At 70.8% G+C, this 451474-nt stretch carries 400 protein-coding genes, 4 tRNA genes, 7 pseudogenes and 1 riboswitch (2 of these 412 running past the window's edge); of the genes and pseudogenes, 162 read left to right on the top strand and 249 right to left on the bottom strand.

The window, feature by feature from the left end; translation table 11 throughout:
* Positions 1–822 carry the 3' portion of an amino acid permease gene (locus tag ACQPWZ_RS31680; protein WP_433573068.1) on the top strand. Its footprint begins 615 nt before the window's first position, so 822 of the gene's 1437 nt are visible here — the last part of the coding sequence; its start codon lies off the left edge, out of view; the stop codon is at positions 820–822.
* 63 nt (positions 823–885) lie between these two features.
* Here ACQPWZ_RS31680 and ACQPWZ_RS31675 read toward each other — a convergent pair whose 3' ends face one another.
* Entirely contained in the window at positions 886–2130 is a 1245-nt protein-coding gene (locus ACQPWZ_RS31675) for a CapA family protein (RefSeq protein WP_433573067.1), read from the bottom strand.
* A 300-nt stretch (positions 2131–2430) separates the two neighbouring features.
* Here ACQPWZ_RS31675 and ACQPWZ_RS31670 point away from each other — a divergent pair, with 300 nt between their 5' ends.
* The 5 genes from ACQPWZ_RS31670 (at position 2431) to ACQPWZ_RS31650 (ending at position 5616) form a co-directional block, all read left to right on the top strand.
* Entirely contained in the window at positions 2431–2985 is a 555-nt protein-coding gene (locus tag ACQPWZ_RS31670; RefSeq protein ID WP_340476692.1) for a sigma-70 family RNA polymerase sigma factor, read from the top strand.
* 99 nt (positions 2986–3084) lie between these two features.
* Positions 3085–3843, top strand: a complete 759-nt coding sequence (locus ACQPWZ_RS31665; RefSeq protein WP_433573066.1) for a hypothetical protein — start codon at positions 3085–3087, stop codon at positions 3841–3843.
* Positions 3840–4226 (top strand): GntR family transcriptional regulator, encoded by a 387-nt coding sequence (locus ACQPWZ_RS31660; protein ID WP_433573065.1) that lies wholly within the window; start codon positions 3840–3842, stop codon positions 4224–4226. The genes ACQPWZ_RS31665 and ACQPWZ_RS31660 overlap by 4 nt, the downstream gene beginning before the upstream one ends.
* A gap of 14 nt (positions 4227–4240) precedes the next feature.
* Positions 4241–4825 carry a TIGR03086 family metal-binding protein gene (locus ACQPWZ_RS31655; protein ID WP_340476689.1) on the top strand — a complete coding sequence of 195 codons (585 nt, stop codon included), beginning with the start codon at positions 4241–4243 and terminating at the stop codon, positions 4823–4825.
* 269 nt (positions 4826–5094) lie between these two features.
* Positions 5095–5616, top strand: coding sequence for a hypothetical protein (locus tag ACQPWZ_RS31650; RefSeq protein ID WP_405574425.1), 522 nt, complete (start codon positions 5095–5097; stop codon positions 5614–5616).
* An 11-nt stretch (positions 5617–5627) separates the two neighbouring features.
* On the opposite strand, the gene ACQPWZ_RS31645 is transcribed toward ACQPWZ_RS31650, so the two are convergent.
* Entirely contained in the window at positions 5628–5897 is a 270-nt protein-coding gene (locus tag ACQPWZ_RS31645) for a hypothetical protein (protein ID WP_340476687.1), read from the bottom strand.
* 251 nt (positions 5898–6148) lie between these two features.
* Complete coding sequence (locus ACQPWZ_RS31640; RefSeq protein WP_433573064.1) at positions 6149–6949, bottom strand: LytR/AlgR family response regulator transcription factor; 801 nt, start codon at positions 6947–6949, stop codon at positions 6149–6151.
* Between the two features lie 180 nt (positions 6950–7129).
* On the opposite strand from ACQPWZ_RS31640, the gene ACQPWZ_RS31635 reads away from it, so the two are divergent.
* The gene (locus ACQPWZ_RS31635; protein ID WP_340476685.1) at positions 7130–7807 is read left to right on the top strand and encodes a zf-HC2 domain-containing protein; all 678 of its coding nucleotides are present in this window, start codon (positions 7130–7132) and stop codon (positions 7805–7807) included.
* 44 nt (positions 7808–7851) lie between these two features.
* Here the strand turns inward: ACQPWZ_RS31635 and ACQPWZ_RS31630 are convergent, their stop codons facing one another.
* From ACQPWZ_RS31630 to ACQPWZ_RS31600, 7 genes are all read right to left on the bottom strand, one after another.
* Positions 7852–8712: an Fpg/Nei family DNA glycosylase gene (locus tag ACQPWZ_RS31630; RefSeq protein WP_405574420.1), complete on the bottom strand. Its 861-nt coding sequence runs from the start codon at positions 8710–8712 to the stop codon at positions 7852–7854.
* Between the two features lie 37 nt (positions 8713–8749).
* Positions 8750–9601 carry an amidohydrolase family protein gene (locus tag ACQPWZ_RS31625; RefSeq protein ID WP_433573063.1) on the bottom strand — a complete coding sequence of 284 codons (852 nt, stop codon included), beginning with the start codon at positions 9599–9601 and terminating at the stop codon, positions 8750–8752.
* Positions 9602–9604: 3 nt separating this feature from the next.
* A complete protein-coding gene (locus tag ACQPWZ_RS31620) occupies positions 9605–9916 on the bottom strand; it encodes an L-rhamnose mutarotase (RefSeq protein WP_340476682.1) in 312 nt (103 codons plus the stop codon).
* Positions 9913–10908: an aldo/keto reductase gene (locus tag ACQPWZ_RS31615; protein ID WP_433573062.1), complete on the bottom strand. Its 996-nt coding sequence runs from the start codon at positions 10906–10908 to the stop codon at positions 9913–9915. Before ACQPWZ_RS31615 ends, ACQPWZ_RS31620 begins: the two co-directional genes overlap by 4 nt.
* A gap of 173 nt (positions 10909–11081) precedes the next feature.
* Positions 11082–12428: a wax ester/triacylglycerol synthase family O-acyltransferase gene (locus ACQPWZ_RS31610; protein WP_433573061.1), complete on the bottom strand. Its 1347-nt coding sequence runs from the start codon at positions 12426–12428 to the stop codon at positions 11082–11084.
* Positions 12429–12528: 100 nt separating this feature from the next.
* Positions 12529–14607 (bottom strand): SpoIIE family protein phosphatase, encoded by a 2079-nt coding sequence (locus ACQPWZ_RS31605; protein ID WP_433573060.1) that lies wholly within the window; start codon positions 14605–14607, stop codon positions 12529–12531.
* Positions 14608–14660: 53 nt separating this feature from the next.
* Entirely contained in the window at positions 14661–15698 is a 1038-nt protein-coding gene (locus ACQPWZ_RS31600; RefSeq protein ID WP_433573059.1) for a DUF6777 domain-containing protein, read from the bottom strand.
* 297 nt (positions 15699–15995) lie between these two features.
* Between ACQPWZ_RS31600 and ACQPWZ_RS31595 the strand changes: the two genes are divergently transcribed.
* Both ACQPWZ_RS31595 and ACQPWZ_RS31590 read left to right on the top strand, forming a co-directional pair.
* Positions 15996–16553 carry a DUF1990 family protein gene (locus tag ACQPWZ_RS31595; RefSeq protein WP_433573058.1) on the top strand — a complete coding sequence of 186 codons (558 nt, stop codon included), beginning with the start codon at positions 15996–15998 and terminating at the stop codon, positions 16551–16553.
* Complete coding sequence (locus tag ACQPWZ_RS31590; RefSeq protein WP_340476675.1) at positions 16531–17937, top strand: lipase maturation factor family protein; 1407 nt, start codon at positions 16531–16533, stop codon at positions 17935–17937. The genes ACQPWZ_RS31595 and ACQPWZ_RS31590 overlap by 23 nt, the downstream gene beginning before the upstream one ends.
* Here ACQPWZ_RS31590 and ACQPWZ_RS31585 read toward each other — a convergent pair.
* Positions 17915–20260 carry an alpha-L-fucosidase gene (locus ACQPWZ_RS31585; protein ID WP_433573057.1) on the bottom strand — a complete coding sequence of 782 codons (2346 nt, stop codon included), beginning with the start codon at positions 20258–20260 and terminating at the stop codon, positions 17915–17917. The genes ACQPWZ_RS31590 and ACQPWZ_RS31585 overlap by 23 nt on opposite strands.
* A gap of 212 nt (positions 20261–20472) precedes the next feature.
* On the opposite strand from ACQPWZ_RS31585, the gene ACQPWZ_RS31580 reads away from it, so the two are divergent.
* A complete protein-coding gene (locus ACQPWZ_RS31580) occupies positions 20473–21207 on the top strand; it encodes a DsbA family protein (protein WP_433573056.1) in 735 nt (244 codons plus the stop codon).
* Between the two features lie 319 nt (positions 21208–21526).
* Here the strand turns inward: ACQPWZ_RS31580 and ACQPWZ_RS31575 are convergent, their stop codons facing one another.
* From ACQPWZ_RS31575 to ACQPWZ_RS31560, 4 genes are all read right to left on the bottom strand, one after another.
* Positions 21527–21700 (bottom strand): hypothetical protein, encoded by a 174-nt coding sequence (locus tag ACQPWZ_RS31575; protein ID WP_340476672.1) that lies wholly within the window; start codon positions 21698–21700, stop codon positions 21527–21529.
* A 580-nt stretch (positions 21701–22280) separates the two neighbouring features.
* Positions 22281–23744 carry an SDR family NAD(P)-dependent oxidoreductase gene (locus ACQPWZ_RS31570; protein WP_433573055.1) on the bottom strand — a complete coding sequence of 488 codons (1464 nt, stop codon included), beginning with the start codon at positions 23742–23744 and terminating at the stop codon, positions 22281–22283.
* Between the two features lie 231 nt (positions 23745–23975).
* Complete coding sequence (locus ACQPWZ_RS31565) at positions 23976–24704, bottom strand: SRPBCC family protein (RefSeq protein WP_433573054.1); 729 nt, start codon at positions 24702–24704, stop codon at positions 23976–23978.
* A gap of 116 nt (positions 24705–24820) precedes the next feature.
* The gene (locus tag ACQPWZ_RS31560) at positions 24821–25480 is read right to left on the bottom strand and encodes an ArsR/SmtB family transcription factor (protein WP_433573053.1); all 660 of its coding nucleotides are present in this window, start codon (positions 25478–25480) and stop codon (positions 24821–24823) included.
* A 150-nt stretch (positions 25481–25630) separates the two neighbouring features.
* Here ACQPWZ_RS31560 and ACQPWZ_RS31555 point away from each other — a divergent pair, with 150 nt between their 5' ends.
* Complete coding sequence (locus ACQPWZ_RS31555) at positions 25631–25759, top strand: hypothetical protein (protein WP_433573052.1); 129 nt, start codon at positions 25631–25633, stop codon at positions 25757–25759.
* A gap of 212 nt (positions 25760–25971) precedes the next feature.
* Here ACQPWZ_RS31555 and ACQPWZ_RS31550 read toward each other — a convergent pair whose 3' ends face one another.
* The 4 genes from ACQPWZ_RS31550 to ACQPWZ_RS31535 all read right to left on the bottom strand — a co-directional run bounded on the left by ACQPWZ_RS31550 (position 25972) and on the right by ACQPWZ_RS31535 (position 29706).
* Positions 25972–26388 carry an ATP-binding protein gene (locus ACQPWZ_RS31550; RefSeq protein WP_340476668.1) on the bottom strand — a complete coding sequence of 139 codons (417 nt, stop codon included), beginning with the start codon at positions 26386–26388 and terminating at the stop codon, positions 25972–25974.
* 153 nt (positions 26389–26541) lie between these two features.
* Entirely contained in the window at positions 26542–27759 is a 1218-nt protein-coding gene (gene glgC, locus ACQPWZ_RS31545) for a glucose-1-phosphate adenylyltransferase (protein ID WP_356705648.1), read from the bottom strand.
* Positions 27760–27803: 44 nt separating this feature from the next.
* Positions 27804–28967, bottom strand: a complete 1164-nt coding sequence (gene glgA, locus ACQPWZ_RS31540) for a glycogen synthase (protein ID WP_340476666.1) — start codon at positions 28965–28967, stop codon at positions 27804–27806.
* Between the two features lie 49 nt (positions 28968–29016).
* The gene (locus ACQPWZ_RS31535) at positions 29017–29706 is read right to left on the bottom strand and encodes a (2Fe-2S)-binding protein (RefSeq protein ID WP_433573051.1); all 690 of its coding nucleotides are present in this window, start codon (positions 29704–29706) and stop codon (positions 29017–29019) included.
* Positions 29707–29932: 226 nt separating this feature from the next.
* On the opposite strand from ACQPWZ_RS31535, the gene ACQPWZ_RS31530 reads away from it, so the two are divergent.
* The gene (locus tag ACQPWZ_RS31530) at positions 29933–31000 is read left to right on the top strand and encodes a DMT family transporter (protein ID WP_340476664.1); all 1068 of its coding nucleotides are present in this window, start codon (positions 29933–29935) and stop codon (positions 30998–31000) included.
* Here the strand turns inward: ACQPWZ_RS31530 and ACQPWZ_RS31525 are convergent.
* Both ACQPWZ_RS31525 and ACQPWZ_RS31520 read right to left on the bottom strand, forming a co-directional pair.
* On the bottom strand, positions 30902–32164 hold the full coding sequence (locus ACQPWZ_RS31525) for a transglycosylase family protein (RefSeq protein ID WP_433573050.1): 1263 nt from the start codon (positions 32162–32164) through the stop codon (positions 30902–30904). The two genes, ACQPWZ_RS31530 and ACQPWZ_RS31525, sit on opposite strands and share 99 nt — an antisense overlap.
* Positions 32165–32292: 128 nt before the next feature.
* The gene (locus tag ACQPWZ_RS31520; protein WP_433573049.1) at positions 32293–33630 is read right to left on the bottom strand and encodes an ROK family protein; all 1338 of its coding nucleotides are present in this window, start codon (positions 33628–33630) and stop codon (positions 32293–32295) included.
* A 142-nt stretch (positions 33631–33772) separates the two neighbouring features.
* On the opposite strand from ACQPWZ_RS31520, the gene ACQPWZ_RS31515 reads away from it, so the two are divergent.
* From ACQPWZ_RS31515 to ACQPWZ_RS31500, 4 genes are read left to right on the top strand one after another with little or no spacing between them, the layout of a single operon-like run.
* Entirely contained in the window at positions 33773–35086 is a 1314-nt protein-coding gene (locus ACQPWZ_RS31515; protein WP_433573048.1) for an extracellular solute-binding protein, read from the top strand.
* 10 nt (positions 35087–35096) lie between these two features.
* Positions 35097–36125, top strand: coding sequence for a carbohydrate ABC transporter permease (locus tag ACQPWZ_RS31510; RefSeq protein WP_433573047.1), 1029 nt, complete (start codon positions 35097–35099; stop codon positions 36123–36125).
* Positions 36118–36981: a carbohydrate ABC transporter permease gene (locus tag ACQPWZ_RS31505; RefSeq protein WP_313942800.1), complete on the top strand. Its 864-nt coding sequence runs from the start codon at positions 36118–36120 to the stop codon at positions 36979–36981. The genes ACQPWZ_RS31510 and ACQPWZ_RS31505 overlap by 8 nt, the downstream gene beginning before the upstream one ends.
* A gap of 20 nt (positions 36982–37001) precedes the next feature.
* The gene (locus ACQPWZ_RS31500) at positions 37002–38357 is read left to right on the top strand and encodes a GH1 family beta-glucosidase (RefSeq protein WP_433573046.1); all 1356 of its coding nucleotides are present in this window, start codon (positions 37002–37004) and stop codon (positions 38355–38357) included.
* Positions 38358–38433: 76 nt separating this feature from the next.
* Here the strand turns inward: ACQPWZ_RS31500 and ACQPWZ_RS31495 are convergent, their stop codons facing one another.
* The 6 genes from ACQPWZ_RS31495 to ACQPWZ_RS31470 all read right to left on the bottom strand — a co-directional run bounded on the left by ACQPWZ_RS31495 (position 38434) and on the right by ACQPWZ_RS31470 (position 44434).
* On the bottom strand, positions 38434–39348 hold the full coding sequence (locus ACQPWZ_RS31495) for a carbohydrate kinase family protein (protein WP_405574388.1): 915 nt from the start codon (positions 39346–39348) through the stop codon (positions 38434–38436).
* Complete coding sequence (locus ACQPWZ_RS31490) at positions 39345–40334, bottom strand: zinc-dependent alcohol dehydrogenase family protein (protein ID WP_433573045.1); 990 nt, start codon at positions 40332–40334, stop codon at positions 39345–39347. The genes ACQPWZ_RS31495 and ACQPWZ_RS31490 overlap by 4 nt, the downstream gene beginning before the upstream one ends.
* Complete coding sequence (locus ACQPWZ_RS31485; RefSeq protein WP_327678040.1) at positions 40331–41224, bottom strand: carbohydrate ABC transporter permease; 894 nt, start codon at positions 41222–41224, stop codon at positions 40331–40333. Before ACQPWZ_RS31485 ends, ACQPWZ_RS31490 begins: the two co-directional genes overlap by 4 nt.
* A complete protein-coding gene (locus ACQPWZ_RS31480) occupies positions 41221–42183 on the bottom strand; it encodes a carbohydrate ABC transporter permease (RefSeq protein WP_433573044.1) in 963 nt (320 codons plus the stop codon). The genes ACQPWZ_RS31485 and ACQPWZ_RS31480 overlap by 4 nt, the downstream gene beginning before the upstream one ends.
* Complete coding sequence (locus tag ACQPWZ_RS31475) at positions 42180–43541, bottom strand: ABC transporter substrate-binding protein (protein ID WP_405574378.1); 1362 nt, start codon at positions 43539–43541, stop codon at positions 42180–42182. Before ACQPWZ_RS31475 ends, ACQPWZ_RS31480 begins: the two co-directional genes overlap by 4 nt.
* Before the next feature lie 131 nt (positions 43542–43672).
* Complete coding sequence (locus ACQPWZ_RS31470) at positions 43673–44434, bottom strand: DeoR/GlpR family DNA-binding transcription regulator (protein ID WP_340476653.1); 762 nt, start codon at positions 44432–44434, stop codon at positions 43673–43675.
* A 385-nt stretch (positions 44435–44819) separates the two neighbouring features.
* Between ACQPWZ_RS31470 and gndA the strand changes: the two genes are divergently transcribed.
* A complete protein-coding gene (gndA, locus tag ACQPWZ_RS31465; protein ID WP_383240079.1) occupies positions 44820–46262 on the top strand; it encodes an NADP-dependent phosphogluconate dehydrogenase in 1443 nt (480 codons plus the stop codon).
* 404 nt (positions 46263–46666) lie between these two features.
* On the opposite strand, the gene ACQPWZ_RS31460 is transcribed toward gndA, so the two are convergent.
* The 4 genes from ACQPWZ_RS31460 to ACQPWZ_RS31445 all read right to left on the bottom strand — a co-directional run bounded on the left by ACQPWZ_RS31460 (position 46667) and on the right by ACQPWZ_RS31445 (position 48995).
* Positions 46667–47299 (bottom strand): aspartate/glutamate racemase family protein, encoded by a 633-nt coding sequence (locus ACQPWZ_RS31460; RefSeq protein WP_356705677.1) that lies wholly within the window; start codon positions 47297–47299, stop codon positions 46667–46669.
* Positions 47300–47307: 8 nt separating this feature from the next.
* Entirely contained in the window at positions 47308–47652 is a 345-nt protein-coding gene (locus ACQPWZ_RS31455) for a GNAT family N-acetyltransferase (RefSeq protein WP_356705630.1), read from the bottom strand.
* A gap of 57 nt (positions 47653–47709) precedes the next feature.
* Entirely contained in the window at positions 47710–48126 is a 417-nt protein-coding gene (gene panD, locus ACQPWZ_RS31450) for an aspartate 1-decarboxylase (protein WP_356705629.1), read from the bottom strand.
* Between the two features lie 206 nt (positions 48127–48332).
* On the bottom strand, positions 48333–48995 hold the full coding sequence (locus tag ACQPWZ_RS31445) for an O-methyltransferase (protein ID WP_340476649.1): 663 nt from the start codon (positions 48993–48995) through the stop codon (positions 48333–48335).
* Positions 48996–49066: 71 nt separating this feature from the next.
* Between ACQPWZ_RS31445 and ACQPWZ_RS31440 the strand changes: the two genes are divergently transcribed.
* Positions 49067–49717 (top strand): TetR/AcrR family transcriptional regulator, encoded by a 651-nt coding sequence (locus ACQPWZ_RS31440; RefSeq protein WP_433573043.1) that lies wholly within the window; start codon positions 49067–49069, stop codon positions 49715–49717.
* Between the two features lie 101 nt (positions 49718–49818).
* Here the strand turns inward: ACQPWZ_RS31440 and ACQPWZ_RS31435 are convergent, their stop codons facing one another.
* Positions 49819–50916: a winged helix DNA-binding domain-containing protein gene (locus ACQPWZ_RS31435; RefSeq protein ID WP_433573042.1), complete on the bottom strand. Its 1098-nt coding sequence runs from the start codon at positions 50914–50916 to the stop codon at positions 49819–49821.
* A 146-nt stretch (positions 50917–51062) separates the two neighbouring features.
* Positions 51063–51497, bottom strand: a complete 435-nt coding sequence (locus ACQPWZ_RS31430; protein ID WP_433573041.1) for a VOC family protein — start codon at positions 51495–51497, stop codon at positions 51063–51065.
* A 157-nt stretch (positions 51498–51654) separates the two neighbouring features.
* On the opposite strand from ACQPWZ_RS31430, the gene ACQPWZ_RS31425 reads away from it, so the two are divergent.
* The gene (locus tag ACQPWZ_RS31425; protein WP_433573040.1) at positions 51655–52641 is read left to right on the top strand and encodes a helix-turn-helix transcriptional regulator; all 987 of its coding nucleotides are present in this window, start codon (positions 51655–51657) and stop codon (positions 52639–52641) included.
* A gap of 94 nt (positions 52642–52735) precedes the next feature.
* Here ACQPWZ_RS31425 and ACQPWZ_RS31420 read toward each other — a convergent pair whose 3' ends face one another.
* Positions 52736–53257 (bottom strand): hypothetical protein, encoded by a 522-nt coding sequence (locus ACQPWZ_RS31420; RefSeq protein WP_433573039.1) that lies wholly within the window; start codon positions 53255–53257, stop codon positions 52736–52738.
* A 100-nt stretch (positions 53258–53357) separates the two neighbouring features.
* Between ACQPWZ_RS31420 and ACQPWZ_RS31415 the strand changes: the two genes are divergently transcribed.
* Both ACQPWZ_RS31415 and ACQPWZ_RS31410 read left to right on the top strand, forming a co-directional pair.
* Complete coding sequence (locus tag ACQPWZ_RS31415) at positions 53358–54518, top strand: hypothetical protein (RefSeq protein WP_433573038.1); 1161 nt, start codon at positions 53358–53360, stop codon at positions 54516–54518.
* Positions 54519–54652: 134 nt separating this feature from the next.
* Positions 54653–56155 (top strand): hypothetical protein, encoded by a 1503-nt coding sequence (locus ACQPWZ_RS31410; protein WP_433573037.1) that lies wholly within the window; start codon positions 54653–54655, stop codon positions 56153–56155.
* 43 nt (positions 56156–56198) lie between these two features.
* On the opposite strand, the gene ACQPWZ_RS31405 is transcribed toward ACQPWZ_RS31410, so the two are convergent.
* Complete coding sequence (locus tag ACQPWZ_RS31405; protein WP_340476641.1) at positions 56199–56717, bottom strand: DoxX family protein; 519 nt, start codon at positions 56715–56717, stop codon at positions 56199–56201.
* 208 nt (positions 56718–56925) lie between these two features.
* On the opposite strand from ACQPWZ_RS31405, the gene ACQPWZ_RS31400 reads away from it, so the two are divergent.
* Complete coding sequence (locus ACQPWZ_RS31400) at positions 56926–57348, top strand: DUF350 domain-containing protein (protein ID WP_313948788.1); 423 nt, start codon at positions 56926–56928, stop codon at positions 57346–57348.
* A 30-nt stretch (positions 57349–57378) separates the two neighbouring features.
* Here ACQPWZ_RS31400 and ACQPWZ_RS31395 read toward each other — a convergent pair whose 3' ends face one another.
* The 5 genes from ACQPWZ_RS31395 to ACQPWZ_RS31375 form a co-directional block, all read right to left on the bottom strand.
* A complete protein-coding gene (locus tag ACQPWZ_RS31395; protein ID WP_433573036.1) occupies positions 57379–58128 on the bottom strand; it encodes a 2OG-Fe(II) oxygenase in 750 nt (249 codons plus the stop codon).
* Positions 58125–59588 (bottom strand): AlkA N-terminal domain-containing protein, encoded by a 1464-nt coding sequence (locus ACQPWZ_RS31390; protein ID WP_433573035.1) that lies wholly within the window; start codon positions 59586–59588, stop codon positions 58125–58127. The genes ACQPWZ_RS31395 and ACQPWZ_RS31390 overlap by 4 nt, the downstream gene beginning before the upstream one ends.
* Positions 59589–59675: 87 nt before the next feature.
* Positions 59676–60884 carry an NAD(P)/FAD-dependent oxidoreductase gene (locus ACQPWZ_RS31385; RefSeq protein WP_433573034.1) on the bottom strand — a complete coding sequence of 403 codons (1209 nt, stop codon included), beginning with the start codon at positions 60882–60884 and terminating at the stop codon, positions 59676–59678.
* The gene (locus tag ACQPWZ_RS31380) at positions 60881–62278 is read right to left on the bottom strand and encodes an FAD-dependent oxidoreductase (protein ID WP_433573033.1); all 1398 of its coding nucleotides are present in this window, start codon (positions 62276–62278) and stop codon (positions 60881–60883) included. Before ACQPWZ_RS31380 ends, ACQPWZ_RS31385 begins: the two co-directional genes overlap by 4 nt.
* On the bottom strand, positions 62275–63744 hold the full coding sequence (locus ACQPWZ_RS31375; protein ID WP_433573032.1) for an FGGY family carbohydrate kinase: 1470 nt from the start codon (positions 63742–63744) through the stop codon (positions 62275–62277). The genes ACQPWZ_RS31380 and ACQPWZ_RS31375 overlap by 4 nt, the downstream gene beginning before the upstream one ends.
* Positions 63745–64021: 277 nt before the next feature.
* On the opposite strand from ACQPWZ_RS31375, the gene ACQPWZ_RS31370 reads away from it, so the two are divergent.
* Both ACQPWZ_RS31370 and ACQPWZ_RS31365 read left to right on the top strand, forming a co-directional pair.
* Entirely contained in the window at positions 64022–65017 is a 996-nt protein-coding gene (locus tag ACQPWZ_RS31370) for a hypothetical protein (RefSeq protein WP_356705676.1), read from the top strand.
* Positions 65018–65117: 100 nt separating this feature from the next.
* Positions 65118–66647, top strand: a complete 1530-nt coding sequence (locus tag ACQPWZ_RS31365; RefSeq protein ID WP_340476636.1) for an amino acid permease — start codon at positions 65118–65120, stop codon at positions 66645–66647.
* A 71-nt stretch (positions 66648–66718) separates the two neighbouring features.
* On the opposite strand, the gene ACQPWZ_RS31360 is transcribed toward ACQPWZ_RS31365, so the two are convergent.
* Positions 66719–68842, bottom strand: a complete 2124-nt coding sequence (locus ACQPWZ_RS31360; protein ID WP_433573031.1) for a PQQ-dependent sugar dehydrogenase — start codon at positions 68840–68842, stop codon at positions 66719–66721.
* 196 nt (positions 68843–69038) lie between these two features.
* Between ACQPWZ_RS31360 and ACQPWZ_RS31355 the strand changes: the two genes are divergently transcribed.
* The 3 genes from ACQPWZ_RS31355 to ACQPWZ_RS31345 all read left to right on the top strand — a co-directional run bounded on the left by ACQPWZ_RS31355 (position 69039) and on the right by ACQPWZ_RS31345 (position 70668).
* Positions 69039–69788 (top strand): SDR family NAD(P)-dependent oxidoreductase, encoded by a 750-nt coding sequence (locus ACQPWZ_RS31355; RefSeq protein WP_433573030.1) that lies wholly within the window; start codon positions 69039–69041, stop codon positions 69786–69788.
* 62 nt (positions 69789–69850) lie between these two features.
* Positions 69851–70084 carry a hypothetical protein gene (locus ACQPWZ_RS31350; protein ID WP_313942828.1) on the top strand — a complete coding sequence of 78 codons (234 nt, stop codon included), beginning with the start codon at positions 69851–69853 and terminating at the stop codon, positions 70082–70084.
* Positions 70085–70335: 251 nt separating this feature from the next.
* On the top strand, positions 70336–70668 hold the full coding sequence (locus ACQPWZ_RS31345; protein WP_340476633.1) for a DUF3140 domain-containing protein: 333 nt from the start codon (positions 70336–70338) through the stop codon (positions 70666–70668).
* A 132-nt stretch (positions 70669–70800) separates the two neighbouring features.
* Here ACQPWZ_RS31345 and ACQPWZ_RS31340 read toward each other — a convergent pair whose 3' ends face one another.
* From ACQPWZ_RS31340 to ACQPWZ_RS31330, 3 genes are all read right to left on the bottom strand, one after another.
* Positions 70801–70989 carry a CsbD family protein gene (locus ACQPWZ_RS31340; protein WP_340476632.1) on the bottom strand — a complete coding sequence of 63 codons (189 nt, stop codon included), beginning with the start codon at positions 70987–70989 and terminating at the stop codon, positions 70801–70803.
* 140 nt (positions 70990–71129) lie between these two features.
* Positions 71130–72662 (bottom strand): FAD-dependent oxidoreductase, encoded by a 1533-nt coding sequence (locus ACQPWZ_RS31335; protein ID WP_433573029.1) that lies wholly within the window; start codon positions 72660–72662, stop codon positions 71130–71132.
* A 13-nt stretch (positions 72663–72675) separates the two neighbouring features.
* Entirely contained in the window at positions 72676–73638 is a 963-nt protein-coding gene (locus ACQPWZ_RS31330) for a TIGR03557 family F420-dependent LLM class oxidoreductase (protein WP_433573028.1), read from the bottom strand.
* Between the two features lie 367 nt (positions 73639–74005).
* Here ACQPWZ_RS31330 and ACQPWZ_RS31325 point away from each other — a divergent pair, with 367 nt between their 5' ends.
* A complete protein-coding gene (locus ACQPWZ_RS31325; protein WP_433573027.1) occupies positions 74006–75190 on the top strand; it encodes a zinc-dependent alcohol dehydrogenase in 1185 nt (394 codons plus the stop codon).
* A gap of 2 nt (positions 75191–75192) precedes the next feature.
* Positions 75193–75507 (top strand): annotated as a pseudogene (locus tag ACQPWZ_RS31320) (thiamine pyrophosphate-requiring protein); the annotation flags it as partial.
* 117 nt (positions 75508–75624) lie between these two features.
* Here ACQPWZ_RS31320 and ACQPWZ_RS31315 read toward each other — a convergent pair.
* Positions 75625–75701 (bottom strand) — tRNA-Pro (locus tag ACQPWZ_RS31315).
* A 125-nt stretch (positions 75702–75826) separates the two neighbouring features.
* On the opposite strand from ACQPWZ_RS31315, the gene ACQPWZ_RS31310 reads away from it, so the two are divergent.
* Positions 75827–76294, top strand: a complete 468-nt coding sequence (locus ACQPWZ_RS31310) for a DUF309 domain-containing protein (RefSeq protein WP_433573026.1) — start codon at positions 75827–75829, stop codon at positions 76292–76294.
* A gap of 8 nt (positions 76295–76302) precedes the next feature.
* On the opposite strand, the gene ACQPWZ_RS31305 is transcribed toward ACQPWZ_RS31310, so the two are convergent.
* Genes ACQPWZ_RS31305 through ACQPWZ_RS31295 form a run of 3 tightly spaced genes read right to left on the bottom strand, consistent with a single transcriptional unit; the run spans position 76303 to position 79057 of the window.
* Positions 76303–76935 carry a LutC/YkgG family protein gene (locus ACQPWZ_RS31305; protein ID WP_433573025.1) on the bottom strand — a complete coding sequence of 211 codons (633 nt, stop codon included), beginning with the start codon at positions 76933–76935 and terminating at the stop codon, positions 76303–76305.
* Positions 76932–78350, bottom strand: coding sequence for a LutB/LldF family L-lactate oxidation iron-sulfur protein (locus tag ACQPWZ_RS31300; protein WP_433573024.1), 1419 nt, complete (start codon positions 78348–78350; stop codon positions 76932–76934). Before ACQPWZ_RS31300 ends, ACQPWZ_RS31305 begins: the two co-directional genes overlap by 4 nt.
* The gene (locus tag ACQPWZ_RS31295) at positions 78347–79057 is read right to left on the bottom strand and encodes a (Fe-S)-binding protein (protein WP_433573023.1); all 711 of its coding nucleotides are present in this window, start codon (positions 79055–79057) and stop codon (positions 78347–78349) included. The genes ACQPWZ_RS31300 and ACQPWZ_RS31295 overlap by 4 nt, the downstream gene beginning before the upstream one ends.
* 72 nt (positions 79058–79129) lie before the next feature.
* Here ACQPWZ_RS31295 and cobF point away from each other — a divergent pair, with 72 nt between their 5' ends.
* Positions 79130–79885 carry a precorrin-6A synthase (deacetylating) gene (gene cobF, locus ACQPWZ_RS31290; RefSeq protein WP_340476624.1) on the top strand — a complete coding sequence of 252 codons (756 nt, stop codon included), beginning with the start codon at positions 79130–79132 and terminating at the stop codon, positions 79883–79885.
* Here the strand turns inward: cobF and ACQPWZ_RS31285 are convergent.
* From ACQPWZ_RS31285 to ACQPWZ_RS31270, 4 genes and pseudogenes are all read right to left on the bottom strand, one after another.
* On the bottom strand, positions 79854–80615 hold the full coding sequence (locus ACQPWZ_RS31285; RefSeq protein ID WP_433573022.1) for a cobalt-precorrin-6A reductase: 762 nt from the start codon (positions 80613–80615) through the stop codon (positions 79854–79856). The genes cobF and ACQPWZ_RS31285 overlap by 32 nt on opposite strands.
* A gap of 62 nt (positions 80616–80677) precedes the next feature.
* Positions 80678–81897, bottom strand: a pseudogene (locus ACQPWZ_RS31280) (cytochrome P450).
* Between the two features lie 146 nt (positions 81898–82043).
* Positions 82044–82799, bottom strand: a complete 756-nt coding sequence (locus tag ACQPWZ_RS31275; RefSeq protein WP_405574312.1) for a sulfite exporter TauE/SafE family protein — start codon at positions 82797–82799, stop codon at positions 82044–82046.
* An 83-nt stretch (positions 82800–82882) separates the two neighbouring features.
* Positions 82883–82959, bottom strand: a tRNA-Pro gene (locus tag ACQPWZ_RS31270).
* A 333-nt stretch (positions 82960–83292) separates the two neighbouring features.
* Here ACQPWZ_RS31270 and ACQPWZ_RS31265 point away from each other — a divergent pair.
* Both ACQPWZ_RS31265 and ACQPWZ_RS31260 read left to right on the top strand, forming a co-directional pair.
* Positions 83293–83943: a transketolase gene (locus ACQPWZ_RS31265; RefSeq protein WP_433573021.1), complete on the top strand. Its 651-nt coding sequence runs from the start codon at positions 83293–83295 to the stop codon at positions 83941–83943.
* A 57-nt stretch (positions 83944–84000) separates the two neighbouring features.
* Positions 84001–84906: a transketolase family protein gene (locus ACQPWZ_RS31260; RefSeq protein WP_433573020.1), complete on the top strand. Its 906-nt coding sequence runs from the start codon at positions 84001–84003 to the stop codon at positions 84904–84906.
* A 38-nt stretch (positions 84907–84944) separates the two neighbouring features.
* Here the strand turns inward: ACQPWZ_RS31260 and ACQPWZ_RS31255 are convergent, their stop codons facing one another.
* Positions 84945–85310: an MmcQ/YjbR family DNA-binding protein gene (locus ACQPWZ_RS31255; RefSeq protein WP_433573019.1), complete on the bottom strand. Its 366-nt coding sequence runs from the start codon at positions 85308–85310 to the stop codon at positions 84945–84947.
* A 190-nt stretch (positions 85311–85500) separates the two neighbouring features.
* Here ACQPWZ_RS31255 and ACQPWZ_RS31250 point away from each other — a divergent pair, with 190 nt between their 5' ends.
* Positions 85501–88974 (top strand): ThuA domain-containing protein, encoded by a 3474-nt coding sequence (locus ACQPWZ_RS31250; protein WP_433573018.1) that lies wholly within the window; start codon positions 85501–85503, stop codon positions 88972–88974.
* Positions 88975–89002: 28 nt separating this feature from the next.
* Positions 89003–89860, top strand: coding sequence for a sugar phosphate isomerase/epimerase family protein (locus ACQPWZ_RS31245; RefSeq protein WP_356705597.1), 858 nt, complete (start codon positions 89003–89005; stop codon positions 89858–89860).
* Positions 89861–90010: 150 nt separating this feature from the next.
* On the opposite strand, the gene ACQPWZ_RS31240 is transcribed toward ACQPWZ_RS31245, so the two are convergent.
* Genes ACQPWZ_RS31240 through ACQPWZ_RS31230 form a run of 3 tightly spaced genes read right to left on the bottom strand, consistent with a single transcriptional unit; the run spans position 90011 to position 92762 of the window.
* Positions 90011–90847: an ABC transporter ATP-binding protein gene (locus tag ACQPWZ_RS31240; protein WP_383233641.1), complete on the bottom strand. Its 837-nt coding sequence runs from the start codon at positions 90845–90847 to the stop codon at positions 90011–90013.
* A complete protein-coding gene (locus ACQPWZ_RS31235; protein ID WP_433573017.1) occupies positions 90844–91863 on the bottom strand; it encodes an ABC transporter substrate-binding protein in 1020 nt (339 codons plus the stop codon). The genes ACQPWZ_RS31240 and ACQPWZ_RS31235 overlap by 4 nt, the downstream gene beginning before the upstream one ends.
* 35 nt (positions 91864–91898) lie before the next feature.
* The gene (locus ACQPWZ_RS31230; protein WP_340476616.1) at positions 91899–92762 is read right to left on the bottom strand and encodes an ABC transporter permease; all 864 of its coding nucleotides are present in this window, start codon (positions 92760–92762) and stop codon (positions 91899–91901) included.
* 186 nt (positions 92763–92948) lie between these two features.
* On the opposite strand from ACQPWZ_RS31230, the gene ACQPWZ_RS31225 reads away from it, so the two are divergent.
* The 3 genes from ACQPWZ_RS31225 to ACQPWZ_RS31215 all read left to right on the top strand — a co-directional run bounded on the left by ACQPWZ_RS31225 (position 92949) and on the right by ACQPWZ_RS31215 (position 96874).
* Entirely contained in the window at positions 92949–93989 is a 1041-nt protein-coding gene (locus ACQPWZ_RS31225) for a LacI family DNA-binding transcriptional regulator (protein ID WP_433573895.1), read from the top strand.
* Positions 93989–95176, top strand: coding sequence for a mandelate racemase/muconate lactonizing enzyme family protein (locus ACQPWZ_RS31220; RefSeq protein ID WP_433573016.1), 1188 nt, complete (start codon positions 93989–93991; stop codon positions 95174–95176). The genes ACQPWZ_RS31225 and ACQPWZ_RS31220 overlap by 1 nt, the downstream gene beginning before the upstream one ends.
* 501 nt (positions 95177–95677) lie before the next feature.
* Positions 95678–96874 (top strand): acyl-CoA dehydrogenase family protein, encoded by a 1197-nt coding sequence (locus tag ACQPWZ_RS31215; RefSeq protein ID WP_433573015.1) that lies wholly within the window; start codon positions 95678–95680, stop codon positions 96872–96874.
* Positions 96875–96944: 70 nt separating this feature from the next.
* Here ACQPWZ_RS31215 and ACQPWZ_RS31210 read toward each other — a convergent pair whose 3' ends face one another.
* The 9 genes from ACQPWZ_RS31210 to ACQPWZ_RS31170 all read right to left on the bottom strand — a co-directional run bounded on the left by ACQPWZ_RS31210 (position 96945) and on the right by ACQPWZ_RS31170 (position 105193).
* A complete protein-coding gene (locus ACQPWZ_RS31210) occupies positions 96945–97526 on the bottom strand; it encodes a GAF domain-containing protein (RefSeq protein WP_340476613.1) in 582 nt (193 codons plus the stop codon).
* Complete coding sequence (locus ACQPWZ_RS31205) at positions 97523–98137, bottom strand: GTP-binding protein (protein WP_340476612.1); 615 nt, start codon at positions 98135–98137, stop codon at positions 97523–97525. Before ACQPWZ_RS31205 ends, ACQPWZ_RS31210 begins: the two co-directional genes overlap by 4 nt.
* Positions 98115–98486 carry a DUF742 domain-containing protein gene (locus ACQPWZ_RS31200; protein ID WP_327678133.1) on the bottom strand — a complete coding sequence of 124 codons (372 nt, stop codon included), beginning with the start codon at positions 98484–98486 and terminating at the stop codon, positions 98115–98117. Before ACQPWZ_RS31200 ends, ACQPWZ_RS31205 begins: the two co-directional genes overlap by 23 nt.
* A 2-nt stretch (positions 98487–98488) precedes the next feature.
* Entirely contained in the window at positions 98489–98923 is a 435-nt protein-coding gene (locus tag ACQPWZ_RS31195; protein ID WP_313942852.1) for a roadblock/LC7 domain-containing protein, read from the bottom strand.
* Positions 98924–98929: 6 nt separating this feature from the next.
* Positions 98930–100819 carry a sensor histidine kinase gene (locus ACQPWZ_RS31190; RefSeq protein ID WP_433573014.1) on the bottom strand — a complete coding sequence of 630 codons (1890 nt, stop codon included), beginning with the start codon at positions 100817–100819 and terminating at the stop codon, positions 98930–98932.
* 281 nt (positions 100820–101100) lie between these two features.
* Positions 101101–102342, bottom strand: a complete 1242-nt coding sequence (locus tag ACQPWZ_RS31185; protein ID WP_405574291.1) for an MBL fold metallo-hydrolase — start codon at positions 102340–102342, stop codon at positions 101101–101103.
* Positions 102343–102433: 91 nt separating this feature from the next.
* On the bottom strand, positions 102434–102874 hold the full coding sequence (locus ACQPWZ_RS31180) for a PPOX class F420-dependent oxidoreductase (protein ID WP_433573013.1): 441 nt from the start codon (positions 102872–102874) through the stop codon (positions 102434–102436).
* A gap of 174 nt (positions 102875–103048) precedes the next feature.
* Entirely contained in the window at positions 103049–103987 is a 939-nt protein-coding gene (locus tag ACQPWZ_RS31175) for a sigma-70 family RNA polymerase sigma factor (RefSeq protein WP_433573012.1), read from the bottom strand.
* A 9-nt stretch (positions 103988–103996) separates the two neighbouring features.
* Positions 103997–105193, bottom strand: coding sequence for an NAD(P)/FAD-dependent oxidoreductase (locus ACQPWZ_RS31170; protein WP_433573011.1), 1197 nt, complete (start codon positions 105191–105193; stop codon positions 103997–103999).
* Between the two features lie 231 nt (positions 105194–105424).
* Between ACQPWZ_RS31170 and ACQPWZ_RS31165 the strand changes: the two genes are divergently transcribed.
* The 5 genes from ACQPWZ_RS31165 to ACQPWZ_RS31145 all read left to right on the top strand — a co-directional run bounded on the left by ACQPWZ_RS31165 (position 105425) and on the right by ACQPWZ_RS31145 (position 110638).
* Complete coding sequence (locus ACQPWZ_RS31165; RefSeq protein WP_433573010.1) at positions 105425–105736, top strand: hypothetical protein; 312 nt, start codon at positions 105425–105427, stop codon at positions 105734–105736.
* A 1-nt stretch (position 105737) separates the two neighbouring features.
* Positions 105738–107672, top strand: a complete 1935-nt coding sequence (locus ACQPWZ_RS31160) for a thiamine pyrophosphate-binding protein (protein WP_433573009.1) — start codon at positions 105738–105740, stop codon at positions 107670–107672.
* On the top strand, positions 107669–108847 hold the full coding sequence (locus tag ACQPWZ_RS31155; protein ID WP_356705588.1) for a Glu/Leu/Phe/Val dehydrogenase dimerization domain-containing protein: 1179 nt from the start codon (positions 107669–107671) through the stop codon (positions 108845–108847). The genes ACQPWZ_RS31160 and ACQPWZ_RS31155 overlap by 4 nt, the downstream gene beginning before the upstream one ends.
* 126 nt (positions 108848–108973) lie before the next feature.
* On the top strand, positions 108974–109594 hold the full coding sequence (locus ACQPWZ_RS31150) for a TetR/AcrR family transcriptional regulator (RefSeq protein ID WP_340476603.1): 621 nt from the start codon (positions 108974–108976) through the stop codon (positions 109592–109594).
* Between the two features lie 135 nt (positions 109595–109729).
* Positions 109730–110638, top strand: coding sequence for a carbohydrate kinase family protein (locus ACQPWZ_RS31145; protein ID WP_433573008.1), 909 nt, complete (start codon positions 109730–109732; stop codon positions 110636–110638).
* A 123-nt stretch (positions 110639–110761) separates the two neighbouring features.
* Here the strand turns inward: ACQPWZ_RS31145 and ACQPWZ_RS31140 are convergent.
* A pseudogene (locus ACQPWZ_RS31140) lies at positions 110762–111178 on the bottom strand (DUF6745 domain-containing protein); the annotation flags it as partial.
* Between the two features lie 2 nt (positions 111179–111180).
* Here ACQPWZ_RS31140 and ACQPWZ_RS31135 point away from each other — a divergent pair.
* Positions 111181–111324 (top strand): annotated as a pseudogene (locus ACQPWZ_RS31135) (STM4011 family radical SAM protein); the annotation flags it as partial.
* A gap of 19 nt (positions 111325–111343) precedes the next feature.
* Here ACQPWZ_RS31135 and ACQPWZ_RS31130 read toward each other — a convergent pair.
* From ACQPWZ_RS31130 to ACQPWZ_RS31120, 3 genes are all read right to left on the bottom strand, one after another.
* Positions 111344–112135: an SGNH/GDSL hydrolase family protein gene (locus ACQPWZ_RS31130; RefSeq protein WP_340476594.1), complete on the bottom strand. Its 792-nt coding sequence runs from the start codon at positions 112133–112135 to the stop codon at positions 111344–111346.
* Between the two features lie 161 nt (positions 112136–112296).
* The gene (locus ACQPWZ_RS31125; RefSeq protein WP_433573007.1) at positions 112297–113247 is read right to left on the bottom strand and encodes a M23 family metallopeptidase; all 951 of its coding nucleotides are present in this window, start codon (positions 113245–113247) and stop codon (positions 112297–112299) included.
* A 2-nt stretch (positions 113248–113249) separates the two neighbouring features.
* Positions 113250–113404: riboswitch (cyclic di-AMP (ydaO/yuaA leader) on the bottom strand.
* A 315-nt stretch (positions 113405–113719) separates the two neighbouring features.
* Entirely contained in the window at positions 113720–115813 is a 2094-nt protein-coding gene (locus ACQPWZ_RS31120; protein ID WP_433573006.1) for an alpha-galactosidase, read from the bottom strand.
* Positions 115814–115994: 181 nt separating this feature from the next.
* Between ACQPWZ_RS31120 and ACQPWZ_RS31115 the strand changes: the two genes are divergently transcribed.
* Positions 115995–116807 (top strand): tyrosine-protein phosphatase, encoded by an 813-nt coding sequence (locus ACQPWZ_RS31115; protein WP_383235085.1) that lies wholly within the window; start codon positions 115995–115997, stop codon positions 116805–116807.
* Positions 116808–116876: 69 nt separating this feature from the next.
* Here the strand turns inward: ACQPWZ_RS31115 and ACQPWZ_RS31110 are convergent, their stop codons facing one another.
* From ACQPWZ_RS31110 to ACQPWZ_RS31020, 19 genes are all read right to left on the bottom strand, one after another.
* Positions 116877–117002, bottom strand: a complete 126-nt coding sequence (locus ACQPWZ_RS31110; RefSeq protein ID WP_313942871.1) for a DUF6126 family protein — start codon at positions 117000–117002, stop codon at positions 116877–116879.
* Between the two features lie 43 nt (positions 117003–117045).
* The gene (locus ACQPWZ_RS31105) at positions 117046–117633 is read right to left on the bottom strand and encodes an XRE family transcriptional regulator (RefSeq protein ID WP_340476590.1); all 588 of its coding nucleotides are present in this window, start codon (positions 117631–117633) and stop codon (positions 117046–117048) included.
* A 60-nt stretch (positions 117634–117693) separates the two neighbouring features.
* On the bottom strand, positions 117694–119121 hold the full coding sequence (locus ACQPWZ_RS31100) for an aspartate aminotransferase family protein (protein ID WP_405574258.1): 1428 nt from the start codon (positions 119119–119121) through the stop codon (positions 117694–117696).
* Between the two features lie 3 nt (positions 119122–119124).
* Positions 119125–120999, bottom strand: coding sequence for a 1-deoxy-D-xylulose-5-phosphate synthase (dxs, locus tag ACQPWZ_RS31095; RefSeq protein WP_405574256.1), 1875 nt, complete (start codon positions 120997–120999; stop codon positions 119125–119127).
* Positions 121000–121024: 25 nt separating this feature from the next.
* Complete coding sequence (gene ispG / locus ACQPWZ_RS31090) at positions 121025–122188, bottom strand: flavodoxin-dependent (E)-4-hydroxy-3-methylbut-2-enyl-diphosphate synthase (protein ID WP_340476587.1); 1164 nt, start codon at positions 122186–122188, stop codon at positions 121025–121027.
* A gap of 4 nt (positions 122189–122192) precedes the next feature.
* Positions 122193–123215 (bottom strand): adenosyl-hopene transferase HpnH, encoded by a 1023-nt coding sequence (gene hpnH, locus ACQPWZ_RS31085; RefSeq protein ID WP_340476586.1) that lies wholly within the window; start codon positions 123213–123215, stop codon positions 122193–122195.
* A gap of 5 nt (positions 123216–123220) precedes the next feature.
* Positions 123221–123874 (bottom strand): 1-hydroxy-2-methyl-2-butenyl 4-diphosphate reductase, encoded by a 654-nt coding sequence (locus tag ACQPWZ_RS31080; protein ID WP_356703390.1) that lies wholly within the window; start codon positions 123872–123874, stop codon positions 123221–123223.
* Entirely contained in the window at positions 123874–125892 is a 2019-nt protein-coding gene (gene shc / locus ACQPWZ_RS31075) for a squalene--hopene cyclase (protein ID WP_433573005.1), read from the bottom strand. The genes ACQPWZ_RS31080 and shc overlap by 1 nt, the downstream gene beginning before the upstream one ends.
* 113 nt (positions 125893–126005) lie before the next feature.
* Positions 126006–127073, bottom strand: a complete 1068-nt coding sequence (locus ACQPWZ_RS31070; RefSeq protein WP_433573894.1) for a polyprenyl synthetase family protein — start codon at positions 127071–127073, stop codon at positions 126006–126008.
* A 38-nt stretch (positions 127074–127111) separates the two neighbouring features.
* Positions 127112–128497: a hydroxysqualene dehydroxylase HpnE gene (gene hpnE, locus ACQPWZ_RS31065; RefSeq protein ID WP_433573004.1), complete on the bottom strand. Its 1386-nt coding sequence runs from the start codon at positions 128495–128497 to the stop codon at positions 127112–127114.
* Between the two features lie 85 nt (positions 128498–128582).
* Positions 128583–129515 (bottom strand): presqualene diphosphate synthase HpnD, encoded by a 933-nt coding sequence (gene hpnD, locus ACQPWZ_RS31060; protein ID WP_313942880.1) that lies wholly within the window; start codon positions 129513–129515, stop codon positions 128583–128585.
* Between the two features lie 8 nt (positions 129516–129523).
* Positions 129524–130456: a squalene synthase HpnC gene (hpnC, locus tag ACQPWZ_RS31055; RefSeq protein WP_340476581.1), complete on the bottom strand. Its 933-nt coding sequence runs from the start codon at positions 130454–130456 to the stop codon at positions 129524–129526.
* Between the two features lie 460 nt (positions 130457–130916).
* Positions 130917–131699, bottom strand: coding sequence for an ABC transporter ATP-binding protein (locus tag ACQPWZ_RS31050; protein ID WP_340476580.1), 783 nt, complete (start codon positions 131697–131699; stop codon positions 130917–130919).
* Complete coding sequence (locus tag ACQPWZ_RS31045) at positions 131692–132621, bottom strand: ABC transporter permease (protein WP_340476579.1); 930 nt, start codon at positions 132619–132621, stop codon at positions 131692–131694. Before ACQPWZ_RS31045 ends, ACQPWZ_RS31050 begins: the two co-directional genes overlap by 8 nt.
* Before the next feature lie 99 nt (positions 132622–132720).
* Positions 132721–133572 (bottom strand): glycosyltransferase family 2 protein, encoded by an 852-nt coding sequence (locus tag ACQPWZ_RS31040; RefSeq protein WP_340478084.1) that lies wholly within the window; start codon positions 133570–133572, stop codon positions 132721–132723.
* Between the two features lie 41 nt (positions 133573–133613).
* Complete coding sequence (locus ACQPWZ_RS31035) at positions 133614–134393, bottom strand: CDP-alcohol phosphatidyltransferase family protein (RefSeq protein WP_340476578.1); 780 nt, start codon at positions 134391–134393, stop codon at positions 133614–133616.
* Positions 134371–135435, bottom strand: a complete 1065-nt coding sequence (locus tag ACQPWZ_RS31030) for an iron-containing alcohol dehydrogenase family protein (RefSeq protein ID WP_433573003.1) — start codon at positions 135433–135435, stop codon at positions 134371–134373. The genes ACQPWZ_RS31035 and ACQPWZ_RS31030 overlap by 23 nt, the downstream gene beginning before the upstream one ends.
* Entirely contained in the window at positions 135423–136175 is a 753-nt protein-coding gene (locus ACQPWZ_RS31025) for a phosphocholine cytidylyltransferase family protein (protein WP_340476576.1), read from the bottom strand. Before ACQPWZ_RS31025 ends, ACQPWZ_RS31030 begins: the two co-directional genes overlap by 13 nt.
* The gene (locus ACQPWZ_RS31020) at positions 136172–138094 is read right to left on the bottom strand and encodes a DUF5941 domain-containing protein (protein ID WP_433573893.1); all 1923 of its coding nucleotides are present in this window, start codon (positions 138092–138094) and stop codon (positions 136172–136174) included. The genes ACQPWZ_RS31025 and ACQPWZ_RS31020 overlap by 4 nt, the downstream gene beginning before the upstream one ends.
* Before the next feature lie 258 nt (positions 138095–138352).
* Here ACQPWZ_RS31020 and galE point away from each other — a divergent pair, with 258 nt between their 5' ends.
* The 4 genes from galE (at position 138353) to idi (ending at position 142580) form a co-directional block, all read left to right on the top strand.
* Positions 138353–139336 (top strand): UDP-glucose 4-epimerase GalE, encoded by a 984-nt coding sequence (gene galE, locus ACQPWZ_RS31015; RefSeq protein WP_340476574.1) that lies wholly within the window; start codon positions 138353–138355, stop codon positions 139334–139336.
* A 142-nt stretch (positions 139337–139478) separates the two neighbouring features.
* Positions 139479–140420, top strand: coding sequence for a cation diffusion facilitator family transporter (locus ACQPWZ_RS31010; protein ID WP_433573002.1), 942 nt, complete (start codon positions 139479–139481; stop codon positions 140418–140420).
* Positions 140421–140609: 189 nt separating this feature from the next.
* Complete coding sequence (locus ACQPWZ_RS31005) at positions 140610–141851, top strand: GNAT family N-acetyltransferase (protein ID WP_433573892.1); 1242 nt, start codon at positions 140610–140612, stop codon at positions 141849–141851.
* A 135-nt stretch (positions 141852–141986) separates the two neighbouring features.
* A complete protein-coding gene (gene idi / locus ACQPWZ_RS31000; RefSeq protein WP_313942893.1) occupies positions 141987–142580 on the top strand; it encodes an isopentenyl-diphosphate Delta-isomerase in 594 nt (197 codons plus the stop codon).
* Positions 142581–142620: 40 nt separating this feature from the next.
* Here the strand turns inward: idi and ACQPWZ_RS30995 are convergent, their stop codons facing one another.
* On the bottom strand, positions 142621–143118 hold the full coding sequence (locus tag ACQPWZ_RS30995; RefSeq protein ID WP_356703383.1) for an ATP-binding protein: 498 nt from the start codon (positions 143116–143118) through the stop codon (positions 142621–142623).
* Positions 143119–143400: 282 nt separating this feature from the next.
* Here ACQPWZ_RS30995 and ACQPWZ_RS30990 point away from each other — a divergent pair, with 282 nt between their 5' ends.
* Positions 143401–144159 (top strand): enoyl-CoA hydratase/isomerase family protein, encoded by a 759-nt coding sequence (locus ACQPWZ_RS30990; protein ID WP_356703382.1) that lies wholly within the window; start codon positions 143401–143403, stop codon positions 144157–144159.
* An 11-nt stretch (positions 144160–144170) separates the two neighbouring features.
* On the opposite strand, the gene ACQPWZ_RS30985 is transcribed toward ACQPWZ_RS30990, so the two are convergent.
* Entirely contained in the window at positions 144171–144815 is a 645-nt protein-coding gene (locus ACQPWZ_RS30985; RefSeq protein WP_433573001.1) for a DJ-1/PfpI family protein, read from the bottom strand.
* A 97-nt stretch (positions 144816–144912) separates the two neighbouring features.
* Complete coding sequence (locus ACQPWZ_RS30980) at positions 144913–145902, bottom strand: GlxA family transcriptional regulator (RefSeq protein ID WP_433573000.1); 990 nt, start codon at positions 145900–145902, stop codon at positions 144913–144915.
* A 148-nt stretch (positions 145903–146050) separates the two neighbouring features.
* On the opposite strand from ACQPWZ_RS30980, the gene ACQPWZ_RS30975 reads away from it, so the two are divergent.
* The 3 genes from ACQPWZ_RS30975 to ACQPWZ_RS30965 all read left to right on the top strand — a co-directional run bounded on the left by ACQPWZ_RS30975 (position 146051) and on the right by ACQPWZ_RS30965 (position 149605).
* On the top strand, positions 146051–146905 hold the full coding sequence (locus tag ACQPWZ_RS30975) for an SCO6745 family protein (RefSeq protein ID WP_433572999.1): 855 nt from the start codon (positions 146051–146053) through the stop codon (positions 146903–146905).
* Positions 146906–147015: 110 nt separating this feature from the next.
* On the top strand, positions 147016–147147 hold the full coding sequence (locus tag ACQPWZ_RS30970) for an LPFR motif small protein (RefSeq protein ID WP_327678219.1): 132 nt from the start codon (positions 147016–147018) through the stop codon (positions 147145–147147).
* An 82-nt stretch (positions 147148–147229) separates the two neighbouring features.
* The gene (locus tag ACQPWZ_RS30965) at positions 147230–149605 is read left to right on the top strand and encodes a Tex family protein (protein WP_433572998.1); all 2376 of its coding nucleotides are present in this window, start codon (positions 147230–147232) and stop codon (positions 149603–149605) included.
* Positions 149606–149760: 155 nt separating this feature from the next.
* On the opposite strand, the gene ACQPWZ_RS30960 is transcribed toward ACQPWZ_RS30965, so the two are convergent.
* Both ACQPWZ_RS30960 and ACQPWZ_RS30955 read right to left on the bottom strand, forming a co-directional pair.
* Positions 149761–150219 (bottom strand): hypothetical protein, encoded by a 459-nt coding sequence (locus tag ACQPWZ_RS30960; protein WP_433572997.1) that lies wholly within the window; start codon positions 150217–150219, stop codon positions 149761–149763.
* A gap of 157 nt (positions 150220–150376) precedes the next feature.
* The gene (locus tag ACQPWZ_RS30955; RefSeq protein ID WP_433572996.1) at positions 150377–152017 is read right to left on the bottom strand and encodes an ABC-F family ATP-binding cassette domain-containing protein; all 1641 of its coding nucleotides are present in this window, start codon (positions 152015–152017) and stop codon (positions 150377–150379) included.
* Positions 152018–152176: 159 nt separating this feature from the next.
* Here ACQPWZ_RS30955 and ACQPWZ_RS30950 point away from each other — a divergent pair, with 159 nt between their 5' ends.
* Positions 152177–153136 (top strand): FAD-dependent oxidoreductase, encoded by a 960-nt coding sequence (locus tag ACQPWZ_RS30950; protein WP_433572995.1) that lies wholly within the window; start codon positions 152177–152179, stop codon positions 153134–153136.
* Between the two features lie 109 nt (positions 153137–153245).
* Here ACQPWZ_RS30950 and ACQPWZ_RS30945 read toward each other — a convergent pair whose 3' ends face one another.
* The 3 genes from ACQPWZ_RS30945 to ACQPWZ_RS30935 form a co-directional block, all read right to left on the bottom strand.
* Entirely contained in the window at positions 153246–154922 is a 1677-nt protein-coding gene (locus tag ACQPWZ_RS30945; protein ID WP_313942904.1) for a BCCT family transporter, read from the bottom strand.
* A 126-nt stretch (positions 154923–155048) separates the two neighbouring features.
* Entirely contained in the window at positions 155049–156329 is a 1281-nt protein-coding gene (locus tag ACQPWZ_RS30940) for a M14 family metallopeptidase (protein WP_433572994.1), read from the bottom strand.
* A complete protein-coding gene (locus ACQPWZ_RS30935; protein ID WP_433572993.1) occupies positions 156326–158302 on the bottom strand; it encodes a Xaa-Pro dipeptidyl-peptidase in 1977 nt (658 codons plus the stop codon). The genes ACQPWZ_RS30940 and ACQPWZ_RS30935 overlap by 4 nt, the downstream gene beginning before the upstream one ends.
* Positions 158303–158579: 277 nt before the next feature.
* Between ACQPWZ_RS30935 and ACQPWZ_RS30930 the strand changes: the two genes are divergently transcribed.
* Positions 158580–159620 (top strand): LacI family DNA-binding transcriptional regulator, encoded by a 1041-nt coding sequence (locus ACQPWZ_RS30930; RefSeq protein WP_340476561.1) that lies wholly within the window; start codon positions 158580–158582, stop codon positions 159618–159620.
* 108 nt (positions 159621–159728) lie between these two features.
* Here the strand turns inward: ACQPWZ_RS30930 and ACQPWZ_RS30925 are convergent, their stop codons facing one another.
* A complete protein-coding gene (locus tag ACQPWZ_RS30925) occupies positions 159729–162512 on the bottom strand; it encodes a glycosyl hydrolase (protein WP_433572992.1) in 2784 nt (927 codons plus the stop codon).
* 239 nt (positions 162513–162751) lie between these two features.
* On the opposite strand from ACQPWZ_RS30925, the gene ACQPWZ_RS30920 reads away from it, so the two are divergent.
* From ACQPWZ_RS30920 to ACQPWZ_RS30905, 4 genes and pseudogenes are all read left to right on the top strand, one after another.
* Positions 162752–164056 carry an ABC transporter substrate-binding protein gene (locus tag ACQPWZ_RS30920; RefSeq protein WP_433572991.1) on the top strand — a complete coding sequence of 435 codons (1305 nt, stop codon included), beginning with the start codon at positions 162752–162754 and terminating at the stop codon, positions 164054–164056.
* 95 nt (positions 164057–164151) lie between these two features.
* On the top strand, positions 164152–165114 hold the full coding sequence (locus ACQPWZ_RS30915; RefSeq protein ID WP_340476558.1) for a carbohydrate ABC transporter permease: 963 nt from the start codon (positions 164152–164154) through the stop codon (positions 165112–165114).
* Positions 165111–166016, top strand: coding sequence for a carbohydrate ABC transporter permease (locus ACQPWZ_RS30910; protein ID WP_340476557.1), 906 nt, complete (start codon positions 165111–165113; stop codon positions 166014–166016). The genes ACQPWZ_RS30915 and ACQPWZ_RS30910 overlap by 4 nt, the downstream gene beginning before the upstream one ends.
* A 65-nt stretch (positions 166017–166081) precedes the next feature.
* A pseudogene (locus ACQPWZ_RS30905) lies at positions 166082–167480 on the top strand (GH1 family beta-glucosidase).
* On the opposite strand, the gene ACQPWZ_RS30900 reads toward ACQPWZ_RS30905, so the two are convergent.
* Positions 167422–168324, bottom strand: a complete 903-nt coding sequence (locus ACQPWZ_RS30900) for an oxygenase MpaB family protein (RefSeq protein WP_433572990.1) — start codon at positions 168322–168324, stop codon at positions 167422–167424. The pseudogene ACQPWZ_RS30905 and the gene ACQPWZ_RS30900 sit on opposite strands and share 59 nt — an antisense overlap.
* A gap of 89 nt (positions 168325–168413) precedes the next feature.
* On the bottom strand, positions 168414–169298 hold the full coding sequence (locus ACQPWZ_RS30895) for an ion transporter (RefSeq protein WP_433572989.1): 885 nt from the start codon (positions 169296–169298) through the stop codon (positions 168414–168416).
* Between the two features lie 258 nt (positions 169299–169556).
* Between ACQPWZ_RS30895 and sph the strand changes: the two genes are divergently transcribed.
* Both sph and ACQPWZ_RS30885 read left to right on the top strand, forming a co-directional pair.
* Positions 169557–170543 carry a sphingomyelin phosphodiesterase gene (gene sph, locus ACQPWZ_RS30890; RefSeq protein WP_433572988.1) on the top strand — a complete coding sequence of 329 codons (987 nt, stop codon included), beginning with the start codon at positions 169557–169559 and terminating at the stop codon, positions 170541–170543.
* A gap of 729 nt (positions 170544–171272) precedes the next feature.
* Entirely contained in the window at positions 171273–172346 is a 1074-nt protein-coding gene (locus tag ACQPWZ_RS30885; protein ID WP_340476551.1) for a S1 family peptidase, read from the top strand.
* 164 nt (positions 172347–172510) lie between these two features.
* Here ACQPWZ_RS30885 and ACQPWZ_RS30880 read toward each other — a convergent pair.
* Positions 172511–172988, bottom strand: a pseudogene (locus tag ACQPWZ_RS30880) (Appr-1-p processing protein).
* Positions 172989–173131: 143 nt separating this feature from the next.
* Here ACQPWZ_RS30880 and ACQPWZ_RS30875 point away from each other — a divergent pair.
* Positions 173132–173896 (top strand): MerR family transcriptional regulator, encoded by a 765-nt coding sequence (locus ACQPWZ_RS30875; protein WP_340476549.1) that lies wholly within the window; start codon positions 173132–173134, stop codon positions 173894–173896.
* A 28-nt stretch (positions 173897–173924) separates the two neighbouring features.
* Here the strand turns inward: ACQPWZ_RS30875 and ACQPWZ_RS30870 are convergent, their stop codons facing one another.
* The gene (locus ACQPWZ_RS30870) at positions 173925–175481 is read right to left on the bottom strand and encodes an alpha/beta fold hydrolase (protein WP_433572987.1); all 1557 of its coding nucleotides are present in this window, start codon (positions 175479–175481) and stop codon (positions 173925–173927) included.
* A 93-nt stretch (positions 175482–175574) separates the two neighbouring features.
* Between ACQPWZ_RS30870 and ACQPWZ_RS30865 the strand changes: the two genes are divergently transcribed.
* Positions 175575–176648 carry a MerR family transcriptional regulator gene (locus tag ACQPWZ_RS30865; protein ID WP_433572986.1) on the top strand — a complete coding sequence of 358 codons (1074 nt, stop codon included), beginning with the start codon at positions 175575–175577 and terminating at the stop codon, positions 176646–176648.
* Positions 176649–176697: 49 nt separating this feature from the next.
* Here the strand turns inward: ACQPWZ_RS30865 and ACQPWZ_RS30860 are convergent, their stop codons facing one another.
* From ACQPWZ_RS30860 to ACQPWZ_RS30845, 4 genes are read right to left on the bottom strand one after another with little or no spacing between them, the layout of a single operon-like run.
* On the bottom strand, positions 176698–178893 hold the full coding sequence (locus tag ACQPWZ_RS30860; protein ID WP_433572985.1) for a 3-hydroxyacyl-CoA dehydrogenase NAD-binding domain-containing protein: 2196 nt from the start codon (positions 178891–178893) through the stop codon (positions 176698–176700).
* 41 nt (positions 178894–178934) lie between these two features.
* Entirely contained in the window at positions 178935–180149 is a 1215-nt protein-coding gene (locus ACQPWZ_RS30855) for an acetyl-CoA C-acetyltransferase (RefSeq protein ID WP_340476545.1), read from the bottom strand.
* Positions 180150–180182: 33 nt separating this feature from the next.
* Positions 180183–181325, bottom strand: coding sequence for an acyl-CoA dehydrogenase family protein (locus ACQPWZ_RS30850; RefSeq protein WP_328862360.1), 1143 nt, complete (start codon positions 181323–181325; stop codon positions 180183–180185).
* Positions 181322–182464, bottom strand: a complete 1143-nt coding sequence (locus ACQPWZ_RS30845) for a CaiB/BaiF CoA transferase family protein (protein ID WP_356703364.1) — start codon at positions 182462–182464, stop codon at positions 181322–181324. Before ACQPWZ_RS30845 ends, ACQPWZ_RS30850 begins: the two co-directional genes overlap by 4 nt.
* 218 nt (positions 182465–182682) lie before the next feature.
* Between ACQPWZ_RS30845 and ACQPWZ_RS30840 the strand changes: the two genes are divergently transcribed.
* Positions 182683–183882 carry a saccharopine dehydrogenase family protein gene (locus ACQPWZ_RS30840; RefSeq protein ID WP_433572984.1) on the top strand — a complete coding sequence of 400 codons (1200 nt, stop codon included), beginning with the start codon at positions 182683–182685 and terminating at the stop codon, positions 183880–183882.
* Between the two features lie 63 nt (positions 183883–183945).
* Here the strand turns inward: ACQPWZ_RS30840 and ACQPWZ_RS30835 are convergent, their stop codons facing one another.
* Together ACQPWZ_RS30835 and ACQPWZ_RS30830 are read right to left on the bottom strand one after the other, a co-directional pair.
* Positions 183946–184638, bottom strand: coding sequence for an endonuclease V (locus ACQPWZ_RS30835; RefSeq protein WP_433572983.1), 693 nt, complete (start codon positions 184636–184638; stop codon positions 183946–183948).
* Positions 184639–184781: 143 nt separating this feature from the next.
* On the bottom strand, positions 184782–185153 hold the full coding sequence (locus tag ACQPWZ_RS30830; RefSeq protein ID WP_433572982.1) for a hypothetical protein: 372 nt from the start codon (positions 185151–185153) through the stop codon (positions 184782–184784).
* A 17-nt stretch (positions 185154–185170) separates the two neighbouring features.
* On the opposite strand from ACQPWZ_RS30830, the gene ACQPWZ_RS30825 reads away from it, so the two are divergent.
* Positions 185171–185464 (top strand): YciI family protein, encoded by a 294-nt coding sequence (locus ACQPWZ_RS30825; RefSeq protein ID WP_340476540.1) that lies wholly within the window; start codon positions 185171–185173, stop codon positions 185462–185464.
* Positions 185465–185557: 93 nt separating this feature from the next.
* Here ACQPWZ_RS30825 and ACQPWZ_RS30820 read toward each other — a convergent pair whose 3' ends face one another.
* A complete protein-coding gene (locus ACQPWZ_RS30820; protein WP_433572981.1) occupies positions 185558–186673 on the bottom strand; it encodes a WD40/YVTN/BNR-like repeat-containing protein in 1116 nt (371 codons plus the stop codon).
* A gap of 164 nt (positions 186674–186837) precedes the next feature.
* On the opposite strand from ACQPWZ_RS30820, the gene ACQPWZ_RS30815 reads away from it, so the two are divergent.
* A complete protein-coding gene (locus tag ACQPWZ_RS30815; RefSeq protein WP_340476538.1) occupies positions 186838–187254 on the top strand; it encodes an SsgA family sporulation/cell division regulator in 417 nt (138 codons plus the stop codon).
* A 22-nt stretch (positions 187255–187276) separates the two neighbouring features.
* Here ACQPWZ_RS30815 and ACQPWZ_RS30810 read toward each other — a convergent pair whose 3' ends face one another.
* The gene (locus ACQPWZ_RS30810; protein ID WP_433572980.1) at positions 187277–188092 is read right to left on the bottom strand and encodes an isocitrate lyase/PEP mutase family protein; all 816 of its coding nucleotides are present in this window, start codon (positions 188090–188092) and stop codon (positions 187277–187279) included.
* A gap of 79 nt (positions 188093–188171) precedes the next feature.
* Positions 188172–188837, bottom strand: a complete 666-nt coding sequence (locus ACQPWZ_RS30805) for a GOLPH3/VPS74 family protein (protein WP_433572979.1) — start codon at positions 188835–188837, stop codon at positions 188172–188174.
* Positions 188838–189160: 323 nt separating this feature from the next.
* Between ACQPWZ_RS30805 and ACQPWZ_RS30800 the strand changes: the two genes are divergently transcribed.
* A complete protein-coding gene (locus tag ACQPWZ_RS30800; protein WP_340476535.1) occupies positions 189161–190804 on the top strand; it encodes an ABC-F family ATP-binding cassette domain-containing protein in 1644 nt (547 codons plus the stop codon).
* A 103-nt stretch (positions 190805–190907) separates the two neighbouring features.
* Here ACQPWZ_RS30800 and ACQPWZ_RS30795 read toward each other — a convergent pair whose 3' ends face one another.
* The 3 genes from ACQPWZ_RS30795 to ACQPWZ_RS30785 all read right to left on the bottom strand — a co-directional run bounded on the left by ACQPWZ_RS30795 (position 190908) and on the right by ACQPWZ_RS30785 (position 192376).
* Positions 190908–191339, bottom strand: coding sequence for a DUF3592 domain-containing protein (locus tag ACQPWZ_RS30795; protein ID WP_433572978.1), 432 nt, complete (start codon positions 191337–191339; stop codon positions 190908–190910).
* Positions 191340–191417: 78 nt separating this feature from the next.
* Positions 191418–192008 (bottom strand): hypothetical protein, encoded by a 591-nt coding sequence (locus ACQPWZ_RS30790; protein WP_433572977.1) that lies wholly within the window; start codon positions 192006–192008, stop codon positions 191418–191420.
* Entirely contained in the window at positions 192005–192376 is a 372-nt protein-coding gene (locus ACQPWZ_RS30785) for a PadR family transcriptional regulator (RefSeq protein ID WP_433572976.1), read from the bottom strand. Before ACQPWZ_RS30785 ends, ACQPWZ_RS30790 begins: the two co-directional genes overlap by 4 nt.
* A gap of 256 nt (positions 192377–192632) precedes the next feature.
* Between ACQPWZ_RS30785 and ACQPWZ_RS30780 the strand changes: the two genes are divergently transcribed.
* A complete protein-coding gene (locus tag ACQPWZ_RS30780; RefSeq protein WP_433572975.1) occupies positions 192633–193460 on the top strand; it encodes an endonuclease I family protein in 828 nt (275 codons plus the stop codon).
* Between the two features lie 135 nt (positions 193461–193595).
* Here the strand turns inward: ACQPWZ_RS30780 and ACQPWZ_RS30775 are convergent, their stop codons facing one another.
* Positions 193596–194078, bottom strand: coding sequence for an ester cyclase (locus ACQPWZ_RS30775; protein WP_433572974.1), 483 nt, complete (start codon positions 194076–194078; stop codon positions 193596–193598).
* A 226-nt stretch (positions 194079–194304) separates the two neighbouring features.
* Between ACQPWZ_RS30775 and ACQPWZ_RS30770 the strand changes: the two genes are divergently transcribed.
* Positions 194305–194766, top strand: a complete 462-nt coding sequence (locus tag ACQPWZ_RS30770) for a hypothetical protein (protein ID WP_433572973.1) — start codon at positions 194305–194307, stop codon at positions 194764–194766.
* Positions 194747–195184 (top strand): hypothetical protein, encoded by a 438-nt coding sequence (locus ACQPWZ_RS30765; protein WP_433572972.1) that lies wholly within the window; start codon positions 194747–194749, stop codon positions 195182–195184. Before ACQPWZ_RS30770 ends, ACQPWZ_RS30765 begins: the two co-directional genes overlap by 20 nt.
* Before the next feature lie 23 nt (positions 195185–195207).
* Here ACQPWZ_RS30765 and ACQPWZ_RS30760 read toward each other — a convergent pair whose 3' ends face one another.
* Positions 195208–195732, bottom strand: a complete 525-nt coding sequence (locus ACQPWZ_RS30760) for a hypothetical protein (protein ID WP_433572971.1) — start codon at positions 195730–195732, stop codon at positions 195208–195210.
* Between the two features lie 582 nt (positions 195733–196314).
* On the opposite strand from ACQPWZ_RS30760, the gene ACQPWZ_RS30755 reads away from it, so the two are divergent.
* On the top strand, positions 196315–197547 hold the full coding sequence (locus tag ACQPWZ_RS30755; RefSeq protein WP_340476526.1) for an acyl-CoA dehydrogenase family protein: 1233 nt from the start codon (positions 196315–196317) through the stop codon (positions 197545–197547).
* Between the two features lie 127 nt (positions 197548–197674).
* On the opposite strand, the gene ACQPWZ_RS30750 is transcribed toward ACQPWZ_RS30755, so the two are convergent.
* From ACQPWZ_RS30750 to ACQPWZ_RS30730, 5 genes are read right to left on the bottom strand one after another with little or no spacing between them, the layout of a single operon-like run.
* A complete protein-coding gene (locus ACQPWZ_RS30750) occupies positions 197675–198265 on the bottom strand; it encodes a GAF domain-containing protein (RefSeq protein ID WP_313942944.1) in 591 nt (196 codons plus the stop codon).
* Positions 198266–198296: 31 nt separating this feature from the next.
* Positions 198297–198902, bottom strand: a complete 606-nt coding sequence (locus tag ACQPWZ_RS30745; RefSeq protein WP_340476524.1) for a GTP-binding protein — start codon at positions 198900–198902, stop codon at positions 198297–198299.
* The gene (locus ACQPWZ_RS30740; RefSeq protein WP_313942946.1) at positions 198880–199260 is read right to left on the bottom strand and encodes a DUF742 domain-containing protein; all 381 of its coding nucleotides are present in this window, start codon (positions 199258–199260) and stop codon (positions 198880–198882) included. Before ACQPWZ_RS30740 ends, ACQPWZ_RS30745 begins: the two co-directional genes overlap by 23 nt.
* 2 nt (positions 199261–199262) lie before the next feature.
* Positions 199263–199700 carry a roadblock/LC7 domain-containing protein gene (locus ACQPWZ_RS30735; RefSeq protein WP_340476523.1) on the bottom strand — a complete coding sequence of 146 codons (438 nt, stop codon included), beginning with the start codon at positions 199698–199700 and terminating at the stop codon, positions 199263–199265.
* 55 nt (positions 199701–199755) lie between these two features.
* The gene (locus ACQPWZ_RS30730) at positions 199756–201330 is read right to left on the bottom strand and encodes a sensor histidine kinase (RefSeq protein ID WP_356703348.1); all 1575 of its coding nucleotides are present in this window, start codon (positions 201328–201330) and stop codon (positions 199756–199758) included.
* A 749-nt stretch (positions 201331–202079) separates the two neighbouring features.
* Between ACQPWZ_RS30730 and ACQPWZ_RS30725 the strand changes: the two genes are divergently transcribed.
* A complete protein-coding gene (locus tag ACQPWZ_RS30725; protein WP_340476521.1) occupies positions 202080–202412 on the top strand; it encodes a hypothetical protein in 333 nt (110 codons plus the stop codon).
* A 125-nt stretch (positions 202413–202537) separates the two neighbouring features.
* Positions 202538–202732 carry a DUF6381 family protein gene (locus ACQPWZ_RS30720; protein ID WP_340476520.1) on the top strand — a complete coding sequence of 65 codons (195 nt, stop codon included), beginning with the start codon at positions 202538–202540 and terminating at the stop codon, positions 202730–202732.
* Between the two features lie 28 nt (positions 202733–202760).
* Here ACQPWZ_RS30720 and ACQPWZ_RS30715 read toward each other — a convergent pair whose 3' ends face one another.
* Entirely contained in the window at positions 202761–203003 is a 243-nt protein-coding gene (locus ACQPWZ_RS30715) for a hypothetical protein (RefSeq protein WP_433572970.1), read from the bottom strand.
* A gap of 182 nt (positions 203004–203185) precedes the next feature.
* Positions 203186–203259 (bottom strand) — tRNA-His (locus ACQPWZ_RS30710).
* 213 nt (positions 203260–203472) lie between these two features.
* Here ACQPWZ_RS30710 and ddaH point away from each other — a divergent pair.
* Both ddaH and ACQPWZ_RS30700 read left to right on the top strand, forming a co-directional pair.
* Complete coding sequence (ddaH, locus tag ACQPWZ_RS30705; protein ID WP_433572969.1) at positions 203473–204249, top strand: dimethylargininase; 777 nt, start codon at positions 203473–203475, stop codon at positions 204247–204249.
* A 116-nt stretch (positions 204250–204365) separates the two neighbouring features.
* Entirely contained in the window at positions 204366–205340 is a 975-nt protein-coding gene (locus ACQPWZ_RS30700; protein ID WP_340476518.1) for an acyl-ACP desaturase, read from the top strand.
* Between the two features lie 64 nt (positions 205341–205404).
* Here the strand turns inward: ACQPWZ_RS30700 and ACQPWZ_RS30695 are convergent, their stop codons facing one another.
* The 5 genes from ACQPWZ_RS30695 to ACQPWZ_RS30675 all read right to left on the bottom strand — a co-directional run bounded on the left by ACQPWZ_RS30695 (position 205405) and on the right by ACQPWZ_RS30675 (position 213574).
* Positions 205405–208797, bottom strand: coding sequence for a hypothetical protein (locus ACQPWZ_RS30695; protein WP_433572968.1), 3393 nt, complete (start codon positions 208795–208797; stop codon positions 205405–205407).
* Positions 208798–208972: 175 nt separating this feature from the next.
* On the bottom strand, positions 208973–210283 hold the full coding sequence (locus ACQPWZ_RS30690) for a DUF1996 domain-containing protein (RefSeq protein ID WP_356703399.1): 1311 nt from the start codon (positions 210281–210283) through the stop codon (positions 208973–208975).
* Between the two features lie 255 nt (positions 210284–210538).
* Complete coding sequence (locus ACQPWZ_RS30685; protein WP_433572967.1) at positions 210539–212029, bottom strand: hypothetical protein; 1491 nt, start codon at positions 212027–212029, stop codon at positions 210539–210541.
* Positions 212026–212772 (bottom strand): hypothetical protein, encoded by a 747-nt coding sequence (locus tag ACQPWZ_RS30680; protein ID WP_433572966.1) that lies wholly within the window; start codon positions 212770–212772, stop codon positions 212026–212028. Before ACQPWZ_RS30680 ends, ACQPWZ_RS30685 begins: the two co-directional genes overlap by 4 nt.
* On the bottom strand, positions 212756–213574 hold the full coding sequence (locus ACQPWZ_RS30675; RefSeq protein ID WP_433572965.1) for a hypothetical protein: 819 nt from the start codon (positions 213572–213574) through the stop codon (positions 212756–212758). The genes ACQPWZ_RS30680 and ACQPWZ_RS30675 overlap by 17 nt, the downstream gene beginning before the upstream one ends.
* Positions 213575–213867: 293 nt before the next feature.
* On the opposite strand from ACQPWZ_RS30675, the gene ACQPWZ_RS30670 reads away from it, so the two are divergent.
* Genes ACQPWZ_RS30670 through ACQPWZ_RS30655 form a run of 4 tightly spaced genes read left to right on the top strand, consistent with a single transcriptional unit; the run spans position 213868 to position 216719 of the window.
* Positions 213868–214179, top strand: a complete 312-nt coding sequence (locus ACQPWZ_RS30670) for a hypothetical protein (protein WP_340476508.1) — start codon at positions 213868–213870, stop codon at positions 214177–214179.
* A complete protein-coding gene (locus ACQPWZ_RS30665; protein ID WP_433572964.1) occupies positions 214163–215407 on the top strand; it encodes a putative T7SS-secreted protein in 1245 nt (414 codons plus the stop codon). Before ACQPWZ_RS30670 ends, ACQPWZ_RS30665 begins: the two co-directional genes overlap by 17 nt.
* Before the next feature lie 26 nt (positions 215408–215433).
* A complete protein-coding gene (locus tag ACQPWZ_RS30660; RefSeq protein ID WP_433572963.1) occupies positions 215434–216117 on the top strand; it encodes a hypothetical protein in 684 nt (227 codons plus the stop codon).
* Positions 216114–216719, top strand: coding sequence for a hypothetical protein (locus tag ACQPWZ_RS30655; protein WP_433572962.1), 606 nt, complete (start codon positions 216114–216116; stop codon positions 216717–216719). Before ACQPWZ_RS30660 ends, ACQPWZ_RS30655 begins: the two co-directional genes overlap by 4 nt.
* A 7-nt stretch (positions 216720–216726) precedes the next feature.
* On the opposite strand, the gene ACQPWZ_RS30650 is transcribed toward ACQPWZ_RS30655, so the two are convergent.
* Together ACQPWZ_RS30650 and ACQPWZ_RS30645 are read right to left on the bottom strand one after the other, a co-directional pair.
* Positions 216727–216972, bottom strand: a complete 246-nt coding sequence (locus tag ACQPWZ_RS30650) for a WhiB family transcriptional regulator (RefSeq protein WP_313942970.1) — start codon at positions 216970–216972, stop codon at positions 216727–216729.
* Positions 216973–217083: 111 nt separating this feature from the next.
* The gene (locus ACQPWZ_RS30645) at positions 217084–217875 is read right to left on the bottom strand and encodes a VOC family protein (RefSeq protein WP_433572961.1); all 792 of its coding nucleotides are present in this window, start codon (positions 217873–217875) and stop codon (positions 217084–217086) included.
* Positions 217876–218119: 244 nt separating this feature from the next.
* Here ACQPWZ_RS30645 and ACQPWZ_RS30640 point away from each other — a divergent pair, with 244 nt between their 5' ends.
* The gene (locus ACQPWZ_RS30640; protein WP_433572960.1) at positions 218120–219001 is read left to right on the top strand and encodes a hypothetical protein; all 882 of its coding nucleotides are present in this window, start codon (positions 218120–218122) and stop codon (positions 218999–219001) included.
* A gap of 102 nt (positions 219002–219103) precedes the next feature.
* On the opposite strand, the gene ACQPWZ_RS30635 is transcribed toward ACQPWZ_RS30640, so the two are convergent.
* A complete protein-coding gene (locus tag ACQPWZ_RS30635) occupies positions 219104–220129 on the bottom strand; it encodes a multicopper oxidase domain-containing protein (protein WP_433572959.1) in 1026 nt (341 codons plus the stop codon).
* Between the two features lie 198 nt (positions 220130–220327).
* Here ACQPWZ_RS30635 and ACQPWZ_RS30630 point away from each other — a divergent pair, with 198 nt between their 5' ends.
* Together ACQPWZ_RS30630 and ACQPWZ_RS30625 are read left to right on the top strand one after the other, a co-directional pair.
* Positions 220328–222808 (top strand): ThuA domain-containing protein, encoded by a 2481-nt coding sequence (locus tag ACQPWZ_RS30630; protein ID WP_433572958.1) that lies wholly within the window; start codon positions 220328–220330, stop codon positions 222806–222808.
* A gap of 56 nt (positions 222809–222864) precedes the next feature.
* On the top strand, positions 222865–225018 hold the full coding sequence (locus ACQPWZ_RS30625; protein WP_433573891.1) for an OmpL47-type beta-barrel domain-containing protein: 2154 nt from the start codon (positions 222865–222867) through the stop codon (positions 225016–225018).
* A gap of 92 nt (positions 225019–225110) precedes the next feature.
* On the opposite strand, the gene ligD is transcribed toward ACQPWZ_RS30625, so the two are convergent.
* Positions 225111–226121: a non-homologous end-joining DNA ligase gene (gene ligD, locus ACQPWZ_RS30620; RefSeq protein ID WP_433572957.1), complete on the bottom strand. Its 1011-nt coding sequence runs from the start codon at positions 226119–226121 to the stop codon at positions 225111–225113.
* Positions 226122–226173: 52 nt separating this feature from the next.
* Here ligD and ACQPWZ_RS30615 point away from each other — a divergent pair, with 52 nt between their 5' ends.
* On the top strand, positions 226174–227244 hold the full coding sequence (locus ACQPWZ_RS30615; RefSeq protein WP_433572956.1) for an ATP-dependent DNA ligase: 1071 nt from the start codon (positions 226174–226176) through the stop codon (positions 227242–227244).
* Here ACQPWZ_RS30615 and ACQPWZ_RS30610 read toward each other — a convergent pair.
* The 17 genes from ACQPWZ_RS30610 to ACQPWZ_RS30530 all read right to left on the bottom strand — a co-directional run bounded on the left by ACQPWZ_RS30610 (position 227227) and on the right by ACQPWZ_RS30530 (position 243970).
* On the bottom strand, positions 227227–228426 hold the full coding sequence (locus ACQPWZ_RS30610; RefSeq protein ID WP_433572955.1) for a lytic transglycosylase domain-containing protein: 1200 nt from the start codon (positions 228424–228426) through the stop codon (positions 227227–227229). The two genes, ACQPWZ_RS30615 and ACQPWZ_RS30610, sit on opposite strands and share 18 nt — an antisense overlap.
* On the bottom strand, positions 228423–229139 hold the full coding sequence (locus ACQPWZ_RS30605; RefSeq protein WP_433572954.1) for a hypothetical protein: 717 nt from the start codon (positions 229137–229139) through the stop codon (positions 228423–228425). The genes ACQPWZ_RS30610 and ACQPWZ_RS30605 overlap by 4 nt, the downstream gene beginning before the upstream one ends.
* Positions 229140–229155: 16 nt before the next feature.
* Positions 229156–229683 (bottom strand): hypothetical protein, encoded by a 528-nt coding sequence (locus tag ACQPWZ_RS30600; protein WP_433572953.1) that lies wholly within the window; start codon positions 229681–229683, stop codon positions 229156–229158.
* Between the two features lie 14 nt (positions 229684–229697).
* Positions 229698–230351, bottom strand: a complete 654-nt coding sequence (locus ACQPWZ_RS30595) for a hypothetical protein (RefSeq protein ID WP_433572952.1) — start codon at positions 230349–230351, stop codon at positions 229698–229700.
* The gene (locus tag ACQPWZ_RS30590; protein ID WP_433572951.1) at positions 230348–230872 is read right to left on the bottom strand and encodes a hypothetical protein; all 525 of its coding nucleotides are present in this window, start codon (positions 230870–230872) and stop codon (positions 230348–230350) included. Before ACQPWZ_RS30590 ends, ACQPWZ_RS30595 begins: the two co-directional genes overlap by 4 nt.
* Complete coding sequence (locus ACQPWZ_RS30585; RefSeq protein ID WP_433572950.1) at positions 230865–232160, bottom strand: MCE family protein; 1296 nt, start codon at positions 232158–232160, stop codon at positions 230865–230867. The genes ACQPWZ_RS30590 and ACQPWZ_RS30585 overlap by 8 nt, the downstream gene beginning before the upstream one ends.
* Entirely contained in the window at positions 232160–233266 is a 1107-nt protein-coding gene (locus ACQPWZ_RS30580; RefSeq protein ID WP_433573890.1) for an MCE family protein, read from the bottom strand. The genes ACQPWZ_RS30585 and ACQPWZ_RS30580 overlap by 1 nt, the downstream gene beginning before the upstream one ends.
* A 71-nt stretch (positions 233267–233337) precedes the next feature.
* The gene (locus ACQPWZ_RS30575) at positions 233338–234447 is read right to left on the bottom strand and encodes an MCE family protein (protein WP_433572949.1); all 1110 of its coding nucleotides are present in this window, start codon (positions 234445–234447) and stop codon (positions 233338–233340) included.
* The gene (locus tag ACQPWZ_RS30570; RefSeq protein ID WP_340476493.1) at positions 234444–235484 is read right to left on the bottom strand and encodes an MCE family protein; all 1041 of its coding nucleotides are present in this window, start codon (positions 235482–235484) and stop codon (positions 234444–234446) included. Before ACQPWZ_RS30570 ends, ACQPWZ_RS30575 begins: the two co-directional genes overlap by 4 nt.
* Entirely contained in the window at positions 235481–236512 is a 1032-nt protein-coding gene (locus ACQPWZ_RS30565) for an MCE family protein (protein WP_433572948.1), read from the bottom strand. Before ACQPWZ_RS30565 ends, ACQPWZ_RS30570 begins: the two co-directional genes overlap by 4 nt.
* Positions 236509–237747 (bottom strand): MCE family protein, encoded by a 1239-nt coding sequence (locus ACQPWZ_RS30560; protein WP_433572947.1) that lies wholly within the window; start codon positions 237745–237747, stop codon positions 236509–236511. The genes ACQPWZ_RS30565 and ACQPWZ_RS30560 overlap by 4 nt, the downstream gene beginning before the upstream one ends.
* Positions 237744–238547: an MlaE family ABC transporter permease gene (locus tag ACQPWZ_RS30555; RefSeq protein ID WP_313942988.1), complete on the bottom strand. Its 804-nt coding sequence runs from the start codon at positions 238545–238547 to the stop codon at positions 237744–237746. The genes ACQPWZ_RS30560 and ACQPWZ_RS30555 overlap by 4 nt, the downstream gene beginning before the upstream one ends.
* Positions 238548–238551: 4 nt before the next feature.
* On the bottom strand, positions 238552–239382 hold the full coding sequence (locus ACQPWZ_RS30550; RefSeq protein ID WP_433572946.1) for an MlaE family ABC transporter permease: 831 nt from the start codon (positions 239380–239382) through the stop codon (positions 238552–238554).
* Positions 239379–240365, bottom strand: a complete 987-nt coding sequence (locus ACQPWZ_RS30545) for an ABC transporter ATP-binding protein (RefSeq protein ID WP_433572945.1) — start codon at positions 240363–240365, stop codon at positions 239379–239381. The genes ACQPWZ_RS30550 and ACQPWZ_RS30545 overlap by 4 nt, the downstream gene beginning before the upstream one ends.
* Before the next feature lie 293 nt (positions 240366–240658).
* Complete coding sequence (locus ACQPWZ_RS30540) at positions 240659–241657, bottom strand: hypothetical protein (protein WP_433572944.1); 999 nt, start codon at positions 241655–241657, stop codon at positions 240659–240661.
* A 62-nt stretch (positions 241658–241719) separates the two neighbouring features.
* Positions 241720–243246 (bottom strand): DUF6801 domain-containing protein, encoded by a 1527-nt coding sequence (locus ACQPWZ_RS30535; protein ID WP_433572943.1) that lies wholly within the window; start codon positions 243244–243246, stop codon positions 241720–241722.
* Between the two features lie 82 nt (positions 243247–243328).
* On the bottom strand, positions 243329–243970 hold the full coding sequence (locus ACQPWZ_RS30530; protein WP_433572942.1) for a hypothetical protein: 642 nt from the start codon (positions 243968–243970) through the stop codon (positions 243329–243331).
* A gap of 705 nt (positions 243971–244675) precedes the next feature.
* On the opposite strand from ACQPWZ_RS30530, the gene ACQPWZ_RS30525 reads away from it, so the two are divergent.
* Positions 244676–245905 (top strand): helix-turn-helix domain-containing protein, encoded by a 1230-nt coding sequence (locus tag ACQPWZ_RS30525; protein ID WP_340476485.1) that lies wholly within the window; start codon positions 244676–244678, stop codon positions 245903–245905.
* Positions 245906–245983: 78 nt separating this feature from the next.
* Here ACQPWZ_RS30525 and ACQPWZ_RS30520 read toward each other — a convergent pair whose 3' ends face one another.
* Complete coding sequence (locus tag ACQPWZ_RS30520; protein WP_383232865.1) at positions 245984–246631, bottom strand: ThuA domain-containing protein; 648 nt, start codon at positions 246629–246631, stop codon at positions 245984–245986.
* A 40-nt stretch (positions 246632–246671) separates the two neighbouring features.
* On the bottom strand, positions 246672–248654 hold the full coding sequence (locus ACQPWZ_RS30515; protein ID WP_433572941.1) for an AMP-dependent synthetase/ligase: 1983 nt from the start codon (positions 248652–248654) through the stop codon (positions 246672–246674).
* A gap of 218 nt (positions 248655–248872) precedes the next feature.
* On the opposite strand from ACQPWZ_RS30515, the gene ACQPWZ_RS30510 reads away from it, so the two are divergent.
* The 3 genes from ACQPWZ_RS30510 (at position 248873) to ACQPWZ_RS30500 (ending at position 250930) form a co-directional block, all read left to right on the top strand.
* The gene (locus ACQPWZ_RS30510; protein WP_313942995.1) at positions 248873–249130 is read left to right on the top strand and encodes a hypothetical protein; all 258 of its coding nucleotides are present in this window, start codon (positions 248873–248875) and stop codon (positions 249128–249130) included.
* Positions 249131–249254: 124 nt separating this feature from the next.
* Entirely contained in the window at positions 249255–249716 is a 462-nt protein-coding gene (locus ACQPWZ_RS30505; RefSeq protein WP_433572940.1) for an SCP2 sterol-binding domain-containing protein, read from the top strand.
* A gap of 2 nt (positions 249717–249718) precedes the next feature.
* The gene (locus ACQPWZ_RS30500) at positions 249719–250930 is read left to right on the top strand and encodes an acyl-CoA dehydrogenase family protein (protein ID WP_405574150.1); all 1212 of its coding nucleotides are present in this window, start codon (positions 249719–249721) and stop codon (positions 250928–250930) included.
* 132 nt (positions 250931–251062) lie between these two features.
* Here the strand turns inward: ACQPWZ_RS30500 and ACQPWZ_RS30495 are convergent, their stop codons facing one another.
* The gene (locus tag ACQPWZ_RS30495; protein WP_433572939.1) at positions 251063–252046 is read right to left on the bottom strand and encodes a GlxA family transcriptional regulator; all 984 of its coding nucleotides are present in this window, start codon (positions 252044–252046) and stop codon (positions 251063–251065) included.
* A 199-nt stretch (positions 252047–252245) separates the two neighbouring features.
* Here ACQPWZ_RS30495 and ACQPWZ_RS30490 point away from each other — a divergent pair, with 199 nt between their 5' ends.
* Both ACQPWZ_RS30490 and ACQPWZ_RS30485 read left to right on the top strand, forming a co-directional pair.
* Positions 252246–252902, top strand: a complete 657-nt coding sequence (locus ACQPWZ_RS30490; protein ID WP_433572938.1) for a DJ-1/PfpI family protein — start codon at positions 252246–252248, stop codon at positions 252900–252902.
* On the top strand, positions 252899–253345 hold the full coding sequence (locus ACQPWZ_RS30485; RefSeq protein ID WP_340476476.1) for a hypothetical protein: 447 nt from the start codon (positions 252899–252901) through the stop codon (positions 253343–253345). Before ACQPWZ_RS30490 ends, ACQPWZ_RS30485 begins: the two co-directional genes overlap by 4 nt.
* A gap of 48 nt (positions 253346–253393) precedes the next feature.
* Here the strand turns inward: ACQPWZ_RS30485 and ACQPWZ_RS30480 are convergent, their stop codons facing one another.
* Positions 253394–253828, bottom strand: coding sequence for a YchJ family protein (locus ACQPWZ_RS30480; RefSeq protein ID WP_328862308.1), 435 nt, complete (start codon positions 253826–253828; stop codon positions 253394–253396).
* Between the two features lie 114 nt (positions 253829–253942).
* Between ACQPWZ_RS30480 and ACQPWZ_RS30475 the strand changes: the two genes are divergently transcribed.
* On the top strand, positions 253943–255727 hold the full coding sequence (locus ACQPWZ_RS30475) for a hydroxysqualene dehydroxylase (protein ID WP_433572937.1): 1785 nt from the start codon (positions 253943–253945) through the stop codon (positions 255725–255727).
* Positions 255728–255757: 30 nt separating this feature from the next.
* Here the strand turns inward: ACQPWZ_RS30475 and ACQPWZ_RS30470 are convergent, their stop codons facing one another.
* The 4 genes from ACQPWZ_RS30470 to ACQPWZ_RS30455 form a co-directional block, all read right to left on the bottom strand.
* Positions 255758–259066, bottom strand: coding sequence for an NACHT domain-containing protein (locus ACQPWZ_RS30470; RefSeq protein ID WP_433572936.1), 3309 nt, complete (start codon positions 259064–259066; stop codon positions 255758–255760).
* A 167-nt stretch (positions 259067–259233) separates the two neighbouring features.
* Positions 259234–259806: a hypothetical protein gene (locus tag ACQPWZ_RS30465; RefSeq protein WP_433572935.1), complete on the bottom strand. Its 573-nt coding sequence runs from the start codon at positions 259804–259806 to the stop codon at positions 259234–259236.
* Positions 259807–260019: 213 nt separating this feature from the next.
* Positions 260020–260922 carry a LamG-like jellyroll fold domain-containing protein gene (locus ACQPWZ_RS30460; protein WP_433572934.1) on the bottom strand — a complete coding sequence of 301 codons (903 nt, stop codon included), beginning with the start codon at positions 260920–260922 and terminating at the stop codon, positions 260020–260022.
* Between the two features lie 85 nt (positions 260923–261007).
* Entirely contained in the window at positions 261008–262459 is a 1452-nt protein-coding gene (locus ACQPWZ_RS30455) for a PQQ-dependent sugar dehydrogenase (RefSeq protein WP_433572933.1), read from the bottom strand.
* A 226-nt stretch (positions 262460–262685) separates the two neighbouring features.
* On the opposite strand from ACQPWZ_RS30455, the gene ACQPWZ_RS30450 reads away from it, so the two are divergent.
* Positions 262686–264593 (top strand): M64 family metallopeptidase, encoded by a 1908-nt coding sequence (locus tag ACQPWZ_RS30450; protein ID WP_433572932.1) that lies wholly within the window; start codon positions 262686–262688, stop codon positions 264591–264593.
* A gap of 152 nt (positions 264594–264745) precedes the next feature.
* Here the strand turns inward: ACQPWZ_RS30450 and ACQPWZ_RS30445 are convergent, their stop codons facing one another.
* Entirely contained in the window at positions 264746–264982 is a 237-nt protein-coding gene (locus ACQPWZ_RS30445; protein WP_313943006.1) for a DUF397 domain-containing protein, read from the bottom strand.
* Positions 264983–265843: a helix-turn-helix domain-containing protein gene (locus ACQPWZ_RS30440; protein ID WP_340476462.1), complete on the bottom strand. Its 861-nt coding sequence runs from the start codon at positions 265841–265843 to the stop codon at positions 264983–264985.
* A 124-nt stretch (positions 265844–265967) separates the two neighbouring features.
* On the opposite strand from ACQPWZ_RS30440, the gene ACQPWZ_RS30435 reads away from it, so the two are divergent.
* The 3 genes from ACQPWZ_RS30435 to ACQPWZ_RS30425 are packed head-to-tail and all read left to right on the top strand — an operon-like array spanning position 265968 to position 267231.
* Positions 265968–266459 (top strand): ATP-binding protein, encoded by a 492-nt coding sequence (locus ACQPWZ_RS30435; protein WP_356703301.1) that lies wholly within the window; start codon positions 265968–265970, stop codon positions 266457–266459.
* Positions 266453–266872: a hypothetical protein gene (locus tag ACQPWZ_RS30430; RefSeq protein ID WP_405574128.1), complete on the top strand. Its 420-nt coding sequence runs from the start codon at positions 266453–266455 to the stop codon at positions 266870–266872. Before ACQPWZ_RS30435 ends, ACQPWZ_RS30430 begins: the two co-directional genes overlap by 7 nt.
* A gap of 59 nt (positions 266873–266931) precedes the next feature.
* The gene (locus ACQPWZ_RS30425) at positions 266932–267231 is read left to right on the top strand and encodes a hypothetical protein (RefSeq protein WP_340476460.1); all 300 of its coding nucleotides are present in this window, start codon (positions 266932–266934) and stop codon (positions 267229–267231) included.
* Positions 267232–267444: 213 nt separating this feature from the next.
* Here the strand turns inward: ACQPWZ_RS30425 and ACQPWZ_RS30420 are convergent, their stop codons facing one another.
* Together ACQPWZ_RS30420 and ACQPWZ_RS30415 are read right to left on the bottom strand one after the other, a co-directional pair.
* A complete protein-coding gene (locus tag ACQPWZ_RS30420; protein ID WP_433572931.1) occupies positions 267445–268950 on the bottom strand; it encodes a M28 family metallopeptidase in 1506 nt (501 codons plus the stop codon).
* Positions 268951–269141: 191 nt separating this feature from the next.
* Positions 269142–270065: a transcriptional regulator gene (locus tag ACQPWZ_RS30415; RefSeq protein ID WP_340476458.1), complete on the bottom strand. Its 924-nt coding sequence runs from the start codon at positions 270063–270065 to the stop codon at positions 269142–269144.
* Between the two features lie 380 nt (positions 270066–270445).
* Here ACQPWZ_RS30415 and ACQPWZ_RS30410 point away from each other — a divergent pair, with 380 nt between their 5' ends.
* From ACQPWZ_RS30410 to ACQPWZ_RS30400, 3 genes are all read left to right on the top strand, one after another.
* Entirely contained in the window at positions 270446–271105 is a 660-nt protein-coding gene (locus ACQPWZ_RS30410) for a helix-turn-helix transcriptional regulator (protein ID WP_356703297.1), read from the top strand.
* Between the two features lie 78 nt (positions 271106–271183).
* Entirely contained in the window at positions 271184–271714 is a 531-nt protein-coding gene (locus ACQPWZ_RS30405) for a toxin-antitoxin system, toxin component (protein WP_340478072.1), read from the top strand.
* Positions 271715–271735: 21 nt separating this feature from the next.
* Positions 271736–272995 carry an ROK family protein gene (locus ACQPWZ_RS30400; RefSeq protein WP_340476456.1) on the top strand — a complete coding sequence of 420 codons (1260 nt, stop codon included), beginning with the start codon at positions 271736–271738 and terminating at the stop codon, positions 272993–272995.
* A gap of 189 nt (positions 272996–273184) precedes the next feature.
* Here ACQPWZ_RS30400 and xylA read toward each other — a convergent pair whose 3' ends face one another.
* Positions 273185–274354, bottom strand: a complete 1170-nt coding sequence (gene xylA, locus ACQPWZ_RS30395; RefSeq protein WP_340478071.1) for a xylose isomerase — start codon at positions 274352–274354, stop codon at positions 273185–273187.
* A gap of 177 nt (positions 274355–274531) precedes the next feature.
* Between xylA and xylB the strand changes: the two genes are divergently transcribed.
* Positions 274532–276010: a xylulokinase gene (xylB, locus tag ACQPWZ_RS30390; protein ID WP_433572930.1), complete on the top strand. Its 1479-nt coding sequence runs from the start codon at positions 274532–274534 to the stop codon at positions 276008–276010.
* Between the two features lie 621 nt (positions 276011–276631).
* Here the strand turns inward: xylB and ACQPWZ_RS30385 are convergent.
* Complete coding sequence (locus tag ACQPWZ_RS30385) at positions 276632–277444, bottom strand: SAM-dependent methyltransferase (RefSeq protein WP_433572929.1); 813 nt, start codon at positions 277442–277444, stop codon at positions 276632–276634.
* 273 nt (positions 277445–277717) lie between these two features.
* Between ACQPWZ_RS30385 and ACQPWZ_RS30380 the strand changes: the two genes are divergently transcribed.
* The 3 genes from ACQPWZ_RS30380 (at position 277718) to ACQPWZ_RS30370 (ending at position 280882) form a co-directional block, all read left to right on the top strand.
* Entirely contained in the window at positions 277718–278992 is a 1275-nt protein-coding gene (locus ACQPWZ_RS30380; RefSeq protein ID WP_433572928.1) for an SGNH/GDSL hydrolase family protein, read from the top strand.
* A 163-nt stretch (positions 278993–279155) separates the two neighbouring features.
* Positions 279156–279626 carry a cation:proton antiporter regulatory subunit gene (locus ACQPWZ_RS30375; protein ID WP_340476452.1) on the top strand — a complete coding sequence of 157 codons (471 nt, stop codon included), beginning with the start codon at positions 279156–279158 and terminating at the stop codon, positions 279624–279626.
* 2 nt (positions 279627–279628) lie between these two features.
* Positions 279629–280882: a cation:proton antiporter gene (locus ACQPWZ_RS30370; protein WP_340476451.1), complete on the top strand. Its 1254-nt coding sequence runs from the start codon at positions 279629–279631 to the stop codon at positions 280880–280882.
* 249 nt (positions 280883–281131) lie between these two features.
* On the opposite strand, the gene ACQPWZ_RS30365 is transcribed toward ACQPWZ_RS30370, so the two are convergent.
* Entirely contained in the window at positions 281132–282457 is a 1326-nt protein-coding gene (locus tag ACQPWZ_RS30365) for a hypothetical protein (protein ID WP_433572927.1), read from the bottom strand.
* A 156-nt stretch (positions 282458–282613) separates the two neighbouring features.
* Here ACQPWZ_RS30365 and ACQPWZ_RS30360 point away from each other — a divergent pair, with 156 nt between their 5' ends.
* Positions 282614–283432, top strand: a complete 819-nt coding sequence (locus tag ACQPWZ_RS30360) for an N-formylglutamate amidohydrolase (protein WP_433572926.1) — start codon at positions 282614–282616, stop codon at positions 283430–283432.
* A 63-nt stretch (positions 283433–283495) separates the two neighbouring features.
* On the opposite strand, the gene ACQPWZ_RS30355 is transcribed toward ACQPWZ_RS30360, so the two are convergent.
* Positions 283496–285418 carry an endoglycosylceramidase gene (locus ACQPWZ_RS30355; protein ID WP_433572925.1) on the bottom strand — a complete coding sequence of 641 codons (1923 nt, stop codon included), beginning with the start codon at positions 285416–285418 and terminating at the stop codon, positions 283496–283498.
* Positions 285419–286095: 677 nt separating this feature from the next.
* Here ACQPWZ_RS30355 and ACQPWZ_RS30350 point away from each other — a divergent pair.
* The 6 genes from ACQPWZ_RS30350 (at position 286096) to kstD (ending at position 296844) form a co-directional block, all read left to right on the top strand.
* Positions 286096–286329 carry a type A2 lantipeptide gene (locus tag ACQPWZ_RS30350; protein WP_340476447.1) on the top strand — a complete coding sequence of 78 codons (234 nt, stop codon included), beginning with the start codon at positions 286096–286098 and terminating at the stop codon, positions 286327–286329.
* Between the two features lie 262 nt (positions 286330–286591).
* Positions 286592–287398, top strand: a complete 807-nt coding sequence (locus ACQPWZ_RS30345; protein WP_433572924.1) for an HlyD family efflux transporter periplasmic adaptor subunit — start codon at positions 286592–286594, stop codon at positions 287396–287398.
* Positions 287395–289704 carry an NHLP family bacteriocin export ABC transporter peptidase/permease/ATPase subunit gene (locus ACQPWZ_RS30340; protein WP_433572923.1) on the top strand — a complete coding sequence of 770 codons (2310 nt, stop codon included), beginning with the start codon at positions 287395–287397 and terminating at the stop codon, positions 289702–289704. Before ACQPWZ_RS30345 ends, ACQPWZ_RS30340 begins: the two co-directional genes overlap by 4 nt.
* 1 nt (position 289705) lies before the next feature.
* Positions 289706–292576: an NHLP bacteriocin export ABC transporter permease/ATPase subunit gene (locus ACQPWZ_RS30335; protein WP_433572922.1), complete on the top strand. Its 2871-nt coding sequence runs from the start codon at positions 289706–289708 to the stop codon at positions 292574–292576.
* Between the two features lie 364 nt (positions 292577–292940).
* The gene (locus ACQPWZ_RS30330) at positions 292941–294908 is read left to right on the top strand and encodes an amino acid transporter (protein WP_356703285.1); all 1968 of its coding nucleotides are present in this window, start codon (positions 292941–292943) and stop codon (positions 294906–294908) included.
* 157 nt (positions 294909–295065) lie between these two features.
* Positions 295066–296844, top strand: a complete 1779-nt coding sequence (gene kstD / locus ACQPWZ_RS30325) for a 3-oxosteroid 1-dehydrogenase (protein WP_433572921.1) — start codon at positions 295066–295068, stop codon at positions 296842–296844.
* A 295-nt stretch (positions 296845–297139) separates the two neighbouring features.
* Here the strand turns inward: kstD and ribA are convergent, their stop codons facing one another.
* Positions 297140–297790 (bottom strand): GTP cyclohydrolase II, encoded by a 651-nt coding sequence (ribA, locus tag ACQPWZ_RS30320; RefSeq protein ID WP_340476442.1) that lies wholly within the window; start codon positions 297788–297790, stop codon positions 297140–297142.
* Between the two features lie 138 nt (positions 297791–297928).
* Here ribA and ACQPWZ_RS30315 point away from each other — a divergent pair, with 138 nt between their 5' ends.
* A complete protein-coding gene (locus ACQPWZ_RS30315) occupies positions 297929–298681 on the top strand; it encodes a creatininase family protein (RefSeq protein ID WP_433572920.1) in 753 nt (250 codons plus the stop codon).
* On the top strand, positions 298678–299514 hold the full coding sequence (locus ACQPWZ_RS30310) for a RibD family protein (protein WP_433572919.1): 837 nt from the start codon (positions 298678–298680) through the stop codon (positions 299512–299514). Before ACQPWZ_RS30315 ends, ACQPWZ_RS30310 begins: the two co-directional genes overlap by 4 nt.
* Here the strand turns inward: ACQPWZ_RS30310 and ACQPWZ_RS30305 are convergent.
* The 5 genes and pseudogenes from ACQPWZ_RS30305 to ACQPWZ_RS30285 form a co-directional block, all read right to left on the bottom strand.
* Positions 299494–300444, bottom strand: a pseudogene (locus ACQPWZ_RS30305) (lysylphosphatidylglycerol synthase transmembrane domain-containing protein); the annotation flags it as partial. The gene ACQPWZ_RS30310 and the pseudogene ACQPWZ_RS30305 sit on opposite strands and share 21 nt — an antisense overlap.
* Positions 300441–301355: an SAM-dependent methyltransferase gene (locus tag ACQPWZ_RS30300; RefSeq protein WP_433573889.1), complete on the bottom strand. Its 915-nt coding sequence runs from the start codon at positions 301353–301355 to the stop codon at positions 300441–300443. The pseudogene ACQPWZ_RS30305 and the gene ACQPWZ_RS30300, both read right to left, overlap by 4 nt.
* Positions 301283–302353: a glycosyltransferase family 4 protein gene (locus ACQPWZ_RS30295; protein ID WP_433573888.1), complete on the bottom strand. Its 1071-nt coding sequence runs from the start codon at positions 302351–302353 to the stop codon at positions 301283–301285. The genes ACQPWZ_RS30300 and ACQPWZ_RS30295 overlap by 73 nt, the downstream gene beginning before the upstream one ends.
* A gap of 56 nt (positions 302354–302409) precedes the next feature.
* Positions 302410–302808 (bottom strand): 6-pyruvoyl trahydropterin synthase family protein, encoded by a 399-nt coding sequence (locus ACQPWZ_RS30290; protein ID WP_327678471.1) that lies wholly within the window; start codon positions 302806–302808, stop codon positions 302410–302412.
* Between the two features lie 78 nt (positions 302809–302886).
* Positions 302887–303879 carry a zinc-dependent alcohol dehydrogenase gene (locus tag ACQPWZ_RS30285; protein ID WP_356703280.1) on the bottom strand — a complete coding sequence of 331 codons (993 nt, stop codon included), beginning with the start codon at positions 303877–303879 and terminating at the stop codon, positions 302887–302889.
* A 109-nt stretch (positions 303880–303988) separates the two neighbouring features.
* Between ACQPWZ_RS30285 and ACQPWZ_RS30280 the strand changes: the two genes are divergently transcribed.
* A complete protein-coding gene (locus ACQPWZ_RS30280) occupies positions 303989–304774 on the top strand; it encodes a CDP-alcohol phosphatidyltransferase family protein (RefSeq protein WP_340476437.1) in 786 nt (261 codons plus the stop codon).
* 37 nt (positions 304775–304811) lie between these two features.
* On the opposite strand, the gene ACQPWZ_RS30275 is transcribed toward ACQPWZ_RS30280, so the two are convergent.
* Entirely contained in the window at positions 304812–305321 is a 510-nt protein-coding gene (locus ACQPWZ_RS30275) for a GtrA family protein (protein WP_340476436.1), read from the bottom strand.
* 437 nt (positions 305322–305758) lie between these two features.
* Between ACQPWZ_RS30275 and ACQPWZ_RS30270 the strand changes: the two genes are divergently transcribed.
* On the top strand, positions 305759–307588 hold the full coding sequence (locus ACQPWZ_RS30270; RefSeq protein ID WP_433572918.1) for an AMP-dependent synthetase/ligase: 1830 nt from the start codon (positions 305759–305761) through the stop codon (positions 307586–307588).
* 135 nt (positions 307589–307723) lie between these two features.
* Here ACQPWZ_RS30270 and ACQPWZ_RS30265 read toward each other — a convergent pair.
* From ACQPWZ_RS30265 to ACQPWZ_RS30255, 3 genes are all read right to left on the bottom strand, one after another.
* Positions 307724–307811: transfer RNA gene (locus ACQPWZ_RS30265), tRNA-Leu, on the bottom strand.
* A gap of 279 nt (positions 307812–308090) precedes the next feature.
* Positions 308091–308729, bottom strand: a complete 639-nt coding sequence (locus ACQPWZ_RS30260) for a LysE family translocator (protein ID WP_328862284.1) — start codon at positions 308727–308729, stop codon at positions 308091–308093.
* A gap of 102 nt (positions 308730–308831) precedes the next feature.
* Positions 308832–309446, bottom strand: coding sequence for a TetR/AcrR family transcriptional regulator (locus tag ACQPWZ_RS30255; RefSeq protein WP_433572917.1), 615 nt, complete (start codon positions 309444–309446; stop codon positions 308832–308834).
* A gap of 141 nt (positions 309447–309587) precedes the next feature.
* On the opposite strand from ACQPWZ_RS30255, the gene ACQPWZ_RS30250 reads away from it, so the two are divergent.
* On the top strand, positions 309588–310805 hold the full coding sequence (locus ACQPWZ_RS30250) for a cytochrome P450 family protein (RefSeq protein WP_433572916.1): 1218 nt from the start codon (positions 309588–309590) through the stop codon (positions 310803–310805).
* Positions 310806–310831: 26 nt separating this feature from the next.
* On the opposite strand, the gene ACQPWZ_RS30245 is transcribed toward ACQPWZ_RS30250, so the two are convergent.
* Together ACQPWZ_RS30245 and ACQPWZ_RS30240 are read right to left on the bottom strand one after the other, a co-directional pair.
* Positions 310832–311896 (bottom strand): LLM class flavin-dependent oxidoreductase, encoded by a 1065-nt coding sequence (locus tag ACQPWZ_RS30245; protein WP_433572915.1) that lies wholly within the window; start codon positions 311894–311896, stop codon positions 310832–310834.
* 62 nt (positions 311897–311958) lie between these two features.
* Positions 311959–312417, bottom strand: coding sequence for a MarR family winged helix-turn-helix transcriptional regulator (locus ACQPWZ_RS30240; protein WP_433572914.1), 459 nt, complete (start codon positions 312415–312417; stop codon positions 311959–311961).
* Positions 312418–312533: 116 nt separating this feature from the next.
* Between ACQPWZ_RS30240 and ACQPWZ_RS30235 the strand changes: the two genes are divergently transcribed.
* Positions 312534–313094 carry an NADPH-dependent FMN reductase gene (locus ACQPWZ_RS30235; protein ID WP_340476429.1) on the top strand — a complete coding sequence of 187 codons (561 nt, stop codon included), beginning with the start codon at positions 312534–312536 and terminating at the stop codon, positions 313092–313094.
* 65 nt (positions 313095–313159) lie between these two features.
* On the opposite strand, the gene ACQPWZ_RS30230 is transcribed toward ACQPWZ_RS30235, so the two are convergent.
* A complete protein-coding gene (locus ACQPWZ_RS30230; RefSeq protein WP_383239315.1) occupies positions 313160–313366 on the bottom strand; it encodes a hypothetical protein in 207 nt (68 codons plus the stop codon).
* A 272-nt stretch (positions 313367–313638) separates the two neighbouring features.
* On the opposite strand from ACQPWZ_RS30230, the gene ACQPWZ_RS30225 reads away from it, so the two are divergent.
* Positions 313639–315762: a transglycosylase domain-containing protein gene (locus tag ACQPWZ_RS30225; RefSeq protein ID WP_383239318.1), complete on the top strand. Its 2124-nt coding sequence runs from the start codon at positions 313639–313641 to the stop codon at positions 315760–315762.
* A gap of 81 nt (positions 315763–315843) precedes the next feature.
* On the opposite strand, the gene ACQPWZ_RS30220 is transcribed toward ACQPWZ_RS30225, so the two are convergent.
* Positions 315844–317118 carry a hypothetical protein gene (locus tag ACQPWZ_RS30220; protein ID WP_356703273.1) on the bottom strand — a complete coding sequence of 425 codons (1275 nt, stop codon included), beginning with the start codon at positions 317116–317118 and terminating at the stop codon, positions 315844–315846.
* 212 nt (positions 317119–317330) lie between these two features.
* Between ACQPWZ_RS30220 and ACQPWZ_RS30215 the strand changes: the two genes are divergently transcribed.
* Entirely contained in the window at positions 317331–317747 is a 417-nt protein-coding gene (locus ACQPWZ_RS30215) for a hypothetical protein (RefSeq protein ID WP_433572913.1), read from the top strand.
* Positions 317748–317826: 79 nt separating this feature from the next.
* Complete coding sequence (locus ACQPWZ_RS30210) at positions 317827–318324, top strand: N-acetyltransferase family protein (RefSeq protein WP_433572912.1); 498 nt, start codon at positions 317827–317829, stop codon at positions 318322–318324.
* A 111-nt stretch (positions 318325–318435) separates the two neighbouring features.
* Here the strand turns inward: ACQPWZ_RS30210 and ACQPWZ_RS30205 are convergent, their stop codons facing one another.
* The 3 genes from ACQPWZ_RS30205 to ACQPWZ_RS30195 all read right to left on the bottom strand — a co-directional run bounded on the left by ACQPWZ_RS30205 (position 318436) and on the right by ACQPWZ_RS30195 (position 321136).
* Positions 318436–319221, bottom strand: coding sequence for an HAD-IIA family hydrolase (locus ACQPWZ_RS30205; protein ID WP_433572911.1), 786 nt, complete (start codon positions 319219–319221; stop codon positions 318436–318438).
* 91 nt (positions 319222–319312) lie between these two features.
* Positions 319313–320401, bottom strand: a complete 1089-nt coding sequence (locus ACQPWZ_RS30200) for a hypothetical protein (protein ID WP_433572910.1) — start codon at positions 320399–320401, stop codon at positions 319313–319315.
* 114 nt (positions 320402–320515) lie between these two features.
* On the bottom strand, positions 320516–321136 hold the full coding sequence (locus ACQPWZ_RS30195; RefSeq protein ID WP_327678501.1) for an L-threonylcarbamoyladenylate synthase: 621 nt from the start codon (positions 321134–321136) through the stop codon (positions 320516–320518).
* An 89-nt stretch (positions 321137–321225) separates the two neighbouring features.
* On the opposite strand from ACQPWZ_RS30195, the gene ACQPWZ_RS30190 reads away from it, so the two are divergent.
* The 6 genes from ACQPWZ_RS30190 (at position 321226) to ACQPWZ_RS30165 (ending at position 327524) form a co-directional block, all read left to right on the top strand.
* Positions 321226–322110 carry a hypothetical protein gene (locus ACQPWZ_RS30190; protein WP_340476422.1) on the top strand — a complete coding sequence of 295 codons (885 nt, stop codon included), beginning with the start codon at positions 321226–321228 and terminating at the stop codon, positions 322108–322110.
* A 186-nt stretch (positions 322111–322296) separates the two neighbouring features.
* Complete coding sequence (locus tag ACQPWZ_RS30185) at positions 322297–323256, top strand: alpha/beta hydrolase (protein ID WP_433572909.1); 960 nt, start codon at positions 322297–322299, stop codon at positions 323254–323256.
* Complete coding sequence (locus tag ACQPWZ_RS30180; protein WP_433572908.1) at positions 323249–324469, top strand: acyltransferase family protein; 1221 nt, start codon at positions 323249–323251, stop codon at positions 324467–324469. Before ACQPWZ_RS30185 ends, ACQPWZ_RS30180 begins: the two co-directional genes overlap by 8 nt.
* Positions 324462–325817 carry a histidine kinase gene (locus ACQPWZ_RS30175; RefSeq protein WP_433572907.1) on the top strand — a complete coding sequence of 452 codons (1356 nt, stop codon included), beginning with the start codon at positions 324462–324464 and terminating at the stop codon, positions 325815–325817. Before ACQPWZ_RS30180 ends, ACQPWZ_RS30175 begins: the two co-directional genes overlap by 8 nt.
* Positions 325814–326485 (top strand): response regulator transcription factor, encoded by a 672-nt coding sequence (locus tag ACQPWZ_RS30170; protein WP_340476418.1) that lies wholly within the window; start codon positions 325814–325816, stop codon positions 326483–326485. Before ACQPWZ_RS30175 ends, ACQPWZ_RS30170 begins: the two co-directional genes overlap by 4 nt.
* Before the next feature lie 424 nt (positions 326486–326909).
* Positions 326910–327524, top strand: coding sequence for a dihydrofolate reductase family protein (locus ACQPWZ_RS30165; RefSeq protein WP_433572906.1), 615 nt, complete (start codon positions 326910–326912; stop codon positions 327522–327524).
* A gap of 40 nt (positions 327525–327564) precedes the next feature.
* Here ACQPWZ_RS30165 and ACQPWZ_RS30160 read toward each other — a convergent pair whose 3' ends face one another.
* The 4 genes from ACQPWZ_RS30160 to ACQPWZ_RS30145 form a co-directional block, all read right to left on the bottom strand.
* Positions 327565–328125, bottom strand: coding sequence for an isochorismatase family protein (locus tag ACQPWZ_RS30160; protein ID WP_433572905.1), 561 nt, complete (start codon positions 328123–328125; stop codon positions 327565–327567).
* 131 nt (positions 328126–328256) lie between these two features.
* Positions 328257–328445, bottom strand: a complete 189-nt coding sequence (locus ACQPWZ_RS30155; RefSeq protein ID WP_433572904.1) for a hypothetical protein — start codon at positions 328443–328445, stop codon at positions 328257–328259.
* Positions 328446–328483: 38 nt separating this feature from the next.
* Entirely contained in the window at positions 328484–328684 is a 201-nt protein-coding gene (locus ACQPWZ_RS30150; protein WP_433572903.1) for a hypothetical protein, read from the bottom strand.
* Complete coding sequence (locus tag ACQPWZ_RS30145) at positions 328681–329094, bottom strand: hypothetical protein (RefSeq protein WP_433572902.1); 414 nt, start codon at positions 329092–329094, stop codon at positions 328681–328683. The genes ACQPWZ_RS30150 and ACQPWZ_RS30145 overlap by 4 nt, the downstream gene beginning before the upstream one ends.
* Positions 329095–329225: 131 nt before the next feature.
* Here ACQPWZ_RS30145 and ACQPWZ_RS30140 point away from each other — a divergent pair, with 131 nt between their 5' ends.
* Positions 329226–330230 (top strand): GlxA family transcriptional regulator, encoded by a 1005-nt coding sequence (locus tag ACQPWZ_RS30140; RefSeq protein WP_433572901.1) that lies wholly within the window; start codon positions 329226–329228, stop codon positions 330228–330230.
* Positions 330231–330384: 154 nt separating this feature from the next.
* Positions 330385–330867 (top strand): hypothetical protein, encoded by a 483-nt coding sequence (locus ACQPWZ_RS30135; protein ID WP_433572900.1) that lies wholly within the window; start codon positions 330385–330387, stop codon positions 330865–330867.
* On the opposite strand, the gene ACQPWZ_RS30130 is transcribed toward ACQPWZ_RS30135, so the two are convergent.
* Entirely contained in the window at positions 330857–332401 is a 1545-nt protein-coding gene (locus ACQPWZ_RS30130; RefSeq protein WP_433572899.1) for a hypothetical protein, read from the bottom strand. The genes ACQPWZ_RS30135 and ACQPWZ_RS30130 overlap by 11 nt on opposite strands.
* A gap of 241 nt (positions 332402–332642) precedes the next feature.
* Between ACQPWZ_RS30130 and ACQPWZ_RS30125 the strand changes: the two genes are divergently transcribed.
* The gene (locus ACQPWZ_RS30125) at positions 332643–332765 is read left to right on the top strand and encodes a hypothetical protein (protein ID WP_433572898.1); all 123 of its coding nucleotides are present in this window, start codon (positions 332643–332645) and stop codon (positions 332763–332765) included.
* A gap of 18 nt (positions 332766–332783) precedes the next feature.
* Positions 332784–333212, top strand: coding sequence for a TIGR03668 family PPOX class F420-dependent oxidoreductase (locus ACQPWZ_RS30120; protein WP_356703261.1), 429 nt, complete (start codon positions 332784–332786; stop codon positions 333210–333212).
* A gap of 154 nt (positions 333213–333366) precedes the next feature.
* On the opposite strand, the gene ACQPWZ_RS30115 is transcribed toward ACQPWZ_RS30120, so the two are convergent.
* From ACQPWZ_RS30115 to ACQPWZ_RS30095, 5 genes are all read right to left on the bottom strand, one after another.
* Positions 333367–333927, bottom strand: a complete 561-nt coding sequence (locus tag ACQPWZ_RS30115; protein WP_433572897.1) for a peptidase inhibitor family I36 protein — start codon at positions 333925–333927, stop codon at positions 333367–333369.
* A gap of 326 nt (positions 333928–334253) precedes the next feature.
* Complete coding sequence (locus ACQPWZ_RS30110; protein ID WP_340476409.1) at positions 334254–334457, bottom strand: hypothetical protein; 204 nt, start codon at positions 334455–334457, stop codon at positions 334254–334256.
* A gap of 73 nt (positions 334458–334530) precedes the next feature.
* Entirely contained in the window at positions 334531–337863 is a 3333-nt protein-coding gene (locus ACQPWZ_RS30105; RefSeq protein WP_433572896.1) for an RHS repeat-associated core domain-containing protein, read from the bottom strand.
* A 435-nt stretch (positions 337864–338298) separates the two neighbouring features.
* Positions 338299–338682, bottom strand: a complete 384-nt coding sequence (locus ACQPWZ_RS30100; RefSeq protein ID WP_433572895.1) for an MmcQ/YjbR family DNA-binding protein — start codon at positions 338680–338682, stop codon at positions 338299–338301.
* Positions 338683–338976: 294 nt separating this feature from the next.
* Positions 338977–339957 carry an endonuclease/exonuclease/phosphatase family protein gene (locus ACQPWZ_RS30095; protein WP_433573887.1) on the bottom strand — a complete coding sequence of 327 codons (981 nt, stop codon included), beginning with the start codon at positions 339955–339957 and terminating at the stop codon, positions 338977–338979.
* Between the two features lie 287 nt (positions 339958–340244).
* Here ACQPWZ_RS30095 and ACQPWZ_RS30090 point away from each other — a divergent pair, with 287 nt between their 5' ends.
* Entirely contained in the window at positions 340245–340790 is a 546-nt protein-coding gene (locus tag ACQPWZ_RS30090; protein ID WP_356706835.1) for a hypothetical protein, read from the top strand.
* A 39-nt stretch (positions 340791–340829) separates the two neighbouring features.
* On the opposite strand, the gene ACQPWZ_RS30085 is transcribed toward ACQPWZ_RS30090, so the two are convergent.
* Positions 340830–341378 carry a YciI family protein gene (locus ACQPWZ_RS30085; protein WP_433572894.1) on the bottom strand — a complete coding sequence of 183 codons (549 nt, stop codon included), beginning with the start codon at positions 341376–341378 and terminating at the stop codon, positions 340830–340832.
* 131 nt (positions 341379–341509) lie between these two features.
* Positions 341510–342472 (bottom strand): class A beta-lactamase, encoded by a 963-nt coding sequence (gene bla, locus ACQPWZ_RS30080; RefSeq protein ID WP_433572893.1) that lies wholly within the window; start codon positions 342470–342472, stop codon positions 341510–341512.
* A gap of 165 nt (positions 342473–342637) precedes the next feature.
* Between bla and ACQPWZ_RS30075 the strand changes: the two genes are divergently transcribed.
* From ACQPWZ_RS30075 to ACQPWZ_RS30065, 3 genes are all read left to right on the top strand, one after another.
* Complete coding sequence (locus ACQPWZ_RS30075; protein WP_433572892.1) at positions 342638–343564, top strand: LysR family transcriptional regulator; 927 nt, start codon at positions 342638–342640, stop codon at positions 343562–343564.
* Positions 343561–344463 carry a serine hydrolase gene (locus ACQPWZ_RS30070; protein WP_433572891.1) on the top strand — a complete coding sequence of 301 codons (903 nt, stop codon included), beginning with the start codon at positions 343561–343563 and terminating at the stop codon, positions 344461–344463. The genes ACQPWZ_RS30075 and ACQPWZ_RS30070 overlap by 4 nt, the downstream gene beginning before the upstream one ends.
* A 217-nt stretch (positions 344464–344680) precedes the next feature.
* Entirely contained in the window at positions 344681–347887 is a 3207-nt protein-coding gene (locus ACQPWZ_RS30065) for an alpha-L-rhamnosidase (protein WP_433572890.1), read from the top strand.
* Between the two features lie 134 nt (positions 347888–348021).
* Here ACQPWZ_RS30065 and ACQPWZ_RS30060 read toward each other — a convergent pair whose 3' ends face one another.
* Positions 348022–350007 carry a DUF1996 domain-containing protein gene (locus tag ACQPWZ_RS30060; RefSeq protein WP_433572889.1) on the bottom strand — a complete coding sequence of 662 codons (1986 nt, stop codon included), beginning with the start codon at positions 350005–350007 and terminating at the stop codon, positions 348022–348024.
* Positions 350008–350241: 234 nt separating this feature from the next.
* Here ACQPWZ_RS30060 and ACQPWZ_RS30055 point away from each other — a divergent pair, with 234 nt between their 5' ends.
* Positions 350242–351549, top strand: a complete 1308-nt coding sequence (locus ACQPWZ_RS30055; protein ID WP_433572888.1) for a DUF2254 domain-containing protein — start codon at positions 350242–350244, stop codon at positions 351547–351549.
* 206 nt (positions 351550–351755) lie between these two features.
* On the opposite strand, the gene ACQPWZ_RS30050 is transcribed toward ACQPWZ_RS30055, so the two are convergent.
* The 3 genes from ACQPWZ_RS30050 to sucC form a co-directional block, all read right to left on the bottom strand.
* The gene (locus ACQPWZ_RS30050; RefSeq protein ID WP_433572887.1) at positions 351756–353324 is read right to left on the bottom strand and encodes an aldehyde dehydrogenase family protein; all 1569 of its coding nucleotides are present in this window, start codon (positions 353322–353324) and stop codon (positions 351756–351758) included.
* Positions 353325–353449: 125 nt separating this feature from the next.
* The gene (gene sucD / locus ACQPWZ_RS30045; protein ID WP_327678558.1) at positions 353450–354337 is read right to left on the bottom strand and encodes a succinate--CoA ligase subunit alpha; all 888 of its coding nucleotides are present in this window, start codon (positions 354335–354337) and stop codon (positions 353450–353452) included.
* Positions 354338–354348: 11 nt separating this feature from the next.
* A complete protein-coding gene (sucC, locus tag ACQPWZ_RS30040) occupies positions 354349–355482 on the bottom strand; it encodes an ADP-forming succinate--CoA ligase subunit beta (RefSeq protein WP_340476395.1) in 1134 nt (377 codons plus the stop codon).
* A gap of 159 nt (positions 355483–355641) precedes the next feature.
* Here sucC and ACQPWZ_RS30035 point away from each other — a divergent pair, with 159 nt between their 5' ends.
* The 4 genes from ACQPWZ_RS30035 (at position 355642) to ACQPWZ_RS30020 (ending at position 362214) form a co-directional block, all read left to right on the top strand.
* A complete protein-coding gene (locus ACQPWZ_RS30035; protein WP_356703858.1) occupies positions 355642–357336 on the top strand; it encodes a thiamine pyrophosphate-binding protein in 1695 nt (564 codons plus the stop codon).
* A 12-nt stretch (positions 357337–357348) separates the two neighbouring features.
* The gene (gene frc / locus ACQPWZ_RS30030) at positions 357349–358587 is read left to right on the top strand and encodes a formyl-CoA transferase (protein WP_340476394.1); all 1239 of its coding nucleotides are present in this window, start codon (positions 357349–357351) and stop codon (positions 358585–358587) included.
* Between the two features lie 2 nt (positions 358588–358589).
* A complete protein-coding gene (locus ACQPWZ_RS30025) occupies positions 358590–360743 on the top strand; it encodes an acetate--CoA ligase family protein (RefSeq protein WP_433572886.1) in 2154 nt (717 codons plus the stop codon).
* A gap of 82 nt (positions 360744–360825) precedes the next feature.
* The gene (locus tag ACQPWZ_RS30020; protein WP_433572885.1) at positions 360826–362214 is read left to right on the top strand and encodes an OFA family MFS transporter; all 1389 of its coding nucleotides are present in this window, start codon (positions 360826–360828) and stop codon (positions 362212–362214) included.
* A 183-nt stretch (positions 362215–362397) separates the two neighbouring features.
* On the opposite strand, the gene ACQPWZ_RS30015 is transcribed toward ACQPWZ_RS30020, so the two are convergent.
* From ACQPWZ_RS30015 to ACQPWZ_RS29960, 12 genes are all read right to left on the bottom strand, one after another.
* On the bottom strand, positions 362398–363840 hold the full coding sequence (locus tag ACQPWZ_RS30015) for an NADase-type glycan-binding domain-containing protein (RefSeq protein WP_433572884.1): 1443 nt from the start codon (positions 363838–363840) through the stop codon (positions 362398–362400).
* Positions 363837–364394, bottom strand: coding sequence for a phage tail protein (locus ACQPWZ_RS30010; protein WP_340476390.1), 558 nt, complete (start codon positions 364392–364394; stop codon positions 363837–363839). The genes ACQPWZ_RS30015 and ACQPWZ_RS30010 overlap by 4 nt, the downstream gene beginning before the upstream one ends.
* Complete coding sequence (locus ACQPWZ_RS30005; RefSeq protein ID WP_433572883.1) at positions 364391–366349, bottom strand: putative baseplate assembly protein; 1959 nt, start codon at positions 366347–366349, stop codon at positions 364391–364393. Before ACQPWZ_RS30005 ends, ACQPWZ_RS30010 begins: the two co-directional genes overlap by 4 nt.
* The gene (locus ACQPWZ_RS30000) at positions 366349–366774 is read right to left on the bottom strand and encodes a GPW/gp25 family protein (RefSeq protein WP_340476388.1); all 426 of its coding nucleotides are present in this window, start codon (positions 366772–366774) and stop codon (positions 366349–366351) included. Before ACQPWZ_RS30000 ends, ACQPWZ_RS30005 begins: the two co-directional genes overlap by 1 nt.
* Positions 366774–368636, bottom strand: coding sequence for a VgrG-related protein (locus ACQPWZ_RS29995; RefSeq protein WP_356703851.1), 1863 nt, complete (start codon positions 368634–368636; stop codon positions 366774–366776). Before ACQPWZ_RS29995 ends, ACQPWZ_RS30000 begins: the two co-directional genes overlap by 1 nt.
* On the bottom strand, positions 368636–369358 hold the full coding sequence (locus tag ACQPWZ_RS29990; RefSeq protein ID WP_383236787.1) for a peptidase M23: 723 nt from the start codon (positions 369356–369358) through the stop codon (positions 368636–368638). The genes ACQPWZ_RS29995 and ACQPWZ_RS29990 overlap by 1 nt, the downstream gene beginning before the upstream one ends.
* A 14-nt stretch (positions 369359–369372) precedes the next feature.
* Positions 369373–369798: a phage tail protein gene (locus tag ACQPWZ_RS29985; RefSeq protein WP_340476385.1), complete on the bottom strand. Its 426-nt coding sequence runs from the start codon at positions 369796–369798 to the stop codon at positions 369373–369375.
* A gap of 67 nt (positions 369799–369865) precedes the next feature.
* The gene (locus tag ACQPWZ_RS29980) at positions 369866–370534 is read right to left on the bottom strand and encodes an extensin (protein ID WP_433572882.1); all 669 of its coding nucleotides are present in this window, start codon (positions 370532–370534) and stop codon (positions 369866–369868) included.
* Positions 370535–373246: 2712 nt separating this feature from the next.
* Entirely contained in the window at positions 373247–373405 is a 159-nt protein-coding gene (locus ACQPWZ_RS29975) for a DUF6760 family protein (RefSeq protein WP_340476383.1), read from the bottom strand.
* Positions 373402–373893, bottom strand: a complete 492-nt coding sequence (locus ACQPWZ_RS29970) for a hypothetical protein (RefSeq protein ID WP_433572881.1) — start codon at positions 373891–373893, stop codon at positions 373402–373404. The genes ACQPWZ_RS29975 and ACQPWZ_RS29970 overlap by 4 nt, the downstream gene beginning before the upstream one ends.
* Positions 373893–374336 (bottom strand): phage tail protein, encoded by a 444-nt coding sequence (locus ACQPWZ_RS29965; RefSeq protein ID WP_313943113.1) that lies wholly within the window; start codon positions 374334–374336, stop codon positions 373893–373895. The genes ACQPWZ_RS29970 and ACQPWZ_RS29965 overlap by 1 nt, the downstream gene beginning before the upstream one ends.
* Positions 374337–374404: 68 nt before the next feature.
* Positions 374405–375985, bottom strand: a complete 1581-nt coding sequence (locus ACQPWZ_RS29960) for a phage tail sheath subtilisin-like domain-containing protein (protein WP_433572880.1) — start codon at positions 375983–375985, stop codon at positions 374405–374407.
* A 233-nt stretch (positions 375986–376218) separates the two neighbouring features.
* On the opposite strand from ACQPWZ_RS29960, the gene ACQPWZ_RS29955 reads away from it, so the two are divergent.
* The gene (locus tag ACQPWZ_RS29955; RefSeq protein ID WP_433572879.1) at positions 376219–377781 is read left to right on the top strand and encodes an eCIS core domain-containing protein; all 1563 of its coding nucleotides are present in this window, start codon (positions 376219–376221) and stop codon (positions 377779–377781) included.
* A 109-nt stretch (positions 377782–377890) separates the two neighbouring features.
* On the top strand, positions 377891–379315 hold the full coding sequence (locus ACQPWZ_RS29950; RefSeq protein WP_433572878.1) for a hydrolase: 1425 nt from the start codon (positions 377891–377893) through the stop codon (positions 379313–379315).
* A gap of 46 nt (positions 379316–379361) precedes the next feature.
* Here the strand turns inward: ACQPWZ_RS29950 and ACQPWZ_RS29945 are convergent, their stop codons facing one another.
* The 3 genes from ACQPWZ_RS29945 to ACQPWZ_RS29935 form a co-directional block, all read right to left on the bottom strand.
* Positions 379362–381383 carry an ATP-binding protein gene (locus tag ACQPWZ_RS29945; protein WP_433573886.1) on the bottom strand — a complete coding sequence of 674 codons (2022 nt, stop codon included), beginning with the start codon at positions 381381–381383 and terminating at the stop codon, positions 379362–379364.
* 50 nt (positions 381384–381433) lie between these two features.
* Positions 381434–382171: a DUF4255 domain-containing protein gene (locus ACQPWZ_RS29940; RefSeq protein ID WP_433572877.1), complete on the bottom strand. Its 738-nt coding sequence runs from the start codon at positions 382169–382171 to the stop codon at positions 381434–381436.
* A 133-nt stretch (positions 382172–382304) separates the two neighbouring features.
* Entirely contained in the window at positions 382305–382973 is a 669-nt protein-coding gene (locus ACQPWZ_RS29935) for a helix-turn-helix transcriptional regulator (RefSeq protein ID WP_340476376.1), read from the bottom strand.
* Between the two features lie 174 nt (positions 382974–383147).
* Here ACQPWZ_RS29935 and ACQPWZ_RS29930 point away from each other — a divergent pair, with 174 nt between their 5' ends.
* Complete coding sequence (locus ACQPWZ_RS29930; protein ID WP_433572876.1) at positions 383148–385976, top strand: AAA family ATPase; 2829 nt, start codon at positions 383148–383150, stop codon at positions 385974–385976.
* Positions 385977–386110: 134 nt separating this feature from the next.
* Here the strand turns inward: ACQPWZ_RS29930 and ACQPWZ_RS29925 are convergent, their stop codons facing one another.
* The 19 genes from ACQPWZ_RS29925 to ACQPWZ_RS29835 form a co-directional block, all read right to left on the bottom strand.
* A complete protein-coding gene (locus tag ACQPWZ_RS29925) occupies positions 386111–386770 on the bottom strand; it encodes an HAD family acid phosphatase (protein ID WP_340476374.1) in 660 nt (219 codons plus the stop codon).
* Positions 386771–386954: 184 nt separating this feature from the next.
* A complete protein-coding gene (locus ACQPWZ_RS29920) occupies positions 386955–388007 on the bottom strand; it encodes a sugar phosphate isomerase/epimerase family protein (RefSeq protein ID WP_340476373.1) in 1053 nt (350 codons plus the stop codon).
* A 33-nt stretch (positions 388008–388040) separates the two neighbouring features.
* Positions 388041–389435, bottom strand: a complete 1395-nt coding sequence (locus tag ACQPWZ_RS29915; RefSeq protein WP_383241878.1) for a nucleotide pyrophosphatase/phosphodiesterase family protein — start codon at positions 389433–389435, stop codon at positions 388041–388043.
* The gene (gene eboE / locus ACQPWZ_RS29910) at positions 389432–390601 is read right to left on the bottom strand and encodes a metabolite traffic protein EboE (protein WP_433572875.1); all 1170 of its coding nucleotides are present in this window, start codon (positions 390599–390601) and stop codon (positions 389432–389434) included. Before eboE ends, ACQPWZ_RS29915 begins: the two co-directional genes overlap by 4 nt.
* A 12-nt stretch (positions 390602–390613) precedes the next feature.
* Entirely contained in the window at positions 390614–391462 is an 849-nt protein-coding gene (locus tag ACQPWZ_RS29905) for a TatD family hydrolase (protein WP_356703840.1), read from the bottom strand.
* Complete coding sequence (locus tag ACQPWZ_RS29900; protein ID WP_405574031.1) at positions 391462–392085, bottom strand: EboA domain-containing protein; 624 nt, start codon at positions 392083–392085, stop codon at positions 391462–391464. Before ACQPWZ_RS29900 ends, ACQPWZ_RS29905 begins: the two co-directional genes overlap by 1 nt.
* Positions 392079–392945 (bottom strand): sugar phosphate isomerase/epimerase family protein, encoded by an 867-nt coding sequence (locus ACQPWZ_RS29895; protein ID WP_433572874.1) that lies wholly within the window; start codon positions 392943–392945, stop codon positions 392079–392081. Before ACQPWZ_RS29895 ends, ACQPWZ_RS29900 begins: the two co-directional genes overlap by 7 nt.
* Positions 392942–393982: an SCO3242 family prenyltransferase gene (locus ACQPWZ_RS29890; protein ID WP_356703837.1), complete on the bottom strand. Its 1041-nt coding sequence runs from the start codon at positions 393980–393982 to the stop codon at positions 392942–392944. The genes ACQPWZ_RS29895 and ACQPWZ_RS29890 overlap by 4 nt, the downstream gene beginning before the upstream one ends.
* Before the next feature lie 11 nt (positions 393983–393993).
* On the bottom strand, positions 393994–395112 hold the full coding sequence (locus tag ACQPWZ_RS29885) for an inositol-3-phosphate synthase (protein ID WP_433572873.1): 1119 nt from the start codon (positions 395110–395112) through the stop codon (positions 393994–393996).
* A gap of 85 nt (positions 395113–395197) precedes the next feature.
* Complete coding sequence (locus tag ACQPWZ_RS29880) at positions 395198–398896, bottom strand: ThuA domain-containing protein (RefSeq protein WP_433572872.1); 3699 nt, start codon at positions 398894–398896, stop codon at positions 395198–395200.
* Between the two features lie 285 nt (positions 398897–399181).
* Positions 399182–400186 carry a sugar phosphate isomerase/epimerase family protein gene (locus ACQPWZ_RS29875; protein ID WP_356703835.1) on the bottom strand — a complete coding sequence of 335 codons (1005 nt, stop codon included), beginning with the start codon at positions 400184–400186 and terminating at the stop codon, positions 399182–399184.
* Positions 400187–400196: 10 nt separating this feature from the next.
* Positions 400197–401399, bottom strand: coding sequence for a Gfo/Idh/MocA family protein (locus tag ACQPWZ_RS29870; RefSeq protein WP_433572871.1), 1203 nt, complete (start codon positions 401397–401399; stop codon positions 400197–400199).
* A 46-nt stretch (positions 401400–401445) separates the two neighbouring features.
* Positions 401446–402492, bottom strand: a complete 1047-nt coding sequence (locus ACQPWZ_RS29865) for a substrate-binding domain-containing protein (protein WP_340476363.1) — start codon at positions 402490–402492, stop codon at positions 401446–401448.
* A 74-nt stretch (positions 402493–402566) separates the two neighbouring features.
* Complete coding sequence (locus ACQPWZ_RS29860) at positions 402567–403598, bottom strand: ABC transporter permease (RefSeq protein WP_340476362.1); 1032 nt, start codon at positions 403596–403598, stop codon at positions 402567–402569.
* Entirely contained in the window at positions 403595–405118 is a 1524-nt protein-coding gene (locus ACQPWZ_RS29855) for a sugar ABC transporter ATP-binding protein (RefSeq protein ID WP_340476361.1), read from the bottom strand. Before ACQPWZ_RS29855 ends, ACQPWZ_RS29860 begins: the two co-directional genes overlap by 4 nt.
* Positions 405119–405426: 308 nt before the next feature.
* On the bottom strand, positions 405427–406608 hold the full coding sequence (locus ACQPWZ_RS29850) for an ROK family transcriptional regulator (RefSeq protein WP_313943138.1): 1182 nt from the start codon (positions 406606–406608) through the stop codon (positions 405427–405429).
* 465 nt (positions 406609–407073) lie between these two features.
* Positions 407074–407751 carry a GntR family transcriptional regulator gene (locus tag ACQPWZ_RS29845; RefSeq protein WP_340476360.1) on the bottom strand — a complete coding sequence of 226 codons (678 nt, stop codon included), beginning with the start codon at positions 407749–407751 and terminating at the stop codon, positions 407074–407076.
* Positions 407752–407902: 151 nt separating this feature from the next.
* Positions 407903–408391, bottom strand: a complete 489-nt coding sequence (locus ACQPWZ_RS29840) for an NUDIX domain-containing protein (protein ID WP_433572870.1) — start codon at positions 408389–408391, stop codon at positions 407903–407905.
* A 76-nt stretch (positions 408392–408467) separates the two neighbouring features.
* Complete coding sequence (locus ACQPWZ_RS29835; protein WP_340476358.1) at positions 408468–409415, bottom strand: beta-ketoacyl-ACP synthase III; 948 nt, start codon at positions 409413–409415, stop codon at positions 408468–408470.
* A gap of 224 nt (positions 409416–409639) precedes the next feature.
* On the opposite strand from ACQPWZ_RS29835, the gene ACQPWZ_RS29830 reads away from it, so the two are divergent.
* The 5 genes from ACQPWZ_RS29830 to fdhD are packed head-to-tail and all read left to right on the top strand — an operon-like array spanning position 409640 to position 416079.
* On the top strand, positions 409640–410623 hold the full coding sequence (locus ACQPWZ_RS29830) for a 2-dehydropantoate 2-reductase (RefSeq protein ID WP_340476357.1): 984 nt from the start codon (positions 409640–409642) through the stop codon (positions 410621–410623).
* Entirely contained in the window at positions 410620–412548 is a 1929-nt protein-coding gene (locus ACQPWZ_RS29825; protein WP_356703831.1) for a molybdopterin oxidoreductase family protein, read from the top strand. Before ACQPWZ_RS29830 ends, ACQPWZ_RS29825 begins: the two co-directional genes overlap by 4 nt.
* Positions 412539–414377, top strand: coding sequence for an NAD(P)H-dependent oxidoreductase subunit E (locus ACQPWZ_RS29820; RefSeq protein WP_433572869.1), 1839 nt, complete (start codon positions 412539–412541; stop codon positions 414375–414377). Before ACQPWZ_RS29825 ends, ACQPWZ_RS29820 begins: the two co-directional genes overlap by 10 nt.
* Positions 414374–415234 (top strand): 2Fe-2S iron-sulfur cluster-binding protein, encoded by an 861-nt coding sequence (locus ACQPWZ_RS29815; protein ID WP_328862231.1) that lies wholly within the window; start codon positions 414374–414376, stop codon positions 415232–415234. The genes ACQPWZ_RS29820 and ACQPWZ_RS29815 overlap by 4 nt, the downstream gene beginning before the upstream one ends.
* A gap of 5 nt (positions 415235–415239) precedes the next feature.
* On the top strand, positions 415240–416079 hold the full coding sequence (gene fdhD / locus ACQPWZ_RS29810) for a formate dehydrogenase accessory sulfurtransferase FdhD (protein WP_327686695.1): 840 nt from the start codon (positions 415240–415242) through the stop codon (positions 416077–416079).
* 94 nt (positions 416080–416173) lie between these two features.
* Here the strand turns inward: fdhD and ACQPWZ_RS29805 are convergent, their stop codons facing one another.
* The 4 genes from ACQPWZ_RS29805 to ACQPWZ_RS29790 all read right to left on the bottom strand — a co-directional run bounded on the left by ACQPWZ_RS29805 (position 416174) and on the right by ACQPWZ_RS29790 (position 421673).
* Complete coding sequence (locus ACQPWZ_RS29805) at positions 416174–417853, bottom strand: PHP domain-containing protein (RefSeq protein ID WP_433573885.1); 1680 nt, start codon at positions 417851–417853, stop codon at positions 416174–416176.
* A 121-nt stretch (positions 417854–417974) separates the two neighbouring features.
* Positions 417975–419864 (bottom strand): LamG-like jellyroll fold domain-containing protein, encoded by a 1890-nt coding sequence (locus ACQPWZ_RS29800; protein WP_433572868.1) that lies wholly within the window; start codon positions 419862–419864, stop codon positions 417975–417977.
* A gap of 253 nt (positions 419865–420117) precedes the next feature.
* On the bottom strand, positions 420118–420510 hold the full coding sequence (locus tag ACQPWZ_RS29795; protein ID WP_433572867.1) for an NAD(P)H-dependent oxidoreductase subunit E: 393 nt from the start codon (positions 420508–420510) through the stop codon (positions 420118–420120).
* A 128-nt stretch (positions 420511–420638) separates the two neighbouring features.
* Positions 420639–421673 (bottom strand): bile acid:sodium symporter family protein, encoded by a 1035-nt coding sequence (locus ACQPWZ_RS29790; protein WP_433572866.1) that lies wholly within the window; start codon positions 421671–421673, stop codon positions 420639–420641.
* Between the two features lie 128 nt (positions 421674–421801).
* Here ACQPWZ_RS29790 and ACQPWZ_RS29785 point away from each other — a divergent pair, with 128 nt between their 5' ends.
* Positions 421802–422701, top strand: a complete 900-nt coding sequence (locus ACQPWZ_RS29785; protein ID WP_340476350.1) for a LysR substrate-binding domain-containing protein — start codon at positions 421802–421804, stop codon at positions 422699–422701.
* Between the two features lie 387 nt (positions 422702–423088).
* Positions 423089–424912 (top strand): AMP-dependent synthetase/ligase, encoded by a 1824-nt coding sequence (locus tag ACQPWZ_RS29780; protein WP_405573996.1) that lies wholly within the window; start codon positions 423089–423091, stop codon positions 424910–424912.
* A gap of 153 nt (positions 424913–425065) precedes the next feature.
* Here ACQPWZ_RS29780 and ACQPWZ_RS29775 read toward each other — a convergent pair whose 3' ends face one another.
* From ACQPWZ_RS29775 to pqqA, 8 genes are all read right to left on the bottom strand, one after another.
* A complete protein-coding gene (locus ACQPWZ_RS29775) occupies positions 425066–426178 on the bottom strand; it encodes a PQQ-dependent sugar dehydrogenase (protein ID WP_433572865.1) in 1113 nt (370 codons plus the stop codon).
* 87 nt (positions 426179–426265) lie between these two features.
* Positions 426266–428254 carry a glycosyl hydrolase family 28 protein gene (locus ACQPWZ_RS29770; protein ID WP_433572864.1) on the bottom strand — a complete coding sequence of 663 codons (1989 nt, stop codon included), beginning with the start codon at positions 428252–428254 and terminating at the stop codon, positions 426266–426268.
* Between the two features lie 10 nt (positions 428255–428264).
* Complete coding sequence (locus ACQPWZ_RS29765; protein ID WP_433572863.1) at positions 428265–429047, bottom strand: Tat pathway signal sequence domain protein; 783 nt, start codon at positions 429045–429047, stop codon at positions 428265–428267.
* 30 nt (positions 429048–429077) lie between these two features.
* Entirely contained in the window at positions 429078–430202 is a 1125-nt protein-coding gene (gene pqqE / locus ACQPWZ_RS29760; RefSeq protein ID WP_433572862.1) for a pyrroloquinoline quinone biosynthesis protein PqqE, read from the bottom strand.
* Positions 430199–430519: a pyrroloquinoline quinone biosynthesis peptide chaperone PqqD gene (gene pqqD / locus ACQPWZ_RS29755; protein ID WP_433572861.1), complete on the bottom strand. Its 321-nt coding sequence runs from the start codon at positions 430517–430519 to the stop codon at positions 430199–430201. The genes pqqE and pqqD overlap by 4 nt, the downstream gene beginning before the upstream one ends.
* Complete coding sequence (gene pqqC / locus ACQPWZ_RS29750) at positions 430516–431241, bottom strand: pyrroloquinoline-quinone synthase PqqC (protein ID WP_433572860.1); 726 nt, start codon at positions 431239–431241, stop codon at positions 430516–430518. The genes pqqD and pqqC overlap by 4 nt, the downstream gene beginning before the upstream one ends.
* Complete coding sequence (gene pqqB / locus ACQPWZ_RS29745; RefSeq protein ID WP_433572859.1) at positions 431238–432134, bottom strand: pyrroloquinoline quinone biosynthesis protein PqqB; 897 nt, start codon at positions 432132–432134, stop codon at positions 431238–431240. Before pqqB ends, pqqC begins: the two co-directional genes overlap by 4 nt.
* 10 nt (positions 432135–432144) lie before the next feature.
* The gene (gene pqqA, locus ACQPWZ_RS29740; protein ID WP_340476342.1) at positions 432145–432255 is read right to left on the bottom strand and encodes a pyrroloquinoline quinone precursor peptide PqqA; all 111 of its coding nucleotides are present in this window, start codon (positions 432253–432255) and stop codon (positions 432145–432147) included.
* 271 nt (positions 432256–432526) lie between these two features.
* Between pqqA and ACQPWZ_RS29735 the strand changes: the two genes are divergently transcribed.
* The 3 genes from ACQPWZ_RS29735 (at position 432527) to ACQPWZ_RS29725 (ending at position 434599) form a co-directional block, all read left to right on the top strand.
* Positions 432527–433360 (top strand): aldo/keto reductase, encoded by an 834-nt coding sequence (locus ACQPWZ_RS29735; protein WP_383247613.1) that lies wholly within the window; start codon positions 432527–432529, stop codon positions 433358–433360.
* 238 nt (positions 433361–433598) lie between these two features.
* Complete coding sequence (locus ACQPWZ_RS29730; RefSeq protein WP_433572858.1) at positions 433599–434009, top strand: hypothetical protein; 411 nt, start codon at positions 433599–433601, stop codon at positions 434007–434009.
* Between the two features lie 137 nt (positions 434010–434146).
* Complete coding sequence (locus ACQPWZ_RS29725; protein ID WP_433572857.1) at positions 434147–434599, top strand: RICIN domain-containing protein; 453 nt, start codon at positions 434147–434149, stop codon at positions 434597–434599.
* A 15-nt stretch (positions 434600–434614) separates the two neighbouring features.
* On the opposite strand, the gene ACQPWZ_RS29720 is transcribed toward ACQPWZ_RS29725, so the two are convergent.
* The gene (locus ACQPWZ_RS29720; RefSeq protein WP_405573975.1) at positions 434615–435481 is read right to left on the bottom strand and encodes a class I SAM-dependent methyltransferase; all 867 of its coding nucleotides are present in this window, start codon (positions 435479–435481) and stop codon (positions 434615–434617) included.
* A gap of 48 nt (positions 435482–435529) precedes the next feature.
* Positions 435530–436471 (bottom strand): cupin domain-containing protein, encoded by a 942-nt coding sequence (locus ACQPWZ_RS29715; RefSeq protein WP_433572856.1) that lies wholly within the window; start codon positions 436469–436471, stop codon positions 435530–435532.
* An 80-nt stretch (positions 436472–436551) separates the two neighbouring features.
* On the opposite strand from ACQPWZ_RS29715, the gene ACQPWZ_RS29710 reads away from it, so the two are divergent.
* Positions 436552–437388, top strand: coding sequence for an NmrA family NAD(P)-binding protein (locus ACQPWZ_RS29710; protein WP_340476335.1), 837 nt, complete (start codon positions 436552–436554; stop codon positions 437386–437388).
* A 44-nt stretch (positions 437389–437432) separates the two neighbouring features.
* Here ACQPWZ_RS29710 and ACQPWZ_RS29705 read toward each other — a convergent pair whose 3' ends face one another.
* Positions 437433–438389 (bottom strand): helix-turn-helix transcriptional regulator, encoded by a 957-nt coding sequence (locus tag ACQPWZ_RS29705; RefSeq protein WP_433572855.1) that lies wholly within the window; start codon positions 438387–438389, stop codon positions 437433–437435.
* Positions 438390–438429: 40 nt separating this feature from the next.
* On the opposite strand from ACQPWZ_RS29705, the gene ACQPWZ_RS29700 reads away from it, so the two are divergent.
* Positions 438430–438909: a hypothetical protein gene (locus tag ACQPWZ_RS29700; protein WP_433572854.1), complete on the top strand. Its 480-nt coding sequence runs from the start codon at positions 438430–438432 to the stop codon at positions 438907–438909.
* On the top strand, positions 438906–439367 hold the full coding sequence (locus ACQPWZ_RS29695) for a hypothetical protein (RefSeq protein WP_340476332.1): 462 nt from the start codon (positions 438906–438908) through the stop codon (positions 439365–439367). The genes ACQPWZ_RS29700 and ACQPWZ_RS29695 overlap by 4 nt, the downstream gene beginning before the upstream one ends.
* A gap of 175 nt (positions 439368–439542) precedes the next feature.
* Here ACQPWZ_RS29695 and ACQPWZ_RS29690 read toward each other — a convergent pair whose 3' ends face one another.
* Positions 439543–439848: a 4a-hydroxytetrahydrobiopterin dehydratase gene (locus ACQPWZ_RS29690; protein ID WP_433572853.1), complete on the bottom strand. Its 306-nt coding sequence runs from the start codon at positions 439846–439848 to the stop codon at positions 439543–439545.
* 97 nt (positions 439849–439945) lie between these two features.
* On the opposite strand from ACQPWZ_RS29690, the gene ACQPWZ_RS29685 reads away from it, so the two are divergent.
* Complete coding sequence (locus tag ACQPWZ_RS29685) at positions 439946–440452, top strand: FBP domain-containing protein (protein ID WP_356703812.1); 507 nt, start codon at positions 439946–439948, stop codon at positions 440450–440452.
* Between the two features lie 9 nt (positions 440453–440461).
* On the opposite strand, the gene ACQPWZ_RS29680 is transcribed toward ACQPWZ_RS29685, so the two are convergent.
* Both ACQPWZ_RS29680 and ACQPWZ_RS29675 read right to left on the bottom strand, forming a co-directional pair.
* Positions 440462–442000, bottom strand: a complete 1539-nt coding sequence (locus tag ACQPWZ_RS29680; RefSeq protein WP_433572852.1) for an ATP-dependent DNA ligase — start codon at positions 441998–442000, stop codon at positions 440462–440464.
* 244 nt (positions 442001–442244) lie between these two features.
* The gene (locus tag ACQPWZ_RS29675) at positions 442245–442688 is read right to left on the bottom strand and encodes a hypothetical protein (protein WP_340476328.1); all 444 of its coding nucleotides are present in this window, start codon (positions 442686–442688) and stop codon (positions 442245–442247) included.
* Positions 442689–442912: 224 nt separating this feature from the next.
* On the opposite strand from ACQPWZ_RS29675, the gene ACQPWZ_RS29670 reads away from it, so the two are divergent.
* The 9 genes from ACQPWZ_RS29670 to ACQPWZ_RS29630 form a co-directional block, all read left to right on the top strand.
* Positions 442913–443512, top strand: a complete 600-nt coding sequence (locus ACQPWZ_RS29670; protein ID WP_433572851.1) for an XRE family transcriptional regulator — start codon at positions 442913–442915, stop codon at positions 443510–443512.
* A 70-nt stretch (positions 443513–443582) separates the two neighbouring features.
* Complete coding sequence (locus ACQPWZ_RS29665) at positions 443583–444125, top strand: toxin-antitoxin system, toxin component (RefSeq protein ID WP_433572850.1); 543 nt, start codon at positions 443583–443585, stop codon at positions 444123–444125.
* Between the two features lie 94 nt (positions 444126–444219).
* Positions 444220–445404: an MAB_1171c family putative transporter gene (locus ACQPWZ_RS29660; RefSeq protein ID WP_433572849.1), complete on the top strand. Its 1185-nt coding sequence runs from the start codon at positions 444220–444222 to the stop codon at positions 445402–445404.
* Positions 445401–446852 (top strand): FAD-dependent oxidoreductase, encoded by a 1452-nt coding sequence (locus tag ACQPWZ_RS29655; protein WP_433572848.1) that lies wholly within the window; start codon positions 445401–445403, stop codon positions 446850–446852. The genes ACQPWZ_RS29660 and ACQPWZ_RS29655 overlap by 4 nt, the downstream gene beginning before the upstream one ends.
* A gap of 121 nt (positions 446853–446973) precedes the next feature.
* Positions 446974–447519 (top strand): hypothetical protein, encoded by a 546-nt coding sequence (locus ACQPWZ_RS29650; protein ID WP_383241637.1) that lies wholly within the window; start codon positions 446974–446976, stop codon positions 447517–447519.
* Positions 447520–447523: 4 nt separating this feature from the next.
* The gene (locus ACQPWZ_RS29645; protein WP_383241640.1) at positions 447524–448720 is read left to right on the top strand and encodes an MAB_1171c family putative transporter; all 1197 of its coding nucleotides are present in this window, start codon (positions 447524–447526) and stop codon (positions 448718–448720) included.
* Between the two features lie 160 nt (positions 448721–448880).
* Positions 448881–449942: a phosphatidylinositol-specific phospholipase C domain-containing protein gene (locus tag ACQPWZ_RS29640; protein WP_433572847.1), complete on the top strand. Its 1062-nt coding sequence runs from the start codon at positions 448881–448883 to the stop codon at positions 449940–449942.
* Between the two features lie 290 nt (positions 449943–450232).
* The gene (locus ACQPWZ_RS29635) at positions 450233–450652 is read left to right on the top strand and encodes an SsgA family sporulation/cell division regulator (protein WP_340476320.1); all 420 of its coding nucleotides are present in this window, start codon (positions 450233–450235) and stop codon (positions 450650–450652) included.
* Positions 450653–450697: 45 nt separating this feature from the next.
* Positions 450698–451474, top strand: partial view of a helix-turn-helix domain-containing protein gene (locus tag ACQPWZ_RS29630; protein ID WP_433572846.1) — the 5' portion only. It continues 33 nt past the right edge of the window; the window shows 777 of its 810 coding nt (coding positions 1–777); it begins with the start codon at positions 450698–450700; its stop codon lies off the right edge, out of view.

Genomic DNA, 451474 nt, shown 5'->3' with positions numbered 1-451474 from the left:
GTCGGCATGTTCCACATCGAGACCGCGAACTACAACCCCTTCTTCCCGTTCGGGGTGAGCGGAGCGTTCACCGGCGCGGCGACGGTCTTCTTCGCGGTCTTCGGCTACGACGCCATGTCGACCGCGGCCGAGGAGTCCAAGGACGCCCAGCGCCACATGCCGAAGGCGATCCTGTACTCGCTGGCGATCTCGATGGTGCTGTACGTCCTTGCGTGCCTGGTGCTGACGGGTATGCAGAACTACAAGGACATCGACCCGGAGAGCGGCTTCTCGACGGCCTTCAAGTCGGTCGGCCTGGGAGGTCTGGCGGACGTCATCGCCGTCGGCGCCATCATCGGCATCCTCACCGTCATGTTCACGTTCATGCTGGGCGTGACCCGTGTCTGGTTCTCGATGAGCCGCGACGGACTGCTGCCCAAGTGGTTCGCCAAAACGCATCCGACACGGCACGTTCCGACCCGCGTGACCTGGATCGTCGGTGTGGCGTCGGCGGCGATCGCCGGCTTCCTGCCGATCGGCGAGGCGGCGGAACTGACCAACATCGGCATTCTGCTGGCGTTCGTGGTCGTGTGTGTGGCGATCATCGTGCTGCGCTATCGGCGACCGGATCTGCCGCGTACGTTCCGCTGCCCGGGTATGCCGTTCGTCCCGGCGATCGGTGTGGTGTTCTCGATCTGGCTCATCACCTTCCTGGCCTGGCACACCTGGGTCCGCTTCGCGGTGTGGCTGCTGATCGGCCTGGTCATCTACTTCGCGTACTCCTACCGGAAGTCGGATCTGGCGACGTCTCAGAATGCCGGGAAGGAGGACGGGTTGCGCTGAGGTACCGGGACCGCGCCGGGCGGTCGTGCTCGGCGGGCGGGGAGCGCAGATGGCCTCGCCCGCTCAGCGGCCCATCGTCAGACCGTCCGCCGCCGCGCCGCGGCTGAGCACGGCGGCGCTCACGGCCTCCTTCGCCTCCACGCGCTCATCACGGTCCGCGCCCTTCGCCGGCGCGCCCGCCGTGTTCACCACGCGGCCCGCGGCGGCGTCCATCCACTGCGGGACGAACTCGGCCTTCGCCACCTCCCAGCGTTCTCCGGGACGGGCGGGCGGCGCGAAGGTGAAGCGGCCGATGGTCGCACGGTCACCGCGGGGGTCACGCTGCCCGTCGTGGCCGGCTCCGACCCCGGCTCCGGCGAGCTGGTCGCCCGTCCCGTAGACCACCCAGGTGCCGTTGACCTTCTCGTACGCCTGCGGGACGTGCGCGTGGGCGCCCACGATCAGGTCGATGTCCGGGCGTCCCGCGGTCTTCGAGGCGGTGAGCGCGCCGGCGAGCGCCAGTTGCCGTTCGTCGGGGGCGGTCTGCCATGCGGTGCCCCAGTGCAGGCTGACCAGGACGACGTCGGCGCCCGCTCTCCGGGCGGCCCGGACGTCGGCGATGATCCGCTCCTCGTCGATCAGCGCGACCGCCCAGGGCTGCCCCCCGGGGTGCTGGGCGGCATCCAGGCCGTAGGTGTAGGCCAGCTGGGCAACCCTGGCACCGCCTGCTTTCAGCCACGCGGGCTCGCGTGCCTCGGCGGCGGTACGGGCGGTGCCGGTGTGTCTGATGCCGGCGTTGTCCAGTGCTTCCAGCGTGCGTTCGACGCCTGCGGCGCCGTCCGTCAGGGCGTGGTCGGAGGCCGTGGAACAGGCGTCGTAGCCGATGGCCGCGAGGTTCTTCGCGAGCTGGGGCGGGGACGTGACGGCAGCGCGACCCCCTGCGTCGCCGCCCTGTTCCTCCACCGCCGAGAACACCGTCTCCAGATGGCAGATCGCCAGGTCCGCAGCGGAGACGACCGGCCGTACACCGGCGAGCACCGGGCGGAAGTCGTAGCCGTCGCCGCGGACGCGGGCCTGTCGGACGACCGCGCCGTGCGGCAGGACGCCACCGCCGGCGACGAGGGTGAAGCGCCGCTCGGGTGCCGCGCCGCCCGCGGCCGAGGGGGCGGACGCGGGCCGCTCGGAGCAAGCGTCCGCGGACCAGGGGCCGCCGCCGGGCCCGGCGCAGGCGGCCGTCGCCCCGAGCAGTACGGCGGCGACCGCCGTCGCTCCTCGTCGCGTGAGCGGCGTCGCGAGCGGGGTGGAGCCCTGTTGCGGGCGGCGTGCCATGGAGTGCTCCCGACCAATGCGAACCGGCGTGATACGGCACACCGAATGCATCGTCCGTGCCCGGGCGCGTCAAGCGACCCGGCCGAGCGGGTCACTGGATCGGACCTGATCCCGGGCCGATCCCGAGCCTGGTCCCCGGCCGGTTCACCGGCCGTCGGTATCCGGCCACCCGCTCACCGCACCATTCGTCGCTCCGAGCGACCGCTCGCCGAAGACAGTGGTGCGCCGTCTGTCCCTTCGCGCCCGGATGCGTTCGTATACGCCACGTAGCAGCGACCTCCGCGCGAAAGGGTGTTGGCAATGGCGACGGCAACCGTGACCGCTTCCGCGACGACCGACGAGCGGGCCATGGCGGACCTGCAACGCGAGCACGGCCCCGCTCTGCTCAGCTTCCTCCAGGGCCTCACCTACGGGGACCAGCAGCGCGCGGAGGACCTGCTCCAGGAGACCCTGGTCCGCGCCTGGCAGCACCCGGAGGCCTTCGAGGGTCCGTACGAGTCGATGCGGCCGTGGCTCTTCACGGTCGGCCGCCGCCTCGCCATCGACGCACGCCGCTCCCGTCTCGCCCGACCGACCGAGATCGGCGACGGGGTCCTCGCCACCACCCCCGATCCGGCGGACGTCACCGAGACGGCCGTCGCCGCCCTCGACGTCCGCGCGGCGGTCGAGTCGCTGAGCCCCGAGCACCAGGCGGTGCTGGTCCGGATCTACTTCGAGGGACTGAGCGTCAACGAGGCCGCGGAGTCGCTCGGGATACCTCCGGGGACGGTCAAGTCCCGTTCGTACTACGCGCTGCGGGCCCTCGCCCGCTGCCTCCCCGGCTACGCACGCCCACGCCCGAGCGTCAGGCGCTGACCCCAGCGCCATGCGTATCAGTCGCTTGACACAGTTGCCCTCCAGGCGACAGATTGTCTCAAGTGATTGATACGCATGGCCGGCCATCAGGGGGTTCGCATGTCCACCACTCCGGAGCTCCGCACCGACTGGCGCAGCTGGATCGACACCCCGGTCCGCTGGGCCGGGCTCGCCGCAGGTGTCGTGGTCAACAGGCTCGTCACCTTCAGCCCCGAGTCGGACGTCGACCTGCTCTACGCCATCCCCGTCCTCGGGATCTGCGCCGTCGGCGGTGTGCTTCTCGCGGACGTGGTCGCCCATCCGGCGGCGCGCGGAGTGCGGCAGGCCTCGGTGACCCCCCGCCGGATACGTGACCACATCCCGCGCGGGCTGGCGTCGACCCTGCTCGTGCAGGCTCTGCTGCTCGTCGTCCTCCTGGTCGTCGCCGTCGCGACCGCCTCCACCGACGCCGCCGGGCACGCGGGCCGCGCCGTCGCCGCCGCCTGCGGCGGACGGGACCAGCTGGTGGGGCCGTGGCCCGGGCCGTACTACGCCTGGCCGGTGCTCGGAGGACTCGCCGTCGGGACCGCGGTGTGCGCCGCGACGCTCCGGCGCATCACGATGCGAGCGGCCGACGACGAGCAGCGCCGGGTCAGGGCGCGCGCGACGGTCGGCGCGTGGGGGCTGCTGACGGCAGCACCGTTGTTCGCCGTGTCGCTGACCATGGCGACGGCGATGCTCAGCCTGAGCTGTGGTGGTTGGATGGAGACCGTGAGCCTCTGGGGCCTCGGAATCGTCGCGTTCGTCTCGGCACTGACCGCCGGCTGGTGCCTGGGCGCCCTCCTGCTGCCGCAGGCGCACATCAAGGAGCGTCCGTGACGGCCACCGGCCTGACGATCCGGGTCGACCCGGCCACACCCGTGCCCCCGTACGAGCAGATCAGACAGCAGTTCGCCGATCTCATCGCGGTCGGGCGGATGCGCGAGGGCGACAGGCTGCCTCCGGTGCGCCAGCTCGCCTCCGACCTCGGTCTCGCCAACAACACCGTGGTCCGCGCCTACCGGGAACTCGAGTCGGCCGGGCTGGTGCACAGCCGGCGCGGCTCCGGCACCCGCGTCGCCGCCGTCGCGACCGGCCCCGACGCCGCCACCCGGCTCGCCGACCACGCCCGCCACTTCGCCGTCGCCGCCAGGAACCTCGGGGTCACCGACGAAGACGCCCTGACCGCCGTGCGCCACGCGCTCGCCACACCCGACGGCTGAGAGGAACCCGGCCGATGACCGACATCGCCGACCGATACCGCAGACACGCCGACGACTTCGAGAGCAAGGTCGCCGCCGTCCGGCCCGAGCAGTGGGACAACCCGTCGCCGTGCGCCCGCTGGTCCGCCCGCGACGTCGTCGGACACATCGTCGTGATGCACGGCGTCATGCTGCGCCCGCTCGGCCGCCGTCCCTCCCGCGCGCCGTCCGTCGAGAAGGACCCCCTCGCCGCCTTCCGGGCCGCACGCGCCGATGTCGAGGCCGTGCTCGACGACCCCGGACTCGCGGCGGCTCCCTGCGAGACGCCCAGCGGGCCGCTGACGGCCGAGCAGCACATCGACCGGGTCGTCAGTGACGACCTGGTGCTGCACGGCTGGGACTTGGCGCGGGCCACCGGCCAGGACGAGACGATGCCCGCCGACGACGTCGAGCGGATGTGGCGCGGCACCTCCGCGATCCCGGCCGAGGTGATGGAGAAGTTCCGGACACCCGGCGCGTTCGGTCCGGGGGTGGAGGTCTTCGGCGCCGAGGTGCCCGTCCCCGAGGACGCTCCCCTCCAGGACCGGCTCCTCGGACTCATCGGACGCGATCCTCGCTGAGACGCCTGCCGTACGGCACGAGCCGCCCGCTCCCTTCCGGAGCGGGCGTCGTCGTACCGCCCCACGGCGGACTCCAAACCTCGGCGGCGCAGTCACGTGCGCCCCTGATGTCCCGCCGGTGTCCCCGTCTCCCTGGGGCCACGGCCAAGGGGCGGCAGTATGCGAAACCTCACGGTGAAGTTGAGTAAAGATGCGCCCCCAGCCGTGTCACACGGTGGAGGCTCGTCTCCGAGTCGGCACACGACGTCGTCCGGAAGAAGGTGGGAAGGTTGCAGCCCGAGAGCACGAACGGCACCAGCGGAGGCGCGCTGGCAGTCCCCATGGCATGGCTCTGCGCCGAGTACATCGCCGACGAGATGCTCCGCACCGGCGCCCTCGTCGAGGGCGGCTCGCTCGAATACCGGGCGGGCCGCGAGACGCTGGCGCTGACGATCTATCTCTGTGACGGTTCGGACGAACTCGCGGGTGTCCGCGCGGTGTCCAGGATCGAGGAATGGCTGAACCTCACCTCGTACGGACATCCCTGGCCTGCATGGGCACGGGAGAGACTCGACGCACGCGGCGAGCGGGAGCGGCAGCTCGGCGGCGGACCCGATCCGGACCTCGCCCTGGCACGGGACTCCTGGAAGTGGCTGCGGCAGACCGAACTGCTCGCCGCCGACCTCGGGGACACGGAGCCGTGGCACCCGGCGAATCCGCTGGACGCGTGCGTCGACGAGCGCGAACAGATATGGATGCCCGCCTGGCAGTTGGGGCTGCCGCTGAGTCATCTGGCCATCCACCTGTTCTGACCAGGCAGTTGTCAGGGGCCCGGCCGCCGGCCGCAGTCCTTCAGCGCGATCTCCAGCTCGACGTACGACTCCTCCGCCCGGCGGAAGGCGACTTCGAGGGCCGCCTCGGCGCGCGGGCCGACCAGACCCTGGGCCGACTGCCGGATCTCGTACAGCACGTCCGCCCAGCGCCCCGCGGCGCTCTTGACCGTGGCGAGCAGCGCTTCGATGTCCCCTGGGCCGGACGCCGGGGTCACCGGCAGGCTCCGCAGTTCCGCGAGCAGCGCTTCGATGTCGGACATCAGACCCCTTACCTCCTGATCAAGGCTAGGCCGCTGCCGGAGCCCGGTGCGTCGAATTACCTCGGCTCTCGGCCAGTGGATGACGCCCGTCGCCGGGTGGGCCTGTCCCGCGACGAACGGTTGTCCCCGTCAGGTGAACGGTCGGTGGGGCGCGTCCGGTGAACGGTCGGCCGGGCACGTCCGGTCACCGGTGTGCCTGAGCCCCTCGGGCAGCCGGCGCAGAAGGCCGGCTTCCTGCTTGCGCAGCAGGGTCAGCTTCCGGCGTGCCGCATCAGCAGGTCCCGCAGCTGCCGCGCATGACGCCGGCTGACGGCGAGTTCGGCCGATCCCACCCGGACCGTCGTCGTCCCCGCGTCCAGGCGCAGTTCGTCGATACGGGCCAGCGCGACGAGATGGCTGCGGTGGATGCGGACGAAGCCGCGGGAGGCCCAGCGCTCCTCCAGGGCGGACAGCGGTATGCGGACGAGGTGGCTGCCGTCCTCCGTGTGCAGCCGGGCGTAGTCGCCCTGTGCCTCGACGTAGGCGATGTCGTCGACCGCCACGAACCGCGTGACACCGCCCAGTTCGACGGGTATCTGCTCGGCGGTGTTGTGCACGGGCGCACGGGTGGCGGGTACGGTCACCGCGGTCTCGTGCTCCTGGTGCCGGGGCTCGCGGGCGGCGAGCACCTGGTCGCGCACCCTGCGCACCGCCTCGGCCAGACGTTCCCGGCGCACCGGCTTGAGGACGTAGTCGACGGCCTTGAGGTCGAAGGCCTGGACGGCGAAGCCCTCGTGCGCGGTGACGAACACGATCAGCGGCGGCCTGGCGAACCCCGCGAGCAGCCTGGCGACATCGAGTCCGGTGAGTCCGGCCATGTGGATGTCGAGGAAGACGACGTCGATGCCGTCCTCACCGTCCGGTCCCGCCTCCAATGCCCGGCTGATCCGGCGCAGCGCCTCGGTGGCGTCCGTCGCCCCCTCCGCGCTCGTGACCCGGGCGTCGGAACGCAACAGATAGAGGAGTTCCTCGAGCGCCGGATTCTCGTCGTCGACCGCCAGTACACGCAGCATGCTGCGGAGTTTAGGCGCGCCCCGATCGCCGGGGCCACGGTCCTTCGCCCGCGGGAAGGGGGCCGCAAAGAGAGTTCGTCTTCTTCGTGGCCGCGGTTGAGCAGAGAACGCGCCTGATCCGTATTCAACGGCGACCGACCGCAACGGACACAGCACGGCCAGAGACGAAACGAGGACGCCATGGGCATGCAGCAGCGGCACCAGGACGTGGCCGCCTATGCGCTGGGCGTGCTGGAACCGGGGGACGCGTTCCGCTTCGAGGAGCATCTCGCCGAGTGCGTGCTGTGCACAGTACAGCTCTCGGACTTCTCGTCGGTCGCTTCGGCGATTTCCGACCTCACGGGACCCGGTGTGATCGCGTCCCGGCCCTCGCCCCGGCTGCTGGAGCGGCTCACCGAGGAGGTCGCGCTCATGCGGAGGCGGAGCAGTAGACGCCGGCTCCGGCTGGTCGCCGCGGTGGCGGCCCTGATCGTCGCCCTTCCGCTGGGCGCGCTCGCGATGCGGACCCCGCAGGACCCCGTCCCGCCGGCCGTCGCGGGCAAGCAGGTCACGGTGAAGGACGCCGGCTCCGGCGTCACCGCGTCCGCCTTCGTGGAGGACCGGATGTGGGGCACGGCGGTCGCGATGCGGCTCTCGGGTCTCACCGGACCGGGCTCCTGCCGGCTGGTCGCCGTCGGCAAGGACGGTATCGAGCATCCGGTGCTGAGCTGGCGCGTTCCCCAGGGCGGATACGGGACGGATGTCCCCGGTCATGCCAAGCCCCTGGAGATCGAGGGGGGCACCGACCTCGCGAGCAGGGACATCGGCCGCTGGGAAGTGCGGACGTTCGACGGCAAGCCGCTGCTGACGATCAAGTGACCGTCAGGAGCTGAGCCGAGCGCCGGGCGCGCACGGCGGGCGGGCTACTTCAGCAGCCGCGACAGTCTGCGGTCGGCCAGCGGCTTGCCGCCGGTCTGGCAGGTGGGGCAGTACTGGAGCGACGAGTCGCTGAACGAGACCTCGCGAATCGTGTCGCCGCAGACCGGGCACGGCTGACCGGTGCGGCCATGGACCCGCAGACCGCTCTTCTTCTCCGCCTTGAGCCGTCCCGCCGCGACTCCGCGTGAGCGCTCGACGGCCTCACCGAGGGTGCTGCGGAGGGCTTCGTACAGTGTGGTGATCTCGTCCTCGCCCAGATTCTGCACCGGCTTGAAGGGCGACATCTTCGCGGCGTGCAGGATCTCGTCGCTGTAGGCGTTGCCGATTCCCGCGATCAGACCCTGGTCCCGCAGCGCACCCTTGATCTGCCGCCGCTCCCCGGCGAGCAGCGCGGCGAACGCGTCACGGTCGAAGGCGTCGGCCAGCGGATCGGGGCCGAGGCGGGCGACGCCCGGCACCTCGCCGGCGTCGCGGACGAGATGGACGGCGAGCCGCTTGGTGGTGCCGGCCTCGGTCAGATCGAAGCCGCTCCCGGAGGCGAGCACGACGCGCAGGGCGAGCGGGCCCTTGCCGGGGCGCGGCGGCGCGGCCGGGACCTCGTCCTTCCACTGGAGCCAGCCCGCGCGAGCCAGATGCGTGACCAGGTGGAGGCCGCCGACGGTGATGTCGAGCCACTTGCCGCGCCGTTCGACGGCAGTGACCTCGGCGCCCTCGATCGCGGACAGGGGCGGGTCGTACGTCTTCAGCACGCTGATCGCCAGCGGCAGGACACGGACGATCTCCTGTCCCACCAGATGGGTGTCGAGGAACTCTCGCAGCGCTTCGACCTCGGGCAGCTCCGGCATGCCTCCAGAGTGCCGCAGGGGCCGCAGGGATGCAGGTTCATTCCGCCGGGAGCCCGTAGACCTTGCAGGCGGTGGTCTCGAAGACGGCGGAGCGCTCGTCCTCGCTCAGCCCCCGGGTGAGCGTGCGGGCGGCCTCCACGACCTCCGCGTAACTCGCGGCGAGCCGGCAGACCGGCCAGTCGGAGCCGAACATGAGGCGGTCGGGGCCGAATGCCTCGACAACCGTCTCGGCGTACGGGGCGAGATCCGCGGTGGTCCAGGTCGCCCAGGCGGCCTCCGTCACCATGCCGGAGAGTTTGCAGACGGTGTTGGGCCGCTCGGCGAGCGCACGCACCCGGCCCGCCCACGGTTGCAGCTTCTCGGCGGCGATGGGGGGTTTGCCCAGATGGTCGAGGACGAAGGTGAGGCCGGGGACCCGGCTCACCACCTCGACCGCGGCGGGCAGCTGACGGGGCTGGACCAGCAGGTCGTAGACGAGGCCGGCGGACGCGACGGCTTCGAGTCCTCGCCGGACGTCGTCCCGCAGCAGCCACGCGGGGTCGGGTTCACCCTGCACCTGGTGGCGGATGCCGACGAGCCGGTCGCCGCCCGGCCCCTCCCGCAGTGCGGCCAGTGTGCCGGCGACGTCGGGGGCGGTGAGGTCGGTCCAGCCGACGACCCCCGCGACGAGGTCGCTGCCGTCGGCGAGCGCGAGGAACTCCGGTGTCTCCTCGGCGACGGTGACGGTCTGGACGAGCACGGTCGCGCGGACTCCCGCGGCACGCGCCTCGGGCCGCAGGTCGTCGAGCGTGAAGGTACGGCGCAGGGGAGCGAGGTCGGGGCCGGCTATCCAGTCCTGGTCCCGGACGGAGAGGTCCCACACATGGTGGTGGGCATCGACGACGGCCACGGTTCACAGCTCCCAGACGACGGGCAGTCCGGCGCCGGCGCCGTCCGCGGTGTAGTCGTGCACGACGTCGAGCAGTTCGGCCATCCGCGCCTGCCAGGCGATGTTGACGGGGAGTGTTTCGAGGGCCGCCAGCAGCGCGGTGTAGTCGTCACAGTCGAGGAGGTGGAAGAGGTCGGTGCCGCTGCGCCAGATGGTCCAGGAGGTGACGCCGGCGGCGCGGATCGCCTCGGTCAGTTCGACGGGGACCTCGCGGTGGGCGGCCTCGTACTCCTCGATGCGGTCGGCGCGGACCGCCGTGTGCAGGGCCACTCTCATCGGGCGCCTCCGTCCTCGGGCAGCGGGCCGTCCTTCGGCAGGAGCCCCTCGGCGAGCAGGTCGTCCCACAGCGCGGTCGGGACGTCCTGGGCGAGGAGGTCGGCCGCGTCCCGGACTTCGCGCGCGGAGCGTGTGCCGACCAGGGCACCGGCCACGGCCGGATGGCCGAGTGAATAGTGCAGTGCGGCGGCCCGCAGCGGAACTCCGTGCCGTGCGGCGACGGCCTCGATCCGCAGCGCGCGCTGGAGGAGGTCGTCGGGTGCGGCCGTGTAGTCGTAGGTGGCGCCCGGGCGGGGGTCGGCGAGCAGCCCCGAGTTGAAGACCCCTCCGACGATGACGCTCGTGCCCCGGGCCTCGGCCTCGGGCAGGAGTTCGGCGAGGGCGCTCTGGTCCAGGAGGGTGTAGCGGCCGGCGCAGAGCACGGTGTCGACATCGGTGTCGCGGACGAACCGGGTCAGCATGGCGGCCTGGTTCATACCGGCGCCGATCGCACCGACCATGCCTTCTGCCCGCAGCCGCTCCAGCGCCGGGTAGCCGTGCCGGAACGCGGCCTCCTCGTGGTCGTCCGGATCGTGGAGATGGACGATGTCGATCCGGTCGAGGCCGAGGCGGGTGAGGCTCTCTTCGATGCTGCGGCGCACGCCGTCGGCGCTGAAGTCCCAGACCCGCCGGTGGTCGGCGGGGACGGCGAAGCCGTGGGCCAGGTCGTCGCCGTCGGCCGGGCAGGGTTCGAGCAGCCGCCCGACCTTGGTGGAGAGGGTGTACGCGTCACGAGGCCGGCCGCGCAGCGCTTCGCCGAGCCTGCGCTCGGAGAGGCCGAGACCGTAGTGCGGAGCCGTGTCGAAGGTGCGGATGCCCACGTCCCAGGCGGCGTCGACCGCGGCCGCCGCCTCCTCGGGCGCGACCGGGGTGAAGAGGTTGCCGATGGCCGCGGCCCCGAAGGACAGTTCGGTGATCTCGACCGCGCTGCGGCCGAGCGTGCTTCGTCGCATCCCGCTGCTGCCCCCTCGCCCCTGACGTTCGCCGACCGGCTGCACCGATTTCGCCGGTCGCTTTCATCGATCACCGACGAATATTCATCGGATCACTCAGGGCGTCAACACCCGCGAGGGGGCGAGATGTTGCCGGATGCAGTCGATGTGTCCGATCTTTCGGACACATCGGTTCACAGCGTCAGTGCCATGTCGAGCAGCTCCGCCAGCTCGTCCTCCAGGCTGCGGGCGAGCCGGTCGAGGTCGGGCACGGCCTTGCCGTCGGCCACCAGACCCACGTGCACCTGCCCGTCGTAGGTGGTCAGGGCGACGGCCAGCGACTGACCGCGCGCCAGCGGCGCCATCGGGTAGATCGAGAGCAGCGGGCAGCCGCCCAGCGAGAGGGCCGAGCGCGGCAGCGGCACGCTGGTCACCAGTACGTCGAAGAGCATCCGGGCGGCGCCGCCCGCCAGCGGCGCACCGAACCGGTGGGCCAGCGGCGGCAGTTGATCGGCGAGCACGGCGACGGCCCCGGCTCCGCGCATCGGTCCCGCCGCCTTGTTGCGGTTCATGGCGATCCGGACGGCGTCGAGCCGCGAACGGGGGTCGGGATCGGAGACGGGCAGGTCGACCAGGTACGCGGAGAGCCGGTTCCCGGATCCGGCCGGACTGCCGGGCCTGCGCCGCGACACCGGCACCAGTGCCCGGGGGTCCGCGGTCGGCAGCAGGTCTCCGCGCTCCCGCGTCCACCGCCGCAGCGCCCCGGCGACGATGGCGAGCAGGACGTCGTTGGCCGTGCCGCCGACGGCCTTGCGCACACGCTGCACATCGTCGAGGTCGAGTGCGACGGTGCCGAGCCTGCGGGTGCCGCTGGAGCCTGCCGCCAGGGCAGGCATGCCCCGGGAGTCGAAGCGGCTGGCCCGTACGACGGAGGCCCCGACACCCACGGCGTTGCCGAGATCGTCGATACGGTCCCGGGCGAAGCCGATGAGCTGACCCGGCACGCTGCGCCACGACGAGGCCGGCACCGGCCGGGACCGGCGCGCCCTCATGCCGCGCGCGCCGGCGATCTCGTCGAAGATGCCGGCGCCGATGGCGACCGCGCGCATCCCGTCGGCGAGGGCGTGATGGAGCTTGACGAGCACCGCGAAGGGACCGCCGGGCTCGCCGGTGAGGAGGTACATCTCCCACGGCGGGAGTCCGCGCTCCAGCGGGCGCTCCATGAGCTCCCCGGCGATGCCGGTGGCCGCGGCGGTGAAGTCGCCCGCGGGAAGGCGCACATGGTGGACGTGGCGCGTCACGTCGAAGTCCTGGGCCACGGACCAGGCGGCCCCGCCGACGGGCAACAGGACGTCGCGTACCTGCATCCGCAGCCGGTGGATCGCCGACGCGCGGGTGGCGAGCAGGTCGAGAACCTCGTCGTCGCTCCTGACCCCTTCGGCGGAGCCGAAGAAGGTGAGCGCGCCGAGGTGCATGGGGTGGCCGGTGGATTCGAGGTGCCAGAACGCCAGGTCGAGGGGTGCGAGAAGCTCGCTGCTCACGGTGTCCTCATGTCCTAGATAGCCAGGGAGTGCGAAGTCAATCGCCTTCGGTCGGTTACGGTCAAGTACGATCAGTTCACGGACAGTTAACATCGGATTCTCATTCCCCGCCCGCTCTGTCCGGGACGGTGAACTCGCACCACACGCACTTGCCACTGCCGCGTGACTCCACTCCCCATGCATCGGCCAGCCGGTCCACCAGCAGAAGCCCCCGTCCGGAGACTCCCGACTCCCCCGCGTCCCGCCGCCGCGGCAGCGCGCTGGAACGGTCCTCGACCTCCACCCGCAGCCGCCGCTGCGGCCCGCAGAGGACCCGCACCGTGACGATCGCTCCGCCGTCGGTGTGCATCAGCGCATTGGTGATCATCTCGTCCGCGGCGAGTTCGATCTCGTCGGCGCGCTCGCGCGCGCCCCAGGCGCGTACCGCCGCACGGACCATGTGCCGGGCGGAGCGCAGCGCCTCCGGGTCGTTCTGGGCAACGTGCTGACGCAGCCGGCCGCCCGTCCGCGGAGCGAACGCACCCTTCCGGCGGAGCAGCAGCAGCGCCACGTCGTCGTCACCACCCCGCTCCTCCACCACGTCGCACAGATGGTCCGCCAGCAGCTGGAGGTCACGGGGGCCGGCGTGGACCAGCGCAGTGAGCAGCTGCAGTCCGTCGTCCAGATCGGCGCCGGGCATCTCGACCAGGCCGTCGGTGTAGAGGATGAGCGTCTGCCCGGGGTCCAGCTCCACCGTGTTGACCGGGTATTCGAGCTGCCCGAACTCGGCCGACAGTCCCAGGGGGAGGCCGCCCTCCACCGGGACCCTGCGGCAGGTGCCGTCCGCGTCCCTGATGAGGGGGTCCATGTGCCCGGCGCGCACCGCCTGGACCACCCCGGTCGTCAGGTCGACCTCGGCGTACATGCAGGTCGCGAACCGGTCGGTGTCCAGCTCGTGCAGAAAGACGGAGGCGCGCGCCATCACGGTGGCCGGGGTGTGGCCCTCGGCCGCGTACGCCCGCAGCACGATGCGCAGCTGCCCCATGACCGCCGCGGCGTCCGTGTCGTGGCCCTGCACGTCGCCGATGACCGCCCCGACCCGGCCGCCGGGCAGGGTGATGACGTCGTACCAGTCGCCGCCGACGTCCCGGCCCATCCGGGCCGAGCGGTAGCGCACGGCGATCCCGGCCCCGGGGACCTGGGGGATCTTGCGCGGCAGCATGGCCTGCTGAAGACCCTCCGCGAGGTCGTGCTCCTGGTCGTAGAGCACGGCGCGCTGGAGGCTCTGCGCGATGCTGCTGCCGAGCGCGATCAGCACATTGCGCTCCTCCGCGCTGAAGCCGGACTTGTCGCGGTAGAGCAGTCCGAGCGCTCCGATGGGCTGCGCCTGGGCGATCAGCGGCAGATAGGCGGCGGCCTCGATGCCGAGTACTTCGATGTTCGGCCACAGCACCGGATAGGAGGTGGCGAAGTCTTCCCGGGACTCGATGAAGCGGGGGGCCAGGGTCCGCACCACCTCACTCATCGGGTACTGCTCGTCCACCCGGGTGTAGCGGGTCCCCGGCACGAACGAGCCCTCCGGCCCCTCCGCGACCAGATGGATGCGCCCGCCCGACTCCAGCAGCCCCATCACCAGACTGGTCGCGCCGAAGTGTTCGAGACCGTGCGAGTCCTTGAGCACGTCGATGACGTCCTGCACCGTCCTGGCATGGGCGAGCGCTGCGGTGGTGCTCTCGACGACACTGGTCTGCCGGCGGCGCTCGATGTCGACCGCGATCCGCGCGGAGGAGTCGGCCAGCTCCTCGGTGGCGTCGCGGACGATGCCGATGATGCGCACCGGCCGGCCCTTGCCGTCACGGCGGACGCGTCCCTGCGTGTGGGTCCAGCGCAGACTGCCGTCGCGGCGGCGGATACGGAAGTACGCGCCGTAGTGGTCGCTGCCGGTCTTCAGCGCCTGCGCGACCATGGCGTCGAGCCGCGCGCCTTCCTCGGGCGGCACGCGGAAGGCAAGGCTCTCCGGCCGGCCGTCGTACTCCTCGGGACGGACGTCGAACACTTCGAGAGCGGGCTCGTCCATGTGCATCAGCCCGCTGGCCAGATCCCAGTCCCAGAGCCCCATACGATTGAGAATCAGGCTCAGATCGGGGTCGGCAGGCCAGTCGTCGGGTAGCGACAGGGCCCCCGCTGCCCGGTCAACCATGGAGCCACTCTGCCATCATTCGTCCGATTCTTCGACCGGTTCGGACAGCCCGCTCAGCCCGCGAAGGTGTCCGGCTCGGACGGCTCATCGGAGGGGATGAGCAGGTTCGGATCGGAGGGATCGACATCCTCCTCGGAGGGCATGCCGGGATCGGCCGGTGGCAGTTCCTCGCTCGGCGGGTCGGCCGGCGGCGCCACGTCCTGGCCGGAGGGGGACTCGGCCGGGCCGGAGGGATCGCGGGGGGCGGCGGGCTCGCTCGGGGTGTTCGGCGGGGTGGAGCCGTCGGGCTGGGGCGGCATGGCCGGGGGGTAGGTGAAGATGTCGTCCGGGGCGACGGGCGGGAGCACCTCGGGCCTTCTGTCCTGCTCACCGTCGCTCCCGGTCTTCCGCTCGATCCAGGTGCTGTCGAGGATGTTGACGATGATCAGGGTGTTGACGGCCTGGGCGGTGGGCTTGATGACGACCACCCGGTCCGGCCGGAAACCCATCCACGGCCTGCCCTGGTGAATCACGGCCCCCTTGACGGCGACCGGCGCCTTCAGCGGGTTTCCGCCGACGCAGCGGACCCGGGGCGCGCCGTACTCGTCGACCAGCACAGGGGTGCCCGCCTGGAGCAGGGACTGCCGGGCGACGGCCGACCCGTCCTCGAAGCCGTGGCCGGTCACCCGGGTGTCGGCGCGCAGGACGACCGGGGTCAGGCTGCGCAGGTGGGCCGGCACCTTCGCCTCGGAGACCCCGGCGGCCTTGGCGAAGGCGCGCTGCTTCGCCGCGTCCTTGCCGAGGAAGGTGATCTGCTGCTCGATGTCGCAGCTGCCGATGGTCTCGGTGCCGCCGTAGAGACCGGGCGTGCCGCCCGAGAGGGTGCGCAGGCTCTGACCGCGGGCGGGGTCGCTGCTCGTGGCGGCCGACGGGGCGGGCGGGTCGGGCGCGGGCGAGGAGAGGGAGCGGGCCGTCGACGCCGTGAAGGGATCCGGCCCCGGAGCCGTCGCCGACTGGAGGAGCACCTTTTCCTCGGTGTCCGTCGCCGCACTGCTGTCGCCGCCGCAGCCGGCGGTCAGGAGTCCGAGTGAGAGCGCGACGGCCAGAGCCATGGCCGAGGAGTACCGACGACGAACGGGACGCACGAACCTCTCCCACCTTTTCTCCCGATGCATTTCTCAAGTTCTGCCGGACTGCCGCCACCTCCGCTACTTGAACGCGTTCAAGTACAGGCCTACGCTCGGCTCCGGGAAGGTGAACGTGCTCGGCCTCGGGGAGGGGTGCACGATGTCCGCGCTGGTCAACGTGATCATGACGCTCGCAGGACCGGCTCCCGGGACACGGGAGCGGCTGTCGGCCCGGGCAGCGAAGCTCGCGCCCATTCGGCCGACCTCACCGCCGGCGAACGCATGAACAGCGTCCACCGCACCTCCGCCCTGAGCTACCCGGAGGCCGGGGCCACCCGCCTCGGGCCGATGCCCGACGGCTACCGCCATCTGCATCACACGGTCCGGATCGGCCGCGGCAGGGCGGTGTTCGAGGCGGCGGGCGAGGCCGTGGCCACCTGGCGTGCGCACCGGGCCACCGGGGTGCGGCTGCGCACCACGGCCCGGCGGGCCGAACCCGGCGCGCGGGTCGAGGTCTCCGCGGGCTTCGGCCCGCTGCGGATCACCGCCCCCTGCGAGGTGGTGTGGACGGTGCACGAGCGGGACCGGACCGGTTTCGGCTACGGCACCCTGCGGGGGCACCCCATGCGCGGAGAGGAGTCGTTCGCCGTCGATCTGCGGGACGACGGCTCTGTCTGGTTCACCGTGATGGCCTTCAGCCGCCCGGCGGTCTGGTGGGCCCGGCCCGGCGGGCCCGTCGTGCCGCTGATGCAGACGGCGTACGCGCGCCGGCTCGGTCGCACCGTGCGCCGGCTCGCGGGGACCGATACTGGAGGTGATGGAGTGGTTCGTCGACAGTGACTACTGGCTGAGCCGGCTGGTGTTCCAGCGGGCTCTGGCCGGCGTGTACCTGATCGCCTTCCTGACGGCGGCCCTTCAGTTCCGGGCCCTGATCGGCGAACGGGGGATGCTGCCGGTACCCGCCTTCGTACGCCGGGTGCCGTGGCGGCAGGCGCCGAGCCTCTTCCAACTGCACTACTCCGACCGCTTCTTCGCCCTCGTCGCCTGGAGCGGCTGTCTGCTGTCCGCGGCGCTGCTGGCGGGAGCCGCCGACCACATCCCGCTCGGGGCGGCGATGGCCTGGTGGGCGGTGCTGTGGCTGCTGTATCTGTCGATCGTCAACGTGGGACAGACCTGGTACGGCTTCGGCTGGGAGTCCCTGCTGCTGGAGACCGGCTTCCTGGCCGTCTTCCTCGGCAACGAACGCACCGCCCCGCCCGTCCTGGTGCTGTTCCTGCTGCGCTGGGTGCTGTTCCGGGTGGAATTCGGGGCGGGCCTGATCAAGATCCGCGGGGACGAGTGCTGGCGCAAGCTGACCTGTCTGGACTACCACCACGAGACCCAGCCGATGCCCGGCCCGCTGAGCTGGTTCTTCCACCATCTGCCGCGCCCGGCCCACCGTGTCGAGGTGGCCGCCAACCATGTCACGCAACTCGTCGTGCCGTTCCTGCTGTTCACGCCACAGCCGGTGGCCGGTGCGGCCGCCGCGCTCATCGTGGTGACGCAGCTGTGGCTGGTGCTGTCCGGCAACTTCGCCTGGCTCAACTGGATCACGATCGTGCTCGCGCTCTCCGCCGTCGACGGCTCACTGATCGCCGAGGCCCCGGCGCTGCCCGCTACCCCGCTCTGGTACGAGATCGTGGTCATCGCGGTCACCGTGCTCGTCCTGGTGCTCAGCTACCGCCCGGCGCGCAATCTGCTCTCCCGGCGGCAGCAGATGAACCGCTCCTACGACTCGCTGCATCTGGTCAACGCCTACGGTGCGTTCGGGACGGTCGGGCGGATCCGCCACGAAGTGGTGATCGAGGGCACCGAGGAGACCGTTCTCCATGAGGGCACGGTGTGGCGGGAGTACGGGTTCCGGGGCAAGCCCGGCGACGTCCGCGCGATGCCGCGTCAGTTCGCCCCCTACCATCTGCGGCTGGACTGGATGATGTGGTTCGCCGCGCTCTCCCCCGCCTACGCCGGTCCCTGGTTCGGGACGTTCATGGAGCGGCTGCTGGAGGGCGACCGGGACACGCTGAAGCTGCTGCGCCACAATCCGTTCCCCGACGCCCCGCCCGCGTACGTCCGCGCCAGGGTGTACCACTACCGGTACACGACCTGGCGCGAACTGCGGGCCACCGGTGCCTGGTGGCACCGGAGCCATGTGCGCGAGTTCCTCAGACCGACCAGGCTACTTTGAACACCCAGACATGCCGGCCCGCCCGGCGGGCCGCGGCCGGCACGTCGACGACGAACTTGTCCCCCGTGCTACGCCAGTTCAGCGGACGGTCGTGGCCGAGCATCGTCACGCGGTCGCCCTGGCGGACCGGCACCGGCGCCTCGACGGTGAGCGTGCTGCCGGGTGCGGCGAGCGAGTGGATGTAGAAGGCCTTGTCCGGCCGGACGGTGAAGCGCAGATCCTCGCCGAGCTGCGGCATCCGCGCCCAGTACGTACTGCCGTATATCGCCTCGCCGTTGACCTTCAGCCACGCGCCCGTCTCACGCAGCCGGCGCTCCATGATCTCGGGGATGGTGCCGTCGGCCCGCGGTCCGATGTCGAGCAGGAAGTTGCCGTTCTTGGAGACGATGTCGACGAGCGAGTGCACCACCTCCTCGGTCGTCATGTACCGGTCGTCGGGGGTCTGCGCGTTGTAGCCGTAGCTGAACGGGTCGAGTCCCCTGCTCGACTCCCACTTGTCGGTGACGATCGAGTCGTACGTCGTGTACTCGGGCGTCGTGAAGTCGTGCGGCCCGATGCCGGAACGGTTGTTGACGGTCACCTCGATCGGGCGGGCCCGGTTCTTCGCGTGGTTGAAGTACTCCGCGAGCACCCGGTGACTGTCGTTCGCCCCGCCGATGTCGCACCACAGGACCTCGGGGTCGTAGTCGTGGATCAGCTCCAGCATCTGCGGTGCCTGAAGATCCTTGATGTAGTCACCACGGCGGTGGCCGGTGTACGGCACGGGCTCCAGCGTGTACGGGTTCCGCGGTGCGTGTCCCGACCAGGGGTTGTCGGGGTTGAACCACTCGGGCATGGAGAAGTACAGGCCGCGGTGCAGCTCGGGGGCATAGCGGCGGGAGGCGTCGAAGAGCTCCCTGATCAGGTCCCGGCGAGGGCCCATCTTCACCGAGTTGCGGTCGCTGACCTTGGTGTCCCAGAGAGCGAAACCCTCGTGGTGCTTGGAGGTCAGGACGTGGTACTGCGCTCCGGCGTCGCGGAAGAGTTCGACCCAGGAGCGCGGGTTGAACCGCTCCGCCCGGAACCGCGGAATGAAGTCGTCGTAGGCGAAGGACTCCCCGTACGTCTGGCGGTGATGGGCGTACGTCGGGTTGTTCGGGTCCTGCATCTGGCTCCAGTACCACTCGGCGTACTGCTTGCCGACCGGTGCCCACGCCGGGACCGAGTAGAGACCCCAGTGGATGAAAATGCCGAACTTGGCGTCCTGGAACCAGTACGGGGCCTGATGGGTGTTCAGCGAGGCATCGGTGGGCTCGTAGTCGGGGACGCCGAGCGTCAGGGTGCGCCGCGCGGCGGCGGCCTGCTGTCCCCGGCCGCGGGCGAGGACGGTGCCGTCCTGCCGGGTGCCGGGCGGGGTACCGGGACGGCGGCGGATGCCGACCCGCACTCTCGCCTGCTCCCCCGGGGCGAGCCGGCCGACCGTGGCGGGGTCGACCGTGCGGGCGCCGGGCACGTCGACGGAGACGGTGAGCCGGTCGGAGGGGAGGATGCCGACGGTGCCGGCGTTGATGACGGTGGCCTCGACGCTCTGTGCGCCGGCACCGAGCATCGAGGTCGTCGAGTGCGCTTCGCGCAGCACCAACGCCCGTCCACTGGCTGCCGGCTGGAGAGTGAGGGCGAAGATGTGGAGGGAACTCCTGTCCACCTCTGCCGGGTTGGTGACCGGCAGCGTCAGCGCCACGGCCTCCTTCGTCGCATCCATGGTGAGTTCGGCGGTGGCGATGACGACCGGGTGCGGGTCCTTGGCACCGGTGGGGGTGTAGCGGTACGCGGCGGTGATCGCACCGCTGCCGGAGTACCAGTCGGGGCCACCGAGCGCCACGGGCCGGCTGGAGCCGTCGGCGTAGTGGACGGTCGCCGTGCCGGAGGCCGCGCCGTAGCTGCTCGCGACGAGAAGGAGCCCCGAGAGATAGCGGCCGGCCGGGAGGTCGATGCGCTGGCCGAGCGCGACGATGTTGTTCTTGGCCCCCGCGGTGGCGGTGGGGAAGAGATAGGGGATGCCGTCGATCTCCCGCTTGCCTGCGGGGAGTTCCTCACCGGGGAAGGTGTAGCCGGAGCCGTCGAAGTTGCCGCCGCGGGCGTCCGCGGTGTCGATGCCGTCGTTGTCGAACCAGCGGTCCAGCGGTACCGGCACGGCGGCCGGGACCGTGCCCCAGTCACCGCCTGTCGTACCGCGTGGTGTCGCGTGCGGGCTCGCATCGGCCGTGGCCGGGGTGATGAGGGCGGCGCCGACTGCCGCCCCCGCCGTCATTCCGAGTACATGGCGCCTGGGAAGTTCGGTCATGAGGTCCGATGATTGAAGGGTGTCGGGAACCTGTCAATACGCTGGACAGCGAAAGACGGGAGTTTCCTCGCCCATCCATCGGATGAATCAGGGTGCGGTGGTCATGACCGGTCGGCGCGGCGACCGAATACATGTGCGCTTCACGGAGGGGGGCTCTAGTGTCCCTGTGATCAAGGGGAGGGGTTTTGATGCAGGTGACGTGGGGGAGACGGATGTCCGCGGTTGCGACGGCGGGTGTGCTGGCGGCCCCGTTGGCCGGCTGCGTACCAGGGACCGGGACCGCTGCCCCGAAGGCCGCCGAGGTGACGGCGTACGCGAGCGAGGCACACCTGCCGGAGAAGCCGGCACCGGACGGCACCACGATCATCGTGGGGGACCCGGCGGCGCGGACGACCGTGCGCGTGTACGAGGATCCCCGGTGCCCGGTGGTCGAGGAGTTCGAACTCCACGGCGGCGCCTCGGTGCTGAGGGCGAAGACCATCAGCCGCCAGGTGAAGACGGAATACACCTTCGCCTCGTTCCGCGACGAAAGCCTGGGGGGCGACGGCTCGAAGAACGCGGTCAACGCCCTGCGGGCAGCGGTGGACGCGGGCCGGTTCACCGAATTCCACGCGGTGCTCATCCGGAACCGGGCCAGGGCGGAGATGTCCGGCGGGTTCACCACAGGCCGTCTGCTGAAGCTGGCGGCCACGGTGCCGGGCCTGCGCGGCAAGGAGTTCGACCACGCCGTCACCACCATGAAGTACCGGAACTTCGTCACGGCCTCGCAGGCGGCCTACGACGCTGCGGACGGCCCCGCATCGTTGGGGCCGGGAACCCCGACCGTCGTGATCAACGACAAGCGGATCCCGGAGGCCGCCAACGGTCTCATCTTCGACAAGCCGCTGTTCGACGGCATGCTCACGGCGATCCACAAGTACCCCGAGAAGTGGAAGCCGGTCACCTAGAGGCTGTCGTTCGGAACACCGACTCCCACGACTCGTCGAGCGCGGCGAGTCCGGCATCGGTCACCAGCGCGTCCAGGATCTCTGCGTCGGTCTCGCCGTGGATCACCCGCACACCTTATGCCGACCGCGCTTCGGGGCGGTGAACAGGACCGTGGACGTGGAGTCAACTGCCCACCGCACAAGCCTGATCGGGTCGGCAATCGCCGACGGGACGGAGAAGGCCCGGTGGGGACGTACTCGTCGGTGACGGGATGCGCGCGGCACTTTGACCGTTCGTGCCCCCTGCCGACGGCAGGGGGCACGGGGTGAAGCGATCCGCTCAGTCGATGCCGGGCAGGATGTGCGGCTCTGCCAGGTCGTCCTCGTAGCCGGCCAGCCGGATCGGGGCCGAACGGGCCCAGACTTCCAGGCTTCCGAGCTCGTCGGGACGACGGGACCGCTCGCCGCTGAGTTCCAGCGGTCGCTTCTCGTGTTTCTTCACATCAGGTGTCACCGCGCACTCCTCTGTGTCGCGTAACTGGGACAAGGCAGTTCGGTCGCGGTGGCGCCGGTCTTCGGGCGGGACCGCAGCCTGGTTGCAGGCTTGTCCCAGGACGGCCAAGTGGTTTTCGTGAACCCCTTGGTGGCGTCCGTTCGCCTCAGAGTAACCAAATGAGCAGTGGCCCGCTCTATGGGGCCGTAAAATCAACGCAAATCCGGCCAACGATCTCCGCCTGTCCGGGCCTTCGGGGATCGGGGGCGAACGGCCCCGGGATGATCACGGGGCCGCCTCGACTCCGGCGCGGCAGCGGGGACCGGGGCCTCCTCGGCACCGGTCCGGCGGGCGAGGGGAGACCGGCCGACGAGGACGCCGGGCGGGCGCCACGGCCGTCCCGGCCGGACACCCGGATGGAGTAGCGGGTGTGGTGGCCGGCCACGGACAAGAGGCGGCCGGGGCAGGGTCCACGGCGCAGGCCGACGGCGACCGGAGACCGGCGCATCGGTCCCCCACGAGGGCCTCCCGCCGGGACCGCGTCCGGTACGCAGAAGACGGCGCACGGGAGTCCCGTACGCCGTCCACCAGGGAGGGAGGGTTACCAGTTCGCCGGAGCGTAGTCCTTGAGGAAGCAGCCGAAGAGGTCCTCACCGGACTCGCCGCGCACGATCGGGTCGTAGACGCGGGCGGCACCGTCGATCAGGTCGAGCGGGGCGTGGAAGCCCTCGTCCGCGAGACGCATCTTGTCGGGGTGCGGGCGCTCGTCGGTGATCCATCCGGTGTCGACGGCGGTCATCAGGATGCCGTTGCTCTCGAACATCTCCTGGGCGCTGGTGCGGGTGAGCATGTTCAGCGCGGCCTTGGCCATGTTGGTGTGCGGGTGGCCCGCACCCTTGTAGCCGCGGCTGAAGACACCCTCCATCGCGGAGACGTTCACCACGTAGGTGCGCTTGGCGGCGGAGGCGGCCATCGCCGGGCGAAGCCTGCTGATGAGGATGAACGGGGCCGTGGAGTTGCACAGCTGGACCTCGAGCAGCTCCACCGGGTCGACCTCGGACACCGTCTGGATCCAGCTGTTGGTGTGGTGCAGATCGGGGACCAGACCGCCTGCGTCGATCGCGTTGCCGGCCGCGATCCGCGCCGGGGACGCCGAGCCGCTGACGAGAGCGAGCCCGGTCACGTCCTGGGCGGTGAGGCCCTCGCCCGCGGCGGAGGGCAGCGCGGCCACCGTCTCCACCGCGCCGCTGCCGAAGGTGCCGATGACCTCGGCGGGCGGCAGTTCACCGGCGGGCAGCGGGGCGGACTCGGCACTGACGAGTTCGCTGTAGGCCTGCGGGGACCGGCGTACCGTCTGGGCCGCGTTGTTGATCAGGATGTCCAGGGGGCCCTGCGCCGAGACGGAGTCGGCGAGCGCGACGACCTGCGCCGGGTCGCGCAGGTCGATACCGACGATCTTGAGGCGATGGATCCACTCGTCGCTGTCCGGCATCGCTTTGAAGCGGCGGATCGCGTCGTTCGGGAAGCGCGTGGTGATCGTGGTGTGAGCACCGTCACGGAGCAGCCGCAGCGCGATGTACATACCGATCTTGGCGCGCCCGCCGGTGAGGAGGGCCCGCTTGCCGGTGAGGTCGGTCCGGGCGTCGCGGCGGGCCCGGTTCTCGGCCGCGCAGTTCTGGCAGAGCTGGTGGTAGAAGGCGTCGACCTCGACGTAGCGGGTCTTGCAGATGTAGCAGGACCGGGGGCGCTGGAGTATGCCGGCGATCTCGCCGGTGGCCGAGGACGACGGCAGGAGGCCCTCGGTCTCGTCGTCGATCCGCTCGGCGGATCCGGTCGCGGTGGCCTCGGTGACCGACTTGTCGTGCGCGGTCTTGGCGGCGCGGCGCTCCTGGCGGCGGCGCTGCTTCACGGTCCGGTAGATACCGGCGGTGGCCCGGCGGACCGCGATGGCGTCGGGGTGGTCGACGTCCAGCTTGTCGAGCTCGTCGAGCACGCTCAGGCAGACGGCCATCCGCTCCGGGTCGATGCCCGAACCGAACACCTGACTGTCCTCTGTCACCGTCATGGCCTTTGCCGTTCCTCGGTCGCTCGCGCGCTGTGGGGGTTTCAAAAGCGCAACTTTACTGAGCAAATGGGTGACGACAAAATCCCGTGCCCCGGGGCTTCGGCCCTGCGCGCCCGCCGCCGGTGCCCCCCGCCCACCCGGCCTCGGTCGTCCTCGGTGTCCCCCACCCGGCGGCGTCGGTCTCCCCCGGCCCGGCTGATCCGGGAAGACCGACGGCGCGGCACGGGACGGCTACGCGAACAGGCCGGTCAGCCAGGTGCGCCAGGCCTCCTCGTTCTTCTGCGCGTCCGCTCCGGCGGCGAAGTCGTGGACGCTGACGCCGACGGGAGCGCCGAAGTGGTTGCGGCCGAAGACGCGGTACATGGCGTCGTCGGTGCGCAGCCCCACGAAGTAGGGATTGCGGTAGTCGAGGACGGCGTCGACCGGGCCGGTGCCGGGCAGTTCGACGCGTACGGCCGCGCCCTCGGTCGCGTCGTCCGCCACCCCGAGTCCCCGGCTCACGACGTCGAGACCGCCCGGCTCGTTCGAGGTGTCGGGGGCGTCGACGCTCATGAACACGGCCGCCTTGCCGGTGTAGTGCAGCAGGTACTGACGCAGGGTGTGCAGATAGAAGTCGGTGTGCTTGTTGGCACCGTCGTACTGGTTGTCCCAGTCCTCGACCAGGATGCCGCTGTGCACGTAGCGCACCCAGGAGCCGCCGCCCTCGCGGGGCTCGATGACGTGATCGAGCTGATTGAAGGTCTGCTGCGTGATGCCCTCCGCGTCCTCGGTGCGGCCGGTCAGCCGGTGGGGCGGGTCCCAGGCGGTGACGGTGCCGCCGTGAGGTGCGGCACCTCCCTCGCGGGGTTCGTACTCCATCGGCCAGAGCCAGCCGGCGGTCCCGGTGGTGATCGCCTCCCAGACCTGCTGGGGCTCGGCGTCGACCTCGAACTCCCGGACGATCTCGAATTCCTTGGACATGACGTCTCCTTGTGTCGTGCTGGTTCGGTGCGTTGACAAAGGGGTGGCGCGGATGGCCGGTCAGGCGTTCCGCGGCGCGCCGGCGAGGTGAGGGACGCGGGGACCGGGCGGCCCCGTCATGACGGCTCCCCGGGCAGCGCGGCGGGGCTCCCGGTGTCCGGGTCCCCGGCGTCCGCCCCCTCGACGGCGTCCGGGATCTTCACGGTCGGGTGGAGCGCCACGACAAGGCGGTGGTCGCGGCCGCCCGGGGCGTCCTCGGCGTGGTACCGGGCGATCAGCGCGCTCACGCCCTGGGTGAGTTCCTCGACGAAGGCCGCACGGTCGGCGGCGGAGGCGAACCGCACCTCGCCGTCCAGGGCGTAGGTCGCGAGTCGCTTGCGCGCCTTGGCCGCGCCGGTGATCAGGCTGCCGACGTCGCGCACGAGGCGCGCGGCGACGGCGAGCATCCAGCGCGCGGAGAGCTGGTCGCGGAACCCTGCCGGGTCCGGCTGCACCGCGGCCAGAGCCAGCGGAGAGATGACATACGAGGCCGCTGTGGCCTGCATCAGTCGCTCCGTGACGTTGCCCTTGCGGCGTTCACCGGCCAGTTCGACCAGTCCGTGCCGCTCCAGCGCCTTGAGGTGGTAGTTCACCTTCTGACGGGGCAGCCCGACCCGGCCGGCGAGCATGGCCGCCGAGGCGGGGCCCGCGGCGAGCTCCGCCAGGAGCCGGGAGCGCACGGGGTCCAGCGAGACGGCGGCTGCCGCCGAGTCCTCGATCACTGTGACGTCCAACATGGCTCCACCGTCTCACCGAACACTTTTCTTGTCCAGCACTCTTTTGTTGTCGGCTGCTGGGGCGGGGGCGACCGGTGGCGACCGGTGGGAACAAGGGATGCACGCCCGTCTACGGCATCGACGGCTTCAGGGACGAGGCGGCGCACGCTGATGACGGCCAGGATCGAGCTGTGCCGTGAGCGCGGAGTCGATGCGGCGGAGCCCGATCTGCTCGACGCCTGTCTCAACAACACCGGCATCCGCCGACGGCCGCTCACCAGCTCGCGTGCAACCGGATGATCCCGCGGCTCGCGCCCGACCGCGGCCTTCCGTCGGGCTCGATGTTCGTGGCGGCCGACAAGACCGGGTTCCCCGCCGAATACGCCGTGCCGGTCCTCAGGGTCTGCCACGGTGCGCGGCGGACGGGGCTCAGGTCGACGCACACGGAGCTCGACCCCGGTGTATGGCCTCAGCCCGTGCCGAACAGCAGCGGTGAGCGTCCTCAGCACTCCTCAGGACGCGGCGAGCACCGCCTGGACGGTCTTGCCGCCGCCCGGTCCGCCCCGCACCGCGAAGTGCCGGGAGAGCTCGCGCACCATGAAGATGCCGCGCCCGCTCTCGTCGCTCTCCAGGGGCGAGCACACTCGCGGGTGTATCGGACTGGCGTCCTCCACCTCGACGGTGACCCGGCCCGGGTCGACATGGAGCCGCAGCCGGCAGCCGCTGCGGCCGTGCCGGGTGGCGTTGGTGACCAGCTCGGACACGACAAGGGTGGCGTCCTCGATCTGGCCCCCTGTCACCGGCTCGCCGCACCGGCGGCTCAGGAAGACCGTCGTCAGATGGCGCGCCCAGCGGGCGGAGGTCTCCGCCTGCGGCAGTTGATACGTCGCACGCGCGGCGCGCCGACGGGTGCGCCCTTGCGTACGCATCCTCATCACTCCGTCCCGGTCGATGGCAGCCTCAAAGCCGAACGGGGCTGCCGTGCTCCGCGGATGCGCGACGGCGTGCCCCTACCTCTGAGTGGTGCCCGGACAGGGTGATCCGCAATCGGGGTTCAGGTCACAGCGCGTTCACAGGACGGCTCACAGAACCCTCTGGCCTTTACCGAGCGCGATGACACCGTTCTTGGAGACGGTGTAAAGCTCCTGATCGCGCTCGGGGTTGACGCCGATGGTCGCACCCGGCGGCACGTCGACGTTCTTGTCCAGGATCGAACCGCGGACGACGGCGCCCCTGCCTATGCGGACGTTGTCGTGCAGCACAGAACCCTGCACCACCGCACCCTCCCCGACCATCACACCGGGAGACAGGACGGACCGGGTGACCTGCCCGCGGACGACACATCCGGGGCTGACGATCGACTCGCTCGCGATGCCGGCACCGATGAAGCGGGCCGGGGGCAGCTGGCCCGGGTGCGTGTAGATCGGCCAGCGGCGGTTGTACAGGTCGAAGGCCGGCCGGTCGGGGATCAGATCCATGTGGGCGTCGTAGTACGAATCGAGGGTGCCCACGTCACGCCAGTAGCCGTGTTCCCGCGGCGTCTCCCCCGGCACATGGTTCTCGTTGAAGTCGTAGACCTGCGCCATGCCCTGCTCCGTGAGCATCGGCAGGATCGAACCGCCCATGTCATGGACGGAGTTGTCGTCCTCGGCGTCCCGGTACAGCGCGTCGACGAGGACCTTGGTGGTGAAGAGGTAGTTGCCCATGGAGGCGAACACCCGACCGGGATCGCCGGGCAGTCCGGGCGGGTCCGCGGGCTTCTCGAGGAACCGCTCCACTCTCGCGCCGTCGGAGGCGGGCGTGATGATCCCGAAGGACGAGGCCTCGGCGCGCGGAACCCTGATCCCGGCGACGGTGACCCCTGCTCCCCCCTCGATGTGCTGCTTGAGCATCTGCCGCGGGTCCATCCGGTACACGTGGTCGGCACCGAACACGGCGATGTAGTCGGGCTGTTCGTCGTTGACCAGGTTGAGCGACTGGAGGATCGCGTCCGCGCTGCCGAGGTACCACCGCCGGCCGAGCCTCTGTTGGGCCGGGACCGGTGTCACGTAGTTGCCGAGCAGACTCGACATCCGCCAGGTGGTGGTGACATGGCGGTCCAGCGAGTGCGACTTGTACTGCGTCAGCACGCAGATGCGCAGAATGTCGCCGTTGACGAGACTGGAGAGGACGAAGTCGACGAGGCGGTACATCCCGCCGAACGTCACCGCCGGTTTCGCACGGTCGGCGGTGAGCGGCATCAGCCGCTTGCCCTCCCCGCCGGCCAGAACGATCCCGAGCACCGAAGGTCCACCGCGCATCGTGCCCCCTCACACCTGCTGTGTGTGTCGCACTGCCGTCCCTGTCACACCTGCTTGAGCAGGTCCTCGTACAGCTCGTACGTCCGCCGGGCCACCTGGTCCCAGCCGAACTCGCGCACCGCGCGCTGCCGTCCGGCGGCGCCCATCCTGGCCGCCTCCGCCGGATCGTCGAGTACCCGGTTCACCGCCTGGGTAAGACCGGATTCGAAATCCTCCGGGTGACGTGCCTCGTAGGGCACGAGCAGTCCGGTGCGTCCGTCGTCCACGACCTCGGGGATGCCGCCGACCGAGGAGGCGACGACGGGGGTGCCGCACGCCATGGCCTCCAGGTTGACGATGCCGAGCGGTTCGTAGACCGAGGGACAGACGAACACGGCCGCATGACTGAGGAGTTGGATGACCTGCGGCCGTGGCAGCATCTCGGGGATCCAGTGCACGCCGTCGCGCACGCGTTCCAGTTCGTCGACGAGTTCCCGGAACTCGGCCCCGATCTCGGGGGTGTCAGGCGCTCCGGCACACAGCACCAGCTGGGCACCGGGGTCGAAGGAGCGGGCCGCGCGCAGCAGGTGCGGGACCCCCTTCTGCCGGGTGATGCGGCCGACGAACAGGACGAAGGGCCGGTCGGGGTCGAGACCGATCCGCCTCAGCGCTGCCGTCTCGTGATCGGGCCGGTAGAGCCGGGTGTCGATGCCGTTGTGGATCACGTGCACGCGATCGGCGTCGAGGGCGGGATAGCAGGCGAGGATGTCGTCCCTCATACCGCGGGACACGGCGACGACCGCGTCGGCCGACTCGATCGCCGTGCGCTCGGCCCAGCTGGAGAGGGCGTAACCGCCACCGAGCTGCTCCGCCTTCCAGGGCCGCAGCGGCTCCAGGGAATGCGCCGTCATCACATGCGGGACTCCGTGGAGGAGCTTGGCGAGATGACCCGCCAGGTTGGCGTACCAGGTGTGGGAGTGGACCAGTTCGCGGCCGCCGAGCTCGGCGGCCATGGCCAGGTCGACGGCGAAGGTGCGCAGTGCGTCGTTCGCGCCGTCGAGCTGGGCGGGCGCCCGGTGCCGCAGCACCCCTTCCGCCTCGCCCTCGCCCCAGCAGTGGACCTCCAGGTCGGCGAGCGCTCTCAACTCCCGGGCGAGAAACTCCACATGGACACCGGCGCCCCCGTACACGTCCGGGGGGTACTCGCGTGTGAGCAGTCCGACCTTCACCCCTTGATGGTCACCCACGCACGGCGTACGGGGAAGACCGCGGTCAGGATCACTGCGCCGTCCGGCGGGGCGGACGGTCGAAGACGCAGTCGCCGCACAGCCCGCCGCCGGGCACACGGTAGTAGAGACAGCATGTGCTGCGGCGCATGGCCGGGCCGCGGACGGTGCCCGCCAGATCGGGGTGACTCAGCAGCTCGGCGGCGAGGGCGGCGGCCCGTTCGCCGACAGCGGTCCTGCCGCCGCGGCGGGCCCAGTCGGCGAGCATGCGCACGGCTCCGGCGAGTGCCGAGCCGGCGTTTCCCCACAGCAGCTGCCGGGAGACGGGCGTGTCCTGACGCAGCGCGTCGGCAAGGGGGACGAGATGCCCGTACTGGACCGCCTCACGCAGGGTGACCGCGGTCGCGGACAGTGAACCGGAGCCGGTGAGCCACAGATCGTCGGGTGCGCTGCGTTCGGGTGCCCAGTGCAGCCGCGCAGGATCGAGATCGGGGATCTCGCCGTGGAGCGCGGCCGACCCGAGGGCGATGGACCACAGCCGGGCCGCGAGCCCCAGGTGCGCGACGGACGCGGCCACGCGCCGCTCGCCGGTGCCGAGGCGGGCGGCGACGGTGTCGATCCTGGAGGTGAGGGGAGCGGTCTCGCCGGCGTACAGCCGGGCCAGGGGCGCCCCTTTGCCGCCGGACGGATCCGTGCGCAGCGCGAAGAAACCGCCGACGGCGTCCAGCTCCGTCAGTTCCATCCCCTGCTCACCGCCCTGTTCTCGAGCATTTCTCGACCACTGCGCAACACCGGTCACCGTAGCGTCGGGCGTACACCTCGTCGGGCGTACACCGGTCCACCCCCGCTGACCTGCTCGCCCGCCGCACGGGGGACTTTTGGCCTAGGCTCGTACTACGTCGGCAGTACGTCCAAATGCCTGCTCAAGGACGACGACGCGAACGCGGAACAGGGAGATCGTGGTCTCTATGAGTTCCCTTGTGCTGGCAGTGCTGCTGTCACTGGTCTCCGCGGTCGCCTATGCGGCCGGGGCGATCGTGCAGGAGCATGTCGCGGCATCCACCTCCGCCCGGCCCTATGCCCCGCTCCACCACGCGGGGTGGTGGTTCGCCGTGGCCCTGAACTCCCTGGGTGCGGTGCTCCACGTCGTCGCGCTGGCGTACGGGCCGCTGAGCCTGGTGCAGCCGCTCGGCGCGCTCACGATCGTCTTCGCCCTGCCGATGGCCGCTCTGTTCGTACGGCGTGGGGTGGGCGCCACCGCGTGGAAGGGCGCGCTGATGGCGACCGCCGGTCTCGCCGGTCTGCTGGCACTGACCGACACGGCGGACGCCCACTCGCTGGGCACGGGCCAGCGCGGGGTGCTCGCGGCGGCGACGTTCGGCGGGGTGGCTCTGCTCTTCCTGGTCGCCCAGACCATCCACCGGCCGGTACTGCGCAGTGTGCTGCTGGCCGCGTCGGCCGGTGTGGCCTTCGGTATCGCGTCGGTGTTCACCAAGACGGTGGCGGTGGACTGGGACTGGTCGGCCCCGCTCGCCCAGTGGAGCAGTCTGCTGGTGGTGGCGGTGCTGGCGATCGGCGGTCTGCTGCTGTCCCAGGCGTCCTACCGCGGTGCGGGTCTGGCCGCGCCGCTGGCCACGGTGACCGTGGTCAACCCGGTCATCGCGGCGGCCGTCGGCATCACGATGTTCGGCGAATCGTTCCGGGGCGGCATCCCGGGCACCCTGCTCGCGCTCGGCTTCGGCGCCCTGGCGGCCGGCGGTCTGATCCTGCTGACGACGGAACGTCTCGCCGCCGGGAGGAACGACGCGGACGGTTCCCCGGCGGCGGGAGACGCGGACGGGCGCGGGCCCCGGGACGACCGGCACGCGCCCGGGGACGACCGGTCGTCACAGACCCCCGGGACGCCGATGACAGCGCCCGAGCAGCGGACCCCGGTCTCAGACCGGGACGCCGCCCGCCCTGAGGTAGGCGAGGGGATCGATATCGGATCCGTAGCCCGGACCCGTACGGATCTCGAAGTGGAGATGCGGTCCTGAGCTGTTGCCGGTGGACCCCGAGCGGCCGATCCGCTGGCCGCTGGTGACGTGCTGTCCGGAGCGCACGGTGAGCGCCGACAGATGCGCGTACTGGCTGTACTTGCCGTCCGTGTGACGGATGACGACCTGATAGCCGTACGCACCGCCCCAGCCTGCCGAGACGACCCGGCCGGAAGCGACGGACTTCACGGAGGTCCCGGTCGGGACGGGGAAGTCGACGCCTGTGTGGTAGCCGCTGGACCAGGAGGAGCCCGCCTTGCGGTACGGCGTGCCGGTGGAGGCGTCGACCGGGGCGCTGAAGCCGGACCTCTGCGCCGGCTTCTTGACGTGTGCGGGCTTGGCGGCCTGCTGCTTGGGCACCTGCTTCTTCGGTGCCTGCTGCTTGGGTGCCTGCTGCCTCGGGGCCGGGCGGGGCTTGGCCGCGGGCCTGCGCTCGGGTGCCTCGGCGGACGGAACGGGTCCCGTGCGGCTCTTGGGCGCCTCGATGCGGAGGATCAGCTTCTGGCCGGGATGGATGAGGTCGGGGTCGGGCCCCACGACCGTACGGTTCTGTGCGTACAGGCCCTGCCAGCCGCCGCGGACCTCTTCGGCATCGGCGATCCGGGAGAGCGAGTCGCCGCGGGCCACGGTGTAGCCCTCCCGGTGCGTGGGCACCGTCGTCGGCGTCGCCTTCAGGGGCGCTGACTGCCGCTGGGCGGCGGGTCTGTCCCGTCGTTCGCTCTGCTTGCTCTTCGCGTCGGCCTTCGCCGCTAATCGGCCCTCCGGCGTGATGTCCGGAGCATCACCGCCGCGGGAGAGACCGGCGCGGGCCGAGCAGACCGGCCACGCCCCCGGGCCCTGCCCCTTGAGGACCTTCTCGGCCACGGCTATCTGCTGGTCCTTGCCGGCGAGGTCGGCGCGCGGGGCGTACTGCCTGCCGCCGTAGGCCTCCCAGGTGGACTGGGTGAACTGGAGCCCGCCGTAGTAGCCGTTGCCGGTGTTGATCCGCCAGTTGTTGGTGGACTCGCAGGCGGCCACCTTCTCCCAGACGTCCACGGAGGCCGCATGCGTCGTACCGGCACCGATGAGCGGCAGCGCCATACCTGCTCCGCCCGCGGTGACGGTGAGTGAGGCGCGGTTGATGCGGCTCGGCTGATATCGGCGGTGCCGACCGGTTGCGGCCATCTCGAGACTCCCCCACTGACATGTAGGTCACGTCGCAAGCGGTCAACTTAGGTGCTGTGCACCGACCGTGACAAGGGTTCAGGTCCGGCGTACCGGGGGCGCAGGGGGCGACAGAGCCGTCCCGGTGATCAGCCGGGGGCGCCCTCGGTCGCGGCCGGGGCGGGTGACCAGCGGCGGCCGGCGCCGACCCGCTCGGCGCCCGCCGGATCTCCGCCCCCGGCAGCCGGCGGACGGCTGCCGCCCCGGGCGAGGAAGTCGGCGAGCGGCAGGGTCGCGGCGCCGACGGTGACGGCGTCGGGGCCGAGCCGGCCGAGTTCGATGGTGGTACGGGCGGCGGCGTGGTCGAGGGCGTACTCGCCCGCGTACCGGCGCACTTCGGGGAGCAGATGGGGTCCGATCAGCAGTCCGGCCCAGCCGCCGAGCAGGATGCGCTCGGGACGGAAGAGGTTGATCAGGTCGGCGACCGCGGCGCCCAGGTACTCGGCGGTGTCGTCGAGCAGGGAGAGCGCGACGGGGTCCGGATCGGGGCCGTGGGGCCCGGGGAAGGCGGCGGTCAGCAAGGTGGCGAGCGCGGTCTCGTCATCGGCGCCGGCCGGGAGCGGGCCGCCCGCCTCCTGCCAGCGTTCGCGAAGCGCCTCTGCGCCGGCGTACGCCTCCAGACAGCCGAGGGATCCGCAGCGGCAGCGCCTGCCCCGGATCCGGACCGTGGTGTGACCCCATTCCAGGGCGCTGTTGCTGGCGGACTCCTCGCGGGTGGCGGCGTGGACGACACAGGCGCCGACGCCGGACCCGATGAGGGCCACGGCCGCTTCCCGTGCGCCGCGTCCGCCGCCGAACCACATCTCGGCCTGGCCGAGGGTCTTGGCGCCGTTGTCGATGAACAGCGGTACTTCCCGGGGCAGTTCGATGGCGTCGCGGAGCAGTTTCTCGAAGGGGACGGCGGTCCAGCCGATGGTCTGGCCGTGCACGATCGCGCCGTCTCGCGCGTCCTGCTCGATGATGCCGGGCACGCCGATGCCGATGCCGAGCAGTCCGGCCGCGTCCACGCCGGCGTCCCGCAGGACATCGGCCACGCCGATGCTCACATGGGAGACGACCCGGTCGACGTCGTAGCCGTGCTGGGCCAGCAGCCGTTCGGTGCGGGCGAGCTCGGTGAGGGACAGGTCGAAGAGTTCCACCCGTACGCGGGTCTCGCCGATGTCGATGCCGATGAGCAGACCGCCGGACGGGGTGACACGCAGCAGGGTGCGCGGTCGGCCGCCGTCGGAGTCGACGACGCCGGCCTCTTCGAGCACTCCTTCGGCGACCAGCTCGGCCACCACATTGCTGATAGAGCCTGAACTCAGGCCGGTGGCCGGTCCGAGCTCCTGGCGGCTCAACGGGCCGTCGAAATACAACCGTTGCAGAACCCTGGCCCGGTTGCCGCGCCGCAGGTCACGCACTGTCCGTCTGTTGCGCTCCGCCATGGTGCTCCTTCCCTCGTCGCAACATACCCCGGTCGCAGACCTTGACGCGACCTTCCCTCACCTCTTAAATCACGATCTAAATTAAGTCATGGATGCCGTTCGGGAGTCGAACGCAGCCATCCCCGGGAAGGGGCCATCTCTCATGCGCACCATCAGAGCCGCAGCAGCCGTCACCGTCATCAGCGCGCTCGTCGCCATATCCGGCTGCGGCGGTGGTTCCTCCACCGACGGAAGCGGCAGCAACGAATCCCCCAAAACACTCACGTACTGGGCCTCCAACCAGGGCCCCAACATCGAGGCCGACAAGAAGATCCTCACGCCCGAACTCAAGAAGTTCGAGAAGGAAACGGGCATCAAGGTCAAGTTGGAGGTCATTCCCTGGTCCGACCTCCTCAACCGGATCCTCGCCGCCACGAGTTCCGGACAGGGCCCCGACGTCCTGAACATCGGCAACACCTGGTCCGCCTCGCTCCAGGCCACGGGCGCCCTGCTGCCGTGGGACCAGAAGAACTTCGACGCCATCGGCGGACGGGACCGCTTCGTCGACTCGGCCGTCGCCTCCGCGGGCGCCGAGGGCAAGGACCCCGCGGCCGTGCCGCTGTACTCGCTCGCGTACGCCCTCTACTACAACAAGAAGATGTTCGCCGACGCGGGCATCTCGCAGCCGCCGGCCACCTGGGACCAGCTCGTGGCGGACGGCAAGAAGATCTCCCAGGGCGGGAAGTGGGCGCTGGGTGCCGAGGGCGGCAACCTCGCCAACAACATCCACCAGGTCTTCGTCCTCGCCAAGCAGCACAAGGCGGACTTCTTCGACTCCGCCGGCAAGCCCACCTTCACCTCCGACGGCGCGGTCGCCGCGGTGAAGCAGTACGTGGACTTCATGGCCAAGGACAAGATCGTCGCTCCGGGCAACGCGGAGTACGCGCAGAACCAGTCGCTCCAGGACTTCGCCCGCGGCAAGACGGCGATGGTGCTGTGGCAGGCCGCCGCGTCCACCTTCGCGGCCCAGGGCATGAAGCCCGCCGACTGGGGCGTGGCCCCCGTCCCCGTCCAGCAGGGCGCACCCGGCACCGGCGCGAACACCAACTCCATGGTCGCCGGCATCAACATCGCGGTCTTCAACAACACCAAGAACGTGGACGGCGCGAAGAGGTTCGTGAAGTTCATGACCAGCGACGCCGAGCAGAAGCTCCTCAACAAGACCTATGGATCGATCCCGCCGGTCACGGCCGCGCAGCAGGACCCGGCGTTCGCCGCACCCGACCTGAAGGTCCTGCGCGACACGCTGTCCACGAGTGCCGCGCCGCTGCCGCAGGTTCCCACGGAGTCGCAGTTCGAGACCACGGTCGGCACCGCCGTGAAGGAGCTGTGGGCGGACGCCGCGGCCGGACGCCCGGTGACCACGGCGTCCGTCAAGGAACGTCTGAACAAGGCCCAGCAGCAGATGCAGCAGTGAGGCACACCCGATGACCACCACCGTCACTCCCGGCCGCACCGGCCCGGCGGACAGCGGTGAGCAGGTGGGGAAGGGGGATGCGCGGCGCAGGATGCCGCGCATCCCCGACCGGATCCGCCACGGCGGTCTGCCCTATCTCCTCCTGCTGCCCGCAGTCCTGCTCGAACTCCTCATCCACCTGATCCCGATGGTGATCGGGATCGTGATGAGCTTCCGTCAGCTCACGCAGTTCTACATCCGCAACTGGGGCGAAGCCCCGTGGACGGCCTTCGACAACTACCGGATCGCCGTCGACTTCAGCGCGCCGATCGGTGAGGACCTGCTCAACTCGTTCCTCGTCACCTGTGCGTTCACCGTCCTCGCCGTCGGCCTGTCCTGGCTCTTCGGCGTCGCCGCGGCGATCATGATGCAGGAGAACTTCCGCGGCCGGGGACTGCTGCGGGCCGTCTTCCTCACGCCGTACGCCCTGCCGGTGTACGCGGCCGTCATCACCTGGGCGTTCATGTTCCAGCGGGACAACGGCATGATCAATCACGTCCTGCACGACCAGCTGGGGCTGACCGATCAGCCGTCCTTCTGGCTGATCGGCGACAACGCGTTCTTCGCCGTGGTCGTCGTCGCGGTCTGGAAGTCGTGGCCGTTCGCGTTCCTGATCGTGATGGCGGGGCTCCAGAACATCCCGCGCGAGCTCTACGAGGCCGCCGCGATCGACGGCGCCGGCGTCTGGCAGCAGATCCGCAAGATCACCCTGCCGTCGCTGCGGCCGGTCAACCAGGTGCTCGTCCTGGTGCTGTTCCTGTGGACGTTCAACGACTTCAACACGCCCTACGTGCTCTTCGGACGGGCGGCCCCGGAGGCGGCCGACCTGATCTCGGTGCACATCTACCAGTCGTCCTTCGTCACCTGGAACTTCGGCCAGGGTTCGGCGATGTCCGTCCTGCTGCTGCTCTTCCTGCTGGTGGTCACGGCCGTCCATCTGCTGCTCACCTCCCGCACTCCGCGAGGAGCCTCCCGCACAAGGAAGAGCGCCGATGCCTAAGCCGCCGCGTTCCCCGATCGCACCGCCGCAGTCCTTCCTCTGGACCCGCCGGGTCGTGCTGACGCTGCTGACGGTCTTCGCCCTGCTGCCCGTCTATGTGATGCTCAGCAGTTCGCTGAAACCGCTCCAGGACGTCTCGGGCCAGTTCCGCTGGATACCGTCCGGGCTGACCATCCGGCCCTACATCGACATCTGGAACACCGTTCCCCTCGCCCACTACTTCGTCAACTCGCTGATCGTGGCGGTGTCGGCGACGGTGCTGTCCGTGGTAATCGCGGTGTTCGCCGCCTACGCGGTGAGCCGCTACCGGTTCCGCGGCAAGCGGATCTTCACCGTCACCGTGCTGTCCACGCAGATGTTCCCGGGGATCCTGTTCCTCCTCCCGCTGTTCCTGATCTTCGTGAACATCGGCAACAGCACGGGCATCGCCCTGTACGGCTCGCGCGGCGGACTGATCCTCACCTATCTGACGTTCTCGCTCCCCTTCTCGATCTGGATGCTGATCGGCTACTTCGACTCCATCCCGCGCGACCTGGACGAGGCCGCGATGGTGGACGGCTGCGGCGCCCTCGGGGCGCTCTTCCGGGTCGTCGTGCCCGCCGCCGTCCCCGGCATCGTCGCCGTGTCGGTCTACGCGTTTATGACGGCCTGGGGCGAAGTCCTCTTCGCCTCCGTGATGACGAACGACACCACACGCACGCTCTCCGTCGGTCTGCGCGGCTACGCCACCGAGAACGACGTGTACTGGAACCAGGTCATGGCCGCGTCGCTGGTCGTCAGCGTGCCCGTCGTCGCCGGGTTCCTGCTCCTCCAGCGCTACCTCGTCGCCGGCCTCACCGCCGGCGCAGTCAAGTGACCTCAAGCGAAAGGCAGTCCGTGAACGACCTCAACGCCCTTCCGCCCGATTTCACCTGGGGCGTCGCCACCGCCGCCTACCAGATCGAGGGTGCCGTGGCCGAGGACGGCCGCTCGCCCTCCATCTGGGACACGTTCTCGCACACCCCGGGCGCGGTGGACAACGGCGACACCGGCGACGTGGCCTGCGACCACTACCACCGCTGGCCCGAGGACATCTCTCTGATGCGCCAACTCGGCGTGGGGGCCTACCGGTTCTCGATCGCCTGGCCGCGCATCGTCCCCGGCGGTGACGGTCCGGTGAACCCGGCGGGCCTCGCCTTCTACGACCGTCTCGTCGACGGTCTGCTGGAGGCGGGCATCACCCCCTTCGCCACGCTGTACCACTGGGATCTGCCGCAGGCGATGCAGGACCGCGGCGGCTGGCCGGCCCGCGAGACCGCCGAGCACTTCGCCGCGTACGCGTCGGTCGTGGCCGAACGGCTCGGCGACCGCGTCAAGGACTGGGCGACGCTGAACGAGCCGCTGTGCTCGTCGTGGATCGGCCATCTGGAAGGCAAGATGGCGCCCGGTCTCACCGATCTGACGGCCGCGGTACGCGCCTCGTACCACCTGCACCTCGGGCACGGGCTCGCCGTGCAGGCGATCCGCGCGGCCTCGTCCGACGCACGCGTCGGCATCGTCAACAACCTCTCCCCCATCGAGCCCGCGAGCGAACGCCCCGAGGACCGGGCCGCGGCCGTGCGGGCGGACGGTCACACCAACCGCTGGTGGCTCGACCCGATCCACGGCCGCGGGTACCCGCAGGACATGCTGGATCTGTACGGGGTCGAACTCCCCGAGAAGGCCGGCGACCTGGAGACCATCGCGGCTCCGCTCGACTGGCTGGGGCTCAACTACTACTTCCGCCAGATCGTCACCGCCGACCTCAGCGGCCCGGTCCCGTACGCCAAGCAGATCTACACGCCCGGCGCCCGGCACACCGCCATGGACTGGGAGGTGCACGCCGACGGTCTGGAGCAGCTGCTCGTGCGGCTGTCGCAGGAGTACGGCGCACAGCGCGTCTTCGTCACCGAGAACGGCTCGGCGTATCCCGACGTCGTCCGCGCGGACGGGAGCGTCGACGACCCCGAGCGGGTGCGCTATCTGGAGGAGCACCTCGCGGCGTGCGGTCGGGCGGCTCGCCGTGGCGCGTCCGTGGCGGGCTACTTCGCCTGGTCGCTGCTGGACAACTTCGAGTGGGCGTACGGCTACGACAAGCGCTTCGGCCTGGTGCATGTCGACTACACGACGCAGAAGCGGACCATCAAGGGCAGCGGGTACCGGTACGCGGACATCGTCCGTGCCGCGTCCCGCAGGGCCCGCCGGGCGGCCTGAGCCCGATGGCGGGCCCCGCCGGACCTGGTCCGGCGGGGCCCGCCCTCTCGGCCTTTCGGTCTCCTCCGGTCGGGCCTCACACAGCGGCCGGGGCCGTGGGCTCGGTCCCCGTCCTGGCGCAGACGGAGGCGGCGACCTGGGAGGCGAACTCCAGCATCACCCTGGCGGACGACGGCGCGAGCGCCCGGTCCCAGCTCCGCTCGGTGCCCAGCCAGGTCAGGATCCCGGTCATGAACGCGTCGCCCGCGCCGATGGTGTTGACCACCTCGACGGGAACCGCGGGGACGGAGACGGGTTCCGCGCCGGGCACATACGCGGTCGCGCCTTGCGCGCCGCGGGTCACCACCACCAGCCGTCCCTCGTCCGCCAGCCGGCGACAGCTCCGGTCCGGGTCGGTGTCCGGCCAGAGCCGCACCAGATCCTCGTCGCTGGCCTTCACGACATGGGCGAGAGCGCACAGGTCCCGCAGCCGCCGAAGACCGCGGACGGCGTCGACGGTCCGGTCCTCGCGCACATTGGGGTCGACCACCAGCAGGGAGTGCCGTGCCGCCTCCTGCGCGGTGGCGGCAACCGCCCGGGCCGCGGGTTCGACGACCGCCGCGAGACCGCCCACGTACACGGCGCCGAACCGGCCCGCCGCCTCGGCCGGCTGCGGCAGCCGGAAGGTCGCCGTGTCCTCGAGGTGGAAGTGGTAGGCGTTGCCGCTGCTGCCAGGGTCGGCGACCGCGAGCGCCGTCGGAAGGTCCGCCCTCGCGCTGAGCCCGAGGTCGACGCCCGCGCCGGTCAGCCACTGCTCGACGGTCCGTCCGAAGCCGTCGTTGCCGAGGCCTCCGGCGAAGAAGGCCCGCCGGCCGAGCCGGGCGAGGCCGACCGCCACATTGGCGGGCGCGCCCCCCGGTTGGGCACGCAGGACGCCGGGCTCACCGGGGACCGGGACGAGGTCGATCAGCGCCTCGCCGACGACCAGGACCGCATCGGACCCGCCGGTCACGGCTCCACCACGATCTTGCGACCGATGCCGGCCTGGAAGCGTTCGATGGCCTGGGGGTACTGCTCCAGGGGCAGCCGGTCGCTGATGAAGACCGACGGGTCGAGCACGCCGGCCGCGAAGAGGGCGGCGGCCCGTTCGTAGCTGTGGAGCACCGCCATCGAACCGGTGATGGTGATCTCCTGGTTGTAGATCCGGTAGGGCTCGATGACCGCGGTCGTCGCGTAGTCGGCGACCCCGAACTGGAGGAAGGTACCTCCCTTGGCGACACGGCCGAGGCCGTCCTGGATGGCTCCGGCGTTGCCCGTGGCGTCGATGACGACGTCCCAGCCGCCCGGCCGGTCCAGCGCGTCGGCGCCGGATGCCGCCCGCGAGCAGCCGAGCAGGCTCGCGGTGGCGAGGCGTTCGGGGTTGACGTCGAGGACGTCGACACAGGCCGCACCGGTGCGCTTGGCCAGCTCCAGCATCATCAGGCCCATGGTGCCGGAGCCGTAGATCAGCACCTCGGCGGCGAGCGTGCTGTTGAGTACGTCGTACCCGCGCACGGCGCAGGACAGCGGCTCGATGAGGGCCGCGTCGTGGACGTCGATGTGGTCGGGCAGGCGTACGCAGTTGGCCACCGGCGCGACGGCGTACTCGGCCGCGCCGCCGGGGACGGTGACCCCGATGGCGGCCCACCGGTCGCACAGATTGCCGCGGCCCGACCGGCAGTAGCGGCACTCGTGGCAGTGCAGCGACGGATCGACGGCGACCTTGTCCCCGACGGCCAGTTCGGTGACATCGGCGCCGATGCCGACGACCTCACCGGCGAACTCGTGGCCGGGCACGATCGGCAGCGTCGGTGCGAACTCGCCCTGGAGGATGTGCAGATCGGTGCCGCACAGCCCGCAGGAGGCGACGTCGACGACGACCTCGCGGGGCCCGGGGGTGGGGTCGGGAACCGTCGTGACCGAGACCTTGCCGGGGGCTTCGACGATCGCTGCCCTCATTTGACTGCTCCAAGCGAGAGGCCCTGGACGAGCTTGTCCTGGGCGGCGTAGCCGGCGGCGAGCACCGGCAGGGACACGATGACGGAGGCGGCGCACAGCTGGGCGAGGAAGAGGCCCTGGCTGGTGACGAATCCGGTCAGGTACACGGGTGCCGTCTGGGCGACGACCCCGGTGAGCACCCGTGCGAACAACAGCTCGTTCCAGCTGAAGATGAAGCAGATCAGGGCGGTGGCCGCGATCCCGGGCCCGGCGACAGGCGCAACGACCCGGGCCAGCACGGTGGGCAGCCGGGCGCCGTCCACCTGGGCGGCCTCGATGATGGAGACCGGCACGTCGGCGAGGAAGGACTGCATCATCCACACCGCGATCGGCAGATTCATCGAGGTGTAGAGGATGACGAGGAGCCAGATGTTGTCCAGCATCCCGGCGTTCTTCGCGAACAGATAGACGGGCAGCAGTCCGGCGACGACGGGCAGCATCTTCGTGGAGAGGAAGAAGAACATCACGTCGGTCCACTTGCGGACCCGCCGGATGGACAGGGCGTACGCGGCCGGCAGCGCGAGGACGAGCACCAGGACGGTCGAGAACAGTGACGCGGACAGGGAGTTGATCAGGGGCGGCCAGGGGGTCGGGCCGCCTCCGCCGCCGAAGAACTGGCGGTAGCCGTCCAGCGTCAGCGAGGCGGCGAGCGACGGCGGGTTGGTGGCGGCGTCGGCCTCGGAGTGCAGCGAGGTCAGCACCATCCACAGGGCGGGCAGGCAGAAGGCGAGTCCGACGATCCAGGCGACGACTCCGAGGGCCGCGGAACGCCGTCTGGCTTTGCGCGCCGCGGGCGGCAGTTGGGGTGTACGGCCGGTGGCCGCGGGCTCAGTGGTGGTGGCAGCGCTCATGCGCGGTTCGCCTCCTCGCGGAAGAGGGAGGAGACCACCCGGAGAGCGAAGGTCGCGATGATCATGGTGCCGATCACCACGACGACTCCCGCGGCGGACGCCAGCCCGTACTCGTGGGCTCGGTAGAAGGTCTCGTAGATCGTGTAGGGGAGGTTGGCGGTGCCCAGTCCGCCGGAGGTGATGGTGAACACCGCGTCGAAGTTCTGCACGATGTACACGGAGCCGAGCAGGACGCCCAGTTCGAGGTAGCGACGCAGATGCGGCAGCGTCAGATAGCGGAAGGTCTGCCAGCTGCTCGCGCCGTCCAGCCGCGCGGCCTCCATCATCTCGGCGGGCCGGCTCTGCAGCCCCGCGAGCAGGATCAGCATCATGAACGGGGTCCACTGCCACACCAGCGCCGCCTCGACGGCGAGGAGCGGCATGCCCGAGATCCAGTCCGGCTGCGACATGCTCTCGATCCCGAACAGGTCGCCGACCCAGGTGAGCGCTCCGTTCAGCAGCCCGTACTCCGGGTTGTAGAGCGCGTGCTTCCACAGCAGGGCGGCGGAGATCGGCACGATCAGGAAGGGCGTGATGAGCAGTGTGCGCACCATGCCACGGCCGAAGAAGGAGCGGTCCAGGAGGAGGGCGAAGAGCAGGCCGAGGACCACGGTGACGAGGACGACGGCCACCGTCAGCACCACGGTGGTGATGACGGAGTCCCGCAGCGCCGGGTCGGTGACGACGGAGGCGTAGTTGGACAGGCCCGTGAAGTGGCGCTTGTCCGGGCTGAGCGAGTTCCAGTCGAAGAGCGAGATCACCAGGGTTGCCACGAACGGCAGTTGGGTGACGGCGATCAGGAAGACGAGGGCGGGCAGCAGCGGGGCGCGGGTGGCCCAGGCGCGGGCCCGGCCGCTCTTTCCGGTTCGCGCCACGGCGGGTCGGCGCGACAGTGCCGGCCGGCTGATCGATGTGGTCATCGGTACTCCTCGGCGACCTTCTCGGCCAGCTTCTGGGAGGCGGAGAGGGCCTTGTCCACGGACTGGCGGCCGGCGATGGCGGCACTGATCTCCTGGGCGACCTTGGTGCCGAGATCGGTGAACTCGGGTACGCCGACGAACTGGATCCCGGCGGTCGGCCGGGGCTGGGTGCCGGGGTTCTTCGGGTCGGCACTGGAGATGGCCTGCTCGGTGACGTCCGCGAACGCACCGGCTTCCTTGCGGTAGTCGGGGTTGGCGTAGGTGGACGCCCGTTTGCCCGCGGGCACGTTCGCCCAGCCGCTCGTCCCGCCGACGAGGGCCTCGTACTTCTTGCCGGAGGCCCAGGAGATGAACTCCCAGGCGTCGTCGGACTTCTTGGAGGCCTTCTGCATGCCCCAGGCCCAGGTGTAGAGCCAGCCGGAGCTCTTGGTGCGCTCGACCGGGGCCGGTACGTAGCCGATCTTCCCCTTCACCGGGGAGCCCGACGCCTCCAGCGATCCGGCGCCGGCGGTGGCGTCGTACCACATCGCCGTCTTGCCCTGCGTCATGTTGTTGAGGCACTCGGCGTAGCCGGACTGCGGTGCGCCCAGCTCCCCGTGATCGCGGACCAGGTTCACATAGAACTCGGTGGCCTTCTTGAACTCCGGTGAGGTGAGCTTCGGTTCCCAGTCCTCGGTGAACCAGGTGCCGCCCATCGTGTTGACCACGGTGGTCAGCGGGGCGATGACCTCGCCCCAGCCGGGCAGGCCGCGCAGGCAGATGCCCTTCATGCCGCGTTCGGCCCCGTCCGCCTTCGCGGCGAGGTCGGCGACCTGCTGCCAGGTGGGTTTCGGGGGCATCGTCAGGCCCTTCTTCGCGAAGACGTCCTTGCGGTACATGAGGAAGGACGACTCGCCGTAGAAAGGTTCGGCGTACAGCTTGCCGTCCTCGGCGGTCAGGGAGTCCCGCAGCGGCTCGAGGATGTCCTGCTGGTCGAACGCGGTGTCGGCCCGGGCGTACGCGTCGAGGGGGTGCAGCCAGCCGTTCTTCGCGAAGAAGGGCACCTCGAAGTTGCTGATGGTGGCGATGTCGTACTGACCCGCCTGGTTGGAGAAGTCCTGGCTGATCTTGTCGCGGACGTCGTTCTCCGGGAGCACCGTGAAGTTGACCTTGATGCCGGTCTCCTCGGTGAAGTGCTTCTTGGTGAGCTTCTGCAGCTCGACCATCTGCGGGTTGTTCACCATCAGGACGTTGAGCGCGTCGCCGCCCCCGAAGGAGGTGCCGCCCGCTCCGGCGCAGCCTGCCGCGAGGAGTGCCATCGCTGCCGTGCCCGCGCCCGCACGTACGCGGATTCCCCGTCGTCGTCGGTGGTGGGGCATGAGTTCTCCTGATCAGTCGTAGCGGCTCGGTGATCGGTGGTTCGGGGCATGGCCGGCCCGTCCCCCGGCCGGTGACGGGGGCTGGACGCGACATGTGTGGGGACTGGGGGAGGCCGGAGGAGGGGGTCTCCTCAGACGCGGACGACCTGGGGGCCGAGGAGTGAGTAGCGCTGGGCCTCGGCGGAGGGCAGGGCGGCGTCGGTGACGATGGCCTCGAAGTCGCCGACGTCGGCGAAGCGGCAGAAGCTCACCGCGCCGAACTTGGTGTGGATTCCGGTGAACACCCGCCGTCGTGAGCTGCGCATGGCCTGCGCCTTGACCTCGCTGACGGCCGGGTCGGGGGTGGTCAGTCCGTACTCGCGGGAGATCCCGTTCGCGCCGACGTACGCCAGATCGATGACGAAGTCGGCGAGCATCCGGGTGGCCCAGTGGTCGACGGTGGCCATGGTGCCGCCGCGCACCCGGCCGCCGAGGAGGAGTACGGCGATCTTCTCGGCGTCCGCGAGGACGGTCGCGACCGCGAGGGATGCGGTGACCACGGTCAGCGGCCGGTCCCTCGGCAGTGCCTCCGCGACGAGCTGCGGGGTGAAGCCCTCGTCGACGAAGACGGTTTCCGCGTCACCCAGCAGATCGGCGGCCGCGGCCGCGATCCGTGACTTCTGCGGCACATGACGGGTGGTGCGCACGGCGAGGGTGGTCTCGAATCCGGCGGACTCGACGGGGTACGCCCCGCCGTGGGTGCGCCGCACGAGGCCGTGCTCCTCCAGGGCGTGCAGGTCGCGCCTGATGGTCTCCTTGGCCACCCGGAAGAGACCCGCGAGAGCGGTGACGTCGACCGACCCGTCCCGTCGGGCCGTGTCGAGAATTCCCCGTCGGCGTTCCTCGGTGTCCACGACACACTTCCCTGTTTCCGCTCCGTGCACTGTTCGCGCCGGGCCTGAAGTCCGTTCGGGCCCATGCGTCGTTTGTACAAGCAGTCCCGGCCGCTCGACCAGGCTCTTCGCCGAATCCGGTGTGCCCGTATGCGCCCGTTTCCCCGACGCCATCCGCGCTGGTCGCGGGGCCGGGCACGGGGATCGCGGGCCCCGGCCGTGCCCGCTTGGCCCCCCTGCCGAGTCCGAACGGCGCCCGAGGGCGGAGACTGGAGCCGCACACCCCTTCGGGACCCGGAATGCGGTGAGCTCCGGAGGGCTGGAAAATCGATGAATGGCTGGGTCCGCCCGTACGTATGCGTAGGCGCGGACATGGATTCTCCGACGGACTTCCAGGAGCACACGTATGAGTGGTACAGCCCAGATCGGTGTCACCGGGCTCGCGGTGATGGGGCGCAATCTCGCCCGTAACTTCGCGCGCAACGGCTTCACCGTCGCCGTGCACAACCGCACCGCGGCGAAGACACGGGCGCTGGTGGAGGAGTTCGGCGACGAGGGCACGTTCGTCCCCGCCGAGTCGGCGGAGGAGTTCGTCGCGGCGCTGGAGCGGCCGCGCCGCCTGGTCATCATGGTCAAGGCCGGTGACCCCACGGACGCGGTGATCGAGGAGTTCGCGCCGCTGCTGGAGGAGGGCGACGTCATCATCGACGGCGGCAACGCCCACTTCGCTGACACCCGGCGCCGGGAGAAGGACCTGCGGGAGCGCGGCATCCACTTCGTCGGTACCGGTATCTCCGGTGGCGAGGAGGGCGCGCTGCACGGGCCGAGCATCATGCCGGGCGGCTCGGCCGAGTCGTACGCGACGCTGGGCCCGATGCTGGAGAAGATCGCGGCGAAGGCGCCCGACGGCACCCCGACGGTGGCCCACATGGGCCCGGACGGCGCCGGTCACTTCGTGAAGATGGTGCACAACGGCATCGAGTACGCCGACATGCAGCTGATCGCCGAGGCGTACCACCTGCTCCGCTCGGTCGCGGGCTACTCCCCCGCGCAGATCGCCGAGACCTTCCGGACCTGGAACACGGGCCGGCTGGACTCGTATCTGATCGAGATCACGGCGGAGGTACTGGCCCACACGGACGCCGACACCGGCAAGCCGTTCGTCGACGTCGTCACCGACCAGGCCGAGCAGAAGGGCACGGGCCGCTGGACCGTGCAGATCGCGCTGGACCTCGGTGTGCCGGTCTCGGGTATCGCCGAGGCGGTCTTCGCCCGGTCGCTGTCGGGGCACGCGGATCTGCGCGCCGCCTCGCGCGGGCTGCCCGGCCCGACGCCCCGTCCGCTGAGCGACGAGGAGGCCTCGCGCTTCGCCGACCAGGTGGAGCAGGCCCTCTACGCGTCCAAGATCGTGTCGTACACGCAGGGCTTCCACCAGATCCAGGCGGGCAGTGAGGCCTACGACTGGAACATCGACCTCGGCTCCGTCGCGGCGATCTGGCGGGCGGGCTGCATCATCCGGGCCGCGTTCCTGGACCGGATCCGTGCCGCCTACGACACCCAGCGGGACCTGCCGAGCCTGCTGTCGGACAAGGAGTTCGCCTCGGAGATCGGCTCCGCGCAGGACGACTGGCGCGACGTGGTCGCGACGGCGGCGCACCAGGGCGTGCCCACGCCCGGCTTCTCGGCGGCTCTCGCGTACTACGACGCGCTGCGGGCCGACCGGCTGCCTGCCGCGCTCACCCAGGCGCAGCGGGACTTCTTCGGTGCGCACACCTACCGGCGTGTGGACCGGGAGGGCTCGTTCCACACCCTCTGGGGTGGCGACCGCTCCGAGGTCGGTACCGACTGACGGCCGGCGCAACAGCCACTGCTCAGCCCACCGGGCCCGTGCCTTTCGGCCGGGCCCGGTGCGGGTTCCCTGTCTGTCACGCCTGGTCTTCCACGGCTTCTTACGCCGGGCCGGGCGCATGCTTGCCCGATTCTCACGCAGGTCCGGGCGCGGGTTCGGGCTCCGGCGACGGGTCCGGGTCGGGGCCCGGCGGCCTCGGAATCGGGTCGGGCGCCGGCCCCGGCGGGGGCGACGGCACCGGCACGGGACCGGGCAGGGGGCCCGGTGTCGGGCCGGGCGGTCCCGGCGAGGGGACGGGTGACGGCGGTACGGGCGGCTGGGTCATGCCTGACCTCCAGGGTTCGGAGTCGTGCCTTCCCAATGTCTCGTGCTCCGCCTGCCCACGCGCGCCGGGTCCACACGCGTCAAGATCGGGAGTTCGCCGCCTCGACGGCCGCCCGCAGACCAGGCCGAGGGCTGGACAGGACGGGAAGGGCCGTTGTCGTACGGGCGGCGGCGTCCGCCATCGACGCCTGGGCCAGCACGACGACATCGGCGTCCCGCACGGCGTCGACCTCGGCGGCCACCCGGTCGAGATAGCGCTCCCGATCACCCGCGAGGAAGTGCTCCCAGGCCTCGCCGGCCAGGACCGTCCGCAGGTCGACACGGCGCCCGGCGGCCTCCTCACGGATGAGGGAGGCGGTGGGCTCCAGGGTGCTGTGCAGGGCGGCGACCACCACGATCCGCTCGTGCGCCGCCGCCGCGGCGGCCATCGGCCGGTCGACCCGCAGCACGGGTACGCCGGTCCGTACCGCTTGCCTCTCGGCCACTGCTCCGATCGTGGAGCAGGTGCACAGTACGGCCCGCGCCCCGCCGGCCACGGCCTCCCCGAGCACGGCGGCGACGTCGGCTCCGACAGCGTCGGGGCCCTGCGCCACCGCACGGGACAGCAGCTCTTCCCGTACGTAGTGGCGCAGCGGGACGCCGGGGTGGTCGGCGTCCCGCAGGGAGTCGAAGACCGGCACGTGGACCGGGGAGGTGTGGAGCAGGGCCAGCATGTTGTCGCTCACCAGAGGTCGGGGTTCGCCTTCAGCTGGTCCTCGGCGGCCACGACCAGTTCGGACGGGGGCGTGGGGCCCTCGTCGGGGTGCTTCTGCACCCAGCGGGCGGCGTACGGGCAGAGCGTCACGACGGGCACGCCCTCCCGCTCGGCGATCCGGAACAGTTCACGCACCAGGGCGCTCGCGATGCCCTTGCCCTCGTGCTCCGGCTCGACGATGGTGTGCACCGCGACGAGGGCCGGCGGCTCCGCGTCCAGGGTGAAGTAGGCGATGTGCCCGGTGACCTGGCCGTCCTCATAGGCCTCGAGGAGGCCCTTCGACCGGTTGTCGCGGATGTCGGGCTCGGACATGGCGGCGGCTCCCTCGCTCGGATCAGCTGTCTTATGGGTCTGTTGTCTGACGGGCGATCATGCTACGGCGTGGGGACTGCGCTCGGTGCCGCTGCCGGGCACGGGCGCGGCGGCGTCCGATCCGAGCTCGACGATGTGGTTGTGCGCGTCCACATGCACGACGGCGGGCACGAGCGCACGCGCCTCGGCGTCGTCGACCTGGGCGTAGCTGATCAGGATGACGAGATCGCCGGGGTGGACGAGATGGGCGGCGGCCCCGTTGATCCCGATGACGCCGGAGCCCCGTTCACCCTCGATGACATAGGTCTCGAGACGGGCGCCGTTGGTGATGTCGACGATGTGGACGAGCTCGCCGGGAAGGAGGTCGGCGGCATCCATGAGATCGCGGTCGACGGTGACGGATCCGACGTAGTGCAGATCGGCCTGGGTCACGGTGGCACGGTGGATCTTGGACTTGAACATGGTGCGCAGCATGGAGTGCTCCTGCAAGTAGGCTCCCTGCCTGCGTTCTTGCAGGTCAAGGGCTGTGCGCACACTTTACCCGCCGGTCGCGCGTCAGGGCAGGGTTCCCCGGGATCTCGCCGCACGCATGCCGATCGAAGCCGAGGGGGCCGGTGCGGCGGAGGCCCGCGCTTCGAGCGGCATCCCGCTGCCGCCTGCCGCGGGCCCCGCATCCGCGTTCAGAGACGGCAGCTGATCTCCATCCCGTCCTCCACAGGGAACGTGACGCTCTCGTAGCCGTTCCGGGAGTCGCGGACGTAGTCGAGGTACGGCGCCAGGTCCTCCAGGTCGACATCGTCGGCCACCACGAGCGTGCCCGGCGCCAGACGCGGTTCGAGGAGTCGCAGGACGGGCAGGCACAGGTCCTTCCAGCCGTCGAGGAGGACGAAGTCCGCTGAGGCGTCGAGGCCGGCGAGGGTGTCGCGGGCATCTCCTTCGAGAACGGTGATCAGGTCGTCCAGGCCCGTCTCGGCGAAGGTCCGGCGGGCGGCAGCGGCTTTGGCCGCGCTCAGTTCCGTACTGATCACCCGCCCTGTCCCGTTGTCGCGTACCGCGGCGGCGAGATGGAGCGTGGAGATACCGAAGGACGTGCCGAACTCGACGACCGTGGCGGGGCGGACGGCCCGGATCAGGTTGTAGAGGAGCCGGCCGCCCCGGGCGGAGATCGGCATGTACACCTCCGCCTTGGCGTCGGCCTGTTCCTGCGGGTCCGCCGGCGCGAAGCCTTCGGGCCAGGCCGTCCGGATGTTCCTGCTGATCGCCTCGTCCTGCTCCGCCTGCCGGAACATCCGATCGAGGGCGGAGGCGACGCGTGGGTCCTGGAGGGTGCTGGTGGATGTCATGCGCTCTAGACTAGACGCACCGTTGCGTTGAATCTAGAGGTTCTGGCCTACCCTCGCGTCAGGAGGCAGACATGGAGCGAGGCAGTACGGTCGCCGCGGTGGCCGGTCCCGAGCGGGCAGAGCGCCACCACGGGAACAGACACGGCCGCAGCGAGCAGGCACGCCAAGCGGTGCTGGAGGCAGCCGACGACCTCCTGGTCGAGAAGGGCTTCACCGGCGTCACCATCGAGGGCATCGCCGCACGGGCGGGCGTCGCCAAACAGACCATCTACCGCTGGTGGAAGACCAAGACGGACATCCTCCTGGACGCCTTTCTCCAGGACGCGGCCGAAGCCCTGACACCGCCGGACCACGGCGACCTCGCGCCGGACCTGCGCGCCCACCTTCGCCAACTGGCTCTGTTCCTCACCCGTTCCGACGCCGGCGCCGTCTTCAGGGCCCTCATCGGGTACGCCCAGCACGATCCCGCGTTCGCGGCCGTCCTCCGGTCCGGATACCTCGACGAGCAGCGCCGACGCGACAGCCTCCCGCTGGAACGCGCGGTACAACGTGGCCAACTCCCCGACGGCCTCGACATGGCGGCGGAGATCGACCGACTCGTGGGGCCGATCTACCACCGCGTCCTGGTGACGGCGGAGCCTGTCGGCCCGGCCTTCACCGACGGGCTCGTGGACGACCTCCTTCACCGCCTCACGGACGGAGCGAAGAGCGAGCCGGAGTAGACAGGGCGGTTCCCTACGGCGGTGGCGGTGTGGGCGCGCAGGCGTGGTCCGTTCGGGCCGGCTGCGGCAGTCCGGTCACGGGTCGCGGCCGGCCACCACGCTCATTCGTCGACGTCGACGACGCACACGCTGCTGATGTCCTCGTCCAAGAAGGCGGTCAGGGCATGGGCTTCGGCGCGGACGGCCTCGCCCTCCGGGGCGGCGAGGGGCCGGAGCGGGGTGATGTGAAGGTGCTCGTCGCGCACGGTCCAGGTGGCGCGGACGCGTCCGTCGACGAGGACGACGCGGTGACCCGCGACGGACAGGCCGAGGTGGGCGTCGTCGATGATGCGGCTGCGGTCGCGGTAGCCGAGGATCGCGTTGTCGAACGCCGGGAGGAAGCGAACGGGGGCGGGAGTGTCCTGGTGCGGGCGCGGTGCATCGGGCAGGTCGAGGAGCTCCCGGCCGCGTTCGTCGCGGAAGGTGACGAGCTCCTCCCGGACGGCTCTGACGGCAGCGGGAAGTCCGGCGAGACCGCACCAGGCACGCAGGTCCGCGGAGGCAGCAGGCCCGTAGGCGGCGAGATAGCGTCGCACCAATTGCTGCCCGACCGGATCGTTCTCGTCGGAGGGGAGCGGGTCGACGTCGCGGCCGAGCCAGGCGGCCAGCGGCAGATTGCGCACACCGGCGGTCGTCTGCCACAGACCGCGCGGCGGGAGCTGCGCCATCGGGATCAGGGCGGCCACGAGCAGTTCCCCGAGCGCCCGGCGCGGCGGGGCCGGCCAGCGGTCGTGGAGTGCCTCGACGAGTTGGGCCATGGTGCGGGGCCGTTCGTCGGCCATGACCGCACGGCCGGCCGCGGCGACCTCGTCCAGGTCGATGCCCGCGAGTTCGTGCCGGTACGTGGCCAACACCCGCTGGCGCAGCATCGGTTCATGGCGGGCCCGCCAGGCCAGTGCGTCCTCGGCGGTGACGAGATGGACCGTGCGGCGCATCAGGTGCGTGCGGACGACATCGGCGCACGTCAGCGCTTCGTCCAGTTCCGCGGGCTCGAAAGCGCGCAGCCTGGACCACAGTCCCACGAACGGTTCCTGAGGCTCCTGCGCCTGCATTCCGCACAGGTGCGCCACGGCATCGCACACGGACGTGTCCGCACGGTCGAGCAGGTACTGACGGGCGAGTGTCGCGCGGTTGAGAGCACGTGTGCCGAGTACCGTCATGGTGTTCCCAGGCCACCGCGTACCCGACCGGACAGCCTCAACTGTCGTGTGCGTACGGTGACCTGGCCCCCTTCCCCTCAGTTCCGTCCCAGGGCCGGCCACGGGAACGTGGCCGGCCCCGGCTGCCGTGTGCCGAGCCGGCTGGATCAGCCGTTGTACGGAGCGTTGTACGAAGCGGTGACGTCCAGGACCCAGGTCACGCCGAAGCGGTCGGTGAGCATGCCGTACAGCGGTGCCCACGGCGCGGCATCCAGGGGCCGCACCACCGTCGAACCCTGCGCAAGCTTCTGCCACAAGGCGCTGATCTCGTCGGCGTCGTCACCGCGCACGGAGACGAAGAACGGGTTCTCGCCCTGGTTCCAGGGCAGTTGTGAGGGCACGTCGTAGGCCATGACGCGGAAGCCGTTCTCCCCCACCACCTCACCCCACATCACCCAGTCCGCCTCGTTCTCGTCCTGGACGTTGCCGGCGTCCTTGTACGTGACGGTGACGCCGCGTCCACCGAAGACGGACCGGTAGAACCCCAGCGCCTCACGCGCGGCGCCCCGGAAGTTCAGGTGGGTGGTGGTCATGACGGACATGGCTGCTCCTTCGGACGGACGGATGTGCGCGGTAACGCACTGACCGAGCCACGGAAGGGGTGCCCTGACCAGGGCGGCGCACCCTCGGCGGCTCGGTCGCCACCGTTCCATGGGTAGCGGACAGGATGTGTCCTCTACTGCGGGCACAATGACGTCGGTGCAGACAACTTCCTCGCGACTGCTCGCGCTGCTCTCGCTGCTTCAGACGCGCCGCGCCTGGTCCGGCGAGGACCTCGCCGACCGGCTCGACATCACTCCGCGCACGGTGCGCCGCGACATCGACCGCCTGCGCGACCTCGGGTATCCGATCACCGCCTTCAAGGGACCCTCCGGCGGATACCGTCTCGACGCAGGCGCGCATCTGCCTCCGCTGCTGTTCGACGACGGCCAAGCCGTGGCTCTCGCGGTCGCCCTGCAATCCGTCGCCGCCGGGGACGCCGTCGCCGATGACGCCGCACGCGCCCTCAGCACCATCCGGCAGGTCATGCCACCACGACTACGGCACCGCACAGACATGGTGACCGTCACCGCTGTACACCCACCCGGAGACGGAGACGTCTCTCAGGTCGACCCTCAGACTTTCGTAGACCTGAGCGCCGCCATCCACGCACACGTGGAACTCCGTTTCGACTACGCCCAGGGCCCGGCAACCGCAGCCGAGGAACCCCGCCGGGTCCAACCGCACCATCTGGTCACCTGGCGCGGCCGCTGGTACCTCGCGGCCTGGGATCTGGACCGCGACGACTGGCGGACCTTCCGCGTCGACCGCATACGCCCCCACACCCCCACGGGCCCTCGCTTCGTGCCGCGCCAACTGCCCGGGGGCACCGTTTCCGCTTTCATCACCGACCGCTTCCGCGGCAGCGACGGCACCGGCACCGGCACCGATTGGCCGTGCCGAGGCGAGGTCATCCTCGACGTCCCTGCCACCGCCGTCGCCCCCTTCGCCCAGGACGGAATCGTCGAGGCACTCGCCCCCGACCGCTGCCGGCTCCTTCTCGGCTCCTGGTCATGGAACGGTCTGGCCGCCGCCATCGGCCGCTTCGACGCGGACATCGAGGTGGTCGGCCCGCCCGAACTCACGAGCGCGTTCGCCCAGCTCGCCACCCGCTGTGCCAAGGCGGCCGCCACCACCGCGCTGTGACCGGAGGCGGCTGACCAACCGCGCGAAGAAGCCCCGGACCACACCGGGGCTTCTCGGAGTTGAGACGGGTATCGCTACCTGCCGGCCCGGCCTCTCAAGCGGCATGACCCAGGCCGTAGACGGCGAGGCAGCCGAGGCCGACCACGGTGACGGAAGTGAAGGCGACCGCGGCCTGCCACAAGCAAGCGGGGACGCTCCCACCCTCTGCGTGCTCCAGTGCTCCATTGATCACGGCTGCGATCATCGCCCCGAGAAGCACCACAGTTGTCGGCAGGGACAAGGGATCGAGCAGCACGCTCAGACCGAGCGGCACTGTGCAGACGAATGCCACACCACCACGCTTGACGGCTTTGACCGCTGAGGCACCGTCATGCCGGTGCAGTATCGCGGCGACCAGCGCCACAAGAGCCGCAACCAACATCGCGGCCACCAGCAGCCAGGAGCTGGGGACTGCACTCCCGCTCGTTCCGACAGAGGTATCGACGGCTCCTGCGCCGGCGGTGAGACAGGGACTCATCACGTCCTCCTGATCCTCGGGCCCGGGCGGCGTTGGGAAGTCCGCCGAGGCGACGTAAGGGGAGGTCAACACGAGCGCCATCTGCCCCGCGATGCCCATTTTGGGCGTTCGGCACCATAGGCACTGGTCAGGGCTCTACATTTGGTCGTCCCGAGTCGGCCGAGTCGGCCGACTCGTACGGGAACGTGGGGAGATGAGCGTGGCGCGTTCCCAAGAGGAGCGGAACCCGGGGCCGTTCACCGAGGCGTTCCGGCTGTTGTACGGGTACGCAGGGTCGCCTGCTCCCAAGGACGTGGAGAGAAGGACGGGCGTCAACGCCACCACGATCGAAGGCTGGCTGAAGGAGGGGCACGCGCCGCGTACGGAGAAGGTCGTGGACGTCCTGAAGCTGCTCCTTCATTCCTCGAAGCGCGGGAACATCCCGTCCGAAATGCGGGAGTTGGATTACTACCTGGAGCGGCTACGGCAGCAGAGGTCCCTCAGACCGCCCCCGCGTACCGTGAGCCAGGACGCCAAGCCGACCACGGCCGTGACCACTCCCCTCGCCGGCGTCGAACCCGCCCCGCCCGCTGCGCCCGAGGCCGAACCACCTCCGGACACACAGCAGAGGTCACGTCGCAGGACGCTTGCGGTGGCGATCGTTCTGGCCCTCCTGCTCACCGGTGGGGTGTGGGGCGCCGTCCAGTTCCTCCCCGCCGGAGGGGACGACGACAAGGCGACGCCGCCGAAGGATCCTTCGGCCCGGGGCGCGACCGAGCCCCTGACGTTTGTCAGTGATGCCCCGGGCTGGGAGTGCGGCGACGCGGTCGTCGTGCCCCGCTCGGTCGGCACGGCGGGACTGGCGCCCGGCCCCCGGCCGGCGGACGGCGTCTCGGCGTCCGACACCGGCGTGGGTTTCACCGTCCAAGGAGTCGAAGGTCGGACCGTGACCCTTCTGGGGCTGACGGTCGACGTCGTCTCGAAGAAGGACCCCTTGCAGGGCACGCGCGTACCCGCGGTGTGTCAGGGCGATCCGCCCAACCGCAACCTCGCAGTGAACCTGGACGAGCGAACCCCACGCGTGGTCAAGGCGGACGCTCGCGAGGGAGACGGGGGAAGTGCCTCCGACACGGGCTGGCCGTACACCGTGAGCGGCAGCGATCCGGAGCACTTCGTCCTCACGCCCACCTCCCTCGACCACGATGTGACCTTCACGTTGCTGCTGCAGTGGGCCTCGAACGGGAAGCGGGGCCACCTGCGCGTCGACGACCAAGGACGGCCCTTCCGGACGACCGCCGTCCGCCGTGCGATCCCGCTGTGCCTCAACAGCACCACCACCCGCCTTCTGCCGGCACCGGATGGAGAGCCATGCGCTTCGTGAGCCCACGACCGGCCAGGTCCTCCCGAGCCGGCATCTGTCTGGTCGCCCTCTGCGTACTGGCGGCGTGCTCAGGGTCCGGTTCCGATGATGATCCCCCCGCGCCCTCGAAGGCCCCTACCTGGCAGAACGTCCCTGTGACCGACCTTCCGTCGGACTTCGTCGACTTCCAGCCGTCGTCCATGTCCGCCTCCGCCCACGGGTTCTTCGCCGCCAGCGGCTACCAGCCCAACATGTCCCTGGACGTGGCCCAGAAAGTGTTCACCAGCCGTGACGGGCGAAAATGGCGTGACCGCACCCCGAAGGACATGAGTACCGCGGCCACGGTTCAGTCGCTGGCCTCCCATGGATCGGCCACCTGGCTCCTGGGCGGTCACGGATTCTCGATCGCCCGTACGGCGCTCTGGACGACGGAGAACGACGGGTCCTCCTGGAAGAAGCCCGTTCTTCTGCCGGAGTCATCGGATGTGGAGCTGCCCGTGGCGATCGCGGCCGGGGACCGCGGGACCCTGCTGGTCACGAAGGTGACTCCGGGGCAAGGCAAACCCGATGAGCAGCAAGCGAGCATTCGGGTGTGGCTGGCCAAGAAGTCAGGCCCGCCGGAGAAGCTCTGGCAGACCCCCTGCATCGGCCACGAGGGCGACGAGGCCTCCGCGGAGGCCCTTGTCGCCGACGACGGCTTCTACCTTCTGACGGATTGCACCACCAAGGACTTCGTCCCCGCGGATCATCTCTTCAAGTCCACCGACGGCCGGAGTTGGAAGGCCGAGCCGCTGCCCGGTGACGGCAACGAGTTCGACCACATGGCACGCAACGGCAGCACGATGGTGTTGACGGGTGGCCTGGCCGCAGACGATGTCGAGCACATCACCGACCCTCGGACGTGGTACAGAAACGACAACGGCGAGTGGCACACCAGCACGCCACTGGACGTGGGGCGCCTGCCCGATGCCGGAGTCGTCTCGCGTCGCGCACAGGAGATGCTGGGCATCGCCGCGGCCGGAAGCGGCTTCGTCGCGATCGGATCCGCCCGGGCACCGGACAACTCGGCGTCCGGCGCGATGTGGTTCTCCGCCGATGGGGCGACCTGGGCCAAGCAGCCGACCCGGACCAACGGTTTCGACCGGCTGCGGTCGCTCGCCGCCCTGGCGACGCTGAAGACGACGATCGTGGTCCTGGGCTCCAACAAAGCCTGGGAAACCTCCGATCCGGCGCATGCCCGCATCTGGATCGGGGACATCGCGCCCGGACCTCGACGGCCGCCAACGCCGGCCGGCACCGGGCCGTTGGCGCAGTTCGTGGGGGCCTGGAGCTGGTCCGGCGCGACCATCACCATTGCCGCCAACGGATCCTTCGTCTACCGCTATACGACGCTGGTGCAGTGCTCCGATCATGCCCCTCCGTGTGACAACGGCACCGAGATGGGAGGCCGGGCCACGGGGACACTGCGCCCGGGCCGTACAGCCGGCGAAGCCGTCGGCACCGTGAAGGAAGCACTCGCCAACGATCCGGCAGGATCCACCGTCCGGATCACCCGTGAGCCCTACAGCGCCATCGACATGACGGTCAACAAGAACGGCTACGGCCTGTTCTGCGAGCCGGGCTCCAACCGTTGCGCCGGACACGTGGGAGCGGGATGAGGAGCAGAGGCGGGGACCGCGGCGGCCCGCGCAGGCGGCTCGCCTAGGACTCCGCAGCCCCTCGCCCCTTCGCCCGCCTCCCCACCACCACCGCCGCCCCCACCGCGCTCCCCACGAACGCCGCCGCCAGCGTCCAGCCACGGTCGAAGAGGTGTCCGCTGGCGTGGTCGAGGGAGTAGCGGCCCGGGCCGGCGAGGCCCACGGTTGCCGCGGTGAAGCCGAGGAACGCCGGGTACTCGAAGCCGCCCTCCTGGGCGAAGAACCCGGCGGGGGCGTGGACCGCCACCGCGCCGGCCATCGCGCCCGCCGCCGCCGCTCCGGCGGCCGGCGTGGCGAGGCCCAGCGCGAGCAGCACGCCGCCGCCCGCCTCCCCCAGCCCGGCGGCGATCGCGCTCTGACGGCCGGGGTGGTAGCCCATGGCCTCCATGCCCTTGGCCGTGCCGTCGATGCCCCCGCCGCCGAACCAGCCGAACAGCTTCTGCGATCCGTGCGCCACGAGCACCGTTCCGGTGCCGAGGCGCAGCGCGAGCAGTCCGAGGTCACGTCGGTTGAGGCGGGCCATGAGTGTCTCCCGGTGCTGGTGGGGCGCGAAGGGTGGAATGCCGCCGCGGAGGCGCATGTGACCACTCTCGTCCCGCCCGGCCGCCCACCCTCGGTACTGCTACTCCATACGGGTGCGGCGGGCGCCTGATCCACTCCGAGGGCCGTGCGGTAGATTTTGCGCGCCCTTGACCGGCATCAACCTCATCGACACGGAGACCGGCCCCTCAATGAGCGACATCGTCAACGGACTTGGCCGCGCGACCGCCTACGGCGCACTCGGTGTGGTCCTCCTGATCCTCGGGATCGTCCTGATCGACCTGCTGACGCCGGGCAAGCTCGGCCGTCAGATATGGGAGGACCGCAACCGCAATGCCGCACTGCTGCTGAGCTCCGCGCTCCTCGGTATCGGTGGCATCGTGTTCACCTCGATCTGGACGACCTACGACCACTTCGGCAAGGGCCTTGCCTCGACGGCAGCGTTCGGCCTCCTCGGTCTGGTGATGATGGCTGTCGCGTTTCTGGTGGTGGACCTGGTGACGCCGGGCAAGCTGGGCGCGACCCTCGTGGAGCCGGAGCCGCATCCGGCGGTGTGGGTGACGGCCTCGTGCAATCTGGCGGTGTCGGCGATCATCTCCGCGTCGATCGCCTGAACCGCCTGTCCGGCGTGACGCGAAGACTCGTCACGATGCGTCGTGGAACACGAGCCCCAGCGTGTGCCGCTCCCCCGACCTGATCGCGCTCACCCCGTGCCGTACCGGTGACGCCGACCAGCCGCGGCTGGAGCGGACCGGGCGGTCGCGGGTGGTGAAGATCAGAGCGCGGCCCTGCTCCAGCAGGGTCGCCGTGCCGCGGGACTGTGCCCGGGGCCGCTGTTCGACGAGGAGAAACTCGCCTCCCGTGTAGTCGGTACGGGGCCGGTCGAGGCCGATGGCCACCTGCAACGGGAAGACCGCTTCTCCGAAGACGTCACGGTGCAGGGCGTTCCAGTCGCCCGGCCCGTAACGCAGCAGAATCTGCGAGGACTTCGTCTGGCCGGCCTCGTGGCAGATCGCCAGCCAGTCGTCCAGCTCGTCGGGCCAGGGTGCCGCCCGGCCCAGGCGCTCGGCCCAGGCGCGCGCGATCGGCAGCAGCCGCGGGTAGAACGCGGCGCGCAGCGCCCGGACGGTCCGCGGCAGTGGGTCGGCGAAGTAGCGGTAGGTGCCGGAGCCGAACCGGTGGCGGGCCATGTCGACCGTGGACCGGAACCGCTCGGGCTCGTCCCAGAGGGCGGCGATCGCCCGGCACTCGGCCGGATCGAGGACGCGCGGCGTCAGGGCGCAGCCGTACGCGTCGATCTCCTCCGCGAGTGCCGTCCAGTCCGTCGTCGGGAGGGCTGCTTCGGTGGGGTGGGCTGCTTCGGTGGCGAGGGCTTCGGTGCTCCGCACGGTCATGGTGCGCTCCAGAAGTGGTGCATGGCGTAGGAACTCCAGGGCCGCCACGCCTCGGTGTCGGACGCCTGGGCGCCCGTCCGGCGCATGCCCGCACGGACGGCCGGGTCGTCGGTGAGGAGGACGTCGGGGTCGCCCAGGGCGCGCATCCGGATGTAGCCGGCCGTCCATCGGTCGATGCCCGGCAGGGCGAGCAGTCGGCGTTCGGCCTCGTCCCGGTCGGCGCCGGGGTCGAGCGTCACCGTGCCCTCGGCGAGGGCGGTGGTGAGGGTGGTCAGGGCGGCGCGCCGCGCGTCGGGCAGGTCGAGGTCGTCGAGACCGGCGTCCGCCAAGGTGGCGGCGTCCGGGAAGAGATGGGTGAGTCCGCCGCTCGGTTCGCACAGGGGACGTCCGTGTGCGAGGACGAGCGCGTGGCCGCGTCGGCGTCCCTCCGCGGTCGTCGCCCCGTGGCCGAGCACGGCGCGTACGGCGAGCTCGTGCGGGTCGGCCGCGCCGGGGGCGCGCAGTCCGGGGCGCGCGGCGACCAAGGGCGCGAGCGCCGGATCCGCTCCCAGGCGTTCGGCCACCGCGCACGGGTCCGCGTCCAGGTCGAACAGGCGGCGCACGCGCTGGGTGGCCGTCGTCAGGTCGCGAAGGTCGGTCAGATGCAGCCGGCACTCCAGCCAGCCGCCCGCGCCCGGCTGTTCACCGACTTCGGCCACACCGGCGCCGCCGGGCAGCCGCAGCGTGCGCCGGTAGGTACGGGACCCGCGTTCGCCGACGATCTCCTCGATACCGGGAACAGCACGGGAGGCGAGGTGATCGAAGACCTCGACGGCGGCGTAGGGACCGCGGTGGGCGAGCCGCAGGGGTACGCCGGCACGGCCGTTCGCCGCCGCGACGGGTCCGAAGCGTGAGGTGCGCCCGGGGCGGGCGGAGCGGATCTCGCTGGGCGTCGCCGCGTAGATCTCGCGCATGGTGTCGTTGAATTGCCTGACACTGGCGAATCCAGCGGCAAAAGCGATCTCCGCGGCCTGGAGGGTCGTCGTCTGGAGCAGTACGCGGGCGGTGTGGCCGCGTTGGGCCCGGGCCAGCGCGATGGGGCCGGCGCCGAGCTCGGCGTTGAGCTGCCGCTGTACCTGACGGGCGCTGTAGCCCAGTCGGCCGGCGAGCCCCGCCACACCCTCGCGGTCCACGATTCCGTCGCCGATCAGCCGCATCGCGCGGCCCACGACGTCGGCGCGGGCGTTCCACTCGGCGGAGCCAGGTACCGCGTCGGGCCGGCAGCGGCGGCAGGCTCGGTAGCCCGCGCCCTGGGCGGCCGCGGCCGTGCGGTAGAAGGTCACGTTCCGGCGCTTGGGGGTGATCGCCGGGCAGCTGGGCCGGCAGTAGATCCCGGTGGTGGAGACGGCGAAGAAGAAGACGCCGTCGAACCGGGCGTCCCGGCTGCTCACCGCCTCGTACCTGCTGTCCTCGATCGTCATACCGCCAGTATGGACACGGCCCGGGCGGCCGGGCCGGCGGAAATCGGACGTCACGTTCGGCAGGCTCGGACGAGCTGTCGGGTCCGGTCAGAGGCTGATCAGAACCGGGCCGCCGTCGGGGTCCAGGCCGTCGAGCCGGCCGGCTCGCAGATGCAGCGGGCGCCCCGGCCGGGCGGGCAGCAACAACTGCTGCCGGTGCAGTACCCGGCCGTCCTGGCTGACCAGCACGCGCGGTGGCGCCAGCGGTGTACGGGGTCGCAGTACGAACCGCACCGGCTGGGGACCGTGCGGGCGGACGATGTTCGGCACGGCCCACACCAGCGGATTCTCGACCCGTACGGGCAGCCCGGGCCCCGGCCACGGCTCGCCCGCGAGATGGCGCAGCACCTCCTCCGCGGCGGCGCTGCCCTCCTCGGCGGCGACCCCGGCCCGCTCACCGCCGTGCAGCAGATTCCCCGCGGCGAAGACACCGGGTTCGGCCGTGCGGAAGGCGGTGTCGACGGCCGGTCCGCGGGTGCCCGCGTCGAGCGTGATCCCGCCGCGTCTCGCCAGTTCGTGGTCGGGGATCCAGTCACCGGTGAACACGATCGTGTCGCAGCCGAGGGTGGCGGTCCGCCCGTCCTCGTGGCGCAGCCGTACACCGGTCAGCCGGCGCCGTCCGAGCAGTTCGACGACGTGCGTCCTGGCCAGCAGGGGGACGGCTCGGCGCAGGGACGGCACGGGGGTGCGGGGCTGTTCGGTGACCATGGCGACGGTCTCGGCGCCGCTCGCGCGCAGGGTGCGTACCGCGGAGAAGGCGACCGGTTCCGCGCCGACGACGACCGCGCGGCTGCCGACCCACTGGTCGTGCAGATGGACGGCCTGCTGGAGTTCGCCGGTGGTGAGGACGCCCGCGGGCCGGGTGCCGGGGACAAGCCGTGCGCTGCGCGGGCGTTCACGGGCTCCGGTGGCGAGGACCACGGCCCGTGCCGTGACGGTCTCCAGGCCCGCCGGTCCTACCGTCTCCAGCGTGCGCGGGCCCGCCCAGCCGGTGACGGTGACGCCGGTGCGCAGCCGGGCGCCGGAGCGTACGGCGTCGTGGACGAGCCGGCGGGCGTACTCGGGGCCGCTGAGCGGCCGCTGCAGATCGCGGAGCCCGAAGCCGCCGTGGCAGCAGTGGCGCGGGATGCCGCCGGCCTGCTGCTCGCGTTCGACGACCTCGACCCGGCCGGCTCCGGCGTCGGCCAGGCGGGTGGCCGCGGCGAGCCCGGCCGGGCCGGCCCCGACGATGAGGACGTCGACCGTGCGTACCGTCATCGCCGCTCCTCCTCGAACAGGGCGCGCACCGCGGGCCCGCAGAAGAATCCCTGGCAGCGACCGCCGCGGGCCCGGGTCCTCCGGCGCAGTCCGTCCAGGGAGCCGGGTGGGACGGTGCTGTTCAGCGCGTCGCGAATCTCTCCGAGGGAGACGCGTTCGCAGTGGCAGACGAGGGTGCCGTACGCCGGGTCGGCGGCGATGAGCTCGGCCTGCTGCCAGGGGCGCGGGAACGCCTCGCCGAGGTTCGGCATCCGCACCGGTTCCAGGTCGCGGGCCGGACCGGGGTCGAGGCCCACGTCGGACAGGAGGTCCATGACGTACGCGGCGATGGCCATGGACGCGGTCAGACCGGTGGAGCGGACTCCTCCCACGGTGATGTACCGCTGCCGGGCGTGGGCGCGCACCTGGAAGTCGTCGTGCTCGGTGGCGGCGCGCAGCCCGGCGTAGACGGCGGTGACCTCCTCGGTCACCAGCTCCGGCAGGATCCGCCGGCCCTGCTCGCGCAGCAGCGCGAGTCCTTCGGCCGTGGAGCCGGTGGCCTGCTTGTCGTCCAGGTCTTCGGCGGTCGGGCCGAGCATGACATTGCCGTACACGGTCGGGGACACGAGCACGCCCTTGCCGAGGGCGGTCGGCACCGGGAGCAGGATGTGGCGGACGAGTTGGCGGGCGAACTTGTCGAAGACGATGAGCTGACCGCGGCGCGGGGTGACGGTGAAGGTGTCGTGGCCGAGCTGCCGGTCGAGTTCATCGGCGTACAGGCCGGCGGCGTTCACGAGGAAGCGGGTGCGCAACAGGCCGCGGCTGGTGGCCAGTTCATGGTGGGTGGTGCCGGTGACGCTCTGCACCCGGCAGTTGAGATGCAGGTCGACACCGCCGCGGACGGCCTGGGTGGCGTAGGCGAGGGTGGTCGTCCACGGGCAGATGATGCTCTCACCGGGGACGTCGAGCGCGCCCAGGGCGCCGGGTCCGAGGTGCGGTTCGCGGCGGCGCAGCTCGTCGGCGTCGATCAGGCGGGCCTCGTGGTAGCCGTTGCGCTCGGCCTTGGCGGCGAGCGCCGGCAGCGTGTCCAGCTGCGCCCGGTCCCAGGCGACGAGGAGGGCACCGATCGGTTCGACGGGGATACCGGCCTCGGCCGCGTAGGCCGCGAGCCGGCGCTGTCCGTCGCGTACGAGCCGGGCCTCCAGCGAACCGGGCACGGCGTCGAAACCGGTGTGCAGGATCGCCGTGTTGGCCTTGGAGGTTCCGTTGCCGACGTCGTCGGAGGCGTCCACGAAGGCCGTACGCAGCCGGCGGCGGGCGAGCTCGCGGGCGATGGCCGAACCGACGACTCCGGCGCCGACAACGATCACGTCGTAGAGGGAGTCCGGCAGTTCGCCGGCGGTGGTGACGGTCATACGCCGGCCGTCCCGGCTCCCTTGGCCGCCGTGGGCGTACGGTCCAGCAGCGCGGCCACTTCACCGCGGAACCGGCCGAGGCGTTCGGCCGCCTGCGAGGCGCTGATCCTCGGTTCGTAGACGGCGGAGGGCCGCCAGGCCGGCACCACCTGGTCGGTGGTCAGTGCGGCGTCCATGCCGAGCCGGGCGACGGCGCCGACACCGAGCGCGGTGGCATCGGGCAACGCCGATACCTCGACCGGGAGTTGCAGCAGATCGGCCTGGGTCTGCATGAGCAGCGCGGAGCGGGTGAGTCCGCCGTCCACCCGCAGGCCGGCCAGTGGCCGGCCGAGGTCGGCGGCGACCGCGTCGGTCAGTTCGACCACCTGGGCGGCGATGCCTTCGCAGAGTGCGCGCACAAGGTGCCCTGGGCCGGTGTCGAGTCCGAGTCCGGTGAGTGAGCCGCGCAGGTCGCCCCGCCACCAGGGGGCGGCGAGTCCGGCGAGCGCCGGGACGAAGGTGACGCCACCGCTGTCCGGCACGGACGAGCCCACCGGGTCCAGGTCGGCCGCGCCCGCGATCACCCCCAGACCGGTGAGCCAGCGGACGGCGGACGCGGCCGTGTAGACCTGTCCGTCGAGGCAGTAGCTGGTGTGTCCGCCCAGTCGCCAGGCGACACAGCTGACCAGGCCGCTGCCGGTGCGGCGCGGGCTCGATCCGGTCTGCGCGAGGAGGAACGCCCCTGTGCCGTAGGTGCACTTGGCACTGCCGGGTTCGGTGACGCTCTGCGCGAGGAGGGCCGCCTGTTGGTCGACGAGGAGCCCGGTCAGCGGGATGCCGTCGCCGAAGGCGGTGGTGATGCCGACGGGTCCGTCGGCGTCGACGACCTCCGGCATCCGTTCGCCGTCCAGGCCGAAGATGCCGAGCGCTTCCGGCGACCAGGCGACCTTGTCGAGGTCGAGGAGCTGGGTGCGGCCGGCGGTCGCCGCATCGGTGACGAAGGCGCCCGTGAGCCGGTGGACCAGCCAGGCGTCGCTGGTGGTGACGACCCCGTCCCGGGTGCGTTCGCGGCGTATCCACGCCATCTTGGGCGCGGCGAAGTACGGGTCGAGGGGCAGGCCGGTCAGCCGGGTCAGTTCATCGGCGCGCGGGGCGAGTTCCTCGCACAGCGGCTCTGCCCGCCGGTCCTGCCAGACGAGGGCGTCGGTGAGCGGTTCGCCGCTCGCGGGATCCCAGGCCAGCACCGTCTCGCCCTGGTTGGCGAGCCCGATCGCGTGGACCGGTTCACCGGCGTCGGCAAGGGCCTGGCGGCCCGCGTCGACCACGGATGTCAGCAGGCTCATCGGGTCGACCTCGACACTGCCGCCCGCGCCGTAGCGGGGTTCCACCGCCGCCGATCCGGTGCCGATCACTCCGCGTTCGGGGCAGATGACCAGCGCTTTCGTGCCGGAAGTGCCCTGGTCTACGGCAAGCACCGGGCCGGTCATCGGCCACCCGCCCCTCGCTGGAAGGAAACCTTGATCGTGGACGAAAGAAGCGTGGATCAGGGCACGTCGGTCGTCAAGTAACGATCGAAACCGTCCACAGACCGATACTTCATCAACTTCTTGTCGTCATCGAACAGTTGAGTAAGATCGGCGAAACTACGGGCCGTGGTGCGAGACCTACACTCCGGCCCCAACCCCCCACTGTCCCAAGAGGACCCATGACGACCAGAATGCGACATCCGCGCCGTTGTACACCGACGGGGGCGGCTACGCGCTGATGGCCCAGGACCAGAACCGCCCGGTGTACCACCCGGCGGGTCACGACAATGAACTGCGCGCCGCCATGCAGGACTTACGCACCGGGCGCTGGCTGTCCATGCGGAATCTGCTGGCCTCGACCTCCGACTGGGGCCTCTGGACGCAGCGGACACAGGTGCTCGCCGCGGTGGCGGCCGGCTCCGACGCCGTACAGGCCTGGCGGGCCGAGGAACCCCACTCCCTCGCCGCGACGGTGATGCACTGCCGGATCTCCGTCGAACGGGCACTGCGGGCCCACCGCGAGCAGCACCAGCGCACCCAGGACCTGTGGCACGAGGCGTGGGAGGCATGCCGGATCGCCGCCCACCAGGGACCCGACGACCCGGTGCCGTGGGTGTGTCTGCTGGCCCTGGCCCAACTCGACGAGAAACAGCGGCTGGAGGAGCACCGGCAGATCCCGCCGGGCCCCATGCTCTTCCGCGGACCGTGGGGCCTGCTGTCGGAGGCCCACAAACGGGACCCGCACAACCGCGAGGCGTACCACCGCATGCTGCAGTTCGTGTACGCCCGCAAGTCGGGCGGACATCTGTCGGAAGCGGTCAACTTCGTGCAGTGGGCGTCCTCCGCCGCCCCGACCGGTTCCGCTCTCCTCGCCCTTCCGCTCTATGTCCGCGTCGAGCGCTACCGCCGCGACAACGGGCATGAGCGTGCGCTGGACCTGCACTGGGTGACGGACGACGCCACCCGGGAGGCCACGCGGGCGCTGGACGGCTGGTTCGACCATGTGAACCCGGCCCTGTCCTCGCTGCTCGACCTCAACCACCTCGCCCACGCGCTGTGGGGCTCGGGCCAGTTCGCCGAGGCCGCGCGGGTGTTCGAGGCGTTGGGCCCGTACTACACGGCACCGCCCTGGTCGTACCGCACCCAGAGCCCCGGCGACGCGGGCCTGGCCGAGGAAGTCTTCCTCCGTGCCCGCGGAAGATGTCTGGCCGCCGCGCACGAGGCAGGTACGTAGCCGAGCGCTGCCGCCGTCCCGTTCCGCCCCCCTCGCACCACAGCACCTCCCCTTCGCCCTGTCCGCTCAGTGCATCTTCCTTTCCCCCGGAGGTACAACGATGTCCATATCCCCGCCCAGGTGGTCGAAGTCGGACCCGTCGCCGCCCAAGGACGAGGAGGAGCGGCTGCGGGAACTGGGCTACCAGCCGGTTCTGGCCCGCCGTATGGGTGGCTTCGGCAACTTCGCCATCAGCTTCTCCGTCATCTCGATCCTGTCGGGATGCATGACGCTGTACGGCTTCGGCCTGAACACCGGCGGACCGGCGGTGATGCTCTGGGGCTGGGCGGGCGTCGGCCTGTTCGTCCTGTGTGTCGGTATGGCGCTGGCCGAGGTGACGAGCGCGTACCCGACCTCCGGTGCGCTCTACTACATGGCCGACCGGCTGGGCGGTCGCAAGTGGGGCTGGTACACGGGCTGGCTCAACCTGCTGGGCCTGCTGGGCGCGATCGCCGGTATTGACTACGGCTGCGCCCTGTTCACCGGTGCCTTTCTGAATCTTCAGTGGGGTTTTGACCCCACACCCGGCTCCACCATGATCATTTTCATGTGCATTCTGCTGATCCACGCCACCTTGAACCTCTTCGGCGTACGGCTGGTCAGCCTGCTCAACTCCGTCAGCGTGTGGTGGCACCTGGGCGGTGTGGCGATCATCGTCGGCGCGCTCGCCATCGTGCCGTCGAACCACCAGTCCCCCGAGTTCGTCTTCACCGAGTTCGTCAACAACACCGGCTGGGACAGCCCGATCTATGTGGCGGCGATCGGTCTGCTGCTCGCCCAGTACACGTTCTCCGGCTACGACGCCTCCGCACACCTCTCGGAGGAGACCTCCAACGCCTCCGTCTCCGCGGCGCGTGGCATCGTCCGCTCGATCTGGGTCTCCTGGATCGCCGGATTCGCGCTGCTCGCGGGTCTGACGTTCGCCATCCAGGACTACGCCGGCACCCTGGACAGCTCGACCGGCGTACCGCCGGCGCAGATCCTGCTCGACGCGCTCGGCACCGGTGGCGCCACCGCACTGCTGCTGGTGGTCATCGTGGCGCAGCTGTTCTGCGGCAACGCCGAGGTGGCCGCGGCCAGTCGGATGGTCTTCGCCTTCAGCCGTGACAACGCGCTGCCCGGGTCGGCCATCTGGCGCAAGGTCAGCAGCCGCACCCAGACCCCGGTCCCCGCGGTGTGGCTGTCGGTCGGCTTCGCCTGCCTGCTCGCCCTGCCCTCGCTCTACTCCACGACGGCCTACGGCGCGGTGACGGCGATCAATGTCATCGGTATCACCCCGGCGTACGCGATCCCGATCTATCTCAAGCTGCGCGCCGGCGACCGCTTCGAGCCCGGCCCGTGGAGCCTGGGCCGCTGGAGCAAGCCGATCGGCTGGATCGCCGTGGTCTGGGTGGCGTGTGTGACCGTGCTGTTCTGCCTGCCGCAGTCCAGCCCGGTGACGGGCGACACGATGAACTACGCCTCGATCGCGCTGGTCACGGTGCTGGTCCTGGCGACCGTGTGGTGGTTCGTCGCGCGTCGCTCGTACGGCACACCGCAGTCGTACGGCACTGCCCGTGAGCAGGCGGAGATCTCCGACCAGATCGTCTGACACTTCCGCCGCATCCTTGTGGGCCCCGTCCGGGCGGACGGGGCCCACAGGTGTGCCGGGACGCCGGACGGCTACTGACGTGCGCGCTGTCCGGAGACCTTCAGATTCCGCAGACTGCCCACGTTGTCGAACGAGCCGAAGCCGACCCGGCCCGCGGCGAAGGTCGTGTCGACGGCCGTCATCAGCGGGTGCTTCGAGCCGTCGACGTAGACCGCGATCTCGCCGCTGTCGGCGCAGTGCACCACGCGGACGTCGTGCCAGGCGGCGTCGGTGACGGCGGGCGGCGCACCGGTCGATCCGTTCCACTGGTGGTCGAGCCGCACACGGTCGGCGTCATTCACCACGAAGATGCCGTTGTGCGGGTAGATCGTGTTGTCGGACGACAGATGGGCGTAGTAGAACCGGGTGTCCGACTGGTGGCCGAAGACGATGATGACATCGCGGTTGCTGATCTCGACCGGTGTGTCGAGTCTGACCTCCGCGTCGATGCGGGTGCTGCCGAAGCGCGGCCCGGCGTTCAGTACGGCGTACTCGAACGGCCTGCGCGGGCCGGGACGGGCGGAGCCGGCTTCGGCGAGCGTGACCCGGCCGTGCGGGAAGGTCCACTTCGCCGGGGTCACCGGCGCCCAGTTCCGCTGCCCGGTCACGTGCGTCAGCGTGGTGCCGCTCGTCCGGCAGTCGGCGAACTGCCGTGTCCCGGTGACCTTCCAGATCTTTCCGTTCGCCTTGGACAGCAGATACAGCTCACCACGGGCGTCCTGGCCGAACCGGATGTCGACCCGGGAATCCCCGGCCAGTTCCGGCATGGTGACGCGCTTGCCGGTGCGGTCGAAGAGCATCAGCCGGTAGGCGTCCGCGAGGCGGTCCGAGCCGCGGCGCATCTCGCGCGTCTCCGAGTACAGCAGCCGGCCGTCCACCAGGTCACCGTAGAGGTACTTGCCGCGCAGCGCCGGGGCGAGGGAGCCGCGGTAGACGAAGCCGCCCACGATGGCCCGGCCGAGGTCGGACCGGCAGTTCCAGCCGGCCGGCGGGTCGTGGTCGTACGCGGCGACCGGGTAGGTGTAGCCGTACGTCGCGTCGTCCGCGGGGAGCGGCAGCAGCCGGTCACAGGGGTCGGCGGCGGCCTTGTCGTAGACGAAGGCTCCCTCCCACTCGCTCCAGCCGAGATTGTCCCCGGCCCGGACCTCGTAGACGCCCTCGACGGCGTGCTCCCCGATGTGTCCGAGGTAGAGGCGGTGCGGAGAGGCGGCGTCCCAGCTGAAGCGGTGCGGGTCGCGCATGCCGTACGCGTAGATCTCGCCGAGCGCGCCGTCGGTGCCCACGAAGGGGTTCGACGCGGGGATGCCGTAGCGGCCGTTGGCGCTGTCGCGTCCGCGCGGGTCGATCCGGAGGATCTTGCCGTGCGGGAGGGACAGGTCCTGCGGCTCGCCGTTGTTCACTCCCTGGGCGCCGTCGCCGGCGGCGATGTAGAGCAGCCCGTGGTCACGGTCGCCGGGTCGGGACGTCGGGTTGAAATCGATCTGCTGGATGCCGTGCCCGCCGCCGGAGAACCCGATCCGGAGCACCTCGCGGCGGCTGCCGGCGAATGTGCCGGCGGCCGGGTCGTCGGCGGTCCACTCGGTCACGACGCCGTGGTAGTTGGTGGCCGCCTGCTGGACGTAGTCGGGCCGCGCGGTCGTGGCGTCCGCCTTCTCGGTGTGGACGGTGTAGAACCTGCCGGTGCTGCGGAAGTCCGGGGCGAAGGTGGCGAACCCGAAGCCCGACCCCATGCCGCTGCTGGCGAAGAAGGCGGGGCCGACGGCGGCCGCGACGTCGAGATAGACGTGCGGCCGGCCGTTCTCGACGAGGTAGAGCCTGCCGTTGAGGTCGGGGACGGCCATCCGGCCGGAGCGGTCGGGCAGTTCGCTCAGAAAGCTGATGCGGGCGTGGCGGCGCAGCCGCGGGTCGGTGACCGGACCGGGCACGGGTTCGGTCTTCGGGAAGGCGGCGTACTCCTCGACGACCAGACCGAGACCCGATTCGACCGGTTGCCGGGGGACGGGGTCCCGGACCGAGTCCACGGCCTCCGCGGCTCGCGCCGTGAACGGGGTCGCGGTGAGCACCGGGACCAGGAGGGCGAGAACCATGAGGGCGAGGAGGAGGGGAGAGCTGCGAAACGATCTGCTGTTGGGCCTGCTGCCGAGCTGTGCGGGCACCGCTGGTCTCCTTAGCGCGGGGAGGAGCGAGGGGCGCATTCATGTAAGCGATGTCCGCGTCCTTGAACAACCGTCATGCACATATCAGTTGACGTCCGCGGTGCATCCGGCTCGAACCTTGACACCACTTCGGCCGATACGTAACTTCCGGTACACGGACAAGACTTCTGGTCACATAGAAGAACGGCGGGGTGCGGTGGGTCCACGGCAGATCGTGGTGTCGGGCGGCGGTACGGGAATCGGGCTCGCCGTGGCCGGGGCGTTCGCCGCGTGCGGCGACCGGGTCACCCTCCTCGGGCGCCGCGAGGAGGTCCTGCGTGCGGCGGCGGACAAACTCAACGCCGCACACGGCGAGTCCACGGTGAGCTGGTGCCCGGCGGATCTCTCCGAACCCGAACAGGTGCGCCGCGCCGCCCGCTTCATCGGCGAGCACACCGACACGGTCGACGTCCTCGTGACGAACGCGGGTGGCAATGTCGCCTCGTCGCACGACGGCACGCTGGAGGGCATCGCCGACGGCTACCGCCGCAACTTCGCGGCGAACGTCCTCACCGCGGTGCTGCTCACCGAGGCACTGCTCCCCCAGCTGCGGCGACCCGGCGGCCGGATCGTCCATCTGTCGTCGATCGCCGCCCTGCGCGGCCCGGGTTCCTACGGCGGGGCCAAGGCGGCCGTCAACACCTACACCTTCGAACTCGCGCAGAAGCTCGGCCCTCAGGGCATCACCGTCAACGCGGTCGCCCCCGGCTTCGTGACGGACACGGAGTTCTTCGGCGACCGCGCGACCTCGGAGTTCGTCGCCTCCCGCGTACGTCAGACACTGACCGGCCGGCCGGGCCTTCCCTCGGAGATCGCGGCGCTCGTGATGTACGCCGCCTCACCGGAGGCGGCCTATCTGACCGGCCAGATTCTGCATATCAACGGGGGTGCGGCACTCGGCCGCTGATCGATTGTCAGTGCCGCGCGAGATGCTGGACGGTCCGACACCTCTCCTAGGGGGGAACTGACATGACCGATCCCGAACTCGCGGCGGCGCAGGCGTACGTACGACTGCTGCAGACCACCCGGGCCGTGCTCGCCGACACGGAGCAGCCCATCGTTCCGATGCCGCTGCTGATGGCCCCGATCGCCGAGGCGGACGACGCACTGGACGCGCTGGGCATGGCGGGGAACGAGGCCGGCTTCTTCCGGCTGGTGGCCAGACTGCAGCCGGTGCTGTACGAGGATCAGCGGGTGACCTGACCCGCCGGGGCGCGCTCGGGCGCGAGGCGGCTCCGGCATCCGGGCTCGGGCATCCGGGCGCGGGCAGAGCCGGGCGCGGTCGGCCGGGCGCGAGGCGGCTCGGCCCCGAGGTCGCGAGGCTGCTCCGCCGCGTCCCGGCCGCGTCCTCCCGCGGAGAGGGACTCCGCGGATGCCCGCCACGCCGTCCTTCTTCCGTGTGTGTCGTGCGGCACAGGTGTTTGACGTGCGGCAGAGCGGTCACCCGTGACGTCATGGGCGAACTGAACCCACTCGAAAGCCAGGCACTCTGGGAGGAGTTTCACCAGTTGGTGAACATGACGTCCCAGGAGCTGACCGCATGGCTCAGGACCAGCGAGGCGGCCGAGACGGCCGAGACGCTGCCCGAGTCCGCGGGTGCGGCCACCGGCCTCCAGGTGGTGGCCCTCCTGCACAAGCGGCGTGCCGATCTGACCGACGAGGACGTGCAGCTGATGCTGCGGGTCGTGGAGGAGATCGAGGACCAGCAGGAGCGGGCATCCGACTCCGATGACGAGCGATGGCGGCAGGGCCTGATGACTCTCGGGCACGACCCGCTCAAGCCCTGAGGGGCGTACGGCGGCCCGGCCCGGTCACCGAACCCGGCCCCACGTGGGCGCGGAGCCCCGGTCCCGCACAGCTGTGCCCCCAGAACACGTGTGACACGCGTTCCGGGGGCACGATGCCGCTGGGAGCCGCCGTCAGCGGCCCGACGGCCGCTTCATGCGCTCGCCGGCCCGCTCGGCGGTCCGCTCGACCTGCTCGTGAGCCTTGCCGGCCATCTGCTCGCCGTGGCCCTCGGCCTGCATGCCACGGTCGCCCATGGCCTTGCCGGCGGTTTCCTTGATCTTGCCCTTGGCCTGCTTGCCCTTGGCCTTCGCCTTACCCATGACGTTTCCTTTCGTGCGTTGCACAAGGAGATGAATCGACATATTCACACTGACCCCATCACCCCCAGTGCGCAAACGGACACCGAGCGTCACTGTAATCATCCCTGGTCAGAGCACTCAGGGCGCCTTTCGCGCGTCCGTCAGAGTTCTTCCAGAGGCCGGGTCGCCGGGCCGTGCAGGACGGATCCGTCCGTGGCGAAGCGGGAGCCGTGGCACGGGCACTCCCAGGTCCGCTCGGCGTCGTTGAACTGCACCAGACAGCCGAGGTGGGTGCAGCGCGCGGACAGGGACCGGACCTCTCCCGATGCGTCGCGGTAGACCGCGCAGTGCTTGCCTCCGACGCGAACGACCGCCCCGCTACCGGGCGCGACCTCCTCCACCGAGTCGACATGGCTCGTGTGCAGCCGGTCTCCGACGAAGTGCTTCGCCACCCCGGCCTGGAACGTGGCCAGTTCGGCCGTGTCCCGTACGGCCGGCAGCCGGCGGGGGTCGTACAGCTCCGTCCAGGGCGGGCGTGGTCCGCCGGCGATGTGGGCCATCAACAGCCGCCCCGCCATGACCCCGTTGCTCATCCCCCAGCCGCCGAAGCCGGTCGCCACATAGAGGTGCTGCGTACCAGGATGAGCATGACCGACGTACGGCAGGTGGTCGTGCGAGTCGTTGTCCTGCGCGGCCCACCGGTAGGTCTTCTCCGCGGCGGCGAAGCCCGCGATCCGCTCATCCGCCCAGGCCTCCAGCCGGGCGTAGCGCTCCCGCACCCCACCCGCACCGGGCTCGAACGACTCCCCGGTGAGGATGACCAGCCGCCGGCCCTCGTCGTACGGCGCGCTGCGCAGCGACCGCGTCCCCGACTCCGGGCTCAGATACATGCCCTCGGGCGCGTCCGCCGTCGGCACGGGCGCCGCGAGGACCAGTTCACGGCGGGGCTTCAGCCGGGTGAACAGAAGAGTCCGGTCGAAGACCGGATAGTGGGTGGCGATGACGGCGTCGCTCGCGTCGACCGTGGCACCGCTCTCGGTCGTGAGGTGGCAATGCCGCCCGTCCCGCAGGCCCGTGACCCGCGTGCGCTCATGGATGCGGCCGCCGGCCCGGACGAACCGTTCGGCGAGACCGAGGAGGAATGTGCGGGGATGGAACTGCAGTTGGCCCTCCACGCGTACCGCTCCGGCCACCGGGAAGGGCAGTTCGGTGTCGGTCACGAAGGTGGCCTCCAGGCCGGCCCTGCGCGCGGTGTCGGCCTCCGCGCGCACCTCGTCCACCCGCTTCGGATCCTCCACAAAGGTGAAGGCGGGGACCCGTTCCAGATCGGCGTCGATGCCCAGCTCGGCACAGAGCGCGGCCACGTGCTCGACGGCGTCCTGCTGGGAGAGCGCGTACAGCGCTGCGCTCTCGCCGCCGTGCCTGGCCTCCAGTTGTGCGTAGTGCAGTCCGTGCAGGGAGGTCAGCTTGGCGGTCGTGTAGCCGGTGACGCCCGAGGCGATCCGGTCGGCCTCCAGGACGACGACGTCCAGACCGGCCCGCCTGAGTTCCCAGGCGGTGACCAGCCCGGCGATGCCGCCGCCGATCACCGCCACGTCCGCCGTCGTCCGCGACCGCAGGGGCGGATGGTCCGTGGCGGCGGTCGTGGCCATCCAGTACGACTCGTCGACGGTCGGGCGCTGGGTGAGGGCCATGGTTCCTCCGGGGTCAGCCTGCGTCCCGCAACCGGGGCAGGACGCTGGTGCGGTAGAAGTCGAAGAACCCCTGCTGTTCGGGTCCGATCTGGTTGACGTAGACCTCGTCGAATCCGGCCTTCGCGTAGGCCCCGACGGTCGCCACATGCTCATCGATGTCATCACCGCAGGTCACGCCGTCACGCACCATGTCCTCGGTGACCAGCTCACTGGCCTGCTCGACGTGCTTGGGGGTGGGCAGGATCTGGGCGAGTTCACCGGGCAGGAACTGGTTCGGCCAGAGCCGGTGCACGGTCTTGACCGCCTGGTCGCGGTCGGTGCCCCAGCACACCTTGAGCCCGCCGATCACCGGCTTCTGCCCGCCGCCTGCCTTGCGGAACTGCTCCACCAGGCTCTCGTCCGGCATCATCGTGACGAGTCCGTCCGCGATGCGTCCGGCGAGGGTGGCGGCCTGCGGTCCGAAGCCGGAGACATAGAGGGGCGGCGGCTGGTCGGGGACGGTGTAGAGGCGGGCGTTCTCGACGGTGTAGTGCTTGCCGTGGTGGGAGACCTGCTTGCCGGTGAAGAGGTGGTTCATGACCTGGACGGCCTCCTCCAGCATCTCCATCCGCTGGTCGGCCTCCGGCCAGGCGTCGCCGTAGATGTGCTCGTTGAGAGCCTCGCCGGTGCCGATCCCGAAGCGGAAGCGTCCTTCGGTGAGCACCGCGGCGGTGGCCGCCGCCTGTGCGTTGATCGCGGGATGCATCCGGACCGTCGGGCAGGTCACGAAGGTGGTCACCGGCAGTGACGAGACCTGGGACAGTGCGCCGATCATCGACCACACGAAGGAGCTCTGCCCCTGTTCGTCGTTCCACGGATGGAAGTGGTCCGAGATGGCCAGGGCCTCGAAGCCGGCCTGTTCGGCGGCCCTGGCCTGGGCGAGCAGCTCTGCGGGGGTGAATTCCTCGGACGAGAGAAAGTATCCGTAGGTGGTCATGACGCTCCTTCGGCGGTTCACCCCCGTTTCCCGGACCGAACGCTGGGCGAGTAACCGCTCACCTGCGCCTCAAACGACCCGCCTGCCCATTCAGCGCGGTGCGCCCGCCGCTGTCCGCAGGCCGGTGACCAGCCCGGAGTACGCCGCCTCCCGGTCCATGGCTCGCAGGACGGCCGAGGGGGCTTTGCGCGCGCGCCCGGGCCGAGCACGGTCCCGGTGGCGTCCTCGAACAGCGGCCAGCCACGGCAGCGGGCCGCCGCTCGCCGGAGCGTCGGCAGCCCGCTGTTCGGTCTGGGATGAGTGCCGATATCCGGGGGACTCGGAAGACATCACGCCGGTCGAGCCGTCACGACATGAGGAGGACAGCATGCGAGCACTGACCTGGCAGGGAAAGCGGGACGTGCGGGTGGAGACCGTGCCCGACCCTCGGATCGAGGAACCGACGGACGTGATCGTGAACGTCACCTCCACCGGGATCTGCGGCTCGGACCTCCATCTGTACGAGGTGATGGGCCCCTACCTGGACCCGGGCGACATCCTCGGCCACGAGGCCATGGGCGTGGTCGAGGAGGTCGGCGCGGACGTCTCCGCCCTCTCCGTCGGCGACCGCGTCGTCATCCCGTTCAACATCTCCTGCGGTGACTGCTTCATGTGCGGGCAGGGGCTCCAGTCCCAGTGCGAGACCACGCAGAACCGCGAACGGGGCACCGGCGCCTCCCTGTTCGGCTACACCAAGCTCTACGGTCAGGTCCCGGGCGGGCAGGCCGAGTTCCTCAGGGTTCCGTTCGGCAACACCCTGCCGATCAAGGTGCCCGACGGCCCGGGCGACGAGCGGTTCGTCTATCTGTCCGACGTCCTGCCCACCGCCTGGCAGGCCGTCGAGTACGCCGGCATCCCGAAGGGCGGTTCCGTCACCGTTCTCGGCCTCGGACCGATCGGTGAGATGGCGGCACGCATCGCCCGGCACCGCGGCGCCGAGCTCGTCATCGGTGTCGACCTGGTCCCGGACCGGCTGACCCGTGCGGCCGCCCACGGCGTCAAGGGGCTCGACCTTCGCCGGCATGGCAAGAACCTCGGCGACGCCGTCCGCGATCTGAACGACGGGCGGGGCACCGACGCCGTCATCGACGCGGTGGGCATGGAGGCCCACGGCGCGCCGGTGGTGAAGGCCGCTCAGTGGATCACCGGGCTGCTGCCCGACGCCGTCGCCGAACGCGTGATGGAGCGCGCGGGCGTCGACCGGCTCAACGCCCTCTACTCGGCGATCGACATCGTGCGGCGCGGCGGCACCATCTCGATCTCGGGTGTGTACGGCGGCGCCGCCGATCCCCTCCCGCTGCTGACCATGTTCGACAAGCAGATCCAGCTGCGCATGGGCCAGGCCAACGTCTGGCGCTGGGTGCCCGACATCCTGCCGCTGCTGTCGGACGAGGACCTGCTCGGCGTGGAGGGGTTCGCGACCCACACCATGCCGCTCGAGGACGCGCCGAAGGCGTACGAGATGTTCCAGCAGAAGCAGGACGGAATGATCAAGACGCTCCTGAAGCCCTGACCGTCGTCGCCATCGCCGGTCGAACGAACCGCAGCGCCATGGGCGGCTCGTACCCGCAGGAGGTCGACCTGTCCAGGAACTCGAATACACCCCGCCCACACACGAGTTCACGATGGTCCCGTCCAGCCTCGGCATGGCTCCCTACGCCCCGGTGCCGGACGACGCCGACATCACCCGCGCGGCGGACCTGCTTCAACGAGGGTGAGAAGGCCGCCGTTCTCGTGGGCCAGGGCGCGCGCGGCGCCCGTGCGCGGGTCGAGCAGCTCGCCGACACGCTCGGCGCCGGCGTCGCCGAGGCACTGCTGGGCAAGGACGCATCGGCGCCGCGTTCGCCCACCCTGGGCGTCCGCCGATCGCGCTCGTCGGGGGCGGGTGGTGAACCGCGAAAAGGTCGTACCGGATGTTCCGATACGACCTCTGACCCGCGTAAACGCTGGTCGGGACGACAGGATTTGAACCTGCGACCCCTTGACCCCCAGTCAAGTGCGCTACCAAGCTGCGCCACGTCCCGATGCGTACCTGCGCCGTTCCCGGCCGGGCACGCAGGAGAAACACTACCCCACTCTCCGGCACGGGCTGACGCCCGGCCGGGCGGGCGGATGCAGGTCCGGCGGGGCGGGAGGGACAATCGGGAACGTGGACGCATCACGCAGGGACCGAGACGACGACGGGCGCGCACGCAACGCCCGGCCCCGCGACGGGCTCGGGCGGCCGCTGCCGTACGGTGCGCCCGGTGTGGAGCGGCAGCCCGAGGGGATCGTGCGCTCCCCCGAGGAGACGTTGGCCCAGGCGCAGCGGCTGCTGGACGCGGGCAAACCGTTCCACGCGCACGAGGTGTTCGAGGACGCGTGGAAGTCCGGACCCGAGGAGGAGCGTGAGCTGTGGCGGGGCCTGGCGCAGCTCGCGGTGGGTCTGACGCATGCCGCCCGCGGCAATGGCACGGGCGGGGCGCGTCTGCTGCTGCGCGGCGCCGACCGGATCGTCGGATTCGGTGACCCGCACGGTGTCGACGTGTCCGGTCTCGCCGCCTGGGCGCGTGAACTCGCGGGGCGGCTCGACGGCCCGGTGGACCCGGTCGCCGAGGCTCCCCGGCTGGCGCTCTAGCCGGGGTCTCACCCCTGGAGAAGGATCACTTCCAGGGTGCGGGGGCCGTGGACGCCCTCGACGCGGTCCAGTTCGATGTCGCTGGTGGCGGACGGACCGGAGATCCAGGTCAGCGGGCGGGTCGGGTCCAGGCGCGGCATCGCCTGCGGCACCGAGGCGACGACCTGCTCGGGGGCGCGGACGACGCAGATGTGCAGATCGGGGACGAGGGTGAGTGCCCGGCGGCCCTGTCCGGGGCCGGCGTCGAGCACGATCGTGCCGGTCTCGGCGATCGCGAGCGCGCAGCCACTGACCACGGCGTCGGTCGCGTCGAGTTCGTACGCCGTGAGCGGTCCGGCGTCACTGCGCCGTTCGGCGGCGGTGGCCGCGAGCCAGTCCTCGGGCAAGCCGTCCGGCACCGCGACCGACCGTGCTCCGTGCCCGGCCAGCCGTTCGCCGATCAGTCCCGGCAGCGCCGATGGCGTACTGCGGTGCACGATCGCCCGGTAGTCGGCGAGGTTCTCGTGCAGCAGGTCCAGGACGACGGCCGGATCGTCCGGCGTGTGGGTGGCCAGATAGTCGCGTGCGGCTTCGGGCACGTCGGGCCCGTCGCCGACGGCAGTTCGGATCCGGCCGAGGATGCGGTCACGTGAGGAGGTCATCCGCGGTTCTTCTTCCACCAGTCGCGGAAGGACTCCGCGGGCACTTCGGGCAGTTCCCTGCTCGCGGTCCATCCGCCGGCGCCGGGCGGTCTCGCCGGATGGAATCTGCGGGTCCTCGACGCGAGGCGCTCACCGGCGGCGAGGGCGCCGGGGTGATTGAGCACCCAGCCCGCCGCCATGATCGCGGCCTTCTCCAGCCGGTGCCCCTTGCCGCCCTGCTGCGCGACCGACTCCCGCAGATGGACGAGGACTTCGGGGATGTCGATGGCCACGGGGCAGACCTCGTAGCAGGCGCCGCAGAGCGACGAGGCGTACGGCAGGGAGGCGTCGATGTCGCTCCGGATGCCGCGCAGTTGAGGGCTGAGGATGGCTCCGATGGGGCCGGGGTAGACCGAGCCGTAGGCGTGACCGCCGGCGCGTTCGTACACCGGGCACACGTTCAGGCAGGCGGAGCAACGGATACAGCGCAGTGCCTGCCGGCCGACCTCGTCGGCGAGGGTGTCGGTGCGGCCGTTGTCGAGAAGGACCAGATGGAAGGCCTGCGGCCCGTCGGCGTCCGCCGTCCCGGTCCACATGGACGTGTACGGGTTCATCCGCTCAGCCGTCGAGGAGCGGGGCAGGGTCTGGAGAAAGACTTCGAGATCCCGCCAGCTGGGCACGACCTTCTCGATGCCGACGACGGAGATCAGGGTCTCGGGCAGGGTCAGACACATGCGTCCGTTGCCCTCGGACTCGAAGACGACCAGGGTTCCGGTCTCGGCGACCATGAAGTTGGCCCCGGAAACGCCCACCTTGGCGCGCAGGAACTTCTCGCGGAGGTGGAGCCGGGCCGCCTCCGCGAGTTCGGCCGGGGTGTCGGACAGTCCGTCGGGCGCCGCCCGCCCCCAGTCCGCCATCCGGCTGCGGAAGATGTCGCGGATCTCGCCGCGGTTGCGGTGGATGGCGGGGACCAGGATGTGGGAGGGCCGGTCGTCGCCGAGCTGCACGATCAGCTCGGCCAGGTCCGTCTCGTACGCGGCGATGCCCTCGGCCTCCAGCGCTTCGTTGAGGCCGATCTCCTGCGTCGCCATGGACTTGACCTTGACGACCTCCCGTTCGCCGGTGGCCTTGACCAGATCCGCGACGATGCGGTTGGCCTCGTCGGCGTCGGCGGCCCAGTGCACCACGCCGCCCGCCGCGGTCACCCGCTCCTCCAACTGCACCAGATAGCGGTCCAGGTGACGGAGCGTGTGGTCCTTGATCTCCTTGCCCGCCTCCCGCAGCAGCGACCAGTCGGCGAGCTCGGCGACGGCCTTGGCCCGCTTGTCGCGGATGGTGTGGGTGGCGTGCCGCAGATTGGCCCGCAGGGTCGCGTCGTGCACCGCTTCCTTGGCGGCGGCGGGGAAGGACGGCATACCGAGATACGTCCCGCTCATACGTGGGGCTCCTCTTCCGTGGCGCTGAGGATCTCGGCGATGTGCAGCGCGCGTAGCGGCTCGTCCTGGCGGCGGATGATGCCGCCGATGTGCATCAGACAGGAGTTGTCCGCGCCGCACAGGACGGAGGCCCGGGTGGCGACGGCGTTTCGGACCTTGTCCTGGCCCATGGCCGCGGAGACATCGGGGTTCTTGACGGCGAAGGTGCCGCCGAAGCCGCAGCACTCCTCGGCGCCGGGGAGCTCGCGCAGCTCCAGGCCCTTGACCGCTTCGAGGAGCCTGCGGGGTCTGTCCCCGAGCCGCAGCATGCGCAGGCCGTGGCAGGAGGGGTGGTAGGTCACGGTGTGCGGGAAGTACGCGCCGACGTCGGTGACCCCGAGGACGTCGACCAGGAACTCCGTCAGCTCGTACGTCCGCGACGGCAGACCGGTCTCCCCGAACTGCGGATAGTGGTCGCGCACCATCGCCGCGCACGAGCCGGACGGGGTGACGACGTACTCGTACTCCTCGAAGACCCGGGCCGTCCGCTCGACCAGGGGCCGCGTCTCGCGCCGGTACCCAGTGTTGAACTGGGGCTGGCCGCAACAGGTCTGCCCGGCCGGGAAGTCCACCTCCACTCCGAGCCGTTCCAGGAGTCTCGTGGTCGCGATGCCGGTGGCCGGAAAAATCGCGTCGTTGACGCAGGTGACGAAGAGTGCGACACGCATGGTCGGAGGATATGCCGCGACCGCGGACCCCGGTAGGTCCCGCGATCAGCCGGATGGGGCAGACTCGGCGGGGTGAGGAAGATCTATGTGATCGGCATCGGGGCGGGCGACCCCGACCATCTGACGCTCCAGGCCGTCAAGGCGCTGAACAAGGCGGATGCCTTCTTCATCCTCGACAAGGGTGAGGAGAAGGCGGATCTGACCCGGCTGCGCCGGGACATTCTCGACGCGCACATCGACGACCCCGGATACCGGCTCGTCGAGGCCCGCGATCCGGAGCGGGACCGTCAGACATCGGACTACTCCCCCGCAGTCGACGACTGGCGCCGCCGCCGCGCCGATCTCTACGAGCGGTTCATCGCCGAGGAACTGGCCGCCGACGAGTGCGGGGCCTTCCTCGTCTGGGGCGATCCGGCGCTGTACGACTCCACACTCGGCATCCTGGAAGAGATCCTGGAACGCGGCGCGGTCGCCTTCGACCACGAGGTCGTTCCCGGTATCAGCAGCGTTTCCGCCCTGCTGGCCCGGCATCGCACCGGTCTGAACCGGGTCGCGCGCCCGGTGCAGATCACCACCGGCCGACGGCTCGCCGAGGGCTGGCCGGAGGGGGTGGACGACGTGGTGGTGATGCTCGACGCCCGGCAGGCGTTCACCCGCCATCTGGACCAGGACCTGTACATCTACTGGGGCGCGTACGTGGGCACGGAGGACGAGATCCTGGTGTCGGGCCGGCTGTCGGAGGTGTCGGACCGCATCGAGGAACTGCGGGCCGCGGCACGCGCCCGCAAGGGCTGGATCATGGACACCTATCTGCTGCGGCGCGGCTGAGCAGCGCGAGCACTCCGGGTACGTCCTCGGCGGCCGGTACTCCTTCGGGCACGGGCGGCCGGCGGACCACGACGACCGGCAGCCCCAGCGACCGGGCCGCTTCGAGCTTGGCCGCGGTGGCCGGTCCCCCGCTGTCCTTGGTGACCAGCACATCGATGCGGTGGGTCCGCATCAGGTCCAGCTCACCGTCGACGGTGAACGGGCCGCGGGCCAGGACCGTCTCGGTGTGCGGCGGCAGGGGCGGTTCGGGGAGCTCCACGGACCGTACGAGAAAGTGCAGTTCGGCGAGTCCGGCGAAGGCGGCGAGGCCGAGCCGCCCGGTGGTGAGGAAGATCCGCTGCCCCAGGGCCGGCAGCTGCGCCGCGGCGTCTGCGAGGGAGAGCGCGTCGTGCCACCGGTCGCCGGGGCCGGTGTGCCAACCGGGCCTGCGCAGGGCGACGAGCGGGGTGCCGGTGAGCGCCGCGGCCCGGGCGGCATGGGTGCTGATCACTTCCGCGAACGGATGGGTGGCGTCCACGACGGCGTCCACACGCTCGGCGCGCAGCCAGGCGGCCAGTCCCTCGGCGCCGCCGAATCCGCCGATGCGCACCTCACCGGCCGGCATCCGCGGCCGTGCCACCCGCCCGGCGAGCGAGGTGGTGACCCGGGCGCCGCCGGGCACGGCGAGCTCGGTGGCGAGCTGCCGCGCCTCGGCCGTGCCGCCGAGGATCAGGATGTGCGTGCCGGTCATGGCCCGAGGCTACGTCGCCGCGGCTCGCGGCCCCGACCGAGGGCCCCGGAAGCCCCGGCCTCTCAGTGGACGAGGTGCAGGGCCTGAGGTGAGCGGTGGATCAGCGTGGGGAGCATCACCGGCGGTGGCCGGTCCTCGTCGATGCGCAGCCCGGGCATACGGCGCGTGAACAGCTCCAGGGTGAGCCGCAGTTGTTCACGGGCGAGCCGGGAGCCGGGGCAGCCGTGCGCCCCGTGCCCGAAGGCCACATGCTGCCGCGAGGGGGGACGCGTGATGTCGAAGACGTCCGCCCGCTCGTGGCGCCGCTCGTCCCGGTTGGCCGATCCGTACGCCACCAGCAGCGTTGCTCCTTCGGGCAGCTCGGTCCCGGCGACGGTGACGGGCCGCGTGGTGACCCGCCAGCCTGCACGACGCTGTCGTAGCGCGCGGCCTCCTCGACCGCGGCCGGGATCAACTCGGGTTCCGCGCAGAGCAGTTCCCACTGGGGGCGGTCGCTCAGCAGATGCAGGAAGGCCGTGCCGATCAGCGCGGTGGTGGTGAGGTGTCCGGCGATCAGAAAGTTCTGGAGATGGGAGACGAGCTCGTGGCGCTGGTCGAGGGTGAGTTCGCCGTCACCGGGCGCGAGCGCCGCGACCATGCCCGAGCAGAGGTCGTCGCGCGGGTTCTCGCGTCGCTCCCGCACATGGCCGTCCAGGAGTCTCTGGAGGGCGACGACGTCCTCGGCGGCCCTGATCTGTTCGTCCGTTCCGAGCGGGCGGAACAGCAGTTGCTCGGCGCGGTGGCCGCCGTACACGACGGCCGGTACGTCCACCGGGTCGAGGCCGATCAGCCGTCCGACGACCTGGCCGGGCAACTGCCGGGCGTACGTCTCCATCACTTCGAAACGCCCGTCCGCCGCGAAGCTGTCGACGAGGGTCCCGGCGCGCTCGACGGCGAACGGCACCAGGGCGGCGACCCGCGCGGCCGACAGCCCCCTGCTGAGCGGAGCCCGATGGCGCTGATGGGCCGCCCCGTCGCTGGAGACCACGGTGGGGCGGCCGCCGAACCCCCGGCCGAGGATCTCCATGGCCGGGGGCGAGGGCAGCACGTCGGGCAGCAGGGCCCGCCGCGAGGAGAAGTCCTCCGGTCTGCGCAGGACCTCCCGTACGTCCTCGTCCCGCGCGACCAGCCAGGCATCGAACTCGGGGACGAAGGTCAGGCCCTCGCTCCGTCGGGCTCGCTCGTACAGCGGATAGGGGTCGCGGTACAGGTCGTCGAGCCTGGCGTGATCGGCTCTGGCCACGCGGCGCCTCCGGGGCGGCAGAAGGACCGGCGGCCGGCCACCGGTCGGTCCGGCCATGGTGCACCCGCGCAAAGGCGCCGGAAAGTACACCCGCCGGCGAGGGCGCCGTTCTCGGCCGGTCTTCGGAGCAGGTGCTCGAACGGCTGTCAGAACAGCAGCAGTTGGAGACCGCCGAGCACGGTCGCCGCGATGACCAGCCGTTCGAAGAGCACCTGGTCGATGCGGTCCGCGCACCATTTCCCGAGCATCGCTCCCGGCAGGACGAACAGGACGAGGACCGCGTCCAGCAGGAGCGAGGTCCGGTCGATGAGCCCGAGCCCCACGCTGAACGGCACCTTGGACACATTGACGATCAGGAAGAACCACGCGGACGTGCCCAGGAAGCCCAGCTTCCGGAAGCCCGCGGAGAGCAGATACAGGGACATGACCGGACCGCCCGCGTTGGCGACCATGGTGGTGAACCCGCTGAGCACCCCGTACGAACGCGCCTTCAGCCGGCCCCGCCGGCTCTCCGACGACGGCGGTTCCTCGTCCCCTGCCGACCGGCGGCGCAGTCCGGTGACGCCGGCCATCAGCAGCAGAATCGCCCCGATCGAGGTACGCACGACCTGGTCGTCGGCCCAGAACAGGAACACGGTGCCGACCACGACGCCCGCGGCGACCGCCGGGAACAGCCGCAGCAGCGTCGGCCAGTGCGCATGGCGCCGATAGGTGAGCACCGCGACCACATCGCCGGCGATCAGGATGGGAAGGAGGACGCCTGTCGACTCCCGGGCAGGGAGTACGGCGGCGAAGACCGCCAGACTGACGGTGTTCGCACCGCTGACCGCCGTCTTGGAGAACCCGACCAGCGCGGCCGCGGCGGCGAGCGCGACCAGTCCCCAGCTCACAGTGATGTCCATGCCAGGAACCGATGGTACGGCCACGGAAAACCGAAAAGGCCGTACCGGATGATTCCGATACGGCCTCCGACCTGCGAAGTCGCTGGTCGGGACGACAGGATTTGAACCTGCGACCCCTTGACCCCCAGTCAAGTGCGCTACCAAGCTGCGCCACGTCCCGGTGCCCGTCTGACCTGGGGTTTCCCCCGGCCGAACGCGCATGAGAACAATACCGCACTTCCCCGGGTGGTCACGAACCCCTTTCCGCACGGACGGCGCATACCGGACCGGCCCACAGGAGCGCTTGACCTCAACCAAACCTGAGGTTGCACGGTGGTCCTCATGACGAAGACAGCGACCACGCGAGCAGCGATCCCACCGGACCTCGCCGCATCACCCGAGCGCGCACCACGAGACCTCGCAGCACCCGGCCGCAACGCGACGCACCGCGACGCACCGCGACGCACCCGGCCTCGAAGCGCCTCGCCTCGACACATCGGACCTCTCTCGGCTGATGGCCCTGATGACGGGCGACGAGAAGCACGGACCCGCGGCGACCTCCACGCTCGACGCCCTCTGGGTGCTCTACGACCGCGTCCTGCGGGTCTCGCCCGCCACCGCCGACGCACCCGGCCGCGACCGGTTCCTCCTCTCCAAGGGGCACGGACCGATGGCGTACTACGCGGTCCTCGCCGCCAAGGGCTTCTTCCCCGAGGCATGGCTGCCCGGCTTCGGCTCGTACGACTCACCTCTCGGGCACCACCCCGACCGGACGCTGGTACCTGGGGTCGAGATCGGCAGCGGCTCGCTCGGCCACGGGCTGCCCCTCGCCGTCGGCACCGCCCTCGGGCTGAGGGCCCGCGGCCTGACCGATCCGAACGTCTGGGTCCTCATCGGGGATGCCGAACTCGACGAGGGCAGCAACCACGAGGCCATCGCCTACGCGGGGCCCGCCGGTGTGGAGCGGCTGCACACGCTCGTGATCGACAACTCCTCCGCCACCCACGGCTGGCCCGGCGGCATCGCCTCCCGCTTCGAGGCCGCCGGCTGGTCGGCGCAGACCGTGGACGGCCGGGACCACGAGGCGCTGCACGCCGCGTACATCGCCCCGCATCCGGGGCGGCCGCGGGCCGTCGTCGCCCGCGTCGAACCCAAGAACGACTGAACCGCCGCACCGCCCGGACCGCGGCACACGGACACACACCACGAGGGGATTCTGATCATGGACACGATGCGTGACCGGTTCATCGCGACCACGAGCCGCCTGCTGGACGAGGACGCGCGGCTCGCCGTCGTGCTCGCCGAGATCAGCAGGGACGGCTTCGACGGGGCGCATCGCAGGCACCCGGACCGCGTGATCAACGTGGGCATCAGGGAACAGCTGCTGCTCGGGGTCGGCGGCGGGATGGCTCTCGCCGGAATGCGCCCGGTCATGCACACCTTCGCGAGCTTCCTGGTGGAACGGCCCTTCGAGCAGGTCAAGCTCGACTTCGGCCACCAGGACGTGGGCGGTGTGCTGGTGAGCGCCGGCGCGTCCTACGACTGGCCGGCGGGCGGCTTCACCCATATGTCACCGGGCGATGTGGCGCTGCTCGACACTCTGGAGGGCTGGACGGTCCATGTGCCCGGCCATCCGGACGAGGCCGAGTCGCTGATCCGGCACGCGGTGGCGGGGGACGACCGGGTGTACGTCCGGTTGTCGCTCCAGTCGAACGCGCAGGGTCTGGATGTCGACGGCGCCCGCTTTCTCCGCGTACGCGAGGGGCACGCCGGCGTGGTCGTCGCGGTCGGCCCGATGCTGGACAACGTCCTCGCCGCCACGGAGGGTCTCGATGTGACCGTGCTCTACGCCACCACGGTGCGGCCCTTCGACGGCGAGGCGCTGCGCGCGGCGGTGGCCGGGGCGCGGGCCGCGGACGTCGTACTCGTCGAGCCCTATCTCGCCGGCACATCGACCACCGCCGCCAATGACGCCCTGGCGGACGTGGCGCACCGGATCCTCGGCCTCGGCGTCTCCCGCGAGGAACTGCGCCGCTACGGCTCCCTGGACGAGCATCTGGCAGCGCAGGGCCTCGACGCGCAGGCTCTGCGCGAGCGGATCAGCGGCTTCCTCGGACGCGGGCGGTAGCCCCCGGCCATCTGCCCCTGCCAGTCGGGAGCCGGCCTTCAGCGCTCTTCCGGCACCGACAGACCGGGGTGCGCGGCCAGGAGCTTCTTCGGAGCGGCCTGGCGCCAGGAGTCGAGGAGGATCGCACGGAGCTCCTCCTCGTCCTCCAGTGCCGCCAACCGCACGCGCAGCCAGGGCCACTGGTCGTCGTGGCCGACCCGGATGAAGAACTTCTCGGGCTCGGCGGCGATCAGCTCCTCGCGGTCCTCCCTCGGGCACTTCACCCCCAGCACCTTGTCCTCGTCGTCCAGCGAGGCGAACAGCTTGCCCTTGTCCACACGGAACGTGGGCAGCCCCCAGGAGAGCTTCTCCAGCGCCCCCGGCAGGGAGAGCGCGATTTTGCGTACGTCGTCGGCGGTCGCCATGGGACGACCGTACGACGCCGCACCGACACTCGCCTCGCGGCGTCCCAACTCCCCCTGCGCGCATGCGCGATCGCTCCACACGGGCCGCTCCCGACCCATTGACCCCCTGTGAGGCCGGAACCTACGCTGTGCGACGTATCTAGAAAGCGCTTTCTAATTCACGGTCCGCACACCAGCCACCGGGAGCGCAATGAGCAGGCATCGCACACGGCTCCGCCGAAGAATCCTCTTCCATTCCACCGTCGTCACGGCACTTCTTGCGCTCGTCGTCGGGCTCGGCCTGGCCTCGCCCCCGCGAGCCGAAGCGGCCGCGGCCTACCGGGTCCTGGTCTTCTCCAAGGTCACCAACTTCACCCATGACTCCATCCCCGCCGGGATCGAGGCCATCAAGAAGCTGGGCAGTGAGAACGACTTCGAGGTCGAGGCCACCGACGACGCCGCCGCCTTCACCGACGCGAACCTCGCGCGCTTCCAGGCGATCGTCTTCAACAACACCAACTCCACGCCGGAGTCCGGCGATCTGCTGGATGCCGCGCAGCGTGCCGCGCTCCAGAAGTACGTCCGCGGCGGTGGCGGCTGGGTCGGTCTGCACGCGGCCTCGGCCAGCGAGCGCGACTGGACCTGGTACGAGGGTCTCGTCGGCGCCATCTTCGACAAGCACCCCGCCGTCCAGACCGGGCGGGTCAAGGTCCTCGACAAGGCGCACCCCTCCACCAAGGGTCTCCCGGAACTCTGGGAGCGCTCGGAGGAGTGGTACAACTGGCGCACCAACCCCACCGGCAAGGTCCACACGCTCGCGCAGATCAAGGTGCGCGACGGCATCACCGGGCTCGACGAGGGCGTGGACCACCCGTGGTCCTGGTGCCAGAACTACGACGGCGGCCGCTCCTGGTTCACCGCCGGCGGGCACGCCAAGGCCGCTTTCGACGAGGCCGCCTTCCTCAAGCATCTGCTCGGCGGTATCCAGTGGGCCGCGGGCGACAAGCCCGGTGACTGCACCGCGGGCAAGACGGGCGCCTTCCAGCGCACGCCGCTCGCCACCAGCGATCTGGCCGACCCCTTCGAACTGGCCGTCGCGCCCGACCGCCGGGTGTTCTTCATCCAGCGCACCGGCAAGGTCAAGGTGATCGACCAGCAGACACTCAAGGTCACGACCGCCCTGGACTTCGCCTACACGCCGGAGATGACGAGCCAGTCCGACGGTCTCCTCGGCCTGGCACTGGACCCCGGCTTCGCCGAGAACCACTGGCTGTATCTCCTGAACTCCGACAAGACCGAGAAGCGGATCAATCTGTCGCGGTTCACCGTCACGGGCAACACGATCGACCCCGCCTCCGAGAAGCGGCTGCTCGCCATCCCCACCCTGCGGGGCGAGGGTAGGGCCAACTCGCACATGGCCGGCTCGATCGCCTTCGACAAGCACGGCGAGCTCTACATCGCGACCGGGGACAACACCGACCCCTTCGCCTCCGACGGCTTCGCGCCCATCGACGAGGGTGAGGGCCGCCGCGCCTGGGACGCCCAGGGCACCTCGGGCAACACCAACGATCTGCGCGGCAAGGTGCTGCGCATCACGCCGAAGGACGACGGGACGTACAGCGTCCCGGAGGGCAATCTCTTCGCGCCGGGTACGGACAAGACGCGTCCCGAGGTCTACGCGATGGGCATGCGCAACCCGTTCCGGATCACCACCGATCCGCAGAGCGGTGCGCTGATGGTCGCGGACTACGGTCCCGACGCCCGTGAGGCTAAGGCGGACCGCGGGCCCGAGGGGACGGTCGAGTACACCCGGATCACCAAGGCCGGAAACTTCGGCTGGCCGTACTGCATCGGCAACAACACCCCCTTCAACGACTACGACTTCACGACCAAGACGTCGGGGCCGAAGTTCGACTGCTCCGCCCCGGTCAACGACTCCCCCAACAACACCGGGCTCACCCGGCTGCCGCCGGCCCAGCCGGCCACCGTCTGGTACGCCTACTCCGCGTCGCCCGAGTTCCCCGAGCTGGGAACCGGTGGCGGCGGGCCGATGAGCGGTCCGGTCTACGACTACGACCCGGCGAACACCTATCGCACCAAGTTCCCGGAGTACTTCGACGGGAAGTGGCTCAACTACGAGCTCACCCGCACCTGGTTCAAGGCGTTCTCGTTCCAGCAGAAGGACCAGACGTTCACCGATCCGCGCTTCGCCCCGGCGAAGGCAGGTGATCTGCACTCCATCAACGGGATCTTCGGCGACATGAAGTGGAATCAGCCCTTCGACGCCGACTTCGGGCCCGACGGAGCGCTCTACGTCATCGACTTCGGTCTCGGCAGCGGCACCGGCCGCGGCGGCAGCAACGAGGGCTCGGGCATCTACCGCATCGACTACGTCGGTGACGACCGGCTGCCGGACGCCAAGGTGACGGCCACGCCCGACAGCGGGAAGGCGCCGCTGACGGTGAAGTTCTCCAGCGCGGGATCGGGCCTGCCGAACGGCACACCGATCACGTACGCCTGGGACTTCGACGGGAACGGCACCACCGACTCGACGACGGCCAACCCCACCCACGTCTACCGGACCAAGGGCCGTTTCACCGCCCGGCTGACGGTCACCACGCCCGGGAAGCTCAGCGGCCTCGCGGTCACCGACATCACCGTCGGCAACTCCCGGCCCGAGGTGACCATCCAACAGCCGCCGAACGGCGGGATGTTCAGCTTCGGCGACACCATCCCGTTCAAGGTCAAGGTCACGGACCGCGAGGACGGAGAGATCGACTGCTCGCGGGTGGTCGTCCAGTCGCAGCTCGGCCACGACTCGCATCTGCATCCGCTGGACAACTACACCGGCTGCGCCGGTGAGATCCGGACGGACGCGGGCGACAGCCACGGGCCCGGCCAGAACCTGTACTACGGCATCACCGCCCAGTACGAGGACAAGGGAGCACCGGGCGCACCGGCGCTCACCGGTTCCACCTCGCTCACCCTGCGCCCCGCCCTGCGCGAGGCGGAGCACCACACCTCCACCGGCGGCGCCCACGGCGGTGTGGTGGTGGCGAGCCGTGCGGATGCTTCCGGCGGCAAGCGGCTCACCGAGATCGAGGACGGCGACTGGATCCGCTTCGATCCCGTGCACCTCAAGGGGATCGACTCGGTGACGGTCGGCGCGGCCTCGGGCGGGCTCGGCGGCACGGTCGAGTTCCGTTCCGGATCACCCACCGGTTCCCTCCTCGGCAGCGTGAGCGTGCCCAACACCGGCGACTGGGGCAATGTCGTCTCACCGACGACACCGCTGAAGTTCGCGGGGATCAGCGCACCGTTGTACGCGGTCTTCTCCAACCCGCAGTGGACGGCCGACAAACCGGACCTGTTCGCCGTGGACTGGCTGCACTTCAACGGACGCGGCGTCGAGAAGCACCCGGGCACCAAGGTCACCGTGCAGGCCGCTCCGGCCGCCGGCACCGCGCCCCTCGCCGTCCAGCTGACGAGCACCGTGAAGCCGCTCGCGGGCCGCACCATCGCCTCGTACCACTGGGACTTCGGTGACAACACCAAGCCCACCGCCCCCGAGGGCGCGACGGCCACGCACAGCTACACCAGGCCCGGCACGTACACGGCGCATCTGACCGTCACCGACAACGAGGGCGACACCACCAGCGCTTTCGCCCGCGTCACCGTGAATTGAGGCAGGAGCAGAAATGAGAGGAGCTGACATGAACGGCACCCGACGCGCCTTCCTCGGAACCGCTCTGGGCGCGGCCGCGGCGACCGCCCTGGGCACACCCGCCCAGGCCGCCGAGACGGGCCGGTGCCGACGGCGCATACCGCCGTCCGGCCTCGGAATGCACCTGTACACGATGCGCACCCCGTTGGCCACGGACTTCAAGGGCACCCTCGCCCGGCTCGCGGACATCGGATACGCAACGGTCGGTGTGAGCGGCCGGCACGGCAACAGCGCGGCCGCGATCCGCACCATGCTGGACGAGACCCGTCTGAAGGCGGTGCTCGAGCACGTGGGGTACGACATCGTCCGCGGCAGCGGTCTGCCGCAGGCCCTGGAGGACATCCACACCCTCGGCGCCCGGTGGATCGTCGTCCCGAGCCTGCCCGGCGCCATGCACACCCCGGCGGGATTCCGGGAAGCGGCCCGGGAGTTCAACAAGGCCGGGCTCGCGGCCCGCGAGGCCGGACTCGGGCCGCTGCTGTTCCACAACCACGGCCTGGACCACCAGGTCGTCGAGGGCGAGAACCTGTACGACATCCTGCTGAAGGAGACCGACCCGCACCTGGTCGGATTCGAGCTCGATGTGTACTGGGCGGCCAAGGGCGGCGCCGATCCACGGTCGCTGTTCGTGCGTCACCGCCGGCGCTTCCCCGCGCTGCACGTCAAGGACATGGCCCCGAACGGCGACTTCGCCGATGTCGGTTCCGGTGTCCTCGACTTCCGCTCGATGTTCGGGACGGCGGACAGCGGGGGCGTACGGCAGTGGCTGGTCGAGCACGACTCACCGGCCGACCCGTTCGCCACGGCCCTGAACAGCTACCGGTACCTCTCGCGACTGAGGTACTGACGGCGTCAGGCGGGCACGCCATTGAGCCTCGCACCCCGACGAAGGGGTGCGAGGCTCAGTGGCGTTGATCCGTGCGCCGGTCCGGGGACCCACGCGAGACGCCTCGCGCCGGTCCGCGGACCCACGCGAGGCGCCGTGCGCTCCTGCCTGTCAGTCCGCGGCGGAGGCCGCACCGAGCAGATGGCGGATGTGGCTGGTGGCCTCCCGGAATTCCGGACGCCCCATCGTGTCGGTGTAGTTGCGCTCGGCCGGCAGTCCCACCTCGATGATCTCGGTGATGGTGCCGGGCCGCGGGCTCATCACCACCACCCGGTCGGCCAGATAGCAGGCCTCGGAGATGGAGTGGGTGACGAGCAGCACGGTGGTGCCCGTCTCCCGCCAGATCCTGTTGAGTTCCACGTTCATCTGCTCGCGGGTCAGTGCGTCGAGCGCTCCGAACGGCTCGTCCATCAGCAGCACCGGCGGTTCGTGCAGCAGCGCGCGGCACAGCGCCACCCGCTGCTGCATACCGCCGGACAGCTCGTGCGGATAGGCGTCCTCGAAGCCGCCGAGGCCGGTCATGGCGATCAGCTCGTCGACGCGCCGCCGGGCGGTCGTGCCCGGCATCCTGCGCATCTCGGCCTGGAGCAGGATGTTGCGGCGGGCGGAGCGCCACTCCAGGAGGGCCGCGCGCTGGAAGACGTACCCGATGTCGTGGCGCGGGCCGCGCACCTGCTCACCCGCCAGCCGGACATCGCCGGCGGACGGCTTCAGCAGACCGGCGACCAGCTTGAGCAGGGTGGACTTCCCGCAGCCCGAGGGGCCGACGATGGCGACGAACTCGCCGGGCGCGACATCGAGGGAGACGCGCTCCAGCGCGGTGACGTCCCGGTTCTTGGTGCGAAAGCGCACGGCCACGTCGGCCAGACCGACCGCCGCCGTCTGCCGCTCGTCCTTGTCCAGCTGCACTGCGGGCTCCCGCACCGTCGTCTCTCTCGCCATCGTCATCCCTTCATTGCCGTGGCGCTGTCCCAGTACTCCGCCACGGCCTTGGGGCTCTTGACCAGGCCTGCTTCGGAGAAGACGTCGATCGTCTGCTGCCAGTCGGCATCGGTGTTGACGCCCGGCGCCTTGCCCTGGGTCGCCTGGGTGTGCAGCAGCGTCAGGGTCGTCTTGAACTGCTCGGACAGCACCTCCTTGGGCGGGAGTTGCTCGCTCGCCCCGTCCATCGCGCCGACGGCCGGGTCGGGTGACTTCTGAGCCGCGGCGAAGGATTCGCTGACCGCCTTGGCCATGCGGGCGGCCACGTCCTTCTTGGCGGTCAGGAAACGCTGCCCGGTGATGAGGCCGTTGGAGTAGAAGTTGAGCCCGTTCTCGGAGAAGCGCAGATACGCGACCGGCTTCTTGGCCTTGTTCTGCATGGTGGGGCCCTGGTCGCTGGCGTAGCCGAGCAGCCCGTCCGTCTTGCCGGAGATCACCGCGGCAATCTTGCCCGCCGGGTCGGTGTTCTGGACCTTGACGTCCGACTCCTGGAGGTTGTTCTTCTTCAAGAAGATCGGGAACGTCTTGGAGAGCGCGTCGCCGGCGGTTCCCGCGATGGTCTTGCCCTTCAGGTCGGCGGGGGCCTTGATGCCCTGCGACTCGAAGAACTGCACGGAGGACGGTGTGGTTTGGAGGAAGACACCGAGGCTCTTGACCTTGACGCCGGAGTCGACGCCGGAGAGCACCGCGGGGGTGTCCGCCCAGCCGAAGTCGGTCTGGCCGGCGCCGGTGGCCTGGACGGTCTTCTGGGAACCCTGCCCGGCCTGGATGGTGAGATCGATGCCGTGCTTTTCGAAGATCTTCTGCTGCTTGCCGTAGTAGAACGGCGCGTGCTCGCCGTACGGATACCAGTTGAGGGTCAGGGTGACCTTGTCGAGCTTCTTGCCCGAGTCACTGGTGCTCTTGTCCGAGCCGTCCTCACCGCAGGCCGTGGCGACCAGGAGCAGCGGAACGAGGCCGATCAGAACTCTGCGCGCAGTCATGGCTGGTCCTTCTCGTCAGCGTGGGTCGTGCGGGATCAGTAGGCGGTGGTGACACCGGAGTCCCGGCGGCTGGCGTGCCACGGGAGCAGGAACTTCTCGGCGATCTCGACGAGGACGAAGAGGATCACGCCGATGAGCGACATCACGAGCAGTCCCGCGAAGAGCATCGGGGTGTCGAGGTTGCCGTTGGCCTGGAGGATGACGTAGCCGAGTCCCTCGTTGGCACCGACGAATTCGCCGACGACGGCGCCGGTGACGGCGAGGGTGACCGCGACCTTGAGGCCGGAGAAGAGGTGCGGGAGGGAGGCGGGGAAGCGGATCTTGACGAAGGTCTGCCAGGAGTTCGCGCCCATCGTCGACGACAACTGGAGCATTTCCGGGTCGACCGCCTTGAGTCCGGTCACCATCGAGATGACGACGGGGAAGAAGGCGATCAGCACGGCGATCAGGATCTTCGGGGCGATGCCGAAGCCGAGCCAGACGACGAACAGCGGGGCAATGGCGATCTTGGGGACGACCTGGGCGAAGAGCAGGATCGGGTAGAGCGTCTTCTCGACGGTCGTCGAGTAGACCATGATCACCGCGGCGGCGACCCCGACGACGACGGCGATCAGGAAGCCGAGCAGCGTCTCGTAGGTGGTCACCCAGGTGTGCTGCCAGAGGTAGTCGGTCTTGCCGGTCAGGACGTCGAGCGTCGCGCCCGGTGAGGGGACGAGGTAGGGCTCGACCAGTTCGGCCGCGGCGATCGCCCACCACGCGCCGAAGCAGACCAGCAGCAGCGCCACGGGGCGCCAGCTCCGGTCCAGGGCGCGGGTGATCCGCTCCCCCGTTCCCGGCTTGTTCCGCTGGGCAACTCCCGCCACTTTCTCGGGTGTTGCGTTGATGACGCTCTGGCTCACGGGTCAACTCCTCCGGTCTCCGGAGCGGCTAAGAAGAGCTGTGGACTGGCAGGTTCGGAAAACGCTTTCAGAAAGCGCTTTCTGGTAAGGTGTCGCCACGCTAATGACTGCCTGTACGCACGGTCAATAGGTCGTCCCGAAGTTTCGGGGGGTGCGGTGAGTGAACGGCAAGCAACACCCGTCCATGTGACGCTCGACGTCGTCGCGCGGCAGGCCGGGGTCTCCCTGGCCACGGCCTCCCGAGCGCTCAACGGGACCACACGGGTCCGGGAGGACCTGCGCCAGCGGGTACGCGCGGCCGCGGACCTGCTCGGTTACATTCCCAACGCCCATGCCCAGGCGCTCGCCAGCGCCTCCAACAACACGGTCGGACTGATCTGCCACGACGTCGGCGACCCGTACTTCGCCGCGATCGCCGCCGGAGTGATGCGCGCGGCCGCCGAGCAGGACCTCCTCGTCATGCTCGCCAGCACCTTCCGGGAACCGGAGCGCGAGATCGCGTACGTCTCCACGCTCCGCGCGCAGCGGGCCCGCGCGATCCTGCTCATCGGCTCGGGCTTCCAGGACCGCGCCTGGGAGCGGGCCCTCGCCGCCGAACTCGCACCGTACGTCCGCGCCGGCGGCCGGGTCGCAGTGGTGAGCCGGCACCGCAGCCTGCGGGTGGATGCCGTCCTGCCCGAGAACCGTGCCGGCGCGGCGGCCCTGGCGCGGGCCCTGCTGGGCCTCGGGCACCGGGAGTTCGCCGTGCTCAGCGGACCGCCCGAACTGACCACCGTCTCCGACCGGCTGGCGGGCTTCCGCGAGGGCCTGGCCGAGGCCGGCATCACGCTGCCCCAGGAGCGCGTCGTGGAGGGCCCGTTCACCCGCGACGGCGGATACGCGGCCGCACGCGAGCTGTTGACCCGGCCTACCCGGCCGACCTGCGTCTTCGCCGTCACCGATGTGATGGCGGTCGGGGCCCTCGCCGCCTTCCGGGAGGAGGGCGTACGGGTCCCCGAGGACATCTCCCTGGCGGGTTTCGACGACATCCCGCTGGTACGGGAGCTCTCACCGCCCCTGACCACCGTCGCCCTCCCGCTCGCCGCGATGGGGCAGCAGGTCATGGCCCTGGCCCTGCGGGAGCCGCGCGGACCGCGCTCACGCGTGGTGCGGGCCGGCGGCGAGGTCGTCCTGCGTGCCAGCGCCGCACCACCTCCACCCGATTTCCCTGCGGAAAGGACCCGTTGATGACCGCGCAGAGCCCGCTGACCGTCCGGAGCACGTCCCCCGTGCATGCCACGATCGACCGTGTGGAGACCTTCGCGGTCGCGCTGCCGACCCGCCGTTCCTTCGGCGTCTCGGGCGGCGCCGTCGCCGTCGCCGGACAGCCCTCGATACGGGTGCTGGTGAAGGTGACCGCGGACGGGGTGCACGGCTGGGGCGAGGCCACACCGCTGCCGGCCTGGACCTACGAGACGGCCGAGTCCATCGTCACCACCATCGACCGCTATCTCGCCCCGGCCGTCATCGGCACCCCGGTCTGGAACCTCGACGCCGTCGACCGCGCCTTCGACCGGGCGATCAACCGCGGCTTCACCATCGGGGCGCCCCTCGCCAAGAGTGCGGTCGACACGGCCCTGCACGACCTGCTGGGGCGGGCCGCCGGCGTACCGCTCGGCGTGCTGTGGGGACAGCGCCGGTCGGAGACGATCGAGCTCGGGTGGATCGTGTCCGGACAGTCCCCCGCCGAGGTCGGCGACAGCGTGGCGGAGGGATCGGATGCCGGCCACCGCGCGTTCAAGGTCAAGATCGGGCTCCATGACGAGGACACGGACGCCGCTGTGGTGGCGGCCGTGCGCGAGCACGCGCCGGGCGCCCCGGTGTGGGTGGACGCGAATCAGGCGTACACGGTGGATGCCGCGCTGCGCATGGCCCGGCGGCTGAACGACATCGGCATCACCGCCTTCGAACAGCCGCTGCCCGCCAACGACATCGCGGGGCTGCGCCGGCTGCGCGAGCACTCTCCCGTGCCGGTGGCCCTCGACGAGAGCCTGCGCCACCCGACCGATCTGGCGACCTTCGTCCGCCTGGAGGCCGTCGACGTGGCGATCGCCAAGGTGCAGCGCAGTGGCGGGCTCACCCTCTCGCGAAGGCTCTGCTCGCTCGCCGAGGACTGCGGGGTGCGGCTGATGGGGTCGGGGCTCACCGACTCCGATCTGGGGCTGGCCGCGTCGCTGCACCTGTTCTCGGCGTACGGCATCGACACCCCGGTCGACCTGAACGGGCGCCAGTTCATCGACTCGCCGTATGCGAGTGAGACCGTACGGGTGGAGAAGGGTGTGGCCCGTGTTCCCGACGCACCGGGTCTCGGCGTCGAGGTCGACGAGGCGGTGGTGCGCGAGCTGGCTGTCGACGTGCTGGAGCGCCGGGCGTAACCCGGGGGGGCCTGACAGGCGGAATACGCCGGTGCGTGCGCCCCTGGCGCCCTGTGTACGCACCACGCGCCGCCATGCACCGCTGTGCGCGGGCAGCGCCGGGCCGGCCGCCGCGAGCCCGGTCCGCTCGTGCCACTTCCCGCCCGGACCCCTGCCGTAGCGGTCCTCCCGGTGTCCGCGGATACCCGCTTCGGGGCCCGTTCGCGAGCTGCGGCTGTCCCTCAGTGCCATATGCCCACGAAACCTTTGCCGTTGGCATGTGGCAGAAAGAAGCACACGGGGAATGCCGTACCGCAGTACCGGACGGGCCACCACCACGCGGAACCCACACTCCCTCAACCCATCGACGGCCGGCATCAGGACACCATCGGCGTCGCTCCTGTGCCATCTGCAAGCGCTCAACACGACGATGTGGTCGGCCTGTTCGGGACGGGACCACTGCCGATGCACCACCTGCTCGAACAACCGCCCGAGCAGGCGTTTCGCAGAGGAGGGCTCGCGTTGGACGGCTACTTCGCCAGTCGGCTGCATCATCAACTACGCGCCGAAGTACGGCGCTTCGCGGAGAGGGAGGTACGCCCCAGAATCCCCGCCATGGAGGCTGCCCGCTCGGTCCACCACGATCTGTCCCGGCTCATAGCCCGGCAGGGCTGGCTGGGGGCGACGATCAGCCAAGGCCACGGCGGTATGGGCGCGGGACACCTCGCCAAGACGATCATCATCGAGGAGCTGGCCCGCGTCAGCGGCGCCATGGGCGCGATGGTGCAGGCCTCCCAGCTGGGCGTGGCCAAGATCGTCCACTTCGGCAACGAGACACAGAAGAAGACCTGGCTGCCCGCCATCGCCGCCGGTGAGTGTCTGCCGACGATCGCCGTGACCGAACCCGAGTCGGGCGGCCATGTCCTCGGGATGAGCGCCACCGCGGTACGGGACGGCGACGACTACGTCCTCAACGGCCGAAAGGTGTACGTCGGCAACAGCCATGTGGGCGATCTGCACGGCGTGGTGGTGCGGACCGGCTCCGGGTCGGGTGGCCTGACGGCCTTCCTCGTCGAGTCGGACCGCCCCGGTGTGAGTGTCGGTGACCAGCGGCCGACCATGGGGCTGCACGGCTTCAGCTTCGGCGAACTCCACTTCCACGACTGCCGGGTGCCCGCGGCGAACCGCCTCGGCCACGAAGGCGACGGACTGGCCGTGGCGTACTCCTCCAGCGTGCTGTACGGACGCGCGAACCTCACCGCCGTCTCGCTCGGCATCCACCAGGCGATCCTGGACGAGACGACCCGGTTCTGCGAGCAGCGCCGGCGCTACGGCGAACCGCTGCACGAGCTGCCGTCCATCAAGCTGAAGCTCGGCAAGCTCCAGTCACGGCTCATGACCGCCCGGCTGACCGCCTATCACGCGGTGCATCTGCTCGACGCGGGTCTGCCGTGCGACGCGGAGCTGATGAACGCCAAGCTCATCAATGTGGAGTCGGCCATCGACTCGGCGCGCAACGCCATGGAGATCCACGCCGCCGCCGGGCTCTTCACCGACCGGCCCATCGAGCGCTATCTGCGGGACGCGCTGCACATGTTCGCCCCCGCCGGCACGTCCGACATCCAGTTGCTCCGCCTTGCGGAGGTGGCTCTCGGGACGGCGAAAGGCCAGTGGTCCGAACGGCTGTCCGAGGTAACCGGGCTGGAGCCGGCGGTGTGAACGGGACCTCCGCACCGGCCCGGTCCGCCCCGAGGCGTACCGGGCCGGGCAGCGCCGTGCCCAGGTGGGTCTAGATCTGGCTACTGCTGTCCTCGCGCCGGTGGATCTGGTCGACCAGCTCCGCCGCCAGGGATTTGATGGTCTCCAGCCCCGCCCTCCCCCAGGGGCGCGGCTCGGTGTCCACCACGCAGATCGTGCCCAGCGCGATCCCCGTGCGGTCGATCAGCGGCGCACCCAGATAGGAGCGGATGCCGATCTCGTCCACCACCGGGTTGCCGGCGAACCGCGGGTAGTCGCAGACGTCTTCGAGGACCAGTGCCTTGCGCCGTACGACGACATGCGGGCAGTAGCCGTGGTCACGGGCCATGAAGCGGCTGACCTCGGCGCCGCCCGACGCGGCCGCCGCGCCCAGGTCGCTGCCGCTGTGCGTGCCCGCCGGGGTGTGCAGTCCGGCGAAGAACTGCCGGTTTTCGTCGATGAAGTTGACCATGGAGTACGGAGCGCCGGTCACCTCCGCGAGCTTGTGGGCGAACTCGTCGAAGGCCTGGTCGGGCCGGTCCCCGAGCCCGAGCTGGCGCAGCCGCCGGACGCGCACGGGCGCCTCCCGGTCGACGGGGGTCAGCAGCAGATGGCCGGTCGGGTCGTAGGTCATGTCGGTGCTCCGTAGCTCGGCGCCGGAGCCGGCACCGCGGTGGTGGTGAGCAGATGCTGGACGAGGGTGACCAGGGTCCCGATCCCCGAGCTGGCGATCCGCGCGTCGCACAGCACGACGGGCACCTCCGGCTTGAGGTCGATCGCGGCCCGCACCTCTTCGGGTTCGTAGCGGTAGGCGCCGTCGAACTCGTTCACGGCGACGACGAACCCGATGCCGCGCCGTTCGAAGAAGTCGACGGCGGAGAAGGAATCCTCGAGTCTGCGCGTGTCGGCAAGGATGATCGCGCCGAGCGCCCCTTCGGAGAGCTCGTCCCACATGAACCAGAAGCGCTCCTGACCCGGTGTGCCGAAGAGATACAGCACATGGCGCTCGTCCAGGGTGATCCGGCCGAAGTCCATGGCGACCGTGGTGGTGGTCTTGGACTCGATGCCGTCGAGGCTGTCCGTCGCCGCCCCGACCTGGGTCAACAGCTCCTCCGTGCTGAGCGGTTCGATCTCGCTGACCGCTCCCACGAAGGTCGTCTTGCCCACCCCGAACCCGCCGGCGATCAGGATCTTCAGCGCGGTCGGAAAGAGGACTTCCACGTCAGAGCCGTCGTCGTAGGCCATCGAGCACTGCCTCCAGCAGAGAGCGGTCGGTGGATGCGTCGTTGCAGCGTGGGGCCCGGGCGGTCACGGCACCGCAGTCCACGAGGTCGGAGAGCAGCACCTTGGTGACCACGGCGGGCAGTCGCAGATGCGCCGAGATCTCGGCGACGGAGGTCGGCCCGCCGCACAGCCCGAGCGCGGTCGCATGCTCGGGCCCGAGGTGCGTCTGGGGCACCGTGCCGGTGGCCATCACCAGGGAGAGCAGATCCAGCGCGGCCGTCGGGCGGGTGCGTCCGCCGCTCACCGTGTACGGGCGGATGAGGCGGCCCGCGGCGTCGTCGAGCAGCGGCCCGTCCGTGGGGGACGGCACGCTCACGGCCCCGCGACGCCGGTCGCCCCGGCCGCCTGTCTGGCAGGCGTGGCGAGGTACGGTCGCACGCTCTTGACCAGCATCGCCATCTCGTAGCCGAGGACGGCTGCGTCCGCCTCGCGGCCCGCCAGCACGGCCAGACAGGTCCCGGAACCGGCCGTGGAGACGAACAGCAGCGTGCTGTCGAGTTCCACGACCACCTGACGCACCTCTCCCCCGTCGCCGAAGCGCGTTCCGGCGCTGCGGCCGAGGGAGTAGAGGCCCGACGCGAGGGCTGCCATGTGGTCGGCGCTGTCGTGGTCCAGGCCGTGTACGGATTTCACCAGGCCGTCCGAGGAGAGCAGTACCGCGTTGCGGGTGTACGGCACGCGCTGGACCAGGCCGCTGAGCAGCCAGTCGAGGTCCGAGACATGACCGTTCGGCACATCGCTCGCCATGTGCATCTACTCCTTGGGGGTGTTGTCGTGGCGCTGCGGTTCGCCCTGCCGGACGGAATCCGCGGGGGGCATCGCCTCGGCCAGTCCGATGCCGCGCTGGAAGGCGGCCATCAGACCGGGGTCGTGCAGGGCGTGTTCGTCTTCATTGCGGGGCGGTGGGGGGTTCTTGAGCTGCGGAACGATGTGTTCCTGGCTGCGCCGCCTGGGCAGTTGGGGCCGCCCCATGGTGCCGCGCACCACGCCGGGGGGCCTGGTGCCCGGCGCGGAGGCCGTCTCGCCGGCGGGAGGACCCTGGGAGGGTCCCGCGGCGCTGAAGCCCGGGGGTGCCTCGGCCGGGTTGGGGCGGTCGGGATGCGCGGCCCGGACGGGCAGGGGTGCGGCGCCGGGTGCGGCGTGGGCCGGCTGCGGATGCTGCGGCTGGTGCTGCGGTTGCGCGGGGTGGTGCCGCGGCGGAGGCGGTTGGTGCTGCTGTTGTGGTTGTGGTGCCTGCGGCTGCTGGTGCTGTGGCGCCACATGCTGTGGCTGTGGCTGCCGGGGGATCGCGGGCGGCGAGGTCGCCTGGGTGACGGTCGGCTGCGCCCTGCGGCGGCGCCCGCCGCCCTCTGGCGCGGCGGCGGCTGTGGAGACGGAGGCGGTCTCCTCGGACGGCTGGAGTCCCCCCGGCTCGGTGCCGAGCAGCCCTTCCGGCAGGACGAGGGTGGCCTGCACCCCGCCGTAGATGTTGGACTGGAGCCGGACCGCGATGCCGTGCCGGCGGGCCAGCGCCGAGACGACGAACAGACCGATCCGGCCGTCCTGGAGCAGATGTGCCACATTGACCTGGTCGGGGTCGGCGAGCAGAGCGTTCATCTTGGTCTGCTCACCGAGGGGCATGCCGAGTCCGCGGTCCTCGACCTCGACGGCGAGACCGGCCGTGACGTGCTGGGCGCGCATCAGCACCTGGGTGTGCGGCGCTGAGTACAGCGTGGCGTTCTCCACCAGCTCGGCCAGCAGATGGATGACGTCGGCGACCGCGTGGCCGCGCAGGGTGCCGTCGATGGGCGGCACCAGCTTGACCCTCGGGTACTGCTCGACCTCCGCGATCGCGGAGCGCAGCACCTCGGTCATGGTGACCGGGTTGGACCACTGCCGGCGGGAGATCGCGCCGCCGAGGACCGCGAGGTTCTCCGCGTGCCTGCGGATACGGGTCGCGAGGTGGTCGACGTGGAAGAGGCCCTTGAGCAGCTCGGGGTCCTCGACCTCGTTCTCCAGCTCGTCGAGGAGCTGGATCTCGCGGTGGACCAGCGACTGGAGCCGCCGGGCGAGATTGACGAAGACCTCGACCTTCTGTTCGTTCCCGACGCTGCTGGACAGCCGGGATGCCTGCACCACGGCGGTGACCGCGGCCTCGTGGGAACGGCCCAACTCGTGTGTGAGCAGGTCGAATTCGTCACCGCGCTGTGCCGCGGGCAGCGCCGGCCGGGGGGCCGGCGGGCCCTCGCCCCGGCGGAGCCGGTCGACCACGGCACGCAGGTCCGCCTGGCTGCGGGTGGTGGTGCGGCGCAGTGCCGCGCACCGGTCGAGCACCGACCGGGCCATCCGGTCCGCGCCGACTGCCGCGGCGGCCACGGCCGCTATCGCGAGCGCCGCCGAGCCGGTCAGCACGACCCAGAGACCGCCGGACGGCTGAGGCGTGGCCGAGCGGATGGTGAAGATCACCGCGGCGGCGCCGCTCAGCGCGGCGACCAAGGTCGGCAGCACCGCCGTACGCAGCAGTTGCGGGCGTATGCGGGTTTCCGGCGACGACGGCGCGGAATGCTGTCTGCCCGCCGGTGAGGCGGAGCGGGCGGCAGACCGGCCGTGGCGCCCGCCCTCGCGGCGGTCCGGCCGCGCGGCAGGTGCGCGTAGTTGAGACATCAGCGTCCTTGGTACGTGGGGTCCCAGGATTCGGCGTGCATGGGGTCGACACGGTTCAACGACGGCCCGGGAATGGCAACATGAGCCCACCGTTGATCACCGGGCACACACGGTAGTCGCCAGTTCGTCACGTGCGACGGGCAGTTGACAAACTTGCCCGCGAATCGTCCCGCTCTGGTATGAGGCGTCGCACACCAGCGCGACAACACACAATTGACCCCTGCCGCGGCGGAGGCCACGACAGGGGTCAAACGCCGAAGAGGCGTGGGAGCGGGAGAGGGTCAGCCGGTGGGCGCGACCTCCGGGCTGCCGGTACCGGCGCTCTTGCCGCCGCCCTGTCCCGCGGGACCGCCGTCCGCGCGGGTGCCGTCCCGGCGGGGATGGACGGACCATCCACCGGCGGGCGCGGTCGCCGCCGGCCGCCACCACGGCTCGGCGGGGACGTTATCCGTGGTCGGCTCGAAGGGCTCTCCCGGGCGCGGCAGTGCGAGCCGCGCGCCCGCCTCCGCGGCGGCCGCGGCCGTGCCCTCGCCCGGCTCCGCCCACGGGTGGGGCGCGAGATTGAACGTGCCCCAGTGGATGGGCAGCATGACGCCCGACGGCTCGCCGCCCTGGAGGTCGAGATGGGCGCGCATGCCCTCGGCGGGGGTCATGTGGATGTCGGGCCAGTACTCGCTGTACGCGCCGATCTGGATCATGGTGGCGTCGAAGGGCCCGTGCTCGGCGCCGATGTCCTTGAAGCCGGGGAAGTACCCGGTGTCACCGCTGTGGTAGATCCGGTGCTCGGGACCCGCGACCGCCCAGGACGCCCAGAGGGTGTGCTGCTGGTTACGGATGCCGCGGCCGCAGAAATGCCGGGCGGGGGTGGCCGTGAGCCTGATGCCCGCCACCTCGGTCGTCTCGTTCCAGTCCAGCTCGCGCAGCCGGTCGGCCGGGACGCCCCAGCGCTCGAGGTGCGCACCGACGCCGAGCGGCACCGCGAAGACGGTGTCGGTGGAGGCCAGGGCCTTGATGGAGGGCATGTCGAGGTGGTCGTAATGATCGTGCGAGATCACGACGGCGTCGACGGGACCGAGGGAGGCGATCGGCAGGGGCACGGGGTGCAGCCGCTTGGGCCCGGCGAAGGCGAACGGCGAGCAGCGGTTGCCCCAGACCGGGTCGAACAGCACCCGGCGTCCGTCGATCTCGGCGAGCACGCTGGAGTGCCCCACCCAGGTCAGGCGGAGCCCGGAGGCCGGCGGATGCTCCAGGTCCTTCAGCGTGGTGGCGTGCAGCGGCACCTGACCGACCGGCGACCGGCGGGCACGTGCCTCCTTCTGGAAGTAGATCTTGGCGAACTCGACCATGGAGCCACCGGACGGCCTCGTCCGCGCTCCCACCGGGTTCTGGAACGTGCCGTCCGAGAAATTCGGCGAGCGGCGGATCCGCTCCATCCGCTCTCCGGCAGGGTCGGCGCCGAACGCGGCGGGGCGCAGCGCACGCAGCCGGGATCTCAGCGTGTGGGGGGAACCAGCGCCGGTCACGGCACCTCCTGATGTCGGGGTCTTTCCATTATGTGCGCGGGGTGTGTCGGTAGGGGAGGGTGATCCGCAGACGCGGAAGCAGCGGGTCCGCTCATGCTCGGGGCTGGCCGTAGGCGCGCTCGACGCGCAGCCTCATCACCAGACGCCGGTCGCGGACCATGGCGTGCCGGTAGTCGTCCCAGTCCGGGTGCTCGCCCTGGACGTCGCGGTAGACGCGGATCAGCTCCTCGACGGTGTCGTCGTACGGATCGGCCGCGACCGCGGACAGCTCCGCGGTGCCCTCGGCCACCGTCCACGCCCATCGGTCGGGGCTCGTGACGTGGTACGACGCGCGGGGGTCGCGCCTCAGGTTCCTGGTCTTGGCCCGGTCGTCCGTGATCGACACCCGGATCGTCCGCTCCCACGGGTCATAGGCGTGGTTCACGTTCGACAGCTGGGGGCGGCCGTCCTTCTTGAGGGTGACCAGCACTCCTCCGTCATGGTCGGCGACCAGCTGGAGCAGCGATTCCTGCCGCGCGTCGGATTCCGTCATGACCAAGGCAACGCACGCCCCGGTTCCGGTGTTCCTGAAGATTCCCTTCTCTTCCCTCCGCCCTGATGCGAGAGACGGACCTGCTTCGGTCCCGTGCCGTCGTGCCGCGCGAGGGCCGAAGGGGTGCCGTCATACCTCCGGTTCAGCTCACCGCATTCCGGTGGCCGGCTCCGGTCACCATGCGTTGATGACCGGCGCGTCGGGTTCGTGCTGCCGCCAGGCCTCGTTGAGGCGCCCGAGCCGGTCCGCGGCGGCGATGCCGCGCAGGGACGCGACCTTGCCGTCGCTGACGTCGAACGCCACGGCGCCCACGACCCGGTCCTCGACCACGGCGAGGACCGCCGGAGAGCCGTTGACCCGCGCGATATGCATCGCGGGCGAGCCGCCCGCCAGCCGCCGCTTCGCCGGCGTGGGCTTGAAGCCGGCCCGCACGAAGGAGGCGACCCGCTCGCGCGTCGTGAACCGCAGCAGCCGCTTGCCCAGTCCGGCACCGTCCGAGACCGCCGTCACATCGTCGGTGAGCAGCGCCACCAGCCGTTCGGTGCGCCCCGACATGGCGGCGGCCAGGAACTCCTCGACGACCCGGCGCGCGGACGCGGGGTCTGCCTCGCTGCCGCGGCGGCGCTCGGCTGCGACCCGGATCCGGGCCCGGTGGACATGCTGCTGACTCGCGGACTCAGTGATGTCGAGGATCCCGGCGATCTCGGCGTGGCTGTACGAGAAGGCCTCACGCAGCACGTAGACGGCTCGCTCGACCGGCGAGAGGCGCTCCAGGAGGGTCAGTACGGCCAACGACACCGATTCGCGCTGCTCGAAGGTGTCGGCCGGGTCGAGCATGGGGTCGCCCTCGAGAAGCGGCTCGGGCAGCCAGGCGCCGGCCGCTCGCTCGTGGCGCGCCCGCGCCGAGCGGAGCCGGTCGAGGCAGAGATTGGTGACGACCTTGGTCAGCCACGCTTCCGGTACCTCGACCCGTTCGCGGTCGGCGGCCTGCCAGCGCAGGAACGCGTCCTGCACGGCGTCCTCGGCGTCGGCGGCCGAGCCGAGCAGACGGTACGCGAGCGAGGCCAGCCGGCCCCGGCCGGCCTCGAACTGATCGACGGCTGCGCTTTCCATGCGAACAACCTATGCGGCGGCCCTCGCACCGGCCCGGTCGGGCGCGGTGGCCAGGCGGCGCCTGCGCTTGGGCATGCCGAAGGTCGGATGGGCGATGCCCCACCCGGCGCCCTTGAGCACGCCCGACTTGAGCCGGGCGGCGGCCCGGCCGCCCAGGTACCAGGACTTCGACCGGACGTCCCCGTCCACCATCTGGAAGATCGCGTCCCGCCGCCCGAGGCTGATGTGATTGCCGTGGTACTTCAGCCCGGTGGTCGGGACCTCGCTGCCCGTCAGGCGCGCGATGATCGCGGCGGTCGCCTGCATGTTGGTGAAGCCGGCCGACGCACAGGACATCGGCAGCGGCCGGCCGTTCTCGCCGATCGCGTAGGCGCTGTCACCGGCGGCGTAGACGTCCGGGTGCGAGACCGAGCGCATGGTGCGGTCGACGATGATCTGCCCGGTCTCGGCGACCTCCAGGCCGCTGGCGGCCGCGATGGGGTGCACGGCGAACCCGGCCGACCACACGGTCACGTCGGCCGGGACGGACGTCCCGGTGACGCCGGCGGCGATCGCCCGGGTCGGCTCGACGGCTTCGATGGCGGTGTGCTCGTGGACGGTGATGCCGAGCCGGTCGAAGGCCCGGCGCAGGTGACGGCGGGCCTTCGGGGAGAGCCACGCGCCCAGCTCGCCGCGGGCCGCGAGCGCGACCGAGAGGTCGGGCCTGGACTCGGCGAACTCGGTGGCGGTCTCGATGCCGGTCAGCCCCTCACCGACGACCAGCACGGTGCCGCCCTCGCTCAGGCCGGCCATGCGCTCGCGCAGGCGCAGCGCCGAGGACCGGCCGGTCACGTCGAAGGCGTACTCGGCCACGCCGGGGACGCCATGGTGGGCCACGGAACTGCCGAGCGCGTAGAGAAGCGTGTCGTACCCGAGCTCGCCGTCGCCGTCCTCGCCGGCCACGGCGACGGTCCCGCGTTCGGGGTCGACGCCGGTGACGCGCGCCAGGCGCAGTCGCACCCCGGTGCCCGCGAATACGTCGGTGAGCTTGCGGGAGGCGAGGTCCTGGCCGACCGCCAGCTGGTGTAGTCGCATCCGCTCGACGAAGTCGGGCACGGCGTTGACGACGGTGATCTCGGTGTCGGCGGCGGAGAGCCGGCGGGCCAGGTTTCCGGCGGCGAAGGCCCCGGCGTATCCGGCGCCGAGGACGACGATGCGGTGCTTCATGGCGTTGCTCCTGTCTCGTTCGCGTGCCCCCTGAACGAGACGGCGCCCCGATTACTGACAGGAGCCGGGTATGACGTGGGTCACAGGCCGGCGGGGCCGTTCGACGGCGGGCGCGCGTGAGGCCCGGTTCGCAGAGGCAGCCACCCGGCGATCATGTTGACAGCGCGCCCCAGCCGTCCAGATACTGACTGACGGTTCAGTTAGAAGTTTCCTGTCGCGCCTGGAGGCAGCATGCCGGAGCTCCCCGCGGAGCCGGTCCCGCACACGACCGGCGGGCCCCGCACCGCCGGGCCCGGACGCGCGCTCGCGCACGACCGGATCCGGCCACGAGAAGGCCGGTGCGTCCTGGCCGAGGGGCGCCGGGCGACGCTCGCGGCACCCGGAAAAGCTGCATACTGCACCTGGGCAGCGGTGCCGACGCCCGACGGACAGGGTCACTCGCCCCGCCACCCGGCGGATCAGCGGGTGCCCGACGCCGGGGCTGCGGGGATCGAGGGGAGCATCTCGGACATCATGCGGCTGATCAGCGCAGGGGGCATGTGACATGTCAGCCATGCCTCTCACCGGCGGCGAAATGGTCGTACGCGCGCTGGCCCTGCACGGCACCGTCCGGGCCTTCGGCATCCCCGGCACCCACAACCTCGAGATCTACCGGCATCTCGCCGCCTACGGCATCGCCCATGTGACCCCGCGCCACGAGCAGGGCGCGGGATACGCGGCGGACGGCTACGCGCGGGTCACCGGGCGGCCCGGCGTCGCGATCACCACGACCGGGCCCGCCCTGCTGAACATCGCGGCAGCAGTCGGTCAGGCCTACTCGGACAGCGTGCCGCTGCTCGTGGTCTCCCCCGGCATGCCTCTGCGGCATCCGCGGCAGGCGACCGGACTGCTGCACGAGATGCGCAGCCAGACGGAGGCGCTGCGCGGAGTGGCGGCGTTCAGCCACCGGGTGTCGTCCGTCGACGAGATCGGCGCGGCCGTGGCCCGTGCGTTCACGCTGTTCACGACCGAGCGGCCGCGGCCCGTGCACATCGAGATCCCGCTGGACCTGCTGGAGTCCGCGGAATCCGCCGCACCCCTGCGCCTCTCCCCGCCCGTACAGCCGGCGGCGCCCCGGGCCGAGCAACTCGCCCGGGCCGGAGAGGTCTTGCGCACGGCGAGCCGTCCGGCGCTGGTGCTGGGCGGCGGCGCCCGCGGGGCCGCGAGCGAACTGTGCTCCCTGGTCGAGGAGTTGGCCGCACCCGTGGTCACCACGGCCAACGGCAAGGGCATCGTGGACGAGTCCCATCCGCTGTCCCTCGGGGTGTCGTTGCACAGCCCGGCCGTCCAGAAGTGGCTGGCCAACTGCGATGTGGTGCTGGCCGTGGGGACCGAACTGGCCGAGTCGGACCTGTGGTCCGAGCCCGTGCCGCTCGGCGGAACGCTGGTGCGGGTCGATCTGGATCCGGCGCAGATGTACGCGGGGATCCCGGCGCACATCCCGCTCGTGGGCGATGCGCGGGAGATCGTGTCGGCGCTGCTCGGTGCGTGCCGCGAGGGGCTGAGTGCGAGCCCGGCAGCCCCGTCCTTGCGCCTGGCCACGGGCGGCGGTACCGCGGCGGGCGCACACCGGGCCGTCGAACTGCGGCTGGTCCGGGGCGACGGGAGCGGCCCGGACACGGACGGGGCAGAAGGGGCAGAAGCGGTCGAGGACAGGCGCGGCGCCGGGCTCCGGGCAGCGGACGGAAGGCCGGTCGTCGCGGGGCCGGGCGCCAGGACGGCGGATGGTTCGGCCCCGGAAGCCGGCGCCGAGGTCGTCGCCGAACACGGGCTGGGAACGGCCGGCGCCGACCACGAGCCGGGGGACGTCACCGCCGGACAGCGGATGGGCGTCGCCGAACACCGGACCGGCGTGGCCGCCGTCGCCGAGCTGCGGGCCGCCCGCGACGGCGAGACCCGGGAGCGTGACGCCCGCTGGCTGCCGTACCTCCATGCCATCCGCTCGGTGCTCGACGCCGACGCCGTCATCACCTCCGACAGCGCCCAGTGCTGCTACTACGGCGCGCTCCCCCACCTGCCGATCGGCCCCGACGCCCGCTATCTGCACCCCACGGGCTTCGGCACCCTCGGCTACGCACTGCCCGCCGCGATCGGCGCGAAGAGCGCCCACCCCGACCGTCAGGTTCTCGCGCTCAGCGGGGACGGCGGACTCCAGTTCTCGATCCAGGAACTCGCCACCGCGGCGCAGCTCCGACTGCCCCTGCCGGTCGTCGTGTTCGACAACGGCGGATACGGCGAGATCCGTGACGAAATGGCCGCCCGCGGCGACACCCCCGCCGCCGTCGACCTCGCGCCCGTCGATCTGCCCGGCATCGCCCGGGCGTACGGCGGGCACGGCGCATCCGCCACCACCCCCGAGGCGCTGGCCGCCGCGCTCACCCGCGCGTTCGCCACCCCCGGTCCCACTGTGATCACCGTTCCCGAGGAGACCTCTCGATGACCGCCCCCGTGCTCTCGCTCACCTGGACCGACCATGTCACCGGCCGCCAGGGCCATCTGGTGATCGACCGGCTCGTGCGCGGAGTCTCCAGCGGGGGTCTGCGGATGCGGGAGGGCTGCACGCTCGACGAAGTGGCGGGTCTCGCCCGCGGGATGACCATGAAGGAGGCCCTGCACTACAACCCGGACGGGAAGTACATCCCTCTCGGCGGCGCGAAGGGCGGCATCGACTGCGATCCGCAGGACCCGCGGGCGTACGGCATCCTCGTCCGCTATCTGCGGGCCGTGCGCCCGTATGTCGAGACGATGTGGACCACCGGCGAGGACCTCGGACTGACGCAGGACATCGTGGAGCGCGCCGCGGCCGAGGCGGGGCTGGTCTCCTCCATCCAGGCCGTGTACCACCTCTTGGACGACGAGGCCACGGCTCGCCGGCGGCTCGCGGACGCCTTCGCCGTCGAGGTCGACGGCATCGGACTCGACGAACTCGTCGGCGGCTGCGGTGTCGCCGAATCGGTCCTGGTGGCGCTCGACCGTGCGGGCGTCGCCCACGAGGGCACGCGGGTGTCCGTGCAGGGGCTCGGCACGATGGGCGGAGCCACGGCGCGGTTCCTCGCGCGCGCCGGACTGAGGATCGTGGCCGTCGCCGACATCAAGGGCACGGTCGCCAATCCGGACGGCCTGGACGTCGACGCGCTCCTCGCCGCACGTGACTCCTACGGCACCGTCGACCGGACGGCGCTTCGCCCCGAGGATCTGGAACTGCCGGGCGACGCCTGGCTGTCGGTCGATGCCGAGGTGCTGGTGCCCGCCGCGGTCTCGTATGCGATCGACACGGCCAACCAGGCGCAGATCACCGCCTCATGGATCGTGGAGGCGGCGAACATGCCGGTGCTCCAGGAGGCGGAGGAGCTGCTCGCCCGGCGGGGCGTCACCGTACTGCCGGACGTGGTGGTCAACTCCGGTACCAACGCCTGGTGGTGGTGGACCCTGTTCGGGGACATCGAGGCCGATGCCAAGGAGGCGTTCGCGTACACCCGGCGGTCGATGCGCGAGCTGATCGGCCAGATGCTGGCGCGGGCGGAGGCGGACGGCACCACCCCGCGGGCGGCCGCGCACGCCATCGTGGCCGACCGGCTGCCGGTCATCGCCGAACGCTTCGGCTGGTACCGCTGACGGCAGCCGACAGTGGAGTCCCGCTGACGACGGCGCCGACGGTGAGGCCCCGGCCGGTCACCGTCGGCGGCCGGGCCGGACGCACATCCATGGCTCCCACCAAGATCGGCTGTGTAGGGTGAGAACGTGGCAAGAGTCCGGTTGAGCGTGGCGGAGCGACGTGAGGAGCTTCTCGGTGCTGCCGTCGCGCAGATCGAGGAGCGCGGTGTCGCAGCCGTACGCATCGCCGATGTGGCCGCGTCCCTCGGGGTGAGCAACGCGCTGGTTCTGTACCACTTCTCGACCAAGGAGAAGCTCGTCGCGGCGGCGTTCACCCATGCCGCCGACGGCGACCTGGCCCATCTGCGCAAGCTGCTGGGCCGCCGCACGACCGCGGTGCGCCGACTGCGATCGGCCGTCCGCTGGTACGCGCCCACCGGCACCGCCAAGGGCTGGCGGCTGTGGATCGAGAGCTGGGCGGCGTCGCTGCGCGAGCCCGCGCTCCGCGAGGTCGCCCGTGACCTCGACCAGCAGTGGAAGGCCGCTCTGACCGAGGTCATCGCGCAGGGCGCGGCCGAGGGCGAGTTCCCCTGCGACGATCCTGCGGCGGCGGCGTGGCGGCTGACCGCGTTCCTGGACGGTCTCGCCGTCCAGATGACCTCGTACTCCGGTTCGCTGTCCCGGGCGGCGATGCTGGAGTGGACCGACGAGGCGCTCGCCCGTGAACTCGGCCTGGACCGCGCGGAACTCGCCGCCGCCACCCGCTGACCGGACAAGACCCCGCCCGCTGACCGGTCAACGCCTGCACCACAGAAGTCCCAACAGCCATACTGGGCAACTGTGTCGCACCTGTCGCAGCGCCAGACGGAACATACTGCCCCCCTTTCCTCTTCCTCCCCCGATGTGCCTTCCTCCGATACACCCCCCGACGTACTCGTCATCGGTGGCACCGGTGTGGACACGGTCGTCCGTGTCGACACGCTGCCCGTACCGCTCTCCGACTCGCTCGGTGTCGGCCCCATCCTCGAATGGCCCGGCCACACAGGCGGAAACGTGGCCCTGGGCTGCCGGGCCCTGGGGCTGAACGTCACCCTCCTCGACTACATAGGCGACGACTGGCCGGGCCGCCAGGTCCGGGAACGGCTGGCCGCCGGTGATGTCGCCTTCGAGGCACTGATATCGCCCGCCGGAACCCGCCGGGCGGTCAACCTGGTCGATCCGTCCGGCCACCGCATGTCGTTCTACGACGGCCGCGACCCCGCCGATCTGCGGATGCCGCGCGATGCCTACCTCCCTCATCTGCGGCGGGCCCGCCATGTCCATCTGTCGATCGTGAACTTCGCACGCTTCCTCTTCGACGACATCGAGGAACTCGGTGTGCCCGTCTCCACCGATCTGCACGACTGGGACGGACTCGCGGACCACCAGCGGGAGTTCGCCCTGCGTGCGGATCTCGTCTTTCTCAGCGCCGCGGGTGCCGGTGAGCGCATCGCGTCCGTGATGCGAGAGATCCTGCGCGACGGCCACGCGCAGGCCGTGGTCGCGACAGCCGGGGCCGGCGGCTCCTATCTCCTCACCCGCGACGGGAGCAGTACGCCGCGACCGGTGCCCGCCGTCGCCCCGCCCGGCCGCGTGGTCGACTCCAACGGTGCCGGAGACGCCTACGTCAGCGGCTTCCTCTACGGAAGGCTGGGCGGACGCGACCTGGAGGAGTGCGCCCGGCTGGGAGCGCTCGCCGGCGCCCACGCCTGTACGGGCGAAGGCAGCACCGCACTGATCGGCCAGGAGCAGATCCGCGCGGCGCAGGTCTGAGCAGGCCGGGCCGGGGCCGGTCGGGGGCCGAACACGTCGATCGGCAGCAGTTCGGGTCCCAAGCCGGTCGGGCCGGGGCCGGTCCGACCGGCTCAGGGTCGACCTGCCCAGGATCTGACCGGCTCAGGTCTGCAGCAATGGTTCGTACGCCTGCTCCGCGAGGCCGAAGGTCCAGGCCACGCCCTCCCTCGCGGTCCTGGTCGTGGGCGGCACCCGCAGCCAGTAGGTACGGTGCGTGCCGTCCGGCTCCGGGGTGGAGTTGAGCACCTCGACCATCACCACGTCCTCGTCGTCGGTCAACGCGATCCGCCACAGCGTGCCGGACTCGTCGGTGTGGACCGGCTGGGCGCCCGACTCGGCGAGGTAGCGGTCGTAGCCGTAGTACTCGAGCATCACCCGGCGCAGTTCCGCGTTCTCCTCGGTGCGTATGCGCTGGGGTGTGAGCGAGGAGAGTTCCTGAAGGAACGCGGCGGGCACGGGCATGCCCCGCCATGCATGGAGAGCGAATCCGTCGGAGAAGGCGAGCGCGGGTCCTTCGCCTCCGGCAGGCGCTGCGCCCCCGTACCTGTCCGCTGGCCGTCTGCGACTGCCACATCGGCTATGTCCACCTGGAGTCGTTGCCGTTGTACGACGTGTTCGCCGGCGGGGTACTGGAGCGGATCCCGGCACGGCAGGCCGGCCGGTAGCGGTTCCCCGCCGCCCGCCTCACAGCGGCAGCAGGTCCGGCCGCTTCGCCTCGACGTGGTCGCCCGAGCTCTCGCCGCGCAGCCTGCGGCCGATCCACGGCACCAGGTGCTCGCGTGCCCACTGGACGTTGTCCCGGCGCACTTCATAGGGAGCGCGCGGCGGCAGGACCGGCCACTCCTGGTCCGGGTCGGCGGGTACGTCGAGTCCGAGGACCTGGGCGGCGCGCAGGGCGACCCTGGTGTGACCCTCGGGCGACAGGTGCAGGCGGTCCGAGTCCCACGCCCGCCTGTCCTGGACCGACTTGAGCGACCAGAGGTCCAGCACGGGACAGTCGTAGCGGTCGGCGATGGCCCGGACATGGGCCGTGTACGTGGCGATCTTGCCGCGCAGATGGCGCAGCACCGGCACACCGCGGGTGTCGAAGCCGGTGGTCACCATCACCGTCCCGACCGCGCCGGTGAGATCGGCGACGGCCCGCTCGAAACGTTCGGCCACGTCGTCGGGGTCGCTGCCCGGGCGGATGATGTCGTTGCCGCCGGCGCAGAACGTCACCAGGTCCGGGGCGAGTTCCACCGCCCGCGCCACCTGCTCCGCGACGATCTGGTCGAGCAGCCGGCCGCGCACGGCGAGGTTGGCGTAGCGAAAGGTGTGTTCGGGCATCCGGTCGTCGAGCAGGACCGCGAAACGGTCCGCCCAGCCGACGAACGCCCCGTCCGGTCCCGGGTCTCCGACGCCTTCGGTGAAGCTGTCACCGATCGCCGCGTACGACCCGATTGCGCCTTTTTCGTCTGTTCTCGAATCGTCTGACACAAGAACTCATCCTGTCCTTACGCGTGTGACCTACGCGACCGTAAGGAGGGGTTGACGGTGCGTGATCTTTGCCACCGGTCAAGTTTCGACAAGCGCGGAATACGCCGAATCCCCCCGTGCCGGAATGGGCGGCACGAGGGGATTCGGGCGTTTTGGGTGCGTCAGAGAGAAACGCCGTGCTGGCGCAGGTACGACACCGGGTCCATGTCCGAGCCGTAGCCCGGGCCGGTGCGGATTTCGAAGTGCAGGTGCGGGCCGCTGGAGTTGCCCGTGGAGCCGGAGAGGCCGATCTGCTGTCCACCGCTCACGTTCTGACCCGCGGAGACGGTCAGTGACGAGAGGTGGGCGTACTGGGAGTAGGTGCCGTCGGTGTGCTGGATGACGACCTCGTTGCCGTACGCACCGCTCCACCCGGCGGAGACGACACTGCCCGGGCCCACGGACTTGACCGTGGTGCCGGTGGACGCGGAGAAGTCGATACCGGTGTGGTAGCCGCTGGACCACATGGCGCCGGAGGCGCGGTACGGGGTCGTGACGGCGGCGGAGTCGAGCGGCGCGGAGTAGCCGGAGGCGCTCTCCTGCGGGGCGGACTCGGCCGAGTAGCTCGTCGAGGCCTTCGCGGCCGTGTCGCTCGCGCGGGACTCGCTGCGGGAGGCGCGGTCCTCGTTGTCCGAGGCCTTCGGCTTCGCGGGGGCCGCCTTCTGCGCCGGCTTCTCGGCCGGCCGCTCCTGAGCCTTGGCGCCGATGGTGAGCTTGAGGCCCGGGTGGATCAGCGCGGGGTCGTCGCCCACGGCGGCACGGTTGTCCGCGTACAGCTTCTGCCAGCCGCCACGGACGTCGTGCTCGGCGGCGATCTTGGACAGATAGTCACCGGCGACGACGCGGTACGACGTGGGGGCGGCCGGCTTCTGCGCGGTGGAAGCGGCCGGTGCGGCGGCCGCCTTCTGCGGAGCGACGGCCGGGGCCGCGGCGGGAGCGGCCTTGTCCGCGGCGTGGGCGCCTGCCGCACCCATCAGCGGGAGGGCGATGGCTGCGCCACCGGTACCCGCGGCGACGAAACCGCGGGAGATGGAACGGGACTTGGGACGGCGGTGCTTACCCTTTCCGGGCATGGCGCATTCCTCTCCGGCGCCGGCGAGGTGAGCTGTCGGGTTCGGGCTGGAGCTGCCCGGTCACATGGCTGCGTGACTTCACCCCAAGCCGTCCGGAGCACCGGACGGCGTACTACCTGGGTCCCCCGCTCCTGCCACACGTGGGTGGGTGGGTATTCCGGTCGGCGGCAGGATTAGGCGGTCCGTCCGGATTTCCGTGACCGTAAGCGAGCATTACGGACGGGAACAAGCCACCTCTTTTTCCGATCACGGGCCACATGTATATCGGACGGGAAATTCCGGTCACACTCCGTGGACGAAGGAGCCTCAACTTCCTTCTGGCGTCGCATTTCTGGCCGGTGGATCAGCCACGGTCCGTCACGAATGAGATCCTGCTCACGGGCCTTTTCCCATCTCCATTCCAGACGGGGCAGGCTGTGGCGAACAGTTCAATTCGGACAGAAAACCCATATGCAAAGAATGATGAGCGGTATCAGCCAATTCGTCGCAACCTGATCACCGTGGCGTCCATGTCACCCTTCAGCCCGGTCTCCAGCCCGTGGTGCAGCAGTACCGATCCCCGGTGCACCTGCGCCGTGTCCGGGCATGCGTAGGCGGCGGCCGGGTCGAGGCCGCGCAGCCTCAGCCGCGGCGGCTGCTCGCCGTAGTGCTGCGCCTGGAGCCAGGCGAGGACGACGGTCTCGTCCCCGCGTATGTACTGCACGGCGCTGAGCCCGCCCTCCGGTGCCCGCAGCCGGTACAGGTCTCCGTGCTGCACGACCGGCCGGATCTTCTTGTAGAGCTCCACCCAGTCGCGCGCCTCGGCCAGCTCCTCCGCGGTCCACTCGGTCAGGTCGCCGCCCACCCCGAGCACACCCGCCATCGCGCTCACGAAGCGGAAGCGCAGGCTGCTGAATCGCCCGTTGAGCTGGACATTGGGGCTGTCGGTGACCCAGGCGGCCATCACCCGAGCGGGGTGGATCTGGGTGAAGCCGTCCTGGATCGCGAGCCGGTCCAGCGGATCGGTGTTGTCCGAGGTCCACACCTGGTCGGTGCGGGAGAGGATCCCCAGATCGATCCGGCCGCCGCCGCCGGAGCAGGACTCGAACGCGACACCGGGGTGTGCGGCACGCAGCCGCTCCAGGAGCGCGTAGAGGGCGTCGACGTGTTCCACCCACAGCCGCTGCGGATAGTCCTCACCGGGCCAGCCGGCGTCCGTGAAGCAGCGGTTGAAGTCCCACTTCACATAGTCGATCGGTGCGCTGCCGAGCAGCGTGTGCAACTGCTCCCACAGGTAGTCCTGCACGTCCTGGCGGGCGAGGTTCAGGACGAGCTGGTTGCGGAGCTCGGTCCTGGTCCGTCCGGGGTGGTGCTGCACCCAGTCGGGGTGCGCCCGGTAGAGATCGCTGTCGGCGTTGACCATCTCCGGCTCGACCCAGATGCCGAACTGCATGCCGAGCTCGTGCACTTCGTCCGCGAGCGGCCGCAGGCCGTTCGGGAAGCGGTCCGGGTTGGGGGTCCAGTCGCCGAGGCCGGCGCGGTCGCTCGTCCGCTGCCCGAACCAGGCGTCGTCGACCACGAACAACTCGACGCCCATGTCCGCCGCCCGCCGGGCGAGCGCGCGCTGCTGGTCCTCGGAGATGTCGAAGTTGGTGGCCTCCCAGGAGTTGTAGAGGACGGGCCGGTCGGCGGCGGCGTCCGGGATCACCCGCGCGCGCTGCCACGTGTGCCAGGCACGGCTGGCGCCGCCGAACCCCTCGGCGCTCCACAGGCCGGCGAAGACGGGTGAGGTGTAGCTCTCCCCCGGAGCGAGCTTCAGCAGTCCGGAGTCGTCGTAACCGGCCCCGCCGGTGATCTGCACCAGGCCGTCGGGCAGCTGCTGGACGCTGATGCGCCACGACCCGGACCACGCGAGCGCGCAGCCGTAGACCTCGCCGTGTTCCTCGGTCGCCCCGTCCGCGTCGAGCGCGACCCAGGGGAGGTGCTGATGGCCGGTGTGGCCGCGGCGGCTGCTGAGCACCTTCTCGCCGTAGGTGAGCGGGGACCGTACGAGCAGGGACTCGGCGGCCCACCGGCCGTGCAGCTGACTCAGCCGCCAGGCGTCGCGCTGCGGCAGCGTCCAGGCCGCCGCGTCGGCCCGCAGCAGCTCCAGATCGGGCCCGTCCCCTTCATGGGCGACCGTCACCCAGCGCTCGACCACATCGGCGTCGTCGCGCATGCGGTGGTGGAGGGTGAGCCCGAGCCCGTGCACGGCGTCCGTGAAACGCAGCCGCAGCTCGTCGCCGTCCGCCGAGGCGTCGGCGAAGGCCCACTCGGTGCCGCGCACCTGGGGCGTGCGGACGGAGAGAGAGGGACGGACGAACCGGGGGCCGCCCTCGACGGGGTACTCCTCGTGCCCGTCGAGAGGGGACTCGAACGGCCAGTAAAGCGGCAGCCCCCGGTCCGCGACCGCCTCGGCGTCCGCACCGGATATGCGTGGCCCCCAGTGGAGATGGAGCAGCTCGTCGCTGTCCGTGAGGTGCAGTGCATAGCTGCTCGTCGGTCCGGAGAGAACCCACGTACGACCCTTGCCAACGCTCTCGATCATCCCGACCCCTCAGATACTCACAGGTCCGCACAGGCCCGCACATCATCCGACGCGGACCACCGCTCGTGCAACGCCTCTGCGGGGTCGGGGCCAAGATGATTGCCCGACGAACCCATGTCGTATCGTCGAAACACGCCGTCGTCGGCGACCGGCGCCGACCGCAGTGACTTCAGGAGCTCACGTGACGCAGCAGCTGCCGCAGGTCCCGTCGACCGAGCCCGAACTGGCCGGTGTGCGCAACTTCCGGGACGTGGGTGGTCTGCCGACCGTGGACGGCAGGCAGGTGCGGTACGGAAAGCTCTTCCGCAGCGGCCATCTCGCCAACGCGACCGCGACCGACGCCTCGTTCCTCACCACGCTCGGCCTGCACACGATCTTCGACTTCCGCAACGCGGCGGACATGCGGCTGGAAGGTCCTGACGTCGAGCTTCCCGGCGTACGCAATCTGAATCTGCCGCTCACCGACCCGGCCGACGGCGCGGAGTTCTGGAAGATGGTCCGCGAGGGCAACATCGACCAGCTGCGCTCGATCCTCTCGGACGGCAAGGCGGCCGACAGGATGTCCGCCTCGTACCGCACGATCATCACGCAGCGCACCGGCGAGCACAGCCGGGTCCTGCACGCACTCGCCGAGAACAGCGTGCCGGCCCTGATGCACTGCGCCGCGGGCAAGGACCGCGCGGGTCTGTCGATCGCCGTGTCCCTGATGGCGGTCGGGGTGGAGCGCGAGGCGATCGAGGCGGACTACCTCAAGTCCAACGACCCGCACCGGCGTTACGTGGTCCGGCGCAAGGACAACTCCCCCGCCGGTATGTCGCCGGAGGTGATGGAGCTGTTGAGCCCCCTCTTCGACGCACGCTCCACGTATCTGCACGCCGCGTTCGACACGATCGATCAGACCTGGGGCACCACCGACCGCTATCTCACCGAGGGCCTGAAGGTGAGCCCCGAGACGCGCGAGCAGCTGCGGGCCCGGCTCCTCGACGAGGCGTGAGCCCCTCGGCGTGAGCGCACCGGTTCACGTACAGCCGCCCGCCGTACGTGAACCTCTCGCCGAAACCGGCTACTTCGCCCCCACGGTGAACAGCAGATAGAGGAACCCGGCGAAGACATGGCCCGCCACCAGATACGCGAAGAGACGGATCACCAGCCCCCGGGGAAACGACTTCTCCTCGTTGCTCTCGGACACGACGGTCTCCCTTTCGGCTCGGTGGTGCGGAGGGTCCCCGGATTCAGGCGTGCGGATGCAGATCGGGGCTCTGCAGCAGCGTGTGCACGAACAGCAGCTCGGCCCCTTCCGGGGTGGCCGCCGCGATGCGGTGCGGAGTCAGCGAGTCGAAGTGCGCGCTGTCCCCGGGGGCCAGTTCGTGCACCGTGTCGCCGAGGCTCAGCCGCAGCCGTCCGTCGAGGACGTGGATCCACTCCTCGCCCGGGTGCACCCGCACCAGGTCACCCTGGGCTCCGTACGGCACCACCACCCGCAGGGCCTGCATCGCGCGGCCGGATCCGCCGGCCTGGTGGTAGGTCCAGCCGTCCGCCGCGGTGGGCTCGCGCGCACCGGCCCGGATGACGGGCTCACGCTCGGGCGCCTGCTCGCCGAGAAGCTCGGCGACCGTCGTACCGTAGATTCTGGCGAGACCGAGCAGCATCGGCAGCGACGGCTGCCGGCGGCCGGTCTCCAGCCGGGACAGATGGGCGGGTGACAGCTCGGCGCGATGCGCGGCTGCTTCCAGGGTGAGCCCTCGGCGGCGGCGCAGATCGCGCAGCCGGGGCGCGACATCGGGCAGCGTGCCCGCCGACTCTCCCGCATGGCTGGTCATGCATCCATTGGGCCAGAGAAAGTGCCTCTGAGGCAAACTTGTTGCCTCAGAGGCAAAAGCTCAGCGGTTGGCGACCGCCTGCTTCACCAGGGTCTTGCCGAAGTCCCACATCAGACCGCCCCCGGCGTGCGCGTCGTCCATGACGGCCGTGAAGGCGGCGACGAACCGGTCGACCTCCCGTTCGCCGATCGTCAGCGGCGGAATCAGCTTGATCACCTCCAGATGGTCGCCGGAGACCTGGGTGAGAATGCGGTGCTTCTGGAGCAGGGGCACCACGACCATCTGCGCGAACAGGCCCTTGCGGGCCGCCTGAAGCATGGTCCAGCGGCTGCGGAGCTTGATCGAGTCGGGCCGGCCGAACTCGATACCGATCATCAGACCGCGTCCGCGTACCTCGTGCAGGAACTCGTACCGGTCGACGAGCGCGGCCAGCCGGGACCGCAGCAGATCACCGGTCGCCCGGGCGTTCGCCACGACCTGCTCGTCCTCGATCACCGACAGGACCGCCAGGCCCGCGGCCATCGCCTGGGCGTTGGAGCCGAAGCTCGCCGAGTGCACGAGGACCCGGTCCATCGAGGAGTAGACCTTCTTGAAGATCCAGTCCTTGCCGAGGGTCGCCCCCACCGGTACGTAACCACCGGAGAGCGCCTTCGCCACGCAGACGAGGTCCGGCTCGACGTCCTCGTGCTGGTAGGCGTAGAAGTCGCCGGTACGGCCGAGGCCGGTCTGCACCTCGTCGGCGATCAACAGCGCCTTGTGCCGGCGCAGCGCGTCCTGAGCGGCGCGCAGGAACCCCGGCGGGGGCTCGATGACCCCCTTGCCCTGGATCGGCTCGACCACCAGGGCGGCCACGTCGCCGCGCCCCAGCTCGCGCTCCAGCCCGGCGAGGTCGCCGGGCTCGAGCGCGGTGTCGGGCAGCAGCGGGGCGAACCCGTCACGGAAGGACGCCTCGCCGTTGACGGACAGGGATCCCGTGGTCAGCCCGTGGAAGGCGTGGGTGCAGTACAGCACCCTCGGGCGGCCGGTGGCGTACCGGGCGAACTTCAGCGCGGTCTCGACCGCTTCCGTACCACTGTTGCCGAAGAACACCCGGTCCAGATGCGGGCTGTGCGCCAGCAGCTTCTCGGCCAGCAGCCCCGGCAGGGGCTGGCAGTCGAAGCGGGTGAGATCGGCGAGCGAGGCATCGAGCACATCGTGCAGCGCCTTGCGGACGACGGGGTGGTGGCGGCCGAGGCCCATCACCCCGAAGCCCGCGAGCATGTCGAGGTAGTCGTTGCCCTCGGCGTCCCAGAAGTAGGCGCCTTCGGCCCGTTCGTAGACCTTGTCGAAGCCGATGGTGTGCAGCATGCGCGGCAGTTGGTGATTGAGGTGCCGCAGATGCAGGTCGTAGCGCTCGGCCCCACGCTCGGCGAGCAGCTTCGCGAGGTCGAAGCCCTTGGGCGGCTCCGCGCCGGGGGGCTGCTCGCATGCCTTGAGCGGCTCGGTCATTCCTCAGTTCTCCTTAGGCACGAGGGCGGCACTGATCCGTCCCGCGATCTCCACCGGTGTGAGGCCGATGTCGGCGAGCACCTCGCCGCGTTTGGCGTGGGCGAGGAACTGCTCGGGAATGCCGAACGTGCGCAGCGGCACGTCCACTCCCGCGTCCCGGAGCGCCTGCCCCACGGCCGAACCGACGCCGCCGGCCCGGCTGTTGTCCTCCACCACGGCCACCAGCCGGTGCGCCGCGGCGAGCGGTGGGAGCTGTTCGTCCACCGGCTTGACCCACCGCGGGTCCACCACCGTGCAGCGGATCCCGCGCCCGCGGAGCAGGTCCACGGCCTGAAGGCAGACGGAGGCGAGGGCGCCCACGGACACCAGCAGCACCTCGGGGTCCTCCGCACGGTGCAGGACGTCCATCCCGCCGACCCGGTCGACGGCCTCGACGGGCTCGCTCACCGTCTCCTTCGGGAAGCGCAGCACGGTCGGTGCGTCGTCCACCGCGACGGCCTCGCGCAGCTCCTGGCGCAGCCGTTCGGCGTCGCGGGGAGCGGCGATCCGCAGCCCCGGGACGACCTGAAGGATCGACATGTCCCACATGCCGTTGTGCGAGGGTCCGTCGACCCCGGTGACCCCGGCCCGGTCCAGCACGAAGGTCACGCCGCACCGGTGCAGGGCGACATCCATCAGCAACTGGTCGAAGGCGCGGTTGAGGAAGGTGGCGTAGACGGCGACGACGGGATGCAGTCCGCCGGTGGCCAGTCCGGCCGCGGAGACGGCGGCGTGCTGCTCGGCGATCCCGACGTCCCACACGCGGTCCGGGAAGCGCTCGGCGAACCGGGTGAGTCCGACCGGGTGCAGCATCGCGGCGGTGATCGCGACGACGTCCGGGCGCTCCGCACCGATCTCGGCGATCTCGTCACCGAACACCGACGTCCACGACGGTCCGCCGGCCGGCGTGAGCGGCTCGCAGGTGAGCGGGTCCATCACGCCGACCGTGTGGAACCGGTCCGCCTCGTCCTCGACCGCCGGCTGGTATCCGCGGCCCTTCTCGGTCAGGCAGTGCACGAGGACGGGCCCGTGGAAACGGGCGGCCCGCCGCAGCGCCGACTCGACCGCCGCCACATCGTGCCCGTCGATGGGTCCTACGTACTTCAGGCCCAGGTCCTCGAACATCCCCTGCGGGGCGAAGGCGTCCTTGAAGCCCTTCTTGGCCCCGTGCAGGGACTCGTACAGCGGTTTGCCGACGACCGGGGTGTGGTGGAGGACGTCCTTGCCCCAGGCGAGAAAGCGCTCGTAGCCGTCGGTCGTACGGAGGGTGGCGAGGTGGTTCGCGAGGCCGCCGATCGTGGGCGCGTAGGAACGCTCGTTGTCGTTGACGACGATGATCAGCGGGCGGTCCTTGGCCGCGGCGATGTTGTTCAGCGCCTCCCAGGCCATTCCGCCGGTCAGCGCGCCGTCCCCGATGACGGCCACGACATGGCCGGTGGAGCCGAGCACCTGATGTGCCTTGGCGAGGCCGTCGGCCCAGCCGAGCACGGTGGACGCGTGGGAGTTCTCGATGACGTCGTGCTCGGACTCCTCGCGGGAGGGGTAGCCGGAGAGCCCGCCCTTGCCCCGCAGCTTGGAGAAGTCCTGACGGCCGGTGAGCAGCTTGTGCACGTAGCTCTGGTGGCCGGTGTCCCACAGGATGCGGTCGACGGGCGAGTCGAAAACGCGGTGCAGAGCCAGCGTCAGCTCCACCACGCCGAGATTGGGGCCGAGATGGCCCCCCGTTCTGGCCACCGCATGGACCAGGAACTCTCTGATCTCTCTGCCGAGTTCTTCGATTTCCTCGTCGGTCAGCGCCTTGAGATCGCGCGGCCCCCTGATGCTCTCCAGAATCGTCACGGTCGGACCCCCTTCACTTGCCGGTTCAGCTCACGGTGACGGCGGGCGGACCCGATACCGCCCCGGTGTTCTCCATCTGTTCGGCGATCTTCATCGCCTCTTCGATGAGCGTCTCCACGATCTTCGACTCGGGCACCGTCTTGATGACCTCGCCCTTGACGAAGATCTGACCCTTGCCATTGCCGGACGCGACACCCAGATCGGCCTCACGAGCCTCACCCGGGCCGTTCACCACACACCCCATGACCGCGACCCGCAAAGGCACCTCCATGCCCTCAAGACCCGCCGTCACCTCATCGGCCAACTTGTACACATCCACCTGCGCCCGACCGCACGACGGACACGACACGATCTCCAGCCGCCGCTGACGCAGATTGAGCGACTCCAGGATCTGGATACCGACCTTGACCTCCTCCGCCGGCGGCGCCGACAGAGAAACCCGGATCGTGTCCCCGATCCCCTCACTGAGCAGCGCACCGAACGCCACCGCCGACTTGATCGTGCCCTGGAACGCCGGACCCGCCTCCGTCACACCCAGATGCAGCGGATAGTCCGACTGCGCCGCCAGCTGCCGGTAGGCGTTGACCATCACCACCGGGTCGTTGTGCTTCACCGAGATCTTGATGTCCCGGAAGCCGTGCTCCTCGAACAGCGACGCCTCCCACAGCGCCGACTCCACCAGCGCCTCCGGCGTCGCCCTGCCGTACTTCGCCAGCAACCGCGCATCCAGCGAACCCGCGTTCACCCCGATCCGGATCGGGGTCCCCGCATCACCCGCCGCCCGCGCGATCTCCTTGACCTTGTCGTCGAACTGCTTGATGTTCCCCGGATTCACCCGCACCGCCGCACAGCCCGCGTCGATCGCCGCGAACACATACTTCGGCTGAAAATGAATGTCCGCGATCACCGGAATCTGCGACTTGCGGGCGATCGTCGCCAACGCGTCCGCGTCGTCCTGCGTCGGACACGCGACCCGCACGATCTGACAACCCGACGCGGTCAGTTCAGCGATCTGCTGCAGCGTGGCACCGATGTCCGACGTCCTGGTCGTCGTCATCGACTGCACCGAAACCGGCGCATCCCCACCGACCGCCACCGGCCCGACCTGGATGCGCCGCGAGGTGCGGCGCATCGCGATCGGCCGGGCCGGCAGCTCCGGGAGCCCCAGTGCGACAGGCTCTCCAGACATCACGTCACCCGCGATTTCCCGAGACGGTGTCCCGCGCGGCCCTGATGGACTCCTTGAGGGAGCCCATCGTGGCGAGGACGGCGGTGGGCTCGTAGCCGCAGTGCGCCATGCAGTTGGCGCAGCGCGGGTCCTTGCCCCGGCCGTACTTGCTCCAGTCCGTCTCCTCGATGAGCTCCCGGTACGTGGGGACGTACCCGTCGCTCATCAGGTAGCAGGGCCGCTGCCAGCCGAAGAGCGAGTAGTTGGGGATCGCCCACGCGGTGCACGGGAAGTCCGCCTTGCCCTCGAGGAAGTCGAGGAACAGCGGCGAGTGGTTGAGCCGCCAGCGCCGCCGGTTGCCGCCCGCGAAGGACTTCTTGAACAGCTCGCGGGTCTGCTCGACACCCAGGAAGTGCTCCTGGTCGGGTGCCTTCTCGTACGCGTACGCGGGCGAGATCATCATCTCGTCGACCTTCAGGTCGTCGTTGAGGTAGTTGAGCACCTCGATGACGGTCTGCGGGGTGTCGGTGTTGAAGAAGGTCGAGTTCGTCGTGACCCGGAAGCCGCGGCGCTTGGCCTCCTTGATCGCCTCCACGGCCTCGTCGAAGACGCCTTCCTTGGCCACCGACTCGTCGTGCCGCTCGCGCAGCCCGTCGATGTGGACGGCGAAGGCGAAGTACCGGGAGGGGGTGAACTTCTCGATCTTCTTGCGCAGCAGCATCGCGTTGGTGCAGAGGAAGACGTACTTCTTCTTCGCGACCAACTGGCGCACGATCTCGTCGATCTGAGGATGCATCAGCGGCTCACCGCCCGCGATGGAGACCATGGGCGCGCCCGATTCGAGCACCGCACCCACCGCCTGCGCGACCGGCATGCGCTGCTTGAGGACACCGGCCGGATGCTGGATCTTTCCGCACCCCTCACACGCCAGATTGCAGGCGAAGAGCGGCTCCAGCTCGACGATGAGCGGAAACTTCTCCCGCTTGCGGAGTTTCTGTTCGAAGAGGTACGTCCCGACCCTGATGGTCTGACGAAGCGGCATGGCCATCTAGCTCACCTCCTGGGGAGCAGCAAAGAATGGTGCCATTCAAAGAAAGCAGGAAGCACGGCACGAAGAACACGGAAGGCTGATATTCCACCGCGGACCGTGCCAATACGGACGAGCTCATGCTCTGGAGCGTCCACGACCACCCGGACGGCCGCAACCGGGCGGGGTCCGGCGCCCAGCGCGGTGCGGAGCGTGACGGCGGACTCCATGTCCACCGCGATCGCGCCGGTGGCGTACAGGGCCGCCCGCTCAGGACCGCGGACGACATGATCGGAGCCGATCAGCGGGCCACAATGCACCGCGCGCCCGGGCACGGCCCGGGCCACGGCCTTGACCAGCAGTTCCGTGTCCGTGCAGCGGCTGGTGCCGGCGGGGTGGCGGGTCTCGTCGGCGACGATCAGGTCTCCGGGATGCATCCCCGGGGCGAGCCCCGCACAGAATCCGGACGCCACGACCGGCGCGCCGCCCATGGCCGTGGCGCTCAGGGCGGTGCGTACGGCACGTTCCGCGTTCTGCGGTCCCATGCCCGTACGCAGCACGGTCACCGGCCCCCGTGCGCCGCTACGGTCGCCGCTGCGCAGGGCGGCCTTCTCGATACCGAGCGCACAGGCGATCAGCAGCGGCGAGGCGGCGCCGGAGGGCCCCGGGGAAGCTGCCATCAGCCCCCCTTGCGGCCGGGTGCGCGCCCGGCGAACGGTTCGCCGTGCACGTACCGGCCGAGCGCGGTCAGGGGAAAGACCTGCCGGTAGAGGTGGTAGTTGATCGAGAAGTCCCAGGGGAAGCCGGTCCCGGTGAAGTGGGGCTCGTCCCAGGAACCGTCGGCCCGCTGGGTCGCGGCCAGCCAGGTGACGCCCCGCTCGACCGCCTTGCTCCCCCGCTCCCCCGCGGCCAGCAGGGCGAGCAGCGCCCACGCGCTCTGGGAGGCCGTGGAAGCGCCGTGGCCGACCCACTCCTCCTCCCGGTAGGAGCGCAGGTCCTCGCCCCAGCCACCGTCGTCGTTCTGGACGGATTCGAGCCAGCGGACCGCACGGCGGATCGCGGGATGCGATGCGGGCACCCCTGCCGCGGCGAGTGCGGGGACCACCGAGCCGGTTCCGTAGACGTAGTTGACTCCCCAGCGGCCGAACCAGGCGCCGTTCGGCTCCTGTTCGGCGAGCAGCCAGTCGATACCGCGCCGGGTGCGCGGGTGATGCGCCTTGCCCTCGTGCGCGAGCATCTCCACGACATGCGCGGTGACGTCCGCCGACGGCGGATCGATCACCTCACCGAAGTCGCAGAACGGCAGCCGGTTCGGAAAGGCGCTGGTGTTGTCGGCGTCGAACGCGCCCCAGGCGCCGTTCTTTGACTGCATGCCCAGCGTCCAGCGGCCGGCCCGGGCGATGGCGCCCTCGACCTGGGAGGGGTCGGGGTGCTTGACCCTGCGCAGCGCGAGGATGACCTCGGCGGTGTCGTCGATGTCCGGGTAGTTGTCGTTGTGGAACTCGAACGCCCAGCCGCCCGGCGCGAGTTGTGGCCTGCGCACCGCCCAGTCCCCGGGCCGCACGATCTCCTCGCCGAGCATCCAGTCGGCCGCCTTCACCAGCGCGGGATGGTCGCCGGGCAGTCCCGCGTCGGCAAGCGCGATGGTGGCGAGGCAGGTGTCCCAGACCGGCGACTGACAGGCCTCGATCATGCGGGCCCCGTCCTCGCGCCACACGGTGAAGCGGTCCAGGGACTCCAGCCCTGCCCGCATCACCGGATGCCGGAGGTCGTACCCCAGCAGGTGCAGGGCGATGATCGAGTAGACGGCGGGCGGCTGGATGCCTCCCCAGCAGCCGTCGTTCTCCTGGCGCTCGATGATCCACCGCGCGGCGGCGTTCATCGCGGCCCCGCGCAGCTTGCGCGGGGCGACCTTGCGGTACAGGTGCAGCGCCTTGTCGGTGCGCTGGAAGAAGCCGTCCCAACTGGCGGCGGGCGCGAGCGGCTTGCCCGGGTTCGGCCGCGCGGGATCGGTGTGCAGCTCGTCGAGCGCGAACGGCGCCGGCCGCACCGGCCGCTTCGCCGAGACCACGGTGAGCGGCACGATGGTCTGCCGGGCCCAGCAGCCGAAGTCGTAGATGTTCAGCGGGAACCACGAGGGCAGGAAGATCAGTTCGGGCGGCAGTTCCGGGAGGTCGTCCCACTTCCACCAGCCGAACAGTGCGAGCCAGATGCGGGTGAAGACCCGGCTCTGGGCGATGCCGCCGTGTGCCCTGATCCAGGCGGCGGCGCGCACCATGTGCGGATCGTCCGGCAGGTCGCCCGCCAGCCGGAGCGCGACGTAGGCCTCGATGGTGGTGGAGAGCTCCGCGGGACCGCCGTAGAACGTCGCCCAGGTGCCGTCCTCGCGCTGCTCACCGCGGATGAAGCGGCCGGCCGCCTCCGTGGTGCGCGCGTCCTGGATGCCGAGGAACTGACGGAGCAGCAGGTCCTCGGCGTCCATCGTCACATTGGTCTCGAGGTCGCCCTTCCACCAGCCTTCGGCGTCCTGGATGCTCAGCAGATACTCGACCGAGCGTTCCGCGGCATGCCGTGCGGCCTCGGGCGGATCGCTCGTGGCCGGGCTCGCGATGGTGACGAACGGTGTGTCGGTTGTTGAACTGGCCGCGGCTGCGCGGGACTTGAGTGGCCCGCTGCTTCCGTCGGTCGTCGCTGTCATGGCTTCCCCTTCGTTGCAGTGCTGATCTGCTGTGCTGGGGTCTCCGTCGGCCGGCAACCGGTTGCCCGGTCGCCGGCCGGCGACTGCGATTCATATGGTGCAGGCGATGGCGATCATCTCTTCCTGACGACGACGAAGTCGGCGAGCGCCACGAGCTGCGCCCGGACGTGCGCGGGCATCTCGACGCCGTTCAGGGCGTCGACGGCGATCGCGTGCTGCCTGCGTGCCTCCTGGGAGGTCCACTCACGGCCCCCGGCCTCCTCGATGAGGGCTGCCCGGGTGGCGAACTCCTCCTCGGAGAAGCTGTCGAAGTCGTTGCTCTTGGCGTCGGCCGCGAGCAGCTCCCCGAGGCGCTGCGAGGCGGGTCCTCCGGCGGCGAGCGCGGCGACGACCGGCAGGGACTTCTTGCGCTGGCGCAGATCGCTCCAGGTCTGCTTGCCGGTGGCGACGGGGTCGCCCCAGATGCCCAGCAGATCGTCCACGGCCTGGAAGGCGAGACCGAGGTGGTAGCCGTACGCCTCCAGCGTGTCGGCGGTGCGGTCGTCCGCCCCGCCGAGCACGGCGCCGATGGAGACGGCGCAGGCCAGCAGCGCGCCGGTCTTGTTGCCCTCCATCTCCAGGCACTCCTCGACGGTGACCCGCTCGCGGTGCTCGTAGGAGATGTCCTGGGCCTGTCCGTCGATCAGCTTGCGGGTCGCGGTGGTCAGCCGCCGGGTCGCCCGCCCGGCATCGACCGTGCCGAGCTCCAGCAGGACCTCGTTGGCCAGGGCGAACAGCGCGTCACCGACGAGGATCGCCTGGGCCGGGCCGTGCACCTTCCACACGGTGTCGCGGTGACGGCGCTGCTCGTCGCCGTCCATCAGGTCGTCGTGCAGCAGCGAGAAGTTGTGCACCAGCTCGACCGCGACCGCGCCGGGGATGCCGGTCTCGGGCGACGCTCCGGCCGCCTCGGCGGACAGCAGGGCGAGCGCGGGGCGTACGGCCTTGCCGCCGTCACCGTCCGAAGGCCGGCCCTCGGCGTCGATCCAGCCGAAGTGGTACGCGGCGACGGTGTCCATGGGCGGTGCGAGCCGGTCCACGGCCGCACGCAGCACCGGCGTCGACATGGTCCGCCCGCGCTCCAGCAGCGCGACGATGTCCACGTCCACTGCGGTGTCGTCAGCCGGGTTCGCCGAAGGCACTGTCGGCACGGTCTCTCCTCTTGTTCCAGTACTGATGCTCACGCCGCCTCCTTGAGCGGATGTTCATGGGAGCGGCCGAGAGCGGAGAGTGCGGCGCCGGCGGCACTGAAGCCGCTGCGTACGGCACCCTCCATGGTCGCGGGCCAGCCGGTGGCGGTCCACGCGCCCGCAAGGTACAGCCCCGGCGCACGGGTTCGGGCACCGGGGCGCAGCCTGCCGACGCCCGGGGACGGTGCGAAGGTCGCCGTGCGCTCACGGGTGACGAAGAAGTCACGCACCTGCGCACCGCGGGCGGCGGGCAACAGCCGCTCCAGCTCCGGCAGATAGCGTGCGCGCAGCTCGGCGACCGGGGTGTCGATCTCGTCCTGGGCAGCCGACTGGGACAGCGCCAGGTACTGACCCTCCGTCAGTCCCGATGCCTCCGTACGGTCGAACACCCACTGGACCGGGGTGCCCAGCGCGGTGAAGAACGGCCGGCGCAGCACCTTGCGGTCGTACACGACGTGGATGTTGAGGATCGGCGCGGTGCCGATGTCGAGCAGCCGGTCGGGGTCCTCGACGGCGCCCTCGGGCAGCAGGTCGTGGGCCTCGCGCTGTGCCACGGCGAGGACGACGGTGTCGGCCTCCAGCCGCTCGCCGGCGATGTCGACGTGCCACCGGCCGTGGTCCGCGCGGGAGACGGAGCGCACCCGGGTCGACAGCTCGGTGCGGACACCGGCGGAGTCGAGGGCCTTGCGGGCGAGGGTGTCGTGCAGGTCGCCGAGCGGCACCCGGGCCCAGCCGATGTCCGCGGCGCCCGGCTCGGAGAGCAGTCCGGTCTTGAAGACCATCGCGGCGAGCCCCATGGAGGCGTGGGGCGCGGTGGCGTTCAGGGTCGCGACCCCCACCAGGTCCCAGAGCGCCTCGATGGTGCGCTGCGACTGGCCGTGCCGCCCGAGCCAGGTGGCGAAGTCGATGCCGTCCAGCGCGGGATCGGCCGGGTCGAGCCGGCCGAGGGCGAGGGCGGCGCGTCCCACACTCGCCCGCTCGGCGAGCGAGAGATGCGGATAGGTGGCGAGGCTGGCGGCGAGGTGCAGCGGTACGGGCAGCGCCGTGCGGCGCAGCCGGCCGAGCCGGGGTCCGCCGGCGCGGGCCACGTCCAGCACGGGGACGTCCAGCCGTTCCTGGAGCGGGGCCAGCGCGGCGCCGTCGACGCGGTCGAGGAACCAGCGGTAGGCGGTGCAGCAGCGCAGATAGACGTGCTGGCCGTTGTCGACGGTCAGGGCGCCGCGCTGGAAGGAGAAGGCGAGGCCGCCCAGTCGTGGGCGGCCTTCGACGAGAGTGACGCCTACGCCCGCGTCGGCGAGCTGAAGCGCCGCGGTGATTCCGGCCAGTCCTCCGCCGATCACCACCGCGTGCCGGGAACGCATGTCCTCGTCCGTCATGCGACCTCCCCTCGGGCCGTTGCCGTCAGGGACGCCGGACCGGTCCGGACGGTTGCCCGCCGGTTGTGCGTGTCGGGCCGTGGCATCAGGCGCGCCCTCTCTGACGGGTGATGTGCCGGGCGTCGAGCCCCGACAGACCGCGCACCGCTACGAACGCCTTCTCGCGGCCGGGCAGCGAGACGCGGCCGCGGAGCACCGCTTCGGGGTCGCGCTCGATGCGGTCGAGCAGGCGGCGGTAGATCCCGGCCATGGCGGCGACACAGGCGCCGCTGCGCCGGTCGAGCATGGGCAGCAGCCGGTAGCCCTCGGCGAAGAGGGCCCGGGCACGCCGTACTTCGAAGTGGACGAGGCCCGCGAAGTCGGAGCCGGCCGGCGGGGTCGCCGAGTGGAATCCGGCGGAGCAGCCGAACTTGGCGAGATCGTCGGCGGGCAGGTAGGTGCGTCCGTTGGCCGCGTCCTCGCGAACGTCCCTGAGGATGTTGGTGAGTTGGAGGGCGAGGCCCAGCGTGTCGGCGTACTCGGGAGCGCGTTCGGCGCCGCGTGCGCCGGGCTGTGTGCCGAACACGCCGAGGGAGAGCCGTCCGATCGCGCCCGCCACGCACCGGCAGTAGACCTTGAGGTCGTCCCAGGTCTCGTAGGCCTCGCCGCGGACGTCCATCTGGACGCCGTCGATGAGCTCGTCGAGTCCGTCGAGCGGGATCGGGAAGCGCTGTGCCGCGTCCGCGAGGGCGACGGCGACCGGGTCGGTGTCGTCCTCGGCGATCGCGCCCTGCCGGACGCGGTCCAGCAGGGCCCGCGTCACTTCGAGGCGGTCGCGCTTGGCCTCGGGCGCGAGCGTGCCGTCGCCGATGTCGTCGACACGCCGGGAGAACGCGTACAGCGCGGACATGGCCTGCCGCTTGTCGGTCGGCAGCAGCCTGATCCCGTAGGCGAAGTTACGCGCCTGCTGTCCGGTGACGGCCTCGCAGTAGCTGTACGCGGCCTGCACCGGTGGCGACACGTCGGTCGGTCCCTCCATCGTCCCGCTCACCCCTCTCTACGCGCTCTTCGCAGGACTGCTCCGACTTCGCGCAACAGCCTTGTCCTGGCAGGTCTGGGCGGTCCCGGCAGGACGTCGTGACCGGCGGCCGCGATCGCGGCGAGGGCGGCACGTCCGCCGCCCACGAAGCCGGCGAGCAGCAGCCGCAGCCGGCCGTGGACGCTGCCCACCAGCGGCATGCCTTCGTCCAGCAGCCGGCCGGCGCGCTCGCACTCGTAGGCGATCAGGGCACGCACCGCCGCGCTCCCGGCCGGCGCGGCCAGATCGGCCTCCGTCACCCCGAACCGCTGCATGTCGTCGGCGGGCAGATAGATCCGGTCGCGCGCGAGGTCCTCGGTCACGTCCTGGAGGTGCTCGACGATCTGGAGCGCGGTGCACACGGCGTCGGACCGGCGCACCCGCTCGGGACTGGCCGTACCGGTGATCTGGAGGACGAGCCGGCCGACGGGGTTGGCGGACAGCTCGCAGTAGGCGAGGAGTTCGTCGAACGTCTTGTACCGCCGCACCAGCTGATCCTGACGGTTCGCGGCGATCAGCCCGGCGAAGGGCTCGGGGTCGAGCGAGCAGCGTCGTACGGCGGGGAGCAGCCCCCGCAGCAGCGGGTGGTGCGGCGTGTCGTCGCCGTCGGGAGTGAAGACGCGCCGCAGATCGGTCTCGAAGGCGTCCAGCATCACGAGGCGGTCGTCGGCGTCGGCCGGGTCCACGCCGAGATGGCGGGCGTCCGCGCCGCCCGGGGCGAGGTCGCCGTCACCGATGTCGTCGACCAGACGGGCGAAGCCGTACACGGCCATCAGATCGTCGCGCCAGGCGCGCGGCAGGAAGAAGGGGGCCACGGGAAAGTTCTCGTCCGCGGCCTTGTCGAGGGTGGCACGTGCGGAATCAGCCGAGGTCGCCACGCGTGTCTGCCGGGTGCCGGTCATACGTGGCTGCCCGGCGAGGGGACGGCGAAAGCCTCGAGGAGCTGGAGATTTTCGATCATTGCCGTCACATCTCCCGTTCTACACTGCCGATCCAATCCATCCTATTTCGGACACGCCGCCCGTCGCGCCGTCTGCGGGGGTCCCGCCCGGCGGGGGCGATACCGGGGGCGTATCGCCCCACTTGCCGTGATTCAGCACCGGTACAGCTTACGTTGTACAACGCCCAGTGATACGCCGGGGTGTTGCGCGCATTACAAGAACACTCCAATCGTGGTCAACCATCCCTGTCCGGACAGGAATTGACCCGACCTTGACGTTCCGGGCGACGACTGCCGGGTGCCAGCCGCGAGACCCGCCCGCAATCGGGCGCGGACGGTGATCCGTCGACTGACAGGACGCAGAAAGGCCCCCGCCCGGATGCCCGGGCGGGGGCCTTTCACGGACCGGTCCAGGAAGCGGCCTAGCGGCCGGTCTCCTTCTCGTACGCCTTGAGGACCTCACCGGTGGGACCGTCCATCAGCAGCTCGCCCTTTTCCAGCCACAGGACCCGGTCGCAGGTGTCCCTGATGGAGCCGAGGCTGTGACTGACCAGGAACACCGTGCCCGCGTGCTCCCGGAGCTCCCGGATGCGCTGCTCGGAGCGGATCTGGAACTTGCGGTCGCCCGTGGCCAGCGCCTCGTCGATCATCAGGACGTCGTGGTCCTTGGCCGCCGCGATGGCGAACCGGAGCCGAGCGCCCATGCCCGAGGAGTAGGTGCGCATCGGCAGGGTGATGAAGTCGCCCTTCTCGTTGATCCCGGAGAAGTCGACGATGTCCTCGTAGCGCTCGCGGACCTCCTCACGCGACATGCCCATGGCCAGGCCGCCGAGGATGACGTTGCGCTCACCGGTCAGATCGCCCATCAGCGCGGCGTTCACGCCGAGCAGCGAGGGCTGGCCGTCGGTGTAGACCTTGCCGTGCTCGGTGGGGAGCAGGCCGGCTATGGCCCGCAGCAGGGTGGACTTGCCGGAACCGTTGGTGCCGATCAGGCCGATCGCCTCGCCGCGGTACGCGGTGAAGGAGACGCCCCGTACGGCGTGCACCTTGCGCACGCCCCGGGACTCGCCCTTGTCGCGCTTGATGATCCTGTTCAGGGCGGCAGTGGCGCTGCCCTTGCCGCCCGAGCTGCCGTGCACGCGGTACACGATGTGCACGTCGTCGGCGATCACTGTGGGGACGCGCCCCAGGTTCTTGTCAGCCACGGCCGTACCGTTCTTCAGCCTTCCAGAAGTACACGAATCCACAGATGCCGAAGAGGACCGCCCAGCCCACGGCCCACATCCAGACGTGCGGCGGCAGGTTCTCCGAGCCGTAGCCGTCGATCAGACCGAAGCGGATGAGGTCCATGTAGACCGCCGCGGGGTTCAGCTGGAGGACGTCCGAGATCCAGGCCGGCTTGTCCTTCAGCATGATCGGGATGGAGTACATGACGCCCGAGGCGTACATCCACGTCCGCATGATGAAGGGCATCAGCTGGGCAAGGTCGGGCGTGCTGCTGCCGAGCCTGGCCATGACGAGCGCCAGGCCGGTGTTGAACACGAACTGCAGAGCCAGCGCCGGGATGATCAGCAGCCAGGACAGACTCGGGTAGCTGCCGAAGCCGACCGCGATGATGAACAGCACGATCATCGAGAAGAGCAGCTGCTGGAGCTGCTGCAGCGCGAAGGAGATCGGCAGGGACGCCCGGGGGAAGTGCAGGGCGCGGACCAGGCCGAGGTTGCCGGAGATCGCCCGGACACCCGCCATCACCGAGCTCTGGGTGAAGGTGAAGACGAAGACGCCCGTGACCAGGAACGGGATGAAGACGTCGTTGGAGATCCCCTCCCTGGTCCCCAGGATGACCCCGAAGATCAGGTAGTAGACCATCGCGTTCAGCAGGGGCGTCACGACCTGCCACAGCTGGCCGAGCTTCGCCTGGCTGTACTGGGCCGTCAGCTTGGCCTGCGAGAAGGCCAGGATGAAGTGGCGTCGGCCCCACAGCTGCCTGATGTACTCGGCCATCCCGGGCCGGGCACCGCTGACCGACAGGCCGTACTTGGCGGCGAGATCCGCCGCGGAAAGGCCCTGGTCGGCGGATGGCGGGGCGGTCATCGTGATCGCACCGTCGTGGGTTGTGTCACTCACAAGTTGAAACTTTCGTCTTCAAGATGCGCGGCAGATGGGGGCGCGGCGTCGGATGCGCCGGGTACCCGGACACGCCCGATGCTCTCAGGACCGAGCTTGTCAGATGACAGGAGGTCGGCCCAGTCGGGTGAGCCGCCATACCGTACGCCACTTCATGGGCCGGCGGGGACCGCAGGGGGTCCGCCAGCCCTCCTTGAAGCCGCCCATCCATGCCTTGAGGGCGGACGCCGAAGGACGCCGGACGAGGGTGAGCAGCACCCAGACACCGAGATAGAGCGGCACCAGCGGGGCGGGCAGATTCCGGCGGGCGAGCCAGACCCGGTTACGGGCCACCATCCGGTGATAGACCGCGTGCCGCGACGGGGGCATGGTCGGGTGGAACAGCACCATGTCCGCGCGGTAGTCGATGGCCCAGCCGGCGTCGAGGGCACGCCAGGCGAGATCCGTCTCCTCGTGGGCGTAGAAGAACTCGTCGGGCAGGCTGCCGACCTCGGCGAGGACCTGCGTGCGTACGGCGTTGGCGCCGCCGAGGAAGGTCGTCACCCGCGAGGAGCGCATCGGGTCGGAGGCGCGCAGCCGGGGGACGTGGCGGCGCTGGGTGAGGCCGGTCTCCGGGTCGGCGATGCGGAAGCTGACGATGCCCAGCTTCGGATCGTCGGCGAAGGCCCGGCGCACCAGTTCCGCGGTGTCGGTGCCCGGCAGCAGACCGTCGTCGTCGAGGAAGAGCAGCGCGTCGACGCCGGAGCCGGACGGGCCGAAGGCCTCGATGCCGACGTTGCGGCCGCCGGGGATGCCCAGGTTCTCGGGCAGATCCACGGTCCGGACGAACGGGAAGTCCTCGACGCCCGTCACCGGGGCACCGTTGCCGACGACCACGGTCTCGATCGGGTCGCCGTCCTGCTTGGCGACCGAGTCGAGGAGCGCGCGCAGGTCGTCGGGGCGGTTGCCCATGGTGATGATGACGGCGCCGACCTTCAGCGGCTTCACGGCACTCACCTCAGCCTGCTGGAGACGAGGACGGACACCAGGTGCAGCAGCGTCTGGAGGAGCGCGATACCGGCGAGGACCGCGACTCCGAGACGGGTGAAGAACAGGTCGCCCCGGATCTGGTCCACCACGGCGAGCGCCAGGATGAGCAGCGACGCCTCGATGCCGAGGATCAGCCGGTGGAACTTGAGCGCGCCCGCGGCCCGGCGGGCCAGAGCCATACCGGAGGAGCGCGGTTCGGCCGCGGCATCCTTGACCGGCGGCAGTCCGCCCTGGTGGCGCGCGACGCCGACCAGGTCGGTCTCGGCCTTGATCAGGATCGCCCCGAGGGCGGCGAGGGTGCCGAGGAACGCCCAGAGCCAGTCGATCCGCCCCGGTCCCCACAGGTCGGCGGCGCGCAGGCCGAGACCGACGAGGACCGCCGCGTCGCACAGATAGGCGCCGACGCGGTCCAGGTAGACCCCGGAGAGCGAGAACTGCTTCTTCCAGCGGGCGACCTCACCGTCGACACAGTCCAGCAGCAGATAGAGCTGGACCGCGACGACGCCGAGGACGGCGCCCCAGATGCCCGGCACCAGCAGCGCCGGGGCGGCGAGCACGCCGCAGATGGTCATCACGTACGTCAGCTGGTTCGGCGTGACCTTCGTGGTGACCAGGAGGCGGGTGATGCGCAGGGAGATCTCGCGCATGTACAGGCGTCCGCCCCAGTGCTCTCCGCTGCGCCGGTCCTTCACTCCCGCCGGGTGAACGACCGGGCGGAGTTCAGCTACGGATGGTCTTGGCATAGTCGGCGTACGCGTCCCTGATCTGATCGGTGGTGAGGTCAAGGTGCTCGAGGATGGTGAAACGGCCCGGACGGGTCTGCGGCGCGTACTCCACGGCTCGGACGAACTCGTCGGTGGTGAAGCCGAGGTCCTCCGGGAGGACGGGCAGACCGTGTCTGCGCAGCACTGTCGCGAAGAGTCCGGCCTCGTCGTGGGCGCCGCGGAGGTGCATGGCGAAGGCGGCGCCCAGTCCGACCTGCTCGCCGTGCGGAGCGGAGCGGCGCGGGTAGAGCAGATCGAAGGCGTGGTTGATCTCGTGGCAGGCGCCCGACGCGGGGCGGCTGTCGCCGGCGACCGACATGGAGATGCCGGTCAGTACGAGGCCTTCGGCGAGGACCGTGAGGAAGGCGTCGTCGCCGATGCCGCCGGGGTGCCGCAAGACCGCTTCGCCGGCCTGCCGGGCCATCGCGGCCGCCAGTCCGTCGATGGACTCGCCGGTCACCCGGTGGGACAGCTCCCAGTCGGCGACGCAGGAGATGTTCGAGATCGCGTCGCCGATTCCGGAGCGGATGTAGCGGACCGGGGCCCCGCGCACCACGTCGAGGTCGATGACCACGGCGATCGGTGTGGGGACGCCGTACGAGCCGCGTCCGTTGTCGTTGTCGAGCGTCGAGACGGGTGAGCACAGCCCGTCGTGCGCGAGGTTCGTCGCCACGGCGACCATCGGCAGACCGACCCGTGCCGCGGCGTACTTCGCCACGTCGATGATCTTGCCGCCGCCGAGGCCCACCACGGCGTCGTAGCGCCGCTTGCCCTTGATGTCGTCGGCGAGCTGCACGGCCGAATCGATCGTGCCGTCGCACACCTCGTACCAGTCGGCACCGGGCAGCACCGACGCCAGCCGCTCGCGCAGGGCCTGGCCGGAGCCGCCGCTGATCGCGATCGCCAGGTTGCCGGATCCGGAGATCCGCTGGTCGGCCAGGAGGCCCGCCAGGTCGTCCAGGGCTCCCGCGCGGATGTCGACGACGACCGGGGACGGGATGAGCCGGGTCAGTACAGGCACGCGATCTCACGGCCCTTCGCGAGGTCGTCGTGGTTGTCGATCTCGACCCACGGGACGTCGCCAATGGGAGCCACGTCGATCCGGAAGCCGCGGTTGACGAGCTCCTGATAGCCGTCCTCGTAGTAGAGGTCGGGGTCGCGCTCGAAGGTGGTCTTCAGCGCGTCGGCCAGCTCCTCGGCCGCCTCGGGCTCGATGAGGGTGACGCCGATGTACTCGCCGGTGGCGGCGGCCGGGTCCATCAGCTTGGTGATGCGCTGCACGCCCTGGCCGTCGTCCGTGATGACCTTCATCTCCTCGTCGGCGAGCTGCTTCACCGTGTCGAGGGCGAGGATGATCTTCCGGCCGTCGCCGCGGGCGGCGAGCAGGGAGTGTTCGACCGAGACCGGGTGGACGGTGTCGCCGTTGGCGAGGATGACGCCCTTCTTCAGGACGTCACGGGCGCACCACAGGGAGTAGGCGTTGTTCCACTCCTCGGCCTTGTCGTTGTCGACGAGGGTGATCTTCAGGCCGTACTTCGCCTCCAGGGCGGCCTGGCGCTCGTACACGGCCTCCTTGCGGTAGCCGACAACGACGGCGACCTCGGTGAGCCCGATCTCCGCGAAGTTCTTCAGGGCGATGTCGAGGACGGTCGTGGCCTCGCCGTCCTGTTCGGGGCCTACGGGCACGAGGGCCTTGGGAAGCGTGTCGGTGTAGGGGCGCAGACGCCGTCCGGCACCGGCTGCCAAAACAAGGCCGATCATGCGGGTTCTCCTTCGTCATGAACTGCGGGTGCTGCGGAGGACACCCAGAAGCGGATGCTCTCCACGAGCACCAGGAGTGCGACGGCGACAGCGAGGGCCGCCAGCGCGATGGTGAAGTCGGTGTCGGTGACCAGGGCGGCCAGCAGCACGACGAGCAGGATCCGCCCCTCGTGTCCTCCGGTCGCCCGTACCAGCCAGTGCGGCGGAGCGCCCGTACCGCCGCGGATGCGGTACACCGTGTCGTAGTGATGGTAGGCGACCGCGGCCACCAGGCCGTAGGCCGCGGGCAGTGCTCCGTTCACGTCCGCGGCCATCGCGAGCGCCAGGATCGCCCCGTATTCGGCGGCCCTGAACACGGGCGGGACAAGCCAGTCGAGCGCGCCCTTGAGGGGGCGGGCGACGGCGAGGCCGGAGGTGATGACATACGTCACGGCCGCCACGACCGGCCAGACGGAGCCGTAGTCGCTGAACACGGCGGCTGCCACCAGGCCCGCACCGCCCAGGAACGCGATGGCGGGCGGCGCCATGGCGGGGAGCCCGGCGACGAACCTGCGGCCCGCGCGCGCGACCGCCTCCGCGAGCGGCCCCGAGTCGGCGAGGTCCGCCAGCGCCTGCGCGGCACGGTCGGTCCTGCGTGCCTTGCGGGTGAGGGAGCGCAGCAGCCGGCCGGCCGTGGTGTAGCAGGCGGCGAAGGCGCAGCCGACGAGGAGGGCGTAGAAGACGATCCGGGGTGTGGTCACGGCGGTCAGGACCGCGATCATGGCCCACCGCTCACCGATCGGCAGCACGATCATGCGGCGCACCCACACCGTCCAGCCGACGCTGTCGAGCTTGTCGGAGAGTGCGGCGGTCGGGCTGGTGTTGGACTCGGCGTCGTGGTTCGCCTCGTTGAAGGAGAAGTCCACGACGTGGCGGCACGTCTGCAGCACCATCGCGCCCAGGGCCAGCGCCCACACGTCGTCGCCGCCGCGGGCCGCGCCCAGCGCGAGGCCCGCGTAGTAGGCGTACTCCTTGGCGCGGTCGAAGGTGGCGTCCAGCCACGCGCCCATCGTCGAGTACTGGAGCGAGTAGCGGGCGAGCTGCCCGTCCGTGCAGTCCAGGACGAAGGAGAAGAGCAGCAGCAGGCCGGCCGCGATGTACCCGCCGCGGGTGCCGGTGGCCGCGGCCCCGGCCGCGATCAGGGCGGTGATCAGGGATGCGGTGGTGACCTGGTTGGGGGTCAGCCCCCGGCGCGCGCACCAGCGGGCGATGTAGCGCGAGTACGGGCTGATGCAGAAGGTGGTGAAGAAGCCGTCCCGGGCCTTCACGGCCGACCGCAGCCGTACGTCTTCGTCATCGACGGCCGCGACGGCCTGACGGGCCTCGTTGCGGGCCTGCGGATCGGCGGGCACGGTCGCGACGAGCGAACCGAGCTCGGGCCGGTGGACGGGGGTGCCGGCGGAGTCGAGGGTGTCGGCGAGCAGGCCGGGCAGGTCGGGCGCCCGCAGAGCGGTTCCCGGGCCGGCCGCGGTCGCCTCCGCGTTCGGGGTCGCCGCAGCGCTCTGCGGTGCCGCGCCGGAAGCGTCGGCGGCATCGGGCAGGTCCGAGGCTCCGGCGGCGGTCTCCGCTGCGGGCGCGGGTGCCGTGGTGGCCGCGAAGGCCGTCGCCAGGGCCGCACGCGCCTCGGGCTGCGCCGTGAGCGCGCCGGGGACCGCGGACGCCGGGAAGCGGGGGTCCGTCAGGGCCAGCCGCAGGGAGTGGACGTGTCCGACGAAGCGCGCGTCCACGACCGCGACGCGCTCCGCGGCCGGGACAGCGGCGAGGAGCGCCTCGCTCTCGGCGGCACCCGGAGCGACGCGTACGTCGAAACCCAGTGACCGCAGATCGCCCTCGAGCGACGATCCGGGTACGGGCGGACCGGTGAGGATGGCGGTCGACAGACGGACTCACTCCTTGGAACCGAGGGTGCGGATGCGCGGCGGCTCGGCCCGGTGTGCGGGCGGCGGCTCGTCGGCAGAGGCTATCGGATGCGCTGAGGCCGGAGTTCACTGGCCGTTTACGCCCCGCTCGACACGGCGGAACCCCCGGGAGGGTCCGCGGCCTCATCATTGTCGATCACCGCCTCGCCCCACAAACCGCGGGGCCAGGCCCAGGAACCGCCCGGCCCGAAACGGGCGGCAGACCCTAAGCTGGCCGCCATGACTTGGCTGATCACAGGTGGAGCGGGATACATCGGCGCGCATGTGGCGCTGGCCATGACGGCGGCGGGCGAGAAGGTCGTCGTGCTCGACGACATCTCGTCGGGCGTCACCGAGCGGCTGCCCGAGGGGATCGAGCTGGTGCGGGGGGCCGTCCTGGACCGCGAGCTGCTGGACCGTACCTTCGCCGATCACGATGTCACCGGCGTCGTCCATCTCGCGGCGAAGAAGCAGGTCGGACAGTCCGTCGAGCAGCCGCTGCACTACTATCGCGAGAATGTGCACGGGCTCACCGTGCTGCTGGAGGCCGTCGTCGAGGCAGGCGTGCGGCAGTTCCTGTTCTCGTCGTCGGCGGCCGTGTACGGGGTGCCCGAGCTGGACCTGATCCCGGAGTCGGCGCCCTGCGTACCGATCAATCCGTACGGCGAGACGAAGCTGGCCGGTGAGTGGCTGGTACGGGCCACGGGCCGGGCGCACTCGATCTCGACGGCCTGTCTGCGGTACTTCAACGTGGCGGGCGCGGCCCGCCCCGAGCTCGCCGACACCGGGGTGTTCAACATCATTCCGATGTTCTTCGACCGGATCACGCGAGGTGAGGCACCTCGCATCTTCGGCGACGACTACCCGACCCCGGACGGCACCTGTGTCCGCGACTACATCCATGTCGCGGACCTGGCCGACGCCCATCTGACCGTGGCCCGCCGGCTGGCCGAGCAGCAGAGCGCCGGCGATCTCACGGTCAACATCGGTCGCGGGGTCGGCGTCTCGGTGCGCGAGCTCGCCGATCTGGTGGGCGAGATCACCGGGTACGACGCCCGGCCGGTCATCGAGCCGCGGCGCGCGGGCGATGCCGCGAAGGCGGTCGCCTCCGTCGGCCTCATCACCGAGGAGCTCGGCTGGAGCGCCTCGCGCGGGGTGCGCGAGATGGTGGAGTCGGCCTGGGAGGGCTGGTGCCTGCGGCACCCGGAAGCCCGCTCGAATTGATCTTTCATGCGTCTGACCTGCGGGTCGTTTCCGCAGGTCAGGCGATATGACAACGGTGTTCAGTGCCGTGTTGCCCGGTACCCCGCGGGCGTAGTTCACTGAGGTCTCGGCAGCACGATTCCCGACGACCGGAGGCGTTCTCATGGGGGCTGGGCACGACCACGGGCATGCGCAAGGCGGCCCGCCGCCGACCGGCACCGCGGCCTCCGCCTACAAGGGACGGCTGCGCATCGCGCTGACGATCACGCTGGGTGTGATGGTGCTGGAGATCGTCGGCGGTGTGCTGGCCGACTCGCTCGCCCTGATCGCCGACGCCGCCCATATGGCGACGGACGCGGTCGGTCTCGCGATGGCGCTGCTGGCGATCCACTTCGCCAACCGGCCGGCCGGCGGCAACCGCACCTTCGGTTTCGCGCGGGCCGAGATACTCGCGGCGCTCGCCAACTGTGTGCTGCTCCTCGGCGTCGGCGGCTTTCTGCTCTACGAGGCGGTGGAGCGGTTCATCACCCCGGCCGAGACCAAGGGCGGTCTCGCCATCGCGTTCGCCCTCGTCGGTCTGGTCGCCAACGCCGTCTCCCTCTCGCTGCTGATGCGCGGCCAGAAGGAGAGCCTCAACGTCCGCGGCGCCTATCTGGAGGTGCTGGCGGACACGCTCGGATCGCTCACCGTGCTGGTGGCGGCGTCGATCATCCTCATCACCGGCTGGCAGGCCGCCGACCCCATCGCCTCGCTGGTGATCGGCCTCATGATCGTGCCGCGCACCCTGAAACTGCTCCGAGAGACGCTGAACGTCCTGCTGGAGGCGGCGCCCAAGGGTGTCGACATGGCGGAGGTACGCACGCACCTCCTCGGCCTACAGGGCGTGGAGGACGTGCACGACCTGCACGCCTGGACGATCACCTCCGGGATGCCGGTGCTCTCCGCGCACGTGGTGGTGGACCCGGACGTGCTGGACGCGGTGGGCCACGAGAAGCTGCTGCACGATCTCCAGGGATGCGTCGGCGGCCACTTCGACGTGGAGCACTGCACCTTCCAGCTGGAGCCGGTCGGCCATGCCGAGCACGAGGCCCGGCTCTGCCACTGAGGGCCGTGCACCCGGCTGTTACGCTGGCCCCCACTCTTGAGAGGAGCTGAGTTGATGACCGTCGCAGCGACGGCTGCCGCGTGCAGCCCCCGGTCCGTCCTCGGCTTCCGGGTTACCGGCTGACCCGTATCTCGTACGTCGGCCGGAACCCTCACACACTCAAGGGTTTCCACGTTGTCCGACAACGCCATGCACGACGCCTTCTTCGCCCTGCACCACGGTCTTCCGCGGCAGGGTCCAGGTTCTGACGACACCACTCGCCGGCTGCTCGCCCTCGCGTCGCTCGCCGGCCCGCTGCCCGCTGCTCCGCGGGTGCTCGACCTCGGCTGCGGCCCCGGCCGTGCCGCCCTGCTGCTGGCCGCCGAGGCCGGCGCCACGGTGACGGCGGTCGATCTGCATCAGCCGTTCCTCGACGAACTGCGGCAGAGCGCCGAAGCCCGCGGGCTCGGCGGCGCGATCCGCATCGTCGCGGCCGACATGGCCGATCTCCCCTTCCCCGACGGCTCGTTCGATCTCGTCTGGGCCGAGAGCTCCGCCTACAGCATCGGCTTCGACACCGCTCTGCGGCGGTGGCGGCGGCTGCTCGCGCCGGGCGGCGCGCTCGTGGTCACCGAGTGCGAGTGGACGACCGGCACCCCGTCGGCCGACGCACGCGCCTTCTGGGACCAGCACTATCCGCTGCGCACGAGCGGCGAGAACATCGCCGCAGCCGTCGAGGCGGGCTACCACGTTCTCGGGGTGCACCGGCAGCCCGAGAGCGACTGGGAGGAGTACTACGGGCCGCTCGGCGCCCGCGCCGACGCGGCCGACCCCTCCGCTCCGGGCATGACGGAGGCGCTCGCCGCCACCCGGGAGGAGATCGCGGTACGCCGCGACCTGGGCACGGAGTACGGCTACACCGGCTACGCGCTGCGGGCCGCCGATCCGCGGTGGCGCACCAGGCCGGAGACCTCGGACGACGTCCCGGCGGTCCGTGCGGTCAACGCGTCCGCCTTCCCCACCGCGGAGGAGGCGGGGCTCGTGGACGCCCTGCGGCTGGACGCCGGGGCCTGGCTGCCGGGCATGTCGTGCGTCGCCGAGGCGGCGGACGGCACGGTGGCCGCGTACGCCCTGCTCACCCGCTGTCAGGTCGATGACGTCCCGGCACTGGCCCTGGCGCCGGTCGCCGTGTCGCCGGAGCACCAGCGCGGCGGAGCGGGTCAGGCCGTCGTACGGGCGGTACTCGATGTGGCCCGGATGCAGGGGGAACCGCTGGTGCTGGTCCTCGGCCATCCGGACTACTATCCGCGGTTCGGTTTCGAACCTGCTTCGCAGTACGGAATCCGGCCATCTTTCGAGGTACCGGATGAGGCCATGATGGCCCTTGCGCTCGACGGTTCTTCCGGTGTGCCGCGGGGCACGATCCGCTACCCGAAGGCTTTCGGCGTCTGATGCACGAAACCGTCCCCGCCGCACGCCGGCGCGGCGGGGACGGACATGCCCGGACTGCCGAAGTGCGGACAAGCCGCTTTTGTACGGCAGACTGGGCAGGCCCCCGAGGGCCGAGGACCGACGCGAAGGATGGTTATGCCGACCTCACCCGCCACCGCCACGAACAGCACGTCGAACGGCGTCTCACCAGCGATCCTGCTCGAACTGGTCGACGAGGACGGCAATACCGTCGGCACCGCTGAGAAGCTCTCGGCCCACCAGGCTCCCGGCAGGTTGCACCGGGCGTTCTCCGTGTTCCTCTTCGACGAGCACGGACGGCTGCTGCTCCAGCGCCGCGCGGCGGGGAAGTACCACTCCCCCGGTGTCTGGTCGAACACCTGCTGCGGACACCCCTATCCGGGCGAGGCCCCCTTCGCCGCCGCCGCCCGGCGGACGCACGAGGAGCTGGGCATCTCGCCCTCGCTGCTCGCCGAGGCGGGCACGGTCCGCTACAACCACCCGGACCCGGACTCGGGCCTGGTGGAGCAGGAGTACAACCACCTCTTCGTCGGTCTGGTGCAGGCTCCGCTGCGGCCGAACCCGGAGGAGGTCGGCGAGACGGCGTTCGTGACGCCGGAGGAACTGGCGGAGCGGCATGCCGAGGGCCCCTTCTCGGCGTGGTTCATGACGGTGCTCGACGCGGCGCGTCCGGCGGTCAAGGAACTGACGGGTCCGTCCAGCGGCTGGTGACCCACCGCCGGGGCGGCTTCCCACCGGGCGACGACAGACCTTAGAGCGGCGCGGTACCGGCGTCCTGCTGCACCGGTGCCGTATGCGCGTCGGGCCGCAGGGGCAGCGCCGCCCAGATGATCTTTCCGCCGCCGGCGGTGTGCTCGACGTCGCAGGAGCCGCCGGCCTCCAGCGTGATCTCCCGGACGAGCAGCAGCCCCCTGCCACCGGTCTGCCCCCAGTCCGTCTCCAGCGCCTTGGGGCGGTAGGGGTGGTTGTCCTCCACGGAGACCCGGATCCACTCGGTGCCGATGGCGACCTCGACGGCGATCTCGGGCGAGAGCAGGGCCGCGTGCCGTACGGCATTGGTCACCAGCTCGGAGACGATCAGCAGCAGGCCCTGGACGAGGTCGTCCTGGACCGGTACGCCCTGACGGTTGAGCAGGTCCCGCACGGCGTGTCGCGCTTGGGGAACCGACACGTCGACCGCGGGTGCGGTGAAGCGCCAGATGCCCTCGTACGACAGCGGCCGGGCCGGGACGCTCCCGCGGCTCTCCATAGTCCGGCACCACCCTTGAATCGACTGCTCCTGACCATCGAGTAATCAGTGTTGGCAGTGAGTTGGTCCGGACCGGGAGGCTGAACAGAAGTCAGCACCTATCGACGTCTTTTGACCGGGTGCGTATGACAGGGTCAAGCGCGCGACTGTTCCTGATCTTGTTCTGGTCACTTCTCCGGCGGAATCGGACAGCTCCCTCTGACCACGGCCGGGCACACCCGGGCGAGGGCCCCGGCGCACCTGCGCGATCACCCGACGGACGCGGCGGATAGCATCCCGCGCATGGAGCAGTCGGAACCGGGTCCGCGGCTGGTGCACACCGTCACGGACGGCGTCGCCACCGTCGTCATCAGCAATCCCGCCAAGCGCAACGCCATGACCGCCGCGATGTGGCGTGCGCTGCCGGAGCTGCTCGGGCGTCTGGAGGCCGACGCATCGGTCCGCGCTCTCGTACTGACCGGCGAGGGCCCGACCTTCTGCGCGGGGGCCGACATCTCGTCGTTGCGGGAGCCCGGTGAGAGCCCGCAGGATCTCGCCGTGCGGGCCGAGGAGGCGCTCGCCGCGTTCGCCAAGCCGACCGTCGCGGCCGTCCGCGGCTACTGCGTGGGCGGCGGCTGCCAGCTGGCGGCCGCCTGCGATCTGCGGTTCGCCGAGACGGACGCCCTGTTCGGGGTGACCCCGGCGAAGCTCGGCATCGTGTACCCGTCCTCCTCCACCCGCAGGCTTGTGTCCCTGGTGGGGCCCTCCGCGGCCAAGTACCTGCTGTTCTCGGGCGAGTTGATCGACACCGAACGGGCGCTGCGCACCGGGCTGGTGGACGAGGTGCTGCCGCCCGGGGAGCTGGGCAAGCGGGTGGCCGAGTTCACCCGGGTCGTCGCGACGCGTTCACAGCTCACGCAGGCCGCCGCGAAGGAGTTCGCGACGGGCCGCACGGACCGGGACGCGTACTGGCAGGCGCAGGCGCACGGCGGCGGCGACACCGCCGAGGGCATCGCCGCCTTCCTGGAGCGGCGCGCGCCGCACTTCACCTGGACCGTGTGAGGCCGACGGCGTCAGCTCTCCTGGCTCAGGACCCTCTCGGCCCCGCGCCGCCAGCGGTCGACGATCCGGGCCGGGGCCTTGTCGGGTGATCCGGCGTCGTACGGCGGCTGCGGATCGTATTCGGTCAGCAGCTGCACCGTCTGTGCCAGCTCGTCGCCGCCGATCCGGCCCAGCAGATGCAGCGCCATGTCGATGCCGGACGAGACGCCCGCGGCGGTGACGTACTTCCCGTCGAACACCACCCGCTCACCAGTCGGTTCGGCTCCCAGCGGTACGAGTTCCTCCAGCGCCAGCCAGTGCGAGGTGGCCCGGCGGCCCTTGAGGAGTCCGGCGCCGGCCAGGACGAGCGAGCCGGTGCACACGGACGTGGTCCACGTGCTGGTGGCGTCCGCCGCGCGCAGCCACGACAGGACCGTCTCGTCCCGCATCGCCTCACGGGCGCCGGGGCCACCGGGCACCAGCACGATGTCGGGGGCCGTCACCTCTGTCAGCGCCCGGTCGGCGACCAGGGCGAGCGAGCCCTGGTCGTTGCGTACCGGGCCGGGCTCGTGGGCCACGAAGACCGTCTCCGCACCCGGGACGCGGGCGAGGAGCTCGTACGGGCCGACGGCGTCCAGCGAGGTGAAACGGTCGAAGAGCAGAACGGCGATCTGCATCGGGTTCCTTTCGGGAGTGGCGGCAGGTCGGGGCGTGGCGGCAGGTCAGGGCCTCACAGCACGTCGGGGCCGCCGGCAGGTCAGGCGTGGTGGCGGGTCAGGAGCCGGGGACAGACGGCTCTGCGTGCGGTGCCGCGGTGCGGAAGCGGCGGCGGTACTCCGCGGGCCCGGCGCCGAGGGCCTTCAGGAACGCCCGGCGCATCGCCTCGGGAGTGCCGTAGCCGGACGCGCGTGAGACCTCCTCGACCCCGTCGGCGGTGTCCTCCAGCAGCCGTCTGGCGTGTTCGAGCCGTACGCCGTCGACGTAGCGCCCGGGCGTCGTCCCCGTCTCGGCCTGGAACGCCCGGGCGAAGTGACGCGGCGACAGCCGCGCCCGGCCTGCCAGCGCCTCGACGGACAGATCGCCGTCGGGATGCTCGGTGACCCACTGCTGGACCTCGCGCAGCGGCTCCCGGTGCGCGGTCTGGGCGGCGAGCTGCGTGCTGAACTGCGCCTGGTTGCCCGGCCGCCGGAGGAACACGACGAGGTGCCGGGCGACGGTCAGCGCGATGTCACGGCCGTGGTCCTCCTCGACGAGCGCGAGGGCCAGGTCGATGCCCGCCGTGACGCCGGCGGAGGTCGCGATGTGTCCGTCGCGTACGTAGACCGGGTCCGGGTCGACCTCGACCCGCGGATAGGTGCGGGCGAAGTGGTCACAGACGGCCCAGTGAGTGGTGGCCCGGCGGCCGTCGAGCAGGCCGGCCTCGGCGAGCAGCAGGGCTCCCGTGCAGACGGAGACGAGGCGCTCGGCCCGGGGGCCGTTCTCGCGGAGCCAGGCGATCAGGCCAGGGTCGGGCCGGCGGGTGCCCTGTCCGCCGGGGACGAGCAGGGTGTGCGGCGTCGGCGCCTCGGCCAGGGTGGCGTCCGGGACCAGGGTCAGCCCGCTGGTCGTCCGTACGGGCGCGGTACCGAGCGCGGCCGTCCGCAGCGGGTAGCCACCGCGGCCGCCGGTCACCTTGCCGGCGCCCGTGAACACCTCCACGGGACCCGTCACATCGAGGCTCTGCACGCCGTCGAAGAGGACGACGAGCACGGATCGGTCGGTCATGCCTTCATCCTTCGCCGGGCGGCCGATGTCCGCAATGACGAAGAGCCCACCTTTCCTGCCATGACGACGGTGCGGACCTGACGGGCCCGAGCGGCGGGGCGGGCACCCACCTTCCCTGCCGTACCGACCAGTCGGTAACGTGCAGCCCATGACCTCTTTGCCGCGCGCGGGACGCCGCTGCCACCACGCCCTCAATCCGATGCACTCGACGGTGTACTTCTCGCCCGACCTGGCGTCGGAGATGGCCGGGATCGGCATCGAGGACTCCAGCGCCGCGTACTTCGCCGCCCGCGCCGCCGCGATGGGAGCCGTCGGGCCCGGCGCCGTGACGGCGACCTTCTACAACTTCAACCACGAGCTGATCGCGCGGCACCTGCCGGCGGTGTGGGAGACCGCGTCTCCCGAGCAGGTGCTCCAGGCGCGGCTGCGCGCCGTGGACACCACGCTGCGGCGGCTGCTGGACGCCGAGGCGGTCGCCTCCAAGGAACTGGCCGAGGCCGCCGACCTGGCCCTGCGCGCCGCCGAGGCGTGCACGCGCCACGCCCGGCCGCTGTACGCAGCGCACGCCGATCTGCCCGTCCCCGACGAGCCGCATCTCGCGTACTGGCACGCCGCGACCCTGCTGCGCGAGCACCGCGGCGACGGTCATGTCGCAGCGCTGCTGGCCATGGAGCTGGACCCGCTGGAGGCGCTGGTGAGCCACACCGCCACGGGCCGTGGCATGGCACCGCGCTGGATCCTCGCGACGCGCGGCTGGCGGCGCACGGACTGGGAGGCGGCCGAGAGCCGGCTGCGGGAGCGCGGACTGCTCTCCCCGGAGGGTGAACTGACCGAGGCCGGCACCGCGCTGAGGGCGGAGCTGGAGGACCTCACGGACCGCATCGACCGCGCTCCGTACGAACACCTCGGTGCCGAGGGCGTCGAGCGGCTCACCGACCTCGCGCGCGGGTTCCTGACGCAGGCGCTGTCGGCGGGTGCCTTCCCGTCGGATGCCGTCGGCTGACGACCGGCGGTCCCGTCCCCGGCAGTGCGTCCGCCTTTCTCCGGGCGACGTTTGCCGCGGATCTTCACGGCAACCCGACCGGTGCAAGGTCATCGACACTGGAGGTTCTCGTGCGCGCCATCGCAGACGCACTTCGTACGGTCGGCTCCGCCATCGCCACGGTGGTCACGCTGCCCTTCCGCCTGCTCGCCAAGCTCTTCGGCGGTGCATCCGGCGGCGGACGCCGCACCCGCCGCGTGTGAGGCGGCGCGCGACACGGCGCCCGGCCACCCGGCACAATGCACTCTCAAGCATTGCCAGCACGAGAAGGCGAGTCGGGGAACCGTGACGACGTCCATCGAAGGCAGGATCGCCGAGGAACTCGGCGTACGGGAGCGGCAGGTCAGGGCGGCCGTGGAGCTGCTCGACGGCGGCTCGACCGTGCCGTTCATCGCGCGCTACCGCAAGGAAGCGACCGAACTGCTCGACGATGCGCAGCTGCGCACGCTCGAGGAGCGGCTGCGTTATCTGCGGGAGCTGGAGGAGCGCCGGACCGCGGTCCTGGAGTCCGTACGCGAGCAGGGCAAGCTGGACGAGGCGCTGGAGGCGCAGATCCGGGCCGCCGACACCAAGGCGCGTCTGGAGGACATCTACCTGCCGTTCAAGCCCAAGCGGCGCACCAAGGCGCAGATCGCCCGCGAGGCCGGTCTGGAGCCGCTGGCCGAGGGGCTGCTGGGCGACCCGTCGGTGGATCCGCTGTCGGCCGCCGCCGCGTTCGTCGACGCCGACAAAGGCGTGGCGGACGCCGCCGCGGCGCTGGAAGGCGCGCGGTCGATCCTCACCGAGCGCTTCTCCGAGGACGCCGATCTGATCGGTGAACTGCGCGAACGGATGTGGACGCGCGGCCGGCTGGCGGCGAAGGTGCGGGACGGCAAGGGCGACGCCAAGGAGGGTCCGGGCGCGAAGTTCGCGGACTACTTCGACTTCGCGGAGGCGTTCACGGAGCTGCCCTCGCACCGGGTGCTGGCGATGTTCCGCGGCGAGAAGGAGGACGTTCTCGACCTGTCGCTGGAGCCGGAGGAGCCCTCCGAGCAGCCCGGCCCGTCCGCGTACGAGAACATGGTCGCCCGCCGTTTCGGGGTGGCCGACCGCGGCCGGCCGGGCGACAAGTGGCTGGCGGACACCGTGCGCTGGGCCTGGCGGACGCGGATCCTGGTGCACCTCGGGATCGATCTGCGGCTGCGGCTGCGCACGGCGGCCGAGGACGAGGCGGTACGGGTCTTCGCCGCGAATCTGCGCGATCTCCTTCTGGCCGCCCCCGCCGGTACGCGCGCGACGCTGGGCCTGGACCCGGGATTCCGTACGGGTGTGAAGGTGGCCGTGGTCGACGCGACCGGCAAGGTCGTCGCCACCGACACCATCTATCCGCACGTCCCCGCGAACAAGTGGGACGAGTCCCTGGCGAAGCTGGCGCGCCTCGCCAAGGAGCACGCGGTCGATCTGGTCGCCATCGGCAACGGCACGGCCTCCCGCGAGACCGACAAGCTCGCCGGTGAACTCATCACCAAGCACCCGGAGCTGAACCTCACCAAGGTGATGGTCTCGGAGGCGGGCGCCTCCGTGTACTCGGCGTCCGCGTTCGCCTCGCAGGAGCTGCCGGGCCTCGATGTGTCGCTGCGTGGCGCGGTGTCGATCGCGCGCCGGCTCCAGGACCCGCTGGCCGAGCTCGTGAAGATCGACCCCAAGTCGATCGGCGTCGGCCAGTACCAGCACGACCTGTCCGAGGTGAAGCTCTCCCGCTCGCTGGACGCGGTCGTCGAGGACTGTGTGAACGGCGTCGGCGTCGACGTCAACACCGCTTCCACACCGCTGCTTTCACGGGTGTCGGGCATCGGCGCGGGCCTCGCGGAGAACATCGTCGCCCACCGCGACGCCAACGGCCCCTTCCGCTCCCGCAAGGCGCTCAAGGACGTGGCACGGCTCGGCCCCAAGGCGTACGAACAGTGCGCGGGCTTCCTGCGGATCCGCGACGGCGACGACCCGCTCGACGCCTCCAGCGTGCACCCGGAGGCCTACCCCGTGGTGCGCCGGATGGTGAAGACGGCGGGCGAGCAGGTCGCCTCGCTGGTCGGCAACGCCCCGGCGCTGCGCTCGCTCAGGCCGGCGGACTTCGTCGACGACACGTTCGGCCTGCCGACGGTCACGGACATCCTGCGGGAGCTGGAGAAGCCAGGGCGCGACCCGCGGCCCGCCTTCAAGACGGCCACCTTCAAGGACGGTGTCGAGAAGATCGGCGACCTGACGTCGGGGATGATCCTCGAGGGCGTGGTGACCAACGTGGCAGCGTTCGGCGCGTTCGTCGACATCGGTGTGCACCAGGACGGTCTCGTCCATGTCTCCGCCATGTCGAAGACCTTCGTCAAGGACCCGCGGGACGTGGTCAAGCCCGGCGACGTGGTGAAGGTGAAGGTCCTCGACATCGACATCCCGCGCAAGCGGATCTCGCTGACCCTGCGGCTGGAGGACGAGGCGGCCCCGAAGGCGCCGGCCGGCGGACCGCGGCAGCAGCGCGGTGAGCGTGGCGGCGGGCGAGCGCCCCAGCAGCGCCGTCAGCAGGGCGGCGGCCGTGGCGGGGACCGGCAGGCCCCTCCCCCGGCGAACAGCGCGATGGCGGACGCACTGCGGCGCGCGGGTCTGACGGACCCGGGCCGGGGGCGCTGACGCTCTTCAGCACGCCGAAGGGGCCCCGCAGGAGGGTGACTGCGGGGTCCCTTCGCGTGTACCGGACGGGCCGACCGCCCGGGTCGGCCGGCCTTCCGGCGCCGGTTTCGAAGCGGCCGGACGTCCGTCAGGCCGGCTTCAGAGCGGCCGCAGGGTCAGCCCTCCGGCGAGCACTCCACGTCGAGGAGCTTCAGCGGCTTCGTGCCGTCCAGGTCCACCAGCGCGCGCAGCTCCGCGGTGACCTCGCCGTTCTCGCCCCAGTGGGTCGTCACGGTGGCCCAGCCGACCCGCGCGGACTGCGCGGTCGTCACCTTGCCGATGTCGATGGACCGCGGCGTGTTCTGCGCGCAGAGCAGGACGTCGAAGCCGGGGTTGGCGGCCGCCTTCTCCTTGAGCAGGTCGGAGACGCGGTTCCTGCGGTCCGCCGCGGAGGGTCCGTGCTCGCCGTAGAAGCGGTCGAGGAAGGTGTGGATCTCCTTCGCCGTGTAGCGGCCGTTGACGTCGGTGGCCGGCGCGGCGGTGGCGGGGGTGATGGCGGCGAGGGAGAAGCCGAGTCCGAGGACGGCGGACGCGGCGGCGGTGCGCCGGCCGAGCGGACTGAGTGAGCGGAACATTCCGTGTACCCCGTTTTCATGAATTGTGCCCATTCACCGGGCCGGTCGTCGGAGTAGATCCGCGAGGGGTACCGAAGGTTGTCGCGCGCCGTGCGCTGTTGCAGGTCCGGGACACTTCCCGGACCTGCGGGTGACGTTCCGTCAGGGGTGTCGGCCGTCAGGAGAGCTCGGTGACCTTGCCGTCGGCCACTTCGACCCGGCGCGTGGTGTGCACCGCGTCGAGCATCCGGCGGTCGTGCGTGACCAGCAGCAGCGTGCCCTGGTACGAGTCGAGGGCCGTCTCCAGCTGCTCGATCGCGGGCAGGTCCAGGTGGTTGGTCGGCTCGTCGAGGACGAGGAGATTGACACCGCGTCCCTGGAGCAGCGCCAGGGCGGCGCGGGTCCGCTCCCCGGGCGAGAGCGTCGTCGCCGGGCGGAGCACATGCGCGGCCTTGAGCCCGAACTTGGCCAGCAGGGTGCGCACGTCGGCCGGTTCGGTGTCCGGGACTGCCGCGCAGAAGGCATCGAGCAGTTTCTCGGTGCCGTAGAACAGCCCGCGCGCCTGGTCGACCTCGCCGACGACGACGCCCGAGCCGAGTGAGGCCTGGCCCGAGTCGAGGGGCAGGCGCCCGAGCAGGGCGGCGAGGAGGGTGGACTTGCCGGACCCGTTGGCGCCGGTGATGGCGACCCGGTCCGCCCAGTCGATCTGGAGCGAGGCCGGCCCGAACCGGAAGTCGCCGCGGCGTACCTCCGCCTCGCGCAGGGTGGCCACGACCGATCCGGAGCGCGGGGCGGACGCGATCTCCATCCGCAGTTCCCACTCCTTGCGCGGTTCCTCGACGACGTCGAGCCGTTCGATCATCCGCTGCGTCTGCCGCGCCTTGGCAGCCTGCTTCTCGCTCGCCTCGCTGCGGAACTTGCGGCCGATCTTGTCGTTGTCGCTCGCCTTGCGGCGGGCGTTCTTGACGCCCTTGTCCATCCAGGACCGCTGCATCTGCGCGCGGCCTTCGAGGGCGGACCTCTTGTCGGCGTACTCCTCGTAGCCCTCGCGGGCGTGCCGGCGGGCCGTCTCCCGTTCCTCCAGATAGGCCGCGTAACCGCCGCCGTACAGGGTGATCTGCTGCTGGGCGAGGTCGAGTTCGAGGACCTTCGTGACCGTGCGGGTGAGGAACTCGCGGTCGTGGCTGACGACGACCGTACCGGCCCGCAGTCCGCGGACGAACGCCTCCAGCCGCTCCAGGCCGTCCAGGTCGAGGTCGTTGGTCGGCTCATCGAGCAGGAAGACGTCGTAGCGCGAGAGCAGCAGGGAGGCCAGTCCGGCGCGGGCCGCCTGGCCGCCGGAGAGTGCGGTCATGGCGAGGTCGAGTCCCACGGTCAGCCCGAGGGTGCCGGCGACCTCCTCGGCACGCTCGTCGAGGTCGGCCCCGCCGAGCCCGAGCCAGCGCTCCAGACTCGTGGCGTACGCGCCGTCGGCGCCGGGTGCGCCGTCGACGAGTGCCTGGGTCGCCTCGTCCATGGCCTCCTGCGCGGCGGCGACGCCGGTGCGGCGGGCCAGGAACTGCCGCACGGTCTCACCGGGGCGGCGCTCCGGCTCCTGCGGAAGATGCCCGACCGTGGCGGAGGGCGGCGAGAGCTTCAGCTCGCCCTCCTCGGGCCGGTCGAGACCGGCGAGCATCCGCAGCAGGGTCGACTTTCCGGCTCCGTTGGCGCCGACCAGGCCGATCACGTCGCCGGGTGCGACGACGAGGTCCAGTTCGGCGAAGAGCGTACGGTCGCCACGTCCTGCGGCGAGATCCTTGGCGACGAGAGTGGCAGTCATCAGACGGCGATCCTAACGGGGCCGGGCCCGGGTGGACCGCCCGGCCGGGTCGGTGCCCGGCGGTACTCCTCACGCCAGCCCGCTCCTGCTGGAACGCCCTGCGCCGAGATCGTCGGCCTACGCCGTGTGCGCGCCGCCGCGCTTCGCTACGGTCCCTGCATGAGCGGCGATGTGGTGGTGGTCGGGAGCGGCGTCATCGGGCTGACGACCGCCGTGGTGCTGGCGGAGAGCGGCCGGCGGGTGCGCCTGTGGACGCGGGCCGCGGCGGAGGAGACCACGTCCGCGGTGGCGGGTGCGCTGTGGTGGCCGTACCGGATCGAGCCGGCGGAGCGGGTGGGCGAGTGGGCGACGGAGACACTGCGGGTGTACCGGCAGCTGGCCGAGCGCCCCGAGGAGAGCGGGGTGCGTCTGGTCGCGGGTGTCCTCGCCGACCAAGCGGTGGCGCGGCTCGGGCCCTGGTCGGCACAGGTGGAGGGGCTGCGGGCCGCGGAGCCGGGCGAGTTGCCGCCCGGCCACCGGGAGGGAGTGCGGGCGCGTCTCCCGCTGATCGACATGCCCGCCCATCTGGGCCGGCTGCGGCGCCGTTTGGAGAGTACGGGCGGCACGGTCGAGTCCCGTGACGTCCGTTCTCTCGCCGAGGCGGCCGCCGCGGGGCGAGTGGTGGTGAACTGCACGGGGCTGGGCGCCCATGAACTGGTGCCCGACGCAGGGGTCCAGCCCGTGCGCGGACAGCTCGTGCTGGTGGAGAACCCGGGCATCGACGAGTGGTTCGTCCTGGCCAAGGACAGGTCCGCCGAGAGCACGTACTTCTTCCCGCAGCCGGGCCGGCTCGTCCTCGGTGGCACCGCCGAGGACGGGGACTGGCGCACAGAGCCCGATCCGGCGACGGCGGAGGCGATCGTGGCGCGTTGTGCCCGGTTCCGCCCCGAGATCGCGAAGGCCCGGATTCTCGGCCACCGGGTGGGGCTGCGTCCGGCGAGGGCCGCGGGCGTACGCCTCGAGGCCGAGCGGCTGCCGGGAGGCGGTGTGGTGGTGCACAACTACGGACACGGTGGGGCCGGGGTGACGGTCGCTTGGGGGTGTGCCGAGGCGGCGGCGGCCCTCGTCGAGCAGAGCTGAACCATCGCCGGCGGACAACCCACCGCAGGCGCCCGGCATGAAACCGGACGCCGTCCGGAGCCGGGCTGCGGCTCCGGACGGCGTCCGGCCTCATGACTCACCGTGGCCGTCAGGGCTCCACGGGGCTCCGGTCGTCGTCAGGACCGACGCCGGGGCCGATACGGATCTCGAAGTCACCGTCGTACTTGTGGTGTCCCGCGATGACCGCGGACTCCACGACCTCCGCACCCATCTCGCCGCGCACGATCAGCGGGTCGTGGCGCAGGTCGCGCATGAGCGCCACGCACATGCCGATCATCACGAGCACAAAGGGCGCGGCCACCAGGATGGTCAGATTCTGCAGACCGGCGAGCGCGTCGCCCTTGCCGTTGCCGATGAGCAGCATGATCGCCGCGACGGCACCGGTCACCACACCCCAGAAGACGACGACCAGCTTGGTCGGCTCGAAGGAGCCCTTCTGGGAGAGCGTGCCCATCACGATCGACGCGGCGTCCGCACCGGACACGAAGAAGATGCCGACGAGGATCATCACGAGCAGGCTCATGACGGTGGCGATCGGATACTGCTGGAGCACCGCGAAGAGCTGGCCCTCGGGCGTGGTCTCGTCGCCGAGCTGCTTGTTCTCCTGGAGCTTCATCGCCGTGCCGCCGAAGACCGCGAACCAGATCAGGCTGACGGTGCTCGGGACCAGGATGACGCCGCCGACGAACTGACGGATCGTCCGGCCGCGGCTGATGCGTGCGATGAACATGCCGACGAACGGCGTCCACGAGATCCACCAGGCCCAGTAGAAGACCGTCCAGCTGCCCAGCCACTCCGCGACGCCCTTACCGCTGGACGCCTCGGTGCGTCCGGCCAGCTCCGGCAGATCCCCGAAGTAGGCGGCGATGGACGAGGGCACCAGGTCGAGGATGATGATCGTCGGACCCGCGATGAAGACGAACAGCACGAGCAGCAGCGCCAGCACCATGTTGGTGTTGGACAGCCACTGGATGCCCTTCTCCACACCGGAGACGGCGGACAGGACGAACGCGAGCGTCAGCACCGCGATGATGCCGACGAGCAGTCCCGTGCCGACCTTGTTCATCCAGCCCAGTTCGGTGAAGCCGCTGCCGATCTGCAGGGCGCCGAGGCCGAGGGACGCCGCCGAGCCGAACAGCGTGGCGAAGATCGCCAGGATGTCGATGACCCGGCCGGTGGGGCCGTGCGCCTGCTTCTCGCCGATGAGGGGCACGAAGACCGCGCTGATCGTCTGCCGGCGGCGCCGGCGGAACGTGCTGTAGGCGATCGCGAGTCCGACGACCGCGTAGATCGCCCACGGGTGCAGGGTCCAGTGGAAGAGCGTGGTGGCCATCGCCGTCTGCATCGCGGCCGCCGAGTCGGCGGGGGCGGTGCCCGGCGGGGGGGAGGTGAAGTGGGCGAGCGGTTCGCTCACTCCGTAGAACATCAGGCCGATGCCCATACCGGCGCTGAACATCATGGCGACCCAGGAGACCGTCTTGAACTCCGGGCCCTCGCCCTCCTGGCCGAGCGGGATCTTGCCGTACCGGCTGATGGCCAGCCAGAGGGCGAAGACGACGAATCCGGAGGCGGCCAGGACGAAGGCCCAGCCGCCGTTGTGGATCAGTCCGCTCAACATCTTGCTGGACACGCTCTCGAGCGCGTCGGTGGCTACGGCGCCCCACACCACGAAGGCAAGGGTGAGTACGGCAGTGACTCCGAAGACCACCCGGTCCGTCGTAGGGCGCCCGGTCTCGTGGGGAGAACCGGGAAGATCAGCTGGCACCAGCTTCTCCTCCCGGCCCTCCGGTTCTGGTTCGTGCGACACAAGCGGCACCTTTCACGGATTGCTCGGAACAAACCTGCTTTCGCTTCCGCTACCCCGTACCACATGTGATCCACGCCACCCACGTCAACAGGCTGACGTTGGTTCTCCCGATGTGAGGTGGTAAGTCGCCCGGGAATCCAGCAGCAGGGGCACCAGTTGCCGTCGCGACTGCCGCAGCGGCACGAACGCACCGTGACCGTCCGGTCGCGAGGCGACACCGTGCAGTGCGAGTTCGTCCCTCACATCCGCAAACTGCGCGGGGTCCAGGCGATAGCCGCAGGGCGGGTCGGCGAGCGTCTCCTCCGGTGTCGCCGGGTCGTTGTCGGCACCGCCGAGATAGACCGGGCCGCGGTCCCTGAATCCGGCGAGAGCGGCCGCGGTCGTCGCCGCCTCGATCCGGCCGCGCCGTTCGTCGGCGAAGGAGAACAGTCCGCCGAGGGCGGCCAGCTGACTGCCGACGCGGCGGCGGTTGTTGAGGGCCGCGTCCGCCTTCTCCTCCTCGGTCATGGGGTCGACACGGCTCTCGATGAGCAGGCCCAGGGCGTTCTTGACGCCCGAGGCGTTGCGCAGAATGCGCTCCTGGCCGTCGCCCGCGGTCTGCTTGATCGGATCGCCGGTGACGGGATCGGTCCAGATGCCGTACGTGCCCGTGGTGTGGCCTTCGTCGTGTGCGGCGGGCCGCACATAGCGCTCGGAGAGTGTCCGCGACTCGTCGTGGACACGGGAGTGGGTGTTGAGGTTGCGCGGCCAGAGGTCGAACAGGTCCTTGTCGTAGTACGGCGGAGTCGCCCCGTACTCGTGCAGGTCGTAGACGATGTCGGGCCGCTCGTCGCGCAGGACGGCGGCCATGGCCCGCCCCTCGGCGGTCTTCAGCTCGATGTGGTCGCGGTTGATGTCGACGCCGTCGGAGTTGCCGCGGGTGTCGGCGGCCCGGCCGTCCGGGTTGGCCGTCGGGACGACCAGAATGCGGGTCCGGGACAGCAGCCCGCGGGTCTTTCCGTCGCCCGCGAAGGCGAGGTCGCGGATCGTGGTGAGGCAGGCGTCCCGGCCGGAGGGTTCGTCGCCGTGCTGGGAGCAGATCAGCAGGACCGTGCTTGCGGCGTGCCGGGCGCCGATCCGGACGAGCTGGAGTGGTCGGTCCTGCTTGGTCGTCCCGATGCGGGCGACCGAGACCCGGTCGCTGCCGCGGTCGACGGCGCGCAGGAACGTCTGCTCCTCCGGCTGACCGGTCCAGCGCGCGCCGTTGCTGATCTCGAAGCCCGTACGCGGCGGCCGGTGAGCCGCCTCCGCGGGCACCGTGATCAGCGGTACGGCCACGGCGGCCGCCGTCACGGCCAGGGCGAGTGTGCGCAGCGGTGCTCTCATCGGCTGCCCCCTGAGGGAATCGGACGGAAGGGACGCGGTTCGGCGACACCGCCGGGCCGGGAGTCGCGGGGCGCCGGCGGGACGGCCGAGGGGGCCGTGGCGCGGACGAAGGCCGGGGCGCCGCCGACGATCGGCAGCGTGGCCGATGTGCGGGCCAGATCGACGCGCAGCGTCGGGGTGCTCGCGGGCGGGTCGATCAGATCCCGGTCCGTGCCCGCGACGATCAGCGCCAGGCGGTGCCCGGCCGGGACGACATGGTCACCGGCGTGCAGATCGAGCGTGATCGTGTACGCCCTGCCGGGTGTCAGCGGCCGGCCCTGGGCGGCGGACGCGTAGGTGCCGAGGTCGGCCCAGCCACGGCTGAAGACGGTGTGGTCGACGGTGGCCGTGCGCGCCCGGGTCTCCTTGAAGCAGGGACTGTCGCCGGGGGCGGTCGCACCCCAGCAGGTGCGCTCGGGAAGGGTGGTGATGCCCTCACCGGCTGCCGCGTAGTCGCGGATGGTGTCCGGGCCGAGGTCGACGAGGACCGCGGACAGATGCGCGCTGGTGGTGTTGGGGGTGACGGTGACCTTCACCGTCGAGGAGCCCGAGAGCCGCAGATCGCGTCCGAGCGGCTGGCTGACGAACCCGGCCTTGTCCGGGGTCGACAGGTCGATCCGGGCGGCCCAGTCGGTCTCGTCCTTCGTGCGGTCGTCGGTGAAGGTCTCGCTCGCGCCGGGGCGGGCGGGCCGCAGGCCAAGCGTGCCGACCCCGGGTGCGGTGCCGGTGCCGGGGCGCAGTGTGGTGGCGTCCGTGGCGCGCGGCGGCCAGACACGGTCGGTGGACCACTGGTCGGGGGCGCGTTCGACGTCGGCCATGGGTTCGCGTTCGATGCCGTTGTCGTAACCGAGCAGGTAGTGGTCGAACCAGCGGTGCAGCGTCTTCACCCACTCGCCGCGCCGGAAGTCGAACGGGTCGACGTGACCTGTCTGCGACAGCCACACCTTGCGCTCGACACCCTCGTCCGCGAGCGCGTCCCACCACTGGCCGAAGTGCTTGGAGCGGACGTTGAGGTCCTGCATGCCGTGCACGGCGAAGACGCTGGCACGCACCTGGTCGGCGTCGCGGACGTAGTCGCGCTCGCTCCACAGGCGGGTGAGGTCTCCGGTGCGCGGGGCCTCGTCCACCAGGCGCTGCTGGACGGCCTGGCAGCGCGAGCGGGCGTCGGGGCTCTCGACGTAGTCGGACAGCCACTCGGGTCCCGAGTCGTAGAGGGGCGCGCCCTTGGCGAAGTAGTAGTCGTACCAGGAGGAGATGGCCGCGATCGGGACGATCGTCTCGAGGCCCTCCACTCCGGTGGCGGCGACGCCGTTGGCGATGGTGCCGTCGTAGCTCTTGCCGATCATGCCGGTCCGGCCGTTGCTCCAGCCGGCTCCCGCGCGCTCGGTCCCGGTCCTGGTGGTGTAGCCGCGGGCGCGGCCGTTCAGCCAGTCGACGACGGCCTTGGCGGACTGGACGTCGGAGCGGCCTCCGACGTCGACGCAGCCGTCGGAGCGGTTGGTCCCGGCGAGGTCGACAGCGACGAAGGCGTAGCCGCGCGGGACGAAGAAGTTGTCGTAGTAGAGCGGGAACTGGACCGGGTTGCCGTCCGCGTCATACGTCTTGAGCTGGCTCTCGTTGCCACGGCCGCAGCAGGAGTAGTACGGGCTGGCGTCCATGATCACCGGGATCTTCCGGCCCTGCTGCTCGGGCTCCCGGGGCCGGACGATGTCCACGGCGACCCGGTCGCTCTTCCCGTCGCCGTCACCGTCGAGCCGGGTGTCCACCCAGACGGATTCACGGATCGCGTTCTCGTAGGAGTGGACCGGCTTGCTCTCCCGCAGCGGGGCGCTCTGGGCGCCGGCGGGCGTGAGCGTCATGGCCATCAGGGCGGCCGAGGCCGCCACCACCAGCGATCTGCACGTCAAGCGGGTGCCCCCCGCGCGTATCGGCATGGGCGGGAAGCTACTCCCGTCAACTTCCCTGCGACAGAGGGCAATCAGGGGGCAATCAGGGCATCCGTGCGCCGGACGGGACAGACGGGATCGGTGGTCGGCGGGAGAACGGAACCGCATCGCCACAGGTCCCACGGCCCGCCTCGCGGACCCTCGCCCGGTCCGGGCTGGTGGGAGCGCTCTCAGCAGCTCGCCCGGGCACGGATATCCTGATACCGGCAGCGCCTTCCCGCTGTCGCCCGATGCAGCCGACCGACCCAGCCGAGGAGCATCCGCCTTGCCCGAGCAGACCACTGGGTCCCGTCCCACGCTGGAAGCCGTCGCCGCGCGCGCCGGTGTCTCCCGGGCCACGGCCTCCCGGGTCGTCAACGGCGGCGCGGGGGTGCGCCGGCCGCTGGTGGACAAGGTGCGCCAGGCGGTCGAGGAACTCGGCTACGTACCGAACCACGCGGCCCGCACCCTGGTGACCCGGCGCAACGGCGCGGTCGCCGTGATCATCGCCGAGCCGGAGTTCAGGATCTTCTCGGACCCGTTCTTCGAGCAGCAGGTGCGCGGCATCAGCCGGGAGCTCACCGCTCACGACTCCCAGTTGGTGCTGCTGTGGGTCGAGGGTCCCGGCGACCACGACCGGATCGCCCGCTACCTCGGCGGCGGCCATGTGGACGGTGCGCTGGCCTTCTCGCTGCACAACGACGACGAACTCCCCTCCATCATCAGCCGGGTCAAGGTCCCGACCGTCTTCGGCGGCCGTCCGGGCTGGCCCGGTGCCACCTCAGGTCTCGCCCTCCCCTACGTCGACTGCGACAACCGCGGCGGCGCCCGCGAGGCCGTGCGGCATCTGGTCTCGCTCGGCCGCGAGCACATCGCGCACATCGCGGGGCCGCGCGACCAGACCTCGGCGCTCGACCGGATCGACGGCTACCGGGACGTACTGCTCGACGCCGACCCCGACCTCGTCAGCCAGGGCGACTTCACCGTGGAGAGCGGCGCCCGCGCGATGGCGGAACTGCTCGAGAGGCGCCCCGGCCTCGACGCCGTGTTCGCCTCCAACGATCTGATGGCCTCCGGTGCGCTGCGGACCCTGCGGGAGCGGGGACTTCGGGTGCCGGACGACGTGGCGGTGGTGGGCTTCGACGACATGGCCTCGGTCGTCGAGTCGACCGACCCTCCGCTGACGACGGTCCGCCAGGACATCGAGGGCATGGGCCGGCTCATGGTGCGGCTGCTGATGCGCGTACTGAACGAGGGCGAGCAGCACACCGGCGCTCCCGCCTCGGTGATCACCCCGACCACGCTGGTGCGGCGGGCCTCGGCCTGAGAGGCCGGGTGCCCGCCGCACACAGTGCCGGCGTTCTTCGCTCGATGCACTCGGCGCGACCGGTGGCCGGGGCGCGCGGTGCCGGCGCGATCCGCCGAACCCGCCGGCTCAGCCGAAGGGAATCACCAGCACCGACCTGTCCGTGCCGGTCTGGAGCTTCGCGGTGCCGTTGCCGATGGCGTGCCACACCTCCAGCCGTACGGTTCCGTTCTTCAGGTCACCGAGACTCCCGGTCGCCGATCGCAGTCCGCGCGACTGGGCGTATTCCTCCCAGCCCGCCACCGGGTCGGTGGCGAAGTACTGGTAGGTCTCGGTGCGGTCGAAGGTGCCGTCGCCCGTGAAGTCGTAGCTGATCCGGGCCTGCTGGCCGAGGCCGACCGCCGTGCCCGCGTCGAGCTGGAGACGGAAGGCGGTCGCGGCGCCGGGCGTGACCGTGCCGTTGACCTGCTTGGCCTGGTAGACGAGCGGCTGGTTCGGGGTGCCGTCGTGATTGCCGCCGCCGGCGGAGGCGATCGTGTCACTGCCGGCCGTGCCGCCGGTCGCGGTGGTCAGCGTTCCTCCCGTACGGAGCTGGAAGGTGTTCCCCGTCGGCGGGTCGGGATCCGGATCGGGGTCCGGGTCGCCGGTGCCGGTTCCCGTGCCCGTCGCCGTCGAACGCGCCGGTACGGAGAGCGTCTTGCCGTCGGAGAACGTCACCGTGCGGGCCGTGGCGCCGTGGTTGTGCGCGGCGTAGGTCCGTGCCGTCCCCTTGGTGAACACGGCGGACGTCGGGATGTCCCCGGTGACCGTCGCGTCGGGCGCTCCGAGCGCGTCGAGGGTGGTCAGCCAGTGGTAGGTGTGCGCCTTGGACTCGCCCTGTTCGGGCGTGTATCCGGCATTGCCCGCGTCCCACTTGGCCTTCGCCGCCGCGGGATCGGCGAACGACTGGAACTCCCAGAGGATGTCGCGCCATTCGACGGCAGGGCCGCCGTTCTCGCGTTCCATCTCGGCGATGTTGCGCCGGATCGCGGTGTTCTCGCCGCCCAGGTGGAGTGAACCACCGGTCACGGGCAGGACGTTGATGCCGTGGATCTCCTCGGGGTTGGCGGTCCACCAGGTCGCGTAGGCCCCGCCGCTGCCCCACACCATGCCGACCGTGTCGTGGCCGAAGGAGGACGGGAAGACCTGCTGGTCGGCGTCGAACCAGTACTGGCCGATCGCCTCGGACTCGGTGGTGAGCAGATAGGTGCCGAGGTCGCGCAGGGCGGTGTCACCGGTGGCCGAGCCCCACAGCACGAGGCCCGCGCTCAGGTTGATGGACTCGGACGACGACTCCTGGTTGTTGCCGGCGGCGAAGCCCTGGTGCCCGGAGGCCCAGCTGTGCCCGGCGTACACGTCGAAGCCGCGCAGGAAGGGGAAGGCGGAGTCGCTGCGGCTGGGGTTGGCCGCGTCCCGTACCAGGGTCTTCACCATGCCGCCCCAGGCGGAGTCGGCGGCCCAGGCCTGGTCGTACTGGGCGACGATCGCTGCCGCGTAGATGTAGTAGCTGTAGTGGAAGTGATGGTCGTTGAGTTCGGTGTCGCTGCCGTACGAGGCGGGGTATCCGGTGAGTGTCTTCCACGCCTTGTCGTAGCTGAACTCGCTGACGCCGCCCGCCGTGAACCAGTCCTGAAGCCGGCCCTTGAGCAGCCCGATGAGCTTGTCGCGGGTGGCGGTCTCGCCGATCTGGTCGGCGACGGGGACCAGTTGGGCGAGACGGCCCAGCGCCTTGCCCGTCCAGTAGGTATCCGTGTAGCCGGAGAAGGGGTCGGCCGCGTTCGCGACCTCATCGAGATAGCCGCGCAGCCGTGCGGTGTCGACGGCGTTGGTCTTCGGCAGCCCGGGCAGCACGGCCGACGCCTTCTGGCTGGTGGTGAAGGACGCGGACTCGCGGACCTTCATCGTCCCGCGCGGCGAGACGTAGGTGTACGACGTCAGCGGGTCGGTGCTGTTCATCCACTGGTGGCGGTAGAGCGCCTGGAGCGTCCCGCGCTCGGTGCCCTCCTTGGCCTCGGTGGTCAGGGTGTACGTGGCCCGGGAGTTGCCGCCGGTGTAGCTCCAGCTCGCCTGGGAGCCGGTGACGAAGCTGAAGGCGTACTTCCGGTAGGTGGCCAGTGCGTCGGTGGAGGGCAGTACGGCCAGGGAGAAGTAGTCCTTGGCGCCGAGGCCGGCGGTGATGGTGGAGCCGGAGACCGTCCAGTCGCTGCCCGTGGGGGCGAACAGCGCGTAGTGGTGGCCCGCGACCGTGATACCGAGGACGTTGCCCTGGTCGGCGAAGACCGCGGGCGCCGCCGCGGTGGTGATCTGGGCGGCTGCTCCGGAGCCCTTGGCGTATACGAACGGCATGCCGTGGCCGATGGTGGTGCGCAGGGTGCGCGTGCCGTCCGACCAGTAGGGGGTCACGGTCCAGTCGGACCACGCATCGGCCTTGGTGTCCGGCGAGTTGAGCCCGGTCAGGCCGAGGGTGAGGTCCCGCTTGTGCGCGTACTCGTACTGGCGGCCGTCGCCGACGATGGCGGCCGTCGTCGGGTAGCCGATGTCGAGCCCGCCGGCCGTGGCCTGGTAGGTCAGCGGATGGCCGTACATGGGGGTGGAGTACGGGTTGTCGCCGTAACGCTGGAAGGCCAGGGAGGACCACCAGTCGTTGGTCGGGACCGGCTTGTCCTGGGCGGCGGGCGTGGTCTTGGGGGTGACGGGCGCGCCGGTGTTGGTGGTCGGGCCCGACGTGCCGGCGGGGCGGCTGTCGGAGTAGCTGCCAGAGCCTACGGGGATGGTTGCGGCTGCCGCCGGAGTGGCGGCCGGGCCCAGGCCGACGGCGGCCAGGGCTGTGACCAGGAACAGCGCGGCAGCTGGTCTGGTGCGGTGGGCTGGCATGGACGGCACCTCGAGTCATGAGGGAAAGGGCGTCCGAGAGCGCTCTCAGATGTCCTGCAACGTAAAACTCCTGAAACAGACGTGTCAATAGATGGGACACAGGCCCCAGTTGGGGCTGAGTCCAAGCCGTTATGCCTTCGAGTCTTGACGGGGCGAGCCCCTCCGGGGCACGCTCCAGTCGCATCTTTGAGAGCGCTCTCAATGCGGTCTCGCTCCACCGAAGCCAAGGGAGGCTTCCCATGCCCATCGCCCGAGCCGCCAAGAGGGCCGTCGTCCGCGTGGGTGCGGTCGCACTCACCGGAGCACTTCTGGCCGCATGCGGATCCGGTTCCTCGGACGGCGCGTCGGACAGCGCGGACGGCAAGGTCACGATCACGGTCGACCTCTTCGGTTCCTTCGGATACAAGGAGGCCGGGCTGTACGCGGAGTACGAGAAGCTCCACCCGGGCGTCACGATCAAGCAGACCGACACCGAGGACGAGCAGGACTACTGGAAGTCGCTGCAGACCCGGCTCGCGGGCGGCGGCGGCCTCGCCGACGTGCAGGGCATCGAGGTGGGCCGGATCGCCGCCGTCACCCAGCAGCAGGCCGACAAGTTCGAGGACCTGAAGGAGTACGGCGCCGACAAGCTCAAGAGCCAGTTCGCCGACGCCAAGTGGTCCGCCGCCACCGGCAAGGACGGCCAGGTGCTCGGCCTCGGCACCGACGTCGGCCCGGAGGCCATGTGCTACCGCACCGACCTCTTCGAGAAGGCCGGCCTGCCCACCGACCGGACCGAGCTGGCGGCCAAGTGGTCCACCTGGGACGGCTACCTCGCCCTGGGCAAGGAGTACAAGAAGAAGGCCCCTGCCAAGAGCGCCTGGATGGACAGCGTCGGCAGCCTCTACACGATCATGGTCGGCCAGGAGGAGGAGCGCTACTACGACGGCTCCGGAAAGCTGATCTACGAGAACAACCCGCCGATCAAGGCGGCCTGGGAGGCGTCCACCGAGGCCGCGAAGGCGGGCCTGAGCGCCAAGCTCGACCAGTGGTCGCCGCAGTGGAACCAGGCGTTCTCCGCCGGCTCGTTCGCCACGATGCCCTGCCCCGCCTGGATGCTCGGCTACATCAAGGGTCAGGCCGGTGACGCCGGCAAGGGCAAGTGGGACATCGCCAAGCTGCCCGGCGGCGCGGGCAACTGGGGCGGCTCGTACCTCTCCATCCCCCGGGCCGCCAAGCACAAGAAGGAGGCGTACGACCTGATCCAGTGGCTCACCGCCCCCGCGCAGCAGGCCAAGCTCTTCACCAAGCAGGGCAACTTCCCGTCGTCCACGGGAGCCATCGCGCAGGTCGCCGACGCCAAGGACCCGTACTTCTCCGACGCGCCGATCGGCCAGATCTTCGGTGACGCGGCCAAGGCCGCCCCGGTGCAGGTGCTCGGCGTCCACGACAAGAACGTGGCCGACCAGATCACCAACGCGCTGAGCGAGGTGGAGCGCAAGGGCACCTCGCCGGACAAGGCCTGGTCGACCGCGAAGAAGAACGTGGAGAACGCCACCGGCTGACCCCGGTCACCACGCCCCGGAGGCCGGTCCTCGACACCCGGCCGGACCGGCCTCCGGACTCCACACCCCCCGTACCTCCTCCCGAAGGGCCGCACGTGACCCTCACCGCCACCGCGAAGCCGGACGCACCCCGGCCACCGGCGCCCCCGCAGCCGTCGGCCGCGCACCGGACCTGGCGGAAGCTGACCCCGTACGCCTATGTGGCGCCGTTCTTCACGCTGTTCGCCGCCTTCGGCCTCTTCCCGCTGATCTACACGGCGTTCGTGTCGCTGTACCGGGTGGAACTGCAGACGCCCGGCGACATGCAGTGGCGTGGCCTGGACAACTACACCGCGCTCTTCGGCGACGAGATCTTCTGGACCGCGCTGCGCAACACCTTCACCATCGGGGTGCTGTCCACGGTCCCGCAGCTGGTGATGGCGCTGGGCCTGGCCCATCTGCTCAACTACCGTCTGCGCGGCCGCACTTTCCTGCGCACGGCGATGCTGCTGCCGTACGCCACCTCGGTCGCGGCGGCGACGCTGGTCTTCGCCCAGCTCTTCGGCCGCGACTTCGGTCTGATCAACTACGCCATCGGCCTGGTCGGCATCGACCCGGTCGACTGGCAGACCGGGACCGTCAGTTCGCAGATCGCGGTCTCCACGATCGTGATCTGGCGGTGGACCGGATACAACGCGCTGATCTATCTGGCGGGCATGCAGTCCATCCCGAGCGAGCTGTACGAGGCCGCGGAGATGGACGGAGCCTCCCGCTGGCGGCAGTTCTTCCATGTGACGCTGCCCGGGCTGCGGCCGACGATCGTCTTCACCGTCGTCGTCTCCACGATCGGCGCGACACAGCTCTTCGGAGAACCGCTGCTGTTCGAGGGCTCCACCTCCGGCGGCATCTCGCACCAGTACCAGACGCTCGGTCTCTACATGTACGAACAGGGCTGGGGCTTCTTCCACCTGGGCCGGGCCGCCGCCATCGCCTGGGTGATGTTCCTGCTGATCCTGGTGCTCGTCGGGGTCAACGCCCTGATCGCGCGCCGCCGTTACCGCAAGGAGGCCGGCCGATGACCGCGCTCGCCGCTCCGCCGACCGAGCCGCCCGCCACGGACCGGCGCCCCGGGACCCCGCGCCGGCGCAGGACCCGTGCCGGACGCACCATGCACGGCGGCAAGCTCACCTACGCGATCCTGATCGTCGCCCTGCTGATCTCGGCGTTCCCGTTCTACTGGACGATCGTCGCGGCCAGCCGGTCCAACGCCGATCTGGCGAAGGTGCCGCCGTCCCTGCTGCCCGGGCCGAACCTCATGCGCAACTTCGAGGCGGTGATGGAGGAGGCGGACATCGGCAAGGCGCTGCTGAACTCCCTCATCGTCTCGGGCTCGATCACCGTCGGCACCGTACTGTGCTGCACGCTCGCCGGTTTCGCCTTCGCCAAGCTGCGCTTCCGCGGCCGTGGCGCACTGCTGGCGATCACCGTGGGCACCATGATGATCCCGCCGCAGCTCGGGGTGATCCCGCTGTTCATGCTGATCGCCGAACTGCAGTGGGTGAACCAGCTCCAGGCCGTCATCCTGCCCGGACTGGTCTCCGCCTTCGGTGTGTTCTTCATGCGGCAGTACCTGGTGCAGTCGCTGCCGGACGAACTGATCGAGGCCGCACGGGTGGACGGCGCCTCCAGCGCCCGGATCTTCTGGTCCGTCGTGGTGCCCATCGCTCGTCCGGGCATGGCCGTCCTCGGCATGCTCACCTTCATGGCCGCGTGGAACGACTTCTTCTGGCCGATCGTCGCCCTGTCCTCGCAGGAGCCGACGGTGCAGGTCGCCCTGCGCCAGCTCGGCGGCGGCTATGTCCACGACCAGTCCGTGATCATGGCCGGCACGCTGCTCGGCACCCTTCCCGTGCTGCTCGTCTTCGGCCTGCTCGGCCGGCAGATCGTGGGAGGCATCATGCAGGGCGCCGTGAAGGGCTGAGCCCCGGCAGCCGATCGCGTTGCCACCCCCCACCGTTCCACCACACCTCCTGGGAGTTCCGCCTCATGACCGCTGTCGACGCCCGCCCCGATACGACGACGGAGCTCCGGTTCCCCGCCGCATTCCGCTGGGGCACCGCGACCGCCGCGTACCAGATCGAAGGCGCAGCCGCGGAGGACGGCCGTACGCCGTCCATCTGGGACACCTTCAGCCGCACCCCCGGCAAGGTCCGTAACGGCGACACCGGCGACATCGCCGCCGACCACTACCACCGGATGCGCGAGGACGTCGCGCTGATGAAGCAGCTCGGCATCACCGACTACCGCTTCTCGGTCTCCTGGCCCCGGGTGCAGCCGACCGGCCGGGGCCCGGCCGTGCAGAAGGGCCTGGACTTCTACCGCCGTCTCACCGACGAGCTGCTGGCGGCGGGCATCCGTCCGGTGGCCACGCTCTACCACTGGGACCTGCCGCAGGAGCTGGAGGACGCCGGCGGCTGGCCGCAGCGCGAGACGGCGCAGCGTTTCGGCGACTACGCGGGCATCATGGCGGACGCGCTCGGCGACCGCGTGGCTGCCTGGATCACCCTCAACGAGCCGTGGTGCGCGGCCTTCCTGGGCTACGGCAACGGCGTCCACGCCCCCGGCCGCACCAGTGCGCACGCCTCCCTGCGCGCCGCGCACCACTTCAATCTGGCGCACGGCTGGGCGGCGCAGGCTCTGCACTCCGCCCTTCCGGCAACGTCCGAGATCGCGCTGACGCTCAATCTGCACGCGGTCCGTCCGCTGACGGACTCCGCGGCCGACCTGGACGCGGTGCGGCGGATCGACGCCGTCGGCAACCGCGTCTTCCTCGAACCGGTCTTCCACGGCCGGCTCCCTCAGGACCTGGTCCGCGACACCGCGACGGTGACCGACTGGTCCTTCGTCAGGGAGGGGGATCTGGAGGCGATCTCCCCCGATCGACTGGCTGGGCATCAACTACTACTCCCCCACCGTCGTCGCCGCCGGGTCGTCCGAGTCACCGTCGCCGTGGGCAGGAGCCGAGGAGCACGTACGGTTCGTCCCCGCGCCGGGCCCGCGCACCGCGATGGACTGGCCGGTCGACGCCGATGGGCTGTACGACCTGCTGACCCGGCTGAGCGAGGACCTGCCGGGCGTTCCGCTGGTCATCACGGAGAACGGAGCGGCGTACGACGACTACGCCGATCCCTCGGGCGAGGTCCACGACCCCGAGCGCGTCGCGTACCTCGCCTCGCATCTGACGGCCGTGCACCGGGCGATCGAGTCCGGGGCCGATGTGCGCGGGTACTTCCTGTGGTCGCTGCTGGACAACTTCGAGTGGGCCTACGGGTACAGCAAGCGGTTCGGCATCGTCCATGTCGACTTCGCGACCCAGCGGCGCACCTTCAAGGACAGCGCCCGCTGGTACGGCGACGTCGTCGCGCGCGGCGGGCTGGCCCGCTGAGGCCGGCGGCCCGCCGCGCCTCGCGCGCGAGCGGGAGGTAACGCAGCCGGTCGGGGAGTACGGGCACCACTGCCCGTACGACCCGGCCGAGGCGGACGAGCGCCCGCTCCTGGCGGTCGGTCCAGTCGAGGCCGATCGCCGCGCGTGCCTCGGGCGGCATGAGCCCGATGGTGAGGAAGCGGCGGATACGGACGAAGGACGGCAGAAGCGCCGGCCAGAGGGTCCCGAGGAGCGCTCTGACGGGCAGCGGGCCGAGGCCGGGCGGTGGTACCGGCGCGTCCAGGGCGATCAGTTCGCGCAGGACGGCGGTCTCCTCCACCTCGTCGGCGAGCACCCTGCGGAAGTAGGGCCAAAAGGCCTCGATCGTCGGGGGCATGTCCCTCTCGCGGATGCCGAGGACCCGGCCGACCTGGAGCCACTCCGCGTACAGCCGGCGCTCCTGCGCCTCGGTGAGGGGACGCGCGAGATAGTGCAGCGCGTGCTGGAACACGGGAAAGCCCGTGGCGTGCACCCAGGCGTAGTAGTCGGGGCTCAGAGCGTGGTAGGTGCGGCCGTAGGGGTCGGTGCCCTGCACGGACCGGTGGAGCCGGCGCACCCGCTGTCCTTCGCGGGCGGCCTCCTCCCCGCCGTACACCCACAGCTGGAGCGAGTGCAGAGAGCGCTCACCGCGTCCCCAGGGATCGGTGCGGAAGACGGAGTGCTCGTCGACGCCCGCGGCGACGGCGGGGTGGGCGACCTGGAGGGCGAGTGCGGCGGGCAGCATGAGCAGCTCGCGGACGTCGCCGACGACGGACCAGAGCACGCCGCCCGGCGGAGGCGGCGAAGGGGCCACAACCTGGGACATACCGCCATTTTACGGCCTGCCTCCTTGCCCTCACGGCCGCGTGCTCGGCTTCGGACGTCTGCGGGCCGAAGCCCTCACGTCCTCGTGCGTCAGGGTGTGGTGCCGGCCTTTTCCGGCTGGGCCGGGACCTGGACGAGGAGCCCTTCCAGATCCGCCAGGCAGGCCCGGGCGGCGGCGATCCGGTCCCGGAGTTCCTGGGCGGCCTCGGGGCCGGGTGCCGCGGGCGCCTTGCGCTCCTCGTCCAGCACCCGGGCCTGTTCGAGCGAGTTGATGACCACCCCGATCAGCAGATTGACCAGCAGGAACGAGCTGAGCAGCACATACGAGGCGTAGTAGAGAACGGACCAGGGCGAGATCTGGAGCCCCGCGTTGACGGCGTCGCCCAGTCCGTCGAGCGTCATCAGCACGAAGAGGGTGAGTGCCGCCCTCCCGAGCGAGCCGTAGTGCTCCGGGTCGGCCGTGGCGAAGGACGCCCAGCCGAGCATCGCGTACAGATACAGCAGCAGCGTGCCGACCAGCAGGAAGCTCACGGCTCCCGGGATGCTCTTGCCGATGGCGGTGACGATGATCCGCAGCTGCGGCAGAAAGCGTGCGGTGCGGATGACCCGGGCCAGGCGCAGCAGCCGCAGCACGGTGGTGTTCTCGCTGAGGAACGGCAGGAACGCGCTGAGGACGACCACCATGTCGAAGATGTTCCAGGGGTTGCGGAAGAAGTCCGCGGGGCGGTCGGCGTGAGCGGCGGCACGCACCAGGATCTCCAGGCTGAACACTCCCAGAAGCAGATGTTCGAGCAGCTTCAGCTGGAACTCCCAGCGGTCGGCGAAGCCCGCGTACGTCTCCACTCCCAGCAGGATCGCGTTGACCGCGATGGCGCAGACGGCGGCGGTGGAGAACCAGTCCGCCTCGGTCAGCAGACGGGCGCGGTACGCCAGTTGTCGCCTTCGGTCGTTCGCCATGTCGGTGCGCAGGCTCATTCGTTCCCCACCTGAGGTGTCTTCGGCTGTGAACTCTCCAGACTTGCGCACACATGTCCGTGGGACGGGCGACGCACACACCCGGGCCCGACAAGCCCACCCGGAGGGGTACCCCCTTCGCACACATGCCCGGCCCGTGAGTTGGTGAGATCGTTTTGTGGCGGCAAGAAAGAAGGCCCCGAGCCATTACCAAGGAGTAACTGCGGCTGCTTTGATGTGCGTCGCCGCTCGTACCCCCCACCTCACCCGGGAGTCCCTGTGCCGCCGTCCTCGCTCCGCCGCCTGCCCGTCGTGGCCCTGTCGACCGCGCTCGCCGCCGCCGTACTCACCGGCACGGCCCCGACGGCGTCCGCCGCGGCGGACGCGACGCCACGCCTGAAGGTGCTGACGTACAACACCTTCCTCTTCAGCAAGACGCTCTATCCCAACTGGGGCCAGGACCACCGGGCCGCGGCGATTCCCGCGACCTCGTTCTTCCAGGGCAACGACGTCGTCGTCATCCAGGAGGCGTTCGACAACTCGTCCTCGGACGCCATGAAACAGAACGCCGCCGCGCAGTACCCGTACCAGACACCGGTGATGGGGCGGAGCAAGAGCGGCTGGGACGCGACCGGCGGTTCCTACTCGGCCGCCACCCCCGAGGACGGCGGTGTCGCCGTCCTCAGCAAGTGGCCGATCGTCCGCAAGGAGCAGTGGGTCTACAAGGACGCGTGTGGCTCGGACTGGTGGTCCAACAAGGGTTTCGTGTACGCGGTGCTGAATGTGAACGGCACGAAGGTGCACGTCGTGGGCACGCACGCGCAGTCCACCGACTCCGGCTGCGGCGCGGGTGAGGCGGCCCAGATGCGCAGCCGCCAGTTCCGGGCGATCGACGCGTTCCTCGACGCCAAGAAGATCCCGGCGTCCGAACAGGTCGTCGTGGCGGGTGACTTCAACGTGGACTCGCGCACCCCGGAGTACGCGACGATGCTCGCCGACGCCGGGCTGGCCGGGGCGGACACCCGTACGGGCCACCCGTACTCCTTCGACACCGAGCAGAACTCGATCGCCGCGGATCGCTACCCGGACGACGCCCGCGAGGACCTCGACTACGTCCTGCACCGTGCCGGGCATGTGCGGCAGGCCGGCTGGACCAATGACGTGATCAAGGAGCAGAGCGCGCCCTGGACGGTCTCCAGCTGGGGCACGGACTACACGTACACGAACCTCTCCGACCACTACCCGGTGGCAGCGTCCGGGCAGTAGTCGCAAGCCCTTCGCGGTCGGCCGGCCCGCCTCGCGGCCGTGACCGCGAGGGTGTCGGGGTTCCGCGGTGGTGGCCGTGACGGCTTTCGGGCACGTCATGGCCACCGCTGCCGTTCACCGCCCTGGACGGTCGGCCCGCCTCCAGCGGGTCAGCCATCCGGCGGCAGGGACCGTCGCGGGTCGCAGGGGTTTCGGCGGCGGCGCGTGGGTGGCACAGGTCGTCACCACAACGGCCGCACGACCGGGCCGGCCGCTCCGGTTGCCGACGGGCCGCTTGCCCGGCGTGACGTTCACCTTTCTGGCCGAACTGCCGTGCGCGGGCGGCGCGGCACCCGGATGGCGGCGGGCCGATCCGCTGACCGGCCTCGCAGTCGTGGGCACCAACGGCCGGTGCCGCGCGGTCCGGCGTGGGTGCGGTTCGCGAGGACCGGTACGGACGGACCGGTGTGGCCGGGTGCGTGGCGGCGGAGGGCGCCGGGCCGATACCCGCGATTCGGGTGCGCCGGGCGGCCGCGGCCGCGGTGCGGAGCCGCGAGGTCCCGCCTGCCGCGGTCCGGCCTGCCGAACGATCTGACCACCCGTGAAGAACCGCTCTTCCGGGGGGCCTTCCACACTCTTGTCTGCGTGACAGGGTCATGCCACATTGAGTCCGCACCCCGGACTGGTCCAGTCCACACTGCTTCTCGGTAAATCCCCCCACAGCGGACACCTGCGAAGGAGAAGCCCCCCATGAGACGCACGCTCCGCGCGCGCATCTGCCTTTCGGTACTGCTCACCCTGCCCGCCGTCGGTCTCGGAACCGGGACCGCCCACGCCGCGCCCGACCCGGTGCCGAGCCCCGCCCCGGGCGTCACGGCCTCCCCCGGCCAGTACGCACTCGACTCCACGCTCGAACGGACCCTCGGCGACCGCTCGGCCGGCTCCTACCTGGACTCCGAGACCGGCGAACTCGTCGTCACGGTGATCGACCAGTCCGCCGCCGACGAGGTACGCGCCTCGGGCGCCCGGGCCGAACTCGTCGAGCGCAGCACCGCCCAGCTCGAAGCCGCCATGAACGTCCTCGAGACCAAGGCGAAGATCACCGGAACCTCGTGGGGCATCGACCCCTCGACCAACCAGGTCGCGATCGAGGCCGACCGGTCCGTCTCCGCGCTCTCCATGGCGCGCCTGACCCGGGTCGCCGCCACCCTCGGCGACGCCGTCCGCATCGCGCGTGTGCCGGGGGTGTTCACCAAGGAGGTCGCCGGCGGTGACGCCATCTACGGCGGAGGCGTCCGCTGCTCCGCCGCCTTCAACGCCGCGAAGGGCACGGTCCGCTACTTCGTGACCGCGGGCCACTGCACCAATCTCGGCGCCACGTGGTCGGCCACGTCCGGCGGCGCCGCGATCGGGACCCGCGAGGGCACCAGCTTCCCGACGAACGACTACGGCATCGTGCGCTACACCGGCACCGACCAGCCCGCCGGGAACGTCAACCTCTACAACGGCGGCTACCAGGACATCGCCTCCGCCGCCGACGCCATCGTCGGCCAGGCCGTCCGCAAGAGCGGCTCCACGACGCACGTGACCGCCGGCACCGTCACCGCCGTGAACGTCACGGTGAACTACGGCGACGGACCGGTCTACGGCATGGTCCGCACCACCGCCTGCTCGGCGGGCGGCGACAGCGGCGGCGCCCACTTCGCCGGTTCCGTCGCACTGGGCATCCACTCGGGCAGCGCCGGCTGCACGGGAACGAACGGCTCGGCGATCCACCAGCCGGTGAGCGAAGCACTGGCGGCGTACGGCGTGACCGTCTACTGACGTCATCGCGCGGACGGCCGAGGGTCGCTCACCCCGAGCGCGCACCCCCGGCCGTCCCGAGCGCACGCCCCAGTCCTGCGCGCACTCCCGGCCGTCCCGCGCGGGCACCGCTCGGGCCCCGGGGCCCGCGTCGGGGCCGGCCCCCCAGCGGCCCCCGGCCCGCCTCAGTCGTGGTCGTACACCGTGACCGCCGTCCCCCGCGACGTCAGCCGGTCGGTTATCAGCGGTTCGACCCGCGACCATCTGCCACCCGCGAGCCCGCAGCCGATCCGCGGCATGTGCACCGACGCCGACAGCTCCGCCGCCTGTACCGCCACCGCGGCAAGCGCCGTGTCGATCGCCCCGTACCGCACGGGAACCCCCTTGCTCCCGGTCCTGGTCCCCCGCTGTCCCACCATGTTGGCGACCCACAGATACGGGCCGACGCGGACGAACTGCACGGCGCCGAGGCCGAAGTCGTTCGACGCGCGGTCCCGGTGCCAGCGGCGGTAGGCCTGCTCCCGGCTCCGGCCAGCGGCGGGACAGCGCCAGCACGAAGCCCTTCCCCCAGCCGCCCAGGTCGTTGCAGACGTGCGCGATCAGCTTCACGCCTTTGCCCTGTGGCGCGGTGGCGTCCCCCCGTACATACGTGATCCCCGACATGCATCCACCGTACGGATCACCACTGACAATCGTCACTGACTATCGTTCCGCCCGCTCCCACCGCTTTCACAACAATGGTGAGACAGCAATACTGTTGCACCGCAGGGAGATCGACGACGAGCGGTGGAGAGCGAGGCACGAGCGTGGCGACCGAGACCGACGAGCCGACCCTCACCGTCGACGAACTGGCTGCCCGTGCCGGGGTGACCGTGCGCACCGTGCGCTTCTACAGCACCCGCGGGCTGCTGCCCCCACCGACCATCGGGCCCCGCCGCGTGGGCCACTACGGCCCCGCCCATCTGTCCCGGCTGGCCCTCATCGAGGAGCTCCAGCACCAGGGCATGACGCTGTCCGCCATCGAACGCTATCTCGAACAGCTGCCGGACGACCTCAGCGCCCACGACCTCGCGATCCATCGCGCGATGGTGGCGTCCTGGGCACCCGACTCCGCGGAGGAGGCGACCGCCGCCGAGCTGGAACGGCGGGCCGGGCGGCCGCTGAGCGAGGAGGACATCGGCCGGCTGATCGCGATGGACGTCCTGCAACGGGCGCCGGAGCCGGGCGTCTTCCGGCTCGACCGCGGGCTGTTCCGGCTCGGCGTGCAGCTGCTGGACGTGCCCATCGCCCACGAGACGATCCTCGCCGCCCGCACCGTTCTGGTCGAGCACACCCGCTCGGCCGCCCAGGAGCTCACCCGGCTGTTCCGGGACGAGGTGTGGAACCCGTACCGGCGCCGGGAGGCCGACCCCGAGCACGTGGCGGCGATGAAGTCCCTGTCGGCCCATATGCAGCCGCTGGTGGTGCAGGCCCTGGTCACCGCGTTCCAGCGGTCGCTCAAGGAGGAGCTGCGGGCCGCGTTCGGCGCGGAGCCGGACACCGAGCACGGCCCCGACACGGACCCGGCCTGATCCACACGACAGACCCTGGGTCCGCGGCTCAGGGCCGCAGACGGCCCAGCACCGTGCGCATCGCGTGGTGGACAGCCTCGCGCGACTCATCGGTCGGGTCACGGGTCTCGAAACCGTGATGCCCGTTCGGCACGTCGACCACCTCGACATGTGCACCGCAGCCGGTGGCCGTGGCCAGGAACTCCTCGACGGTGGCCGCGATCTCGGGGCTCTCCAGCCCCACCCGGGTGAGCACGACCGGCAGCGCACCCGCCTGCGCCACCGCCTCCGCGGGCCGGAACCGGCCGCCCGGGAGGCCCCAGTTCGGCAGTGGTGCCAGGACCGGGTACGTGGCCGCCAGGCAGCGCAGCCATGTCGGCGCCGCCGCCAGCCAGTCCGCCGCGAGGAGACCGCCGCCCGAGAAGAACCACAGGGCGATCCGGTCCGCGTCCACGCGCGGATCGGCCCGGACCCTCTCCACCGCGGCGGCCACGTCGCCGGCGGCCCGCTCGTAGTCGGCCACGTCGTGCAGGCGGTGGTCGAGCGTCACGCCCACCACGCCCTCGCCGGCCGCGTACCGCGCGTACCCGGTCAGCGTCGGCCAGTCCCGTGGGGTGGGCCGGGCGCCGGCGGGCACCGGCCCGCCGTGCACGAACACGACCGCCGGGCGCGGGGCCTCCGCGTGGGCCGGCAGGTACAGGTCCACGGTGCCGATCCGCTCGCGGGGTAGCTCGGGCACGTCGAGCAGGAAGGGCCGCAGATGGGCCGGCGGCTCCGTGGCGTCGGCCGGCTCCAGCCGGTCCCCCTCACCGGCAGCGGCCTTCAGCAGGACGTCGGCCAGCTCGGCCGGGCAGGACAGCATGGGCCAGTGCCCGGTGGGCAGTTCGAAGAAGGTCACCCCGGGGGCCGTCAGGACCTTCAGGGCGGGATCGCCCATGCCCACCAGCATCCGGACCAGCTCGATGCTCGTGCCGTTGCCGGTGCACAGCACACCGGTGGTGGGCACCGCGGACACGGCGCCGGTGAGCCGCAGCGGCTGGAGCAGCGTGCCCAGCGGCTGCGGTGCGGCGAGGCCGGTGAGCCGGTCGAGCGCCGCTGCGGGGACACCCGCCGTGCTGCCCCAGCGCTGCCACTCGTCGCGTGCCGGGGGCGGCAGCTCCCCCGGCTCCGTCCCGCTCCGCTCCGCCCCCGCCCGCTCGGCCAGCTGCTCACGCAGGCGCTGGTCGGGCACCGCGGCCAGGGCCGGGACACCGTCCCGCGGCAGGCCGGAGTCCACGCAGACGATCCGGGAGACGCGCTCCGCCCGCCGGTCGGCGGCGCCCATCACCGGATGGATGCCGTAGTCGTGGCCCACGAGCACGATCCCCCGGTCCGCCGCCGGGCCCACCGCGTCGATCACCGTGAGCACATCGGCGATGTGTGTCTCCAGATCTGTCTCCCGATCGACGGGCCTCTCGACGTCGGTGGGCGCGGCGGCGCCGGCCCCTGCGAGCCCGGTGAGGTCCACCGTGTGCACCTCGTCGCCCGCCTTCGCCAGTCGTGCGGCCGTCTCCTCCCACACCTGCGCGCCGGTGAACACGCCCGGCACCAGGATGAATGCGGTCATGGGCCTCTCCTCGATCGTCGCCCTCCGCGGACCGGTCCGATCGACCGGCCGCGCTCGCCGGTACCGTAGGAACTCCCCCTGAGGGAGGTTCAAGTGTTCTCCTCGCCCGACGGCCTGTGCGGCATCGGCGAGCTCGCCGAACGCGCGGGTGTCAGCGTCAAGACCGTCCGCTTCTACTCCGACAGCGGGCTGCTGCCGGAGGCCTCCCGCAGTGCCGGCGGGCATCGTCGTTACGGCCCCGGCGCACTGGAGCGACTGCGGTTGATCCGCTCGCTGCGCACCCTCGATCTGCCGGTGGCCGAGGTGCGCCGCGTTCTCGACGAGCAGGACGGCGAGGACCCCGCCGTCGCGGCGGGCGGTGCGCTGGAGGATGCCGTCGCCGGGCAGTTGCGCGCGATCGGCTCCCAGCTCGCGGCCCTGCGCTGGCGGGAGGCGGCCCTGCGACTGGTGCAGGAGAGCCCGCCCGGCGAGCGGGCGGACCGGCTGCGGCTGGTCGGGGCGGTGACCGCACCGCCGAGCACGGCCCCGCTGGCCCGTTTCTGGCGTGCCTGGCTGCCGCCTCGGATGCCGGCCCGGGCGACGTCCGCGTTCCTGGAGGTGGCGGTCCCCCATCCGCCCGACGACCCGGACCCGGCGCAGGTGCTCGCCTTCGCCCGGCTGTCCGCGATGACGACCGGTCCGTGCGGCGGGTCGAAGCCGTGCCGTCCGCACGCGCACCAGGTCGCGGGATCCCGTGGGGCGGCGGTGCTGTACGCGGGCCTTGCCGAGGCGTACGAACTGGCGGGCGCCCAGATGCGCCGCGACCGGGGGCCGTACCCGGGTGAGGCGCTGGACGGCTTCGTGGACGCGTACGCGAGCGCGTTCGGGACCCGGGACACCCCGGGCTTCCGCCGTCTGCTGTCCGGGCAGCTCGCCGCCGACCCGCGGATCGACCGGTACTGGGAGCTGACGGCCGAGCTGATCAGCCCGCCGGACGGACCGCCCGAACCGACGCCCGGGTCCGCGCACGACTGGCTCCTCGCGGCACTGGACTCCCACGTGGGGACCGGGGCGGCCGTGCCCGCAGGCGAATCGGCGCCGGCATCCGAAGACACCGGCGCCGATTCCCGCAGGGCCGGCCGGGGTGAGCGCGCCGCCGACGAAGGCGGCGCACTCACCCGCGGATGACGCAGGAGGCGCAGGAGGCGCAGGGACCGGCAGGCGGCCCCGATCGTTCCTAGAGCGTCTGCCCTTCGTCGCTGAACCGCTCGCCCCGCTCCGCCTTGTGCACCAGCAGCGCCGGCGGTTCGAACCGCTCACCGTAGGCAGCGGCCAGCTCGCGGGCGCGCGTCACGAAGCCGGGCAGCCCGCCCTCGTACCCGTTGATGTACTGGAGCACCCCGCCCGTCCAAGCCGGGAAGCCGATGCCCATGATCGAGCCGATGTTGGCGTCCGCGACGGATGTCAGGACGTTCTCCTCCAGGCAGCGCACCGTGTCGAGCGCCTCCGAGAAGAGCATTCGCTCCTTCATGTCCTCGAAGGGGATCTCGACGTCAGGCTTCGCGAAGTGCTCGCGCAGCCCGGGCCAGAGTCCGGCACGCTTGCCCTCCTCGTCGTACTCGTAGAAGCCGGCCCCGCCGCTGCGGCCCGGGCGGCCGAACTCGTCGACCATCCGGTCGATGACCGCGTCCGCCGGGTGGCCCGCCCAGGTGCCGCCGGCCTCCTCGACCGCGCGCCGGGTCTCGTTGCGGATCTTGCGCGGCAGGGTGAGCGTCAGCTCGTCCATCAGCGAGAGGACCTTGGCCGGGTAGCCGGCCTGGGCCGCGGCCTGCTCGACCGAGACGGGGTCGGCGCCCTCGCCGATCATCGCCACGCCCTCGTTGATGAACTGGCCGATCACACGCGAGGTGAAGAAGCCGCGCGAGTCGTTGACGACGATGGGCGTCTTGTTGATCTGCCGGACCAGGTCGAAGGCGCGGGCCAGCGCCTCGTCGCCGGTGCGCTCGCCCTTGATGATCTCGACGAGCGGCATCTTGTCGACGGGCGAGAAGAAGTGCAGCCCGATGAAGTCGACGGGGCGCGTCACGCCCTCGGCGAGCGCGGTGATGGGCAGCGTCGAGGTGTTGGAGCAGAGCAGCGCGTCCGGTTCGACGATGTCCTGGATCTCCTGGAACACCTTGTGCTTGAGCGTGGTGTCCTCGAAGACCGCCTCGATCACGGCGTCGCAGCCCGCGAGGTCGGCGGGGTCGGCGGTCGGCGTGATGCGGGCGAGCAGCGCGTCCCGCTTGGCCTCGGTCGTACGGCCGCGGGACAAGGCCTTCGCGAGCAGCTTCTCGCTGTACTCCTTGCCCTTGTGCGCCGCTTCGGCGGTGACGTCCTTGAGGACGACGTCGATACCGGCCCGGGCGCAGGAGTAGGCGATGCCGGCGCCCATCATCCCGGCACCGAGCACCGCCACCTTGCGGACGGGGCGCGGCTCGATGCCCTGCGGCCGGTTGGCCCCGGAGTTGACGGCCTGGAGGTCGAAGAAGAACGCCTGGATCATGTTCTTGGCGATCCGGCCGGTGACCAGCTCGGTGAAGTACCGGGCCTCGATGGTCTGCGCGGTCTCGAAGTCGACCTGGGAGCCTTCCACGGCGGCCGCGAGGATGTTGCGCGGTGCCGGGTAGGGGGCGCCTGCGGTCTGCTTCTTGAGGTTCGCGGGGAAGGCGGGGAGGTTGGCGGCGAACCGCGGGTTCGACGGCGTGCCGCCGGGGATCTTGTAGCCCTTGACGTCCCAGGGCTGCTGGGACTCGGGGTTGGCGTCGATGAAGGCGCGCGCCTTGGCCAGCATCTCGTCCTGGGTGGCGGCCACGTCGTGGACCAGGCCGTTCTCCAGGGCCCGCTGCGGGGAGTACTGGGTGCCCTGGAGGAGCACCTTGAGCAGCGCGTCGGCGATGCCGAGCAGGCGTACGGTCCGGGTGACGCCGCCGCCCGCGGGCAGCAGTCCGAGGGTGACCTCGGGCAGGCCGATCTTCGAGCCGGGTGCGTCGAGGGCGATGCGGTGGTGGCAGGCGAGGGCGATCTCGTAACCGCCGCCCAGAGCCGCGCCGTTGATGGCGGCGACGACCGGCTTGCCGAGGGTCTCGATCCGGCGCAGGGCGTGCTTGATGGACATGCCCGCGTCGAAGGCCTGCTGGGCGTTCTCCGGACCGATCCTGATCATGTCCTTGAGGTCGCCGCCGGCGAAGAAGGTCTTCTTCGCCGAGGTGAACACGATGCCGCGGATGGAGTCCTGCTCGGCCTCCGCGCGCTGCGCGACGGCCGCGATGGAGTCCCTGAACGCCTGGTTCATGGTGTTCGCGGACTGGTTGGGGTCGTCGAGGACCAGGGTGACGATGCCGGTGTCGTCCTGTTCCCATCGGATGGTCGAGGAAGTGGTGGTCTCGCTCATGGTGTGGCTGCTCCGTTGTGGGGCCGTGAGGGACAGGACGGTCAGAGACGCTCGACGACGGTGGCGATACCCATGCCGCCGCCCACGCAGAGAGTGGCGAGCCCGTACCGCTTGTCCTGGCGCTCCAGTTCGTCCACGAGCGTGCCGAGGATCATCGCGCCCGTGGCGCCGAGCGGGTGGCCCATGGCGATGGCGCCGCCGTTGACGTTGATCTTGTCCAGGGAGAGGTCCATGTCGCGGGCGAAGCGCAGGACGACACCGGCGAACGCCTCGTTGATCTCCACGAGGTCGATGTCGTCGATCGTGAGCCCGGCCCGCGTGAGCGCCTTGCGGGTCGCGGGGGCGGGCCCGGTGAGCATGATGGTCGGCTCGGAGCCGGAGACCGCGGCCGCGACGATCCGGGCGCGCGGGGTGAGCCCGTAGCGCTCGCCGACCTCCTTGTTGCCCACCGCGACGAGGGCGGCGCCGTCGACGATGCCGGAGGAGTTGCCCGCGTGGTGGACGTGGTCGATCTTCTCGACCCAGTGGTACTTCTGGAGCGCCACCGCGTCGAAGCCGCCCAGGTCGCCGATCCCGGCGAAGGACGGCTTGAGGGAGGCGAGGGAGTCCGCGGTGGTGCCGGGGCGCATGTGCTCGTCGTGGTCCAGGACGAGCAGACCGTTGCGGTCGCGGACGGGCACGAGGGACCGCTCGAAGCGGCCGTCCTTCCAGGCCGCCGCGGCCCGCTCCTGGGAGAGCGCGGCGTACTCGTCGACGTCGCGGCGGGAGAAGCCCTCGATGGTGGCGATCAGGTCGGCGCCGATGCCCTGCGGGACGAAGTCGACCGAGAAGTTGGTCATCGGGTCGGCGAACCAGGCACCACCGTCCGAGGCCATGGGCACTCGCGACATGGACTCGACGCCACCGGCGAGTACGAGGTCCTCCCAGCCCGAACGGACCTTCATCGCGGCCATGTTGACCGCTTCGAGACCCGAGGCGCAGAAGCGGTTCTCCTGAACACCGGCGACCGTGTCGGGCAGCCCCGCCGCGATCGCCGCGATACGGGCGATGTCGGAGCCCTGGTCGCCGACCGGGCCGACGACGCCGAGCACGATGTCGTCGACGGCCGCCGGGTCGAGTCCGGGGAAGCGGTCGCGGATTTCGTGGATCAGGCCGACGACGAGGTCGATCGGCTTGGTGCCGTGCAGGGCGCCGGTGGCCTTGCCGCGGCCGCGAGGCGTGCGGATCGCGTCGTAGACATACGCTTCGGTACTCAAGACAGCAGCCTTTCGAGGGTGATGAAGGTCGGGTCAGGCGAGCAGGGAGCGACCGATGATCTCCTTCATGATCTCGGTCGTACCGCCGTAGATGGTCTGGATACGGCCGTCGGTGAAGGCCTTGGCCACGCGGTACTCGGTCATGTAGCCGTAGCCGCCGTGCAGTTGCAGACAGCGGTCGGCGACGCGCTTTTGCAGTTCGGTGGCCCACCACTTGGCCATCGAGGCATGGACGGCGTCGAGCTCACCGTTCGCGTGATCGACGATGCAGCGGTCGAGGAACGCACGGGTGACGGCGCACTCGGTGGCCATCTCCGCGATCTCGAAGCGGATGTGCTGGAGCCGGGACAGCGGCCGTCCGAAGGCCTCCCGCTCCTTGACGTACTGGGTGGTGATCTCCAGCAGGTACTCGGCGGCGGCGATACCGGCGACCGCGATGCCCATGCGCTCCTGGGCGAGGTTGGTCATCAGATGGATGAAGGCGCCGTCCCGCTCGCCGAGGAGGTTCTCCTTGGGGACGCGTACGTCGTTGAAGAACAACTCGGCCGTGTCCTGGGACTTCTGGCCGATCTTGTCGAGGTTGCGGCCGCGCTCGAAGCCCTCCGCACCACGCTCGACGACCAGCAGCGACAAACCCTTGGCACCGCCCTCGGGCGTCGTCTTCGCCACGACGACGACGAGGTCGGCGAGGATCCCGTTGGAGATGAAGGTCTTCGAGCCGTTGAGTATCCAGTGGTCGCCGCGGTCCTCGGCCGTCGTACGGATGCCCTGGAGGTCGGACCCGGCGCCCGGTTCGGTCATCGCGATGGCGGTGATGATCTCGCCGCTGCAGAAGCCGGGCAGCCAGCGCCGCTTCTGTTCCTCGGTGGCGAGTCCCGTGAGGTAGGGGCCGATGATGTCGTTGTGCAGCCCGAGCGCGAGCCCGGCCGCACCGGCGCGGGTGAACTCCTCGGCGAGGACGGCGCTGTAGCGGAAGTCCGGGTTCCCACCGCCTCCGTACTCCTCGGGAACGGCGAGGCCGAGCAGCCCCTGCCTCCCCGCGGCGAGCCAGGCCTCCCGGCTGACGATGCCGTCCTTCTCCCACTGCTCGTAGTGCGGCAGGACCTCCTTGGCGAGGAAGGTGCGGACGGTCTCGCGGAACGCTTCATGGTCCGCGGCGAAGATCTGGCGCTTCACAGGGTGCCCTCCTTGGCGGGCTCGACGAGGCCGGGCAGGTCCCAGTCACGGGCCACGGCGGCCGTGTCGGCTCCCGGCATGGCGGGACCGGTGCGCACCGAACCGGGGGTGGCGGAGAACCGTGGTGCGGGCGCCGGCTGGACCAGCCCGCTGTGGTCGACGAAGGTGCCGCGGGCGGCGAGATGCGGGTGCGCGGGAGCTTCCCGCAGGGAGAGCACCGGCGCCACACAGGCGTCGGAGCCCTCGAAGACGGCGGTCCACTCCGCACGGGTACGGGTCTTGAACCGGGCGGCGACGGCGGCGCGCAGCTCGTCCCAGCGCTCGAAGTCCTTACGGGCGGGGGCCTCGTCCTTGATGCCGAGCAGCTCGACGAACTCGTTGTAGAACTGCTGCTCCAGCGCGCCGACCGCCATGTACTCGCCGTCGGCCGTCTCATAGGTGCCGTAGAAGGGGCAGCCGCCGTCGAGCAGATTCGCCCCGCGCCGGTCCTGCCAGCCGCCGGCCGCCATCATGCCGTGGATCATCGTGGCCAGGTGGGCGGTGCCGTCGACGATGGCCGCGTCCACGACCTGGCCCCGGCCGTCCTCGGTGCGGGCGTGCTGGAGTGCCGCGAGCACGCCGACGACGAGATAGAGGGAGCCGCCCGCGTAGTCGCCGACGAGGTTGGCGGGGACGGCGGGCGGCTCGTCGGGCTTGCCGATCATGCCGAGGGTGCCGGTGATCGCGATGTAGGAGATGTCGTGCCCGGCCCGCTGCGCCAGCGGTCCCTCCTGGCCCCAGCCGGTCATCCGTCCGTAGACGAGCCGCGGATTGCGGGCCAGGCATTCCTCGGGCCCGACTCCGAGGCGCTCGGCGACGCCCGGGCGGTAACCCTCGATCAGGATGTCGGCCCGCTCGACCAGAGCGAGCACCTGCTCGGGCCCGTCGTCGGCCTTGAGGTCGATCAGTACGGAGCGCTTGTTGCGGTTGGTGAGGTCGTACGCGGGGTCGATCGCGAGTCCGGCGCCGCCGGGCCGGTCGACCCGTACGACATCGGCGCCCAGGTCGGCCAGGAGCATGGCGGCGAACGGGCCGGGGCCGATTCCCGCCAGCTCGACCACGCGCACTCCGGAGAGCGGGCCGTTCCCTGCCACTGCCATGGAGTCCCCTGCTCTGATGTGACACAACTGATGTAACACCAGTGATGGTAAGAACGCGTTCCACCGGATACAAGGGTCTGGGCCGAGCAAGCGCTTAGATTCGGCCCGCTGCGCGTCCTGACCTCGGGGCGGCCGGATGTTACCGATGGGGAACGCATCTTTTTCCGGGCGCGTTCGCACGCTAGCCTCAGCCACCGACGACAACGGCGGAGGGGCCATTGAACAGGCAGGACGCGACCGGTCGCGAGCAGCGCCCGTACGACATCGTGCTCTTCGGAGCCACGGGATTCGTCGGGGAGCTCACCGCCCAGTACCTCGCGGCGCACGCGCCGGAGGGATGCCGCTGGGCGATCGCGGGCCGCAGCCGCCAGAAGCTCGAACGGCTGCGCGAGCGCCTCGCCGAGAACCACCCCGGCTGCGCGGACCTTCCGCTGATCGAGGCGCAGGCGGACGACGAGCAGGCGCTGCGCGAACTCGCCGAGTCCGCCCGGGTGGTGGCCACGACCGTCGGCCCCTACCTCTGGTACGGCGAGCCGCTGGTCGCCGCCTGTGCCGAGGCGGGGACGGACTACATCGACCTGACGGGCGAGCCCGAGTTCGTGGACCTGATGTACGTCCGCCACGACGCGCGGGCCCGGGAGACGGGGGCCCGGCTGGTGCACTGCTGCGGCTTCGACTCCGTGCCGCACGACCTGGGCGCGTACTACACCGTCCAGCAGCTGCCCCAGGACGTACCGCTGAACGTCGACGGATTCGTCCGCTCCAACGCAGCGTTCTCCGGCGGCACGTTCGCGTCCGCGCTCAACGCGATGGGCCGCGGCCGGCAGATGGCGAAGGCCGCGCACCAACGACGACTGCACGAACCGCGGTTGATGGGACGGCGGGCACGCTCCCCGCTCGGCACACCGAGGTTCAGCCGGGAGACGCAGGCCTGGGCGCTGCCGCTGCCGGTGATCGACGGCCAGATCATCGCCCGGTCGGCGCGGGCGCTGGCCCGCTACGGGCCGGACTTCCGCTACCGGCACTACGCGGCGGTCAGGACGCTGCCCATGGCGGCGGGCGGGGCCGCGGCGGTCGGCGCCCTGGTGGGGCTCGCCCAACTGCCCGCGGCCCGCCGCTGGTTGTCGGAGCGGATCAAGCCGGGCGAGGGACCGGACGAGAAGCGCCGGGCGAAGAGCTGGTTCTCGGTGCGCTTCGTCGGCGAGGGCGGCGGACGCACCGTCTACACGGAGGTCTCGGGCGGCGATCCGGGATACGACGAGACGGCGAAGATCTTCGCCGAGTCGGCGCTGTGCCTGGTCTTCGACACCCTGCCGGACACTTCGGGGCAGGTCACCACGGCTGTCGCGATGGGCGACGCGCTGCTGGGGCGGCTCCAGGCTGCCGGGATCCGATTCCGGGTGGCGGCCGCGCGCTGAGACCGGGGCGGAGCGGCTGCCGGAGCCGGCCCGGCGGTCGGGCCGTCGAGAGCCCGGTACGTCCTACGCGGTCGCCTCGATGAGTGCCCGGCGGCAGAGGCGGTCGGCACGCCTGGTGCTCTCCGGGAGCCGGTAGCGCGGTGTGAGGGCGAGGATGTGCGCGCAGGCGTTGTCGAGGCCGGTGCGGTGGCCGACCGAGACGTAGACCGGTTTCACCCCGTCCTGGGTGCGCAGCGCACGGCCGACCTCCTCCCCGTCGTCCGCGAGGAGGGCGGCGACGTCGCCCCGGAGGGGCCCGAGTTCGGCGTGGGTGAAGACGAAGGGGTTCTTGGCGACTCCGATGACCGGCAGCCCGGTCAGTACCCCGAGGTGGGCGGCGAGCCCGAAGCGCCGGGGGTGCGCCCGGCCGTAGCCGTCGCAGACGACGAGGCCGGGGTCGCGGGTGAGCGAGGCCAGAGCGGCCATCACGGTGGGGATCTCGCGGAAGGCCAGCAGCCCGGGAACATAGGGGAAGGCCACCCGGCCGACCGCGGTGGCCTCCTCCACGACGTCGAGCGTCACGGCGTCCAGCACGACGGCCGCCGCCGCGACGACGTCACGCTCGTCGTCGTACGCCACGTCCACGCCCGTCACGAGCCCGGAGGAGGGCGGCGGTCCCGGCTCGTCCAGGACCACGCGGGTCCGCAGTTCGTCCTGGACGGCGATGGCCGTCGCCTCGTCGGCGGGCCAGTCGGCGGGCTTCTCGATGATCTTCATGGTGCGGCCACCCTACGACGCGGAGCCGGGCGGTCGCCCCGCGAACGGCACCGGGCGGGCGCCCCGCCAACGGCTCCGGCTCCGCGGGGCGTTCGGGCCGCCCGCGGAGCCGTCGTCCGCGCCGGACGCGGCGACGCCCCGGCTCAGGAGCGCAGACTGTGGTTGTCCACCACCTTGTTCGCCACCAGAGCCGTGCGCCTCACCAACGTGTCCTTCGTGGTCACCTTGCCGTCGAGCTGGCCGCCGACCACGTACAGGGTGCGTTGGCCGAGGTACGTATGGGTCTTCGGGTCGATCAGCAGCTCCTGGCGCAGGTTGTCCTCGGTGCGCGCCTCGTACACCGCCAGGGCCGGCCGGCCGGCGGCGTCCTCGACCGGCTGCTTCGAGACGGTGACGCCGGAGGGCGTGCCGAGCGCGCGGAACAGCGACTCGCGAACCTTCGGCGGAATCTGGAACGCAGGCGTGCCGGGCCGTCCCGGGACTGCCGGACCGCCCCGGAACGGCACGGCGCGCACGGGCTAGCCTGTCGATCATGTTCGTACTGGAATTGACCTACACCGCTCCGATCGAGCGCGTCGACGCGCTGCTCGATGCGCACGTGGCCTGGCTGGACGCGCTCTACGAGGAGGGTGTGTTCATCGCCTCGGGCCGCAAGAACCCGCGTGACGGCGGCGTGATCCTGGCCGTCGGGGGCGACCGCGCGCGGATCGAGGAGATCGCGGCGGCCGACCCCTTCACGGTCGGCGGAGTGTGCGAGTACCGGATCACCGAGTTCATCGCGACGAAGACCGCGCCCGGACTCGCGCCGTACCGGCAGCAGCTCTAGGGACACGACCCAGGGGTCCCGGCCGATCGCGGGCTCGCGCCGATCGGCCGGACAACACCCGCGGGACTGCGGGACCTTCACGGCGGCTGGGGCCTAGCGGATGACGGACCCGGCCTCGGTCCTGTTGAACTCCAGCCGTGCGACACGGCCCTTCTCGCCCGAGGCCCAGCAGCCGAAGTCCTTCGTGCAGTCGACCGTGTCGTACGAGCCGGTGTCGACGGTGCGCCAGCGGCGGCCCCCGTCCAGCGTCAGGTCGGTGCCGGTCGGGCCGACCGCCAGGGCCGCGCGGCTGCTGTGCGGCAGCCAGCTGACACCCGAGCGGTAGGCGGGCGGCGGTGTCGTGGACTGCTGCCAACTGCGGCCGCCGTCACGGCTGACTGCCGCCGCCTTCGGCGACTGCTGGTCGGGGCGGTAGTCACCGCCGACGGCCAGGCCGTGCCGGCGGTCGCTGAAGGCGAGGGCGAAGACTCCGCGAGCCGGATCGCCCGCCGGGATGGTGGACTCGGCGACGGTCCAGTTCAGACCGCGATCGGAGGAGTGCAGCACGCGGGCTGTGGCGCCGCCGCCGGTCGCGAGCCAGACGTCCTTCGGACCGGAGCTGACGAGGCACTGACCGCTCGCCGCGAAGCCCGCTTCGCCGGGCAGCGCGGCCGGCATCCCGGCGCTGGGCAGCACCTTCCAGGACGCGCCGCCGTCGGCGGTGGACAGAATGCGGTACTTGCCGTCCACCGGGTCGCTCATGGCGAGGCCGTGCTGGGTGTCGAAGAAGGTGACGCAGTCGTAGAAGGCCTTCGGATCGGGGTTGCGGAAGGACTCGGTCCAGGTCGCTCCCCCGTCCGTGGTGCGGAAGACGCGGGACGCCTCGCCCTCGCCGATCGCCAGCACCACGGCGCGACGGCTGTCGAACGCCTCGATGTCGCGGAACTCCAGCTCCCCCGCTCCCGGGGGCGAGATGTTGCGCCAGCTGCGGCCGCCGTCCGCCGTGCGCAGCACGGTGCCCTTGGAGCCCGCCACCCAGGCGGTGTTGCGGCTGACGGCCGCGAGTCCCCGGAACCGTACGTCCGTACCGGTCTGCTTGAGGTTCCACTGCGGTGACACCCCGCCGCCGGAGTGCTGGGTCGCCTGTGCCGGGACCGTCAGAGCTGCGGCAACCGCCGCCGCGCACAGCCCCACCGACACCATTCGTCTCGTCTTCCCCATGGACGTCATGGCGCTGGAAGCTAGCCCACCCGCCGCACCCCGTCCAGGGTGCCGTCTCCCGCGCGCGGGCGGTGACACACATCACGCAGGGGTCCGATGCACGCAATGGCTCGTTCTGCCGTCTCTTCCGGTGTCAGGCAGACGCCGGCGAGCCGTGCACCGAGGAGAAGGTCTTGTCCACCGTGATCGAACACGCCGTGCAGGCACGTATGGTCGCCTCGGCGCCCCGGATGGAATCCGTCCCGGCGACGCTGCTCTACGACCGCCGTGACCCCTTCGCCGTACGGATCGCCTTCCCCGCCACGGCGACCCTGGAAGGCACCGACGTGTCCTGGGCGTTCTCCCGCGAGCTGCTCGCGGCGGGCGTCGACGCGCCGGCAGGGCTCGGGGACGTACGGGTTCGGCCGTACGGCTACGACCGCACCGTCGTGGAGTTCCACGCCCCCGAGGGTGTGGCGATGGTGCACATCCGCACCAGCGAGCTGCGCCGGTTCCTCAAGCGCGTCCAGGGACTGGTGCCCGCCGGGCGCGAGCACCTCTATCTCGACCTCGACCACAACCTGGTGGAGCTGCTGCGCGACGCGAGCTGATTCTGGCCTCGGCGGACACGACCTAACGTCGTTCACCGAGCAGCGCGTTGAGCTCGCCGTAGTCGTAGCCGTTCGCCACCGTCGTGCACGTGCCCTCGGTGAGCAGTTCACGTGCGGCGTCGCGGACGAGCGCGTGGGCCGCCTGAGCGATCGAGGAACCCGCGCTGATCCGCGCCACCCCGAGCCGCGTGAACTCCGCGGTGCTCGGCGCTCCCGGACCCGTCATCACGTTCAGCGGGGCGTCGATCCCCCGCACCAGGGCCGCCACGGTGTCCGCGTCGGTGACCCCCGGCACGAAGATCCCGTCCGCGCCGGCGGCGACGCAGGCGGCGGCACGCTTCAGCGTCTCCTCCAGCCGCCCGGCCTCGGGGCCGATGCCTGCCAGGAACACGTCCGTGCGGGCGTTGACGAACAGCGGGACGCCTTCCGCGTCCGCCGTGGCCCGCGCCGCCCCGATCCGGCGCAGATGCTCCTCGGCGGGGCGCGGACCGTCCTCGATGTTGATGCCGACGGCGCCCGCGGCGAGCACCGCGCGGACGGTCTCGGCGACGCCGTCCGCGGTCTGCGCGTAACCGCCCTCGATGTCCGCGGTCACCGGCACGTCGACGGCCGCGACGATACGGCCGAGGTGCTCCAGCGCGGCAGCGCGGTCCAGCCGGTCGCCGTCCGCGGCGCCCAGGGCCCAGGCGACGCCGGCGCTCGTGGTGGCGATCGCCTCGGCACCGGCCTCGGCGATGATGCGGGCGCTCGCGGTGTCCCAGGCGTTGGGCAGCACGAGAGGACGCTCGGCGGTGTGCAGCGAGCGGAAGCGGTGGGCGCGTTCGGTCGAGGTCGTCATGTGGGGAGCCAATCACCGGGCGCCGGTGCCTGGCTGGCGACTTTCCGACATCAACGTCCCGCGGGGGCCGTGTCCGGTGTCAGCTGCTGCCCGCGGTGGCCGCCGCCGTCGCCGCGACCACGACAACCGCGGTCCGCACCTCGTCGATCACCTTCTTCAGGGCGGGCGCCGCCGCGCCGCTGCGCACGGAGAGGGCTTCGATGCGTTCCTTGTACTGCCGGCGTTCCCTGCCGGTCGCGAGCGTCCGCAGTTCGGCCGCGGCGGCCAGCGCGACCAGGGCCGCGTCCCGGTCGGAGACCCGGTCCACCGGGACCGGACCGGTCAGGACGTCCCGCGCGTCCGCGCGCAGCGCCTTCACGGCATCGGGGTGCTCCAGGCGGTACTGCGTTCTGGAGAACAGCCCCCGCTTGTGCTCCTTCCGCAGATGACCGGTGCCGGCGAGCCGGCTCTGGACGGCGTCGAGGGTGTACTGGGAATGGTTGGTCACCCAGCTCTTCCAGGTGCGCGGCCTGGACTCCTCGATCAGCTCCAGGAGGTCGTCGAGCGCCGGATCGCCGGTGCGGTCGTCGGACACGGGCCGGGCGATCCCGTCGTCGTCGGCGAGCATGCCCCGCTGGGCCAGTTCGGTGAGAGCCCCGGCCCGGACGAGGTGGGCGAGCTGGGAAACCCCGGTGAGCTTCATCCGTTCGGTGTCCCAGGCGAGGAGAGCGAGCCGGGCGGCGAGCGAGAGCGATGCGTCGGGCATGGGCTGGTGCCTCCTGGTACGTCGCGCGGGCAGGCCCTGGCACGTAATTCCGTTGACAGGCCCTGGGCGCGCTCTTACGGTGTACAACGGTCCTGTTGTCGTCGATCGGAGTAGGACGTTGCTCGTCTGAGGTCCTGAGACACCGTGCGTCACAGCTGCAGTCACTGCGGCGTGCGCAGTGCGTGCGACCTCGGCATACGAGCCGTTTCTCCCCCGGCCGGGACTTCTCCATCACCTCTTGTGCCCCGTCGGCGGCCGTCGCCCACATCCCGGTGTCCCCACCCGTTGCCCCGAACCCTTCCACGCAACAGGGAGACGCCCTCATGTCTACCGTTTCCACCCACATCACCTGCACCGCCCTCGGCTTCGCCTGGCCCGACGGCACCGGTGTCCTCGACGACTTCCAGCTCGCGGTGGGACCCGGCCGTACCGGTCTCATCGGCGTCAACGGATCGGGGAAATCGACGCTGCTGAAACTCATCGCCGGGGAGCTGACTCCCACGGACGGCACCGTCCGCACCGTGGGCGAGGTCGGCCATCTGCCGCAGAACGTCGCGCTCGGCACGAACCTGCGCGTGGACGAGGTGCTCGGCATCGCCGGGACCCGCGCCGCGCTGCACGCCATCGAGGCCGGTGACCCGAGTGAGCACCACTTCGAGACGGTCGGCGACGACTGGGACGTCGAGGAACGTGCGCGCGCGACGCTCGATCAGCTGGGCCTCGGCCATGTGGGGCTCGACCGCACGATCGGCGAGGTCTCCGGCGGCGAGGCCGTGCTGCTGCGGCTCGCCGCACTGCTGCTGGCCGGGCCGGACATCCTGCTGCTGGACGAGCCCACGAACAACCTCGATCTGTACGCGCGCCGCCGGCTCTACGAAGCGGTCGCCGGGTGGTCCGGGGTGATGGTCGTGGTGAGCCACGACCGCGAACTGCTGGAGCTCGTCGACCAGATCGCCGACCTTCGCGACGGGGAGGTCGTCTGGTACGGAGGCAACTTCTCGGCCTACGAGGAGGCGCTCGCCGTGGAACAGGAGGCCGCCGAGCGCATGGTGCGCGTCGCCGAGGCGGATGTGCAGCGCCAGAAACGTGAACTGTCCGATGCCCAGGTCAAACTGGCCCGCCGCAAGCGCTACGGCCAGAAGATGTGGGACCAGAAGCGCGAACCCAAGATCGTCATGGGGGCGCGCAAACGTCAGGCCCAGGTCTCGGCCGGCAAGCACCGGATCATGCACACGGAGAAGCTCGCCGAGGCGAAGGAACGTCTCGACGAGGCGGCTCTCGCAGTCCGGGACGACGACGAGATCCGTATCGAGCTGCCGTCCACCAAGGTCCACCCGGGCCGCGAGGTCCTGCGGCTGAGCGATCTGCGGCTGCGCTACGGCGCCGAGGTGAAGGGAGAGTTCGAGGTACGGGGCCCGGAACGGATCGCCCTGATCGGCCGCAACGGCGCGGGCAAGACGACGCTGCTGCGCACGATCACCGGCGAACTGGAGGCGGTCGCGGGCGAGGCGGTGACCGCGGTGCCGCTGCGCTTTCTGCCGCAGCGGCTCGACGTACTCGACGACGCGCTCAGTGTGGTCGAGAACGTGGCCCGGTTCGCTCCGGAGGCGACCGACAACCGGATCCGGGCACGGCTGGCGCGCTTCCTGTTCAAGGGAGCACGTGCGGACCAGCCGGCCGGCACGCTCTCGGGCGGAGAACGGTTCCGGGCCACGCTCGCCGCCCTGCTGCTGGCGGAGCCCGCACCCCAGCTGCTCATGCTCGACGAGCCGACGAACAACCTGGACATGGCGAGCGTGCGCAAACTGACGGCGGCGCTGGAGGCGTACGAGGGAGCGCTGATCGTGGCGAGCCACGATGTGACGTTCCTGGAGTCGATCGGCATCACGCGCTGGCTGCTGCTGGACGGCGAACTGCGGGACATCGGGCCGGACGACGTACGGGAGGGAGTGTTCCCGACGGCGTGACGCGCCGGACGCCCTCGCAGCGACGACCCGGGTGCCGGACGGAAAGCGTCCGGCACCCGGGTCGTTGTCGCCCGCACCCCCCGCATCGGGCGTCGTTCGGGCCTCAGAGGGCGAGCAGGAGGACGAGCAGCACGACCAGGGTGCCCGCTGTGAGCACCGACCCCACAACGGTGAACACCAGGTCCACGATGCTGGAGTCCCAGCCCTCGATGGCAAACCGCCGGGGATCTGCCGGGTCGTACCGGACCGACACGACGGTCCCTACGCGGAAGCCGTTGCCGTGCCGGACCGAACCGCGTCCGAACCTGGACGAGTATTCGCACGGGCGCCCGTCCCGGGTCGTCCAAGCCGCGACCGGGTGATAGAGCGTGGCGCCTTCGTCATTCCGCCGGACATCGTGACGGACGATCCGCCCCTCGACGGTGACACCTGCGCTCCGCAGCACCCGGGCGCGACGGAGTCCGTACACGCCGAAGCACAGGAAGGCCGCGCCGATCGTCAGCGGGATGAGCGGGATGAGCCATGCAGGTTCCATGTGGTGTGCGCCGTGTCCGTGGGGGTGTCGGTTGCGGGTGGGGCTGTTGTGGTCTGCCCACCCGCACGGTCGTCCTCGTCACCGGGCAACAGGGGCCGTTGCGTCCGGGGTCTTGCCGGCCCTGCGCTTCGCGCGGGCGTCGGCCAGGGCGTACGGCAGGCCCGGGGCAAGCAGCAGGAGCGAACACCAGAGCGGCAGGTGGAAGAGTGTCCGATCACCGGCCAGCCACAGGATCGATATCGCTGCGGCCACCGCGGCCGCATTGGCGACCAGCCACCCCCTGCCGAGCGCGGAGCTGCCTCGCCTCATGTCCCAGGTGACGGTGACCGTCGCGAGGACCGCGAAGAAGGCGATACGGCTCGTGGAGACGGGGAGTTCCGCAGTCCACCGGACGAGGTGCCCGAAGAGGAGCATCCAGCCGGTGACGAAAGTGATCATGGCGGTCATGCGCAGCAGCCGGACCGGCAGCGGCGTCCTCGCGCGGGCCCAGGACGCGGCGAAGGCCTTCATGTCCTTGCCGACCACCGCCTCGGCGCCACGCCCGTCGGCAGCGGCGTCCCGAAGATGGGCGTCGAGCTCGTCGAGCATCTCCCGTACCGAGCTTTCGTCGAGGCCGCGGTACTCCCAGTTGGCCTTGCAGACCGCCAGCACCTGCTCGCGCGTCGTCATGTGGTGGTTCCCCCCGTGGTGTCGGTGTCCAGCGTCCGGCCGACCGCTTCGGTGAAGTGCGTCCAGGCGGCGCGGCCGCCGGCGAGTTCAGCCTCGCCGGCGCCGGTCAGTCGGTAGTACTTGCGCGGCGCACCGCCGGTGGCCGACGGCGCCCGGAAGGTGTCGACGAGCCCCGCCCGCTCCATCCGCGCCAGCAGCGGATAGATGCTGCCTTCACTGACGAGCTCCAGTCCGTCGGCGGCCAGAGCCTCCACGAACTCATAGCCGTAACGCGGCCGTTCGGAGATCTTCGCGAGCAGGCACAGGTCGAGCACACCCCGCAACAACTGGCTGCGCCGTTGGTCGACGGCGGGCAGCTCCTTTGTCATGTGGTGCAAGGTAGTGGGTCATTGCCATGCACCGCAAGACAGTTGGCCGTCCCGGGCTGCACGGGCGAAGCGGGCGAGCCCGGTCGCGAGGGACTGCGCATCGTTCACCGTCTCGGTACGAGATACGCGCATCGCGTCCACTTCCCGGCGGGCACTCCGTGCCAGTCTCCGAGGTCCAACAGCCCATCACCCCGCCGCACACGCCGCGTTGGCCTGCGCAGCGGGGTGCCCGAACCGGAGAGGACTCCCCCCACACATGTCCACTCACCGACTTTCCCGCCGGCGCCCGTGGCGTCATGCCGTCATAGCCGTGGCGGCAGCGGCCGTCGCAGTCCCCACCGTCGCCTTCGCCGGCCAGCCCGGCACCTCCCCCGCCGAGCGCACAACCGTCGGGGCCGTCGACGACACCTACTACGAGGGCGCCCTCGGCAAGAGCGGCCCGGAGCTGAAAGCAGCTCTGCACACGATCATCAGCGAGCAGACGAAGCTCTCCTACGACGACGTCTGGGAAGCGCTCAAGAAGACCGACGAGGACCCCGCCAACTCGGCGAACGTCATCCTCCTCTACACCGGCCGCTCCCAGGCCAAGACCACCAACGGGAGCGGACCCGACGACTGGAACCGCGAGCACGTGTGGGCGAAGTCCCACGGCGACTTCGGTACCGCCACCGGTCCGGGCACCGACATCCACCATCTGCGGCCCACGGACGTGTCCGTGAACAGCACGCGCGGGAACCTGGACTTCGACAACGGCGGCGACGAGGTCGCCGAGGCGCCCGGAAACTTCGCCGACGGCGACTCGTTCGAGCCGCGCGACCAGGTCAAGGGCGATGTCGCCCGCATGATCCTCTACATGGCCGTCCGTTACGACGGTGACGAGGGCGCCCCGGACCTGGAGCCGAACGACCAGGTGAACAACGGCTCCGCACCGGCCATCGGCCGGCTGTCCGTGCTCAAGCAGTGGAACACCGAGGACCCGCCGGACGCGTTCGAGCAGAAGCGCAATGAGGCCATCTTCGGCATCCAGCGCAACCGCAACCCGTTCATCGACCACCCGGAGTGGGTCAACGCCATCTGGACGTAGCCTCCTGTCCCACGACGGTGAGGGGCTGTTCGCCTCGCCGACCGGCTCCGCTGTCGGTCCGGTGAGCGAGCGACCGCCCGCGTGCGGCGACGGTCAGACCGTCGCCGCACGCCCCGTCGGATGGACACACCGGGGTCAGGCGCCGGCCGGCACGGGCGAGATCTGCTGCATGAGACCGATCAGGTCCGGTGAGACCCACTCCTCCGCGATCCTGCCGCCCTCGACGCGGTAGATCTCGATGCTCCGGAAGCTGACCGGCCGGCCCGTCGCCTCGACCCCCTGGAAAGTGCCCCGGTGCGTTCCACGGAAGTGGACCCGCACGGCCACCTTGTCGCCCACGCCGAACATGTCCTCGACATCGATCGTCAGGTCGGGAAATCCCTCCAGCATGGCCTCGGTGCCCAGCCGCCAGATCTCCCGGCCGTGCAGCGGGTCGGGCAGCCCAGGGAGGTTGGCGATGAAGTTCTCCGCCAGCAGCTCGACGCACGCGTCGAGATCTCCGCTCTCCAGCGTCGTGTAGGCCGTGCGCAGCAGGGCCAGGTTCTTCTGCGTACCGGTGTCCATCATGGGTCCTCTCCAGGGGTTCGCCCGCCATGCGGTGATCGCTCCGATCCGCATGGCTTTCAGTAGAAACCCTGCCGCCGCGTCATGGTCAAGAACGGCCCCGGACTCCCCCACGGCTGCCTCCGTCCGGCCGACGCTCGCCTCCCGGCGACTCCGTTCCGCCTCAGCAGGTCCATCGGTGACCGCCGACGAGGGAACCCGTCGGCCCGATTCGCGGTCTAGCCGGGCACGAGGCGTCGCTCCGGGAAGCGACGCCCACCGAGCAGCACAAGGAGTACGGATGGTCACCACGGGGCTCGACCGGGCCGACGAGGCACCGAAGCCGGTCCGCCTGGCCTACGCACTGTCGATGGCCGGGATCGCTGTCGAACTCGTCGGGTGGGTACTGGGCTCGTTCGTCATCGCTCCGACGAGCTGGGGGGACCTCCGCGCGGACAGAGGACCGTCCGAGGCGCTCGGGCAACTTGCCGTGTCCGGCGGCGTGTTGGTCGCGGTGAACGCCCTGTGGCTGCTCTGCGCGTACAAGATGCGAGCGGGGCGCCGCTGGGCCCGCGTCGTTCTCGCGGCCGCCGGCGCTCTCTGCGCCCTCTGGCTCGTGAACAACATGACCATGAGCGGCTTCGACGTGTCCCTCGCCGGGGAGCGCACCCACGAGGTCCTGGCGATCGCCGCCGCTGTGCTCCTGTATCTGCCCGCCGCCAACGCCCACTTCACCTCGCACCGTGCCCAGCCCAGCTGCTGACACGGCGGCCCTGCCCGGCCGGCCCGCGCCGCCGCGACGGCTGTGCGGCATTCCCGTACAGGTGCTGCTCGGTGGCGCCGCGGGCGTTGCCCTGACCGCTGCGCTCCTCACCGTCCTGTGGTGGCCACGGTCCGATGTCACGTACCGCAGCAGCGCCCCCTCGTCGGTGACCTACGAGGACGATTCGGCGCACCACCTGGGCCTGGTGCACGAGCACACCCTGTCGGGCCGGCACTCCTACCAGCTGGTCATCGGCCGGGACCCCGGACTGTCCTACGGGCACCGGGTAGGTGTCGACACGGATCTGGGCGCGGACGGGATCGAATCCACCACGTGGACGACGTCGGGCGTACGCGTCCGCTTCCCGACCGGCCATGAGGTCTTCGTCCCGGCGAAGTTCTTCCTGTACGGGCGGTAGGCCCGCCGGACGACCGGCCGGCGTCACATGGTCCGCACGGCCTTGCTCGCCCGCGCGATGAACTCGGTCAGTGCCGGCCAGTAGGCACGGGTCTCTTCGGTGAGTTGCCGTTCGGCTGCCGGGTCGCCGTCGGCCATGGCGCGCATGAGGCGGGCGGTGGAGGGGGTTGCCCTGTCGAGGGCAGCGGCGGCCTCGGCAACGTCGTCCGGGCCTTCCAGCGTGACGACTTGTACGCACCGCAGGAGCGCGGCGTAGACGTCCCGTATCTGTTCGCGGAGGCGCAGGATCTCGGCCCGTCGGGATTCGGGCTCGGAGATGCGCGTCGCCTCGGGAATCTTCCAGTACAGCTCGCCAATGGCGACGGCTTTGTCGATGACCGCCGCGTACGCCTCGCGGCGGGCCTCCCGCTGCCGGGCGGTCCGCTGTGACGCGGAGGCGGCTTCGGCCTGGAAGCGGGCGGCGTTGGCGTTTCCGCGGCTGGTGACCCAGCTGGCGAGGACGGCCGTTCCGGCGGTCAGTGCAGCAACCCAGAGCGTGTTGTCGGCCACGCCCGTCATGGTGACATCCGCGCGGCAGGGGCGGGAGGGCAGCTCGCGGCCAGGTCTCGGCGGCGCCGTCCGGGCCGACCCACGGTGCGCTCCGACGCCCCGAGTTGCCCCCGAGGTCGACCGACAGCCGTCCGCGGCCGGACAGGTCAATCGTCGATGCATGCCCATGGGCGCCCCGGTATATCCGTGCCCCGCTGATTCTGGCTGAACTCCGCTGACAGGGCCCCGAACCTCGCTCACAGGCCGACGACCGCGCACCTCGCCCGGGAGCCACCGCGGTGAGGCCGCCGGAGCGGCGCGTTCCTGGTGGGCAGCCCTGTGGCATTGTCAGTGGCGTGTGGTAGCGCCTGCGGCACCTGCGTTTCGCAAGTGACCGGATGCGACCAAGTGGTTCCGCCCATCGCACAGTTGCGATCGATTTACAAGACGGAGGGTTTCAGTCAAAGAGTGCTGACGATCTTGGCCGAGATGGATCGACAAGACGACAATCCTACAGACGGTCTGCCTGGAGGCGGAGAACCACTGCCCGAAGGACGTCCCTCCGTATCCGAACGGACGCGGAGGCAGTGCGGAGGAGGGGTCGTGGAACGGTATTTCACCAAGCAACGGCACGAGGATCTACGGCAGCGTGTGCGTGAGTTCGCCGAGCGCGAGGTGCGGCCCCGCATACCCGAGATGGAAGCCTCCCGGGGCGTCGCCCACGACGTGTCCCGGCTGATCGCCCAGCAGGGCTGGATCGGTGTGACCATCGACCGGGCCTACGGCGGCATGGGGGCGGGCCATCTCGCCAAGACGATCATCATCGAGGAACTGGCCCGGGTCAGCGGGGCCATGGGTGCCATGGTGCAGGCATCCCAGCTCGGTACAGCCAAGATCATCCACTATGGCAACGATGTCCAGAAAGCGGCCTGGCTGCCGCGTATCGCGGCCGGCGACTGCCTGCCCACGATCGCGACCACCGAGGAGGAGTCGGGCGGCCATGTCCTCGGCATGACCAGTACCGCCGTACGCGACGGTGACGACTACATCCTCAACGGTCACAAGGTCTTCGTCGGGAACAGTCACGTCGGCGACGTGCACGGCGTGATCGTCCGCACCGGTGAGGGCTCCAAGGGCCTCTCCGCCTTCCTCGTCGAGGCCGACCGCCCCGGGTTCTCGCTCGCCGAACAGCAGCCCGCCATGGGGCTGCACGGATTCAGTTTCGGAAAAATGATCTTCGAGGACTGCCGGGTACCGGCCGCGAACCTGCTCGGTACGGAAGGACAAGGCCTGGCCGTCGCGTACTCCTCCAGCGTCCTCTACGGCCGGCCCAACCTGACCGCGGTCTCCCTCGGCATCCACCAGGCCGTCCTCGAGGAGACGACCGCGCTGTGCATCGAACGCGAACGGTACGGCGCGGCGCTCGGCGAGCTCAACAACATCAAGATCAAGCTGGGTCGCATGAAGCACCGGCTGATGACCGCCCGGCTCGCCGCCTATCACGCTGTTCACCTCATGGACCAAGGGCAGCCCTGCGACGCGGAGTTGATGAACGCCAAGTACCTCAATGTCGAGTCCGCCATCGATTCGGCCGGCGACGCCATGGAGATCCATGCGGCGAGCGGCCTGTTCACCGACCGCCCGGTGGAGCGCTATCTGCGCGACGCCCACCACATCTACGCGCCCGCCGGCACCTCCGACATCCAGCTCCTGCGTCTGGGCGAGGTCGCGCTCGGCACGGCCAAGGGCCAGTGGTCCGAGCGTCTGGCCGACCTGGTGCGGACCGGTCCGACGGATCACCTGGAAGAGGACCTGCGGGAGCCGGCCGGCGTGTGAGAGATCCCGGGGGTGCGCGAAACCCTCGGGAGACAAAGAACGGAGAGCCACGGACACAGTGTCGTGTCCGAGGCTCCCGTCAGGGGTCGAGGGGCCGCGTGCAGTGAGCGGCGGCCACCGGACGCGCTCAGGCCTGACCCCGCTCCTCTATCTGGTGCAGCCTCTCCACCATCTGCTGCGCCATCGACTTGATGGTCTCCAGGCCCTGCCGTCCCCAGGGCCGGGTGTCCGTGTCGATCACACAGATCGTGCCCAGGGCCATGCCCGTGTTCCAGTCGATCAGCGGCGCGCCCAGATACGAGCGGATGCCGATCTCGTCCACCACGGGGTTGCCCGCGAACCGCGGGTAGTCGCAGACGTCCTCCAGCACGAGGGCCTTGCGCCGTACGACGACGTGCGGGCACCAGCCGTGATCGCGGGCCATGACCCGGCTGGTGGAGGCCTGTTGGGGCTCCAGCTCCACTCCCGGCTGACTGTCGGCGGGAGTGTAGAGCCCGGCGAAGTACTGCCGGTTCTCATCGATGAAGTTCACCATGGCGTACGGCGCTTCGAGCGTGCGCGCCAGATTGCGGGCGAACGCGTCGAACTCCGGCACGGGGGCGCTTCCGATGCCGAGCTCACGCAGCCGGGCCACGCGGGCCGGTGCGTCCCGGTCCTCGGGAGTCACCAGCATCTGGCCGGTCGGGTCGTATTGCGTGTAGGGAACAGGCGCGGACATGCAGGCTCCATTCGACAGCGCTGAGCGGGCGTCAGTGCAGCGGGGTGGGCTCCGCGGGCGACATGCCGGGAGCAGGGACGAGCAGGTGCTCGACGAGCGCGATCAGCACCTCGGTACTGGAGTTGCACTGGCGGGCGTCGCACATCACGACAGGCACCTCGGGCTTGAGGTCGAGCGCGGCGCGGATCTCGGCGGGCTCGTAGTGGTAGGCGCCGTCGAACTGGTTGACGGCCACGACGAAGCCGATACCGCGCTGCTCGAAGAAGTCGACGGCCGAGAAGCACTGGTCGAGTCTGCGGGTGTCGGCGAGCACCACCGCGCCCAGTGCGCCGTTGGACAGCTCGTCCCACATGAACCAGAACCGTTCCTGCCCCGGCGTGCCGAAGAGGTACAGGACGTGGTCCGCGCTCAGGGTGATGCGCCCGAAGTCCATCGCCACCGTGGTGGTGGTCTTGTCCTCGATGCCCACCAGGCTGTCCGTGCGAGCGCTGACCTGGGTCAGCAGCTCTTCGGTGCTCAGGGGTGCGATCTCACTGACCGCTCCGACGAAGGTCGTCTTGCCCACCCCGAATCCTCCGGCGATGAGGATTTTCAGTGCAGTCGGGAAAGGATCGTCAGAGCCGCTTGCGAAGGCCATGCAGCACCGCCTCCAGGAGGTTTCGGTCGGTAGGGGAGGCCGCCTCGATGGCCCGCGGCGCACGTGTGCTGAGCGCCTGGTGCGTCACGAGGTCGGACAGCAGGACTTTGGTGATGACGGCCGGCAGCCGCAGATGGGCCGCCACCTCGGCCACCGAGATGGGCCGGCCCCCGCACAGGGCGAGGACCTGGTCGTAGTCGGGGCCGAGGTACGTCTTCGGACGGGTGCCGGTCGCCATCACGAGGGTGAGAAGGTCGAAGTGCGCTGTGGGGCGTGTGCGGCCATTGCTGACGGCGTAGGGCCGGACCAGTCGTCCGGCCTCGTCGTCGAGCCACGCTCCGCCCTGCGCATCCGCCATCCTCAGTGCCCCGCAGCGCGCTGCGCGCCAGGTGCCTGGTTTCTGGCAGGCGTGGCGAAGTACGGGCGGACACTCTTGACCAGCATGGCCATCTCGTAGCCGAGCACGGCCGCATCCGCCTCGCTGTCGGCGAGGACGGCGAGGCAGGCCCCGGAGCCCGCCGCCGAGACGAAGAGCAGTGCCGTGTCCAGTTCCACGACCACCTGGCGTACGTCGGCGCCACCCGCGAAGCGGGAACCGGCGCTGCGGGCGAGGGAGTACATGCCGGACGCCAGCGCGGCCATGTGGTCGGCTTCGTCTGTGCCGAGCCCGTCGACGGCCTTGGTCAGACCGTCGGACGACAACAGAAGTGCGCTGCGGGTGTACGGGACTCTCTTGACCAGCCCCTGGAGGAGCCAGTCGAGATTCTGGTTCGAACCGGTACGCGTGTCGCTCACCATGGTGGCGTTCTTTCTCCTCGGGGGTGAGTACGGGAACTGCGGCTGGCAGGAGCTGTCAGCGGGTCTCGTCGGATACGTCGTCGGCGAGGCTGACTCCGCGCTGGAAGGCAGCCATCAGTCCCGGATCGTGCTCCCCCTCCGGCATGTCCCCCCTCATGCGTGTGGTGGGGGCGTTCCGGAGCTGCGGTGCCAGGTGCTCCTGGGCCCGCCGCTGCGGCAGCGGCGGGCGCCCGGCCTGCGGGGCCGGAGTGTCGTACGACCCGGCGTCGCGGGGTGCGGGCCGCTCGGCGGGCCGTGCGTGCTGAGACGACTGCTGCGGGGACTGAGGCATCTGCTGCGGTGGGGACGTGCGCTGCTGCGGCTGAGGCGCCTGCTGCTGGCGCGCCGGTGCGGACATGTGGTGCACCGGCGGCATCGGCTGCGACGGTGACTGGGTCATCGGCTGAGCCGTGTCCAGCGGCGGTGGTGCGTACTGCGCCTCGGGTCCGGCCTGCACGGCGGGCCGCTGGGGTGAGGCGGGCGCGACGGACCGGGGTGCCGCCGCGGCGGCGTGGTGGGGCGCGTCCAGCGGCTCCTCGCCGAGGAGACCGGTGGGCAGGACGAGGATCGCCTGGATACCGCCGTAGATGTTGCCCTGGAGGCGGACGGCGATACCGTGCCGCCGGGCCAGCGCCGAGACCACGTAGAGGCCGATACGGCCGTCCGCGATCAGCTTGCTGATGTCGATGCGGTCGGGGTGGGCGAGCAGGGAGTTGATCCGGTCCTGCTCGTGCTGCGACATGCCGAGGCCGCGGTCCTCGACCTCGATGGCGAGTCCGGCGGTCACCCGCTGGGCGCGCATGAGTACTTGGGTGCTCGGGTCGGAGAACCCGGTGGCGTTCTCGACGAGTTCGGCCAGCAGGTGGATGACGTCGGCGACCGCGTGGCCGCGCAGGGTCCCTTCGAGCGGCGGGACGAGTTTGACGCGGGAGTAGTGCTCGACCTCGGCGATGGAGGACCGCAGCACCTCCATCATCGTCACCGGCTTGGTCCACTGGCGGCGCGACACCGAACCGCCGAGGACGGCGACGTTCTCGGCGTGACGGCGGATACGCGTCGCCAGGTGGTCGACCTGGAAGAGGCCCTTGAGGAGTTCGGGGTCCTCGACCTCGTTCTCCAGCTCGTCGAGCATGCTGATCTGGCGGTGGACGAGGGACTGCAGGCGACGGGCGAGGTTGACGAAGACCTCGATGCTCTCCTCATTGGGGGAGGCAGTGGCCTGGGGGAACTGCGCGGCGTGCGCGATGGCCGCCTGGGCCTGGAGCAGGCTGATCGTGAGCTCGTAGGCAAGGCGGCTGACGGGGTCGTTCGCGGGCGGGGCGGGCTGCGAGAAGAGCGGCTGCTCCACCGGCTCGCCCTGCTCCAGCCGGAGCACCATGTTCTGCAGATCGCTGACGCCCGGGGCGAGGGAGTTGCGCAGGGATGCGTGGCGTTCGGCGGTCCGCCGGGCCTCGGTGGAGGCGGCGCGCGCGGCGCCGATCAGGACACTCGCGCCGAGAATGCCGGCGGCGACGAGGACGCCCCAGGTGGCGGCGTCGGCCGTGCCGGATTGTGCGCGAAGGACGAAAACGACCAGTGCGGCCGCGAGCACGGATATGAGGGCCGCGGGAAGGACCGCGAGGCGTATCGCCCGCGAGCGGGCGGCAGGATCGGCGGCCTCTTCCTGCGCCGGCCGCCTGCCGTGCCTGTTTCGTGCCGAGCCCCCAGCGGTCGTCCGACCGGATTCCGGGCGCGCTGCATACGTCGGGGATTCAGACAATGGGAGTCCTCTCGATCACCCCGGGGGGTGGGGTGCACGGGTACGCCGCCGACTAACGGTCAACTCGTCTACACGGTTGGACAGTTAAAGGCGCCGCCACCCTAGTGCACACTCATGAACCCGTTGTAATCACATCCGGGACCGGCACACCGAAAAGGGACGTCTTGACCTGCAGAAACGATCCCGCTCCGGTTCCCGGGGAAGAGTCACCGCTGAGCGATCGGACTCGTCTACGCCGCCAATAGACACATTTACCGCGCGACGGGTCCAGTAGGACACGCCGACGAGTGTCCACACGATGACATTGGCGAAAATGTGACACCGCCACCCGACCTGCCGCCCGCGTCGACAGCGTCCCGCGCCACACCGACGAACGGCGCCACCACCGAAGCCGCCGCCGACCAGGCCGCCGAGCAGTCCCGTGCCCACTCCTGGAAGCGGAGGACCCCGTTCCCGGGAAACGTTGGCCAGGCTGCCTTAGGCCGAATGAAACGCAAGCAGAAGACGTCCGGCATATTGCAATGCAAGACGGGGCAGATTCACCGCACACACATCTTCTGTGCACGAATCGGAGGGTCTCCATGTGGTCCCATGCCGTCACGGGTACCCGTCTGGTCATCACGCTGCACGAGGACCCAGGCATCGCACGGCGGGCACAGCTCGCCCAGGACATCAGCGCGCTCGTGCGCTCACACCGTCCGGAGTCTCTCCTGGTCGTCCTCGAGGACGCGGCGGAGAGCAGCGCCGCCCTCAGTGCCGTACTGCGTGCGCAACGCGACCTGGGCATGCCGATGACGGTCCGCGCCGCGAGCGTCGCGGTGCGCCGCATGCTCGAAATGAACGGCAACGACGGCCTGATCGTGCAGGCCCGCACCGGCGCCGCCGAGGACACGGCCTTCACGACGGCCGTCTAGACCGTCGGCAGCCGAGACGCGGCGGCCGCGGACGTCGTCACGATGCGTGAGGCTTTCGGGATGCGATCGGCTACGGCTGCTGCTTCGCTGAGGTGGTCCGCTCCCCCCGAATCCCTGGAGTGATCATGTCGAGTGCGAGTGAGTCCGGCGGCCCTGCCCAGCAGATGCGCGCGAAGGCCCAGGAGCTGAAGAACGCCGCCGAGCGGGCCACCGACCCGGAGGAGCGCAAGCGCCTCATGGAGAAGGCCGACCGCCTGACGGAAGAGAGCAAGCGCACGGGCGGCAAGGGCCCCGACGAGATGGGCATGAACCCGCTGTAGCGGCGGGCGTTGGGCAGGAACGCACGGCCTACGCCGTTCCTGTGGTCCCTCGCCCAGGCACGGAAGAACGAGTCGACCTTGCGATGGCCAGGCGGCGCACTTCTTCCTTCGGCGCCCCTGCCTGGGCGAGGGCGTCGACCGGTTCGTCCCGGAGCGCCAGGATCTCGTCCTCCACGCGCAAGGCGGTCAGGTACGGCTTGTTGCGCATCACGAAGGTGGCGATCCCGGCCCTGTCGGACTGGGCCGGCGCTGTCCGCAGCAGCCCGTACATTCCGCGCCCACCCCCGAAGCCACCGGGCAGCAGCCGTAGCCGGCCACGGCACGGCACCTCAGGTCACGTCGCCTCACGGCCCTGTGAGAGAAATGCCGCGTACCTGCGACAAGGCTGCTACGCCACGACGTGAGACAGCCGCAGCCGGAACCACAGCCCGGAACCGCCGAGGGTCCGAAAAGGGTGTACGGCGGGACTCGAACCCGCGATCTCCCGGTCCACAGCCGGGCGCTGTACCGAACTCAGCTACGAACACCATGTGCCGAGAAGCGTAGGACCCGGGCCGGCTCGGGCCCAACTCCTTTTGCACGGGCCCGACAAGAGGCCCGGACGACACCGGACTGGCCGGGCCCGGCGCCCGCCGGTTCCCTCCCCACCGCTCACAAGCCTGCAACCAGGGATTCCATGGCCCCCGCACCAAGGGTCATGATGGGCGCCACCAGCCCCGAGCCTCCCGGGAGATTCGCCCGTGCCCAGCAGGAAAGCCCTGATCCGCCGCCCCAGCCCCCGTCTCGCGGAGGGGCTGGTCACCCACATCGAGCGCACGCCCGTCGATGCCGCGCTGGCGCTCGAGCAGTGGCAGACCTACGCCGAGACGCTGCGCGAGCACGGCTGGGAGACCGTCGAGACCGAACCCGCCGACGACTGTCCGGACGGCGTGTTCGTGGAGGACACCGTCGTCGTCTTCCGCAATGTCGCCCTGATCGCCCGCCCAGGCGCCGAGTCGCGCAGGCCCGAGACGGCTGCCGTCGAGGAGTCCCTGGCGCGGCTCGGCTGCTCGGTGAACTGGGTGTGGGAGCCCGGCACCCTGGAGGGTGGCGATGTGCTCAAGGTCGGGGACACGATCTACGTCGGCCGCGGCGGCCGGACGAACGCCGCCGGGGTGGCGCAGCTGCGGCAGGTCTTCGAGCCGCTGGGGGCGCGGGTCGTCGCCGTGCCGGTCAGCAAGGTGCTGCACCTGAAGTCGGCGGTGACGGCCCTGCCCGACGCCACGGTCATCGGATACCCGCCGCTGGTCGAGACTCCGTCCGTCTTCCCCCGCCATCTCCCCGTGCCGGAGGAGTCCGGGGCGCATGTCGTGCTGCTCGGCGGCGGCCGGCTGCTGATGGCGGCGAGCGCCCCGAAATCGGCCGAGCTGTTCGCGGATCTCGGCTACGAGCCGGTCCCGGTCGACATCAGCGAGTTCGAGAAGCTCGAAGGCTGCGTGACCTGCCTCTCGGTACGCCTCCGCGACCTGCATGCATAACCAAATGTAACCGGACATTCCGGGTGCGGGCTTGGCCCGACGGCTTACGGCGCCTTAACCTACGGTTTCGTAACCTACGAATACGTAAGTAACTCTCCCGTCCCCCTGGAGCACCCGTGTCAATCACCTCTCCCCAACTCGGCAGCTCGGACGCGTGGACAGACGCCCGGCTGCTGTACGCGCTGGAAGAGGTGGTGGAGCAGGAACTCAACCGCCATCTCAAGGTTGCCAAGGACTGGATGCCGCACGAGTACGTCCCCTTCGGTGACGGCCGTAACTTTCCCGGTCTCTTCGACGACGGCGAGGCCTGGGAGCCGAGCCAGTCGAAGGTCACCGACATAGGGAAAACGGCTCTTGTGGTCAATCTGCTGACCGAGGACAACCTGCCCAGTTACCACCACGAGATCGCCAGCCTCTTCGGCCGCGACGGAGCCTGGGGCACCTGGGTGCACCGCTGGACCGCGGAAGAGGGCCGGCACGGCATCGTGATGCGCGACTACCTGCTCACCTCACGGGCCGTCGATCCCGACAAGCTCGAGCAGTTCCGCATGGCCCACATGTCGGAGGGCTTCGAGTCCGACAACCGGCACTCCATGCTGCACTCCGTGGCGTACGTCGCCTTCCAGGAGCTCGCCACCCGCGTCTCGCACCGCAACACCGGCCACCAGTCGGGCGACCCCGTCTGCGACCGCATGCTGGCCCGGATCGCGACCGACGAGAACCTGCACATGGTCTTCTACCGGAACCTGCTGCGTGCGGCCTTCGAGATCGCGCCGGACCTCACCATGCAGTCCGTGCGCGACGTGGTCGTCGACTTCCGGATGCCCGGTCACGGCATGCCCGGCTTCGAGCGTGCCGCCGCGCAGATGGCGATCGGTGAGATCTACAACATGCGGATCCACCACGACGACGTGCTGCAGCCGGTGCTGCGCTTCCTGAAGGTGCTGGAGATCGACGGGCTGGGCCCGGAGGGTCTCAAGGCGCAGGAGGAGCTCGGGCTGTACATGGGCGGGCTGGACGCCGAGGCGTCGAAGTTCGACGAGAAGCTCGCGGCCCGCAAGGCACGTATGGCGGCGCGCGCCGCCGGCTGACTCCGCGCTCTCCCGCCCGGCCGGGCCGCGCCCACGACCCCGTGGTGCGCGGCCCGGCCGGGCGTCATTCATGAGCGGTGACGCACCCGAGCGCGGCGTCCCGCACATCGGCGACCGGATGGCGGCGCAGCCTGCGCAGCTGCGCCCGCCACGGCTCGGTCCAGGACGTGCGCTCGCCGCCCGCTGCGGTGAGCGTCACCGCGAGAAGCCCTTCGGTGCGACCGCCCGCCTCGGCGAGCTGCCGGGCGGCGGTGAGCAGCGCCGCGCCGTCGCCGGCCCGGTCCGCGCCGCGGAGTCTTCGCCCGAGCGCGTCGGCGGTACGGACGGCGAGGGCGGGACGGTCCTCGTGCAGTGCGACGAGCCGGTCGCACGACACCCGCAGCGAGTCCGCGTCGGCAGCGAGGTCGAGGGACTCCGTCAGCAGCGCCGCAGCCTGCGGCACAAAGGTGTCGTGCCCCGCGAGCAGCTCGGCGGCGGCTTTCTGCACCGGGCGCAGCACCCGGGGGCGTACGCCGGACCGGCGGCACAGCCGGTCCGTGAGGTGCTCGACGCGGCGGCGGGCCGGCCGGTCCCGTTCGGCGCCGGCGTCGTCGGCGTTCTCCACCGCCAGAGCGTCGGCAGTGGCCAGCCGGGTGAGCGCGTGCTCCACAGCGGCCGCGGCCTCGGGCCCGTGGACGGCAGCGGCGGCGAGCGCGTCGGCCGCCGCGTACCAGGACCGCCGGTCGGACAGATCGGTGATCGCGGACACCAGGACCACGGATGCCTCGGGCGACCAGGGCAGCCAGTGGGCGAGGGCCGCGAACGCCGTACCGGCGAGTTCCTTGTCGCGGATCTCGCAGACACCGCGTATCAGACGCGCATAGCGCGGGCGGTACGACTCCGGCAGATCCATCGGCACCACACGCAGCACGCCGTCGCGCAGCACCCGCTCGCCGGTGGACGCGTCGGTGAGCAGGCGCCACATGCGTTCGTCACCGAGCAGGGCCGGAGCGAACGCCACGCACGCGGCGCGGACATCACGGTGCTGGTCCTTCATCGCGTACGTGTCGGCGAGCACCCCGGCCGCGTCGATCAGCGGAAGGCGGGCCGCGGCGAGCCGCACGGCCTCTTTGCGGCTGGTCACCTTGGCCGCTCCCGGCTCGAGTACTCCGCGCAGCAGGGCGCCGAGTTCGGACGGCCGCGCATACCGGGACGCCCGGGTGACCGCGTACACGGCGACGCGGGCCCGGTCTCCGTTCGCGTACGAGAGCAACTCGGGCAGCGCGTCGGCGGGACGCACGGTCCGGGCGAGGGCGGCGAGCGCGGTCTCGGTGAGCACCACGTCGTGGGAGCCCGTCCAACGGTGTGCGACATCCGCGCCGCCGGCCGGGATGCGCGCGACCGACGCGATGGCGTCCGCCCGGGTGTACAGCGGCAGCGAGGTGTCGTCCGCGGCGTTCGCCAACTGCCTTACGGCGCAGCGCTGTTGGCGTGCGGTCCAGCGATAGACCGTGTGGGCGGCGCTGTTGACGGGCAGGGTCCAGTGGCTGTCCTTGGTGAGGAAGCGCCCGTAGGGCGGGGTGTCCTCCAGGATGCGGTCGAGCAGATCGGTGCGGCGGGAGGTCAGTACCGCAACGACGGGCGGCAGTACGGCCGCCGATCGCTCGTGGCTCAGCAGCAGTTCCACACGCCGGTCGCGGTCCCGGGGCGGTTCGAGCCAGAGGTCGACGGCAGTACGTGCGGCCCCGCTGTTGCCGAACCGCACCGCCTGCCACAGCAGTTCCTGAAGCTCGGTCATGCCCGCCGCGCGCCGGCCGGCCGCGCGGGCGAGGGCGAAGGCCAGGCTGAAGTCCGCCTTCTCCGCGCCCGCCTCGATCCACGGGCGCAGCGCCTCGAAGACGTCGTGTTCCTGTCCGCGGCGCAGCGTCCGGTCCAGCCGCCCGAGATCGGCGCCGCCGGTGCTGCCGGAGATCCGCACCACCGTACGCAGCGCCCAGTTGACGAGCCCGCGCCGGCCGGTGGCGGCGTGCTCGCGGAGCACCTCGACCGCGAGGCGGCTGAGCGCCTGGCGGGTGGCCGGGGACGAGTCGCGGGCCTCGACGGCGTCGGCGGCGACCCGGTCGAGATGGTCCTCCGCCTCCTCGGTGAACAGCACGGGCGGCATGGCGGCGAGGGCGTCCAGCGCAGCGGAGCGCACCGGGTCCTGCTCGTTGCGCAGCCGTGCCATCTCGCGCAGTACCGCGGTCACGGAGTCGGCGTCGCCGGACCGCGCGGCGTTGCGGACGAGCAGCGGCCAGGCCTCGGCGCGGTCCTCCGCGGCGGGGCGGCGGGTGGCCGCGACCAGCCGTTCGCGCGCCTCGTCCACGGGCAGATACGACTCGGCGAGCAGCACCTCTCTCCACGGCGCCGAACGCTCGCGGGCCCGGTCCGCCATCCGGCGGGCCTCGACGGCCACGCAGCTGCGGGGCAGGACGTCCAGCAGTTCGGCGTTCACCACCTGTGTCTCGCTGCCCCGGTCCCTGACGACGGCTTCGTGGAACGCGCCGCGCCGGGCCGGCGGATGCGCGGCGATCAGCCGAGCGAGCTGGTCGGGCCGTGCGGCGCTGACCCGTCCCAGCCGAAGCACCAGATCCTCGGGAGCGTGCCGGGCGAGAAAGGCCAGCAGGGCCGGGCACCGGCTGACGCGACCGCGAAGTGCGTGCCCCTCGGGAGCGAGCAGCATCCGCACGACCCGCGTGGGGTCGGCCTTCGCCACAGCAGCGAGCCGATGGCTCAGCGGCACCGGCAGGGCCGCGGGCCCCATGCTCTCGAACAGGGCGAGCACCCGCCGCGGTTCGGCGTCCGCCGTGGCGGCGACCGCCCTGGCGTACCGCTGCCACCAGCCGTCCCGCAGTGACTCGGGCAGCGCGGCCAGTTCGCGCTCGGCGGCGTCGAGGACCGGCCCGGGATGCCGGCGGCCGAGTGAGGTCCAGCCGCGGACCGCGTGGAACAGGTCGGGCAGAAGCCGTACGACGGTGTCCTGCCCGCATCCGGGCAGCAGGCGCGCCGCCTCGGGCTCGCCCCAGGTCTCCCGTACGCCGTCGACGAGCCGGTCCGCGAGCGCGGTGCGGCGCAGCGAGACGACGGCTCGCAACAACTGCCTGCGTATCGCGGCCGGTGCGTCGTCCAGCGCCGCGGCGAACGCCTCGTCGGGCACGCCGATCCCCGCGGCGACCCGCAGTGCCTGGCCTCGGACGAAGGCGTCGGGGTCCGCGAGCCGCTCACCGATCCACCCTCTCTCGCCGCCCACGGACGCGACGACGACGGCGAGCCCTCGCTCGTAGGGCCCGCGGGCGTCGAGTTCGGCCAGCAGCGACCGCCGTTCCCCGGGCTCCGTCTCCCTGGTCCACCGGGACAGTTCGCGCATGCGCAGGGGGTACGGGAGGGGCTCGATCGCGGCCAGGAGAAGGTCCGCCGAGCGCCGGGAGGTGTGCGGCATGCGGGAATTGTGCCTTCCGGAGAACCGTGATCCCCAGCGAATAAGGAACCTGGCATGATCGGCCGCCACAGGGACGGACGGGGGCACCGATGGGGGCCGCGCCCGCCGGCCGTACGAAACAGTGGTGCCGCAGCGAACCCTCCCCCGGGTCACCGCGGCACCACGCGTCAGCTGCTCAGCCGCACTTGCGGCCGCCGTTGATGCAGCTCACCGCCTTCTTCATCAGCGACTTGGACATCACGTTGATGAAGTCGCCGTGGTCCGTGACCGGCTTGTGCAGTTGCTCGGGGAAGCTGTCGACCGCGAAGACCGATCCGGGGTTCACCTTGTAGGTGATCCGCTGCACCAGCTGCGGGATCGCCCGGAAGCCCTGCGGGCACGCGCCGTTGGCCTGGGCGAAGGCCACATGGGTGCGGTGATTGGCGCTGTCGATGTTCGCGCCGTCCCAGCAGCTCTGGAAGTTGAACGTCCGCACGACGTTGCTGCCCCTCGGGCACAACGGGTACTTGTCCTTCAGCTGCCGGTTCTCGAAGCCGGTGCAGCTCCAGGAGGCGTTGGCGTTGGCGGTTCCGTTGACAAATGCCTTGGCGTCACCGGTGATGATGCGCAGGAAGGTGGGCATCTCGGCGACCTTGGCGACCGGGCTGCCGCGGAAGGTCAGCTGCACGGAAGCGGGCTGGAGGATGCGGCCGACGTTGCCGTCCTGGCCTCCGCCCGGGAGGTTCGCGTCGGCCTCGTTCTTGCCGTTGCGCAGGCGCAGGACCGGCCAGTAGTGGGTGGAGCGGTCGCCGTTGGTGCAGGTCGTCCCGGCCCCGGCGAGGTCGTCGTTGGTGGAGAACGCGTCGGTCTCGAGGTTGCCGACGTAGTCGTGCATGTGGTGGGCGCCGTTGCTCACACCCGGTGCCACGATGACGTTGTCGGGGTTGAAGTGCTTGTTCTCGTTGCGCCCGCAGCGGGACGAGAAGGTGCCCTTGGAGGCGTTGGCCTTCTGACGCGGCGTGACGACGTTGGGCCGTACCTTGCGGATGTCCACGAAGTCCGCGCGGCTGGGGGCGTTCTGCGCCTGGCCGCCTGCCGCGGGGGCGCTCGGGGCCGCCGAGCCGTTCGCGGCCGCGACGGCCGGGGCCGCCTCTTCCTTGCGCACCGTACAGGCCGCCAGCGAGTCCAGGCCGGCGGGCCGCTGGGAGACCTTGCCGATCTCGGCGCCGATGCGGTCGAGCGACTGGCGCCGCTCGGAGGACAGCGGGTCCAGCACGCTGGTGCGTACCCACTCCTTGTCCGTCTTCGCGCCGGTGGCGAGTTGCCCGTAGGCGTCCGCGACCTGAGTGTCCAGCTTGGCGAGTTCGGTGTCCACGGCGGGCCGCGCCTCCTGCGGCACGTCCGTCAGACGGGCAGAGACATCGGGGCAGTTGAGCGTCATCGTCGCCTGCGCGGCTGCCTGCTGGCTCGCGGATTCCCGCGACGCAGACGCGCTGTTGTTCGTCATCAGCACAGCGCCGCCGCCCACGGCCAGTGCTGCCACACCGGCGACCGTGACGCCGATCCATCTGGACCGCTTGTGTCTCTGTCTGTTCCTCACAAGTCGTCCCTTTCTGGTTGCTCATACGCCGGGGACCGGCTGCCACTCGGCCGAGTCGGTCCGTGCCCTCACCCGCCCGAGCGGAAATCGGAGCGCAACGCCGTCAGATACGGAGACGGCGGCGATTCGACTCAAGAGATCCCGAACATTTTTTCAGAATCGTCACGAGACAGAGGTTTGAGAGTCGTCGCTCTGGGCCGCCGAGGCCGGTGAAGGCCGCAGCACAGGGTCGCGTTCGAGCGCACCGCTGTGCGGCAGTAGAGCCACCACAAGGACGGTGGCCGGCAGCAGCGCCGCCACGAGATACAGGCGTGGACGGCGGACACGAGACGGCCCGGGCCCGGGGGGCCGGGGAGCCCCCCACAACCGCAGCCAGAACCCGTCCACGGCCGGCCACACCAGCACGATGACCAGAATCGCCGTCCACAGCGGTACGGGCAGCAGGTTGCGGTGCGCGAGATCCAGGCTGCTCGCCACGGCGTTCCGGGCGGGATCGCCCGCGAGGATCAGACTGGGCACGGCGAAGGCGGTGACCACGACGGCCTGTACGAGCAGGGCCAGCGGACCGGCCATCAGCAGAAGCAGCGGCGCCGACGGCCGGTCGGCCCGCGCGACGAACCAGCGCCTCAACCACCGTGGCGGGTGGTGCAGTACGGCGCCCACACGCCGGAGCCGGGACTCGCGCTCGTGGACTGTGTGGAGCGCCTCCGCGACGGTGCGGCGCCCCGCGGCATCCACGGCGTAGCGGTCCGCGGCCAGTTCGATGCACCAGAGGGCGGCCACGGGCACGATCAGCATCTGCGGCAGCTTGACCATGACGGTGAGCACCTGGGCGCTCATCAGCGAACCGGAGGGGTGGTGCGCCATGGCGAGCCAGATCAGCGGGCCCACCCCGAGCGCGAGGAACACCACGGGCCAGGCCGTGACCATCGTGGTGAACGGGCTGCCGAGCCCGGTGATGAGGTGTTCGCCGCGGGTGAGGTGGGCCGCCTCGTGCGCGAGCAACGCGCGGGCCCGCCGCGGCCGGCTGTGCCACATGCCGATGTACCCGAGGGATGCGGCGACCCGCCGTTTCCGCCAGCCCCGCGCGTACACCCGGACGGGCGGGCCACCGCCGCTGAGCGACACCATGAGAACGGCCCCCGGCGCATACCGGTCGAGCAGCTCCTGGATCTCGCGGCACGTCCCCGTCGCACCCGGCTCGTCGTCTGCGCGGGCGTCCACGAGCGCGTGACGCCATTCCGTCCAGCGGCCGCGGATGTGCGGCAGCAGGACGGTCGCGAGGCCGGCCAGCACGATGAGCGTCGGCATGGCCTGGCTGATCGTGGTGACACGCAGGGCCGCGAAGGCGGCACCCCCGACGACCTCGGGGCCGAACACCTGGGAGGTCCAGAGCCAGGTGACCTGCTCGTGCCACCATTCGGCGGTGGAGGGCAGCTCGTAGAGGTACATGACGAGAGCGAGCCACAGCCACGGCGGTGGAGGCGACGCGAGTCCGTGGGCGGCGTCGACGGGTCCATCGGTGGCGTCGGCCGGTCCGTCGGTGGGTACGTCGGCCGGTCCGTCGGCAGCGTCGACGGGTCCGTCGGTGGGTACGTCGGTGATTCCGTCCGGGGAAACGTCGGCCGGGGCATCGGCGCCGGCGCGCCTCATGCCCCCTCCGTACGGCCTCGCCACCAGCCGGTCAGCCTGCGCGGAAGCGACATGGCCGGTCCGCGGCGTCCGCCGGGGCCGGCGGGCGGGTCGCCTCCGGTCAGCAGGCCGAGGAAGGCGAGAGCGCCGTCGTCGTGGCCCTCGTACAGCGCGGCCACCGCTTCCGCGGCAGCCCGGTCGGCCTCCTGACGGCTCACGCCGCGCCCTTGGAGAAGTGCGGAAACGCGGACCACGGCATCGACGAGGCGAGCGAGTTCGGGAGCCGCGGGAGCGTCCGGGCGGGATTCGGGGGTCGGCTGCGGGCCGGGCGACAGGGCCGGGTCCGCCGGCGCGGGCTGTGTCGGCGCGGACTGTGTCGGCGCGGGCTGTGCCGGCGCCGCCGGATCCTCAGGCGGCGTCTCCCGTCTCCTCATGGCGAGGAGCAGCGCGGCCCCCGACACGGTGTTGCCGACAGCCGGCGACCCGAGGGCGGACTCCAGCAACCGGTACGAGGTGGCGAGCGCGTCCCACAACAGCGGGAGTGCGGCGACGAGTTCACCGCCGGAGCCGCCGGGGGTGGAGGGCGCTGAACGGAGCAGCACCCGTCGGCCGCGGCCACCCGCGGCATAGACGCGGGCGGTGTGCGGGGCGAAGTCGGCCTCGTGCGGGGCCGCCGCCGATGCGATACGGAGGGACCATCCGTCCAGGACGGCCGCGGCGGTCTCCTCGGCGGACGGCAGCCGCGGGTCAGGACCATTCGACACGGAAGCTCCTCGTCCCGTCACTCGTGGTGCCGCTCAGCGTCAGCGAGGCGGAGTCCTCGGTCAGGGTGCCTTCCAGCGTGGTGCCTTCGGCCATCGAGTACGCGAACGGGGTGTACCCGCTGCACGGGAACAGCGGCTTGGGCACGAAGACCAGATTGAGCGCGAGGCCCTGCGAACCGCCCGTGTCCGTCAGACTTCCGGAGATGTCGCCGCCCCCGTCGTCGGTGAGCGACCAGTAGCCGGTCTCCACCGACTCGCCGTCCGTGGTGTCGGTCCCGCTGAGCGCGGAGGTCACCCCGAAGGCGCCCGCCGCACTCTGGCTGTCACTGGCCCAGGAGAGATGGAAGCCGTTGCTCTCCGAGCCCGCCGGATCGTCGATGATCAGCGTCGCGGGCAGGCTGTACGTCTGCGACGAGGCGGCGCATCCGGGGTCCGCGAAGTCGACGCTGATCCTCGCGTTGCCCGTCCAGGTGCCGTGCGGTACATCGGACGAGCTGCTCGAGTCGTCGGACGCCGTCTCCTCGTCACCGGTGTCGGTGGTGTCGGTGGTGTCGTCCTCCGTCTCCGTGGTCTCCTCGTCCGGTTCGGTGGTCTCGCTCTCGCTCTCCGTCGGCGTGGCGGTGTCCTCCTCCGGCGTACCGGTGGCCGGCGCCGTCTCAGAGGTACTGGCCGTTGTCTCCGTGTCCGATGCGTCGCCGCCGTCACCGCCGTCGCCGCATGCCGTCAACGTCGCCAGGGAGCACAGGCACAGCGCGGCGAGCAAGGCAGCCGACCGGTGCGTTCTGCGTCGGATCGTCACCATGGATTCCCCCCAATGGTTGGTACGGCGCCGAACCGGTATCCCCATACCGTCGGCGCACACAACGCCCGGCTCCCCGGGGCGACTCCTCGCGGCCCCAGGCCCCACCGGGCGGAGTACCAACGTAGGGGCGCGTGGAAGAAGGGATTCTGGTCGTGGAGTTCCAAGGGGGCGCACTAGCGCGCACGGCTGATTCACGCACGCCGCCTGCGCGCCGTCAGTGCTCCGTGCCGCACCACCTGTCGGAGTGACACGGTTTATCCGATTCGGGCGATGATCTGCCAAGGTGGTCGGCCATGGATCGTGATCTTCAGGTGGACACCGACCAGTTGGGCCGGTTCTCACGTGCGCTGGACCGCTCGCTGACGTCGCTCTCCGAGGCGAGAGGGGCACTGGAGCATGTACGGGCGGACCAGTTGGGCACAAAGGAACTCGACGAGGCGTGCGACGGGTTCCAGCGGCGCTGGAAGTACGGCGCGGAGCAACTGAACGGGCGGATCAGGTCGGTCAACGACGGCGTGCGGCTCAGCCACCAGGGCTACGTCCAGGTGAACCGCGCGATCGCGGCGGCCTTCAAGGCGGTGTACGTCGGTGACCCCCGCGCCTGACTACCCGCACCTGGGCTGGAACCCGGTTCCGGGAAACCCGTCGGCGGTGTCCACGCTCCAGACGAAACTCACCTCCTCGGCGGAGGCCCTGGGCACGGCGCACCGCCTGGTCAGCGAGCTGCTCGGCCAGAGCTCGTTCTGGCGAGGCGAGGCGGCGGACGCGTTCCGCGCCGCGATCGACGGTGAACTGCCGAGGTACCTGAAGAACGCGCACCGGTCGGTCTCGAAGGCGGCGAAACAGCTGGGCCGCTGGCACGACGACCTGGTGAGCTACCAGGCGACGGCCCGCCGCTACGACACCCAGGCGAAGCTGGACACGGCGGCGATCACGAAGGCGGAGGCGCACCACGACCGGCTGCGAGCGGCCGCGTCGACGCCGGAACCGGAACTGCGGGCGGCGGCGGAGTCGGTGACAAGGGCAAGGGAGGCGCTGGCGTCGGTGCGGAGGCTGGCGCGGGAGCTGGAGGAGGCGCATGGGGCGGAGGCGGGGCGGATCGCGAAGGGGTTGAACGAGGCGACGGAGCGGCTGGCGCCGAAGGAGCCGGGGGTGCTGGACAGGTTCCTGAAGTGGGTGGACGAGGACCTGGGTGACGTCCTGTCCGACATTTCCGCTGGAGCTGGCTTCCTTGCCCTGGTTCTCGGCCCGGTCTGTGCACCGCTCGGGCTGGCGCTGCTCTTCGTTGCGACCGGCGCAAGCATCGGCGCGCTCGCCCTTCACGCCACCGACTCCAGGATTCACAAGTCGCTCAAAGACGGATTCACGAAGGGAAAGTTCGACGCTGATTTCTGGGACAGCACAGTGACCTTGACCGGCGACGCATTGGGGTCGGTGCCCGGTGTAGCAGCCATCGCCCACGGCGCGAAATCGGCGTCCGCCGCCGTTCACGCCAGCGGAGCCGTCGCGGACACGGGAGCCATGGCTGCCATGCGCGCCGGGACGGAAGGGTTCTCCGGTGGGGCGAGGACTGCCATGGACGACATGCGAAGGGTAGAAAACCCGCTCACCGGTTGGGCGTTGCAAAGCACGCCTGTCGCAGTGAAGGAGTCGGTGAAATACGGTCTACCCGCCGCGGGGGCGGCCACAGCAGTCAGCCACTACACGCCACTGGATGACGACGAGACCTTCGCGAACAGCGCTACTGGTGCTGACGGCGTTCGAGCCGTTGTCGATGACGGTCCCAGCTCCGGAGCCAAGCTGGCCCATGCCTGGACTTCACTTGTTCGCTGACGACAAATAGCAAGGCACTCCACTTGATGTCGAACAATCGCTCACCCAATCCACCGCCCATGTGGTTCCGGCTGCCACCCGGCTATCACTCGCTGGACGATGTCACGCTGGACGAACTGGAACACGCAACGACGGCTGTTCTGGCCCCGATCCTTGACGGGACAGATGTCGTCGAAAGGGCCCTCGTCGACGCCCAGGTACTGGTCGAACTGCTCGCCACCGTACGTGAAGGCCGCAGCATGCTGGCGTCGATCGGCGTACATCCCGACGGAAGTGACGGCACCAGTCTTTCCATCTTCACGCTGGCCATGATCACCAACTCTGCGCCGACGCGAATTCTGGCTGTCGCCGAGAGCGCTCTGTCCATCGTGGAGTCTCCCCTGTGGAGAGCTCACACACGCAAACTCTTGGAATTGTCCGTCGGCCCGGCAGCGCTGGTGGCGGGGACACTGGCCGCACCTCCGCCCGCAACGCTGAGGCAGATGGGCATCACGGTCGAACCGATTGACGTCTTCCAGGCGCGCCTCACATTCTCGTGCCCGGGCAGCCAGCACGTTGCCGTGGCCGATCTGACGAGCGCAGCGACCCGTCATGCGGATTCCTACACGGACATCCTTGAGGCAATCGGTCACACGATGACGTTCACACCGCCCCATCCCGTGGAGGCACCCGCACCCCGCGCCTCTCGCATTCTGGAGCTCTTCTCATGACCGCACAGCCGCCCTCTCTGCCCGCGTGCCAATCAGCCCTGGATCATCAGCCCACCGTGGTGGGCCACCGCAACCTCGTCGCCAAGCGCTGGGCGTGGCTGACCCTCGTTATCTGCCTGATGGCCTTTTCCGTGTATGCGGGCGTCGGCCAATCGCTGCGCAAACTTGTCGGACTGGCGCTGGTCAGCCTATGCCTCTACCCCTTGCTGGTGTGGGTGACCGCTTTGGCGCTGCATCGGACCAGACGCGTGGCTACCATCCTCGAGACGTATCCATGGCGCGCCTACCCCTGCGAATATCCCCGTCGCACGGGCGAGAGCCCCAAGGTGATCATGATCAGGTTCAGCGATGACCACGCACCGGTACTGCGCTTCACCCCGTTTTCCGTGAACCTCGCACAGAAGCAGAACCCCCAGCCCGACACCATCTGGTTCGCCGGCGACCCCCGCTTCGGCGGCGTCGTCTCGCCCGTCGGCGGGCACTTCCCCGTCCGCGTCGTGCCCGAGGCCCCCGCCGGCCACATCCCCGACGGCAGTCCTGAGGACGACGCCCTCGCCGAGCGGGCCGGGCTCATCACGGGCGGCAAAGTTCACACCACGTGAGGCCCCATCAGCCCCGGCTCCGCTTCAACCGGTACCGCTCCTTCTCCGACAGCCCACCCCACACCCCGAACTTCTCGTCGTGCGCCAGCGCGTACTCCAGGCACGCCACCCGCCCCTCGCACGCCCTGCACAGCTGTTTCGCCTCTCGCGTCGACGAGCCCGGGGCCGGGAAGAAGAAGTCCGGGCCCGTCTGCGCGCAGAGTGCTGTCTCCTGCCAGGAGAGTTCGTCATCGGTGATGGTGTTGATCGGCATGCGGACACGCTCTCCTGTGCCGATAAACACCGGATCAACGACGCATCAACAGGCCCCGGAGGCAACCGCGAGCCCAACCCCGAGCCCTCCCGCGACCACCCCCCGCCACGGCTACTCCTGCGCCGCCGGCTGCATCACCGCGAACCTCGCGCCCGCCGGGTCCGCCAGGCTCGCGAAGCGGCCCACTCCCTCCGCCTCGACCACCGGCATGGTGACCCGGCCGCCCAGTTGTTCCGCCTTCGCCACCGCCGCGTCGCAGTCCTCGACCTCGAAGTACGGGAGCCAGTACGGGCCCTCCGTCTCCGGGGCGTCCGCCGGGACCGGGACCAGGCCGCCGAACATCGCTTCCGCGCCCTCGCCCGCCGGGTTGATCATGGTGTACATGCCGCTGCCGTCGGGGAACGGCATGGACGTGGTCTCCCAGCCGAAGACCTTGTCGTAGAAGGCGAGGGCCGCGTCCGGGGCGGTGGTGTTGAGTTCGAGCCAGCACAGGGAGCCGGTGTCGTTCACCACGTCCAGGCCCTTGTTCCGGCCGGGCTGCCAGGCCGCGAACCCGACGCCCGACGGGTCGGTGAAGACCACCATGCGGCCCAGGTCGAAGACGTCCATCGGCTCGAACATCACCGAGCCGCCGTTCTGCTGCACCGCCTGCGCGGTGGCGTCCGCGTCGGGCGTCTGGAAATAGACCGTCCAGCCGGGCGGGCTCTGCTCCAGGGGGACCTGCATGCCGCCGGCCGCGGTCTTGCCGTCCAGCTGGAACATTCCGTAACCGCCGGCCTCGGGACCCGCCGACTGGAAGGTCCATCCGAACAGGCCGCCGTAGAAGGCGGTCGCCGCCTCGATGTCCGGTGTGCCGAGGTCGAGCCAGTTCGGAGAGCCTGTGACGAAACGGGTGCTGAGCATGGTGCGCTCCTTCGTGGGGTCCCGTGGTGCTCTCGCCCGAGTCTGCTACCGATCCCGGGCCTGCGCACCCGAAGCGCAGGTGAACTCCCTTGTGCCGAGGTCACGGCCTCATGCAGGATTCCGGCCATGACGAGCAGAAAGGCCCGTGCCCGGTAGACGCCCCGCGCTGCCGCCCTCGGCCCGTGCGCCGCCGGACCTCCCCGAGACCCGCGGACCGTCCGTTCAGCCCTTGCCGAGGAGCACCGTGACAGCCACTTCTCTCACCCCTTACGCCCGTCTCCCGCGTGCCCACGCCCGGCTGCACGTGCTGCACAGCACGGTCGACGCCGCCGGGCGGGCGCACTGGCTGCTCGCCGGGCCTCCCGAGGTACCGGACGACGTCTCCGAGAACCCTCCGGACGGCGCCTCGGACGGCATTTCGGGCCGCATTTCGGACGGTATTTCGGACCGCGTTCCGTACGACGCGCTCGTCGTCACCGTGGACGGCGGCAGCGCCCACGCCACCGAGCTGAGCGCCGTGACCGCCCGGAACCCCCGGCTGGACGCACTGCCGGACGGCGGGTTCGTCGTCGCCGACACCGCCCGGATCCAGATCTTCGACGCGCAGGGCAGGGCGTCCTGGACCCTCGATGCCGGTGGCGATGTCGACCATGTGCTGACCGATGCGTCGGGCGCGCTGTGGATCGCGCAGGGGCCCGCCGTGCGGCGACTGTCGCTCACGGGAGGAGTGCTCGGCGAGTTCGTGGCACTGCCCGGGCCGGCGGGTACGGCCGACTGCCTCAGCCTGAACGTGGGAGCCCACGCGGCCTGGGCCGGCACCCGTACCGGTCTGCTGGAGATCCGGGACGGGCAGCCGGTCACCGTACGCACAGGTCCGGTGAAGGGCACGCACGGTCTCGCCGTCCACGGTGACCGTCTCGCCCTGCTCGGCGGCCACGGGTACGACCATTCCCGCCTGGTGATGTGCCTGCTCACCGAGACCGCCGCCGAGCCGGTGGCGTACGGAACGCTCGTCCTGCCCGACGGCGGCGAGCTCGGCCGGCGGCGGCTCGTGAACCGGGGTCCGCGGTTGTACGTGCAGTCGGAGCCGTACAGCGAGTGGTGCGTGCTGGACCTCGGCCACTGAGAGCCGGCCTGATCCGAACGGAAGGCCCCTAGGTCGTGTCCGCAAAGTCTCGTCTGGTTCGCGACGCCCTTCGGGCGGACGACGATACTTTGCGGACACTCCCTAGTGGCTGTGGCCACCCGCCTCCGCCGCGCCCTTCTTCGCCGCACCCTTCGCGCCTGTCGGGTGGTGCGGCTCGTACCCCGGGATCGTGCCGTCCGCCTTCGCCACCAGGAACAGCCCGGCCATGCCCATGTCCGAGTGGCTCTGTACATGGCAGTGGTACATCCAGGCGCCGGGGCCGACGTTCTCGCCCGCGATGATCTGGAAGCCGAAGGAGTCCGCCGGTCCGGTGATCTTGTTGTCGATCACCCGGCTGACGTCCGCCGGACCCTCCAGCAGACCCGTCCTGTTGTCCGCCCAGCGATGACCGTGCATATGGAACGTGTGGTAGAACTCGCCGTGCGTGATCATGATGATCTCGACCCGGTCGCCCACGGTGGCCTGGAAGTTGGGGCTCGCGTTGGCCGGCTTGTTGTTGATCAGCATGTCGTTGAAGACGATCGTGAACTGCTTGTCCGGGAGGATGTCGCCCTTCCGGCGCACGACCACCGGGCCGTAGAGCCCCTTGCGGATGCCTCCCGTGCCGTGGTCGGTGCCCACCACATGGTCGTGGTAGTGCCAGTAACCGGCGCTGCCGGGACGCCAGGTGCCGTCCGCCCGCTTGCCCGGGAGGTGCGTGCGCCAGGTGTAGGTCCGTGTGGCGCCCGGTTCGACATGGCTCTTGCTGAGCTTGGTGCCGTCGTTGGCGATGTCGTAGTCGACCCCGTGGGCGTGCAGGCTGACCGGTACGTCCATGGTGTTCTCGAACTCGATGTGCAGCGTGTCGCCCTCGTTGAGTTCGATCAGCGGGCCGGGAATGGACGCCTTGCCCTTCTCCAGCCCGTAGCCCATCTGACCGTCCGGCAACTTCTCGGCGTACAGCTCCATATGGCGCACCACGCCGCCGGCGGGTGCGGTCCTCGCCGCGCCCGCGGCCGTCGGCGCGCTGGTGGCGGTCGGTGCGGAGGCGAGAGACAACGATGTCGCCCCGGTCGCCGCGACGGCGCCTCCCGCCAGGAGCCGCCTGTTGAAGCTCCGTCTGTCCATGCCGAACTCCCCATGTCTGTCGCGGAGGTTGACGGGGCGTGTGTGACCCCGGGGACGGCCACACGGTAGCCGGGTGATCTTCGTTTATCCACACTCAGGACAAAGTTCGTGCCACTCCGGTCGTATCTATTGGCGAACCACGAAAAGAGGTCTAGTTTCCGAGGCTGTTGTTGTGACCAAAGAGGGGTGGGTGACCACATGCAGCGCACACCACACAGGTCGAGGTCCCGAAGAAGCGCTCTGGCCGCGGTACTTGGGGCCGGCGCACTGACCGTGTCGCTACTGGGCGGAGGGAATGTCGCGGCGGCCAAACCGTACCCGGAACCGCCGTCGACAACGTTGTCCCTGCCGTCGCCTCCCGGCGGCCAGAATGTGCGGGTCCTGGTCTTCCACGGCTCGGCGACCGAGGAGTCGCCGGTCGTCAACGCCGGTATCGCGGCCATCGAGAACATCGGCCTCACCGGTCCCGCGGCCGGCCGGTTCAAGACCGAGGCCACGGACGATGCTTCCGTGTTCACCAATGCCACCAAGCTCGGACGGTTCAACGCCGTCGTCTTCCTGACCGGAGGCGGCGATGTGCTCGATCCGGAGCAGGAGGCAGGGCTCGAGTCCTATCTGGAGGCGGGCGGTGGCTTTCTCGGTATCCATGACGCGGCACGGACCGAGCCGTACTCCGACTGGTTCACCGGGCTGATCGGTGCCCGTCCCGCGGGTGCGGCGAGCTCGGTCCAGCGGGCCGTCGTCGAGGTCGGCGACCGCCGGCATCCGGCCACCACGTCGCTGCCGTTGCAGTGGAAGCGGCCGGACAAGTGGTTCAACTGGTCGGCGAATCCCTCCGGCAGTGTTCACACCGTGGCGCGCCTCAAGGAGAGTTCGTTCACTCCGGCGGCCGGCGCCAACGGCTGGGACCACCCCATTTCGTGGTGCCGGGACTACGACGGCGGGCGTTCCTTCTACACCGGCATGGGCGGTACGGCCGAGAGCTTCGCCGAGGTCGACTTCCGCGACCATCTGCGCGGCGCCCTCGCCTGGACGAGCCGCATCTCGCGTGCCGACTGCAAGGCGACGATCACCTCCAACTACACGGCGCAGCGCGTCACCCAGCCCAACCAGCCCGGGCAGAACGACCAGATCGGTGAGCCGCACGGACTGGTGACGGCTCCTGACGGGCGCGTGTTCTACATCGGGCGCGGCGGCGCGGACTCCAGCAAGCCCGTCATCACCGACTGGAACAACCCGGACATGGGCAAGGGCCAGGGCGAGATCCACGTCTACGACCCCACGACCAAGAAGGTCACCCTGGCAGGCTCACTCACCGTCTTCGGCAACAAGGGCGGCGGCGACGAGCTGATCAAGGTCGAGGAGGGGCTGCTCGGCATCGAGCTCGACCCCGATTTCCGGACCAACGGCTGGGTCTATCTGCACTACACCCCGCACTCGCAGATCAACCGCGAGACGCACATGGCCGAGCGCCGGGTCTCTCGCTTCACCCTGGACCCCGCGACCAACAAGCTGGACATGGCCAGCGAGAAGGTCCTGCTCAAGTGGCCGGTGCAGATCCACAGTTGCTGCCACGCGGGCGGCGGGCTGGCCTGGGACTCGAAGCAGAACCTCTACATCGCGACGGGTGACAACAACTCGTCCGGCTTCAGCGGCGGTTACTCGGGCAACAACCCGCAGCCCAACTTCAAGGGTGTCTCGTTCGCCGACGCGCGCCGCACGGCGGGCAACACGAACAACCTCAACGGGAAGATCCTGCGGATCCACCCGGAGGACGACGGCACCTACACGCTCCCCGCGGGCAACCTCTTCACCGGCCAGGAGCCGGACGAGGGCGGCGGCAAGACCCGCGGCGAGATCTATGTGATGGGCGTCCGCAACCCGGCGCGCATCTTCGTCGACAAGACGACCGACACGCTGTACGCGGGCTGGGTCGGCCCGGACGCCGGCGCGCCGTCGACGACCTGGGGCCCCGCCAAGTACGACACCTTCTCCGCCATCACCAAGGCGGGCAACCACGGGTGGCCGTACTGCATGGGCAACAAGCAGCCCTACCGCGACCGCAATCTGCCCGACCCGAACCAGCCGCTCGGCTGGTACAACTGCGACGCGCCGAAGAACGAGTCGCCGAACAACGACGGCCTGGTGAATCTGCCGCCCGTCGCCTCCAACACCATCTGGTACTCGCCGCAGGGCGGTGGCGTGGACTACCCGCGCGACGCCAACGGCATCCCGAGCTACAAGACGGAGGAGCAGAAGCTGCTCATGCCGTGGCTCAAGGGCGGCGGTCAGGCGACCATGAACGGCCCGGTCTACCGCTATGACGCGGCGAGCACCGGTACCGAGAAGTGGCCGGCCTACTGGGACGGCAAGTGGTTCGTCGGTGACTTCTACGACGGCGACCAGCCGCGGCACGCGGTCCTCACCGACCCGAAGACGGTCGGCAAGGGCGGCATCCCGGTCCACGCCGAATCCCTGAAGAAGATCATCCCGGTCGGCAACGGCGGCATCCGCAACCTCATGGACTGGAAGTTCGCCCCCGACGGTTCGCTCTACGTCCTCGACTACGGACGCGGGTTCTTCACCTCGGACGCCCAGTCGGCGTTGTGGCGCGTGACGTACAAGGGCGGCGAGGCGACGCCGTCCGCCGACAAGCTGGCACGGAAGGCGGCACAGTGAGATTCGTCAGACACCGGACAGCGAGCCTGTGGACGGCCCTGCTGGCGTCCGTGGCCATGGTCGTCGGACTGATGTCCGCGGCCGCCTACGGGCAGACCGACGACCGGGAAGCGGCCCAGGTGCTCACCTGGACCGCAGGTGACCCGATCGACCGCTATCTCTCCTTCCCCACCACGGCGGTGGCGGGTGCGACCACGATCGTGTTCGAGAACAGCAAGGCCACCGGGAACACCACCGGGATGCCGCACACGCTGACCTTCGACGTCTCGGACCCCGAGTACAACAACGACGTACCGCTGAACATCCTGGCCAACCCCAATGACGACCAGGGCGGCAAGCACACCGCCGAGGTCACCCTGACCCCCGGCCGGTATCTCTTCCACTGCACCATTCCGGGCCACGGCTCGATGCAGGGGATCCTGACCGTCACCGAGGGCACCGGCGAGGACACCACGGCGCCCGACACGACCGTGAAGGTCGACGGCGACAAGAACGCCGCGGGCGCCTACATCGGTCAGGCCACCGTGACGGTGGCGGCGACCGACGCGGGCTCCGGGGTGGACAAGATCGAGTACGCGGTCGGGGCCGACGGTCCCTGGCAGGCGTACACCAATCCGGTCGTCGTCAACGAGGTCGGTACGCACAAGATCCGGTACCGGGCCACGGACAAGGCCGGCAATGTCGCCGCGGAGAAGGCGGCCGACTTCTCGGTCGTCGCCCCGCCGACGGACGACAAGACCCCGCCGGAGACCTCGGCGACGGTGACCGGTGAGAAGAACGAACAGGGCCAGTACCTCGACATGGCCACGGTCACCGTCACCGCGTCCGACACCGGCTCGGGCGTCAACACCATCGAGTACGCCATCGGCGCCTCCGGCGCCTGGCAGCCCTACACGGCACCGGTGATGGTGCACGCCGTCGGCACCCACACGGTCCGCTTCAAGGCGACCGACAAGGCAGGCAACGCGGCCGCGGAGAAGTCCGTGCAGTTCACGGTGGTCGCGCCGCCCGTCGTGGACAAGACCCCGCCGCAGACCTCGGCCGGGGTGACGGGTGAGAAGAACTCCGACGGCGCGTATGTCACCAGCGCCAAGGTGACCGTCACCGCCACGGACTCCGGTGAGGGCGCCTCGGGTGTCGACAAGGTCGAGTACTCCCTCGACGGAGGCCCGTACCTCGCCTACACCGCTCCGGTGCTCGTCGACCGGGTGGGCTTCCACACCCTTCTGCACCGGGCGACCGACAAGGCAGGCAATACCTCGGCCGCGCAGAAGGTGTCGTTCACGGTCGCGGAGGGCGGCGGCGTCCCGGCGCCCAACTGCCCCGAGTGGGACGAGCGGTTGACCGTGATCGTCGGCACGGTCGACACGGGCATCCCCAACCGTATGACCCGCAGCCGCTGCACGATCAACGAACTGATCGAGGACGAGAAGGACTGGTCCTCGCACGCGCTGTTCCTCAAGCACGTGGACCAGGTCGTCGACAAGCTGCTCGCCGACAATGTGATCGACCAGCGCGAGCACAAGAAGATCTACAAGGCGGCCAAGCAGTCCGGCATCGGCAAGCCGGGCCAGAACACCGGCTACAAGGATCTGTTCGACGGCACCCAGAGCACGTTCGGCAAGTGGCAGCACGTGGGCGGCGGTTCGTTCTCGCTCAGCGGTGACGGCGCCATGACCAGCAGCACCACCGTGCCGGGCATGGGCATGCTGTGGTTCCCGCAGAGGCAGTACGGCGACTTCTCGCTCAAGCTCCAGTGGCGGGACGACGCACCGGGCACCGGCAACGCCAACGGCGGTGTCTTCGTCCGCTTCCCGAACGTCCACGACAACCCGGAGGAGTCGCGTCCGGAGTGGGTCGCGATCAAGTACGGACATGAGATCCAGGTCCTGGACCGGCCCGACGGCGACATGTACAAGTCGGGTTCGATCTACGGCTTCGACCGTGTCGGCCTGGCCGGTGCGGGTGTGACGCCGAAGGGCACCTGGAACGACTACGAGATCCGCGTGGTCGGCCAGCACTACTCGGTCTTCCGCAACGGTGTCCTCATCAACGAGTTCGAGAACACCGGCGGCCAGGACTTCGTCCCGCCGCGCGGCGACGACCCCGGCACGGACGGCCGCCGGTACGCGTCGGGCTACATCGGACTCCAGGTCCACGGCACGACGGATGTCATCTCCTACCGCAACATCCGGATCCAGGAGCTCTAGGCCGAGTCCTGGCCACGACGCTCCTCCGGACGGCAACGGCCCCCTCCCGCACACCGGGAGGGGGCCCTCGTCATTCCGTCGTCATTCCGTCGTCAGTCCGGCTTCTTCGCCCTGCTGGGCTGCACCCGCTTCGGCTCACCCGGCATCTTCGGGTACTCCGGCGGATACGGCAGATCGCCGAGGCCGTGCTCGGCCTCGTCCCTGTTCGCTGCCTCCAGCAGGGTCTCCAGGCTGAACCGGTGGTCGTCCATGTCGGCGTGGACGTCGCCGACCTCGGCGTACCGGCCGGGCATCGTCATGATGTCGAAGTCCTCGGGCCTGGCGTCGTCGACCTCCTCCCAGCGCAGCGGGGCGGAGACGGGTGCGTGCGGCCGGGGCCGTACGGAGTAGGCGGAGGCGATCGTGCGGTCCCGCGCCGTCTGGTTGTAGTCGACGAAGATGCGCGCGCCGCGCTCCTCCTTCCACCACTTGATCGTCACCCGGTCCGGCATACGGCGCTCCAGCAGCCGGCCGGCCGCGATGGCGGACCGGCGGACCTGGGTGAAGGTCCAGCGCGGTTCGATCGGCACGAAGACATGGATGCCGCGGCCACCGGACGTCTTGGGCCAGCCGCGCAGTCCCGCCTCGTCGAGCACGGCCCGCAGCTCGTGAGCGGCCCGGACGGCGTCCGCGTAGTCGGTGCCGGGCTGCGGGTCGAGGTCGATGCGCAGCTCGTCGGGGTGGTCGGTGTCGTCACGGCGCACCGGCCAGGGGTGGAAGGTGACGGCGCCGAGGTTGGCGGCCCAGATGACGGCCGCGGGTTCCGTCGGGCACATCTCGTCGGCCGACCGGCCGCTGGGGAAGGTGATGTGGGCCGTCGGGATCCAGTCGGGAAGGTATTTGGGCGCGCGCTTTTGGAAGAACGATTCGCCGGTCACCCCGTCGGGGTAGCGCTCGAGGGTAGTGGGACGGTTCCGCAGGGCCCGGGTGATGCCGTCGCCGACGGCCAGGTAGTAGCGGACCATGTCCAGCTTCGTGTAACCGTGCTCAGGGAAGTAGACCTTGTCGGGATTGGACACGCGTACGGTCCGTTCTCCCACTTCCAGTTCCACCGCTCCGGCCATGCCCGTCAGCGTAGGCCGTGCCGAGTTCCCCCGCATACTGGACAATCGCGATATGGATCTGCCGGTCATGCCTCCCGTGAAGCCGATGCTCGCCAAGTCCGTGAAGAAGATCCCGCCCGGCATGCAGTACGAGGCCAAGTGGGACGGCTTCCGCGCGATCGTCCACCGGGACGGCGACGAGCTGGTGATCGGCTCCCGTACGGGCAAGCCGCTCACCCGCTACTTCCCGGAGCTCGCCGCCGATCTGGCGGCCCAGCTCCCCGACCGCTGTGTGGTGGACGGCGAGATCGTCATCGCCCACGAGGGCCGGCTGGACTTCGACAAGCTCACCGAGCGCATTCACCCGGCCGACTCCCGGGTGCGAATGCTCGCCGAGCAGACGCCCGCGAGCTTCGTCGCCTTCGATCTGCTCGCTCTGGGTGACGAGGCCCTGCTGGACGCCCCGCTGTCGCTGCGGCGGACGACGCTGGCCCACGCTCTGGCGGACGCCGCGCCACCCATTCATCTCGCGCCCGCGACCACCGATGTGGAGCTGGCCCAGCAGTGGTTCGAACAGTACGAGGGCGCCGGGCTCGACGGGGTGGTGGCCAAGCCGCTGGATGTGCCGTACCGCCCCGACGCCCGGCTGATGTTCAAGATCAAGCACGAGCGCACGGCCGATGCCGTGGTCGCGGGCTACCGGCTCCACAAGAGCGGGCCGGTCGTGGGATCGCTGCTGCTCGGTCTGTACGACGACTCGGGCGCGCTCCAGCACGTCGGCGTCTGCGCCGCCTTCTCCATGCAACGGCGCGCGGAGCTGATCGAGGAGCTGGCGCCGCTGCTCATGGACTCCCCCGAGGGGCATCCGTGGGCGGCCTGGGCCGAGGAGGCCGCCCACGAGGGGGCCAGGCTGCCCGGCGCCCAGAGCCGCTGGACGGGCAAGAAGGACCTGTCGTGGGTGGCGGTGCGGCCCGAGCGGGTGGTCGAGGTCGGCTACGACCACATGGAGGGTGACCGTTTCCGGCACACGGCGCAGTTCCGCCGCTGGCGTCCGGATCGCGAACCGGCCACCTGCACGTACACCCAGTTGGAGGAGCCGGTGTCGTACGACCTCGCCGAGGTGCTGTCACCCCGGGAGGGGTGAGCAGGGATCGTCGCCGGGGCTGCTGCTCGGCGACGGTTCCGGGGACGACGGCTGGGGCGAGGGTGTCGGATCGGGTGAGGGGCAGGGCGACGGGTCGGGGGGTGTCGGGCTGGGTGTCGGGCTCGGATCCGGCGGATCCGGTGAGGGGGTCGGATCCGGCGAGGGGCTCGGATCCGGCGAGCCGGTCGGCGGCGGCGAGGTGGGACCGCCGGGCGGCCACGGCCCCGGAGGCCGGCCGGGTGTCGGGCGGGGCCGGACGGTCGGCGCCGGCGTCGGCGTGGGACCGACGACGATGCCTCCACTGCTCCCGTTCCCCTTCCCGACAGGACGCACGGCAGGAGTCCTGCCGCCCGCACCGGGGCTCCCGGGCAGGACGCCCGTGCCGTCCGGTACGGGGTGGGCGCCGGACTTGTAGAAGTCCAGCCAGGCCAGGACCGTGCGCAGATACGCCCGTGAGTGGTTGTAGCTGAGGATCGACCGGTCCAGATCCGCGGGCACCGTCAGATCGCGGTCGCCGGCGCACAGATAGCGTCCGGCGGCGAGGGCCGCGTCGTGGATGTTGCCCGGATCCCTGCGTCCGTCGCCGTTGGCGTCCTGGCCCCAGCGCGCCCAGGTGGATGGGATGAACTGCATCGGCCCCACCGCACGGTCGTAGCGCGGGTCGCCGTCGTACGCGCCCCCGTCGGTGTCCCTGATGGTGGCGAAGGCGTTGCCGTCGAGGACCGGGCCGAGGATCGGCGAGAGCGTGGTGCCCGAGGCGTCCACGCGCCCGCCGCGCGCCTGGCCGGACTCGACCTTGCCGATCGCCGCGAGCAGTTGCCACGGCAGGCGGCAGCCCGGATCGGTGCGGGCGATCACTGTCTGCGCGTGACGGTAGGCGGCGAGAACTGTCGCGGGGATGCCCGACTCGGTCCGCACGACGCCGGTCCGGACGCCTCCGGACGGCCCGCCCGGCCGGATGGGCCCGGGCGGCGGGCGCAGAGGCGGCAGTTCGGTGTGGTACGAGTCGTCGTTCGGCGGCTCGGCCCATGTCCCGTACTCGGACTCGGAGTTGGTCTCGACGGCCGGCTGTTCGCGGACGGATCCCGGTGCCTGGGAGGCGGTCAGCGCCGCCATCGCCGCCACCGCGGCCACGCTTCCGGCGAGTCGCTTGCGGGCGCGTGCACCGCGCGGGCGCCTCATGCCCCCTCCCCGAACGTGTCGAGTGCGGCGAGGCGCCACGTGCCGTCGGAGCGGACGGCGTCGACGGCGAGCATGGCGGCGGCGTAGGTCGTCTCACCCTTCGTCGCGGTGCGGGTGTTGCTCTGGTCGGCGAAGACCAGCACCCGGGCCCGGTCGCCGTCGATCAGTTCCACGCCGCTCTCGGTGACGGTGGTGGTGAGGACGAGCTTCTGACGGGGCCCTTCCTTGCGTACGGCAGCGAGCATGGCGGCGTGCTGCGCGACCGCTTTGCCGGTCAGATGCTCCTTCACGGCCCGGTCCAGGCCGCCGGGATCCGCGAAGTTGTAGGAGAACAGCGCCTCGACCGCCGTCGTCACGCGGCCTTTCAGCTCGCTGGTGCGCGCGGTGTCGGCCAAGGCGGCGTTGCGTACGGCCGGCTCGTCGCGCAGGTCGGACGCCTGAGCACCGGCGAAGGCGGCGAAGCCTCCCGACAGGACGACGAGGGCGCACAGCACGGCGAGCAGCCGACTGCCGCGGGCCGCCGCCGGCTTCACGTCGGCGAGCTCCTCCGGTGCACCGGGGCCGCGTTCGCGTACGGCCGGCCGTCGCGCCGGGCCTCCGGCCGTCGCGGTCGCGGGACGGTCGGAGGTCAGTGTGTCGCCGGGCGCGGTACCGGGGCGGCCCGTGGTCGCCAGTCGCCTCCGGCGGTTGATGAGATGGCGGGTTGTCGACATGTCCGGGGTCCTCTCGTCACTCGGCCGCGGTGTTGCCGACGGGTGCCTGACCGAGGGCGCTGAGCTTCCAGCCCTCGGGCGTACGGGTGAGCTCGCCGAGCATCCGGCTTTCCTTCCGCGCGGGCTTGCCGGTGGGGGCGGTGACCGTGATCCGCAGAGCCACCAGCACGCTCGCCCGCCCCGCGCGGTCGTCGAGTTCGGTGACCGCGCCGGACAGCACCTGGGCGCTCGTGACGGTCTTGGCCTGCTGGATCTGCTTCTCGAACTGGCCTCGTCCGGCGGTGAGTTGCTTGCGCAGCTCACCCGTGGCCGAGTCCTCCCAGGAGTCGAGGCCCCCGTCGACGTCACGGTGGTCGAGGGTGTTGAGATTGAGCACCGCCTGCTCCCCCGCGGTCAGTACGCGGTCCCGTTCCCGCGCGTACGCGGCGGAGTCGTCGTGCGCGGCGGCGTACCAGGACCAGCCGCCCCAGCCCGCGAACCCGGCCGCCACGACCGTCAGCGCGAGCGCCGCGGCGAGCAGCGGATTCCTCCTCGTCCCTGCCATGGTCCTGTCCCTCCCTATCGGGATGCGATGTCGACGATCTGCCAGCGTCCGCCGCGGAGTTCCGCGGTGACGGACAGCTGGGCGGCGGCGGTGGCCGGCGGCTTGCCGCGGCGCTCGGCGACCTGGTCGAGGAAGACCAGGAGGTGGGCGCTGTGACCGGTCAGCCGGGTCACCCCGGCCCGTACGACATGGGTGGTGAGTGTCAGCTTCTGCTCGGCCGCCCGTTTCTCGACCTGGCCGAAGAGCTCTCCGTACTGGCGGGCGGCTTTCCCGGCGAGGAGGCCGCGGGCGGCCTGCCGGGTCGTGTCCGTGCCGGCCGGTGTGTAGGAGAAGACCTGGGTGAGCGCACCGCTGACGTCCTCGATCACCTCGGTGGTGGCCGCGGTGTCGGTCAGCGCGCGGTTGCGGGCGGCGGGTGTGTCGTTCAACCGTGCGGTGGCGAGGAGGAATGCGGCGCCGCCGAGTACCAGCACGAGCAGGAGGGCGACGACGGCGAGTGTGCGGCGGCGGAGGACGGCCGGCGAACGCTGCGGGCCCGCGTCCGGCTGCGTGCCCACCTGCCCCTCCGGCCCCGCTTCCGGCCTCGCTTCGGCGTTCGTGCCCGCCTCCGGCCCCGTCTTCGCCTGCGTCACTTCTTCCGCTTCCGCCTGTGCCGCTTCGCTGTTCATGCGCCACCCACCGGGACCGCGCTCAGCGACTGGACCTTCCAGCCGTCCGGGGTGCGGGCGAGGACGGCCTCCAGCCGTTTGCGCTCGCTGCCGGTCGCGGCACCTGCCGTGACGCCTGCCACGGCTGCCCGTTCGACGCGGACGGTGGCGATCAGTTCGGCGGTACCCGCCCGGGTGTCGAGGGCGGTGAGCGCCGCGTCGGTGACCGTGGCGCGGGTGGTGGTGCCCTTCTGCGCCTTCACCCGCTTCAGCTCGTCGTGGAGCGGGCCGGTCGAGGCATCGAGCCACTCCTGCCGCCCGGCGGCCGGATCATCGGCGTCGAAGCTGGTGAGCCGGACGATGTGCTCCTTGGCATCGGCCAGCACTTCGTCGCGCGATGTGGCGTGGGCGAGGGAGCCGTCGCCGCGTGACTGCCCGTACGACCATGCGGAGACGGCGCAGAACAGGACGGCGAGGACGGCCACAGTCCCCGACACCACGCGTCCGCGCTGCTCCGCGAAGGATCGCCCCGTCCTAGTCATCGCCCGCCTCCAGTCCGAGAAGCCCGCCGAGGCCGGGCGGGGTGCCCGCGACCGACGGCAGTCCGAGCAGCCCCGGAAGGCGTTCGGCCGCGGAGCGGGCTGTGCCTGCTCCGTCGGCTCCGTCGGTCCCGGCGGCCGGCGGAAGCAGGGAGCCGGGTACCGCGGGGTCGGGCACCGCGCCGCCGCCGGGGGCGTTCGCGCTGCCGCGGACGTTCACTCCGCTGCCGGCCGGCGAGGTGCAGCGTGCCCTGGTGTTGAGTGCCGCGGCGGGTGAGGTGTCGAGGCCATTGCGATAGGCGGTCCCGCCGTATCCGGCGGTGCACGGCAGCGGTTCGAAGAACGTCACCGCCATGCCGAAGCGGGCTCCCTGGCCGGTGATCGCGGTCGATCCGGCGGCGGCCACGGCGGGCAGCTGGACCAGCAGTTCCTCGATGCCGCGCTGCCGGGTGACCGCGACCTGGGAGGTGGTGAGCAGATTGGCGACCACCACCCCGAGAGCCGGGTCGAGATCGCGCAGGAGGCCGCTGATCTGGCCGGCCGCGTCGGGCGCCGCGGCGATGAGGCGCCGCAGATCGGCGTCGGACCCCTTCAGCTGTCCGGCGAGCTCCTTCGCCCCCGTCGCAAAGGACTTGAGGGCCTGTCCCTGCTCGGTCTGGGTGCGGAGCACGGTCTCGCTGTCGATCATCAGCCGCGTGGTGACCGGGAGCGCCCGGTCGGCCGCGCGGACGAAGTCGTCGCCGCTGTCCAGCAGCACCTGGAGGTCGTCGCCGCGTCCGCTCAGCGCGGCACCGAACTCGTCCACGACCGTGCGCAGCGACTCCGTGTCGATGGAGGAAGCCAGGGCGTCGACGCTGGTGAGGACGTCGGTGACCGGCGCGGGGACGCGGGTGTCGCGTTGTGCGACGACCGCGCCGTCGCTCAGGTACGGGCCCGCGTTGTTCCTCGGCCGCAGATCGATGTACTGCTCGCCGACCGCGGACAGACCGGCGACGACGGCTTCCAGGTCGGCAGGGATGGGCGGTGCCGAGTCCTTGATACGGAGTTCGGCCTCGACGCCGTCCTCGCGCAGCTCGATGGGACCGACCCGGCCGACCGACACTCCGCGGTAGGTGACGTCGGAATGGGTGAAGAGACCGCCGGTGTGCGGGAGTTGGACGCGCACGGTGTAGTGGTCCTGAAGTCCCGCGTACCGGCCGAGGTCGGCGTAGCGGATGCCGACGAAGCCGAGCACGAGGACGGCGACGACCAGGAAGGCCACGTTCTTGAGGCGCGTGGCGGTGGTGAGCATCAGCGGCTCCCTTCCGCGGTCGTGGCGGGGTCCGTCGTGGCGGGCTTTGTCGTGGCGGGGTCCGTCGTGACGGGTGGAAGGGGCAGAGGGAGCGCCGCGTCACGGCCCCTCCGCGCGGGCGCCTGCGCCCCCGGGGGTGTGAGCTCGGGGATGATCTGTGTGCCGGGGACCGCCGCCACGTTCAGATAGACGTTGAGGTAGTCGCCCTTCACTCCGCGCAGGACCTCGTCGGTGAACGGATAGGTCACCAGCACCTGGAGCGAGTCGGGCAGGGCCTTCCCCGAGTCGGCGAGCGCCTTCAGCGTCGGCCCGAGTGCCTTGAGGTCGGCGATCGTGTCGGCCTTGCTCCGTTTGACGGTGTCCACGGCGACGTCGGACAGGGTGCCGAGGGCGCGCAGCATGGTGAGGAGGGAGCCGCGCTGCTGTTCCAGCACGGACAGGCCGGGGCTCAGTCCGGTGAGCACCTGGCCGACCTGTTGCTTGCGGGTCGCGAGGGTGGCGGCGAGCCGGTTGACGCCGTCGAGGGCGGCGGTGATGTTGCCCTTGTTGTTGTCGAGGCTCGTCACCAGGGTGTCGATCCGCTTGAGCACGGAGGCGACTTGGGGTTCGCGTCCGCCGATGGCCTTGTTGAGTTCGGTGGCGATGGTCTTGATCTGGTTGATGCCGCCGCCGTTGAGCAGCAGCGACAGCGCTCCGAAGACCTCTTCGACCTCGGGGTTGCGGTTGGTGCGGGCGATCGGGATGGCCGCTCCGTCCGCGAGGTTGCCCGCCGCCGCCTGGGTGGCGGCCGCCGCCCGGGTCCTGGCGGGCGGCGGTGAGAGCTGGATGTACTTCTCGCCGAGAAGGCTGGACTGTTCCAGGTGGGCGTAGGCGTCCGCGGGCAGTTCCACGTCGCCGTTGATGCGCATGGTGACCTTCGCGGACCAGTCCTGGGAACTGAGGGTGATCCCGGTGACGCGGCCGACGGCGACGTCGTTCACCTTGACCGCGGACTGTGGCACGAGGCTGAGGACGTCCTCGAACTCCGCGGTGACCTCGTAAGGATGGCTGCCGAGGTCGGCACCGCCGGGCAGCGGCAGCTGCTCGATGCCCGACAGCTCCGGCATCGAGCAGCGGGAGGCGGTGAGCCCGAGGCCCAGGGCGAGCGCGGTCAGCGCGGCTGCCGTGCGCGTGTTCCTCACCGGGAAGCCCCCCGACGCTTGTCCGGGGTGCCGTAGACGGTGCCGACGGGCGGCAGCGGCAGACCCGGCAGGGCCTTCTGCCGGTTCGGCGCCACGGGCACCAGGCCGGCCAGTGGATTCGTACCGTCGGGGGTGACGAGATCTCCGCCGTAGCTGAGTTCGTTGATGTCGGCGCGGCCGTTGATGGTGCGGTGGACCGGGTCGTACGCGGCCATCAGGTTGCCGGCGGCGAGAGGCGCGGTGTCCATCGCCTCGGCGAGTGAGGCGCGCTGGTCGACCAGGGTCCGGGTCAGCGGTACGAGGGCGTCGACGTTCTTCTGGAGCCCGGCACGGTTCTCCTTGATGAAGCCCTTCACCACGCCGAGCGCCTTGCCGAGCTCCTTGAGAGCGGCCGACAGGTTCTCCTTGTCATCGGCCAGGAAGCCCGTGACGGTGGCGAGTTGCTGTTCGGCCTTGGCCACCGTGCCGTCGTTCTTCTTGAGCATGGCGGTGAAGGACTGGAGGTGTTCCAGGGTGCCGAACAGGTCGCCGCTGCTGCTGTCGAGCGTGCGTGCCGCTTTGCCGAACTGTGCGACGGAGTCGCCTATCGCCTTTCCGTTGCCGTCGAGGTTGGCGGCGCCCGTGTCGAAGAGACGCGCGAGCGCGCCGTCTGCGTTCGCCCCCTTGGGCCCGAGTGCGGTGCTGAGTTCGGTGATCGACGCGTAGAGCTGGTCGACCTCCAGTGGCATGGCGTTGCGCTCTGAGGGCAGGACCGCTCCGTCCTCGAGCCGTGCGCCGCCGCGGTAGGCGGGGGCCAGCTGGATGTAGCGGTCGGCGACGACGCTGGGGGCCACGACGACGGCGTGGGCGTTCGCGGGGACCTCGACGTCGCGGTCGAGCAGCAGGGTCACCCGCACCTGGTCCCCCACCGGTTTCACCGTGTCGACCGTGCCCACCTTGACACCGAGGACCCGCAGGTCGGAGCCCTCGTACACACCGGTGGCCCGGCTGAAGTAGGCGGTGACGCGGGTGGATTCGGCTTCCTTCAGCGCCATCGCCCCGGACACTCCCGCGACGGCGATCACCGCGAGCCCGGCGGTGATCCCGACGATCCGGCGGAGGTTCATGAGGCACCGCCTGAGGGCTTGGGCGGCATGCATCCGGTCGTGGGAGGCGTGCCGGGTGGCAGATAGTTCCGCGGGACGAGGCCGCAGAGGTAGTTGTCGAACCAGCGCCCGCTGCCGAGGGTGTTGCCGACGAGCCGGTAGTACGGTCCGGCGAGCGCGAGGGTCCGGTCGAGGCTCGTGCGGTTCTTCAGGAGCACCCCGGTGACCTTGCTCAACGCGGCCAGAGTGGGGGCCAGTTGCTGTCGGTTGTCCTCGACCAGCCCGGAGAGCTGGATCCCGAGGTTCTTGGTGCCGGTGAGCAGCAGATGGATGGCGTCGCGCCGGGCCTGGATCTCACCGAGCAGCAGGCTGCCGTCCTCCAGCAGGATCTCGAAGCTGCTCTTCTTGCCGTCCAGGGTGCGCGAGAGCTGTCTGCTGCTCTTGAGGAGCGCGGCGAGCTGGGCGTCGCGCTGCGAGACGGAGCGGGAGAGTGCGGAGAGCCCGGTCGCGGCGGTGCGCACGTTCGGCGGGGAGTTCTTGAAGGTCGCGGAGATCGTCTCGAAGCTCTTGGCGAGCTGCGCGGTGTCGATCTTTCCGATGGTCTCGCCCAGTCCGTTGAAGGCCTGGGTGACGTCGTACGGGGAGGTGGTGCGGCTCGCGGGGATGCGCTCGGACGGGTTCTGGCCGGTGGTCCCGAGTGGGTCGACGGCCAGGTACTTCTGCCCGAGCAGCGTCTTGATGGCGATGGCGACCGTGCTGGAGTTGCCGATCCAGGCGTCCTCGACCCGGAAGCCGACGGCCACCCTGTCGCCGTCGAGACCGACGGAGGTGACCTCGCCGACCTTCACCCCCGCGATGCGGACCTCGTCGCCGTCCGTGAGTCCGGCGGCCTCGGTGAACTCCGCCGTATAGGTGGTGCCGCCGCCGACGAGGGGCAGGGAATCGGCACGGAACGCCGCGAGGCCGAGCAGCGCGAGGACGAGGAGTCCGACGAGGCCGACGGCGACCGGGTTGCGTTCCCTGATGGGCTTGATACGGCCGGGCATAGTCATCCTCATCCCTGGCACCTCGGTTCGCTGATCCCGATGCCCGTGGGCGGTGTGCTGCCGTCCGACGTGGTGACGCCGCTGACCTTCGCCTCGCAGAGATAGAGGTTGAGCCAGGACCCGTACGAGGCGAGCCGGGTGAGGGCCTGCATCTTGGCGGGCGTCTTCTGCAGGAAGTTCTCGATGGCGGGGCTGTTGTCGCCCAACTGCCGAGAAAGACGGCCGAGTTCCCGGATGTCATTCTTGAGCGGCGCACGGCCGTCCGTCAGCAGGTCCGCGGTGACGGTGGTGAGTCCGCCCATGGCGACCACGGCCGCGCCGAGGGGCTTGCGGTCGCCGGAGAATCCGCTGACCAGTCGCTGGAGTGTGTCGACGAGCTGGTCGAACCCCGCCTCGCGGTCGTTGACGGTCTTGAGCACGATGTTGAGGTTCTTGATGACCTGACCGATGACCTGGTCCTTGCCGGCAACGGTCGTCGTCAGGGAACCGACGTGCTTCACCAGGCTGTCGACGGTGCCCCCGTCGCCCTGGAGGACGGTCACGATCGAGGAGGCCAGATCGTTGATCTCGTTCGGTGACAGCCCTTCGAAGAGCGGCTGGAAGCCGTTGAAGAGCTGAGTGAGGTCGAGCGCGGGTGTGGTGCGCTTCAGGGGAATGGTGTCGCCGGCCGCCAGGTACTGTCCGACAGGGCCCGCGCCCTGGTCGAGGTCGATGTAGCGCTGCCCGACCATGTTGAGGTACTTGACCGAGGCGGTCACCGAGACGGGCAGCTTGCGCCCCTCGCGGACGCTGAAGGAGACCTCGGCCTCGCGGCGGTCGGCGACTCTGACGGACTCGACCTGGCCCACCTTCACCCCGGCGATCCGTACGCTGTCGCCCTCGATCAGTCCGGTGACATCGGTGAACCGTGCCGTGTACGGGGCCGTGTCGCCGACCCCGGTGTTGGCGATGCTGACGGCCAGGACGGTGGTGGCCAGCACGGTGACCACGATGAAGACGACCGACTTCACCAGCGGTCCGGCGATGCTGCGGCGCTTCACTTGAGCGTCACCTCCGTGCCGCGGTAGACGGGCCCGGTCAGGACGCTGCTCCAGTCGGGCAGGTCCCGCGGCGCCTTCTTCAGTTCGGGTGCCATCAGTTCGTTGACGAGCTGGTTCTCCTGGGGCGAGTTGGGCAGGCCGAGGCTCGGTGCGGCCGCTTCCGCAGCGGCGGGCGCCGGTGTGCCGTTGTAGGGCACGGCGTAGCAGTGCGGTCCGTCGCCTCCGTCGTAGACGGGTGTGTCCTTGCCGGGCACGTACTTCCCGAGGGAGGGCACGGTGGTCAGATCGACATGGAGTCCGGGCCGGTCGGTGCCCTTCCCCAGTGCCTTGTCCATGGCGGGCACGAAGCCGGCGAGGGTGCGCAGGGTGCAGGGGAACGACGGCGAGTAGCGGGCGAGCAGCTCCAGCGTCGGGCGGCTCACCGCGGCGAGCCGGATGAGGTTCTCCTTGTTGTGGCGCAGGAAGGTGGTGAGGTCCTGCGCGGTGGTGGTGGTCGAGCCGTAGAGGCGGGCGAGTTCGGCCTGCTGTCCGGCGATGGTGCCCGTGGTGGTGGTGAAGTCGGTGAGCGCCTTCAGGACGTCCGGCGCGGCGTCCGCGTACAGGTGGCTGACCTTGACGAGGTGCGCGATGTCCCGGTTGAGGACGGGCAGTTGGGGGTTGAGCTTCTTCAGGTGCGCGTCCAGGGTGACCAGGGTGCGGCCGAGCTGGTCACCGCGGCCCTCCAGCGCCTGCGAGACGGCGGTCAGGGTCGCGGAGAGTTTCTGCGGCTTCACCGCGGTGAGCAGCGGCAGCACATGGTCGAGCACCTGCTCCAGCTCGATGGCGTTGCTGGAGCGGTCCTGGGTGATGGTGTCGCCGGCCCGGAGCGTGCGGGACGAGGGGCTGCGGGCGGGCGGTACGAGGGCGACGAAGCGCTCGCCGAAGAGAGTGGTCGGCAGCATCTGCACGGTGACATCGGCGGGGATGCGGCTGAGCCGGCCGGGGTCGATGGCGAGGGTGAGACGGGCGCCTTTGCCGTCGGCGCGGATGTCGCGCACCTCGCCGACGACGACGCCGCGCAGTTTCACCTCGGCGTTGGTGTGCATCTCGTTGCCGACGGAACCGGCGAGGACGGTGATCGTGGCGTCGTCGGTGAACTTCTTGTCGTACACGGCGACCGACAGCCACACCAGGAGGGCGGGCACCAGCAGGAAGACCACTCCGGCAAGCCTTCGGCGTAAGACGGTCGTGTTCATCCCGCCACCTTCACCGTCGTCGTCGCGCCCCAGATGGCGAGCGAGAGGAAGAAGTCGGTGACGCTGATCAGGACGATCGCGTTGCGCACGGAGCGGCCGACGGCGATGCCCACTCCGGCCGGTCCGCCTTCCGCGCGGAAGCCGTAGTAGCAGTGGGCGAGAATCACCATCACGCTGAAGATCAGCACCTTGAGGATGGAGAGCAGGACGTCGTCCGGGGAGAGGAAGAGCCGGAAGTAGTGGTCGTAGGTGCCGGCGGACTGGCCGTTGAAGACGACGGTGATCCACCGCGAGGCGAAGTAGGACGACAGCAGCCCGATCGCGTACAGCGGGATGATCGCGACGACACCGGCGATGATGCGGGTGGTCACGAGATATGGCATGGAGCGCACGCCCATGGCCTCCAGGGCGTCGACCTCCTCGTTGATGCGCATCGCGCCGAGCTGGGCGGTGAAGCCGGCGCCGACGGTGGCGGAGAGGGCGAGGCCGGCGACGAGCGGGGCGATCTCCCGGGTGTTGAAGTACGCGGAGACGAAGCCGGTGAAGGCGGAGGTGCCGATCTGGTTGAGCGCCGCGTATCCCTGGAGGCCGACGACGGTGCCGGTGAAGAGGGTCATCGCGATCATCACGCCGATGGTCCCGCCGACGACTCCGAGGCCGCCGCTCCCGAACGCGACCTCCGCCAGCAGGCGTTGCACTTCCTTGAGATAGCGGCGCAGGGTTCTCGGGATCCAGACCAGGGCCCGTACGTAGAAGGTGAGCTGGTCTCCGGCCCGGTCCAGGCGGCTGAGCACGGCCATCGGATCAGCCCCCCTTCGCGGGGACGATCTGCAGATAGACCGCCGTGAGGACCATGTTCACGAAGAACAGCAGCATGAAGGTGATGACCACGGACTGGTTGACCGCGTCGCCCACCCCCTTGGGGCCGCCGCGTGGATTGAGCCCGCGGTGGGCGGCGACGATGCCCGCGATGAAACCGAAGACGAGCGCCTTGAACTCGCTGATGTAGAGGTCGGGCAGCTGGGCGAGTGCGGAGAAGCTCGCGAGATACGCGCCGGGGGTGCCGCCCTGCATGATCACGTTGAAGAAGTAGCCGCCGAGTGTGCCGACGACGGAGACCATGCCGTTGAGCAGGACGGCGACGAACATGGTGGCCAGCACCCGTGGCACGACGAGGCGCTGGATGGGTGACACGCCCATGACCTCCATCGCGTCGAGCTCCTCGCGGATCTTGCGGGAGCCGAGGTCCGCGCAGATCGCGGAGCCGCCGGCGCCGGCGATCAGCAGCGCGACGATGAGCGGACTGGCCTGCTGGATGACGGCGAGCACGCTCGCACCGCCGGTGAAGGACTGCGCGCCGAGCTGCTGGGTGAGCGAGCCGACCTGGAGGGCGATGACCGCGCCGAACGGGATCGAGACGAGGGCGGCGGGCAGGATGGTGACACCGGCGATGAACCAGAACTGCTCGATGAACTCCCGCACCTGGAAAGGCCGGCGGAAGATCGCCCGGGCGACGGCGAGCGCGAGCGCGAAGAGCCTGCCGGTCTCGCGCAGCGGTGCGAGCGCCTTCAGCGGGGGTCGCGGGGTCGGCGGCCCGGGCGGCGCGGCGGGCCTGGCCGGGAGCTGGGCGGTCACCTGGGCACCCCGCCGCCGGCCGGGGCGTAGCTGCGGGCGATCGCGGTCCGAGCTGCTTCGGGCAGCCGGTCCATCATCGCCAGCACGCGTTCTCTGCGGCGCTGCACGGCACGGCGCTCGGGCAGCCCCGGTGACGGTTCCAGCTGGGGTACCAGCGGGCGCGGCCCCGCCGCGGCGGCGCTGCCGAGGGCGCGCTGCTCCATCGCCAGCGTCGCGGCGTCCTTCTCCTCGGACATCCCGATCGGGCCTTCGCGGCGGCCGCTGAGGAACTGGGCGACGACGGGTTCCTCGCTGGTGAGCAGCACTTCCCGCGGGCCGAAGGTGACGAGATTGCGCCGGAACAGCATCCCCATGTTGTCGGGAACGGTGGCGGCGATGTCGAGATTGTGGGTGACGATCAGCATGGTCGCGTCGATCTGGGCGTTGAGATCGATCAGCAACTGGGAGAGATAGGCGGTACGCACGGGATCGAGTCCGGAGTCGGGCTCGTCGCAGAGAATGATCTGCGGGTCGAGAACGAGCGCGCGGGCGAGCCCGGCCCGTTTGCGCATTCCGCCGGATATCTCGCCGGGCAGCTTTTCCTCTGCCCCGACGAGGCCCACCATGTCCATCCGCTCCATGACGATGCGGCGGATCTCGGACTCCCTTTTGCGGGTGTGTTCACGCAAGGGGAAGGCGATGTTGTCGAAGAGGGACATGGAACCGAAGAGTGCGCCGTCCTGGAACATCAGGCCGAACAATTTGCGTGTCTCGTAGATGTCCCTTTCGGAACTGTTCACCATGTCCACGCCGTTGATGAGGACCCGTCCCCGCTCGGGCTTGAGAAGCCCGATGATCGACTTGAGGAACACGGTTTTCCCCGTGCCGGAAGGCCCCAGCATGACGCTGACTTCGCCGGCCGGCAGAGTGAGCGTGACATCCTGCCAGATGTTCTGTTTGCCGAAGGACTTCGTCAGTCCGTCGACCACCACTTCGATTCCCATCTCACCTCCTGCGTGTGCTCACGACGTGACAGGGGTGCGCCGAGGGCGCACGTTAAGTTGAGCTGTGGCACGAGGACAAGTGCCTGGACGGTCCCGTGATCGGTGAATTCCCGGGGTGCTGAATTGCTTGTCATGCGGTGACAAGTTCCGGCCGCCGCGTTGTGGAGTTGTGCGCAGCCACGGTCGTCGCGGTGGCCGTCGGTCGCAGTCGCAGTCGCAGTCGCAGTCGATGGTGGCCTCGCGGCCCAGGGGGGCCGGAGCCGCGAGGCCGGTCCATTCGGGAAAGCCGTCGCTCAGGGAAGGACGGCGGAGTGCCAGTGCCGCGACAGCACCTTGCCGGCGTCCGGCTTCACGGTGCCCGGTGCGGTGAGGCCGCCGCTGAAGGTGGAGGCGTTGTCGAGCGTCAGGCGGTTGTTGCCGGACGGCGAGGGCAGCCCCGTCTTCAGGTCGATGGCCCCGTTGAGGATGCCGAACAGGCCGCATCCGTTGGCCTTCGGCACGGAGAAGGCAGTGTCCCCCTGGCTGTTGCCGGTGAGGGCGAACCGCAGCATCGCGCCTGCCGTGTTGGGCGTTCCACCCGCGTCGAAGCGCTGTACGGCGACGGCGGGTGCGGTCGTGTTCTGCGGCCGCAGCACGATGGGGTCGGCGGCGGAGCCGATGTAGCACTGCGAGCCCAGGAACGGGTTCTGCAGTCGTATCCGTACCGGCAGCTTCACGATGGGCTTGCCGGTGGTCAGTCCCGAGGTGAGGCTGAACTCCGTAGGTGTGCCCGCCGATTCCACGGTCGCGGTGACCTTGTTGAGGGTGCTCTCGGTGAGCTGCCGGCAGATCTCGCTGACGACCGGGATGTCGCTGGGACACATGAGGCCGAGCAGTCCGCCGGGGATGGCCGTCGGTGACCCGACGAGAGCGCCGCCGGCGGGCGGCACCACGGTGAAGGTGCCGGTCGCCGTCTGCTGCACCACCCCGAACTGGAGATCGTTGGGGCCGGTCGTCGCGGTCGTCTTGCCCAGCTTGATGGAGCCGCCGGGTGACTGCGAGGACACACAGGTGGCGACCGTGGCCTGGCCGTCGGCGGCGAGCATCGCGGGGTCGTCGACCGGGCAGCGGGTGAACGGCGCCCAGTGGCCGTTGAGTTGTACGGGAGCGGATGCCGTCACCGGCGGCTGCTCGCTCACGGGCTCGGCCGCGCTCGCGGGCCCCGCGGTCAGGGGTACCGCCACGAGGAGGGCGGCGAGCGCGCCGCTCGCGGCGGTGCGCGTTCTGTCGGAGCTCAAGGAGACAGGTCTCATCTCTCCCTCAATCCTTTCCGGTTCTGGGGGAGTTGTGCGGTGACGTGTGCTGTGTCAGAGGGTCAGCGCTCGGGCTTCGGCACCTTGACCGGCTGGTGGTCGGGGGTGCAGTAGCGCGCGTCGGGACGGGGGTTGCCCGATGCGCAGGGGGCGGCCTGCACCTGTTTGAGGTAGTTGCCCGGCCCGGACACGGAGGAGGTGAAGAGGGGGTCGAGGTCCTCGTCCACTCCGCAGCCGCTGAACGGCGGGATGGTCATGGTGGAGGTGAGTACACCGCCGGTGACGAGCTGATAGCCGTTGCCCGGGCCCTTCAGCACCCCGGTGAGCACCACATGGTCCTTGGTGTCCTGCGCGGGATCGGGGTCCGTCGAGTACAGGGGGCCGGTCGTCCGGCAGTCGGGGCCGACGTCCAAGGGAACGCCGTTGACCTTGACGTCGAACAGGCGGAGCCGGAGCGGGACCCTGATGTGGGTGAGGCCGGAGGACTTGGCCAGCAGGATGTCCGAGTCGATGGTCATGGTGTCCAGTTGCGTGAGCTCCATCATGGCCGTCGTCGGCATGAACCCGTAGGTCAGGAAGGTGGCGGGCGCGGGCGGCATCTGGGGGCGGCCTTCATGGTCCAGGACGCCGGTCGCGTGCTGGACCAGATGCAACCCGTCGGGCTTGGGCACGATCTTCTTGGAGACGTCGATGAGCTGGGCGCAGGACAGGGGCACTTCGGATGCCGCGCGGAGCTTGGCGACGTTCGAGTAGCCCGTGATGTACGCGACCATCGCGAAGGGGTTGACGGTGTCGCCGACGCACGGGGGTGGTGCCGCGGGGGTGCTGTCGTCGTTCGGTGCGGGTGGTGCGACACCGAGGTCGCGCGGTCCGTCCGGTCGAGGTGCTCCGGTGGTGGGTGCGGGTTGCTGCTTGGTCGGGGGCGGGGCGGAGGGGCTGTCGCCGCCGGTGATCTCGACCGTGGCGAGCAGCGTCTCCCCGATCTTGTCGGGGGTGCAGGTCAGCGGAACGACGGCCGGTTCGGTGGGGGTTCCGTCCGCCCGGCGCGGTGTGAGGTCGACGGTCAGCCGGCCCGCCGTGAAGGTGAGGCCGCCGGTGTCGCCGGCCGTGACGGTGGGGACGAGCCCGGATGTGCTGAGCGCGATCTCGCCGCTGTCCGGGACGGGAACGGGCTGCGCCGCCGTGCCCGCCCAGACCGCTTCGGCCGTGTGCTCGTCCTGGGCGACGGCGACGGTGAGCCGGCTCGCGCCGGTGACCTCGGCCGCCCGGAGCAGGGCCAGTTCGGAACGGGTGGCCTCGGACAGGATCACCGTCGTGGAGACGTCCTTAGCCTGGACCGGCTCGCCCACCGCGTGCGCCTCGGGGAGGGTGGCGGCGATCCGTACCTGTATCCGTACAGGCTCCTGTCCCGCCGGGGCCTCGCAGGTGTAGGCGAGTTCGGCGGCCACGGTCTGCTCACCGTCCGCGGCACCGGCCCCGGGGACCGTGCCGGCGACGAGGATCACGACGGCGACGGCAGCTCCCCGCACGGCCGTGCGTGAACGCGCTCCCGTCGTACGGCTGCTCCTGCGGCTGCGCAGCACCTGCATGACTCCCTTCACGAGACCCGGTGGGCCCGCACGGCGGTCTGCTCTCCGCCGCGCGGTCCCGGACGGCCGCGGACGTCTTCGGCTACTCGGTGCCCACGAGGGTGGGGTGTGCCGTGCCGCCCGCGGGGGTGACCACGGTGTAGTCGCCGTTGAAGGTGGGGTGGTCACCGTCCTGGGCGATGCCCGCACAGCCGGCGCTGGCGTTGACGACCGTCAGCAGGCGGTCCGCATTGGAGACGGTCAGCACGCCGGTGGAGTTGGTGTAGGTCGCGTTCACCTCGCCCGTGACGTCGAAGGTGCAGGTGAGCACCGTGAGAGACGCGTTGATGCCGGTGAGGTAGCCGGTCGTGGTACCGGTGGCCGCGTCGTAGTCGGTGGCCTGCAACTGCCAGGCGGGGCTGGTGTCGGCGACCGGCTCCACCGGGCCCACGGGGCTGGTGCAGGGATCGGCCTCGCTGCCGAAGGCGGCGCTCGCGATGTCTCCGACATGGGCGGGATTTCCGGTGGCACTGAAGAGATTTCCGCCCGCGGTGGCGGCGGGACAGGTGAGGGGAATTCCGTTGAGGTCGAGAACGGTATTCGTCGACAGCGCCGAGAACGTCTCCGGAGAGTTCGGTCCGACGGTCCATGTCGTGGGTGCGGCAAGTGCCGGTGCGGTGGCGAGGGCAACGGCGGCTGTTGCCCCGACTGCGACTAACGCGGCCTTTCCGATCGGGTTTCGCACGGGTGGTTCCTCCGATTCGTCAGTGCGATGCATTGCTTGCGCAGGACGCGTTCCACAGCCGTGTGGGGGAAGGGCGGGACGCGACGTTGAACCCCGTTCAGTGGCGGTCGACAGGATTCAGCCAGGTACGATCTGTGACGATGCCAGACGTTACTTGCGGGAAACATCGCGCACAATCCCGCCGGTCAAGATTCTCTCGGCGCGCGTTTTTCCTCGTCCCGGGGTACGCAATTCGCGCGCACGGCTTGTCATTCGGTGCGCAATTCCCGGGTACGTACCCGGCCGGCCTCCGGGGACGGCCGACGCAAGCTGTCACCTCGGGACAGAGGGCCGCATACCGGCGGAGAACCCGTACTCCCACCGCCGCGCCGATGATCCGGCCCCACCGTACGGCGCCGCCGTCACCGTCCGTCAGCCGCCGCCTCCCCCGCGGCTATCGGGCCGCAATGGCCGGAACTTTGCTGTGCCCTCACCGGAATGGGAAGGCCTTTTACGTCGTCCGGCGTCATTCCGAGCCACTCGATCACCGCCGACAGAGAGCGTTTTCTGGCCCATGGAAACTCGTTGTGTCCCAAGTGGTGTTCAGCCCTGCGGGGTTGGTCTATCTTCGGCAGGCCGCAGTCGATGAGCGTGAGCTGCTTCCATGGCGAGCGCTTGCATCGAAACCCGACCCCCACCGGCACCGGAAAGCGAGGGGAAGCAGCCATGCCGGGAGCTGTGAATCCGTCGGACACCGGAGAGTCGCTGGGTCCGCTGCCGCAGGAGTTCGCGGCCATCATCCGGCCCGAACTGCCCAGCCTCATCAAAGAGATCGGCATCGAGGTCACCCGCGCCTATCCCGAGTACGCGCGGTTGCTGAACGGCCCGTACGGCCAGGGCATCCGGGTCGGCGTCGAGCAGAGCATCCTGGTCTTCGTCGACCAGGTCGCCGAACCGTCCGCGCCCTCCGCCCTGCGGGACGAGATGTGCCGCAGGTTCGGGCGCTACGAGGCGTACGAGGGCCGCAGCCTCGACGCGCTCCAGGGCGCGTACCGGCTCGGGGCGCGCATCGCGCTGCGCCGGGCGAAGAAGGTCGGCCGGAGCTACAACCTCTCCCCCACGATGATGCTGACCTTCGCCGACGCGCTGTTCGCCTATGTCGACGAGCTCGAAGCGCTCTCCCGCGAGGGCTACTTGGAGGTGCAGTCACGTTCCGGGGAGCAGAACGAGATCCTGCGCCGGCGGCTGCTGCATCTGCTGCTCGCCGGGCCGCCCGTACCCCGTGCCGCCATCTCGGAGCTGTCCGAGCAGACCGCCTGGCCGCTGCCCGAGTACGTCACGCTGGTCGCCCTGCGCTCCCCCGCGGTCCTGGAGCGGGCGGACATGGACAACGATGTCCTCGCCGATCTCAGCGATCCACAGCCGCACTTACTGATCCCGGGGCCTGTCGACGCCGCGCGAAGACGCATGCTGGACAGCGCTCTGTTCGGCAACCGCGCGGCCGTCGGCCTCACCGTCCCGGCCGCCGACGCACATGACTCGATCCGCTGGGCCCGGCGCACCCTGGAACTCGTCGACGCGGGCATCGTCGAGGACGGCCCACTCGCCTTCGCCGCCGATCACCTCGTGCCCCTGTGGCTGCTGTCCGACCCCGGGCTGCTCGACCAGCTCGCCCAGCGTGAACTCTCACCGCTCGCCCAGCTCACACCGTCCCGGCGCGACCGGCTCGTCGACACCCTGCGGATCTGGCTCGACACCCGTGGCACGGCAGCCCGGATGGGCGAGCTCCTCGACGTCCATCCGCAGACCGTCCGTTACCGGCTGCGCAGTCTGGAGTCGATCCTCGGCGATCAACTCGTGGACGCCGAACGGCGGTTCGCCATCGAGGTCGTCCTGCGGGCACTGGCCCTGCGCTCACGGACCGAGGGTTCGCCGGGCAGGCCCCTGGCCGGCTGACGGCTCCGGTAACCCGGCCCCGGCCCCGGCACCGGCCCCGGCACCGGCTCCGGCTCCGGCTCCGGCCCCGCCTACCCGCTACCGCCGCAGCACGGACTGCAGACCGCCGAGGAGATGGGCCCGGTAGTCGGGATCCGCGTACACCTCGGGGCTGTGCCCCAGGGCGGTGTAGAACACCCGCGCTCCGGCGTGGGTGTGACACCACGCCAGCGGGTGGTCACGGCCCATGCCGCCGCCCTCGTACGAGGCCTCGTCGGCCGAGGCGAGCACCCGCACCGCGCCTCGCGGGCTCTTGTCGAAGTCGTACCACTCGTCCGTGACGGGCCAGCGGCCGGGCAGATGCCGGGTCGCGGGGTGGTCGGCGTCCTCGACGACGACCGTCCCGGGCTGCAGCCGCGGATGGCGCACGAAGCGGGCGCCGAGGAGCCCGCCGAAGAACGGCCAACCCTCCTCGGTACAGGCGGCGGCATGCACCCCCATGAAGCCGCCGCCGGCCGCGCAGTAGGCCATCAGTCCCGAGCGGGCCTCGGGGGTGAGGACCTCGCCGCTGGTGGAGAGGAAGACCACAGCGCCGTAGCCGCCGAGCGGCCGAGCAAGGTCGCCGGCCTCCTCGGTGGCGTCGACGGCAAAGCCGTGCTCCTCGCCCAGGGCGGTGAAGGCCCGGATTCCGTCGGGTATGGACGCGTGCCGGTAGCCGGCGGTCCGTGTGAAGACCAGGATCCTCATGGACGGTATTCACTCATGAGGAGGCCGCGATCACGCGGCATCAGTCGTAGAGTGCCGCGATCTCCGCCGCGTAATCGGCCGCGACCGCATGGCGCTTGATCTTCAACGACGGGGTCAGCAGCCCGTTCTCCTCGGTGAACTCCCCCGGCACGACGCGGAATCGGCGGATCGACTCGGCCCGCGAGACCGCCTCGTTGGCGTGGTCGACGGCCCGCTGCACATCGGCGATGAGATCCGCGTCCTCGCAGAGTTCCGCGAGCGGTGTGTCCCGGGGCCGCTTGCGTACGGCGAGCCAGTGCGCGACCGCGTCCGGTTCCAGGGTCACCAGGGCCGCGACGTAGGGCCGGTTGTCGCCGACGACGATGCACTGTCCGACCGGCGGACGGCTGCGCAACCGGTCCTCCAGCACGGCGGGTGAGACGTTCTTCCCGCCTGAGGTGACGAGGATGTCCTTCTTGCGCCCGGTGATCGTCAGATAGCCGTCGTCGTCCAGGCGGCCCAGGTCCCCGGTGGCGAACCAGCCGTCGTCGAGCGCCTCGCCCGTGGCCACCGGGTTGTTCCAGTACGACCCGAAGACGATGCTTCCCTTGATCAGCACCTCTCCGTCGTCGGCGATCCGGATCGCCGTGCCGGGCACCGGCCTGCCGACCGTGCCGGGACGCGGCGACAGCGGCGGGCTGATGGTGGCGGCCGCGGTGGTCTCGGTGAGGCCGTACCCCTCGTAGATCACGATGCCGGCGGCGTAGAAGAAGAGACTGAGCCGGCGGTCGAGGGGCGAGCCGCCGCTGATCGCGTAGTGCAGTCTGCCGCCGAGTTCCTTGCGGATGCGCCGGTAGACGAGCAGGTCGTAGAGCGCCCAGGCGGCGGTGAGCCGGATGCCCGGGCCCTTGCGGGTACGGGCGTCCGGGCCGGTGCGGGTGTCAGGGCCGTTGCCGGTGCCCGTGCCCGGCCTCTCGCCGGTGCCGAGGTACCGGCCGAGGTGGGCCTCGGCGAAGCGGACGGCGATACGGTCGGCCCGCTCGAAGGACGAGCCCCGGCCGATCTTTTCGGCGGTGGCGCGTCCGGTGTCGTGGATCTTCTCGAAGAGATAGGGGACGCCGACGACGAAGGTCGGCCGGAACCTCTGGAGCTCCGGGCGCAGTTCGTCGGGCTTGATACTCGGACAGTGGCCGAGTTCGATCCGGGCGAGCAGACACGCGATCTGGATCGTCCGGCCGAGGATGTGGGCGAGCGGCAGGAAGAGCAGGGTGGAGGCGGCCTGTCCGGTGACCGCCTGGAAGACGGGATGCAGCAGTTCCACGGTGTTGGCGGCCTCGGCGTGCAGATTGCCGTGGGTGAGGACGCACCCCTTGGGCCTGCCGGTGGTGCCGGAGGTGTAGCAGATGGTCGCGATCGAGTCGGGGGTGACAGCGGTCCGCCGCTCGGTCACCTCGTCGTCGGGGAGATCGCTCCCGAGGGCGGTCAGCTCGTCGAGCGCTCCGGCGTCGATGCGCCAGGTCCGCGGTGCCCGGGGCAGCCGGCTCGCCGCCGTGGCCACGGTCGCGGCGAGGTCGTCGTTCTCCACGATCATGTGGGAGACGCCCGAGTCCTCGAGAATCCAGGCGATCTGGTCGGCGGACGAGGTGGCGTAGACGGGGACGCTCTGGCCGCCGGCCGCCCAGACGGCGAAGTCGATCACGGTCCACTCGTAGCGGGTACGGGACATGATCGCGACCCGGCCGCCGGGCTCCAGACCGGAAACGATCAACCCCTTCGCCACGGCGGTGACTTGGCGGGCGAAGCCGGCCGCGGTGACGGGCAGCCACTGTCCGTCGTCGCCCTTGCGTCGCAGGACCACCGATGCGGGTGACTGCTCGGCGTTCGCGTAAGGTATGTCGCCGGTGCTGCCGGAGGCAGGGGGCCGGGCAAGCCGCGTGGTGCGCACTTCTCGTACGACACCGTTGTTCCTGATCAACTCGACAGGAGCACGGTCGGCGAGGTCGCCGCGCTGTTTCGCCTTCTTCAAATCCTTGCGCACGCCCATGGTCGGCTCCGGTTCGCGGCTCGTGGACGGTGAGTTGACGGGACTCAGCACTTACTCGGGAGTCAACTTACCCCCGCGTAACAAGAAATCAATCAGGCGGCCGGAAACGGTTGCCGCACAGAGACATCCCCGAAGACGAACACGGAAGCTCGTCCGGTACGTATGGAGGGGTGGGACGCCGACCACCGGCACCCGACCGAAGAAGAAGGACTACACACGTGACCGCGTCGCCCCTCATCCCCGTGCCGATCCCCGACCGCGTGGCCGCGTTGATCGGATCCTGCATGCCGATCGACATCCTGCAGGCCGAGGTCGACGCGGACTGCGCCGCGCGCGAGGCGAACCGGTTCCGGGGTCCTCTGTGCAACGAGGACCGGGCCGACCGCGAGCACGCCCTCTCCGCCCTCGCCCGGGCGAACAAGATCCTCGCCGCCTACAACCCGCGGCTGGTCATCGGCCCCGGCGGCGTCCACTGATCCCACCCCTGCCCGGACGCACGCCCCCTCCACACTCCACCGCCGATGGGCGGCCCCTTGTCGACGTCACGACCGCGCGGCTACCTTACTCCGAAGTAAGCTGACTCCGGAGTAAGGACGCGTTGTGGCGGAGAACATCGGCGACGAGCTCGCCGCACTCGACTTCTCGGCGGTCTCGCCCGAGGAGTTCGCGAGGATCGTCAAGGGGCTCTCCGGCAGAGAACTCGCTGATGTGATGCAGGGCGAGCTGCGCGGGCGTGTGCTCCGCGAGGTGTTCGGGCGCATGAAGCAGCAGTTCCGTCCGGAGAACGCGGGCTCCGTCGACGCGCTGATCCGCTGGAAGATCACCGGTGAGACCGAGGAGGTCTTCGAGACCTCGATCTCGGACGGCACCTGCACCGTCCACGAGGGCCGCTCGGAGCAGGAACCGCGCACCACTCTCGTCATGGGCGACGCCGAGTTCCTCAAGCTGGTTTCGGGCAACGGGAACCCGGTGACCATGTTCATGATGCGCAAGCTCAAGATCGCCGGGGACGTGGCACTGGCCGCGGGCCTCACCCGCTACTTCGACATCCCGAAGGCCTGACCATGAGCTTCTCCTTCCAGCTCACCGAGGAGCAGCAGGACCTGCGCGACTGGGTCCACGGATTCGCTGCCGATGTGGTCCGCCCCGCGGCGTCCGAATGGGACGAGCGCGAAGAGACCCCGTGGCCCGTCATCCAGGAGGCCGCCAAGATCGGCCTGTACGGATTCGAGTCGCTGGCCGACATGTACGGGGACCCGAGCGGCCTCTCCCTGCAGATCGCCAACGAGGAGCTGTTCTGGGGCGACGCCGGCATCGGTATGGCCCTCTTCGGCACCTCGCTCGCCGTCGCCGGCATCTTCTCCTCCGGCACCCCCGACCAGCTCGCCGAGTGGGTCCCGCAGTGCTACGGCGACGAACAGGACCCCAAGGTCGCCGCCTTCTGCGTCTCCGAACCGGAGGCCGGCTCGGACGTCTCCGCGATGCGGACCCGAGCGCGCTATGACGAGGCCCGGGACGAGTGGACGCTCCAGGGCCAGAAGGCCTGGATCACCAACGGCGGCATCGCGAACGTCCATGTCGTCGTGGCCTCCGTCGACCCGGAGCTCGGCTCCCGTGGCCAGGCCGCCTTCATCGTCCCGCCCGGCACCCCCGGCCTGGAGGGCGCCCGCAAGATCAGGAAGCTGGGGCTGCGGGCCTCCCACACGGCCGACGTCTTTCTCGACGACGTCCGCGTCCCCGGCCACTGCCTGCTGGGCGGCAAGGAGAAGCTGGACGCACGCCTCGCCCGGGCGCGCGAGGGCACGACCGCCAAGTCCCAGGCGGCGATGGCCACGTTCGAGGTCAGCCGGCCCACGGTGGGCGCACAGGCCCTCGGCATCGCCCGCGCCGCGTACGAGTACGCGCTCGACTACGCCGGGAACCGGGTCGCGTTCGGCCGTCCGATCATCGAGAACCAGTCCATCGCCTTCGCGCTGGCCGACATCCGCACCGAGATCGAGGCGGTACGGCTGCTGATCTGGCAGGCCGCCTGGATGGGTCGCAACGACCGCGCCTTCGACGCGGCACAGGGCTCGATGTCCAAGCTCCGCGCGGGCGAACTGGCGGTGGCGGCGTCGGAGAAAGCGGTGCAGATCCTGGGCGGCGCGGGGTACAGCCGGGAGCACCCGGTGGAGCGGATGTACCGCGACAGCAAGATCTACACGATCTTCGAGGGGACCAGTGAGATCCAGCGTCTGGTGATCGCGAGGGCGATCTCGGGGCGTCAGATCCGCTGAAGCCTGCGGGGGCACGATGTGGGTGCCGGAGGCGGGTGCCGAACGCGCGAGGGCTGCGGTCGCGCGATGTGGTCGCCGCACGCGCGTGCCGGCTGCTGGTGAGCGGTGCGGGGTCCGGGAGATCTGCGGGTGTCAGATCCGCTGTGCGGCGGCCACCGGTGTTTCGGCCGCCGGCCCGCCGCGGAACGCGCGGCGGTACGCGTGCGGGCTGGTGCCCACCTGCCGCTTGAACCGGTCGCGGAAGGCCGTCGGTGAGCCGAACCCGACCTGTGCCGCGATCCGGTCCACCGAGTGCGCCGTCGTCTCCAGCAGATACTGCGCCTGACGGACCCGGGCCCGGTGCAGCCACTGGAGCGGTGTGCTGGCCGTCTGCTCGCGGAACCGGCGGTTCAGCGTGCGCGGGCTCATCCCGGCCCGGGCGGCGATCTCGGCGACCGTGAGTTCACGTCGCGCGTTCTCCTCCATCCAGCGCAGCACGGGCTCCAGCGCGGTGCCGTCGGGGCTCGGCGGTAGCTGATGCACGATGAACTGGGCCTGACCGCCCTCGCGTTCGAGCGGCATCACGGACAGCCGGGCCGCGTCGGCGGCGACCGCGGAACCGTGGTCGCGCCGGATCATGTGCAGACACAGGTCCAGGCCGGCGGCCGCGCCCGCGGAGGTGAGGAACTGGCCGTTGTCGACGTAGAGCACATCGGGGTCGACCTCGATCCGTGGGTGCAGCCGGGCGAGCGCGTCCGCGGCCAGCCAGTGGGTGGTGGCCCGCAGACCGTCGAGCAGGCCGGTGGCTGCCAGGACGAAGGCACCCGCGCAGACCGAGGCGATACGGGTGCCGCGGGCGGCCGCCGCCCGCAGGGCCGTGACCACATCCTCGGGCACCGGCACCGTCGGGTCGGCGCAGCCCGGCAGGATGATCGTGTCCGCCTCGGCGAGCGCTTCCAGACCCCAGGGCGCGCGCAGCGTGAACGCGCCCGCGTCGATCTCCGCCGCCGGGGCGCAGACACGGACCCGGTAGGCGGTCCGGCCGTCGGGCAGCCGGGTGCGGGTGAACACCTCGAGCGGGGTGGACAGGTCGAAGGCGATGACGCCGTCCAGGGCGAGTACGGCCACGGTGTGCATGGCCACAACCTAGGTGCTCCGCGGGTTCCGGCCAAGCGGCCCCGGGCTGCTCCCCGTATCCGTGCGTACTGAATCCCCTGCTGGCGGGAATCCGTTGGACTGTGGCATTCACGCCACTGTCGGCACTCCCGCACGGTCCATAGCGTCGTTCCGGGTCCCCGGACGGGTGCCCGGACACGAGAGACAAGGACCGGTGCCGATGCACGCCCAGATCGTTCTGTTCGACGGCTTCGACCCGTTGGACGTGATCGCCCCCTACGAAGTCCTCGGCGCCGGCGGCGCGGTTGCCGGCGGCGACCTCACCGTCGAGCTGGTCTCCGCGGAAGGCCCGCGCGATGTGCCGTCCGGCATGGGGTTGCTCTCGCTGCGGGCCATGGCCGCGCTCGACCCCGGCCGCGCCGATCTGGTGGTCCTGCCGGGCGCCGCCGGGCGTATCTCCGACGACGACGGCGAGGACACCGTCGCAGCGATCCTCGGCCGGAGCCTCGGCACCGGGCTCGCTCCCCTGCTCAGGACCGCGTGCGAGCGACGCGGTCTGACCATGGCCACCGTCTGCGGCGGCTCCCTGCTCCTCGCCATGGCCGGGCTCATCGGCGACCGCCGGGCCACCACGCATCACCTGGGCCTCGACGCGCTCGCCGAGGCCGGCGTGCACGCGATCGACGCACGGGTCGTCGACGACGGCGACCTGGTCAGCGGCGGTGGTGTCACCTCGGGACTCGATGTCGGTCTGTATCTCCTGGAGCGGGAGCTCGGGCCTCGGGTGGCGCACGCGGTGGAGCAGCTCTTCCAGTACGAGCGGCGCGGCACCGTCTGGAGCGCCCGTGGCGCCGGGCGACAGGGCGTCGCGGCGTGACCAAGTTCCTGCTCGCCGTCCATGTCCTGGCCGCGATCATCGCGATCGGTCCGGTGACCGTCGCCGCCAGCGCCTTCCCCGCCGCGGTCCGGCGCGCCGCCGCCGAGCCGGAGAGCGGGCAGGCGGTGGGTGCCGTACGCAATCTGCACCGCATCTGCCGGGTCTACGCCCTGGTGGGGGTGGTCGTACCGGTCTTCGGTCTGGCCACCGCCAACAGTCTCCATGTCCTCGGTGACACCTGGCTGATCGTGTCCATCGTGCTCACCGTGGTGGCCGCCCTCGTCCTCGGACTGCTCGTCCTGCCGGGGCAGGGCGCCGTGCTGGACGACTTCGGCGCGCTCGCCGGCTCCCGGCTCGCGATGTACACCGGCCTGTTCAATCTGCTCTGGGCGACCGTGACGGTCCTGATGATCGTGCGTCCGGGGTCGACCACCGGCGCCTGACCCGCTCCGCATCCGGCGATTCGTCCCGGGCGCGTCGGTCGAGGCGCGTCAGTCGAGGAAGGTGCCGTCCACGTAGACCCACGCGCCGTCCTGCCGCTCGAAGGTGCTGCGCTCGTGCAGCGCGCCCCGCTTGCCGTGGTGCCGGTAGCGGGCGCGGAACGTGACCAGGCCGGAGGAGTGGAACGGGCTGCCGTCGATCGTCTGGAGGATCTCCAGACCGGCCCAGTGCATGGCGGGGTCGAGTTCGAGGTGACCGGGCCGCGTGGCGGGGTGCCAGGTGCGCAGCAGGTACTGCGTGTCGAGCAGGACGAAGGCGCTGTAGCGCGAGCGCATCAGCAGCTCGGCCGTCGGCGCGGCGGCGGCGCCCGAGTGGTACCGCCCACAGCATTCGCCGTAGGGGGCCGGCAGCCCACAGGGGCACGGAGATGCGGCGGAGAAGGCGGGCTCGTCGGTGCGGCGGGAGCGGGAGCTGCGTCGGGACATGGGTCCATTTTCCAGCCATTGAACGAATGGGCGCACGTGTGGCTTCCGGGTCATGGGGGATCTCCGTATGCTCCTGCGCCGGACGCGACTGTTACCGTCGGTAAGGGGTTGGGGATGGACCGGGTGGGCAACTCACGACGCACCTTCATGGCCGGGGCGGCAGCGGTCGGCGGTACGGCAGCACTGGCCACGACGGCCGCGGCGGCTCCGGCCGCGGCCGCCGGGCACACCGCGGCCCGTGCCGCACAGTCGGTCGCCGTGCTCGGCGGCGGGGTCGCCGGTCTGACGGCGGCGCACGAACTGGCCGAGCGCGGGTTCCGGGTCACGGTGTACGAACGCAGGGCGCTCGGCGGCAAGGCGCGCAGCATGGACGTGCCCGGCAGCGCGAAGGGCACCAGAAAGCCGTTACCCGCGGAGCACGGCTTCCGCTTCATTCCCGGCATTTATCACAACCTCCCGGACACGATGCGGCGCATCCCCTTCCCGGGTAACCCGAACGGCGTGTGGGACAACCTCGTGGCACCCCCCGAGATGTCGTTCACGCGCACCGGCCGTGAGGATCTGCGGATCCCGCTCCCCTGGCCGGGGCACAAGCCCGCCGATCTCACCCTGGACGAGATCCGCCGCGCGCTGACCGCCCTGCTGGACACCGCGCTGGGCATCCCGCCGCTGGAGACCGCGTACTTCGTCAACCGGGGTCTGGTCTTCCTCACGAGCTGCGCCGAGCGCCGCGACGCCACCTGGGAGGCCACGCCCTGGTGGGACTTCATCGGGGCCGGCCGGATGAGCTACGACTACCAGCGCGTCCTCGCCATCGGGCTCACCAGGAACATCGTCGCCACCAAGGCCGAGGAGGCCAGTACGCGCACGGTCGCCACGCTCCTCGAGGCGTTCGCCTTCAACGCGCTCGGCAGGGGCGCCGACGGGCCGCTCGACCGGATCCTCAACGCCCCCACGAACGAAGCCTGGATCGACCCGTGGGTGGAGCATCTGACCGGGCTCGGCGTGGAGTTCCGGGTGGGCTGGACGGTCCGGGACGTGACGTACGGCTCCGGGAAGGTCACCTCCGCGGTGATCGAGGACCCGCAGGGCGTGCGCCGGACGGAAACCGCAGACCACTACATCTCCGCGATGCCCGTGGAGCACGCGCGCCGGACCTGGGGCGCCGGGCTCCGTGCCGCGGATCCGCAGCTGGCGCGGTGCGACCGGCTGGAGACCGACTGGATGACGGGCATCCAGTTCTATCTGACCGAGAGCGCGCCACTGATCGACGGGCATCTCAACTGCATCGACTCCCCATGGTCCCTGACGGCCATTCAGCAGGCCGGGCACTGGCCCGACCGCGACTTCCCGGCCGACTACGGGGACGGCGTGGCCGTGGACTGCGTCTCGGTGGACATCTCGGAGTGGGACCGGCCCGGCATCCTGTATGGCAAGACCGCCAAGCAGTGCACCCGCGAGCAGGTGGCCCGCGAGGTGTGGGCCCAGCTGAAGGCGGCCCTCAACGACACCGGCCTGGTCGTGCTCAAGGACAGCACGCTGCACTCGTGGTTCCTGGACCCGGGCGTGGACGGCATCGGCACCCCCCACCCGACCAACGACGACGAACTGCTGATCCACCCGGTCGGCACTCTCCACAACCGCCCGGCGGCCGTCACGAAGATCCCGAACTTCTTCCTGGCGGGCGACTACGTCTCCGTCGACATCGACCTCGCCACGATGGAGGGCGCGAACGCCTCGGCCCGCGCGGCGGTCAACGGCCTGCTGGACCGCGTCGGTTCGACGGCCGCCCGGTGCACGGTGAAACCCCTCTTCAGCGCTCCGGAAGTGGAGGCGCTGAAGCGCCACGACCGGACGCGGTACCGGCTGGGCCTGCGGAATCTCTTCGATCTGGGCTGAGCCTGCCGGGCCCGGAGGGGCAGTACCGCATCACCCGGATCCGGGCTGTCGCGCCGCCGAGCCGTTGACGGACCTGCGCGCCCGGTCGAGGAGTTCGGCGGGGACCGGGCTCAGGTCGTCCTCGGACAGGGTCGCGAGCAGCCGTGCGACTTCCGGGCGGAGCCGTTCCTCGTGCCACGGGTTCTGCGACCACAGGCCGAAGAGCCTCGCGGGATACGCGCGTCCGAGGGCGTCGGCGTAGATGGCGGTGTACTGCTGGAGGGTGGCGTCGCAGGGGTGGGCGTGCAGGGCCGTCAGGCCCGCGGTCACGGCCAGGGCGAGGCCTTCGGTGTCCAAGCGCTCGATGGCGGGTGCGTTCAGTACGGCGCAGACGACGGCAGGGGGCAGCAGGGCGGCGTCCGTGACCAACTGCCCGAGGACGAGACGAGCCGTGCGCCCGAGCGACTCCTCGTCCAGCGCGCTCCACGGTTCGAGGAACGTCGCGCAGTGCTCGTACAGCGCGGCCAGTTCGCTCCCCGTCGCACCGAGGCCGCTCGCGAGCCACAGGGCCGTGAGACCGTGGGCCACCGAGGTGGCGGCACCCCGCGGGGTGGCCACAAAGGTGGTGACGGCGGGGCCCAGCCGGCGGAAGAGGGGGTCGACCGCGTGCAGCACGACCCCGTCGTTGGTACCGGCCGACACCGCCAGCTTGTGCCGGATCTGGTCCGGGTAGGGCCGCGCCCAGCTGATCCTTCTGTTGCGGTCCGTGCTCCCCGGCGGACGGCCGTACAGCCAAAAGGCGTCCACCGGCTCCGGGGAGTCGAGCAGGTCCTCGGCCGGCCTGATGTCGAGCTCCCCCCGGCCCTCGTGCCAGGTGTGGCGCAGGCTCAGGGCCAGGGCGAAGTCCGTCCACTCCGGTTCGGTGAAGGCCGACCGCCACAGCAGCACCCGCCGGTGCCAGGTGCCCGGAGGATTGTCGTCGTCGGGGTACAGCTCACCGGCCCGCATCCCGCCGGTGACCAGCAGCGTCAGCATGATCAGGTTGGCCTCGTAGAGACCGTGGCGCGACGACGTGGCCCGGAAGGCGGGCCGGTAGTCGGCGAACCGGTGCTCGGTACGGCCCCAGTGTTCGGCCATGACCGTGACGAGGAGTTCGCCGAGCCTGGTCCGGTCCTCGGGGGCGATCCCGCGGATCCTGGCGCCGACGAAGCGGAGCATCTGGCGGGAGGAGAGCGGCGCGTAGGACAGCAGGACGTACAGCAGGTCGTCGTCGACCCGCACGCGTCCGACCGCGAGCGCGGGCCGCTGGTCGAGCAGTCCTTCGAGGAGCTGGACGGCGAGCCGTGCGGCGAGGTATTCCCCGAAGGTCGCGTGCAGGAACTCATAGGTCGTCAGCCGCTGGTCGTCACGGCTCGCCTGGGCGCGCTGGACGAAGAAGAACCGGCCGAGCGCGATCTCTCCCCGGTTCAGGGGGGCGCGGAAGCCGTCTCCGGGCGGCTCGGCCCGGCCGAGCAGTGCCGCCAGATCCTGCTCCGCCTCGGTGGTGGTGATCCACTGGCGGCGGCGGTTCAGCATGCCGAAGGAGATCAGGGACAGGCGCTGAAGCTCCTGTTCGGCCCGCTGGACCAGTTCGGTGGCCGTCCACGCCTCGGCCGACTTGCCCACTTCGCGGACCGCGAAAGAGACCAGCAGCTGTTCGTAGAGCTCCGCCTCGCCGAGCGGCTCGTCGTCACCCGCCGCGCCCTGAAGGGCGTTGGCTGCGCCGTCGTACAGCGCGAGCATCATCAGCAGGAGCGGCTGGGAGGCGAGCACCCGGTGGCGGGCGGCCACGGCCGCGGTCAGCGGCCGCAGTCCGCGCTCGGTCAGCCCGGGCTCGTTGAGCCGGTTCCACACCGCCAGCCAGCGTTCGATCTGGCGGCGGCTGAAGGGTTCGAGCCGCAGGGCGACCGCGCCGTCCGGGTAGCGGGCGCGGTCGGCGACGGCGGTGCGGCTCGTCACCAGCGCGAACACGGGCCGCCCCTGGTCGGCTTCGCGCTCCTGGAAGCGGGCCACCCGGATCAGGAAGTCGGACTGACTGACGCCGGTGGCCTGGAGCAGTTCGTCGAAGCCGTCGAAGAGCAGCACGGGCACCGCGCTGCCGGCCGCCCGGACCAGCTCGGGCCAGGACACCCGCTCGCCGGTCGCGGCGCGGACCGCGTACTCGATCTGGTCCTGGACGTCCGCGTCGGCGGGTATGTCGCGCAGCACGACCCGTACGGGCAGATATCCCGCGGTGGGAAGGCGGGCGGCGAGGATCTTGGTCAGCACGGACTTCCCGGCACCCGGCTGGCCGAGGACGACCAGCGGGGCGGTCGTCGCGGCGACGGAGGTGAGGACGCCGGCCAGATATTCGGTGAGGTCGGACCGTACGGGCTCGGACTCCCACCACCCTTCCTCGGCCGGTCCGTGAGCGCCGTCGAGTACCGCACGGACCCGGAAGTCGGGGTCGACGTATCCCTCGCCGAGCTCGGGGATCGTCATGTCCGCGGACGCCTTGACCTCGGAGAGGATCGGACGGGGCAGAGCGGCGCGGTAGCCGGTCGCGAGGGCCGCCGCAGCGTGCTGAAGCGGTCCGGGGGCACTCAGTCCCGCGAGTACGGTCTCGATTCCGGCGAGTGCCTGACGCACCGTCACGCGGGTTGCCTGATGATCGACCCGGCCGGTCCAGAACCCGAACTCAGGTACCTCCAAGGCCAGTTGTGCGTAGAGCTCCTCGTACCGGCTCACGGCGAGATCGTTCAGTGGATGAGTGATGGCGTCCACGGCGGTGGCACGGCAGCGCTCGTCGAGCCGGTCCCAGACGGCGAGCCCTTCGACGAAGCCCACCAGCCGCCCGGAGCACGAGCAGTACCAGCGGTGGATCGCGCGGACGGCGTCCTCGTACGGCAGGTGCGGAGCGGGCTGCGGCACCCCGGCGGACAGCAGCGTCGCCAGGAACCCCTGCTCGTCCCCGGCACCGGACAGCGTCAGCTGTTCACGACGGGTCAGTTCCAACTGCTCGAGGCGGAAGGGCAGTTCCAGCTCTCCGAGTGCCTCGAAGTACGCCGTGACCACCAGTACGGTGTGCGCGGCGGCCAGTAACTCGGTGCGTGAGGCGCGATCGGCAGCGCCCAGATTCCCGCGGAGTCCCGACGTCAGATCACGCCCCAGGCGCAGGATCCGCCCCTGGGCGTCGAAGACGCTCAACACCGCGTCGCTGACTCCGCCGGTCGCCATGGACAGCGCACCGCCGAGCGCACGGTCGGCTGCCGCGAGCCCCGCGCTGTCGCCCGTCAGAATCGCCACCGCGTCCTGGTAGCCGAGCAGTCCTCGTCCCCGCACCGCATCCCCCGGCCGTGTCGTCCTCACCCAACGGGTAACGGTCTATCACGCCGGGGAACGCACAGGTTCGCCTCCGTACCGGCCCGGCCGGTCGCCCTTCTGGTTGCGTGTGCCCGATGCGCTTCCGGTTCCTCGCGCGCCCCGGCTCTCCACACGTCCCGGGCGGCTCAGCGGCTCAGGTCCGCTCCCGGCGTCTCCCTCTGGATCGGTCCTCGCGGACGGGGCGTGGTGAAGACGGAAGGACGGCCGGCAGGAACGGAAGGGCGCGATGCCTCGGTGTTTGCTTGCCAGAGGGTGGTTGCCTGCCAGAGCAGTACGTTCCGCCGTCGCTCCCAGCGGGCCGCCCGCTCGGCCCGCAGCAGCGGATCCACGGCCCAGAAGAAGGGGAAGACCGGAGCCAGCGGCGCGACGAAGGCGAGAGCCACCGCGATCACCGTCCACACACCGAAGGCGACGGCCTGGGACCTGGCCCGCCGCCAGGGACCGGCCGCTCGCCCGGGCACGGCGGCAGGATCGGCGACGGGCACGGCCGCGCGGAAGAGCGCGACATCGCCGCCCTGGAGCAGACCCGTCGTCGAGATCGCTCCCCACAGCGCGCCCCAGCCCACCAGCGCCGCGAGGAACCACCGACCCGGCAGCTGTGCCGGGTCGTTGAGCGTCGCGCTCACCGTCAGTCCGATCACGCCTGCGGACACCACGATCCCCGCCGACGTCAGGTGCTTGTGGACGAACCTCTCCATCGCGACGCCTCCGCGCTCCGGATCGCTGCCCACCGCGAGCGGGCACTCGCTGTCACGGTGCCCGCGTGGACAGGCCACCCGAACCGCTCCGCAGTCCCGTTCGCCCAGTGTTCAACAGCGCGGCATCCGCCGTCGCCGCCTCCTCCTCACCGGTTGCCGTCGCGCTGTTCACCGTCGGGGCCGGCGGCCTTCGCCCTGAGCTCCGGCGGCCCCTTACCCGGTCCGTCGGTACTGGGCCCTCACCTCGTCCGGTACGAGGGCGCGGTCGAGGAACATCAGGTCGTCCATCCGGCAGTCGCAAGGATTGCCCTCCCTCGTGTTCTGCGGATAGCTGCCACCGATCTTGATCCCGCGCGGGTCCGTCGGCGAGACCTCGTCCGGTTCGGGCGGGCCCTCGATGGCCCACGGGTCGCCGCTGAGGGTGTAGAAGCCGGTAACGGCATGGCCGTTGCGGTAGAGCGCCATGGTGCCGTCGTCGTAGTCGAAGGTGGCGGCGAGGTGGACCCAGGTCCCGCGGGGCAGCAGCTTCTGCCAGTCGGCGTCGGCGGCGAAGGTCTGGGAGCTCCCTCCGTCGACCCGCCGGCCGAGGGCGACGACCCGCATCACACCGTCGACGTTGATGAGTTCGAGCAGAGCGCGCACATCGTGGCCCTGCGAGGTGCCGGAGAGCACACCCGCGAGCCCGATGGCGCCGTAGCGGTCGTCCGGATCTGCGGAGCCGGAGTTGGGGGCGGGGTTCTCGCCGGTCATCTTGAACCAGCCCATGACGGTGGCCTCGCGGGCGCTGTTGAACGCGTGCAGGGTCGGCACGCCGTTCGCCCCGTACACCCCCGCCTTCCAGTCGTCGTTGCCCGCCGTCGTCGGCGAGATCTGGCGCGTCCGGAGGACGTGACCGCGCCGGTCGTCCCACGTCCGCATCGCCTGACCGCCGTTGACCAGCTGGATGTCGGTGCCGGAGGAGCCCCGGTCGCGTTCCCACGACGGGTTGCCCCGCACCGGATGCCCGAAGTCGTAGTGGGCGACGAGATGGTGCCGCAGCGACGGCGCGACGGGTTCGGACTGGGCGGTCGCCGCCTCGGGGGCCAGGGTCAGCGGGAGCAGTGCCGCCGCAAGCACTGTCGCGAGGAGAGCTCTACGGCCCCTGGGCGCCCGGCGGCGCGCCTCGCGACGTCCGCCGTCGGCCGCCGCGCGCCCGGCTCGGTCACTTCGCATCCGATACCTTCCAGATCGTGCCGTTGGCCTTGGACAGCACATACAGCTCGCCCGCGCGGTCGATGCCGAACCGCAGGTCGACGCGGCTGTCCCCGGCGAGCGCCCGCATCGAGGTCGGTGCGCCGGCGGCGTCGAAGACCTGCACCTGGACGGTCTCGGCGAGCGGCCGTCCCCGGCGCATGTCGCGGACGTCGGAGACGAAGAGGCGCCCGCTGACACCCTCGGAGTAGAGGTACTTGCCGTACAGCTCCGGCACCTGTCCGCCGCGGTAGACGAAGCCGCCGATCAGAGCGTTGCCGCTGTCCGAACAGGGCTTGTCCGGGGGCGGGTTGTGGTCGAAGGCCGCCACCGGATACGTGTAGCCGTACCGCGCGTCGTCGGCGGGCAGCGGAAAGACTCCGCAGGTGGGATTGGCGTCCTTGCGGTAGGCGAACGGCCCTTCACGATTGCTCCAGCCGAAGTTGTCACCGGCTCGCGCCTCGTACACCGACTCGATGCGGTGCTCGCCGATGTGGCCGATGAACATCTGGTGCCGGCCGCCGGTGTCCCAGCTGAAGCGGTGCGGGTCGCGCAGTCCGTACGCGAAGATCTCGCCGAGCTTGCCCGGCTGCCCCACGAAGGGGTTGGAGCGCGGGATGCCCCACTTGCCGCCGGGCGCGTTCCTGCCCAGCGGGTCGATCCGCAGGATCTTTCCCTGAGGCGCCGTCAGGTCCTGCGGGACCGTGCCGCCGACACCGGCGGCACCGTCCCCGGCAGCGATGTAGAGCAGCCCGTAATCCTTCTCCCCGGGACGGGCGTTGGGGTTGAAGTTGATCTCCTGGACGGTGTGGTACGTGTTCAGGAAGCCCAGCCGCATCACCTCGCGACGGGTGCCGCTGAAGGTGGCGGCGCGCGGGTCGTCGGCGGTCCACTCGGTGATCACGCTGTGGATCCGGGTGCCGGCGGGGTGGGGCAGGTCGGGTGTCCTGTCGGTCAGCGCCGCCCGGGCCTCGGTGTGGACGGTGTAGAAGATGCCGTTCCTGGCGAAGGCGGGGTGGAAGGCCACGAACCCGAAGCCGCTGCCGAGACCCTGGTGCGACCAGAAGTCGCTGCCCGCCGCGGCGCCCACGTCGAGGTACTCGTGCGAGCGGCCCTGGCGGTCGAGCAGGTAGAGCTTGCCGTTGAGGTCGGGGACGTACAGCCGCCGGGAGTGGTCGGGCAGTTCCCCGAGGTGGTTGATCCGGGCCCAGCGCTTGAGTCGTCCGTCCGTCGGCGGGGGCACGGACTCGCTCTTCGGCAGCGTGGCGAACTCCTCGAGCACCAGACCGTGCCGGGAGACCGTCGGATCGGGCAGGGGGTCGGGGATCGGTGTGTCGTCCTGGGCGAGCGCCTCGGGCGCGACCAGCGCCATCAGCAGGGCACCCGCACACAGCGCCAGCCGGCCTCTTCGTAACTGTGGCATCCCGTTCACCTCATCGGTTGGGAGTGCATAGAAAGCGCTTCCCGAAAGCGCTTGCGCCAAGCTACAAAGAGGGGCTGGGGGGCGGCAAGGGGTACGGAACGAGCAATACGAGCCATGCGGGGCATCCAGCCGGCCGACCGCGCACCATCGCAACGGCATTCGGCCATCACACGGTCAACTCATCTGTCTTTACGGCCCGTTGAGCCTGCCCCTACGCTCCCGCCTCATGACCTCACCCGGTACACGACCACGAAGAGCGACGCTGCTCGCCACCGCGGGCGCCCTGCTGGCCGGCTGTCTGCTGGCCGCCGCCGACCCGGCCACCGCCGAGGAGGCGCCACCGGTCACGGAGGCCGCGACCGTCGTCCCCGTACAGACCACCGGTCCGGCCGACAAGCGCTTCAACATCGTTCTCATGGGCGACGGTTACACCGCCGACGAGATGCCCGCCTTCCGCGCCGACGTCGACAAGCACCTCAACGTGCTCTGGTCCGTCGAACCCTTCGCCTCCTACCGCTCCTACATCAATGTCTGGGCGGTGGAGGTCCCCTCGGCCGAGTCCGGGGTGGACTGCGACCCCGGGCTGGAGTCCCCGCGCCGCGACACCGCGCTCGGCATGGGCTTCTGGGGCGGCTGCAACGCGGGCAGCGTGCAGCGCCTGCTCACCGTGAACAGCGGGGCGGCGAGCGCGCTGGCCGACCTCGTGCCGGGGTCGGCGGACGCGAACCGGCAGATCGTCGCGCTGGCCAACAGCGACACCTACGGCGGCGCCGGCGGCACGTACGCCACCGCCTCCGGCGGCAACGCCCTGTCCTCGCTGATCACCCCGCACGAGATAGGCCACTCGCTGGGCAAGCTGCAGGACGAGTACGACTACTACGGGCGCGGCGTTCCCGGCGGCACCCACGAGGGCGGCGAGCCCGGCTCCGCCCACCACACCGTGCTCACCGAGGACCAGATGACGCAGCAGCGCGCGAAGTGGTGGCGCTGGCTGGGCGAGAAGAGCGAGTCGGGCGGTGTCATCGGGCGCCACGAAGGCGGCATGTACGCCACGAAGGGCGTCTGGCGGCCCAGCAAGCACTCGATCATGAAGACACTGGGCTACGCGTTCGACCAGGTGGGACGCGAGGTGATGGTCCAGAAGATCTCCGGCAAGGTGAACCTCCTCCAGGGCCACACACCGAACACCGGGCCCGTCGGCGACGACCGCACGGTGTGGGTCGAGACGCTGCATCCGGTCGGCGGCGAGCTGGATGTCGTCTGGCGCCTGGACGGCCGCCCGCTGCACCGGGCCGGCGACGTACGCACGCTGGACCTGCGCGACCTGCGTCTGCCGCGCGGCACCCATGAGCTGACCGCGACGGTCACGGACCCGACGCCGTTCGTGCGCGACCCGGCGATCCGCGGCTCGTCCGCCCTGACACGTACCGTCACCTGGACGGTGGACACGGCCGTGACCACCCCGCCCGAGGCGGTCCCGGCCGCCTTCACCGGTCACACGGACACCGGAGCCCCGGTGGGCTCGGAGGCGGTCGTGTACGCGGACACGACGCACCCCGCGGACCGCGCGCTCGCCGTGCGGTGGAGCATCGACGGCCGCCCGCTGGCCGACTCCGGCAACGATCGCGATCTCGACCTCGGCGCGCTGCGGCTGCGTCCGGGCAGCCACCGCCTCACCGCGCGGATCGCCGGGACCGCCACCACGCTGAACTGGACGGTGGACGCGAGCCCGGCGAGCAGCCGGTACGCACTGTCCGAGCCCCTGCGCACGGTCCACCGGCCGGGCAGACCGGTGGAGTACGTGTACGACGGCCCCTTCACCATGAAGCTGACGGCCCGCGACGACCGGGCCGGGCACGTCGTCTCGCAGTTCCGGGTCGACGGCGACGGCTGGCAGACGTACTACGGCTGGCCGACCGACGCCGACGCACCCTTCCGCTTCACCCCCGGCGGCACCGTCATCGACGATCTCGTCTACGGCAAGCTCGGCGCCTCACGCGCCGTGCCCTGGGACGACGCGACCCCCGACTACGGAACGCACACGATCGAGCACCGCACGATCGACGCGGCCGGGAACGTCTCGGCGCCGAAGGCGTTCCTCGCGACGCTGGTCCCGCCGGGCACCACCCGCTGACTCCCGCCCGGGAACAGCATGTCGGCGGCGCCCCGCGGGGCGCCGCCGACATGCTGTTCGTGTGTCTGTGTACCGGCCCAAAAGCCCTGGCAGGCGAAGCTGAGCATCGAAAAAGCGCAGGTGGGAGAAGGTGGGAGGGGTCAGGAAAGTGATCAGGTGAGGAGGAAGTCCGCCTGCCCCGACTTGGCCCCCTGGATGAAGGCGGCGATCTCGCTGGAGGTGTAGATCAACGCGGGCCCGTCCGGATCGGCGGACTGGCGCACCGCCACACGGCCGTCGGCAAGCTTCATGGTCTCGAAGCAGTTGCCGCCGTTCCCGCCGCTCCACGGCTTGTGCCAGCCCACCTCGCCCAGGTCGGCGGCAGGCATGCCGTTGTATATGTGATCCATTCACAGCTCCTTGCGGAGATCGCCGAGGATCTCCTTCGTGCGTTGCGCAGTCGCGGCCTGAGCCGCCATGCGGTCCAGAACCTCCAGATGCGAGGCCACTTCCGGGCGCGCGTCGAGATAGACGGCACCGGTGAGGTACTCGCTGTAGACCATGTCCGGGAGTTCGGGGACAGCGAACCGGAACAGCACGAACGGCCCGTAGGTGCCGGGGTGGTGTCCGGTCGAGAACTCCGCGATCTGCAGGGTGACGTTGGGCAGTTGGGCGCCTTCGAGCAGCCGGTCGATCTGCGCTCTCATGACGCCGGGGCCGCCGACGGGTCTGCGGAACACCGTCTCGTCCATGATCACCCACAGCCTGGGGGCGTCGTGCCGGGTGAGGAGGGCCTGCCGCTCCATCCGCAGCGCCACATGACGCTCGATGTCCGCGGAGTCGGTCCCTCCGACGGCGCCGCCGAGCATGATCGCCCGTGCGTAGTCCTCCGTCTGGAGCAGGCCGGGCACGAAGTGCGGCTCATACGCACGGATGATGCTGGCCGCGCCCTCCAGGCTGACGTACATCGAGAACCAGCCAGGCAGCACATCGTGAAAGCGCTGCCACCATCCCGGCTTGTTGGCTTCCTCGGCCAGCTCTATGAAGCCGCGCGCCTCCTCCTCGTGGATCCCGTATGCGTTCAGCAGAAGCTGGACATACGGGATTTTCAGGGCAACCTCGGCGGTCTCCATCCGGCGAATGGTGCCCGCGGCCACACGAAGAACCTTTGCGGCTTCCTCGCGCCTCAGCCCGGCTCGCTCGCGCAGATCCTGCAAGCGCTTGCCGAGTACGACCTGCCCCACGGTGGGGGCGGACCGCGGTTCACTCACTTCGAGACCTCCCCACGTGCTGTTGCGAGCAGTGTGCCACGCGCCTGCATGGATGAATATGCCCACTCTGAATTTTTCAGAGTGGCCCTTGCCAAGGTGACTATTACAGCGGGACAGTGGTCCGGTGAACCTCGACGCGCTCCTTGCCCCACTCTTGGACCCGTGCTCAGAGGCCGACCACCATCGGTACGGCTTCGAGCTGCCGGCGCGCGTCGAATTCGTCTCACGGGCCAGAAAACTCACCCGTGAGCGCCTGCAGTGCTGGGGCATACAAGGCGATGTCCATGACACGGCCATGCTGGTCGTCAGCGAGCTCGTCACCAACGCGGTGGTGCACGCGGACGGTCACCTGGTCTCCTGCGAACTTCTCAACGACGTCGAACACCTGCGGATAAGCGTCCAGGACCAGGGATGCACACCCACCGGCCCGCATGTGTGCCACGCCGTGCAGGAGGAGGAGCGCGGACGCGGACTCCTGCTGGTCGAGTCCCTGTCCACCTCCTGGGGGGCACACGTACCGAACCACGGCGCCGGCCGGATCGTCTGGGCGGAGCTGCCGCACGTGGACATCCCCTACGGGGTGGACTTTCCGCGCGGGGCGGCGAGGCCGTGCTGAGAAATCTGGCGACGCTCCTGGTCCGGGGCGGCAGCCGAACGAGGGCGCACGGGCTGACCCGGCTCGAGCTCCCGCCCAGTGTCGTACCCACCCTGGGCTGCGACGCCGTGGGCGTGCCCGCGCGGCACGGCTTCCGGATGCTCGGCCGGCTGCCCCGCAACGGCTGCGTGTTCGCCGACACCGACTGGTGGTGGTGGATCGTGCCGGCCGGCTCCGACCAGGAGCTGACCTGGCCGCTGCCATCGCACTACGCCGAAGGAGCGTGCGTACCGGCCGTGAACCCGCGGCTCATCCGGCGGCCCGACGACTCCAGTCCCTACACACCACCGATTCCGCTGTACCTGGTCGCCTGCCAGCTCACCGGCACCGCTCCCCTGTGGACGGCCGGCGTCGGCAGCGTTCGGAGCGCATGAGCGGCGCACGTCTCGGACCCGACCGCCTGAGCGGGGACGAGACGACTAATCTTCCCGACATGTCAGAAGCAGAAGCCAGTTCGAGCCCGGAGCGGCAGGGGCTCACACCACGTCAGGCACGCCGCGTCCGGATCGTGCTCTCCGCGCTCATCATGATCGCGGTCGGTCTGACACTCGTCCTGCGGCTCGGCAGCACACACTCCGTCCTGACGATGGGGTTCTACGGGATCGCGCTGATCCTCTCCGGCAGCGCACTGGTCCTGAGCAAGCAGGGGCGTACACGGGTGGCCACAGCGGTACTGGGCGCGGGAGTGGCCGTCGTGGTCGCCGCCGAGTGGGCGGTCGCCGCACTGCGCTGAGCCGCCGCGACGAAGGACAGCCCGGCGACGGCGAGCCGGGGACACAGACCAACGGGGAAATGGGGGGATGGGGAAGAGGCCACGACCCTGCCTGGGGGAAGGGCGGGGACATGGCCTCGCGGGGCGGGGCCCGGTCCCGCAGGGCGCTGGGGGCGTTCTGCGGGACCGGGTCCCGAACGGTTCTCGGCTCCGGAGCCCTGACCCGTCCGGTGTTCAGCGCTGCGGGGCGGGGAACGCGACCGGACTGCGCAGACCGGCCCGGTTCACGGCCCGGACACCGAAGAAGACGTTGTCCTTGGACAGATCCACGGTGTGCCGCGTCGTGTCGCCCGCCCGCACGACGTGGGTCCACTCCGGATCGGTGGTCTCCCGCCAGACGACCTCGTAACCGGCCAGATCGCTCTCCTCGCCCCGCTCCCACACCAGCTCGGTCGCGTTCGTCAGCGCACTGGTGAGGATCTTCGCGCCCTTGGGGGTGCCGGGCGCCTGGGCCAGGGTCCACACCGCGGCGGCGTTGACCTTCGCGACACGGGCGATGTAGGCGAAGTCGCAGAACTCCGGAAGGTCCCCGTACTGCTTGCCGTCGACCACCTTCACGTCCTGGTGCTGATGCGCGTAGTCCTCGGCCGGTTCGGTGAACCGGGCGGCGGGGAAGCCCCGTTCGAGGTACGGGATGTGGTCGCCGCCCCGCAGATAGCGGTCTCTGCGGTAGACGACCCGGACGTGCGTGTCGGTGGCGTCGTTGTCCGCGACGTCCCGCACGAAACGGGCCAGCTGGCGCGACCGTGAGTCGTTCTCGCCGCCGACCGACTGACGGGTGGCCGCCTCGGCGGGGGTCTCGGAGGTGGGCACGCCCTCGGCGAAGAGCCGGACGGTGTGCGGATCCCGGCTGCCGTCGTCGGCCGTCGGACTGCCCACGATGTCGTCGGTGAACATGCCCTGGAGATCGACACCGGCCGACGCGAACGTCCGGGCCATGTGAGCGGCCCCGTACAGCCCCTGTTCCTCACCCGCGACGGCCGCGAACACGAGGGTGGCGGCCGGGCGCCGCTTCGCGGTCACCCGGGCGAGTTCCATGGCGACGGCCACACCCGAGGCGTCGTCGTCGGCGCCGGGTGCGTCGCCCACGGAGTCCATCACATCGGTGGCACGTGAGTCGTAGTGTCCGGAGACGACGTAGACGCGGTCCGGGTCCGTCGAACCGCGAAGCGTGGCCACGATGTTGGTGAGCCGGGTCGCCACGGGGATACGTGAGGCCGGTTCCTGGATGTAGCTCTGGAGCTCCACCGTCATCCGCCCACCACTGGCAGCCGCGTACCGCTTCAGCTCGGCGAAGATCCAATCGCGGGCCGCGCCGATGCCACGCTTCGGGTCGTCCTGGCTGGAGAGGGTGTGGCGGGTGCCGAAGGAGGCGAGCTTGCGCACGGTCGCCTCGATGCGGTCGGTGTCGATCTCCGCGAGCAGGGCCCGCAGTTCACGGGAGGGGCGTTGCGCGGTGGCGGGGAGATCCCGGTCCGGGGTGCGACCGCGCCGCACCGGGGCGGTACCTGCGACGGTCTCCTCGGTGACGGCGGGCGCGGCGGCCGCGGGCGTCGCTCCGGCTCCGGTCAGCGTCGCGCCGAGCGTGACGGTGCCGGCCGTGGCAGCGAGGACCGATCTGCGGCTGGTGCCAGGGGGGAGGGCGTGATCACCGGTGGGTTCTGGCGTCTGCTGCGACATGAGGTCATGGTCGTGGCGCTACGGGCACCTGACAAGGGCACGGGCGGGGGCCGGACGACGGGCTCGGCGGGGCCTCGCCCGGTACGGCAGAGGGCACAGCCCGTCTGTTACGCCTGTTGCCGCGGAGGGCGCGCAGCCCCCTTGCCGCCTCCACGCCGGGCCCGCCCGCGACGCGTCGGCGCTCTCGGCGCTCAGCCGCCGGCGACCGCCCGCAGATGCGGCTTGCCGCGGCGCGCGGACGGCGGCGCCGCGCTCCGGTGTTCGTGCAGCACCAGCGTCATCCGGGTGAAGCCCCGGTCCTGGAGTGTCGCGGGCGTCTCGTCGACGATCCGGCAATCCGTGTGGCCCCAGCGCGGGTCCGGGTGGTGCAACGGCCGTACGGCGCCGTCGTGGTGGACGGCGGCCGCACCCGTGATCCGCATCCAGTGCGGCAGCCCGCACCGATAGGCGGCATCCATGATCGGATCGTCGGCGATGTCGTCACGAATGGCTTGAAGGACCCGGTCGTCCTCGTACCTCTCGAGCGCCGATTCCAACTGCGCGAGCAGCGGCAGGCACCAGCTCGTCTCCCGGTCGCCGAGCACGGTGCCCGCGTCCGGATGGAAGAGGACGAACCGCAGGAAGTTCTGGTCCGGCATGGCCGTGGGGTGCTCCCCCACTCCCCGGAACAGCGCGTGGAAGGCGGGGTTGACGTGCGCCACGTCCCAACGGCTGTCGAAGAGGACCGACGGCAGCGGCACGGCGTCCATCATCGCGGCGTAGTCCCGCAGATACGCCTGCGTCTCCGGGTCGTGCGGCTCGGCCGGCGAGGACGGCTCGGCGGGCAGCGCGGGCGCGGGCACCGGTACATAAGGACGCACAGGCCCGGACGGAAAGGCCGGTCCGGACGGCCGCGCGGGCCCCAGCGGAGCTACGGGCGTAGAAGAGGCCCACAGTTCGGGCGAGGCGTAGGGGGGATCGCGGTCGACGGCGAGGCGGAACAGCCAGCCGCCCTGCTGGTCCGTCATCTCCAGCGCCTTGACCAGCGCGGAGAGCTTCTCGTCGGTCCATTCCTGGGCCGGTGTGCGCTCCCAGCTGCCGTAGGCGCCCGTACTGATCTCCAGCCGTGCCGCCACATCCGCCACACTCAGCCCGAGCTCTTCCCGGCGCCGTCGGAGAACGTCGGTCAGCCGTCGCGACCGGACCGTGCCGCGGCTCGTCGCCGCACACGTCCGTCGACCATGGACACCAGGCCGATCAACGCCCGCCTCATGTGTCATCGAGAACGCCACCCTTCTCGAAGTCCCGCTGCGGCAGCGCCCTTTGGATCTTCACCCCGCCTGGCGATCCTGCTACCGCGGGAGCAGCCATGTCAACTATCGTGGCATTCCGCGCCGTAGAGCGTTCAGATCGCGCCACAGCTGTGGCAAGACCTGGCTGTATTTCCTCGAAGCGGTTAATCTCCGGGCAGCCAACTGTGTGCGGAGCGACCTCGCGTGATCTAGGAGACCTACTGGTGACAGACGGCTTCTCGGTTCCGGGCCCGGCAGCCGCAGGCCCCTTGGCGGCGTCGGTCGCCCGCGTCGCCGAACTCGCAGGCAAGCTCGGACTCAGCCACGGCGAGGTCCTCGACGTGCATCAGCTCTCGGAGGCCTCGGGCGTCCCCGCCGATGTGGTCGGCTCACTGCTCGACGGCCGTCCGGCCGGCGAACCCGATCTCCAGACACGCTTTCTGCAGCGCTTCGACCTTCTGCGCAGAACCCGGCTCAAGCCGAACGGCCGCCGGTACACGCAGCAGGAGATCGCCGACGGCGCCGCCATGTCACGTCAGCAGGCAGGTGCTCTCATCAACGGCGACCGTCGCCCCACCATGGAGCACTGCGATGCGATCCAGAGGTTCTTCAAGGTCCACGCGGGCTTCCTCACGGCCGAGGACGCGGACGCGCTCAACGGTGCGTTGCAGCGCACCGAGCAGCGGCTGCTTCAGGACTATGCCGGCGAGGGCGACCCGCTGGAGCGCCTGCTCCAGGACCATGGAGTACGCGGCATCGCCTGGCGCGCGGCCCAACTGCCCACCGACAAGCACCGGGACAAGGTCACCGAGTGGCTCGACATGCTGCTGGAGAGCGTCAAACCGACCTCGCCGGCGGATCCCTCCGACCCGACGGACCCCTGATTTCAGGCCAGGCTCGACACCGCACGTGTGCGCACAACCGCTGACGGGGAGAGGAGAACGGTGAGCATAGGCAAGGAGATGCGCCGGCTGTGCGGCGAGCTGGTAGCCGGAATCGATCTGCCCGCCCCCGCGGCACCCACCGATCTCTACGGCGCGTTGTGCGGCGTGATGAGCAAACGCCGCGGCCGGCCCGTGCGTTACCGCACGGCCACCTTTCCGCCGGGCACGGCGAGCGGCCTGTGGCTGGACATGACGGACCAGGACCTGATCGTCATCGAGGAGCGCACCGCGCCCGACCACCAGTTGGTCATCCTCGGCCATGAGCTCTGGCACATGAAGGCCGGGCACTGCACCCACCATGTCGACGGCGCGGCGGTCGCCGCACGGCTGCTCTCCGACGAGGCGGACCTTCAGGCCACCGTCCTCAAGGTCGCGGCCAGGACCCGTTTCGACCAGGCCGAGGAGAACGAGGCGGAGAGCTTCGGGCTGCTGCTCAGCAGCAAGTGCCGCTCCTGGCTGGCCGGTTCGGCGGGCCGCGGCCCTGTCAGCCGCGACGGTCTCGCCGGACGGATCGAGGCGTCCCTGGGATATCGCGGGCCACAGGGCTGATTCGTGGAACCACCCGCACGCGTGACACTGCCCGGCCCGGTGGGCCGCACACCGCTGGAGCCCAAGGCCGACAGGGACACCGTGCGACGACACAATCTGAGCCTGGTGCTGCGAGCCGTGCGCGAGGCCGGTGAGGTGACGCGGGCGGGGGTCTCCGCCCGGGTGGGCCTGACCCGCGCTGCCATCTCCTCCCTGGTGGAACAACTACTGGAGAGCGGCTTCCTCTCGGAGTCCGGCAAGACCTTCAGCGGTCAGGCCGGCCGCCCGGGCACGGTGCTCAAGGTCGCCCGCACCGGAGTCGCGGGGATCGGCGTCGAGATCAACGTCGACTATGTGTCCGTGTGTGTGGTGGACCTGGCGGGCACCGACCGGGTCCGGCTCGTCGAGCACCTCGACAACCGCGGCGCGACGCCCGCCCGGGTGCTCGCGCGCGCCGCGGGTATCGCGGCCCGCGCGCTGACGTCCGCGGCCGAGCAGGAGCTCCAGCCGGTCGGCGCCGCGCTGGCGCTGCCGGGCCTGGTCGCCGCGGGCACCGTGCGGCAGGCACCCAACCTCGGGTGGAGCCAGGTCGCCGCCGAGCTCCCGTTCGCCGACGCGCTCGCCGCCCTGCGCCCCGGGCTGCCCGCGCTGCCGGTCCGTTCGGAGAACGAGGCCAACCTGGCGGCGCTGGCCGAGCTGTGGTTCGGCGGCCTCGGCGCGATGCGGACCTTCTTGTATCTGACGGGTGAGATCGGTGTCGGCGGCGCCCTGGTCCTGGACGGCGAGCTGCTGCGCGGGGCGCACGGTTTCGCCGGCGAGATCGGACATGTCGTCGTCGCGCCCGACGGTCCGGAGTGCCGCTGCGGCTCGCGCGGCTGTCTGGAGCAGTACGCGGGTCAGTCCGCCCTGCTGCGTGCCGCGGGCATCGACGAGACGAACGGCGCGGTGGCCGTGGCGGAGCTGGAGCGACGGGCCCGGGCGGGTGAGGCGGCAGCGCTGAGCGCCCTGGAGCGTGCCGGGGCGATGCTGGGCCGGGTGCTGTCCGGTGCGGTGAACCTCTTCGACCCGGACGCCGTGGTGCTCGGCGGGATCTACCGTCCCCTGGTGCCCTGGCTCGCCCCGCCCGCCGGTGCGGAACTGGGCGGACGGGTCGTGTCGGGCCTGTGGCCGGAGGGCGGCGACCGGCTCCGGGCGTCCTCCCCCGCCGCGGACGCCGCGCGGGGTGCCGCGGCGCTGGTGGTGCAGGACGTGCTGACGGACCCGGTGGCGTACGCGATCACCTCGGTCGCCGGGCGGGCCTGACCGCAGCCTCCGCCGGACGGGCCTGATCTCGACCCCCGCCGGGCGGACCTGCTCTCGTCCTCCGCCGGACGGGCCTGAACAGCCCCGGCCCGCCCGGCCCGTCCAACCTGTCGAGCCCACCGGGCGGGCCCACCCGGCCCGCCCGGCCCGCCCGGAGATCCGCAGCTCCGGGCAACGCCCGGTGGACGGTCAGGCCACCCCGAGGAGGTGGTCCATCGCCAGCTGGTCGAGCGCCTCGAACGCCATGCCCCGCTCCGCCGCGGCCGTCACGTCGAACTCCTCGAACGCCGACCGGTCCGCCAGCAGTGCGGCCAGCCCGTCCTCGGCGGTCGGGAGGACCAGCTCATCGAGCCGGGCGGCCCGCAGCGCCTCCTGCACCGTCGGGTCGGACCGGAACGCGGCGGCCCTCTCCCGCAGGATCAGGTAGTTCCGCATGCACCCGGCCGCGGACGCCCACACCCCGTCGAAGTCCTCCGTCCGCGGCGGCTTGAAGTCGAAGTGGCGCGGCCCCTCGTAGCCGCCCGTCTCCAGCAGGTCCACCAGCCAGAACGCGGACCGCAGATCGCCCGCGCCGAAGCGCAGGTCCTGGTCGTACTTGATGCCGTTCTGCCCGTTGAGGTCGATGTGGAAGAGCTTCCCCGCCCACAGTGCCTGGGCGATGGAGTGCGGGAAGTTCAGCCCGGCCATCTGCTCGTGCCCGACCTCCGGGTTCACGCCGTACAGCTCGGGCCGCTCCAGGCGCTCGATGAAGGCCAGCGCGTGGCCGACGGTGGGCAGGAGGATGTCGCCGCGCGGCTCGTTGGGCTTGGGCTCGATGGCGAAGCGCAGGTCGTAGCCCTGCTCGGTGACGTACTCCCCCAGCAGGTCGAACGCTTCCTTCATACGGTCGAGCGCGGCCCGCACGTCCTTGGCGGCACCGGACTCCGCACCCTCGCGCCCGCCCCAGGCGACATAGGTCTGCGCCCCGAGCTCGGCCGCCAGGTCGATGTTGCGGATCGTCTTGCGCAGGGCGTAGCGGCGCACGTCCCGGTCGTTGGACGTGAAGCCGCCGTCCTTGAAGACGGGGTGGGTGAAGAGGTTGGTGGTGGCCATCGGCACCACGAGACCGGTCTTGTCCAGCGCCTGCCGGAAGTGCTTGATGTGGGACTCGCGCTCGGCCTCGGTCGCGCCGAAGGGGATCAGGTCGTCGTCGTGGAACGTGACGCCGTACGCCCCCAGCGCGGCGAGCCGCTGCACGGACTCGACGGGGTCCAGAGGCGGCCGGGTCGCGTCCCCGAAGGGGTCCCTGCCCTGCCAGCCGACCGTCCAGAGGCCGAAGCTGAACCGGTCCTCGGGGGTGGGGGTGAAGCGTTCCGTCATCGCCATGACCGCCTTCGATCCACAGTTTGTTTTCTGGCCTTACTAATAATGCACTTCCCCCGCCCATCTCTGAAGCCCCGCAACACCTGTTCCCCGGGCATGGGTTGACGTAATTTGTTTCTCCCACGGCCAAATAGGCCCTGGACGGGACCGGTCCCGGACGGAGAGGTGGAGGCAATGCCGACGCAGGCTGTCGTCATCGGCGTGGACAGCTCGACCCAGTCCACCAAGGCGGCGTTCATCGAAGCGGCCACCGGCAGGACACTCGCCGTCGGCCGCGCGGCCCATCAGGTCAGCGGCGACCACGGTGCTCGTGAGACCGACCCCGAGGTCTGGTGGAACGCCCTGCGCGAGGCGGTGGCCATCGGGCTGCGGGAGTCCGGCGTGTCCGCCTCCGCCGTGACGGGCATCGCGGTCGCCGGACAGCAGCACGGTCTGGTCGTCCTGGACAGCAGCGGCCGTCCCGTGCGCCCGGCGCTGCTGTGGAACGACACCCGTTCGGCCCCGCAGGCCGCCGCGCTCACGGAGGCGCTCGGCGGCCCGGAGGCCTGGACCGCCCGTACCGGCTCGGTGCCCGTCGCCTCGATGACCGCCGCGAAGTGGCAGTGGCTGCGGGAGAACGAACCGCGCGCCGCGAAGGCCACCGCAGCCGTCCGCCTCCCCCACGACTTCCTCACCGAACGGCTGTCCGGCAGCGCCGCCACCGACCCCGGCGACGCCTCGGGCACCTGCTGGTACTCCACCGCGACCGGCGCCTACGACCCGCGGCTGCTGGAGCTCGTCGGACTGGAGGCGGATCTGCTGCCCGAGGTCGCGGAGACCGGCGCCACCCGTGTCGGCTCCCTCATCGACGCGGCGGCCGAGGACCTCGGACTGCCCACGGGCATCGCGGTCGCCGCCGGCACCGGGGACAACATGGCCGCGGCCGTCGGGCTGGGGCTCGGCGGCGCGGGGCTGCTCGACCATCCGGCCCTGAGCCTCGGCACGTCGGGAACGGTGTTCGCGGCGACCCGCACCCGGCCCGCCTCACCGGTCCTCGCGGGCTTCGCCGCCGCCGACGGCACGTACCTCCCGCTGGCCTGCACCCTGAACTGCACCCAGGCCGTCGACCGGATCGCCTCTCTGCTCGGCCTGAGCCGGGACACGGCGGAGGCGGGCGGCGAGGTGGTCCTGCTGCCGTACCTCGACGGGGAGCGGACACCCGATCTGCCCGCCGCCTCAGGACTCCTGACCGGCCTGCGGCACACCACCAGCCGCCAGCAGATCCTCGGAGCGGCCTACGAGGGCGCTGTCGTGACCGTGCTGCGCGCCCTCGACGAGGTGCTGCGCGCCTGCGGCACGGACCCGGCGGACGCGGACGTCGCCTCGCGCCCACTGCGTCTGGTGGGCGGCGGAGCGCGGGGCAGGTACTGGGTGGAGACCGTACGCCGCCTCTCCGGACGGCCCCTGCTGATCCCCGAGAGCGACGAACTGGTCGCCGTGGGAGCGGCGGCGCTGGCGGCGGCAGCGGCATCGGGCGAGGACCCGGTGGCGCTGGCGAGTCGCTGGCAGGGTGGCCGCGCTGCCCACCTTCCGCCGGTGGAAAGGGACATGGAGACATGGGAGCGGGTCTCGGAGGTGCTGGAGCGGGCGACGCCGACGTTGCTCACGCGCTGATCCGCGACAGGCGGGAGCCGGCTCGGGTGGCCGGCGGCCGGTCCGTTCGGTCAGCCGGCCGGACGGCACCGGCTACTCCGCCGGTGATGCCTCCGCGGGCCGGTGGACCCGGACCGCGTCCTGCCCTCCGCACGTGCGGCACTCGGTGATGTCCTGCACGCTCGACCGTCCACCGTCCACCGTCCACCGTCCACCGTCCACCGTCCGCCGTTCCGCCGGTGATGCCGGACATCGTCGTCCTGAGCAGCGCGATTCCGTCCACCGCCGGCAAGGCCCTCGGCGTGCGCGAACGGGGCGGGCTCGGGTTCGCGGGGGGGGGCGCGCCGGCCGTGGAGCATGACGGACGACCCGCCCATGCCGTCGACCGTGTCGGCGACGACACGACGGTCCGCGCGGAGGCGCGGTTCGGCGCACCCGCTGGGGAGTGTCCGCAAAGTATCGTCGTCCGCCCGGAGGGCGGGGGTCGCGGCGTCCGGTGCGTGCGATCGCAAGGCGCCGGTGCGCCCTCGTAGCGGAGCTTGGGCGTATCGGCAACGCGGCGTGGGGGCACCTCCCGTGCCCGAAGGGCTACGGGGGAGCGTGCAGGGCGTCGCGAACCAGACGAGACCTTGCGGAGACGACCTACGGCTTGCGCCCCACCGCCGCGTACAGCGACGCCCCTTCGTTCCCCTCCGTCGCCTCGTCGACGGCGAGTTCCGGATGCCACCGGGTGAGCTGGACGATTCCCGGCTCGACCACGTCGAGACCTTCGAAGAAGCGCGCGATCTCGGCCTGGGTGCGCGGTGCGAGGGTGACCCCGCCGGCGGCGTACATCTGGACTCCGCGCTGGACCGCCTCCGGGTCGAAGTCGGAGGTGAGCTGGGACAGTACGAGATAGCTGCCCGACGGCAGCGCGTCCACGAGCCGGCCGACCAGGTCGTACGGGCGATCGGCGTCGCCGACGAAGTGCAGGAGTGCCACGAGCGACAGGGCGACGGGCCGGTCGAAGTCCAGGATCTTCCGGGCCTGTTCGAGGATGAGCTCGGGCTCGCGCACGTCGGCCTGGATGTAGTCGGTGACGCCCTGTGGCGTGCTGCGCAGCAGCGCCTCCGCGTGCGTCAGCACGATGGGGTCGTTGTCCGTGTAGACCACGCGGGCCTCGGAGGCGATGCCCTGGGCTATCTGGTGGAGATTCGGCTCGGTGGGAATGCCGGTGCCGACGTCGAGGTACTGCGTGATTCCCGCCTCCCCCGCCAGCCAGCGGGTGACGCGGTGCATGAACCAGCGGTTCGTCCGGGCGACATGCTTGGCGCGCGCGTCGATGCTCATGATCTGGCGGCCGAGTTCCTCGTCCACCGGGTAGTTGTCCTTGCCGCCCAGGAACCAGTCGTACACACGGGCGGGATGCGGCTTGCTGGTGTCGATCCTGGGGCTGGTCGACTCGGTCCCGGTCATACGAGGCTCCTTGGGGGCGGAGGTGCTCAGGTCAAGGGTTCAACGCTCGGTGATCATCCCAGGAGGCGTGCCCTCCGGCAAGTAACCCCGTTACGCAGCAAGGGAGTTCATCGCAGGTCGGGCGCGGTCCCGGGCGGTCTGGACACCGCCCACCCGGCCGCGAGTGAATGGCCCCGGCACCCTCACTGGCATGTCCATGCCTTCAGCCTCATGTCCATGCCGTCGTCCCCGGGGCCCGACGGGTCCCGAGCCGCAAGGGAGGAACCCCGACACATGAACACCACCCTGCCCACCACCCCCAGATCCCGGTTACGGCTGCGCACCCGGGCCCTGCACGTCACCACAGCCGTGCTGGCGACCGGCGCCCTGATCGGGGCGGCCCCCGCCCCGGCATCCGCCCCTGGCGCCGACACCGTGCCCGCCATCGCGCGCCCCACGCCCGTCGTCACCTGGGCCGCCAGTACGGACCTCGTCAGCCCCACCGCCCTCCAGGAGCGCACCTACCGCCTCATCGTCCGTACCAGCGTGGGCGGCGAGGGACTGCGCGTCCGGCTCTCCAACACCTTCGGCACCCTGCCCGTGACCTTCGGCCGGGCGTACGCCGGTCTGCGGGCCACGGGCGCGGCGCTGGTTCCCGGCAGCAACCGGCAGCTCAGCTTCGGCGGCTCCCCCACCGTCACGCTGGCGCCCGGCGCGTCCGTCTACAGCGACCCCCTGCGCGGCACACTCCGCCCGCAGGCCGATCTCGCGGTCAGTCTGTACGTACAGCAGGCGAGCGGTCCGGCCACCGGCCACAAGATGGCGCTCCAGACCTCCTGGATCGCCCCCTCGGGCGACCACGCGGCGGACGAGGCGGCCACCGCGTACACCGACCGCGCCACCTCCTGGTTCTATCTCGACGCCGCCGTCGTGAACGCCCGGCGCGGCACCGGCGCCGTGGCCACGCTCGGCGACTCGATCACCGACGGCGCCTCGTCGACGGCCGACACCAACCGCCGCTGGCCCGACTTCCTGGCCCGCAGGCTCGCCGTCGATCCCCGCACGCGGATCAAGGGCGTGGCCAACGAAGGGATCTCCGGCAACAAGGTCCTCAGCGACGGCTCGGGTCAGAGCGCCCTCAAGCGGTTCGACCGTGACGTCCTGTCGCAGCGCGGGCTGCACACCGTGTTCCTGCTCGAAGGCGTCAACGACCTCAAGGCGACCCCCGCGCCCACCGCCGCCGCCCTCATCGCGGGCTACCGGCAGCTCATCGACCGCTCGCACGCCGCCGGAATCTGCGTGGTCGGCGCGACCGTCATGCCGTACGAGGGCTGGCGGGAGTGGAGCCCCGGTGGCGAGGCGCTCCGCCAGGAGGTCAACGCCTTCGTCCGGGAGAGCGGCGCGTTCGACGAGGTCGTCGACTTCGACGCGGCCGTCCGTGACCCCGCCCGCCCGTCCCGGATCCTGCCCGCGTACGACAGCGGCGACCATCTGCACCCCGGCGACGCGGGGATGCCGGTGATGGCCGACGCCGTCGACCCGGAGCAGCTGCGCTGCTCCCGCCGATAGCGGCCGGGTCGACCGGGAGGTGCGAGAGCCGCAGGTCAGCAGCCCCGGCCCGGGAGAGGCCACACGGGCCGGGACTGATCGGCTTACGTAGACTGTTCGAACTCTCGGACATCACGGCTCACCCGTCCTCGGTGAGGGCCGGCCAACGCCATGGGAGGCGAGCATGGGCACCCGTCGTACCTCTTTGCCGGGAGTCGGTACGCAGTACGACTTCACGACCGAGGCGGGCCGGCACATATCCGTCGTCGTCCACCACGACGGGCGGCGCTTCCTCGGCTTCTTCGCTCCCGACGACCCCGACGCGTGTCTGCTGTCCGTCCCGCTCTCGTCGGACGAGGCCACCGCCCTCGCCCATCTGATCGACCCGGAACCCATCGATGCCGTACGGACCGACGGCATCGACCTGGTCACCGAGCACATCCCGGTGGGCATCCGGTCGCCGTACGCCGGACGGCTCCTCGGCGACACCCAGGCCCGCACCCGCACCGGCGCGTCGATCGTCGCGGTGCTCCGCCGTACCGGTGCGCATCCCTCCCCCGGACCCGACTTCCGTTTCGCGGCGGGCGACACGCTCGTCGCGGTCGGCACGCGCGAGGGCGTCGACGCCCTTGTCGAGATCATCGCCGGAGGCTGACCGTGCACGAGACGACGACCCTGCTGATCGAACTCGGCGCGATCATCCTCGGGCTGGGGCTGATAGGCCGCTTCGCCGGCCGCATCGGCCTCTCCCCCATCCCCCTGTACCTCCTGGCGGGGCTCGCCTTCGGGCAGGGCGGGCTGCTGCCGCTCAGCGCCAGCGAGGACTTCATCGCCGTCGGCGCGGAGATCGGCGTCATCCTGCTGCTCCTTCTGCTGGGTCTGGAGTACAGCGCGTCCGAACTCGTCGGCAGCCTCAAGACGCAGTACCCGTCGGGCGCGGTCGACTTCGTCCTCAACGCCGTCCCGGGCGCGGCGGCCGCCCTGATCCTCGGCTGGGGACCGGTGGCGGCCGTGGCCCTCGCCGGTGTCACCTGGATCTCGTCCTCCGGCGTCATCGCGAAGGTGCTCACCGACCTGGGCCGTCTCGGCAACCGCGAGACACCGGTGATCCTGGGCGTCCTCGTGATCGAGGACCTGTCGATGGCCGTCTACCTGCCGCTGCTGACCGCCCTGCTGGCGGGCGCGGGACTCGCGGGCGGCAGCATCACCCTGCTGATCGCACTGGGCACGGTCGGCGTCGTCCTCTATCTCGCGCTCCGCCACGGCAGGCTGATCAGCCGGGCGGTCTCGTCCGACAACCCCGAGATGCTGCTGCTGGTGGTCCTCGGCCTGACCCTGCTGGTGGCGGGCGTGGCCCAGGAACTCCAGGTCTCGGCGGCGGTCGGCGCGTTCCTGGTGGGCATAGCCCTCTCCGGCGAAGTCGCCGAGGGCGCCCGCAAACTCCTCACCCCGCTGCGTGACCTGTTCGCGGCCGTGTTCTTCGTCTTCTTCGGCCTCTCCACGGTCCCGTCCGAGATCCCGCCGGTCCTGCTGCCCGCGCTGCTGCTCGCGGTGGTCACGGCGGCCACGAAGATCCTGACGGGCTGGTACGCGGCCCGCCGCGCGGGCATCGCGCCCCGCGGCCGGCTCCGGGCGGGCGGCGCACTGGTGGCCCGCGGCGAATTCTCGATCGTGATCGCGGGCCTCGCGGTCGCGACGGAACCCCGCATCGGCCCGATCGCGACGGCGTACGTCCTGATCATGGTGATCCTGGGCCCTCTGGCGGCGCGCTGGACGGAACCGCTGATCTCCCGGCTGCGGCGCACGCCACCGAAGCCGGGGCTGCCGACGGGGCCGGGTGCGTTGGGCGCGCCGGCGGGGCACGAGGAGGTGACGCCGTCGGCGTCGGGGAGCGGGTCGGTGAGTGGCTGAGGGCGCTGCCGACGGCTGTGCGGTCACGAGCGCCCCGACGCATCCGGCCCGGTGACCGGCCGAGCTGCATCCACCCGGACTGCGTCGTTACGGCACCTCGCACCGCACCAACGCCCGGGCGAAGGGTTCTCCGCTGCGTTCGGCGTACGCCATCCGTTCACGTACCTCGGCCAAATGCAGAGCCGACCCGGACGAGGATCGACCCCGCACCTGGCAGCCCGCCCCGGTCAACAATCGCCACGCCACCCACTACTTCGGAGCGAACGCCGACGCCGGCGGGAACACGACGTCCGTGCACCCCCTGCGCTTGGTCACGTCGTCCACGTACGCACGCAAAAGCGCGGCCATCTGCCCGCTCACGACGCCGTCGTACGTGTAGCTCACGGTGAGCGCGTGCAGGGCAGGCCGCCCGTCGCAGCGGGAGGAGGCCCACCAGACGCCTGCTCCCTCGTCACCCCCGGCCGTGCCCGGCTTGAGGAACGTGGTGTCGGTGAAGACGGAGTGGCCCACCGACTCCGCCTGAGTGCCGAGGAACGACGATGTCCTCATCCACCACGGTGAGTGGGTGAGCGCCGGTTCGGCAAACTCCCTGTCGGGTTCCTTCAGATCGTCGGCGATCTCACCCACGGCGGAAGGGCTGACGGCCAACAGGCACGACTCCGTCGAGCTCTTGGCGCCGAGCGGTGCCTCCAGCATGCGGTCGGGCAGTCGGCCCCGGTCGGTACGGCCCAGGTAGCCCCGGTACCACCCGCAGGACGCCTTCGCGGACTTCGGGTCGCCGAGTTCCCGTCCCGGCGTGGGCAACTGCGCCGGAAGAGCGGACAGCTTCGCGTCGCACTTCAGCCGGGCGGCGGCCCTCGCCGCCGACCCGTGGGCGACCTCGGCGAGCGTCCGGCGGTCCTGGTCCGACACGTCCTCGTAGTCGGCCCGGGCGGTGACGGACAGAGTCGTGGGCTTCCCCGACGCGCACACCGCCCGTACCGTCACGGAGTCGTCGCGGTAGTCGCCGAGCGCGCCGTCCCCCAGGGGGTGGGGCTCCGCGTGGTCCGCCGTGCGGGTCACATCCTCGTCGTCGGCGCTGCGGCCCGCGGGGTTCCGGAACGGCTCCAGCCTGCTCTCGTCGCCCACGACATGCAGAGGGCGGTCGTCGTCGGCCGTGCGGACCACCAGCGAAAAGAGGCCGTCCGACCCTCCGGACTCCGGTACCCGGTAGATCTGGCAGGCGCTCGGCAGCGAGTCGATGCGGAGCCCGGCGTCCGCCCCACTGTCGGCCTTCGTCCTGACCACTCCGCCTCGCAGCGACAGCACAGCCTCGGCGTCCACAAGTCCCGCGCACGCCTCGGCGATCCGGTCTTTGCTGTCGGCCTTCTCCCCCATGTCCTCCAGCGTGAGCCAGAGCGCCCAGACGCTCGCTCCCATCCCGGCCAGCGCGAGAACGTACAGCAGTTGGTTGGACCGGCGCCGCCAGGGCCCCTGATCAGGCCTGCCCGGTATCCGCGGCAGCCATCGTGGCCTCATCGGCGGCACCCCCTCGGGCAGCCGTGTGCCCGCCCGGTCCTCCCCCGCGTCGCTCACGCGCCCCCCTCGTGCTCATTGCCGCTGGTCACAATTCGCAGAAGTTACCAGGCAGTCCGGTCGCCACGACCTGCCCGCCCACCCTTCGTCGGGGCTCCCCTCGGCTACGGTCGTGGAGTCCGACACCGGCCACCGGCCCCGGCCCACGAGAAGGCGATGACCACACTCCCCGAGAACGCGCGCGAGCCCTTCCATCTGCCGGCCGGTGCCGAGGCTTCGCCGGTCATCCTGCACGTACCGCACTCCTCGCGGGCACTTCCGGCGTCCGTGCGCGACGAGATCCTGCTGGACGACGACGCGCTCGCGGCCGAGCTGGGCCACATCACCGATTCCCACACGGCCGAACTGGCCACCGCGGCCGCCGGACTCTGCCCGGTCACGCCCTGGCAGTTCGTCAACCGGCTGTCCAGGCTGGTGATCGACCCCGAACGCTTCCCCGACGAGCGGGAGGAAATGCTCGCGGTCGGCATGGGCGCGGTCTACACGCGGACCACGCACCGGGAGCCGCTCCGCCCCGACGGCTTCGACACTCAGCCGCTGATCGACCGCTACTTCGACCCGTACGCGGCGGCCATGACAGCGGCCGTCGCGGACCGGCTGGAGGCGGCCGGGCAAGCCGTGATCATCGATGTCCACTCCTACCCGAGCGAGCCCCTGCCGTACGAACTCCACGGAGACGGCCCGCGGCCGCCCATCTGCCTGGGGACGGACGCCTTCCACACTCCGCCCGAACTTCTCGCCCTCGCGCAGGAGGCGTTCGGGGACTTCGGCGGAACCGGGATCAACAGCCCGTTCGCCGGGACGTACGTACCGCTGGAGTACTACGGCAAGGACGCCAGGGTCAGCGCGCTGATGGTCGAGATCCGGCGGGACGTCTACATGAAGGAACCGGGTGGGCCCACCGGGCCTGGGCTGACGCCGCTGGCGGTGGCGCTGGCGGAGCTGGTGAACGCGCTGACTCCCCCGCGTGGGTAGGTGCCGTTCCCGTAGAGGGGCTCGGAGCAATAGGCGATCACGGCGCGCTGCTGTTGGCCCGACTCAGCCCCGCCCCTCCGCCCACCCCGCCAGCTCCGCCTTCGCCGCCAACAGCAGCTCCCCCGACGGCGCCGGCGCCGCCGCTCCGTTCGTCACCAGCGCGTAGTGCAGCCCCTCGGCCGCCGGCGTCAGCAGCAGCCGCCTGCTTCCCGTTCCGCCCACCTCCGCTGCCACTCCCACCGGTGCCCCTGCCGCGTACGCCGGCAGTCCGTGTACCGAAGCCAGGTCCGAGACCACCGTCGTCGTCGCACTCGGGAACGAGGCCGGCAGGTGCAGTTCCGTCGGTGCGGTCGCGCCCGTCGAGCGCCAGAGCAGGAGGCCGTACTGGCCTCCGCCCACCAGTTCGCGGACCTTCGGCAGCGAGGCCGGAACGGGGTTCCACGTCAGCGTCGTCGAGCCGTCGCGCGCCCGGTCCTCGTAGGTGAAGGCCACCGTGCGGCCGGCCACGGCGCTCGGGTACAGCCGGTCCAGGAGCCGGGCGTCCTGGCGCAGGATCGGGGTGCCGGAGTCGTCCAGACGGACCGCCGAGAGGTCTTCGTCGTTCCACGCGTCCGCCGCGGTCAGGACCTTGTCGGGGTTGCCGTTCATGAGTTCGTGGTGGCGGCCGTGGTAGATGTCCCACTGCCATTGGGTGCCCGAGAGGACGGGGCCCGAGTCCTGAGGGCGTGACCACCATGTGGCGCCGGGCAGGCGGGAGTCCAGGGCCTGGTACATCGCCTTGCCGATCGTCGGGGCCTTGTCGGAGACCGAGCCGGTGAGCGGGTGGCCGAACTCGCTGACGATGCCGGCCGTTCCGGAGGCCGCCGCGCGGTCGCGGACCGTACCGAAGTCGCCGGTGTACTGGCCGTCGGCCGCCTTGCCCCACATGAAGATGCCGGAGATGGCCTTCTGGTCGTAGAAGTGGGTGTTGAAGACGTAGCGCGGGCCGAGCGTCCCGGCGTCCAGCAGGCCGCCCTCCTGCTTCTGGAAGGCGAGGTTGGCGTTCCAGAAGAGGTTCGGCTCCACGAACGCTGGCTTGTGGCGCCAGCCCGCCTCGTCCATGCGGGCACGGAACTTCTCGTAGAACGGCCAGAGGACGTCCCGTTCCCAGGCCCGGCTGCTCTGGCCGGAGTCGTAGGTCCCCGCGTGCGGTTCGTTGTAGGGGTCGAAGCCGGCGATGCCCGCGAACTCCGCCGGGGTCAGGTGCTCGGCGAGGTACGCCATCGTGGTCCGCGCCGTGGCGAGGAAGGCGTCCTGGACACCGCCACGGTTGTGCCAGAAGTCGTACGTGGCGCGCTTCACGGCCTCGTTCTGGGTGATGTTCTGCCCCCAGAAAAGGCAGATCCCGCACGACTCGCGGGGGTAGCCACCTGCTTCGACGACCCATCGGGGGGCGCCGTCGCCGGTGTACCAACTGCCCTCGTGGAAGAGGTGGCGGGAGTAGAGGTCCTGGTGGAAGTCGGGGTAGACACGGACGCCTGCCGCGAGGAAGGCCCGCATCTGCGCGGTGACGGCGGCGAGGTAGGTGACGTCGACCTGCCCGCGTACGGGCTCGGCGTACGCCCAGGAGAGCAGGAAGCGCGCCGTGTTGCCGCCGCCGAGGTTGCGCAGCGCGGCCGCCGACTTCTCCGCGTCGGCGACGGAGGCGAAGGGCAGGCCCTTGTTCTCGGCGAGCTTGGTCTCGCCCGAGACGTTGTAGCCGCGCAGGACGACGTCGCGGCCGAGTCCGTCGGTGAAGCGCCCGTTCTCGACGGTGAACGAGGAAGCGGCCTGCTCGTCGAACCAGAGCCCGCGAGGAGCAGCGCGCGCGGCCGCGGCCCGTTCGTCGAACAGCGGTGTGCCCGGCAGGGGTTCGGGCACCGGAGCCGCGGCGGACGGCCCTCCCACCGTCAGCGAGGCCGCCAGGACGATGAGGAGACCGATCAGACGTCCGCGCATCTTCGCCATGCTCACAACATCCTGACGGACCGTCAGAATGTCAATGGTTCCGGCGGATGCCGCTGTCGCACCTTGCACCACCTCGTCCCGAAAGGAACCGAAGAGCCTCCAGGACCACCGAAGAATACGCAGTAATTCGACCATTCCATGTCTCGCCCGACGGAACTCCGTTATGCCTTTATGTGCCGCACGCTCAGGCCCGGCGGTAGCGCGGAATAGCCTCTCGACTGCATCGCGTGACAATCGGCGACATACGGCCGAAACACCCGGCACTCTTCAGCGAATCTGCACACTGAATACCTCGGCGTCACAACGTGTCCGACAGGCGTTCCCATGCGGGCCGGCGCACCGTACACGTCGAGGCGGAATGTCCCGTTCCGTCGGCGTGGTTGCGCTGACGTGCGGCGATCAATGCGTGGAGACACGTGAAGAAGCTGCTGCCAACTCATGGACGCGCGTACACGTCAGGTAATCCAGCGGCCTGTGAGGCAGCGGATCGGCGCTTGTCCGATTGGCTGAGCAACGCAGCCCCGTGCTTTGATCCTTCGCACCGCGGGAGTCGTGCGAAGGGGTTTCCGAATACGGGCTCGCCTGACTCGTACGACCACCGCCGCTGCGACAGGACTCACCTGACGATGGCTCGGTCGCAGCAATTTCGATATATCCATGCGAAGGGAACCCCCATCATGAACAACTTCCAGGTCGAGACCCAGGAAATCTCGGACGCCGACCTCGACAACGTGGCCGGTGGCCTCGTGAACCAGGCCGTCGGCGCCGTCACGGGCACCGTCGACTCGGTCGTTCCCGTCTCCGGCACCCTCGCCGCCGCCGCCGGCACCGTCGGCTCCGTGACCGGCACGGTCGAGGGCCTCTCCGGCCTGAACACCGCCGGCGTGACGGGCCTCGTCGCCGGTCTCTGACTGGGCCGTGTGCCGCCCCGAGCGGCACACCCACCGGTCGATGACGGCCCGTCGGCTGTCCCCCTCTTGAGCCGATGCGCCATGGCCGTGCTGTCCGAGCCCACCAGGTTCCGGACAGCACGGCCGTCGTCCGTGTGGGGTCCGGCCCCACGTGTCCTTCCGTTGTACCCGTGTACCCCACGGACCCGTACGTCCACGGGTGTTCCACGCCCGTCACCGGTCCCCGCACCGCCGGGGATCCCCGCAGTAGAGGGAAAGCGTCGTGCAATTCCGCCAACAGGCCCTCTCCAAACTGCGTTCGCCCGAGGAACTCGACCTGCCGGTACGGTTCGCCCGGCCGCAGGGTCTGCTCGTGCTGTCCGTGACCGTTCTCGTCATGATCGCCGCAGCGTTCTGGGCCGTGACCGGATCGGTCACCTCCACCGTGAAGGCCCCCGGCGTCCTCACCTACGGCCAGGGCAGCTACGTCCTCCAGAGCCCCGTCTCCGGCCAGATCACCGAGGTCCTCGCCGAGGAGGGTGAGCGGGTGGCCGCCAACACCCCGCTGGTGAAGGTGCGTACCCAGCAGGGACCGGTCGTCGTCCGCAGCATCGCCGCCGGACGGCTCACGGCGCTCGCCGCCACGATCGGCTCCGTGGTCACGACCGGAGCCGACGTGGCCGCCGTGGAGCGTGCGAAGGGGGCGAACGACCCCCTGATGGCGATGGTCTACGTACCGGCGGAGCGGGGATCGACCGTGCCCGTCGGCGCTTCGGTGGATCTCACCGTGCAGTCGGTGCCGACCCAGCAGTACGGCGTGCTCCGCGGCACGGTAAAGGCCGTGGGCAGGACCGCGCAGACCCGTCAGCGGATCAGCGGCTTCCTCGGCAGCAGCCAGCTCGGTGAGCAGTTCTCGCAGAGCGGCCAGCCGGTGGCGGTCCTGGTGCGCCTCGACGCGTCGAAGACGACCAAGTCCGGCTACACCTGGTCCTCCTCGGGCGGCCCGCCCTTCGAGGTCGAGTCGATGACCCTCACGAGCGCTGCGATCCGTCTCAGCGAGCAGCACCCGATCGATTGGCTGCTTCCATGACCGCGACAGGCAAGACCGCAGCGTCACAGCGGCAGGGGTCACAACGACAGGCACCGCAGCAGCAGTTGCCCCCGCCAGGCCGCCGTCGCGGGCGGCAGGAGACCGGCGGCCGGCGGCGCGCACAGCGCAGCCGTCCCCCCAAGCCGCGCAGGCGCAGCGCCGTACGCACCCCCACCATCCTCCAGATGGAGGCCCTGGAGTGCGGGGCCGCCTCGCTCGCCATGGTGCTCGCCCACTACGGGAAGCATGTGCCGCTGGAGGAGCTGCGTATCGCCTGCGGCGTCTCCCGCGACGGGTCGCGCGCCAGCAACGTCCTCAAGGCCGCCCGGAGTTACGGCCTTCAGGCCAAGGGCATGCAGATGGAGCCCGCGGCGCTCGCCGAGGTCCAGGCGCCGGCCATCCTGTTCTGGGAGTTCAACCACTACGTCGTCTACGACGGCATGGGGCGCCGCTTCGGCCGGCGTGGGGTGCACATCAACGACCCCGACAAGGGCCGCCGCTTCGTGACGATGGAGGACTTCGACACCAGCTTCACCGGCGTCGTCCTGGTCTTCGAGCCGACCGCCGCCTTCCGCCGCGGCGGCCGCAAGCCGGGCGTCGCGGGCGCGATGCCCGCCCGGCTGCGCGGCACCAAGGGCACCCTGCTGGCGGCTCTGTTCGCCAGTCTGCTGCTGGTCGCGGTGGGCGCCGCGCTGCCCGCGCTGAGCCGCACCTACATCGACATGTTCCTGATCGGCGAGCAGACCTCGCTGCTGGGGCCGCTGTTCGCGTCGATGGCCGCGCTGGTGGTGCTCACCGCCATCCTCACCTGGCTCCAGCAGGCGAATCTGCTGCGCGGCCGCGTCATCTCCTCGACCCTCGGCAGCGCACGGTTCTTCCGGCATCTGCTGCGGCTGCCGGTCACGTTCTTCGCCCAGCGCAGCCCGGCCGATCTGGTGCAGCGGCTTCAGTCCAACGACGCGGTGGCCGAGACCCTGGCGCGTGATCTCGCCGCGGCGGGCGTGGACGGCGTAGTGGTGATCCTCTACGCCTTCCTGCTGTGGACCTACGACCCCCAACTGACCGTCATCGGTGTGCTGATCGCGCTGCTGAACGTGGTGGCGATGCGGATCGTGATCCGGCTGCGGGCCACCCACACACAGAAGCTGCGGGCCGACAGCGCGAAGCTGACGAACACCTCGTACACGGGCCTTCAGCTCATCGAGACCATGAAGGCGACCGGGGGCGAGAACGGCTTCTTCCGCCGCTGGGCCGGGCAGCACGCGACCACGCTGGAGGAGCAGCAGCGCCTCGGTGTGCCGAGCGCGGTCCTCGCGATCGTCGCACCGACCCTCGCGACCTTCAACAGCGCGCTGATCCTGTGGATCGGCGGTATGCGGGCGGTGGAGGGAGCGATCTCGGTCGGTCTCCTCGTCGCGTTCCAGGCGCTCGTGACCCGGTTCACCGCGCCGATCACCCGGCTGAACGGTGTGGCCGGCCGTATCCAGGACTTCGCCGCCGATGTGGCCCGCCTGAAGGACGTCGAGAACTTCCCGGTCGACGAGCTCTACTCGCGCGACGAGCCGGACCCCAGCACCCGCAGGCTCACGGGCCATGTGACGCTGGACGGCATCACCTTCGGCTACAGCCCGCTGGACAAGCCCCTGCTCACCGGATTCTCGCTGACCGTCGGGCCCGGGCAGCAGGTCGCGCTCGTCGGCGGGTCGGGCAGCGGCAAGTCCACGGTCTCGCGCCTCATCGCCGGGCTCTACAGCCCGTGGGAGGGCACGATCCGGATCGACGGCCGGCGCCTCGAGGACATTCCCCGCAGTGCCCTGGCGGCCTCGGTCTCCTTCGTCGACCAGGACGTCTTTCTCTTCGAGGGCACCGTCCGCGACAACGTGGCCCTGTGGGACCCCTCGATCCCGGACGACGCCGTCGTCGCGGCTCTGCGGGACGCCGCCCTCTACGACGATGTGATCGCCCGCCGTCCCGACGGCATCCACAGCCGCGTCGAGCAGGACGGCCGCAACTTCTCCGGCGGGCAGCGCCAGCGGCTGGAGATCGCCCGCGCGCTGGTGCGCCGGCCCAGCGTCCTGGTCCTCGACGAGGTGACCAGCGCCCTCGACGCGCAGACGGAGCAGCTCATCATCGACAATCTGCGGCGCCGCGGCTGTGCGTGCGTCGTCATCGCCCATCGGCTGAGCACCGTGCGGGACAGCGACGAGATCGTCGTCCTCGACCACGGCACGGTGGTCGAACGCGGCCGTCACGAGCATCTGGTGGCAGCCGGCGGTGCCTATGCCGATCTGGTCAGGGAGCACTGACGTGTCGTCCGTCCACCCGTCGGCCGTCGCCGGCCCCGGCAGCAGCGACCCGGTCACCCACGCTCTCGGCAGCCTCGGCCACCCCGTCGACTGCACGGGGCTGCGCAGTGTGCCGCTGGAGGGGCCGCAGGTGCTGTGGCTCGTCGTCGGCGGTGCGCTCGACGTGTTCGCCGTCGACGCCGCGCAGCGGGGGCAGTGGCACTTCCTCGGCCGGCTGGAGGCGGGGACCGTTCTCCTCGGCCCGGTCGAGGGACCGCAGCACACCCTGGTCGGCCGGCCGTCGCAGGACTGCCTGCTGCGCCGGATCCAGCTGAGGGAGCTGTACCGCCCCGAGTACGCCGGGTACGACACCGGACAGTTCGACACGGGCCAGTACGACACCGTGCAGTACGGCCAGGAGGGGATGCCGACCGCCCTGGAGTACGCGTTCTCCCTCGGGACCGGACGGGCTCTCGGGGTCCTCTTCGAGGCGGCACTCAACGGCCGTCCGGTCGAGGAGGCCGTCGCCGACGACGACATCCTGTGGATGCCCGTGCCGTCCGGCAGCGTCCAGTACGGAGGCGCCTACAGCGCCGACGCGGCCGGCGACCTGCTCGTCGACGCCGCGCTCTGGCAGCGCATGGTGAACCAGCACTACCGGCTCCTGTCGGCGGTCGACCGCTGGATCGACCAGCTGGAGCGCGCCCACGAGGACCGTACGGCCGCGGGCATCAGGGCCGGTGAAGCCGTACGGGCCAGGGCCGACCAGGCGCTGATCGCCTCCATCGGCAGACCTGAGCGGGCCGGGCGCGGCGCGAGCGGACGGGACACCGCCGCGGACGACGCCACGTACGCGGTGTGCCGTCAGGTCGCGCAGGCGGCGGGGATCACGCTGACCGAGCCGCCGAAGGGCACCGCGGTCGACGACCGTGTCGGCCCGGTGGAACGGGTGGCGATGCACTCCCGGATCCGGACCCGCACGGTCCGGCTCTCCGGACGCTGGTGGCGCACCGACATCGGCCCGCTGGTCGGCCACTGGGCCAAGTCGGGGGCGCCGGTCGCGCTCCTGTGGCGGCGCGGACGCTACGAGGCGGTGAACCCGGCATCGGGTCTGCGGCGGCGCATCGGCCAGGACAGCGCGGAGGAGTTCGAACCGAGCGGCGTGATGTTCTACCGGCCGCTGCCGGAAGAACCGCCGACGTTCTGGCGGTTGCTGCGGTTCAGCCTGCGCGGCACCCGGATGGATCTGCGCAATCTCGCCGTCGGCGCGCTGGTGACGGTCGGCCTCGGGGCGCTGGTGCCCATCGCCACGGGACAGGTCCTCGGCGTGTACGTGCCCACGGCCGAGCGGAGCCTGATCGTGCAGGTGTCGGTGGCCGTGATGATCGCCGGCATCGTGGCCGCCGCCTTCATGCTCCTGCAGAACCTCACCGTTCTGCGGATGGAGGGGCGGATCGAGAGCTCCTTGCAACCGGCCGTGTGGGACCGGCTGCTGCGGCTGCCCACGACGTTCTTCGCCGAACGCTCCACCGGGGAGCTGGCCAGTGCGGCGATGGGTGTCAGCGCGGTGCGCCGGGTGCTGTCCGGCATCGGCCCGGTCGCCGTGCAGGCGAGCACGATCGGGACCATGAACATCGTGCTGCTGCTCTGCTACAGCGTGCCCCTGGCGCTGGCGGCCATCGGCATGCTGGTCGTGATCGGCGCGATCTTCCTCGGGATGGGCCTGTGGCAGTTGACGTGGCAGCGGGAGCTGGTGGAACTCGGCAACAAGCTGAACAACCAGGCGTTCCAGACCCTGCGGGGGCTGCCGAAGCTGCGGGTCGCCGCGGCGGAGAGCTTCGCGTACGCGGCGTGGGCACGGGAGTTCGCGCGCTCACGCGAGTTGCAGCAGCGGGCGGGCCGGATCAGGAACCTGACGACCGTGCTCGACGCGGTCTATCTGCCGCTGTGCGCCCTCACGATGTTCATGCTGCTGGCGGGCCCCGCCCGGGGCAGCATGTCGGCGGGTGAGTTCCTGACGTTCAACACCGCCGTCACCATGCTGCTCTCCTCGGTCACCCAGCTCACCGGCGCGCTCGTCTCGGTCGCCGCCGCACTGCCGATGATCGAGCAGATCAGGCCGGTGCTCGACGAGGCCCCGGAGGTCCGCGGATCCAGCTCCCAGCCCGGCGCGCTGACCGGTGCCCTGGAGGCACGCAGGCTGTCGTTCCGCTACGGCGACGACGGCCCGCTGGTTCTCGACGATGTCTCGCTCCAGGTGGGTGCGGGCGAGTTCGTGGCGATCGTGGGGCCGAGCGGCTGCGGCAAGTCGACCCTGCTGCGGCTGCTCATCGGCTTCGACCGTCCGGTCTCGGGCAGCGTGCTCTACGACGGGCAGGATCTGGCGGCGCTGGACCAAGCGGCCGTGCGAAGGCAGTGCGGCGTCGTCCTGCAGAACGCGCAGCCGCTCACCGGCTCGATCCTGGACTGCATCTGCGGTGCCGAGGAGTTCGCTGAGGAAGAGGTGTGGGAGGCCGCCGAGATGGCGGGCCTCGCCGAGGACATCAAGCGGATGCCGATGGGGCTGCACACCATGATCGCGGGAGGTGGCGCGGTCTCCGGTGGCCAGCGGCAGCGGCTGATGATCGCTCAGGCGCTGATCCGCCGGCCGCGCGTCCTCTTCTTCGACGAGGCCACCAGCGCGCTGGACAACGAGACCCAGCGCATCGTCATCGACAGCACCCGCAGGCTCAGCGCCAGCCGGGTCGTGATCGCGCACCGGCTGTCGACGGTGATGGACGCCGACCGGGTGATCGTGATGGCGGACGGCAAGGTGGTCGAGGAAGGGGCACCCGCGGACCTGCTCGCGCGCGGTGGCCACCTTCAGGAGCTGGTGCGCCGCCAGATGGCGTGACCGGCCGGGCGGGCGCGTCCGGAGCGCGGGCCTGCCCGGCATCGCCCGTTCGTGGGCCACGAGCCTGCATGGGCGCGGCCCGAAGGAGGGCCTGTACCGACGCCGTCCGGTCGTGGGCCGCGGGCCTGCGTCGACGCGGCCCGCAGAGGCCTGTATCGACGTCGTCCGGTCGTGGGGCGCGGGCCCATGACGGCGCGTCCCGGATGCGCCGCCCGAGTCGTACCGCCCGGCTCTCGATGGTTCGCGTGCTCGCCGCCGACGCAGGCCCCGGCCCCCTGGACGGCCCTCGCACGGGCTGCCGAGGTACGGCCCCCGGGCGACGATGGGCTCGTTGTCCGCGCACGCGACGAAGGTGAGGAGGCCCATGACCGGCGCGCAGACCGAGACCGGGCCCCGACGGCGGGTGGCGAAACGGCGCTGGCGTACGTGGCTGCTCCAGGGCAGCGAACAGGCGGCCCAGTACCCCGCGCCGCACGGCGAACCGCCGCCCGATCATCCGGGCAATCCCTGGTGGCGGGTCATGTGCCTCAGCGGCGTGGACTACTTCTCGACCCTGGGCTACCAGCCCGGAATCGCGGCGCTCGCCGCGGGGCTGCTGTCCCCGATCGCGACCCTCGTCCTGCTGGCGCTGACTCTGTTCGGCGCACTGCCCGTCTACCGGCGGGTGGCCAAGGAGTCACCGCACGGCGAGGGCTCGATCGCGATGCTGGAGCGGCTCCTGACGTGGTGGTCGGGGAAGGTGTTGGTCCTGGTGCTGCTGGGCTTCGCGGCCACCGACTTCGTCATCACCATCACTCTGTCGGCCGCCGACGCCGCGGCGCACGTGGTGGAGAACCCGTTCGCGCCGCACTGGATGCACGGCTCGGGCATCTGGATCACCCTGATCCTCATCGGACTGCTGGGTGCCGTCTTCCTCAAGGGCTTTCACCAGGCGATCGGCGTCGCGGTCCCCCTCGTGGCCGCGTATCTCGGGCTCAACCTGGTGGTGCTGGTCTCCGCCGCCTGGCAGGTGATCGGGAAACCCGTGGTGATCGGCGACTGGTGGAGCGCCATGACCGCCGAGCACTCCTCGCCCCTGGCCATGATCGGTGTGGCACTGCTGGTGTTCCCGAAACTGGCGCTCGGCATGTCCGGCTTCGAGACCGGCGTGGCGGTGATGCCGCAGATCAAGGGCGGTCCCGGCGACACGTACCAGAATCCGGCCGGCCGGATCCGCGACACCCGCAAGCTGCTGACCACGGCCGCGCTGACAATGTGCTGCTTCCTTCTGCTGTCCAGCCTGGCCACCACCCTGCTGATCCCGCAGGAGGCGTTCCGGGCCGGCGGTCCGGCGAACGGGCGGGCACTCGCCTATCTGGCACACGAGAATCTGGGCGAGGTCTTCGGCACGGTCTACGACGTCTCCACCATCTGCATCCTGTGGTTCGCCGGAGCGTCCGCGCTGGCCGGGCTGCTGAACCTCGTACCGCGGTTCCTGCCCCGCTACGGCATGGCGCCCGAATGGGCACGGGCGGTGCGGCCCCTGGTTCTGGTCTTCATGGCGATCGCCGTGCTGATCACGGTGTACTTCGACGCGAACGTCGACAAGCAGAGCGGCGCGTACGCCACCGGCGTGCTGGTCCTCATGCTGTCGGCGGCCTTCGCCTCGATGGTGGCGGTGCACCGCAGCGGCCGCCGACGGGCCGCTATCGGCTTCGGGACGATCACCGCCGTCTTCGCGTACACGCTGGTCACCAACATCATCGAACGTCCCGACGGCATCAAGATCGCGCTGCTGTTCATCTTCGCGATCATGGTGACGTCCTTCGTCTCGCGCGTCCGCCGCGCCTTCGAGCTACGTGCGGTCGAGGTCGTCTTCGACGACAGGGCGGCGCAGTTCATCGACGAGGCAGCCGCCGAGGGGCCGCTCCAGCTCATCGCCAACGAGCCGCAGGAACACAGCACGGCCGCCTACCGCGAGAAGGAACGGAGCCAGCGCGAGGAGACCCCTATCCCGCTCGGCCGGCAGGTCCTGTTCCTGGAGGCGTTCGTGAAGGACTCCTCCGACTTCAGCGCCGACCTGATCGTCCACGGCGAGGAGAAGCACGGCGTGCGCCGGCTGCGGGTGGAGGGCACGACCGTGCCCAACACGGTCGCCGCGGTGCTGATGTCGCTGCGCGACAGAACGGGCCGGATCCCGCACGCGTACTTCACCTGGACGGAAGGCGGCCCGATCGGCCAGCTGTTCCGCTTCCTCATCTTCGGCAGCGGCGAGGTGGCACCGGTGACGCGCGAGATCCTGCGCCGTGCGGAACCGGACCCGGCGCGCAGGCCGCGGGTGCACGTGGGCTGACGGCAGGCTCGCGCCATGAGCGCGCCCGTCGCGGGCGACCGGGGCAGGGCACCGGGCCGCAGGCCTCTTGACTTCACAAGACCCCCGCGCAACCTTCTCTGACGACCCATCAGCATGGCGCCGCACCGCCCCCGTCACCCCACTGGAGCGACCCACCATGCCCGAGATCACGCCGGTACCGGACACCAACGGGCCCTCGCGCCGCCATGTCCTCGGGGCAGCCGGCGCGGGGCTCGCCGTCGCGGCCGGTCTGCCGGCGGTCTCCGCCCACGCGGCGGAGCCGCCTCTCCTCGGGACGTACGACGTCGTCGTGGTCGGCTCCGGTGCGGCCGGGATGACCGCCGCGCTCACCGCCGCGCGTCGCGGGCTGAGCTGTGTGGTCGTGGAGAAGGCGCCCACATACGGAGGTTCGGCGGCCCGGTCCGGCGCGGGGATCTGGATTCCGAACAATCCGGTGACCCTCGCCGCGGGTGTGCCCGACACTCCGCAGAAGGCCGCGGCCTATCTGGCCGCCGTCGTCGGGGACGAGGTCGGCGCGGACCGGCAGCAGGCGTTCCTCGCGCACGGACCGTCCATGATCTCGTTCGTGACGGCCAACAGCCCGCTGCGGTTCCGCTGGATGGACGGCTACAGCGACTACTACCCCGAGCTGCCCGGCGGACTGTCGGTGGGACGGTCCATCGAGCCCGCCCAGTTGGACGGCAACATCCTCGGCGCGGAGCTGGCCCGGCTGAACGCTCCCTACCTCCCCGTCCCCGCCGGGATGGTCGTCTTCAGCACCGACTACAAGTGGATCGCCCTCGCCGCGGTCAGCCTCAAGGGTGCCGCCGTCGCCGCCGAGTGCCTGGCCCGCGGGACCCGGGCCGCCCTGCTCGGACAGCGGCCGCTCACCATGGGCCAGGCCCTGGCGGGCGGACTGCGGGCCGGGCTGATGAGCGCGGGTGTACCGGTGTGGCTGAGCACCCCCCTCTCCGATCTCCACACCGAGAACGGGCGGGTCACCGGAGTGGTCGTGATGCGCGGCGGCGCGGCCGGGCTCGTCCGGGCCCGGCGTGCGGTCGTCGTCGGGTCGGGCGGCTTCGAGCACAACGCGGCGATGCGTGACCGCTATCAGCAGCAACCGATCGGCACCGACTGGACGGTGGGCGCCGAGGAGAACACGGGTGACGGGATCCGGGCGGGCGAGCGGGCGGGAGGGGCGCTCGCCCTGATGGACGACGCCTGGTGGGGGCCGGCGATCCCGCTGCCGGGTGAACCGTACTTCTGTCTGGCCGAACGCACCCTGCCGGGAAGTCTCCTGGTCAACCAGGCCGGGGCGCGTTTCGTCAACGAGGCGGCGCCGTACAGCGATGTCGTCCACGTCATGTACGAGCGCAACGCGAGCTCACCGGACATCCCGGCGTGGCTGGTGGTCGACCAGAACTACCGCAACCGGTATCTGTTCAAGGACATCGCGCCCACCTTCGTCCTCCCCGAGTCCTGGTACGCGTCCGGTGCCGTGCACAAGGCGTGGAGCCTGGACCAGCTGGCGGGGCGGATCGGCGTACCGGCGGCCGCGCTCCGGGCGACCGTCAACCGCTTCAACAGCCAGGCCCGTTCCGGCTCCGACGCCGACTTCCACCGCGGCGACAGCGCGTACGACCACTACTACACGGACCCGGGGATCGTGCCCAACTCCTGCCTCGCACCGCTGTGGCTGCCGCCGTTCTACGCGTTCCGGATCGTGCCCGGCGACCTCGGCACCAAGGGCGGCCTGACGACCGATGCCCGCGCCCGGGTTCTCCGCCCCGACGGCTCGGTGATCCCGGGCCTGTACGCGGCGGGGAACGCCAGCGCGGCTGTCATGGGGCGCAGTTACGCGGGTGCGGGCTCGACGATCGGTCCGGCGATGACGTTCGGCTACATCGCGGCGAACGACATCGCGGACAGTCCCTGAGCCCGCCCGGGTAAGAGTGCGACCGGACCCGGGTCCTGCCCGGGTCCGAGCAAGACCTGAGTCCTGCCCCGGCCCGAGCGCGACGGGACCCGAGCACCGGGGCCCGGCCCTCAGGGTCCTGCCCTGGCCCGAGCGCGACGGGACCCGAGCACCGGGGCCCGGCCTACAGGACCCGAGCACCGGGCCGGCCCCGGACCTGAGCATCAGCCCTGCTCCGGTTTCGGGCCGGCCCGAGTTGTGCCTCCCGGGCCGGCCGGCCACCGCGTCGAGCGCCCCAACGACCGGGACGTGTCCGCTAGTCCGCCGCGATGTCCAGATGCGGCAGGTAGTGGTCGAGGCGGTCGCGCTTCGTCCACTGGTAGGACTTGTTCTCGTCGCTCGGCGGAATCAGCAGCGGCACCTGGGAGTCGATCTTGATCCCGTGCCGTTGCAGCGACTCCCGCTTCCGCGGATTGTTGGACAGCAGCCGCACGGACCGCACACCGAGATCGTGCAGGATGTCGGCCGCGACCTGATAGTCACGCGCGTCGACCGGCAGCCCCTGGGCGATATTGGCCTCGACCGTGTCCATGCCCTCCGCCTGGAGTTTCATCGCACGGAGTTTGGCGAGCAGTCCGATCCCCCGGCCCTCATGCCCCTGGAGGTAGACGAGAATGCCCCGGCCCTCCTTGACTATCGCACCCAGGGCTGCGGACAGTTGCTCGCCACAATCGCAGTGCTTGGAGCCGAAGACATCTCCGGTGAGACACTCCGAGTGCAGTCGGGTGAGTGCACCTTCGGTCTCGACGTCTCCGTAAACGAGCACCATTTGCTCCTCACCGCGATTGCGGTCGAGGTAGCCGATGGCAAGGAAATCACCGTGCACGGTGGCAAGCCGGACACTCACCGCGCGTTCGACTCCGGACGGACGAGTACCGTCGTCGAACACGTCATCACTCTCTATCATGTCTCGATCCTAACCGGGCAGGTGGTAATTCCAAGGCGGCGTGGGGGAAAATGAGAGGCGACGCATCAACCGAGTGCCCGGTTCATCACGTTCGACCGGCCATATCCCTTGCAGTGACGTACGAAAGGCCGGAACGACATGAGCGGTTCGGGAACACCACAGTGGGCTTCGGGCCTGCTCCCGACGGACACCACGGAGGACGTACGGGCCCGCCGGGCCGACGTTGCCGTGCTTCCCATCGGCAGCTTCGAGCAACACGGAGCATTTCTCCCCCTGGTGACCGACACGGTCATCGCCGGCACGATCGCCGCCGAGATCGCCGCCGCGCATCCGGTTCTCCACCTTCCTCCCGTGACGGTGTCCTGCTCCCACGAGCATGCCGCCTGGCCGGGTACGGTCAGTATTTCCGCCACGACGCTTTACGCCGTGATCCGTGATATCGCCGACTCCCTCCACCGCTCCGGTATCACCTCGTTGATTCTGGTGAACGGGCACGGCGGAAATTACGTGCTGCGCAATGTTGTTCAGGAATCCGCCTCCTCCAGCGGTTTGCGGATGGCTCTTTTCCCGGGCTCGGGTGACTGGGCTGCGGCCCGGACAAGAGCCGGTCTGGAGACCTCGTCGCACAGCGATATGCATGCCGGAGAAGTGGAGACATCCATCCTGCTGCACGCCCATCCGGACGTGGTCCGTCCCGGATATGAGACAGCTGATCACCTCGCCGACGACCGCAGGCATCTGCTCACTCTCGGTATGCCGGGCTATACGGAGTCCGGTGTCATCGGCCGCCCATCGCTGGCGTCCGCGGATAAGGGGAAGGAGCTGCTGGCCTCACTCGTCGATTCCTTCGGTGAATACCTGTCACTTCTCTCCCGGGGGGAGGCGCGATGAGCGTTCACGGCACCTCCCTGACGGAGGAACAGGCCTGGGAACTGCTGCTCGGCGTGCGCTCCGAGGCGGACGCCGATGCCGCCGGACTCGTGCGCGGACCGGACGGCATCCGGCGGTGGGGCCAGGGCGCGTCGCCCGAAGCGGAGGCGCTCGCCGATCTGTATCTGCCGCTGTGCCTGGCCGGTCCGCGTCTGACCGTCGCTCAGCTCGGCCAGAGCGTCGACGGCTTCATCGCCACCCGCACCGGCGACGCCGACTTCGTCACCGGCGAGGAGGACCGTCGTCATCTGCACCGGCTCCGCGCGCTCGCCGACGCCGTGGTCGTCGGGGCGGGCACCGCCGTATCCGACGACCCCCAGCTGACGGTACGCGCCTGCGCCGGTACCAATCCGGTGCGTGTCGTGCTCGATCCGCGCGGCCGCGTCCCCCTGGAGCGCAAGGTCTTCACCGATGGGTCAGCTCCCACTCTGTGGGTGGTCGGCGCCGGCGGCGACCACGAGAAGCGGGTGCGCGACGGTGTCGGTGGCGGTGTTGACGTGCTGACGCTGCCGGACGACGACGCGTTCGCCCCGCGGCGGCTGGTCGAGACCCTGGCGCGCCGCGGTCTCGGCCGGATGCTGATCGAGGGCGGCGGCGTCACCGTCTCGCGCTTCCTGCACGAGCAGGCTCTCGACCGGCTCTACGTCACGGTCGCACCGGTCCTGCTGGGCGACGGCGTTCCCGGCCTGCGCTTCGCGGGCACGTCCGTGATGCGTGAGGCGCTGCGTCCGCCGACGCGGCGCGCGATGCTCGGCGAGGACACCCTCTTCGAGTTCGGCCTCGGAACGCCGTAGCCGCACGAGCCACTGCCCGGCAAGGACGAGGATGCCGGGCAGACTCGCGGCGAACGCGAGAACTCCGTACACCACGGCGACGGTCAGGCCCTGGGCCGCGCCGAGGCCGGCCGCACCGAAGGCCCAGGCGGTGGCGCCTTCCCTGGGGCCCCAGCCGCCGACGTTGAGCGGCAGCGCCATGGCGAGCAGCGCCAGCACCATCAGCGGCGCCAGTTCGGCGAAGGGCGCGGTGGAGCCGGCGGCGCGGGCCGCCACGAGGAACATCGCGAGGTGGCCCGCCAGTACCGCGACGGACGAGACCACCACCGCGGGCCAGCTCCCCCGGGCCAGCAGCGCGGTCCGCGCCTCGGTGAGCGTGGCGCGGACCGCCCGGCGCCAGCGGGAGGTTGCGGGCTTCCGGCGCCAGCGGACCGCGGCCGCGATGCCGAGGGCGCACAGCGCCGCGAGCACGACGGCGGCCAGGGGGGACGCGACCGCGTCGCGGGTCACGGCCAGGACCGGCGAGGGCAGCGTGAGCAGGATCGTTACGCCTGCGACGAGCAGCACGATCTGGCCCGCCGTCCGCTCCAGGACCACCGCGCGGACTCCCCGGCCGATGTCGCCCGTGTTCTGCCCGTGCCGTACGGCTCGGTGCACATCGCCGAGTACGCCGCCGGGCAGTGCCGCGTTGAGGAACAGGGCCCGGTAGTAGTCCGCGACGGCGCCGCCGAGCGGCAGTTTGATGTTCAGTCCGCGGGCGACCACGCACCAGCGCCAGGCGCTGAGGACGGTGGTGAACAGACCGATTCCGAGCGCGGCCAGGAGGGTGGGACCGTCGATCCTGCGCAGTCCGTCCAGGAAGGCGCCGGTGCCCAGGCGCCACAGCAGTACCGCGAGGATCGCCGCACCGGCGATCGTGCCGATCCGGCCCTTGAGGTTCTGTGCGCTCATGACGTCCCGCCCGTCGGCCGGGACAGTGCCAGCAGATCGCTGTGATGCACCACCACCTCCAACTCGCGCGCGGCGCAGGCCGCCAGTCGGCGCCGCAGATACTCGACGGCGCGCGGCCCGAGGTCCGGGCGCTCCTCGCACGCGGCGCCGACCCAGCCCTGCAGCCACTCGCCCGTCAGCTCCGACTCCTCGGCGCCGAGCCGCCACGGGCTGGCGTGCACCCGTACGGTCATGCCGTGCCGGGCGAAGGCTTCGGACGCCTGCGTCACCGCGTCGGGGCCCAGCAGTCCGCCGCGCCGCTGGTGTGCGTTGAAGGCCTCTTGGATCTCGGCGTCCAGCGGGTCGGCGGGGGTCAGTTCGACCCGGCCCATGACGGACAGGGCCAGCAGCGCCGGGCAGCCGGCCTCGGCACAGGCAGCGGCGAGAGAGTCGATCTCCTCGCGGTTCAGGACGTCGAGCAGGGCCGATGCCGTCACGAGCGAGGCGCCCGCGAGGGTCGTGGCCGTGAGACCGGCGAGGTCGCCGCGTACGGTCGCGACCGTGACCGGGCTGCCGTCGTCGGCGGTCCGGGGCGTACGGTCGGCGGCCAGGACGAGCAGTTCGGGATCGCGGTCGTGCAGGATCCAGTGCTGCGCCCCGGTCAGCCGGGGCGCGAGCCAGCGGCCCATGGATCCGCTGCCGCAGCCGAGGTCGTGGATCATGAGGCCCGTACCGTCCTCCTGACCGCTCCTCAGAGCGCTGATCAGGGGGGCGAGGAGTTCGCTCGCGCGTGCGGCCGCGTCGGCGGGCTCGCGCAGCTCCAGCCACTCGGGGGCGTAACGAGGCACTTCGGTGGCGGTCATGCGACCCTCCGGGGTTCGTGCAGGAGGTGTTCGAGTGCTCCGGCGAGATGACGCGCTGTCGTCTCCCAGCCGTCGAGCACGGCGCGGCGGCCGAGTGCCGCCGTCTTCAGTTGCCGGCGCAGTTCGGGCTCGTCGAACCAGCGGCGGAGCGCCGCCGGGAGGGCCGTCGGGTCCTCGGACCGGACGAGGATGCCCGGCACACTGCCGTCGGGGGCGCGGCCGACCGCCTCGGGGAGTCCGCCCACGGCCGTCGCGAGGACGGGGACGCCGTGGGCGAGCGCCTCGGTGACGGCCATGCCGTACGTCTCGGCGTACGAGGTGAGGACGAGCAGATCGGCGGCGGCGTAGTGGGCGGCGAGTTCTTCCCGCGCGAGCGGCCCCGCGAGCCGTACGCGGTCGGCGAGACCGGAGTTGCCGATGAGCTCACGCAGCCCGGAGACATAGCCGGGGTCGTGGTCGAGGCCGCCGACGCACAGACACGACCAGGGGAGGTCCGCTACGCCGGCGAGCGCCTTCACCAGCCGGTACTGGCCCTTGCGCGGAGTCACGGCCGCCACGCACAGCAGCCGCGAGACCCCGTCGGTGCCGGATGCCGCGGGCTCGATGTCGACGCCGGGGGCGGCGACATGGAGCCGGTCGGGTGCGAGCCGGTGGTGGGCCGCGAGGCGGCGGGCCGCCCAATGGCTGGTCACCACGACCGCCCTGACGGCGCGCAGGGTCTCGCGCTCCAGGGCGTCCAGCTCCGCCGCCCGGGTGGCGACGAGTCCCGTCTCGTCGCCGAGCGGCAGATGCACCAGGACCACGAGGCGCAGCCGCTCGGCCTCGGGGACGACGATGTCGGGCACCCCGCAGGCGACGATTCCGTCGACGAGGACGAGGGAACCGTCGGCCTGCTCGGCCAGGATGCGGCGCAGTTCGTTGCGCGCCGCGGTGTCGGGCTGCGGCCAGCCGCCCGCGACGGTGTGCTCGTGGACCTGCCAGCCGATACGGGACAGGTCCCGGCAGACCCGGCGGTCGTACACGTTGCCGCCGCTGGGTGCGGCGGGGTCGTCGACACCACCGGGCATGACGAAGTGCACCGCGCGCGAGGGCGGGGTGGCGGCGTCGGCACGGTCCACGGGCGTCACAGCGTTCGCTCGTAACTCGCCCACGCGATGTGGGACTCGTGCAGGGTGACCGTGATTCCGGCGATCTCCCGGGCGCCTTCGCCCAGTGCGCCGGCGTGCACCCGGTCGGCGAGACGGTCGGCGATGACCTTGGCCAGCGCCTCCGTGGAGGTGTTGATGCCCGCGAAGTCGGGCTCGTCGTCGAGGTTGCGGTAGTTCAGCGCGGCGACGACGGTGTTGAGCTCGGTGGTGGCGAGGCCGATGTCGACGACGATGTTGTCGGCGTCGAGTTCGGCGCGCCGGAACGTGGCGTCCACGAGGAAGGTCGCTCCGTGCAGGCGCTGCGCGGGTCCGAAGACCTCTCCACGGAAGCTGTGAGCGATCATGAGGTGATCGCGGACGGTGATGCTGAACAACGGACGATCCTCCAGGTACGGCGCCTCTGACCCCCTGCCGGGGTCTGTCGTGTAGTACGGCCGGCCTGTTCTCCTTGTTCAGGCCGGATCGGCAGCAGATTCGTACAGAACCCGGAGACACATCGCAGGCAGGTCGCCCGAGGCGAGCCGCGGCAGTACCTCCGGGAGCTCGTCGAACGCGCACTCGCCGGTGACGAACGTGTCGAAGACGGGGTCCGCGAGAAGATCGAGCGCGATGGCGAGCCGGTCGGCGAAGGTCCGGCGGGAGCCGCGGGCCGGGGACACGGTTCCCACCTGGCTGCTGCGGACGACCAGTCGGCGGGAGTGGAAGGCCTCCCCGAGCGGCAGGCTGATGCGGCGGTCGCCGTACCAGCTCAGTTCGAGAACCGTCCCCTCCGGGGCGAGCAGTTCCAGCGAGCGGGTGAGTCCGGCCTCGGTGGCGCTGGCGTGGACGACGAGATCACAGTCGCCCGTGGCCTCCTCGGGGAGCGCGAAGTCGACCCCGAGGGCCTTGGCGACGGCGGCGCGGCCGGGGTCGGCGTCGACCAACTGGACGCGGACGGCGGGGAACCGGGCGAGGACGGCGGCCACGGACGCGCCGATCATGCCCGCTCCGACGACGGCGATACGGTCGCCGACCAGCGGCGCCGCGTCCCACAGGGCGTTCACCGCGGTCTCCACCGTCCCGGCCAGCACGGCCCGCGCGGCGGGCACGCCGTCCGGCACCGGTGTCACGGCGCTCGCGGGGACGACATAGCGCGTCTGGTGCGGGTAGAGACAGAAGACGGTACGGCCGACCAGCTCCTGCGGCCCCGCTTCCACCAGGCCGACGTTGAGGTACCCGTACTTCACCGGGCCGGGGAAGTCGCCCTCCTGGAACGGCGCCCGCATCGTCGTGTGCTGGTTCTCCGGAACACCGCCCCGGAAGACGAGGGTCTCCGTCCCACGGCTCACCCCGGAGTAGAGCGTGCGCACCACGACGTCGTCGTCCGCGGGGGCCGGCAGGGACACGTCCCGGATCTCTCCGTGACCGGGTGAGCGAAGCCAGAAGGCGCGGGCGGTGAGCTCCATGAGGCGTCCTCCTGAACATTCGGGCAGCGGTCCACGTACTGATCTTTACGAAGCCGCGGACACGGTACGCGGCACTCACGGACTCTGTCACACAGCCGGAGGACACACGGTGACCTTGAACGACACGCTCGACAGGAGGCTCCTGCACCAGGAGACGGCCGTGGGTGCGGGTGCTCAGCTGCTGTTGCTCGCCCTCCTCGGATCGGCGATGGGTCTGGGGCTGGCGGGGTGGCTGACGGGCCTGGCGTTCGCGCTCGTCACCTGGGCGGTGCTCACCCGCGCCCTGTCCCGCTCCTGGCTCCGCTCCTTCGGCGCGGCCAACCGCGTCACCCTCGCCCGGGCCACGCTCGTCGGCGGAGTGACCGCGCTCGTCGCGGACTCCTTCGAGAGCCCCCGTCCGGTCACCGTGCTGGTCGCCCTGACGGCGGTGGCGCTGATACTCGACGCGGTCGACGGCAAAGTGGCCCGCCGGACGGGGACGTCGTCCGCACTCGGGGCGCGCTTCGACATGGAGGTCGACGCCTTCCTCATCCTGGTGCTGAGCATCTATGTCTCCATGTCGCTGGGCCCCTGGGTACTGCTGATCGGCACGATGCGCTACGCGTTCGTCGCCGCGGCCCGCGTCCTCCCCTGGCTGAACGGCGCCCTCCCTCCGAGCACGGCCCGCAAGACGGTGGCAGCGCTCCAGGGGATCGTGCTCCTGGTGGTGGGCGCGGGAATCCTGCCGCAGTGGCCGGCACTGACGGCCGTGGGCATGGCTCTCGGACTCCTGCTGTGGTCGTTCGGCCGGGACATCAGGTACCTGTGGCGGGTGCGGAACGTTCCGGAGTCGGAGGTCTTCGCATCGCCGCGTCACACGGCGGCGGATGCGGTGCGGCACAGCTCGGCTGCGTAACGGGAGGCGCCCGCAGGGGTGTTGCACCGGAGACGGCCTAGGAACCACGGCCCTGAGGCGCCGGGGAGTCCCGCCCGTATGCGCCGGACGGCAGCAGAAAGACCCACGTGCGGTAGGCCCAGAACCGAAAGGCCGTGGCGGCCGCGAGGCCGAGTGCCTTCACCAGATTGTTCTGCAGAACGCCGTTCCAGCCGAGCCAGTAGGTCGCCGCGTAGAGCGTTCCGTTCTCGATCAGCAGACCGACGAGACTGAAGGCGACGAACAGGGAGAACTGCCGGGCGGGACTGCGCTTGTCCCTCTCGCGGTAGGCGAAGTAGCGATAGCCCAGGTAGTTGAAGACGATCGCCGCGGCGGTGCCGGCGATGCTGCATCGCACGACCGACTCGGACGTGGCCGCGCGGCACAGATTGAACACGGCGAAGTTCACCGCCACGCCGAGGCCGCCGACCGTGCCGAACCGCAGCATCTCGCGCATCAGCGGGGGCGGCGTCGCGTTCTGCCTCGGCTTCGCCTCGTGCATGGGCAGCTCCGGGACGGGACGAGGCACGCGCCGGTCGTGACCGGTCATGTGCGACTGGGCCCTCGTCGGGTGATGCGCTCGACGCCACCGCTCCCGCGCGACGGGTCTCCCCTGGACGAAGGGGTCCGCCCGGGCGGCAGACACACCACCTATGCCCGGGCACTGCGCGTGCGTGGTGCGTGGCGGAGGCAGTTCACCCGGTCGCGCCACAGCACGAGGCGTACGAGCTGCGCTGCGACACCGGATCCGCGGACAGGAACCGGGACGGCGGGCAGGTCACCGGTGTCCTCGCCGCGACTCCTGCCGGCCTGACGCACCGTCATGCCGCGTGCCGAGCAGCCGCCCGTCGAACGGAAAATGTGCCGATGTGCCCGGAACCTAGGCAGCCGGACCGTCCGGACGGTATCTTGCGCTCCCTGAGTGCACGGCACGGCGCCCCGGGGGTGGGGAAGGGAGAGGCCACGATGCAAGGACACGGTCCTCCGTTCCGTACCGGTACCGACCGCGCGGGCGGCCTCGCCGACTCGGTGTTCGAGGCCGCACTGCGTCATCCCTCCCTCGTGCAGGTGTCTCGCCGTACCGGGCGGGACGAGGGCACCTGGGAGCCGGTGACCGCACGGGAGCTGTGCGATCAAGTGGTCGCCGTGGCCAAGGGGTTCCTGGCCAACGGCATCCGGTTCGGCGACCGCGTCGCGCTCATGTCCCGTACGCGCTACGAGTGGACGGTGCTGGCCCACGCCCTGTGGTCGGTGGGTGCGGAGATCGTTCCCGTGTACCCCACCTCGTCCATCGAGCAGGTGCGCTGGATCCTCAACGACGCCCAGGTCAGGGCGATCGTGGTCGAGCACGAGAACCACGCGATGACGGTCGCGGCGGCCTCCGACGCGCAGTCGGCACTGACCGCGATCTGGCAGATGGACCGCGGATGTCTGGCGACCCTCGTCGAGGAAGGCCTCGCGCTGGACGACGAGATGATCCATCGTCACCGCGCCGCGGTGCTGCCGGACCAGATCGCCACGATCACCTACACCTCCGGCACCACCGGAAGCCCCAAGGGCTGCCTCATCACGCACGGCAACCTCGCCGCCGAGTGCGACATCCTGCTCGAAGGGTGGGGCGGCATTCTCGCCGAGCCCGGTGTGCAACCGTCGATCCTCAACTTCCTTCCCGTCGCGCACATTTACGGTCTGATGGTCGGGGTCGCCTGCCTGCGCGGCGGCATACGCCTGGGCCATCAGCCCGATCTGAGCCCCGAGTCGCTGCTGCCGGCCCTGTCGTCGTTCCGGCCGACGTTCCTGTTCGCGGTGCCGTACATCTTCGAGAAGATCTTCCACAAGGCCCGCCGGACCGCCGAGGGCGCGGGCAACCTCGGCCTCTTCGACAAGGCCGCCGCCGTCGCCGTGCGTTACGCGGAGTCCCTGGAGCGCCAGTCGACCGGCGCAGGCCACGGTCCGGGTCCGTCGCTGAAGGTCCTGCACGCCGTGTACGACCGTCTGGTGTACACCAGACTGCGTGCGGTACTGGGCGGCCAGGTCCGCACCGCCGTCTCGGGCGGCTCCACTCTCCGCCGCGAGCTGGGGCTGTTCTTCGCGGGCGCGGGCGTCACTGTGTACGACGGCTACGGCCTCACCGAGACCGCGGGGGCGATCACGGCACAGCCGCCGGGCGAGGTCAGGTTCGGCACGGTGGGCCGGCCGATTCCCGGCTGCGCCGTGCACATCGCGGAGGACGGCGAGGTGTGGGTGGCCGGCGAAACGGTCTTCGCGGGCTATCTCAACAACCCGAAGGCCACCGAGGCGGTGCTGCGGGACGGGTGGTTCGCCACCGGTGACACGGGCCATCTCGACGAGGAGGGCTACCTCGTCATCACGGGCCGCAAGAAGGACATCATCATCACCAGCGGCGGCAAGAGCGTGGCCCCGCTGCCGCTGGAGGAGCAGCTGCGCCACCATCCGCTGATCTCCCAGTGCCTGATCGTCGGCGACGACCAGCCCTACATCGCCGCCCTGATCACGGTGGACCCGGAGGCGCTGGCGCACTGGCTGGCCCTGAAGGGGAAGCCGCAGTGGGACGTGTCGGCGATGACGGACGACGAGGACCTGAGGGCCCAGATCCAGCGCGCGGTCTCGCGGGCCAACACCCGGGTGTCCCAGGCGGAGTCCATCCGCGCCTTCCGGATCCTGCCGAGGGAGTTCACGCTGGACTCCGGTCTGATGACACCGACGCTGAAGCTCAAGCGGCGGGCGATCGCGGGGGCGTACGCGGCGGACATCAACGCGCTGTACCGGCGCTGAGGGGGCGCCTCACCGGCGGGGCGCCCGGCACCGGGTGAGCGCCGGGAGCGGCCGGGCAGGTGCGGCGGGAACCGGACCCCCGGACCTCTCGAGCCCGGAAACACAAGAAACCCCACATGATGTGGGGTTTCTCCGTGGTGTCCGAGGGGGGACTTGAACCCCCACGCCCGATAAAGGGCACTAGCACCTCAAGCTAGCGCGTCTGCCATTCCGCCACCCGGACAAGGTGTGTGTCGGCCGTGAGGCATCCCCGCGGCGACATGGACAACAATACCAGGGGTTCAGGGCCCTCCGTGACTGCCTTTTCCCGGGGCCGGGATCGGTCGTGACCAGGCAGGACGAGCCTGCGCGAGGGGCCGGGCCGGTCGGCCGTGCGCTCCGTTCCGGCCTCGGTCGGGAGCCTGCTCGCACACCGTCCGGCGCATCCGCAGCGTCACATCGGTCACCGCCCGTGCTCACCGCCGCATGCCCCGCCGACCCCCTGCACGAGGACCGGGCGGCGTCAGTCCTTGCGGCCCGTCGCGGCGACCGTGACGCCGAGGCCGATCATGGTCACCCCGCCCACTCCGCCGACGAGTGCCAGCCGCCGCGGTGATCTGGCGAACCAGCTCCGCGCGGTGGCGGCGACCAGCCCCCAGACGCTGTCGGAGGCCAGCGCGATGACATTGAAGACCAGGCCGAGCAGCAGCATCTGGCCCGTGACGTTTCCCTGGCCGCGGTCGACGAACTGCGGCAGCACGGCGGCGAAGAACACGATGGTCTTCGGGTTGGCCACGCCGACGGCGAACCCGTCCGCGAGCGTGCGCCAACTGCTGTGGACGGGGGCGTCGCCGGAGAAAGCGGCATGCAACGACCCGCGTTCCCGTACGGCCTTGATCCCCAGGTACACCAGGTACGCGGCACCCACCAGCTTCAGCGTCGTGAAGACGACGACCGAGCGTTCGACGACGGCGCCGACCCCGAGAGCCACGGCGACGACGAGGACGTAGGCACCGAGCGTGTTCCCCACGACGGTGGTCAGCGCGGCGCGACGGCCCTGCGCCAGCGCCCTCCCGACCACGAACAGCACGCTCGGGCCGGGTATCACGATCAGCAGGAAGGACATCGCCGCGAAGGCGAGGAGACGGTCGGTGGACAGCATGCGGCCGATCGTAGCCAGAGCACCACGCGCGCTCGCAGCCCTTTTTCTGCCTGCGCATTCTCTGCCCGCCGGCCGGCGGCACCCGTCCGCCGGCCGGCGCGATCAGTGCAGCCGCGACAGCGCCTGCTGAAGCCCGCCCGGGGTCGGCGCGGGGCCGGGCAGGGACGCGCCCGTGGCCCGCAGCCCGTTGAGGAGGAGCGCCAGCGGACGCCGCCATGCGCCGGACGACGCCGCCTCGGCGGCGGGTACGGCTCGGCCCAGGGCGGCGAGGGCGAAGAGCAGGTCCTCGACCGTCACGTCCTCGCAGACCGTGCCGCTCTCGCGGCAGCGGGCGAGGAGCAGTCCGAAGGTTTCGGCGTTGTGGGTGTGCAGGGCCTCCAGCGAAGGGATTCCGGGGATCGTCGTGGTCATCAGGTCGGTGACGCCCCGGTCGGCGGCGAGTCCCGTGAAGATGTGCGTCACGTAGTCGACCAGACCCGCCAACGGATCCTCGGTCTCGCGGGCACGCTCGCCCGCTTCGCGCGTCGCTGCCAGCAAGTCGTGGAACACCGCCTCGATCAGGGCGGCGCGGTCCGGGAACCGCCGGTAGAGCGTGGCGTTGCCGACGCCCGCCCGGCGGGCGATCACGTCGAGGGGGGCCTCCACGCCCTGCTCGGCGTAGACCTCCCGTGCTGCTTCGAGGATCCGTAGCCGGTTGCGCTCCGCGTCTTGTCTCACACCGTCACGCTACCCGAACCGTGGAGCACTCCCCACTTTCTGCTACGGTCGGAACCCAAAACGGGGAGCAGTCCCCACTTGCTGTACGGACTGCTGCCGCCGTCATCCGCCGCACATCCACGCCACCGGAGGGCAGGCACCGTGACACTCGTCGAACTGGTCCCCGACCAGGACCGCTTCACCGCCGATCCGCACAGCCGATATGCGGAACTCCGCGCACAGGGAGGCATCCACCATGTGCTGCTGCCGTCGAAGGAGGCCGCCTGGCTGGTGACCGACGCCCGAGCGGTACGGGCCGCGCTGGCCGACGAGCGGCTGCGCAACGACGTACGGCACTCCGCGTCCTGGACCCACGACGGCGGGTACGCGATCGGACGGAATCTGCTCCAGGTCGACCCGCCGGACCACACCCGGCTACGACGGCTGGTGGCACGCGACTTCACCCGGCACCGCGTCCAGGCGATGCGCGGGCGCGTCCAGGAGATGGCCGACGGTCTGGTCGACGCGCTGTCACCGGCGGGAGAGGCCGATCTGGTCGACGCCTACGCCTTTCCGCTGCCGGTGACCGTGATCTGCGAACTGCTCGGCGTACCGGACGCGGACCGGGCCCCCTTCCGTACCTGGTCCGCCGAGATCGTCGCGGCCACCAGTCACGAGGCCGCGTCGGCCGCCGGCCTGGCGATGACGGCGTACCTCACCGACCTCATCGAGGCCAAGCGCGCCCTGCCGTCCCCCGCGGAGAGCGAGACGGCCGGATCGGCACGGGGCGACCTGCTGCACGCTCTCGCCCACGCAGCCGGCGCGGAAGAAGAGCCCCTGACGGCACCGGAGTTGCTCGGTATGGCCTTCCTGCTCCTGGTGGCCGGCCACGAGACCACGGCCAATCTGATCTCGAGCGCCGTGAACCTGCTGCTCCGCAACCCGGCGCAGCTCGCGGCCCTGCGCGCGGACTGGACCCTCCTCGAAGGCACCGTGGAAGAGGCCATGCGCTACGAGCCCCCGGCCCTCGCCGCGGCCTACCGCTATCCGGTCACGGACGTGACGATCGCCGGCACCACGGTCCCCAAGGGCGAACCCGTCGTGCTCAGCCTGGCCGCCGCCAACCGCGACCCGGCGGTGTTCGCCGATCCGGACCGCTTCGACATCCACCGCGACCCGGCCACCACGCGTACACATCTGTCGTTCGGCCACGGCATCCATCACTGCCTCGGCGCTCCGCCGGCCCGCATGGAATCCGCGATCGCCCTGCGCACCCTCCTCGAACGCCTCCCGGGCCTCGCTCTCGCCGACCCGTCCGCCCCGCCCGCGTGGCGTCCCAGCCTGCTGCGAGGACTGGACCGGCTGGAGGTGACGTGGTGAGGAGGGGGCGAGCGTGGCCGCAGGCGTCAGTGCGCCATCATCTCCCGTACCAGCGGCGCCACCTTGGTCCCGAACAGCTCGATATTGGTCATCACCGCGTCGTGGGCCATGCCGGGCATGCCGTACTTCAGGTCGAAACGGGTCGCGTCCAGGTCCGTGAGCGTCCTTGCGATCTTGCGGGCCACGGTCTCGGGCGAGCCGACATGCAGTGCGCCCCCGGGGCCCACATCGCGCAGAAGGGTCTCGCGGGTGGGGGTGCGGAAGCCGCGCTCGCGGGACACCCGGCGCATCGCGGCCTCCAGGGCGGGCAGGAACTCCTCGATCGCCTGCTCGTCGGTGGCCGCGACGTGACCGGGCGCATGGATGCCGACCGGCCGCTGCGGATGGCCGAACTGTTCCAGCGCCTGCCGGAACAGCTGTGAGAAGGGCGCGAAGCGGGCCGTCTCGCCGCCGATGATCGCGAGCATGAGGGAGAAGCCGTAGCGGGCGGTGCGGACCACGGACTGGGGGCTGCCGCCGACACCGATCCAGGTCGGGATCGCCCCCGACTCGCTGTGCGGGTAGACCAGGAGGCCGTCGAGGGCCGCGCGGGTGTTGCCCGACCAGGTGACCGGCTTCTCCTTCAGGAGCTCGGCGAACAGGCCCACCTTCTCCTCGAAGAGTTCCTCGTAGTCGCTCAGCTCGTAGCCGAAGAGGGGGAACGACTCGGTGCTCGATCCCCTGCCGAGGATGAGCTCGGCCCGGCCGTTCGACACGGCGTCGAGGGTGGCGTACCGCTGGAAGACGCGGACGGGGTCGTCGGAACTGATCACCGTCACCGCCGAACCGAGGCGTATCCGCGAGGTCCGCGACGCGATGGCGGCGAGGACGACGTCGGCGGCCGAGAGGGGCATGGTGTCGGTGTGGTGCTCGCCGATGCCGAAGTGGTCGAGGCCGACCTGGTCGGCGAGGACGCCTTCCTCCACGAGATGACGGATGGTCTGCGCGTGTGACATCGGACGGCCGTCGGGATCGTCGGTCACATCGCCGAACGTGTCCAGGCCGAGCGTGAGGTCTCCCCCATCGGTCCGGGCGGTCGAAGGGCTGGTCATGTCGTACTCCCTGCATGGTGTGACGCGTAGTTCTCGCGGTCCGCGCCGCACGTCACGGGTGGTCAGGTCGCGATGCGCCGCAGCGCCTGGGTGAGCCGGGCCAGATCGGCGCCTTCGAGGTGGTCGAAGACATGACGGCGGGCGCTCGCGAGATGGGCGGGCCAGGCCTGTTCGAGCCGGGCGAGGCCCTCGTCGGTGAGTACGGCGTTCCAGCCGCGGGCGTCCTCGTCGCAGCGGGTCCGCGCGACCAGGCCCTGGGTCTCGAGGCGGGTCACCACGCGGGTCATCCCGCTGAGGGAGAGATTGCAGGCGGCGGCGAGCTCGCTCATCCGCATCAGCCGGTGCGGCGCCTCGGACAGGTGCATCAGGGTCGTGTACTCGGAGACCGGGATGCGCTGCTCGCGCATCATGTCGGTGTCGATCACGCGCGGCAGGACGATCATCACGCGGCCGAGCTCGCGCAGCAGCGCTTCCTCGTCGGTGCTCAGGGGGCGCAGCGGCTGCTGCTCGGCGTCGGTCATGCCTCGATAGTACTTGCTTGACGAAGCAAGTTCCAGGTGGATACTTGACGAGGCAAGGACCTTTGGCCGGATCATCACAGCGTTCCGGATCACCACAGAGCTATCGAGGGACACCCATGACCAAGATCGGCATCATTCTCGGCAGCACCCGCCCGGGCCGTAACGGAGAGGCCGTCGCCCGCTGGGTGCACGACGTCGCCGTGCAGCGCGACGACGCGGAGTTCGAGCTCGTCGACCTGCTCGACTACAAGCTCCCCCACCTCGACGAGGCGTACCCGCCGTCGCTGGGCCAGTACTCGCAGCCGCACACGCTGAGCTGGGCGAGCAAGATCGCCTCGTTCGACGGCTTTGTGATGGTGACGCCGGAGTACAACCACTCCACCTCCGGCGCGCTGAAGAACGCCATCGACTTCCTCTACGCCGAGTGGAACAACAAGGCCGTCGGATTCGTCAGCTACGGCTCGGCCGGCGGCACCCGCGCGGTGGAGCACCTGCGTCTGATAGCCGGCGAGCTCCAGATGGCCGATGTGCGTGCGCAGGTCGCGTTGTCGCTGTTCACGGACTTCGAGAACTTCAGCGTGTTCAAGCCGGGCGACTTCCAGCGGGACGCGCTCACGACGACGCTCGACCAGGTCGTCTCCTGGAGCCAGGCGCTGGCGCCGCTGCGGGCCGCCTGAGACCGGGCGGGACCCGGGGACGGGAGCCCCCGCCACCCGCTTCGGCAGACGCCCGCGCCCGGCGGTCAGGGCAGCAGTTTGTCGATGGCGCCGGGGCCTTCCTCGGCCAGCTTGCGCTGCGCCCAGGCCAGGTTCTCCGGGGTGAGGTCACGGCCCGAGGCGAGAACGAGATCCTCGGGTGAGACCTCACCCTCGGAGCCGGTGTGCAGCAACGAGTCGGGCGTGACGGAGTCGTCGGGCGGGGGGTTCGCGCCGGACTGTGGATCGGTCATGGTCTCTCCCTGTTCGGTCCGATGTGTCCCCTCGTACCCACCCCCCGTCCGCGCGCGCTCCCGCTTCTCCTAAAACACTCGTCTGGCCGGTGCGGCACGCGTCCGACCGGCAGTGGTCTCCTTTCCGGGACCCCGAGTGCCGACCGACATGCGGCGCTTCGTAGGGTGAATCCCTGGGGAGTGGTCCGGCCAGGGCCAGTGGGAGCGTGGGGGCTAGATGTTCAACGGCGAGGACGTCGGTACTGTCCGGGGGCACGGGGCGGTGCCGGACCATGGGTAAACACGGACGCGGGCCCGAGACGGACGGCGACGACGCCGCACCGGCCTCCGGCCGCACCACACTGAGCAGCCTCGTCACGCGCCTCAGAGTCGCGCGCCTCCGGGAGGCGATGCAGCAGCCGAACGTCAAGCGGGTCGTGCAGGCGCTCGGACTGCGCACCCGGCTGGCGGACATGTGGCACAGCGTGGACTACCCGCGCTCGGCCCGGCAGGGCTGGCGGCGCTGGGTGCCGTCGTGGCGCCAGTCCCTGAGCCTGTTCCTGGTCTCCACAGCCGGTGTGACGCTGCTGGTGATGTTCGCCTACGTCAAGACCGACATCCCCAAGAACCTCAACGGGTTCGCCACCCAGCAGGACAACATCTACTACTGGTCCGACGGGACGCAGATGGCGCGGTCCGGCTGGGTCAGCCGGCAGGAGACCTCGCTCGACCAGGTGCCGGAGGACGTCCAGTGGGCGGTTCTCTCCGCCGAGAACGCCAACTTCTACTCCGACCCCGGCATCTCCGTGTCGGGCATCGTCAGAGCGCTCGGTCACATGGTCGGCGGCGGTAACACCGAGGGCGGCTCGACCATCACCCAGCAGTACATCAAGAACGCCTATCTGAACCAGGACCAGACCTACTCCCGGAAGTTCACCGAAGTCCTGCTCGCCGTGAAGCTGGACAACCGCCTGAGCAAGAAGGAGATCCTGGAGGGCTACCTCAACACGAGCTGGTTCGGCCGCGGGACCTACGGCATCCAGCGGGCGTCGCAGGCGTACTACGGCAAAGAGGCCTCGCAGCTCAACGCCAGCGAGGGCGCTTTTCTGGCCTCGCTGCTCAAGGGCGCCGCGCTCTACGACCCGACCATCAGCGCCAAGAACCGCGAGCGCGCTGAGCAGCGGTGGAGCTGGACGCTCGACCGCATGGTGGCGGTCGGCAAGCTCTCGCGCGAGGAGCGGGCCCGGTACACGAAGTTCCCCGAGCCGAAGAAGGCTGCGCCGCCGGGCAATCTGAGCGGCCAGCAGGGCTATCTCGTGGAGCTGGCGAAGGACTACACGTCCAAGCACGTGGAGATCTCCGACGCCCAGTTCGACCTCGGCGGCTACCAGATCTACACGACGTTCGACAAACAGCGGGTCGCCTCGCTGACCTCGTCGGTGGAGAAGGTGCGGGCCAAGCTCGACGCGAAGAAGCGTCCCACCGACACGTACGTGAAGACCGGAGCCGCGTCCGTCGCCCCGAACGGCCGCATTCTCGCCGTGTACGGCGGGCCCGACTACCTCAAGCAGGGCTTCAACGAGGCGAACGCGGTGACCGTGCCCGCCGGTTCGGCCTTCACCCCGTTCGTGTACGCGGCGGGGCTCGCCGAAGGCGTCCAGAAGGAACGGGAGACGCCGCGCGTTCCGGTGTCCCCGGACACCCTCTACAACGGCAACGACAACATCGCGGTCCGTACGCCGGAGGGCCCGTACTGGGACCGCAGCGGCAAGATCGTCAAGGGCCGCAACGACGAGAACCGGTCGTGGGGCCAGGCGATCAGCCTGCGCACGGCCATGGCCAACTCGGTCAACACGCCGTTCCTCCAGCTCGGCATGGACGTCGGCCTGGACAAGGTCCGCAAGACCGCGGCCGACTCCGGGCTGCTGACGTCCAGCTTCGGACGCTCCATACCGGAGTTCTCGCTCGGCAACTCCAAACCCAGTGCCATCCGCATGGCGACCGCGTACGGGACCTTCGCCGCGGGAGGCATGCACACCGAGCCTTACTCGGTGCTGAAGGTGACCCGTAACGGGAAGCTGCTCCGGCTGCCCCGGCCGGACGCGGACCGGGCGATGAGTCCCGATGTGGCCGCCAAGGTCACCGACGCCCTCCGGGACTCGGTGCAGGAGGGCAGCGGACGGGCGGCCAAGTCGCTCGGCGAGGACGCGGCCGGCAAGACCGGGACGACGCAGGACGACACGGCGGCCTGGTTCGTCGGGTACACACCGCAGGAGTCCACGGCGGTGGTGCTCTACCGGACGGACCTGAGGAAGCTGGAGTTGCTGCCGCTCAAGGGGCTGGGCGGTCCGGACGCCGACTCACCGGTCTCGATGGCGACGAAAATCTGGAAGGACCACATGGCGACGGCGCGATGACCGGCGCACGCGCCCCGGGACCGGCCGGGGCGTGCGCCGGTCCCGGGGCGCGTCGACAGGTCTGCCGGTCCCTGACCCGCCTCAGTCGATCAAGGCCTTCCAGTCCGGCGACTGCGCCGGGTCGAGGCCGCGCAGATTGGCGAGGACCTTGGGGTCCTGCACATCGAGCCAGTCGCTGAGCTCCCGGAACGACACGCACTTCACGTCGGAGCGGGGGCAGACCTTCCGCATGACGTCCTCCACGGCGTCCATATAGATGCCGCCGTTCCAGTTCTCGAAGTGGTTTCCGATGAACATGGGGGCGCGGCTGCCGTTGTAGACCCGCTCGAAGCCGTTGAGGTAGGCGTCCCGGGTCTCCTTCTCCCATTCCGCGTAGCGCGACGGATCACCTTCGGTGGTACCGCCGGACTGGTTGTAGAGGAAGTTGAAGTCCATGGCGAGGACCTGGAGTTCCTTGTCCGGGTAGGGCAGGAGCTGCAGCGGGAAGTTCCAGATGCCGTTGATCTTGGACGGCCAGATCTGGAAGTCACCGGACGAGCTCGCGTCGTAACGCCAGCCGAACTTCTTGCTCGCGGGGATGAGGTTCTTCTGGCCCTCCAGGCACGGAGCGCGGCCGCCCACGGTCTCCTTCTCCACGTCGAAGGGGAGCGGCGGCAGATCCTTCATGCCCGTGTTCGTCTTCCACTTCTTGACGAACCCGTAGGTCTGCTCGATCTCGCTCTTCCACTCCTCGACGCTCCAGTCGCCGCCGCCCTTCTCACCGCAGAAGTGGCCGTTGAAGTGGGACCCGATCTCGTTGCCGTCCTTCCAGGCGCCGCCGAGCTCCTTCAGGGTGGTGCGGATGTGTTCGTCCGTGGGGTACGAGATCGCGGCCGCGCCGACGCCGTGCTGCGGCGGGCGGTAGAGACTGGCCTTGTCCTTGGGCAGCAGATAGATGCCCGTGAGGAAGAACGTCATGGTGGCGTCGCTCTCCTTGGCCACCTTGCGGAAGCGGGAGAACGTCCGGTCGTCGCCCTCCAGGGCGCCGTCCCAGGAGAACACGACGAACTGCGGGGGCTTCTCCCCCGGCTTGAGCTTCTTGGGCTCGAGCTGCTTGGGCTGCGGCCCGGTGTAGGAGGTCGAGCCGTCCCCCAGCACCTTGGTCGTGCCGTCCCACTTCTCCTCGTCGTCCTTGGCGGACTTCTCCCCCACGCCACTGCGTGACGCCGCGTTGGCGGCGCCGTCCCCGTCCCCGCCGGTCAATGCCAGGATTCCCACCGCGCCGGCCACGACGGCGGCCACCCCCGCGGCTCCGAACCGGATGCGTGCCCGTTTACGGGCACGGGCACGCGCCTGGGCCCTCACACTCTGCGCCATAGATTCCGCCCCCAGAAAAACAAACACATGCCCCCGGTTACACCTGTCCGAATATACGTGTTGATTCGGAACAGGGCGGAAGTGGTCCGTGATGTGACGTGTTTTGCACGGACGGATGTGGCCGACGCGCCGCGAGTGACGGTGCCTCGATCCCCGTCCCCCGACGACAAACCGGTCGACCGCCGATCCGGGACACCTTTACGGTGTCGACCATGACCGGCCTGCCTGTACGAGTACCCGACGTCCGTGTCCACGTCAAGATGAACATCGGCGCCTGTGGCCCCTTCGCGTACATCGTCGCCACGTTCGAACCGCCGCGCGCGGACGCGGGGTTCGAGCTCCGGAACTCCCTGCCGGAGAACCGGCTGCCTCCGGAGTACGTGCCCGCGCTGCGGGAGGGCCTGCTGGACGGGCTGGGCACAGTGGCGGCCGCGGTACTGCTCACGGACGGCAGGCACCACGAGGTGGACTCGTCCGAGTACGGCTACCGGATCGCCGGCCAACAGGCCGGCCGCGCGGCGCTCATCGGCGCGGGCCTGCTGCCGCCGGAGGAGTGCGACTCCCTGCGCTGGGCGACCTGGCCGGGCCGGCTCCGGCCGTGGCCGGGGTTCGTACGACCGCAGACCTGACCGGACCGGACCGGCACGCCTCGCGCCGGGCCGGACGGGCTGAGGCGGCACCCAGGAGCGACATCACTAGGATGAGCCGATGATCAAGGTGCGCCAGGCCGAGCCGGACGACGGACGCGTGCTCGGCGAGATCCACGCCGCCGCCTGGGAGGCGGCCTACGCCCCCTTCTTCGCGCCCGGTTTCGCCGCACGCGGTGTCCGGAGCAGACGGACCCGATGGCACGATCGGGTCGCGGGAGGGACGGGGACGATCCTGCTCGCGGCCCTCGACGACCGCCCCGTGGCGCTGTCCCTCTGCCTCCCGTCCCCTGCCCGCCCGGGTCTCGCGGAGATCTGCAGTTTCTACAGCCATCCCGACGCCTGGGGCAGCGGGGTCGCCGCCGTGCTGATGACGCAGACGCTGAACCGCCTCCGCGACGAGGGATTCACGCGGGTGCACCTGTGGACGTTGCGCGACACCCCGCAATCGCGGCGCTTCTACGCCAAGTCCGGCTTCGCCGAGACCGGCGCCGCACGGGCCTTCGACTTCGGTGAGGGCAACCTGCTCGACCAGATCGAATACGAGCGAGCCTGCTGACCTCAGGGAGCCGCGTCGGCTGCTGTGCCGTCCTCCCGGCAGGCTCCCCTGTTCCTGCTACGGGACAGCCCCTTGGTGAGCGTCACCTCCCCCTCGGCCCTCGGCCGGCGACTACGCCAGCAGCCCCGGCACGTCCGCGAACGAGTCCACGACGTGGTCGGGTTCGCCGGACGCGGCCCGGTGCGTCTCGGGGCGGTACTTCCCCGTCCGGACCAGGACACCCGTGATGCCCTGGCGCTGCGCGGCGAGTACGTCGGACTCGATGTCGTCGCCCACCATCAGCGTCCGCGATGCCTCCGCGCCGAGCCGGGCCAGGGCGGCTTCGAAGAACGCCCCGGCCGGCTTGCCGAGCACCTCCGCCTCCACACCTGCGGCGCGTTCCAGCCCTTGGAGGAAGGCACCCGCGTCGAGTTGCAGCCCCGCGTCCGTCCGCCAGAAGAGATTGCGGTGCATCGCGAGGAGGCGGGCTCCGCGCTGGAGGTGGGCGAACGCCGTGTTGAGGGCCTCGTAGCCGAACTCCGGCCCCGCGCCGCCGACGACGACCACATCGGGACGGGCGTCCGGGTCGAGGAGATCCACGAGGGTCACGTCCGCCAGGTCCTCGGCGATGTCACCGCTGTTCAGAACCGCGCACCTGGCCCCGGGGAAGTGCTCCGTGAGATACGCGGCGGTCGCCGCCGGCGCGGTGAGGATGTCGTCCGCCGTGACCGGGAATCCCGACTCCACGAGGAGCCGCGCGATGGAACTCCGGGTACGCGACGTGGTGTTGGTGAGCAGCGCCAGCGGTACACCCGCCTCGCGCACGCGTTCCATGGCCTCGACGGCTCCCGGAAGCGGCTTCCAGGAGACCGTGAGCACACCGTCGATATCGATCAGGACTGCGCCGACCCGTTCCATGGGCCCGACCGTACCGACGGACGGGGGCCGGACCAAGGAGCCTCCCGGCGGCCGGCCCGGTGGTTCGGTGGGGCCGGCCGCCGAGGGGACGTCACCAGTCGCCGTCGGCCACCGGCTTACCGGGCTGCGGCGCGTCGCCGAGGGGGTGCACCTGGTGGACGCCCGGCGCCTGCCAGGGCACGGAGTCGTCGCCGAGCCACTCGCCGACCGCCTTGACCCCGCCGAGGGAGTCGGTGGGTGCGAGATCGTCCGCGCCGTCGTCGTAGTAGTCGAACCACGGCAGTCCGGCGCGCGTGTACGCGGCCCGGTCGACCGGCGACGGGGGTGCCGCCTCACCGGTGATGCGACGCCACTCCGGCGGTGTCACCAGGTGGACGAAGACCCGGCCCGCGGGCGCCTCGGCCCAGTCGGACAGCGGCCGGTCGTCCTGGTAGACCTCCTGGCGCATGGTGCCGCCCACGCCCAGCCCCATCGCGGCCGCCCGCGGCTGGGACGGGGCCATGCCCGGCGCGGCCATCGCCGGTGCCATGGGCGGGGCGCCGAACGCCGCGGGCGGTGCACCCGCGGGCATCGGCATTCCCCCGTAGCCGGCCTGAGCGGTCGCCGCCCTTGCCCGCGCCTCGCGCTCGGCGCGGGCGCGCTGCTCCTCGCGCCAGGCCTGAAGGGCACCGGCCGCGAGCGGGAACGACTGGAGCTGCACGCCGCCCCAGGTCTCCTCGCCGGTCACCTGGCCCTCCACGGTGGCGCCCATCCCCAGAGGTACGGCGACGAACTGACGCACCGTCCCCTTGCCGGAGTTGATGCCGTCAAGCCATGGCTGACGGGGCAGCACCACGTAGTTCTGCGGCTTCCGCGTCAGCTTGCCGCTCCAGCGCTCGCCGGACACGGCACACACCTTGCCGACCCCGACCTGGAGCGCGGCCGGCTCCACGGTGCCGGAGAAGCTCAGCCACATCGCCTCCCGCAGATACACCGGGAGCATCACCCCGCCGCGTGCCAGCCACTCGGGCGGCACGGTGTCCGGGAAGTCGGCGACACGCCGCACCGGGAACTCGCCCAGCCCCGGCGGCAGCGGGTGGGTGCCGGATTCCGGAAGCCGCAGCGTGCGGATGAACCGCACCCGTACTCCCCCGCCCAGCACCAGACAGTTACCGTCGATCCGCACATCGCTGGTGGACACAGCGAACTCCCCTCGTCCCGGCCGTCTTCCAGCTGCTATCACGACGTGCGGCCGACCGCGGTTCCGGTCGTCCGGCAGGCAGCCGTGAGCCTGCGCCGACGGCCGCCGGCTCGGCTACTCGAAGCGCTCGGGGTCGCCCGCCCCCCGGCGCACGATCTCGATTCCGCCGCCGGAGAAGTCGATGACCGTGGTCGGCTCCGTGCCGCAGTCGCCCGAGTCGATCACCGCGTCCACCACATGGTCGAGCCGTTCCTTGATCTCCCAGCCCTGGGTCATCGGTTCGTCCTCGTCGGGCAGGAGCAGGGTGCTGGAGAGCAGCGGCTCGCCCAGTTCGGCGAGCAGCGCCTGGGCCACGGCGTGGTCGGGAATCCTGACGCCGACCGTCTTCTTCTTGGGGTGCAGCAGCTGGCGGGGCACCTCCTTCGTCGCGGGGAGGATGAAGGTGTAACTACCGGGCGTCGCCGCCTTGATCGCGCGGAACACGTCGTTGTCGATGTGCACGAACTGCCCGAGCTGCGCAAAGTTCTGGCACACCAGCGTGAAGTGGTGACGGTCGTCGAGGTTCCTGATGGTCCGGATCCGGCTGATGCCGTCACGGCTGCCCAGCTGACATCCCAGGGCGTAACAGGAATCCGTGGGATACGCGACGAGCGCACCCGACCGGATGCTGTCCGCCACACTGCTGATGGTGCGCCGCTGAGGGTTCTCGGGGTGCACGTCGAAGTACTTCGCCATCCGGCGAGCTTACGGGCTGGAACCCGTTCGGCCCCCGCAGGCGCCGCTCGCGGTGGACACGGGGAACGGCCGTGTCCCACGATGGGCCCGTGGGTTCGGGGAATTCCGCCGCAGCGTGGGCACTGAGTCAGGTCGAGGCCGTGCGGGACGATCCGGCGGCCCGCCTCGACCTGGTCACCCGCACGTATCACGGCCCGGTCGGCAGGGCCCCGCAGCATCTGCCCTTCCGGCGGGCGGCGCTGTCGTTCATGCGCTGGCAGATCCGCCGCGGTGTGCTGGCACCGATACAGGGGGCGCTTCCCGGGAGCCCGTGGTGGCGTGCGGTCAACGAGCGGCTCCTGCGCGACGGCTGCGAGGCCGTCGCCCGCAGCGGCGGACTCGGCGGCACGGCATCGTCGCCCACGGTCGGACTGTGGATGTCCTTCATCTCCGAGCCGACAGCGCGTACGTGGTACCGGGCCCACAACGCGAGCATCGCCTCCGCCTACCTGGACCACCGCGACCTGGCCGGCGAGGAGAGCCGGCCCGAACGCTTTTTCATGAACGTCGTGCTGCTGCGCGTCCTCTACACCCACGCCCTGGTCTCGGCCCCGCGTCTGGCGCTCGGCCGTCTCGCCGCGCTCGGTCCACGGCTCGGCGATCCCCGGCTCGGAATGGCCGGGATCTTCCTGTCCCTCTCGCGAGTCCTTCCCGACCGGTACCCCCTCGACGACGCGGTGGCCGATTACCTCGCCGTCGAGCACAACCTCGGCCGGATGCTGGACTACGGCCTGATCGGGCCGCGGTTGCAGCAGCTCTACGCCTGGTCGGCCGAGGAGCTCGACGAGCCGCGGCTCCTCGACTGCATCCGGGACGGCAGCCCGACGTACGCCTGGCCGTTCGCCGACCGCGCGGTGTGGCATCCGGCGCGGCCGACCGCGATGGTGCGGGCGATCGAGCGGGTCCTGCCGCCGGACAGCCGCGCACGACGCTGACGCCTTCCGCCCGGCATCGCAGGGCGGCGGCTGGTGCGCGGTCCGGCGGGGTGCGTCCCCCCTACCCGTCGTACCTGAGAGCTACTCGCGCGGGTCCCCTCCGCAGCGGGACGCCGGCCAGGGGGTGCTGTCCCTAACTTCCGTACTGCAGCCACGTGTTGCTGCACCACGGAAGGAGCACTTCTCATGGCGTCCCGCCCCCGCCGCCGTCTGTGCCGCAGCCTTCTCGCCGCACTGGTCACCGCGTCCGTCGCCGTGCCGGTGTCGGGCGCCGCACGGCCCTCGGCCGTTCCGGCACCCGCCCCGGTCGCCCTCGGTCCGGTGAACGTCGCCCCCGGTGCCCTGGCCGCGCGCTACGCGGCTCAGCGGGAGGGCATCCGGGCGGCCGAACGCGCAGCCGCCGGACACGGCGATCACCGGCGCGCGGCCGCGCTGTCCGCCATGGCCGGGGCCGACCGCCGGTTCCTCGCCTTCGACGGCCGCGACGGCGGCCGCGCCGCCGAGGTGTTCGGCGACCTGTCGCACGCCGACCGGATCGCCGTGCTGGTCCCGGGCTCCGACACCGGCCTCGACCGATACGAGCGTTTCCGAGCGGGCGCCCAGGAGCTGGGGCGGCAGCTCGGTAACCGTGGTGCCGTCGTGGCCTGGCTCGGCTACCGGACCCCGGCCACCTTCAGTGCGGCGGCTCTCACGCCCGGGTCGGCCTCAAAAGCGGCACCCGCCCTGCGGTCCTTCGTCGCCGAGTTGGCCGCGGCGGCCCCCGCCACCCGCATCGCGGTGCTCTGCCATTCCTACGGATCCGTCGTGTGCGCCCGTGCCGCCTCGGGTCTGCGGGCATCGGACATCGTGCTCTACGGCAGCCCCGGCGCCGGCTTCGACAACGTCCGGGACCTGCGCACCCGGGCAACCGTCTGGGCGGGCCGGGGCAGCGGCGACTGGATAGCGGATGTGCCCCACGTACGGCTGGGCCTGCACTTCACCACCATCGGCTTCGGCACGGACCCGGTGTCGGACGGGTTCGGCGCGCGTCGCTTCGACGCGGGCGCGTGCGGACACAGCGGCTATCTGCGGGCGGGGTCGGTGTCCCTGCGGAACATCGCCGGCATCGTCACGGCGACCGCGCGGACGGGAGAACGCCATGCATGACGTCGTCCGCCGTATCGAGGGACGGGAGCACGCCATGCGTGACGTCGTCCGCCGTATCGACGCCGCCACCCCGCCGGGCCGCGATCGCGCCGTCGATGCCCTGCGGGCCCTGGCCGTCCTCGGAGTGGTGCTGGGGCACTGGCTGGTGACCGCGCTGGTCGCCGACAGCGGCACGGTGCGGGTCGCGAGCCCGCTCCAGCATCTGCCCCACCTGGCCCCGGTCTCCTGGGTGTTGCAGACGCTGGCGGTGTTCTTCCTGGTCGGTGGGCGGGTGGGGGCGAGGAGTTACCTGTCGGCACGCGAACGCGGCGTGAGCTACCGGCAGTGGTTGCGCACACGGCTGGGGAGGCTGTTCGGGCCGGTGTGCGCCGTGCTGGTGGTGTGGTCCCTGGCCGCCGGGACGATGCTGGCGTGCGGCACGGGGTGGGCGACGGTGCACGCTCTGGGGAAGCTGGTGCTCTCGCCGCTCTGGTTCCTGCTGATCTTCGCCGTCTTGACGGCCGCGACTCCCGTCGCGGCGCGACTGCATCCGCTGTGGCCGCTCGCTGTCGTCCTGCATGTCGACCTGTTCCGCTTCGGGTTGTCCGGACCGGACCGGATCGGCGAACTCAATGTGATGGCGGGCTGGCTGGTCCCGTACTGCCTGGGCGCCGCCTGGGCGCGGGGCAGTCTGAACAGCCGCGCGACGGCGTGGGCCCTGCTGGTGGGCGGTGCGGCCGCCACCACCCTGCTGGTGCTGTTCGCCGGCTATCCGGCGGCCATGGTCGGGGTGCCGGGCGCCGGGATCTCCAATCTCGGCCCGCCCACGCTCGCGGCCGTCACCTTCGGGCTCGCCCAGTGCGGGGCGGCACTGCTGCTGCTCGACCCGTTGCGACGGCTGTGTGCCGGGCCCGTGGCCTGGGCCGCGGTGGCGCTGGTCAACCTGTCGGCGATGACCGTCTTCCTCTGGCATCAGACGGCGATGATGGCGGTCACCGCGACCGCCCTGCTCACGGGGAGGGCGGTGCCCGGCCTGCACACGGTTCCCGACGGACAGGGCTGGGTGCAGGCCAGAGTGCTCTGGCTGCCGGTGTTCGCGGCGGCGCTGCTGGTGTGCTGGGCGGCCTTCAGAACCTACGAGCAGGATCGGGCCCACGAACAACAGAGGCGGGGGCGCACCACGGTGGTGCGCACGGGCAGGCCCGCCCGGAGGGAGGCGGCGCGCGATGTCTAGGGTCGATCGTGTGGGGAACGGCGGGGTGGGACACGGGGGCGACGCGGCGCGCAGGGCGGGAGCCGGACGACGCGTGCCCACGGCGGCGCGCGCGGTCCTGCGGGCGCTGCGCGAGGACTTGTGGAGTACGGCGGCGCGCCCGCTGCCGCCGATCGCGACACCGGGCCGGCAGATGTGGCAGCCGGCCGTCGTCGTGCTGCTGGTGCTGATCGCCGCCGGGATCGCCGCCTTCACCGTCAACACCCTGGCCTTCTCCCCGCGGTACGGCATCGGCACGAGCACGGCCCTGCTGCTCGGCGGGGTGCAGGCGGTGGCTCTGGTCGCGGCGGCCTTCCGTCCGGTGGTGGCCTGGTGGGTGGCGACGGCCGTCATGGCGGTCACGGCTGCCCTTCCGACGCTCGCGGGGGACGCCTCCGCGGCCGGCGGCCTGACCCCGTGGACCGGGACCGCGCTCACCGTGCAGGCGGGAGTGCTGTTCCTGCTGGCACTTCGTCTGCGCCCCCGGGCGACCGCCGGGGCGCTGGCCGTCGGCGTCGTCGTGGCGCTGCTGTGCGCTCCGCTGCCGTCGGGGGCCCACCCCGCCGGCTTCGGCCAGGCCGTCGCGATCCTTGCCACGGCCGCGGTCCTGGGTGCCGCGCTGCGCGGCCGGCAGGTCGCCCGGAGCGAATTGACCGTGCAGGAGGAGCTCACGGCCGGCGAGCGGGCCCGCCGCGCGCTGCTGGAGGAGCGCAACCGCATCGCGCGCGAGCTGCACGACGTGGTCGCCCACCACATGTCGGTGATCTCCATCCAGGCACAGGTGGCGCCCCACCTCGTCGAAGCGCCGTCCGACGAACTCAGGGAGAACCTCGCGGGCATCCGGGACAGTGCCGTCGAGGCGCTGGCCGAACTGCGCCGGGTCCTCGGCGTCCTGCGTTCCGAGGACGCCGTCGCGGACGGGGTGCGCCATGCCCCGCAGCCCACCCTGGACCGGCTGGACGAACTGATCGGCACGGTGCGCGGCGCCGGTGTCAGCGTCGTCACGCAGATCAACGGAGAGCGACGTCCGCTGGCTCCGGGCGTCGAACTGTCGGCGTTCCGCATCGTGCAGGAAGCCCTGAGCAATGCGATGCGGCACGCGCCCGGGGCCCGCGTGCGGGTGCAGGTCGGCTATCACGCGGCCGTGCTCGCCGTCCGTGTCACGAACACCGCCGCCTCCGGTCCGGCCCCGTCCGCACGGGACGGCGGGCACGGCCTGCTCGGGATGCGGGAGCGGGCTGACATGCTGGGCGGCGACCTGGTGAACGGACCGCTGCCCGACGGCGGTTACGAGGTGCTGGCCACGCTTCCCCTGGAGGACGGATCATGACCATCCGCGTGCTGATCGCGGACGACCAGATGATGGTGCGCCAGGGCTTCACCGTGTTGCTGAACGCCGAGCCGGGCATCGAGGTCGTCGGCCAGGCGGTGGACGGCCTCGACGCGATCGCCAAGGTGGCCGAACTGACCCCCGACGTCGTCCTGATGGACATCCGTATGCCCGGCCTGGGCGGCATCGAGGCCACCCGCCGCATCACCGGACCCACCGGGGACCCGGCCGTGAAGGTGCTGGTCCTCACCACCTTCGACCTCGACGAGTACGTGTACGAGGCGCTGCGCGCCGGGGCCTCCGGCTTTCTGCTGAAGGACGCGTCGGCCGCCGAGCTGGCGCAGGCGGTACGGGTGGTGGCGGCAGGTGACGCGCTGCTGGCCCCGAACATCACGAAGCGGCTGATTGCCGAGTTCGCGCGGGTGACCCGCACCCACCGCGCCCCGCTCATGGAGCGCGTCGGAGCTCTGACGGAACGCGAGACCGAGGTCCTGGCGCTGATCGCGCAGGGGTTGTCCAACGCGGAGATCGCGGAGCGGCTGGTCGTGGCGGAACAGACCGTGAAGACGCATGTCGGCCGGATCCTGCTGAAGCTGGGCCTGCGTGACCGTACGCAGGCGGCGGTCCACGCGTACGAAACGGGCGTGGTCCGCCCCGCCGGCTACTGACCCCGCCCTGCCTGCCGGCGCACGAGAAGGCCCCGGCCGAGGACTGAGGAGGCCTGCCGGGGCCGTTCGTGGTGGCCGGCGGAGGGCGGTCGCCTCGCGGCGAAAGGCTCCATGGGGCTTCAGCCGAACGATCTTCCCCATGGGCTATGGGTAGGCCCGGGGACACTGTCCCCTCCGCAGCCACGGAGTCCAGAACCGCGGGCGTCCCCGGATTGTTCCCGGGGTCTCGCCAGGCTTCATCGCGCCCCGTGCCGGTGCGGCTCGTACGCTGGGTCGGGGTCGCGCCGGGGCCCTGGCGAGGACGCGGAGCCCGTGGTCGGTGCGGGCGCGGGATTCGGGTGACGCAGAGCGATGACTTCTGCGCGCTCGCGCCGTCTGCCGAAGCACACGGGACATCACCGACGACCTCTGGGAAGAGCCCACCATGAAGAAGATCATCGCTCAGCTGTTCATCTCGCTCGACGGCGTCGTGGAGGCGCCCGACCAGTGGCACTTCCCCTACTTCAACGACGAGATGGGTGCGGCCGTCGACGCCGCCCTCAGCCCGTCGGACACGCTGCTCCTGGGCCGTAAGACCTACGACAGCTTTGCCGGAGCCTGGCCGGAGCGGGAAGCGGCCGGCGGCGAGGACGCCCACTTCGCCAAGGCCCTCGGAGACGTCCGGAAGATCGTCGTCTCGAACCAGCAGCTCGACTTCACGTGGCGGAACTCCGAGCTGCTCGGCGGCGACCTCGTCCAGGCGGTCACCGCCCTGAAGAACGAAGCGGGCGACGGTCCCATCGGGATCAGCGGCTCGGTCTCCGTCGTCCGGCAGCTGCTGGAGGCGGGACTGCTGGACGAGCTGCGCCTGCTGGTGCACCCGATCGCCGTACGCAAGGGAATGCGCCTGTTCGACGAGGGCGAGGCCCCGATCCCGCTGACCCTGATCTCGTCCGAGACCTTCCGGACGGGGGTGCTGAACCTCGTCTACACCCGCGCCGAATCGACCGGCGAGGGCACCTACGACGACGCGAAGACCCAGCTGCCGCAGCCCGAGTAGATGTGGCCCGGGGAATCACGACCGGCTTCCGCTGGACAGGTCAGGACGTGCCGCCGAAGTCGACCTCCTCGGTCTCCACCGTCCCGGCCGTCCGGCCCGGCGCCGTCTCGTGGGCCCAGTACAGGTTCGTGTGCGCGATGACCTGGGCGGGCGGCGGCGCGCCCCACTCCGTCAGATCCTCGGTCGTGTGGGCGTCACTGACGAGGGTCGTGTCGTATCCCCTGACGAACGCGCCGTGGAGCGTGGCGCGAATACAGGCGTCGGTCTGTGCGCCGACGACGAAGAGCCGCCCGACGCCGAGTCCCGACAGCTCCGCCTCCAGGGTGGTCTCCTCGAACGAGTCGCCGTAGCCCTTCGCGATGCGGGGTTCGGCGTCGTCCGGGGCCAGTTCGGGAACGATCTGCCACTTCTCGCTCCCCTTGGCCAGCTCGTCGTCGGTCTGCTGGACCCAGAGGACGGGGACGCCTTCCCGCCGTGCCTTCTCTACGAGACTGCCGATGTTGCCGACGGCGGCGTCACGCCGGTGCGCCCCCGCGACGACGCCGTTCTGCACGTCGACGACAAGGAGTGCGGTGTTGGGCCGGTTCTCGAGCGTGGTCATGGTCTCCTCCTCGGCAGGCGGGGGTCCTGCGCACGCCGGCCACCCGTGTCCGCCCACGGTAAGCCCGAGGGCGGGCCCGCCGTTCGGGTCGGGCCGGAGCGATGAGCCCGGCCGGATCCGAACGACGGGCTCTACGACGTCGGCAGCGTCAGCACCACAGCCGCCAGCAGGACGTCGAGGACGCCGCAGAACTCCGCGTACCACCGCGGGACGATCATGTCCGCCCGGTGGTGCGCGACATCCCAGCCGGCGTGGGCCAGCCATCCCGCCGCGAGCACCAGCCGTGCCTGCTCCCCGTCGAGAGCCAGGGCCACCAGCATGACGGCGCCGAAGGCCAGGACACCCGCCGTCTCCAGCGTCAGCCAGCCGGGCCGCGACAGCTGCCCGCGTACGCGCCCCAGACCCAGTAGACGATCGCCGCCACGACGATGCCGTGCGCGAACTTCGTGTGCACCCCGATGACGGCGAGCAGTGCCACGGTCGCGGCCCCGACCCAGCTGGGCCAGTGGTACCTGACCAGCACCGGTCGCAGCCGGGCGGCGATGCCGGACGGGCTCATGACCGCACCTCGTGGGCGGCGCGGCGGCGGAGCATGACGAGCAGCATGAGCGGGAACATCGCCACATGCAGCAGGACCATCAGGGTCTGGTCCGAGATGACGTCCAGCCACAGCAACGGGAGGAGGACGGGCAGGGGGACGAACATGACCCCCGACATCTCCGCGATGCCCGCCCGCGGGTGACCTCGCAGGCGCATCCAGATCGCCATCCCGAGCGCCATGTCGACGGTCATCACCACGGAGGCGAGGGCCGGTTGCCGCTCTGCCGAGTAGCCGAGGTCCGCGGCGGCGACGATGCCCTCCACGACCGCGCCGAAGACCATCATCCCGGCGAACATCGCGACGACCATCTCCGCGTAGTGCAGTGCGAAGCGCGACCAGTGTCCGCGTTCCGCTGCGACGTTGCTCATGAGAACCCTCCCTGCTGTGACGACCGGACCGATGTCCTCACCCTCGGATTCCTGCGAGGGAGCGGCAAGGAAGGCCGGAGACGGTGTCCGAATACTTGGGATCCCTGTCATTCGGACATAGGATGGGAGCCATGGACGAGCGGTTGGTGGTCGTCGTCGCCTACGACGAGGCGCAGTTGCTGGACATCGCCTGCGTGACCTCGACGCTGGAGGCGGCCAATCTGGGAGGCGCCAGGCCTCCGTACCGCGTGCGCCTGGCCACGTCCGGCGGCCGGGCGGTCACCTGCGACCAGGGGCTGACGCTCCAGGCACAGGAGTCCCTCGAACGGATCAAGGGCCCCCTGGACACGCTGATCGTCTCGGGTGGCATGGGATTCAAGGCGGCAGCGGCGAACCCGCGCATCGTGGGCCATGTGCGCCGCCTCGCGGGCGAGAGCCGGCGCGTGGCGTCGGTGTGCACCGGCGCCGGTGTCCTGGCGGCCGCGGGCCTCCTCGACGGCAGACGCGCCGCGACCCACTGGATGTGGGCCGACGAGATCGGCGCGACCTATCCGAAGGTCACGGTGGACCCGAGCCCGATCTACATCCGCGACGGCCAGGTGTCCACCTCGGCCGGCGTGACCAGCGCGCTGGACCTGACGCTGTCGTTCGTCGCGGAGGACAACGGCCCCGAGCTGGCACGAGGGGTGGCCCAGGCACTGGTGACGTATCTGCAACGGCCGGGCAACCAGGCACAGATGAGCATGTTCGTCGCCGCCGCACCGCCGGAGCACGACCTCGTACGCCGCGTCGTCGACCATGTCACCGGCCATCCGGGCGCCGATCTGACGACGAAGTCGCTGGCCGTGCTGGTACGGGTGAGCGAACGTCACCTCACACGGTTGTTCATCGAGCATCTCGGCCGGACGCCGGGCCGGTTCGTGCGGCACGCACGGACCGAGGCGGCGGCCCATCTGCTGGCCGCCACCGGACTTCCGGTGGCGAGCGTCGCGAAACGCTGCGGCTTCGGGACGGCCGAGACCCTGCGGCAGGCGTTCGTCGACCGCTACGGGATCCCGCCCTCGCGCTATCGGGCGGCCCAGGCGCAGTCCGGAACGCACCACGCCATGGCGGCCTCACCGCCGGGGAGCAAGTGACAACTCCCGGCACCGCGCAGGATATTCACGCCGTGAGGGGTGATCGTGCCTGCGCGGGGCCGATGGCGGGGCATAATTTGCCGATGGAGGGCGGCGGATGATGCGTTTGACCGGCAAAGACAGCCAAGAACCGGACCACGGGGGTCCGTTACCCGTGCCCGTCTCCCCCTGGCCCAAGTGGCGCGGCGACGAACCCGTGACCGCGCCGGACGGCCACCCCTATCTCCTGGCCACGCTGCGGATGAGCGTGACCAGCGGCAGGACGTGGCAGCGCCATCGCCTGATCGAGAACGACCAGCTCCGCACCCGGCTCACCCCCCTCCTCGGCACGCTCCCGCTGAGCCATTCGTATTTGCAGGAGCCACACGGCGGACACACCTGCCGCTTCAGCGAACCCAGCCTGACGATGTGGCAGGACACCGACCCGGACCACTGGCCGAACACGCTCTACCGTCAACTCACCGCCGAGGACGGCCCCCGCCAGGGCCTGGGCGAGGTGACCGTGACCCTGCGCCTGGAACCCCGCGACGGCGAGGCCTGTCAGGTCGAACGGGTCGTCAGCGAGTGCAACGTACGGGCGGACGGCCGACTCCTCGTGGCACAACTCGGCCACGACAGGCTGCCGTTCACCGAGTAGCGCCCTGGCCGGCAGAAGGCGCGGTGCCGCGCCCGGGGGCGACGTAGACGTACTGCCCTCGGTACGGGCCCGGGTCCTCCAGGCGGTACGCACGCCAGGTACGGGCGTACGGCGGCGGGCCCGAGGTACGGGTGGTGAGCACGGCGACCGGCATCCTCTGCGCCGCACGGCCGATCTCCACGGCGGTGGTGTTGGCGTTGTTGCCGTGGGTGTGCACGGAGGCGCATCCGGCGTAGTAGGCGATCGGAACGGACTCGTGTCCGGAGAGCAGGCACGGCGGTCGCACACCGAGCCGGTGCAGCTGGCCGACGACGCGGGACCATGCCGCGTGGGAGACCGTGGTGCGCTCCACGGCGCGTGAGAGTACCGCGTACTGCACCGCCAGATGCCCGGCCAGCGCGACCGCCAGCAGGGTGACGGCCACCGGGCGCCGGCGCCCGCTCGGCGTGACGGCCAGGCGAAGGAGTCCGTCGGCGACCGGAACGGCGAGCAGGGCGTAGGCGGGCAGCAGGAACCGCGGAGCGGCATAGCCGATCAGGAACAGATACGGCACGGCCACACTGAAGGCGCAGGCCAGCGGTACCAGCGTGCGTGCCGTGCGCCGGGCCCGGACCGCGACGGCCAGCGCGAGGGCGGCGAGCAGGGGAAGGGCGCACCACCAGACGAGCACCGCCACGTCGGGCATCGAGCTGGTGCACGGCCGGCACAGCGTACGGCCGCTCAGACTGCGCAGCTGGTCGCCCACGGCGATGTTCCAGCCGAGATCGCCCTGCACACGGGAGGCCTCGGCCATCCGTGTGCGCAGACCGCCGAAACTGACGTACGCCTCGACGACCCACTCCGCGGCCCCGAGCAGCAGCCCCGCCGACAGGGCGGCCAGCAGGCGCAGGTGCCGCCATCCGGGTACGCACACGAGGAGCACGAGCAGGGGCAGCACCACCCAGACCGCGTCGGTCGGCCGCATCAGTGCCATCAGGGCCGCGCTGCCCGCCACCCCCCACAGGGGCGCCCGGGCGACGCGGTCGGCCTGGGCCCGCAGGAAGCAGCCCACCGCCGCCAACGCGCCGATCGCGACCCAGAAGTTGGGCATCGCCTGCGGGCCGTAGAACATCGTGATCCACAGGGTCGCGAACAGCGCGCCGCCCGACGCGAGCACCCGCACGGGGAACAGGCCACGCCAGCACCGCAGGGCGATGAACAGCCCCAGTCCGGCCAGCACCGCCAGAAAGACGCGCAGCAGGGCGGTGGACGACGACCAGGAAGCGATCGGAGCGACCAGCAGCGAGACACCTCGCGCGCGGGGGGCGCTGAAGAACGCCGCCGGTGCCTGTCCGCCGATCTGGCTGACGTACACCGTCTCGTCCCAGCCGAGACCCATCCAGGGCCGCACCAGAACCAGTTGCAGCAGCGTGAACGCGACCGCCACGGCCGCGAGCAGTCGCGTGTCCGCGGGACTCCACGACCGCCTGCCGGCCACGGACAGTCCGCGCGAGGTGGTCCGGGTCCGCCGCGAGTGCACGGTCGTCTTCGGCATCGTCCACCCTTCGCGCCACCGGCCGGGGAATCTCCTTCGCCCTCGGTCCGCAGCACGGACGGAGAGGAAGGTACAGGGATAAATATCGATAAATTACCCCGCTGGAGTCGGGTGCGCAGTGCGGGGACCGGCGGGACGGCCGTACGGGGACCGGGGAGACGGGTGGTTCACCCGGGTGGTCAGTGGGAGCCGCACCCCCCTGGGCGGGTAGTCAGAGGTTCTGTGCCTCCCGTTCCCGCCCGTGTCCGAGTTCCTGCCCGTGTCCGCCCCCGGAGCCGACGTGAAATGCGGAGTCTCGACCTTCATCACCGACCAGGGCATCAGCCCGGCGCGGCTGGCCGACGTCGTCGACAGGTACCGCTGAGGCGGGGAAAGGGGTGCCATGCCCGTTCTGACGAGCACCCAGGTACGGGAGCGGTTCGCCGCGGCGCGCGTCGCCCACCTCGCGACAGCCGACGCGACGGCACACCCGCACCTGGTACCGGTGGTCTTCGCGGTGGACGGCGACACGGTGGTGCTGGCCGTGGACCACAAGCCGAAGCGGACGACACAGCTGAAACGCATCGCCAACATCGCCGCCAACCCCTCGGTGTGCCTGATCGTCGACCACTACGAGGAGGACTGGGAGCGCCTGTGGTGGGCCCGCGCGGACGGCAGGGCGCATGTGCTCCCGCCACCGGAGCGCTCCCCCGAGGCGGCCCGGTGGGCGGGCCTGCTCACGGCCAAGTACGAGCAGTACGCGGACCGGCCACCCGGCGGCCCGGTCGTCGTGATCCCCGTCGTGCGGTGGAGCGGCTGGCGGGCGTGGTGAGCGACAGCCAGAGCCCGCGGGCAGCCCGGACCGGCATCCGGGCTGCCCTGTGGACTCGTTGTCGCCGGACGGACAGACGCCTGCGGGGCACCGGCGTCGAGCCGGCACCCCGCAGGCCCGGAGTCGCTGTTCCTTGTGCTGCTGTTGTCCGGCGTCAGGCGGCGACCGAGCTGGCCCAGTCGTTGTAGGCGCCGAGGTTCGAGCTGTAGGAGTTGGGGCTGATGGAGATCGTGCCGCCGTTGCCTCCCTCGTCACGGGCGAGCCAGGCGTACGAGTTCGACTGCCTGTTGCGCCACGACGACGTCTGGTCGTTGAAGCCGTACTCGTTGAGGTTGTGCCAGTAGTAGTCGCTGAAGATCAGCCGACGACCGCCGCCGTTCGCGTGCTCGTACAGGCACGTCCAGCCGGAGGCACAGGCCGGCAGTGCCCGGGTGCCGATGCTGCGGGCCAGCGGATCCGTGGCGCGGGAGTAGCCGAGCGCCTTGTCCGCTTCTCCGTGGGTCTTGAAGCAGCGCACCTCGGTCTTGGAGTACACGACGCAGCTGCGGGCGTCGCCCCAGCCTTCCTGCTTGAGGTTGACCGTCTTCTGCCCGTAGGCGGCGACGGCGCCGCCGCCCTGGGTTCCGGCGGCGGACGCCATCGGCGCCGGGCCGGTGAGCAGCGCGGCGGCCGCGGTCAGCGCGGCTGCGGCCAAGACGGAACGTGATGTCTTCACTGTTTCCCCCTGATCGAATTCAGCAGGCCGGCCAGGTGCGCCCCGGGAGAGGTCGAACGTCCCCCTGTGGTCGGTTCAGGGCGTGAAATCCTCCTGGCCGTCCCCTTGTGCGGACAGGGGCAACTAAAGGGGCGGCACTAATGCCCCGTCAACAGCACGCGAAAGGTTGGCAGAGGAACAAGCCATTCCTTTGGGGAATCGGGGTGCGACACTCCACATGTCGCAATTCAGTGAGTGCGGTGAATACCTTGACCGAATTCCGCCCCTGCGTATTTCTGGATCACCCGGCCGACCTGGCACTCCCCGTTCTCAGCGCGGTGATGGGTTCACGAACTGGCTTTGCGCACGACGATCTCCGACACGACCCAGGCAACACCCATCATGACGAGGAGTGTCACACCGCCGGCGACCATGCCCGCGACCAGGAAATAGACAGCCAGCGCAACAACGGCAACGATCAGCACGCGGAGGATGCTGATCATCCGCTTGACGCGCGCCTTGCGCTGCAGCGAAATACCCACCTGATCCATTTCCAACACCTCTCTCATTCAACAATGGATGCGCTTCCGGGAGTAGACGCTTCTACCCCCGGAAGCACGTCGGTCACTGGAAGGGCATCTGCGCGATCTGACTCGCGCTCCAGGAGATTGCGTAGCAGCCCGCGGTGGCGCCGAGGGACGTTCCGAGTGTCGGTGCGGCCGTCACGGCCACCGCCGCACCACAGAGGCCACCCGCGACAACACCTGCGGCGAAGCCCGCGACGTCGCCCCACAGCGCCTTGGTGTCACCTTCCGCGAGGTGACTTCCGGCCTGGACGAGATCGCCGATCGGCCCCAGGGCGTCCCACGCCGCCAGCCCTGTCGGGTCGATGCGGTTGACCGGGTCGCCTTCGGCGTACAGGTAGGGGTTCTTCTCCTGGCCGGAGGGGTCGGGGCTGGTGAAGCGGCCGAGGTTGGGGTCGTAGTAGCGGGCGGCATAGTGGTAGAGGCCGGTCGGGTCCTGGAACCCGCCCGCGAACCGGTACGGCTGAGGCACCTGCTCGCTGGTTCCGGCGCGCTGAACTCCGCGGGGGCTGTAGGAATACGCGTTCACCTTGGCGCCGCTCTCGTCGGCGACCGCGACGACGGAACCGATCGCGTCGGTGAGGTAGTAGTACGACGTGCCCCCGGTCGTCATGGAGTTCAGGGTGCCCCCGGGTTCCCGGTTGAAGCCCATGTCCACTCCGCCCGTCGACTTCGCGGAGAGCCCGAGCGGTCCGTTGTGGAAGAACGTGTCGCCGAGCCTGATGCGCTCGCTCTGGTCGGTGGAGCCGTACTGACCGGCGTACGTCGTGCCGCCCACGGTGAGCGAGGTCAACTGGGAGTGGTCCGACCACTTCTCGGCCGTGCGGGTCTCCTCCGGCGTGGAGGCGCCGGCCGTTTCGTTGCCGAGCTTGTCGTAGGACCAGTTGGCGGTGGAACCGTTCTTCGCGGTGATCTGCTGGGCGTCGTTGACGGTGTAGGTCGTGCCGCGCGGGCAGCCGGACTCGGTGCCCTGGGAGGTGAGGTTGCCCGCCATGTCGTAGCAGTACTGCCAGGAGGAGGTGAGCGTGCTGCCCTTCTCCTCCTTCGCGTACGAGAAGCGGCCGGCGCTGTCGTAGGTGTAGCTGGTCCTCAGGCCGGCGACCGCGTCGGTGCTGGTCCGTATCTTCCCGCCGTCCTTGCCCGCGTTGAGGTACGAGTAGGTGAGGTCGACGAGCGTGCCCTTGGGCGAGGTGGCCCTGACCTTCTCGGGGCGGCCCGACTTGTCCGGCGTCACCTCGTGGACCGTGCCGCCGGGGAAGGACGTCTTGGTGCGGACGTCGTTGTTGTTGTAGGTGTACGTGGTCTTCCTGCCCGTCGGGTCCTTCAGCTCCTTGAGGCTGTTGACCTCGTTCCAGGTGTAGTCGGTGACTCCTGCCGGATCCTCGTAGGTGTCGACGTTGCCCGCAGGGGTGTAGGTCAGCTTGGTCTGCGAACCGTTCTGCAGCGTGCGGACGGTCTCGCGGGACAGCGGATCGAAGTCGTACGCGATGACGCCGGTACGGTCGGAGCGCTGCGTGAGGTTGCCATCACCGTCGTAGGTGTAGGTGACCGTCGCATAGCCGGACGTGTCGACCTTGGTGACCCGGTCACGGTGGTCGTACTCGTACAGGGTGGTCACGCCCCGGCCGTCCTTGACGGTCTTGGCGCGGCCGAGGCCGTCGTAGGTGTAGGTCGTCTGCCCGAGCGGCGCGGGCGGGGTGACCTTGTCGAGGTTGCCCGTGGAGTCGTAATGGAACGACGTGGAGACCGACTTCGTCGAGCTCAGCTTCGTCGTCGCCTTGCACCGCTGACCTTCGAAACCGCCGCAGGTGGGGCTGGAGGTGTTGTAGTCGTACGTCTCCGAACCGCCGCCCGTACCGGTGACCGCCACCGACTTGGTGTTGCCCGCGTCGTCGTAGGTGTAGTCGGTCTTCTCGTTGTCGGCCGTCGTCATCGAACCGGGCAGGTCCGCGCCGGACTTGGTCTGGTAGCCGGTGAGCGACGACGTCGCGCCGGTGGGCAGCTTGGCGGAGGTCGGGTTGTTGCGGCCGTCCCAGCCGTAGGTGGTCACGTTGCCACCCGTCCCGCCCGTCCCCATCGCGTCGGTGGCGGTCTGGACGTTGTTGTTGGCGTCGAACGTCTTCGACCGGGAGTGCCCGAGAGCGTCGGTCACCTTGCCGACCTTGCCCGCGCCGTCGTGCTCGTACGTCGTGGCGTGCTGCTCCGGATCGGTGACCGTCGTCGTTCCCGCCGCCGACGGGGTGCTCGCGGAGTAGCCGTAGGTGTAGGTCGGACCGGTGTGACCGGAGCCGTCGAAGTCCGTCGCACGGAGCATGGAGCGGACGCGGTTCTGGTCGTCGTAACTGAAGTCCGTGACCCGCCCCTCAGGGGTGGTGATCTTCGTCAGGCGGCGCGAGGAGTCGTAGCCGAAGGTGGTGGCCTTGCCCTCGGTGTCGGTCGTCCGGGCCAGGTTGCCGGCCGGGTCGAGGTCGAGGACGGCGGTCCGGCCGGTGTGGTCCTTGGCCTGCCACTGATTCGGGTAGGTCTTGACCAGGTCGACCCATCGGCCCGAGCGGGTCTCGGTCACCTTGAAACCCTTGTGCTCGCTGCCGTCGTCGTGCTGCTCGACGGTGATGGTGCCCTTGTTGCGGTCGGTGACCTTCGTCAGCGTCCCGCTCGCGTCGTAGGTGTCCTTCACGCCCGACTTGCGGCTGGTCAGGGTGTAGGTGCCGTCGGCGTTCTTCTTCAGGTCCTTCGAGTAGCCCTTGGGTGTGGCGAAGGACCCGTCCGTGTTCTCGGTGAAGCGGACGGCATCGCCGGTCGCGTCGTAGACGACCACCTCGGAGTCGACGATGTGCAGATACCGCTCGTACTCCTGCCACCAGCGCTGCGAGACCTTGCCCCAGGGCGCGTCCAGCGAGTTGTACGTACGGGCGAGGCGCAGCTTCTGGCCCACACCCGCGACCTCGAAGTCGGTCCCGGCGAGCATCAGGTTGCCGTTCGACAGATTGATCCGCGCCACGAGCGAGTCCGTGATGCGGAAGTCGGAGATCTGATGCCACGGCACCGACCCCTGCCCCTCCGGGACGTAGACCAGAGGCGCCGCGGAGCTACGGGCAGTGCCGCCGGGTGTCTCTCCGGTGCGGGCGCGCTCCTTCTGCGCCGCGCGCCAGGCCGACTCCTCCTTCGACGGAGCCGCCTCCGCCTCGCCCGGTACGGGCTTGGTGGAGCCCACCTTCACCGGCGGCTCGGTGAGCGGCGCCGTCTTCTTTCCCCACACCGATCCGGGGCCCGGATCGGCAGACGGCGGTGTCGGCGCGGCGAACGCCGGGAGCGCCGAGGCCCCCAGCGCGAGTACGGCAACGGCCGCTGTCAATGAGTGTCTTGCGGACATACGGGCACGCCGGAACGGCGTGCCGGAAGCACGCGAAACCATGCACTTCCCCCCACAGGAAGAGAAACCACAGTGGCCCCCACGGCCACTGGAGCCGCACACGTTTTCACGGCGCCTTCACCGGCGACACGGCGTGCCCGCCAACTGTTCGCACATGCGGGCGAATTTGAGCCGATCATTCGAGACGGGAACGCTCGCGGAACATTGCCCCCCGGCAACAGTTTCCCTGATCAACAGGAAGGGCTTTCCCCTGGCGAACGTGGCCGGAATGCATTCCTGCACTTGGCGTGCGGGACGCCTGTGGGAGATGAGGAAGGCTGCGCGGGGCAGCCGGGGAGACGGCCGGCGGGCGACGGCACGGTCAGCCGGTGACGGCCGGTCAGCGGGTCGACGGACCGGGGAGACAGGGTGATCAGCGAATGACGCCCCCTCCGGTCAGCGGGCGTCGAGCTCGGCGATCAGCTTCTTCGTCGCGATGACGCGGTAGCTCTCCTCCACCCAGTCGCAGAGCACCTCCGCCGAGGGTGCACCCTTCTGGGCGAGCGGGATCTGCACCCAGCCCGCCTTCCCGAGGCCGTAACCGGACGGCTCGGCGCCCGGGCAGGTCAGCGCGTGAGCGTGCATCGCCTCGTCCTTGAGCTTGACGCCGACGCTCAACGGGTAGCTGCCGTCGGTCACCCCGAGGAAGACGAAGATCTTCTTGTTGACCTTGACGACCGTGTCGCCCCAGGGAAATTCCTCGCCGGCGCCGGGCAGTCCCAGGGCAAAGGAGCGCACCTTGTTCCACTTCGCCAGCGCGGGCTTCGGTGGTGCTGCCATGCCGTCCTCCTGATCGCGCGATCCGTCCCTCTCACGCTAGGGCTGTCCCGTAGTCCCCGGCGGATCAGCGCGCGGCGTCAGATGCGGTGCATCGCAAGGCGAAGGGTCGTCCTCATACTGGGCGTATTCGGGCGATCCGACAACGCAGCGAGGGGCCGTAGCTGTCGTCGTGCGCCCGCCGGAGATTACGGGACAGCCCTTAGCTTCGGCCGCTGGGATGCGCCGGGCGGTCACGCGGAAGGCGGGTCGCGATGGGGGCCGGCCGAGCCGGTATGCGGTCGGCCCGGCGGCCGGTCAGCGCTCGGGCTCCCAGTCGATTCCGGCCGCGACCGGCAGGTGGTCGCTGCCGGTCGCGTTCAGGGTCCACACGTCGGTCACCGTGGCCGAACGGGCCATGACGTGGTCGATCCTGGACACCGGGAATCCGGCGGGCCAGCTGAAGGAGAAGCCCTGCTCGGCCGAGGTCAGCCGCGAGGTGACCGGCGCAAGTCCGCGGTCGTCCAGCGTGCTGTTGAGGTCTCCGAGGAGGACCACCGTGTCCAGCTTCTCCGCGCCGAGGGCCTCACCCAGCAGGTGAGCGCTTTCGTCCCGTCGGTCTGAACCGAACCCTCTGGGTCCGATGCGGACGGAAGGCAGATGGGCGACGTACACCGCGAGGTCGCCGCGCGGCGTACGGACGGTGGAGCGCAGTCCGCGGCTCCAGCCGTCCCCGATCCCCTTCGGTTTGATGTCCACCGTGCGGACGTCCGACAGTGGATACGCCGACCAGAGCCCGACGGTGCCTCTGACCGCGTGGAAGGGGTAGGCCGACTCCAGCGCCCTCTCGTAGGCCGGCAGAGCGACAGGGGTCAGTTCTTCCAGCGCGATGAGGTCCGGCGCGGAGTCGACCAGGGCGGCGGCGGTGCCCGCGGGGTCGGCGTTCTCGTCGCTGACGTTGTGCTGCACAACCAGGAAGTCGTACGGGGTCCGGCCCTCACCGAGCAGCAGCCCGCCGAAGAGACCGGCCCAGACAGCCGCGGGCAGCAACAGAGCCACCACAGCGAGGGCGGAGCGGCGCAGCAGGGCCAGTCCGAGCAACACCGGGACGGCCAGACCGAGCCAGGGCAGGAAGGCTTCCAGCAGGCTGCCGAGGCGAACCGCGGTGTTGGGCACGGCGGAGTGGAACGCCAGGAGTCCGGCGGTCAGCACAGCGAGCGCGGCGAGAACGCGCCCGCGGGCCCATGGCGACCGGGGCTTCGCGTCCTTGCCCCGGCGCCACGGGTGGAGGCGAGACAGCTTCCGCCGCGCGGCCGATGCCCTGGCAATCGGCGGCGCAGCGGAACTACCCGTCGCCACAGAGCTGTTCGCCCGGTCCACCAAGGTCCACCCATCCGTCTCGTGCTCGTCGCGCCCTGCCCCGCAGTTGTGAGCGCACGACACGCTCAGTACCACGCATGATCAGGCGATCGGGTTCCGCGCTGCACCGTGGCATTGCCGCGACCGTCCATGAGGGCGGACCAGCGCGGCCCGTGCGGTTACGCTCCCTGGGCGAGGGCCGACATCAACCAAAGCCGGGGGCGACCGTGAGCCGACCACTGCTGTTCCTCGATGTGGACGGGCCGCTCAACCCCTATGCAGCTCAGCCGGAGAGGCGCCCCGACGGATACACCACGCTCAGAGTGCCCCGGCCGGCCGGGACCGCGGAAGGACTCTCGGGCCGGCGGCGCCCCCTGCGGGTGTGGCTCAACCCGGGGCACGGGCCGGCCCTTCTCGGGCTCGGCTACGAGCTGTGCTGGGCGACGACATGGATGGCCGAGGCCAACCGGTGGGTCGCCCCCGTGCTCGGGCTTCCCGAACTCCCCTATGTCGACTTCGGCGACGCCCTGTTCCAGGAACGGCCCGACGGGGTCCACTGGAAGACGGGTCCCCTGGTGGACTTCGCCGACGGTCGTTCCTTCGCCTGGGTGGACGACGAACAGAGCGGCCTGGACGAGGAGTACGTGACCTCTCACCACCGCGGGCGTGGGCTGCTGCACCATGTCGATCCGCGGATCGGGCTGCGCGATGACGACTTCCGTACGCTCGCCGACTTCGCCCGATCCCCGGACACCTCACGAGCCACCGGCTGACCCCGACTCGGGCCCATCCCCGTGACCGTGTACGGAAGTTCAGGACCGGCCGCCGAACTGCCAGCGGTGGACCTCGATGTCCGCGTACCGGTCCGGTGTCAGGACGGCGCGTGCCGTGTCCGGGTCCGGCGCCCGCAGCAGCGCTGCCGTACCCACCCACGTGGCGCCGTCGTCGGACAGCAGCGGCCCGTAGGCGATCAGCTCGTCCTGGTCGGCCGGCACGGTGAGATCGGCCGCCTGTCCCGTGCCGAGACCGAGCACCAGGTACCGGTTGCCGTCGTCGGGCCCGCCGGCGAAGTCCCACATGGTGCGGTCGAGCAGATTGCGCCACCGGCGCAGCAGCACATCGCGGTACACGCCTGCCTGGTAGCCGGGCTCACCGAAGGCGAACGCGCGGGCGGCGGCCGGATCGGGCAGGTCGACGATGTGCACGCTGCCGGTGGGCACCTCACCGTCGCCGGTGAGGGTCGGGCCGCGGGCGATCATCTCCGCCGCGTATCCGTCCATGTAGGACCAGTGGGCTTCCAGCAGCTCGTGACGCAGCTCCAGGGAACCCGGCCGGTCGCGGTGGTAGCAGAAGAACTCCATGGTCCACAGTCTTCATCACGGTGCGCGACGCTCTGACAACGGGTCACTCGGTGAGCCGTGACCGAAGCGACGCGCAGAGCGCACCCCGGCATCGGCTCGGACCTCTCCCGATACAGCACAGCAACCCGCCGCTACGACAACGACTTCGCGACCACCGACGCCGCCTCCGCGATCAGCTTGTCGTCGTGCTCGGCAGCCTCACCGGCGCGGTTCGACATGATCGCCATGACGATCGGGGCAGCGCCCGGCCGCCACACCACCGCGATGTCGTTGCGGGCGCCGTACCCGCTGCCCGTGCCGGTCTTGTCCCCGACCACCCAGCCCTTGGGGACCCCGGCCCTGATGAGGTTCGCACCGGTGGTGTTGGTCCGCAGCCACTTCGTGAGCTGAGCGCGCTCGGCCCTGCCGAGGACGTCTCCCAGGACGAAGGCGCGCAGGTCCTCGGCCAGGGCGCGCGGTGTGGTCGTGTCCCGCGTGTCGCCCGGGGTCCATCGGCTCAGTTCGGGTTCGCGGCGCTCCATCCGGGTGACGTCGTCGCCGATCTCCTTCAGTACGGCGCCCAGGCCCTTGGGGCCGCCCAGTGCGTCGAAGAGCAGGTTGGCCGCCGTGTTGTCGCTGAAGCGGACAGCTGCGTCGCAGAGTTGGGCCAGGGTCATCCCGGTCCCGACGTGCTTCTCGGTCACGGGAGAGTTCGCGATCAGGTCGTCCCTCGAGTAGGTGATCATCCGGTCCATCCCGCTCATGGAGTACCTGCGCAGCACGGCACCGGCCTCCAGTGCCTTGAACGTGGAGGCGTAGGGGAATCGCTCGCCGTCGTTGTGGGCCACCTCGCGCCCGGTGCCGGTGTCGATGGCGTACACACCGAGCCGTGCGTCGAACGTGCGCTCCAGAGCTTTGAGTTCACCCGCGAACGCCTTCGCGTCCGTAGGCGTACTCCCCGGCGAGGCGGATGAGGACGACGACACGTACGGGGACGACACGGACGGGGACGACGAGGACGACGACTCCTGCGAGCCGGAGCAGGCCACCAGCGGGACGAGCGCGAGCGTGGCGAGCGCGCCGAGAAGGGCGTGGCGGACGCGGGTGGGGTGCATGGTCCGAACCTCCGGGGCGCCCCGCACGCAGGGCGCGTAGGGGACAGAGCTCGGCTCCGTCCCGGTGCGTGGTGATGTGTGCCGGGACCACCCTCACCTTCCGATGACCATGCGGTCCAATACGGTCCTGCGCTGTTCCATGCCGAATGGGCATAGAGTCGGGCCGTGGATCTGGTGGCGGCATGTCGCGCGTTCGTCAGCGTGAGCGAGCACGGGAGCTTCACCGTCGGCGCCGCAGCCGCCCGGATGTCGCAGCCGGTGGCCAGCCGTCGCGTCGCCGCCCTGGAGGAACGCTTCGGTGAGCAGTTGTTCGAGCGCACGTCGCGGCGGGCCGTCCTCACCCCCTTCGGCCGGGACATGCTGCCGACGGCCAGGCAGCTCGTGCAGGCGGCCGAGGTGCTGCTGACCGAGTCGGAGGCCGCCAAGCGCAAGCCCTGGCGGCTCGCCGTGCCCGGCATCTGCTCGGTGGCCTCTCTCGCCCGCCTCGTCGCCGAGGCACGCGGGCACGGCGTCACCCTCGACCTCCGTAACGCGGCTCCCGCCCGGCGCAGGGAACTCGTCCATGCGCAGCAGGTGCGGGCCGCTCTGCTGGCGGTGCCGGCGGACGAGGCGACGTGGTCCGTGCCGCTCGGGCTCGCCGGTGCCCAGGATCCCGGTGTGAAGCGCCTCTACCTCGAAACACTGCGGGTCGGCCGCGCCTCGGTCGATCCCGCCTCCCGTGTCTGGATCGAGCCGGAAGACGACGTGCCGCACATTCGTGATCCGCTCACCCGACTGCGGGACGCGGTCGGGCTGCGGCCCGCCCAGCTCGTCGCCGCGGCCGATCTGACATCCGCGGCGGCGGAAGTGCTCTGCTCACGCGATCTGCTGCTGTGCTCCCCCGCGCAGACCGAGGAACTCGCCCTGCACTGGCGGCCCATCGGCGAGATCGCGCTCAGTCGGGGGTTCGCCCTCGTCGCCGCCGGTGACGGCAATCCCCAGGCCGTCGAAGCGCGCCTGGGGGACGCCATCGCCCGCTGTCTCGGCGCGGCCACCCGGGCAGGCAGCGCGGCAGGCACACCGGCGGGCAGCACCGGGGGTTCAGCGGCGTGAGTACCGAGGCCCTGCTGAGCGACCTGCGCCGGGAGCTGCACGACGGTGGTCTGCACGGCTGCCTGCTCGTCCGGGATCTGCACACGGGAGAGGAGCTCGGGATCGAGCCGGACACCCAACTGCCCGCCGCCTCCCTGGTCAAGGTCCCGCTCGCGCTGGCGACGGCGGAGCGCATCCGCCGCGGCGAGCTGGACGGGGCGGCCGTGCTCGATGTGCGCCCCGGGCGGATCACCACGCCCGGCCCCACCGGACTGAGCCGCTTCCGCCACCCCGCCCGGATCGCGCTCGACGATCTTCTCTATCTGAGCACCTGCGTGAGTGACGGTACGGCCGCCGACGTCCTCTTCGACCTCACCCCGCCGGCCCGGGTCGCCGAGATCCTCCACCGGTTCGGCCTGCGCGGTATCACCGTCCGGCACAGCATGCGGGAGCTGTCCGACACACCCGTGGAACGCTTCGACGCCACCGAGGCCCATCTCGCGCACGCCCTCGCGATCGACGCCGGCACCAGCGGCCGGGGACACCGGGTGCCGCAACTCGACACCACCCGCGCCAACACCGGCAGCCCGCGCGCCTACGTGGATCTGCTCCAGGCGCTGTGGACACCGTCGGCGATCCACCCGGAGGTGGCCGAGCGGGTGCGCGGTCTCATGGCCCACACCGTGCTCCGGCACCGGCTCGCCCCGGACTTCAGTTCCGACGCCACCTCCTGGTCCTCCAAGACCGGCACCCTCCTCAACCTCCGCCACGAGGTCGGGGTCGTCGAGCACTCCGACGGTCAGGCGTTCGCCGTCGCCGTCTTCACCGAGTCGCTCGTGCCGGCCAGTACCCAGCCGGGCGCCGAGGCCCTCATGGCACAGGTGGCCCGCAGACTCCGGGACCATCTGCGGCAGTTGTAGGCCGGAGCAGGCCCGGAGTCGTCCGTACCTTCACGGCCGGGCGGCATTGAAAGGGTTCAATTGCCGTTCAATGAAGTTGAGTTGACCGGACCTCAGCCGTTTCCGCAGGTCACCTCCGCATGCCCGAGAAATGGCTCGCACGCGCATTGACGCCCGCCCCACGCACCCCTACCTTCGCAGCCGTGAATCGATTCACCTTCTCCCTCTAGGGGCCGCTGTGATCAGTAGAAGGAACATCCTCGCGAGCGCCGTCGCCACCGCGGGAGCCGTGGCCGCCGGAGCCGGACCGGCCGTGGCCGGTCCCCCGCCCGCCGCGGGACGTGCGGGCAGGAGCGCCTTGCAGATCGTCTCCCCGACGGTGGAGTACGTCCGGCAACCGCTGGGGCTCGACGCCGCCCGCCCGCGCCTGAGCTGGCCGATGGTCTCGGCCAGGCCGGGGCAGCGGCAGAGCGCGTACCACGTGCGGGTCGCGACGAGCGCCGCCGGCCTGTCCCACCCGGACGTGTGGGACAGCGGCAAGGTCGTCTCGGACGCATCCGTCCTCGTCCCGTACGCCGGTCCCCCGCTCGAAGCCCGCACACGCTACTTCTGGTCGGTGCGGGTGTGGGACGCCGACGGCGGTGCCTCCCGGTGGAGCGCGCCCTCGTGGTGGGAGACCGGCCTGATGGGCGCGTCCCCGTGGTCGGCGACGTGGATCTCCGCTCCCTCCGCGCTCACGGATGCGCCGTCCCTGGAGGGCGGTTCGTGGATCTGGTTCCCCGAGGGCGATCCGGCGAGCAGCGCTCCGGCGGCGACCCGGTGGTTCCGCCGTACCGTCGACCTTCCGGCCGGCATCACCGCGGCCACACTGGCCATCACGGCGGACAACGTGTACGCCGTCTCCCTCAACGGCGCCGAACTGGCGCACACCGACCTGGAGACGGACAACGAGGGCTGGCGCCGCCCGGCCGTCATCGATGTCCTCGGCCACATCCGGTCCGGCGCCAACACGCTCGCGGTCTCCGCCGTGAACGCCACGGTGGGGCCGGCCGGTCTGATCGGCGTGCTGGTCCTCACCACGGCCTCCGGTGAGAAGAAGGTCTTCACCGACGCAGCGTGGAAATCCACGGACCACAGGCCCGCCGACGGCTGGCGCGAGCCTGCCTTCGACGACAGCGCGTGGCAGGCGGCGAAGGAAGTCGCCGGGTGGGGGGCCGGGCCCTGGGGCCGCGTCGTGCCGGCCGTTTTCGCAGCCAACCAACTGCGCCACGAGTTCCGGCTGCCGCGCAAGAAAGTGAGCCGCGCCCGTCTGTATGCCACGGCTCTCGGCCTGTACGAGGCGCATCTCAACGGCCGTCGCGTGGGACGCGACCAGCTCGCCCCGGGGTGGACCGACTACCGCAAGCGCGTGCAGTACCAGACCTTCGATGTCACCGGCTCGGTCCGCCCGGGCGCCAACGCCCTCGCCGCCTATGTGGCGCCCGGCTGGTACGCGGGCAATGTCGGCATGTTCGGCCCGCATCAGTACGGCGAACGCCCGGCTCTCCTCGTCCAGTTGGACATCGACTACGCCGACGGGACCAGCGAGCGCATCACCTCGGGGCCCGACTGGCGTGCCACGTCCGGTCCCATCACTTCTGCCGATCTGCTGTCGGGCGAGTCGTACGACGCGCGGAAGGAGACGGCCGGGTGGACCTCACCCGGTTACGACGACGGGTCGTGGCACGCGGTTCGCGGCGCAGCCGACGACGACGTCCCGGAGCAGATCGTCGCTCAGGTGGACGGTCCCGTACGCGTCACGAAGGAGCTCGCCGCCAGGAAGGTCACCGAGCCCGCACCGGGCGTCCACGTGTTCGACCTGGGGCAGAACATGGTCGGGTCCGTGCGGCTGCGCGTGTCCGGCGAGGCGGGTACCACGGTGCGGTTGCGGCACGCGGAGGTCCTCAACCCCGACGGCACCCTCTACACCGCGAATCTGCGGTCGGCCGCCGCGACGGACACGTACATCCTCAAGGGGCGTGGTGAGGAGACGTACGAGCCGCGCTTCACCTTCCACGGCTTCCGCTATGTCGAGGTGACCGGCTTCCCCGGCAAGCCGTCGGCCACCGCGGTGACCGGTCGGGTGATGCACACCTCCGCACCGTTCACCTTCGACTTCGAGACCAATGTCCCGCTGCTCAACACGCTGCACAACAACATCGGTTGGGGGCTGCGGGGCAACTTCCTCTCCGTCCCGACGGACACACCCGCCCGCGACGAGCGGTTGGGGTGGACGGGTGACATCAACGTCTTCGCCCCCACGGCCGCCTACACGATGGAGTCGGCCCGCTTCCTCACCAAGTGGCTGGTCGACCTGCGTGACGCACAGACACCAGACGGCGCGTTCACGGATGTGGCACCGATGGTCGGCACGGTCGGCAACGGCGTCGCGGGCTGGGGAGACGCCGGTGTCACCGTCCCCTGGGCGCTGTACCAGGCATACGGCGACCGGCAGGTCCTCGCGGACGCATGGCCGTCCGTGCAGGCGTGGCTGGGCCATCTGGAGAAGCACAGCAACGGACTGCTGCGGCCGGCGGCCGGATACGGCGACTGGCTGAACGTGTCGGACGAGACGCCCAAGGACGTGATCGCGACCGCCTACTTCGCGCACAGTGCCGACCTCGCGGCCCGGTTCGCGACGGAACTCGGCAAGGATCCGGCGCCCTACGCCGACCTCTTCGCCCGCATACGCACGGCGTTCCGGACCGCGTACGTCGCACCGGACGGCAAGGTGAAGGGCGACACACAGACGGCATACGTCCTCGCCCTGTCCATGAACCTCATGCCGGACGCCCTGCGCACGGCGGCGGCCGACCGCCTGGTCGGCCTCATCCGGGCGAAGGACTGGCACCTGTCGACCGGCTTCCTCGGCACACCGCGGCTGCTGCCCGTCCTCACCGACACGGGCCACACCGATGTCGCCCACCGCCTGCTGCACCAGCGCACCTTCCCCAGCTGGGGCTACCAGATCGACAAGGGCGCGACGACCATGTGGGAACGCTGGGACTCCATCAAGCCGGACGGCGGCTTCCAGACCCCGGAGATGAACTCCTTCAACCACTACGCGTACGGCTCCGTGGGCGAGTGGATGTATGCCAACATCGCCGGCATCGCCCCGGGCCGGGCCGGCTACCGGCAGATCGTCGTCCGCCCCCGCCCGGGCGGCGAGGTCACCTCCGCCCGGGCGACGTTCGCCTCGCTCTACGGCCCGGTCTCGACGGACTGGCAGCAGCGCCCTGGCGGCTTCACGCTGTCATGCAGCGTGCCGCCCAACACCACGGCGGAGGTGTGGATCCCGACGAACGACCCCGCCCGTGTGCGGCACACGGCGGGGAAGCTGTTGCGGGTGGAGGACGGCTGTGCGGTGTTCGACGTGGGGTCGGGGAGCCACCGCTTCACGGTGTGAGCAGGGGCGGTTCGCCGTGCGGGCCGGCGCTTCCCGGTTCAACGCGCACCGGCTCGCACCACCTCACGGTGGTGCGAGCCGGTGTCCTTCAGCTCCTCGGGGCGGACCGCCTGATCAGCCCGCCGCGTCGGGGCTCAGAGGTGACGTGCGTTTCCTCCTCTGCCGCGTACCCGCAGGAGCACGACTCCGGCGACCAGCAGGAGCGCGCCGGCCGCGAGCGGCCACATGCGGGCGCCCGTGTCGGCGAGGCCGCCCTGCGGGGCCGCCGCATTGGCGGCCTGGGCCGGGGTGTTGTACGCCCTCGGCGGGGTTACTTCCTGGGTGGCCGCCTTCAGAACCTGCTGCTTCGGCTCCGCGGGCACGCCGGCCTCGGGCTCTGCTGCTCCCGGGGCGGTCTCGCCGGGCGGGGGCGTCCTCGCGGGCTGCTGCTGCTCCTCGTTCTCCTCTGCCGGCTTGCTCGGCGCGGCGGGCGTCTCGTCGGGGCCGGTCGTGTCGTCGGGCTTCGGGGCGGCGCCGCCCTCGTCCGGCTTGTCCGTCTCCTCGGGAGCCGGAGGCGCTTCGACCGAATTGCTGGGCTCGGGTGCCTGCGACTCGTCCGGCTCGGGGGCCTTCGTCTCGTCCGGCTCGGGGGCCTTCGTCTCGTCCGGCTTCGGGGCCACCTCGCCCGGACCGCACTTCTGGCCGTTGTTGATGCAGTCGACGAGATCGTTCATCAGCTTCTCGTCGAAGACGTTGATGAAGTCGCCGTGGTCCGTGATCGGCTTGTGCAGCTGCTCGGGGAAGGAGTCGAGGGCGAAGCCGGGGCCCGGCGGGACGTCGTAGACGATCCGCTGCACCAGCTGGGGAATCGCCCGGAAGCCGTCAGCGCACTCGCCGTTCTCGTTCGCGAACGAGACATGCGTGCGGTGATTGGCGCTGTCGATGTTCTGACCGTCCCAGCAGCTCTGGAACTTGAAGGAGCGCACGACCTTGCTGCCCTCGGGGCAGATCGGGTACTTGTCCCTCAGCTGACGGTCCTCGAATCCGGTGCAGCTCCAGGAGGCGTTGGCATTCTTGTCACCGTTGGTCAGTGCCTTGGCGTCACCGGTGATGATGCGCAGGAACCGCGGCATCGCGGTGACCTTGCCGACCGGGCTGCCGACGAAGTTCAGCGTCACCTCGGAAGGCCGCTGGATCTCACCGATGTTCTGGTCCTTGCCGCCGCCGTCCGCATTGGCGTCGTTCTCGTTCTGACCGTTCTGCAGACGCAGCACCGGCCAGTAATAGGTCGACTTGTCACCCTGGTTCTGGCAGGTGGTGTCGCCATTGGCGAGATCGTCGTCGCTCGCGAAAGCGTCGTTCGCCTGGTTTCCGACGTAGTCGTGCATATGGTGCGCGCCATTGGCGACACCGGGGGCGACGATGACGTTGTCCGGGTTGAACTTGCCGTTCTCGTTCACCCCGCAGTCGGTGGCGAAAGCGCCGGTCGAGGCGTCATTGCCCGCCTGCGGCGCCTTGACGTTCGGCTGGATGGACTGGATGTCGGCGAAGTCGCTTTCCTCGGGCCCGTTGCCGACCTGGCCGCCGTTGTCCTGGCCACCGTCCTGACCGCCGTTGTCCTGACCCTGGTCCTGCCCGCCGTTGTCCTGACCCTGGTTGTTCCCGCCCTGGTCCTGACCGCCGTCCTGGCCCTGGTCCTGGTTGCCGTCCTGGTTGTCTCCCTGGTTCTGGTCGTTGCCGTCGTCACGCAGCGAACAGGGAGCGAGTTCGTCCATGCCCTGCGGCTTCTCGCCGCCTCGGCCGATCGCCGTCGCGATCCGGTCGATGCTCGCCTGACGCTTGTCCTTCAAGGGATTGAGAATCGCGTTCTCCGCCAACTGCGGATCACGCTGAATCTGTTCCTTCTGATCAGCGAACTTCGCGTACGCCTCGGTGATCTGGCTGTCCATCAGGGCCAGTTCGCGGTCGACCTCGGTCCGCGCCTCGACCGGAACACCCGGCAGTGCGTTGGCGACCTCGGGACACTCGATGGTGGAGGCGCCGGCGCTCAGCGTCCCGTCCTGGCCGGACGAGCTTCCTTCACCGGCAGAGGCGAAGGATCCGAACCCGATGAGGCCGCCCCCTCCCAGAATCAGTGCCACGGCGGCGACAGTCGCGCGCTGTGCACCTTTTGGACGTCTTCGCGTCATGCGTCTCACGGGAACTCCCAGGGCTTCACTGCTGGACCGGTTGATAAGAAGCGCTGCGCTCTATACGCGCGCGAGCTCCGTGGTGTTCAAACCTCGCCGGAAGTTTTTTCGACGCCGCCGAGAGTGCCTCGCCCTCGCACAGCGTGTATCCGCACGACCGCTCTTCGTGACGCTACCTTCGGCTTCGTGAATGATCGCACCAGTTACCGGCGCCCCCGCTTCCTCGCACCCCTGCGCGAGCATCTCCGTGACACCCTATGGTTTGCCCCCACCCTGGGACTGATCGGCTCCGTCGCCCTGTGGGTGGGCGTATCGGAGTTGGACTTCGCGCTCGTCCGCTATCTCCAGGACGCCGGGGAGTTCGAGGTGGTGGCCGACTTCACGTCGATCACCGACGAACTGCAGACCATCGTCACGACCATCAGTTCCGCGATGATGACCTTCATCGGTGTCGTGTTCAGTATTTCGCTGGTCGCCGTGCAGATGGCGAGCGGTCAGCTCACTCCCCGCGTCGTGCGGATCTTTGTGCGGAGCCGGATCAGCAAGGCGACGCTCACGGTGTTCCTGGGGACGTTCCTGTTCTCGTTGCTCGTGCTGACGTCGTACGAGAGCGAGTCCGATCCCAAGCTCGTGAAGTCCGTCCCGTTCGTCCAGAGCGCGTTGACCCTGTTCCTGGTGGGGGTGAGCCTGGTGCTCTTCATCGCGTACGTGAGTTCGACACTGCGCCTGATGCAGGTGGGGCCGGTGGCCGACCGCATCGCGCGGGAGTCGTTGCGGGAGGTGTTGCGGCAGCCGACCGGGGGGAAGGACGCCGTCGACATTCCCGCCGAGAGTGCCCGCATCTCGTATCACGGGCGGCCCGGTGTGCTGAGGGATGTGAACGTGGCGTGGCTCGTCCGGGTCGCCCGGCGGAACGGGATCGTCCTGCGCCTCATTCCGCGGGTCGGCGACTACGTCGTTCCCGGGACTCCCGTGCTGGCCGTGCACGGTGAAGCGGGCAGGGAGCTGAAGGCCGTGGGGCTCACGGCATCCGTCGGGACGGAGCGCGCGACGTCTCAGGACATCGGTTTCGGGCTGCGGCAGCTCTCGGACATCGCGTTGCGTGCGCTGTCGCCGGCGGTGAACGACCCGACGACGGCCGTGCAGTGTCTGGACCGGATCGTCCTGCTGCTCTCCACCATGGCGCGCCAGCCGCTCGGAAGGGCGTACCACCGCGATGCCAAGGGTGCGGTGCGGTTGGTGCAGGAGGTGCCCGGCTGGACCGATCTGGTGGATCTGGGGCTGGCCGAGATCCGTGGCGCGTCCATCGGCAGCCCGCAGGTCACCCGGCGGCTGATGGCCGCCCTCGACGATCTGATGCTGCTCACGTCCGCCGAGCGCAGGGAGCCGCTGCTGCGGCATCGCGAGCTGATGGCGCAGGCGGTGGCACGGGCCGTTCCCGAGGCGGCCGAGCGGGAGTTCGCACTCCGGCCCGACCGCCAGGGGATCGGCTAAGGGCTGTCCCGTAATCCCCGGTGGATCAGCGCGCGGCGTCAGATGCGGTGCATCGCAAGGCGAAGGGTCGTCCTCATACTGGGCGTATTCGGGCGATCCGACAACGCAGCGAGGGGCCGTAGCTGTCGTCGTGCGCCCGCCGGGGATTACGGGACAGCCCTTAGGGACACTCACGGCCTCACGGCCCAGGGGCGTACGGGAAACGGTCAGGGCATCAAGTGGTGGTCGGGGAAGTTGCCCGGCAGCCGCTCCCCCGCCGGACCGTCGGTGACCGCCCTGACGAGCAGCTCGCCGCCGACGAAGGCGCCCCGCCAGGAGCCGCCGAAACCGCCGAACAGTTCGTCGCGGTCGCCCCGCGAACGGGGCTTTCCATGGCCGGTCTTGAACGCCCGGATCTGCGGGGCCAGACGGTCGAAGGTCTGCGGGTCGTCGGTCGACAGGGTGGCGACCAGCGCGCCGTTGGAGGCGTTCATCGCCGCGAGCAGCTCCGCCTCGGTGTCAACCAGGACGATCGTGTCGACCGGGCCGAAGGGTTCGGCGTGGTGGAGCGGGGAGGAGCGCGGCGGCCCCAGAAGGGTGACCGGGGGCAGATAGGCGGAGGTGTCCTGGCCGGGCAGGAACGCACCCTCGTCGAGCGTTCCGCGGTGCAGCGGCACGGCACCCCGCCCGATGGCCTCGGTCACCTGGTCACCGAGTTCCTTGGCCTTGGCCGCGTTGATCAGCGGACCGAAGTCCAGTTGGGGCAGCGGGTCCGACGGGTTCTCCACGGCCAGGGGGTGGCCCGTACGGATGGAGCGTACGGCGGGGAGGTAGGCCGCCAGGAAGTCCGCGAACAGCTCCCGCTGGACCACGAACCGCGGGTAGGCGGTGCAGCGTTGCTTGCCGTAGTCGAAGAGTTTCGGGACGACCGCGGTGAGGGCGTCCCAGTCGCTGTGGTTCCAGATGCCCCAGGTGTTGAGGCCCTCCTGTTCGAGGATGTGGCGCTTGCCGAGGTCGGCGACGGCGGTGGCGATGTCGGCGCCGGTGTCGCGGCCGCCGACGAAGGAGACGCAGCCGATCTCCGGTGCGCGCACGAGTGCTTCCGAGAGCTGGCCGCCGCTGCCGCTGACCAGGGTGATGGGGAGCCCTTCCCGGGCGGCGAGCGCCGAGGCCAGGGTGAGGCAGGCGAGTCCGCCGTCGGTCGGGGTCTTCGCGATGACCGCGTTGCCGGCCAGGGCCTGGACGAGCATGGCGTGGACGAGGACGGACATCGGGTAGTTCCAGCTGGCGATGTTGGAGACCGGGCCGGCGAGCGGGCTGCGGCCGGTCAGCATGGGTTCGATGCCGTCGACGTACCAGCGCACTCCGTCGATCGCCCGGTCGACGTCGGCCTGCGCGAGCCGCCACGGCTTGCCGATCTCCCAGACCAGCAGCAGGGCGAGCAGTTCACGGTGTTCGGTCAGCGCGTCGAGAGCGGCCGAGACCCTGGCCCGGCGTTCGGCGACCGGAACATGGCGCCAGGCGCGGTGCTGGTCCAGCGAGGCTCGCACCGCCTGCTGGGCCGTCACCGCGTCGAGCCGCGGTGGGCCGGTGATCGGGCTGCCGTCCACCGGGCTGGTGGCGGGCAGCGGGTTGCCGTCGTGCTTCCAGCCGGCGGCCCAGAGGTTCAGCACCCGGTCGTCCCGGAAGGCCTCGGGGGCGGTGGTCAGGCAGCGCTGCCAGGCGTCCGACCAGGCGGTGCCGGGCTTCAGGGCGAGTGCGGGGGCGGGAGTGGGTGCGGTGAGGGTGGGTGCCATGAGGGTGGTCTCCGCTCGGAAGGGGGCGGGAGGGGCCGGGCAGGCGGCCGCGTGCGGTGGCACACACGCGGCCTCGGTGACCTGGGTGTCGACGGCCTCGGCAGACGGGGCCGTCGCCAAGGGCCTCAACGAGACTGTTCGAGGCGGTCGATGACGAGCCGTGAGGTCTCGGTCGGGGTGGCTCCGACGCGTACGCCGGCGGCTTCGAGTGCCTGCTTCTTGGCGAGCGCGGTGCCCGAGGAGCCGGAGACGATGGCGCCCGCATGCCCCATCGTCTTGCCCTCCGGCGCGGTGAAGCCGGCGATGTAGCCGACGACGGGCTTGGTGACGTGCTCGGCGATGTACGCGGCGGCTCGCTCCTCCGCGTCTCCGCCGATCTCCCCGATGAGCACGATCAGTTCGGTGTCCGGGTCGTTCTCGAAAGCGGCCAGGCAGTCGATGTGGGTGGTGCCGACGACGGGGTCGCCACCGATGCCGACCGCGGAGGAGAAGCCGATGTCCCGCAGTTCGTACATGAGTTGGTAGGTGAGGGTGCCGGACTTGGAGACGAGTCCGATGCGGCCCGGCTCGGTGGCGATGTCGGCGGGGATGATGCCGGCGTTGGACTGTCCGGGGCTGATGAGTCCGGGGCAGTTGGGGCCGACCACGCGGGTGCCGCGCTGCCTGGCGTAGGCGTGGAAGGCGACCGAGTCGTGCACGGGGATGCCTTCGGTGATGACCACGACGAGGGCGATCCCGGCGTCGGCTGCCTCGATCACGGCCGCCTTGGCGAACGGCGGCGGCACGAACACGACGCTGACATCGGCGCCGGTGGCCTCGACGGCCTGGCGCACGGTGCCGTGCACGGGGACGGCACGGTCGTCGAAGTCGACGACGGTACCGGCCTTGCGGGGGTTGACGCCGGCCACGATGTCGGTGCCGGACGCCAGCATGCGGCGAGTGTGCTTCATGCCCTCTGACCCGGTCATGCCCTGGACGAGGACCTTGCTCTCCTTGGTGAGGAAGATGGCCATGTCGTTTCCTCTCAGTGCGCGTTGGCGAGGTCGGCAGCCTGCTGGGCGGCGTCGTCCATGGTGGTGGCCTGCTGGACGAGGGGATGGGCCCGGTCGTCGAGGATGGCGCGGCCGCGGGCGGCGTTGTTGCCGTCGAGCCGCACGACGAGCGGCTTGGTGAGGGTCACCGTCTCCAGGGCCTGGACGATGCCGTCGGCGACGGCGTCGCAGGCGGTGATTCCGCCGAAGACATTGACCAGGACGCTGCTCACGGCCCGGTCGGACAGGATCACGGACAGGCCGTCGGCCATGACCTGGGCGGACGCACCGCCGCCGATGTCGAGGAAGTTGGCGGGCCGGGCGCCGCAGCCGGCGACGACGTCGAGGGTGGACATGACGAGGCCCGCGCCGTTGCCGATGATGCCGACCTCGCCGTCGAGTTTGACGTAGTTGAGGCCCTTGGCCGCTGCGGCGGCCTCCAGCGGGTCGCCGTGCGGATCGTCTTCGGACGCACCCCAACGGGCCTGCCGGAAGCGGGCGTTGTCGTCCAGGGTGACCTTGCCGTCGAGGGCGAGGATCGTGCCGTCGGTGGTCCGTACGAGGGGGTTGACCTCGACGAGGAGGGCGTCCTCGCGGACGAGGACCTGCCACAGACTCGTCAGGACGGGTGCGGTCTCGGCAGGCAGTCCGGCGGCCGCGGCGATCTCGGCGGCCTTGGCCGCGGTGACTCCTCGCTCGGGATCGACGGGGATACGGGCGACGGCCTCGGGCCGGGTGGCGGCGACCTCCTCGATGTCCATGCCGCCTTCGGCGGACGCGATGGCGAGGAAGGTGCCGGCCGCGCGGTCGAGGACGTAGGAGACGTAGAACTCGGCGTCGATGTCGACGGGTTGGGCCAGCATCACCGTGCGGACGGTGTGGCCCTTGATGTCCATGCCGAGGATCTGGCGGGCCGTCACCTCTGCCGCGGCCGCGTCGGCAGCGAGCTTGACACCGCCCGCCTTCCCGCGGCCGCCGGTCTTCACCTGGGCCTTCACGACGACCCGGCCGCCGAGCCGTTCGGCGGCCTCTCGTGCCTCGCGCGCCGTGTCCGCTGTTTCGGCATCCGGCACCGGGATGCCGTAGTCCGCGAAGAGATCCCTTGCTTGGTGCTCGTACAGATCCATGCCAACCCCTACTGCATCGATTTCACGAGTGAAAGTGCCGCACGCCCCCTGGACACCACCCACCGGATGCGGGATAACAAGCTTCATACAGTATTCGTCGACTGTATGCAATGTACTGGGACGCCGACCGACTCCCCTACGAAGGGACAGGACTTCGCCATGCCCGATGACAACAGCGGCAACAACCCGGAACTCATCTCAGGTGGTCATCTGGTCGCCAAGGCCCTCAAGGCCGAGGGCGTCGAGGTCATCTACACGCTGTGCGGCGGCCACATCATCGACATCTACGACGGCTGTGTCGACGAGGGCATCGAAGTCGTCGACGTACGCCATGAACAGGTGGCCGCGCACGCCGCCGACGGGTACGCCCGCATCACGGGCAAGCCCGGCTGCGCCGTGGTGACGGCCGGCCCCGGCACCACCGACGCGGTCACCGGTGTCGCCAACGCCTTCCGCGCCGAGTCCCCCATGCTGCTCATCGGCGGTCAGGGGGCGCACACCCAGCACAAGATGGGCTCGCTCCAGGACCTGCCGCACGTCGACATGATGACGCCGATCACCAAGTTCGCCGCGACCGTGCCGGACACGGCGCGTGCGGCCGACATGGTCTCGATGGCCTTCCGCGAGTGCTTCCACGGAGCGCCGGGCCCCTCCTTCCTGGAGATACCGCGCGATGTGCTGGACGCCCAGGTGCCGGTGGAGAAGGCCCGGGTGCCCAAGGCCGGGCAGTACCGGGCCTCGACGCGCCAGGCCGGTGACCCCGAGGCGGTGGAGAAGCTCGCCGATCTGCTGGTGCACGCGGAGAAGCCGGCGATTCTCCTGGGCAGCCAGGTGTGGACGACGCGCGCCACCGACGCGGCCGTCGAGCTCGTCCGCACCCTCAATGTGCCCGCCTATATGAACGGCGCCGGCCGCGGAACGCTGCCGCCCGGGGACCCGCACCACTTCCAGCTGTCACGGCGGTACGCGTTCTCCAACGCCGATGTCATCGTCATCGTCGGCACGCCCTTCGACTTCCGCATGGGGTACGGGAAGCGGCTCTCGCCGAACGCGACGGTCGTGCAGATCGACCTGGACTACCGCACGGTCGGCAAGAACCGGGACATCGACCTCGGCATCGTGGGCGACGCGGGACAGATCCTGAAGTCCGTCGCCGAATCGGTCACGGGACGGCTCAACGGCGGCGCGGTCAAGCGCAAGGCCTGGCTGGAGGAACTGCGCGCGGCCGAGCAGTCCGCGCTCGAGAAGCGGCTGCCCCAGCTGAAGTCGGACGCCTCCCCCATCCACCCGTACCGACTGGTCAGCGAGATCAACGACTTCCTCACCGAGGACTCGATCTACATCGGCGACGGCGGCGACATCGTCACCTTCTCCGGGCAGGTCGTGCAGCCCAAGTCGCCCGGCCACTGGATGGACCCGGGGCCGCTCGGCACGCTCGGTGTCGGTGTCCCGTTCGTGCTGGCGGCCAAGAAGGCACGGCCCGACAAGGAAGTCGTGGCGCTCTTCGGCGACGGCGCGTTCTCGCTCACCGGCTGGGACTTCGAGACCCTCGTCCGCTACAACCTGCCCTTCGTCGGGATCGTCGGCAACAACTCCTCGATGAACCAGATCCGCTACGGACAGGCGCAGAAGTACGGACTGGAGCGCGAGCGGGTCGGCAACACCCTCGGCGACGTCCACTACGACAAGTTCGCCCAGATGCTCGGCGGTTACGGCGAAGAGGTCCGCGACCCGGCCGACATCGCGCCGGCGCTGCGCCGCGCCCGTGAGTCCGGGCTGCCGTCGCTGATCAATGTCTGGGTCGACCCCGACGCGTACGCCCCCGGAACCATGAACCAGACCATGTACAAGTAGAGGAGCCCCCTCATGACCAAGGCTCTTGAGGGCGTGCGCGTCCTCGACATGACACATGTCCAGTCCGGTCCCTCGGCGACCCAGCTGCTGGGCTGGCTCGGCGCCGACGTGGTGAAGCTGGAAGCGCCGAGCGGCGACATCACCCGCAAGCAGCTCCGCGACCTGCCGGACGTCGACTCGCTCTACTTCACGATGCTCAACTGCAACAAGCGCAGCATCACGCTCAACACCAAGACGGAGCGCGGCAAGGAGATCCTCACCGAGCTCATCAGGCGCAGCGATGTGATGGTGGAGAACTTCGGCCCCGGAGCGGTGGACCGGATGGGGTTCACCTGGGACAGGATCCGGGAGATCAACCCGCGGATCGTCTACGCCTCGATCAAGGGCTTCGGCGACGGGCCGTACACCAACTTCAAAGCGTACGAGGTCGTGGCGCAGGCCATGGGCGGCTCGATGTCGACCACCGGTTTCGAGGAGGGTCCGCCGCTGGCGACCGGCGCGCAGATCGGCGACTCGGGCACCGGCGTCCACGCGGTCGCCGGCATCCTCGCCGCGCTGTTCCAGCGCGAGTCCACCGGCCGCGGGCAGCGGGTCAACGTCGCGATGCAGCACGCCGTGCTGAACCTGTGCCGGGTGAAGCTGCGGGACCAGCAGCGGCTCACGCACGGTCCGCTGGCGGAGTACCCGAACGCCCAGGACACGGCCGAGGCCGACGAGGTGCCGCGCAGCGGCAACGCGTCCGGCGGCGGACAGCCCGGCTGGGCGGTCAAGTGCGCGCCCGGCGGCCCGAACGACTATGTGTACGTCATCGTCCAGCCGGTGGGCTGGCGGCCGATGTCGGAGCTGATCGGACGGCCGGAACTGGCCGAGGACCCGGAGTGGTCGACGCCGGAGGCGCGGCTGCCGAAGCTGTCGAAGATGTTCCAGCTGATCGAGGAGTGGTCCTCGACGCTTCCGAAGTGGGAGGTGCTGGAGCGGCTGAACGCCCACAACATCCCCTGCGGTCCGATTCTGTCCACCAAGGAAATCATCGAGGACGCGTCGCTGGTCGCGAACGAGATGGTCGTCGAGGTGGCGCACCCGCAGCGCGGTTCGTTCACCACGGTCGGCAGTCCGCTCAAGCTGTCGGACTCCCCGGTGGACGTGGTCACCTCGCCGCTGCTCGGCGAGCACAACGAAGAGGTGTACGTCGGCGAGCTGGGCCTCGGCGACGAGGAGCTGCGGCTGCTGAAGACGAGTGGAGTGATCTAGTAGTGACGACGGCTCACGACGAGGGCAAGGAAGCGGTCCGGGCGCTGCTCGAGACCGTACGGGCCGAGGGGCGCAGCGCGCTCACGGCGCCGGAGGGCAAGACGGTCGCCGACGCGTACGGGATAGCCGTGCCGGGTGAGGCGCTGGCGCGGGACGTGGACGAGGCAGTGCTGTACGCGGACCGGCTCGGCGGCAAGGTGGTCCTGAAGATCGTCTCCCCCGACATCCTGCACAAGACGGATGCCGGCGGTGTCATCGTCGGTGTGCAGGGGGCGGCGGAGGTGCGCGCGGCCTTCTGCACGATCGTGGAGAGCGCCAAGGCGTACGCGCCGGACGCGCGCATCCACGGTGTGCAGGTGCAGCAACTGCTGCCGCCGGGCCAGGAGGTCATCGTCGGCGCGGTCACCGACCCGACGTTCGGCAAGGTCGTCGCCTTCGGGCTGGGCGGCGTCCTGGTGGAGGTGCTGAAGGACGTCACGTTCCGGCTGGCGCCGGTGACGGCGGACGAGGCGACGTCGATGCTGGACTCGATCCGCGCGGCCGAGATCCTGCGGGGTGTGCGCGGTGCGCCGGCGGTGGACCGCTGGGCACTGGCGGAGCAGATCCGCCGGGTGTCCCAACTGGTCAGCGACTTCCCGGAGATCGCGGAGGTCGACCTCAACCCCGTGATCGCGACGCCGGACGGGGCCGTGGCCGCGGACATCCGCGTGATCCTCGCCGACGAACAGCCGGTGGAGCGCCGTAAGTACAGCCGCGAGGAGATCCTGACGTCGATGCGGCGGCTGATGAAGCCGCAGTCGGTGACGGTGATCGGCGCGTCCAACGAGCAGGGCAAGATCGGCAATTCGGTCATGAGGAATCTGATCGACGGCGGTTTCTCGGGCGAAATCCATCCGGTGAACCCCAAGGCCGATGACATCCAGGGCCGCAAGGCGTACAAGAGCGTGATGGACGTGCCGGGTGAGCCCGATGTGGCGATTTTCGCGATCCCCGCGAAGTTCGTCGCGTCCGCGCTCGAGGAGGTCGGACGCAAGGGCATCCCGAATGCCGTGCTGATCCCTTCCGGGTTCGCCGAGACCGGTGAACACGCGCTCCAGGCCGAGATCGTGGAGATCGCGGAACGTCACGGCATCCGCCTGCTGGGCCCCAACATCTACGGCTACTACTCCACCTGGCAGGACCTGTGCGCCACGTTCTGCACGCCGTACGACGTCAAGGGCGGGGTGGCGCTGACCTCCCAGTCCGGCGGTATCGGCATGGCGATCCTGGGCTTCGCCCGGACCACGAAGACCGGCGTGTCCGCGATCGTCGGGCTCGGGAACAAGTCCGACCTCGACGAGGACGACCTGCTCACCTGGTTCGGCGAGGACCCCAACACCGACTGCATCGCCATGCACCTGGAGGACCTCAAGGACGGCCGGGCCTTCGTCGAGGCCGCGCGGGCGACCGTGCCGAAGAAGCCGGTCGTGGTCCTCAAGGCGGGCCGTACGGCGGCGGGCGCGAAAGCCGCCGGCTCGCACACCGGCGCCCTCGCGGGTGACGACGCGGTGTACGACGACATCCTGCGGCAGTCCGGTGTGATCCGGGCTCCCGGGCTGAACGAGATGCTGGAGTACGCGCGGGCGCTGCCGGTGCTGCCGACACCGACCGGCGACAACGTCGTGATCATCACGGGTGCCGGCGGTTCGGGTGTGCTGCTCTCCGACGCCATCGTCGACAACGGCCTGCAACTGATGGAGATCCCGGACGACCTGGACGCGGCCTTCAAGGCGTTCATCCCGCCGTTCGGCGCGGCAGGGAACCCGATCGACATCACAGGCGGTGAGCCGCCGTCGACGTACGAGGCCACCATCCGGCTGGGGCTCGAGGATCCGCGGATCCACGCGCTCGTCCTCGGTTACTGGCACACCATCGTCACTCCGCCGATGGTGTTCGCCGAACTCACGGCGCGAGTGGTCGAGGAGTTCCGCGCCCGGGGCATCGAGAAGCCGGTCGTGGCATCGCTCGCCGGTGATGTCGAGGTCGAGGAGGCGTGCCAGTACCTCTTCGAGCGAGGTGTTGTGGCGTACCCCTACACGACCGAGAAGCCGGTGGCGGCCCTCGGCGCGAAGTACCGCTGGGCCCGGGCGGCCGGTCTGTTGGGGGGCGGCCGATGAGCTGACCCCTCCCAAGCGAGTGCGAAAGGTATTGGACAGGGGGCGCTGGCCAGCTCTTTCGACGCAAGGGGTGCAAACCATCGTGACTACCACCGACATCTCGACACCCGTCGCCTTCAGGGAGGTGACGGACCGCAACGGCCGCGTGTACCGCCTCGGCGAGACCGATATCGACATCATGGGCCGTAAGCGCAAGTGGATGGTCATCCTGCCGTGGATCGGCATGATGGGCATCAGCTCGGCCGAGTACGCGTTCGCGTCGGCCGAGGACACACTGCACATCGCACACAGCTGGAACAGCGGGCACATCTTCTGGATGCTCGGTGTGTGGGTGTTCTTCCAGGCGGCGGTGGCCTTCCCCGCCGGAAAGCTCAGGGAGAGCGGCAGACTGCCCGCCCGCTGGGCGATGATGTTCGGCGCCGTCGGCACACTGCTGGGGTATGTGTCTCTCGCGTTCGCGCCGCATGTGATCGTCGCGTACATCGGGTTCGGCATGTTCAGCGGTATGGGCGCCGGCATGGTCTACGCGACCTGCGTGAACATGGTCGGCAAGTGGTACCCGGAACGCAAGGGAGGCAAGACCGGCTTCGTCAACGGCGGTTTCGCCTATGGTTCCGTGCCGTTCGTCTTCCTCTTCACCGGCTACATGGACCTGACGAACTTCCGCTGGGTGCTTGTCTCGGTCGGCCTCTTCCTGGCCGCGACCGTGGCCGTGGCCGGCTACTTCTTCCAGGACCCGCCGAAGAACTGGTGGCCCGCCGACGTCGACCCGCTGCGGCCGCCGGACGACCCCCGGGCCCGCCGCGCCCTGGCGATGAACCCGCCCGCCGTACGGCAGTACACCCCGAAGGAGGCCTGGCAGACCGGGCGGGTCGCGCTGATGTGGTTCTGCCTGCTGTGCACCTCGGGCGTGAACATCTTCGGCATCGCCTTCCAGGTCGACATCGGCAAGGAGGCCGGCTTCGCCGGCGGAATCGTCGCAACGGCCATGTCACTGAAGGCCATCGTCAACGGCACCGGCCGGGGGGTGATCGGCTGGCTGTCCGACCGCTACGGCCGCAAGCGGTGTCTGATCTTCGTCTGCGTCGTCCTCGGGCTGTCGCAGTACGGGATCCTGTGGTCCGCCGACATCGAGAACCTGCCGCTGTTCCTGATCTTCTCCAGCATCTCCGGGTTCGGCGGAGGCGCCATCTTCCCGATGTTCGCGGCGATGACGGCGGACTACTTCGGCGAGAACAACAACGCCTCCAACTACGGCCTGGTCTACAGCTCCAAGCTGGTGTCCGGGCTGCTGGGATCCGGCATGGGTGCCGTCGTGGTGCACAACTGGGGGCACAGCGGGGCGTTCACCCTCGCCGGTTCGATCTCGCTGTTCGCCGCGTTCATAGCCCTGTTCCTGACGCCACCGGGCCGGCCGAAATCCAAGAGTCTGACGGCCAATCCGATGCCGATCAGCCGGGACGGCGACTGAGCGGGCGGGTGACGAACGTGTCGCCGAGGGGGGCCGCCGCGACCGGATCGACCGGTCGCGGCGGCCCCCCTCGTCCGGGCGCACACCCTCTGCTCCCCCGCAGGCCCGGCAGTTCCGGGACGGCGAGGGCCTTCGGCGTCCCGGCCCTGGGAGTGTCACCGGACGAGACTTTGCGGACACGACCTAGGAGAGGCCGCTGCTCGACGGGCCGAAGAACTCGATCTCGGCGAGGGAGATCTGCTTGGTGCCCGAGGCTCCGTGTGCCGACTCCAGCGTGAAGCGCACCGCGGTGACCTCGCCGACGCGGAAGGGGCGCCGCTGGCCCCCGGCACTCTGGTCGAGGGTGAGGTACCGCGTCGTCGTGCTGCCGTCGGCGGTGGTGATCCGTGCCTCGACGCGGTGCGGGAGCGCGGACGAGGAGAGCTGGTCGGGGCGGGCCGAGACACCGGAGGTGATCACCAGATCCAGCAGTCGGGTCGGCCGGTCGAAGCGGGCCTCCACCCACTCGCCCTTGCCGGACTGCGAGACGCCCGGACCCCACCAGGTGTTGTTGAGCTTGTCGACCAGGAGCTGCGGGCCATGTCCGGGGTACGAGCGGGAGGCGGTGACCCGGTCCGGTGCGACCGGGGCCCGCTTGGCGAAGTGGTCGCGTGTCGCCCGTACGCCGTCGTCGGCGTTTACCACGGCGGTGATGAGCAGGGCGAGGACCAGCGCCGCCACCACCCAGTTGAGGACACGGCCGAAGCCCCGGCGCAGGCGCGGGCGGTCGCCGGCCCATGGGGTCTCGCCGTTGCGGGAGGCGAAGAGGCGGCGCCACCACGGCAGGTGGCCGGGAGTGGGCGGCCGCTCGGCCATGGGCATGGCGCAGCGGCCGCAGAAGTGCCGGTCCGGCCGGTTGGCGGTGGAGCACCAGGGGCAGCGCACTCCGCCGGTGGTTGCGTGGTCCGGTTCCGGGGCCCGGACCTGCGGACGGGCGGCGACCGGGCGGCCCGGCAGCACGGGCGCCACGGCCGGCTCCGCCGGAGCCCGGTGGTCGGGGTCCGCGACCGGTACGAGCAGGGACCTGGCGCGGTCGGACACCGCGTCCGGTGCGGGAGCAGGGTCGTGGGTGGCGGGTGGAGCGGGGTCGGGGGCGGCGGACGGCACGGGTCGGGTGGGGGCGGTGTCCGCGGTGGGGTCGGTGTCCGTTCGGCGTGCCGTGGTCCGTCCGCCTCCGTCGTGCGGGCTGTCGGTCCTCGGCTCGTGCGGATCGGCCGGAACCGGGTCGGTCGCGGCGGGTCCCGTGCCGTCGGACTGCGCGTGCGCGCGTGCGTCGGGTCCCCGCTCGCTGTCGGCGGTACCGGCCGTAGCGCCAGGGCCGCCCGGGGCCGAGGTCCGGGTCGCCGGGACACGGTCCGCCGCTTGGGCCGCCGCCCCGCCCTCGGCGCTGCGGGTCCGGTCCGGGGTGGCTGCCGTGGGCGCGGATGCTGCCACGGGTGCGGCGGACGCGGACGCTGACGCGGTCCAGCCGAGCACCGCGCCGCAGGAGTCGCAGAAGGACTGTCCGGGTTCCGCCCGGGTTCCGCACTCGGCGCAGCTCGGGACCGCTTCCCGTCCGGGTCCGGTGCCGGAGGTCTGGCTGGTCATCTCTCGGGGTTCCTTTCGGCAGCGATCACCTGGACCGCGTAGGGCATGTGGGCGGGCCGGGCGGCCGCCACGAGGCTGTCCAGACGGTGTTCGTCCGAGGGGGTCGGGTCGGGCAGCCGCAGCGTGACGTTCAGTCGCGGGCGGCGCTCGCCGGGGATCGGGCCGAGCGGGCGGGCGTCCCAGTCGGCGGCGCCGCTCTCGGTGATCTCGGGCTCCACGCCGAAGGCGAGCCGGATCGCCTCGGCGAGACCGCGGCGGGTACCGCGGACGCGGTGCAGATACGCCGCGGCGGCAACGGCCTCGCGCAGCCGGGTCTCCGGCTCCGTGCCGTCGGTTTCGGCTCCGACCCAGCCGCCGAGCCAGTGGGTGAAGTCCACCGGAGCGAGGGTGGGTGTGAAGTAGGAGTCCAGGCAGTCGAGGACGTTCAGGATCGGCGCGATCACCTCGTCGAGCCCGGCGACGAAGCGCTGCGCGAGGTCGTCGTCGGCGAAGACCGCGGGCAGCATCGCGCCGATCGGGGTGGAGGACTCCAGTCCGTCGACGGAGCCCCTCACGCCCCGTCCCCGATCACGCGGACCCGGTGGTCGAAGGAGAACACCAGGGAGGGCGGGGTGAGATCGATGCGGTTCGTGGCCTCGCCGCGCTTGCCGGTGAGGGGGTCGGCGGGGTGGAGCCGCACCTCGTCGACGAGTTCGACGCCGGGGACGCGCTGGAGGACGGCGAAGACCTCGCCGGACTGCACGGGGCGGCCGAAGGGCCAGCCCCGCCCGTCGGCGCCGCCGGTCAGCGGGTCGAGGTGGCGGTAGAGGGCGTCGTGCGCCTGGCGGCGGACCCGGTCGGTGTCGATGCCCCGGAACGCGTGCAGCGTCGCGACCACGGTGACGCCCTGGTAGAAGGGCGGGCCCACCGCCAGCCGGGTGCCGATCAGGCGGCGTTCGTCGAGGTACCGGGTGATGCGCCGCAGCAGCGCGTCGCCGGGCACCAGTTGCTCGAAGCGCAGCCGGCCACCGGGGTCCGGTACCGCCTGCGGGACCACCAACACCCGCACCGCGTACGCCCCGTGTTCTCCCTCGTCGCCCTCCAGGCAGGTGATGCGGGCCGTCTCGGGGGCGGCACGGCGGGCGAGTTCCTCGTAGTCGCGCAGGGTCACCGCCCGCTCCTGGGCGCGCAGGGTGATGGGCGCCCTGGTCTTCGCCTCCGCCACCGTCTCGCCGTCGACCCCGCCGCGCGCGGCCTCCCGGTTGACGACCTCGGAGACGTACGGGACGGAGGTGCGCAGCACCCGGACGGCCCCGCGGGCGACATTGCCGGCCCGGCCGCCTCCGGTGCGGTAGCGCAGGGCGCGGATGACGGCGCCCTTGGCGGGCACGGCCCCGTACTGGCGCAGGGTGCCGTCGGGTTCCCGGACCGCGGGGCCGAAGGCGATCTCGCCGGTGGCGGCGTCGAGCGTGATGTGCAGGTCGTGCGGGGCGGTGGCGGCGAACGACGGCACGACGTCCCAGTCGGCCCACCCGTCGCGCTCGGCGGTCTGGAGCAGCACCGGCGGGGTGTCACCGACCACGGGTGCGTGAGCGAGGCGCAGCCGCTGCCCGGGCAGGCCGGTGGACTCGCCGAGCGCCTCGTCGTACACGGACTCCGCGTGGACGGCGGTGGTGGTGCCGCCGATGGTGAACGCGTCCGCGGACCGTACGGTCGGGGAGGTCGTGTAGAAGGGCTGGTCGGGCAGGGGTTCGGTGACCCGGCAGCGCAGCCAGCCGGCTTCCTGGCCGCCGGTGCGGGACAGGGTGTGCCCGCCGGGGATGTGCAGGACGACCTCGCCCGGCCTGTTCAGTCCGCCGGTGCCGTCCCGGTCGACCTCGCAGACCGCCCAGCCGTCCTCGGTCCAGGCCTCCCAGACCAGCGGCGGCTGCCGCGGGTCGACGCCGACCCCGTCGACGCGGCTGTCCAGTTCCATCGCGAGCGCGCAGTGCGGTACGGCAGCGCTGAGACCGAGCAGCATGCAGTCACCGGGCCGGGGAGACTCGGCGAAGCACATCACGTCCTTGCCCTCGGCGAGGTCGGCGGTCCTGTCGGTGCGGACCTCACCGCTCTGCTGGACCGCGAGATTTCTCAACTCACACGGCACGACGGTCAGTTCGCGTTCGGTCGCGAACACGACGGCCTCTTCGCTCTCGGTGCGCCTGGTGGCGACCTCGGTGCCGACGGGCAGCAGGACGTGGTCCTCCTGCGGCGCGGACAGCCAGAACGTGACGTCGGTGCGGGCGGCCGAGGGCGGAAAGAGGGTGATGCCGACGAGGTCCAGGAAGGCCAGGTGGTTCTTCTCCGGCACCCGGTTGAGCCGGTAGACGATCTGGTCGGCCATGTGGGCGACCGTTTCCACGAGGGTGACACCGGGGTCGGAGACGTTGTGGTCCGTCCACTCGGGGGCGCGCTGCTGGATGTAGCGCTTGGCGTCGTCGACGAACTGCTGGAAGCGGCGGTCGTCGAGATTCGGGGAGGGCAGAGCCATCAGCGGTCGCTTTCGGGAGCCGGGTCCGGCTCGTCGTGGGAGGGGATGACATAGAACGGGAAGACCAGGCTGCGCGGGTTGTTGGTACCGCGGATCGAGTAGCGGACGTCGATGAAGAGCACGCCCTGCTCGGTGCCCGCGGTGACCTCGACGTCCTGCACCTCGATCCGCGGTTCCCAGCGGTCGAGGCCGGCGTACACCTCGTGCTGGATGCGGCCCGCGGTCGCCTCGTTGACCGGCGCGAACACCAGGTCGTGAATGGCGCAGCCGAACTCGGGGCGCATGGGCCGCTCGCCCGGGGCGGTGGCCAGGACGAGCCGGATCGCCTCCTCGATCTCGCGCTCTCCGCTGACCAGGGCGATGCCTCCGGTGGGCCCGATCCGCAGCGGGAACGCCCAGCCGGATCCGACGAACTGCTCGGCCATCAGATCACCGGCTTCCCGTTGGCGGTGACCAGGCCCAGCATGCGGATGAACGGGGACTGCACGTTCACACCGCCCGGTCCGGTCGTCCGGAGCTGCACACTGCCCGAGGGTCCGAGCGCCCCGAGGGCCAGGACCCCGGCGGTCGAGCTGACGTTGAGGGCGGACCGCGCCCGGATGTTCATGAGGCCGCCGCTCTTGATGGTGAGGGATTTGCCCGCCGAGAGGGTCAGGTCGTTGCCCGCCTCGACGGACACCGACGTGCCGCCGGTGATGGTGACGGCGCCCTTGCTGTCCACGGTGATCTCGGTTCGGGTGCGGTCGAGGTCGATGGTCAGCCGGTCGTTGCCGGTGACGATGCGCACCCCCTGCTTGCGGGCGCCGGTCTTCTGGCTGAGCAGGTCCACGCGGTTGCCCTGCCGGTCGGACAGGGTGTGCCGGATCGCCTGCTTCTTGAGCCCGTCGTGCAGCGGCACGTCCTTGACGACGGTCGGCTTGTCCCGGCCGTTGTAGAGCCCGCCGATGACGAAGGGGTGGTCGAGCGCGCCCCGGTCGAAGGCCACCAGCACCTCGTCGCCGACGTCCGCCGGAAAGACCCCGCCGCCGCCCGACCCGCCCAGCTGCACGGTGCGGGTCCAGTCACTGACGTACGCGTCGTCCAGCCACGGGAACTGCAGTTTCACCCGCCCCTGCTTCAGCGGGTCCTGTACGTCGGTGACCAGCGCGTTGGCCACACTCGGCAGCCGAGGGGCCGCCGTACCGCCGCCGGAGGTCAGACCGAACAGCGAGCGCCACTGCCGGCCGCTGACGGTCACCCACGTCTCGTAGTGACTGCCGTCGCCGAAGGTGTGCCGTACGGAGGTGACCGTGTACTTGCCCTCGAACGGTGTGCCCACCTCGGTGAGCGTGACGGGCACACCGGGACGCAGCTTGGGGTTGCCGCGCACCGTGACCTCGAGTTCGGCGAAGGAGGAGGTGATGTCGTCGGCGAGCGAGCCGGCGGCGAACCTCACCTCGGTCTGCCGGTCGTACGGGGTGTCGGTCTCGACCAGCTTGGCGGCCTTGAAGGCCGTGGCCGCCTTGCCGGGGGTGGTGCCGATGGCGATGCCCGGGTTGCTGCTCGCCTTCGCCAGCTCGACGATCTTCTTCTTGGTTCTGACGTCCCAGCCGCGCGCCTCGACCTTGTCGACCTGGTCGGCGGCGGTGACGGCGGCCCGGCAGCGCAGCACGTCGATGCCGCCCTGCAGCACGAACGGGCTCTTCTCGCCGGGCGTGCTCGTCGGGGGCGCCCCGGACGCCGGGTCCGGTTTCACGAACCGGAACTTCCCCTTGGGGTCCAGCGACATCACCATCTCGTTCTCGTCGGCGAGCCGCGCCAGGAAGTCCCAGTCCGTCACATTGGACTGGCTGACGAACTCGTAGACGCCCTTGGTGCCCTGGACCTCCCCGATCGGGATGCCGTTCGTGCCGGCCAGCTTCCGGGCGATGTCGGAGGCGGTCTGGTTGCGGTAGGCGGCCACTCTGCGCACGCGCATCAGACGGTGGCCGGGGTCGTAGCCGCGGATGACGGTGAAGGTGCCGGTGCCGTCGTAGTCGGTCTCCATGCCGGTGACCTCGCCGGTGAGCAGCGGGGACGCCGCGCCCTGGCCGTCGGAGACGGGGGCCAGGACCACCTTGGAGCCGAACCTGATGTTCAGTTTGCCGAGCAACTGCCCGTGCGGGTCACGGAAGGTGAGCCGGAACGCGCCGGGCACCCCGGCCCCGAGGTCGACCCAGCCGCCGACGAGCAGGTCGGCGTATTCGGGCGGCAGCTTCTTGCTGTCGATGGTGACGTGGATGACGTTGGAGAAGGAGGGCTTCACCATCAGAGTCCCACCTCCTCGGCGGCCGGGAGGACGAGTTCGATGCCGGTCGGCAGACGGGACGGGTCGTCGATGCCGTTGGCCTCGGCGATCGCCCGCCAGGCGGAGGCGTTGCCGTACTCGCGCCAGGCCAGTGACGGCAGCGAGTCGCCCGCGACGACCCGGTGCACGCTGCGCGCGGTCAGCGCGCCCGATGTCGGGTTCTGCCCCTTGGTCTTGGCGGGGATCTCGTGCAGCGACACCTGGCAGGTGGCACGGATCGGCACACCGGTCGTCCCGAACAGCGAGTAGGTGACGTCGACGGAGCTGACGTACGCGGTGAAGCGAGCGGTGGAGAAGGAGCCCCACTGGAACACCACCCACGGCGGCGAGGGCTGCTTGGCGGCGATGCTCTTGGCCGTCACCTCGCAGCAGTCGAGCAGAGACTCCACCTTCTTCAGTACCGATGTGCCGCTCGGCCTGCCGGACGAGTCCAGGAAGACCTCGACCGTCATCTCCCGGGGCTCGGGCCCCATGAACTCGGGGACCGTGCCGTCCCGTACGGCCGCCGCGGGCGTGGACTTCCACTGGGCGCGGCGGCTCAGCTGCAACTGAGCGGGGTTGAAGTCGAAGGTGAACGTCTTGATCAGAGCGCCCGGCGTGGTGCTGGTCCCGACGGGCGGCTCGTGGATGGCGAGCGTGGCGCGCACCAGGCTCTTGCCGGCGCCCTTTTTGCCCTGTGCCATGTCTGTGCCGCCCCTCAGTCCGTGAACCCGTGGTGGGTGATCTCCAGGACCTCCGTGGCCACACCCGGGTTGGACGGGTCCAGGGTGGGCCCCTGCCAGCTGACCGGCAGCACGTCGATCAGCCCCCAGTGGGCCACTTCCGAACCGTCCGCGCGCAACGCGGCGATCTGCGCGGTCGGCCGCTTGATCCCGGTGGCCACGGACGAGATCCAGGCCGCGACCTTGGTGGTGTCCGGGGTGAGCGGCCGGGTCAGACGGATGGTGGAGAAGGTGACGCGCGAAGGGAGTTGCCACACGAACCCGTTGTTGCCGCCCTCCTGGTGCTGCTCGACCTCCACCGCGGACGAGAGCCCTTCGCACCCGTTGAAGTAGCCGAGGCTCTCGCCGTCGATGGTGAGGGTGAAGAAGATGGTGGAGCCCGGGTCGAGATCGCGGGACATCGGGGGCGGCCTTTCTGCGGACGTCGGTGGTGCGTGCGGTGCTTGTTCCGGTGGGCGTGGGGGCCGCTCAGCGACGGGGGTCGCGGAGCTTGCCGATCCGCTCCCGGTCGAGGCGCAGTTCGGTACGGATCAGCCGGGTGATCCGGCCGATCAGCTTGTGCGTGAGCTCATCGAGCTGGAAGTCGGTCAGGGAGCGGGGGTCGAACTGGCCCTTGGCAACCGGGGTGTACGCGGGCGGGAGTTCGCCGGCGGCGGTGTCCCGGCCCGGCGGGTCACCGGTGGAGCCGGAGGCCGAGGAGCCGGAGCCACCGGACGCGGTGCGGGTGGCGGTCACGGGCGCGACGGCGGTGGTGGTGGCGGAGGGGGTCGGAAGCAGCGGGTTCTTGGGGTCGCGTTGGACGGGGACGGGTACTGATGTGCGCGCGGGGGTGGGAGCGGCTGCGTCGTCGGTGGTGGTGGCGGTGTGTGCGGGTGCGGCGGTGGCCGCTCTGGGGGCGTGTCGCTGGACAACTGCTGGTACGCGGGGTGCCCTTGGCCGCGTGGGTGCCTGCGACATCGGCGCGGGGCGGCCGGCGAACGGGGTCGGCGAGGATGCGGGCGTGGTCGGCGTGGGCCCGGCTGCCGTCAGGCGTTGGGCCGCGGGGCGGGAGCCGAGGGCGGCCGACCGCTGCACGGCCGGGCCGGCGCCGGAGGGTTCCGGTCGGTCGAGCGCGGGCGCGGGGCGGCGCAGGGGCACGGCGGCAGGGGTCGCACGGCGTTGGACGGCGGGTGCCGCAGGTGGTGGCACGGCCGACGTGAGGGCACGTGCGGGAGTCAGGGCACGGACCGGAGCGGCCGGGGGCGGCGCGGGGGTCGTGGTGGCCTTGCGCTCCACGGCACGGGAGGTGACCGCAGGGCTCGTCAGAGGGGCGGCTGGTGGGACGGACGGTGTCCCGGGCCCGGTCGGCGGCTTGCGCAGGGCCTGCGCCGGTGGCGAGGCCGGACGATCCGGCGCGGCCGCCCCCGGAGGTACGGTCGCCGCTCGCTGTACGCGCGGTACGGGAGGCGGCCCGGCGAGGCTCCGCGTGCCGGGCGTCGTACGCCCTGCAAGGGGCTTCGCGTCCGGGGGCGGGGCGGAGAGAGGTGCGCCGAGAAGGGGCCGCCGCCGGGGGGTGGCGGTGGTGGCGCGCTGTACGGGGGCGGGCGGCGGCCCACTGGTCGCGGGTGCGGGCCCCGGGGTCGGTGTCTCGGGTACGGCCGAGTCGGGCCGGTCTGCCGGGCTCGACGGTGTGGCTGAACTGATGGGCTGGGCCGGGGGATTCACCGGCGCAGGGGTTGCCGAGCTGAGCGGCGGGGTCGCCGAGGCCGGGCGTACGGCCGGCGTGCCGGTTGCGGGGGCGTTCCGCGAGGTCGGCGCTCCGAGTCCCGTAGGCCTGACCTTGTCGGAGGTGCTCCGCTGTACCGGGGGCGCGCCCGTGACGGGCGGAGGGCTCGGGACGGGCGGAGGGCTCGGGACTGCGGAAGCGCCTCGATTCGGCGCAGAATCAGGCGAGTTCGGGGCGGAGGTCGCCGCGAAAGAGGCCGGGACCGCGGGGGTGGCGAAGCCGGTCGCCGTACGCGGTGAGGCGGCCGCCGGACCGTGGGTGTCGGTCACCGCCGCGGTGATCGCGCTGGGGGTGGTGGCAGCAGGGCCGCCGTCCCATGAAGCAGTGGGGGCTGTCGTCCGGGCCGAACCAACGGAAGGCACAGCGAAGTTGGCCGCTGCACCCGGGTGAGGAGCCTCGACACCTCGGTCGGCCGCCGGACGCACGGGCGCGCCGGCCGCAGAAGGCGTGGGCTCGGCCGTGGTTCCGGCGGGAGCTGGCGCGGCGCCCAGGGGGTCGGTCGTCGCTGTCGTGCCGCTCGCGCCGTTCCTCGTCCCGCCCGGCTCGGTCGACCGTGCGGCGGGGCCCTTCTCCGTTTCGGCGGCAACGGTTGCCGCAGGGGCGTCTGTCGCCGCCACCCGTTGGACGTCGATCACGGAGTCGCCGGGGCCGGTCGACGTGCCGCCCGAGCCCGGAGCGGGTGATGGGCCACGAGTCGCGGCGGTCGTCCCGCGGGCGTCGACTGCCGGCCCGCTGGGGGTGGTTGCGGTCCCACTGGGGTCGGCCGTCGTGCCGGTGGCGGTGGTCGACGTGCTGGCGCTCGGGGGTATCTCCGCTCTCTGGAGATGTGCCACCGCCTCGCCCGTCGCGCCTGCCGGAGTGCTGGGCGCGGTCGTCCTGGCATGGCCCCCGGCCGTCGTTGTCGTCCTGGCATGGCCCCCGGCCGTAGTTGTCGTCCTGGCGTGGCCCCCGGCCGTCGTTCCGGTGACCTCGGACGCCGAGCCACTGCGGCCCGCCGTCGGCCGTCGGACGTCGGCCGACGCGCCGCTGGAGCTGTCTGCCGTACTGCCCTTGCCCTGCATCCCTCCGGTGGGAGGGTCCCCTACTGCGCGCGTCGTTGCCGTGCCGTGCGGTTCGGCGGTCGCCCGCTGGACCTCGATCTCGGCTCCACTGGGGCCTCCCGTCCTGCGCCCGGGGCCGACCGCGGGAAGCGCCGGACCGTTCACCGCCGCATCGGAATCAGCCACCGCCTGACGAGACTCGGCGGGCAGACTGCCGGAGGCACTCGGAGCAGTACCGACCGAGACGCCGCCCGCATCGGCCCCAGGGGCGACCACACCGGCGGCTGCCACGGCCGGCGTCGCGCCGACCGGGTCCGCCTCCGTGCCGACCGGGTCCGCCGCCGAGGCGGGACCGACCGGTGCGGCGGCCGAAGGGGGCGCGCCCGGCGTCGCACGCGCCGCCGGCCCGCCACTGCCCGCACGTTCCCGTCGCGCCAGCGGCAGTGCACGCCGCTGCACGACAGGCGTCGTCCGCGCGCTCGTCAACAGGGTCGGCCGGTCGGACCGCGGGGCCACGGGAGCCACGCGCGGGCCCTCCGGGCGCGACGCCGTGACGTCCCCAGGTGCACGCTGTACCGGCAGCGCAGCGCCGGGTTCCGCATCCGGGACCTCGGGTTCGTCCACCGCCACCGGCAGGGTGTGCGACGGCAGTTCGAGGCCGGGGACCGGCTTCGCCGAGGTGGTGAGCACGTCCTTGACCAGCCCGCCCGGGGCCCCGTCCAGGACTGCGTGGGACAGGGTCCCGGTGAAGGAGGGGTTCTGCCAGGTGCTCAGCCGCCCGCCGAACCCGGCGTCCGCGACACCGGGCTGCCGGACGGCAGCCCTCTGCATCGGCGCCAGTCCCGCCCAGCCGGCCGTCACCGCAACCGCAGCCCCGGAACCCGTATCCGAACCCGTCACGCCCGCACCGGACGAACTCCCGGCGTCCACACCAGAGTTCGCCTCGGCGGCCGGGCGCGCGGCAGTCGCCTCCGCGTCGCCGCCCCGGCGCCCGGCGGCGGCCGCCGACCCGCCGCCCCTGAGCCGATCGAGGAACCCCACCCCTCAGCCCTCCGCCCCGCCCCGCGCCACCAGGGACGCGATCTGATCCGTGTAGCGGCGGCGATCGTGGTGTTCGAGGTCCAGGATCTCCTCCATGCTCCAGTGGAAGTGGTAGGCGACGTACGCGATCTCCTCGTGCAGCCGGTCGGTCGCGTACGTCACGATTCCCCCAGGCGGCTCCCGCCGAGTTCGACCTCGAAGGGCTCCGAACAGTGCGGGCACTGCACGGCGGCCCGGGTGTGCCCCTCGGCGTTCACCTGGCGGTAGAAGTCCTGGAGGAACGCGAGGTCGGAGGCGAACATGTTCTCCACCACGCCGTCGTGCACCGAAGGAAGCGTGCCGAGGCCGGTGATGACCCGGCCCAGCAGGACCACCGACAGATAGGCGGGGTTCTCCTGCACACGGACGTCCCGCAGCGGGATCAGCTCGTCGCGGGCCGTGGCGAGACGCATCACGCCGTCCCGGTGGACGGTACCGGTCCCGTCGACGTAGCCGCGGGGCAGCTCGAAGGGGAACTCCGTCCGCAGCCGGTGCTCGACCGGGGCCGGTGCGGGCGCGGGTACCGGAGCGGACGTCTGCTCCGGTCCCGCGGCCGCCTCCGGTGTGTCCACGACCGGGCCGGCGCCCGTTCTGGCCGTCGTACGCCGCATTACTCGATGACCAGTTCTTCGAACACGATGGTCACGGTCTCGGTGAGCGCCGAGGCCTCGCCCGCCTTGAGGGTGCTGGCGTCGATCTTGCTGCACCAGGCCTTGCGCATGTTGTAGCGCTTGACCGGGTTGTTCTCGTAGTCCATCAGAATGATCGAGGCGTCCTTGCGGGCGGTGCTCATCCGGCCGGAGATCGAGTCGTTGATCCATGTCGTGAACGCCGGCGACTGCGTCATGCCGCGTACGACGGTGCACTGACCGTCCTTCTGCACACCCGGCATGAGACTGATCTCGGGCCTGCCCTGCGCCGAGTTCTGCGGGCTCTTGATGACGTCCTGTTCGATGGTCAGACCGCTGACCTCGGCGAGGTACTCGACCATCACTCCGTCGATCTGGAGGCCGAAATTGTGTGAGGTGAGGGAGTCACCCGGGCTGAGGCTCATCTGTTCTCTGTCCTTGTGAGGGGGTTCCGGAGGAAGGTGGGCGAGGGCTGTCGAGTCAGGCCGGCGGCCTACTCCTCCAGCTCCCCGCTGCCGCTGGAGAACTGAGCCAGCCGGAAGATCACGAACTCCGCGGGCTTGACCGGCGCGATGCCGATCTCGCAGATGACCCGGCCGAGGTCGACCGACTCCGGCGTGTTGGTCTCCGCGTCACACTTGACGTAGTACGCCTCCTCCGGCCGTTGGCCGAAGAGGGCGCCGCTGCGCCACTCGTTGACGAGGAACGCCGACACGTTGCGCCGGATCCGGGCCCACAGATTGTGGTCGTTCGGCTCGAACACCACCCACTGGGTGCCGAGCAGGATCGACTCCTCCAGGTAGTTGAAGTACCTGCGCACGTTCAGGTAGCGCCAGGCCGGGTCGGAGGACATCGTGCGGGCGCCCCAGACACGGATGCCGCGGCCCGGGAAGGCGCGGATGCAGTTGACGCCGATGGGGTTGAGCAGATCCTGCTCGCCGCGGGTGATCTGGATCTCCAGGTCGACCGCTCCCCGGACGACCTCGTTGGCGGGCGCCTTGTGCACACCGCGCTCGAAGTCGTTGCGGGCCCAGATACCGGAGATGTGACCGCTCGGCGGGACCAGCGTCGACTGGCCCGAGGCCGGGTCGAAGACCTTGACCCAGGGGTAGTACAGGGCTGCGTACTTGGAGTCGTAGCCCGCGGTCTCCTGGCGCCAGACCCGGATCTGACGGGCATTCAGTCCCGGCGGCGGGTCGATGATCGCGACCCGGTCGCCCATCAGCTCACAGTGCGCGATCAGACCGAGCTGGACCGCCTTGACGGCCTCCAGGTCGATCGCGCCGCGCTGGTAGGCGGCCATCAGGTCGGGGACGGCGACCATGGCGATCTCGTCCACGGCCTCCAGACCGCCGAAGCCCGTGCGGTCGGCGGAGTCGCCGAGGTACTCGGCGGGGCCGGGCTGGGAGTCGCTCGCGCCGGCGGGGGCGGCGGGCGCGGGGGCCGGTGCGGGTGCCGCCAGGGCCACGCTCTGGTTGTCGGGGCGCGCGAGCTGGCCGGCGGGCGCCGACTCCTGGACCGCGATGAGCTTGGAGCGCTCCTTGACCTGGGTGACGACGTAGCTGCGGCCGCCCTTCTTGGCGGTCACGTCGAAGGTCTCGACGGCCTTGTCGCCGTCCTTGACGATCAGCTTGAACCGCTCGGCCGGACCCTCGCCCTCCGGGTCGGCGACCTCGACACTGAGCGAACCGCCCGCGACGGCGGTCACGCTGAAGGTGCCGAGCTGCTTCGGCTCGCCCGCCGGCAGCGCGGCCTGCTGCGCGGAACCCCGCAGCGCGGCCGGAGAACCGTCGGACGACGCGCCGCCGGGCGTACCGCCCACGCGGACCACGTACGCGGCGCTTCCGCCGTTGTTGAAGAACCCGTACACGGAGTGCGCCAGGTAGTACCCGTCGGTGAACTCGCCGAAGGCCGCGACGTACTGGGACCAGTTGGTGACCAGGGTCGGTTCGTTCAGCGGACCGGTCGGGGCCAGGCCGACGAAGGCCGCCACCGAGGTACCCACCCCTTCGATGGGACGGGAGCCGCTGGCCACCTCCTCGACGTATACGCCGGGCGACAGGTAGGACGGCATGCTCTGCGCTCCTCGGGGGTACGAGAGTGGACGTCTCTCACCCTCACGCGCGAAGCGCGTCCGCCGAAACGGCCTCCGGTACCCGTTCGGGGGCAGGACTTCTGCCCCGAGGGGCAACGGCGATCGGGCGTGAAGGCCCCTGCCCTCAGGACTGCCCCGAAGTACCTTCCGTGGCCACGGTGTTGTGCACTACGTCTTGGAGACTGGTGTACCCGTCTTCGAGGGGAGTTCCCGTGCGCGCGCAGGACAAGGAGACCGACAAGGCCCACGGCCGGGCCGGTGCGGGCCGCCCGGCCGGGCGCGTACCCGCACCGGGGCCCGCCTCCGGAATCCTGGCGCTGCAGCGTGCCGCCGGCAACGCGGCGGTCTCCCGTGCCGTCGAGGAGCAGCGGCACCAGCACGACGCGAGCTGCGGGCACGGTCCGGCGGTCCAGCGTTCCGCGGTGCACGACGTGCTGCGTTCGCCGGGACGGACGATGGACGCACCGCTCCAGAACGAGATGGAGAGCCGTTTCGGCGGCGAGGACTTCAGCGGCGTACGCCTCCACACGGACTCGGAGGCCCTTCGCTCCGCGGAGGAGATCGGGGCGCAGGCGTACACCTCCTTCCCGCATGTCGTGTGGGACGGCCGGGACAAGCAGGTCCTCGCCGAAGAGCTGCACCACATCGGCCAGCAGAGCCGGGGGCCCGTGCCCGGCACCGACAACGGCGACGGTCTGATGATCTCCGACCCCCGTGACTGGGCGGAGGTCGAGGCGAAGGAGACCGCCCGGCAGGTGATGAGCGGGCCGGCGCCGGTGCAGCGGGCCGTGGAGACCGCGGGCGGCGCGTCCGGGCCCGCGGGTTCCGCACGCGGCGCGCGTGGGAGTGGGCGGGGGGCGGGAACGCTCAACGTCCAGCGGGTCTCCTCCGGCACCGAGGAGGACACCAAGGGCACGTACAAGCAGAAGGAGCCGACCGCCGCCGAGGACCGGGACGTGACCCTGCGCATGCTGGACCGGATGTCCCGTATCGCTCTGCGGACCATCGTCGGCACGAACGCGGACTACACGAACAAGAGCGGCAATCCCGAACGCGGGAAGGGGAAGATCACGCCGCACCTGGCCGTGTCACTCCTTCCCGACGGCTCGCTGGCCATCGCGGGGAACACGGGCGACAAGCGGGTCATCGAGAGGGACCAGCAGGTCGTCGAGGCAGAGCTGCAGAAGTACGTGGCGATGTCCCCCGAGATGCAGCACGCCCGGGAGAAGGACCGGACGAAGCTCAAGGCCCTGTCCTCGGGCGACTACGCCAAGAAGCACGGCAACGCTCCCGGGCTGCTCGCTCTCGACGCCGCCATGCGCAGGCCGATCCAGTGGTTCGCGGTCGGTGGCACCGAGGCCAACAAGACGTCCCAGCACGGCGAGATGACGGTGCTGGGCAAGCACGTCGCGAACTGGCTGGCGAACCCGAGGGACCCGGGCGAGCCGGAGAAGGTCATGATGGGCGGCGTCAAGAAGGCGTGCCGCAGTTGCCAGTGGGCGTTCGACGCGGTCAACGAGCACATCGGCCGGCCCAACGGGTACGAGGTCGAAGCGTCCGGCACCCACGACCAGTTCTTCCCCGGCTGGCTGATGCCCGAGTGGATGCGGGCCCACCCCCAGGTCGTGGCGGCGGTCGAGGCGAAGGCCAACGCGACCGGCGTGCGGCTGGAGAACGGCGTGCTCCAGGGGCCGATGTCGGAGAGGACCGTCGGCCACGACCCGGACTCCTCGCACTCCGAGTGGTCCTCGGAGAGCGACAGCGAGAAGCGGTAGGGAAGCCGGACCGGCGCCGCACGGGAGGGGCACACGGGAGGTCCGCGAGGACATCCGGTGTGCCCCTGCGACTCCTGACGCCTGCCGACTCCCCGCCTACCGTGGGCTTGTGAGCCTTTGGACTTCCCTCGAACCCGCGTCGGCCACGGTGGACCCCGGCGGCAGCACGACGGTACGGCTGCGCGTACGCAATACCGGTGATGTGGTCGACGAGTACCGCTTCGAGCCGGTCGGCGACATCGCGCCCTGGACCACCGTCGAGCCTCAGACGCTCCGCATCTACCCCGGTACGACGGGCACGGTGGAGCTGCGGTTCGCGCCACCGCGCACCCCGGACGCGACGGTGGGCCCGAACCCGTACGCCGTGCGTATCACCCCGACCGAACACCCGGAGGCGACGACCGTCCCCGAGGGCACTCTGACCATCACGCCCTTCACGGAGATCCGCACCGAACTCGTCCCGCCGACCGTCAAGGGGCGGTTCCGCGGGCGCCCGCGGCTCGCCGTCGACAACCTCGGGAACACGAAGCTCACCGCCTCCGTCAGCGGCAGCGACAACGGCGACCAGTTGTCGTACGACATCCACCCGAGCAACATCCAGATCGAACCCGGCCGCGCGGCCTTCGTGAAGACCACGCTCAAGCCGCGCCAGATCATCTGGTTCGGGTCCAAGGAGGAGCGGCCCTACACGCTCGCCGTGCAGCGCTCGGGAACGGTGCCGCTGGACGTCGAGGGCACCTACGTCCAGCGCGGGTTCCTGCCCGGCTGGCTCGCCACCTTCCTCGGTGTCTTCCTGGCGCTCGCGATCACCTTCGTGATGCTGTGGATCGCGTACAAGCCCCAGGTGCGCAGCGCCGCCACGGAGAAGCTCCAGGAGGCCGGCGTCAGCACGCTGCCGCCGAGCCCTTCGGTGTCCGCCCCCGTCCCGACGCCTCCCGCCCCCACACAGGCACCGGAGCAGTCGCCTCCACCGGCGAACGACGGCGGCGGAGGCGGCGGGGGCGGCGGTTCCGAGGAGAAGAAGGAGTCCAAGGCCCCAGAGGACACCGCGGCGGACGCCGTCACGCGGCTGGCCGCCGAGAAGTCGGGCCGGCACATCTGCTACCGGGCCTATGTCGAGGGCGACGGCTGGACGGACCCGGCGTGCGACGGCAAGACGGCGGGCACGGTGGACAAGGGCAAGCCGATCAAGAAGCTGAACATCGCGGTGTCCGGCACCAAGGGCACGGCCGGCAGCGCCTTCGTCCACGACCCCGCGTCGACCAACGGCCGGGGCCACTACAACGCGCCGTGGTCGGGCGCACCCGACGGCGTCGACAACTACATCGGCAGCCGGAAGAAGGACGCCCCGGACATGCTGGGGTTCGTCATCAACGTCGGCGACGGCACGAACCGCATCTGCCAGACCGCCCACGTCCGCGACGAGGGCTGGCACGGCCTGGGCTGCGACGAGCCGGGCAGCGGCGAGGGCTTCATCTTCGGCGGCACCCTGACGAACTCGCTCTGGCTGGAGGCGGTCCGGTTCACCGTGTGAGTGAACCGGCGTCCTCACCGCGTGAAGCGGTCCGGCGTCGAGGAAGTCACCAGTTCCCCTCGCCCGGGACCAGACGGCCGGCCTTGCGGTACTCGCGCTCAGCGCCCTCCCGCAGGTCGGCCGTCGTCACCTGCCCGGAGCGGCCTGCGGCGGCGTAGGCGGCGGTGACGACGGCGCTGCGGATCGAGCCGCCGGCGAGTTCGAAGTCGCGGGCGACCGCGGCCGGTTCCGTGTCGTCCGCGCACGGCACGGAGGCGAGACTGTGCCGCCACAGGGCCAGTCGCTGACCGGCGTCCGGGAACGGGAAGTCGACCACCAGGTCGAGGCGCCGCGTGAACGCCTCGTCGATGTTGGCTCGCAGGTTGGTGGTGAGCAGGGCGATGCCCTCGAACGACTCCAGACGCTGGAGCAGGTAGGCGCTCTCCATGTTGGCGTGTTTGTCGTGGGAGTCCTTGACCTCCGAGCGCTTGCCGAACACGGCGTCCGCCTCGTCGAAGAGCAGGACGGCGTCGGTGCGGTCGGCCTCGGTGAAGATCCGTTCGAGGTTCTTCTCGGTCTCGCCGACGTACTTGTCGACGATCGAGGAGAGCTGGACCACGTAGAGATCCAGGCCGAGTTCGGCGGCGACGACCTCGGCGGACAGCGTCTTGCCGGTACCGGACTCGCCCGCGAAGAGGCCGAGGACGCCACGGCCCCGTCCTCCCCCGGCGCTCAGCCGCCAGTCGCCGAGAACCTGGTCGCGGTGGCGGGCACGCAGGGCGAGTTCGTGCAGTTGGCCGAGCGGCTTGTCCGGCAGGACGAGATCCTCCCAGCCGACCTCGGGGCGGATGCGGCGGGCATGGCGCTCCAGACCGGACGTGGTCTGCTGGCGTGCGGCGAGCCGCAGATGGGCGGCGGTCACCGGGGTACCGTCGAACGCGGCGAGGTCCAGAGCGGCGCGGGCGGCCCGCCCGATGCGCTCCCCGCCGAGCCGGTAGGGGGCGACGGTGGCCGCGAGGTCGAGACCCGGACCGTCCGCCGCGGGGCCGAGCGCGGCGGACCAGACGTCCACGGCGCCGGCACGCAGCCGGGGTGCGTCGAGGACCAGCGGATCGCGCTCGCACCACTGCGGATCGTACGGCCGGGTCCCGGCGTACAGGACGGGTACGTCGGCCGAGGTCAACGCCCTCAGGAGCGGCCCCGGTTGCTCGGGAAGCGGTGACACGACGATCGCGCAGTCGCGCAGGCGGGCTTCGCGGAGCAGGCGAGGGAGAAGGTCGGGAAGCGGGTCCTTGGCAGCCGAGGGGGTGAAGTGCAGGACCTCGACACCCGCCGCGCGGACCGCGGCCGCGGCGTACACGAGCCCGTCGCCCTCCCGGTGTTCGCGCAGATGGACGACGGCCGGCCGGCTGCCGAGCCGGTCGGCGAGTCTGCGGGTGAACCCCTCGTCGTACGGTCCCGAAGCCGCCGCGAGCGGGCGGAGATGACCCGTCAGCGCGGCGTCCGGGGTGTCGTCGCCGAGGAGATGGGCGACGACCCGGCCGGGGACGCGCAACGGACGGCTGAGGAAGGGCCGTTCGGGCTCCTCCACCACCAGCAGCCCGAGCGTGCACAGGAGCGCGGACGGATGGAACCTCGCCCGTGCTCCGGGGTGGTGCGCGGGCAGTCCGCACAGGTCGAGGGCGAGTCCGACGGTGGCGCGCCGCCGGCTGACGTCGTCGTTGAGATAGCCGTACAGGGACTCGAAGGTGCGGTCCAGATCGGGGGCGAGGGCGATGAGCAGGATGCGCACGTCCAGCCCGGTGAGCCCGAACCGCCGGGCCAGGCGCGCCAGTCGGTCCTCGGGCCCGTCGTACGCCGGGGCGGGTCCGGCCGGGTCCCGCGACGGGGGCCGCAGGAGATGCCGTACGGCCTCCTCGGACAGATAGAGCCCGCGCAGGGGGTCGGTGGCGGTGGGGTCGACTGCGGCACGGTGGTCGACCAACCGGGCGACATTTTCCCGGAGTTGGGAGAGGCGGACGAGGAGGGCGCCGAGGTCGGCATCCTCCGCTGCCGTGGCCGCGCCGTGTCCGGCCGAGGGTGCCGTCAGGTGTGCGGCGGGAGCCGTCTCACCGCTGCTCTCCGTCGCGGTGTACGTGCTCACGTGACCTGCTTCCCCCGGCCCCGGCCGTCCGCTTCTCCCGACGCACTCGGCGGCACCTCGCCATGTTCTCCTGCGGCCGCATGCGCCCCGGCGCGGGCGGCTGTCGCGGACGCCAGATGATGCGGCCGGTGTCTCCGCTCGGGCGAGCCCTCCAGGGTGCCGTCGACGCCGCGCACACGCACCGCCGCGCCCTCCGTGACGGGCGGGCCCGCGTCGTACTCGGGGTATGCCGGGAAGGGGGCTGTCACCACCAGGTCCAGGGAGGGCTTCAGTTCGCCGCCCAGCGCGCTCCAGATCTCCGCCATGGAGCGCGCCTCGGTGTGCAGGCCCGCGACCGTGAGCGGCACGGACAGGCCCAGCTCGCCGAGCGCTCCGGGGAGTTCGTCGGCGGGCAGGATCTCGCGGGGGATCAGTGTCGCCAACACGGCGGACAGCAGACGGTGTTCGTCCTCGGGGCGCTTGGTCCAGGCCGTGACCAGGTAGGACAGCCGGAACCAGCGCGGCGGCTGGCGGCGGCGCACGACCACTCCCCGCTCGTCGAGGACCGCGACGGCGCCGCGCTCGCGCCGTTTCACGTCCTCGCGGATGTCGTACAGATAGGCGTTGACGGCGGGCTGGTTGCGCCGGGCGGCCCAGTCACGGGTCGGGGCGTCGAAGGAGATCTCGATGCCCGAGCCGGCCAGGGCCCCACCCCCGATCAGTCCCTTGAGGACCTCGTCCACCTCGTGGATCACCGTTGTGCTCCTGCCCCGTCGTGTGTCTGTCCGCCGATCGTGCCCTCCGGAGCGCCGACTCCGCAGGGCACGCCGGGGACGTCGAGGGGGCAGGGCGGGATGCCCGAGTGGCCGTGTTCGTCTGCCTGTCGGGTCAGATGTAGCCTTCTCGCAGGGCATATGCCACGGCATGTGCCCGGTTTCGGAGGTGCAGACGCGTGGTCAGGCCGTGCACGACGTTCTTGACGGTCCGTTCGGAGTAGGCGAGCTTGCTCGCTATCTCTCCGGTGTCGAGCCCTTCCGCGACCAGTCGCAGCACGTCGACCTCGCGTGGCGCCAGACCGGAGGAAGGAACACCCGAGTGGTTGGCGGCCGTCCGCTGCAACGTTCCTACTTGGCTGATCAACCGCCCCAGCAGGTCGCCGGGGAGGTCGCCGTCACCCCGGGACGCCGCGAGCACGGCCTGCAACAGCCGCTGTGCGGTCGCTTCCTGCCGCCAGACGATGGTGCCGACGCCGCACTCGATGACATCGAGCAGTTGCGCCTCCCGGATCACCCCCACGACGAGCACGGCACGGGCGCCGTCGCTGCGTACCAGTCTGCGCAGCCTCGCCAGCGTGGTCTCGTCCGGCGTCTCGCTGATCAGCACGACCACGGTGCCGGGCCCGGCCTCCGTGTCCTCGACGAAGTCGATGACCGGCTGCTGCCGCAGCAGACTCATCGCGCCCGCACGGGACACGGGGTCCGCCGCGTTGACCACGACGGGTATCCGGTGCCCGGGTTCGCCCGCGGCGGTGTCTGTGGTCCGTAATGAGCTGTGCAAACCGTTTCTCCCCTGTCCCCGTGCTCGCCCGGTCGGTTGCTCGCCACCCTTGCGGCGCGGGTGGCAAGCGGGCGCATTCCACACTCGTGCGCCAGGGGTGTCGCACGCAATCGTGGAGGACCACGAGACGGACCACGAGATCGGCCACGAGCCCGTCCACGGCAGGAGGCACTGATGCGCGGCCCCGGACCCCTTCGCGAACGCCGGGAGGCGCTGGCCCTGGTGACCACCGAGGTCGAGCGCGCCCGGGGCGGCTCCGGCCGCCTCGTGTTGCTCAAAGGCGCCACCGGCACCGGCCGCAGCGCGCTTCTGGAGGCCGCCGCGGACCATGCGTCGGCGCGGGGCATGCGGGTGCTGCGCGCCCGCTGCTCCCCCGGTGCCGCGCCCCTCGCCGCCGTGCGCCAACTCCTCCAGCCCGGCCATGAGTTCGGGTGCGTCGAGGAGCCCCCGGAGGCGTCCGGCACCGCGTACGACCGGAACGGGGCCGCACGGCTGTGGCACCTGCTGCGCGAGCACGCGGCCGAGGCACCGCTGCTGGTCGCCGTGGACGACGTGCACCTCGCGGACGAGCCCTCGCGGCGCTGGCTCGTCGAGGCGGCCCGGCACGTCGACCGATTACCGGTGCTGCTGGTGGTGACCGAACGCAGCCAGTACGACATCGACCCGCCCGCGGACTGTCTGGACCACAGCCTCTCGCCGGCCCTCGTCCTCGGCCACACCCTCGCCCCGCTCAGCGCGAACGCCGCCACCGACGTGGTCCGTTCGGTCGTGGACGCCACCGTTCCGGCACAGTGGACCGACGCCTGCGTACGCGCCGGCGCGGGCAGCCCACTCCTGCTGCGCGCTCTGCTGGACGATCTGCGCGCCGAGCACCCGGACGACCTTCCGGCCGCCGTGCCGGAGACCTGCGCCGCCCTGTACCCGGGTGCCTACCCGTCGGCGGTCTCGTGGTGGCTGGACAGCGCGGGGCAGGCAACCGCGGACATCGCCCGCGCGCTCGCCGCCGTGGACGACGTCCCCGGGGACCCGGACCACCACGCCGGTCTGGCCGCCGGGATGGTGGGCGCCGACCCCGTCCGCGTCTCGGGCTGGCTCACCGCCATGACCCGCCTGGGCGTGCTGCGCCCGGACGCCGACGGCGGCCCTCGCTATGCCCATCCGCTGTTGCGGGACGCCGTGTTGAGCGGATGGTCCGGTGCCCGGCGGCGGGAGGCGTACCGTACGGCTGCCGAGGTGATGCTGCGCCGGGGCGACCGGGCCGAGGCGGTGGCCAGGCAGCTGTTGCGCACCGACGCGATCGGCGAGGCCTGGGCCACCAGCGCGCTGCTGGACGCCGCCACCGTCGCCGTCTCGGAGGACCGCACGGACGACGCCCTGGCCTATCTGCGCCGCGTGCTGGACGAACCGATGCCGGCCGCCCGCCGGGCCTCGGTCCTCACCGAGCTGGGCTCCCTCGAGTTCGCGACCGTGCGGTCGGCCACCGGCATACCGCGGCTGACCGAGGCGGTGCGACTGCCGGGCATGCCGCACGACCGGGTGCGTGCGGCGGTGGCACTCGGCACCGCCCTCGCCCGGCGGGGCGAGGCGCGCACCGCGATCGACATCCTGCGCGCTCTGGACGAACCCCTGCGGGACCATCCGAACCTGATCCGTACGGTGCAGGCCGCCTCGGCGCTGCTGTCGGACCACGACCCGGGCATACGCGAGGAGGTGTACCGCTGGCTGCGGGAGATCGCCGAGCGGACACCCGACCTGGTCGGCGCGGCGGGGCAGGCGCTGTTGGTGCGGTACGAGGCGACCGCCGGTCTGACGTCGGCGGACTCCGCCATGAAGCGGATCCGCGCTCTGCTGGAGTCACCGCCCGACCCACTGGCGGAACCGTTCCTGCTGGGCACGGCGGCCGCCGTCGCCCAGTGGGCCGACGAACTCGACGAGGCCGAACGGCTCATCCGGCGTGGCCTGACCGGACAGCGCGCGTCTCTGCTGCACCCCATGCACGAGGCGCTGCTGAACGTGCGGACGGACATCGCCGCCGCCCGGGGGCGCTTCGCCGAACTGATCGCCGCCCCCGCCGCGGGGCGGGCCGGCCCGGCACAGGTGGGCCGGCGTGCACCCACCAACGCCCAGGCCCACGCGGTCATCGCGCTGGTGGAGACGGGACGTACCGAGGAGGCCGCCCTGCTCACGGACGGCTTCGACCTGCGGACCGCACCGGAGTCCTGGGAACTGCACCGGTTCCGGTACGCACGCGGCGTGCTGCGCGCGGCCCGGGGGGATGCGGTAGGGGCGCTGGAGGATTTCCTGGAGTGCGGGCGCCGGCAGTCGGCGCGCGATGTGGTCGCGCCCGTCGTCACTCCCTGGCGGACTGCCGCGGCCGAATGCCGGCTGGCGCTCGGCCGGCCGGACGAGGCGCTCGCGCTCGCGGACGAGGAACTGCGGCTCGCCAGGGTGTGGAACACACCGCGCTGCGTGGGCAGGGCACTGCGCGTCCTCGGCACGGCGACGGGTGGCCGGCGTGGTCTGGAGCTCACGGACCGGGCGGTGCGGCTGCTGAGGGACGCGTCGGTGGAGACGGAGTTGCTGCCGGCGCTGATCGCCCGGGGACGGCAGCTCAACGCCGCCGGGGAGCGGGCACGGGCGCGCGACTCCCTGCGGGAGGCGTCCGAACGCGCCGAACGGCTGGGCGCGGTGCGACTGCGGTCCCTGGCGGAAGAGGCCCTGCGCGAGGGCGGCGCCCGCCGTGTCGCGACGGCGCTCACGGGGGCCGAGGCGCTCACCGGAAGTGAGCGGCGGATCGCCGCGCTCGCCGCCGGCGGCATGACGAACGCCGAGATCGCCGAGCTGCTGCACCTCGCACGGCGCACCGTCGAGACCCATCTGACCAGTACCTACCGCAAGCTGGGCATCCGGCGCCGGACAGAACTCGCCACCGCGCTCGACGAAGGCCTTGCGGATGCGGAGTCGGCCGATGCGGAGCAGACCGGTACCCGCCCGGCCGACTGAGCCCGCTTCCCCTTCGGGAGAAGGCCGAGGGGGCCGTGACAACCGGTCGGTCGGTTGTCACGGCCCCCTCGTCGTGCACGGACCCCGCGGAAGCGGACGACCCGCGGATGAGACCTGGAAGACCCAGGAGAGACCTAGGAGAGGTCGCCGTCGTAGTCGGGCAGCTTGAACGTCTTCTCGGCGTGCCCGCCCACCAGGTCGGTGGTGTTGTTGCCGATGTTGGCGATGATCGTGTAGCCCTTGGCCTCGATCTCGGTGCGCTTGTCGGTCTTGTACTTGCTGACCTCGTGGAAGAGGTCGGGCAGGTCACGTACGTACAGACCGTCGACCGGGAAGCCGACCCGCTCCAGGTTGTACTCGGTGAGCGAGTAGATGATGCCCGGGCGCGCGGTGACGAAGAAGATGTCCACACCGCGGGACTCCGCGTACGTGGCAAGGTCCAGCACCGGCTTCACCGCGGGGGTCGGGATCTCCCAGAAGTAGTGGAAGTCCGTCTCCAGCGACGTGTTGTCGATGTCGAGGACGATGGCCTGCTTCTTGCCACCGGTGTTCGCGGTGCGCTGCTCGATGTAGGGGCGCGCGACGTCGATGACGGCCTTCACATCGCGCTGCCACGTCGCGTAGTCGACATCGGCGAGGAACGGACCGTTCGACGTCTGCGCCGTGGCGGCGGCCGTGGCCGCCGGGCCGTCCGACGGTGCCGGGGTTGCGGCGGTGGCCACGGGCGTGGCCACGGTGAACGCCAGTGCGGCGACACCCGCCACCGACCGGACTCTCCACTTGCCTGCATGCATGGGGGGTTCTCCTGGTCTCGGAACAGCTCAGGGAAAGCCCCCCGTCCCGTACGGACGGAGGGCCTTGACATGCTCGCGTCCCATGATGGACGGAACCTTACGTTCCCTCTACTGGCCGGTAGCAAGATTCTCGACGGACCTCCAGGAACGGTCCGCGAACCGAACGGGAGATGACGCGGACGGTCTAGCAGTCCTTCTCGCGCAGCGAGTGGAGGTGGGCACTGGACTTGCGGGCGAACGCGAAGGATTCGACGGGGTTGTCGTGCTCCGCCTGCCAGTGGTGGTCCCGGCGGCCGCCGTGGGTCTTGTTCACCGCCGAGATGAAGCGCTTGTAGTCGATGTCGCCGTCACCGACGTCGACCATGTCGTAGCCGTCACGGGCCGCCTCGTTGCGCTCGCCGTCCTTGACGTGGAAGAGCGGGTAGCGGTGCGGCTGCTTGAGGACGTAGCGCAGCGGGTCGAAGGGTGCGGAGGTGCCGTCGACCCGCTTGCCGAAGCGGAACTGGCCCACGTACGCCCAGTAGATGTCCATCTCCAGATAGACGAGGCTCGGGTCGGTCTCGGCGAGCAGCACGTCGTAGAGACGGACCTTCGGCTTGTCGGTGGCGAAGGAGAACTCCTCGGCGTGGTTGTGCTGGTAGAACTTCATGCCGCGCCTTCGCGCGGCAGCGCCGTAGGTGTTGAAGTCCTCGGCGGCGCGCTTCCAGCCGTCGACGGTCGCGCCGTAGCGCCAGGGGCCGGACGCGGTGCCGATGTGCTTGAGTCCGAGGGCCTGGGCGTCGTCGAGCACCTTCTCCAGGTTCTGCGCGAAGCTGTACGCGCCCGGGTTGTTGTCGTCGTAGTAGTTGACGTGACTGCCGATGGGGTTGAGGCCGTGATCCCTGGCCAGCCGCTTGAGCTGGGCGAGCGTGATGGGGCCGGCGGAGCCCTGGGTGTAGCCGGCGAACTCGACCTCGTCGTAGCCGTACTTCGCCAGCTCCGCGAACACGGGCGCGAAGCCGAGGGTGGAGACCTTGTCCCGCAGCGAGTAGAGCTGGATGCCGAGACGCCCGGGCGGCAGGACGGGACCGCCTCGGCCGTGTCCCCTGTCCTGGGCCGCCGTGACGGGTGCCGCGGACGCGGGGACGGCCGCGCCGAGCAGGGCGGCGGCACTGGCGCCGGCGGCGACGCCGAGCATGCCTCGTCTGCTGAGACGGTGGGAGAGCTCCGGGTCGTGGTTCTTGGAGGTGCGGCTCATGTGGATAACTCCTCGTTGTCAGTGCCGTCTGGTTCAGTGGAGTCCAGCGAGGTGAAGCAGCAGGGACTTCACCTCGGTGGCTTCGACGCGGCCGGTGACTGCCTGGGGGGTGGAGCAGATGATGAGCGGGCCTTCGTCGTCGTGCGCGGGCAGCCGGCCGTGGCTGCCACGAATAGGTGACGGGTCGAGGGGGACGACGGCGAGCCGGTAGCGCATGCCGAGCTTCTTGCGCGCGATCGCCGTGGCCGCCTTGACCTTGACGTAGGGATCCTGGGGATCCATGAAGAGTTCGACGGGGTCGTAGCCGGGCTTGCGGTGGATCTCGACCAGCTGGGCGAAGTCGGGGGCCCGGTCGTCGTCGAGCCAGTAGTAGTAGGTGAACCAGGCGTCCGGTTCGGCGACCGCGACGAGCTCACCGGCACGGGGGTGGTCCAGGCCGTGGGCCTTCTTGCCCTCGTCGTCCAGGAGTTGCTCGATGCCCGGGAGGTCCGCCAGCGCCTGGCGGGTGGCCTCCAGATCCTCGGGGCGGCGGACGTAGACGTGGGCGATCTGGTGGTCGGCCACCGCGAAGGCCCGGGAGGCCATCGCGTCCAGGTATTCCATGCCGTCCTGGGTGTGGACTTCGAGCAGCCCGGCTCGGCGCAGGGCCCGGTTGATGTCGACGGTGCGGCTGACCCGGGTGATGCCGTACTCCGACAGTGCGACGACCGTGCGTCCCTCCCGGTGGGCGTCGGCCAGGAGCGGGGCGAGGGCCGCGTCCAGGTCGGTGGCCGCCTGGTGGGAGCGGGGGTCGTCGGGGCCGAAGCGCTGGAGGTCGTAGTCGAGATGAGGGAGGTAGCACAGGGTCAGATCGGGGTGGCGGGTCGCCATGATGTGACGGGTGGCGTCGATGATCCACTGGCTGGACACCAGGTCGGCGCCGGGGCCCCAGAAGTGGAACAAGGGGAAGGTGCCGAGCTCGCCGGTGAGTTCGTCGTGGAGTTCCGGGGGGCGGGTGTAGCAGTCGGGTTCCTTGCGGCCGTCGGCGTAGTAGACGGGGCGGGGGGTGACGATGAAGTCGGTGTCCGCGCCCATCGCGTACCACCAGCAGATGTTGGCCACCGTGTAGCCGGGGTGCGCGCGCCGGGCGGCGTCCCACAGCTTGTCACCGCCCACCAGTCCGTTGTGCTGCCGCCACAGCAGCACATCGCCCAGGTCGCGGAAGTACCAGCCGTTGCCGACGATGCCGTGCTCGGCGGGCAGGGTGCCGGTCAGGAACGTGGACTGCGCGGCGCAGGTCACGGCCGGCAGCACGGTGGACAGCGGGGCCTGGGAGCCGGAGCCGGCCAGTGCCCGGAGGTTGGGCATGTGCTCGAGGAGCTGGGGGGTGAGGCCGACGACGTCCAGGACCAGAAGAGGGGTGGGCGCGGTCTGTCCGGCGTCGGTCATGGCAGCTCCTTGAGGCCGAGGTCGACCAGGAGGTCGCGGGCGAGGGTGAGTTCGGCGGCGATGCCGTCGGCGAGCTGGGTGCGGTTGCGGGGACGCAGCTCGGCGGGCAGGGCCTGCCAGGTGTACGTCTCCACTTCCAGGTGACGGGTCAAGGGCGCCGGTCCCCCGACGAGCCGGGCCAGCGTGTCCTTCAGGACGGGGAGAGTGGAGGTGAGGGGCGGGGCGGGAGGGGCGTGGAGCGGGACGTGGAAGTGCGACCGCCAGGGTGCGCCGTCGGGCAGTGCCTGGCCGGCGACGGCTTCCGGGAGGTCGTCGGTGCCGCGCAGGCCGGCGCTGGTCCGGGTGCGGGTCTGGTGCAGGAAGCGCGGCTCGGCGAAGGCGGCCAACGCGGCGCGCACCTCCGGCAGATGGGGTTCCTCGGCGTGCAGGGCCGCGGACAGCTGGGCCTTGGGAACGGTCACGCCGGCCGAGGCGAGGGCGGCCAGAGCGGTCTCCGGCTCTTCGAAGGAGGTGGCGAGATGACAGGTGTCGATGCAGACGCCGATCCGGTGGGAGGCGATGCCGCTCAGGGGCGCGATGGCGTCGGCGGTGGTCTCCACGATGCAGCCGGGTTCGGGCTCGACGGCGATGCGCACGGACTTGCCGGTGAGGTCCTCGAGGGCGTCGAGGCGTTCGGCGAGGGTGGTCAGCGCCGTCCGGGCGCTCTCGGCGGCAACGTTGTCGAAGGGGGTGCGCCATGCCAGGGGCAGGGTGGAGATGGTTCCTTCGGTGACGTCGTCGGGCAGGAGGCCTGCCAGCAGCCGGGCGAGATCGGTGGTGTGGGCGAGGCGTTCGGGGTCCGTCCAGTCCGGCTTGTAGACGCGGTACTTGACCTCTTCGGCGCCGAACCCCTCGTACGGGAAGCCGTTGAGGGTGACGACCTCCAGGCCTCTCCGGTCGAGTTCGCCGCGCAGGCCCCGCAGTGCGGAGGGGTCGGTGACGAGGGCCCGGGCCGCGTCCTTGGCCAGCCAGAGGCCGATGCCCAGTCGGTCGCGGCCGAGACGGCGGCGCACCGGCTCGCAGTGGTCGCGGAGCTGGGCGAGGACGCCGTCGAGGGTCTCGGCGGGATGGACGTTGGTGCAGTAGCCGAGGTGGACGGTGGTGCCGTCGGGGTGGCGGAAGCGCATGGGACTGCCTCCTCATTCCCCGCCGCGGAGGATGGAGTTGCCCTCGTGCAGGGGCTCCGGTTCCGGGGTGTCGAGCTGGAGGCGGCCGCTGAGGCCGTAGAAGGCGACGGGGTTGCGCCAGAGCACCTTGTCGACGTCGTCCTCGCTGAACCCCGCGGCGAGCATGGCGTCGCCGGTGCTGCGGGTCTTGAGCGGGTCGCTCCTGCCCCAGTCCGCGGCCGAGTTGACCAGGATCTTCTCGGTTCCGTACTCCTTGAGCACCGCGACCATGCGGTCCTCGTCCATCTTGGTGTCGGGATAGATGGAGAAGCCCATCCAGCAGCCGCTGTCGACGGCGTGCTTCATGGTGGTCTCGTTGAGGTGGTCGAGCAGGACGCGCTCCGTCGGCAGGGCGGATGCGCGGATGACGTCGACGGTGCGGTGCAGTCCCGCGAGCTTGTCGCGGTGCGGGGTGTGGACGAGGGCGGGCAGTCCGTGGTCGGCCGCCAGCTGGAGCTGTGCGGCCAGTGCGGTGTCCTCCGCCGGGGTCATGGAGTCGTAGCCGATCTCACCGACGGCGACGACGTTGTCCTTGACGAGATAGCGGGGCAGCTCGTCGAGCACCGGCACGCAGCGGGGGTCGTTCGCCTCCTTGGGGTTCAGCGCGATGGTGCAGTGGTGCGCGATGCCGTACTGGGCCGCACGGAACGGCTCCCAGCCCAGCAGGGCATCGAAGTAGTCGGTGAAGGAGGCGACCGAGGTGCGGGGCTGCCCCAGCCAGAACGACGGCTCGACGAGCGCGCGGACTCCTGCCGCGTACATCGCCTCGTAGTCGTCGGTGGTGCGGGAGGTCATATGGATGTGGGGGTCGAAGATGCGCATCAGATCTCCTCCGTGGGGGACGTCAGGGCGAGGACGCGGTGGAGGTCGGCGGGTACGGGACGGCCGGCCGCGGTGCGTTCGGCGGCGTAGTCGCCGAGCATCCTGGCGAGTTCGGCATCGCCGCGGACGCGCCGTTCGAGTCCGTGGGCGCTTTCCACGGGCACACCGGTGAACAGGCACTTCAGCAGGGCGTGGCGCCAGGCGTGGGGGTCGAGGTACTCGAAGGCGTAGGGGCCGACGGCGGCGGCGACCAGCCGGGTGTCGTTGGTGCGCAGCGCGTCCTCCACCAGCGGGAGGCCGGCGGAGGGCGGTGGGGCGAGCTGGGGCAGTGCGAGGAGGACGGCCCGGCGCTCGGCGGCGCTGCCCTGCTGGTAGAGGCGGGTCAGGGTGGCGGCGTCGGCCCGTGCCTCGACGAGCAGCAGGGCGCGGACGGTGTCGGCGTTGTCCTGGCCGCACTGACGGCCTGCGGCGGCGAAGCGCATCTCCCATGAGCGTGCCGCGTACGCGGTGGTGGCGTCCTCGCCGGCATCCGCGGCGTGCGCGGCCTCGGCGAGCGACTCGTCGAGCCAGGCGCGGGCGGCTCCGCCGAGCCGGCTGTCCAGCTCCTTGCGGGTCATCAGCATGTCGCCGCCCCCTTGGTGCGCAGGAACTCGATGGAGGTGCGGGCGAGTTCGGGGCCCGCGTGGGAGTGGCGGGGCAGTTCGACGACCGTCAGGCCCTGGTAGCCGGTGGCCGCGAGAGCCGCGAGCACAGGCGGGAAGTCGATCTCGCCGTCGCCGAACGGGAGGTGCTCGTGGACGCCTCGTCGCATGTCCTCGATCTGGACGTGCCGCAGCCAGGGGGCCGCGTCGCGGATGCAGTCCGCGGGCGGTGCCGCCTCCAGGCACTGGCAGTGGCCGATGTCGAGCGTGAGGCCGAGCGGGGCAGGGCTGTCGAGAAGGCGTCTGAGGCGGTGGAAGTCGGCGAGGGTGGCGAGCAGATGACCCGGTTCCGGTTCGATGGCGAGGGGCACTCCGGAGCGTTCCGCGGCGTCCAGCACCGGGGTGAGTGCCTCGGTGAGACGTTTCCACGCCGTGTCGTCGTCGGTCCCGGCCGGGGTGATGCCGCTGAAGCAGTGGACGGCGTGAGCGCCCAGGTCGGCGGCGACCTGCACCGCTGTGATGAGCAGTGCGGTCCGGGCGGCCCGCTGGTCCGGATCGGCGTCGAGCAGCGACGGGCCGTGCTTGCGCCGCGGGTCCAGCACATACCGGGCGCCCGTCTCGACCGTGACCTCCAGGCCCAGCTCCCCCAGCCGGGCGGCCACCTGACGGGTGCGGGCGGCGAGATCGGAGGCCAGCGGGTCCAGGTGCATGTGGTCGAGGGTGAGACCGACGCCGTCGTAGCCGAGGTCGGCCAGCAGGGCGAGCGCGTCGGACAGACGCAGGTCCGTCAGCCCGTTCGTGCCGTAGCCGAGACGGATGGAGGGAGCGGGGCTTCGGCTCATGTGGGGCTCACCTTCCGTGCGAGCTTGCGGGCGAGCGGGACGAGTCCCATCAGGGCCAGCGCCGACGCACCGCCGCCGGCGCGTGCGGCGAGCGCTGCCTGGAGCGGGATCATCGCCCGGATGCCCCCGCCCACCGCGCGCTGGGTGAGCGGCGGGGACGGGTTGAGGGCGGCATGCAGGAAGGGCTTCGCCGCGGTGCGGACGTACGCGCCCGCGAGCGCGGTGACCAGCAACCGTGCAGGAGGTGAGCCCGGGGAGGTGCGCTGTTCGCGGATGCCGAGCGCCCCGAGCCCCAGGGTGGCGGCGAGTGCGGTGAGGGGTACGAGCGTCGATCCGCCGTGGGCCTCGTGCCGCGACACGGAGGTGACGGCGTAGGTGTGCGCGCCCATCACCACGGCACCGGGCAGGGCGGCGCGGGTCGTCGGGACGGTGGTGGCGCCTGTGCCGCGCATCGCCCTGCCGACGACGGAACCGTTGCGGGCCGGCGTAGCGACGACCGACCTGGCACGCGCGGCCAGGCCGGTGGCCGCCGTGCCGGTAACCGACGCGGCACGCGCGGCCGTACCGGTGGCCGATGGCCTGCCCGAGGCTGCCGCCGTGCCCGTGGCGGCCGCTCCGAGCAGGACGTCCAGGCTCCGTGCCGCCGCCATCGCCGCCGGGCCGCCCCGGGTGTGCTTGAGGTGCAGATCGTACGACCAGACCGTTGCCGCGAGCGCCGTGGCCAGAGCCAGTGGCCGACGGCCGGCGGCCGCGGACAGGGCGAGGCCCGCTCCCGTCAGGACCACGGCCGCCGTCAGTGCGGAGCGTGGGGCGATACGGCCCGAGGGAATGGGCCGATGCGGACGGTCGATCGCGTCCTCGTCGCGGTCCGCCCAGTCGTTGAGCGCCATACCCGCCTCGTACAGGCAGAGCGAGGACCCGAGGGCGAGAGCCGTGCCGCGGTTGGGAGCCACACCGAGGGCCGCCGCGCCGGCGAGCGCGTCTCCGGGGACGGTGAACAGGGCCGAGACCCGGAGCAGTTCGGCCCACGCTCCCATGTCCCGCTTCCTCACACCGTCTCCCGCAGCCGCTCGGCGAACGTCAGGAGTGCCTCGAACTGCTCGGACAGTCCGGCGGGGCCTCCGTCGGGATCCTTGAAGTAGAAGCCCAGCTCCGGCAGCGGTCCCTCCATGCCCACCTCGTGGGCCCGGGCGACGAGCCGCGCCAGGTCGAGTACGAGCGGCGCGGCGAGTGCCGAGTCGCAGCCCTGCCAGATCGTCTGGAGGATCATCCGCGAACCGAGGAAGCCGTCGAAGGCGATGTGGTCCCAGGCGGTCTTCCAGTCGCCGAGCGCCGGTACGTCGTCGATGTGCACCTCGCCCTGCGGGGTGTGGCCGAGGGCGTCGGCGAGGACGCGTTCCTTGCCGGCGTTCTTCGCCGCCGCGGCTGCCGGATCGGCCAGCGCCGCTCCGTCCCCGCCGCCCAGCAGGTTGGTGCCCGACCAGGCCCGTACGGACAGGGCGCGTTGCACGAACATCGGGGCGAGCACGGAACGGAGCAGCGTCTGGCCTGTCTTGCCGTCACGGCCGGCGTGGGGAAGTCCACCGGCAGCAGCGGCGTCCATGAGGGCCTCGGTGCGCAGCCCGGTGGAGGGGGTGAAGTTCACGAAGGGGCACTCGGCGCGGGCGGCCGCGGCCGCGTAGAGGGAGCTGGGCGGCAGCCGCAGCGCACCCGGTTCCGGCAGGGGTTCGGTCGAGGAGACGTTGATGACGACGACCCGGGCCAGTGCGTGCCGCTCCCGGAAGTCGCGTATGTCGGCGGCGAAGGCGGCGATGAGTTCCTCGTCGCTGCGGGTGTCGCCGGACTGCGGGCCGCCGGGCCGTATCTCGGCGTCGGCGGCGGTGAGTTCACCGCGTACGGCAGCCGCGAGTCCGTGCGGGAGCACGCCGGCCGCGGTGAGTTCCTCGGCCCGCTTGGGCAGCGGGCAGTGTGCGGTGTCGTGGCCGCCGAAGACCAGCGACGGCAGGGCGGGCAGCCGCGATGCCGCGAAGGGCGGTGTCTCGGTGACCATGCCCGTCGGCGGATGCAGGCCCGCGCTGACCGCGGCGCATCCGGCGACGGCCGTGGTGGCGACGGAGCCGCGGGCTCCGACGAACCAGACTCCGGTGCGTACATTCTCGTTCGTCACGGACTGCCTCCCTGCCTTGCGATGGGGTGGAGGACGGCGGGCGGGGGGTACGGCGCCTCCCCGCCCGCCGCCGTCTGGGGGGCGCCTAGGAGGGCAGCTCCCTGAGTTGGATGTTGCGGAAGGACGCCTGGTCGCCGGCTCCGTGGTTCTGGAGACCGATGTAGCCGTCCTTCAGGCTGCGGGCCGGGTCCGTGTTGGTGTAGTCGTTGATCTTCACGCCGTTCAGGAAGACCTGGAGACGTTCACCCTGGACCTTGATCTCGTAGCTGTTCCACTGTCCCGGCGGCCGCAGGACGCGGTCGCGAGCCTTGATGTCCGCCGACTTGAAGCCGTAGACGGCACCGGTGGTGCGGTCGGCGGCGTCCGTGGCGTCGATCTGCACCTCGTAGCCGTTGTTCACGGCCGACCAGGGGTCGTCGGAGGCCGGGAAGCCGACGAAGACACCGGAGTTGTCGTCGCCGTCGAGCTTCCAGTCGAGCTTGAGGGAGTAGGACTTCAGCTCCTTGGCCTGGTACCAGGCCATGCCCATGCCGCCCTCGGTGCGCATCTCACCGTCGACGACGTTGAACTTGCCGGGCCCGGCCTGCTTCCAGCCCTCCAGCGTCTTGCCGTTGAAGATGGAGCGGTAGCCGGTCTGGGGCTTGCAGTCGGCCTTGACCTGGCCGGAGGCGTAGCGCAGTCCGCCCAGCAGGTGCTGCTTGAAGGCCGGCTCGGCGTACGACTCCTTGGTGTGGCCGCCGCCGGTGTAGAAGGCACGGCCGCCCTCGTAGGTCTGGCACCAGGCGATCGGGTGGTCGCCCTTCATCGTGCCGCCCTGGTAGGTGGTCTCGTCCAGGGTCGCCAGCACCCGGGCCTGGTCACGCGGGTTGGTGCGGTAGTTGTACCACTCGTCGGTGCGCTCCCATGCCTCGTCGAGATGCGCGGTCGACGGGTGGGTGTGGTCCTCGACCCGCACGGTCGCGGGCTGGATCTGCGGGTGCGAGGCGAAGTAGGCGCCGACGAGGCCGCCGTAGAACTTCCAGTCGTACTCGGTGTCGGCGGCCGCGTGGATGCCCATGTACCCGCCGCCGGTGGCGACGTAGTTCTCGAACGCCTTCTGCTGGTCCGCGTTCAGCACGTCACCGGTGGTGGAGAGGAACGCGACGGCGTCGTAGCGGGCGAGGTTGCTGGTGGTGAACTGCCCGGCCTCCTCCGTCGCGTCGACCGTGATGTTGCTGGACTTGCCGAGTTCCTTCAGGGCCGCGACACCGGTGGCGATGGAGTCGTGGCGGAAGCCGGCGGTCCTGGAGAAGACGAGGACGCGCTTGGCGGTCCGGTCGGGTGCGCTGTTGGAGAGCTCGAAGTCGTCGACGTCGTAGAGCGCTCCGGCACCGCCCTTGAAGACCAGGAAGAGTTCGGTGGTCTTCTTGGGCACGGCCCGCAGGGGCACGTCGATGTCCTGGAAGGTGTCCCAGCTTCCGGTGACCGGCACGGGCGCGGAGCCGAGGATCGGGCCCTTCGCCGAACCGGTGCGCACCTCGAGGAAGCCGCCGGCCCCGCCGGAGGAGATCCGGGCGGTGAGCTTGGTGGAGCCGGTCAGGTTGTACGGCTTGAAGGAGATCCAGTCGTCGTTGTCGATGTCACCGACGGTCTTGCCGCCGTTGGCGCTCGCCTTGTCGTAGACCTTGATGCCGGAGGAGCCGGTGAAGTGCTCGGCCTGCCGGTGGCGGGGCTGGAGCTGCGCCTGGTCGTGCGAGGTGAGCGCGGCCTGGCCGCCGCCTCCGCCGTCGGTGTACTCGGCGTCGAAGACTCCGAAGATGTTGGCGTTGGGGTCGTGTCCGCCGTCGGAGGACGTCTTGATGGTGCCGGTGCAGCCGTTGGCCGAGGTCACGGGGTGACCGTGGCTGTCATGGCCGAGGATGTACGTCACCTTGACCTTGGCGCAGTCGATGGCCCCGGCGGCGCCGTCTTCGGGGTCGGTGACCGTGACCTTGAAGGGGATCTCGTCGCCGAAGCTGAACAGGGTTCCCTCGGCGGGCAGTTCGAGTGTCACCTTCGGTGCGGTGTTGCCGACGACCACGTGCACACTGGCGGAGCCGGTGCGGCCGGTCGGGTCCTTGGCGGTGACGGTCGCGGTGTAGGTGCCGTTCTTCTTGTACGTGTGGCTGGGGTTGGCGTCGGTGGACGTGCCGCCGTCGCCGAAGTCCCAGGCGTAGGTGAGGGCGTCGCCGTCACCGTCGGTGGTGCCGGCCGAGGAGAAGGCGACCTTCAGGGGCGCCTTGCCGGAGGTCTTGTTCGCCGAGGCCTCGGCGACGGGTGAGCGGCCGCCGGTGGCGTTCTCGATCCGGTAGAGGCCGGAGTTCTCGTCACCGCCGAACCAGGCGGTTCCGTAGTCCAGTACGTACAGGGCGCCGTCCGGACCGAAGGCCATGTCCATGATCTGCGTGCCGGTCCACGGCACGGCGTTGATGGACTGGACCGCGCCGTCCTCGCCCTGCTCGATCCGCTTGATCCAGCGGCGTCCGAACTCACCGGCGAAGAAGTCGCCGTCGTAGGCCTCCGGGAACTTCACCGGGGAGTCGGACGCGGCGTCGTAGCGGTAGACGGGTCCGCCCATCGGGGACTCGGAGCCGCTGCCGAACTCGGGCACCGATCCGCCGTCGTAGGGGATCCAGGCGGCCTGCGCGGGCGGCAGATCGACCAGGCCGGTGTTGTGCGGCGACTCGTTCTTGGGTGCCGCGCAGTCGAAGGCCGCGCCGGACTCCTTGGTCGCGAAGTCGTAGTCGACATAGGCGTCGTTGTTGCCGGTGCAGAACGGCCAGCCGTAGTTGCCGGGCTTGGTCACCCGGGCGAACTCCACCTGTCCGGCCGGTCCGCGCTTGGGGTCGGCAGCGCCCGCGTCGGGCCCGTAGTCGCCGACGTAGACGATGCCCGTCTTCTTGTCGACGCTGAAGCGGAAGGGGTTGCGGAAGCCCATCGCGTAGATCTCGGGCCGGGTCTTGTCGGTCCCGGGCGCGAAGAGGTTGCCCTCGGGGACCGAATAGGTCGCGTCGTCGTTCACCTTGATGCGCAGGATCTTGCCGCGCAGATCATTGGTGTTGCCGGAGGTCCGGCGGGCGTCGTACGCGGGGTTGCGGCCGGGACGGTCGTCGATGGGGGTGTAGCCGTCGGAGGCGAAGGGGTTGGAGTCGTCGCCGGTCGACAGATAGAGGTTGCCCTGCGCGTCGAAGTCGATGTCGCCGCCGACGTGGCAGCAGATGCCGCGCGTCGCCGGGACGTCGAGGATCTTCTTCTCGCTGGCGTTGTCGAGGGTGCCGTCGGCCTTGAGGACGAAGCGGGAGAGCCGGTTGACGCCGTCGAACTTGGCGAAGTCGGCGGGGGTGCCCTCGTTGGGGGCGTCGCCCGCGGGGGTGTCCATCGGCGGTGCGTAGTAGAGATAGATGAAGCGGTTCTCACTGAACTTCGGGTCCAGGCCGATGCCCTGGAGGCCCTCTTCGTCGTGCGAGTAGACCGGGATGGTGCCGACCACGCGGGTGTTGCCGGCGCTGTCGGTCATCCGCAGCTCGCCGTTGCGGGACGTGTGCAGCACGCTGCGGTCGGGCAGCACGGCCAGCGACATGGGTTCGCCGGTCTCCTCGCCCCCCTTGGCGAGAGTGACCTGCTGGAACTCCTCGGCAGCCGGCGCCGGCTCGGGATCGGCGGCGGCCGCGATCTGCGGCGCGGTGAAGAGAAGTGAGGTTGCGGCGAGGAGGCTGCCGGTGAGGAGTGCGAGCGATTTTCTTGCTCTGGGCCTTTTCCTGTGCACGAATGTCCTCCGGGATGGGCCGGTCGAACGGGCGGGGCGGTGTTCTGCCCTCAACCGCCGGGCGGGCTGATCGTGGAACCGGAGTGCGCCGTCACGCCGGGGACCACCTATGTCCTGTACACCTCATGGGACGGTAGTCGGGTTCGTCCTGGACGGAAAGCCCTTGTGCAGAAGGGAAGTTCAACTTTTTCCTACCGCAGGACAAAGGCGAACCCGGGCAGGCCGGACAGGCCCGGCGGCGGATCTGCCGCCGGGCGCTGAACTGCCTGAACACTGCCCGGAGAGCTAGTCGCCGCCTCCGAAGGCCGCGTCGAAGGAAGCGGTGGGCGGGTCGAAATCGAACCGCTTGAGGTCCGCAAGCGCTTGTGGAGCGCCCGCCAGCCGGTCCATGCCGGCGTCCTCCCACTCCACCGAGATCGGCCCGTCGTAACCGATCGAGCGAAGCATCCGGAACACGTCCTCCCAGGGGACGTCACCGTGTCCGGCCGAGACGAAGTCCCAGCCGCGGCGCGGGTCGCCCCAGGGCAGATGGGAACCGAGGCGTCCGTTCCGTCCGTCGAGACGCTTGCGCGCCTCCTTGCAGTCGACGTGGTAGATCCGGTCGCGGAAGTCGTACAGGAAGCCGACCGGGTCCAGGTCCTGCCAGACGAAGTGGCTCGGGTCGAAGTTCAGCCCGAAGGCGGGCCGGTTGCCGACGGCCTCCAGCGCCCGCTTGGTGGTCCAGTAGTCGTATGCGATCTCGCTCGGGTGCACCTCATGAGCGAACCGCACCCCCTCGGCGTCGAAGACGTCGAGAATCGGGTTCCAGCGCTCGGCGAAGTCCTCGTAGCCCCGCTCGATCATCCGCTCCGGCACCGGCGGGAACATCGCCACCAGATGCCAGATCGAGGACCCGGTGAAGCCGATGACTGTCCGCACGCCGAAGGCGGCAGCGGCCCGGGCGGTGTCCTTCAGCTCCTCGGCGGCCCGCCGGCGCACCCCCTCGGGCTCGCCGTCGCCCCAGATACGGGCGGGCAGGATCCCCTGGTGCCGCTCGTCGATGGGGTTGTCGCAGACGGCCTGGCCGACGAGGTGGTTCGAGATCGCCCAGCACTTCAGCCCGTACTTGTCCAGCAGCGCATGCCGGCCGTCCAGGTAGGACGGGTCGGACAGCGCCTTGTCGACCTCGAAGTGGTCGCCCCAGCAGGCCAGTTCGAGACCGTCGTAACCGAAGTCGCGGGCGAGCCGGCACACCTCCTCGAGGGGCAGATCGGCCCACTGACCGGTGAAGAGCGTGAACGGACGTGGCATGGAGGGCCTCCTAGTTCTGCGCCTGTACGGGGGTGTAGACGGCGTTCTTCTCGGCGCTCTCCTCCACCGCGGCGAGCACCCGCTGCACCTGGAGCCCGTCCGCGAACGACGGCGCGGGCTCCCGGCCGGTGGCGATGGCCTCGACCAGGTCGCGCGCCTGGTGGGTGAAGGTGTGCTCGTAGCCGAGCGCGTGACCCGGCGGCCACCACGCCTCGAGATACGGATGCTCCGACTCGGTCACCAGGATCCGGCGGAACCCCGCGGTGGCGGCGGGCTCGGTGTTGTCGTGGAAGGAGAGCTCGTTGAGCCGCTCCAGATCGAACGCGATCGCTCCGAGCTCGCCGTTGATCTCCAGCCGCAGAGCGTTCTTGCGGCCCGACGCCATCCGGGTGGCCTCGAAGGAGGCGAGCGCGCCCGACGCCAGCCGCCCGGTGAACAGGGCCGCGTCGTCGACCGTGACCGGCCCCCGTTCGGCGCCGCCCGCCGCGGACAGTCCGGTCGACGCCCCGGCGAGCAGCGGACGCTCCCGTACGAAGGTCTCCGAGAGGGCCGACACCCCGACGAGGGACTCCCCTGCCAGATACTGGGCGAGGTCGACGATGTGCGCCCCCAGGTCGCCGAGCGCCCCCGAGCCCGCGTGCTCGCGCTGGAGCCGCCAGGTCAGCGGGAAGTCCGGGTCGACGAGCCAGTCCTGGAGATAGGTGAAGCGCAGATGGCGGAGGGTGCCGAGACGCCCCTCCCCGATCAGCTTCCGGGCATAGGCGATGGCCGGCACCCGCCGGTAGTTGAAGCCGACCATCGCCACCTGGCCGCGCGCACGGGCGCGTTCGGCCGCCGCCGTCATCGCCTCGGCCTCCGCGACCGAATTCGCGAGCGGCTTCTCGCACAGCACGTGCTTGCCCGCCTCCAGGGCCGCGATGGCGATCTCCGCATGGCTGTCACCCGGGGTGCAGACGTCGACGAGCTGTACGTCGTCCCGGGTGATGAGGTGGCGCCAGTCGGTCTCCGCCGCGGCCCAGCCGTGCCGGTCCGCCGCGGCTCGCACCGCAGACGGGTCGCGGCCGGCTATCGCGGCGAGGACGGGCCGCATCGGCAGGTCGAAGACCCGTCCCACGGTGCGCCACCCCTGGGAGTGGGCGGCGCCCATGAACGCGTATCCGACCATGCCGACGCCGAGTGTCGGCGGCGCGGCTCCACTGTCCCTCTGTTCCATACGGATTCCTCCTCGTCGGTCTGCTCGGTGGGGGCGGGCGCGCCGGTCAGCTGAAGCCGGTGGGCAGGTACTGGTCGACGTTGTCCTTGGTGACGACGGCCGAGTACAGGGTGAGCGAGGCGGGGATCTCGAGTTCGGCGAGGCCGCTGACGCCCTTGGCCTGTCCGAGGGCGCGGGCGATGTCGATGGCGGAGGCGGCCATCGTCGGCGGGTAGAGCACGGTGGCCTTCAGCACGCTGTTGTCGGCCTTGATGGCGTCCATCGCGGACTTGGCGCCGGCGCCGCCGACCATCAGGAAGTCGTCGCGGCCGGCCTGCGCGATGGCGCGCAGCGCGCCCACGCCCTGGTCGTCGTCGTGGTTCCACAGCGCGTCGAACTGACTCTGTGCCTGGAGGAGTTGCGCCATCTTGGCCTGGCCGGACTCCACCGTGAAGTCAGCGGCCTGACGGGCCACCTTCTTGATGTTGGGGTAGTTCTTGAGCGCGTCGTCGAAGCCCTGGGTGCGCTGCTTGGTGAGTTCGAGGTTGTCGATGCCCGCCAGCTCGATGACCTTGGCGTTGGGCTTGTTCTTGAGCTGCTCGCCGATGTACCTGCCGGCGTTGAGGCCCATGCCGTAGTTGTCACCGCCGATCCAGCAGCGGTAGGCCTGCGGGGAGGCGAAGATGCGGTCCAGGTTGATGACGGGGATGCCCGCCTTCATGGCCTGGAGGCCGACCTGGGTCAGGGCCTTTCCGTCGGCCGGGAGGACGACGAGGACATCGACCTTCTTGTTGATCAGCGTCTGGATCTGGCCGATCTGTGTGGCCGTGTCGTTGGAGCCCTCGGTGATGTCGAGCGTCACGTCGGAGTACTTCTTCGCCCGTGACCTGGCGTTCTGGTTGATCGCGTTCAGCCAGCCGTGGTCGGCCTGCGGTCCCGCGAAGCCGATGGTGACGGCCTTGCCGGGCTTGTCGTCGGCCACCGGCGCGTTGTTGGTGGCCTCGCCCTTCGATTCGGGCTCGTTGCTGGTGCAGGCGGTCAGCAACGCACCGGCGCCGATGGCGGCGGTGCCGAAGAGGAGTCCTCTGCGGCTGGGGACGGGGATTTCTGGCATGGCGGATCAACCCTTCGCTGGGCGGTGCGACAGATGGGGGATGGGGGACGTGGGTGGCGTGGACGGCCTGGGGGTCAGGCGTCCCCGCCGCGCAGGGTGCGGTGCTGCACCAGGACGGCCGCGACGATGATCGCGCCCTTGGCGATCTGCTGGACGGCGGTCTCCAGATTGTTGAGGGCGAAGATGTTGGTGATGGTGGTGAAGACGAGGACACCGAGGACGGAGCCGACGATGGTGCCGCGGCCTCCGCTCAGCAGGGTGCCGCCGATGATCGCGGCGGCGATGGCGTCGAGCTCGTAGAGGTTGCCGTTGGTGTTCTGACCGGAGCCGGCGAGGACGATCAGCATGAAGGCCGCGATGCCGCAGCACAGTCCGGAGAGCAGGTAGAGGTAGAGCCGCTGCCTGCGGACGTCGATGCCGGCGAGCCGGGCGGCTTCCGCGTTGCCGCCGACGGCGACACTGCGGCGTCCGAACGTCGTACGGTTCAGCACCAGCCAGCCGACGACGGTGACCGCGGCGAACACGATCACCAGCGGCGGGATGCCGAGGACGTACGCGTCCTTCACGCCGAGGTCGAGCACCGAGTTCACCGTGACGATCTGGGTGTTGCCGTCGGTGATCTGCAGAGCGAGTCCGCGGGCCGAGGCAAGCATGGCCAGAGTGGCGATGAAGGGAACCATCCGCCCGTAGGCGATCAGTACGCCGTTCACCAGTCCGCAAGCGACGCCCACGATCACGGCGGTGAACAGGATGCCGGCGAAGCCGTACTCCTGGGTGGCCAGGGTGGTCGCCCACACCGATGCCAGCGCCACGATCGCGCCGACCGACAGGTCGATGCCGCCGCTGATGATCACGAACGTCATGCCGACGGTGACGACACCGATGACGGACGCCTGGGTGAGGACGAGTTGGAGGTTGCTGATGGCGAGGAACTGATCGGGCTTGGTGATGCCGCCGACCAGGATCAGCACGGCCAGCACGCCGAGCAGAGAGAGGTTGCGGACATCGGCGCGCAGTCCGAGCGGTCGCCGGCCCCCGGTGTCCGGTGCTGTCTTGGCAGTGGGTGGCGGCGCGTCCTGCTGCGCAGGGGTGGCTGGCTGCGTCATGCCGTCGGGCTCCCTTCCATCACAAGGTCGAGTACGCGGTGCTCGTCCAGCTCCCGGGCGTCGGCCGTGTGCACGACGCTGCCCTCGCGCAGGACGAGCACCCGGTCGGCGAGGCCCAGGACTTCGGGGACTTCGCTGGAGACGAGCAGGACGGCGAGGCCTTCGTCGGCCAGCCGCCGGATCACGGCGTAGAGCTCGGCGCGTGCGCCGACGTCCACGCCTCGGGTCGGCTCGTCCAGCAGCAGGACCTTGCAGCCGCGCAGCAGCCAGCGCGCGAGCACGGCCTTCTGCTGGTTGCCGCCGGAGAGCGTTCGGATACGGGCGTCGGGGTTGTCCGGGCGCAGGGAGAGCTCCCTGGTCGCCTGCTGCGCCGCGGCCCGCTCGGCGCGGCCGTCGAGCCAGCCGCCGCGGGAGAAGCGGGAGAGCGTGGAGACCGACACATTGCGGGTGACCGATTCGAGCATCAGCAGCGCCTGTGCCTTGCGCTCCTCGGGCGCGAGCCCGATGCCGGCGCGCACCGCGGAGCGGACGCTGCCGGTGCGCAGCGGGGTCCCGTCGACGACGACGCGTCCGGCGGTGGGCCTGCGGGCGCCGTAGATCGTCTCCAGGATCTCGGAGCGGCCCGATCCGACCAGACCGGCGAGCCCGACGATCTCGCCCGGCCGCAGTTCGAGGTCGACGGGCGCGAACTCCCCTTTCCTGGTGAGTCCTTCGACCCGCAGCACGGGCGGCCGGCTGTCGGCGACGACCGGGTCGGGGCGCTCGGGGAAGACGTACTCGACGTTCCGTCCGGTCATCAGCGCGACGACCTCGCGGGTCGGTGTGGTCTTCGCCGGCAGTCCGACCGCGACCGCGCGGCCGTCCTTGAGGACGGTGACCCGGTCGCCGATGGTGCGGATCTCCTCGAGGCGGTGGGAGATGTAGACGACCGCGACGCCCTCGGCGGTGAGGTCGCCGACGATACGGAACAGGTTGGCGACCTCGTCGGGGTCGAGCGCCGCGGACGGCTCGTCCATCACGATCAGCCGTACGTCGTGGGAGAGCGCCCGGGCCATGGACACGATCTGCTGCTGGGCCGCGGAGAGATCGCCCACGAGGCGGGCGGGGTCGATCTCCGGGTGGCCCAGACGCTTGAGGAGCCGGCTCGCCGACGCGCGGGCCTCGCCGCCGCGTACGACGAAGCCGGCCGCGGTGGGTTCGTGGCCCAGGAAGACGTTCTCGGCGACCGACAGGCCCTCCACCAGGTCGAGTTCCTGGTAGATGGTGGCGATGCCGAGCCGCATGGCCGCGATGGGCGACTTCAGCGAGACGGTCTCGCCCTGCCAGGTGATGGTGCCGCCGTCGGGCTGGTGGACTCCGGCGAGGACCTTGATCAGGGTGGACTTGCCCGCGCCGTTCTGGCCGAGCAGGCACTGCACTTCGCCGGCCTGGACCTCCAGGTCGACGCCGTCGAGTGCGCGGACGCCCGGGAACGACTTGGTGATTCCGGACATGGTGAGCAGGGGTGGTTCTGGTGCCATGACAAATCCCCTCGGCGGGTGCGGCCGGTGAGTCGGGCAGTCCGTGGTGCCTGGGTGCGGCGGGGCTGGTGGTGCGGCAGGGCTGGTGGTGCCGTGGTGCCGGCGGTGCGGTGTTGCTGAACGTGCCGGTGGTGCTGAACGTGCCGGTGGTGCTCGCGGTGCGAGTGGTGCTTGTGGTGCCGTGGTGCCGTGGTGCTGACGGTGGCAGTGGTTCCGGTGATGCTCGTGGTACTCGCGGTGCCTGGCAGTGCTTGTGGTGCCGTGGTGCTGGTTGCGTGCGGCGCCGGCCCGGGCGTCCCGGCCCGGGATCAGGCCGGTGAGAAGAGGTGGTCGCTGATGAGCCGGGCCGCGCCGATCACTCCGGCGGTCGGGCCCAACTCGCCCAGCACAATGGGCAGGTTCCCGGTGGCCAGGGGCAGCGACTGGCGGTAGACCTGGGTCCGGACGCTCGCCAGCAGCGTGTGGCCGAGTCCGGTCACTCCGCCGCCGATCACCACGAGACCCGGGTTGAAGAAGCTGACGAGCCCGGCGATGACCTGGCCGACGCGGTTGCCTCCCTCACGGATCAGCTCGATCGAGGTGGTGTCACCGGCGGCCGCCGCGGCCGCGACATCGACGGCGGTGAGCCGTCCGGCCGTCTCCAGCCGTGCGGCAAGTTCTTCGGAGCGGCCGCTGCGGGCCGCTTCCTCGGCGTCCCCGGCCAGTGCGGCACCGCTGAAGTGGGCCTCCAGGCAGCCCTTGTTGCCGCAGGCGCAGGGGCGGCCGTCTGGCTCGACCTGGATGTGGCCGATGTCGCCCGCGCTGCCCGTCGTACCGCGGTAGACCTCTCCGCCGACGACGATGCCGCAGCCGATACCGGTGCCGATCTTGATGCAGAGGAAGTCCACGACGGAGCGCGCGACGCCCGCGTGCTGCTCCCCCATGGCCATGAGGTTCACGTCGTTGTCGACCATGACGGGGCAGCCGAGGTCCTGGCTCAGCGCCTCGCGGACCGGGAAGCCGTCCCAGCCGGGCATGATCGGCGGAGCGACCGGCACGCCCTCGGGGAAGCGGACCGGGCCCGGCACGCCGATGCCCGCGCCGTCGAAGCCCTCGGCGAGGCCGGTTGCCCGCAGCTTGGCGGCCATCGACAGCACCTGCTCGAAGACGGCGACCGGACCCTCGCGGACGTCCATCGGGTGGTTGAGGTGTCCGAGCACCTCCAGTTCGGCGTTGGTGACGGCCACGTCGATGGACGTGGCGCCGATGTCCACACCGAGGAAGCGCAGTTCGGGCGCGAGCCGGATGTTGTGGGAGCGCCGGCCGCCGCGCGAGGCGGCGAGTCCGTCGGCGACCACCAGTCCGGTCTCCAGCAGCCGGTCGACCTCGACGGCGAGCTTGGACCGGGAGAGATCGACCTGGTCGCCGAGCTGCGCACGGGAGTTGGGGCCCCCGTCGCGCAGCAGCTTGAGGAGTCGCGCCTGATGCGCGTTCGCGGGTCGAGCGGTCATGCGCCTCACGAACCCCTCCCTCCCCTGGCCATCGGCACGGGGCACCTGATTCGGCTCCGTCTTGTCGTGCTTTCGAGGGGAACGTAGCAGCGCTTTCCCCAAGTGGGAAGAACTTGCGCAGAGTTCCGGTCCAACTTTCTCCACACTCGGGACAAAGCCCAGTTCGGCGAGGAAGGCCGATCTGGGCGAGGTGCGTCGAGGGGGTGCCTGCCGGGGTGTGCGGGCATGCCGAAGGACCGTACGGAGATCCGCACGGTGGTCGATTTCGTAGAAGGCGGGCCGACCGCGGCCGCCCGGGAGGTTCCGCGGCCGAGGACGCGCCGCGGCCCGCGCCCGAGCGGAAAGGCACTCGTGCCCGGCCTACGCCCGACAGGAAGGCGCTCGCGCAGGGCCTGCACCCGACCGGAAAGGCACCCGGCCCCTGGCCTCGGACCCCGCCCTCGGGCCCTGCGGCCTCGCCGCCGGCTACGCCTGTTCGCGCTGGTGGTAGGTCTGGCGGGTGTGCTCGGTGTGCGCCTTCATGACCTCGGTCGCGCGCCGCTCGTCGCGGTCCGCGATCGCCGCGATCAGTTCGCGGTGCTCGATCCACGACTGCCGGCCACGCTGCCGCGCCACGGGCGTGTAGTACCAGCGGACGCGACGGTCCACCTGGGCGGCCAGTTCCCGCAGGACGACGTTCCCGGCGAGCTCCATCACCTTGGCGTGGAAGGTGGCATTGGTGGCCACCGCCAGATCCACGTCGTCGTCGGCGACGGCCCGCTCACCCTGCGCGCAGAGCTCTTCGAGCTCGGCGATGCCCGCGGAGCCGGAGTTCGCCGCGGCGAGCCGGGCGGCCTCGGCCTCCAGCAGGGTGCGCACGGAGAGCAGCTGGTCCGCCTCGTCCTCGGTGGGCTCATGGACGAACGCGCCCTGCGCCGGCCGCAGGTCGACCCATCCCTCGGTGTTCAGCCGCTGCAACGCCTCGCGCACGGGCTGTCGGGAGACCCCGAGGTGACCGGCGAGTTCGCTCTCGACCAGATGCTGGCCGGGGCGCAGCGCCCGCGTCGTGATCAGCTCGAGCAGCGCCTCGTACACGCGCTCACGCAGCGGACCAGGTCGTTCCAGCTTGGGCACGGCGCCCTGCGGCAGTCCTGCGGACAACATCACGGTCCCCCTTGCGGCCGACGGCGGCGAGACACAATTGGTTATCGTCTACAGTCTACCGAGCGCAATCCCCGTCATGCGGAAACCGCACCGAGATACACGTCACCCTCTGGCGGAATTCCCCTGCATCCAGGGGCACTTCGGGCAGGATTCACGCCGTGCCGGGCTCCCGGCGACCGTCGAGAAGGCCCTTCAGGCGGTCGATGAAGACCTGCTGGCCGGCGACCAGCTTCTCGCGCGCCTCGTCCAGCCGGAGCCATGCGACCCGGTCGATCTCCGGGAACTCCTCCATCCGGCCCGAGCGAGGCGGCCACTCCATGGTGAACGTGCCCGGCACCACGAGGCCGATGTCCAGGTCGCCCTCCAGCGCCCAGGCGATCACGATCTTCCCGCTCGACTGGCGGGCGTCGCCGAGCGGCAGCCACTCGCCGTCGGGCGGCGCGAGCCCGAGCTCCTCCTCGAACTCCCGACGGGCCGCGGCCATGGGCTGCTCCTGCGCGAGGTACTCCCCCTTGGGCACCGACCAGGCCTTCTCGTCCCGGCCCTGCCAGTACGGGCCTCCCATGTGCCCGATGAGCACCTCGGTCTCCGTGCCCGTGATGCGGAACAGCAGAAGGCCCGCGCTTCGCTTCGCCACCATGCCGTTCAGTCTGCCCGGGAGGCGGGCCGCGCGGCGCGCCGACGCTCGGCGGCAGCGAAACGGCCACGCAAGGCGCTCAGGGGCAGCGGACGATCTGGCCCGCGTAGGAGAGGTTGCCGCCGAAGCCGAACAGCAGCACAGGGTCGCCGGACTCGATCTCGCCGCGCTCGATCAGCTTCGACAGCGCCAGCGGGATGGAGGCGGCCGAGGTGTTGCCGGACTCGACCACATCGCGGGCGATGACGGCGTTCACGGCGCCGATCTTCTGGGCGACGGGTTCGATGATCCGCAGATTCGCCTGGTGGAGGACGACCGCCGCCAGCTCCTCCGGCGTGACTCCGCCGCGCTCGCACACCTTGCGGGCGATGGGCGGCAGCTGCGTGGTGGCCCACCGGTAGACGGACTGGCCCTCCTGCGCGAAGCGCGGCGGGGTGCCCTCGATCCGTACGGCATGGCCCATCTCGGGAACCGAGCCCCACAGCACCGGACCGATGCCCGGCCGCTCGCCCTCCCGGGTCGCCTCGACGACCGCGGCCCCCGCGCCGTCGCCGACGAGCACGCAGCTGGTGCGGTCGCTCCAGTCGGCCACCGCGGCCATCTTGTCGGCGCCGATGACCAGCGCCCGCTCGGCCGACCCGGCGCGCAGGGCGTGGTCGGCGGTGGCGAGGGCGTGGGTGAAGCCCGCGCAGACGACATTGAGGTCCATCACGGCGGGTGAGCCCATCCCGAGCCGGGCCGCGACGCGCGCCGCCATGTTCGGGGACCGGTCGATCGCCGTGGAGGTGGCGACCAGGACGAGGTCGATGTCCCCGGGGGTCAGGCCGGCCGCGGCCAGCGCCTTGGCCGCGGCGTGCGCGGCGAGCTCGTCGACGGGCTCGTCCTCCGCCGCGACGTGACGGGTCCGGATGCCGACGCGCGAGCGGATCCACTCGTCACTGGTGTCGACCATGGCCGCCAGGTCCTCGTTGGTGAGCACCTTGGCGGGCTGGTAGTGCCCCAGCGCGGTGATGCGCGTGCCGGTCATATAAGGATCCCGTCCTAGAGGCAGATGGAACGTCCCAGTCTTGGCTGCTACCACCCGGTACGACGGCACGTGACCCCACAGGATTCGGGGGGCGGATTTTGGAGCTTCCCGAAGGGTGTGACGAGTATTGACCGGCTGAAAGGCATACTGTAGACAATATTCTGTCGACTCAACCCTCGCCACCTCCGCCCTCGCTCGGTCGCTCAACCGAACGGAGAGCCCCCGTGAAAGTCGCAGTTGTCGGCGCCGGAGCCATCGGCGCGTATGTCGGAGCCGCGCTGCACCGCGCCGGCGCCGAAGTCCACCTCATCGCCCGCGGTGCGCACCTCGCGGCCATGCGCCGTGACGGTGTCCGTGTCCTCAGCCCGCGCGGCGACTTCACCGCGCGGCCCAACGCCACCGACGACCCCGCCTCCGTGGGGCCCGTCGACCATGTCTTCCTGGGTCTCAAGGCGAACTCCTACGCGGCGTCGGGTCCGCTGGTCCATCCCCTGCTGCACGAGCGCACCTCGGTGGTCGCCGCACAGAACGGCATCCCGTGGTGGTACTTCCACGGGCTGCCCGGCCCGTACACGGGACGCCGCATCGAGAGCGTCGACCCGGGCGGTTCGGTGAGCGCGACGCTGCCGCCGGAGCGCGCCATCGGGTGCGTCGTCTACGCGGCGACCGAACTCGAAGCACCTGGCGTCGTACGCCACTTGGAGGGCACGCGGTTCTCCATCGGCGAACCCGACCTGAGTGTGTCGCGGCGCTGCCTCGAGTTCAGCGAGGCCATGGTCGCGGGCGGGCTGAAGTGTCCCGTCGAACCCGACCTGCGCAACGACATCTGGATCAAGCTGCTCGGCAACATCTCCTTCAACCCGATCAGCGCCCTCTCCCGGGCCACCATGGCGCAGATCTGCCGCCACCGGGACACGAAAGCCCTGGTCGAGACGATGATGCGGGAAACCCTCGAGGTGGCGGCCGCTGTCGGCTGCCATCCCAAGATCTCCGTGGAGAAGCGCATCGCCGGCGCCGAACGCGTCGGCGACCACAAGACCTCCACCCTCCAGGACCTGGAGAAGGGCAAGCCGCTCGAACTGGACGTGCTGCTCGCGGCAGTCGTCGAGCTCGCCGCACTGACCAGGACCCCGGTGCCGAAACTCTGCGCCGTGCACGCGCTCGCCGATCTCCTTGCCACCACCGCCTCAGCAGGAAGTGCAGCATGAAGAAGAAGCCGCAGAAGACGTATCCGAGGCTCACCCATCCGCTGGTGCGCGACGACGACGGACAGTTGCGCAGGGCGAGTTGGGACGAAGCACTGGACCGGGCGGCGGCCGGCTTCCGGCAGGCCCGGGAGCGGCACGGCCCCGACGCCTTCGCGATGCTCTCCTGCGCCCGTGCCACCAATGAAATGAACTATGTGGCACAGAAGTTCACCCGCGTGGTGATGGGCACGAACAATGTCGACTCCTGCAACCGCACCTGTCACGCGCCGAGCGTGGCCGGCCTCTCGGCCGTCTTCGGCTCCGGCGGGGGGACCTCGTCGTACGAGGAGGTCGACCACACCGATCTCATCGTGATGTGGGGCTCCAACGCGCGCTTCGCCCACCCGATCTTCTTCCAGCACGTGCTCAAGGGGATACGCAACGGTGCGCGCATGTACGCCGTCGATCCCCGGCGCACCTCGACGGCCGAGTGGGCGGAGAGCTGGCTCGGCCTCAACGTCGGCACCGACATCCCGCTCGCGCACGCCGTCGGCCGGGAGATCATCCACGCCGGCCTGGTCAACCGGGCTTTCGTGGAACGGGCGACGACCGGTTTCGAGGAGTACGCCGCACTCGTCGAGCCCTGGACGCTGACGGCCGCGGAGAAGGTGACGGGCGTTCCGGCCGCCGCGATCCGTGAGCTGGCGCACGCCTACGCCACGGCCGAACGAGCCCAGCTGTGCTGGACCCTCGGCATCACCGAGCACCACAACGGCACCGACAACGTGCGGGCATTGATCAACCTGTCGCTCCTGACCGGCCAGGTGGGGCGCTACGGAGCCGGGGTCCAGCCGCTGCGCGGCCAGAACAACGTCCAGGGCGGCGGCGACATGGGCGCCATTCCCAACCGGCTGCCCGGCTTCCAGGACATCCTCGACCCGGTGGCCCGCACCAAGTTCGAGCGGACCTGGGACGCGGTCATCCAGCCCCGGTACGGCATGACGCTCACCGAGATGTTCGAGGCGATGGAGAGCCGTGAACTGCGCGCCGTGTACTGCATCGGCGAGAACCCCGCGCAGTCCGAGGCCGACAGTGAACAGGCGGTACGGCGGCTGAGGTCGCTCGATCACCTGGTGGTGCAGGACATCTTCCTGACGAAGACCGCGGAGATGGCCGATGTGGTCCTGCCGGCGACGGCGGCCTGGGCCGAGACGGACGGCACGACGACGAACAGCGAGCGCCGGGTGCAGCGGGTACGGGCCGCGCTCGTGCCGCCGGGCGAGGCCCGCGAGGACATCGACATCCTCTGCGCGATGGCCGAACGCCTCGGCCACGACGGCTGGAAGTTCGCCGACTCCGAGGCGGTGTGGAACGAGCTGCGCTCCCTGTCCCCCGACCACTTCGGTATGACGTACGACCGCCTCGACGAGCACGCCGGCCTCCAGTGGCCCTGCCCCGACGTGGACGCGCTGCCCTCCAGCTTCCTGCACGCGCGGCTGTGGGAGACCGACCCGGTCAAGCGCGGCACCCCGGCGGCGTTCGGGCTCGTCCATCACGATCCGCCGGTGGATCTCACGGACGAGGAGTACCCGCTGCGGCTGACGACCGGCCGGCGGCTCGACTCGTACAACACCGGTGTGCAGAGCAGTGGTTTCGCCTCTCCCCTGCGCCGCGGTGAGTACATCGAGCTGTGTCCCGAGGACGCGGCGGCCTACGGGGTCGAGGCGGACGAGGAGGTGCGGATCTCGTCGCGGCGCGGCTCGGTGACGGCGCCCGTGTGGATCGACCCCGGGCTGCGGCCGGGGCTCGCGTTCATGACCATGCACTTCCCGGACGAGGTCGACACCAACCAGCTCACCATCGAGGCGAACTGCCCGATCGCGGGCACGGCCGAGTTCAAGGCGTCCGCGATCCGCATCGAGAAGCTGGTACCGGCATGGACCTGAAGTTCGCCGACGCGGCGAAGGTGACCGACGAGGAACGGGACGCGGTCGACGCCCTGCTGGGTCCGGCAGGAACGGGCTGGGAGGGCGGCACGGAACGCACCGACGAGGACCTGCGCTGGGCGCGCGGCGGTGCGGCGGCACGCGAGCGGCGGGACCTGCTGCTGCCGGCGCTGCACGCGGTCAACGACCGGGTGGGCTGGCTGAGTGAGGGCGCGCTCGACTACATCTGCCGGCGTCTGACGGTGCCGCCTGCCGAGGCGTACGGCGTGGCGACCTTCTACGCGCTGTTCTCGGTGCGGCCACGGGCGTCGAAGGTGCTGCACGTGTGCACCGACCTCGCGTGCGCGGCGAAGGGCTCGTCCACCCTGACAGCCTCGCTGGAGGACCGGCTCGGGCCCGATGTGGCCTACCAGCCGAGCCCGTGCCTGGGCCTGTGCGAACGGGCCCCGGCAGCGCTGGTCATGCAGGCGGGGCAGGGAGATCCTGCCCGGCCCGCGAGCGAGGAACGGGCCGACGGCCGTGCCGGATACGCGACAGCCGTCGTCGCCCCCGCGACGGCGGAGGCCGTCATGACCGCGGTCGCCTCCGTGGCCGGCGCACCCGCCGAGGCGGGCGCCCGTACGGCCGTGCCGCAAGCCGGCGACCCCGGGCTGACGCTGCTGAGGCGGGTCGGCGTCGTCGACCCGCTGAGCATCGACGACTACCGTTCGCACGGTGGTTACGCGGCCCTCCGCCGCGCCTTCGCGCTCGGCCCGGCCGGTGTCATCCGGGAGGTCACCGACTCCGGGCTCGTCGGGCGCGGCGGTGCCGCGTTCCCGACCGGGCGCAAGTGGCAGGCGACCGCCTCGCAGCCCGACCACCCGCACTACCTCGTGTGCAACGCGGACGAGAGCGAACCGGGGACGTTCAAGGACCGGGTCCTGATGGAGGGCGATCCGTACGCCCTGATCGAGGCGATGACCGTCGCCGGATACGCCATCGGGGCCCGCCGTGGCTACCTCTATCTCCGCGGCGAGTACCCCCGCGCCCTGGCACACCTGACGAATGCCATCGACCAGGCCCGGGCCCGCAATCTGCTCGGCGACGACATCCTCGGCCAGGGCTACGCGTTCGACATCGAGATACGGCGCGGCGCGGGCGCGTACATCTGCGGCGAGGAGACCGCGATCTTCAACTCGATCGAGGGCTACCGCGGCGAGCCGCGCAGCAAGCCGCCGTTCCCCGTCGAGAAGGGTCTCTTCGGCAAGCCGACCGCGGTCAACAACGTGGAGACGCTCGTCAACGTCCTGCCGATCCTCACCGGGCGCGCCGAGGAGACCAAGCTCTTCTGCCTCTCGGGGAACGTGGCCCGGCCGGGCGTGTACGAACTGCCCTTCGGGGCCACACTGGGCGAGCTCATCGAACGCGCGGGCCCGCCGCGTACCATCCGCGCCGTCCTGCTCGGCGGTGCGGCCGGCAGCTTCGTCCGGCCCGACGAGCTGGACATCCCCCTCACCTTCGAGGGGACACGGGCCGCGGGCACGACGCTCGGTTCGGGAGTGATCCTCGTGCTCGACGACACCGTCGAGCTGCCGCGCATCCTGCTGCGGATCGCGGAGTTCTTCCGGGACGAGTCCTGCGGCCAGTGCGTGCCCTGCCGGGTCGGCACGGTCCGCCAGGAGGAGGCCCTGCACCGCATCAAGGACCGCACCGGCGCCGCCGCGGCGGACGACATCGCCCTGCTGCGCGAGGTCGGCCGGGCCATGCGCGACGCATCGATCTGCGGTCTGGGCCAGACCGCCTGGAACGCCGTCGAATCCGCCATCGACCGGCTGGGAGCCTACGAATGACCGCGATACCGCTCGGGCCGCCGCGGCGGCTGGTCGAGTTCACCCTCGACGACGCCCCCGTCAGGGTCCCCGAGGGCGACACGATCCTGGATGCCTGCCGGGCCGCCGGCAAGGACATCCCCACCCTGTGCCAGGGCGACACCCTCACGCCGAAGAACGCCTGCCGGGTGTGTGTGGTGGAGGTGGAGGGGGCACGGACGCTCGCGCCCGCCTGTTCCCGCCGCGCGGAGCCCGGCATGACGGTGCGTACGGACACCGAGCGCGCCCGGCACAGCCGCAAGGTCGTGCTGGAACTGCTGGCCTCCTCCACCGACCTGTCGACCACCCCCCGGGCGGCCGAGTGGATCAAGGAGTACGAGGCGAAGCCCGCCCGGTTCGGCCCGGACGCGGCGACGGTCAACGAGGAGCCGAAGGTCGACAACGACCTGTACGTCCGCGACTACGACAAGTGCATCCTCTGCTACAAGTGCGTGGACGCGTGCGGCGAGCAATGGCAGAACACCTTCGCCATCGCGGTGGCGGGCCGCGGTTTCGACGCCCGTATCTCCACCGAGCACGACGCCCCGCTCACCGACTCGGCGTGCGTCTACTGCGGCAACTGCATCGAGGTGTGCCCGACGGGTGCGCTCTCCTTCAAGTCGGAGTTCGACATGCGCGCGGCGGGTACCTGGGACGAGTCGGCGCAGACGGAAACCACCACGGTCTGCGCCTACTGCGGTGTCGGCTGCAACCTGACGCTTCATGTGCAGGAGAATGAGATCGTCAAGGTCACCTCGCCGCACGACAACCCGGTGACCCACGGCAACCTCTGCATCAAGGGTCGCTTCGGCTACCAACACGTACAGAATCGGATCTGATCGCCATGGGACGGGTCACCGAGCGCCGACGCACCATCCGCATCAGGGACGGGGCGGTGACGTCCCGCCCGGACACCCTGGTGGCCGAGGAACCGCTGGAGATCCGTCTGGGGGGCAAACCGCTCGCCATCACCATGCGCACGCCCGGCGACGACTTCGCCCTCGCCGCCGGGTTCCTGGTGAGCGAGGGCGTGCTGGGGGCGGCCGACGAGCTCCAGTCGATCGTCTACTGCGCCGGGGCGACCGCCGACGGTTCCAACACGTACAACGTGGTGGACGTGCGTCTCGCTCCCGGGGTCGAGCTGCCCGACATCACCCTCGAACGCAACGTCTACACCACCTCGTCGTGCGGACTGTGCGGCAAGGCCAGCCTCGACGCCGTCCGCACGACCGCCCGCTTCCCGATCGCCGACACTCCCCCGGTCCGTATCGAGCCCGCTCTGCTGGCGGGCCTCCCCGACCGGCTGCGCGCCGCACAGCGGGTCTTCGACCGGACCGGGGGGCTCCACGCGGCGGCCCTCTTCTCCGAGGAGGGCGAGCTGCTCGACATCCGGGAGGACGTCGGGCGGCACAACGCCGTCGACAAACTCATCGGCCGCGCGCTGCAGAACGGCGATCTGCCGCTGTCCCGGGCGATCCTGCTGGTCTCGGGCCGCGCCTCGTTCGAGCTGGCCCAGAAGGCGGTGATGGCCGGAATCCCGGTCCTGGCCGCCGTCTCCGCGCCCTCCTCACTGGCCGTGGACCTGGCCGCCGAGACGGGACTGACGCTGGTCGGATTCCTGCGGGGCGCCAACATGAACGTGTACGCGGGCGACGAGCGGATCGCCCTGGGCACCGGGGTCTGACGCTCCCCGCTGCACGGGATACGGGCCCGGCCGGCGGGGAGCGCCCCCTGCGCCGGCCGGGTCCTTCCGTGAGGCACCCCTCCTCACCGGTGCGTCAGCGCACCACGTCCACGAACACCGGGTTCGTGTAGCACCACGTGTCGAGCCACGGGTCACCGTTGCCCGGCTCGTGCGGGACCGGGCCGTGCGGGTCGACGGTGGCGCCGAGGAAGCCGGGGCCGCCCCGCCGGCCGTCGCTGCCGCGGAGCCGGACGTAGAACGACTCGTCGGCCCTGCCCAGCGGAATGCGCAGCGTGAACCGGCCGCGGCGGTCCTCGACGTCCGCGGTGTGGACGACCTTCGTGTCGGGTGCCCGCCAGTCGTCCCGGTCGGCCACCGGGCCGCGGACCGCTCCGCGGATCACGTCCAGGTGGGCCAGGCGTGGGATCTCACCGTGGTGGCCCGGGCGGGTCGCCGTCGTGACCGTGACGGTGAGCTCGATGTTCTCGCCGCGGCGGACGCGCAGCCGGCCGCCGAGAGTGACACCGCGGCCGATGCCGTGGCGCCGGTTCACCCGCACGTCGATGCCGTCGACGAGCTGTCCGTGGTCGACCCAGACGCGGCCGGCCCGCAGCCCGGCCATCACGTCGCGGTAGCCGTACCGGGTCACGCCGACGTGCGTACGGCTGAACTGGCCGGGCCAGAAGTCCCCGCCGGGCTGCGGCTCGGTCGTGTTCACCGGGTCCGGCAGCCGGCCGGTGTTGTCGAAGTTCTGCCCGGGAAGCCAGTCGCCGTTCTTCCAGGTGTCGTAGGCGACGCGGTGCACATCGGAGTTGGAGGTGACGGAGAACAGCTTGCCCTCGGCGAGCATCGAGTCCCACAGTCCGCCGACGGTCGCGGTGGCCCAGTCGAAGCCGCCGTAGGTGACGTACGCGGCGGCCGGGTAGCCGGGCCAGGAGTTCTCGGAGGGCTTGTTGACGTACTCGCCGCGGATGCTGTCCGGGCCGGCCCAGCCGGGGAAGGCACCTGCCTGGGCGCCGGGCGCACCCTCCATGCCGATCATGATGGCCGGGGCGGCGTCGCGCCAGGCCCGCAGCTCGTGCGGGGAGTCGATGCCCAGCCGCAGCGGGTGGTTGGCGAGGACGAGGACGTCGTCGACGTAACCTCGGCGGCGCTGCTGGTCGAGCCACGCGAGTGCTTTCACCGCGTGAGCCTCGTTGCGCGCGGTGTCGGGGTGGCCGGGGCCGCCCGCGGTCCAGCCCAGGAGCTTGCCGTCGTACGCCTCCTCGAAGCGGGTGAGCAGTTCGACCTCGTGGCGTCCGGGCGGCGAGAAGACGGTGCAGTGCTCGGCGCCGGGGATGTACCACTCCAGGCCCTGGAAGAGGAGCATGCGCCGGTTGTCGCGGCGGGCCTTCACGATCTCCCGGTGCTCGGCCTCGGCGCCGCCGGCCCGGGCATGGCCGATGTTGCTGTGCTCGGTGAGCACCATCCAGTCCAGTCCGTACCGGGAGGCGGCGCGGGCCAGTTGGGAGAAGGTGTACTTCGCGTCGTGGGAGTAGACCGAGTGCACATGGTGGTCGCCGACGAGGTAGACGAGGTTCGGGTCGCCGTACGCGGGCGTGCGGGCCTCGGTGTGGGCCTCGGCGGTGGTCTGTCCGAGCAGCGCGCTGCCGGCGAACGCGGCGCCGAACAGGCCCGCGCTGCGCAGCAGTCCGCGCCGGGAGACCTGCTGGGGGTCGAGCGCGTCGGTGGCCACGTCCGGGTCCGCCCACTGCGGCAGGGGCTGGTCGGGGATCGGCATGGGTGGGGTTCTCCTTCGGGCGGTGCTGCCGGGCGGGTTCCACGGCGCGGGGCGCGGGATGCGGAGTGGGATTCGAGGTGCAGAGTGGGGTTCGAGGTGCAGAGTGGGGCGCTGGTCAGGCGTTCATGAAGTGACGTACGGGCAGGGCGCGTTCGACGATCCGGATGTCACCGAGCCATCCGCGCAGCAGCTGGTCGAGCGTGCCGCCGTACTCGTATCCGCCGAGCAGCCAGGACAGCCCGAGGGTGGCGAGGCCGTGGGTGCGGGTGGCCGGATTGCGGGCGACCGGGCAGCCGTCGACGTACATCGTGGTGTGCCGGGAGTCGTTGACGACGGCGAGGTGCCACCAGGTCTCGCGGTCGAGCTCGTGGCTCCAGTTGGTGATCGCGGTGGGCTGGTTCAACGGAGCGGCGGCCCACTGGAGTCCGGGGCCGTCGGACAGGGAGAGGGTGGCGACGGGTTCGGCCGGGTCTCCCCCGGTCTTTCCGGCCGCGCCGAGCGTGCCGCGCCTGCTGAGGATCGCCGACCAGGCGTTGCGGCCGGCGTCCCAGTCGGCGGGGAGCTTGAGGAACGCCTCGATCGTGTAGCCGGACCGGAAGGTCTTGGCGTTGAGGGGGGCGTTCGTGGCGGTGCGCAGATACGCGCCGTGCAGCGGTGGTTTGCCGCCGTCGAAGGACAGGCTGCCGTGGCCGGGCTGGTCGGGGTGGTGGCTGCCGGACCAGCGCAGGGCATCGGCGGGACTGCCCGGGACGGTCTCGCGGACGAGGTCGTTGCCATGGCCGGACAGGTCCTTGACGCGCAGCGCCGGGTCGGCCGGGGTGCCCTCGCGGTGCTCGCCGTCGAAGCGCCAGTACGCGACGGTGCCGGGCACCAGGAGCTTCGACGCGGGACGGGGGCCTCGGGCGGGCAGGGGAGCGAAGCCCGCGAAGCGCTTGTCGAAGTCGAGGGGGACGGAGAAGCTGTCCTCGGGGCCCGTCATCTCGATCTCGCGGCGCTCCAGTTCGTTGAGCCCGCCGGCGTCGCGGCCGAGGATCCACGGGGAGAGGGTCTCCACGTCGATGGTGTTGCGGGCGAGGTCGAACCGGTACAGACGGATCATGCCGCTGCCGCCGTAGTAGCGGTTCTGGTAGTTGGTGATGTGCAGGTGCACGTCGTGTCCGGCGGTGTTCTTGCGGACGGTGCGGGCAGCGGGCCAGTAGTGGCCGTTGAGGGTGAGAAAGATCTGGTCCTGGTCGGCGATCAGCTCGTCCCACAGGTGCTTCCCGTGCGGGGCGAACTCGGCCTCGTCCCCGTACCGGTCCGCGTACACCAGCTCATGGGTGGTCAGGATGACGGGAGTTCTCGGGTGCTGGGCGATGACGTTCCTCGCCCAGGCGAGTGAGGCGGCGGACGGCCGCCAGTCGAGCGCGAGGACCAGCCACTCACGGCCCGCCGCCCGGAAGCGGTGGTAGGTGTTGTAGCCGTCGGGGGTCGCTCCGCCGAACGTGGGCAGGCGGCGCATCCGCCGTGGCCCGAAGGCGTCGAGATACGGCGTCCGGCCGCGCTGGTCGTCGGTCCGGGAGTCGATGTCGTGGTTCCCGGCGAGGACGCTGTAGCCGACGCGCCGGCGGTCCAGAATGCCGAACGCCGCGCTCAGGGGAGCGAATTCGCCCTCGAGGCCGTGTTCGGTGAGGTCTCCGAGGTGGGAGAGGAACACGATGTTCTCGTCGCGGCCGTGTTCCAGGATGTACCGCAGGGACGCCTTGACGGGCTCGTCCGACAGGGAGGCCCCGTCGAAGAGGTACTGGGTGTCGGGCATGACGACGAAGGTGAAGCGGGGGCTGTCCGGGTCGGGCTGCCAGCTGGCAACGTTGTCGGCCGCGTTCTGTGCGGTGCTCGCCACAGCGGGAGCGGCGGCGGCCCCGGCGAGTCCCGCTGCGGCGCCGGTGAGTGCGGTTGCCCGCAGGAAGGTACGGCGGCCGGCTCCGGCAAGAGGGTCGCCGGGCCGGTGGAGCGGACTGCACATGGACGTTCTCCCGCCACACGGTCTCATCGGACTGAACAGCGGCACAGTAAGCGGGGATCGTGTGCGGGCGGAAGCCCGGACGGCGTCCCCGGGGCGAAGACTGGGTGAACGCCTGCGGCTGGGGGGTTGAGGCCGCGGCGGGACCTTGCGCGGGGGCGGTGAGGCTCACGCCTGCCCCGTCGAGAGCCGGGCGGGCGGGACAGCGCGGCCGGCATTCGGCCCGCGGCGGGGTGAATGCCGGCCGCGGGCCGCCTCATCTGCGCGTCGCCGGTGCCGGGATCACCTGGAGTTCCAGCGTCGGCGAGGGGGCGGCGAAGCCCGGGCCGCCCGCCTGCGCCCAGGCGAGGACGTCGTCCGTCGCGTCGTCGTCGAGCGCCCAGCCGATCCAGGTCGCCCTGGCGCCCCGGCGGCGGCCCTCCGTCGAGGGCTGGACCACGATCACGTTCGCCTGGCCGCACGGGCCGAGGCAGTCGCTCGTGCGGACCGCGAACCTGCCGTCCGACGCCGCGGCCGCCGCCCGCAACCGCGCCAGCTGGGCTTGGTGGTCGGTGCCGGGATGCTTGGCCGCGTCCCCGCAGCAGCAGCCGCGGCAGACGACCAGGGTGCAGGGGCGGGCGCCGAAGGGGCGTATCGCGTACGTCGTCACCCGGCGATCTTGTCAGGCGCGGGCGGCCTCACGGGCGCCCGGACTCGGGCGATGTCGCGAGGCGTTGGTCACGTACCGAAGACGTGCCGGTCACCCGCGAGAGGAACGGGCCGGGAGCGGACCGCCGTTCAGGGGGCCGACCGTGCCCCGACAGAAACCCTCGTGCCGGGCGCGGGAGCCACCTCGACCGGCACCTCACGGCCGCGACGCTTGGCGATGACCGCGCAGACCATCAGTTGCATCTGGTGGAAGAGCATCAACGGCAGGACGGCGAGGCTCGCGTGGGCGCCGAACAGCACCGTGGCCATGGGCAGGCCGGCCGCCAGGCTCTTCTTCGAGCCCGCGAACTGGATCGCGACACGGTCCGCCCGCTCGAAACCGAGCCGCTCGGAGCCGTACCAGGTGAGTGTCAGCATCGCCGCGAGGAGTGCCGCCTCGACCAGCAGCAGAGCGCCGAGGCGCACCGGGGTGACCTGGTGCCAGACGCCCGCGTTCATGCCCGCGCTGAAGGCCGTGTAGACGACGAGCAGGATCGAGCCGCGGTCGACGTACCCGAGCACCTTCTTATGGCGGGTGAGGAAGCCCCCGACCCACCGTCGCAGCAACTGGCCCGCCACGAAGGGCACGAGCAGTTGCAGCACGATCCGCAGCAGCGAGTCCGCGGAGAAACCGCCGGCCCGGCCGCCGAGCACGATCGCCGCGAGCAGCGGGGTGAGCACGATGCCGGCGATGCTGGAGAAGGAGCCGGCGCAGATCGCCGCGGGAACGTTCCCGCGCGCCATCGAGGTGAAGGCGATCGACGACTGGATCGTCGACGGCACGAGGCACAGGAACAACAGTCCGCTGGAGAGCTCTGGTGTGAGCAGCCAGGGTTCGAGGCCCTGCGCGGCGAGCCCCAGCAGCGGGAAGACGAGGAACGTCGCGGCGAGCACCGTCACATGCAGGCGCCAGTGCCGCAGGCCGTCGACCGCCTCGCGGGTCGACAGCCGCGCGCCGTACAGAAAGAACAGGAGGGCCACGGCACCGGTCGACGCACCGCCCGCGACGTCGGCGGCGCGTCCGGACGCCGGCAGGAGAGCCGCGAGCACCACCGTCCCGAGGAGCGCCAGGATGTACGGGTCGACGGGCAGCCAGGACGGCAACGACATCGTGCGGCGGCTCATGTGCTCCACTTGCTCTCGGTTCAGGGTCGTGCCCTCCCCATGGTGCTCCTGACACGACCGATCGGGAATCCCGTACACCACGCTCACTGTCATCGCGTTTCGTGATGGGCGGGCGGAAAAGGCCTACCGTGGAGGTCATGTACGACCCCGCACAACTGCGTACCTTCCTCGCGGTCGCCCAAACACTGAGCTTCACCCAGGCCGCCCGCCGGCTCGGGCTGCGCCAGTCGACCGTGAGCCAGCACGTGCGCAAGCTGGAGGAGGCCACCGGCCGGCAGCTGTTCACCCGGGACACGCACAGTGTGGAGCTCTCCGAGGACGGGGAGGCCATGCTCGGCTTCGCCCGGACGATCCTCCAGGCGCACGAGCGCGCGTCCGCGTTCTTCACCGGCAAGCGGCTGCGGGGCCGCCTGCGGTTCGGCGCCTCCGAGGACTTCGTGCTGACCCGGCTGCCGGAGATCCTGGAGTCCTTCCGGCGCGATCATCCCGAGGTGGACCTGGAGCTCTCCGTGGAACTCTCGGGCACCCTGCACAGGCGCCTGGAGGCGGGACGGCTCGATCTGGTGCTGGCCAAGCGGCGGACCGGCGACACCCATGGCGAGCTCGTCTGGCAGGACACGCTGTCGTGGATCGGCGCCCCGCAGCTGCGGCTCGACCCCGCCCTTCCCGTACCGCTGATCGTCTATCCGCCGCCGGGCATCACGCGGGCCCGTGCGCTGGAGGTGCTGGAGGCGGAGGGGCGGGCCTGGCGGATCGCGTGCACCAGTACCAGCCTGAGCGGGCTGATCGCGGCGGCACGGGCCGGGCTCGGTGTGATGGCGCACAGCCGTGGGCTGATCCCGCCGGGCCTGGTTCCGGTGTCGTCGCGGGCCGGTCTGCCCGAACTGGGCGATGTGGACTTCGTCCTGCTGCACGGCCGCCGGGCGGGCGCGGGGCATGCGGCGCAGGAGGCGGCGGCCGCGCTGGCGTCGTCGATCCTGGCGGGCGCCGACCGGCTGCACCGCGGAGGCGGCCCGCGGAGTCGGTGACAGCCACGCGTGGCGGCTCGACCGCCCCGGCCGCCGGCGGCTCCGTCGCGCGAGGGCTCGGTGGCTCGATCATGACCCCGCACCCGGCCGTTCGCGTACCGTCACCCGCCGGACCTGGCCACGGACCCGCTCACCGGCCTGGTACGTACCAAAGCTTCTCGACTCCGTAAAGCGACGGTGCGTGCAGCGTCGAGATTCCGTGGAGATTCGATACCGGCATACTTACTCTTCGGTCAGAACTGTGGTCCAACTCTCTTTCGTGTGGCCGGACATCCGCGTCTGACCTGTGGTGACGCCATTCGTCCACAGTTCTCCAAGGCCCTCCCGCCGGTCAGCGACGTGGGGTAGCGTCGCGGCGCTGTGCGGAGCGCCACAAGGAGCAGGCCATTGCGCGAGTTCACTGTCCCCCCGCTGGACGCAGCGCCTCAGGTCGGTGGACTGGCGGATGCGGTGTTCGACTATGCCCAGGAGGATCCCGATCGCGTCGTTCTCGGACGCAAGGACGCGGAAGGACAGTGGCACGATGTGACGTCCGCGCAGTTCCGCGACGAGGTGCTCGCCCTGGCCAAGGGGCTGCTGGCGCACGGAGTGCGGTTCGGTGACCGGGTCGCCCTGATGTCCCGTACCCGCTACGAGTGGACCCTCTTCGACTTCGCCGTCTGGACGGTCGGCGCGCATTCCGTGCCCATCTATCCCACCTCCTCGGCGGAGCAGGTCTTCTGGATGCTGCACGACTCCGAGGTCACCGCGTGCATGGTCGAGCACGAGGACCACTCCATGACGGTCGGCTCGGTCATCGACCGGCTTCCGCAACTGAAACGGCTGTGGCAGCTGGACGCCGGTGCCGTCGCGGAGCTGAACGCGGCGGGTGCGCACATCGACGACGAGGTGGTGCACCGGCACCGGCGCGCGGTGACGCCCGACTCGATGGCCACGGTCATCTACACCTCCGGAACCACCGGACGCCCGAAGGGCTGCGTCATCACGCACGCCAACTTCATGTTCGAGACCGACACCCTCATCACACGCTGGGAACCGGTCTTCCACTCCAAGCCGGGTGACGAGGCCGCGACGCTGCTGTTCCTGCCGCTCGCCCACGTCTTCGGACGCATGGTGGAGATCGCGGCGATCCGCGGCCGGGTCAAGCTCGGCCACCAGCCGGTGCTCCAGGCGAAGGCGTTGCTGCCCGATCTGGTGGCGTTCAGACCGACGTTCATCCTGGCGGTGCCGTACATCCTCGAGAAGATCTACAACGCGGCGCACCGCAGGGCGGAGGTCGACGGGAAGACGGGCCCGTTCGAGAAGGCCGTCGATGTGGCGGTGCGCTACGCGGAGGCCATGGAGCACCGGGCCTTCGGCCTGGGCCCCGGCCCCTCCGCCGGGCTGCGGATGCAGCACCAGTTCTTCGAGAAGATGGTCTACGGCAAGGTCCGCGACGCGATGGGCGGCCGGGTGCGCCACGCCATGTCCGGCGGCTCGGCCATGGACCGGCGGCTCGGTCTCTTCTTCGAGGGGGCGGGCGTCACGGTCTTCGAGGGCTACGGACTCACCGAGTCGAGCGCGGCGGCGACGGCGAACCCCCCGGAGCGCACCCGCTACGGCACGGTCGGCCAGCCGATCCCGGGAACCACGGTCCACATCGCGGAGGACGGCGAGGTGTGGCTTCACGGCGAGCACGTCTTCTCGGGCTATCTGGGCGACCCCAAGTCCACCGACGCGGTGCTGCACGACGGCTGGCTGGCGACCGGGGACCTCGGGGCGCTGGACGAGGACGGCTATCTGACGATCACGGGCCGCAAGAAGGAGATCCTGGTGACCTCCGGCGGCAAGAGTGTGTCGCCGGTGGGGCTGGAGGAGCGCGTACGGGCGCATCCGCTCGTCAACCAGTGCATCGTGGTCGGCAACGACCGCCCCTACATCGCGGCGCTGGTCACCGTCGACCAGGAGGCGGTCGATCACTGGCTGGCGATGCAGGACAAGGCACCGCTGGCCCCGGCGGATCTGGTGCGCGACCCTGATCTGGAGATGGAGGTCCGCCGCGCGGTGGTGGCCGCCAACACTCTGGTGTCGCAGGCGGAGTCGATCCGCACGTTCCGCATCCTGGCGCACCCGTTCAGCGAGGAGCACGGGCTGCTCACACCGTCGCTGAAGCTGAAGCGGAAGGCGATCGAGGCGGCGTACGCGGTCGAGGTCGACGCGCTCTACCACTGACGGCGAGCGCCCCTCGTACGACGCCACGGCACGGCACGGCGAACTGCCCGGCGCGGCACGGCACGGCACGGCAGGCGAACTGCCCGGCGCGGGGCAGGAAGTCCGCGCCGGGCAGTGGTCGGTGAGGCCGCCGCCGAGCGGCCGGGCCGTGTGTCAGCCGATCGTGACGCGGAAGATCTTGTCCGACCCCGCGGGCTCGCCCCCGTTGCCGTCGGCGTTCGTCGTCGAGAGCCACAGCTGATCGGCGCCGGGCATCTTGGTCACCGCGCGCAGCCGGCCGTACGTGCCGACGTAGTACGCCTTCGCCGTACCGACGCTCTCGTTGTCCGGGTTGATCGGAATCTCCCACAGGCGCTCACCGCGCAGCGATGCCATGTAGACGGCGTTGTCCACGACGGCGACCCCGCTCGGCGAGGCCTCGGCCACCCCCCAGGTCTTCTTGGGGTCGGTCATCCCCGGGACACTGCAGTTGCCCTCGCACGTCGGCCAGCCATAGTTGCTGCCGGGCTTGATGAGGTTCAGTTCGTCCTTGGAGTTCTGGCCGAGTTCCGCTGACCACAGGCGGCCCTTGGAGTCGAAGGCGAGACCCTGCGGGTTGCGATGGCCGAGGCTGAGGACCAGGGTGCCGAAGGGGTTGCCCGGGGCGGCCTTGCCGTCCTTGGTCATACGCAGGATCTTGCCGTTGAGCGAGTTCTTGTCCTGGGCGAGAGAGCCGGTCTGGGCGTCGCCCGTCGAGGCGTACAGATAGCCGTCCGGGCCGAAGGCAAGCCGGCCTCCGTTGTGGTACTTGGCCTTCTTGATGCCCTGCACCAGTGCCTTGTAGCCGGTGAGCGCGGAGCCGTTGTAGGTCATGCGCGCGATGCGGTTGCCGTCGGACGAGGTGTGCATGAAGTAGACGTAGTGGTTGGCGGCCCAGTCGGGGTCGAGCGCGACCCCCATCAGGCCGCCTTCGCCGCCCGTGGTCTGGGAGCCCGGGACAGTCCCGACCTGTGTCCGCGCCCCGGCCGGTGTCACCTTGAACACCTTGAACGAGTCGCGCTCGGTCACCAGCGCGGTGGACCCGTCGGGCAGCCACGAGGTGCCCCAGGGGATCGTCCAGCCGGTGGAGATGGTCGTGATGGCGGTCGGTGCGCCCTTGGCGCCCTTCGCACCGCTGTCGTCGGGCTCGGCGGCGCCCGCGGACTGGACGAGCCCGGCGACGAGCGCCGCCACGCCCACCGCTGCCGCCGTGCCGATCTTGATCTTGGTGGACCTGCTGCCGTGCATGGGTACCTCCGTGGGGGGCTTCTCAGGGGCTCGGTACATGTGGGGGTCGTGCACCCGTGGTCGGGCATCACGCCGGGAAGCGGCGCGTCATGCCGGTCCGTCCAGGTAGTCGAGATTGGGTGCACCGTTCGCCGATGCGGCGGTGACCCGGACGGTGTTGGCCCCGGCGGTGAGCGCCGCCGCGGGCACGGTGACCGTGCGCCAGGAGGTCCAGGCGCCGGTGCCCGCGAAGGGTGCGGCGGCGACGACCGTCGTGCCGTTGACGCTGATGTCCAGGGGGCGGTTCGTGGTGGTGCCGTTGGCGTACGCGATGACCAGATCCGCGCTGCCGGCGACGGGCGCGTTCACCGTCCACTCCACATGGGCACCGGCCGCGTTGGGTGTGTTGACGAATCCGGTCCCGGAATAGCCGGCGTGGTCGGAGTCGACGGTCGAACCGGTGGAGCGTACGGCACTCTCCGCCTCGTACCGCACGGGCGCGGGGCCGCCTCCGCCGCAGTTCTGACTGGATCCGGTCTGGCTGACGCGCAGTGCGCCGCCGCCCGTGTTGCCGCTGTCGGCGACGCAGTAGCCGGTCACCGTCTGGAACAGCACATCGGAGGGGCTGTTGCTGCCCCGCTGGGCGGTGAAGCGGTCGAACCGGATGCCGGTGCTGCTGTTGGCGATGACGGCGGGCCTGCCGTCGTCGGCCGCGAACCGCACCTCGCTGTCGGTGAAGCGGACGTTGTCGGCGTTGCGGATGTACCAGCCGTACGCGGGGCGGGTGCCGATCGCCTTCGGGTTGTAGTCCTTGGGGTCGTTGGCGGGCGGGTTGGTGGACATCGTGCCGTTGCCCCCGGGCACGGTGATGTCCACGTCGGTGAAGGTGACGTCCTTGATCCTGCTGCTTCCGGATTCACCCCAGATCGTCGGTGAGAAGGAAGGGGTGGAGCCGGTCGCCCTGATGTTGGTGTACGTGATGTTGCTGATGGAGCCGACGCCGGGGTTGTTGCCGCAGCGCTTTCTGGTACCGACCTTCTGGAGGATCGGCGAGCGGACATCGGTCATGGTGATGTCCTTGTAGTGGACGTCGGAGATCTTGGCGCCGTCCATGGAGACCATGCCGAGGCCCGACTTGTCGGAGCCCTTGATGGTGATGCGCTCGAAGCGGTAGTCGGTGAAGTCGCCGCAGGTCTCGGAGCCGAACATCAAGGCGTTGCAGCAGCCCGCGGAGAGGTGGGAGTCGGTGACGGTGACATGGCCGTTGTCGAGCTTCGCGCCGAGCGCGTAGTCGCTCTTGAAGGCGAGCGCGTCGTCGTTGGCCTCCAGCCGGGCGTTCGTGATCCGGACGTCGGTGGTGGAGATGATGTTCCAGCCGTCGCGGTCCATCGCGGTGTCGATGACGAGGCGGTCGGAGACGACGTTGTCGCAGTCGTTGATGAGGGCGGCGAAGTGACCGCCCTCGCGCAGGGTGATGCCGCTGAGCGTGAGGTTCGTGCAGCGCGTCAGAGAAATGATCTTGTCGGCCTCGCCGGACTCGGGGTTGCCGGTGATCAGCGCGCCGTCGCCGTCGATGACGCCGGAGCCGGTGAAGCCGATGTTGCTGAGGTTGTCGCCGTGGATCATGGCGTTGTGGAAGTGGCTGTGGCCGTAGTCCTGGTAGTCGTCCCAGGGGTTCGGCTCGGGCGGGTCGTAGGTGTCCGCGCCGCTTCCGCTGATCGTCGATCCCGCGTCGAGATGCAGGGTGACGTTGCTCTTCATCCGGATGGTGTTCTTGGACTCGTACGTCCCCGCCGGAAAGCGGACGATCCCGCCGCCCGCCGCGTTCGCCGCGGTGATGGCCCGGTTGACGGCCGCGGTGTCGTTGGTCGAGCCGTTGCCCACGGCGCCGTAGTCGCGGACGTCGAACTCGGCGGCGGCGGGATCGGCCGCGGGCGCGGGCTCCGCGGCGGATGGGGGCTCAACGGCGGATGCGGCCGCCGGTGCCGCGGGCCGTGGCGGTGCGGTCTGCTGTGCCCCGGCCGGCGGCTGGGCAACGCCCAGGGCGGCCAGGAGGCCGAGTAACGCGATGGCGGCGGTTCTGCGAACGCTGATCATGTCGTCCTCCTCAGACGAGCTGATAGCCGCGCATGTTGGTGAGGAGCATGTGGCAGTTCTGGAGGGAGCCCGAACTGTCGCCCAGGGAGCGGTAGATGCCCCACTTCGGGCGCACCCGGTCCGCGAGGAAGGTGTCGACACCCGACTTCGACGCGTCGATCACCGTCGTCCCGCCGTTCTTGAGGATCCAGCGGACGGAGCCGGCCGTGCCGTTGCCGATCCTGATCTGGAAGTCGACGTCGATCCACTTGTTGTGCAGCGGTTCGAGGTTGGTCCGGCCGACGAGGACATCACCGGAGACGACCTTCAGCTCGATGGTCCGTACGCCGTTCACCCGGCGCAGGGACTGCACGACGATCGGGGACGACCCGGTGCCCGGCTGCTTCATCTGCATGATGTGCGTGAAGCTGGTGGTCGCCTTCAGCGTGCTCGGGATGAACATGCCGTACGTGACGCGCCAGGTCTGGCCCGACTTCCACTGGAGGGACGAGCTGCCGGTGCGGCAGCCGGTGACCTCGTGGCGCTGCCGGTCGGTCGCGGTGTCGCGGTCCACGGTGTGCATCGTGAACCGGAAGTTGTCGCCCTCGGTGGTGATGTGGGGCGCGGCCGACGTGTGCGAGCCGGCCCGGTCGTCCTCGATGGTCTCGAAGGCCCGCAGTTTGTCGGTGCGTGCCGACGGGGACCAGCGCAGTTGCCAGTCGGCCGCGCTCGCCTGCGACATGAGTCCGGGCAGCCCGGCCGTGACGGCGCCGCCGAGTGCCGCTCCCAGGACGGCCCTGCGTGATGTGGTCATGTTTCCTTCACCTCATTGCGAGTTGTTCGTTCATGACGAGACCGGCGCCGAGACCGTGGGCGTCGGCTGCTGCGCGCGGTAGACGTACGCGGGGGCGACCACGGGCTCGGGCAGATGCGTGCGGTCGACGAGGTCGCGTACGAGAGCGTGGTCGGGCGCGAGCGAGCAGACCGGGTCCGTGCGGGTGGCGTCGCCGGTGAGGGCGTACGCCTGGCACCGGCACCCGCCGAAGTCGTGCGTGCGCAGCTCACAGCCGCGGCACGGCTCCTGCATCCACGCCTCGCCGCGGTAGGCGTTGAACGCCGTCGAGTCGCGCCAGATCCACTCCAGGGAGTGGTCCTTGACGTTCGGGGCGTCCAGACCGGGCAGCGCGGCGGCGGCCGGGCAGGGGTACACCGTCCCGTCCGGTGCGACGGTGAGCGACAGCGCGCCCCAGCCGCCCATACAGGGCTTGGCCTTGCCGTCCACGTAGTCGGGCACGACCCACACGAGGTCCATCCGGCCCGCGAGCCGCGGCCTCCAGCGTTCGACGCGGGCCACCGCGTCGGCAATCTGCCGGCGGTCCGGCAACAGGGCGTCCCGGTTGCGCAGCGCCCAGCCGTAGAACTGGGTGTTGGCGAGCTCGATCCGCTCCGCGCCCCAGGCGAGGCCGAGTTCGATCAGTGCGTCGAGGGAGTCGAGATTGTCGCGGTGGAGGACGACGTTCAGACCGAGCGGCAGGTCCGCCTCACGCACCAGGCGTGCCGCTCGTACCTTCGCTGCGAACGAGCGTGCTCCGGCGATGCGTTCGGACTCCGCGGGGTCGGCGTGCTGAACGGACAGCTGCACACTGCGCAGCCCCGCTCCGACGAGGGCCGCGAGCCGTTTCTCATGGAGTCCTACGCCGCTGGTGACGAGCTGGGTGTGTACGCCCGCACCGTCGGCCGCCGCGACGATCTCGGTGAGATCGCGGCGCAGCAGCGGCTCGCCACCCGACAGATGACTCTGGACAACGCCCAGGTCAGCAGCCTGCCGGAAGACGTCCGCCCACTGCTTCGTGGTCAGTTCATTTGACCGACCGATCAGTTCGACGGGGTTCGAGCAATAGACGCAGTGCAGCGGACAGCCATGGCTCAGTTCGGCGAGCAGGGCCCACGGCGGTTCGATTCGGGTCACGTGATCCAGCCCTCCTTGCGTATCCGTTCCAGGAACACCGGGACGTCGTCGGCCACCGGTGCTCCCGGGTGCCGTGCCGCCAACTCGGCGACGATCGCGCCGACGTCCCGTTCGCCGTCGCAGAGTCGGACGATGTCTCCGGCATGGCCGTGCAGCACGACCACCCGCTCCGGCAGGACGAGCAGGTCGGTGTCGCGCACCCGGTCGTGCCGGAAGACCACCGACCGTGACAGCACCGGTTTCCAGGGGCCGGCCGTGTCCCCGCCGGTCCCGTTCATTCCTCTCGCGGCCTGTGCGGCCGCGCCGTTGTCGGTCATGTGCTCTCCCCCGCCCGGTCGACCGCGTCGAGCAGGGACCAGAGAACGTCGCACTTGAACCGGAGCGCGGCGATCGCCGCTTCCTGACCGCGCCGGGTGTCGGCCCACTCGAGGACGAGCGCGAGGGCCTCCTGGCTGTCGCGGCCACCCTGTCCGATCCGGTTGCGGAAGTAGGTGAGTCCGTCGGCGTCGATCCACCGGTAGTGGCGCTCGAAGGCGTCGATGCGAGTGCGCATGATGGTGGGGGCCGCGAGTTCGGTGAGCGAGGAGGCGACCGCTTCGAGCGGCGGGCGCAGCCGGCAGAAGTTGACGTATCCGTCGACCGCGAGCGTCACGCCGGGGAGCACTTCGGCGCCCGAGGTGAGGCGCTCCCGGTCGATGCCGGCGGCTTCGCCGAGCCGCAGCCAGCGCTCGATGCCGCCCTCCCCTTCGACGAGCCCGTCGTGGTCCTGGATCCGGCGCAGCCATGAGCGGCGCAGCGCGGGGTCGTCGAACTTGGCGAGGATCAGGGCGTCCTTGACCGGGATGTGGCGCTGGTAGTGGAAGCGGTTGGTGATCCACCGCCGCAGTTCCGCGCGGCTGAGGGCGCCTTCGTGCATACGGACGTTGAAGGGATGGCGGTCGTGGTAGCGCTCGGCGGGCACGGCACGCAGCCGTGCGGTGAACTCCTCCGCGCTCCACAGCTCACCGGTGCCCGTGGAGGGCGGGGCGACTGTGCTCACAGCTCGATCACCATTCGGTCGGCGGCGACCTCGAGTCCCCATGCGCCGAGCTGGTCGTGCTGCGCGGCGTCCGGATCCACGAGGGGGTTGGTGTTGTTCAGGTGTGTGTACAGGCAGCGGGCGCGCAGGCCGGCCAGGCGCTCCGCGGTGCCGCCCGGCCCTGCGATCGGCAGGTGCCCCATGGCGGTCGCGGTCCCGGAGGAGATCCCCGTGCGCAGGGGCTCCTCGTCGTCCCAGAACGTCCCATCGACGATGACGCAGTCGGCTGCCTCGGCCGCCTCCTGGAACTCCTCGGTCCAGCGGGCGAGCGCCGGTGCATACAGGAGGCTGCGGCCGGTCTCCCTGTCGCGCAGCCGCAGGGCGACCACCCACGTCGGGTCGTCGGGGCCGGTGCCGGCGGCGTACCGCGGCCGTTTTGCCGAGACGGGCACGGCCGCGATGTCGACGGTGCCGCTCTTGTGGAGCGGTTCCGTCTCGGTGGTCAACTCCCGCCATGCGATTCGGGTGTAGGGGGACAGCACCTCGCCCAGCCGTAAGTGCTGGAGCAGTGCCGCCCGTACGGGTCCGGTGGCGAGGATGTCGAAGCCGTCCGCCTCACGCAGCCGGGCGATGCCCAGGGTGTGGTCGAGTTCGGCGTCGGTGAGGATCACTCCGGTGACGGGCGATTCGCGCGGGCCGGGGCCGGGCCGCAGGGGGTGGCTGTCCTCGATCTGGTCACCGATGTCGGGGGTGGCATTGACCAGGAACCAACTGCCCTCGTCCGCGCGCAGCGCGAGTGAGGCGTGGCGGCGGCGCCGGTGCGGGTGTGCGCGCGCCCCGGCGCAGCCGGGACACGCGCAGTTCCACTGGGGCAGTCCGCCGCCCGCCGCGGTGCCGAGCACCTGCAGCAGCATGGCGGCGGGGCTATCGGTCGGTGAGGGCGTAGGCGGTGACTTCGAGCGCGGTCTCGACGACCTCGAACCCGGGAGTCTGCCAGTTGACCGTCTCCTCCGATGTTTCCTTGGTGTCGTTCATGAGCGGTGCCTGCCTTCCTGAGGTGTGGGGGTCAGGATTGATTCAGGTGTCTGCTGCTCGGTGACACAGGGTGGTGCAGCTGAACGTCCGTTCACATGAGCGACCGGCGTTCAGTTATGTGCCATAGCGTTCCGCCTTGACGGGACGCGGTCAATGGTCCGGACCGAGAAGGTCGGAGCTGTATCGGCCAACTTCACTGGCGGGAATGCGCTCGGCAGGTTGATCGTTGACGATGGGAGTACCAACCGAACGACGTAAGGATCGACCGCTCGTGAGCAAGGTCCCCTCCATCACACTCAACAACGGCGTCGAGATGCCGCAGCTCGGCTTCGGTGTCTGGCAGGTACCGGACGACGAGGCGGCGCAGGCGGTCTCCACCGCTCTGGAAGCCGGTTACCGCAGCATCGACACCGCTGCCATCTACGAGAACGAAGAGGGCACCGGGCAGGCCATCGCCGATTCCGGCATCCCGCGCGAGGACCTCTTCGTCACCACCAAGCTGTGGAACGGCGACCAGGGTTACGACGCGACCCTCCGCGCCTTCGACACCTCACTGGCGAAGCTCGGCCTCGACCACCTGGACCTGTATCTGATCCACTGGCCGATGCCGTCGAAGGGGCTGTACGTGGAGACGTACAAGGCCTTCGAGAAGCTTCTCGCGGACGGCCGCACCAGGGCCATCGGTGTCTCCAACTTCCTTCCGGAGCACCTCGAGCACCTGATCGCGGAGACCTCGGTCGTGCCCGCGGTGAACCAGATCGAGCTGCATCCCCAGCTTCAGCAGACCGCGTCGCGCTCGTTCCACACCCAGCACGACATCGCCACCGAGGCGTGGTCGCCGCTCGGTTCGGGCAAGGGCCTGCTGGACGTCCCGACGGTGGTCGCCGTCGCCCGGAAGCACGACCGCACGCCGGCCCAGGTGGTGCTCCGCTGGCACCTCCAGCTCGGCAATGTGGTCATCCCCAAGTCCGTGACCCCCTCGCGCATCCGGGAGAACCTCGACGTCTTCGACTTCGAGCTGGACGGCGACGACCTGGCAGCCTTCGCCGCCCTGGACGAGGGCAAGCGACTGGGCCCGGACCCGGCGACGTTCAACGTCGGCTGACCTCCGGCCGCCCCACCCGCGCCCGAGCGCTCAGCGCCGCCCGGCTCCTGCCGGGCGGCGTTTCGCTGTTCCAGGCCGCCCAGAACCTCCGGAATCCCTGGAACAGCCCTCCCCGAATGGCGGGATTCCGCCGGTCGTGGTATTCCTTTCGCCGCTTGCGCGTCGTCTCGTCATATTTACAGGCGGTATGCCTACTTTTGGCGCTCCGAACGAACCTGCACCCCTTGGAGGCAGTCCGATGGAGCGCATCAAGAAGGCAACCGTCACCGGCATCACCACCGCCGCCCTGCTGGCCGGGTCGGTCGGCGTTTCCCTGGCCGTTGTCGACTCGGCCCCCTCGAAGACCGTGACCGCTCGCGACAACGGACGCGACGAACGCCCGGCCCTCACGGCGAGAGCCACCAAGCGCGGCGTCGCCGCGTGGCAGCAGTTCCGCGTGTACGGGTCGGCCAGGCAGCTTCCCCCCGGCACCCGTGTGCGTCTGCAGCAGCGGCAGGACGGTCAGTGGACGACCCTCCCCGCGTCGATGAACACCACGCGCAAGGCCACCTACAAGATGCGCGTCTACCTCGGCTTCAAGGGCCGCAACACGCTGCGCATCGTCGGCGGCGGCACGGCGTCGGCCCCCTTCACCGTCACGGTGCGCTGATCCGGTCCCTCCCCGGAGACGGACCATGCCCTCGTCGGCCGCGGCAGCGGCGACGAGGGCATTCCGTATGTCCCCCCGCGCCCCTCTCGTACGATCGTCCGCGTGAACATCACGGCGCCGGACAAGGAGTACGGGAATTGAGCGGGGCATTCAGACCTGGCCAACTGGTGCGCAATGTCGGCAGCGGGCTGCTCCTGGAGGTGTACGGCGGGGTCAGGGGCAGCGGGGCCGTCGTCCAGCAGGGCAAGGAGACCGGCGCTCCCGGACAGCAGTGGCAGATCGACCCGGTGCCGAACGGCAGCGGACTCCACCACTTCGTGAGCGTGGTCAGCGGCAAACGGCTCGACGTCGCCGACGCCTCCACCGAGAACGGCGCCCGGATCCAGCAGTGGCGCCCCAACAACTTCGGCGCCCAGGAGTGGATCATCGAGCAGCATCTCGACGCGCCGGGCACCGTCACCATCGTCAGTTTCATCAGCGGACTGCTCCTCGAAGTCGCCGACGGCAGCACCGAGGACGGCGGGCGCGTGCAGCAGTGGGAGGACACCGACTCGCCCGGTCAGTGGTGGCGGCTCGAACCCTGTCCCTGACCGGGCCCGCGGCGGTCAGCCGCGGCGGGCGGTGTGCACCGTGCGCGCCGTGAGCAGATAGACGTCCGGGCGCTGCGCCAGCCCCTGTTCGTCGTGCGGGTCGAGCAGCCGGTCCACAACGGCGATGTCGTCCGGAGCCAACAGCCCGTCAAGCACCTTCCGTTGCCAGGCGAAGGCCGAGGCCAGCTGCTCCCGTACCGTCTGGGGCACCGGCGCGGGGATGTCGAGGAGGAAGGACCGCGTGCCGCTCGGCGCGAGACCCACCGCCGCCATCAGCGCCCGCCAGTCCTCGATCTCGTCCTTCGCACCCGGCAGTTCGGCGCGCATACCGAGGAACCACTCGGCGGAGGCCGCGTCCAGGCGGGCCTCCAGCCCCGGCCGTCCGATGCCGATGTCGCGCGGCAGATGCCGGGCGGGCAGTCCGCCCTCCACCACGGCCAGCAGGCCGCCCGGGCGCAGCAGCCGGGAGAAGCCCGCGAGAGCCGCGCGCTGGTCGCCGATGTGGTGCAGCGAGGAGCCCGCCCAGATCAGGTCCGCTTCCCCCAACGCATCGAAGTCGTCGGGCAGTTCGGCGTGCAGGGTACGGACCCGGTCGCCGAGGCCGGCACGCTCGGCGCGGGCCCGCGCGAGCTCCAGGAGCGGGACGGTCGCATCGACCGCCACGACTTCGGCGTACGGAAAGGCCTCGGCGAGCACCAGGCTCATCACTCCCGGTCCGCTGCCGATGTCGAGGATCCGCCGGACGCCCGCCGCGGGCACCTGATCCCCGAGCCAGGCCACGGCCTGGCGGTGCACGGGTCCCTGGAGCTCCGCGCCGCGTTCCAGCAGCGGGCTCATCTCGTCCCAGTCGATGTGGGTCTTGTCGTGGTGGTGACTGCTCATGTCCTCAAGCCTGCCGCGCCGGTGCCGATTCGGCGAGCTTTGTTGCGGCTACGGCAAAACGCTGTTCGCGCGGTGCACCATCGGGCTCACCCCGCGGACCCGCTTGAAGGCGGCACTCAGCGCGAAGGACCCGCTGTAGCCGACCTTCCTGGCCACCGCCTCGATGGTGGCGTCGCTCTCGCGCAGCAGGTCCGCGGCGAGGTCGAGCCGCCAGGTGGTGAGGTAGCCCATCGGCGGCTCCCCCACCAACTCGTGGAAGCGGCGAGCGAGTTGGGCACGGGACACCCCGCACTTGGCCGCGAGCGACGCGACCGTCCAGGGGTGGGCGGGGTCGTCCTGGAGCAGGCGCAGAGCGCGGCCCACCACCGGGTCGCCCATCGCCACGTACCAGGCCGGTGCCTTCGCGTCGGGCCGGGAGAACCAGGCCCGCAGGACGGCGATGAGCATCAGGTCGAGAATCCGGTCGAGCACCACGCTCTGGCCGGGCTCGTCCCGTGAGATCTCGTCGTCGAGGACCGGCATGAGCGGGCAGTTCCACTCGTCGGCGGTGAGGTGGACCAGCGGGGGCAGGGCGTCCAGCAGCCTCGCGGAGACCTCGCCCTTCATCTGATAGGTGCCGACCAGCATCACGGACGAGCCGTCGGGGTCGTTGCCCCAGCTCCGCACACCCAGGGCCATGGACGTCTCGAGCGGTTCGCCGCGCAGGGTGTGACAGGTGCCGCCGGGGCCGATCAGCGCCAACGGCTCGGTCCGCAGGTCGTCGCCCGTGGTGTAGCCGCCCGGCCCCCGGGCGATCGCCACGTCACCGGGCCGCAGCAGCACCTCGTCGCCGGCGTCGGAGCTGATCCACGTCTGCCCCTCGGTGACACACATCAGGGAGAGCGGTGCCTGGTCCTCGATCCGCACGGACCAGGGCGGCTCCATCACCATCCGCAGCAGGAAAGCGCCTCGGGCACGCGGTCCGTCGAGCAGCCCGGCAAGAGCGTCCATGACTCCAGCGTAGACGCAGAAACATGCCGTTGAGCCTTTACAGCATGGAGAGTCCAGAGCACGGCCGCCAATCTGGAGGCATGACAGAGAACCTGAAGCAGGAAACGGTGTTGGTGACGGCGGCCACGGGCAAGACGGGTCACCGGGTGGCAGAGCGGCTCGCGGAGCGCGGTGTGCAGGTGCGGGCGGGCTCGCGCCGCGGCGCGGTCCCCTTCGACTGGGAGGACCCCTCGACCTGGGCCCCGGCGCTCGGCGGCGCTGACGCGGCGTATGTGACGTACTACCCCGACCTCGCGGGACCCGGCGCCACCGAGGCGATGCGGGCCTTCGGGCAGGCGGCGGCCGCGGCGGGCGTGGGGCGTCTGGTGCTCCTCTCCGGCCGTGGCGAGCCGGACGCCGTCGAGGCCGAGAGCGCGCTGCGTGAGGCGGGCGTGCCGCTCACGGTCGTGCGGGCCAGCTTCTTCGCACAGAACTTCAGCGAGGGCCCGATGGCCGAGGGCGTGGCCCAGGGCGAGCTCGTCTTCCCGGCGGGCGGCACGGCAGAGCCGTTCATCGACGCGGACGACCTGGCGGATGTGATGGTCGCCGTCCTCACCGAGGAGGGCCACACCGGCGAGACGTACGAGGTGACGGGCTCGCGGCTGTTGACCTTCCAGGAGGCGGCCGAGGAGATCGGACGGGCGACCGGGCGCGAGGTGCGCTATGTGCCGGTGACCGGCGAGGAGTACCAGGGGATGCTCCAGCAGGTCGGGCTTCCCGCGCAGGACGCGCAGTGGCTGGTCGAGCTGTTCACGATGCTGATGGACGGGCACAACGCGTCGACCACGGACGGGGTCCGGCAGGTGCTGGGCCGTGCGCCGCGGGACTTCGCGGACTACGCCCGGGACGCGGCGAAGGCCGGCGCCTGGGACGCGTGAGCAGTCCGGTCACGGGGCACGAGCGGGGCTGGTACGCCGCCCGGTCAGCCGGTGGCGTACCGTGCCGCGAGTTCGCGGACCGTCCCCGCCAACCGGGCACGGAGTTCGGCGGGTTCGAGCACCTCGATCCCCGTGCCCATCGCGAGGAACTCGCGGTGCGCGTGATCCAGGGACTCGATGGGGAGCGACGCGCGGGTCCAGCCGTCCGGTTCGGCCGTGCCGTTGTCCGCGAGGGCCTGCGCCACGGGCCCGGTCAGTCCTTCGGCGGCGGCGGGCGAGATCCGCACGAGCGCCCGGCCGCTGTACAGCCGGGCGTGGAAGTCGGCCTGGTGGCGCTGCCAGTGGGCGGCCAGATCGAATCCGGGCGGCGGCTCGAACACCTCCCCGTCGCAGGAGAGTTGCAGGATCTGGTCGACCCGGTACGTGCGCGGACCGGGGGCCGCGACGACGTACCAGCGCCCCGCTTTGAGCACCAGGCCGTACGGCTCCAGACGGCGGTCCACATCGGTCGGCTCCTTCCAGCGGCGGTAGCGGACGTCGATCACCCGGCTGTGCCAGACCGCCTCGGCGACCCGGGTCAGATAGGGCACCTCTTCGTCGGGGGCGTACCAGCCGGGTGCGTCGAGGTGGAAGCGCGAGCGCATCCGGTCGGCCTGGTCGCGCAGTTCGGCGGGCAGCGCGGCCCGCAGCTTGAGCTGGGCGGCGGCCAGATCCGAACCCAGACCGAGTTCGGCGGCGGGTCCCGGGACGCCGGAGAGGAACAGGGCCTCCGCTTCTTGGGCGGACAGCCCGGTCAGCCGGGTCCGGTAGCCGGCGAGCAGCTGGTAGCCACCGGCGTGGCCGGCGTCCCCGTACAGCGGCACACCGGACGCGTGCAGGGCCTCGATGTCCCGGTAGACGGTCCGGACGGACACCTCCAGCTCCTCCGCGAGGCGGGCGGCGGTCATCCGGCCCCGGGTCTGGAGCAGCAGAAGGATCGACACAAGACGGCTGGACTTCACTGACACAGGATGTCAGTGAAGCGGCTCTAGCGTCCTGCTCATGAGTTTCGCCGAGAAGTTGCTGTTCGTGCCCCCACCGATCGAGGTGGGCGGCCGTCGGATCAAGCGCTACCACGTCACGAGGGACCCGGCCGGGATCGAGCCCGCGGTCGAGAAGGCCGCGTACGAGATCCTGCCGATGTTGCTGCCGGTGCCGGACGGTACGCCGGCGGCCGCGTTCGTCGTCCTCCACAGGGGAGAGGACGACGGCGCGTACCTCAACGCGTACAGCTGGGTCTGGGACAACGCCGTGCACTTCGCGGGTGCGGCGGCCGGACAGCCGGTGCTGGACTGCCCGGACCGTGATCCGACCCATTTCATCAGGCTGTCCAAGCCCTGGATCGGCTGTGTGTACGAGCTGCCGCCGGTGGTGCACGAGCGGGACGCCTGGGTGCGGCATGTGCTCACGCCCGAGCGTCCCGACCTGGACGCCTATCTCGCCGACTCACTCGGCGAAGGAACGACCGGAGGCCGCTCATGAGCACGGCCGACTTCGACTTCCTGGTGGGCGAGTGGGTCGTCGCGAACCGTCGCCGCACGGACTTCCTGGACGGGACGAGCGCGTGGGAGGAGTTCACGGCGATGAGCCGGGCGTCACGCCACTTCGACGGCGGGGCGAACTTCGACGAGATCGTCTTCCCGTCGCTGGGGTTCCGCGGTCTGACGCTGCGGCTGTACGACCCGGACCGCGACGAGTGGTCGCTGCACTGGGCGAACGACCGCTCCGGCACGCTGTTCCCGCCGGTGGTGGGACGCTTCGGCGCGGACGGGCACGGTGAGTTCTACGGCGACGACACGCACGACGGCAAGGACGTGCGGGTGCGGTTCGTCTGGTCCGGCATCAGCGACACGACGGCGCGCTGGGAGCAGGCGTTCTCGGTCGACGGGGAGCGGACGTGGGTGACGAACTGGGTGATGGACATGTCGCGGCCGGGCTGAGGGCTGTCCCGGCCGGCCGGTGTCCCCGGCCCGACCGGTGGTGTCGGCCGGGCCGGTGTCGCCGGGACTGCTGGTATTGCCGGCCCGGCCGGTGCTCGGCGACCGTGCCGGTCCGCGCGGATCTGGCGCCTCGGCCTGCGGACCGGCCGGCAGCCGTGCCCGGCACGCTCCGGGATCAGCTCGCGCCGTGCCCCGGCGCGAGCTGTTCCACTCGTCGCGCCAGCGTGAAGTCCTTCTCGGTGACCGCGCCGCCCGCGTCGTGGGTGTGCACCGTCAGCGAAACGGTGTTGTAGCCGAGCGTCAGGTCGGAGTGGTGGTCCAGTTCCTCCTGGACCTGCGCGATGTGCACGACCATCGCGGTGGCCGCGAAGTGGTCGGCGAGCCGGTAGGAGCGGGAGATGCGGTCCCCCTCCAGCGACCAGCCGGGCAGCTCGGCCACCCGGTCCTCGATCTCCTTCTGCGACAGCGGCTCTGTGGCCATGACCAGGGTCCCTTCGGCAGCGGATGGGTGGGCTGAGGCGGCTTCGGCCACCATAAAGGGGATGCCCGCTCCCCTGCGATCTGTGTACCTTCCACCGGTGGAAGCGCTGACCGAAAAACAGATTCGCGGCTCGTTCGTCAACTGCACCAAGGGCGAGGCGACCCGTCTGAAGCTCCCCGCCGACTTCGGGCAACTGCCCTGGGGCGATCTCGACTTTCTGGGCTGGACCGATCCGGGGGCTCCGCTGCGGGCCCACCTCGTGCTCCCCCGTGCGGACGGCCCGGTGGGCATCACGCTTCGCGTGCCCTCGGCCGGGCGGACCAGCGCCATCAAGTCGAGCATGTGCCATGTGTGCCTCACCCCGCATGCGTCGTCCGGGGTGACCCTGTTCGCCGCCCCGCTGGCGGGCACGGCCGGACGGGAGGGCAACACCGTGGGGACCTACCTCTGCTCCGACCTCGCCTGCTCGCTCTACATCCGCGGCAAGAAGCAGCCGAAGCTGCGGACCGGCGTGGACGCGGAGACGCTCACCGAGCAGGAGCGCATCGACCGTACGGTCGCCCATCTGACGGCCTTCGCCGAGAAGGTGCTGGGCACACGCTGACCGCGCCGCTCAGCCCCGGGACTCAAGGACCTGCTCGATGGTGTCGGCCTCCTGCGCCGGCTTGTCGGTGCGGTGGCGCAGCACCCGGGCGAAGCGGAGGGTGACGCCCGCCGGGTAGCGGGGAGAGCGCTGGATTGAGTCGTACGCGATCTCCACGACCAGTTCGGGACGGACCCGGACCGTGAACCCGTCATCGTCGACGGCGAGTTCACGGAGCCGGTCCGTCTGCCAGCGCAGCATCTCGTCGGTCAGCCCCTTGAAGGTCTTGCCGAGCATGACGTACGTCCCGTCCAAGGCGCGGGCGCCGAGGTGGAGGTTGGAGAGCAGGCCCGTGCGGCGGCCGTGGCCCCATTCGGCGGCCAGGACGACGAGGTCGAGGGTGTGGACGGGCTTGACCTTCAGCCATGAGCGGCCGCGCCGGCCCGCGACGTAGGTTGCGTCGAGCGCCTTGACCAGGACGCCTTCATGACCGCGGCGCAGTGTCTCGGCGAAGAACTCCTCGGCGGCGGCGACCTGTTCGGTGTCGCCGGGGTCGGCGACGACATGGCGGCGGACGCGCATGGGCTCCGGCACGAGGCGGGCGAGGACGGCGTGCCGTTCGGCGCCCGGGAGGTCGAGCGTCTCCTCACCGTCGGCGGCCAGTACGTCGAAGAAGACGGGAGAGACGGGCAGCGTGGCGCGGGCCGCCTCGACGTCGACCCGGGAGCCGACGCGGGAGGCGATCTCCTGGAAGGAGAAGGGGCGGCCGTCCCGGTCGAGCGCGATCACCTCGCCGTCGAGGATGAACTGATCGCCGGTCATGTCCCGTGCCGCGTCCACGACTTCGGGCAGACGGACGGTGATGTCGTCCAGCGAGCGGGTGTAGACCCTGATCTCGTCGCCGCTGCGGTGCACCTGGACACGGATGCCGTCGAGCTTCTCCTCGACCACGCAGGGCACGTCGAGGGTCATGACGGCCTCGGTGACCGACTTCGCGGTGTGGGCGAGCATCGGCTGCACGGGGCTGCCGACGCGCAGCCGGAACTCCGCGAGCGCCGCCGGCCCGTGGGCGAAGAGCGCACCGGCGACGCGCGGCAGCGATCCGTCCAGCATCACCGCCCGGCGTACATCATCGGCGGGTGCGCCCGCGGCCTTGGCGACGGCTTCCAGGGCCACGGCGTCCAGCGCGCCCTGCCGCACCTCGCCCGTCAGCAGACGCGTCAGGAACTGCTGTTCCTCGGCTGTGGCCGCCGCCATCAGATCGCGTACCAGGCGCTTGCGCTCGTTCTGGGAGCCGGCGCCCTGAAGGCCGGCGAGGGCGGTGAGTGCCGCATCGGTCTCGGGAACGGTGAGCGCGGCGGTCTGCGCGGGCTCCGGCCGCTCCTTGAGCACGCTCCAGCCGATGCCGATGCGGCCCTGCGGCACCCGCCCGGAGAGATACGAGATCACGAGGGCCACCTGCTCGGGCCGGGTGTCAGCGAACAGCTCGGCGAGGAGTGCGATCTTCCGTGAGCGCGCGGAGGTGGTGGCCACGTCCCTGGACACGTCGGCGACTCGAGCCAGCAGCATGCGGCCATGGTGCCCCGAAGGAGCGCGGCGCGCACGTGCAGCGGGTCAGGCCTTCCGGAGGCCCGGGCACACGGCCGCGCGCCGCGCCGGGCACCCACGGCTCACCGGACGGCGGCAGGCCCTCCCCCTTCGCCTGCCCGGCCCGCGGACGGGAACGGCCCACGGACGGGAACGGCTCGCCGGCGAGGAGCCGAGATGCGCAGTGCCTCGCCCGCGGATGCCGGCACGGTGGCGTGGCGGAAGGTCATCCGGACGGCTTCGCCGTTCCCGCGCGCGCACGACATGCGCGGATACCGTCCTTCACGCCCTCCCAGGCCGCGGGCTCGGCGGTGGTCGTGAGCAGCGGGACGCCCATACGGCCGGCGAAGCTGCGGGTCGCGGCGGGGCAGACCCGTGGGCCGTGCGAGGCGACGGCCACCACCAGCCCGGCCGCCTTGTGCTGCGCGAGATCGCACAGCATCCGGTCGACGGCCGAGGCGGTGGCCCCCTCGAGCGCCGGCTCGGTGATCCTGAGGACCACGAGGGCGCCCGCAGAATGCGAGAAATCGCTCCGCACCGCGAGCAGTTCGTCCTGCCCGACAGTGACCAGGCTTCTCACCTCGGTCGCCGCCCTCAGCGCCCCGTGTCGCTCGACGAACCGCAGTTGAAGCTCCGAGCATTCCTCGGCCAAGTGCCTGAGTGTGGGCATGTCCCCCCTCACGCCGACAGCACCTGGGACTGCACTCTGCAGCGTGATCCTCGTATCCGCGGCCCCCACATGTCAACTTCTCTTACCCTGCTGGGTAATAATTTCTGTCACCCTCGGTGGCTCACTCGCATCCGGAGCGGATATTCTCCGGGCGCAGCCGCCGTACCCCACGGATCGGCCGCCGTACCGCACGGATCAGCCCTCGGACCCAGGGAGACTCACCGGTGAGTGACTCACGCGCCGCCCTGGCCGAGACCCTGCGGACGATTCACGCGATCGTCGACGAAGCCGGGCTGCGCCGTGAGGACGTCCTCGACGTGGCGGCGCTGTCGTTCGAGACCGGCATTCCCGAGGAGACCGTCACGGCTCTCCTGAACGGTGAGTCCGTCGAAGAGGTGGAGCTCGGGGAGCGGGTGAGCCAGCGGTTCAGATTTCTGAGGGAGACCCGGCCGCGGCCCGGCGACGGCAAGGAGTTCTCACTGCCCGAGATCGCCGCGTCATTCGGCGCGTCCCGGCAGTCGCTGACGCCCCTGGCCAAGGGAACCGGCAAGCCGGGCCTCCAGCACGCGTTCAGCATCGAGAAGTTCTTCGGCGTCCCCACCGGGTTCCTGACGACCGAGGCGGCCCCGGCGCTCGACCGAGCCCTCCAGTCGGTCCTGAAGGACCTGCGGGAACTGCACCCGCTCACGGCTCTGATGGCCAGTCACGACGTCAAAGAAATCGCTCTGCGGTCGGGGAAGTTGAAGGGTCTGTCCGACGACAGCAGGCGGTTGCTCTGGGAGACTCTGGACGCCCTCTTCGAACGCGACAGCAAGGGCCAGTAGCGTTGCCCTGTGCAGAGCGGGGCCCGGACGTGGGCCCGCGCCGGGGCGGGCTTCGAGCGGGGAGTGGGCTGTGGGCGGCAGAGCCAGGGAGATGCGCCGGTTATGCGCTCTGTTGTCCACGAGCCTGGAGCTGCCCGTTCCCGTCGATCCGGCGCGCCTGTTCGAGGAGCTCGCGGCGACGCTGAGCGCCCACCGGCAGCGCGAACTCCGTCTGCGATTCGTCGCGTTCCCCCCGGGGACGGTGAGCGGGATCTGGGCGGACCGGGGCGACCACGACCTGATCGCCGTCGAGGAGGCTGCGGCACCGCAGCATCAACTCGTCATCCTGGGCCACGAGATCTGGCACATGCACGCCGGGCACGGGGGCGGACACGCGGGCACCTCCGCCGCACGGTCCGTCACCGAGGAGACGGATCTCCAGGAGGTCATCGTGCGTGCCGCCCGGACGGACTTCGCCGACAAGGAGGAGAGGGCGGCGGAGTTGTTCGGCATCATGCTGGGGGCCGAACTCCGACCGTGGCTGGAAGGTCATCCCGGCGGCACGGCTCCGGAGGGCCTGGCCGGCCGGCTCCAGGCGTCCTTGGGCCGCCACGGCGTCCAGGGACGACGGTGAACGACGGGGAGCGAACCGTCACGAGCACGACCGCGGGTGAGCACCGCACACCCCATCCGACGCGGACACCGCAGGCGACGCACGGCGGTGGCACATGGGCGATCTGAGCATGACGATCCCGGCGCTCTTCGTCTTCGCCGCGCTCCTGCTGAAGCTGCCGGCCCTGCGGCGCAATCCGCAGGACGTGCTCCTGCGGGCGGTCTGCGCACTGCTGCTCGTGGCGGCCCTGGTGTTCCTGCTGGGCGCGGTGCCGGTGATCGCCGCCGTCAACCGCGTCACCGGCATTCCGAACCTCGCGGCGCCGCTGGTCTACAGCGTGCTGAGCGCGTTCAGCGGCGCCTGTGTCGTCCTCGTCCTGATCTGGCGCACCGGCCCGACCCCGCGGACGATGCGCGCCTGCCGACTGTGCGTCATCGGCTACGGCGTGGTGATCCTGTCGCTCAACGCCCTGTTCGCGCTCGGGGACGCGCCGGTCGAGCGGCTGCGGGACCTGGACACCTACTACGCGAACACACCGTTCATCCGCGAGATGATCGTCCTGTATCTGCTGGCGCACACCGTCGCGGCCGTGGTCGTGACCGTCCTGTGCTGGCGATGGTCGCTGCGGGTCGACGGCGTACTGCGGGCGGGCCTGGTGCTGATCGTCGTCGGCTATCTGTTCAACCTGGGGTACGACGCGGCCAAGTTCAGCGCGATCGGCGCGCGGTGGGGCGGCCACGACTGGGACAGCCTGAGCACCCATGTGGCCCGCCCCATCGCGTCGGTGTCCGCCGTGCTGATCGGTATCGGCTTCGTCCTGCCCCACCTGGGGCAGCGCCTCGGCATCAGCTGGCGCACGGCCGTCCGCTTCCGGCAACTCGGCCCGCTCGCCCATGAGTTGGGCGGTACGACAGGCTACGGCTCGCCGGGGGTGGCCATCGGACGGTGGGCCTCGCTGGAACTGCGGCTGACGCAGCGCGAAGCCGCCATCCACGACGCCATCATCCATCTGCGGCCGTACTTCGACCATGCGCTGCACCGCGACACCAACGACTCCGCACTGGCGCAGGGGGACTCCCCCGCCCAGGCGAGGATCGTCGCCGACGCCGCCATGATCGCGGCCGCCGGCAAGGCACAGACGGCGGATCCGGGCCGGACAACCCTTGCCGAAGGCGCGGAAAGCGTGCAACCTTCCACACGAGCGGACGATCTTGTGCAGATGTCCCGTGCGCTGCGCCGCTCGCCACTCGTCCACGAAGCGTGCCGCCGCACGGCACTGTCCGGAAGCAGCAGCCCATGAGCGAACCCTCCAGACCCACCCGGACCGGCACGCCCCGCAGGGCGGTCATTGTCGGAGGAGGACTCGCCGGAATGCTGGCCGCGGCCGCGTGCCGGGCGTTCGTGGACGACGTCACGATCGTGGAGCGCGATGAGCTGCCGGGCGGCCCGGAGCCCCGCAAAGGACTCCCGCAGGCGCGTCATGCGCACATGCTGTGGTCCGGAGGCGCCGACGCCATCGAGGCACTCGTACCGGGCGTGACCGGCGGGCTGCTGGATGCCGGGGCGCGGCGCATACCCCTGCCCTCCGGTGTGGTGACCCTGTCGCCGGAGGGCTGGTACCGCCGCTGGCCCGAGTCCCACTACGTCATGGGGTGCAGCCGCGACCTGCTGGACTGGGCGGTTCGCGAGCGGGTGCTGCGCGACGAGCGCATCCAGGTGATCTCCCGGGCCGAACTGCTGGGCCTGACCGGTGACACGAGCAAGGTCGACGGCGTACGTCTGCGGCTGGCCGACGGGACCGAACAGCGGCTGGCGGCCACCCTGGTCGTCGACGCGGGCGGCCGCGCCTCCCGCGGCCCGCAGTGGCTACGGGAGCTGGGCGCCGGCGCCGTGCGGGAACTCACCGTCGACGCGGGCGTCGTGTACGCGAGCCGCTTCTACCGCGCCCCCAAGGGCAGCGAGAACTGCCCCATCATCAGCATTCAGGCGGACCCGCGGCTGCCCCGGCCCGGCCAGGTGGCCACGATCATCCCGATCGAGAACCAGCAGTGGCTGGTGAGCCTCTCGGGCACCCGGGGCGGCCGGCCCACCGACGACGAGTCGGCCTATGTGGACTTCGCCAAGAGCGTCCGGCATCCGCTCGTGGGTGAACTCCTGGCACACGCCGAACCGTTGAGCGAGATCGCGGTGACCCGCAGCACCGTGAACCGGCGCCGGTTCTTCGAAAAGGTCCGCAACGCCCCGGAGGGCTTTGTGGCGCTCGGGGACGCCCTGACCGCCCTCAATCCCGTCTACGGACACGGTATGTCGGTCGCGGCGCTGGGCGCGCTGGCCCTGCGCACCGAGCTGAGGCGCTCAGGCGTCGCGGCACCGGGCTTCGCCCGCCGGGCCCAGCGGGCCGTCGCCCGCCCCGCCGGCGTGGCCTGGGCGCTGGCGACCGGGCAGGACATCTTCTTCCCCGGCTCCCGGGGCCGGCGGCCGCACGCCGTCGACAGACTGCTGAGCCGCTATGTGAACCGGCTGGCCGAGACGTCCACCGGCTCCTACTACATGGCCAAGGCGGTCTCGGACGTGATGACTCTGCAGGCCGGGCTCGGCCGGCTGGTCACGCCCGGTGTGCTGCTGGCGGCCCTGCGCGGACCGCTGCGCCCCCAGCTGGAGGGGCCGCCGCTGACGGCCGAGGAGCTCACCATCCTCATGTCGGGCAACCCCGGCGCGGACCCCGCTCCCGCGCCAGGGAGCCCGTGACGCGGACCCGGTTCGCCAGGCTGCTGCGAGGGGCCGGACCGGGTCGGTACCGTGTGGTCTCACGCGGGCGCTCGCCGCACCGCCGCCGTCCCGACGACAACTCTCAACCGGGGGGAGTGAAGTGAGCCGAAAGAGCGCCATGCGCGAGCTCCGCAACGACCTGGCGCGCGCGCTGGAGCAGGCCCGGCCGACCGAACCCGACGAGGTGTTCGCCGCCATGTGCGCCCAACTCGGCAAGAGGCGCGGCAGACCGGTGATCCACCGTCTGGTGGACTTTCCGCCGGAAACGGCGAGCGGGCTGTACCTGGACATGGTCGACCGGGACATCATCTGCATCCAGGCCAACACCCGGCCCTTCCACCAACTGGTCATCTTCGGCCACGAGGTCTGGCACATGATGGCCGGGCACGGGAGTCACACGGGGCACGGCGAGGGCGGCACCTCGGTCGCGGCGCGCCTCGTCACGGACGGCACCGACATCGATGCCACCGTGCAGAACCTGGCGGCGCGTACGGACTTCCGGCAGGCGGAGGAGACCGAGGCGGAGACCTTCGGGCTGGAGCTCGGCACCCATCTGCGGGGGTGGCTGGAGGGCACGGCCACCGCCGCGCCCCGCAGCGAACTGGCCGAGCGCATCCAGCAGTCGCTCGGCCGACGCCGGACCTGACCCCATGAGGAACTCCGACTACTACCTTCCGGCCATCGCGCTGGGCATCGCGTTCATCACCAAACTGCCGTCCCTGTGGCGCGGTTGGCGCGACCCTCTGGTGCGTTCGGTCCACTTCCTGCTCTTCACCGCGGCCATCTGCTTCTTCTTCGCCGCCCCGCCCACCATCACCGCGGTGAACCGGCTCACGGACACCCCGAACTTCTCGGGCCCGCTCGTCTACTGCATCATGTGCGCCTTCAGCTGCGCGTGCCTGGTGCTCATCGTCAACTGGCGAGGCGGTCCGCGGGAGGTGGTCCGGCGCAGTTCGTACATCTGGATCACCGCCTACGCCGCGGCCGTCGTCGCACTGCCCGTGCTCTTCGCCCTGGGGGACGCCCCGGTCGAGCGACTGCGGGACCTGGACACCTACTACGCGAACACACCCTTCGTCCGCGAGATGATCGTGATCTATCTCGCGGCGCACATCACGTCCGCCGCGGTGACCACCGCCATGTGTCTGCGCTGGGCGCGGGAGGTGGGCCAGTGGCTCCGCCTCGGGCTCATCGTGCTGGTCATCGGCTTCCTGTTCAACCTGTTCTTCGGTCTCACCAAACTGACCGCGGTCTTCGCCCGGTGGGCGGGGTACGACTGGGACACCCTCAGTACGACCGTGGCACCGCCAATGGCCGCCGCCGGCGGTCTGATCACCACCGTCGGGTTCCTGCTCCCGCTCCTGGGGCCGCAGGTCAGCGACGTGTGCCGGGCGTGGATCACCTACACCCGCCTCGGGGCGCTGTGGCGGCAGCTGCGGTCCACGCCCGGCGACCACACCCCCCTGCCGCAGGTCGCCTGGTGGTCGGATCCCGAACTGCGCCTGACCGTCCGCGAGACCGCCATCCACGATGAGCTCCTGCGGCTCCAGCCGCATCTGGACGATCTCGTACGGCAGCGGGCGTACGACACGGCGACCCGCAGCGGCCTGCCGGCCGGGCAGGCTCATGTGGTGGGCGTCGCCGCCATGGTGGTGGCCGCGGTGGAGGAACGGCGCCGCAGGACGGACCCGGAGGCCGACGACCGCGGACCGGCCGGCGCCGACGCCCTGACGGCGGCGCTGAGTCCGGGGCGCGATCGCCTCGTCCACCTCTCCCGCGCGCTGCGGTCCCCGTACGTCGCGGGGGCCGGCCGGGACGCGACACCCGCGGGGACCGGTTCGCGGTGAGTCGGGGGCTTCGTCCTCGCCGCTCCCCCCGACCCCCTCTTTCCACGCCTTCAACGGCTGAGTCCAGTCTCCCCACGGTTCACTCAACTCCCCTAGCCTTCCCTCGACTTGATCGAACCGGCGTCGTCGACGCCATCGACACAGAGGCAGGGAACCCACCATGGGGAAGCTCTCGCGTGCGGCCGTGACGACAGCGGTCGCGGCCGGTCTGCTCGGCGTCGCTCTCGCTCCGGCCCGGGCGGCCACGGACCGGGCGGCGGACCCGGGGCAGCTGCCGTACTCCTCGGCGACCTGGGTCGGTGTGCACAACGCGTACGAGAAGACCAAGTACGGGTACTTCGCGGACGCGCTCGACTCCGGCGCCGGCATGCTCGAACTCGACGTGTGGACCAATGTGTTCGGGCGCTCCTGGCGGGTCTCGCACAGCAACCCCCTCGGCAACGACAACAACTGCGAGAACGCCGCGACGGCGGCCCAGCTGCGGACCAAGGCGAGAAACCAGGACCTCGGCGGGTGTCTGTCCGACATGAAGGCCTGGCACGACGCCCACCCCGGCCACCGGCCCATCCTCGTCAAGATCGAGATGAAGGACGGCTTCCAGGGGCAGAACGGGCGCGGCCCCGCCGCACTCGACGCCCTCCTCACGGCCCGGCTCGGTGACGCGCTGTACCGGCCGGCGGACCTCGCGGGCGGGCAGCCGGACCTCGACACCGCGGTGCGGACGAACGGCTGGCCCACGCGGTCCGCACTCGCGGGCAAGTTCGTGATCGAGCTCATCCCGGGGACGGTGGAGAAGAGCAACCCGCTCGACACCCTGTGGACCGACCGCGAGTACGCGACGCACCTGCGGACCCTCGCGGCGTCGGGCCGGCTGGGCGACGCAGCCGCCTTCCCCGCGGTGCTCGGCGCGGCCGCCGGCGACCCCCGCACGCGGTACGCCGACACGACCATCCGCCCGTGGTTCGTCCTCTTCGACGGGGACGCGGGGACCTACTCCGGCGGGACCATCGACACCGCCTGGTACCAGCGCAACAGGTATCTCGTCGTGATGACGGACGCGCACAACGTGGCGCCCGCCATCGACGGCACGAACCCGACCGAGACACAGGCACGGGACCGGGTCGGACTGCTGGCGGGACGGGGCGCGAGCGTGGTGTCGGCCGACTGGTATCCCCTCCCCTCCGTCCTTGCGACAGTGGTGCCGCGGGCCGGAGCGCAGTAACAGACGTCACTCCTGTCACGGCGGACCCGCAGTGCGGGAACCACCTACAATGGTTTACCGTTCATCTATAAGCGGATGCGCACAGACGTGCCCACCGCCCCTTTGCCGCCCCGGCCAGAACCCCCGTCTGGCCGGGGCTTCCCCTTGCCCGGCCCCTCCACCCTCACTCGTGTGATGCAGGTCACATTGGACAGTGGCGGTGTCGAGAAGTGGTGAGGGTCCCGGCTGCGTCGTAGAGGCATGAGGAGCTGAACAGCCACCAGCCGCAGCACCCGCGAGGAGCGATGCCGATGTTCCCGACCGTCGAACAGTCCGTGCCGGCCCACCTCATCAGCGACGCCCCGCAGCCCGCCCCCCTGCCGGTCACCCTGTCCTACCGCGCCGATGATCCACTGGCCGTCCGGATGGTCTTCCCGGCGGCGGTCTCCCTCAGCGGCGCCACGGTGACCTGGACCTTTGCCCGCAGCCTGCTGGACGCCGGCCTGCACACCCCGTCCGGCACGGGCGATGTGCACGTGTGGCCGTGCGGACGCACCCAGACGATGGTCGAGCTGCGCTCCCCCGAGGGGGTGGCGCTCCTGCGGTTCGCGACCGGACGGCTGCGTCACTTCTTACTGCACTCGTACGCGACCGTGCCCGCCGAGCTGGAGACCCGGGCCATCGACATCGACAGCGGGCTGGCGTCCCTGCTGGGCGAGGCACGCGGCTGACGGCGGCGCCCGCCGTGGGCCCGTCTGCCGTATTACGGTTCCGGTATGGCAACTGTTGCGCCCGGCACCCGAGTAGGACCGCTGCTGCGCGGCTGGCGGGAGCGCCGCCGGGTGAGCCAGCTGGAGCTGGCCCTGCGCGCCGACTCCTCGGCCCGCCACATCAGCTTCATCGAGACGGGCCGCTCACGCCCGAGCGAGGAGATGATCCTGCGCCTCGCGGAACACCTGGAGGTGCCCGTACGGGAGCGCAACGCCCTGCTGCTGGCGGCCGGTTACGCACCCCGGTACGCCGAGACGTCCCTCGACGACCCGGCGCTGGGCGCCCTGCGCGAGGGCCTGGAACAGCTGCTGCACGGCTATGAGCCCTACCCGGCGATCATCGTGGACGGCACCTACACCGTGGTCGCCGCGAACCGCGGCATCGCGATCCTGCTGGACGGCCTTCCCGAGCACCTGCTCACGCCCCCGCTGAACGCCATGCGGATCACGCTCCACCCCGAAGGGCTGGCCCCGAAGATCCGCAATCTGCGGGAGTGGCGCGGCCATCTGCTGGCCCAGATGGAACGCCAGATCGCCCTGGCCCGCTCCACGGAACTGCGCGAGCTCTACGACGAGGTCGCGGCCTACCCCGTCCCGGACCCACCGGACACCGAGCCGTCCCCGGCGGACGCGGCGCCCGCTCCCCCGTTCGCCCTGCCGCTGCGGATCGAGCACGAGGGCCGCGTCCTGTCGTTCGTCTCCTCGATCTCCACGTTCAACACCCCGATGGACGTGACGGTCGCGGAACTGGCCATCGAGACACTGCTCCCGGCGGACCCGGCG

Origin of the sequence: Streptomyces sp. CA-251247 (genome assembly GCF_050952975.1) — a bacterium.
Classification (GTDB): Bacteria; Actinomycetota; Actinomycetes; order Streptomycetales; family Streptomycetaceae; genus Streptomyces; species Streptomyces achmelvichensis.
The sequence above is the reverse complement of the archived record's forward strand: the minus strand, read 5'-3'. Positions and strand labels throughout refer to the sequence as shown.

What these genes read in the sequence shown, in the direction of transcription:
- ACQPWZ_RS31675 (WP_433573067.1), bottom strand. Translation starts at nt 2,130, where the DNA reads ATGGCACGCCGCCCGCAACAGGGCTCCACCCCGCTCGCGACGCCGCTC.
- ACQPWZ_RS31670 (WP_340476692.1), top strand. Translation starts at nt 2,431, where the DNA reads ATGGCGACGGCAACCGTGACCGCTTCCGCGACGACCGACGAGCGGGCC.
- ACQPWZ_RS31665 (WP_433573066.1), top strand. Translation starts at nt 3,085, where the DNA reads ATGTCCACCACTCCGGAGCTCCGCACCGACTGGCGCAGCTGGATCGAC.
- ACQPWZ_RS31655 (WP_340476689.1), top strand. Translation starts at nt 4,241, where the DNA reads ATGACCGACATCGCCGACCGATACCGCAGACACGCCGACGACTTCGAG.
- ACQPWZ_RS31645 (WP_340476687.1), bottom strand. Translation starts at nt 5,897, where the DNA reads ATGTCCGACATCGAAGCGCTGCTCGCGGAACTGCGGAGCCTGCCGGTG.
- ACQPWZ_RS31640 (WP_433573064.1), bottom strand. Translation starts at nt 6,949, where the DNA reads ATGCTGCGTGTACTGGCGGTCGACGACGAGAATCCGGCGCTCGAGGAA.
- ACQPWZ_RS31635 (WP_340476685.1), top strand. Translation starts at nt 7,130, where the DNA reads ATGGGCATGCAGCAGCGGCACCAGGACGTGGCCGCCTATGCGCTGGGC.
- ACQPWZ_RS31630 (WP_405574420.1), bottom strand. Translation starts at nt 8,712, where the DNA reads ATGCCGGAGCTGCCCGAGGTCGAAGCGCTGCGAGAGTTCCTCGACACC.
- ACQPWZ_RS31620 (WP_340476682.1), bottom strand. Translation starts at nt 9,916, where the DNA reads ATGAGAGTGGCCCTGCACACGGCGGTCCGCGCCGACCGCATCGAGGAG.
- ACQPWZ_RS31615 (WP_433573062.1), bottom strand. Translation starts at nt 10,908, where the DNA reads ATGCGACGAAGCACGCTCGGCCGCAGCGCGGTCGAGATCACCGAACTG.
- ACQPWZ_RS31605 (WP_433573060.1), bottom strand. Translation starts at nt 14,607, where the DNA reads ATGGTTGACCGGGCAGCGGGGGCCCTGTCGCTACCCGACGACTGGCCT.
- ACQPWZ_RS31600 (WP_433573059.1), bottom strand. Translation starts at nt 15,698, where the DNA reads ATGGCTCTGGCCGTCGCGCTCTCACTCGGACTCCTGACCGCCGGCTGC.
- ACQPWZ_RS31595 (WP_433573058.1), top strand. Translation starts at nt 15,996, where the DNA reads ATGAACAGCGTCCACCGCACCTCCGCCCTGAGCTACCCGGAGGCCGGG.
- ACQPWZ_RS31590 (WP_340476675.1), top strand. Translation starts at nt 16,531, where the DNA reads ATGGAGTGGTTCGTCGACAGTGACTACTGGCTGAGCCGGCTGGTGTTC.
- ACQPWZ_RS31585 (WP_433573057.1), bottom strand. Translation starts at nt 20,260, where the DNA reads ATGACCGAACTTCCCAGGCGCCATGTACTCGGAATGACGGCGGGGGCG.
- ACQPWZ_RS31580 (WP_433573056.1), top strand. Translation starts at nt 20,473, where the DNA reads ATGTCCGCGGTTGCGACGGCGGGTGTGCTGGCGGCCCCGTTGGCCGGC.
- ACQPWZ_RS31570 (WP_433573055.1), bottom strand. Translation starts at nt 23,744, where the DNA reads ATGACGGTGACAGAGGACAGTCAGGTGTTCGGTTCGGGCATCGACCCG.
- ACQPWZ_RS31565 (WP_433573054.1), bottom strand. Translation starts at nt 24,704, where the DNA reads ATGTCCAAGGAATTCGAGATCGTCCGGGAGTTCGAGGTCGACGCCGAG.
- ACQPWZ_RS31560 (WP_433573053.1), bottom strand. Translation starts at nt 25,480, where the DNA reads ATGTTGGACGTCACAGTGATCGAGGACTCGGCGGCAGCCGCCGTCTCG.
- ACQPWZ_RS31555 (WP_433573052.1), top strand. Translation starts at nt 25,631, where the DNA reads ATGACGGCCAGGATCGAGCTGTGCCGTGAGCGCGGAGTCGATGCGGCG.
- ACQPWZ_RS31550 (WP_340476668.1), bottom strand. Translation starts at nt 26,388, where the DNA reads ATGCGTACGCAAGGGCGCACCCGTCGGCGCGCCGCGCGTGCGACGTAT.
- glgC (WP_356705648.1), bottom strand. Translation starts at nt 27,759, where the DNA reads ATGCGCGGTGGACCTTCGGTGCTCGGGATCGTTCTGGCCGGCGGGGAG.
- ACQPWZ_RS31535 (WP_433573051.1), bottom strand. Translation starts at nt 29,706, where the DNA reads ATGGAACTGACGGAGCTGGACGCCGTCGGCGGTTTCTTCGCGCTGCGC.
- ACQPWZ_RS31530 (WP_340476664.1), top strand. Translation starts at nt 29,933, where the DNA reads ATGAGTTCCCTTGTGCTGGCAGTGCTGCTGTCACTGGTCTCCGCGGTC.
- ACQPWZ_RS31525 (WP_433573050.1), bottom strand. Translation starts at nt 32,164, where the DNA reads ATGGCCGCAACCGGTCGGCACCGCCGATATCAGCCGAGCCGCATCAAC.
- ACQPWZ_RS31520 (WP_433573049.1), bottom strand. Translation starts at nt 33,630, where the DNA reads ATGGCGGAGCGCAACAGACGGACAGTGCGTGACCTGCGGCGCGGCAAC.
- ACQPWZ_RS31515 (WP_433573048.1), top strand. Translation starts at nt 33,773, where the DNA reads ATGCGCACCATCAGAGCCGCAGCAGCCGTCACCGTCATCAGCGCGCTC.
- ACQPWZ_RS31510 (WP_433573047.1), top strand. Translation starts at nt 35,097, where the DNA reads ATGACCACCACCGTCACTCCCGGCCGCACCGGCCCGGCGGACAGCGGT.
- ACQPWZ_RS31505 (WP_313942800.1), top strand. Translation starts at nt 36,118, where the DNA reads ATGCCTAAGCCGCCGCGTTCCCCGATCGCACCGCCGCAGTCCTTCCTC.
- ACQPWZ_RS31490 (WP_433573045.1), bottom strand. Translation starts at nt 40,334, where the DNA reads ATGAGGGCAGCGATCGTCGAAGCCCCCGGCAAGGTCTCGGTCACGACG.
- ACQPWZ_RS31485 (WP_327678040.1), bottom strand. Translation starts at nt 41,224, where the DNA reads ATGAGCGCTGCCACCACCACTGAGCCCGCGGCCACCGGCCGTACACCC.
- ACQPWZ_RS31480 (WP_433573044.1), bottom strand. Translation starts at nt 42,183, where the DNA reads ATGACCACATCGATCAGCCGGCCGGCACTGTCGCGCCGACCCGCCGTG.
- ACQPWZ_RS31475 (WP_405574378.1), bottom strand. Translation starts at nt 43,541, where the DNA reads ATGCCCCACCACCGACGACGACGGGGAATCCGCGTACGTGCGGGCGCG.
- gndA (WP_383240079.1), top strand. Translation starts at nt 44,820, where the DNA reads ATGAGTGGTACAGCCCAGATCGGTGTCACCGGGCTCGCGGTGATGGGG.
- ACQPWZ_RS31460 (WP_356705677.1), bottom strand. Translation starts at nt 47,299, where the DNA reads ATGCTGGCCCTGCTCCACACCTCCCCGGTCCACGTGCCGGTCTTCGAC.
- ACQPWZ_RS31455 (WP_356705630.1), bottom strand. Translation starts at nt 47,652, where the DNA reads ATGTCCGAGCCCGACATCCGCGACAACCGGTCGAAGGGCCTCCTCGAG.
- panD (WP_356705629.1), bottom strand. Translation starts at nt 48,126, where the DNA reads ATGCTGCGCACCATGTTCAAGTCCAAGATCCACCGTGCCACCGTGACC.
- ACQPWZ_RS31445 (WP_340476649.1), bottom strand. Translation starts at nt 48,995, where the DNA reads ATGACATCCACCAGCACCCTCCAGGACCCACGCGTCGCCTCCGCCCTC.
- ACQPWZ_RS31440 (WP_433573043.1), top strand. Translation starts at nt 49,067, where the DNA reads ATGGAGCGAGGCAGTACGGTCGCCGCGGTGGCCGGTCCCGAGCGGGCA.
- ACQPWZ_RS31435 (WP_433573042.1), bottom strand. Translation starts at nt 50,916, where the DNA reads ATGACGGTACTCGGCACACGTGCTCTCAACCGCGCGACACTCGCCCGT.
- ACQPWZ_RS31430 (WP_433573041.1), bottom strand. Translation starts at nt 51,497, where the DNA reads ATGTCCGTCATGACCACCACCCACCTGAACTTCCGGGGCGCCGCGCGT.
- ACQPWZ_RS31420 (WP_433573039.1), bottom strand. Translation starts at nt 53,257, where the DNA reads ATGGGCATCGCGGGGCAGATGGCGCTCGTGTTGACCTCCCCTTACGTC.
- ACQPWZ_RS31405 (WP_340476641.1), bottom strand. Translation starts at nt 56,717, where the DNA reads ATGGCCCGCCTCAACCGACGTGACCTCGGACTGCTCGCGCTGCGCCTC.
- ACQPWZ_RS31400 (WP_313948788.1), top strand. Translation starts at nt 56,926, where the DNA reads ATGAGCGACATCGTCAACGGACTTGGCCGCGCGACCGCCTACGGCGCA.
- ACQPWZ_RS31395 (WP_433573036.1), bottom strand. Translation starts at nt 58,128, where the DNA reads ATGACCGTGCGGAGCACCGAAGCCCTCGCCACCGAAGCAGCCCACCCC.
- ACQPWZ_RS31390 (WP_433573035.1), bottom strand. Translation starts at nt 59,588, where the DNA reads ATGACGATCGAGGACAGCAGGTACGAGGCGGTGAGCAGCCGGGACGCC.
- ACQPWZ_RS31385 (WP_433573034.1), bottom strand. Translation starts at nt 60,884, where the DNA reads ATGACGGTACGCACGGTCGACGTCCTCATCGTCGGGGCCGGCCCGGCC.
- ACQPWZ_RS31380 (WP_433573033.1), bottom strand. Translation starts at nt 62,278, where the DNA reads ATGACCGTCACCACCGCCGGCGAACTGCCGGACTCCCTCTACGACGTG.
- ACQPWZ_RS31375 (WP_433573032.1), bottom strand. Translation starts at nt 63,744, where the DNA reads ATGACCGGCCCGGTGCTTGCCGTAGACCAGGGCACTTCCGGCACGAAA.
- ACQPWZ_RS31370 (WP_356705676.1), top strand. Translation starts at nt 64,022, where the DNA reads ATGGCCCAGGACCAGAACCGCCCGGTGTACCACCCGGCGGGTCACGAC.
- ACQPWZ_RS31365 (WP_340476636.1), top strand. Translation starts at nt 65,118, where the DNA reads ATGTCCATATCCCCGCCCAGGTGGTCGAAGTCGGACCCGTCGCCGCCC.
- ACQPWZ_RS31350 (WP_313942828.1), top strand. Translation starts at nt 69,851, where the DNA reads ATGACCGATCCCGAACTCGCGGCGGCGCAGGCGTACGTACGACTGCTG.
- ACQPWZ_RS31345 (WP_340476633.1), top strand. Translation starts at nt 70,336, where the DNA reads ATGGGCGAACTGAACCCACTCGAAAGCCAGGCACTCTGGGAGGAGTTT.
- ACQPWZ_RS31340 (WP_340476632.1), bottom strand. Translation starts at nt 70,989, where the DNA reads ATGGGTAAGGCGAAGGCCAAGGGCAAGCAGGCCAAGGGCAAGATCAAG.
- ACQPWZ_RS31335 (WP_433573029.1), bottom strand. Translation starts at nt 72,662, where the DNA reads ATGGCCCTCACCCAGCGCCCGACCGTCGACGAGTCGTACTGGATGGCC.
- ACQPWZ_RS31330 (WP_433573028.1), bottom strand. Translation starts at nt 73,638, where the DNA reads ATGACCACCTACGGATACTTTCTCTCGTCCGAGGAATTCACCCCCGCA.
- ACQPWZ_RS31325 (WP_433573027.1), top strand. Translation starts at nt 74,006, where the DNA reads ATGCGAGCACTGACCTGGCAGGGAAAGCGGGACGTGCGGGTGGAGACC.
- ACQPWZ_RS31305 (WP_433573025.1), bottom strand. Translation starts at nt 76,935, where the DNA reads ATGACCTCCTCACGTGACCGCATCCTCGGCCGGATCCGAACTGCCGTC.
- ACQPWZ_RS31300 (WP_433573024.1), bottom strand. Translation starts at nt 78,350, where the DNA reads ATGAGCGGGACGTATCTCGGTATGCCGTCCTTCCCCGCCGCCGCCAAG.
- ACQPWZ_RS31295 (WP_433573023.1), bottom strand. Translation starts at nt 79,057, where the DNA reads ATGCGTGTCGCACTCTTCGTCACCTGCGTCAACGACGCGATTTTTCCG.
- ACQPWZ_RS31285 (WP_433573022.1), bottom strand. Translation starts at nt 80,615, where the DNA reads ATGACCGGCACGCACATCCTGATCCTCGGCGGCACGGCCGAGGCGCGG.
- ACQPWZ_RS31275 (WP_405574312.1), bottom strand. Translation starts at nt 82,799, where the DNA reads ATGGACATCACTGTGAGCTGGGGACTGGTCGCGCTCGCCGCCGCGGCC.
- ACQPWZ_RS31265 (WP_433573021.1), top strand. Translation starts at nt 83,293, where the DNA reads ATGGCCCTGATGACGGGCGACGAGAAGCACGGACCCGCGGCGACCTCC.
- ACQPWZ_RS31260 (WP_433573020.1), top strand. Translation starts at nt 84,001, where the DNA reads ATGGACACGATGCGTGACCGGTTCATCGCGACCACGAGCCGCCTGCTG.
- ACQPWZ_RS31255 (WP_433573019.1), bottom strand. Translation starts at nt 85,310, where the DNA reads ATGGCGACCGCCGACGACGTACGCAAAATCGCGCTCTCCCTGCCGGGG.
- ACQPWZ_RS31250 (WP_433573018.1), top strand. Translation starts at nt 85,501, where the DNA reads ATGAGCAGGCATCGCACACGGCTCCGCCGAAGAATCCTCTTCCATTCC.
- ACQPWZ_RS31245 (WP_356705597.1), top strand. Translation starts at nt 89,003, where the DNA reads ATGAACGGCACCCGACGCGCCTTCCTCGGAACCGCTCTGGGCGCGGCC.
- ACQPWZ_RS31240 (WP_383233641.1), bottom strand. Translation starts at nt 90,847, where the DNA reads ATGACGATGGCGAGAGAGACGACGGTGCGGGAGCCCGCAGTGCAGCTG.
- ACQPWZ_RS31235 (WP_433573017.1), bottom strand. Translation starts at nt 91,863, where the DNA reads ATGACTGCGCGCAGAGTTCTGATCGGCCTCGTTCCGCTGCTCCTGGTC.
- ACQPWZ_RS31220 (WP_433573016.1), top strand. Translation starts at nt 93,989, where the DNA reads ATGACCGCGCAGAGCCCGCTGACCGTCCGGAGCACGTCCCCCGTGCAT.
- ACQPWZ_RS31210 (WP_340476613.1), bottom strand. Translation starts at nt 97,526, where the DNA reads ATGACCTACGACCCGACCGGCCATCTGCTGCTGACCCCCGTCGACCGG.
- ACQPWZ_RS31205 (WP_340476612.1), bottom strand. Translation starts at nt 98,137, where the DNA reads ATGGCCTACGACGACGGCTCTGACGTGGAAGTCCTCTTTCCGACCGCG.
- ACQPWZ_RS31195 (WP_313942852.1), bottom strand. Translation starts at nt 98,923, where the DNA reads ATGGCGAGCGATGTGCCGAACGGTCATGTCTCGGACCTCGACTGGCTG.
- ACQPWZ_RS31190 (WP_433573014.1), bottom strand. Translation starts at nt 100,819, where the DNA reads ATGTCTCAACTACGCGCACCTGCCGCGCGGCCGGACCGCCGCGAGGGC.
- ACQPWZ_RS31180 (WP_433573013.1), bottom strand. Translation starts at nt 102,874, where the DNA reads ATGACGGAATCCGACGCGCGGCAGGAATCGCTGCTCCAGCTGGTCGCC.
- ACQPWZ_RS31175 (WP_433573012.1), bottom strand. Translation starts at nt 103,987, where the DNA reads ATGGAAAGCGCAGCCGTCGATCAGTTCGAGGCCGGCCGGGGCCGGCTG.
- ACQPWZ_RS31170 (WP_433573011.1), bottom strand. Translation starts at nt 105,193, where the DNA reads ATGAAGCACCGCATCGTCGTCCTCGGCGCCGGATACGCCGGGGCCTTC.
- ACQPWZ_RS31165 (WP_433573010.1), top strand. Translation starts at nt 105,425, where the DNA reads ATGCCGGAGCTCCCCGCGGAGCCGGTCCCGCACACGACCGGCGGGCCC.
- ACQPWZ_RS31160 (WP_433573009.1), top strand. Translation starts at nt 105,738, where the DNA reads ATGTCAGCCATGCCTCTCACCGGCGGCGAAATGGTCGTACGCGCGCTG.
- ACQPWZ_RS31155 (WP_356705588.1), top strand. Translation starts at nt 107,669, where the DNA reads ATGACCGCCCCCGTGCTCTCGCTCACCTGGACCGACCATGTCACCGGC.
- ACQPWZ_RS31125 (WP_433573007.1), bottom strand. Translation starts at nt 113,247, where the DNA reads ATGCCCGGAAAGGGTAAGCACCGCCGTCCCAAGTCCCGTTCCATCTCC.
- ACQPWZ_RS31120 (WP_433573006.1), bottom strand. Translation starts at nt 115,813, where the DNA reads ATGATCGAGAGCGTTGGCAAGGGTCGTACGTGGGTTCTCTCCGGACCG.
- ACQPWZ_RS31105 (WP_340476590.1), bottom strand. Translation starts at nt 117,633, where the DNA reads ATGACCAGCCATGCGGGAGAGTCGGCGGGCACGCTGCCCGATGTCGCG.
- ACQPWZ_RS31100 (WP_405574258.1), bottom strand. Translation starts at nt 119,121, where the DNA reads ATGACCGAGCCGCTCAAGGCATGCGAGCAGCCCCCCGGCGCGGAGCCG.
- ispG (WP_340476587.1), bottom strand. Translation starts at nt 122,188, where the DNA reads ATGTCTGGAGAGCCTGTCGCACTGGGGCTCCCGGAGCTGCCGGCCCGG.
- hpnH (WP_340476586.1), bottom strand. Translation starts at nt 123,215, where the DNA reads ATGGCCATGCCGCTTCGTCAGACCATCAGGGTCGGGACGTACCTCTTC.
- ACQPWZ_RS31080 (WP_356703390.1), bottom strand. Translation starts at nt 123,874, where the DNA reads ATGGCAGCTTCCCCGGGGCCCTCCGGCGCCGCCTCGCCGCTGCTGATC.
- shc (WP_433573005.1), bottom strand. Translation starts at nt 125,892, where the DNA reads ATGACAGCGACGACCGACGGAAGCAGCGGGCCACTCAAGTCCCGCGCA.
- hpnE (WP_433573004.1), bottom strand. Translation starts at nt 128,497, where the DNA reads ATGACGGACGAGGACATGCGTTCCCGGCACGCGGTGGTGATCGGCGGA.
- hpnD (WP_313942880.1), bottom strand. Translation starts at nt 129,515, where the DNA reads ATGGAGGGACCGACCGACGTGTCGCCACCGGTGCAGGCCGCGTACAGC.
- hpnC (WP_340476581.1), bottom strand. Translation starts at nt 130,456, where the DNA reads ATGACCGGCACCCGGCAGACACGCGTGGCGACCTCGGCTGATTCCGCA.
- ACQPWZ_RS31040 (WP_340478084.1), bottom strand. Translation starts at nt 133,572, where the DNA reads ATGGGCAACCGCCCCGACGACCTGCGCGCGCTCCTCGACTCGGTCGCC.
- ACQPWZ_RS31035 (WP_340476578.1), bottom strand. Translation starts at nt 134,393, where the DNA reads ATGCCAAGACCATCCGTAGCTGAACTCCGCCCGGTCGTTCACCCGGCG.
- ACQPWZ_RS31025 (WP_340476576.1), bottom strand. Translation starts at nt 136,175, where the DNA reads ATGATCGGCCTTGTTTTGGCAGCCGGTGCCGGACGGCGTCTGCGCCCC.
- galE (WP_340476574.1), top strand. Translation starts at nt 138,353, where the DNA reads ATGACTTGGCTGATCACAGGTGGAGCGGGATACATCGGCGCGCATGTG.
- ACQPWZ_RS31010 (WP_433573002.1), top strand. Translation starts at nt 139,479, where the DNA reads ATGGGGGCTGGGCACGACCACGGGCATGCGCAAGGCGGCCCGCCGCCG.
- ACQPWZ_RS31005 (WP_433573892.1), top strand. Translation starts at nt 140,610, where the DNA reads ATGCACGACGCCTTCTTCGCCCTGCACCACGGTCTTCCGCGGCAGGGT.
- idi (WP_313942893.1), top strand. Translation starts at nt 141,987, where the DNA reads ATGCCGACCTCACCCGCCACCGCCACGAACAGCACGTCGAACGGCGTC.
- ACQPWZ_RS30995 (WP_356703383.1), bottom strand. Translation starts at nt 143,118, where the DNA reads ATGGAGAGCCGCGGGAGCGTCCCGGCCCGGCCGCTGTCGTACGAGGGC.
- ACQPWZ_RS30990 (WP_356703382.1), top strand. Translation starts at nt 143,401, where the DNA reads ATGGAGCAGTCGGAACCGGGTCCGCGGCTGGTGCACACCGTCACGGAC.
- ACQPWZ_RS30985 (WP_433573001.1), bottom strand. Translation starts at nt 144,815, where the DNA reads ATGCAGATCGCCGTTCTGCTCTTCGACCGTTTCACCTCGCTGGACGCC.
- ACQPWZ_RS30980 (WP_433573000.1), bottom strand. Translation starts at nt 145,902, where the DNA reads ATGACCGACCGATCCGTGCTCGTCGTCCTCTTCGACGGCGTGCAGAGC.
- ACQPWZ_RS30975 (WP_433572999.1), top strand. Translation starts at nt 146,051, where the DNA reads ATGACCTCTTTGCCGCGCGCGGGACGCCGCTGCCACCACGCCCTCAAT.
- ACQPWZ_RS30960 (WP_433572997.1), bottom strand. Translation starts at nt 150,219, where the DNA reads ATGTTCCGCTCACTCAGTCCGCTCGGCCGGCGCACCGCCGCCGCGTCC.
- ACQPWZ_RS30955 (WP_433572996.1), bottom strand. Translation starts at nt 152,017, where the DNA reads ATGACTGCCACTCTCGTCGCCAAGGATCTCGCCGCAGGACGTGGCGAC.
- ACQPWZ_RS30950 (WP_433572995.1), top strand. Translation starts at nt 152,177, where the DNA reads ATGAGCGGCGATGTGGTGGTGGTCGGGAGCGGCGTCATCGGGCTGACG.
- ACQPWZ_RS30940 (WP_433572994.1), bottom strand. Translation starts at nt 156,329, where the DNA reads ATGAGAGCACCGCTGCGCACACTCGCCCTGGCCGTGACGGCGGCCGCC.
- ACQPWZ_RS30935 (WP_433572993.1), bottom strand. Translation starts at nt 158,302, where the DNA reads ATGCCGATACGCGCGGGGGGCACCCGCTTGACGTGCAGATCGCTGGTG.
- ACQPWZ_RS30925 (WP_433572992.1), bottom strand. Translation starts at nt 162,512, where the DNA reads ATGCCAGCCCACCGCACCAGACCAGCTGCCGCGCTGTTCCTGGTCACA.
- ACQPWZ_RS30920 (WP_433572991.1), top strand. Translation starts at nt 162,752, where the DNA reads ATGCCCATCGCCCGAGCCGCCAAGAGGGCCGTCGTCCGCGTGGGTGCG.
- ACQPWZ_RS30910 (WP_340476557.1), top strand. Translation starts at nt 165,111, where the DNA reads ATGACCGCGCTCGCCGCTCCGCCGACCGAGCCGCCCGCCACGGACCGG.
- ACQPWZ_RS30900 (WP_433572990.1), bottom strand. Translation starts at nt 168,324, where the DNA reads ATGTCCCAGGTTGTGGCCCCTTCGCCGCCTCCGCCGGGCGGCGTGCTC.
- ACQPWZ_RS30895 (WP_433572989.1), bottom strand. Translation starts at nt 169,298, where the DNA reads ATGAGCCTGCGCACCGACATGGCGAACGACCGAAGGCGACAACTGGCG.
- ACQPWZ_RS30885 (WP_340476551.1), top strand. Translation starts at nt 171,273, where the DNA reads ATGAGACGCACGCTCCGCGCGCGCATCTGCCTTTCGGTACTGCTCACC.
- ACQPWZ_RS30870 (WP_433572987.1), bottom strand. Translation starts at nt 175,481, where the DNA reads ATGACCGCATTCATCCTGGTGCCGGGCGTGTTCACCGGCGCGCAGGTG.
- ACQPWZ_RS30860 (WP_433572985.1), bottom strand. Translation starts at nt 178,893, where the DNA reads ATGAGCGAGACCACCACTTCCTCGACCATCCGATGGGAACAGGACGAC.
- ACQPWZ_RS30845 (WP_356703364.1), bottom strand. Translation starts at nt 182,464, where the DNA reads ATGGCAGTGGCAGGGAACGGCCCGCTCTCCGGAGTGCGCGTGGTCGAG.
- ACQPWZ_RS30835 (WP_433572983.1), bottom strand. Translation starts at nt 184,638, where the DNA reads ATGAAGATCATCGAGAAGCCCGCCGACTGGCCCGCCGACGAGGCGACG.
- ACQPWZ_RS30825 (WP_340476540.1), top strand. Translation starts at nt 185,171, where the DNA reads ATGTTCGTACTGGAATTGACCTACACCGCTCCGATCGAGCGCGTCGAC.
- ACQPWZ_RS30820 (WP_433572981.1), bottom strand. Translation starts at nt 186,673, where the DNA reads ATGACGTCCATGGGGAAGACGAGACGAATGGTGTCGGTGGGGCTGTGC.
- ACQPWZ_RS30810 (WP_433572980.1), bottom strand. Translation starts at nt 188,092, where the DNA reads ATGACGACCTCGACCGAACGCGCCCACCGCTTCCGCTCGCTGCACACC.
- ACQPWZ_RS30805 (WP_433572979.1), bottom strand. Translation starts at nt 188,837, where the DNA reads ATGCCCGACGCATCGCTCTCGCTCGCCGCCCGGCTCGCTCTCCTCGCC.
- ACQPWZ_RS30800 (WP_340476535.1), top strand. Translation starts at nt 189,161, where the DNA reads ATGTCTACCGTTTCCACCCACATCACCTGCACCGCCCTCGGCTTCGCC.
- ACQPWZ_RS30795 (WP_433572978.1), bottom strand. Translation starts at nt 191,339, where the DNA reads ATGGAACCTGCATGGCTCATCCCGCTCATCCCGCTGACGATCGGCGCG.
- ACQPWZ_RS30790 (WP_433572977.1), bottom strand. Translation starts at nt 192,008, where the DNA reads ATGACGACGCGCGAGCAGGTGCTGGCGGTCTGCAAGGCCAACTGGGAG.
- ACQPWZ_RS30785 (WP_433572976.1), bottom strand. Translation starts at nt 192,376, where the DNA reads ATGACAAAGGAGCTGCCCGCCGTCGACCAACGGCGCAGCCAGTTGTTG.
- ACQPWZ_RS30780 (WP_433572975.1), top strand. Translation starts at nt 192,633, where the DNA reads ATGTCCACTCACCGACTTTCCCGCCGGCGCCCGTGGCGTCATGCCGTC.
- ACQPWZ_RS30775 (WP_433572974.1), bottom strand. Translation starts at nt 194,078, where the DNA reads ATGCGGATCGGAGCGATCACCGCATGGCGGGCGAACCCCTGGAGAGGA.
- ACQPWZ_RS30770 (WP_433572973.1), top strand. Translation starts at nt 194,305, where the DNA reads ATGGTCACCACGGGGCTCGACCGGGCCGACGAGGCACCGAAGCCGGTC.
- ACQPWZ_RS30750 (WP_313942944.1), bottom strand. Translation starts at nt 198,265, where the DNA reads ATGTCCGCGCCTGTTCCCTACACGCAATACGACCCGACCGGCCAGATG.
- ACQPWZ_RS30745 (WP_340476524.1), bottom strand. Translation starts at nt 198,902, where the DNA reads ATGGCCTTCGCAAGCGGCTCTGACGATCCTTTCCCGACTGCACTGAAA.
- ACQPWZ_RS30740 (WP_313942946.1), bottom strand. Translation starts at nt 199,260, where the DNA reads ATGGCGGATGCGCAGGGCGGAGCGTGGCTCGACGACGAGGCCGGACGA.
- ACQPWZ_RS30735 (WP_340476523.1), bottom strand. Translation starts at nt 199,700, where the DNA reads ATGGTGAGCGACACGCGTACCGGTTCGAACCAGAATCTCGACTGGCTC.
- ACQPWZ_RS30725 (WP_340476521.1), top strand. Translation starts at nt 202,080, where the DNA reads ATGTGGTCCCATGCCGTCACGGGTACCCGTCTGGTCATCACGCTGCAC.
- ACQPWZ_RS30720 (WP_340476520.1), top strand. Translation starts at nt 202,538, where the DNA reads ATGTCGAGTGCGAGTGAGTCCGGCGGCCCTGCCCAGCAGATGCGCGCG.
- ACQPWZ_RS30715 (WP_433572970.1), bottom strand. Translation starts at nt 203,003, where the DNA reads ATGTACGGGCTGCTGCGGACAGCGCCGGCCCAGTCCGACAGGGCCGGG.
- ACQPWZ_RS30695 (WP_433572968.1), bottom strand. Translation starts at nt 208,797, where the DNA reads ATGCCGCACACCTCCCGGCGCTCGGCGGACCTTCTCCTGGCCGCGATC.
- ACQPWZ_RS30690 (WP_356703399.1), bottom strand. Translation starts at nt 210,283, where the DNA reads ATGACGAACAACAGCGCGTCTGCGTCGCGGGAATCCGCGAGCCAGCAG.
- ACQPWZ_RS30685 (WP_433572967.1), bottom strand. Translation starts at nt 212,029, where the DNA reads ATGAGGCGCGCCGGCGCCGATGCCCCGGCCGACGTTTCCCCGGACGGA.
- ACQPWZ_RS30675 (WP_433572965.1), bottom strand. Translation starts at nt 213,574, where the DNA reads ATGGTGACGATCCGACGCAGAACGCACCGGTCGGCTGCCTTGCTCGCC.
- ACQPWZ_RS30670 (WP_340476508.1), top strand. Translation starts at nt 213,868, where the DNA reads ATGGATCGTGATCTTCAGGTGGACACCGACCAGTTGGGCCGGTTCTCA.
- ACQPWZ_RS30660 (WP_433572963.1), top strand. Translation starts at nt 215,434, where the DNA reads ATGTCGAACAATCGCTCACCCAATCCACCGCCCATGTGGTTCCGGCTG.
- ACQPWZ_RS30655 (WP_433572962.1), top strand. Translation starts at nt 216,114, where the DNA reads ATGACCGCACAGCCGCCCTCTCTGCCCGCGTGCCAATCAGCCCTGGAT.
- ACQPWZ_RS30650 (WP_313942970.1), bottom strand. Translation starts at nt 216,972, where the DNA reads ATGCCGATCAACACCATCACCGATGACGAACTCTCCTGGCAGGAGACA.
- ACQPWZ_RS30645 (WP_433572961.1), bottom strand. Translation starts at nt 217,875, where the DNA reads ATGCTCAGCACCCGTTTCGTCACAGGCTCTCCGAACTGGCTCGACCTC.
- ACQPWZ_RS30635 (WP_433572959.1), bottom strand. Translation starts at nt 220,129, where the DNA reads ATGGACAGACGGAGCTTCAACAGGCGGCTCCTGGCGGGAGGCGCCGTC.
- ACQPWZ_RS30630 (WP_433572958.1), top strand. Translation starts at nt 220,328, where the DNA reads ATGCAGCGCACACCACACAGGTCGAGGTCCCGAAGAAGCGCTCTGGCC.
- ACQPWZ_RS30625 (WP_433573891.1), top strand. Translation starts at nt 222,865, where the DNA reads ATGGTCGTCGGACTGATGTCCGCGGCCGCCTACGGGCAGACCGACGAC.
- ligD (WP_433572957.1), bottom strand. Translation starts at nt 226,121, where the DNA reads ATGGCCGGAGCGGTGGAACTGGAAGTGGGAGAACGGACCGTACGCGTG.
- ACQPWZ_RS30615 (WP_433572956.1), top strand. Translation starts at nt 226,174, where the DNA reads ATGGATCTGCCGGTCATGCCTCCCGTGAAGCCGATGCTCGCCAAGTCC.
- ACQPWZ_RS30610 (WP_433572955.1), bottom strand. Translation starts at nt 228,426, where the DNA reads ATGAGGCGCCCGCGCGGTGCACGCGCCCGCAAGCGACTCGCCGGAAGC.
- ACQPWZ_RS30605 (WP_433572954.1), bottom strand. Translation starts at nt 229,139, where the DNA reads ATGTCGACAACCCGCCATCTCATCAACCGCCGGAGGCGACTGGCGACC.
- ACQPWZ_RS30600 (WP_433572953.1), bottom strand. Translation starts at nt 229,683, where the DNA reads ATGGCAGGGACGAGGAGGAATCCGCTGCTCGCCGCGGCGCTCGCGCTG.
- ACQPWZ_RS30595 (WP_433572952.1), bottom strand. Translation starts at nt 230,351, where the DNA reads ATGAACAGCGAAGCGGCACAGGCGGAAGCGGAAGAAGTGACGCAGGCG.
- ACQPWZ_RS30590 (WP_433572951.1), bottom strand. Translation starts at nt 230,872, where the DNA reads ATGACTAGGACGGGGCGATCCTTCGCGGAGCAGCGCGGACGCGTGGTG.
- ACQPWZ_RS30585 (WP_433572950.1), bottom strand. Translation starts at nt 232,160, where the DNA reads ATGCTCACCACCGCCACGCGCCTCAAGAACGTGGCCTTCCTGGTCGTC.
- ACQPWZ_RS30580 (WP_433573890.1), bottom strand. Translation starts at nt 233,266, where the DNA reads ATGCCGGAGCTGTCGGGCATCGAGCAGCTGCCGCTGCCCGGCGGTGCC.
- ACQPWZ_RS30575 (WP_433572949.1), bottom strand. Translation starts at nt 234,447, where the DNA reads ATGAACCTCCGCCGGATCGTCGGGATCACCGCCGGGCTCGCGGTGATC.
- ACQPWZ_RS30570 (WP_340476493.1), bottom strand. Translation starts at nt 235,484, where the DNA reads ATGAGGATGACTATGCCCGGCCGTATCAAGCCCATCAGGGAACGCAAC.
- ACQPWZ_RS30560 (WP_433572947.1), bottom strand. Translation starts at nt 237,747, where the DNA reads ATGAACACGACCGTCTTACGCCGAAGGCTTGCCGGAGTGGTCTTCCTG.
- ACQPWZ_RS30555 (WP_313942988.1), bottom strand. Translation starts at nt 238,547, where the DNA reads ATGGCCGTGCTCAGCCGCCTGGACCGGGCCGGAGACCAGCTCACCTTC.
- ACQPWZ_RS30545 (WP_433572945.1), bottom strand. Translation starts at nt 240,365, where the DNA reads ATGGGAATCGAAGTGGTGGTCGACGGACTGACGAAGTCCTTCGGCAAA.
- ACQPWZ_RS30540 (WP_433572944.1), bottom strand. Translation starts at nt 241,657, where the DNA reads ATGAGACCTGTCTCCTTGAGCTCCGACAGAACGCGCACCGCCGCGAGC.
- ACQPWZ_RS30535 (WP_433572943.1), bottom strand. Translation starts at nt 243,246, where the DNA reads ATGCAGGTGCTGCGCAGCCGCAGGAGCAGCCGTACGACGGGAGCGCGT.
- ACQPWZ_RS30525 (WP_340476485.1), top strand. Translation starts at nt 244,676, where the DNA reads ATGCCGGGAGCTGTGAATCCGTCGGACACCGGAGAGTCGCTGGGTCCG.
- ACQPWZ_RS30520 (WP_383232865.1), bottom strand. Translation starts at nt 246,631, where the DNA reads ATGAGGATCCTGGTCTTCACACGGACCGCCGGCTACCGGCACGCGTCC.
- ACQPWZ_RS30515 (WP_433572941.1), bottom strand. Translation starts at nt 248,654, where the DNA reads ATGGGCGTGCGCAAGGATTTGAAGAAGGCGAAACAGCGCGGCGACCTC.
- ACQPWZ_RS30500 (WP_405574150.1), top strand. Translation starts at nt 249,719, where the DNA reads ATGAGCTTCTCCTTCCAGCTCACCGAGGAGCAGCAGGACCTGCGCGAC.
- ACQPWZ_RS30495 (WP_433572939.1), bottom strand. Translation starts at nt 252,046, where the DNA reads ATGCACACCGTGGCCGTACTCGCCCTGGACGGCGTCATCGCCTTCGAC.
- ACQPWZ_RS30490 (WP_433572938.1), top strand. Translation starts at nt 252,246, where the DNA reads ATGCACGCCCAGATCGTTCTGTTCGACGGCTTCGACCCGTTGGACGTG.
- ACQPWZ_RS30480 (WP_328862308.1), bottom strand. Translation starts at nt 253,828, where the DNA reads ATGTCCCGACGCAGCTCCCGCTCCCGCCGCACCGACGAGCCCGCCTTC.
- ACQPWZ_RS30475 (WP_433572937.1), top strand. Translation starts at nt 253,943, where the DNA reads ATGGACCGGGTGGGCAACTCACGACGCACCTTCATGGCCGGGGCGGCA.
- ACQPWZ_RS30465 (WP_433572935.1), bottom strand. Translation starts at nt 259,806, where the DNA reads ATGGAGAGGTTCGTCCACAAGCACCTGACGTCGGCGGGGATCGTGGTG.
- ACQPWZ_RS30455 (WP_433572933.1), bottom strand. Translation starts at nt 262,459, where the DNA reads ATGCCACAGTTACGAAGAGGCCGGCTGGCGCTGTGTGCGGGTGCCCTG.
- ACQPWZ_RS30450 (WP_433572932.1), top strand. Translation starts at nt 262,686, where the DNA reads ATGACCTCACCCGGTACACGACCACGAAGAGCGACGCTGCTCGCCACC.
- ACQPWZ_RS30445 (WP_313943006.1), bottom strand. Translation starts at nt 264,982, where the DNA reads ATGGATCACATATACAACGGCATGCCTGCCGCCGACCTGGGCGAGGTG.
- ACQPWZ_RS30425 (WP_340476460.1), top strand. Translation starts at nt 266,932, where the DNA reads ATGTCAGAAGCAGAAGCCAGTTCGAGCCCGGAGCGGCAGGGGCTCACA.
- ACQPWZ_RS30420 (WP_433572931.1), bottom strand. Translation starts at nt 268,950, where the DNA reads ATGTCGCAGCAGACGCCAGAACCCACCGGTGATCACGCCCTCCCCCCT.
- ACQPWZ_RS30405 (WP_340478072.1), top strand. Translation starts at nt 271,184, where the DNA reads ATGCGCCGGCTGTGCGGCGAGCTGGTAGCCGGAATCGATCTGCCCGCC.
- xylA (WP_340478071.1), bottom strand. Translation starts at nt 274,354, where the DNA reads ATGACGGAACGCTTCACCCCCACCCCCGAGGACCGGTTCAGCTTCGGC.
- xylB (WP_433572930.1), top strand. Translation starts at nt 274,532, where the DNA reads ATGCCGACGCAGGCTGTCGTCATCGGCGTGGACAGCTCGACCCAGTCC.
- ACQPWZ_RS30385 (WP_433572929.1), bottom strand. Translation starts at nt 277,444, where the DNA reads ATGACCGGGACCGAGTCGACCAGCCCCAGGATCGACACCAGCAAGCCG.
- ACQPWZ_RS30380 (WP_433572928.1), top strand. Translation starts at nt 277,718, where the DNA reads ATGAACACCACCCTGCCCACCACCCCCAGATCCCGGTTACGGCTGCGC.
- ACQPWZ_RS30375 (WP_340476452.1), top strand. Translation starts at nt 279,156, where the DNA reads ATGGGCACCCGTCGTACCTCTTTGCCGGGAGTCGGTACGCAGTACGAC.
- ACQPWZ_RS30360 (WP_433572926.1), top strand. Translation starts at nt 282,614, where the DNA reads ATGACCACACTCCCCGAGAACGCGCGCGAGCCCTTCCATCTGCCGGCC.
- ACQPWZ_RS30355 (WP_433572925.1), bottom strand. Translation starts at nt 285,418, where the DNA reads ATGGCGAAGATGCGCGGACGTCTGATCGGTCTCCTCATCGTCCTGGCG.
- ACQPWZ_RS30350 (WP_340476447.1), top strand. Translation starts at nt 286,096, where the DNA reads ATGAACAACTTCCAGGTCGAGACCCAGGAAATCTCGGACGCCGACCTC.
- ACQPWZ_RS30340 (WP_433572923.1), top strand. Translation starts at nt 287,395, where the DNA reads ATGACCGCGACAGGCAAGACCGCAGCGTCACAGCGGCAGGGGTCACAA.
- ACQPWZ_RS30330 (WP_356703285.1), top strand. Translation starts at nt 292,941, where the DNA reads ATGACCGGCGCGCAGACCGAGACCGGGCCCCGACGGCGGGTGGCGAAA.
- kstD (WP_433572921.1), top strand. Translation starts at nt 295,066, where the DNA reads ATGCCCGAGATCACGCCGGTACCGGACACCAACGGGCCCTCGCGCCGC.
- ribA (WP_340476442.1), bottom strand. Translation starts at nt 297,790, where the DNA reads ATGATAGAGAGTGATGACGTGTTCGACGACGGTACTCGTCCGTCCGGA.
- ACQPWZ_RS30315 (WP_433572920.1), top strand. Translation starts at nt 297,929, where the DNA reads ATGAGCGGTTCGGGAACACCACAGTGGGCTTCGGGCCTGCTCCCGACG.
- ACQPWZ_RS30310 (WP_433572919.1), top strand. Translation starts at nt 298,678, where the DNA reads ATGAGCGTTCACGGCACCTCCCTGACGGAGGAACAGGCCTGGGAACTG.
- ACQPWZ_RS30295 (WP_433573888.1), bottom strand. Translation starts at nt 302,353, where the DNA reads ATGCCCGGTGGTGTCGACGACCCCGCCGCACCCAGCGGCGGCAACGTG.
- ACQPWZ_RS30285 (WP_356703280.1), bottom strand. Translation starts at nt 303,879, where the DNA reads ATGGAGCTCACCGCCCGCGCCTTCTGGCTTCGCTCACCCGGTCACGGA.
- ACQPWZ_RS30270 (WP_433572918.1), top strand. Translation starts at nt 305,759, where the DNA reads ATGCAAGGACACGGTCCTCCGTTCCGTACCGGTACCGACCGCGCGGGC.
- ACQPWZ_RS30260 (WP_328862284.1), bottom strand. Translation starts at nt 308,729, where the DNA reads ATGCTGTCCACCGACCGTCTCCTCGCCTTCGCGGCGATGTCCTTCCTG.
- ACQPWZ_RS30245 (WP_433572915.1), bottom strand. Translation starts at nt 311,896, where the DNA reads ATGACCAGCCCTTCGACCGCCCGGACCGATGGGGGAGACCTCACGCTC.
- ACQPWZ_RS30240 (WP_433572914.1), bottom strand. Translation starts at nt 312,417, where the DNA reads ATGACCGACGCCGAGCAGCAGCCGCTGCGCCCCCTGAGCACCGACGAG.
- ACQPWZ_RS30235 (WP_340476429.1), top strand. Translation starts at nt 312,534, where the DNA reads ATGACCAAGATCGGCATCATTCTCGGCAGCACCCGCCCGGGCCGTAAC.
- ACQPWZ_RS30230 (WP_383239315.1), bottom strand. Translation starts at nt 313,366, where the DNA reads ATGACCGATCCACAGTCCGGCGCGAACCCCCCGCCCGACGACTCCGTC.
- ACQPWZ_RS30225 (WP_383239318.1), top strand. Translation starts at nt 313,639, where the DNA reads ATGGGTAAACACGGACGCGGGCCCGAGACGGACGGCGACGACGCCGCA.
- ACQPWZ_RS30220 (WP_356703273.1), bottom strand. Translation starts at nt 317,118, where the DNA reads ATGGCGCAGAGTGTGAGGGCCCAGGCGCGTGCCCGTGCCCGTAAACGG.
- ACQPWZ_RS30215 (WP_433572913.1), top strand. Translation starts at nt 317,331, where the DNA reads ATGACCGGCCTGCCTGTACGAGTACCCGACGTCCGTGTCCACGTCAAG.
- ACQPWZ_RS30210 (WP_433572912.1), top strand. Translation starts at nt 317,827, where the DNA reads ATGATCAAGGTGCGCCAGGCCGAGCCGGACGACGGACGCGTGCTCGGC.
- ACQPWZ_RS30205 (WP_433572911.1), bottom strand. Translation starts at nt 319,221, where the DNA reads ATGGAACGGGTCGGCGCAGTCCTGATCGATATCGACGGTGTGCTCACG.
- ACQPWZ_RS30195 (WP_327678501.1), bottom strand. Translation starts at nt 321,136, where the DNA reads ATGGCGAAGTACTTCGACGTGCACCCCGAGAACCCTCAGCGGCGCACC.
- ACQPWZ_RS30185 (WP_433572909.1), top strand. Translation starts at nt 322,297, where the DNA reads ATGGCGTCCCGCCCCCGCCGCCGTCTGTGCCGCAGCCTTCTCGCCGCA.
- ACQPWZ_RS30180 (WP_433572908.1), top strand. Translation starts at nt 323,249, where the DNA reads ATGCATGACGTCGTCCGCCGTATCGAGGGACGGGAGCACGCCATGCGT.
- ACQPWZ_RS30175 (WP_433572907.1), top strand. Translation starts at nt 324,462, where the DNA reads ATGTCTAGGGTCGATCGTGTGGGGAACGGCGGGGTGGGACACGGGGGC.
- ACQPWZ_RS30170 (WP_340476418.1), top strand. Translation starts at nt 325,814, where the DNA reads ATGACCATCCGCGTGCTGATCGCGGACGACCAGATGATGGTGCGCCAG.
- ACQPWZ_RS30165 (WP_433572906.1), top strand. Translation starts at nt 326,910, where the DNA reads ATGAAGAAGATCATCGCTCAGCTGTTCATCTCGCTCGACGGCGTCGTG.
- ACQPWZ_RS30160 (WP_433572905.1), bottom strand. Translation starts at nt 328,125, where the DNA reads ATGACCACGCTCGAGAACCGGCCCAACACCGCACTCCTTGTCGTCGAC.
- ACQPWZ_RS30155 (WP_433572904.1), bottom strand. Translation starts at nt 328,445, where the DNA reads ATGCTGGTGGCCCTGGCTCTCGACGGGGAGCAGGCACGGCTGGTGCTC.
- ACQPWZ_RS30150 (WP_433572903.1), bottom strand. Translation starts at nt 328,684, where the DNA reads ATGAGCCCGTCCGGCATCGCCGCCCGGCTGCGACCGGTGCTGGTCAGG.
- ACQPWZ_RS30145 (WP_433572902.1), bottom strand. Translation starts at nt 329,094, where the DNA reads ATGAGCAACGTCGCAGCGGAACGCGGACACTGGTCGCGCTTCGCACTG.
- ACQPWZ_RS30140 (WP_433572901.1), top strand. Translation starts at nt 329,226, where the DNA reads ATGGACGAGCGGTTGGTGGTCGTCGTCGCCTACGACGAGGCGCAGTTG.
- ACQPWZ_RS30130 (WP_433572899.1), bottom strand. Translation starts at nt 332,401, where the DNA reads ATGCCGAAGACGACCGTGCACTCGCGGCGGACCCGGACCACCTCGCGC.
- ACQPWZ_RS30120 (WP_356703261.1), top strand. Translation starts at nt 332,784, where the DNA reads ATGCCCGTTCTGACGAGCACCCAGGTACGGGAGCGGTTCGCCGCGGCG.
- ACQPWZ_RS30110 (WP_340476409.1), bottom strand. Translation starts at nt 334,457, where the DNA reads ATGGATCAGGTGGGTATTTCGCTGCAGCGCAAGGCGCGCGTCAAGCGG.
- ACQPWZ_RS30105 (WP_433572896.1), bottom strand. Translation starts at nt 337,863, where the DNA reads ATGTCCGCAAGACACTCATTGACAGCGGCCGTTGCCGTACTCGCGCTG.
- ACQPWZ_RS30100 (WP_433572895.1), bottom strand. Translation starts at nt 338,682, where the DNA reads ATGGCAGCACCACCGAAGCCCGCGCTGGCGAAGTGGAACAAGGTGCGC.
- ACQPWZ_RS30085 (WP_433572894.1), bottom strand. Translation starts at nt 341,378, where the DNA reads ATGGAGTTCTTCTGCTACCACCGCGACCGGCCGGGTTCCCTGGAGCTG.
- bla (WP_433572893.1), bottom strand. Translation starts at nt 342,472, where the DNA reads ATGCACCCCACCCGCGTCCGCCACGCCCTTCTCGGCGCGCTCGCCACG.
- ACQPWZ_RS30050 (WP_433572887.1), bottom strand. Translation starts at nt 353,324, where the DNA reads ATGGCACCCACCCTCACCGCACCCACTCCCGCCCCCGCACTCGCCCTG.
- sucD (WP_327678558.1), bottom strand. Translation starts at nt 354,337, where the DNA reads ATGGCCATCTTCCTCACCAAGGAGAGCAAGGTCCTCGTCCAGGGCATG.
- sucC (WP_340476395.1), bottom strand. Translation starts at nt 355,482, where the DNA reads ATGGATCTGTACGAGCACCAAGCAAGGGATCTCTTCGCGGACTACGGC.
- ACQPWZ_RS30035 (WP_356703858.1), top strand. Translation starts at nt 355,642, where the DNA reads ATGCCCGATGACAACAGCGGCAACAACCCGGAACTCATCTCAGGTGGT.
- frc (WP_340476394.1), top strand. Translation starts at nt 357,349, where the DNA reads ATGACCAAGGCTCTTGAGGGCGTGCGCGTCCTCGACATGACACATGTC.
- ACQPWZ_RS30015 (WP_433572884.1), bottom strand. Translation starts at nt 363,840, where the DNA reads ATGACCAGCCAGACCTCCGGCACCGGACCCGGACGGGAAGCGGTCCCG.
- ACQPWZ_RS30005 (WP_433572883.1), bottom strand. Translation starts at nt 366,349, where the DNA reads ATGGCTCTGCCCTCCCCGAATCTCGACGACCGCCGCTTCCAGCAGTTC.
- ACQPWZ_RS30000 (WP_340476388.1), bottom strand. Translation starts at nt 366,774, where the DNA reads ATGGCCGAGCAGTTCGTCGGATCCGGCTGGGCGTTCCCGCTGCGGATC.
- ACQPWZ_RS29995 (WP_356703851.1), bottom strand. Translation starts at nt 368,636, where the DNA reads ATGGTGAAGCCCTCCTTCTCCAACGTCATCCACGTCACCATCGACAGC.
- ACQPWZ_RS29990 (WP_383236787.1), bottom strand. Translation starts at nt 369,358, where the DNA reads ATGGCACAGGGCAAAAAGGGCGCCGGCAAGAGCCTGGTGCGCGCCACG.
- ACQPWZ_RS29985 (WP_340476385.1), bottom strand. Translation starts at nt 369,798, where the DNA reads ATGTCCCGCGATCTCGACCCGGGCTCCACCATCTTCTTCACCCTCACC.
- ACQPWZ_RS29970 (WP_433572881.1), bottom strand. Translation starts at nt 373,893, where the DNA reads ATGCGGCGTACGACGGCCAGAACGGGCGCCGGCCCGGTCGTGGACACA.
- ACQPWZ_RS29965 (WP_313943113.1), bottom strand. Translation starts at nt 374,336, where the DNA reads ATGAGCCTCAGCCCGGGTGACTCCCTCACCTCACACAATTTCGGCCTC.
- ACQPWZ_RS29960 (WP_433572880.1), bottom strand. Translation starts at nt 375,985, where the DNA reads ATGCCGTCCTACCTGTCGCCCGGCGTATACGTCGAGGAGGTGGCCAGC.
- ACQPWZ_RS29930 (WP_433572876.1), top strand. Translation starts at nt 383,148, where the DNA reads ATGCGCGGCCCCGGACCCCTTCGCGAACGCCGGGAGGCGCTGGCCCTG.
- ACQPWZ_RS29925 (WP_340476374.1), bottom strand. Translation starts at nt 386,770, where the DNA reads ATGCATGCAGGCAAGTGGAGAGTCCGGTCGGTGGCGGGTGTCGCCGCA.
- ACQPWZ_RS29920 (WP_340476373.1), bottom strand. Translation starts at nt 388,007, where the DNA reads ATGAGCCGCACCTCCAAGAACCACGACCCGGAGCTCTCCCACCGTCTC.
- ACQPWZ_RS29915 (WP_383241878.1), bottom strand. Translation starts at nt 389,435, where the DNA reads ATGACCGACGCCGGACAGACCGCGCCCACCCCTCTTCTGGTCCTGGAC.
- eboE (WP_433572875.1), bottom strand. Translation starts at nt 390,601, where the DNA reads ATGCGCTTCCGCCACCCCGACGGCACCACCGTCCACCTCGGCTACTGC.
- ACQPWZ_RS29905 (WP_356703840.1), bottom strand. Translation starts at nt 391,462, where the DNA reads ATGCGCATCTTCGACCCCCACATCCATATGACCTCCCGCACCACCGAC.
- ACQPWZ_RS29900 (WP_405574031.1), bottom strand. Translation starts at nt 392,085, where the DNA reads ATGCTGATGACCCGCAAGGAGCTGGACAGCCGGCTCGGCGGAGCCGCC.
- ACQPWZ_RS29895 (WP_433572874.1), bottom strand. Translation starts at nt 392,945, where the DNA reads ATGAGCCGAAGCCCCGCTCCCTCCATCCGTCTCGGCTACGGCACGAAC.
- ACQPWZ_RS29890 (WP_356703837.1), bottom strand. Translation starts at nt 393,982, where the DNA reads ATGGGAGCGTGGGCCGAACTGCTCCGGGTCTCGGCCCTGTTCACCGTC.
- ACQPWZ_RS29875 (WP_356703835.1), bottom strand. Translation starts at nt 400,186, where the DNA reads ATGCCACGTCCGTTCACGCTCTTCACCGGTCAGTGGGCCGATCTGCCC.
- ACQPWZ_RS29870 (WP_433572871.1), bottom strand. Translation starts at nt 401,399, where the DNA reads ATGGAACAGAGGGACAGTGGAGCCGCGCCGCCGACACTCGGCGTCGGC.
- ACQPWZ_RS29865 (WP_340476363.1), bottom strand. Translation starts at nt 402,492, where the DNA reads ATGCCAGAAATCCCCGTCCCCAGCCGCAGAGGACTCCTCTTCGGCACC.
- ACQPWZ_RS29860 (WP_340476362.1), bottom strand. Translation starts at nt 403,598, where the DNA reads ATGACGCAGCCAGCCACCCCTGCGCAGCAGGACGCGCCGCCACCCACT.
- ACQPWZ_RS29855 (WP_340476361.1), bottom strand. Translation starts at nt 405,118, where the DNA reads ATGGCACCAGAACCACCCCTGCTCACCATGTCCGGAATCACCAAGTCG.
- ACQPWZ_RS29850 (WP_313943138.1), bottom strand. Translation starts at nt 406,608, where the DNA reads ATGACCGCTCGACCCGCGAACGCGCATCAGGCGCGACTCCTCAAGCTG.
- ACQPWZ_RS29845 (WP_340476360.1), bottom strand. Translation starts at nt 407,751, where the DNA reads ATGTTGTCCGCAGGACTGCCGCAGGGCGCCGTGCCCAAGCTGGAACGA.
- ACQPWZ_RS29840 (WP_433572870.1), bottom strand. Translation starts at nt 408,391, where the DNA reads ATGGTGGCGAAGCGAAGCGCGGGCCTTCTGCTGTTCCGCATCACGGGC.
- ACQPWZ_RS29835 (WP_340476358.1), bottom strand. Translation starts at nt 409,415, where the DNA reads ATGACCGGCACGCGCATCACCGCGCTGGGGCACTACCAGCCCGCCAAG.
- ACQPWZ_RS29825 (WP_356703831.1), top strand. Translation starts at nt 410,620, where the DNA reads ATGAAGAAGAAGCCGCAGAAGACGTATCCGAGGCTCACCCATCCGCTG.
- ACQPWZ_RS29820 (WP_433572869.1), top strand. Translation starts at nt 412,539, where the DNA reads ATGGACCTGAAGTTCGCCGACGCGGCGAAGGTGACCGACGAGGAACGG.
- ACQPWZ_RS29815 (WP_328862231.1), top strand. Translation starts at nt 414,374, where the DNA reads ATGACCGCGATACCGCTCGGGCCGCCGCGGCGGCTGGTCGAGTTCACC.
- fdhD (WP_327686695.1), top strand. Translation starts at nt 415,240, where the DNA reads ATGGGACGGGTCACCGAGCGCCGACGCACCATCCGCATCAGGGACGGG.
- ACQPWZ_RS29800 (WP_433572868.1), bottom strand. Translation starts at nt 419,864, where the DNA reads ATGTGCAGTCCGCTCCACCGGCCCGGCGACCCTCTTGCCGGAGCCGGC.
- ACQPWZ_RS29790 (WP_433572866.1), bottom strand. Translation starts at nt 421,673, where the DNA reads ATGAGCCGCCGCACGATGTCGTTGCCGTCCTGGCTGCCCGTCGACCCG.
- ACQPWZ_RS29775 (WP_433572865.1), bottom strand. Translation starts at nt 426,178, where the DNA reads ATGCACGGCAGCAGGTCCACCAAGATCAAGATCGGCACGGCGGCAGCG.
- ACQPWZ_RS29770 (WP_433572864.1), bottom strand. Translation starts at nt 428,254, where the DNA reads ATGATCAGCGTTCGCAGAACCGCCGCCATCGCGTTACTCGGCCTCCTG.
- ACQPWZ_RS29765 (WP_433572863.1), bottom strand. Translation starts at nt 429,047, where the DNA reads ATGACCACATCACGCAGGGCCGTCCTGGGAGCGGCACTCGGCGGCGCC.
- pqqD (WP_433572861.1), bottom strand. Translation starts at nt 430,519, where the DNA reads ATGACCGACAACGGCGCGGCCGCACAGGCCGCGAGAGGAATGAACGGG.
- pqqB (WP_433572859.1), bottom strand. Translation starts at nt 432,134, where the DNA reads ATGCTGCTGCAGGTGCTCGGCACCGCGGCGGGCGGCGGACTGCCCCAG.
- pqqA (WP_340476342.1), bottom strand. Translation starts at nt 432,255, where the DNA reads ATGAACGACACCAAGGAAACATCGGAGGAGACGGTCAACTGGCAGACT.
- ACQPWZ_RS29730 (WP_433572858.1), top strand. Translation starts at nt 433,599, where the DNA reads ATGGAGCGCATCAAGAAGGCAACCGTCACCGGCATCACCACCGCCGCC.
- ACQPWZ_RS29720 (WP_405573975.1), bottom strand. Translation starts at nt 435,481, where the DNA reads ATGAGCAGTCACCACCACGACAAGACCCACATCGACTGGGACGAGATG.
- ACQPWZ_RS29715 (WP_433572856.1), bottom strand. Translation starts at nt 436,471, where the DNA reads ATGGACGCTCTTGCCGGGCTGCTCGACGGACCGCGTGCCCGAGGCGCT.
- ACQPWZ_RS29710 (WP_340476335.1), top strand. Translation starts at nt 436,552, where the DNA reads ATGACAGAGAACCTGAAGCAGGAAACGGTGTTGGTGACGGCGGCCACG.
- ACQPWZ_RS29700 (WP_433572854.1), top strand. Translation starts at nt 438,430, where the DNA reads ATGAGTTTCGCCGAGAAGTTGCTGTTCGTGCCCCCACCGATCGAGGTG.
- ACQPWZ_RS29695 (WP_340476332.1), top strand. Translation starts at nt 438,906, where the DNA reads ATGAGCACGGCCGACTTCGACTTCCTGGTGGGCGAGTGGGTCGTCGCG.
- ACQPWZ_RS29690 (WP_433572853.1), bottom strand. Translation starts at nt 439,848, where the DNA reads ATGGCCACAGAGCCGCTGTCGCAGAAGGAGATCGAGGACCGGGTGGCC.
- ACQPWZ_RS29680 (WP_433572852.1), bottom strand. Translation starts at nt 442,000, where the DNA reads ATGCTGCTGGCTCGAGTCGCCGACGTGTCCAGGGACGTGGCCACCACC.
- ACQPWZ_RS29675 (WP_340476328.1), bottom strand. Translation starts at nt 442,688, where the DNA reads ATGCCCACACTCAGGCACTTGGCCGAGGAATGCTCGGAGCTTCAACTG.
- ACQPWZ_RS29660 (WP_433572849.1), top strand. Translation starts at nt 444,220, where the DNA reads ATGGGCGATCTGAGCATGACGATCCCGGCGCTCTTCGTCTTCGCCGCG.
- ACQPWZ_RS29655 (WP_433572848.1), top strand. Translation starts at nt 445,401, where the DNA reads ATGAGCGAACCCTCCAGACCCACCCGGACCGGCACGCCCCGCAGGGCG.
- ACQPWZ_RS29645 (WP_383241640.1), top strand. Translation starts at nt 447,524, where the DNA reads ATGAGGAACTCCGACTACTACCTTCCGGCCATCGCGCTGGGCATCGCG.
- ACQPWZ_RS29640 (WP_433572847.1), top strand. Translation starts at nt 448,881, where the DNA reads ATGGGGAAGCTCTCGCGTGCGGCCGTGACGACAGCGGTCGCGGCCGGT.
- ACQPWZ_RS29635 (WP_340476320.1), top strand. Translation starts at nt 450,233, where the DNA reads ATGTTCCCGACCGTCGAACAGTCCGTGCCGGCCCACCTCATCAGCGAC.